The 347,540-nt window shown below is 73.1% G+C and carries 287 protein-coding genes, 5 tRNA genes, 2 rRNA genes, 1 other RNA gene, 4 pseudogenes and 1 riboswitch (2 of these 300 only partly in view); of the genes and pseudogenes, 189 read left to right on the top strand and 110 right to left on the bottom strand.

The window, feature by feature from the left end; genetic code table 11:
• Window positions 1–3,066: ribosomal RNA gene (locus OIM89_RS09970) — 23S ribosomal RNA — on the top strand (it extends 56 nt beyond the left edge of the window).
• Between the two features lie 96 nt (window positions 3,067–3,162).
• Window positions 3,163–3,279 (top strand): 5S ribosomal RNA (rrf, locus tag OIM89_RS09965).
• Window positions 3,280–3,375: 96 nt separating this feature from the next.
• Here the strand turns inward: rrf and OIM89_RS09960 are convergent.
• From OIM89_RS09960 to OIM89_RS09940, 5 genes and pseudogenes are all read right to left on the bottom strand, one after another.
• A pseudogene (locus OIM89_RS09960) lies at window positions 3,376–4,683 on the bottom strand (DUF58 domain-containing protein).
• Window positions 4,684–4,695: 12 nt separating this feature from the next.
• Entirely contained in the window at window positions 4,696–5,676 is a 981-nt protein-coding gene (locus OIM89_RS09955) for an AAA family ATPase (protein ID WP_247860306.1), read from the bottom strand.
• Window positions 5,673–6,875 (bottom strand): annotated as a pseudogene (locus OIM89_RS09950) (DUF4350 domain-containing protein). The gene OIM89_RS09955 and the pseudogene OIM89_RS09950 overlap by 4 nt, the downstream one beginning before the upstream one ends.
• A complete protein-coding gene (locus tag OIM89_RS09945) occupies window positions 6,872–7,561 on the bottom strand; it encodes a DUF4129 domain-containing protein (protein ID WP_264491163.1) in 690 nt (229 codons plus the stop codon). Before OIM89_RS09945 ends, OIM89_RS09950 begins: the two are co-directional and overlap by 4 nt.
• A 4-nt stretch (window positions 7,562–7,565) precedes the next feature.
• Window positions 7,566–8,840 (bottom strand): hypothetical protein, encoded by a 1,275-nt coding sequence (locus tag OIM89_RS09940; RefSeq protein WP_175458637.1) that lies wholly within the window; start codon window positions 8,838–8,840, stop codon window positions 7,566–7,568.
• A gap of 137 nt (window positions 8,841–8,977) precedes the next feature.
• Between OIM89_RS09940 and mtnA the strand changes: the two genes are divergently transcribed.
• The 7 genes from mtnA to OIM89_RS09905 all read left to right on the top strand — a co-directional run bounded on the left by mtnA (window position 8,978) and on the right by OIM89_RS09905 (window position 17,886).
• Entirely contained in the window at window positions 8,978–10,123 is a 1,146-nt protein-coding gene (gene mtnA / locus OIM89_RS09935; protein ID WP_030696343.1) for an S-methyl-5-thioribose-1-phosphate isomerase, read from the top strand.
• Window positions 10,124–10,138: 15 nt separating this feature from the next.
• Window positions 10,139–10,816, top strand: coding sequence for a two-component system response regulator MtrA (mtrA, locus tag OIM89_RS09930; RefSeq protein WP_003950455.1), 678 nt, complete (start codon window positions 10,139–10,141; stop codon window positions 10,814–10,816).
• A 1-nt stretch (window position 10,817) separates the two neighbouring features.
• Complete coding sequence (gene mtrB, locus OIM89_RS09925; RefSeq protein ID WP_226964336.1) at window positions 10,818–12,983, top strand: MtrAB system histidine kinase MtrB; 2,166 nt, start codon at window positions 10,818–10,820, stop codon at window positions 12,981–12,983.
• Window positions 12,984–13,116: 133 nt separating this feature from the next.
• Entirely contained in the window at window positions 13,117–14,871 is a 1,755-nt protein-coding gene (locus OIM89_RS09920; protein ID WP_047470100.1) for an LpqB family beta-propeller domain-containing protein, read from the top strand.
• Between the two features lie 213 nt (window positions 14,872–15,084).
• Window positions 15,085–15,882 carry a ComF family protein gene (locus tag OIM89_RS09915; protein ID WP_030696346.1) on the top strand — a complete coding sequence of 266 codons (798 nt, stop codon included), beginning with the start codon at window positions 15,085–15,087 and terminating at the stop codon, window positions 15,880–15,882.
• 315 nt (window positions 15,883–16,197) lie between these two features.
• Window positions 16,198–16,890 (top strand): ribosome hibernation-promoting factor, HPF/YfiA family, encoded by a 693-nt coding sequence (gene hpf / locus OIM89_RS09910; RefSeq protein ID WP_078493406.1) that lies wholly within the window; start codon window positions 16,198–16,200, stop codon window positions 16,888–16,890.
• A gap of 192 nt (window positions 16,891–17,082) precedes the next feature.
• On the top strand, window positions 17,083–17,886 hold the full coding sequence (locus tag OIM89_RS09905; RefSeq protein ID WP_030696347.1) for a response regulator: 804 nt from the start codon (window positions 17,083–17,085) through the stop codon (window positions 17,884–17,886).
• Window positions 17,887–17,939: 53 nt separating this feature from the next.
• Here the strand turns inward: OIM89_RS09905 and OIM89_RS09900 are convergent, their stop codons facing one another.
• Complete coding sequence (locus OIM89_RS09900; RefSeq protein ID WP_047470106.1) at window positions 17,940–19,181, bottom strand: winged helix-turn-helix domain-containing protein; 1,242 nt, start codon at window positions 19,179–19,181, stop codon at window positions 17,940–17,942.
• Between the two features lie 225 nt (window positions 19,182–19,406).
• Window positions 19,407–20,012, bottom strand: coding sequence for a GNAT family N-acetyltransferase (locus OIM89_RS09895; RefSeq protein ID WP_030696349.1), 606 nt, complete (start codon window positions 20,010–20,012; stop codon window positions 19,407–19,409).
• 187 nt (window positions 20,013–20,199) lie between these two features.
• On the opposite strand from OIM89_RS09895, the gene secA reads away from it, so the two are divergent.
• Window positions 20,200–23,016: a preprotein translocase subunit SecA gene (secA, locus tag OIM89_RS09890; protein WP_030696350.1), complete on the top strand. Its 2,817-nt coding sequence runs from the start codon at window positions 20,200–20,202 to the stop codon at window positions 23,014–23,016.
• Between the two features lie 890 nt (window positions 23,017–23,906).
• On the opposite strand, the pseudogene OIM89_RS09885 reads toward secA, so the two are convergent.
• Window positions 23,907–24,059: pseudogene (locus OIM89_RS09885) on the bottom strand (LysR family transcriptional regulator); the annotation flags it as partial.
• Window positions 24,060–25,708: 1,649 nt separating this feature from the next.
• Here OIM89_RS09885 and OIM89_RS09880 point away from each other — a divergent pair.
• On the top strand, window positions 25,709–26,611 hold the full coding sequence (locus OIM89_RS09880) for a LysR family transcriptional regulator (protein ID WP_264491162.1): 903 nt from the start codon (window positions 25,709–25,711) through the stop codon (window positions 26,609–26,611).
• 2 nt (window positions 26,612–26,613) lie between these two features.
• Here OIM89_RS09880 and OIM89_RS09875 read toward each other — a convergent pair whose 3' ends face one another.
• The gene (locus OIM89_RS09875; protein WP_030696352.1) at window positions 26,614–27,105 is read right to left on the bottom strand and encodes an Rv3235 family protein; all 492 of its coding nucleotides are present in this window, start codon (window positions 27,103–27,105) and stop codon (window positions 26,614–26,616) included.
• Window positions 27,106–27,396: 291 nt separating this feature from the next.
• On the opposite strand from OIM89_RS09875, the gene OIM89_RS09870 reads away from it, so the two are divergent.
• From OIM89_RS09870 to OIM89_RS09860, 3 genes are all read left to right on the top strand, one after another.
• On the top strand, window positions 27,397–27,906 hold the full coding sequence (locus tag OIM89_RS09870; RefSeq protein WP_030696353.1) for a DUF6912 family protein: 510 nt from the start codon (window positions 27,397–27,399) through the stop codon (window positions 27,904–27,906).
• 73 nt (window positions 27,907–27,979) lie between these two features.
• Window positions 27,980–28,648, top strand: coding sequence for an HAD family hydrolase (locus OIM89_RS09865; RefSeq protein WP_103506389.1), 669 nt, complete (start codon window positions 27,980–27,982; stop codon window positions 28,646–28,648).
• A 662-nt stretch (window positions 28,649–29,310) separates the two neighbouring features.
• On the top strand, window positions 29,311–34,236 hold the full coding sequence (locus OIM89_RS09860) for an NAD-glutamate dehydrogenase (RefSeq protein WP_030696355.1): 4,926 nt from the start codon (window positions 29,311–29,313) through the stop codon (window positions 34,234–34,236).
• An 86-nt stretch (window positions 34,237–34,322) separates the two neighbouring features.
• Here OIM89_RS09860 and galE read toward each other — a convergent pair whose 3' ends face one another.
• The gene (gene galE, locus OIM89_RS09855; RefSeq protein ID WP_264491161.1) at window positions 34,323–35,285 is read right to left on the bottom strand and encodes a UDP-glucose 4-epimerase GalE; all 963 of its coding nucleotides are present in this window, start codon (window positions 35,283–35,285) and stop codon (window positions 34,323–34,325) included.
• Between the two features lie 185 nt (window positions 35,286–35,470).
• Between galE and OIM89_RS09850 the strand changes: the two genes are divergently transcribed.
• The 6 genes from OIM89_RS09850 to OIM89_RS09825 all read left to right on the top strand — a co-directional run bounded on the left by OIM89_RS09850 (window position 35,471) and on the right by OIM89_RS09825 (window position 46,215).
• Window positions 35,471–36,700 carry an acyltransferase family protein gene (locus OIM89_RS09850; RefSeq protein WP_264491160.1) on the top strand — a complete coding sequence of 410 codons (1,230 nt, stop codon included), beginning with the start codon at window positions 35,471–35,473 and terminating at the stop codon, window positions 36,698–36,700.
• Between the two features lie 10 nt (window positions 36,701–36,710).
• Window positions 36,711–37,475: a methyltransferase domain-containing protein gene (locus OIM89_RS09845; RefSeq protein ID WP_226964338.1), complete on the top strand. Its 765-nt coding sequence runs from the start codon at window positions 36,711–36,713 to the stop codon at window positions 37,473–37,475.
• 67 nt (window positions 37,476–37,542) lie between these two features.
• Window positions 37,543–38,355: a TylF/MycF/NovP-related O-methyltransferase gene (locus OIM89_RS09840; RefSeq protein ID WP_030696359.1), complete on the top strand. Its 813-nt coding sequence runs from the start codon at window positions 37,543–37,545 to the stop codon at window positions 38,353–38,355.
• 200 nt (window positions 38,356–38,555) lie between these two features.
• Complete coding sequence (locus OIM89_RS09835) at window positions 38,556–42,128, top strand: bifunctional glycosyltransferase/CDP-glycerol:glycerophosphate glycerophosphotransferase (RefSeq protein ID WP_264491159.1); 3,573 nt, start codon at window positions 38,556–38,558, stop codon at window positions 42,126–42,128.
• Window positions 42,125–45,025 carry a bifunctional glycosyltransferase family 2 protein/CDP-glycerol:glycerophosphate glycerophosphotransferase gene (locus OIM89_RS09830; RefSeq protein ID WP_264491158.1) on the top strand — a complete coding sequence of 967 codons (2,901 nt, stop codon included), beginning with the start codon at window positions 42,125–42,127 and terminating at the stop codon, window positions 45,023–45,025. Before OIM89_RS09835 ends, OIM89_RS09830 begins: the two co-directional genes overlap by 4 nt.
• Window positions 45,022–46,215, top strand: coding sequence for a glycosyltransferase (locus OIM89_RS09825; protein ID WP_037665153.1), 1,194 nt, complete (start codon window positions 45,022–45,024; stop codon window positions 46,213–46,215). Before OIM89_RS09830 ends, OIM89_RS09825 begins: the two co-directional genes overlap by 4 nt.
• Here OIM89_RS09825 and OIM89_RS09820 read toward each other — a convergent pair.
• The 5 genes from OIM89_RS09820 to OIM89_RS09800 all read right to left on the bottom strand — a co-directional run bounded on the left by OIM89_RS09820 (window position 46,212) and on the right by OIM89_RS09800 (window position 55,479).
• On the bottom strand, window positions 46,212–48,353 hold the full coding sequence (locus OIM89_RS09820) for a bifunctional glycosyltransferase family 2 protein/CDP-glycerol:glycerophosphate glycerophosphotransferase (protein ID WP_264491777.1): 2,142 nt from the start codon (window positions 48,351–48,353) through the stop codon (window positions 46,212–46,214). The genes OIM89_RS09825 and OIM89_RS09820 overlap by 4 nt on opposite strands.
• A 199-nt stretch (window positions 48,354–48,552) precedes the next feature.
• Window positions 48,553–49,416 carry a carbohydrate ABC transporter permease gene (locus OIM89_RS09815; protein WP_030696364.1) on the bottom strand — a complete coding sequence of 288 codons (864 nt, stop codon included), beginning with the start codon at window positions 49,414–49,416 and terminating at the stop codon, window positions 48,553–48,555.
• Window positions 49,413–50,741, bottom strand: a complete 1,329-nt coding sequence (locus tag OIM89_RS09810) for a carbohydrate ABC transporter permease (RefSeq protein ID WP_030696365.1) — start codon at window positions 50,739–50,741, stop codon at window positions 49,413–49,415. The genes OIM89_RS09815 and OIM89_RS09810 overlap by 4 nt, the downstream gene beginning before the upstream one ends.
• Window positions 50,742–50,743: 2 nt before the next feature.
• Window positions 50,744–52,081, bottom strand: coding sequence for an ABC transporter substrate-binding protein (locus OIM89_RS09805; protein ID WP_247860299.1), 1,338 nt, complete (start codon window positions 52,079–52,081; stop codon window positions 50,744–50,746).
• A 431-nt stretch (window positions 52,082–52,512) separates the two neighbouring features.
• Complete coding sequence (locus tag OIM89_RS09800; protein ID WP_264491157.1) at window positions 52,513–55,479, bottom strand: FHA domain-containing protein; 2,967 nt, start codon at window positions 55,477–55,479, stop codon at window positions 52,513–52,515.
• Between the two features lie 746 nt (window positions 55,480–56,225).
• Between OIM89_RS09800 and OIM89_RS09795 the strand changes: the two genes are divergently transcribed.
• The 4 genes from OIM89_RS09795 to OIM89_RS09780 all read left to right on the top strand — a co-directional run bounded on the left by OIM89_RS09795 (window position 56,226) and on the right by OIM89_RS09780 (window position 62,157).
• The gene (locus OIM89_RS09795) at window positions 56,226–57,899 is read left to right on the top strand and encodes a serine/threonine-protein kinase (protein WP_264491156.1); all 1,674 of its coding nucleotides are present in this window, start codon (window positions 56,226–56,228) and stop codon (window positions 57,897–57,899) included.
• A gap of 355 nt (window positions 57,900–58,254) precedes the next feature.
• Window positions 58,255–59,517: a serine/threonine-protein kinase gene (locus OIM89_RS09790; protein WP_047470130.1), complete on the top strand. Its 1,263-nt coding sequence runs from the start codon at window positions 58,255–58,257 to the stop codon at window positions 59,515–59,517.
• Window positions 59,518–60,052: 535 nt separating this feature from the next.
• Window positions 60,053–61,168 (top strand): peptide chain release factor 2, encoded by a 1,116-nt coding sequence (prfB, locus tag OIM89_RS09785; protein ID WP_030696370.1) that lies wholly within the window; start codon window positions 60,053–60,055, stop codon window positions 61,166–61,168.
• Window positions 61,169–61,455: 287 nt separating this feature from the next.
• The gene (locus OIM89_RS09780) at window positions 61,456–62,157 is read left to right on the top strand and encodes an LPXTG cell wall anchor domain-containing protein (RefSeq protein ID WP_047470134.1); all 702 of its coding nucleotides are present in this window, start codon (window positions 61,456–61,458) and stop codon (window positions 62,155–62,157) included.
• A gap of 171 nt (window positions 62,158–62,328) precedes the next feature.
• On the opposite strand, the gene OIM89_RS09775 is transcribed toward OIM89_RS09780, so the two are convergent.
• Window positions 62,329–62,520, bottom strand: a complete 192-nt coding sequence (locus OIM89_RS09775; RefSeq protein ID WP_264491155.1) for a hypothetical protein — start codon at window positions 62,518–62,520, stop codon at window positions 62,329–62,331.
• A 312-nt stretch (window positions 62,521–62,832) separates the two neighbouring features.
• On the opposite strand from OIM89_RS09775, the gene ftsE reads away from it, so the two are divergent.
• From ftsE to ssrA, 5 genes are all read left to right on the top strand, one after another.
• Window positions 62,833–63,522: a cell division ATP-binding protein FtsE gene (gene ftsE, locus OIM89_RS09770; protein WP_003950489.1), complete on the top strand. Its 690-nt coding sequence runs from the start codon at window positions 62,833–62,835 to the stop codon at window positions 63,520–63,522.
• A gap of 27 nt (window positions 63,523–63,549) precedes the next feature.
• On the top strand, window positions 63,550–64,467 hold the full coding sequence (gene ftsX, locus OIM89_RS09765; protein WP_003950491.1) for a permease-like cell division protein FtsX: 918 nt from the start codon (window positions 63,550–63,552) through the stop codon (window positions 64,465–64,467).
• Between the two features lie 69 nt (window positions 64,468–64,536).
• The gene (locus OIM89_RS09760; protein ID WP_226964342.1) at window positions 64,537–65,706 is read left to right on the top strand and encodes a S41 family peptidase; all 1,170 of its coding nucleotides are present in this window, start codon (window positions 64,537–64,539) and stop codon (window positions 65,704–65,706) included.
• 18 nt (window positions 65,707–65,724) lie between these two features.
• Window positions 65,725–66,204: an SsrA-binding protein SmpB gene (smpB, locus tag OIM89_RS09755; RefSeq protein ID WP_023421837.1), complete on the top strand. Its 480-nt coding sequence runs from the start codon at window positions 65,725–65,727 to the stop codon at window positions 66,202–66,204.
• Between the two features lie 142 nt (window positions 66,205–66,346).
• Window positions 66,347–66,733: a transfer-messenger RNA gene (gene ssrA, locus OIM89_RS09750) on the top strand.
• A gap of 52 nt (window positions 66,734–66,785) precedes the next feature.
• On the opposite strand, the gene OIM89_RS09745 is transcribed toward ssrA, so the two are convergent.
• Window positions 66,786–68,165: an MFS transporter gene (locus tag OIM89_RS09745; protein ID WP_264491154.1), complete on the bottom strand. Its 1,380-nt coding sequence runs from the start codon at window positions 68,163–68,165 to the stop codon at window positions 66,786–66,788.
• Window positions 68,166–68,248: 83 nt separating this feature from the next.
• Here OIM89_RS09745 and OIM89_RS09740 point away from each other — a divergent pair, with 83 nt between their 5' ends.
• From OIM89_RS09740 to OIM89_RS09710, 7 genes are all read left to right on the top strand, one after another.
• Entirely contained in the window at window positions 68,249–69,211 is a 963-nt protein-coding gene (locus OIM89_RS09740; protein WP_030696375.1) for a LysR family transcriptional regulator, read from the top strand.
• Window positions 69,212–69,397: 186 nt separating this feature from the next.
• Complete coding sequence (locus OIM89_RS09735; protein ID WP_047470147.1) at window positions 69,398–70,201, top strand: hypothetical protein; 804 nt, start codon at window positions 69,398–69,400, stop codon at window positions 70,199–70,201.
• 12 nt (window positions 70,202–70,213) lie between these two features.
• Window positions 70,214–72,370: a polysaccharide deacetylase family protein gene (locus OIM89_RS09730; protein WP_264491153.1), complete on the top strand. Its 2,157-nt coding sequence runs from the start codon at window positions 70,214–70,216 to the stop codon at window positions 72,368–72,370.
• Entirely contained in the window at window positions 72,367–73,698 is a 1,332-nt protein-coding gene (locus OIM89_RS09725) for an acyltransferase family protein (RefSeq protein WP_257381508.1), read from the top strand. Before OIM89_RS09730 ends, OIM89_RS09725 begins: the two co-directional genes overlap by 4 nt.
• Before the next feature lie 328 nt (window positions 73,699–74,026).
• Window positions 74,027–74,482, top strand: coding sequence for a hypothetical protein (locus OIM89_RS09720; RefSeq protein WP_264491152.1), 456 nt, complete (start codon window positions 74,027–74,029; stop codon window positions 74,480–74,482).
• Window positions 74,479–75,540 carry a hypothetical protein gene (locus tag OIM89_RS09715; protein ID WP_264491151.1) on the top strand — a complete coding sequence of 354 codons (1,062 nt, stop codon included), beginning with the start codon at window positions 74,479–74,481 and terminating at the stop codon, window positions 75,538–75,540. The genes OIM89_RS09720 and OIM89_RS09715 overlap by 4 nt, the downstream gene beginning before the upstream one ends.
• Before the next feature lie 99 nt (window positions 75,541–75,639).
• Window positions 75,640–76,770 (top strand): uroporphyrinogen-III synthase, encoded by a 1,131-nt coding sequence (locus OIM89_RS09710; protein WP_238470410.1) that lies wholly within the window; start codon window positions 75,640–75,642, stop codon window positions 76,768–76,770.
• Here OIM89_RS09710 and OIM89_RS09705 read toward each other — a convergent pair whose 3' ends face one another.
• Complete coding sequence (locus OIM89_RS09705) at window positions 76,771–77,391, bottom strand: GNAT family N-acetyltransferase (protein WP_030696382.1); 621 nt, start codon at window positions 77,389–77,391, stop codon at window positions 76,771–76,773.
• 169 nt (window positions 77,392–77,560) lie between these two features.
• On the opposite strand from OIM89_RS09705, the gene OIM89_RS09700 reads away from it, so the two are divergent.
• From OIM89_RS09700 to OIM89_RS09685, 4 genes are all read left to right on the top strand, one after another.
• Window positions 77,561–78,148, top strand: coding sequence for a CGNR zinc finger domain-containing protein (locus OIM89_RS09700; protein WP_052231101.1), 588 nt, complete (start codon window positions 77,561–77,563; stop codon window positions 78,146–78,148).
• Between the two features lie 124 nt (window positions 78,149–78,272).
• Window positions 78,273–80,660 (top strand): HelD family protein, encoded by a 2,388-nt coding sequence (locus tag OIM89_RS09695; protein WP_030696384.1) that lies wholly within the window; start codon window positions 78,273–78,275, stop codon window positions 80,658–80,660.
• 500 nt (window positions 80,661–81,160) lie between these two features.
• Window positions 81,161–82,591: an NAD-dependent malic enzyme gene (locus OIM89_RS09690; RefSeq protein WP_030696385.1), complete on the top strand. Its 1,431-nt coding sequence runs from the start codon at window positions 81,161–81,163 to the stop codon at window positions 82,589–82,591.
• Window positions 82,592–82,999: 408 nt separating this feature from the next.
• Window positions 83,000–83,281, top strand: a complete 282-nt coding sequence (locus OIM89_RS09685) for an HU family DNA-binding protein (RefSeq protein ID WP_003950507.1) — start codon at window positions 83,000–83,002, stop codon at window positions 83,279–83,281.
• A 313-nt stretch (window positions 83,282–83,594) separates the two neighbouring features.
• On the opposite strand, the gene murA is transcribed toward OIM89_RS09685, so the two are convergent.
• Window positions 83,595–84,935 carry a UDP-N-acetylglucosamine 1-carboxyvinyltransferase gene (gene murA / locus OIM89_RS09680; protein WP_018469724.1) on the bottom strand — a complete coding sequence of 447 codons (1,341 nt, stop codon included), beginning with the start codon at window positions 84,933–84,935 and terminating at the stop codon, window positions 83,595–83,597.
• Between the two features lie 350 nt (window positions 84,936–85,285).
• Between murA and OIM89_RS09675 the strand changes: the two genes are divergently transcribed.
• From OIM89_RS09675 to OIM89_RS09635, 9 genes are all read left to right on the top strand, one after another.
• The gene (locus OIM89_RS09675; RefSeq protein ID WP_015507189.1) at window positions 85,286–85,858 is read left to right on the top strand and encodes a YqgE/AlgH family protein; all 573 of its coding nucleotides are present in this window, start codon (window positions 85,286–85,288) and stop codon (window positions 85,856–85,858) included.
• 62 nt (window positions 85,859–85,920) lie between these two features.
• Window positions 85,921–86,214: a DUF3039 domain-containing protein gene (locus OIM89_RS09670; RefSeq protein ID WP_030696386.1), complete on the top strand. Its 294-nt coding sequence runs from the start codon at window positions 85,921–85,923 to the stop codon at window positions 86,212–86,214.
• Between the two features lie 993 nt (window positions 86,215–87,207).
• Window positions 87,208–88,512 (top strand): extracellular solute-binding protein, encoded by a 1,305-nt coding sequence (locus OIM89_RS09665; RefSeq protein ID WP_257381505.1) that lies wholly within the window; start codon window positions 87,208–87,210, stop codon window positions 88,510–88,512.
• A gap of 31 nt (window positions 88,513–88,543) precedes the next feature.
• Window positions 88,544–89,500 carry a carbohydrate ABC transporter permease gene (locus OIM89_RS09660; RefSeq protein WP_047470167.1) on the top strand — a complete coding sequence of 319 codons (957 nt, stop codon included), beginning with the start codon at window positions 88,544–88,546 and terminating at the stop codon, window positions 89,498–89,500.
• On the top strand, window positions 89,497–90,330 hold the full coding sequence (locus OIM89_RS09655) for a carbohydrate ABC transporter permease (RefSeq protein WP_030696389.1): 834 nt from the start codon (window positions 89,497–89,499) through the stop codon (window positions 90,328–90,330). The genes OIM89_RS09660 and OIM89_RS09655 overlap by 4 nt, the downstream gene beginning before the upstream one ends.
• A gap of 1 nt (window position 90,331) precedes the next feature.
• Window positions 90,332–91,969, top strand: coding sequence for a beta-N-acetylhexosaminidase (locus tag OIM89_RS09650; RefSeq protein WP_047470171.1), 1,638 nt, complete (start codon window positions 90,332–90,334; stop codon window positions 91,967–91,969).
• 319 nt (window positions 91,970–92,288) lie between these two features.
• Window positions 92,289–93,185 carry an FAD binding domain-containing protein gene (locus tag OIM89_RS09645; RefSeq protein WP_030696391.1) on the top strand — a complete coding sequence of 299 codons (897 nt, stop codon included), beginning with the start codon at window positions 92,289–92,291 and terminating at the stop codon, window positions 93,183–93,185.
• On the top strand, window positions 93,182–95,059 hold the full coding sequence (locus tag OIM89_RS09640; protein WP_047470174.1) for a (2Fe-2S)-binding protein: 1,878 nt from the start codon (window positions 93,182–93,184) through the stop codon (window positions 95,057–95,059). Before OIM89_RS09645 ends, OIM89_RS09640 begins: the two co-directional genes overlap by 4 nt.
• On the top strand, window positions 95,056–97,353 hold the full coding sequence (locus OIM89_RS09635; RefSeq protein ID WP_030696393.1) for a xanthine dehydrogenase family protein molybdopterin-binding subunit: 2,298 nt from the start codon (window positions 95,056–95,058) through the stop codon (window positions 97,351–97,353). Before OIM89_RS09640 ends, OIM89_RS09635 begins: the two co-directional genes overlap by 4 nt.
• A gap of 95 nt (window positions 97,354–97,448) precedes the next feature.
• On the opposite strand, the gene OIM89_RS09630 is transcribed toward OIM89_RS09635, so the two are convergent.
• A tRNA-Cys gene (locus OIM89_RS09630) sits at window positions 97,449–97,520 on the bottom strand.
• Window positions 97,521–97,899: 379 nt separating this feature from the next.
• Here OIM89_RS09630 and OIM89_RS09625 point away from each other — a divergent pair.
• Together OIM89_RS09625 and OIM89_RS09620 are read left to right on the top strand one after the other, a co-directional pair.
• A complete protein-coding gene (locus tag OIM89_RS09625; RefSeq protein WP_010642755.1) occupies window positions 97,900–99,585 on the top strand; it encodes a DEAD/DEAH box helicase in 1,686 nt (561 codons plus the stop codon).
• Window positions 99,586–99,735: 150 nt separating this feature from the next.
• Complete coding sequence (locus tag OIM89_RS09620) at window positions 99,736–100,221, top strand: DinB family protein (RefSeq protein ID WP_257203886.1); 486 nt, start codon at window positions 99,736–99,738, stop codon at window positions 100,219–100,221.
• Window positions 100,222–100,261: 40 nt separating this feature from the next.
• Here OIM89_RS09620 and OIM89_RS09615 read toward each other — a convergent pair whose 3' ends face one another.
• The 4 genes from OIM89_RS09615 to OIM89_RS09600 all read right to left on the bottom strand — a co-directional run bounded on the left by OIM89_RS09615 (window position 100,262) and on the right by OIM89_RS09600 (window position 102,390).
• Window positions 100,262–101,380 carry a methyltransferase domain-containing protein gene (locus OIM89_RS09615; RefSeq protein WP_052231106.1) on the bottom strand — a complete coding sequence of 373 codons (1,119 nt, stop codon included), beginning with the start codon at window positions 101,378–101,380 and terminating at the stop codon, window positions 100,262–100,264.
• 59 nt (window positions 101,381–101,439) lie between these two features.
• Window positions 101,440–101,568: a hypothetical protein gene (locus tag OIM89_RS09610; RefSeq protein ID WP_008404592.1), complete on the bottom strand. Its 129-nt coding sequence runs from the start codon at window positions 101,566–101,568 to the stop codon at window positions 101,440–101,442.
• Window positions 101,569–101,642: 74 nt separating this feature from the next.
• Complete coding sequence (locus OIM89_RS09605) at window positions 101,643–102,038, bottom strand: hypothetical protein (protein ID WP_217466037.1); 396 nt, start codon at window positions 102,036–102,038, stop codon at window positions 101,643–101,645.
• Window positions 102,039–102,219: 181 nt separating this feature from the next.
• Window positions 102,220–102,390 carry a hypothetical protein gene (locus OIM89_RS09600; RefSeq protein WP_192831792.1) on the bottom strand — a complete coding sequence of 57 codons (171 nt, stop codon included), beginning with the start codon at window positions 102,388–102,390 and terminating at the stop codon, window positions 102,220–102,222.
• Between the two features lie 104 nt (window positions 102,391–102,494).
• On the opposite strand from OIM89_RS09600, the gene OIM89_RS09595 reads away from it, so the two are divergent.
• The 4 genes from OIM89_RS09595 (at window position 102,495) to OIM89_RS09580 (ending at window position 105,762) form a co-directional block, all read left to right on the top strand.
• Complete coding sequence (locus tag OIM89_RS09595) at window positions 102,495–103,325, top strand: helix-turn-helix domain-containing protein (RefSeq protein ID WP_047470183.1); 831 nt, start codon at window positions 102,495–102,497, stop codon at window positions 103,323–103,325.
• A complete protein-coding gene (locus OIM89_RS09590; RefSeq protein WP_030696399.1) occupies window positions 103,322–103,531 on the top strand; it encodes a DUF397 domain-containing protein in 210 nt (69 codons plus the stop codon). The genes OIM89_RS09595 and OIM89_RS09590 overlap by 4 nt, the downstream gene beginning before the upstream one ends.
• A 125-nt stretch (window positions 103,532–103,656) precedes the next feature.
• Window positions 103,657–104,172 (top strand): DinB family protein, encoded by a 516-nt coding sequence (locus OIM89_RS09585; protein WP_264491150.1) that lies wholly within the window; start codon window positions 103,657–103,659, stop codon window positions 104,170–104,172.
• A 123-nt stretch (window positions 104,173–104,295) separates the two neighbouring features.
• A complete protein-coding gene (locus OIM89_RS09580) occupies window positions 104,296–105,762 on the top strand; it encodes a hypothetical protein (protein WP_264491149.1) in 1,467 nt (488 codons plus the stop codon).
• A 189-nt stretch (window positions 105,763–105,951) separates the two neighbouring features.
• Here OIM89_RS09580 and OIM89_RS09575 read toward each other — a convergent pair whose 3' ends face one another.
• Together OIM89_RS09575 and OIM89_RS09570 are read right to left on the bottom strand one after the other, a co-directional pair.
• The gene (locus OIM89_RS09575) at window positions 105,952–107,037 is read right to left on the bottom strand and encodes an LLM class flavin-dependent oxidoreductase (protein ID WP_264491148.1); all 1,086 of its coding nucleotides are present in this window, start codon (window positions 107,035–107,037) and stop codon (window positions 105,952–105,954) included.
• Window positions 107,038–107,142: 105 nt separating this feature from the next.
• On the bottom strand, window positions 107,143–107,919 hold the full coding sequence (locus tag OIM89_RS09570) for an MBL fold metallo-hydrolase (protein ID WP_264491147.1): 777 nt from the start codon (window positions 107,917–107,919) through the stop codon (window positions 107,143–107,145).
• 86 nt (window positions 107,920–108,005) lie between these two features.
• Between OIM89_RS09570 and OIM89_RS09565 the strand changes: the two genes are divergently transcribed.
• The 4 genes from OIM89_RS09565 to OIM89_RS09550 all read left to right on the top strand — a co-directional run bounded on the left by OIM89_RS09565 (window position 108,006) and on the right by OIM89_RS09550 (window position 111,211).
• On the top strand, window positions 108,006–108,617 hold the full coding sequence (locus OIM89_RS09565; RefSeq protein ID WP_264491146.1) for a CGNR zinc finger domain-containing protein: 612 nt from the start codon (window positions 108,006–108,008) through the stop codon (window positions 108,615–108,617).
• Between the two features lie 455 nt (window positions 108,618–109,072).
• Window positions 109,073–109,714: an IclR family transcriptional regulator gene (locus OIM89_RS09560; RefSeq protein WP_003950533.1), complete on the top strand. Its 642-nt coding sequence runs from the start codon at window positions 109,073–109,075 to the stop codon at window positions 109,712–109,714.
• Between the two features lie 22 nt (window positions 109,715–109,736).
• Window positions 109,737–110,558, top strand: coding sequence for an ATP-binding cassette domain-containing protein (locus OIM89_RS09555; RefSeq protein WP_175458619.1), 822 nt, complete (start codon window positions 109,737–109,739; stop codon window positions 110,556–110,558).
• Window positions 110,555–111,211: a hypothetical protein gene (locus OIM89_RS09550; RefSeq protein WP_175458618.1), complete on the top strand. Its 657-nt coding sequence runs from the start codon at window positions 110,555–110,557 to the stop codon at window positions 111,209–111,211. Before OIM89_RS09555 ends, OIM89_RS09550 begins: the two co-directional genes overlap by 4 nt.
• Here OIM89_RS09550 and OIM89_RS09545 read toward each other — a convergent pair.
• On the bottom strand, window positions 111,208–111,384 hold the full coding sequence (locus tag OIM89_RS09545; protein ID WP_217686010.1) for a winged helix-turn-helix transcriptional regulator: 177 nt from the start codon (window positions 111,382–111,384) through the stop codon (window positions 111,208–111,210). The genes OIM89_RS09550 and OIM89_RS09545 overlap by 4 nt on opposite strands.
• A gap of 292 nt (window positions 111,385–111,676) precedes the next feature.
• On the opposite strand from OIM89_RS09545, the gene OIM89_RS09540 reads away from it, so the two are divergent.
• Window positions 111,677–112,309 (top strand): hypothetical protein, encoded by a 633-nt coding sequence (locus OIM89_RS09540; RefSeq protein WP_264491145.1) that lies wholly within the window; start codon window positions 111,677–111,679, stop codon window positions 112,307–112,309.
• 10 nt (window positions 112,310–112,319) lie between these two features.
• On the top strand, window positions 112,320–113,117 hold the full coding sequence (locus OIM89_RS09535; protein ID WP_030696403.1) for a S16 family serine protease: 798 nt from the start codon (window positions 112,320–112,322) through the stop codon (window positions 113,115–113,117).
• A 19-nt stretch (window positions 113,118–113,136) separates the two neighbouring features.
• Here the strand turns inward: OIM89_RS09535 and OIM89_RS09530 are convergent, their stop codons facing one another.
• From OIM89_RS09530 to OIM89_RS09490, 9 genes are all read right to left on the bottom strand, one after another.
• Complete coding sequence (locus OIM89_RS09530) at window positions 113,137–114,033, bottom strand: aminoglycoside phosphotransferase family protein (protein ID WP_030696404.1); 897 nt, start codon at window positions 114,031–114,033, stop codon at window positions 113,137–113,139.
• Window positions 114,030–115,343 (bottom strand): MFS transporter, encoded by a 1,314-nt coding sequence (locus tag OIM89_RS09525; protein WP_047470190.1) that lies wholly within the window; start codon window positions 115,341–115,343, stop codon window positions 114,030–114,032. The genes OIM89_RS09530 and OIM89_RS09525 overlap by 4 nt, the downstream gene beginning before the upstream one ends.
• Entirely contained in the window at window positions 115,340–115,528 is a 189-nt protein-coding gene (locus tag OIM89_RS09520) for a hypothetical protein (protein ID WP_151168234.1), read from the bottom strand. Before OIM89_RS09520 ends, OIM89_RS09525 begins: the two co-directional genes overlap by 4 nt.
• Window positions 115,525–116,181 carry an ArsR/SmtB family transcription factor gene (locus OIM89_RS09515; RefSeq protein WP_151168232.1) on the bottom strand — a complete coding sequence of 219 codons (657 nt, stop codon included), beginning with the start codon at window positions 116,179–116,181 and terminating at the stop codon, window positions 115,525–115,527. The genes OIM89_RS09520 and OIM89_RS09515 overlap by 4 nt, the downstream gene beginning before the upstream one ends.
• 95 nt (window positions 116,182–116,276) lie before the next feature.
• The gene (locus tag OIM89_RS09510) at window positions 116,277–117,257 is read right to left on the bottom strand and encodes a glycine betaine ABC transporter substrate-binding protein (RefSeq protein WP_264491144.1); all 981 of its coding nucleotides are present in this window, start codon (window positions 117,255–117,257) and stop codon (window positions 116,277–116,279) included.
• Window positions 117,254–118,117, bottom strand: coding sequence for an ABC transporter permease (locus tag OIM89_RS09505; RefSeq protein ID WP_030696409.1), 864 nt, complete (start codon window positions 118,115–118,117; stop codon window positions 117,254–117,256). The genes OIM89_RS09510 and OIM89_RS09505 overlap by 4 nt, the downstream gene beginning before the upstream one ends.
• Complete coding sequence (locus OIM89_RS09500; protein ID WP_030696410.1) at window positions 118,114–119,424, bottom strand: betaine/proline/choline family ABC transporter ATP-binding protein; 1,311 nt, start codon at window positions 119,422–119,424, stop codon at window positions 118,114–118,116. The genes OIM89_RS09505 and OIM89_RS09500 overlap by 4 nt, the downstream gene beginning before the upstream one ends.
• On the bottom strand, window positions 119,417–120,064 hold the full coding sequence (locus tag OIM89_RS09495; protein WP_003950545.1) for an ABC transporter permease: 648 nt from the start codon (window positions 120,062–120,064) through the stop codon (window positions 119,417–119,419). Before OIM89_RS09495 ends, OIM89_RS09500 begins: the two co-directional genes overlap by 8 nt.
• 38 nt (window positions 120,065–120,102) lie before the next feature.
• A complete protein-coding gene (locus OIM89_RS09490; protein WP_003950546.1) occupies window positions 120,103–120,573 on the bottom strand; it encodes an Lrp/AsnC family transcriptional regulator in 471 nt (156 codons plus the stop codon).
• A 132-nt stretch (window positions 120,574–120,705) separates the two neighbouring features.
• On the opposite strand from OIM89_RS09490, the gene hppD reads away from it, so the two are divergent.
• Complete coding sequence (gene hppD / locus OIM89_RS09485) at window positions 120,706–121,869, top strand: 4-hydroxyphenylpyruvate dioxygenase (protein ID WP_047470192.1); 1,164 nt, start codon at window positions 120,706–120,708, stop codon at window positions 121,867–121,869.
• 90 nt (window positions 121,870–121,959) lie between these two features.
• On the opposite strand, the gene OIM89_RS09480 is transcribed toward hppD, so the two are convergent.
• Entirely contained in the window at window positions 121,960–123,462 is a 1,503-nt protein-coding gene (locus OIM89_RS09480) for a tetratricopeptide repeat protein (RefSeq protein WP_229360013.1), read from the bottom strand.
• Window positions 123,463–123,574: 112 nt separating this feature from the next.
• On the opposite strand from OIM89_RS09480, the gene OIM89_RS09475 reads away from it, so the two are divergent.
• Window positions 123,575–124,984, top strand: a complete 1,410-nt coding sequence (locus OIM89_RS09475; RefSeq protein ID WP_051727116.1) for an FAD-binding oxidoreductase — start codon at window positions 123,575–123,577, stop codon at window positions 124,982–124,984.
• Window positions 124,985–125,068: 84 nt separating this feature from the next.
• Here the strand turns inward: OIM89_RS09475 and OIM89_RS09470 are convergent, their stop codons facing one another.
• A complete protein-coding gene (locus OIM89_RS09470) occupies window positions 125,069–125,545 on the bottom strand; it encodes an SsgA family sporulation/cell division regulator (RefSeq protein WP_030696414.1) in 477 nt (158 codons plus the stop codon).
• Between the two features lie 310 nt (window positions 125,546–125,855).
• On the opposite strand from OIM89_RS09470, the gene OIM89_RS09465 reads away from it, so the two are divergent.
• Window positions 125,856–127,172 (top strand): RDD family protein, encoded by a 1,317-nt coding sequence (locus OIM89_RS09465; protein ID WP_151168230.1) that lies wholly within the window; start codon window positions 125,856–125,858, stop codon window positions 127,170–127,172.
• 79 nt (window positions 127,173–127,251) lie between these two features.
• A complete protein-coding gene (locus OIM89_RS09460; RefSeq protein ID WP_030696416.1) occupies window positions 127,252–127,929 on the top strand; it encodes an RDD family protein in 678 nt (225 codons plus the stop codon).
• A gap of 99 nt (window positions 127,930–128,028) precedes the next feature.
• Here the strand turns inward: OIM89_RS09460 and OIM89_RS09455 are convergent, their stop codons facing one another.
• Window positions 128,029–128,289 (bottom strand): hypothetical protein, encoded by a 261-nt coding sequence (locus OIM89_RS09455; RefSeq protein ID WP_047470204.1) that lies wholly within the window; start codon window positions 128,287–128,289, stop codon window positions 128,029–128,031.
• A gap of 447 nt (window positions 128,290–128,736) precedes the next feature.
• On the opposite strand from OIM89_RS09455, the gene OIM89_RS09450 reads away from it, so the two are divergent.
• Both OIM89_RS09450 and OIM89_RS09445 read left to right on the top strand, forming a co-directional pair.
• Entirely contained in the window at window positions 128,737–131,142 is a 2,406-nt protein-coding gene (locus OIM89_RS09450; protein ID WP_030696418.1) for an immune inhibitor A domain-containing protein, read from the top strand.
• Between the two features lie 122 nt (window positions 131,143–131,264).
• The gene (locus OIM89_RS09445) at window positions 131,265–131,603 is read left to right on the top strand and encodes a hypothetical protein (RefSeq protein ID WP_030696419.1); all 339 of its coding nucleotides are present in this window, start codon (window positions 131,265–131,267) and stop codon (window positions 131,601–131,603) included.
• Window positions 131,604–132,278: 675 nt separating this feature from the next.
• On the opposite strand, the gene OIM89_RS09440 is transcribed toward OIM89_RS09445, so the two are convergent.
• Window positions 132,279–132,869 (bottom strand): nicotinamidase, encoded by a 591-nt coding sequence (locus tag OIM89_RS09440; RefSeq protein ID WP_047470207.1) that lies wholly within the window; start codon window positions 132,867–132,869, stop codon window positions 132,279–132,281.
• A gap of 107 nt (window positions 132,870–132,976) precedes the next feature.
• On the bottom strand, window positions 132,977–134,305 hold the full coding sequence (locus OIM89_RS09435) for a nicotinate phosphoribosyltransferase (RefSeq protein WP_264491776.1): 1,329 nt from the start codon (window positions 134,303–134,305) through the stop codon (window positions 132,977–132,979).
• A gap of 237 nt (window positions 134,306–134,542) precedes the next feature.
• On the opposite strand from OIM89_RS09435, the gene clpS reads away from it, so the two are divergent.
• From clpS to OIM89_RS09385, 10 genes are all read left to right on the top strand, one after another.
• Window positions 134,543–134,857, top strand: a complete 315-nt coding sequence (gene clpS, locus OIM89_RS09430; RefSeq protein ID WP_030696422.1) for an ATP-dependent Clp protease adapter ClpS — start codon at window positions 134,543–134,545, stop codon at window positions 134,855–134,857.
• Window positions 134,857–135,459, top strand: a complete 603-nt coding sequence (locus tag OIM89_RS09425; RefSeq protein ID WP_030696423.1) for a DUF2017 domain-containing protein — start codon at window positions 134,857–134,859, stop codon at window positions 135,457–135,459. Before clpS ends, OIM89_RS09425 begins: the two co-directional genes overlap by 1 nt.
• Before the next feature lie 139 nt (window positions 135,460–135,598).
• Window positions 135,599–136,708, top strand: coding sequence for an ABC transporter substrate-binding protein (locus OIM89_RS09420; RefSeq protein WP_030696424.1), 1,110 nt, complete (start codon window positions 135,599–135,601; stop codon window positions 136,706–136,708).
• A gap of 371 nt (window positions 136,709–137,079) precedes the next feature.
• A complete protein-coding gene (locus OIM89_RS09415) occupies window positions 137,080–138,525 on the top strand; it encodes an amino acid permease (RefSeq protein ID WP_030696425.1) in 1,446 nt (481 codons plus the stop codon).
• A gap of 100 nt (window positions 138,526–138,625) precedes the next feature.
• Entirely contained in the window at window positions 138,626–139,060 is a 435-nt protein-coding gene (locus OIM89_RS09410) for a Mov34/MPN/PAD-1 family protein (protein ID WP_030696426.1), read from the top strand.
• Window positions 139,061–139,189: 129 nt separating this feature from the next.
• Window positions 139,190–139,345, top strand: coding sequence for a hypothetical protein (locus OIM89_RS09405; protein ID WP_003950562.1), 156 nt, complete (start codon window positions 139,190–139,192; stop codon window positions 139,343–139,345).
• A 106-nt stretch (window positions 139,346–139,451) separates the two neighbouring features.
• Window positions 139,452–139,736 (top strand): MoaD/ThiS family protein, encoded by a 285-nt coding sequence (locus tag OIM89_RS09400; RefSeq protein WP_030696427.1) that lies wholly within the window; start codon window positions 139,452–139,454, stop codon window positions 139,734–139,736.
• On the top strand, window positions 139,736–140,686 hold the full coding sequence (locus tag OIM89_RS09395) for a PLP-dependent cysteine synthase family protein (protein ID WP_030696428.1): 951 nt from the start codon (window positions 139,736–139,738) through the stop codon (window positions 140,684–140,686). Before OIM89_RS09400 ends, OIM89_RS09395 begins: the two co-directional genes overlap by 1 nt.
• 270 nt (window positions 140,687–140,956) lie before the next feature.
• Window positions 140,957–141,706 carry an MBL fold metallo-hydrolase gene (locus tag OIM89_RS09390; protein WP_047470213.1) on the top strand — a complete coding sequence of 250 codons (750 nt, stop codon included), beginning with the start codon at window positions 140,957–140,959 and terminating at the stop codon, window positions 141,704–141,706.
• Window positions 141,707–141,915: 209 nt separating this feature from the next.
• The gene (locus OIM89_RS09385) at window positions 141,916–142,761 is read left to right on the top strand and encodes a nucleotidyltransferase domain-containing protein (protein ID WP_264491143.1); all 846 of its coding nucleotides are present in this window, start codon (window positions 141,916–141,918) and stop codon (window positions 142,759–142,761) included.
• 28 nt (window positions 142,762–142,789) lie between these two features.
• Here the strand turns inward: OIM89_RS09385 and OIM89_RS09380 are convergent, their stop codons facing one another.
• Window positions 142,790–144,076, bottom strand: coding sequence for a PTS transporter subunit EIIC (locus OIM89_RS09380; RefSeq protein WP_030696431.1), 1,287 nt, complete (start codon window positions 144,074–144,076; stop codon window positions 142,790–142,792).
• Window positions 144,077–144,243: 167 nt separating this feature from the next.
• On the opposite strand from OIM89_RS09380, the gene OIM89_RS09375 reads away from it, so the two are divergent.
• The 4 genes from OIM89_RS09375 to rdgB all read left to right on the top strand — a co-directional run bounded on the left by OIM89_RS09375 (window position 144,244) and on the right by rdgB (window position 146,827).
• Complete coding sequence (locus OIM89_RS09375) at window positions 144,244–144,477, top strand: glucose PTS transporter subunit EIIB (protein ID WP_030696432.1); 234 nt, start codon at window positions 144,244–144,246, stop codon at window positions 144,475–144,477.
• Between the two features lie 110 nt (window positions 144,478–144,587).
• Window positions 144,588–145,313: a ribonuclease PH gene (rph, locus tag OIM89_RS09370; protein WP_030696433.1), complete on the top strand. Its 726-nt coding sequence runs from the start codon at window positions 144,588–144,590 to the stop codon at window positions 145,311–145,313.
• 131 nt (window positions 145,314–145,444) lie between these two features.
• Window positions 145,445–145,828 carry a hypothetical protein gene (locus OIM89_RS09365; RefSeq protein WP_030696434.1) on the top strand — a complete coding sequence of 128 codons (384 nt, stop codon included), beginning with the start codon at window positions 145,445–145,447 and terminating at the stop codon, window positions 145,826–145,828.
• A 396-nt stretch (window positions 145,829–146,224) separates the two neighbouring features.
• Window positions 146,225–146,827: an RdgB/HAM1 family non-canonical purine NTP pyrophosphatase gene (rdgB, locus tag OIM89_RS09360; RefSeq protein WP_030696435.1), complete on the top strand. Its 603-nt coding sequence runs from the start codon at window positions 146,225–146,227 to the stop codon at window positions 146,825–146,827.
• A 279-nt stretch (window positions 146,828–147,106) separates the two neighbouring features.
• Here the strand turns inward: rdgB and OIM89_RS09355 are convergent.
• The 3 genes from OIM89_RS09355 to bcp form a co-directional block, all read right to left on the bottom strand.
• Window positions 147,107–147,189, bottom strand: a tRNA-Leu gene (locus tag OIM89_RS09355).
• 42 nt (window positions 147,190–147,231) lie between these two features.
• A complete protein-coding gene (proP, locus tag OIM89_RS09350; protein ID WP_030696436.1) occupies window positions 147,232–148,731 on the bottom strand; it encodes a glycine betaine/L-proline transporter ProP in 1,500 nt (499 codons plus the stop codon).
• Window positions 148,732–148,903: 172 nt separating this feature from the next.
• Complete coding sequence (bcp, locus tag OIM89_RS09345; RefSeq protein WP_030696437.1) at window positions 148,904–149,371, bottom strand: thioredoxin-dependent thiol peroxidase; 468 nt, start codon at window positions 149,369–149,371, stop codon at window positions 148,904–148,906.
• 147 nt (window positions 149,372–149,518) lie between these two features.
• On the opposite strand from bcp, the gene OIM89_RS09340 reads away from it, so the two are divergent.
• From OIM89_RS09340 to sugE, 3 genes are all read left to right on the top strand, one after another.
• A complete protein-coding gene (locus tag OIM89_RS09340) occupies window positions 149,519–149,872 on the top strand; it encodes a DUF3618 domain-containing protein (RefSeq protein WP_037665161.1) in 354 nt (117 codons plus the stop codon).
• 78 nt (window positions 149,873–149,950) lie between these two features.
• The gene (locus OIM89_RS09335) at window positions 149,951–150,292 is read left to right on the top strand and encodes a GroES family chaperonin (protein ID WP_003950575.1); all 342 of its coding nucleotides are present in this window, start codon (window positions 149,951–149,953) and stop codon (window positions 150,290–150,292) included.
• Window positions 150,293–150,363: 71 nt separating this feature from the next.
• Window positions 150,364–150,427: riboswitch (guanidine-III (ykkC-III) riboswitch) on the top strand.
• Window positions 150,428–150,460: 33 nt separating this feature from the next.
• Window positions 150,461–150,781 (top strand): quaternary ammonium compound efflux SMR transporter SugE, encoded by a 321-nt coding sequence (gene sugE / locus OIM89_RS09330; protein WP_030696439.1) that lies wholly within the window; start codon window positions 150,461–150,463, stop codon window positions 150,779–150,781.
• 69 nt (window positions 150,782–150,850) lie between these two features.
• On the opposite strand, the gene OIM89_RS09325 is transcribed toward sugE, so the two are convergent.
• A complete protein-coding gene (locus OIM89_RS09325; RefSeq protein WP_264491142.1) occupies window positions 150,851–153,175 on the bottom strand; it encodes a transglycosylase domain-containing protein in 2,325 nt (774 codons plus the stop codon).
• Between the two features lie 222 nt (window positions 153,176–153,397).
• Between OIM89_RS09325 and OIM89_RS09320 the strand changes: the two genes are divergently transcribed.
• Genes OIM89_RS09320 through OIM89_RS09305 form a run of 4 tightly spaced genes read left to right on the top strand, consistent with a single transcriptional unit; the run spans window position 153,398 to window position 156,862 of the window.
• Window positions 153,398–154,219: an ABC transporter permease gene (locus tag OIM89_RS09320; RefSeq protein WP_047470223.1), complete on the top strand. Its 822-nt coding sequence runs from the start codon at window positions 153,398–153,400 to the stop codon at window positions 154,217–154,219.
• Entirely contained in the window at window positions 154,212–155,081 is an 870-nt protein-coding gene (locus tag OIM89_RS09315; RefSeq protein WP_030696442.1) for an ABC transporter permease, read from the top strand. Before OIM89_RS09320 ends, OIM89_RS09315 begins: the two co-directional genes overlap by 8 nt.
• A 48-nt stretch (window positions 155,082–155,129) precedes the next feature.
• Window positions 155,130–156,140: an ATP-binding cassette domain-containing protein gene (locus tag OIM89_RS09310; RefSeq protein WP_047470226.1), complete on the top strand. Its 1,011-nt coding sequence runs from the start codon at window positions 155,130–155,132 to the stop codon at window positions 156,138–156,140.
• 50 nt (window positions 156,141–156,190) lie between these two features.
• Window positions 156,191–156,862: a DUF1707 domain-containing protein gene (locus OIM89_RS09305; protein ID WP_175458503.1), complete on the top strand. Its 672-nt coding sequence runs from the start codon at window positions 156,191–156,193 to the stop codon at window positions 156,860–156,862.
• Between the two features lie 16 nt (window positions 156,863–156,878).
• Here the strand turns inward: OIM89_RS09305 and OIM89_RS09300 are convergent, their stop codons facing one another.
• On the bottom strand, window positions 156,879–158,198 hold the full coding sequence (locus OIM89_RS09300) for an SGNH/GDSL hydrolase family protein (RefSeq protein ID WP_175458504.1): 1,320 nt from the start codon (window positions 158,196–158,198) through the stop codon (window positions 156,879–156,881).
• Between the two features lie 391 nt (window positions 158,199–158,589).
• On the opposite strand from OIM89_RS09300, the gene OIM89_RS09295 reads away from it, so the two are divergent.
• Window positions 158,590–159,999, top strand: coding sequence for a DUF445 domain-containing protein (locus OIM89_RS09295; RefSeq protein WP_047470233.1), 1,410 nt, complete (start codon window positions 158,590–158,592; stop codon window positions 159,997–159,999).
• A 29-nt stretch (window positions 160,000–160,028) separates the two neighbouring features.
• Here the strand turns inward: OIM89_RS09295 and OIM89_RS09290 are convergent, their stop codons facing one another.
• Window positions 160,029–160,493 (bottom strand): very short patch repair endonuclease, encoded by a 465-nt coding sequence (locus OIM89_RS09290; protein ID WP_175458990.1) that lies wholly within the window; start codon window positions 160,491–160,493, stop codon window positions 160,029–160,031.
• Between the two features lie 92 nt (window positions 160,494–160,585).
• The gene (locus OIM89_RS09285; protein WP_175458992.1) at window positions 160,586–161,809 is read right to left on the bottom strand and encodes an MFS transporter; all 1,224 of its coding nucleotides are present in this window, start codon (window positions 161,807–161,809) and stop codon (window positions 160,586–160,588) included.
• A 243-nt stretch (window positions 161,810–162,052) separates the two neighbouring features.
• On the opposite strand from OIM89_RS09285, the gene OIM89_RS09280 reads away from it, so the two are divergent.
• On the top strand, window positions 162,053–163,021 hold the full coding sequence (locus tag OIM89_RS09280; protein ID WP_264491141.1) for a helix-turn-helix domain-containing protein: 969 nt from the start codon (window positions 162,053–162,055) through the stop codon (window positions 163,019–163,021).
• Between the two features lie 169 nt (window positions 163,022–163,190).
• Here OIM89_RS09280 and OIM89_RS09275 read toward each other — a convergent pair whose 3' ends face one another.
• Window positions 163,191–163,952 (bottom strand): helix-turn-helix domain-containing protein, encoded by a 762-nt coding sequence (locus OIM89_RS09275; protein ID WP_175510811.1) that lies wholly within the window; start codon window positions 163,950–163,952, stop codon window positions 163,191–163,193.
• A gap of 234 nt (window positions 163,953–164,186) precedes the next feature.
• On the opposite strand from OIM89_RS09275, the gene OIM89_RS09270 reads away from it, so the two are divergent.
• From OIM89_RS09270 to OIM89_RS09255, 4 genes are all read left to right on the top strand, one after another.
• Window positions 164,187–164,864 (top strand): hypothetical protein, encoded by a 678-nt coding sequence (locus OIM89_RS09270; protein WP_175458623.1) that lies wholly within the window; start codon window positions 164,187–164,189, stop codon window positions 164,862–164,864.
• A gap of 81 nt (window positions 164,865–164,945) precedes the next feature.
• Window positions 164,946–166,352, top strand: coding sequence for a ParB/RepB/Spo0J family partition protein (locus OIM89_RS09265; RefSeq protein WP_175458624.1), 1,407 nt, complete (start codon window positions 164,946–164,948; stop codon window positions 166,350–166,352).
• The gene (locus OIM89_RS09260; RefSeq protein WP_175458625.1) at window positions 166,349–168,175 is read left to right on the top strand and encodes a DEAD/DEAH box helicase; all 1,827 of its coding nucleotides are present in this window, start codon (window positions 166,349–166,351) and stop codon (window positions 168,173–168,175) included. Before OIM89_RS09265 ends, OIM89_RS09260 begins: the two co-directional genes overlap by 4 nt.
• Before the next feature lie 215 nt (window positions 168,176–168,390).
• Window positions 168,391–169,620: a DNA cytosine methyltransferase gene (locus OIM89_RS09255; RefSeq protein WP_175458626.1), complete on the top strand. Its 1,230-nt coding sequence runs from the start codon at window positions 168,391–168,393 to the stop codon at window positions 169,618–169,620.
• Between the two features lie 85 nt (window positions 169,621–169,705).
• Here the strand turns inward: OIM89_RS09255 and OIM89_RS09250 are convergent, their stop codons facing one another.
• Window positions 169,706–170,719, bottom strand: a complete 1,014-nt coding sequence (locus OIM89_RS09250) for an SEC-C domain-containing protein (RefSeq protein ID WP_264491140.1) — start codon at window positions 170,717–170,719, stop codon at window positions 169,706–169,708.
• A gap of 200 nt (window positions 170,720–170,919) precedes the next feature.
• Here OIM89_RS09250 and OIM89_RS09245 point away from each other — a divergent pair, with 200 nt between their 5' ends.
• The 3 genes from OIM89_RS09245 to OIM89_RS09235 all read left to right on the top strand — a co-directional run bounded on the left by OIM89_RS09245 (window position 170,920) and on the right by OIM89_RS09235 (window position 173,228).
• Window positions 170,920–171,252, top strand: a complete 333-nt coding sequence (locus OIM89_RS09245) for a DUF6412 domain-containing protein (protein ID WP_264491139.1) — start codon at window positions 170,920–170,922, stop codon at window positions 171,250–171,252.
• Between the two features lie 151 nt (window positions 171,253–171,403).
• The gene (locus OIM89_RS09240; protein WP_047139593.1) at window positions 171,404–172,156 is read left to right on the top strand and encodes a YidC/Oxa1 family membrane protein insertase; all 753 of its coding nucleotides are present in this window, start codon (window positions 171,404–171,406) and stop codon (window positions 172,154–172,156) included.
• Between the two features lie 184 nt (window positions 172,157–172,340).
• Window positions 172,341–173,228 carry a fumarylacetoacetate hydrolase family protein gene (locus OIM89_RS09235; protein WP_030695821.1) on the top strand — a complete coding sequence of 296 codons (888 nt, stop codon included), beginning with the start codon at window positions 172,341–172,343 and terminating at the stop codon, window positions 173,226–173,228.
• Window positions 173,229–173,244: 16 nt separating this feature from the next.
• Here OIM89_RS09235 and OIM89_RS09230 read toward each other — a convergent pair whose 3' ends face one another.
• Entirely contained in the window at window positions 173,245–174,366 is a 1,122-nt protein-coding gene (locus tag OIM89_RS09230) for a Gfo/Idh/MocA family oxidoreductase (RefSeq protein WP_264491138.1), read from the bottom strand.
• Between the two features lie 231 nt (window positions 174,367–174,597).
• Between OIM89_RS09230 and OIM89_RS09225 the strand changes: the two genes are divergently transcribed.
• The gene (locus OIM89_RS09225) at window positions 174,598–175,764 is read left to right on the top strand and encodes a hypothetical protein (RefSeq protein WP_264491137.1); all 1,167 of its coding nucleotides are present in this window, start codon (window positions 174,598–174,600) and stop codon (window positions 175,762–175,764) included.
• A gap of 18 nt (window positions 175,765–175,782) precedes the next feature.
• Here the strand turns inward: OIM89_RS09225 and OIM89_RS09220 are convergent, their stop codons facing one another.
• On the bottom strand, window positions 175,783–176,562 hold the full coding sequence (locus OIM89_RS09220; RefSeq protein ID WP_030695818.1) for an HAD-IIA family hydrolase: 780 nt from the start codon (window positions 176,560–176,562) through the stop codon (window positions 175,783–175,785).
• Window positions 176,563–176,758: 196 nt separating this feature from the next.
• Between OIM89_RS09220 and OIM89_RS09215 the strand changes: the two genes are divergently transcribed.
• The 3 genes from OIM89_RS09215 to OIM89_RS09205 all read left to right on the top strand — a co-directional run bounded on the left by OIM89_RS09215 (window position 176,759) and on the right by OIM89_RS09205 (window position 179,295).
• A complete protein-coding gene (locus tag OIM89_RS09215; RefSeq protein WP_030695817.1) occupies window positions 176,759–177,325 on the top strand; it encodes a hypothetical protein in 567 nt (188 codons plus the stop codon).
• Window positions 177,326–177,327: 2 nt separating this feature from the next.
• Entirely contained in the window at window positions 177,328–178,155 is an 828-nt protein-coding gene (locus OIM89_RS09210) for a class F sortase (protein ID WP_264491136.1), read from the top strand.
• A gap of 108 nt (window positions 178,156–178,263) precedes the next feature.
• Window positions 178,264–179,295, top strand: coding sequence for a glycoside hydrolase family 6 protein (locus OIM89_RS09205; protein ID WP_047470250.1), 1,032 nt, complete (start codon window positions 178,264–178,266; stop codon window positions 179,293–179,295).
• A gap of 80 nt (window positions 179,296–179,375) precedes the next feature.
• Here the strand turns inward: OIM89_RS09205 and OIM89_RS09200 are convergent, their stop codons facing one another.
• The 3 genes from OIM89_RS09200 to OIM89_RS09190 form a co-directional block, all read right to left on the bottom strand.
• A complete protein-coding gene (locus tag OIM89_RS09200; protein ID WP_030695814.1) occupies window positions 179,376–181,319 on the bottom strand; it encodes a kelch motif-containing protein in 1,944 nt (647 codons plus the stop codon).
• Window positions 181,316–183,301, bottom strand: coding sequence for a glycosyltransferase family 2 protein (locus OIM89_RS09195; RefSeq protein ID WP_195730415.1), 1,986 nt, complete (start codon window positions 183,299–183,301; stop codon window positions 181,316–181,318). Before OIM89_RS09195 ends, OIM89_RS09200 begins: the two co-directional genes overlap by 4 nt.
• Window positions 183,302–183,740: 439 nt before the next feature.
• Window positions 183,741–183,814 (bottom strand) — tRNA-Lys (locus OIM89_RS09190).
• A 313-nt stretch (window positions 183,815–184,127) separates the two neighbouring features.
• On the opposite strand from OIM89_RS09190, the gene OIM89_RS09185 reads away from it, so the two are divergent.
• From OIM89_RS09185 to OIM89_RS09175, 3 genes are all read left to right on the top strand, one after another.
• On the top strand, window positions 184,128–184,862 hold the full coding sequence (locus tag OIM89_RS09185; protein WP_413747417.1) for an NlpC/P60 family protein: 735 nt from the start codon (window positions 184,128–184,130) through the stop codon (window positions 184,860–184,862).
• 11 nt (window positions 184,863–184,873) lie between these two features.
• Window positions 184,874–186,244, top strand: coding sequence for an SPFH domain-containing protein (locus tag OIM89_RS09180; protein ID WP_264491135.1), 1,371 nt, complete (start codon window positions 184,874–184,876; stop codon window positions 186,242–186,244).
• A 347-nt stretch (window positions 186,245–186,591) separates the two neighbouring features.
• On the top strand, window positions 186,592–187,194 hold the full coding sequence (locus OIM89_RS09175) for a lytic polysaccharide monooxygenase (protein ID WP_030695810.1): 603 nt from the start codon (window positions 186,592–186,594) through the stop codon (window positions 187,192–187,194).
• Between the two features lie 215 nt (window positions 187,195–187,409).
• Here OIM89_RS09175 and OIM89_RS09170 read toward each other — a convergent pair.
• A tRNA-Lys gene (locus OIM89_RS09170) sits at window positions 187,410–187,483 on the bottom strand.
• Between the two features lie 184 nt (window positions 187,484–187,667).
• Between OIM89_RS09170 and OIM89_RS09165 the strand changes: the two genes are divergently transcribed.
• Window positions 187,668–188,102 carry a pyridoxamine 5'-phosphate oxidase family protein gene (locus OIM89_RS09165; protein ID WP_030695809.1) on the top strand — a complete coding sequence of 145 codons (435 nt, stop codon included), beginning with the start codon at window positions 187,668–187,670 and terminating at the stop codon, window positions 188,100–188,102.
• Between the two features lie 54 nt (window positions 188,103–188,156).
• On the opposite strand, the gene OIM89_RS09160 is transcribed toward OIM89_RS09165, so the two are convergent.
• On the bottom strand, window positions 188,157–188,552 hold the full coding sequence (locus tag OIM89_RS09160) for a cupin domain-containing protein (protein WP_030695808.1): 396 nt from the start codon (window positions 188,550–188,552) through the stop codon (window positions 188,157–188,159).
• A gap of 52 nt (window positions 188,553–188,604) precedes the next feature.
• On the opposite strand from OIM89_RS09160, the gene OIM89_RS09155 reads away from it, so the two are divergent.
• Complete coding sequence (locus tag OIM89_RS09155; RefSeq protein WP_264491134.1) at window positions 188,605–189,597, top strand: GlxA family transcriptional regulator; 993 nt, start codon at window positions 188,605–188,607, stop codon at window positions 189,595–189,597.
• A 12-nt stretch (window positions 189,598–189,609) separates the two neighbouring features.
• Here the strand turns inward: OIM89_RS09155 and OIM89_RS09150 are convergent, their stop codons facing one another.
• From OIM89_RS09150 to ehuB, 5 genes are all read right to left on the bottom strand, one after another.
• On the bottom strand, window positions 189,610–190,353 hold the full coding sequence (locus OIM89_RS09150; protein ID WP_175456964.1) for an IclR family transcriptional regulator C-terminal domain-containing protein: 744 nt from the start codon (window positions 190,351–190,353) through the stop codon (window positions 189,610–189,612).
• Window positions 190,354–190,572: 219 nt separating this feature from the next.
• Window positions 190,573–191,388 (bottom strand): ectoine/hydroxyectoine ABC transporter ATP-binding protein EhuA, encoded by an 816-nt coding sequence (ehuA, locus tag OIM89_RS09145; protein ID WP_030695805.1) that lies wholly within the window; start codon window positions 191,386–191,388, stop codon window positions 190,573–190,575.
• The gene (gene ehuD / locus OIM89_RS09140; protein WP_030695804.1) at window positions 191,378–192,028 is read right to left on the bottom strand and encodes an ectoine/hydroxyectoine ABC transporter permease subunit EhuD; all 651 of its coding nucleotides are present in this window, start codon (window positions 192,026–192,028) and stop codon (window positions 191,378–191,380) included. The genes ehuA and ehuD overlap by 11 nt, the downstream gene beginning before the upstream one ends.
• The gene (gene ehuC / locus OIM89_RS09135) at window positions 192,025–192,762 is read right to left on the bottom strand and encodes an ectoine/hydroxyectoine ABC transporter permease subunit EhuC (RefSeq protein ID WP_003950614.1); all 738 of its coding nucleotides are present in this window, start codon (window positions 192,760–192,762) and stop codon (window positions 192,025–192,027) included. The genes ehuD and ehuC overlap by 4 nt, the downstream gene beginning before the upstream one ends.
• Entirely contained in the window at window positions 192,759–193,640 is an 882-nt protein-coding gene (gene ehuB, locus OIM89_RS09130) for an ectoine/hydroxyectoine ABC transporter substrate-binding protein EhuB (protein WP_030695803.1), read from the bottom strand. Before ehuB ends, ehuC begins: the two co-directional genes overlap by 4 nt.
• Before the next feature lie 96 nt (window positions 193,641–193,736).
• On the opposite strand from ehuB, the gene OIM89_RS09125 reads away from it, so the two are divergent.
• On the top strand, window positions 193,737–194,240 hold the full coding sequence (locus tag OIM89_RS09125; RefSeq protein WP_030695802.1) for a DUF3830 family protein: 504 nt from the start codon (window positions 193,737–193,739) through the stop codon (window positions 194,238–194,240).
• A gap of 90 nt (window positions 194,241–194,330) precedes the next feature.
• Here OIM89_RS09125 and OIM89_RS09120 read toward each other — a convergent pair whose 3' ends face one another.
• Both OIM89_RS09120 and OIM89_RS09115 read right to left on the bottom strand, forming a co-directional pair.
• Window positions 194,331–195,818, bottom strand: a complete 1,488-nt coding sequence (locus OIM89_RS09120; protein ID WP_175456965.1) for an amidase — start codon at window positions 195,816–195,818, stop codon at window positions 194,331–194,333.
• 118 nt (window positions 195,819–195,936) lie between these two features.
• On the bottom strand, window positions 195,937–196,941 hold the full coding sequence (locus OIM89_RS09115) for a D-2-hydroxyacid dehydrogenase (protein WP_030695800.1): 1,005 nt from the start codon (window positions 196,939–196,941) through the stop codon (window positions 195,937–195,939).
• Window positions 196,942–197,213: 272 nt separating this feature from the next.
• Here OIM89_RS09115 and OIM89_RS09110 point away from each other — a divergent pair, with 272 nt between their 5' ends.
• From OIM89_RS09110 to OIM89_RS09100, 3 genes are all read left to right on the top strand, one after another.
• On the top strand, window positions 197,214–198,053 hold the full coding sequence (locus tag OIM89_RS09110; RefSeq protein ID WP_030695799.1) for an aspartate/glutamate racemase family protein: 840 nt from the start codon (window positions 197,214–197,216) through the stop codon (window positions 198,051–198,053).
• A 170-nt stretch (window positions 198,054–198,223) separates the two neighbouring features.
• Complete coding sequence (locus OIM89_RS09105) at window positions 198,224–198,955, top strand: decarboxylase (protein WP_264491133.1); 732 nt, start codon at window positions 198,224–198,226, stop codon at window positions 198,953–198,955.
• A 99-nt stretch (window positions 198,956–199,054) separates the two neighbouring features.
• Window positions 199,055–200,140 carry an LLM class flavin-dependent oxidoreductase gene (locus OIM89_RS09100; RefSeq protein WP_238470705.1) on the top strand — a complete coding sequence of 362 codons (1,086 nt, stop codon included), beginning with the start codon at window positions 199,055–199,057 and terminating at the stop codon, window positions 200,138–200,140.
• Between the two features lie 144 nt (window positions 200,141–200,284).
• Here OIM89_RS09100 and OIM89_RS09095 read toward each other — a convergent pair whose 3' ends face one another.
• On the bottom strand, window positions 200,285–201,115 hold the full coding sequence (locus OIM89_RS09095; protein WP_264491132.1) for an SDR family oxidoreductase: 831 nt from the start codon (window positions 201,113–201,115) through the stop codon (window positions 200,285–200,287).
• Window positions 201,116–201,187: 72 nt separating this feature from the next.
• On the opposite strand from OIM89_RS09095, the gene OIM89_RS09090 reads away from it, so the two are divergent.
• Window positions 201,188–201,802 (top strand): TetR/AcrR family transcriptional regulator, encoded by a 615-nt coding sequence (locus OIM89_RS09090; RefSeq protein ID WP_030695795.1) that lies wholly within the window; start codon window positions 201,188–201,190, stop codon window positions 201,800–201,802.
• Between the two features lie 9 nt (window positions 201,803–201,811).
• Here the strand turns inward: OIM89_RS09090 and OIM89_RS09085 are convergent, their stop codons facing one another.
• Window positions 201,812–203,749 carry a putative bifunctional diguanylate cyclase/phosphodiesterase gene (locus tag OIM89_RS09085; RefSeq protein ID WP_030695794.1) on the bottom strand — a complete coding sequence of 646 codons (1,938 nt, stop codon included), beginning with the start codon at window positions 203,747–203,749 and terminating at the stop codon, window positions 201,812–201,814.
• Between the two features lie 364 nt (window positions 203,750–204,113).
• Between OIM89_RS09085 and OIM89_RS09080 the strand changes: the two genes are divergently transcribed.
• Window positions 204,114–205,424 (top strand): M6 family metalloprotease domain-containing protein, encoded by a 1,311-nt coding sequence (locus OIM89_RS09080; protein ID WP_030695793.1) that lies wholly within the window; start codon window positions 204,114–204,116, stop codon window positions 205,422–205,424.
• Window positions 205,425–205,492: 68 nt separating this feature from the next.
• Here OIM89_RS09080 and OIM89_RS09075 read toward each other — a convergent pair.
• From OIM89_RS09075 to OIM89_RS09045, 7 genes are all read right to left on the bottom strand, one after another.
• Window positions 205,493–205,566, bottom strand: a tRNA-Lys gene (locus OIM89_RS09075).
• Window positions 205,557–206,291: a hypothetical protein gene (locus tag OIM89_RS09070; protein WP_229360009.1), complete on the bottom strand. Its 735-nt coding sequence runs from the start codon at window positions 206,289–206,291 to the stop codon at window positions 205,557–205,559. The genes OIM89_RS09075 and OIM89_RS09070 overlap by 10 nt, the downstream gene beginning before the upstream one ends.
• A 123-nt stretch (window positions 206,292–206,414) precedes the next feature.
• Window positions 206,415–206,759 carry a hypothetical protein gene (locus tag OIM89_RS09065; protein WP_010642606.1) on the bottom strand — a complete coding sequence of 115 codons (345 nt, stop codon included), beginning with the start codon at window positions 206,757–206,759 and terminating at the stop codon, window positions 206,415–206,417.
• A gap of 205 nt (window positions 206,760–206,964) precedes the next feature.
• On the bottom strand, window positions 206,965–208,338 hold the full coding sequence (locus tag OIM89_RS09060; protein ID WP_247860263.1) for an AAA domain-containing protein: 1,374 nt from the start codon (window positions 208,336–208,338) through the stop codon (window positions 206,965–206,967).
• Between the two features lie 76 nt (window positions 208,339–208,414).
• Window positions 208,415–210,082, bottom strand: a complete 1,668-nt coding sequence (locus OIM89_RS09055; RefSeq protein WP_264491131.1) for a hypothetical protein — start codon at window positions 210,080–210,082, stop codon at window positions 208,415–208,417.
• On the bottom strand, window positions 210,073–211,266 hold the full coding sequence (locus OIM89_RS09050; RefSeq protein WP_030695789.1) for a hypothetical protein: 1,194 nt from the start codon (window positions 211,264–211,266) through the stop codon (window positions 210,073–210,075). The genes OIM89_RS09055 and OIM89_RS09050 overlap by 10 nt, the downstream gene beginning before the upstream one ends.
• A gap of 241 nt (window positions 211,267–211,507) precedes the next feature.
• The gene (locus tag OIM89_RS09045; protein ID WP_264491130.1) at window positions 211,508–214,273 is read right to left on the bottom strand and encodes a discoidin domain-containing protein; all 2,766 of its coding nucleotides are present in this window, start codon (window positions 214,271–214,273) and stop codon (window positions 211,508–211,510) included.
• A gap of 346 nt (window positions 214,274–214,619) precedes the next feature.
• On the opposite strand from OIM89_RS09045, the gene OIM89_RS09040 reads away from it, so the two are divergent.
• The 7 genes from OIM89_RS09040 (at window position 214,620) to OIM89_RS09010 (ending at window position 222,853) form a co-directional block, all read left to right on the top strand.
• Complete coding sequence (locus OIM89_RS09040; protein ID WP_030695787.1) at window positions 214,620–216,200, top strand: S8 family peptidase; 1,581 nt, start codon at window positions 214,620–214,622, stop codon at window positions 216,198–216,200.
• A gap of 228 nt (window positions 216,201–216,428) precedes the next feature.
• Window positions 216,429–217,355, top strand: a complete 927-nt coding sequence (locus OIM89_RS09035) for a DUF4190 domain-containing protein (protein ID WP_226964368.1) — start codon at window positions 216,429–216,431, stop codon at window positions 217,353–217,355.
• 133 nt (window positions 217,356–217,488) lie between these two features.
• The gene (locus OIM89_RS09030; RefSeq protein ID WP_030695785.1) at window positions 217,489–218,241 is read left to right on the top strand and encodes a GntR family transcriptional regulator; all 753 of its coding nucleotides are present in this window, start codon (window positions 217,489–217,491) and stop codon (window positions 218,239–218,241) included.
• 303 nt (window positions 218,242–218,544) lie between these two features.
• On the top strand, window positions 218,545–218,712 hold the full coding sequence (locus OIM89_RS09025) for an SPOR domain-containing protein (RefSeq protein ID WP_143665337.1): 168 nt from the start codon (window positions 218,545–218,547) through the stop codon (window positions 218,710–218,712).
• 38 nt (window positions 218,713–218,750) lie between these two features.
• Window positions 218,751–219,188: a (deoxy)nucleoside triphosphate pyrophosphohydrolase gene (locus OIM89_RS09020; RefSeq protein WP_030695784.1), complete on the top strand. Its 438-nt coding sequence runs from the start codon at window positions 218,751–218,753 to the stop codon at window positions 219,186–219,188.
• A 223-nt stretch (window positions 219,189–219,411) separates the two neighbouring features.
• Window positions 219,412–219,819 carry an ATP-binding protein gene (locus tag OIM89_RS09015; protein ID WP_264491129.1) on the top strand — a complete coding sequence of 136 codons (408 nt, stop codon included), beginning with the start codon at window positions 219,412–219,414 and terminating at the stop codon, window positions 219,817–219,819.
• A 340-nt stretch (window positions 219,820–220,159) separates the two neighbouring features.
• Entirely contained in the window at window positions 220,160–222,853 is a 2,694-nt protein-coding gene (locus OIM89_RS09010; protein WP_257203974.1) for a SpoIIE family protein phosphatase, read from the top strand.
• Here OIM89_RS09010 and OIM89_RS09005 read toward each other — a convergent pair.
• Window positions 222,840–223,259 (bottom strand): hypothetical protein, encoded by a 420-nt coding sequence (locus tag OIM89_RS09005; RefSeq protein WP_030695782.1) that lies wholly within the window; start codon window positions 223,257–223,259, stop codon window positions 222,840–222,842. The two genes, OIM89_RS09010 and OIM89_RS09005, sit on opposite strands and share 14 nt — an antisense overlap.
• Before the next feature lie 833 nt (window positions 223,260–224,092).
• On the opposite strand from OIM89_RS09005, the gene OIM89_RS09000 reads away from it, so the two are divergent.
• From OIM89_RS09000 to OIM89_RS08935, 14 genes are all read left to right on the top strand, one after another.
• A complete protein-coding gene (locus OIM89_RS09000) occupies window positions 224,093–226,390 on the top strand; it encodes an ABC transporter family substrate-binding protein (RefSeq protein ID WP_047467422.1) in 2,298 nt (765 codons plus the stop codon).
• Window positions 226,391–226,763: 373 nt separating this feature from the next.
• On the top strand, window positions 226,764–227,216 hold the full coding sequence (locus tag OIM89_RS08995; protein ID WP_229360008.1) for a hypothetical protein: 453 nt from the start codon (window positions 226,764–226,766) through the stop codon (window positions 227,214–227,216).
• A gap of 184 nt (window positions 227,217–227,400) precedes the next feature.
• The gene (gene typA, locus OIM89_RS08990; RefSeq protein ID WP_030695780.1) at window positions 227,401–229,308 is read left to right on the top strand and encodes a translational GTPase TypA; all 1,908 of its coding nucleotides are present in this window, start codon (window positions 227,401–227,403) and stop codon (window positions 229,306–229,308) included.
• A 509-nt stretch (window positions 229,309–229,817) separates the two neighbouring features.
• Window positions 229,818–231,440, top strand: a complete 1,623-nt coding sequence (locus OIM89_RS08985) for a peptide ABC transporter substrate-binding protein (RefSeq protein WP_003950644.1) — start codon at window positions 229,818–229,820, stop codon at window positions 231,438–231,440.
• Window positions 231,441–231,578: 138 nt separating this feature from the next.
• A complete protein-coding gene (locus tag OIM89_RS08980; RefSeq protein ID WP_003950645.1) occupies window positions 231,579–232,508 on the top strand; it encodes an ABC transporter permease in 930 nt (309 codons plus the stop codon).
• Window positions 232,501–233,469, top strand: coding sequence for an ABC transporter permease (locus tag OIM89_RS08975; protein WP_030695779.1), 969 nt, complete (start codon window positions 232,501–232,503; stop codon window positions 233,467–233,469). Before OIM89_RS08980 ends, OIM89_RS08975 begins: the two co-directional genes overlap by 8 nt.
• An 11-nt stretch (window positions 233,470–233,480) precedes the next feature.
• Entirely contained in the window at window positions 233,481–234,539 is a 1,059-nt protein-coding gene (locus OIM89_RS08970; protein ID WP_195730407.1) for an ABC transporter ATP-binding protein, read from the top strand.
• Entirely contained in the window at window positions 234,532–235,680 is a 1,149-nt protein-coding gene (locus OIM89_RS08965) for an ABC transporter ATP-binding protein (RefSeq protein ID WP_030695777.1), read from the top strand. The genes OIM89_RS08970 and OIM89_RS08965 overlap by 8 nt, the downstream gene beginning before the upstream one ends.
• Window positions 235,681–235,884: 204 nt before the next feature.
• Window positions 235,885–237,516, top strand: a complete 1,632-nt coding sequence (locus tag OIM89_RS08960) for a peptide ABC transporter substrate-binding protein (RefSeq protein ID WP_195730406.1) — start codon at window positions 235,885–235,887, stop codon at window positions 237,514–237,516.
• A gap of 91 nt (window positions 237,517–237,607) precedes the next feature.
• Window positions 237,608–238,531 carry an ABC transporter permease gene (locus OIM89_RS08955; RefSeq protein ID WP_030695775.1) on the top strand — a complete coding sequence of 308 codons (924 nt, stop codon included), beginning with the start codon at window positions 237,608–237,610 and terminating at the stop codon, window positions 238,529–238,531.
• Window positions 238,524–239,510 (top strand): ABC transporter permease, encoded by a 987-nt coding sequence (locus OIM89_RS08950; protein ID WP_030695774.1) that lies wholly within the window; start codon window positions 238,524–238,526, stop codon window positions 239,508–239,510. Before OIM89_RS08955 ends, OIM89_RS08950 begins: the two co-directional genes overlap by 8 nt.
• A gap of 13 nt (window positions 239,511–239,523) precedes the next feature.
• Window positions 239,524–240,504: an ABC transporter ATP-binding protein gene (locus tag OIM89_RS08945; RefSeq protein WP_047467416.1), complete on the top strand. Its 981-nt coding sequence runs from the start codon at window positions 239,524–239,526 to the stop codon at window positions 240,502–240,504.
• Window positions 240,491–241,696: an ABC transporter ATP-binding protein gene (locus OIM89_RS08940; RefSeq protein ID WP_030695772.1), complete on the top strand. Its 1,206-nt coding sequence runs from the start codon at window positions 240,491–240,493 to the stop codon at window positions 241,694–241,696. Before OIM89_RS08945 ends, OIM89_RS08940 begins: the two co-directional genes overlap by 14 nt.
• 397 nt (window positions 241,697–242,093) lie before the next feature.
• Window positions 242,094–243,092 carry a hypothetical protein gene (locus OIM89_RS08935; RefSeq protein ID WP_030695771.1) on the top strand — a complete coding sequence of 333 codons (999 nt, stop codon included), beginning with the start codon at window positions 242,094–242,096 and terminating at the stop codon, window positions 243,090–243,092.
• Here the strand turns inward: OIM89_RS08935 and OIM89_RS08930 are convergent.
• Window positions 243,089–245,230, bottom strand: a complete 2,142-nt coding sequence (locus OIM89_RS08930; RefSeq protein ID WP_047467410.1) for a S9 family peptidase — start codon at window positions 245,228–245,230, stop codon at window positions 243,089–243,091. The two genes, OIM89_RS08935 and OIM89_RS08930, sit on opposite strands and share 4 nt — an antisense overlap.
• A 214-nt stretch (window positions 245,231–245,444) precedes the next feature.
• Between OIM89_RS08930 and OIM89_RS08925 the strand changes: the two genes are divergently transcribed.
• The 5 genes from OIM89_RS08925 to OIM89_RS08905 all read left to right on the top strand — a co-directional run bounded on the left by OIM89_RS08925 (window position 245,445) and on the right by OIM89_RS08905 (window position 250,471).
• Complete coding sequence (locus OIM89_RS08925; protein WP_003950656.1) at window positions 245,445–245,639, top strand: hypothetical protein; 195 nt, start codon at window positions 245,445–245,447, stop codon at window positions 245,637–245,639.
• Window positions 245,640–245,736: 97 nt separating this feature from the next.
• Window positions 245,737–246,654, top strand: coding sequence for an N-acetyl-1-D-myo-inositol-2-amino-2-deoxy-alpha-D-glucopyranoside deacetylase (gene mshB / locus OIM89_RS08920; RefSeq protein WP_030695769.1), 918 nt, complete (start codon window positions 245,737–245,739; stop codon window positions 246,652–246,654).
• Window positions 246,651–247,109: a DUF6113 family protein gene (locus OIM89_RS08915; RefSeq protein WP_195730404.1), complete on the top strand. Its 459-nt coding sequence runs from the start codon at window positions 246,651–246,653 to the stop codon at window positions 247,107–247,109. Before mshB ends, OIM89_RS08915 begins: the two co-directional genes overlap by 4 nt.
• Before the next feature lie 223 nt (window positions 247,110–247,332).
• Complete coding sequence (locus OIM89_RS08910; RefSeq protein ID WP_030695767.1) at window positions 247,333–249,417, top strand: hypothetical protein; 2,085 nt, start codon at window positions 247,333–247,335, stop codon at window positions 249,415–249,417.
• 190 nt (window positions 249,418–249,607) lie between these two features.
• Complete coding sequence (locus OIM89_RS08905) at window positions 249,608–250,471, top strand: ABC transporter substrate-binding protein (protein ID WP_047467406.1); 864 nt, start codon at window positions 249,608–249,610, stop codon at window positions 250,469–250,471.
• 70 nt (window positions 250,472–250,541) lie between these two features.
• On the opposite strand, the gene OIM89_RS08900 is transcribed toward OIM89_RS08905, so the two are convergent.
• Window positions 250,542–252,920, bottom strand: a complete 2,379-nt coding sequence (locus OIM89_RS08900) for an AbfB domain-containing protein (RefSeq protein WP_264491128.1) — start codon at window positions 252,918–252,920, stop codon at window positions 250,542–250,544.
• Window positions 252,921–253,631: 711 nt separating this feature from the next.
• Between OIM89_RS08900 and OIM89_RS08895 the strand changes: the two genes are divergently transcribed.
• From OIM89_RS08895 to OIM89_RS08870, 6 genes are all read left to right on the top strand, one after another.
• On the top strand, window positions 253,632–254,714 hold the full coding sequence (locus tag OIM89_RS08895; protein WP_030695764.1) for an ABC transporter substrate-binding protein: 1,083 nt from the start codon (window positions 253,632–253,634) through the stop codon (window positions 254,712–254,714).
• Window positions 254,715–254,825: 111 nt separating this feature from the next.
• Window positions 254,826–256,406, top strand: coding sequence for a sugar ABC transporter ATP-binding protein (locus tag OIM89_RS08890; RefSeq protein ID WP_238470230.1), 1,581 nt, complete (start codon window positions 254,826–254,828; stop codon window positions 256,404–256,406).
• On the top strand, window positions 256,403–257,416 hold the full coding sequence (locus OIM89_RS08885) for an ABC transporter permease (protein ID WP_018469324.1): 1,014 nt from the start codon (window positions 256,403–256,405) through the stop codon (window positions 257,414–257,416). The genes OIM89_RS08890 and OIM89_RS08885 overlap by 4 nt, the downstream gene beginning before the upstream one ends.
• Window positions 257,413–258,483, top strand: a complete 1,071-nt coding sequence (locus OIM89_RS08880) for an ABC transporter permease (protein ID WP_217466743.1) — start codon at window positions 257,413–257,415, stop codon at window positions 258,481–258,483. The genes OIM89_RS08885 and OIM89_RS08880 overlap by 4 nt, the downstream gene beginning before the upstream one ends.
• 67 nt (window positions 258,484–258,550) lie before the next feature.
• Window positions 258,551–259,582: a LacI family DNA-binding transcriptional regulator gene (locus OIM89_RS08875; protein ID WP_087773141.1), complete on the top strand. Its 1,032-nt coding sequence runs from the start codon at window positions 258,551–258,553 to the stop codon at window positions 259,580–259,582.
• Window positions 259,579–260,682: an aldose epimerase family protein gene (locus OIM89_RS08870; protein WP_047467400.1), complete on the top strand. Its 1,104-nt coding sequence runs from the start codon at window positions 259,579–259,581 to the stop codon at window positions 260,680–260,682. Before OIM89_RS08875 ends, OIM89_RS08870 begins: the two co-directional genes overlap by 4 nt.
• Window positions 260,683–260,739: 57 nt before the next feature.
• Here the strand turns inward: OIM89_RS08870 and OIM89_RS08865 are convergent, their stop codons facing one another.
• Entirely contained in the window at window positions 260,740–261,573 is an 834-nt protein-coding gene (locus OIM89_RS08865) for a transglutaminase-like domain-containing protein (RefSeq protein WP_030695759.1), read from the bottom strand.
• Window positions 261,573–262,610, bottom strand: coding sequence for a GNAT family N-acetyltransferase (locus OIM89_RS08860; RefSeq protein ID WP_175456981.1), 1,038 nt, complete (start codon window positions 262,608–262,610; stop codon window positions 261,573–261,575). Before OIM89_RS08860 ends, OIM89_RS08865 begins: the two co-directional genes overlap by 1 nt.
• Window positions 262,611–262,723: 113 nt before the next feature.
• Between OIM89_RS08860 and fdxA the strand changes: the two genes are divergently transcribed.
• The gene (gene fdxA / locus OIM89_RS08855; RefSeq protein WP_003950669.1) at window positions 262,724–263,044 is read left to right on the top strand and encodes a ferredoxin; all 321 of its coding nucleotides are present in this window, start codon (window positions 262,724–262,726) and stop codon (window positions 263,042–263,044) included.
• Window positions 263,045–263,172: 128 nt separating this feature from the next.
• The gene (gene dapC / locus OIM89_RS08850; RefSeq protein WP_195730397.1) at window positions 263,173–264,294 is read left to right on the top strand and encodes a succinyldiaminopimelate transaminase; all 1,122 of its coding nucleotides are present in this window, start codon (window positions 263,173–263,175) and stop codon (window positions 264,292–264,294) included.
• A 68-nt stretch (window positions 264,295–264,362) separates the two neighbouring features.
• Here the strand turns inward: dapC and OIM89_RS08845 are convergent, their stop codons facing one another.
• The 3 genes from OIM89_RS08845 to OIM89_RS08835 all read right to left on the bottom strand — a co-directional run bounded on the left by OIM89_RS08845 (window position 264,363) and on the right by OIM89_RS08835 (window position 266,536).
• Window positions 264,363–264,788, bottom strand: a complete 426-nt coding sequence (locus OIM89_RS08845) for an ATP-binding protein (protein ID WP_047467393.1) — start codon at window positions 264,786–264,788, stop codon at window positions 264,363–264,365.
• A 386-nt stretch (window positions 264,789–265,174) separates the two neighbouring features.
• Window positions 265,175–265,582: a pyridoxamine 5'-phosphate oxidase family protein gene (locus OIM89_RS08840; RefSeq protein ID WP_226964375.1), complete on the bottom strand. Its 408-nt coding sequence runs from the start codon at window positions 265,580–265,582 to the stop codon at window positions 265,175–265,177.
• A 48-nt stretch (window positions 265,583–265,630) separates the two neighbouring features.
• Window positions 265,631–266,536, bottom strand: coding sequence for a hypothetical protein (locus tag OIM89_RS08835; RefSeq protein ID WP_226964376.1), 906 nt, complete (start codon window positions 266,534–266,536; stop codon window positions 265,631–265,633).
• 71 nt (window positions 266,537–266,607) lie between these two features.
• On the opposite strand from OIM89_RS08835, the gene dapE reads away from it, so the two are divergent.
• Both dapE and OIM89_RS08825 read left to right on the top strand, forming a co-directional pair.
• Complete coding sequence (gene dapE, locus OIM89_RS08830) at window positions 266,608–267,687, top strand: succinyl-diaminopimelate desuccinylase (RefSeq protein WP_175456983.1); 1,080 nt, start codon at window positions 266,608–266,610, stop codon at window positions 267,685–267,687.
• A 155-nt stretch (window positions 267,688–267,842) separates the two neighbouring features.
• Window positions 267,843–268,634, top strand: coding sequence for a TIGR00730 family Rossman fold protein (locus OIM89_RS08825; RefSeq protein ID WP_030695752.1), 792 nt, complete (start codon window positions 267,843–267,845; stop codon window positions 268,632–268,634).
• A gap of 56 nt (window positions 268,635–268,690) precedes the next feature.
• On the opposite strand, the gene OIM89_RS08820 is transcribed toward OIM89_RS08825, so the two are convergent.
• Window positions 268,691–269,497 carry an AraC family transcriptional regulator gene (locus OIM89_RS08820; RefSeq protein WP_030695751.1) on the bottom strand — a complete coding sequence of 269 codons (807 nt, stop codon included), beginning with the start codon at window positions 269,495–269,497 and terminating at the stop codon, window positions 268,691–268,693.
• Between the two features lie 49 nt (window positions 269,498–269,546).
• On the opposite strand from OIM89_RS08820, the gene OIM89_RS08815 reads away from it, so the two are divergent.
• Window positions 269,547–269,981: a DUF2000 domain-containing protein gene (locus OIM89_RS08815; RefSeq protein WP_264491127.1), complete on the top strand. Its 435-nt coding sequence runs from the start codon at window positions 269,547–269,549 to the stop codon at window positions 269,979–269,981.
• Window positions 269,982–269,997: 16 nt separating this feature from the next.
• Here the strand turns inward: OIM89_RS08815 and OIM89_RS08810 are convergent, their stop codons facing one another.
• Together OIM89_RS08810 and folP are read right to left on the bottom strand one after the other, a co-directional pair.
• Window positions 269,998–270,876 (bottom strand): arylamine N-acetyltransferase family protein, encoded by an 879-nt coding sequence (locus tag OIM89_RS08810; RefSeq protein WP_226964377.1) that lies wholly within the window; start codon window positions 270,874–270,876, stop codon window positions 269,998–270,000.
• 52 nt (window positions 270,877–270,928) lie between these two features.
• Complete coding sequence (gene folP, locus OIM89_RS08805; RefSeq protein ID WP_023417227.1) at window positions 270,929–271,789, bottom strand: dihydropteroate synthase; 861 nt, start codon at window positions 271,787–271,789, stop codon at window positions 270,929–270,931.
• A gap of 137 nt (window positions 271,790–271,926) precedes the next feature.
• Between folP and OIM89_RS08800 the strand changes: the two genes are divergently transcribed.
• From OIM89_RS08800 to aac(6'), 3 genes are read left to right on the top strand one after another with little or no spacing between them, the layout of a single operon-like run.
• Complete coding sequence (locus OIM89_RS08800; protein ID WP_264491126.1) at window positions 271,927–272,328, top strand: DivIVA domain-containing protein; 402 nt, start codon at window positions 271,927–271,929, stop codon at window positions 272,326–272,328.
• A complete protein-coding gene (locus OIM89_RS08795; RefSeq protein ID WP_047467385.1) occupies window positions 272,325–272,939 on the top strand; it encodes a DNA-3-methyladenine glycosylase I in 615 nt (204 codons plus the stop codon). The genes OIM89_RS08800 and OIM89_RS08795 overlap by 4 nt, the downstream gene beginning before the upstream one ends.
• Before the next feature lie 5 nt (window positions 272,940–272,944).
• Window positions 272,945–273,418 (top strand): aminoglycoside 6'-N-acetyltransferase, encoded by a 474-nt coding sequence (gene aac(6'), locus OIM89_RS08790; protein ID WP_107069985.1) that lies wholly within the window; start codon window positions 272,945–272,947, stop codon window positions 273,416–273,418.
• A gap of 84 nt (window positions 273,419–273,502) precedes the next feature.
• On the opposite strand, the gene OIM89_RS08785 is transcribed toward aac(6'), so the two are convergent.
• Window positions 273,503–274,303: an enoyl-CoA hydratase-related protein gene (locus OIM89_RS08785; protein WP_030695744.1), complete on the bottom strand. Its 801-nt coding sequence runs from the start codon at window positions 274,301–274,303 to the stop codon at window positions 273,503–273,505.
• 342 nt (window positions 274,304–274,645) lie between these two features.
• On the opposite strand from OIM89_RS08785, the gene OIM89_RS08780 reads away from it, so the two are divergent.
• Window positions 274,646–274,813 (top strand): DUF3117 domain-containing protein, encoded by a 168-nt coding sequence (locus OIM89_RS08780; RefSeq protein WP_003966491.1) that lies wholly within the window; start codon window positions 274,646–274,648, stop codon window positions 274,811–274,813.
• A 102-nt stretch (window positions 274,814–274,915) separates the two neighbouring features.
• On the opposite strand, the gene OIM89_RS08775 is transcribed toward OIM89_RS08780, so the two are convergent.
• Complete coding sequence (locus OIM89_RS08775) at window positions 274,916–275,689, bottom strand: O-methyltransferase (RefSeq protein WP_372588001.1); 774 nt, start codon at window positions 275,687–275,689, stop codon at window positions 274,916–274,918.
• 202 nt (window positions 275,690–275,891) lie between these two features.
• On the opposite strand from OIM89_RS08775, the gene sigE reads away from it, so the two are divergent.
• From sigE to OIM89_RS08750, 5 genes are all read left to right on the top strand, one after another.
• On the top strand, window positions 275,892–276,701 hold the full coding sequence (sigE, locus tag OIM89_RS08770; RefSeq protein WP_264491125.1) for an RNA polymerase sigma factor SigE: 810 nt from the start codon (window positions 275,892–275,894) through the stop codon (window positions 276,699–276,701).
• Window positions 276,698–277,597 carry an anti-sigma factor family protein gene (locus tag OIM89_RS08765; RefSeq protein WP_030695741.1) on the top strand — a complete coding sequence of 300 codons (900 nt, stop codon included), beginning with the start codon at window positions 276,698–276,700 and terminating at the stop codon, window positions 277,595–277,597. Before sigE ends, OIM89_RS08765 begins: the two co-directional genes overlap by 4 nt.
• A 686-nt stretch (window positions 277,598–278,283) precedes the next feature.
• Window positions 278,284–279,978: a S1C family serine protease gene (locus OIM89_RS08760; RefSeq protein ID WP_264491124.1), complete on the top strand. Its 1,695-nt coding sequence runs from the start codon at window positions 278,284–278,286 to the stop codon at window positions 279,976–279,978.
• Between the two features lie 358 nt (window positions 279,979–280,336).
• On the top strand, window positions 280,337–280,780 hold the full coding sequence (locus OIM89_RS08755) for a sec-independent translocase (protein ID WP_003950689.1): 444 nt from the start codon (window positions 280,337–280,339) through the stop codon (window positions 280,778–280,780).
• A gap of 156 nt (window positions 280,781–280,936) precedes the next feature.
• Window positions 280,937–281,680: a hypothetical protein gene (locus OIM89_RS08750; RefSeq protein WP_030695739.1), complete on the top strand. Its 744-nt coding sequence runs from the start codon at window positions 280,937–280,939 to the stop codon at window positions 281,678–281,680.
• Window positions 281,681–281,761: 81 nt separating this feature from the next.
• On the opposite strand, the gene OIM89_RS08745 is transcribed toward OIM89_RS08750, so the two are convergent.
• The 3 genes from OIM89_RS08745 to OIM89_RS08735 all read right to left on the bottom strand — a co-directional run bounded on the left by OIM89_RS08745 (window position 281,762) and on the right by OIM89_RS08735 (window position 284,909).
• Complete coding sequence (locus OIM89_RS08745; protein ID WP_030695738.1) at window positions 281,762–282,898, bottom strand: Mrp/NBP35 family ATP-binding protein; 1,137 nt, start codon at window positions 282,896–282,898, stop codon at window positions 281,762–281,764.
• A gap of 129 nt (window positions 282,899–283,027) precedes the next feature.
• The gene (locus tag OIM89_RS08740; protein ID WP_030695737.1) at window positions 283,028–283,645 is read right to left on the bottom strand and encodes a DUF1003 domain-containing protein; all 618 of its coding nucleotides are present in this window, start codon (window positions 283,643–283,645) and stop codon (window positions 283,028–283,030) included.
• Window positions 283,638–284,909, bottom strand: a complete 1,272-nt coding sequence (locus OIM89_RS08735; protein ID WP_030695736.1) for a magnesium transporter MgtE N-terminal domain-containing protein — start codon at window positions 284,907–284,909, stop codon at window positions 283,638–283,640. The genes OIM89_RS08740 and OIM89_RS08735 overlap by 8 nt, the downstream gene beginning before the upstream one ends.
• A gap of 291 nt (window positions 284,910–285,200) precedes the next feature.
• Between OIM89_RS08735 and OIM89_RS08730 the strand changes: the two genes are divergently transcribed.
• On the top strand, window positions 285,201–285,968 hold the full coding sequence (locus tag OIM89_RS08730; RefSeq protein WP_030695735.1) for a hypothetical protein: 768 nt from the start codon (window positions 285,201–285,203) through the stop codon (window positions 285,966–285,968).
• Between the two features lie 13 nt (window positions 285,969–285,981).
• Here OIM89_RS08730 and OIM89_RS08725 read toward each other — a convergent pair whose 3' ends face one another.
• The 3 genes from OIM89_RS08725 to OIM89_RS08715 all read right to left on the bottom strand — a co-directional run bounded on the left by OIM89_RS08725 (window position 285,982) and on the right by OIM89_RS08715 (window position 288,523).
• Window positions 285,982–286,512, bottom strand: a complete 531-nt coding sequence (locus OIM89_RS08725; protein ID WP_030695734.1) for a hypothetical protein — start codon at window positions 286,510–286,512, stop codon at window positions 285,982–285,984.
• Window positions 286,513–286,535: 23 nt separating this feature from the next.
• The gene (locus OIM89_RS08720) at window positions 286,536–287,336 is read right to left on the bottom strand and encodes a class I SAM-dependent methyltransferase (RefSeq protein WP_217465844.1); all 801 of its coding nucleotides are present in this window, start codon (window positions 287,334–287,336) and stop codon (window positions 286,536–286,538) included.
• 71 nt (window positions 287,337–287,407) lie between these two features.
• A complete protein-coding gene (locus OIM89_RS08715; protein ID WP_023417210.1) occupies window positions 287,408–288,523 on the bottom strand; it encodes a magnesium and cobalt transport protein CorA in 1,116 nt (371 codons plus the stop codon).
• 571 nt (window positions 288,524–289,094) lie between these two features.
• On the opposite strand from OIM89_RS08715, the gene OIM89_RS08710 reads away from it, so the two are divergent.
• On the top strand, window positions 289,095–289,712 hold the full coding sequence (locus OIM89_RS08710) for a suppressor of fused domain protein (protein ID WP_030695732.1): 618 nt from the start codon (window positions 289,095–289,097) through the stop codon (window positions 289,710–289,712).
• An 83-nt stretch (window positions 289,713–289,795) separates the two neighbouring features.
• On the opposite strand, the gene OIM89_RS08705 is transcribed toward OIM89_RS08710, so the two are convergent.
• The gene (locus tag OIM89_RS08705) at window positions 289,796–291,046 is read right to left on the bottom strand and encodes an MFS transporter (RefSeq protein WP_175456987.1); all 1,251 of its coding nucleotides are present in this window, start codon (window positions 291,044–291,046) and stop codon (window positions 289,796–289,798) included.
• A 225-nt stretch (window positions 291,047–291,271) separates the two neighbouring features.
• Between OIM89_RS08705 and OIM89_RS08700 the strand changes: the two genes are divergently transcribed.
• Together OIM89_RS08700 and OIM89_RS08695 are read left to right on the top strand one after the other, a co-directional pair.
• Window positions 291,272–292,147 carry a PHP domain-containing protein gene (locus OIM89_RS08700; RefSeq protein ID WP_264491123.1) on the top strand — a complete coding sequence of 292 codons (876 nt, stop codon included), beginning with the start codon at window positions 291,272–291,274 and terminating at the stop codon, window positions 292,145–292,147.
• A gap of 128 nt (window positions 292,148–292,275) precedes the next feature.
• A complete protein-coding gene (locus OIM89_RS08695) occupies window positions 292,276–292,881 on the top strand; it encodes a MarC family protein (RefSeq protein WP_030695729.1) in 606 nt (201 codons plus the stop codon).
• Between the two features lie 97 nt (window positions 292,882–292,978).
• On the opposite strand, the gene OIM89_RS08690 is transcribed toward OIM89_RS08695, so the two are convergent.
• Window positions 292,979–293,131, bottom strand: coding sequence for a hypothetical protein (locus tag OIM89_RS08690; RefSeq protein WP_003950703.1), 153 nt, complete (start codon window positions 293,129–293,131; stop codon window positions 292,979–292,981).
• A 271-nt stretch (window positions 293,132–293,402) separates the two neighbouring features.
• On the opposite strand from OIM89_RS08690, the gene OIM89_RS08685 reads away from it, so the two are divergent.
• Window positions 293,403–294,311 (top strand): NYN domain-containing protein, encoded by a 909-nt coding sequence (locus tag OIM89_RS08685; RefSeq protein ID WP_030695728.1) that lies wholly within the window; start codon window positions 293,403–293,405, stop codon window positions 294,309–294,311.
• A 12-nt stretch (window positions 294,312–294,323) separates the two neighbouring features.
• On the opposite strand, the gene OIM89_RS08680 is transcribed toward OIM89_RS08685, so the two are convergent.
• Together OIM89_RS08680 and OIM89_RS08675 are read right to left on the bottom strand one after the other, a co-directional pair.
• Window positions 294,324–295,190: an alpha/beta fold hydrolase gene (locus OIM89_RS08680; protein WP_030695727.1), complete on the bottom strand. Its 867-nt coding sequence runs from the start codon at window positions 295,188–295,190 to the stop codon at window positions 294,324–294,326.
• An 87-nt stretch (window positions 295,191–295,277) separates the two neighbouring features.
• Window positions 295,278–297,287, bottom strand: coding sequence for a DEAD/DEAH box helicase (locus OIM89_RS08675; RefSeq protein ID WP_229360173.1), 2,010 nt, complete (start codon window positions 297,285–297,287; stop codon window positions 295,278–295,280).
• A gap of 495 nt (window positions 297,288–297,782) precedes the next feature.
• On the opposite strand from OIM89_RS08675, the gene OIM89_RS08670 reads away from it, so the two are divergent.
• Window positions 297,783–298,514, top strand: a complete 732-nt coding sequence (locus OIM89_RS08670) for a ferritin-like fold-containing protein (protein ID WP_008407955.1) — start codon at window positions 297,783–297,785, stop codon at window positions 298,512–298,514.
• 21 nt (window positions 298,515–298,535) lie between these two features.
• On the opposite strand, the gene OIM89_RS08665 is transcribed toward OIM89_RS08670, so the two are convergent.
• From OIM89_RS08665 to OIM89_RS08650, 4 genes are all read right to left on the bottom strand, one after another.
• Window positions 298,536–298,811 (bottom strand): hypothetical protein, encoded by a 276-nt coding sequence (locus OIM89_RS08665; protein WP_030695725.1) that lies wholly within the window; start codon window positions 298,809–298,811, stop codon window positions 298,536–298,538.
• Window positions 298,812–299,097: 286 nt separating this feature from the next.
• On the bottom strand, window positions 299,098–299,328 hold the full coding sequence (locus OIM89_RS08660) for a DUF3107 domain-containing protein (RefSeq protein WP_030695724.1): 231 nt from the start codon (window positions 299,326–299,328) through the stop codon (window positions 299,098–299,100).
• 142 nt (window positions 299,329–299,470) lie between these two features.
• A complete protein-coding gene (locus tag OIM89_RS08655) occupies window positions 299,471–300,112 on the bottom strand; it encodes a TetR/AcrR family transcriptional regulator (protein ID WP_003950710.1) in 642 nt (213 codons plus the stop codon).
• A gap of 206 nt (window positions 300,113–300,318) precedes the next feature.
• Complete coding sequence (locus OIM89_RS08650) at window positions 300,319–300,546, bottom strand: hypothetical protein (RefSeq protein WP_030695723.1); 228 nt, start codon at window positions 300,544–300,546, stop codon at window positions 300,319–300,321.
• A 245-nt stretch (window positions 300,547–300,791) separates the two neighbouring features.
• On the opposite strand from OIM89_RS08650, the gene OIM89_RS08645 reads away from it, so the two are divergent.
• The 7 genes from OIM89_RS08645 (at window position 300,792) to moeZ (ending at window position 310,988) form a co-directional block, all read left to right on the top strand.
• Window positions 300,792–301,844, top strand: coding sequence for an alpha/beta fold hydrolase (locus tag OIM89_RS08645; protein WP_151168171.1), 1,053 nt, complete (start codon window positions 300,792–300,794; stop codon window positions 301,842–301,844).
• A gap of 8 nt (window positions 301,845–301,852) precedes the next feature.
• Window positions 301,853–303,190: a DUF3152 domain-containing protein gene (locus OIM89_RS08640; protein ID WP_264491122.1), complete on the top strand. Its 1,338-nt coding sequence runs from the start codon at window positions 301,853–301,855 to the stop codon at window positions 303,188–303,190.
• Between the two features lie 199 nt (window positions 303,191–303,389).
• Window positions 303,390–306,431: a DUF3492 domain-containing protein gene (locus tag OIM89_RS08635; protein ID WP_264491121.1), complete on the top strand. Its 3,042-nt coding sequence runs from the start codon at window positions 303,390–303,392 to the stop codon at window positions 306,429–306,431.
• A 76-nt stretch (window positions 306,432–306,507) separates the two neighbouring features.
• The gene (locus OIM89_RS08630; RefSeq protein WP_257380964.1) at window positions 306,508–307,833 is read left to right on the top strand and encodes a hypothetical protein; all 1,326 of its coding nucleotides are present in this window, start codon (window positions 306,508–306,510) and stop codon (window positions 307,831–307,833) included.
• Window positions 307,834–307,974: 141 nt separating this feature from the next.
• Window positions 307,975–308,991 (top strand): NAD-dependent epimerase/dehydratase, encoded by a 1,017-nt coding sequence (locus OIM89_RS08625; protein WP_047467359.1) that lies wholly within the window; start codon window positions 307,975–307,977, stop codon window positions 308,989–308,991.
• The gene (locus tag OIM89_RS08620) at window positions 308,979–309,728 is read left to right on the top strand and encodes a spherulation-specific family 4 protein (RefSeq protein ID WP_030695717.1); all 750 of its coding nucleotides are present in this window, start codon (window positions 308,979–308,981) and stop codon (window positions 309,726–309,728) included. The genes OIM89_RS08625 and OIM89_RS08620 overlap by 13 nt, the downstream gene beginning before the upstream one ends.
• Window positions 309,729–309,809: 81 nt before the next feature.
• Window positions 309,810–310,988 (top strand): adenylyltransferase/sulfurtransferase MoeZ, encoded by a 1,179-nt coding sequence (gene moeZ / locus OIM89_RS08615; RefSeq protein ID WP_008409896.1) that lies wholly within the window; start codon window positions 309,810–309,812, stop codon window positions 310,986–310,988.
• Window positions 310,989–311,103: 115 nt separating this feature from the next.
• Here the strand turns inward: moeZ and OIM89_RS08610 are convergent, their stop codons facing one another.
• The 3 genes from OIM89_RS08610 to OIM89_RS08600 form a co-directional block, all read right to left on the bottom strand.
• On the bottom strand, window positions 311,104–312,720 hold the full coding sequence (locus OIM89_RS08610) for an alpha/beta fold hydrolase (protein WP_226964382.1): 1,617 nt from the start codon (window positions 312,718–312,720) through the stop codon (window positions 311,104–311,106).
• Between the two features lie 321 nt (window positions 312,721–313,041).
• Window positions 313,042–314,628: an alpha/beta hydrolase gene (locus OIM89_RS08605; protein ID WP_257380965.1), complete on the bottom strand. Its 1,587-nt coding sequence runs from the start codon at window positions 314,626–314,628 to the stop codon at window positions 313,042–313,044.
• A 101-nt stretch (window positions 314,629–314,729) separates the two neighbouring features.
• On the bottom strand, window positions 314,730–317,510 hold the full coding sequence (locus OIM89_RS08600; RefSeq protein ID WP_030695714.1) for a lysylphosphatidylglycerol synthase transmembrane domain-containing protein: 2,781 nt from the start codon (window positions 317,508–317,510) through the stop codon (window positions 314,730–314,732).
• A gap of 343 nt (window positions 317,511–317,853) precedes the next feature.
• On the opposite strand from OIM89_RS08600, the gene OIM89_RS08595 reads away from it, so the two are divergent.
• The 5 genes from OIM89_RS08595 to nudC all read left to right on the top strand — a co-directional run bounded on the left by OIM89_RS08595 (window position 317,854) and on the right by nudC (window position 328,158).
• Window positions 317,854–318,243, top strand: coding sequence for an MGMT family protein (locus OIM89_RS08595; RefSeq protein WP_238470221.1), 390 nt, complete (start codon window positions 317,854–317,856; stop codon window positions 318,241–318,243).
• Between the two features lie 426 nt (window positions 318,244–318,669).
• Entirely contained in the window at window positions 318,670–321,909 is a 3,240-nt protein-coding gene (locus OIM89_RS08590; RefSeq protein WP_372587997.1) for an ATP-dependent helicase, read from the top strand.
• 183 nt (window positions 321,910–322,092) lie between these two features.
• Window positions 322,093–325,659 carry an ATP-dependent DNA helicase gene (locus tag OIM89_RS08585; protein WP_226964386.1) on the top strand — a complete coding sequence of 1,189 codons (3,567 nt, stop codon included), beginning with the start codon at window positions 322,093–322,095 and terminating at the stop codon, window positions 325,657–325,659.
• A gap of 9 nt (window positions 325,660–325,668) precedes the next feature.
• Window positions 325,669–327,072 carry a dipeptidase gene (locus OIM89_RS08580; protein ID WP_226964387.1) on the top strand — a complete coding sequence of 468 codons (1,404 nt, stop codon included), beginning with the start codon at window positions 325,669–325,671 and terminating at the stop codon, window positions 327,070–327,072.
• Between the two features lie 141 nt (window positions 327,073–327,213).
• On the top strand, window positions 327,214–328,158 hold the full coding sequence (nudC, locus tag OIM89_RS08575; protein ID WP_030695709.1) for an NAD(+) diphosphatase: 945 nt from the start codon (window positions 327,214–327,216) through the stop codon (window positions 328,156–328,158).
• Between the two features lie 72 nt (window positions 328,159–328,230).
• Here nudC and OIM89_RS08570 read toward each other — a convergent pair whose 3' ends face one another.
• Complete coding sequence (locus tag OIM89_RS08570) at window positions 328,231–328,488, bottom strand: mycoredoxin (protein WP_008409915.1); 258 nt, start codon at window positions 328,486–328,488, stop codon at window positions 328,231–328,233.
• A gap of 225 nt (window positions 328,489–328,713) precedes the next feature.
• Between OIM89_RS08570 and OIM89_RS08565 the strand changes: the two genes are divergently transcribed.
• From OIM89_RS08565 to OIM89_RS08550, 4 genes are all read left to right on the top strand, one after another.
• Window positions 328,714–330,897 (top strand): ATP-dependent DNA helicase UvrD2, encoded by a 2,184-nt coding sequence (locus tag OIM89_RS08565; RefSeq protein WP_226964388.1) that lies wholly within the window; start codon window positions 328,714–328,716, stop codon window positions 330,895–330,897.
• 160 nt (window positions 330,898–331,057) lie between these two features.
• Window positions 331,058–331,372, top strand: a complete 315-nt coding sequence (locus OIM89_RS08560; RefSeq protein ID WP_030695707.1) for a hypothetical protein — start codon at window positions 331,058–331,060, stop codon at window positions 331,370–331,372.
• A 167-nt stretch (window positions 331,373–331,539) separates the two neighbouring features.
• The gene (locus OIM89_RS08555) at window positions 331,540–331,911 is read left to right on the top strand and encodes a WhiB family transcriptional regulator (protein WP_030695706.1); all 372 of its coding nucleotides are present in this window, start codon (window positions 331,540–331,542) and stop codon (window positions 331,909–331,911) included.
• The gene (locus OIM89_RS08550) at window positions 331,908–332,246 is read left to right on the top strand and encodes a hypothetical protein (RefSeq protein WP_030695705.1); all 339 of its coding nucleotides are present in this window, start codon (window positions 331,908–331,910) and stop codon (window positions 332,244–332,246) included. The genes OIM89_RS08555 and OIM89_RS08550 overlap by 4 nt, the downstream gene beginning before the upstream one ends.
• Window positions 332,247–333,895: 1,649 nt before the next feature.
• Here OIM89_RS08550 and OIM89_RS08545 read toward each other — a convergent pair.
• A pseudogene (locus tag OIM89_RS08545) lies at window positions 333,896–335,242 on the bottom strand (ABC1 kinase family protein); the annotation flags it as partial.
• A 41-nt stretch (window positions 335,243–335,283) separates the two neighbouring features.
• Window positions 335,284–336,486 (bottom strand): ThiF family adenylyltransferase, encoded by a 1,203-nt coding sequence (locus tag OIM89_RS08540; protein WP_226964389.1) that lies wholly within the window; start codon window positions 336,484–336,486, stop codon window positions 335,284–335,286.
• 199 nt (window positions 336,487–336,685) lie between these two features.
• On the opposite strand from OIM89_RS08540, the gene OIM89_RS08535 reads away from it, so the two are divergent.
• From OIM89_RS08535 to OIM89_RS08520, 4 genes are all read left to right on the top strand, one after another.
• Window positions 336,686–337,351, top strand: coding sequence for a M48 family metallopeptidase (locus OIM89_RS08535; protein WP_226964390.1), 666 nt, complete (start codon window positions 336,686–336,688; stop codon window positions 337,349–337,351).
• A 118-nt stretch (window positions 337,352–337,469) separates the two neighbouring features.
• Window positions 337,470–339,182: a TerD family protein gene (locus tag OIM89_RS08530; protein ID WP_226964391.1), complete on the top strand. Its 1,713-nt coding sequence runs from the start codon at window positions 337,470–337,472 to the stop codon at window positions 339,180–339,182.
• A gap of 11 nt (window positions 339,183–339,193) precedes the next feature.
• Entirely contained in the window at window positions 339,194–339,874 is a 681-nt protein-coding gene (locus tag OIM89_RS08525) for an AIM24 family protein (RefSeq protein ID WP_047467341.1), read from the top strand.
• A gap of 15 nt (window positions 339,875–339,889) precedes the next feature.
• Entirely contained in the window at window positions 339,890–340,642 is a 753-nt protein-coding gene (locus OIM89_RS08520) for an AIM24 family protein (protein ID WP_030695699.1), read from the top strand.
• 63 nt (window positions 340,643–340,705) lie between these two features.
• On the opposite strand, the gene OIM89_RS08515 is transcribed toward OIM89_RS08520, so the two are convergent.
• Window positions 340,706–341,239, bottom strand: coding sequence for an NUDIX hydrolase (locus OIM89_RS08515; protein ID WP_047467338.1), 534 nt, complete (start codon window positions 341,237–341,239; stop codon window positions 340,706–340,708).
• Window positions 341,236–342,720: a zinc-dependent metalloprotease gene (locus OIM89_RS08510; RefSeq protein WP_030695697.1), complete on the bottom strand. Its 1,485-nt coding sequence runs from the start codon at window positions 342,718–342,720 to the stop codon at window positions 341,236–341,238. Before OIM89_RS08510 ends, OIM89_RS08515 begins: the two co-directional genes overlap by 4 nt.
• Window positions 342,721–342,914: 194 nt before the next feature.
• Here OIM89_RS08510 and OIM89_RS08505 point away from each other — a divergent pair, with 194 nt between their 5' ends.
• From OIM89_RS08505 to OIM89_RS08490, 4 genes are all read left to right on the top strand, one after another.
• Window positions 342,915–344,186, top strand: coding sequence for an SDR family oxidoreductase (locus tag OIM89_RS08505; protein ID WP_030695696.1), 1,272 nt, complete (start codon window positions 342,915–342,917; stop codon window positions 344,184–344,186).
• A 105-nt stretch (window positions 344,187–344,291) separates the two neighbouring features.
• The gene (locus OIM89_RS08500) at window positions 344,292–344,774 is read left to right on the top strand and encodes a molybdenum cofactor biosynthesis protein MoaE (RefSeq protein ID WP_030695695.1); all 483 of its coding nucleotides are present in this window, start codon (window positions 344,292–344,294) and stop codon (window positions 344,772–344,774) included.
• Between the two features lie 189 nt (window positions 344,775–344,963).
• Window positions 344,964–345,221: a hypothetical protein gene (locus tag OIM89_RS08495; protein WP_030695694.1), complete on the top strand. Its 258-nt coding sequence runs from the start codon at window positions 344,964–344,966 to the stop codon at window positions 345,219–345,221.
• A 25-nt stretch (window positions 345,222–345,246) separates the two neighbouring features.
• Complete coding sequence (locus OIM89_RS08490) at window positions 345,247–346,347, top strand: PDZ domain-containing protein (RefSeq protein WP_030695693.1); 1,101 nt, start codon at window positions 345,247–345,249, stop codon at window positions 346,345–346,347.
• Window positions 346,348–346,420: 73 nt separating this feature from the next.
• Here OIM89_RS08490 and OIM89_RS08485 read toward each other — a convergent pair whose 3' ends face one another.
• A complete protein-coding gene (locus OIM89_RS08485) occupies window positions 346,421–346,981 on the bottom strand; it encodes a PPA1309 family protein (RefSeq protein ID WP_030695692.1) in 561 nt (186 codons plus the stop codon).
• A 180-nt stretch (window positions 346,982–347,161) separates the two neighbouring features.
• Here OIM89_RS08485 and OIM89_RS08480 point away from each other — a divergent pair, with 180 nt between their 5' ends.
• A protein-coding gene (locus OIM89_RS08480; protein ID WP_175457363.1) for a UPF0182 family protein crosses the window boundary here: on the top strand, window positions 347,162–347,540 show its beginning. The gene runs 2,618 nt beyond the window's last position; the window shows 379 of its 2,997 coding nt (coding positions 1–379); it begins with the start codon at window positions 347,162–347,164; the stop codon falls past the right edge of the window.

The raw sequence follows: 347,540 nt of genomic DNA, 5'->3' as shown, positions 1-347,540 counted from the left end.
CGTGGGAGGCCACGATAGTCCCCGGGGAGTCGTCAACCAGGCTTTGATCCGGGGGTTTCCGAATGGGGAAACCCGGCAGTCGTCATGGGCTGTCACCCGCTGCTGAACTCATAGGCAGTGTGGAGGGAACGCGGGGAAGTGAAACATCTCAGTACCCGCAGGAAGAGAAAACAACCGTGATTCCGGGAGTAGTGGCGAGCGAAACTGGATGAGGCCAAACCGTATGTGTGTGATACCCGGCAGGGGTTGCGCATGCGGGGTTGTGGGATCTCTCTTCTACGGTCTGCCGGCCGTGGGACGAGTCAGAAACCGTTGATGTAGGCGAAGGACATGCGAAAGGTCCGGCGTAGAGGGTAAGACCCCCGTAGTCGAAACATCAGCGGCTCGTTTGAGAGACACCCAAGTAGCACGGGGCCCGAGAAATCCCGTGTGAATCTGGCGGGACCACCCGCTAAGCCTAAATATTCCCTGGTGACCGATAGCGGATAGTACCGTGAGGGAATGGTGAAAAGTACCGCGGGAGCGGAGTGAAATAGTACCTGAAACCGTGTGCCTACAAGCCGTGGGAGCGTCGCGCATCGAGCTTGCTCGGTGCGTCGTGACTGCGTGCCTTTTGAAGAATGAGCCTGCGAGTTAGCGGTGTGTAGCGAGGTTAACCCGTGTGGGGAAGCCGTAGCGAAAGCGAGTCCGAAGAGGGCGTTTGAGTTGCACGCTCTAGACCCGAAGCGGAGTGATCTAGCCATGGGCAGGTTGAAGCGGCTGTAAGAGGTCGTGGAGGACCGAACCCACCAGGGTTGAAAACCTGGGGGATGACCTGTGGTTAGGGGTGAAAGGCCAATCAAACTCCGTGATAGCTGGTTCTCCCCGAAATGCATTTAGGTGCAGCGTCGTGTGTTTCTTGCCGGAGGTAGAGCACTGGATAGGCGATGGGCCCTACCGGGTTACTGACCTTAGCCAAACTCCGAATGCCGGTAAGTGAGAGCGCGGCAGTGAGACTGTGGGGGATAAGCTCCATGGTCGAGAGGGAAACAGCCCAGAGCATCGACTAAGGCCCCTAAGCGTACGCTAAGTGGGAAAGGATGTGGAGTCGCAGAGACAACCAGGAGGTTGGCTTAGAAGCAGCCACCCTTGAAAGAGTGCGTAATAGCTCACTGGTCTAGTGATTCCGCGCCGACAATGTAGCGGGGCTCAAGCGTACCGCCGAAGTCGTGTCATTGCAGCATGAGGGCCAACGCCCGCTGTGATGGGTAGGGGAGCGTCGTGTGCCGGGTGAAGCAGCCGTGGAAGCGAGTTGTGGACGGTTCACGAGTGAGAATGCAGGCATGAGTAGCGATTCACACGTGAGAAACGTGTGCGCCGATTGACTAAGGGTTCCTGGGTCAAGCTGATCTGCCCAGGGTAAGTCGGGACCTAAGGCGAGGCCGACAGGCGTAGTCGATGGATAACCGGTTGATATTCCGGTACCCGCTGTGAAGCGTCAAACATTGAATCCAGTGATGCTAAGCCCGTGAAGCCGTTCCGGACCCTTCGGGGAATGGAAAGTGGTGGAGCCGGTGGCCCGAGCTGGTAGTAGGTGAGTGATGGGGTGACGCAGGAAGGTAGTCCATCCCGGGCGGTGGTTGTCCCGGGGTAAGGGTGTAGGACGTCAGGTAGGTAAATCCGTCTGGCAATAGTCTGAGACCTGATGCCGAGCCGATTGTGGTGAAGTGGATGATCCTATGCTGTCGAGAAAAGCCTCTAGCGAGTTTCATGGCGGCCCGTACCCTAAACCGACTCAGGTGGTCAGGTAGAGAATACCGAGGCGTTCGGGTGAACTATGGTTAAGGAACTCGGCAAAATGCCCCCGTAACTTCGGGAGAAGGGGGGCCATGTCTGGTGATCCGATTTACTCGGTGAGCTGGGTGTGGCCGCAGAGACCAGCGAGAAGCGACTGTTTACTAAAAACACAGGTCCGTGCGAAGCCGTAAGGCGATGTATACGGACTGACGCCTGCCCGGTGCTGGAACGTTAAGGGGACCGGTTAGTCACATTTCGGTGTGGCGAAGCTGAGAACTTAAGCGCCAGTAAACGGCGGTGGTAACTATAACCATCCTAAGGTAGCGAAATTCCTTGTCGGGTAAGTTCCGACCTGCACGAATGGCGTAACGACTTCTCGACTGTCTCAACCATAGGCCCGGTGAAATTGCATTACGAGTAAAGATGCTCGTTTCGCGCAGCAGGACGGAAAGACCCCGGGACCTTTACTACAGTTTGATATTGGTGTTCGGTTCGGCTTGTGTAGGATAGGTGGGAGACTGTGAAGCATGCACGCCAGTGTGTGTGGAGTCGTCGTTGAAATACCACTCTGGTCGTGCTGGATGTCTAACCTGGGTCCGTGATCCGGATCAGGGACAGTGTCTGATGGGTAGTTTAACTGGGGCGGTTGCCTCCTAAAGAGTAACGGAGGCGCCCAAAGGTTCCCTCAGCCTGGTTGGTAATCAGGTGTTGAGTGTAAGTGCACAAGGGAGCTTGACTGTGAGACCGACGGGTCGAGCAGGGACGAAAGTCGGGACTAGTGATCCGGCGGTGGCTTGTGGAAGCGCCGTCGCTCAACGGATAAAAGGTACCCCGGGGATAACAGGCTGATCTTCCCCAAGAGTCCATATCGACGGGATGGTTTGGCACCTCGATGTCGGCTCGTCGCATCCTGGGGCTGGAGTCGGTCCCAAGGGTTGGGCTGTTCGCCCATTAAAGCGGTACGCGAGCTGGGTTTAGAACGTCGTGAGACAGTTCGGTCCCTATCCGCTGTGCGCGTAGGAATATTGAGAAGGGCTGTCCCTAGTACGAGAGGACCGGGACGGACGAACCTCTGGTGTGCCAGTTGTTCTGCCAAGGGCATGGCTGGTTGGCTACGTTCGGGAGGGATAACCGCTGAAAGCATCTAAGCGGGAAGCCTGCTTCGAGATGAGTATTCCCACCTCCTTGAGAGGGTAAGGCTCCCAGTAGACGACTGGGTTGATAGGCCGGATATGGAAGCCCTGTAAGGGGTGGAGTTGACCGGTACTAATAGGCCGAGGGCTTGTCCTCAGTTGCTCGCGTCCACTGTGTTGGTTCTGAAACCACGAACACCAATCACATACCTGTCTAGAGGTGGGTTGTGGTTGCTGGTGTGTTTCGTAGTGTTTCGGTGGTCATAGCGTGAGGGAAACGCCCGGTTACATTTCGAACCCGGAAGCTAAGCCTTACAGCGCCGATGGTACTGCAGGGGGGACCCTGTGGGAGAGTAGGACGCCGCCGAACTTTCTTTGGCCTCGGGCCCTGGAAATCTTGTGTAAACAGGTTTCCGGGGCCCGAGGCATTTCTGCGTTCGGGGCCATTTCTGCTGTCTGCCGAGGCTTACAACTTTCCTGCGGCCTTGGCCGACAGGTAGGCGTCGGCGAGTGCAGAGGCCAGTTCGTCGGGTGGAGCATCCACCACCGTGACCCCGCGTCGGCGGAGCAGGCCGGCCGTGCGGTCGCGTTCAGCCTGTGCCTTGTGCGCGGCAGCTGCCTGGTAGACCTTCTCCACCGTGCCCCGGGCCGTCGCCATCTCCGCAAGCCTCGGGTCGGCGACGGAGGCCATGAGGAGCGTGTGGCGGTCGGTGAGGCGGCCGAGGACCGGCAGAAGCCCCTCCTCGACGGGGGTGGCGTCGAGCGTGGTGAGCAGTACCACCAGGGCCCTGCTGGGAGTGCTCCGCAGGATCTCGGCTGCCAGGCCCCGGGCGTCGGTCTCGACCAGATGCGGTTGCAGGGAGGCCAGGCCGTCCACCAGGGCCGGCAGGAGCTGGGGCGAGGGCTTTCCTCGTACCTGCGCACGGAGTTCGCGGTCGAAGGCCAGGAGGTCGACGCGGTCGCCCGCGCGAGCAGCCAGGGCGGCGAGGAGCAGAGCCGCGTCCATGGCTGCGTCCAGTCGCGGCGCGTCTCCCACGCGTCCCGCCGACGTGCGGCCGGTGTCGAGCACGATCAGCACGCGGCGGTCGCGTTCGGCGCGCCAGGTGCGCACGGCCACTTCGGACCGTCGCGCGGTCGCGCGCCAGTCGATGGAGCGAATGTCGTCACCCGGAACGTCGTGCGCAGGCTGTCGAACTCGGTACCCTCGCCCCTGCCGAGCGCGCTGGTCCTCCCGTCCAGCTCGCGCAGGCGCGCTGCCTTGGCAGCGAGCAGGCGGCGGCTGTGGAACGGCGGCAGGACGCGGAGGCGGCCGGGGACGGGGTACGTTGCCTGACGGGAGACGAGCCCCAGCGGTCCGTACGAGCGGACGGTGACGCTGTGAGCGACGGCTGCGCCCCCGCGCGTGGGGCGGAGTGGGGTACGGAGCTCGCGGGTTCCGCCGGCGGGCACGTCGACTCGGTGCCGGGAAGCGTCGGTGGCTCCTGGCACGGTGTTGCTGGGTGGCCAGGCGTCGCGGATCAGCGCCCGCAAGGGCCGCGATGAGGTGTTGGTCAGCTGGAGGCTGGTCTCCGCCAGCTCGCCCTGTCGAACGTTTGTGTCACCAGATCGGGTGAGACGGAGCTTTCGCACTGGCGCGGCCCGGGCGTAGTCGCACATCATTGCGACAGCGAGGGGGGAGTTGACGGCGGCGATCCCCAGCCAGCTGGGTTCGAGCAGTGCGACGGGGGAGGGAGCCGAGAGCTGCGAGCAGCGCGGTGCGTCCAGTGAGAGCCATGGTCCGTCGCCTTCACCGAGGGACGGGGACGCGGGCGAGAAGAGGGGTGAGGACCGCGTCGGGTGTCACGCCTTCCATCTCGGCCTCCGGGCGGAGTTGGACGCGGTGCCGCAGGGTGGGAAGTGCAAGTGCTTTCACGTCGTCAGGGATGACGTAGTCACGGCCGGTCAGCCAGGCCCAGGCGCGTGCGGTGGAGAGAAGAGCGGTGGCGCCGCGAGGCGAGGCGCCGAGGGAGAGCGACGGGGAGTCGCGGGTGGCCCGGCAGACGTCGACGATGTACGCGGCGATCTCGGGTGAGACGGAAATTCCGGCGACTGCTGAGCGGGCAGCGTCGAGCTGGGCGGGGCCGGCGACCGGGTGCAGACCGGCGGCGGACAGATCACGTGGGTCGAATCCCCGCGCATGACGTGAGAGCAGCGCGATCTCGTCGTCCCTGGGCGGTAGCGAGACGTTCAGCTTCAGAAGGAACCGGTCCAGCTGGGCTTCGGGCAGGGGGTACGTGCCCTCGTACTCCACCGGGTTCTGCGTGGCGGCGACCAGGAACGGTTCGGGGAGGTGGCGTGCGGTTCCGTCGACGGTCACTTGCCTCTCCTCCATGGCCTCCAGCAGGGACGCCTGCGTTTTCGGAGGCGTGCGGTTGATCTCGTCGGCGAGCAGGAGGTTGGTGAAGACCGGGCCGGGCTGGAAGGAGAACTCCGACGTGCGGGCGTCGAGGACGAGGGAGCCGGTGATGTCGCTGGGCATCAGGTCCGGCGTGAACTGGACGCGTTTGGTCTCCAGTTCGACCGCCGCTGCCAAGGCGCGCACCAGCAGGGTCTTGGCGACACCTGGGACGCCCTCCAGCGGGACGTGGCCGCGGCAGAGAAGGGCGATGACCAGGCCGGTGACGACCGGGTCCTGGCCGACCACGGCCTTCCCGATCTCCGCGCGTACCGCTTCGAGAGCGGCGCGGGCCTCCGCGGCCCCGTCTGCGTCGGGCGTCGGTGCGCTCATGACGTGCGTACCTCTCTTTCGAGGGCGTCGAGTTGGTCGGCGAGCCGGACCAGACCGGCATCGTCGGTCGGTGCCGGGCCGAAGAGCAGCGAAGCGGGGTCCCGATCGGGGGCGCGGCTCTCCAGGAGGGCGGTGAGGGCCGGCAGGAGCACTTCGGGGGCGTCGGCGTCCGCTGCCGTGACACCGGTGAGTTCGGCGAGGCGGACGCGTGTTGCCCGGCGTAGCAGGGCGGCCGCCTGGTCGCGGGCGTCCGCGCGGTGGTACAGGCGGGCCCGGTCCTCTGTCGTCTCCGAGGCCCGTACGACGACGGGCAGATCCTCGCTGACGACGGGGCCCAGGCGGCGGCCGCGCCAGATCGCGGCCAGGACCGCGGCAAAACAGAGTTGCAGGGTGGCCCAGCGCCAGCCGGCGGGGACCAACTCGAGGAAGCCGCGGGGTTCCTCGGGCGCGGCGGAGGCGTCGGGTGAGGAGGGAAGGTACCAGAGCAGGTGCGGGCGGGAGCCGAGGAGTTGGAGCGCGAGGGAGGCGTTGCCGTGTTCGTCGAGCCGGTCGTCGCGCAGAATGTCCGAGGAGCCCAGAAGGACGGTCCCGGGCGACCCCGGGGTGCCTTCCGTGGCCGGCGTCGAGGCGGGGAGGCGGAGCAAGGAGGGCAGGCCGCCGGACAGGTAGCAGCGTTCGGCCCCGGGTACGTCGGTGAAGTACCGCAGACCTCCCACGTCGGGGTCGCCCGCGCGCTGAGCGGCCGGGAAGGTGCAGGTGGGAGCGATGGTCGACCGCTCCGCCGGTGGCCTCACCTCGGTGCCCGGCGCGAGCCCGGCGAGGGAGGGCGATCCTGGGGCCACGAGCACGAGGCGGGCGTCCGCCTCGGCGGCGGTGGAGCGCAGGGCCGCCTGCTGTTCGCCGGTGAGCCGGTCGGGGACAGTGACCAGCAGGGTGGTGTCCGGGCCTGCCCGTTCGCGGAGGGCGGTGAGGGAGTCGACCGGCTGTACCCGGATGCCGTCGTGAGCGAGGAGCGCGGCCAGAGCCCGGCTGCCGCGCGGATCGTAGGAGGAGGGGGCCAGCTCGCCGCTCTCGTCGCCCTGTTAAAGGGCAGCCAGGGTGATCCCGGCCACGATGATGAGCAGCACGGCCAGCAGGACGCCGCGGGAGCGCGCCCACAGAGGGGGAACGCGCGACGAGGCCGGGGAGGGGCTGGTCATGGGCGCCCTGCCGGGGTCCGCGCGGTGTCGACCGGTTGCGCGCGGCGGAGAGCCGTGTCCAGAGCGGTGAGGCGGCGGTACGTCGTCGCGTCGGCGGTGCGGCCGCCGTACGTGGTCTCGTCGAAGGCTTTCGCGGCGTCCCGCAGGGCGTCGCTGTGGCCGGGCAGGGCGAGGTCTGCCGCTGCGGCGGCCTCGTCGGCGGTGCGCCCGGGATGCGGGCTGAGGAGGCCGCGTTCCTCCAGGGAGCGGACCAGGGCACGCATCGTCTCCTGGACCGCGCCGTTCCAGTCGTGGTCCAGGGCGTGTGCCTCGGCCTGGGCGCGGTGTTCGGCGGCGGTGCGCGGGTGGGCGTCGAAGACTGCGGCGGAAGGCGTCGAGGTGAGGGCGGTACGGCGCAGGCGCAGGCGAAGGGCGACGGCCAGCGCGATCAGGGCGAGGATGATCACGGCCACGCCGACGCCGCCGCCGGGTGTGGCACCGGCAGCGGCGTCGAAGAGGTCCTGGACCCAGTCCCAGAAGGCGGTCCAGGCCCTTTGGAGAAGGTTCGGGTCGTGTTCGTGGTACCGCGGGTCGGAGAGTTCCCGGCGGGCTGCTTCCCGGGCCGCGTCGCGGTCCCAGGACTCGGGCGGCCGGCCGTCACCGTGCGCGGCGGCGTGGACCGCCCGGGCATCCCCCCGCCAGGTCACCGCATCAGCTCCCGGGTGCGGACGGTGGCGGGCTCTCCTGGCTCTGCGCGGCGGCCGCCCTCGTCAGTTCGACGTCGAGGGCCTCGCGGCGGATGCGCTGGTCGATGTAGAGCAGCACGGTCACGCCCGCCACGATCGGCAGCGTCAGCATGGCGCCGATCACCGAGCCGACGCCGGTGATGATCAGGTACGTCCAGCCGAAGTTGGTGACGACCATCTCGTCGAGGGCGCTCGCGGCGCTCTCGCCGGTGATGACGGCGGCCACCCGGGAGAAGGGCAGAAGGATGATCGACGAGACGATCATCACGAGGAGCTGTGCCAGCAGTTGGATACCGAAGACGCGCCACCACGAGCCGCGGACCAGCTTCGCCGACCGCCGCATGGCCTTGACGACGCCCTGCTTCTCCAGCATCAGCGCGGCCGAGGCGAGGGAGAAGCGGATCGTGAGCCAGACGGCCACACCCGCGCCCGCGAGCGCTCCGAGGGCCAGCAGCGCGGCCGCGCCCTCGGAACCGGAGGCCATGCCGAGGAGTACACCGGGCACCATCGCGACCGCTACGAGGCCGATGGCGATCAGGGGCAGCAGCAGTGTCAGGCCGGCGAGCCGGGACAACTGAGGGCGGGCGTCGCGCCAGGCGTCGGAGAGCGACACCGGCTGCCCGAGCACCGCCCTGCTCGTCACCATGGTCAGCAGAGCGGTCGCCACGATGGTGCCGAGCAGCGAGACGAGCAGCACGAGGCCCGAGTCCAGCAGCGCCCCGCCCATCGCGTCGAGGAGCTCGTCGGTCGTGGCCGAGGGGTCCTCGAGTGCCGCGACGTCGACGGCGTCGCGCAGCACGAAGCGCTGCAGCAGGATCAGCACCACCTGCGTCACCACCGCGATCATCAGCGATATGCCGAGCACGGTGCGCCAGTGCGCACGCAGCGTGGAGACGGCACCGTCGAGGATCTCGCCCACCCCGAGCGGGCGGAGCGGGATGACCCCGGGCTTGGCCGCGGCGGGAGGCTGGGTCCAGCCGCCACCACCCCAGCCACCGCCGGACGGTGGCGTCCGGTCACCGCTCTCCGCACGGGTGCGGCGCCCGCCCCAGCTGTCACCGGAGCCGGAGCCTGTCGTCCCGGGGGCCGACCACTGGCCCGGAGGCGGCTGCTCCTTGGACCACTTCGACGGAGAGGCGCCGGGACCGGCGCCCTCCGCTCCCTCGGGCGTAGCGCCCTCGCGGTCGCGGTCGTCCGAGGGGCCAGGTCCGGGCGCTGCCCAGCCCGGAGTGTCGTTCATCGTCGCTCCTTCACGGTGCCCGCGCGGTCGCGGCGGCCGGTTGTCAGCCATGGTCCCACGGGCAGGTCCGACATCGACCGGCCCCCATCGCTGTCCACGCCTTCTTTTGTCGGGTGTCCACAGGGCAGACTGAACGGATGGCTGATCAGTGCACACGAGGTTCCGCGGACATACCGGACTCGATTCCCACCCTCCGATGGGAGGAGCCGCCCGAGGGGCCCGTGCTGGTGCTGCTCGACCAGACACGGTTGCCCGGGGAGGAGAGTGAGCTGGCCTGCACCGACGCTCCGGCCCTGGTCGAGGCGATCCGGACGCTGGCGGTCCGGGGCGCTCCGCTCCTGGGCATCGCGGGCGCCTACGGGGTCGCGCTCGCCGCAGCCCGCGGCTTCGACGTCGTCGACGCGGCGCGGATGCTGGCCGGGGCCCGGCCCACCGCGGTCAACCTCGCGCGCGGGGTCCGAAGAGCCCAGGAGGCCCACGCGGCGGCGGCCGCCGCGGGCGGGGACGAGCGGGCGGCCGCTGCCGCCGCCCTCGCCGCGGCCCGCGCCCTGCACCGGGAGGACGCCGAGGGCAGCCGGAGTATGGCCCGGGAAGGGCTGGCGCTCCTCGACGAACTGGTTCCCGGCGGGCAGCACCGCCTTCTCACCCACTGCAACACCGGGGCCCTGGTCTCCGGGGGCGAGGGGACCGCGTTCGCGGTGGCCCTGGCCGCGCACCGGGAGGGGAAGCTCCGCCGCCTGTGGGTCGACGAGACGCGGCCGCTGCTGCAGGGCGCGCGGCTCACCGCCTATGAGGCGGCGCGGCACGGAATGCCGTACACCCTGCTCACCGACAGCGCCGCGGGCTCGCTTTTCGCGGCGGGGGAGGTGGATGCCGTGCTGATCGGTGCCGATCGGATAGCGGCGGACGGTTCGGTGGCGAATAAGGTGGGGAGCTATCCGCTCGCCGTGCTGGCGCGCTACCACCATGTGCCGTTCATCGTGGTCGCGCCGGTGACGACGATCGACATGGACACCCCGGACGGGGCGGCCATCGAGGTCGAGCAGCGGAGCGGTCACGAGGTGACGGAGGCGATCTCGCCGTCGGGGCGTGGTGTCGGCGGGGAAGCGGGCGGCGGTGTGCCGATCGCTCCCCTGGGGACGCAGGCGTACAACCCGGCGTTCGATGTGACGCCTCCGGAACTGGTGACCGCCGTGGTGACCGAATGGGGCGTTGTCTCGCCCGTGACCGAAGGGGCGTTGGAGCAGCTGTGCGCCAGGTCACGCCAGGTATCGATGAGCTAATGGGATGATGTCGTAATGAAGGGACGCGTTCTCGTCGTCGACGACGACACCGCATTGGCGGAAATGCTCGGGATTGTGCTGCGCGGTGAAGGCTTCGAACCCTCGTTCGTCGCTGACGGCGACAAGGCTCTCGCTGCCTTCCGTGAGACCAAGCCGGACCTGGTGCTCCTCGACCAGATGCTGCCTGGCCGCGACGGAATCGAAGTGTGCCGCCTGATCAGGGCGGAGTCCGGTGTACCGATCGTCATGCTCACAGCCAAGAGCGACACGGTGGACGTGGTGGTCGGACTGGAGTCCGGCGCCGACGACTACATCGTGAAGCCGTTCAAGCCCAAGGAGCTGGTCGCCCGTATCCGGGCGCGCCTGCGCAGGTCGGAGGAGCCGGCGCCCGAGCAGCTCACCATCGGCGACCTCGTCATCGACGTCGCCGGGCACTCGGTGAAGCGGGACGGCCAGTCCATCGCGCTGACGCCGCTCGAGTTCGACCTGCTGGTGGCGCTGGCCCGCAAGCCGTGGCAGGTCTTCACCCGGGAGGTCCTCCTGGAGCAGGTGTGGGGGTACCGGCACGCCGCCGACACCCGGCTGGTCAACGTGCACGTCCAGCGGCTGCGTTCCAAGGTCGAGCGGGACCCGGAGCGCCCCGAGATCGTGGTGACCGTGCGCGGGGTCGGCTACAAGGCCGGACCGAGCTGAGATGAGCAGGGACAGTGCCGCCCCGCCGTCGCAGGAACAGGGCAACGGCGCCGGGCGGCCTGTCGGACGGACGGACAGGGGCCCGGGCCTCGGCTGGCTGAGGGAGAGCCGGCGGGTTCTCCAGGGAGGGGTTCCCAGCAGCCCCTTCCTGCGCCTCTTCGCCCGTTGGGTGCGGCGCCCGCTGCTCCCGGCGGTGCGCCTGTGGCGTCGCAGCATCCAGCTGAAGGTCGTCGTGACCACGCTGCTGATGTCGCTCGGCGTCGTGCTGCTGCTCGGCTTCGTCGTCATCGGGCAGGTGCGCAACGGCCTGCTCGACGCCAAGCAGCGGGCCGCCCAGAGCCAGGCCCGCGGTGGTTTCCAGGTCGCGCAGGACAAGGCGGACACCGCCAGTGCCCGGTCCGCCCAGGACGGGGGCGTGGCCGACGGACGCACCCAGAACGCCACGGTCTGGATGTCCGACCTGGTCGAGCAGTTGTCCAGCGGCGGCCAGTCGGCGTTCGACGTCGTCGCGCTCAGCGCCGACGCGCTCGACGACACGGGGAGCATCCGGGGGCCGCGCGCCTCCGGCGGCGTGGTGCCCGTGCAGAGCGTGCCCGTCGACCTGCGGCGGGCCGTGGACGAGACCGCGGGCTCGCCCGGCGGCCTCTACCAGAGCTACACCCGGATCACCTACGCCAGCCAGGCTTCGCAGCCCGGCCTGGTCATCGGCAAGCGCCTGAACGACCCCAACGGCGACGCCTACCAGCTCTACTACCTCTTCCCGCTGACGCAGGAGGAGAAGTCCCTCACCCTGATCAAGACCACGCTGGCCACCGCCGGCCTGTTCGTCGTGGTGCTGCTCGGGGCCATCGCCTGGGTGGTGGTCCGGCAGGTCGTCACGCCGGTCCGGATGGCGGCCGGGGTCGCCGAGCGGCTGTCGGCCGGGCGTCTCCAGGAGCGGATGAAGGTCACCGGGGAGGACGACATCGCCCGCCTCGGCGAGGCGTTCAACAAGATGGCGCAGAACCTCCAGCTCAAGATCCAGCAGCTCGAGGACCTTTCCCGGATGCAGCGCCGCTTCGTCTCGGACGTCTCCCACGAACTGCGGACGCCGCTGACGACGGTGCGGATGGCGGCGGACATCATCCACGAGGCGCGGGAAGACTTCGACCCCGTCACCGCCCGCTCCGCCGAACTGCTCGCCGACCAGCTCGACCGGTTCGAATCGCTCCTCGCCGACCTCCTGGAGATCAGCCGTTTCGACGCCGGCGCGGCGGCCCTGGAGGCCGAGCCGACCGACCTGCGCGACGTGGTCCGCCGCGTCGTCGGTGGCGCCGAGCTGCTCGCCGAGCGCAAGGGCACCCGGATTCGGGTTCTCGGTGACGAGCAGCCCGTCATCGCGGAGGTGGACCCTCGGCGTGTGGAGCGCGTGCTGAGGAACCTCGTGGTGAACGCGGTGGAGCACGGTGAGGGCCGGGACGTGGTCGTACGGCTGGCCTCGGCCGGCGGAGCCGTGGCCGTCGCGGTCCGTGACTACGGCGTGGGACTGAAGCCGGGGGAGGCGACCAGGGTGTTCAGCCGCTTCTGGCGGGCCGACCCCGCGCGGGCCAGGACGACGGGCGGGACCGGGCTCGGACTCTCGATCGCCCTGGAGGACGCGCGGCTGCACGGCGGCTGGCTCCAGGCGTGGGGCGAGCCGGGCGGGGGCTCGCAGTTCCGGCTGACGGTGCCGCGTACCGCCGACGAGGCGCTGCGTGGATCGCCGATCCCTCTGGAACCTGCCGACTCCCGGCGGAACCAGGGTGCCCAGGAGGACGAGCAGGAGCCTGTGCCGCCCGTGGCACCCGCGCCGCGTACCGGTGTGGCGGCCACCGTGCTGCACGCGCCGGGCGTCGGCCTGGCGCGGCTCTCGGCCGCCAGCCGGGCCGTCGGCACGGAGGACGGGGTGGACCGGTGCCGTCTGCCCTCGCGGGCGGCGCCCCGGCCGGTGGTCGATCCGGCCGCGTTGCCGGGCAGTGGTTCCCGGGTGGTGGCCCGGTCCGGCTCCCCGGAGGGCTCCAGGGAGCACGTGGCGGGGGAGACGGCGCCGGTCGCTTCGGGGGCTGCCCCGGGCAGGCGCGCGGATGAGCGAACAGACGGCCCCGCGCGGGCGGGGCTTGAGGGTGAGGGGGGCAACGGTGGGGAGTGAGAGCGGCCGTCGGAACAGCGTGCGGCGGTCCCGCGTGGCGCTCGAGGGCGCCGACGAGAGGGGACCACGGCGTCCCGGGACGTCGGTCTGTGCCACGGCGGCCGCCGCCGCCTTGCTCGCCGGGTGTGCCTCGATGCCCGACAGCGGGGATGTGACCGCCGTCGACGCCACCCAGCGGACCGACGCGCAGGTCCGTGTCTTCGGCGTCCCGCCACGGGACGGAGCCCGGCCCGAGGAGATACTCGACGGCTTCCTCGAGGCGCTGACCAGCGATGACCCCGAGTTCTCGATAGCCAGGGAGTACCTGACGGAGGAAGCGGCCGACAACTGGGAGCCGGAGCGCAGCACCACGGTCCTGCGCGACGGGCCCAACCGGGGGGCGGAACGCGCCCGGTCCGGCCGCGACGGCGGGTTCCAGTACACGCTGACCGGCCGGATGGTCGCCAGGGTCGACCAGCAGCGGGCCTACCAGCCGTCCGAGGGCGCCTACAGCGAGCCCATCCACCTCGTGGAGGTGAAGGGGCCCGACGGCATGCAGTGGCGTATCGACGCGCCCCCGACCGGCGTCGTTCTCGGGGAATCGGACTTCCTGCGCATCTACCGCCCGGTCAACAAGTACTACTGGGCGACCGAGGCGTCCCAGCAGCCCGGCAGGCCCGTCGGCCTCGTCGCCGACCCGGTCTACGTCCGCCAGCGCATAGACCCCGTCACCGAGGCCGTGCGGTCGGTGCTCTCCGGGCCGAGCGACTGGATCGCCCCGGTCGTGGACTCGGTCTTCCCGGCGGGCACGCGGCTGAAGTCGCCCACCAAGGCGCTGGTCCCCGACGACCAGAGCCGGCTGAAGGTGCCCCTCAACAAGCAGGCCGACCGGGTCGGCCAGGCGCAGTGCGTGCGGATGGCGACCCAGCTGCTGTTCACCCTGCGTGACCTCACCTCGTCCGGAGTGGGCGAGGTGGAGCTGCTGCGGTCGAACGGCTCCCAGCTGTGCGTCCTGGACGAGAACCGGGCGGACAGCGTGGTGCCCGCGGTCACGGCCGGCCACCCCGACTACCAGTACTTCGTGGACGACGGCCACCGGCTGGTGCGGATGACCGGGGGCGCCGACGGGGAGAGCGGGTCGAGAGCGGAGCCGGTGCCCGGTGACTTCGGCGTGGGTGAGCAGGGCCTGAGGTCGGCCGCGGTCTCGCGGGACGAGGAGCGGGCCGCCGGGGTGTCGCTCGACGGGCGGTCCCTCTTCGTCGGCTCGCTCACCTCGGGGGACGGGCTGAGGAAGACCGAGGTACGCAGCCGGGCCAAGTCCGAGGAGGAGCGCCTCTCCGCCCCCAGCTGGGACGGCAGGGGGGATCTGTGGATAGCGGACCGCGACGGTGCCCGCTCCCGTCTGCTGCGGCTCGAACAGGGCGCGGAGGAGGCACAGGAGGTCAAGGTGGCGGGGCTCGGGGAAGGCTCTGTCCGGGCCGTCCGCATCTCCGCCGACGGCGTCCGTGTCGCCCTGATCGTCGCCGAGGACGGGCGGACATCGCTCCGGATCGGCAGGGTGGAACGCCAGACGGACGGCGACTCCTCGCAGGTGGCGGTGACCGAGCTGCGTACGGCCGCACCGCACATGGAGGAGATCACCGCCATGTCGTGGGCCGGCGGCAGCCGCCTGGTCGTCGTCGGGCGGGAATCCGGCGGTGTGCAGCAGTTGCGGTACGTGCAGAGCGACGGGTCCACGCCGTCCGGTGGCTCGCTGCCCGCGCTCACCGGCGTCAAGGAGATCACCGCCTCCGAGGACGACCGGCTGCCGCTGGTCGCTCGCTCGGACGACGGGATCGTACGGCTCCCTCCCGGCGGGAACTGGCAGACGGTGGTCAAGGAGGGCGCGGCCCCGGTCTACCCCGGCTGAGGCCGGGCTGTTCGGAGGGCTGTCGGCCCGATGGCGACCGCGCGTGTGTTCGGAATGCGTCATGTGGGGCTGCATGCCCGCACGCCTTCCGGTCGATGCCGGAAAAGTCGCCCTCGGAGCCCTTTCACCTGATGCGGTGACGGAGTTGTCCACAAGCGGCCGGTTGTCCCCAGGCTCGGGCGCGACAGGCGCTCCGGCGGCAGTGTGCGCGGCATGGAGACATGGTGGTGGCAGGCGATCAGCGACCTGGTGTTGCCGCTCGACTGCGCTGGGTGCGGGGAGCACGGGACGCGGCTCTGCCGGCGGTGCCTGGCGGAGATCGGCGGCGGAGTGGCGCGTCCGGTACGGCCGTACCCGGCCCCGGCCGGGCTTCCGGCCGTACGGGCCGCCGTTCCGTACCAGGGGGCGGCTCGTGCCCTGCTGCTGGAGCACAAGGAGCGTGGGGCGCTCTGGCTGGCGCGGGTTCTGGGTGCCGTGTTGGCCTCGGTCGTGCAGGCGAGCCCGGTCTCCCGTCAGCTGCCCCTGGCGGGGCACCTCCTGCTGGTGCCGGTTCCCTCGGCGCCGCGGGCCGTGCGGTCACGCGGCCACGATCCGGTGCGCCGGATGGCCTCGTACGCGGCGGCGGAGCTGCGCCGGGCGGGGGTTCCGGCGAGAGCCGCGCCTCTCCTCGGGCAGCGGCGGCGTGTCTCGGACCAGAGCGGACTGGACGCGGAGGGCCGCGCGGCCAATCTCGGCGGAGCTCTGCGGGTGGTCCCCGGCGGTGGCGCCGCGCTGGCGCGGGGGCGCGTGGTCCTGGTCGACGACCTGATGACGACCGGAGCGACGCTGGCCGAGGCCGCTCGGGCGGTGCGCAAGAGGTGGGAGGAGGACAATGGGAACCGTGGTCCGGGACTCATGGAGGGCCGATCGGACGGGTACCCGACGGACTTCCGGGGAAGTCGTGGGGCATGGCTTCCGCGCGCGGCGGTCATCGCCTCTTCACCATCGTCCTTCGAAATAAACCGGAACTGACGAGGAGCTTCCATCGTTGCAGCTGGTGAGGGGGTTGATTCACCTGAATGGAGGTACGCGGCGGTAGAGGGTGACGCATCCCTCCGAGCGGGATATGTTCGGTGAGGGAGGAACGGCTCGACAGCATTCCCCCGATAACCGAATTGCCAGTGCGGTGACGTGATCGTTCACTCGTATCGGTGAGGTGGAGAGCCCGGTCCCGCGGGGAGGAGGAGGTGGAAGTCACCGAGTCCGAGGCTCCGGAATGATTCGGAGCCGGTGCAAAAGGAAGATGCTCCGCCGATGAAGCGGAGCGATCCGGGAACGGAGTTCTGCGTGGACATCGTCGTCAAGGGACGCAAGACCGAGGTGCCCGAGCGGTTCCGCAAGCACGTGGCCGACAAGTTGAAGCTGGAGAAGCTCCAGAAGCTCGACGGCAAGGTGATCAGCCTGGACGTCGAGGTGTCCAAGGAACCGAACCCGAGGCAGTCCGAGCGGAAGGACCGGGTCGAGATCACGGTCCGCTCCCGTGGGCCCGTGATCCGGGCCGAGGCGTCGGCGGCCGACCCCTACGCGGCCCTCGACCTGGCCACCGCCAAGCTCGACGCGCGGATGCGTAAGGAGCACGACAAGCGCTACTCCCGCCGGGGCACGGGGCGCCTCTCCGCGGCCGAGGTCGTGGACCACATTCCGGACGCGGCCAGGCTCGCCAGCGACGGCACCCTCATCACGGAGCAGGACGAAGAGGCCGTCAAGACCACTCGGATGGGTTCCCTGGAGGTTCAGGGCGAAGGGCCGCTGATCGTCCGCGAGAAGACCCACGCGGCTGCTCCCATGTCGCTCGACCAGGCGCTCTACGAGATGGAGCTGGTCGGACACGACTTCTATCTGTTCGTCGACTCGGAGACCAAGGAGCCCGCGGTGGTCTACCGGCGTCACGCGTACGACTACGGCGTGATCCATCTCCGGACCGACCCGATGGTGGCCGAGGCGCCCGTCGGCGGCGCCGGAGGCGCACTGGGCGGCTGAACCGTCGCGACAGGTCCGCGCGAGTGCCCCCGGGAGCGTTGGTGCGCCCCCCGGGGGCGCCCCCGTCTCCGTAGCTCTGCCGCGCGCCACCGCCGTGGCATGAAATCATGACCGAGCCGGTCAACCGGCGTACGGCCGCCCCAGGTTGGGGAGGCACGGTGAGACGGGCCACGGCCTTCAGGGGGAGGAACGATGCCGGAGACTTTCGGACCGTTGCACAATGGCGGGCCCGCTGCGGGCTCCGGGGCAGGCGCCGGGAGAGGTGTGGTCAGCGGGTTGCCGGGGTTCGCCTCGCGCGGGCCCGACCTGGAGGAGGAGTTCGAGGAAGATCCGGTCGAGCCGATCCGGGTACTTGTCGTGGACGATCACGCCCTGTTCCGTCGCGGACTCGAGATCGTCCTCGAGGCGGAGGAGGACATCGAGGTCATCGGTGAGGCCGGCGACGGCGCCGAAGCGGTGGAGAAGGCCGCCGACCTCCTGCCCGACATCGTGTTGATGGACGTGCGGATGCCGAAGCGTGGCGGTATCGAAGCGTGCACGGCCATCAAAGAAGTGGCACCCAGTGCCAAAATCATCATGCTCACCATCAGCGACGAAGAGGCCGACCTCTACGAGGCCATCAAGGCGGGTGCCACGGGCTATCTGCTGAAGGAGATCTCCACCGACGAAGTGGCGACGGCGATTCGGGCGGTCGCGGACGGCCAGTCGCAGATCAGCCCGTCCATGGCCTCGAAACTGCTCACCGAGTTCAAATCGATGATCCAGCGGACGGACGAGCGCCGGCTCGTCCCCGCTCCCCGGCTCACCGATCGCGAACTGGAGGTGCTGAAGCTCGTCGCCACCGGGATGAACAACCGCGATATCGCGAAGGAATTGTTCATCAGCGAGAACACGGTGAAGAACCACGTCCGCAACATCCTGGAGAAACTCCAGCTCCACTCACGTATGGAGGCCGTGGTCTACGCGATGCGGGAGAAGATCCTGGAGATCCGCTGAGCCCGCGGAGTCAGGGGCCCCCACGTTCCGGCGCCGCCGCCTCCGCGTCACGCTCAGCTCAGTGCGGCTGCCAGTTCGGCGGTGAGCGCGGGGCGCAGCTCCGGCTGCGTCATGTGTTCCACCCGCACCTCGGCGCAGCCCACCCAGCGTGCCGCCTCGGCGAGGGCCACCGCCGTCGCTCCGACGGACTTGGCGGGTCCGGGGCTTCCCGGCAGGTCGCCGCCGAGGGCGACGTGCCGCGCCACGAGGGTGTCACCGGAGCGCGCGGGGTCCACGCGGCCCACCAGCTTGCCGCCCGCGAGGACGGGCATCGCGAAGTAGCCGTACAGCCGCTTGGCCTTCGGGGTGTACGCCTCCAGCCGGTGCGTGAAGCGGAAGATCCGCTCCGTGCGGGCGCGTTCCCAGATCAGTGAGTCGAACGGGGAGAGCAGCGTGGTCCGGTGCCGGCCGCGCGGAGGCGTGCTCAGGGCCTGCGGGTCGGCCCAGGCCGGCTTGGCCCAGCCCTCGACCTCGACCGGCACCAGGCCGGTTTCGGCGATCACCGCGTCGAAGCTCTCTCCCTTGATCCGGTGGTAGTCGGCGAGGTCGGAGCGGGTGCCGACGCCCAGGGCCCTGCCTGCCTGGCCGACCAGCTCGCGCAGGCACGCCCCGTCGTCGAGGGCGTCGTGGAGGAGAGGAGCCGGGATGGCGCGCTCGGCCAGGTCGTAGACGCGCTTCCAGCCGCGTCGGCTGGTGCACACGACCTCGCCGTACATGAGCGCCCGCTCGACGGCGATCTTCGTCTCCGACCAGTCCCACCACTCGCCGCCGTTCTTGGCGCCGCCCAGCTCCGAGGCGGTGAGCGGGCCTTCGGCCGTCAGTTGGGCGATCACCTTGTCGTAGGCGGCTTGCGGCAGGTCGTGGTGCCAGTGCGGGCGGTCGCGGTAGGCGCGGCGGCGGAAGGCGAAGTGGGGCCACTCCTCGACGGGCAGGATGCAGGCCGCGTGCGACCAGTACTCGAAAGCGTGCGGCGAGCCGTCCGCGTCGGAGCTCCAGTAGGCGGCCTCCACGGTCGGGCGGCCGACGGCGCCCAGGCGGGCGTAGGGCACCAGCTCGTGGGAGCGGGCCAGGACGGAGATGGTGTCCAGCTGCACGGCGCCGGTGGCGCGGAGGACGCCGCGGACGCCGGCGCGGCGGTCCGGCGCACCGAGGAAACCCTGCGCTCGCAGCGCGATGCGGCGGGCTTCGTCAGCGGAGAGGCTGGCGACGGGGCGGTGGACGGCCGGGGTGTCGGCGGCGCTCGGCAGACTCGTCATGAGCGCACTGTAGGACGTGGCACCGACAGCGTGAATTGATCCTGATTCGAGGGGTTAGCGGGCCAGGGGCCGGGCATTGTCGTTACAGAGAGTGACGAGCTGGGGGGGGAAGGTGCGGCGGTGAGGTGGATCGTGGTCCTGGTGACCGTGGTGTGGGCGGTGGCGCGGCGCGTGGCTGCTCCGGAGGCCCCGGAGAGGAGGGCGGTGCGAGCCGCCGTCCTGCCGCTACTCCGCGGCCGGCGCCGGACGGGCGGCGGGCGTGCGCGCGGGCACGTAGGCGTCCGTGGAGGGGAGGCCCAGGTCGGTGGGGAGCAGGGCCGCCACCCAGCAGTCCCGGCGGACGCCGTTGTTGAGGATGCCCGCGCGTTCGGTCCCTTCGAGGACGAACCCGGCGCGCAGGGCCGTCGCGCGGGAGGCGGTGTTGCCCACCTCGGCCCGCCAGACGATCCGGTCCAGCGGGATCTGGGTGAACCCCCAGCGGGTGACGGCTGCGACCGCCTCCGTCATCAGGCCACGGCCGCGGTACTCCGCGGCCGACCAGAAGCCGAGCTCCGCGGTCCGCGTCGTGCGCATCGACAGCCCGATCGCCGCCACCAGGGCGCCGTGACCGACGGTGTCCACGGCACCGAAGGTGAACTCAGTTGCCCGCTGCCACCCCTCGGGGCAGATCCGGTTCACGAAATACTCCGCGTCCGCGCGCCGGTACGGAGACGGCACGGTGGTCCACCGCTGGATCGCGCCGTCCTGGCACGCCCGGTACACGGCGTCCACGTCCGCTGGGGTCAGCGCCCGCAGGGTGAGGCGTGCGGTCGTGAGAGTGATCGGCTCCATCGCGTGATTGTGCAGGTGCCGAGCGTTCCGGCGCCAGAAGTGCGGGAGCCGCCCCGGCACGTTCGCGGTGGCCCGTCCGTTGTCGTGATGGCAGACCTCCCGGCGCGGTGGGGTCCTCGCATACGATGGCCGTTGCCCAAGAGAATTCCGACCGTGCCAGGCCCGACCGGCAAGGAGACCAACCCCCGTGTCCGTCCTCTCAAAGCTCATGCGTGCAGGCGAAGGCAAGATCCTGCGCAAGCTGCACCGCATCGCGGACCAGGTCAACTCCATCGAAGAGGACTTCGTCAGCCTCTCCGACGCCGAGCTGCGCGCCCTCACCGATGAGTACAAGGAGCGCTACGCCGACGGCGAGAGCCTCGACGACCTCCTGCCGGAGGCGTTCGCGACCGTCCGGGAGGCGGCCAAGCGGGTCCTCGGCCAGCGTCACTACGACGTCCAGCTCATGGGTGGTGCCGCGCTGCACCTCGGTTATGTCGCTGAGATGAAGACCGGTGAGGGCAAGACCCTCGTCGGTACGCTGCCGGCCTACCTCAACGCGCTCTCCGGCGAGGGCGTCCACCTGATCACGGTGAACGACTACCTCGCCGAACGCGACTCCGAGTTGATGGGCCGCGTCCACAAGTTCCTGGGGCTGAGCGTCGGCTGCATCGTCGCCAACATGACCCCGGCGCAGCGCCGCGAGCAGTACGCCTGCGACATCACCTACGGCACCAACAACGAGTTCGGCTTCGACTACCTGCGCGACAACATGGCGTGGTCGAAGGACGAGCTGGTGCAGCGGGGCCACAACTTCGCGATCGTCGACGAGGTCGACTCGATCCTCGTGGACGAGGCACGTACCCCGCTGATCATCTCCGGTCCCGCCGACCAGGCGACCAAGTGGTACGGCGACTTCGCGAAGCTCGTGACCCGCCTGACCAAGGGCGAGGCGGGGAACCAGCTCAAGGGCATCGAGGAGACCGGCGACTACGAGGTCGACGAGAAGAAGCGCACCGTCGCCATCCACGAGTCGGGTGTCGCGAAGGTCGAGGACTGGCTCGGCATCGACAACCTCTACGAGTCGGTCAACACCCCGCTCGTCGGCTACCTCAACAACGCCATCAAGGCGAAGGAACTCTTCAAGAAGGACAAGGACTACGTCGTCATCGACGGCGAAGTCATGATCGTCGACGAGCACACCGGCCGCATCCTCGCCGGCCGCCGCTACAACGAGGGCATGCACCAGGCGATCGAGGCGAAGGAAGGGGTGGACATCAAGGACGAGAACCAGACGCTCGCCACGATCACCCTCCAGAACTTCTTCCGCCTCTACGACAAGCTCTCGGGCATGACCGGTACGGCCATGACCGAGGCCGCCGAGTTCCACCAGATCTACAAGCTGGGCGTCGTCCCCATCCCGACCAACCGGCCGATGGTCCGCATGGACCAGTCCGACCTCATCTACCGGACCGAGGTCGCCAAGTTCGACGCGGTCGTGGACGACATCGCGGAGAAGCACGAGAAGGGGCAGCCGATCCTGGTCGGCACCACCTCGGTCGAGAAGTCCGAGTACCTCTCGCAGCAGCTCTCCAAGCGCGGTATCCAGCACGAGGTGCTCAACGCCAAGCACCACGAGCGTGAGGCGTCGATCGTCGCCCAGGCCGGCCGGCGAGGCGCGGTCACGGTGGCCACCAACATGGCCGGCCGTGGTACCGACATCAAGCTCGGCGGAAACCCGGACGACCTCGCCGAGGCGGAGCTCCGTCAGCGTGGGCTCGACCCGGTCGAGCACGTCGAGGAGTGGGCGGCGGCACTGCCCGAGGCACTGGAGCGGGCCGAGGCGTCGGTGAAGGCCGAGTTCGAGGCGGTCAAGGAGGCCGGCGGCCTCTACGTGCTGGGCACCGAGCGGCACGAGTCGCGCCGTATCGACAACCAGCTGCGCGGTCGTTCCGGACGTCAGGGCGACCCGGGTGAGTCCCGGTTCTACCTGTCCCTCGGTGACGACCTGATGCGGCTCTTCAAGGCCGCCATGGTCGAGCGCGTCATGGCCATGGCCAACGTCCCGGACGACGTGCCGATCGAGAACAAGATGGTGACCCGGGCCATCGCCTCCGCCCAGTCCCAGGTGGAGCAGCAGAACTTCGAGACGCGAAAGAACGTCCTGAAGTACGACGAGGTGTTGAACCGGCAGCGCGAGGTCATCTACGGCGAGCGCCGGCGCGTCCTGGAGGGCGAGAACCTCCAGGAGCAGATCCAGCACTTCATGGACGACACCATCGACGCCTACATCCAGGCCGAGACCGCCGAGGGCTTCGCCGAGGAGTGGGACCTCGACCGGCTGTGGGGCGCCTTCAAGCAGCTCTACCCGGTGAAGGTCACCGTGGAGGAGCTGGAGGACGAGGCGGGCGACCGTGCCGGGCTGACCGCCGAGTTCATCGCGGACTCCATCAAGGACGACATCCACGCGCAGTACGCGGCGCGCGAGGAGCAGCTCGGTTCCGAGATCATGCGCGAGCTGGAGCGTCGCGTGGTCCTCTCCGTGCTGGACCGCAAGTGGCGTGAGCACCTCTACGAGATGGACTATCTCCAGGAGGGCATCGGCCTGCGGGCGATGGCGCAGAAGGACCCGCTGGTCGAGTACCAGCGTGAGGGCTTCGACATGTTCACGGCCATGATGGAGGGCATCAAGGAGGAGTCGGTCGGCTACCTGTTCAACCTGGAGGTCCAGGTCGAGCAGCAGGTCGAGGAGGTTCCGGTGGCGGAGTCCGAGCAGGGTGCCGACCTCACCAAGAGGGACGCCGTTCCGGCCGGTGGCAGGCCCGAGATCCGGGCGAAGGGGCTCGACGCCCCGCAGCGTCCCGACCGGCTCCACTTCTCCGCGCCGACCGTCGACGGTGAGGGCGGGGTCGTCGAGGGCGACTTCGCCAACGAGGGCGCCTCGGGTCGGACCGCCAACTCCGACGGGCTCACCCGTGCGGAGCGGCGCAAGGCACAGAAGGGCGGGCGTCGCCGCAAGAAGTAGGCGCGAGGTTCGTGGGGGTGGTCGGTCCGATGGGGGCCGGCCGCCCACGGGCCGGGCGGCGGGTACGCGCAGGGCGGGCAGCACCAGGGCTTGGGCGGTCCCAAGTGGCGTTGGATGCTCGCGAGACCGTGCTGGATGGGCCGGGAGTGGGCATCCGGTCGCCCGGGAGCGCGCAACGCGGGCACGCGCCAACGCAGAGCCCGCGATCCCGCACTGGATGACCGGGAGCGTGCATAGGGCGCCCGCGAGCCGCACCGGGTTGCTGGGAGCGCGCACTGTCCGCCTGCGAACCCCCATCGCACGTCCGCGAGCGTGGCACCGTCTGCCTTGCGTTGACCGCCGACCGCCGACCGCAGTCGTGCCATTCTGCGGGGGCCGCCTTCTGGGCTTCCGGGCGCAGTTTCTTGGCCGGGGCCACTCTCTTGCCTGTTCGCAGGGATGGCCTGCACGGCCGTGGGCCCGCGTGGATGGCCGGTAGCTGCACTACTCGCCCGGCAAGCCTCAACCACGGCCGCAAGCGCTGAGCCATGCCCCCTGCGCCGAGCGCAGCCGCGCCACTGTGCGCGTCGTTCCCGCGACCCGGCCACCCGCGCGCAGCGTCTCGGTCAGAGCTGCCCCTCTCGCCCCGTTTGCAAGGGCGCACTGCCTGACCGAGGGCCCGTACGGATGGCGGCGGGTGCCCTGTTCGCCCGCAAGCCTGAATCACACGGCCGCAAGCGCTGAGCCCATGCGCCCTGCGCTGACCGCAGCCGCGCAACCGTGCGCGCCCGCATCCCGGCCGTTCGCGCGCACAACCGCTTGGCCGGGGCCACTCTTCCGTCCTGTTTCGCAGAGTCCGGGCGCGGATGGTTCTGGCCGGTGTGTCGGGGAGGGCGTCCAGCCCGGTGGCAGGGGTGTCCGGCGTAGAGGTCGGTGAGGAGGACGGCGGCTGCGTGGGTGGCCGGGTGGGGGTCGTGGCGGCGCCGGATGAGGTGGACGGGGACGGGGGAGGCGTCGCGGGCGGGGCGGTAGGTGATGCCGTCGCGGCGGTACTGGGTGGCGGTGGGTGAGGCTTGCTCTTCGGGTGTGGCCAGGTCGGGAAGTGCGGTGCTGGGTGCGTTGGGAGGCTGGATCGGTGGGGCCGGGTTCTGCCTGGGCTTTCGCGGTGGTGCTCGGCTCTCTGGGGGGCGGGTTACGGAGGTGCAGTGCGTGAGGAGTTGGGTGGGCTTCCGCGGACTGGTTGTCTGTTCGTTCGACGGTGCGGATGTTCGGGCGGCGGGTCTGTTCGGGGTGGGAAATCCTGGGCTGGGAATCACTCGATGGGCTTACCCGGGCGGGGAGTTCACTCTCGTGAGTGATCGTTCCTGCACGACCGCGGGGAGGGCCGCTCACCCAGGCTCCGGGACTCCTGAAGCAGGGTTGTGAGGTGCTTCGAGCACTCCGGGTTGATGGTTCAGGAGCGAGATACGGCGTCGGCGAAGCCGTGAGGGCAGCAAAGAGACTGCGGGCGAAGGGCGAAGGGCGAAGGGCGAAGGGCGAGGGGCGAGGGGCGAGGGGCGGGGGGGCGAGGTGTGGGGTGTGGGGTTGCGCTGGGGCGAGCGTCGTCGAAGTTCGGGTACGGGGCGGCCTGCCCGAGCTGGTGGTGTCGTACGCCGGGGAGCCTGCCGTGGGTGGTCGGCTTCGGCCCGTGCGTGACCTGCTGGCGATGTTGGTGGGTCGGGTGCATCAGGCCGGGGTTGCCCGGCTGTGCGTGGTCACCGACCGCGTCGGCACTCCGCCCGGCGTCGCCCGTCGCGGAGGCGAGGGCAGCGGCGTCGTGCGGCTGATCTCCGCTGATCCGGGCCGCCCCGCCGGTACGGGGCGGGCGTGGCGGGTGCGGGCACCGCGTCGATGCGGACAGAGGCGACCGACGTGACGGTCACGACCGGTACCGCTGCTGGGCCGGGGCTCGGCGGGCAGCCGGTGATGGTGTGCTGCGGTACCGCAGGCGACTTCGGCCTGGGGAAAAGGCTGCCGGCTACTCGACTCTCGCCGGGCGTCTGAAGGCCCGGGAAAGCGCTGGAGCGGGTTCGCGTGGCTGTCGGGGCGGCCGACGCCGGACGCGGCTCGTGCGTGCCGTCGTGGAGGCGGCCTTGGGCTGAGCGGTGCGAGGCCGATGCGATCGCGCCGCCGCCGGCCCCGAGCCGGCAGCACGAGTGCGGGGCCCGAACCCCCGTATCGGGCCCCGCACGCCTGCTGCCGGTTTCCCAGGCTGGTGGTGGTCTGCTGATGCCGCTCCTCCGGTGCCGGGCGCGCAAGGCGTCGGAGCCGGGTTCGGCGGTGTGGGTGGGGTTACGTGCGGTGGTGGTGCGAGCGGAAGCCGGGGGTGCCGGGTGGCGCGGCGGGAAGGCGCCGTCTGCGGCTTGTCGGACTTCCGGGGAGGCCGTGCGTTCTACGGATGGGGGGCCAGGTGGCCGGTGCCGTCGTTCGTGGAGGGGGTGGGGTGCTTCTCCGTGACGGGTTCGGCTCTGGGGGATTTCCGTGCGCGCATGGGAATTGGCCTTATGGGGTGTGGTGCGGGGAAATGCGGTGGTGAATGAGGAAAGGGTGTGGGGCGTCGTCGCCGGTGGGCTCGCCTCGTACATCCTGCCGGGTGGGGTTGGTGTGAACAAGTTAGGATTGTTAAACGCTCGTTTAGGGGCGGCGGGGGGTACCTGCTCGACTGGGAGAACGCATGCTGGAACGGCTGGAGTTGGAAGCCTTCCTCACCCTCGCCGAGGAACTGCACTTCGGACGTACCACCGAGCGGCTGCACGTCACGACCGGTCGCGTCAGCCAGCTCCTCAAGAAGCTCGAAGGGCGCGTCGGCGCGCCCCTCTTCGTACGCAGCAGCCGCACCGTCGAACTCACCGAGATCGGCAGCCAGCTCCGCGAGGATCTCCAGAGCGGCTATGAGCAGATCGCGCGCGGAATGGAGCGGGCCGTCGAGGCGGCGAGCGGGGCGCGGAATTCGCTGCGGGCCGGATTTGTCGGCGCCCTCGCCGGCCAGGTGATCCACCGGGCCGCGCGGAAATGCGCGGAGGAGGGAAAGGGCTTCGCGGTTCTCATGCGCGAGGTGCAGGTTTCCGCATCCCTCACGAGCCTGCGGGAGGGGCACGTCGACGTGCTGGCGATGAGCCTGCCGGTCACCGCGCCCGACATCGTGGTGGGGCCCGTCCTCTTCTCCGAACCCCGGATGCTCGGGGTCCCCGCCGGGCACCGGCTGGCCGGCCGGACGACGGTGTCGCTGGAGGACCTGGCGGGGATCACGCTGTTGCGGCCGGCCCGTTCGGGCCAGGACGAGTGGCCCACCGACCGCCACCCCGGGCGTACGCCGGCAGGGGCGGCGATCGTCGGCGGGCCGCGCGTGCAGACGTTCCAGGAGGCGTTGCAGCTGGCCGGGGCCGGTGCGGGCGCCCTCATCGTCGGCGCCCAGGCCCAGCAGTTCTACAGCCGGCCCGACCTCGTCTACGTGCCCTTCCGGGACGCGCCTCCCATCGAATGGGCCGTCACCTGGCTGCGGGCCAAGGACGCGCCCCGCAAACGGGAGTTCGCGCGGATCGCCCAGGAGGTGGGGCAGGCCCACGTGCGGGGCTGACCTCAGGGCTCGGCCCGTTCGCGGTGGCGGCCGTCCGCCTCGACGGCGGCGCAGCGCCAGCGCAGGTCGGGGCCGCGCTCCAGGCGGAAGGCGAGGGCGTGCACGCGGTCGCCGCTGCTGATCCGGGCGAACGCCTCGACGACCCCGTCGCGGGGCGCGTACTCGTCGCAGTGGCGGACCGACGGTTCGCGGCCGGGTGGCAGGAACGGCTCGTCCGCCGGGGCCAGCCGGACCAGTTGTTCGTACGCCTCGCCGACCGTGTGGCTCAGCAGGGAGTGGACGGGCCGGCGGCCGGTGAGGACGGCGAGGAGGCGGTCGGCGAACCAGTAGCGCGGGACGGCCTCGCGCGGGCGCCGGACGGCGCATCGGCCGGGGCGGCGGCTGTCGCGCCGCGCCGTCGCGGGACGGGTGGTGGCCGGCCGGTGGGCGGTCGCGGAACGGATGGGGGAGCGGCGGGCGACGGTCCGGCCGGGGCCGGACGGGGGCCGGTTCACGGGGCCTCCTGGCGGATGGTGGTGGGGACGCGGTCTACCGGGCGGTAACCGCTCGCCGCAGCCTGGGGCCCGCGCCGCCCGGGGGCAAAGCCGGGCAGAGCCCGTCCGAAGGGCCCGGGAAGTTCACCTATCAGGAGGAGAAGCGGGATGCACAGCGCCGCTGCCGCAGGGCTTGCGAGGGTGAGGGGGCGGCGCCGGGTTGACCGTTCACGCGGCGCCGCCCGCCTCCGAAGGGGGACGCCGGCCACGTATCCTGACCCCGTCCAGACCCGACCACGGAAACGGCCCCTCATGCGCGTCTACGTCCCCCTGACCCTGCCGGCTCTCGCCCAGGCGCACCGGGCGGGCGAACTGGGGCCCGGGCCGCTCACCGCGTACGCCGTCACGCCCGGCCTGCGCGAGTGGTACGTCTCCGACGACATCGAGGAGCTGGAGTACGCGGCGCTGACGCGGGCCGCCCACGGGTCGCTGCGGCTGCTCGCCGCCGACCCGGACGCGGTCCGCAAGCGGGTCGTCGTCGCGGTGGACATCGCCGACGGCGCCGTCCACGCCGACCCGGACCGGGCGCTCGACCCGGACGCCCTCGGCGAGGTGCGGCTGGAGGCGGCCGTGCCGCTGGGCAAGGCGGCGGCCGTCCACGTCGACGCGGACGGCGCGGCGGTGGACGTGGCCCGGGCGGCCGAGGCGCTGGCGGCGGCCGACGGCGGCGACGGGGACGCCCAGTTCGTGGTGGACGGCGCCGACGACCACGAACTGCTCTGGTTCGCGACTCAGGAGATCGCGCACCTCGTCGCCGGCTGACGGCCTCCGGCCGTACCCGGGCGGCCTGGAAACCTCCTGGGCGGGGTGTGGCCGCCCCCGTTACCTTCGAACCATGCCCACCATCACGCCGCACATCGTCTGGGACTGGAACGGCACGCTCTTCCACGACACGGAGGCGGTCGTCGGCGCCACCAACGCGGCGTTCGCCGAGTTCGGGGTCGCGCCGATCACCCTGGAGCAGTACCGGGAGCTGTACTGCGTGCCCATCCCGCGCTTCTACGAGCGGATGATGGGGCGGGCGCCCACCGAGGCCGAGTGGGAGGTGATGGACGGCATCTTCCACCGGTACTACGGGGAGCACAGCATCCGGTGCGGCCTCGCCGAGGGCGCCGAGACGCTGCTCACCGGGTGGCAGCAGGCGGGCCACAGCCAGTCGATCCTGAGCATGTACGGGCACGAGGAACTGGTCCCGCTGGTGCGGGGGCTCGGCATCGACCGGCACTTCCTGCGGGTCGAAGGGCGCACCGGCACCGCCGGCGGCTCCAAGGCCGAGCACATGGTGCGCCACCTCGGGGCGCTGGACGCCGTACGGGCGGAGGGCACCGTGGTGATCGGGGACGCCGCCGACGACGCCGTGGCCGCGCACGCCGTGGGCGCCCGGGCGGTGCTGTACACCGGCGGGACGCACAGCCGGGGGCGGCTGGAGGCGACCGGGGCCGTGGTGGTCGACACCCTCGCGGAGGCCGTCGAGGTGGCGCACGGGGCGTTCGAACAGGGGTGACGGCAGAGGACAGGGCGGGCACCGGCCGGGGTTCCGGCACCCCCGGTCGAGGGTGAGTTCCGTTACACCTGGCTCGGCGGGCCGCCGCTGAAACGCCCTCGGAAGCCCGCTGGCCCCCGCCTGATGCCATCCTGCGGTGGCCGAGAACCGCCCCACCCCCCGCGAGGTTCCCGGGCCGGCGCCGGGAGGGCCGGTTCCAGCCCCGGAAGCGCGTTCCGTACGGCAGGAGCGTCGTCTTGCGGCTCGGCCCGGGTGTCACCCCTGCGCGTCCCGTGTGCCCCGGGTGGCTCGTGTGTCCCTCTACCCCCTCGCGTCCCGGCTACAGGTGGGCGGACCGGCCAAGTTCCCCCCGTGGTTTTGTACGAAAGCGGCTCATGACGTCCGCCCCCGGATGCGAGATAGCCTGGCCTCGTGATCAGCGCGATACGCGACGGGGGCAGTGGCGCCCCCGGACGGTGCCCGGTGTGCGGCTTCTGTGCCGTCCCGGGCCCGCTGTGCTGGTCCCCTCCGGGAGAGCGGGCCGTCCACAATGGCCGATAACACCCCGCTCGTCCCGCTTCCCGGCATAACGTCGAATCCGACCGGAGACCCCGCGTCGCGGCGTTACGTCCCACACGTTTCATCAACGTCTCGCAACGGCGCGTGACAGGAGCCAGAGGACCATGCAGACCAAGCTGGACGAAGCCAAGGCCGAGCTGCTCGAAAGGGCGGCCGAGGTCGCTGAGAACAGCCCGGCAGGGGGACGCCTCCCCGTCGGGGCGACGGGCGAGGGCGCGCCGGATCAGGACTCCGTGCACGCCTTCCTCCAGCGCTACTACCTGCACACGGCCGCCGAGGACATGGCCGACCGCGACCCGGTCGACATGTTCGGCGCCGCCTACTCCCACTACCGGCTGGCCGAAAACCGCCCGCAGGGCACCGCCAACGTCCGGGTGCACACCCCGACCGTCGAGGAGAACGGCTGGACCAGCAGCCACTCCGTGGTCGAGGTCGTCACCGACGACATGCCCTTCCTCGTCGACTCGGTCACCAACGAGCTCTCCCGGCAGAACCGCGGCATCCACGTCGTCATCCACCCGCAGGTCGTCGTCCGCCGCGACATCGCCGGCAAGCTCGTCGAGGTGCTGCCCGGCGACGCCGCCGAGCGGCCGCTCGACGCGGTCACCGAGTCGTGGATCCACGTCGAGATCGACCGCGAGACCGACAAGAGCGACCTCAAGCAGATCACCGCCGACCTGCTCCGCGTCCTCTCCGACGTCCGCGAGGCCGTCGAGGACTGGGAGAAGATGCGCGGCGCCGCGCTGCACATCGCCGGCGACCTGCCCACCGAGCCCGTCTCCGACCTCGCCGACGAGGACGTGGAGGAGGCCCGCGAGCTGATGCGCTGGCTCGCCGCCGACCACTTCACCTTCCTCGGCTACCGCGAGTACCGTCTGATGGACGACGACTCGCTGGCCGCCGTCCCCGGTACCGGCCTCGGCATCCTCCGTGCCGACCCGCACCAGGACGAGGACCGCCACCCGGTCAGCCCGTCCTTCGAGCGGCTCCCCGCCGACGCCCGCGCCAAGGCCCGCGAGCACCGGCTGCTCATCCTCACCAAGGCCAACAGCCGCGCGACCGTGCACCGGCCCAGCTACCTCGACTACATCGGCGTCAAGAAGTTCGACGCCGAGGGCAACGTCATCGGCGAGCGCCGCTTCCTCGGCCTCTTCTCCTCCGCCGCGTACACCGAGTCGGTCCGCCGGGTCCCGGTCATCCGCCGCAAGGTCGCCGACATCCTCAAGGCGGCCGGGTTCTCGCCCAACAGCCATGACGGGCGCGACCTCCTCCAGATCCTGGAGACCTACCCGCGCGACGAGATGTTCCAGATCTCCGCCGAGGAACTCCTGCCGATCGCCACCAGCGTCCTCTACCTCCAGGAACGCCGCCGGCTCAGGCTCTACCTGCGCAAGGACGAGTACGGCCGCTACTACTCGGCCCTCGTCTACCTGCCGCGCGACCGCTACACCACCGGCGTGCGGCTGCGGATCATCGACATCCTCAAGGAGGAACTCGGCGGCACCAACGTCGACTTCACCGCCTGGAACACCGAGTCGATCCTCTCCCGCCTGCACTTCGTGGTGCGTGTCCCCTCCGGCACCCAGCTGCCCGAGCTGACCGACGCCGACCACGACCGCATCGAGGCCCGCCTGGTCGAGGCCGCCCGCTCCTGGGCCGACGGCTTCGGCGAGGCACTCAACGCCGAGTGCGGCGAGGAGCGCGCCGCCGAACTCCTCCGCCGCTACCAGGGCGCCTTCCCCGAGGGGTACAAGGCCGACCACTCCCCGCGCGCCGCCGTCGCCGACCTCGTCCACCTGGAGCGACTGCGCGGCGAGGGCGTGCGGGACTTCGCCCTCAGCCTCTACGAGCCGGTCGGCGCCGCCCCCGACGAGCGCCGCTTCAAGATCTACCGCACCGGCGAGCCCGTCTCGCTCAGCGCCGTCCTCCCCGTCCTCCAGCGCCTGGGCGTCGAGGTCGTCGACGAGCGCCCCTACGAGCTGCGCCGCACCGACCGCTCCACCGCCTGGATCTACGACTTCGGGCTGCGCGTCCCCGGCCTCAGCCACGCCAACGACTTCCTCGGCGACGACGGCCGCGAGCGGTTCCAGGAGGCGTTCGCCGCCACCTGGACCGGCGCCGCCGAGAACGACGGCTTCAACGCCCTGGTCCTCGGCGCCGGGCTGACCTGGCGCGAGGCGATGGTGCTGCGCGCGTACGCCAAGTACCTGCGGCAGGCCGGCTCGACCTTCAGCCAGGACTACATGGAGGACACCCTCCGCACCAACGTCCACACCACCCGGCTGCTCATCTCCCTCTTCGAGGCGCGGATGGCACCCGAGCGGCAGGCCGCGGGGCTGGAGCTGACCGACGGCATCCTGGAGGAGCTGGACGGCGCCCTCGACCAGGTCGCCTCGCTCGACGAGGACCGCATCCTGCGCTCCTTCCTCACCGTCATCAAGGCGACCCTGCGCACCAACTTCTTCCAGCACACCGAGAGCGGCGAGCCGCACGGCTACGTCTCGATGAAGTTCGACCCGCAGGCCATCCCCGACCTGCCCGCGCCCCGCCCGGCCTTCGAGATCTGGGTGTACTCGCCGCGCGTCGAGGGCGTCCACCTGCGGTTCGGCAAGGTCGCGCGCGGTGGTCTGCGCTGGTCCGACCGGCGTGAGGACTTCCGCACCGAGATCCTCGGCCTGGTCAAGGCGCAGATGGTCAAGAACACCGTCATCGTGCCGGTCGGCGCCAAGGGCGGCTTCGTCGCCAAGCAGCTGCCCGACCCGGCCAAGGACCGCGACGCGTGGCTGGCCGAGGGCATCGCCGCGTACAAGACCTTCATCTCGGCGCTGCTCGACATCACCGACAACATGGTCGCCGGCGAGGTCGTGCCGCCGGCCGACGTGGTCCGCCACGACGAGGACGACACCTACCTCGTCGTCGCCGCCGACAAGGGCACCGCCACCTTCTCCGACACCGCCAACCAGGTCGCCGCCGACTACGACTTCTGGCTCGGCGACGCCTTCGCCTCCGGCGGCTCGGCCGGCTACGACCACAAGGGCATGGGCATCACCGCCCGGGGCGCCTGGGAGTCGGTCAAGCGGCACTTCCGCGAGCTGGGCCACGACACCCAGACCGAGGACTTCACCGTCGTCGGCGTCGGCGACATGTCCGGCGACGTCTTCGGCAACGGCATGCTGCTCAGCGAGCACATCCGCCTGGTCGCCGCCTTCGACCACCGGCACATCTTCATCGACCCGAACCCGGACGCCGCCACCTCCTACGCGGAGCGGCGCCGCCTCTTCGAACTGCCCCGCTCCTCCTGGGCCGACTACGACACCGACCTGATCTCGGCGGGCGGCGGCGTCTTCCCGCGCAGCGCCAAGTCGGTCACGGTCAACGCCCACATCCGCGAGGCGCTCGGCCTGCCCGCCGGGACCACCAAGATGACCCCGGCCGACCTCATGCGGGCCGTCCTCACCGCCCCGGTCGACCTGCTGTGGAACGGCGGCATCGGCACCTACGTCAAGTCCTCCGCCGAGTCCGACGCGGCCGTCGGCGACAAGGCCAACGACGCCATCCGTGTCAACGGTGCCGACCTGCGGGTCAAGGTCGTCGGCGAGGGCGGCAACCTGGGCGCCACCCAGCTGGGCCGCATCGAGTTCGCCCGCTCCGGCGGCAAGATCAACACCGACGCCATCGACAACAGCGCCGGCGTGGACACCTCCGACCACGAGGTGAACATCAAGATCCTGCTCAACGCGGTCGTCAACGACGGGGACATGACGGTCAAGCAGCGCAACACGCTGCTCGCCGAGATGACCGACGAGGTCGGCACGATGGTGCTGCGCAACAACTACGCGCAGAACACCGCCCTGGCCAACTCCACCGCCCAGGCCCCCTCGCTCCTCCACGCCCAGCAGCGCTTCATGCGCCGCCTGACCCGCGAGGGCGCCCTCGACCGGGCCCTGGAGTTCCTCCCCGGCGACCGGCAGATCCGCGAGCTGCTCAACAACAACCGCGGCCTCACCCAGCCCGAACTGGCCGTGCTGCTCGCCTACACCAAGATCACCGCCGCCGAGGAGCTGATCTCCACCCGGCTCCCCGACGACCCGTACCTGATGCGGCTGCTCCACGCCTACTTCCCGAAGGCGCTGGTCGAGAAGTTCCCCGAGCAGATCGTCGCCCACGCGCTGCGCCGCGAGATCATCACGACGATGCTGGTCAACGACACCGTCAACACCGGTGGCGCGACCTTCCTGCACCGGCTGCGCGAGGAGACCGGGGCCTCCCTGGAGGAGATCGTCCGGGCCCAGCTCGCCGCCCGTGAGATCTTCGGTCTGAGCGCCGTCTGGGACGCCGTCGAGGCGCTCGACAACCAGGTGCCGGCCGACGTCCAGACCCGCATCCGGCTCCACTCGCGGCGCCTGGTGGAGCGCGGCACCCGCTGGCTGCTCAACAACCGGCCGCAGCCGCTGGCCCTCGCCGACACCATCGACTTCTTCCAGAAGCGGGTCGGCGAGATCTGGGCCCAGCTCCCCACGCTGCTGCGCGGCTCCGACCTGGAGTGGTACGAGTCGATCCTCGAGGAACTGGTCGAGGCCGGGGTCCCCGAGGAACTGGCCACGCGGGTCGCCGGGTTCTCCTCGGCCTTCCCCACCCTCGACCTGGTGGCCATCGCCGACCGCACCGACAAAGACCCGATCGCCGTCGCCGAGGTCTTCTACGACCTCGCCGACCGGCTGCGGATCACCCAGCTCATGGACCGCATCATCGAGCTGCCGCGCGCCGACCGCTGGCAGTCCATGGCCCGCGCCTCCATCCGCGAGGACCTGTACGCGGCCCACGCGGCGCTCACCGCCGACGTGCTGGAGGCGGGTGGCGCCGACGCCAGCCCGAAGGAGCGGTTCGAGGCGTGGGAGCGGCAGAACGCCGCGATCCTGACCCGCGCCCGGGCCACGCTGGAGGAGATCCAGAACTCCGACGCCTTCGACCTGGCCAACCTCTCGGTCGCCATGCGCACCATGCGCACCCTGCTCCGCAGCCGCGCCTGACCCGGCCCCGGACACACCACCGGCCCGCTCCCGCTTCGGCGGGGGCGGGCCGGTGGCCGTAAGGGCGTGTGCCGGAGGACCCGGGCCTACCGTCCGGGCCACCCCTCCCACGCCGAGGCCACCATGTCCCGCGGCGTCAACCGCGCCCGCCAGTCCAGGGCTTCGGCGGCGCGGGCGGTGGAGGCGACGACGCGGGCCGGGTCGCCGGGGCGGCGGGGGAGGACGACCGGGTCGATGTGCTTGCCGGTGACGTCGTTGATCAGGTCGATCAGCTGGCGGACCGAGACGCCCCGGCCGCTGCCGATGTTGAGGGTCAGGTCCTCGCCGGGGGTGGCGGCGGCCAGCGCGCGGGCGGCGGCGGCGTGGGCCTCGGCGAGGTCGACCACGTGGATGTAGTCGCGGACGCAGGTGCCGTCCTCGGTCGGGTAGTCGTCGCCGAAGATCTGCGGGGGCACGCCGTCGGTGAGCCGCTCGAAGACCATCGGGACGATGTTGAAGACGCCGGTGTCGGCGAGTTCGGGCACGGCGGCGCCGGCCACGTTGAAGTAGCGCAGGCAGGCGGTGCGCAGGCCGTGGGCGCGGCCGGTGGCGCGGACCAGCCACTCGCCGGCCAGCTTGGTCTCGCCGTAGGGGTTCATCGGCGCGCAGGGCGTGGACTCGGTGACGAGGTCGACGTCGGGCATGCCGTAGACGGCGGCCGAGGAGGAGAGGACGAAGGAGTCGACGCCGGCGGCGACGGTGGCCGCCAGCAGGACGCGCAGACCCTCGATGTTGTCGTGGTAGTAGCGCAGCGGTACCGAGACCGACTCGCCCACCTGCTTCTTCGCGGCGGTGTGGATGACGCCGGTGATGGCGTGGTCGGCGAAGACCTTGTCGAGCAGCGGCCGGTCCAGGGTGGTGCCCCGGACCAGGGTGGCGGAGGCGGGGAGGCGGCCTTCGACGCCGGTGGAGAGGTCGTCGAGGACCACGGCGCTCTCGCCGGCCTCGTCCAGGGCGCGGACTACGTGCGCACCGATGTATCCGGCGCCGCCAGTGATCAGCCAGGTCATGGTCACCTGTTTCGTCGTGTCCCGGGCCGCCCGTCGTACCGGGGTGCGCGGGGCGGGCCCCGGGCGGCCGTGTGCCCCGACCGTATCCCCGACCGGCACCCCGATGCCGCCAGCCGGGGCCTATCCACCGGAGCCACGCGGCGGATGATCGACAGCACGTGATGATGAAACTACCTTCGGTCGCGATGTCTGCCCTCGCCCCCGCCTCCGCGTCCCCCGCCCCCGCCCCGCCGGGCAGCCCACCGGACAGGCTGGCCCCAGGCGGCCGGGTGGACGCGCTGACCGGGCTGCGCTTCCTCGCCGCGCTCGCCGTCTTCGCCCATCACTTCACCGGGCTCGGCGGGCCGGGGAGCGGGGTGGCCCGGGTCCCGGCCTTCTTCCCGTACACCACGATGGGGGTGCACGGGGTCGGGTTCTTCTTCGTGCTCTCCGGGTTCCTGCTGGCCTGGGGGTACCGGCCGGGGACCTCCGCCCGGCTCTTCTACTGGCGGCGCGCCGGGCGGATCTGGCCCGCCCACCTCGCCGCCAGCCTGCTCGCCCTGGTGCTGCTCTTCTGGTGGGGCGGCCGGACCACCGACGCCTTCTCGGTGCTGGCCTCGGTCCTGCTCGTGCAGACCTGGTTCCCCGGGGTGACCCCGACCCTGCCGGGCAACAGCGTCGCCTGGACCCTCAGCGTCGAACTCTTCTTCTACGCCCTCTTCCCACTGCTCGTCCGGGGGGCGCTGGCCCTGCGGACCCGCGCCCTCCTCGCCGTCTCCGCCGGCTCTCTCGCCGTCATGGCCGCCGTCAACCTCTGGCTGCTGACCCACCTCTCCGGAGCGGCCGCCGAGTGGGTGATGCGCCACCCGCTGGCCCGGCTCCCGGAGTTCGGGCTCGGGCTGGCCGCGGCCCTCGCCCTGCGCCGGGGGCTGCGTCCCGCGCTGCGGGCCTGGCCGGTGGTGGCGGCACTGGCCGCGTACACGGTGGCGTACACCCGGCGTGCGGAGTGGGCGGGGGAGGGGAGCGTGGTGCTGGAGGCGACGGTGCGGCCGGTGGTGGCGGTGCTCGCGGTGGGGCTGGTGGTCGCCTGCGTGGTGCGGGCCACCGGTGGTTCGGGGCGGGGCGAGGGGTGGCTGGCCTCGCCGGTGATGGTCCGGCTCGGTCTCTGGTCGTACGCCTTCTACCTGCTGCACCAGACGCTCAACTACGCCATCACCGACCGCTGGGGCCACCAGCCGGCTGGCGGGGTGGCCCTCTTCACCATGATCGGGACGGCGGTGGTGGCGACCGCGCTGGCCGGGGCGCTCTACCACGGGCTGGAGGAGCCGGCCCGGCGGTGGTGGGCGGCGCGTCCGCCGCGCTGGGTGACCGGCGGAGGTGACCCGCGGTGGGTTCGGGCGTTGTTCCTCCCACACAGGAGCGGGGGACCTTCATGAGGAGTCGCGCATGCACCGATCGGCCTACGAGCAGATGCAGCTCTGCGTCGCCACCTATCTCCCCACCGGCCGCCGCGTCGACGTCGTCGACCTCGGCTCCCGCGTCTCCGACGGCCAGAAGCTGACCCACCGCAGCCTGCTGGAGGGGTACGACGTCGCGTACACCGGCGTCGACGTGCGCCCCGGCGCCAACGTCGACCGCGTGATGACCGCCCCCTACCGGCTGCCGGTCAGGTCCTCCAGCGCCGACGTGGTCCTCTCCGGGCAGGCGTTCGAGCACATCCCGTTCTTCTGGGCGTCGATGCTGGAGATCACCCGCGTCCTCAAGCCGGGCGGCCTCGCCTTCGTCACCGCCCCCTCGCGCGGCCACGTCCACGACGCCCAGGACTGCTGGCGGTACTACCCCGACGGCTTCCGCGCGCTCGCCGCCTACTGCCGGCTCGACCTGCGCGAGGCGTACACCGACTTCCCGCCCGTCGAGGGCATCCGGCACGCCTACCGCGCCATCGACGCCAAGCACGCCTACTGGGGCGACTCCGTCGGCGTCTTCCAGAAACCCCGCAACCACCCCCGCCTGACCATGGCCCTGGTCCGCGCCACCACCCTGTGGTGGGCCAACCGCGTCGGCGGCGTCGACTCCGTCCCGCTGCCCGCGCCGCTCCCGGGCCGCGAGCGCTGCGGCCGGCCCACCCGGAGCGCGCCGGTGCCCGCGCCCGCGGCCGGGCCGGGCCCGGCCACGACACGCCAGGGCACCCCCGGCCACGCGGGTGCGTAAGCCACTTATCAACGCTCAGTTGACGAGACGTGACATACGGGACACGGCGTGCGTACTGTCAGGCGGCATGGCATGGAAGAACACGGTGAACTCCGTCCTCAAGCAGCTCACCGGATACCACCTCACCCGCGCCGCCGTCCCGGCTCCCCGCGTCGCGCCGGTCCCCGCCCCCGAGCCGGCGCCGAAGCCCCGGCCCAAGAAGTTCCACCTCCCCGAGGACTACGACGAGGAGGCCAAGGAGACCGTCCGCGCCGTCAAGCCGTGGACCATGACCTCCCCGGAGCGGCTCAACGCCTTCATCCTCGCCACCCGGTACGTGGTGCGCCACCAGATCCCCGGCGCCGTCGTGGAGTGCGGGGTCTGGCGCGGCGGTTCGATGCAGGCCTGCGCCAGGACGCTGCTGAGCCTGGACGCCGCCGACCGCGACCTCTACCTCTTCGACACCTTCGAGGGGATGCCGCCGCCCACCGAGGAGGACCTGCGCCGCGACGGCCGCTCCGCCGAGGAACTCCTCGCCGCCCAGGGCAAGGACCGCCCCATCTGGGCCGTCGCCTCCCTCGACGACGTACAGGCCGGCTTCGACCAGGTGCCCTACCCCAAGGAACGGCTGCACTACGTGCAGGGCCTGGTCGAGAAGACCGTCCCCGCCGAGGCGCCCGAGCAGATCTCCGTCCTGCGCCTGGACACCGACTGGTACGCCTCCACCCGGCACGAGCTGGAACACCTCTACCCCCGGCTGGTCTCCGGCGGCGTCCTGCTCATCGACGACTACGGCTACTGGCAGGGCTCCCGCCGGGCCGTCGACGAGTTCCTGGAGGCCACCGGCGAGCGGCTGCTCCTGCTCCGCATGGACGAGGGCCGTATCGCGGTCAAGCCCTGACGCGCCCCGCCCCGCCCGGCCACCTGGCCGCCCCGGCGCCCGTCACCCGAACGGACCTGCGCAAGTGACCTGTGCCGGGGTGCCGGGTTGTTAACCCTTGAGGGGGTGCCTCGCACCGGAGCTGCCGGGCACCCCCACCGGGCCCCGGCGGGACGCCTTCCCCCCGTCACCCCAGTCTCCGGAAGGATCGTGCGCCGCGCATGACACCCCGACTCACCGTCGTCGTCCCCGTCTACAACGTCGAGGAGTACCTCGACGCCTGCCTCGCCTCCCTGGGCCGGCAGACGATGCGGGACCTGGAGGTCGTCATGGTCGACGACGGTTCGACGGACTCCAGCGCACGGATCGCCCAGGCCCACGCCGTCCGCGACTCCCGGTTCCGCCTGGTCCAGCAGGAGAACGCGGGCCTCGGCGCCGCCCGCAACACCGGCGTCCGGCACGCCACCGGCGCGTACCTCGCCTTCGTCGACAGCGACGACGTGATCCCCGAGGACGCCTACGCGCTGATGCTCGACACCCTGGAGCGCAGCGGCTCCGACTTCGTCACCGGCAACGTCCACCGGCTCAAGACCGACGGCACCACCGAGCAGTCGCCGATGTTCCGGCGGGCCATGTCCACCACCCGGCTCACCACCCACGTCCTGCGCGACTGGGACCTGCTCGGTGACCGGATCGCCTGCAACAAGGTGTTCCGCAGGGACTTCTGGGACAAGCACGCCCTCGCCTTCCCCGAAGGGGTGCTCTTCGAGGACATCCCCGTCATCGTCCCCGCGCACTTCCTCGCCGGCAGCGTCGACGTCCTCAGCGACACCGTGTACCTCTGGCGCGACCGGCACGGCTCCATCAGCAACAAGCGCGCCCTGCCCCGCGCCGTCCACGACCGCACCGCCGCCGTCACCACCGCCAGCACCTTCCTCGGCCGCCGCCTCGCCGAAGCCGCCGGCACCCCCTTCGAGGCCGACTGGGCCGAGGCCAAGCGCCGCTACGACCAGTCCGTCCTCGCCGGCGACCTCTGGATGTTCATGGAGGCCCTGCCCGACGGCGACGACGCCTACCACCAGGCCTTCCTCGACCACGCCAACGCCTTCGCCGACCACGCCGACCCGGCCGCCCTCGCCGCCCTCCCCCTCCACCTGCGCGCCAAATGGGCCCTCATCCGGCGCCGCCGCCTGTCCGAACTCCTCGACCTGATGGCCTTCGTCCGCGCCAACCCCGACGCCTTCCAGGTCCGGGGCCTGGCCCGCCGCCGCGCCGCCTACCCGGTCACCCGCGCCCCGCTGCCCGCCCCCGCGACCCGGCTGCGCCCCCGCGACCTGCCGCTCATCGCCCGCGTCACCCGCGCCCACTGGGAGGACGGCAAGCTCCACCTCACCGGCTACGCCTACGTCCGCAACCTGCCCCCCGGCCGCCTCCAGGCCCGGGGCAAGGCCCTGTGGCTGCGGGCCGGGCGCCACCGCGTCGTCCCGCTGAAGGTCCGCCCGGTCCGCTCGCGGGAGGCCACCTACAGCTCCCGGCAGGCCCTGCACCGCTACGACCGGGCCGGCTTCACCACCGTCGTCGACCCGGCCCGGCTCTCCACCGGCCGTCCCAGCACCACCTGGAAGCTGGAGATGGCCGCCGTCGGCGGACTGCTGCCGCGCACCGGGCCCGTCCGGATGGCAGGGCTCGACGGGCTGCCCGTGCACTACCTGGGGGAGTTCCGCCGGGTCGGGGCCACCCTCAGCGCCGGGCGGCTGCGGCTGCGCGCCGAGAACGTGCCCTCCCGCCTCGCCGCCCACCACGACGAGGACGGCACCCTCCACCTCGAAGGCCACCTCGCCGCCACCCCGCCCACCGGCGCGGAGGCGTGGGCCGGGCTGCGCGCCACCAACTGGTACACCAAGGAGACCCTCGACCTGCCGATCGGCCTCGACGGGAAGACCTTCACCGCCGAACTGCCGCTGGCCGCCCTCGCCGAGGGCGCCGAACCCCTCGACCCCGAGGCCCCCGTCCGCCGCCCCCAGCCCTGGGGCCTCTCCCTCTTCCGCGCCGACGGCACCACCAGCCCCGTCGCCGTCCACCCCGAGATCGAGTCGGGCCGCTACCCGCTCGGCGAGGGCCGCGAACTGCTCGTCGGCGCCAACTCCGCCGGCAACGTGGAACTGCGCGACCAGCCCGTGCGGCCCATCGTCACCGAGCTGAGCTGGCCCCCGCGCGGCCCCCTCACCCTCGCCGGGAGCTTCCCCGCAGCCGACGAGGACCGGCGCGAACTCGTCCTCGTCCACGGCACCCACGGCGAGGAGACCGTCCTCGACGCCCACCGCGACGGGCCGCGCTTCACCGCCACCCTCAGCCCCGAGGCCGTTCACGGGCCCGGCGGCACCCTGCCGCTGGCCGAGGGCAACTGGACGATGTTCCTGCGCCGGCCCGGCGAGAGCGACCCCGCTCTCTACACCCCGGTGCACATCGCGCCCGCCCTGCACACCGGGCTGCCGCTCGCCCGCCACCTCGGCGGCCGGGAATTCCTCGTCGAGCGCCGCCACTACGACCGGCTCCAGCTCCACTCCGGCTCCTCCCTGCCCGCCGCCGACCGGGGCCGCACCCAGCAGAAGGCGCTGCGGGCCGCGTACACCACCCGGCGGGCGCGCGGGCCGCTGCGTGACGCCGTGCTCTACAGCAGCTTCGACGGGCGTCAGTACTCCGACTCGCCGCGCGCGATCCACGAGGAACTGGCCGCCCGCGACACCTCCCTCACCCACCTGTGGACCGTCCGCGACCAGCAGGTCGACCTGCCGCCGGGGCTCACCCCCGTCGCCCTGTGGAGCGCCGAGTGGTACGAGGCGCTGGCCCGCTCCCGGCACATCGTCACCAACACCCAGCTCCCCGAGTGGTTCGAGCGCGCCGAGGGCCAGTACGTCGTGCAGACCTGGCACGGCACCCCGCTCAAGCGGATCGGCCGCGACCTGGCCGGCTCGCCGGCCGCCGACCCGCACTACATCGCCGCGCTGCCGCACCGCAGCGCCCAGTGGTCGCTGCTGGTCTCACCGAACCGGTTCTCCACGCCGATCCTGCGCCACGCCTTCGGCTACACCGGGCCCGTCCTGGAGTCCGGCTACCCCCGCAACGACCTGCTGGACGCCCACGGCCGCGCCGAGCGCGCCGCCCGGGTCCGCCGCCGCCTCTCCATCCCCGAGGACCGCACCGTCGTCCTCTACGCCCCGACCTGGCGCGAGGACCGCCCCAAGCGCGGCGGCCGGTACGCCCTCGACCTCCCCCTCGACCCGGCCGGGGCCGCCGCCGCACTCGGCGACAGCCACGTCCTGCTGGTCCGACGCCACTACCTGGTCGGCGGCTCGGTCCCCGGCGGCGACAATGTCCGCGACGTCAGCCGGTACCCCGACGTCGCCGAACTCCTCCTCATCAGCGACGTCCTGGTCACCGACTACTCCTCGCTGATGTTCGACTTCGCGCAGACCGGGCGCCCCATGCTCTTCCACACCTGGGACCTCGACCACTACCGCGACACCCTGCGCGGCTTCTACTTCGACTTCGAGTCCGGCGCCCCCGGCCCGCTCCTCACCGACGCCGAGGAGGTCGTGGAGGCGCTGCGCGACCCGAAGGCCGCCACCGCCGGCCACCGCGAGGCGTACGACGCCTTCCGTGCCCGGTTCTGCGACCTGGACGACGGCACCGCCGCCGCCCGCGTCGCCGACGCCCTGCTGGCCGCCACCCCGCACACCCCGGCCGGCCGATCCGCCACCCGCACCGCCGCGTTCACCGGGGAGCCCGCATGACCACAGAGCCGCATCCCGCCGACGCCCCCGACCTCAGCGTCGTCGTCCCCGCCGACGCCGGCCCCGAGGCCCTGAAGGCCTCCGCCGCCTCGGTCCTGGAACAGACCCTGCGGCACACCGAGGCCGTCCTCGTCGACCCCGGCCGGGACAGCACCACCACCCGCACCGCCGCCACCCTCGCCGAACGCCACCCCGGGCGCGTCCGGCACGTCACCGCCGCGCGCGGGGCCGACCTGCGCGACACCGGCGCCGACCACGCCCGGGGCACCTGGGTCACCTTCCTCGGCCCCGGTGAACGCCTCCAGAAGGACGCCGGGCGCAACCTCCTCGCCGCCGCCCTCGACACCGGCGCCGACCTCGTCGCCGGCACCTGGACCCGGCTGCCCGCCCCCGGCGAGAATCTGCCGCGCGGCGCCGAACAGGCCGAACCCGCCTGGCAGCGGCCGCTGCACACCCGCACCCGGACGGTCGGCAGCCTCACCGACGCCCCCGGCCTCGTCGTCCACGACTCCCTCGTCACCGGCTTCTGCGTCCGCCGCTCCCTGCTCGCCCCCGACGCCCGGCCCGCCGTCCGCCACGAGGAGGCACCCCCCGTCGGCGACCTCCTCTTCGGCGTCCGCGCCGCCCTCGCCGCCCGCACCGTCACCCTGATCCCCAACACGATCACCACCCACCGCGCCGCCCCCGACCCGGCCGGGGACGCCCCCGCCCGCATCACCGCCGCCGCCCGCGCCGCCCGCCTCCTCGCCCGGCACGGCCACCCGGGGCTGGCCGCCGCCCGCGAACGCGCCCTCCTCACCGACCACGTCCTGCCCTGCGCCGCCGCCCTGCTCGGCATGGGCCGCGAGGAGCGCGCCCGCACCGCCGCCCAGGTCGCACCGCTGCTCGCCGGGCACCTCGGCGCCGACGCCCTCGCCCCGCTCGACCCCGTCGCCCGCGCCTGCCTGAGGCTGCTCGCCGACGGGGACGCCGACGGCGCCCGGGACGCCGCCTACGCGCTGGCCAACCCCGGCACCGTCGTCTCCCCGGTCGTCGAGCACGCGGGACGCGTCCACTGGCGGCCCGGCACCGAGGCCGCCACCGGGACCGACCCGCTCGACGTCACCGAACTCGGCCTCCAGTACCGGCCGTTCGCCCGCCTCGACCTGCTCAACACGGTCACCCGCGCCACCCGCTCCCAGGGCCGCCTCCTCCTCGTCGGCCGCATCGTGCTCCCCGGCCACGCCCTGCCCGACCGGCCCGAGGTCACCGCCACCCTCGTGCTGACCTGCCGCGACCAGCCAGGACGCACCCTCACGCTGCCGGTGGACGACATCCGGTACGCCAAGGACGCCCTGGTCTGGCGGGCCTGCGCCGACCTCACCCGGCTGCTCGGGGCGCGCGGCGTCGGCGACCGCGTCTGGGACCCCGCCCTGCGGGTCACCGCCGGCGGCGAGACGCTGACCACCCCGCTCTTCGCCGAACCCGAGACGGTCAAACCCGCCGGCGCGCTGCGCGCCCGCCCCCGCCTCGGCCGCCTCACCGGCGACACCTGGCAGCCCTACGTCACCGCCCACCACCGCCTCGCCGTCTGCCTGCTGGCCCGCCGCAGGCCCGCCCGCCTGGCCGAGAAGATCCTCCACTACGCGACCCACTTCCGCCCCGCCCGCGCCCTGCGCCGCCGCCTGGCCGCCGTCGCCGCCCGCCGCAAACGCCTCGCCGGACAGGCCGTCAAGGCCCGCGTCTACCGCACCCTGTTGCTGCGCCTCCCCGTCCGCAAGGGCCAGGTCGTCTACGAGGCCCACATGGGCAAGCAGTACGGCGACAGCCCCCGCGCCATCCACGAGGAGGCGATGAGCCGGGGCCTGCCGCTGCGGCCCGTCTGGTCGTACGCCGGGAGGCCCGAGGGGTTCCCCGCCGACGCCCGCCTGGTGCGCCGCTGGTCCTGGCCCTACCTGGTGGCGCTGGCCCGGGCCCAGTACTGGGTCGACAACCAGGGCTTCCCGCACGCCCTGGACAAGCCCCGGCACACCACGTATCTCCAGACCTGGCACGGCAGCGCCTACAAGCGGATGGGGTTCGACGAGGCGCGGGTCAAGACGCAGAACGACCCGCAGCGGCGCCGGCTCCAGCGGGCCGTCGACCGCTTCGACCACTTCCTGATCCGCGCCCCGCACGACGCCGACACCCTCGGCCGCGCCTACCGGCTCGACCCGGACAAGCTGCTGCCCACCGGCTACCCGCGCAACGACCGCCTCGTCGCCGCCCGCGACCAGCACGCGCCCCGCCCGCCGCTCGCCGAAGCCCTCGCCATCCCCGAGGACCGCACGGTGGTCCTCTACGCGCCGACCTTCCGCGGCGGGCCCGGCCACAAGGAGGCCAAACTGCCGCTGGACGTCCGCAGGTTCGCCGAGGAGTTCGGCTCCACCCACGTCCTGCTGGTGCGCAGCCACTACATGGAGCGCGCCGCCCTGCCCGCCACCGCGCCCGGCACCGTCCACGACGTCTCCGGCCACCACGACGTCAGCGAACTCCTCACCCTCGCCGACGTCCTGGTCACCGACTACTCCTCCATCATGTTCGACTACGCCCTCCTCGACCGGCCCCTGATCCACTTCGCCCCCGACCTCGACGCCTACACCGCCGAGAGGGGCAGCTACTTCGACCTGCGCGAACGCGCGGGCGGGCCGGTCGTGGACACCCAGGACGCACTCCACGAGGTGCTGGCCCACCTGGACGAGGCCGACCCGCACTGGAAGGCCGCCCGCGCCCGCTTCGCCGAGGAGTTCGGCGCCTACGACACCGGCGGCGCGGCGGCCGCCGTGGTCGACACCCTCTTCGCCGCCCACACCCCCCGGCGCCGCCCGAAGCCCTGCCCGGCCTCCCGGCGGCGCCCCGCAGAGAGGACCGGCACATGACCGCGCCCGCCGCCCAGGAGACCCCCGCCGCGCCCGCCGCCGAGGCCGGGCCCCGCGAGATCTACCTCATCGGCAACACCGTGGACGAACTCGGCGGCGTCACCGCCTGGACCCACCAGATGGCCCGCCTCTTCCGCCGCCAGGGCCACCCGGTGCACGTCATCGGCATCCACGAGGCCGAGCTGAAACTGACCCTGCCCGGCCCGCCGGACTACCCCGTCACCGCGCTCTACCCGAGCCACCCGCCGACCGCCCGTCCCCTCGTCGGCCGCCGCCGCCTCAGCCCGGCCGCCCGGCTCCACGAGCGGCGCCGCCTCGCCGCCAAACAGGCCGCCGTCGCCCGGCTCTCCGGCATCCTCGCCCAGGCCGCCCCGGGCGCCGTCGCGATCGTCACCCAGGTCTGGCCGATGGAGTGGCTGCGCCAGGCCGACACCTCCCGGGTCCGCCTGATCGGCATGAGCCACGAGTCGTACGCGTACACCCGCGCCTGCCACCGCTACCGCTGGGTCAAGGAGAACTATCCGCACGTCGACCGGTGGCTGGTGCTCACCCAGGAGGACGCCGACGACTGGATCACGCTCGACGGCATGCAGAACGTGGGCGCCATGCCCAACGCCCTCGCCCACCTCCCCGAGGCGCCCTCGCCGCGCTCCGGGCGCAACGTCGTCAGCATCGGGCGGCTCGCCGACCAGAAGGGCGTCGACATGCTCCTCGACACCTGGGCCCTGGTCGCCCCGCACCGGCCCGACTGGCGGTTGCGGATCTACGGGGCCGGGGAGGACGAGACCGCGCTGAAGAACCAGTGCACCAGCCTCGGGCTCGACTCCTCGGTGGAGTGGAGGGGGCGCACCGACGACGTGCCGGCGGCGCTCGCCGAGGGGTCGGTCTTCGTGCAGTCCTCGCGGGGTGAGGGGTTCCCCCTCGCCCTCATGGAGGCGATGGCCTCCGGCGTGCCCTGCGCCGCCTTCGACTGCGCGCCCGGGGTCCGCGAGATCGTCCGGGACGGCGAGGACGGCCTGCTCGCCCCGCCCGGCGACCTCGACTCCCTCGCCGACCGGCTGCTGCGGCTCACCGGCGACCAGGAGCTGCGCGACACCATGGGCGATCGGGCCCGCGTCAACGTCCAGCGCTTCTCCGAGGCCCACGTCCTCGAACGGTGGGAGGCCCTTTTCCGCCTGCTGGACCGTTAGGGGGCGGGCGGCTCCTCGCCGAGGAAGACGCGGCGTACGACCCGCTCCGCCGCCCGGCCGTCGTCCCACGGGCAGAAACGCGCGCGGAAGGCGGCCCGGCGGGCGGCGGAGCCGGGCCCGGACCAGGCGCCGGAGGCGAAGATCGCGGTCAGGTCGTCCTCGTCGCAGGCGACCGGGCCGGGCGCGCAGCCGCGCAGGTCGACCGAGAGCCCCCGCGCCGCCTCGAAGGCCGCCCAGTCGTCGGCGTACAGCACGATCGGACGGTCCAGCACCGCGTACTCCACCATCAGGGACGAGTAGTCGGTGATCAGCGCGTCGGAGGCGAGGCAGAGGCGCTCGACCGAGGGGGGGCCGGAGACGTCGATCAGGCGGGCCGAGGGCGCGGTGCCGGGCGGCAGCAGGGGCGCCCCGCAGCGGGGGTGGGCCCGGGCCAGCACGGCGAAGCGCGGGCCGAGCCGGCGGAGCATCCGGTCGAGATCCGGCGGGCGGTGCGGGCCGGTGCGGTGGTCGCGGTAGGTCGGGGCGTAGAGCAGGGCCGTCACGTCCGGGGCGAGGCCCAGTGTCTCGCGCAGCCGCTCGCGTGCGGCCGGGTCGGGGGAGTGGAAGGCGTCGGCGCGCGGCTGACCGTACTCCAGCACGGTGTACGGGGCCGGGTAGGCCCGTTCCCAGGTGAGCGTGGTGTGGCGGTTGCCGGAGAGGGCGTAGTCCCACTGGTCGGCGGTGGCCACCACCCGGTGCACGTCGGTGGTCCCGGCGGCGGGGCGGTCCAGCACCTCGGCGCCGATCCGCTTGAGCGGCGTCCCCCGGCCGGTCTGCACGACGCACTGGCCGCGCCGCTTCACGTGGCCGGGCTCCGGCTCGCCGTCGGTGACCAGGTAGCGGGCGCGGGCCAGGGCCGTGAAGTAGGCAGCGCTGCCCGGGGTCACCCGGCGGGTGGCGACCGGGGCGGTGTGCCGGTGCTCGGGCCGGGTGATCCAGAAGGTGCGCAGGCCGGGGACGAGGTCGCGGGCGGCGCGTTCCAGGGCGGCCGGGTGGTGGGTGTAGCCGTGGCCGTCGCCCGCGCCGAAGAGGGCGTCCCGCTCGCGCAGGGGGAGCCGGCGCTGGAGCGCGTAGTGGGCCCGTAGGCCGGACTTCCGGGCGCGGGCCTTGAGGGAGCGGGCGGTGCGGCGGGCCCGGCCGGAGGCGCGGGCGGCCAGCCGCAGCGCGCCGAACGCCCGGTGGCTGCCGTGCCGCACCAGGGCGTGCCGCAGCCGGTCGCGGGGGCCCAGGGGCGGCAGCGGCGTCCGGTGCAGGCGGTACTGGTCGCGGGCCCGGTGCAGGAAGGCGGCCCGTTCGCCGGCGGGCAGCCGGCCCGGTTTGGTGTAGACGGCGGTGAAGTGGTCGACCATGCGGCGGAAGACCACCGGCCGCCACCGCTCCAGCTCCGGGTGGGCGTCGAGGAAGGCGAAGACCCGGTCGTACTGGTCGAAGACGTCGAAGTGCCGGTGGCTGACGGTGCCGAGGATCGAGCCCTGCCGCCGCTGCCGGTAGTGGACGCAGACCCGGTCGAGCACCGCGATCGTCTCGGCGCTCATCAGGGCCGGGAAGGTCCAGGGGGTGTCCTCGTAGTAGCCCGGCGGGAAGGTGAGGCCGGTCCGCTCGACGAAGTCGCGGCGGTACGCCTTGTTCCACACCACCATCAGCAGCCGCAGCAGGCCGGGGCGTTCGGCGAGGGTGAAGACCTGCGGGTCGCCCTCGTGGAGTTCGGCGGCGAGCTGGTTGCGGAGGACCTGGCCCGACAGGTAGGTGCGGGCGTAGTCGAAGACGAGGATCTCGGGGCTGTCGGTCTCCTTGATCCGGTCGGAGAGGGTGTGCAGCGCGTCCGGAGTGAGCGTGTCGTCCCCGTCGAGGAAGAGGACGTACTCGCCGGTGGCCCGCTCCAGCCCGGCGTTGCGCGCCCGCCCCAGCCCGCGGTTCTCCGGCAGGTGGACCGGCACCACCCGCCCGTCGCGCGCGGCGTACGCGTCGATCAGCTCCCCGCAGCCGTCCGGCGAGCAGTCGTCCACCGCGATCACCTCCAGATCGCCGAACGACTGGCCGAGCACCGAGTCCAGGCAGGCGCCGAGGTACGCCTCCACACGGTGGGCGGGCACGATCACACTGAACCTGGGCACGGCACATCCGATGGGTCGACGCGAGTCCTGGGGTCTACCGCCCCAGAACGCGCGCCCCGGCGTGCCGGTTACGCGGAATGCGGCATCCGGGGGAACCGCCGCGATGACGGACAGATGCGCGAAGGACGGCGGGGCCGCCCGGTGTTGCCACCGGACGGCCCCGCCAACACCAGCTGAACTGGGCTTACTTGACCGCCCCCGACATCAGGCCGGAGACGAACTGCCGCTGGAAGGCGAAGAAGACCGCCAGCGGGATGATCATCGACAGGAACGCCCCGGGGGCGAGGATGTCGATGTTGTTGCCGAACTGGCGTACCTGCTGCTGGAGGGCGACCGTCACCGGCGGGGAGTCCGAGTCGGCGAAGACCAACGCCACCAGCATGTCGTTCCAGACCCACAGGAACTGGAAGATGCCGAGCGAGGCGACGGCCGGGCCGCCCAGCGGCAGCACCACCCGGGTGAAGAGCCGCACCTCGCCCGCGCCGTCCAGCCGGGCCGCCTCCATCAGCTCCTTCGGGATCTGCGCGAAGAAGTTCCGCATCAGGAAGACGGCGAAGGGCAGGCCGAAGGCCACGTGGAAGAGGACCACCCCGGCCGTCGTCTCGAAGAGCCCGACCCAGCCGAACAGCTCCGACACCGGCACCAGCGCCACCTGCACCGGCACCGCCAGCAGGGCCACCACCAGCACGAACCACCAGTCGCGGCCGGGGAACTCCAGCCACGCGAAGGCGTACCCGGCCAGCGAGCCGATCACGATGACCAGCACCGTCGCCGGGACGGTGATCGCCACCGTGGAGAGCAGCGAACCGGTGATCGCGCCGTCCTCCAGCACCCCCTGGTAGTTCTCCCAGGTCAGCTGGGCCGGGGCGGTGAACACCGTCCACCAGCCGCTCTCCGCGATGTCGCCCGGGGCGCGCAGCGAGGAGAGCAGCAGCCCCACCGTCGGCATCAGCCAGAACAGGCCGACCACCACCAGGACGAACTGCACCAGCCCGCCGCTCAGCCGGGCCGCGATCCGCGATCCCAGCGCGGGCTCACGCGCGCTCATCGGCGTGCCTCCTTCCGCAGCCGCCGCACATTGGTCACCATCACCGGCATCACCAGCAGGAAGAGCAGCACCGCGATGGCGCTCGCCACCCCGAGGTCCCGGTCGCCGAAGGCCGAGTCGTAGAGCTGGACCGCCAGCACGTTGGCGTCGTCCCGGGAGGAGCCCGGGGCGATCACCACGATCAGGTCGAAGATCTTCAGGACGTTGATCATCAGCGTCACCAGGACCACGCCGAGCACCGGCGCCAGCATCGGCACCGTGATCCGCCGGAAGACCTGCCACTCGTTGGCGCCGTCGATCCGGGCCGCCTCCATCAGCTCCCGGGGCACGCCCGCGAGCCCTGCCGCGATCAGCACCATCGCGAACCCGGCCCACATCCACACGTACGCGCTGATCACCGAGAGGGTCACCAGGGACGGGCCGAGCCAGTCGACGCCGTTGTACGGCTCGCGGAAGTTGTCCGCCGGGAAGCGCAGCTGCGCCCCGTCGGCCTCGGCGGGCAGGGTGAAGGTGCCGTCGGGGCCCGCCCGGGTCTCGGCGACCACCTTGCCGTCCTTGACCGCCTCCACCCGGATGCCGGGATAGCCCAGCTCCTTCGCGTCGACCACCGACGGGGTTCCGCCGCCGCCCCGGGTGAAGTCCTGCCAGGCGGTGCCGGTGACCTTGCCCGGGTCGGGCTCGGCCTCGGCGGCCGGGGCCGCGTCCTTCGGCATCTGGTCCGGGGCCACGCCGACCAGCGGCAGCAGCACCGGCTCACCGGCACGGGCCGGCTCCCGGGTGGTGAAGGAACCGCCCTCGCTCTTCTCCAGCGGGGACTTGGGGCCCGGGTGGGCCTTGGGGAAGGCCGAGGACTCGTTGAAGGTGTCGTGGACCGCGACCCAGGCCGCGTTGGCGACACCCCGGTCCGGGTCCTGCTCGTAGACGAGCCGGAAGATGATGCCGGAGGCCAGCATCGAGATGGCCATCGGCATGAAGACGACCAGCTTGAACGCCGTGCCCCAGCGGACCCGCTCGGTCAGCACCGCGAAGACCAGGCCGAGGGCGGTGGCGACGGTCGGCGCCAGCACCACCCAGATCAGGTTGTTGGTCAGCGCCGTGCGGATGGAGTCGTCGGTGAAGAGGGTGACGTAGTTGTCGATGCCGACGAAGGACTCGCCGGCCTTGTCCAGCACGCTGCGGACCACCGAGTACCCGATCGGGTACACCACCAGCGCCCCCAGCAGCACCAGCGCCGGAAGCAGGAACAGCACGGGGGTCCAGCGGCGTCGCCTGCGGGCCGGAGCCGGCGGGACCGCCGCCGGTCCGGCCTTCGTCGCGTCCGCCATCCTCACTCCTTGTAGGCAGCGGCGGCGGCCCGCTCCAGGGCCTTCTGGGTACCCGCGACGTCCTTCGGGTTCTTCAGGAAGTCCTGGAGCGCCTTCCACTCGCCCTTGCCGGGCGTCCCGCCGAACGCCTGCGGCGCCTGGTCCGACATGTCGAAGCGGATGTCGTCCCCGGCGGCGATCAGCGCCTCGGCTATGTCCCGCTGCACGTCGTTGGGGTACGCGGCGGTGTCCACGGCCTTGTTGGGGGAGAGGAACCCGCCCTCCTTCGCCCAGATCTCGGCGCTCTCGGGGGCGGCCAGGAAGGTCAGCAGCGCCTGCGCGCCCTTGCTGTCCTTCAGTGCCACGGCCGCGTCGCCGCCCACCACGGCGGGCGAGTTCTCGCCGACCGCCGGGAACGGGAAGACCTTGGCGTCGGCGCCGATCTCGGCGTCGGTCTGGCCGATGTTGATGGAGACGAAGTCGCCCTCGAAGACCATGCCGGCCTTGGGCTGGTCACCGCCGGTGAAGGTCTGCGTCACCGAGGCCGGGAACTCCGTCTGGAGGGCGCCGCTCTGGCCGCCCGCCAGGAAGTCCTTGTTGCCGAAGAGCTCCGCCAGGGTCTCCAGCGCCTTCGTCACCGACGCGTCGGTCCACTTGATCTCGTGCTTCGCCAGCTGGTCGTACTTCTCCGGGCCCGCCTGCGACAGGTACACGTTCTCGAACCAGTCGGTCAGCGTCCAGCCGTCCGCACCGGCCACCGACACCGGGGTCACCCCCGAGTCGAAGACGGTCTGCGCCGCCTTCAGGAACTCGTCCCAGGTCTTCGGCTCCTCGACACCCGCGTTCTCGAAGACCGCCGTGTTGTACCAGACCAGCGACTTGTTGGCCGCCTTGAAGTACACGCCGTACGGGGTCCCGTCGACCGAGCCGAGATCCGCCCAGCCCTTGCTGTAGTTGGTCGTCAGCGCCTCCTCGGCGCCCTTGCCGAGCGGCTTGGCCCAGCCGTTGGCCACCGCCTGCTCGATCGCGCCCACCTGCGGCAGCATCGCCACGTCGGGCTGGCCGCCGCCCGCCACCTTCGACTCCAGGAAACCGATGATCGGGTCCTGCGCCGGGACCAGCGTGACCTTGGCGCCGGTCGCCTCCTCGAAGGCGTCCAGGACCTTGCGGAACGCGTCCTTCTCCGGGCCGCTCCACACCGCGGCCACCGAGACCGTCTGGCCCTTCAGGTTCGGGCCCTTCGCCTTCGGCGTGTCGTCGTCCTTGCCGCCGTCGCCGCCCGAGCCCCCGCATGCGCTGAGGGTCAGGGCGGCGGCCGCCGCCAGCACGGCCGTCCTGCGGATGCGCGAAGCTCCACTCATGGCTTCCCCGTTCTGGTGGGTTCCGTCCGGCGGGCCCGTCCGGGGGACCCGCCGATGTGGTGTTCCGGTCTACGCGGGCGGCCCGGGGTCGGCAAGAGGCGGTCACGGCCAACTCACCGATGTGATCGCCTTGTGACGTGCCGTCAGTGCAGCTCCGGAGGGTTCACGACGGTCGTGCCGGGTTGTCCCACGGCGTCCGCGCCCGGGGCCTTCGCGGCCCTCCGCACGCCCGGAACCCGGGACCACCGTCCGCGCCCCGGGGACCGCCCACGCCTCCCGGCCCACGGCAGCGGCTGGCGGAGGGCGTGGGCCGGCTCAGCAGTGACAGCCCGGCCTACGTCCTCCACCCGCCGAGGCGATGATCGAGGCGGGCGCGGTACGGGGCGTTCCGCCCGACGTGAGCCGAGCGGCCGGCCCCCGGCCCGCCCGGCTCACGTACCCGCTGCCGCCGCCCGTTCCAGCGCGCTCGCCAGCAGCGCCAAGTCGGTGGGGCCGTTGCCCAGTTCGCGTACCGGCCGTCGGGTGGGCGGGTCGCCGGCGCGGGACCAGTCCAGGGGGACGACGGTCGGCCGCAGGGTGGCCGTGCGCGGGATGCGGCCGCTGACCCGGCCCGCCTGGAAGGGGACGGGGAGGTCGGTGTCGGGGGCGGTGAGGGTGCCGCGGCCGGGGGCCGGGTCCTCGGGGCCGCCGAGTGGGGTGTCCAGGGTGACGCGGAGCAGGGTGCGGCGGGCCAGTTCGGTGGTGGCGGCGCGTTCCGTCGAGGCGGTGGTGGCGATCAGGTGGACGCCGAGGCGTTCGCCGTCCCGGGCCACCGCCTCCAGGGCCCGGACCACCGACCCGGCCGAGGGCCTGCCCGGCGAGCCGAGCGCGGGGGAGAGGAGGGCGTCGAGGTCGTCGACGAGGACGACGAGGCGGGGCGGGGGAGCGGCGGCCGCCGGTTCGGAGGCTCCACCGGGAGTGGTGCGCAGCCGCAGGGTGCGGCTCGGCGGTGCCTCCACCTCGCCGTGCTGCTGGGCGGGGAGCGTCGCGGGCGCGGTTCGGGTGTCTCCGGTGAGTGCCTGGTGGGAGACGGTGCCGGGGCGGGAGGCGGCACCGTCGCGGGCTATCGCCGTCGTCCGGGCCGACCGCGGCGCGGGCACCGAGGGGGTGGGGGCGGCGGCGGGGGTGAGGAGTTCGGCGCGGCGCTTCACCTCGGCCGCCAGGGTCTGCGCGAACTCCCGCATGACCACCGGGTCGTGGGCGCCGAGACGGGCGGTGACGTGCGGCAGCTCCGTACAGGAGCGCAGCCCCTCGCCGACGCCGGGGCCGCCCGTGTCCGCCCCGTCGAGCAGGATCAGCCCGAGCCGCTCGGGCCGTTCGGCCGCGCAGAGCGAGGCGGCCAGCGCGCGGAGCAGTTCGGTGCGGCCGCTGCCGGGCGGACCCTCGATCAGCAGGTGGGCGCCGTGGTCGGCGGCCAGGTCGACGGTGACGGGGCCGTGCCGTCCGGCGCCGAGGACCGCCTGTACGCAGCCGGGCGGGCCCTGCGCCGGATGGGGCTGGTCGGCGGCGGCAGCCCAGCGGGCCAGCAAGGAGGCCGGGGTGGCGCGGGCCAGGCCCAGTTCGTCCAGGAGGCGGGCCGTGCGGGGGAGCGGGGCGGCGACCCGGGCGTGCGGCTCGGCCGAGGGGGTGTCGGGGCGCAGCGGGGCCAGCGCGCGGGCGAACCGCTCGGCCCAGGCGGGCGAGACCGCGTCGACGGTGGCGGGCACGCCCTGCCCGACCGGGCTGCCTCCGGCGACCCGCAGCAGCCGGAGCGCGGTGGCGACGTCGCCGGTGAGCAGGGCGGCGGCCCCGCAGGAGCGGAACGCCGGGTTCTGCCCGGTGGCGGCCTCGAAGGTGGCGGCCAGCGGCGAGGTCGGCGAGGCGGGCTCCGTCTCGGCCAGGCAGAGCACGTGGATACCGGCCGCCGCACCCTGAGCGGCCAGCCGCTCCGCCGCCTCCCGCAGCTCGGCCGTACCGGGATCGCCGTCGAGCACCACCACGGTGTACGGGCCGCTCCCGGCCTCGTCGACCACGCCGCCGGCGGCCCGGCGCGCGGCCTGCTCGTGCAGGGTGTCGTCGAGGCGGCGCAGCAGCTCGCCGGTGCGGGCGGCGGCCTGTTCGCGGTCGTGGGCCAGGAGCAGGCGGCAGTCCTGGCCCCGGGCCGGTCGCACGTGCGGCAGCCAGCCCAGCCAGGACCACTCGGCGGTCCGCTCCTCCACAGGCCGGGACCGGTCGGCGGAGATCAGGACCAGGTCGAGCCGGTCCGGCGCGTGCAGGGCGGTGAGCTGGGCGAGTACGGCGCGGGCCAGCCCCGTCAGCCGCGGCCGGGGCCCGGCGAGCCCGAGCGAACCGGCCTCCAGCAGGCTGACGGTGACCGGCACCGCCTGGAGCGGGCCCGCGCCGGGACCGGCGGAACGGTCGGCGGTGCCCAGGCGCACGGTGAGCGTCTCGGGGTGGCCCTGCGCCCGCTCCCACAGGCGCGGGCCCGGACCGAGCGCGGTCAGCAGCAGGGCGGCCGGGTCCGGCCAGGCGTCGGGCAGCCGGGGGGCGGGCGCGGGCGGGGCCGCCGGTTCGGGCACGGCCGCGCCGGAGGTACGAGGCGCGGAGAAGCGCCGGGCCCAGGCACCGAGGCCGCCGCGCCTGCGGGGCGCCGCCGCCTCCTCCGGCTCGTACGCCTCCTGGCCGGCGTCGGGGGCCGGGGCGGACGGCGGAGCCTGCTCAGCCGGGGCGAAGGGGACGACGGGCCCGGCGTCGGGGGTGGCGACGCGGAGGCGGCCCTCCCCGTCGGCGGAGGCGGGCACGGCGGGCGGCGGCTCGTCGGCCAGGCGCAGCCCGGACTCGCCGATGCGCAGCAGGGCGCCCGGGGCCAGCCGGACGGGCTCGCGGCCGACCGGCTCGCCGTCCACCGTGGTGCCGTTGGTCGAGTCGAGGTCGGCGACGAGCACCCGGCCGTCGGCGCCGACGGTGACGGTGCAGTGGGCCCGGGAGACGTCCGGGTCGTCCAGGGCGATGTCGGCGTCCTCGGCCCGGCCGACCCCGGCGCGGCCGCCGTGCAGCAGGTGGACGCCGCCCGCGTCCGGCCCGGAGACGACGTGCAGCCGCGTACGGGCGTCCGGCGGGACCGGGGCGGGTCCCGGGCCGTGCAGGGAGAGGACGGCGCCGTCGATCAGCGGCGGGTCGCCGAGCAGGGAGCGCTGGCTGTCGAGCCGGTTAGCGCCCGCGTACAGCACGACGGGCCCCTCGCCCGCCTGCGCCGCCTGCGCGAGGGCACCGGAGACCGCCGCGAGCGGGGTGCCCGGGGGAGCGGTGACCAGGACGTCGCAGCCGTCGGGGGCGGCCGGGCCGCCGGGCGGTCCGAGGACGGTCAGCCGGATCTGCATCGCGGTCAGCGGTCCCTTCTGCGCCGGGACGGCGGAAGGCTCGCAAGCCCGAACACCCGCCGCGCACCGGCCCGTCGGCCAGTACATCGAAGGCATCCTGTCACTTGCCGGTGACAACGCGCGCCCCGCCCAACAGTAAGTGATCTTGATTGGCCGTCTCTGCTCGGAAAAGTCCCGGCGGGACCGGCGACGGGGTACGCGGACACCGACGGGGCGTCGCTTCGCGCCCCGGGACGGACGGCGGAGGCCCTGGCCTTTCGAGGCGGGCCGCACCCCGGGGGCGCTGCCGCGCGCCCGTCCGCTCCGCTCCGCCGTCCCGCGCCTCCCGTGCGCCGTCCCCGGGCCGATCCCCGGCTTCGACGGGACTTACCGCCCGCCCCTGACCTGCCTCCCTGCCCCGAGAACACCACCCCCGCCCTCGTACGCGTGTGCGGTCCCACGCCCGGACGGCTGACCCGGGAGGGCCGGTCGGCACTACAGTGGGCCGGAACATCCGGGAGCGGTTCGCCTCACCGGTGACCGGAGGCGGCCCCACGGGGCGGTCTCCCGCGCGGTCCGCCCGGCCGCCGGTCGCCGCGCGCGGGCCGGGCCCGGTCCGGAGGCCTGAGCGGGCCGCCGGGCGGGTACGGAGCCCAGGGGCCCCGGACCCGGCAGAGCATCGACGCATCGACCGAAGACACCACACCGACCAGGATCGGCGCCCCGGGCGGACGCCGGACCCACCTGATCAGCAGGGAGCGCATGACGTGCGGCCGGTAGGCAGCAAGTACCTCCTGGAGGAGCCGCTCGGGCGCGGCGCCACCGGCACCGTCTGGCGGGCCCGTCAGACCGTGCCCGCCGGAGCCGAGGCGGCCGTCACCGGCAGCCCCGGGGAGACCGTCGCCATCAAGGTCCTCAAGGAGGAGCTGGCGAGCGACCCGGACATCGTGATGCGCTTCCTGCGCGAGCGTTCCGTCCTGCTCCGCCTGACCCACCCGAACATCGTCCGGGTCCGCGACCTCGTCGTCGAGGGCGACCTGCTCGCCCTCGTCATGGACCTGGTCGACGGCCCCGACCTCCACCGCTACCTGCGGGAGAACGGACCGCTCTCCCCGGTCGCCGCGAGCCTGCTGACCGCGCAGGTCGCCGACGCGCTCGCCGCCAGCCACGCCGACGGCGTCGTCCACCGCGACCTCAAACCGGCCAACGTGCTGCTGCGCGAGTCCGGCGGCGAGCTGCACCCGCTCCTCACCGACTTCGGCATCGCCCGCCTCGCCGACTCGCCGGGGCTCACCCGCACCCACGAGTTCGTCGGCACCCCGGCCTACGTGGCCCCGGAGTCCGCCGAGGGCCGCCCGCAGACCTCCGCCGTCGACATCTACGGCGCCGGCATCCTCCTCTACGAGCTGCTCACCGGCCGCCCGCCGTTCGCCGGCGGCACCGCGCTCGAAGTCCTCCACCGGCACCTGGAGGAGGAGCCCGCCCGGCCCGGGAACGTCCCCGAGCCCCTGTGGACCGTGGTCGAACGCTGCCTGCGCAAGAACCCGGACGAGCGGCCCAGCGCCGAGAACCTCGCCCGCGCCCTGCGCACCGTCGCCCAGGGCGTCGGCGTGCACGCCTCCAGCGCGCAGATCGCCGCCGCCGAGGGCGTGGGCGCGCTGCTCGCCCCCGACCCGTCCCCGGCCCCGGTCCCGCAGGACCCCGGCGGCGACCCGAACGCCGCCACCACCGTCCTGCCCACCACCGGCGCCCCCGGCAGCCACGACCCGGCCGCCGCCACCAGCGTCCTGCCGAACACCGGCCCCGGCGCGGGCGGACGCGGCGGCGACGCCGACCCGACCGCGATGATGCCGCCGGTCCCGCCCGGCCAGAACCCGGACGACCCGCACCCCTGGCAGAACCAGCTGCGCGCCGCCCGCGACCGCAACGAACAGACCCAGGTCCAGTACCTCGACCCGGGCGAGGACCCGCTGCGCCGCCGCCCCCAGCGCCGCCCCGCCCCCGGGCAGGGCCAGGGCCAGGGCCAGGGCCAGCAGCAGGGCGGCTACGACAACCGCGGCCACCAGCAGGCCCCGCCGCCCCAGCCGTACCCGAACCAGCAGCAGTACGCCGCCCCGCCCCAGCACCAGCCGCAGCGGTACGCGCCGCCCCCGCCGCCCCAGCCGCAGCCCCAGCGGTACGAACCGCAGCCGCCGCCGCGCGCCGAGCGGCCGCCGAGGGAGCCCCGCGAGCCGCGCCGCCGCAGCGCCAACCCGATGCGCATCCCCGGCCTGGGCTGCCTCAAGGGCTGCCTCTTCACGCTGGTGATCCTCTTCGTCGCGGGCTGGCTGATCTGGGAGCTGACCCCGCTCCAGGAGTGGATCGGCGCCGGGAAGGGCTACTGGGAGCAGATCAGCAGTTGGGTGGAGTCGGTCGTCGACTGGGTGTCCAGCTTCAACTAGGGCACGGGCCGGGGGCCGCCTGCCCCGGGCCGTGGGCCGAACCGGGCCGTCCGCGTCGTACGCCTGCGCGGACGGCCCGGCAGTTTTTTCAGATCAGCGACTGTGCAGACAAGTCGACATATGGCCCGGTCAATTTCGGACCGGAACCCCCGGGAAACCGGGCAAAAGCAGTCGTCGGGGCGGCCCGGACCGCCGACCCGGGCACGGGGGTCCGCCGACGGCGCGTATTTTGACCGGGCGGGCGGCTGCGGACGTACGCCGGGCGGGCCTGGAGCGGGCCGCCCCCGCCCAGCGGTGCCCACACCCCCTCAGTCCCCGCGGCGTGGCCCCGGGGCCCGACACGTCGGAGCACGTCTTGGCACGGAAGATCGGCAGCCGGTACACCGCCCACCAGATCCTGGGCCGGGGCAGCGCCGGGACGGTGTGGCTCGGCGAGGGGCCCGAGGGGCCCGTCGCCGTGAAGATCCTCCGCGACGACCTCGCCGCCGACCAGGAACTCGTCGGCCGCTTCGTCCAGGAGCGGACCGCGCTGCTCGGCCTCGACCACCCGCACGTGGTCGCCGTCCGCGACCTGGTCGTCGACGGCAACGACCTCGCCCTCGTCATGGACCTGGTCCGGGGCACCGACCTGCGCACCCGGCTCAACCGGGAGCGCCGGCTCGCCCCCGAGGCCGCCGTCGCCATCACCGCCGACATCGCCGACGGTCTGGCCGCCGCGCACGCCGCCGGGGTCATCCACCGCGACGTCAAGCCCGAGAACGTCCTCCTCGACATGGAGGGGCCGCTCGGCCCCGGTGGCGCCCACCCGGCCCTGCTGACCGACTTCGGCGTGGCCAAGCTCATCGACACCCCGCGCCGCACCCCGGACCGGGCCGCCGGACGCGCCCCCGCCACCAAGATCATCGGTACGCCGGACTACCTCGCCCCCGAGATCGTCGAGGGGCTGCCGCCGCGCGCCGCCGTCGACATCTACGCCCTCGCCACCGTGCTCTACGAGCTGCTGGCCGGGTTCACGCCGTTCGGCGGGGGGCACCCGGGGGCGGTGCTGCGGCGGCACGTCACCGAGACCGTGGTGCCGCTGCCCGGCATCCCCGAGGAGCTGTGGCAGCTCCTCGTCCAGTGCCTCGCCAAGGCCCCCGCCTCCCGGCTGCGCGCCGCCGAGCTGGCCGCCCGGCTGCGGGAGCAACTGCCCTCGCTCGCCGGGATCGGGCCGCTCGACGTCGACGAGCCCGAGACCGACGAGGCCGAGCCGCCCGCCGCCCCCGAGGAGCCCGCGGCTCCGGCCGAGCAGACGCCGCGCCGGGCCGCCGTCTCCCTCGTCCCCGGGGCCCCGGCCCGTGACGGCGCCAACCGCGACACCCACACCAGCATGCGCGTCCCGGCCCCCGACGAACTGGCCGGCGGCGCCCGCGGCACCGCCCGTGCCCCCCGCGCCTCCGGCGCCCCCCGCCCCGGCTCCGCCCGCCACCGCGCCGAACAACGCCGCCGCCGCCTCCGCCTCACCCTCGCCGCGGCAGCCACCGCCATCGCCCTCGCCATCGCCGGCTACACCGCCACCCAGTCCGACACCCCACCCCCGTCGGCCCCCGGCCAACAGGGCCCTGGCGCCAGGCCGTAGGCCGCCGGGCCTGGCGGGGCCGGCTGGGCTCGGTGTCCTCAAGCGCCGGGCGGGCTTTGTTGACCGGGCGTCCGTAGCTCGCGGCGCCCGGCTCGCGCCTTGCGCCTCACGGCTTCCGGCGGCCCGATGGCGCTTGCTGTGGCTTGCCGCGCGTGCTGAGGGCCCTGGCCCGAGGCGGGCAAAATCAAGCCCGTCCGGCGATTGAGGACATCTGTGACGGAGGCGACCACGGCCGATGACCGGCCCCACCGCCCGCGCCAGGCGCCACCCCAGCCCGTCCGGCGCTTGAGGACAGTCGGTGACGGAGGCGGCCAGGGCCAGTCGCCCTCCCGCCACCCTGCCAGGGGCCCCGCCCCCAGCCCGTCCGGCGCCTGAGGACACCCCCGGGCAGCGGCGCCCACGACCAGCCCCGAGCCACAAGGCCCCCCGCCAAGGCCCGCCCGGCCCCAGGGCCCCCATGTGACAAGCCGCACCCCCGACCCGCGCCCGAAGGGCGCCCCGCACGGCAGCCCGTCCCAGCCGTTACGCTGGACGCGTGGCAGTCGTCGATGTATCCGAAGAGCTGAAGTCCCTCTCCTCCACCATGGAGTCGATCGAGGCCGTCCTCGACCTCGACAGGCTGAGGGCAGAAATCGCCGTGCTCGAGGAGCAGGCAGCGGCCCCGTCCCTCTGGGACGACCCCGAAGCGGCCCAGAAGATCACGAGCAAGCTTTCCCACCTCCAGGCCGAGGTCCGCAAGACCGAGGCTCTGCGGTCGCGCCTGGACGACCTCGGTGTCCTCTTCGAGCTGGCCGAGGCGGAGGACGACGCCGACACCCGCGCGGAGGCGGAGAACGAGCTGGCCTCGGTCCGCAAGGCGCTGGACGAGATGGAGGTCCGTACCCTCCTCTCCGGCGAGTACGACGCCCGCGAGGCCCTGGTGAACATCCGGGCCGAGGCCGGCGGCGTCGACGCGGCCGACTTCGCGGAGAAGCTCCAGCGGATGTACCTGCGCTGGGCCGAGCAGCGCGGCTACAAGACGGAGGTCTACGAGACCTCGTACGCGGAAGAGGCCGGCATCAAGTCGACCACCTTCGCCGTCCAGGCCCCGTACGCCTACGGCACGCTCTCCGTCGAGCAGGGCACGCACCGCCTGGTGCGCATCTCCCCCTTCGACAACCAGGGCCGCCGCCAGACCTCCTTCGCCGGCGTCGAGGTGCTCCCGGTGGTCGAGCAGACCGACCACATCGAGATCGACGAGTCGGAGCTGCGGGTCGACGTGTACCGCTCCTCGGGCCCCGGCGGCCAGGGCGTCAACACCACCGACTCGGCGGTGCGCCTGACCCACCTCCCGACCGGCATCGTCGTCTCCTGCCAGAACGAGCGCTCGCAGATCCAGAACAAGGCCTCCGCGATGAACGTCCTCCAGGCCAAGCTGCTGGAGCGGCGCCGCCAGGAGGAGCAGGCCAAGATGGACGCGCTCAAGGGCGACGGCGGCAACTCCTGGGGCAACCAGATGCGCAGCTACGTCCTCCACCCGTACCAGATGGTCAAGGACCTGCGGACGGAGGAGGAGATGGGCAACCCGGAAGCGGTCTTCAACGGCGAGATCGACGGCTTCCTGGAGGCCGGTATCCGCTGGCGCAAGCAGCGCGAGCAGCAGGCGGAGTAAGCGCCCGTCCCGCACGCTTTGTCGACAAGGCAACTGCCGCCCAAGAGGTGGCAGTTGCCTTTTTCGTCACAGTCACCACACCCTCACACCATCAAGTCGTCGTATACCTGACATCACGTACGGAACGGCCTTGACGCCCCCGCGGAAACTGGCAAGGCTGACGCGCGGCATGCGTTCCACTGGGGCATGTGTGAGCGAAACGGGGGGCGGGATCTCATGAGCCCCCGGTGTCCGCCTGCCCCTGGCGCCGCCTCTCAGACGAATGAGCTACAGGGGGTAGCAGGCAGATGACCAAGAAGACGCGGATTCGCGTGGCACGGATCGCGGCCGGTGCCGTGATCGCCGCAGGTGCCTCGCTGACCGCAGCGGGGGCCGCCCAGGCCCTCAGCGTGGATGTGGAGGCCGGCGGCCTCGGCGCCTCCGTCCAGGCCGACGAGCAGGGCCTGGAGCTCGGCATCCAGGCCGGCGACGAGGACCCGGAGCCGGAGCCGGACCCGACCGAGCCGACCGAGATTCCGACCGACCCGGAGCCGACGGACCCCGAGCCCACGGAGCCGGACCCGACGGACCCCGAGCCGACCGACCCGGAGCCGACGGACCCCGAGCCCACGGACCCCGAGCCGACGGACCCGGAGCCGACCGACCCGGAGCCCACGGACCCGGGCAGCCCGGACCCGACGGACCCCGGTACGCCGGACCCGACCGAGCCCGGCACCCCGGACCCGTCCGAGGACCCGAGCGCCGACCCGACCCTCCCGGGTGACGGCACCGGCCCCGACGGTGGCACCGGTGACGACGTCAACACGAACCCCGACAGCGCCGGGCAGCAGCCCGTCGCGCAGGGCAAGGCCAAGGAGGAGCTGGCCGAGACCGGCGCCGCCGAGACCACGTTCCTGCTGGTCGGCGCCGCCACCATGATCGCGGGCGGCATCGGCTTCCGGCTGCTGCCCCGCCTCGTGGGCGGCCGTGACGGCGGCGCCGCCGCCTGAGCCACGGCTCGGCAGCGGTGACCCGGCACGCCGGGTGAGCCGTCCGTACGGGCCTCAGGGCCCGTACGGACCGTAGGAGACGCGCAAGGCCGAGGGGCCGGTCCGCGGACGCAGCCGGCGTCCGGGACCGGCCCCTCGGGCCTTCTCCGCGTATGTGGGGCGGGTGCTCGCTCAGACGGCCTGGGCGACCAGCAGGGCCAGGGCCAGCAGCAGCACTGCGGCCAGCGCCGCCAGCACCGCCGGGCTCAGCCCGCCGAAGGGGCCCTCCTGGCGCAACCGCTCGCGATGTGCCCGGCACACCCGGCAGCGGCCCTCGCTGACCGGTGAGGCGCAGTTCGCGCACACCAGCCTGTCGTAGGTCATCCGCTCTCCTCTCCCGCTCCCGGGCGGGACCTCGCGCCGGTCCGGCCGGGCCCCACCGGCGTCAACGCCGACAGCGCCGCGCGCGTTCCCGGGGCCTTCTTCCACTGTGCCAGCATCCGCGCCCCGAGGCGCGGTCCGGGCGCCCCCGTACGCCCTCACGATCCCCTCACACGGGCGCGCGGCACGAGCCCTTGACCCGCATTGTCCGGAAGATGCCGGGAACAACCGCGCATCACGGACCGTCGCCTGCGCCCTCACAGCGCCTTCGCGTAGGGTCACGCTCACCTACCCCCGGCGACACGTGGTGCTTTCGTGATCCGATTCGACAATGTCTCCAAGGCCTACCCCAAGCAGAACCGCCCCGCACTCAGGGATGTCTCCCTGGAGGTCGAGCGTGGCGAGTTCGTGTTCCTCGTGGGGTCGTCCGGTTCGGGCAAGTCCACCTTCCTCAGGCTGATCCTGCGCGAGGAGCGCACCAGCCAGGGGCAGGTCCACGTGCTCGGCAAGGACCTGGCCCGGCTCTCCAACTGGAAGGTGCCGCAGATGCGGCGCCAGCTCGGCACGGTCTTCCAGGACTTCCGGCTGCTGCCCAACAAGACGGTGGCCGAGAACGTCGCCTTCGCGCAGGAGGTCATCGGCAAGTCCCGCGGCGAGATCCGCAAGTCCGTCCCGCAGGTCCTCGACCTGGTCGGCCTCGGCGGGAAGGAGGAGCGGATGCCCGGCGAGCTGTCCGGCGGTGAGCAGCAGCGCGTCGCCATCGCCCGCGCCTTCGTCAACCGCCCCAAGCTCCTCATCGCCGACGAGCCGACCGGCAACCTCGACCCGCAGACCTCGGTCGGCATCATGAAGCTGCTCGACCGGATCAACCGGACCGGCACCACCGTGGTCATGGCCACCCACGACCAGCAGATCGTGGACCAGATGCGCAAGCGCGTCATCGAGCTGGAGAAGGGCCGCCTCGTCCGCGACCAGTCCCGCGGCGTCTACGGCTACCAGCACTGAGACCACCCAGATCACTGAAAGGACGCCATGCGCGCCCAGTTCGTCCTGTCGGAGATCGGCGTCGGTCTCCGTCGCAATCTCACGATGACCTTCGCGGTCGTCGTCTCCGTGGCCCTCTCCCTCGCCCTGTTCGGCGCCTCGCTCCTGCTGAGCGACCAGGTGAACACGATGAAGGGCTTCTGGTACGACAAGGTCAACGTCTCCATCTTCCTGTGCAACAAGAGTGACGGCGAGACCGACCCCAACTGCGCCAAGGGCGCCGTCACCGGCGAGCAGAAGAAGCAGATCCTCGTCGACCTCAAGAAGATGCCGACGGTCGACAAGGTCGTCCACGAGTCGAGCGACGAGGCGTACAAGCACTACAAGGAGCAGTTCGGGGACTCGCCGCTGGCCAGCTCGCTCACCCCGGACCAGCTCCAGGAGTCGTACCGCATCAAGCTGAAGGACCCGGAGAACTACAAGGTCATCGCCTCCGCGTTCGCCGGGCGTGACGGCGTGCAGTCCGTCCAGGACCAGAAGGGCATCCTGGAGAACCTGTTCGTCATGCTCGGCGGCATGAACTGGGCGGCGCGGGCGGTGATGGCGCTGATGCTCGTCGTGGCGCTGATGCTGATCGTCAACACGGTCCGGGTCTCGGCGTTCAGCAGGCGGCGCGAGACCGGCATCATGCGGCTCGTCGGCGCCTCCGGCTTCTACATCCAGGCGCCGTTCATCATGGAGGCCGCCGTCGCCGGGCTCATCGGCGGCATCGGCGCCTCCGCCATGCTGGTGCTCGGCCGGTACTTCATCATCGACAACGGCCTGGCCCTCTCCGAGAAGCTCAACCTCATCAACTTCATCGGCTGGGACGCGGTCCTCACCAAGCTCCCGCTGATCCTCGCCACCAGTGTGCTGATGCCGGCGCTCGCGGCCTTCTTCGCGTTGCGCAAGTATCTGAAGGTGTGACAGATGTCCCCCGAGCGCCCCACGGAGAGCCCTCCGTGGGGCGCTTCCTTCTGTCCTAGACTCACCCGCATGTCGGGTCTCAGCGCATTCTCCCGGCCCCGGGCCGGACGCCGTGGGGCCCTCGCCCTGACCCTGGTGGCGACCGGAGTCGCCGCGGCCCAGCTCACCTGCGGCCTCCCCGGCGACGACCGCCCGGACGCCGGGGACCGCCCCGCCGCCCAGGCCCCCGCCGCCGCCCATGACGCCGTCGTGGAGGCCGCCGCCCGGGCCGAGGCCGACGGCAAGTCCGGCGCCGACGCCGCCGCCGAGGCCGTCAGCCGCTCGGGCGACCGCTGGGGCACGGTCTACGACCCCGAGGAGTACGCCGCCTTCGAGCAGGCCCTCGACGGCCGCTACACCGGGGTCGGCCTCAGGGTCCGCGCCCGCGCCGACGGCGCCGTGGAGGTGGCCCGCGTGCAGGAGGCGGGCCCCGCCGAGCGCGCCGGGGTACGCCCCGGCGACCTGCTCCGCGCCATCGACGGGCGCCCCGTGACCGGACTGCCCAGCACCGAGGTGGTCCGCCTGCTGCGCGGCGGCGCCGACGCCGTCCCCGGCAGCCAGGTCGCCCTCGCCACCGAACGCTCCGGGCGTGCCCGCGTCCACACCCTGAGCCGGGCCCGGCTGCACACCGAGTCCGTCACGGTGGGCCGGCTGCCGCACGGCGCGGTCCGCATCAAGGTCACCGCCTTCACCAAGGGCTCCGGCGACGAGGTGCGCTCCGCGCTGGCCGCCGCCCCCGGCCGGGCCGGCCTCGTCCTGGACCTGCGCGGCAACTCCGGCGGCCTGGTCACCGAGGCCGTCACCACCGCCTCCGCCCTGCTCGACGGCGGCCTGGTCGCCACCTACGACGTGCGGGGCGAGCCGCGTTCCCTGCACGCCAGGCCCGGCGGGGACACCGGCCGCCCGGTGGTGGTCCTGGTCGACGGCGCCACCATGAGCGCCGCCGAACTGCTGGCCGGGGCGCTCCAGGACCGGGGCCGCGCGGTCGTCGTCGGCAGCCGCACCTACGGCAAGGGGTCCGTGCAGATGCCGACCCGGCTGCCCGGCGGCTCCGTCGCCGAGCTGACCGTCGGCCACTACCGCACCCCCTCCGGCCGGGGCCTCGACGGGCGCGGCCTCACCCCCGACCTGGAGGCGGAGGGCGGGGACGTCGCCGAGCGGGCCGAGACGGTATTGAGTGGCCTCGGGTCCCCCTCCTGATGCGAAGATGGCGGGACTATGGCTAAGGAAAAAGGGCGCAAGCTCATCGCCCAGAACAAGAAGGCGCGCCACGACTACCTCATCATCGACACCTACGAGGCCGGCCTGGTCCTCACCGGTACCGAGGTGAAGTCGCTGCGGCAGGGCCGGGCCTCCCTCGTCGACGGCTTCGTCCAGCTCGACGGGCACGAGGCGTGGCTGCACAACGTCCACGTCCCCGAGTACAGCCAGGGCACCTGGACCAACCACTCGGCGCGCCGCAAGCGCAAGCTGCTGCTGCACCGGGAGGAGATCGACAAGCTGGAGTCGAAGTCCCAGGAGACCGGCCACACCATCGTGCCGCTCGCCCTGTACTTCAAGGACGGCCGCGCCAAGGTCGAGATCGCGCTGGCCAAGGGCAAGAAGGAGTACGACAAGCGGCAGACCCTGCGGGAGAAGCAGGACCGCCGTGAGGCCGAGCGCGCCATGTCGGCGGTGCGGCGCAAGCAGCGCGCCTGACCGGGCCGCCGGGAATAGGCTGGCACGGGCAGGCGTTGGTCACGTACGATGGGAAACGTCCCGCACGACGGGACGGCCGGGCCGGGAGCTCGGGACCGAGGCTTCGGTTCTCTGATTCCGGTCCACTTTGAAAACACCACATGGGGATGATCGGTTTCGACAGCGGATGTCGAAGCAGGGGAAGCGAGTCGAGGAAGCGGCAATGATCTCGTAAACCACATGTCGCAAAAAATAATCGCCAATACCAAGCGCGATTCCTCCGCCTTCGCCCTCGCTGCCTGATTAGGTAGCTGCGAAGACTCTGCGGAGTGTCAGCCCGGGGCTGTTCCCGACCCGGACCCTGGCATCAATTAGGGAACTAAACCACTAGACCCGGTCACGGGGTCTGGTGGGAAACCAAACAGTGACTGGGCCTGTCGGCGACTTGTTCGCGTGATCGCCGGGGCCGAGAAAAGCGCAGCGAACTGCACTCGGAGAAGCCCTGGTTCCGCACCGTTGGACGCGGGTTCGATTCCCGCCATCTCCACAATTCCCATGTAGGCGAAGCCCCTGGTCCCCGGACCAGGGGCTTCGTCGTGTTCTCACCCCCGTACGCCGGACAGTGCCGGGGCGCGCAGGCGGGTGGCGAGGGCGATGGCGGCGCAGGCCGCCGCGAGGGCCACGGTGTAGCCGGTGCCGGGGGCGAGGTGGTCGGCGGTCTGGCCGGCGAGGGCCGAGCCCAGGGCGATGCCGGTGAGGATCGCGGTGACGGCGAGGGTGAGGCCCTCGTTGAGGCGGGCCGGCGGGGTGCGGTGCTGGACCAGGGTCATCGCGGTGATCATCACGGGGGCGGTGGCCATGCCCGCGCACAGCACCGCCGGGGCCAGCAGCGCCGCCGAACCGGTGGTGGCGGCCAGGGCGGGCAGGGCGAGGGCGCCGGCGAGCAGGGCCAGCAGGACCGGGAGCCGGGCCGCCGCCGGGCCCGCCGGTGCCCTGGCCCCGTAGACCAGCCCGGCCACGCAGGACCCGGCCGCCTGGAGGCCCACGATCAGGCCGCCCGCCGCCGCGTGGCCTGCGCTGTCGGCGAAGGCGAGCGTGGTGACCTCCAGGGTGCCGAAGACGATCCCGGTGGCGAGGAAGACGGCGAGCAGCGGGGCGGTGCCCGGCCGGCGGAGCGGGGCGGCGCTCCCCGCGGCGGGGCGCGGGTGCGGCCTCGGCTCGGTGGCGCGCTGGGCCGTGAACAGGGTGATGCCGACGGCCAGCAGCGCCACCCCGGTCAGGGTGCCCGCCTCCGGGAAGAGGGCGGTGCACAGGACGGCGGCGAGCGCGGGCCCGGCCATGAAGCAGACCTCGTCCACCGCCTGCTCGAAGGAGGTCGCGGTGTGCCGGCGGGCCGGGTCCTCGCCGAGCAGGACCTGCCAGCGGGCGCGGGCCATCGCCCCGGCGTTGGGGACGGTGGCGGTGGCCGCGTACGCCGCGAAGAGGGTCCAGGCCGGGGCGTCGAGGCGGACGCAGGCCACCAGGGCGAGCGCGCCGCAGACGGCCAGCGCCGCGGCGGGCCGGGCGACGCGGCGCTGGCCGTAGCGGTCGACGAGGCGGGCCGTCCACGGGGCGACCAGCGCGGTGGCGGCCAGCCCGGCCGCCGTGACGGCCCCGGCCAGCGCGTACGAGCCCCGCGAGGCGGCGATCATCAGGACCGCGCTGACCGAGAACATCCCGGCGGGCAGCCGCGCCAGCAGCCCGCCGAGGGTGAAGGCGGTGGCGCCGGGGAGGCGGAGCAGGGCCAGGTACCCGGACGGGCCGGACCCGGTGGTGGCCGCCTCGCGGGGGCGGCGGCGCGGAGGTGGTGGCGGTGGGCCGCCCGGACCTGAGCCCGGGGGCGGGCCGGGGGCCGCCACGGCCAGGGTGTGGCCGGTGACCGCGAGGAGCGGGGCGGTGGCGGGCAGGGCGGGGCGGCGCCGGAGCGCGGGGAGGGAGGGCATGGCAGGAGTCTGCGGCGGGCCCCTCGCGGGGGTCCAACACCTCTGGAGCCCGCATTCACGCACTTTCGTTGTAGGTTCGCCGGATGTCACCGCCCGAGCCCGCGCCGCGCCTGCTCCGCGCCTTCCTCGCCGTCGCCGAGGAACTCCACTTCACCCGGGCCGCCGCCCGCCTCTACGTCGCCCAGCAGGCCCTCAGCCGCGACGTGCGGCGGCTGGAGGCGGAACTCGGCACCGAACTGCTGGTCCGCTCCACCCGCCGGGCCGAACTCACCGCCGACGGCGAGCGGTTCGTCCCCCACGCCCGTCGCGTCCTCGCCGCCTACGAGGAGCTGGGGAGCGCCTTCGGGCAGGCCAGGCCCCTGCTGGTCGACGTCAACTCGCCCGGCCTCGTCTTCGAACGCGTCCTGGAGCACGCCCGCCGCCTCGTCCCCGAACTGGAGGTGATGGCCCGTTACGAGAGCGGGCTGACCGGGGCCGCCCTGGAGATCGGCGCCGGACGCCTCGACGCCTCCTTCGGCCGCTGGGCCGGGCTCGAACCCGCCCTGCGCGACCAGCTCGACCACCAGCCCGTACGGCTGGAGCCGATGGCCGTCGTCCTGCCCGAGGACCACCCGCTCGCCGCCCTGCCCGAGGTGCCGCTCGGCGCCCTCGCCGGGGAGTACGTCTACGCGGGCGCGGGCAACCCCCGCACCCCCGAGTGGACCGCTCTCGCCCACGCGCTCTTCGCCGGGCGGGGCATCCGCGTCTCGCCGCCCGCGCCGCTCGCCGTCGGCCGTGAGGAATTCGAACGTGTCATGGCGAAGTACCGGCATCCGGTGCTCGCCGTGGTCGACTTCCCGCCCATGCCGGGGTGCGTGCTGCGCCCGCTGACCGATCCCGTGCCGCTCTCCCCGGTCTCCCTGGTGTGGCGCAAGGGGCTGCGGCACCCCGCGCTGGACGCCGTACGGAGCGCGGCCGCCACTCTCGCCCGTACCGAACACTGGCTCGAAGCGCCGCCCGGTTCCTGGCTGCCGGAGGCCGACCGTCAAAGCATGGGTCAACCGTGACACCACAGAAGTACTTCTGATTCCGGCGTGCGCTACATTCTTGGTCCGGGCTCTGTGTGATAGGGGGGCGCTCGGACGGGGTGGGGGCTCGGTCCGACGGCAGTCCCGGTTCTTCGTTCCGTGCGCCCGGACACCTTGATGGGGGAGTGGCGCCGCACCATGGCCGTAACACCGGAAGAAGCACCCGTGAACCGGATCGACGACGGGGCCGACGGGCCGGGCGGGGGCAGGCCGCCCGCCGCACCGCACGTTCACGACCCGTTCGAAGTCACCATCCAGATGGACGGCATCGGCCGCCACCTCGAAGGTGCCCGGCGGCCGCGCGGCGCCCACGCCAAACCGCAGCCCCGGCCGCTCCAGGAGCCCGCCGACGGGCCGGTCTTCGTCGACGAGTCGGGCCGGCGCGGCCGCCACCTGCGGCGGATCGGGCTGGCCTGCGGCATCGCCTTCGCCGGGTACGCCCTGGTGGTCGTCGCCACGCTCTTCTCCGGCAACTCCTCCGCGCCCTGGGTGCCGCTGCCCGGCCCGGAGGCCGAACGCCCGGCCTCCGTCGACACCCCGGGTCTGCCCGAGGAGTCCGCCGGCGCCACGGAAGACCCCGGCGACGCGACCCTGCCCGCCGACGGGACCGCCCCCGTGGCCGGGACGAGCGAGGCCCCGGACGCCCCGTCCGGCAGCGCCGGCGGCGGCGACGGTCCCGCGGGCACGCCGGGGCGGCCGGACACCGGCACGGACCCCGAGCCCCCCGCGACCTCCCCGGCCGCCCCGGACCCCAAGCCCACCGACACCCGGGGGCCCGGCACGCCCGTCGACCCCCCGACCCAGTCCGAGCAGCCCCCGGCCGAGTCCGAGGACCCGCCGGGCGAGCCCGAGACCCCGCCCGGCGACGGCGGCGGCACCGTGCCGCAGGCCCGCCCGGCCACCACCGCACCACCCACCGTCCACACCCTGGCGCGCACCGCCCCGCCCGAGGAGAACCAGGCCGCCTGAGGCCGTATCGCCATGACTTCCCGTTCCCGCGCGGCGCGGCGCCGCAGACTGCCGCTCAGGTATCTGCTGCCCTCGCTCTTCCTCGTCGCCCTCAGCGCCATGCTGATGCTCCGCGGCTACGTGCACAGCGAGATACTCGCCGACCACCGCGTCCAGCCGCCCGCCGCCACCGACCAGGTGCCCGAGGAGATCATCGAGGGCGGCCCGGTCATCGCCCAGCGCGACGGCAAGCCCGCCACCTTCTCCGTCCCCGACCACAAGCTCGTCCTCACCTTCGACGACGGCCCCGACCCGGAGTGGACCCCGAAGGTCCTCGACGTGCTCGCCGAACACGACGCGCACGGGGTCTTCTTCGTCACCGGGACGATGGCCTCCCGCCACCCCGAGCTGGTCAAGCGGATGGTCGACGAGGGCCACGAGCTGGGGCTGCACACCTTCAACCACCCCGACCTCTCCTTCCAGTCCCGGAGCCGCATCGACTGGGAGCTGACCCAGAACCAGCTGGCCCTGGCCGGCGCCGCCGGGGTGCGGACCTCGCTGTTCCGGCCGCCGTACTCCTCGTTCTCCAACGCCATGGACAACAAGTCCTGGCCGGTCACCGAGTACATCGGCTCGCTCGGCTACCTCACCGTCGTCAACAACACCGACAGCGAGGACTGGAAGCGCCCCGGCGCCGACGAGATCATCCGCCGCGCCACCCCGCGCGGCGGCGAGGGCGCCATCGTCCTCATGCACGACTCCGGCGGCGACCGCTCGCAGACCGTCGAGGCCCTCGACCGCTTCCTGCCCTCGCTGAAGGAGAAGGGGTACGAGTTCACCAACCTCACCGAGGCCCTGAACGCGCCCAGCGCCCACACCCCCGTCACCGGCGCCGCCCGCTGGCAGGGCGTCGCCTGGGTCACCGCCGTCGGGATCTCCGAGAACGTCACCGGGGTCCTGGTGGCCGGGCTGGCCGTCATCGGCGTCCTCGTCTTCGCCCGCTTCGGGCTGATGCTGGTGCTCTCCTTCATCCACGCCCGCAAGGTGCGCTCGCGCAAGTTCCGCTGGGGCCCGCCGGTCACCGAACCGGTCACCGTGCTGGTGCCCGCGTACAACGAGGCGAAATGCATCGTCAACACGGTCACCTCGCTGACCGCCAGTGACCATCCGGTCGAGGTCATCGTCATCGACGACGGCTCCAGCGACGGCACCGCGCGCATCGTCGAGGACCTGCGCATCCCGAACGTGCGCGTGGTCCGCCAGCAGAACGCCGGCAAGCCCGCCGCCCTCAACCGCGGCCTCGCCAACGCCGGCCACGACCTCATCGTGATGATGGACGGCGACACCGTCTTCGAGGCCGCCACCGTCCGCGAACTGGTCCAGCCCTTCGGCGACCCGAGGGTCGGCGCCGTCGCGGGCAACGCCAAGGTCGGCAACCGCGACACCCTCCTCGGCGCCTGGCAGCACATCGAGTACGTGATGGGCTTCAACCTCGACCGCCGCATGTACGACGTGCTCGGCTGCATGCCGACCATCCCCGGCGCGGTCGGCGCCTTCCGCCGCAGCGCCCTGGAGCGGATCGGCGGCATGAGCGAGGACACCCTCGCCGAGGACACCGACGTCACCATGGCCCTCCACCGCGACGGCTGGAAGGTCGTCTACGCGGAGAACGCCCGCGCCTGGACCGAGGCCCCCGAGTCCGTCCAGCAGCTCTGGTCCCAGCGCTACCGCTGGAGCTACGGCACCATGCAGGCCATCTGGAAGCACCGCCGCGCCCTCGTCGAGAAGGGCCCCTCCGGCCGCTTCGGCCGCGTCGGCCTGCCCCTGGTCTCCCTCTTCATGGTCCTGGCGCCGCTGCTCGCCCCCCTCATCGACGTCTTCCTCCTCTACGGCCTGGTCTTCGGCGACACCGGCAAGACCGTCCTCGCCTGGCTCGGCGTCCTCGCGATCCAGGCCGTCTGCGCCGCCTACGCCTTCCGGCTCGACAAGGAACGCATGACCCACCTCGTCTCCCTGCCGCTCCAGCAGATCCTCTACCGGCAGCTGATGTACGTCGTGCTGCTCCAGTCCTGGATCACCGCCCTCACCGGCGGCCGCCTGCGCTGGCAGAAGCTCCGCCGCACCGGCGTCGTCGAGATGCCCGGCGCCGCCGCCCGCCCCGCCGAGCCCGAGCGGAGGCCTGTCGCATGACCGAGACCCCCTGGCCCGGCCGCTACCCGCAGGCGGGCGCCCCCGGCGTCCCCCAGGTCCCGGGCATGCCCGCCGCCCCCGGCCCGTACACCGTCCCCGGCCCGTACACCGCGACGGTCCCCGCGCCCGCCGCCGTACCGGACCCCGAGGAACCCCCGGCTCCCGTCGCAGCCCCGAAGAAGCCCGGCCGCGACCGCTACCTCGACCTCCTGCGCTCGGTCGCCCTGGTCCGCGTCGTGCTCTACCACATCTTCGGCTGGGCCTGGCTGACCGTCCTCTTCCCCTCCATGGGCGTCATGTTCGCCCTGGCCGGCTCCCTGATGGCCCGCTCGCTGGCCCGCCCGGCGGCCGGGGTCATCAAGAGCCGCGTCCGCCGCCTGCTCCCGCCCATGTGGGTCTTCGGCGCCCTGATGCTGGCGATGTTCGCCTACGCGGGCTGGAACCCGGGCCAGTCCGAGGGCGCCTGGGGCTGGGCCAAACTCTTCAACTACCTGGTGCCGGTCGGCGCCCCGCCCTACCCGTGGTCGATCGGCGACGCCTCCGGCCTGCTGGAGCAGACCTGGGCCGTGCAGGCCGCCGGGCCCCTCTGGTACCTGCGCGCCTACCTCTGGTTTGTGCTCGCCTCCCCGCTCCTCCTCTGGGCCTTCCGGCGCGCCCCGTGGCCCACCATGCTGGCGCCGCTCGCCCTCACCGCCGTCGTCGGCACCGGGCTGGTGAAGATCCCCGGTGAACTCGGCAACGCCGTCACCGACTTCACCGTCTACGCCGGCTGCTGGATGCTGGGCTTCGCCCACCAGCAGGGGCTGCTCCGCGAGATCCCGCGCTACCTGGCCGTCTCCCTGGCCAGCCTCGTCATGGCCTTCGGCCTGTGGTGGGCCTCCGGCCACCTCGGCCCCGACGGCTGGGACCTCAACGACATCCCCCTCGCCCAGGCCACCTGGTCCTTCGGCTTCGTCACCCTCCTGCTGCTGTACTCGCCCTCCTGGCAGACCCTGCCGGGCCGGCTCGCCAAGTGGGACCCGCTCATCACGCTCTCCAACAACCGCGCGGTGACGATCTACCTCTGGCACAACCTGCTCATCATGGCCACGGTCCCGCTGATCGACCTGCTCTACCGGCTCCCCTTCATGGACGACCCGCAGTGGGGCAACGCCCTCTCCGCCACCTACAGCCTGTGGATGTTCGTCCTGGTCTGGCCGCTGATCGGGCTCATGGTGCTGGCCGTGGGCTGGGTCGAGGACCTGGCCGCCAAACGCCCGCCACGCCTGTGGCCGGACGGGACGAAGCGGGGCTCCGCCGCCAAGTCGGGGGCCACCCACCGCAAGTGAACCTCGCCCGTGCGGCGTGAAGGAACCGCGTACGACCGGTGGACCCCTTTCCGTCCGTTGGTACCGTCTTGGGATGCCCGGCCGCCGGCCGGGCATCCCTTCCGTTTCCCCACGAGCAGTACGAGAAGGAGCCCCACCGTGGCCCGTCGCACCCTGCCCCTCGCGGCGCTGACCGCAGCCGCCGCCCTCATCTTGACCGCCTGCGGGGGGTCGGGCGGGCCCGACGAGATCAAGGGGGCGGGGGGGGTCGGCTTCGGCGGGGGCGAGCGAGGCCGCCGACGAGCCGAAAGGCAAGCGTCCTGACATCGGGCTGCCCAAGGACGCCGTCATGGTGGTGGACAAGGGGCAGCCGTCCGAGGCGGCCCATCAGCCGGCCCTCGACGACGCCTTCCGTTTCATCCAGGCGATGCGGCACGGGATCGTCGCGCAGGACCCGGACGACGCGGCATACCAGTACTACTCGACGGCCGGGGCGGCCCGGTACGCGCGCGGCCAGATCGAGCAGTGGGTGAAGGGCGGCTGGACGCCGACCGGCAAGGACCAGTACTACGACACCGGGACGTCCTCGGTCGGCGAGGGCAAGGGCGTCCTGGTGACCTTCTGCCGCGACCAGTCTCAGACCTTCAGCAAGAGCCTGGAGAGCGGCGAGGTGCACCGGACCGAGAAGAGCCCTGAGAGCTTCCAGAAGTACAGCGTGCTCATGCGGGAGAAGGAGGGGGAGTCCGGCGTCTGGCAGGCCGGGCAGATCGAGGTCCAGGGCGAGGCGAAGGAGTGCAGCCGGTGAACGCCGCCCGGCGCGGCACCTGGTCCCTGCTGGCGGCCGCCCTGCTGATACCGCTGCTCACCCACCCCGCGCGGGCCGACGAACTCCCGGACACCTCCACCGGCGGCTCCGGCGGCGGTGACTCGCAGGAGGTCGGCGCCCAGGTACAGAACTCGACCATCAAGATCTCGCAGATCAAGGGCGGTGGCGGTGGCAAGAAGGGCAACCTGGCGCCGATCGACGTCGACTGGGAGCCGCCCGCGTGCTGGTACGAGCCGGTCTACACCCCTGAGCAGCTCAAGAAGGCCGTGGAGGACGACTCCATCAGCGCCGTCGGCCTGCACGAGTTCTGGCCGCAGTCGAGCTTCCAGGAGCACTACGACGAGGGGAAGCCCCGGGACAACTTCGACCTCTACGACGAGGAGGACAGCACTGCCGAGGGGTACAAGAACTACAACATCGGCAAGGGCGGCTACTTCTGGCGGGGTGTCGCCCCGGATGACTCGCACCCGGACGCGTGGAACTGCGGCCGGCTGATGTTCTGGATGCCGGAGAACCAGGTCCCCCAGATCCCCAACGCCCCCACCCCCCAGATGCTCGCCGAGTATGCCTACGAGCACGTCAAGGTGCCGGACACCGAGGTCGAGGTCCGGCCGCAGACCAGGTCGACGGTCAACCTGCCGACCTGGGTCTGGCTGGACAAGGGGAAGTTCGAGGACGTGGTGGTCCGCGCCGAACTGCCCCGCACCAACCTGTACGCGGAGACGACCGCCCACCCCGTCAGCCTCACCCTGGAGCCCGGCACCGAGGACGCCGAGACCTTCCCGGCCGACGGCACCTGCCGCATCAACGACGACGGCAGCATCGGCACCCCGTACAGGAAGGGCAGCGCCGACCAGGACCCGCCGTGCGGCATCACCTACCTGCGGGCGAGCGACAAGCCGTACCAGCTCAGCGCCTCCATCACCTGGGAGATCAGCTGGGAGGGCACCGGCGGAGCCGGCGGTGGCCTGCCCGACGGCACCTTCGAGACGACCCAGGACATGACGGTCCAGGAGATCCAGTCGGTCAACCGGTAGTCCGCGCCGGACCGCGATCCCCACCGGAATGGCATCGTAAGGGGTGCTGAGTGACGGGTGACCCGGCCTACTCGCCGGGCGACGAGGGCGGGACGTGCGATGAGTGATGCGGGTGTGGGGGAGTCGTCGCCCCTGGTGGGGTTCACCGTCGGGGTGACGGCGGAGCGGCGGGCGCGGGAGCTGGGGGCGTTGCTGGGGCGGCGGGGGGCCGAGGTGGTGTACGCGCCCGCGTTGCGGGTGGTGCCGCTCGCCGACGACCGGGAGCTGCGGGAGGTCACCGAGGAGATCGTGGCGCGGCCGCCGGAGGTCGTGGTGGCCAGTACGGCGGTCGGGTTCCGGGGGTGGGTCGAGGCGGCCGAGGGGTGGGGTGCCGGCGGGGCCCTGCGGGAGGCGCTCGGCGGGGCCCGGCTGCTGGCGCGCGGGCCGAAGGTGACGGGGGCGGTGCGGGCGGCGGGGCTGCGGGAGGAGTGGTCGCCCGCGTCGGAGGCGATGGGGGAGGTGCTGGAGCGGCTGCTGGCCGACGGGGTCGCGGGGCTGCGGGTGGCCGTGCAGCTGCACGGGGAGCCGGTGCCCGGGTTCGCGGAGGCGCTGCGGGCGGCCGGGGCCGAGGTGGTCGGCGTGCCCGTCTACCGGTGGATGCCGCCCGCCGACCTCACCCCCGTCGACCGGCTCGTCGACGCGACCGTACGGCGCACCCTGGACGCGCTCACCTTCACCAGCGCGCCCGCCGTCGTCTCGGTGCTCCGCCGGGCCGAGGCGCTGGGGCTGCGGGAGGCGCTGGTGGACGCGGTGAACGGGGACGTGGCGGTGGTCTGTGTGGGTCCGGTGACCGCGCGGCCGCTCCAGGAGGCGGGGGTGGAGCCGGTGCAGCCCGAGCGGTTCCGGCTCGGGCCGATGGTGCAGCGGCTCTGCGAGGAACTGCCCGCCCGTACCCCGGAGCTGGCCGTCGCCGGGCATCGCGTGCAGCTGCGCGGCCACGCGGTCCTGGTCGACGGGGAGCCCCGGCCCGTGCCGCCAGCGCCCATGGCGCTGCTGCGGATGCTGGCCCGGCACCCCGGCCGGGTCGTCGCCCGGGCCGAGCTGTTGCGGGCGCTGCCCGGGGCCGGGCGGGACGAGCACGCCGTGGAGTCGGCGACGGCCCGGCTGCGGACGGCCCTGGGCGCGCCGGAACTCGTCCAGACCGTGGTCAAGCGCGGCTACCGGCTCGCCCTCGACGACCCCGAGGGGTGATCAGGCGGCGGGACGCGGCCGTACGTGGACGTGGCCCGGCAGCGGGAACACCGGCGGGTGTGGTGCCAGCGTCTCGTGGTGCGGGAACCCGGCCTTCTCGGCGACCCGGCAGGAGGGCTCGTTGTCGACCTGGTGGAGGAGTTCGAGGCGGGCCAGCGCCGGCAGCGCGGTGAACGCCCAGTCGGCGAGGGCCAGTACGGCACGGCCGGCCAGGCCCCGGCCGCGTACCGAGGCGGTCGTCCAGTAGCCGACCTCGGCGGTGTCGGTGCGGGCCGGGCGGTCGTCGTCGTGGGGGAAGACCTTGAGGACGACGCAGCCGGCGAGCAGGCCCGTCGCCGCGGGTTCCCGTACGCCGGAGGGCGCGGGTCCGGTGCCGTCCGGGGCCTGGGCGGCCAGCTCCACGGCGAAGGAGTAGCGGCTGCCGTCGCGCGCCCCCGCCTCCTCGCGGGCCAGCCACGCCCGGGCGCCCGCCTCGTCCTCGGGCCAGGTGCGGGTGAACTGCCGCAGCAGCGGATCACGGTAGGCGTCGATCAGCTCCCGGGCGTCGCGGGCCCGCCAGGGCCGCAGCGAGAGCCCCGGTCCTGCCGGGAGAAAGGCGGGCATGCTCACAGGCGCGTACATGGGGACAGGCTACGGGGGAAGACGTACAGGGCCGGTCAACAGGGCGGCGCGGGACGGTGGTTGGTGCCGGCCGGTGCCCGGGGGCTTCCCCGGCGCCCAGGTGGCGGGCACGGTGGACGGGGCGGGGCCGCGGCGGGTGGCCCCGGCTCTCGGCGGGCGGAGGTGCACGATGACGGGGCACGCGTACCGGGCAGGGGCGAGCGCACGGGTGCTGCGGTTCGACTGCGGACGGGTCTGCCTGGACCTCGCCGCCACCGCGCACCCGGTCGAGCGGCTCGACGGCCCCGACCGGCTGCGGCAGTGGCTGGCCGGCGCGGGACTCGTACCGCCCGGCACCCCGCTGGAGCGTGCCGGACCCGGCTGGCTCGCCGCCTTCCGCGACCTGCGCACCCAGATCGCCACGGTGGTCGGCGCCGAACTCGACGGCCGCCCGCCCGGCCACGCCCTCGACCGGGTCAACGCCGTCGCCCGCAACCCGCCGCCCCCGCCGCGCGCCGTCCGCCGGGCCGACGGCACCCTCGGCCGGGGCCTGTCCGGCGACCCCGACTGCCAGGCGCTGCTGGGCGCGGTCGCCCGCGACGCGGTGGAACTCCTCACCGACCCCGGGGCCCGCGCCCTGCTCCGCCGCTGCGCCGGGCAGGACTGCCCGCTGGTCTACCTCGACACCTCGCGCGGCCGCCGGCGCCGCTGGTGCTCCGGGGAGACCTGCGGCAACCGCGAGCGCGTCGCCCGGCACCGGCGCAGCCGCAAGGGCTGAGCGGGGCCCGTCCATGCCCCGGGCAAGTGGAGCGGGGACTTCCAATTGCGTGTGCGGCGTGCACACGGCCCCGCCGGTCGCGTAAGTTGGACGGCTGCCCAGCGCATGTGAGAAGGGGGCGTCGGTGGCCGACGTACGCGACCGTGAGATCAGCATCGAACAGGACCACCTCGACCAGGTGTACCGGCGCCTGGAGGAGAAGATCCACGAGGCGGAGTTCCTGATGCGGGACGCGGCCCGCCGCGGCCAGGTCGGCACGCCCGGCGCGCTCGCCGAACGCGACGCCCAGGTCTTCCGGGCCGGCATCCACCTCAACCGGCTCAACAACGAGTTCGAGGACTTCCTCTTCGGCCGCATCGACCTGCTCCTCGGCAAGGACGGCGAGAAGGGCCCCGACGGCGCCTACACCTCCGTGGAACCCGCCGACGACGCCGTCCGCCCCGACGGCACCGCCGACATCGCCGAGACCCTGCACATCGGCCGCATCGGCGTCCTCGACGCCGACTACGCGCCGCTGGTCATCGACTGGCGCGCGCCCGCCGCCGCCCCCTTCTACCGGTCGACGCCGGTCGAGCCCGGCCGCGTCGTCCGGCGCCGCGTCATCCGCTCCAAGGGACGCCAGGTGCTCGGCGTCGAGGACGACCTGATGCGCCCCGAACTGACGGCGCGGCTCGACGGCGAACCGCTCGCCGTGGTCGGCGACGGCGCTCTGATGGCCGCCCTCGGCCAGGCCCGCAGCCACACCATGCGCGACATCGTCGCCTCCATCCAGGCCGAGCAGGACCGCGTCATCCGCGCCCCCGCCGCCTCCGTCACGCTGGTCGAGGGCGGCCCCGGCACCGGCAAGACCGCCGTCGCCCTGCACCGCGCCGCCTACCTCCTCTACCAGGACCGGCGCCGGTACGCGGGCGGCATCCTCATCGTCTCCCCGACCCCGCTCCTCGTCTCCTACACCGAGGGCGTCCTGCCCTCCCTCGGCGAGGAGGGCCAGGTCGCCATCCGCGCCCTCGGCTCCCTGGTCGACGGCGCCGAGGCCACCGCCTACGACACCCCGGCCGCCGCCCGCGCCAAGGGCTCCGCCCGGATGGTCCAGGTGCTGCGCCGGGCCGCCCGGGGCGCCCTGGACCTCGGCACCGCCCGGCCCGCCCCGGCGGGTGGGGACGAGGAACAGGACGAGGTCCCCGAGGGACAGCTCGACCTCGGCCTGCCCGCCCCCGCCGGGCCGCCCGAGCGGCTGCGCGTCGTCGCCTTCGGCCGCCGCATCGAGCTGGACGCCGCCGAACTGGGCCGCATCCGGCGCAACGCGCTCAGCGGCACCGCCCCCGTCAATCTCCTCCGGCCCCGCGCCCGCCGCCTGCTGCTCGACGCGCTGTGGACCAGGTCGGGCGCCTCGGGACGCCACCAGGACCCGGAACTCGCCGCCGAACTGCGCTCCGGCTTCGACGAGGACATCCTCTCCGAGGACTCCTTCACCGCCTTCCTCGATGCCTGGTGGCCCGAGCTGACCCCGCGCGCCGTGCTCGCCGCGATGGCCGACGAGAAGCGGCTCGCCCGCTGGTCACGGAAGGTCCTCAACCAGGGCGAGGTGCGCCGCGTCGCCCGCTCGCTGGCCCGGCTCGGCCCGGCCGGGGAAGGCCCGCTCTCCGTCCACGACGTGGCCCTCCTCGACGAGCTGGAGGCCGTCCTCGGCACCCCGCCGCGCCCGCGCCGCAAGCGCGAGACCGATCCGCTCGACCACCTCACGGGGCTTCAGGAACTGATGCCGGTCCGCGAGGAGACCCAGTGGGAGCGGGCCGAGCGGCTGGCCCAGGAGCGCACCGAGTACACCCACGTCATCGTCGACGAGGCTCAGGACCTCACCCCGATGCAGTGGCGGATGGTCGGCCGGCGCGGCCGCCAGGCCACCTGGACCGTGGTCGGCGACCCCGCCCAGTCCTCCTGGTCCGACCCGGACGAGGCCGCCGAGGCCCGTGACGAGGCGCTCGGCAGGCGGCCCCGCCGCCGCTTCACCCTGACCGTCAACTACCGCAACCCCGCCGAGATCGCCGAGCTCGCCTCCCGCGTGCTGGCCCTCGCCATGCCCGGCTCCGCCTCCCCGCGCGCCGTCCGCTCCACCGGCGTCGAGCCGCGCTTCGTGGTGGCGGGCGAGCGGATGGGCGAGACGGTGCGCGCCGAGGCGGCCCGGCTGCTGGAGACGGTCGACGGCACGATCGGCGTGGTGGTCCCGATGGAGCGCCGCGAGCAGGCCGCCCGCTGGGTCGCCGGGCTCGGCGAACGGGTGGTGGCGCTCGGCTCGCTGGAGGCCAAGGGTCTGGAGTACGACGCGACGGTGGTGGTCTCCCCGGCCGAGGTGGCCGACGAGTCCCCGGCCGGGCTGCGCGTGCTGTACGTGGCGCTGACCCGGGCGACCCAGGAGCTGACGGTGGTCTCCGGGCGCCGTGACCAGCCGGACGCGGACGGCGTGCCGGACCTGCTCCGTGACGACGTGCCGGCGGAGCTGCTGGGGGAGTGAGAGGCGCGCCGGAAGGGGCGCGGAATCCGTCGCTCCGCAGGAGTGGACGGATCGGGGAGGTTTGTTAGCCTGGGAGACGGCACCGGCTCGATCCAAGCCCCCGGGCCCAACCATAGTCGCTTCGAGCGACCACTTGCCGCGAGGCGAGCATGGCGGGTCGGTGTCATGACTTGAGCGCGAAGGGCCCGCCTCCGTCACCGACGGAGGCGGGCCCTTCGCCGTTCGTCCCCACCGCTTTCGGTCGCCCGGCCCGTCTGTGCTCGTCGTCCCTCTCCGGCCCCCACCACCGGGGCCGGGGGTTCCGCGTGGAGCTGGATTCTCGTATGGTGGAATCCGTTTTCCGCTATGAGGCTTCGAACGGGTCTCCGGCCGGGAACAAAACGTCCGTAACTCAGGCGGCTACCACGTACTGCCCGGTAGGTGCGACGATCGGACAGCACTCGCCACGCACAGAGGTGGCCGGTGTGTATGCGAACCAGGGAAAGCAGAGGAAGTCGGCCATGGCAACGGCGCCCAGCGTCTCCTACTCGATGACGGTCCGGCTGGAAGTGCCCGCCAGCGGCACCGCGGTCTCCCAGCTCACCACGGCCGTGGAGTCCCACGGCGGCTCGGTGACCGGCCTCGACGTCACCGCCTCCGGCCACGAGGCGCTCCGGATCGACGTCACCATCGCCGCGAGCTCCACCGCGCACGCCGACGAGATCGTCGAGGGCCTGCGCGGCATCGACGGCGTCGTACTCGGCAAGGTCTCCGACCGTACGTTCCTGATGCACCTCGGCGGCAAGATCGAGATGGCGTCCAAGCACCCCATCCGCAACCGCGACGACCTCTCCATGGTCTACACGCCCGGCGTCGCCCGGGTCTGCATGGCCATCGCCGAGAACCCCGAGGACGCCCGCCGCCTCACCATCAAGCGCAACTCGGTCGCCGTGGTCACCGACGGCTCGGCCGTCCTCGGCCTCGGCAACATCGGCCCGAAGGCCGCGCTGCCGGTGATGGAGGGCAAGGCGGCGCTCTTCAAGCGGTTCGCCGGGATCGACGCCTGGCCGATCTGCCTGGACACCCAGGACAGCGACGCGATCGTGGAGATCGTCAAGGCCATCGCCCCCGGCTTCGCCGGCATCAACCTGGAGGACATCTCGGCGCCGCGCTGCTTCGAGATCGAGGCCCGGCTCCGCGAGGCGCTGGACATCCCCGTCTTCCACGACGACCAGCACGGCACCGCCATCGTCGTCCTCGCCGCGCTCACCAACGCGCTGCGCGTCGTCGGCAAGTCCATCGGGGACGTCCGGGTCGTCATGTCCGGCGCGGGCGCGGCCGGCACCGCCATCCTCAAGCTGCTGCTTGCCGCCGGGGTCAAGCACGCCGTCGTCGCCGACATCCACGGCGTCGTCCACGCCGGCCGCGACGACCTGGTCGGCGCCGAGGTGGACTCCCCGCTGCGCTGGATCGCGGACAACACCAACCCCGAGGGCGTCACCGGCACCCTCAAGGAGGCCGTGGTCGGCGCCGACGTCTTCATCGGCGTCTCCGCCCCCAACGTCCTGGACGGCGCCGACGTGGCCGCCATGGCCGAGGGCGCCATCGTCTTCGCGCTGGCCAACCCGGACCCGGAGGTCGACCCGGCGGTGGCCCGCGAGACCGCCGCCGTCGTCGCCACCGGCCGCTCGGACTTCCCCAACCAGATCAACAACGTGCTGGTCTTCCCGGGCGTCTTCCGCGGCCTGCTGGACGCCCAGTCGCACACGGTCAACACCGAGATGATGCTGGCCGCCGCCGGCGCCCTGGCCGACGTCGTCGCCGAGGACGAGGTCAACGCCAACTACATCATCCCGAGCGTCTTCAACGACAAGGTGGCCGGCGCCGTCGCCGGCGCGGTCAGCAGCGCCGCCAAGGCGGTCGGCGCGGCCCCCGCCCCCAGCGCCGTCTGACACACCCACCCGGGTGCCGCCGCCCCCGCCGTACGCCTGAACGGGGGTGGCGCACGGGGGCGGCGGACCGGCGCGTCGCGGAAGAGCCCGGCCGCCCCCGCTCTAGGGTGGCGAAACGGCGCGGGAACCGCCCTCACGGGCGGGCGCCCGGCCCTGCGGTCCGCTGCCGAGAGCGGACGGAGCGTCACGATCCGAGGCCGTGGCGCTGTCCGTGTGACTCTCACGGGTGCCGGATTGGCTTTCGCGCCGCAGGTGGGGGCAGGATGCCTCTTCGAGGGCTACGTCCAGGGTGAACCCGGGCGGAAGAGAGTCCGACGACGGACCCGGTTACGGGGCTCCTCGGGGGGCCCTGGCAGCATCGGCTTCGATCTCACGCCTCAACGGCAAGATGAACACGGGAGTACAAACATGAACCGCAGTGAGCTGGTGGCCGCCCTGGCCGACCGCGCCGAGGTGACCCGCAAGGACGCCGACGCCGTGCTGGCCGCGTTCGCCGAGGTCGTCGGCGACATCGTCTCCAAGGGCGACGAGAAGGTCACCATCCCCGGTTTCCTGACCTTCGAGCGCACCCACCGTGCCGCTCGCACCGCCCGCAACCCGCAGACCGGCGAGCCGATCCAGATTCCGGCCGGCTACAGCGTCAAGGTCTCCGCGGGCTCCAAGCTCAAGGAAGCCGCCAAGGGCAAGTAAGGCCCGAAGGACGCGCCAGCCGGCCGTCGCACCGCCCCAGCGGCGGAGAGCGGCAGCCCGTGGACCGCGCGCCGCAGGGACAGCGAAGGGGGGCGGCCACCCGCAGTGGGTGGCCGCCCCCCTTCGGCGTGCCCGGACCCCCGCAGGGGCTCTGAGCAGGGCCGTACGTCCGTTCAGGGCCACGCGACGGCCGGGTCGGGGCCCCGGGCACCCCGAGGGCCCGTACAGCGCCGAGGCGGCCGTACGCGCCTGCGTACGGCCGCCTCAGCGGTGGTCAGCGGGTGGTCGGCGGGGCCGGAGCCCCGCCGGGGGGTCAGCCCAGGGCCTTGCCCGGCAGCTCGACCTTGCCGCCCAGCTCGACCAGCTTGTCGAGGAAGTTCTCGTAACCCCGGTTGATCAGGTCGATGCCGTGCACCCGGGAGGTGCCCTGCGCGGCCAGCGCCGCGATCAGGTACGAGAAGCCGCCGCGCAGGTCGGGGATGACCAGGTCGGCGCCCTGGAGGCGGGTCGGGCCCGAGACGACCGCCGAGTGGAGGAAGTTCCGCTGGCCGAAGCGGCAGTCCGAGCCGCCCAGGCACTCGCGGTAGAGCTGGATGTGGGCGCCCATCTGGTTGAGCGCGGAGGTGAAGCCGAGCCGCGACTCGTAGACCGTCTCGTGGATGATCGACAGGCCGGTCGCCTGGGTCAGCGCCACCACCAGCGGCTGCTGCCAGTCGGTCTGGAAGCCGGGGTGCACGTCCGTCTCCAGCGCGATGGCGTTGAGCTGGCCGCCCGGGTGCCAGAAGCGGATGCCCTCGTCGTCGATCTCGAAGGCGCCGCCGACCTTGCGGTAGGTGTTGAGGAAGGTCATCATCGAGCGCTGCTGGGCACCGCGCACGTAGATGTTGCCCTCGGTGGCCAGCGCGGCCGACGCCCAGGAGGCCGCCTCCAGGCGGTCCGGGAGCGCCCGGTGGCGGTAGCCGCCGAGCTTGTCGACACCGGTCACGCGGATGGTCCGGTCGGTGTCCATCGCGATGATGGCACCCATCTTCTGGAGGACGCAGATCAGGTCCTCGATCTCCGGCTCCACCGCGGCGTTGGACAGCTCGGTGACGCCCTCCGCGAGCACCGCCGTCAGCAGCACCTGCTCGGTCGCGCCGACCGACGGGTACGGCAGCTCGATCTTGGTGCCGCGCAGCCGCTGCGGGGCCTCCAGGTACTGGCCGTCGGCGCGCTTCTCGATCTTCGCGCCGAACTGCCGCAGCACCTCGAAGTGGAAGTCGATCGGCCGGCCGCCGATGTCGCAGCCGCCGAGCCCCGGGATGAAGGCGTGGCCCAGCCGGTGCAGCAGCGGGCCGCAGAAGAGGATGGGGATGCGCGAGGAGCCGGCGTGCGCGTCGATGTCCGCGACGTTGGCGCTCTCCACGTGCGACGGGTCCATGACCAGCTCGCCCGGCTCGTCACCGGGGCGCACGGTCACGCCGTGCAGCTGGAGCAGACCGCGGACCACCCGGACGTCGCGGATGTCGGGGACGTTGCCCAGCCGGCTCGGGGCGCTGCCGAGCAGTGCGGCGACCATGGCCTTGGGCACGAGGTTCTTCGCGCCACGGACCCGGATCTCGCCCTCCAGCGGGGTTCCGCCGTGGACCAGCAGTACATCGTCGTTGACGGTCATGAATCTCGCGTTCCGATGAAAGGGGCAGGGCTGTGCCCGGCACGCGGCGCTCGCCCGCCGAGGACCGGCCCCGGACGCGCGTGATCCGCCCCGGGCGCCGCTCCTCGGCGGGCGGACACCGCCTGCCACGGCACCACGCAAGGGTAATGGCCCGCCACCCCCCTTGAGTAAGGCCGAGGGGTGCCCTGAAGCGTCATGAATTCGCCACAACACGTACGGTTCGGAACCGGTGGCGGACGGTCACCGGCCCGCGTGCGCGCCCACCGCGCCTCCGTGCGCCCTGAGCTGCGCACCCACGGACGGCGCGGAGCGCTCCCCTCGCGCACCGCCCATGCGGGATCATGGGGAACATGACCGAGGTGTCCTCGCTCACAGGGCGACTGCTCGTGGCCACCCCCGCACTCGCCGACCCGCATTTCGACCGGGCGGTGGTCCTCCTCCTCGACCACGACGCCGAGGGGTCCCTCGGCGTGGTCCTCAACCGGCCCACCCCGGTCGGGGTCGGCGACATCCTGGAGGGATGGGGCGAGCTGGCGGGCGACCCCGGCGTCGTCTTCCAGGGCGGGCCCGTCTCCCTCGACTCCGCCCTCGGCGTCGCCGTCATCCCCGGCGGGCCCGGCTGCGCGGACCCGCCGCTCGGCTGGCGCCCGGTGCACGGCGCGATCGGCCTCGTCGACCTGGAGGCCCCGCCCGAACTCCTCGCCGCCGCCCTCGGCTCCCTGCGGATCTTCGCCGGGTACGCCGGCTGGGGCCCCGGCCAGCTGGAGGAGGAGCTGGTCCAAGGCGCCTGGTACGTCGTGGAGTCCGAGCCCGGCGACATCTCCGCCCCCCGCCCCGAGGGCCTGTGGCGGGCGGTCCTGCGCCGCCAGCGCAGCGAGCTGGCGATGATCGCGACCTACCCCGACGACCCCTCGCTGAACTGACCCGCCCCCACGCGGCGGGCGTCAGCCCGGGGACGCGCTGAGGCTGGGTACCCTTGGACTCCATGAGCACTCTTGAGCCCGAGCGCGGGGCAGGTACGGGGACCCTCGTAGAGCCGACGCCGCAGACCTCCAGCGGCGACGGCGACCACGAGCGCTACGCCCATTACGTCCAGAAGGACAAGATCATGGCCAGTGCCCTCGACGGCACTCCCGTGGTCGCCCTCTGCGGCAAGGTCTGGGTCCCCGGGCGGGACCCCAAGAAGTACCCGGTGTGTCCGATGTGCAAGGAGATCTACGAGTCCATGGGCCCGGGCGGCGACAAGGGCAAGGGCGACGGGGGCAAGGACAAGAAGTAGGGCCGCCTTTTACCTGGGCCCCCTCTGCTCGTCCTCGACCCCTTTCCCGTATTCCTGCTCTGCCCGCGCGGACTCGGCCCCCGGGGCGCCCCTGACGGGGGTGCTGCCGGGGGCTTTTTGCTGGGCCGGCGGTGGGGTGGCCTCAAACGCCGGCCGGGCTCGGTGGCCTCAAGCGCCGGCCGGGCTGGATTTGGCCTCAAGCGCCGGCCGGGCTGGGGTCGCGGTGGGGCGGCTGTGGGGCTGCGCGCCGGGCTGCTGTGCCTGCGGCCACCGATGGCCTCAAACGCCGGCCGGGCTCGGTGGCCTCAAGCGCCGGCCGGGCTGGAGTTGGGCTTGGGCGGGGTGCCAGGCTGTCGGCCTCAAGCCCGGCCGGCGATGCAGGCCATCGGTGAGCCGCGCTCTACGACCGAGTCCGGCTGGCGATTCCTTCAAGCCCGGCCGGCGTCTGAGGCCATCTGTGACGCGCGCCCTGCGGCGGCGGACCCAGCCGCATCGTTCCTGACCGGGCCTCACCCTTCCGGCCCGGCCCGCGTTTGAGGCCGTCTTTGACCTGCGCGTGGGAATCGGAGCCCAGCTGGATCATTCCCGGCCCGGCCGGCGTTTGAGGCCGTCTTTGAGCCGGGCGGGCTTGAGTGCCGGAGACCAGCCAGAACACTCCCGGCCCGGCCGGCGCTTGAGGCCACCCCCGCCCCCGCCGCCCGGGTGGCGCCCGCAGCCCCCCCGCCCGGCCGGGAGGCCAAGTCCGCCTGTACCGCTGCCGGAAGCCGCACAAGCCCCCATGCCCGTCCGGGCCGGCCCGGGGGCGCTCCCCGAACGAACGCCCGCCCGGCGCACCCCGGTTGAGAGCGGGAGCTCAACTCCCCCCCACCCCCCTTGCCCCCTACTGACGAGTCCCCCCTTGTCGGGCGGCGACAGCCGCCCTACGCTCCTGCTGTTGTGCAGCGCGAAACAAGCGTTGCGGAGAATGCAACGTGCCTACATGAGGGACCCCGGATGAAGCTCCTGCCCCGCCTGGCCGCACCCGTAGCGGCCCTCGTCCTCGCCGGACTCGCCGCCACCGCCTGTGCCCCGCAGACCTCCGACACCTCCTCCGGCAAGGACGAGAAGACCGGGGACCTCAGGGTCTGGCTTTTCCAGGAGGTCAACAACGGGCCCAAGGCCAAGGTGGTCGACCGGGCCGTGGCCGCCTACGAGAAGGCCCACCAGGGCAGCAAGGTCGACGTCCAGTACATCCCCGTCGACTCCCGGGCCGAGAAGATCAAGGCCGCCTTCAACGACCCGAGCAGCGCCCCGGACGTCATCGAGTACGGCAACACCGACACCGCGGGGTACGTCCGCGACGGCGGACTCGCCGACATCAGCGAGGAGTTCGCGGCCTGGGACGAGGCCGCCGACACTGACGAGGCGGCCCGCGCCTCGGTCACCGTGGACGGCAAGACGTACGGCGCCCCCTACTTCGTCGGCGTCCGCGCCCTGTACTACCGCACCGACCTCTTCGAGAAGCACTCCGTCGCGGTGCCCGAGACCCTGGACGAGGTGGCGGCCGCGGCGAAGAAGATCCGCAAGGCCGAGCCGGGGCTGTACGGCATCGCGGTCGGCGGCGCGTACACCTACGGCGCCATGCCCTTCCTCTGGGCGCACGGCGGCGGACTCGCCGAGGAGAAGGACGGTGCGTACACCTCGACGCTGGCCGACAAGAAGTCGCAGGCCGGGATCGCGGCGTACACCGACCTCTTCGGCCCGGACAACTGCCCGGCCGCCAAGTGCGCGCAGATGGGCGGCAACGACACCGTGACGGCGTTCGCGGCCGGGAAGGCCGGCATGGCGATCGGCGGCGACTTCAGCCACCAGGCGATGGAGGACGGCAAGGTCAAGGGGAAGTACGCGGTCGTGCCGCTGCCCGGCACCGAGAAGGGCGAGATCGCCCCGGCCTTCGCGGGCGGCAACAACCTGGGCGTCCTCAAGTCGACCGAGCGCCGTTCCCTCGCCGTCGACCTGGTCAAGGAGCTGGCCGGGAAGAAGGCGCAGAGCGAGCTGTTCGACGCCATGGGCTTCCTGCCGACCTTCACCGACACCCGCGCCGAGGCCGCCGCCGAGGAGCCCTTCGTCAAGCCGTTCGTCGAGACCCTCGACGCGGGCGCGCAGTTCGTGCCCGCCTCCCCGGCCTGGGCGCGGATCGACTCCTCGCTGGTGCTGCCGACGATGTTCCAGGAGATCGTCAGCGGCCGGAAGGACGTGGCCGCCGCCTCGCGCGACGCGGCCAAGAAGATGGACGACGCCTTCGCGAGCGCGGGCTGACGCCCCCGCGTACCGGAAGAACGGCACCACCGTGACCCAGACCCTGACCGCCCCGGCCACCCCGCCCGTCCGCAAGGGCGGCGGGGGCGCCCGGCCCCCGAGATCCGGCTCCCGCCGCCCCGGCTGGACGCCCTGGCTCTACCTCGCCCCCGCCCTGGTCGTCCTCGCCGGACTGCTGGTCTACCCCGTCTACCAGCTCGGCCTGATATCCGTCCTGGAGTACACCCAGGCCCAGGTCAGCGGCGGCGAGCCGACCTCGTTCCAGGGGCTCGGCAACTACCAGAAGCTCTTCGCCGACCCGCAGTTCTGGCAGGTCCTGACCGCCACCGTGGTCTTCGCCGGGCTCTGCGTCCTCTCCACGCTCTTCGTCGGCTGCGCCTTCGCCGTCCTGCTGACCCGCATCCGCGCCCTGCCGCGCCTGGCCCTGCTCATCGCCTCGCTCGGCGCCTGGGCCACCCCGGCCATCACCGGCTCCACGGTGTGGATGTTCCTCTTCGACGCCGACTTCGGCCCGGTCAACCGGCTGCTCGGCCTCGGCGACTTCTCCTGGACGTACGGCCGCTACAGCGCCTTCGCCCTGGTCCTGCTCGAAGTGGTCTGGTGCTCCTTCCCGTTCGTGATGGTCACCGTCTACGCGGGCATCCGCGCCGTCCCCACCGAGGTGCTGGAGGCCGCCTCGCTGGACGGCGCCTCGCAGTGGCGCATCTGGCGCTCGGTCCTGGCACCGATGCTCCGCCCGATCCTCCTGGTCGTCACCATCCAGTCGGTGATCTGGGACTTCAAGATCTTCACCCAGATCTACGTCATGACGGACGGCGGCGGCATCGCCGGCCAGAACCTCGTCCTCAACGTCTACGCCTACCAGCAGGCCTTCGCCTCCTCGGAGTACAGCCTCGGCGCCGCCATCGGCGTCGTCATGCTCCTCCTCCTGCTCGCCGTCACCCTCGTGTACCTCCGGCTGATGCGACGCCAGGGAGAAGAACTGTGAGACTCGTCCACCGCCCCTGGCGCCTGGCCGCCGAGGCGTTCGCGTTGCTGGCCGCCGCCGTCGTGGCGTTTCCGCTGTACTGGATGGTGCTGTCGGCGTTCAAGCCGGCCGGGGAGATCCAGTCGGACACTCCGCGGCCCTGGACGCTGGCGCCCTCGCTCGACTCGTTCCGGCGGGTGTTCCAGCAGGAGGAATTCGGGCGCTACTTCCTCAACAGCCTCTTCGTGGCGGGGAGTGTGGTGGTGCTGTCGGCGCTGATCGCGTTCCTCGCGGCGACGGCGGTGACGCGGTTCAAGTTCCGGTTCCGGACCACGCTGCTCATCATGTTCCTGGTGGCGCAGATGGTGCCGGTCGAAGCGCTCACCATTCCGCTCTTCTTCCAGATGCGGGACTTCGGGCTGCTGAACACGCTCGGCGCGCTGATCCTGCCGCATCTGGCGTTTTCGCTGCCCTTCGCCATCTGGATGCTGCGCGGATTCGTGAAGGCCGTTCCCGAGGCGCTGGAGGAGGCCGCGCTGATCGACGGCGCGAGCCGTACCCGCTTTCTCTGGCAGATCCTTTTCCCGCTGGTCTTCCCCGGCCTGGTGGCGACCAGTGTGTTCTCCTTCATCAGCACCTGGAACGACTTCCTCTTCGCCAAGTCCTTCATCATCAGCGACACCTCCCAGTCGACTCTCCCGATGGCGCTGCTGCTCTTCTTCAAGCCCGAGGAGAACGACTGGGGCGGCATCATGGCCGCGTCCACCGTCATGACCGTTCCCGTCCTCGTCTTCTTCGTACTCGTTCAGCGCCGCCTGGTCTCCGGGCTCGGCGGCGCGGTCAAGGACTGACGTGCACCACCTCATCCCCGCCCCCCGTCACCACCGCCCCGAGAGCGGCCCCGAGACCCGGCTCACCCTCGGCCCTGACACCGCCCTGCGCACCGGCGCGGGCACCGGCACCGCCGCGCGCTGGCTGCGTACCACCGTGGGCGCCGCCACCGGGCTCGCCCTGCCCGAGGCCGCCGACGGGCACCCCGGACCCGTCGTCGACCTGCGCGTCCCGGGGGAGGCGGGCGGGCTGGGCGCCGAGGCGTACCGGCTCACCGTGTCCGCCGGGGGGGTGCTGATCGAGGGCGGTGACGCGGCCGGAGTCTTCTGGGGCGCGCAGACCCTGCGTCAGCTGCTGGGGCCCGACGCGTTCCGGCGGGCGCCGCTCAACCCGGGGCGCGCCTGGCAGCTCGGCCACGTGAGGATCGAGGACGCGCCGCGGTTCGCCTGGCGCGGCATGATGCTCGACGTGGCCCGGCACTTCATGCCGAAGGACGGGGTGCTGCGCCATCTCGACCTGCTCGCCGCGCACAAACTCAACGTCTTCCACTTCCATCTCACCGACGACCAGGGCTGGCGCATCGACATCCGCCGCCACCCCGAACTCGTCCGCACCGGCAGCTGGCGGCCGCGCAGCAAATGGGGGCACCGCGCGTCGGAGTTGTGGAACGACACCCCGCACGGTGGCTACTACACCCACGACGACATCCGCGAGATCGTCGCCTACGCCGCCGAACGCCACATCACCGTCGTCCCCGAGATCGAGATTCCGGGCCACTCGCAGGCCGCCATCGCCGCCTATCCGGAACTCGGCAACACCGATGTGACGGACACCGCGAGCCTCGGCGTCTGGGACACCTGGGGCATCAACCCGCACGCGCTGGCGCCGACCGAGGACACCCTGCGTTTCTACGAAGGGGTCTTCGAGGAAGTCCTGGAACTCTTCCCGTCCCGCTTCATCCACGTCGGCGGCGACGAATGCGAGAAGGACGAATGGAAGCGTTCACCGGCGGCGCAGGCGCGCATCGCCGAACTGGGTGTGGGTGACGAGGACGGCCTCCAGTCCTGGTTCATCCGGCACTTCGACCGGTGGCTCACCGCGCGCGGGCGCCGCCTCGTCGGCTGGGACGAGATCCTGGAGGGCGGCCTCGCCGAGGGGGCCACCGTCTCCTCCTGGCGCGGCTACGCCGGGGGCATCGCCGCCGCCCGCGCGGGCCACGACGTGATCATGTGCCCCGAGCAGCAGGTCTACCTGAACTACCGGGAGGACGGCGGGCCTGACGAGCCGGTGCCGATCGGCTACGTCCGCACGCTGGAGGACGTCTACCGCTTCGAGCCCGTCCCGCCGGAGCTGACCGGGGACGAGGCCGCGCACGTCATCGGCGTCCAGGCCAACGTCTGGACCGAGGTGCTGGAGAACCAGGACCGCGTCGACTACCAGCTCTACCCGCGCCTCGCCGCCCTCGCCGAGGTCGCCTGGTCGCCGCTGCCCGCCTCCGAGGAGCGCGACTTCGCCGGCTTCGACGCCCGGATGGAGACCCACTTCCGCCGCCTCGACGCCCTCGGCGTCGCCTACCGCCCGCCGTCCGGCCCGCGCCCCTGGCAGCGCCGCCCCGGCGTCCTGGGCCGCCCCTTCGAGGGCGCGCCGCAGCCGGGCTGAGCCGGACCGGAACGCCGTGCGGTGCCCCGGCCGGCACCGCACGGCGCGGCGAGCTCCCGGGAGTGGGCGCGGCTCCCGTGCGTCGCCCGCGCGCCCCCGGCGTACGCCCCCTCGATCGCGGAACCGGGGCGCCCCCGCGCAGCCCGCGCAAAAGGGCAAAACCCCTTGCGCCACGGCCAGAAGGGGCAAAACTCCCCTAGCGGACCCCCGCTCCGAGGGACCGGCAAGATGTGCCAGAGTTGCCACGTCCCGCCTGTGAGGACGTACCGTACGGCGCAACAGCCGGGACCAGGCGGGGTGACGGAAGGGGCAGCCGGTTTTGACCACGCACGCACCGCAGGCGGCAGCGTCGGTGACGCTGCCCGCCTCCCTGGACGAGGCCGTGGCCGCGCTCGCCGCCACGCCCGCCGCCGTCCCCGTCGCGGGCGGCACCGACCTCATGGCCTCGGTCAACGCCGGGCAACTGCGCCCCACCGCCCTCGTCGGCCTCGGCCGGGTCCGCGAGATCCGGGGCTGGCAGTACCTCGACGGGCACGCCCTGCTCGGCGCCGGACTGACCCACGCCCGTATGGGCCGCCCCGACTTCGCCGCGCTCATCCCGGCGCTGGCCGCCGCCGCCCGCGCCGCCGGCCCCCCGCAGATCCGCAACGCCGGGACGCTCGGCGGCAACATCGCCACCGCCGCCCCCTCCGGCGACACCCTGCCCGTCCTCGCCGCCCTGGAGGCCACCCTCGTCGTGGCCTCGCCCGGCGGCGGCCGCCGCGAGGTCTCCGTCTCCCATCTGCTGGCGGGCATGGACATGTTGCGCGGCGGTGAACTCATCGGCTGGGTCCGCGTCCCGCTGCTCCACGCCCCGCAGGTCTTCCTCAAGGCCACCGGCCGCACCGGCCCCGGCCGCGCCACCGCCTCCGTCGCCCTGGTGGTCGACCCGGCCCGGCGCGAGGTGCGGTGCGCCATCGGCGCCATCGCCCCGATGCCGCTGCGGCCCCTGGAGGCGGAACGCTGGGCCGCCTCCCTCATCGACTGGGACGGCGAACGGGGCCTGCCGCAGGAGGCCCTGACCGCCTTCGGGACGTACGTGGCCACGGCCTGTGTGCCGGACCCGGAGGTCCCGGCCGACGGCGGCGAGCCGCCGAAGCTGGCGCCCGCCGTACTGCACCTGCGGCGCACCGTCGCCGCGCTGGCCCGACGAGCACTGGGAAGAGCGCTGTCATGACCGACGACGAGCGGCGCGAGGGCACCGGAGCGGCCCGCGGCGCCTCCCTGAGCTGGGGTGCCATCCCCCACCAGGGCGGCGAGGAGTACGACGACGGGGCGACCGCCTTCGTCCAGCTCCCCGAGGGCATCGCCGACATCCCCCTCGCCGCCCCCGGCCAGGGGTACGTGCCCCCGATCACCGTCACCCCCGCCACCGGCCCCGCCGACCCGGCCGCCACCGGCGTCTGGTCCCTCCCCGGTGCCGTCGCGGGCGGCGCCCCCGCGCCCGACCCGTACGCGCAGACGGCCGGGCACGGGCCCGACCCGTACGGGACGCTGCCGCCGCAGGGCGTGCCCGAGGCCGCGCCCGGCCAGGTCGTCGCCGACGTCTACCCGGACGGCGCGCAGGTCCCCGGCGCCGACGGCTACCCGCAGCCCCCCGCCGACGCCTTCGCGGCCACCGACGCCTTCGGCGACACCCGGCCCCTGACCATCCCGCCGGGGCTCTCCCCGGACGGCCCCCGGCCCGACCTCGGCGCCGCCTTCGGAGGCGCCGAGCGCGCCGCGCAGCCGCACGACCAGCCCGGCATCCCCGGCCAGCAGCAGGGGCCCGGCTCCACCGTGCCCGGCCAGGACGCCACCGGGCACTGGGACTTCGGCGCCGCGCTCGGTGAGAGCGCCCCGCCCGCGACGGGCGGGACCGGCCAGTGGTCGGTGCCGCTCGCCCCGGAGGACGTGCCCGAGGAGTCCGGCGAGTACCCGCTCTCCGAGGCCGCGCCCCGGACCGGCGCCTGGGCCGCCGCCCCGACCCACCAGGCCCCCGCCACGCTCCCCGGCGGGGCGACCGCGCCCTGGGCCGGGGAGGCGGAGGCGACCGCTCCGGAACAGGCGTCGGAAGCGGTCCCCGAGGCGGCCCCCGAGGGGGCTCAGGACGCCCCGGAGGGCCTCGAAGCGGAAGGCCAGGCGGAATCCACCCCGGAGGCCGAGAGCGCCCCGGAGACGGACGCCGAGCCCACACGCGAGCCCGAGGCGGAAGCTGAAACGGAAGCTGAGACGGAGGGCGCGGGCGAGGAGTCCGACGGCTCCGCCGACGAGGCCGCCGAGGAGGCGCCCGAGGCCGGCGGGCTCCACGACGAGCGGCCGGTCGTCTCGTACACGCTGAACGTCAACGGCATCGACCGGCCCGTCACCGAGGCGTGGATCGGAGAGTCGCTGCTGCACGTGCTGCGGGAGCGGCTCGGGCTCGCCGGGGCCAAGGACGGCTGCTCGCAGGGTGAGTGCGGGGCCTGCGCGGTCCGCGTCGACGGGCGGGTCGTCGCCTCCTGCCTGGTGCCCGCCGCCACCACCGAGGGCAGCGACATCCACACCGTCGAGGGGCTCGGCGCCGCCGAGGACGGCGGCCCCGGCGAACCCTCCGACGTGCAGCGCGCGCTGGCCCGCCACTGCGCCGTGCAGTGCGGGTTCTGCATCCCCGGCATGGCGATGACCATCCACGACCTGCTGGAGGGCAACCCCCGCCCCACCGACCTGGAGACCCGCCAGGCCCTCTCCGGCAACCTCTGCCGCTGCTCCGGCTACCGCGCCATCCTGGAGTCGGTCCGCGACGTCGTCGGGGAACGCGAGGCGTCCGCCGAGGCCGCCGCCGAGGAGGAGAACGCCGAGGCCGAGGAGCCGGCGGGCGAGGAGCAGGCCGAGGTGGTCATCCCGCACCAGGCCGGACCCGCCGACGGCGAGGCCCCCGGCCACCCGTACGGCACCCTGCCCGACGGCTACGACGGCCTGCCGCAGCCCCCGCCCTCGTACGACACCGGCGGCTACCCGCCCCACCACGGCCAGGACGGCTACGGGTACGACGAGCAGGGCCCGCACGAGCAGCACGGAGGCCAGGCGTGAGCCACGACACCGCCACCGGTATCCCCGCCCAGGCCGACGCCGAACCGGCCCCGCACGGGCTCGGGGTCTCGCTGCCGCTCGCCGAGGCCCGCGCCAAGACCGAGGGCACCTTCCCGTACGCCGCCGACCTGTGGGCCGAGGGGCTGCTCTGGGCCGCCGTGCTGCGCTCGCCGCACGCGCACGCGCGGGTGGTCTCGATCGACACCCGGCAGGCCGCCCGGATGCCCGGCGTCCACGCGATCGTCACCCACGAGGACGTGCCCGGCGTGGGGCTGCACGGCCGCTACGGTGCCGACCGGCCCGTCTTCGCCTCCGAGGTCGTCCGCCACCACGGCGAACCGCTGGCCGCCGTCGCCGCCGACCACCCGGACACCGCCCGGATGGCCGCCGCCGCGATCATGGTCGAGTACGAGGTGCTCCCGGCCCAGACCGACCCCGAGGAAGCCTTCACCGCCGAACCGCTCCACCCCGACGGCAACGTGGTCCGCCACATCCCGCTGCGCCACGGCGACCAGGAGGCCACCGGCGAGACGGTCGTCGAGGGTGTCTACCGCATCGGCCGCCAGGACCCGGCCCCGGTCGGCGCCGAGGCCGGCCTCGCCGTGCCCCGCCCGGACGGCGGCGTCGAGCTGTACGCCGCCTCCACCGACCCGCACGCCGACCGCGACCGGGCCGCCGCCGTCTACGGGCTCGACCCCGAGCGGGTCAAGGTCGTCGTCACCGGCGTCCCCGGCGCCACCGCCGACCGCGAGGACCCCGGCTTCCTGCTGCCGCTCGGGCTGCTGGCGATGCGCACCGGCTGCCCGGTCAAACTGGCCGCCACCCGCGAGGAGTCGTTCCTCGGCCACGCCCACCGCCACCCCACCCTGCTCCGCTACCGCCACCACGCCGACGCCGAGGGCAGGCTGGTCCGCGTGGAGGCGCAGATCCTGATGGACTGCGGCGCGTACACCGACTCCTCCCGCGAGTCGCTGGCCGCCGCCGTCGCCTTCGCCTGCGGCCCGTACGTCGTCCCGCACGCCACCATCGACGGCTGGGCGGTGCGCACCAACAACCCGCCCGCCGGGCACGTGCGCGGCGAGGGCGCCCTCCAGGTCTGCGCGGCGTACGAGGCGCAGATGGACAAGCTCGCCAAGAAGCTCGGGCTGGAGCCGGCCGAGGTGCGGGCGCGCAACGTGCTGGCCACCGGAGACGTGCTGCCCACCGGCCAGACCGTGACCTGCCCCGCGCCGGTCGCCGAACTCCTCCAGGCCGTCCAGGACTTCCCGCTGCCCGCGCTCCCCAAGGACACCCCCGAGGAGGAGTGGCTGCTGCCCGGCGGCCCCGAGGGCGCCGGTGAGCCCGGGGCGGTGCGGCGCGGGGTCGGCTACGGGCTCGGCATGGTCCACATGCTCGGGGCCGAGGGCGCCGACGAGGTCTCCACCGCCACCGTCCGCGTCCAGGACGGCCGGGCCACCGTCATCTGCGCCGCCGTCGAGACCGGGCAGGGGTTCACCACGCTGGCCCGGCAGATCGTCCAGGAGACCCTGGGCATCGACGAGGTGGCCGTCGCCCCCGTCGACACCGACCAGCCGCCCGCCGGGCCCTCCTGCCACAGCCGCCACACCTGGGTCTCCGCCGGAGCCGTCGAGCGCGCCGCCAAGATGGTCCGTACGCAGCTGCTCCAGCCGCTGGCCCACCAGTTCGGCATGTCCACCGAACTCCTCCAGATCACCGACGGCAAGATCACCTCCTACGACGGGGTGCTCTCCACCACCGTCACCGAGGCGATGGACGGGAAGGAACTCTGGGCCACCGCCCAGTGCCGCCCGCACCCCACGGAGCCGCTGGACGGCGCCGGGCAGGGGGACGCCTTCGTCGGCCTGGTCTTCTGCGCCGTGCGGGCCGTGGTCGACGTGGACGTGGAGATCGGCTCGGTCCGGGTGGTCGAGCTGGCCGTCGCCCAGGACGTCGGCCGGGTCCTCAACCCCGCCCAGATCGCCGCCCGCATCGAGGCCGGGCTCACCCAGGGGCTCGGCGCCGCCCTCACCGAGAACCTGCGCGCGCCCCAGGGCGTCCTGCGCCACCCCGACCTCACCGGGTACGCCCTGCCGACCGCGCTGGACGCCCCCGACATCCGCATCGTCCGCCTGGTCGAGGAGCGGGACGTGGTCGCCCCCTTCGGCGCCAAGGCCGCCAGCGCCGTACCGGTGGTCACCGCCCCGGCCGCCGTCGCCTCCGCCGTCCGCGCCGCCTCCGGCCGCCCGGTCAACCGCCTGCCGATCCGCCCGCAGGCGGCGGTGGCCCAGAGCTGAGGGAGGTAGGGGGCCCGGCGTCCGGGCCCCCGCACGGCGACGGCCCCGCCCCCTTCTCCTGGGGCGGGGCCGTCGCCGGGTGGCGGCTGGGACCGAGACCGTGGCGGGATTCGAACCCGCGTTCCTCGCTTTGCAGACGAGTCCCTGAGCCTCTCGGGCACACGGTCCTGACCGGGGAGATCTGGGGGACCTCCCCGGCGCACTGACGACGTTAGGCCCGCGCGGGAGGCGGCCTCAAGCGATCGGACGGGCACGCAACGCGACTGCCACACTGCCGACACAACCGCGCCCCGGCCCGGCCGCGCCCGTACGGCTGTGACCCCTGTCGCATCGCCCGGCACTCCCGGTTCGGCGGACGGGACGGGGGTCGCGCACGGGTAGGGTGGCCCGGTTGTCGTACGTGGGCCGGGGCGCGACCCGGTCCGAGCCGAGAGCACCGAATCGGAGACCGTGACTACTTCCGCCTCCCATCACCTCTCACCCGCCTTCCCCGGACGGGCCCCCTGGGGTACCGCCGGAAAGCTGCGGGCCTGGCAGCAGGCCGCGATGGACAAGTACGTCCAGGAGCAGCCCCGCGACTTCCTCGCGGTCGCCACGCCGGGCGCCGGGAAGACCACCTTCGCGCTCACCCTGGCCTCCTGGATGCTGCACCACCACGTCGTGCAGCAGGTCACGGTGGTCGCGCCGACCGAGCACCTGAAGAAGCAGTGGGCCGAGGCCGCCGCCCGGATAGGCATCAAGCTGGACCCGGAGTACAGCGCCGGGCCGCTCAGCAAGGAGTACCAGGGCGTCGCCGTCACCTACGCCGGTGTGGGCGTCCGGCCGATGCTCCACCGCAACCGGGTCGAGCAGCGCAAGACCCTCGTCATCCTCGACGAGATCCACCACGCCGGTGACTCGAAGTCCTGGGGCGAGGCGTGCCTGGAGGCGTTCGAGCCGGCCACCCGCCGGCTCGCCCTCACCGGCACCCCGTTCCGCTCCGACACCAACCCGATCCCCTTCGTCACGTACGAGGAGGGCAACGACGGCATCCGCCGCTCCGCCGCCGACTACACGTACGGCTACGGCAGCGCGCTCGGCGACGGCGTCGTCCGCCCCGTGATCTTCCTCAGCTACAGCGGGCAGATGCGGTGGCGCACCAAGGCGGGCGACGAGATCGCCGCCCGGCTCGGCGAGCCGATGACCAAGGACGCCGTCTCGCAGGCCTGGCGCACCGCGCTCGACCCGCGCGGCGACTGGATGCCCAACGTGCTGCGCGCCGCCGACCAGCGGCTCACCGAGGTCCGCAAGGCCATCCCCGACGCGGGGGCGCTGGTCATCGCCACCGACCAGGACCAGGCCCGCGCCTACGCCAAGCTGATCCGCGAGATCACCGGCAACAAGGCGACCCTCGTCCTCTCCGACGACTCCGGTGCCTCACAGCGCATCGACGACTTCAGCAAGAGCGACGACCGGTGGATGGTGGCCGTCCGGATGGTCTCCGAGGGCGTCGACGTGCCGCGCCTGGCCGTCGGCGTCTACGCCACCACCATCTCCACCCCGCTCTTCTTCGCGCAGGCCGTCGGGCGCTTCGTGCGCTCCCGGCGGCGCGGCGAGACGGCCTCGGTCTTCCTGCCGACCGTCCCGATGCTGCTCGGCTTCGCCAACGAGATGGAGGTCGAGCGCGACCACGTCCTCGACAAGCCGAAGAAGGACGGCGAGGAGGACCCGTACGCCGAGTCCGAGAAGGAGATGGACGAGGCCAACAAGGAGCAGGACGAGGACACCGGGGAGCAGGAGCAGTTCTCCTTCGAGGCCCTGGAGTCCGAGGCCGTCTTCGACCGGGTCCTCTTCGACGGCGCCGAGTTCGGCATGCAGGCCCACCCCGGGTCCGAGGAGGAGCAGGACTACCTCGGCATCCCCGGGCTGCTCGAACCCGACCAGGTGCAGCTGCTCCTCCAGAAGCGGCAGGCCCGGCAGATCGCGCACAGCCGCAAGAAGCCCGACAGCGAGGCCGACCTGCTCGAACTGCCCGCCGAGCGGCGGCCCGTCGTCTCCCACAAGGAGCTGCTGGAACTGCGTAAGCAGCTCAACACGCTGGTGGGGGCGTACGTCCACCAGACCGGGAAGCCGCACGGGGTCATCCACAACGAGCTGCGGCGGGCTTGTGGGGGGCCGCCCAGTGCGGAGGCCACTGCTGGGCAGATCCGGCAGCGGATCGACAAGGTGCGCGAATGGGCCACTCGGGGTTGAGCCTCTGCTGGGCTCGGGGTGCTGGGCTCGGCCTTTCGGCTCGGCCCTTCGGGCCTTGCGGAGGGGTGGCCTCAAGCGCCGGCCGGGCTGATTGTGGGCCGCCGGTCCAAACCCTGGGCAGTGCAGGGGTGTTGGTGAATGCTGACAGCTGTGCATACCAACGAGAGGGATGAGGCTGCCGGGGTGCTGAGTGGTGCCGCCCCGGTCGATGCCGAGGTCGGGGTGCTGCTGGGAGTGCTGGACGGGCAGCGGCGGCATGTGCGGGGAATTCTGGACGGGCTCGACGTGGAGGCGTTGCGGCGGCCCGTGTTGCCGTCGGGGTGGAGTTGTCTCGGGCTGGTGCGGCATCTGGCGCTGGATGTGGAGCGGTTCTGGTTCCAGGCGGTGTTCGCGGGGGACGCGGAGGTCATCGCTTCGCTGGCGGGGATGGGGGACGCCTGGCAGGTGGGGGAGGGGGCGGACGCGGGGGCGGTGCTGGAGCGGTACCGGGTGGAGGCGCGGATCGCCGACCGGCTGGCCGCGGGGGGTGTCGCGGACGCGCCGTTGGCCTGGTGGCCGGGGCACTTCGAGGGAGAGCAGCATCTGGATGCGGCCCGGGAGCTGATCGACGGCCGGCGGTGGCTGGTGCTGACCTAAAGGGTGGGTGGCTGGGCGGCTGCCCCGGGGGCCGGACTGCTCAGACCTCCCAGGAGTCGGCCGGGTCGTCCAGCCAGGCCGACTGCCCCACTGCGGTCACGGTCAGGCCGAAGCGCTCATGGCCCGGCCTGCCCCGCTCCTCCCACCAGGTCAGCGCCGCCTCGGCCTCGTCCCACAGCCGGCGCGGGCCGGACTGCCAGACGCGGGCCGCGGCGCCGTCCCGGAACATCACGCAGGCCCACGAACGGTCGGTGAGCCCGTAGAACCACACCGGCCGGGCACCGCCGCGTTTCCCGGCGACGACGTTCAGGCACGCGCCCACCCGCAGTCCCAGCGCGAACCGCCCGGCGCCGAACCGGTCCCCGGCGAACGCCGCCTCCCCCACCGTGGTCGTGGTCTCCTGGCCGGCGGCCACCGTGTCCGGGACGTACGCGCGATGGACGACGGGCGGCAGCCGTTGGGAGCGGAGCTTCATGAACTCCACCGGCCCGGCGAAAGCCCCGGACGCGCTCCGCCCGTCCTCGGCGACGACAAGCCGGGCGATGGCATCCGCGTTGCTGTAGTGCGTCCCCCAGGGGGCCACGATGACGCCGCCCGGCCGGGACTGGCGCACCCAGGCGAACGGCAGCGACCGCAGGCCGCACGTCGCGATGATCCTGTCGTACGGCGCGCCCTCGGGGAAGCCCTGGAACCCGTCGCCGTGCACCACCCGCACCGGCGCCCCGAAGACGCCCAAGGCGCGTTCCGCCCGTTCGGCCACGGCTCCGTCCACCTCCACGGTGACGACGTTCCCGGCACCGGCCCGGTGCGCGAGCAGGGCGGCGTTCCATCCCGTCCCCGTGCCGATCTCCAGGACACGGTGGTCCCCGCGCACGTCCAGCGCGCGCAGCATCCGGAAGACCACGCTCGGCATGGACGCCGACGAGGTCGAGACCTCCCCCGGCTCCGTGCCCGCGTGCCGCCCGTCGTCCCACTGCGTGACGATCGGTACGTCGGCGTCGGCGTACGCGAGCCAGGACTCCGGGTCACCGGACCGTGAGACGGGCACGCTTCGGCCCGCCTCCATGGCGAACGGCCACATCAGCTCGGGCAGGAACGCCGAGCGCGGCACCTCGGTGAAGGCGGGCAGCCAGTCGGGCGCGAGGGCCCCGCCGGTCATGAGGGCGCGCCCCAGCCCGGTGTGGCTGGGGCGTCCCTGGTGTGCGTGGCCGGCCACGGTCACGCGGCCTTCTTGGGCGGGTTCGGCACGCCCGGGCCGCCGTCCGGGCTCGGCGGCTGGTGCGGTCCGGGGTAGGGCTCGCCGGGCAGGCCGTCGCCGCCGCCACTCGCATACAGGTCGGTCTTCATGCTTCTCCTTGTGTGTGGTGTGTGTACGAGCCTCGCCGGGCCGGCGTCCGTCACAGCGACGACCGGGCGAAGTGTCAGGGGCGCGCCGTCGTGAAGAGGGGGCGCGCGGTGAGCCGGTACCAGGCCGGGCCCTCACGGGCGGTGAAGCAGTACGGGTACCCGGTCGCGAGGCGGTCGGCGGCTTCCTCGGCGTAGGCCAGGTCGGCCGCCCAGAAGCGGAGTTGGGAGGGCGCGTGCTCCGTGCCGGGTGATGCGGGGAGCAGGGCGCGGGCGGGGAGACGGGTGGTGCGCGGATCGGGGTCGAGGGCGTCGGCGAGGCGGTGGGCCTGGCGGCGGAGCCAGCGGAGGGAGAGGCGGCGGGTCGGGGTGATGATTCCGCCGAGGAAGACGCTCCGGGCGCCACTGCCGCCGTGCGCGTCCGCCAGGTACTCGACGTGCTCGACGCCGGTCACGACTGCCCCCGCGCCCATCGGCGTAAGCGGTTCTCCTCGTTCATCCGGATGCGGAGTTCGCGCAGGAGGGCGGAGTCTTCGGCATCGTCCTTGTCCGGTTCGGGGCCGGGTCCGGGAGAGTGGCGCGGGCACGCGCAAGGCGGGTAGCGGAGCGGGTTGAACTCCGGCGGCTCCTGCGCGGGCACCGGGTCCTCGCCGGTCACTCCTGCTCCAGGGCGCCCGTGCACTCGGCGGACTGCCGGTGGCGCTTGAGGAGGACGCGGCAGTCGGTGGCCTTGCTGTAGTCCCGTTCCCCGTTGGCCACCGCTTCGGCGAGCGTGAACTCCTGGCAGGTGCGGCAGGGGGACGGCCGCTCGGGTTCCACAGGCATGGCTGCTCCTCTCTGTAGCCATTTCGCTACCGGGAGCGCACAGCTTGGCCTATCGTTCAGAGCGTCATCAACTGACGCAAAACGGCAGATGAGTTGGGTACGTAATGGTCAACCGTAGAGAGCTGGACCCCGAGCGGTCGCCGAGCGCGGCCTTCGGCGTGCTTCTCCGCAGGCTGCGCGACGAACGCGGCTGGACCCAGGATCAACTGGGCGAACACGTGGGCTGCTCGGGAGCTCACATCTCGGCGCTGGAAATTGGTCGACGCCCTCCAACCCAGCGGCTCGCGGCAAGGTGTGACCAGGCGTTGGGTGCGCGTGGGCGTCTGGTGAGCCAGAGTCAGGCGGCCCGGCACACGGCGCTCATCGAGGGCTTTCCGCAGTACATCGGGTACGAGGAGCGAGCCATGGAGGTGCGGCTGTACGAGGTCGGGGTCATACCCGGCCTGCTCCAGACGCAGGAGTACGCGTCGGCGCTGGAAGCGGACGCGGTGCGCAGGGAGGCCATCACTCCGGACCAGGCTGAGGAACGTGTCAGGCTGGTGGAGACGAGACAAGCTGCCCTCGACCGATCACCCGCACCTCTGCTGTTCGTCGTGCTGGACGAGGGGTGTGTTCTCCGGCCCATGGGAACTCCGGAGATCATGGATGCACAGTTCGCGAAACTGCTGGAGTTTGCCGAACGGCCGCATACCGTGCTGCAGATCGCTCCCTTCAGCATGGGCGCGCGGCGGCCTCTCAGCCTTCCGTTGACTGTGCTGACCATGCGCGATCGGTCGCTGATCTCCTACGCCGAGTCCTCGCAGCATGGCCGTCTTGAGCGCAACAGCGAAGCCGTGCTCCCCCTGTTGGCGGCCTATCATCAACTACAGGCCGAGGCCATGTCGCAAGCAGCTTCCGTGGCCATGATTGAGCAGCTACGAAAGGGCACATCGTGACGAGTGAATCCCCTCGTTGGTTCAAGTCTTCCTACAGCGGCAACGGCGGCCAGTGCGTCGAGGTGGCCACCAACCTCGTCGCCTCTGACGGCCTGGTTCCCGTCCGTGACTCCAAGGACTTGGCGGGGCCGGTTCTGGGCTTCCCCGCTGCCGCGTTCGCGTCCTTCGTGGGCGGGGTCAAGGCCGGTGCGTTTCGGGCCGTCTGATCGGTTCGGTGGAGGTCCCGCCGGCGCACCGGCAAGGTGCGTGGCGGGGCCCCTTCGTGCGCTCGCGGCGTACCGGTGCGATTATTCGCTCGCCGCAGAGCACCCCGTAGGTCACACTCCACCCGATGACTCAACGAACCGACACCCCCGCCGCCTGGGACGAACGTACCCAGCTCACCACCTTCCTCGACTACGCCCGGGCCACCGCGATCGCCAAGTGTGAGGGGGTGTCGGCCGAGGGCGCGGTGAGGGCACCGTTGCCGGGATCGCCGCTCATGACGCTCTGTGGGCTGATCAGCCATCTGCGGTGGGTCGAGTACTACTGGCTGGAGGAGGTGTTCCTCGACGGGGAGGAGGCCGGGCCGCTGGTTCATGCCACCGAGGAGGACCCGGACCCCGAGATGCGGACGGCGGTCGAGGTGCCGCTGCCTCAGTTGCTGGCCGAGTACGAGGAACAGAGTGCGCGGTTCCGGGAGCTGGTGGCCGGGCACAGCCTGGACGCGAAGGCGCGGCGGCCCATTCGGGACGGCCGGCACGTCGATCTGCGGTGGATTCTGCTCCACCTCATCGAGGAGACCTCCCGGCACAACGGGCACCTGGACGTGGTGCGGGAACTGGTCGACGGGCGGGTGGGCCCGTAGCCGCCGTTCTCGGGCCGGACCCTGGACGCTGCCCCTGTCGTTGCCCTTGCGCCCTTCCGCCTGCCCGCCCCGCCGGGTGACGGTGGGAGGCGACAGCTGACGGACCACGGGGAGCGGGGCGGCATGCGGCGTGACGAGGAGAGGGCGGAGGGGCAGCCCGGCCGGGTCTCGTGGGTGCGGCCGCAGGAGCGGGTGGCGGAGGTGCGGCGGGCGCCACTGGTCACCGACGCCGACCGGCTCACCCCGGGTGCGGCGGCCACCCTGCAAGGGCTGGCCGGGAACGCCGCGTTGGCCCGGATCCTCGGCGAGCGCGCCCCGGCCGCCCCGGCCGCCCCGGCCGCCCCGGCTGCCGCCGCCGGGAGCACGCCCGTGCAGCGGGTCACCGAGGAGGAACTGCACCGGCACCCGCCCGGCCCCTCGCTGCGGGTGCGCGGCCCGCGCAAGTCGAGGAAGAAGGAGCGGACGCGAAACCAGGTGACCGATCCCGGCCTGTGGCAGGAGATCGAGACGCGGGCCGAGGGACGGCCGGGGTTCGGCGAGGCGGACCGTGCCAAGCAGCGGCTGGAGATCGACGAGGACCCGCAGACCCTCGGCGAGCGGGAGAGGAGCCTGCGGGTGGCGCTCGGCCGTGCAGGGAGCCACCGGCCCGACGCGGACCCCACCCGGATGCAGGACACCGAGGTGATCGAGGACATGGGGCGGGCGGACCCGCACTCCGCGCCGTACTGGCAGCGGCAGGACGCGCGGGACCGCAAGCTTCTGGCCGACACCGGGGCGCTGGGCCGGGCGCGGCCGGCCGACGGCGCGGACCCGGCCTTCGCCCCGGAGGTCGACGGCAGGCTCCAGCAGATCGGCGAGGTCATCGGAGGGATCGAGGGCCTGCTCGCCGACCACGACGGGGTGATCGTGGGCGGCGCCCACCGGCGTAGCCCGACCTGGCGCTTCCTGACCGACAACCTGGCCCGCCTCAAGGCCGCCGGGGTGGCCACCGTCTACCTGGAGAGCCTGCGCGACGACTCGTACCAGGCGGAGGTCGACCGGTATCTGAACACCGGGGAACTCAGCGACGGACTGGGCAAGTTCATGGAGAACTACGACCGGATCAACGACCTCACGGCAGGGGGTCTCACCCAGTTCCTCCCCGAGGCGCGCCGTCAGGGCGTCCGGGTACGCGGCATCGACGGCATGCCCGCACGGAAGGTGCCGGGGCCCGAGATGAAGCACCGCAGGGCCGCCTCCATGAACACCTACGCGGAGCAGGTCGTGCGGGAGGACAGGGCCGGCGGCCGGGGGGAACCCGGGAAGTACCTGATGGAGATCGGGGCCGCCCACGCCGCAGCCCACCGCAGCGAGAGCGGCGAGGCGGTCCGCGTCGGGGAGGCGGAGATTCCGCCGGTCTTCCCCGGGCTCTCCGAACTGCTGGACGTTCCGGCCGTGGAGTACACCGACCCGGCCGACCCGGAGAACTCGCGGCTGCGCCGCATCCGGCCCGCTCCGGCGAGGGCGTCGGCCTCGGCGACCAGGTTCACGGCGCGGGCGAGCGAGGTGTCGTGGGTGTCTGCGGAGAGCAGCGCTGCCGCGGGCAAGTAGCGCAGGGCGAGTACGTAGGAGCGGTGACCGCGGCTCCGCAGGGCCGAGGCGGTGTGCTCGGCCAGCAGAGCGGTACGAGAGGTGCGGGAGGGACTGCCCGACAGGGCGGGGACGGTGGCCACGGGAACTCCTGGAACTGCAGGGGGACCGGCGGTGAAGAGCGGTCGGCGTCGGGTCGCCCGTCCCGCGTCAGTGTGAGTGGTCGGGCATGCCGTAGGCGTCGGCGATCAGCTCGGTGGAGCGCAGCCGGGCCTGGACGGAGTGGCCGACGCTGCAGATCATGAGCTCGTCGGCGCCGGAGTCCCGCTGGACCTGGTTGAGGTGGGCGGTGACCTGTTCGGGGGTGCCGTGCGGGACGTGGTTCAGCCAGCTGTCGACGGCTCGGCGTTCCTGGGTGTCGTAGGTGTAGGCGTCGACTTCCTCGGGGGAGGGCAGCAGGTAGGACTTGCGCTGGAACATGCGGAGCATGGCGTGCGCGAGGGTGCCGGCCTGGCCGCGGGCCTCATGCTCGTTGTCGGATGCCGCGACGGTGAAGCTGACCAGCGTGTACGGCTCGGCCAGGGTCTCGGACGGCGTGAACTGCTCGCGGTACAGGCGCAGGGCGGTCACGACGTCGCGCGGGTTGAAGTGCGCGGCGAAGGCGAACGGCAGGCCGAGCCGGGCGGCGAGCTGCGCGGAGTAGCCGGAGGAGCCGAGTAGCCACACCGGCAGGCGGCCGGTGGGCGGGGTGACGCCGTTGTGGCGGTCCTGGGCGGGGCCCGGTACGGCGTACACGCGGTCGGCGTAGGGGTGCTCGGCCGGGAAGTCGTCACCGAGGAAGTGCAGCAGCTCGGCCACCTGCTGGGGGAAGTCCTCGGCATCGCTCGCGCCGCGGCGAAGGGCGGTGGCTGTGGTGTGGTCGGTGCCGGGGGCGCGGCCGATGCCGAGGTCGATGCGCCCGGGGGCGAGGGCGTCCAGCATGCCGAACTGTTCGGCGACGACCAGCGGCGGGTGGTTGGGGAGCATGATCCCGCCCGCGCCGAGCCGCAGCCTGCTGGTCTCCGCGGTGAGCCGGGCCAGCAGGACGGGCGGGCTGGAGGTGGAGACGCCGGGCATGGCGTGGTGCTCGTTCATCCAGTAGCGGGTGAAGCCGCGCCGGTCGGCTAGCCGGGCAAGTTCGATGCTGCCGGCCAGCGCCTCCGCGGCGGTCTGGCCGGTGCCGGTCATGGCGGAGTCCAGTACGGACAGGGGGGTGGGGGCTGAGCCGTGGCGGGTGCCGCGGGTCGGGTCGGTCATGGTGGAGCGGTCCTTCGGTGGTGCGGGAGGTGGGACCGGGCGCCGGGCGACAGCAGGGGCGTGTCTGTGTCGGCCGGCGCTCGGCCCTCTCTGGCGTACGTGGGGTCAGCCGCGGACGCCGAAGTCGACGCGGTCGGCGAGACCGGCGGCCGTGAAGGCGGCGACGAGCTCGTCGCGGCCCTCGGTGAAGTGGGCCCAGCTGTCGTAGTGGACCGGCACGATGCGGCGGGCGCCCAGGACGCGGGCGGCCTCGGCGGCCTGAGCGCTGTCGAGGGTGAGCAGTGCGCGGTCCAGGACGGGAGTGCGGACCGCACCGGCGAACAGTACGGCGGTGTCCACCGGGCCGAAACGGTCGGCGATCTCGCGGACCAGGGAGAGCTGGGCGTTGTCGCCGCTGACGTAGACGGTGGGCAGGCCGTCACCGTTCAGGACGAAGCCGACGACCTCGCCGACGACGGGTTCGAGGTCCGCGCGTGCTCCGGGGCCGTGCAGGGCCGGGACGGCGGTGACGGTGATCGTGCCGCCACCGGGGCGGTCGAGCTGGATGGACTCCCAGTCCTTCAGGGGGCGTGCGGTGCCGCCCAGCCGGCCCGCGCCACTGGGCGTGGTCAGGGTCAGGGAGACATCGGCGAGCAGGGTCCGGCCCGAGGCGTCGAGGTTGTCGTCGTGCTCGTCGTGTGACAGCAGCACCACGTCGATACGGCCCAGATCAGCGGGCGCGGCGGAGGCGGGCGCGGTCTTGGCCAGCCCGGAGGGGTAGGTGCCGGGGGCGTCGAAGGTCGGGTCGGTCAGGAACCGCAGCCCGCCGTACTCGATGAGCGCGGTCGGACCGCCGAAGACACGGATGGGGACCTGCTCGCTGGACACGTCGGTTGCTGCCATGACGACATCACCTCACGGATAGATTGGCTTACATCCGTGACCATAGGCGTTTGTCACGGATGAAAGCAAGCTGTAGCGTGAGATGTGTGAGTGAGACCGATACCGTCACCACCGTCGACGTGCCGGGGTTGCCGCCGGCGCCGGGCGCTGAGCACTACCCCGCCCTCGACCTCGCCAACAGCGCCATCGCCCTGCCGGGTGGCCAGTTCCTCGATGCCTTGGGCACGCCCTCCGGCGCCAACCAGTGGCTGGTGGACCACAACCTGGCCCCTGCGGACGCCGGTCTGCAGGAGATCTGCGCGGCACGTCTGCGCTCCCTGCGCGAGCAGGTACGCGCCTTGCTCGCCGCCCAGGTCGGCGGGCATCCGGCTCCCGCCGCCGCGCTGGCAGCCGTCAACGACGCCCTCACACGGGTCCCCACCGCCGCCCCGCTCGGCTGGGACTCGGTCCGCGGCATGCACCGCACCGCCCCGCACCCCATCGACCAGATCGTCGACCAGGCCCTCGGCATCCTCGCCGCCGACGCCGCCGACCTGCTCACCGGACCCGACGCCGAACGCCTGACGGCCTGCCCCTCCACCCCCTGCAACCGCTACCTGCTCCGCGCCGGGCGCCGCCACTGGTGCTCGGTCCGCTGCGGCGACCGAGCCCGCGCCGCCCGCGCCTACGCCCGCCGCACGCAGAACACCGCCGACTGAGTCCGGCCACCCCCAGCCCGCCCCGCCGCTGGTTCACCGGACCCGCGCCGGGGCGCGGCTTCGCACACCCTCAAGCCCCCGGCATGGACGGCGCACCTCGCCCTCCGTGCTGGCCGTTCCCCACGATCGTGAGTCTGCCGCCCGGCCTCTGGGCGGCAGACTCACCAGGCATCGCGGGCGGGTGAGCAGCGGCGGAGTGCCGGACACCGAGGGCAAACCGGGGCGCACTCCCCGATGATCGCCCGGATTCTGGACGGACCCTTCCGCTGAGCGGGGCCGCTCGCTACATTCCCGGCAACGTACACGCCCCGTGGCAGCGTCGCCGCGGAGCGCAGCCGGTGCCTTGCGCTCGGCGGCCTCTGACGCGCGTCGCCGCTGGGACCGGCGCCGCCGCCCCACCCGGATGCCGCCGCACCTCACCACTGCCGCACCCTCACACCTAAGGAGTGGGCGTCGTGACCGCGGAGACTTCTCAGACGCTCGACCGGGGCCTCAGGGTCCTCAAGCTGCTCGCTGACACCGACCACGGCCTGACCGTCACCGAGCTGTCCAACAAGCTCGGCGTCAATCGCACGGTGGTCTACCGACTGCTGGCTACCCTCGAACAACACGCCCTCGTCAGACGCGACTTGGGCGGCCGGGCCCGGGTCGGGCTCGGGGTGCTGCGGCTCGGCCGGCAGGTCCATCCGCTGGTGCGCGAGGCGGCGCTGCCCGCTCTGCGCTCGCTGGCCGAGGACATCGGCGCCACCGCCCACCTCACCCTGGTCGACGGCGCCGAGGCGCTGGCGGTCGCGGTGGTCGAGCCGACCTGGACCGACTACCACGTCGCCTACCGCACCGGTTTCCGGCACGCTCTCGACCGGGGCGCGGCCGGCCGGGCCATACTCGCCGTCCGCCAGAACGAACTGCCCGACCCCGGCTACACCCTCACCCAGGGCGAACTGGAGGCCGGAGCCTGCGGTGCCGCCGCCCCGCTCCTCGGACTGACCGGGATCGAGGGCAGCGTCGGCGTGGTCATGCTGTCGGACGCCGTACCCGAGCGGGTCGGGCCCCGGGTCGTGGACGCGGCCCGCGAGGTCGCCGACGCGCTGCGCTGAGCGGCAGGGGGCGGGCCGGCGGGTGCGGTGGGAAGAGGTCGGCAAGCGGTACGGCCTGCGGGGCGGCTGGGTGCTCCGGGACGTGGACGCCGAGTGCCGGGCCGGTGAGGTCGTCGCCGTCGTGGGCCGCAACGGTTCGGGCAAGTCGACGCTGCTGCGGCTCGCCGCCGGGCTCACCCGCCCCAGCCGGGGCACGGTCACGGGACGGCCGCGCGTGGTCGGGTACGTACCGGACCGCTTTCCGCCCGCCGGGCGGATGTCCGCAACCGCCTACCTGACCCACCTCGGCCGGGTACGCGGACTGGGCACGGCACGGTCGGCCGCCCGCGCCGGGGAACTGCTGGACCGGCTCGCGCTCTCCGGTGGCCGCGAGGCGCCGCTCGCCACCCTCTCCAAGGGCAACGCGCAGAAGGTCGCCGTCGCCCAGGCACTCCTCGTCCCGCCCGGCCTCTTCGTACTCGACGAACCGTGGTCCGGCCTCGACGCCTCCGCTCACGAGGTACTCGCCGAACTGCTCGCCGAGGTGGCCGCGGGCGGCGGGACGGTGCTCTTCACCGACCACCGAGAGTCGCTCGCCCGCACCCACGCCACCCGTAGCCTGCACGTGGCCGACGGGCGGGTCACGCCGCAGGGGGAGAGCGGGACCCGCGACCTGGTGGACGTCGTCCTGGCCTGGCGGGGCTCCGGCCCCCGGCCCCCGGCTGCGCTTCCGGGCGTCCGCGCCGAGCCCGGCCCGGACGGACAACTCGCCCTGCGGGTCCCCCGGCAGGACACCGACGCCCTGCTCCTCGCCGCCCTGCGCGAGGGCTGGTCGGTCGCCCGCGTGACGGAGGCCGCCCGGTGATCGCCCTCGTCCGCTGCACCGCCGCCACCCTGCTGCACAGCCAGCGTCATCTGGCCCCCGTCCTGCTCTTCACCGGCGTCCTCACCGTGCTGACCGTCAACGGGAGGGGCCCCCTCCCCTCCGCCTACGCCTCCTCGGCCGGAGCCCTCTTCCTCTGCGCGACCTGGCTGACCGTGGTGGTGACCGGCCTGGGCGACCCGGCCCGGCGGGCGATTCTCGCGGTGAGCGCGGGCGGGGCGTGGAAGGTGCTGCTCGCCTCCGTCGCCACGGCGCTGGCCTGCTGCACCGCCCTGATGGTGCCGGGCCTGCTCCTGCCGCTGTGGACCGGCTCGTACGAGGTGACGCCGGCGGGCCTGCTCATCGGCGTGGTGGCACAGGCCACGGCCGCGCTTGCCGGGTGCGCCGTCGGCGTGCTCTGCTCCCCGCAGGTCGTGCCCCGGCCCGGGTACGCCCTGGCCGCCGCCCTCGCCCTGGTCCTGGCCGCCCTGTTCACCCAGGGCCTGCCGCCCGTCAACCGGCTCCTCCACCTCCTCTCGGCGGAGGCCGGGCCGGGCGCGCTGCTGGCCCCGGTCGGCGGGCAGCTCGCCGTGGCCGTGGTGCTGCTGGCGGGGGCCACGGGCGTGGCCCACCAGGTGGGGGTGCGGCGGGGTTAGCGGCTCTCCTGCCGTCGGGCGGTGCCCCACTCCCACATGCTGTGCAGCACCGGTACCAGGGCCCGGCCCTGCTCCCTGAGGGTGTAGCGGACGCGCGGGGGCCAGCCGGGGACGCGGTGGCGGTCGAGGACGCCCGCGCGGGTCAACTGGGCCAGCCGGTCGGAGAGGACCATGTCCGACAGGGCGGCAGGGCGGCGGACAGCTCCGAGTACGTGGCCCGGCCCCGGCGCAGGAACTCACGGAGCACGAGCGGTGTCCACCGGCCGGCCGGCACGGCGAGGGTGATGTCCACGGGGCAGCTGGGCTGTCGGTGGTGGTCCGGCGGTACGAGGTCGCGGTCGGGGCAGTCCGCCAGGGGACCTCGGCCGCCGCCGGGCGCGTCTCCAACCGTTTGGTGAGTCACGAAGGCCCTTCCTGACGTCTCGTGCGAACCGCCTGCCCCGACCGCTTCTCCCGGCGGTCCTCGTGCGCGTCCACCACCTGAACTGCGGCTCGCTGCGGAAGATACCGCCGCTCGGCGGGGAACGCCCCGGTGGTGCCGAGGCCGGCGGACTGCCCGACTTCCCCGGCGCGCGGGTCCACGTGCACCCCGCCGAGTACCGGGCCGTCACCGGCCCCGCCGACCCGCACCACCGGCACAGCCTCGACCGCTTCCTGCCGGCGCACCGGGCGCACGGCCCGCTGCTGACACCCGCCGTCGCGGACGGGAGCGCGGAATGGTTCGGCTTCCCGGGGATGGCGCGGGTGCCGGGACTCGCCTGCGAGGTGCTGCTGGTGCCGCTCCCCGGCCACTCGGCGGGGCCCGCGGGCGTCGCCGTACGCGGCGGGGACGGCCGATGGCTCCTGCACGCGGGCGGCGCGTACAGGTACCACGGGGAGACCGAGCGGGCCCCGCCGTCGGCCCACCCCGCCTTCGCCCCGGTCCAGCCGGGGGCGCAGACCGGCGCCGAGGCCGTCCGGGCCACGCGCGAGCGGCTGCGCGCCCTGCGCCGCGTCCACGGGGACCGGGTCACCGTCTTCAGCGCGCACGCCCCCTGGGAGTGGGCCCGCCTCACGACCCCCACGCCCCTGCCCGCGCCCGCGCACCCGGGCGACTAGATTGGGGCGCGTGTTCTCCAAGCTCGCCGCTCTCCCGCGCCCCCGTGCCCTCGCGATCTGCGCCGCGCCCGCGGTGGCCCTGCTGGCGGTGACCGCGCTCGCGCCGTTGCCGTTCGCGGTGGCGCAGCCGGGGATGACCGCCGATGTGCTCGGCTCCCAGGACGGGAGCGAGGTCATCACGATCAAGGGCGAGGAGCCCCGGAAGACCACCGGCGAGCTGCGGATGACCACGATCGAGGCGACCGGGCCGCAGACGCCGGTGCGGATCGGGCAGGTGGTGGACGGCTGGTTCCGCTCCGACCAGGCGGTGATGCCGGTGGACGCGGTCTACCCGAGCGGGGACACCCCGAAGGAGATCCAGCAGTACAACCGGGACCAGATGGTCCAGTCGCAGAACGTCGCCGTCGAGGCGGCCCTGAAGCAGCTCGGCCGCAAGCCCGGCAGTGTGGACGTGCGGCTGGAGCTGGCCGACGTGGGCGGGCCCAGCGCCGGGCTGCTCTTCTCGCTCGGCATCGTCGACAAGCTGGACGGGGACGGCAGCGGCGGCGACCTGACCGGCGGCCGCTCCATCGCGGGCACCGGCACCATCACCGCCGACGGCCAGGTGGGCGCGGTCGGCGGCGTCTCGCTGAAGACCCGCGCCGCCTCCCGGGACGGCGCCACCGTCTTCCTCGTCCCGAAGGCCGAGTGCGGGGACGCGCAGGCCGAGCTGCCCTCCGGCATGCGGCTCATCCCGGTCACCACGCTGAACGGCGCGATCGACTCGCTGCGGGCGCTGGAGCGCGGGGGCAAGGTCCCGTCCTGCTGAAGGCCGGGCCCCGGGCCTCTCAGCGCTCGCCCACCACCTCGCGGATGACGTGGCGCGCGTTGGCGGCCATGGCGTCGTTCCGGCCACGCCGGTAGTACGGCAGGGCGATCACGGCCTGGGAGAGGGTCCGCGCCCGGCCGCGCAGCCAGGTCGCCTCGTCCACGCCGAGGGCCTCGCGGAAGACTGGACGGGCCTCGGCCGGGAGCAGGTTCCACGCCGGGAAGAGGTCGCAGGCGGGATCGCCCGCGCCCAGGCAACCGAAGTCGATGACGCCGCTCAGCCGTCCGCCCTCGTCCATCAGGAGGTTGCCGGGCATCAGGTCGGCGTGGAGCCACACCGGGCCGGACGGGGTGGGCAGGCCCTGTGCCTCGTCCCAGAGGGCGGTCAGGGCGTCCGCGTCCACCCCCTCCTCCGGGTCCCGGCCCAGCACCGCCAGCGCCTTACGGGTCTCCGCGTCCAGCGCCGAGAGCGGCCCGCCCCGGTGCGCGACCGGGGCGCCCGGCAGGCCGACGGCACGCATCGCCCGGACGAACTCCGCCAAGTCCTCGGCCAGGGCGCGGGGTTGGGCCACCGCGCCCGCCTCCGGGTTCCGCCCGGGCAGCCAGCGTCCGACCGACCACGGCCACGGGTACCCCTCGCCGGGCTCCCCGGTGCCGACCACCTCGGGCACGGCGCAGGGCAGCAGGGGCGCGAGCCGGGGCAGCCACTCCCGTTCCAGCGGGACGTCGCCGGCCCCGCCCTCGGTGAGCGGCAGCCGGACCGCCAGCTCCCCGCCCAGCCGGAACATCGCGTTCACCGTCCCGCCGGAGGGGAACCGCTCGACCGGCAGCCCGGCCCACTCGGGGAACTGTGCCGCCACGAGACGCCGTACGAGGGCTTCGTCGACCAGGGGGAGGGTGGGGGGAGGGGCGCTCATGGAGCACCATCCGACCGTGCGGGGGCAGGGGTGTCCACCGGTTTCCGTTCTGGGGCGGCGGGTCCGGGCCCCGTCCGGTCCATCGTGCGCCACACCCGGAAGACCAGCGGACTGAGCGTGGCGAGGAAGTAGCCGGTGCCGACGACGAGGAAGGCGGTGCGCAGGCCGAGGTGGTCGGTGATCAGGCCCGCGAAGAGGCCGCCGAGCGGGGTGGTGAGCAGGACGGCGGCGGTGGTGGCGCCGAGGACGCGGGTGCGCAGCCGCTCGGGGACGGTCTCGAAGGTCACCGTGGAGAGGATCGGGTTGAGGGCGCCCGCGCCGAGGCCGGTCAGCGGCAGCAGCACGGCGAGCGGCAGGGCGGTGTCGGTGAAGGCGGCGGTGGCGAACCGGGGCGCGCCGATCAGCAGGAAACAGACGGTGAAGACCGGCCACCGGGGCAGCCGGTGCCCGAACGCCGCGTAGAGGAAGGTCCCGGTCAGCGCGCCCGCGCCCCAGAGGGCCGAGAGCATGCCGAGCTGGGTGGCGCCGCCGAGGTGGGTGGCGGCGTGGGAGGGGAGCAGCACGGCGGACCAGCCCTGGTCGAGGCCGTTGGTCACCATGACCATGGCGCAGATCGCGAGGAGGAGCGGGGTGCGCGCCAAGTAGCGGTATCCCTCGGCGAGTTCGGCCCGGTAGGAGCCGGTGCGCGCGTTCCGGGGAAGGGGCTGAGCCTCGGGTACGTGCCGGAAGCCGTACGCCATCAGCAGGGCGGAGAGGGTGAAGGTGGCCGCGTCCAGGACGAGGACCGAGGTCGGGCCCAGCACGGCGATGAGCACACCGCCGAGGGCCGCGCCCAGCATCCTCGCGCCCCGGGAGACCCCGTCGTAGAGGCTGGCGGCGCGGGTCATCGGAGTGTGCGCGCGGGCCGCGAGGGCCGGGAGGAGGGAACTGCGGGAGGTCTCGCCGGGGGCGTGGAAGAGGCCGCTGGTCCCCATCAGGGCACAGAGCAGCCAGAACGGGAGCAGATCCAGGTGGTGCAGGAGCGGGACGGCGCCGACGGCGGCGGCGCAGACCAGGTCGGAGAGGACGCTGGCCCGGCGCCGGCCGATCCGGTCGATCAGCGGGCCGCCGAAGAGGGCGGAGACGACGACGGGCAGCGTCGCGCAGAGGGCGACCACCCCGGCCCGGGTGGCCGAGCCGGTGGTCTGGAGGACGAACCAGGGGACGCCGATCAGGGTGAGGGCGTTGCCGGTGATGGAGACGGTGTTGGCGGCGAGGGTGAGGGCGAGCGGGCGGCGGTCGCGTGGGGGAGCGAGGGCGTCGGCGGTCACCGGAGGGCGGGGCGTGCGACGGGGGGTACCGCGAGGCGCAGGCCGAGGGTGACCAGGGCCCAGCCGAGGCGGGTGCGCGGGGTGGCGGGCGGCTCGCAGGGGGACGGTTCCGGGACGGGGCCGGCGGGGAGGGTGCGTACGGCCTGGGTGTGGAGGAGGTGGTGGATGTCGGGGTGCGGGGTCATGACTGGGCCTCCGTGGAGTCCGGGTGGCTGGGGGAGGTCTTACGGGGGAAGCCGTGCAGATGGACGCGGTAGGGGGCGGCGTCCTCGGCGTCGGCGTTCTGGGCCTCGTAGGCGCGGAAGGACTCCAGCAACTCACCTGCGCGTTCCCGGAGTTCCATGGCTTGGGCCGGGGTGAGGCGGTAGCTGTAGTCGCTCAGGTCGTACGCCTCCTGCCACGCGGTGGGCCACTCGTGGCGGGTGCCGAGCCAGGTCGACAGCTCCTCGGTGTGGTTGTCGGCGACCTCGTGCATCAGCACGTCGACGGCGCCGCGCTGGACGGGGTCGGCGAGGTTGAGGCGGTCCGGCTCCAGGCGGATGCCCTGTGAGGTGGCCCGCCACCACCGCTCCCGCCCTTTGCCGTGCTCGGGCGCGTCCTCCACGAAGCCGTACGCGGCGAGCTGGCGCAGGTGGTAGCTGGTCGCGCCGCTCGACTCGTCCAGCCGGCCGGCGAGTTGGGAGGCGGTCGCGGGCCCGCTCTCGCGCAGCGCCCGGAACAGCCGCATGCGCAGGGGGTGGGCGAGCCCGCGCAGGGAGCGGGGATCGAGGGTGCGGACCTTGTGTTCCGAAGGCGCCGTGGGTTCGGGCGTGGCACCGGGCTCTGAGGGGGAGGGCATGCCAGAAACGTAAGGTTGCAAAGACTGCTTTGCAAGTGATTCTTTGCATGGATTCCTTTGCAAGGGAATCTTTGCAAGCGGACGCGCCCGTTCCCTCAGTCCTTGACGAACCCCTCCGCGAGCATCCACTCCAGTGCCACCGTGTGCGGGTCCTGCCCCTGCACCGCCACCTTGGAGTTGAGTTCCTGGGCGATGGCGTTGTCGAGCTTGGCCGTGATGGGGGCCAGGACCTCGGGGATGGCCGGGTACTTCTCCAGGGCCTTGGTGTTGATCTCGGGGGCGACGTTGTAGTTGGGGAAGAAGTTCTTGTCGTCGTCCAGGACCGTGAGGTCGAGCGCCTTGATGCGGCCGTCGGTGGTGAACACCTCGCCGAAGGCGCAGGACCGGCCGCTGGACAGCTCGGTGTAGACGATGCCGCCGTCCATCTTCTTGATGTTGGAGGCGGGGATGTTCATGCCGTACTTCTTCTGCATGCCCGGCAGCCCGTCCTGGCGGGAGGCGAACTCGCTCTCCACGCAGAGCGTCACCGCGCCCGGGTCGCGCTTCGACAACTCCGCCACCTGCGAGAGGTTCTTGATGCCGTACTTCTTCTCCGTCGCCGGGTTGACCGCCAGCGCGTAGGTGTTGTTGAGGCGGGCCGGGGGCAGCCAGGTGATGCCGTTGGCCTTGTCGGCCTCGCGGACCGCCTCCCACTGCTCCTGCGGGTCGACGATCGGCTCGCTGTTGCCGAGGTAGGTGATCCAGGAGGTGCCGGTGTACTCGTACATGGCGTCCGCGTCGCCCGACTTGACCGCCTCGCGGGCGCCGATCGACCCCTGGATGCCGGTGCGGTCCAGGACCGAGGCGCCGGCCGCCTGGAAGGCGATGCCCATGATGGCGCCGAGGACCAGCTGCTCGGTGAACTCCTTCGAGGTGACGGTGAGCTTCGCCCCCTCCAGCGGGCGCCCCCTGCCGACGGTGCCGGGCTGGACGTCGTCCACCATCGGGCTGCCGCTGGTCAGGCCGCAGCCGGCCAGGGCTCCCGAGAGGAGCAGGGCGAGCCCGGCCCGGGCCCGTACCGCGCGTGACCGGATCACGTGCCCACCTCCAGGCCGCGGGGGCGCAGCAGCAGTTCGGCCAGCGAGGCCAGCCAGTCGACGAGCAGGGCCAGCGCCACGGTGAGGATCGAGCCCAGCACCAGCACCGGCATCCGCTGGTTGGTGATGCCGGTGGTGATGAGGTCGCCGAGCCCGCCGCCCCCGCCGAAGGTCGCCAGGGTGGCGGTGCCGACGTTGAGGACGAGCGCCGTGCGGACCCCGGCCAGGATCAGCGGTACGGCCAGCGGCAGTTCGACCTTGAGCAGGACGCCGCGCGGGGACATGCCGATGCCCCGGGCCGCCTCCAGCAGCGTCGGGTCGTTGGCCTTCAGCCCCGCCACGGTGTTGGAGAGGACCGGCAGCACGGCGTAGATGATGATGCCGATGAGGGCGGGGCGCTCGCCGATGCCCAGCCAGATGACCATCAGGGCGAGCAGGCCGATCGCCGGGGTGGCCTGGCCGATGTTGGCGAGGGCGGTGGCGATCGGGGCGGCCCGGCGCAGACGCGGGCGGGTCAGCAGGATGCCCAGCGGGATCGCGATGATCAGCACGAAGAAGGTCGAGATCACGGTGAGCTGGATGTGCTGGCGCAGCCGCAGCCAGACGTTGCCGCCGCCCAGCGCGTTCTCCGAGATGGCGTCGAGGTCGGCGCCCCGGAACCACAGCCAGGTGCCGAGCAGCACCAGCAGCAGGAAGACCGGCAGGAAGGTCAGCTTCTGCCAGCTCACCCGCCGGGCCGGCTTGCGCGGGCCGTCCGGCTCGGGGGCCGGCCGGTCGTCGTGGTCGGCCTCGCCGTCGTCGCGGAAGAGGTGGCCCCGCGCCTCGTGGGTGCCCGGGTCGCGGGGAGCGGGGTGGCTCATGCGCCTGCCTCCCCGCCGCCCGCCCCCGGCTCCCGCTCGGCGCGCTGGTCGGCCAGCTCCTGCTGGTGCTCCATCGCGTCGAGCCGGTCCTCCTCCAGCATCTCGTGGACCGAGTTCATCAGGGTCTCCATGTCGACCACCCCGGTGTACTCGCCGCGCCGCCCGGTCACCGCGACCCGGCCCGCGTTGTCGGTGAGGACCGCCTCCAGGGCGTCCCGCAGCGTCGCGTCCCGGGTCACCGTGTCGTGGACCAGGGTGCCCGCGGCGGCCAGTGAGCCCTTGGCGCGCATCAGGTCGCCGCGCCGCAGCCACTTGTACGGGCGGCCGCGCCGGTCCAGCATCAGCAGCTCGTTGGTACGGCCCGAGCGCAGCGCCTCGAAGATGGACTGGAGCGGGTCCTCGACGCCCACCGTCGGCCAGTCGCGGATCTCCACGTCCCGGACCCGGGTCAGGTTGAGCCGCTTCAGGGCCGCTCCGGCGCCGACGAAACCGGAGACGAAGTCGTCGGCCGGGTTGGTGAGGATCGCCTCCGGGGTGTCGAACTGGGCGATCTGCGAACGGTCCCGGAGCACCACGATCCGGTCACCGATCTTGATCGCCTCGTCGAAGTCGTGGGTGACGAAGACGATCGTCTTGTGCAGCTCGTGCTGGAGCCGGATCAGCTCGTCCTGGAGGTGGTCCCGGGTGATCGGGTCGACGGCGCCGAAGGGCTCGTCCATCAGGAGTACGGGTGGGTCGGCGGCCAGTGCCCGCGCCACGCCGACCCGCTGCTGCTGGCCGCCGGAGAGCTGGCGCGGGTAACGGCCCTGGAACTCGCCGGGGTCCAGGCCGACCAGGTCGAGCATCTCCTCGACGCGGGCCTTGATGCGGCTCTTGGGCCAGCCGGTCATCTTCGGCACCAGGGCGATGTTCTGCCCCACCGTCATGTGCGGGAAGAGGCCCGAGGACTGGATCGCGTACCCGATCTTGCGGCGGAGGCGGACCGGGTCCATGTCGGTGACGTCCTCACCGCCGATCCGGATGCGGCCGCTGGTCGGCTCGATCAGGCGGTTGATCATCTTCAGCAGGGTGGTCTTGCCGCCGCCGGAGGGGCCGACGAAGACCACCGTCTCGCCCGCCTTGATCTCCAGGCTCACGTCGTCCACCGCCGGGACGGAGGTGCCCGGGTACCGCTTGGTCAGGTGCTCCAGCTCGATCGAGGCGCCCGAGGCCGTGTCGCCGCCGGGCGCCGCCTCGGCGAGCGTCGCGCCCGCCGCCGAGGCGCCGGGGCTGTCGGGGGACTCGGGCGTTGCGGGCGACTCAGGCACGGATACCCCTCGGAATCGTCAGGCGGCCGATCAGCACGTACGCCGCGTCGAACAGCAGGGCCAGCACGATCACGGCGAGCGTGCCCGCCAGCACCTGGTTGAGCGCGTTGGCGCTGCCCAGGGAGGAGATGCCGCGGAAGATCTCGTTGCCGAGCCCGGGGCCCGAGGCGAAGGCCGCGATGGCCGCGATCCCCATCAGCATCTGGGTGGAGACCCGGATGCCGGTGAGGATCGGCGGCCAGGCGAGCGGCAGTTCCACCCGCAGCAGCCGGGCCCAGCGCGACATCCCGATGCCCTTGGCCGCGTCCACCAGCGTCGCGTCCACCCCGCGCAGCCCCACGATGGAGTTCCGCACGATCGGCAGCAGCCCGTAGAGGGTCAGCGCGATCACCGTCGGCGCCACGCCCAGTCCCACCAGCGGGATCAGCAGACCGATCATGGCCAGCGAGGGGACGGTCAGGATCGAGGAGGTGGTCAGCGTCGCCAGGTTCCCCGCCCAGCCGCTGCGGTAGGTCGCGACGCCGATCAGCACCCCGATCACGGTCGCCACCACCATGCACTGGAAGACGGCACTCGCGTGCTGGTAGGCGTCGGCGAGCAACTGCTGGTGCCGGTTGCCCAAGTACTCCCAAAAGTTCACTGATGACACCGCGCCCTTCGCTTCGGGAGCGGTCGCGCTCAGGTCTCCCGGGCCGCCTGCTCCACCAGGGGGATGACGCGCAGCGGCACCGGGTTCTCCATCACGATCGCCGTGGCGGCCCGGACGATGCCATCAAAACCCACAACCCGGTCGATCACCCGTTGGAGATCGCCGTTCGAGCGGGCCACCAGGCGGCACAGCATGTCGCCCTCGCCGGTGATGGTGTGCAGCTCCAGCACCTCCGGGACCTGCGCCAAGTGCGCCCGTACGTCCGGGCCCTGGCCCTGGCGGATCTCCAGCGTCGCGAAGGCCGTGACGCGGTAGCCGAGGGCCGCCGGGTCGACGTCCGGGCCGAAGCCTCGGATGACTCCGTTCGACTGAAGGCGGTCCATCCGCGACTGCACCGTGCCGCGCGCCACCCCCAGCCTCCGGGACGCCTCCAGCACCCCTATCCGCGGCTCCCGCGCCAGCAGCACGATCAGCCGCCCGTCCAGCTCGTCGATGCCCATCAGGCCACCCTCCCCAGTTCCGCATGGTCATCCTGTACAGATGAGCCGCCCATACTGGCGGGTCACCGGACACCTTGCCCAGTACTTTCGCGAACTATTGCGCACCTTGCGGAACGGGGCGAAGCTGCGGCCATGGCAGCGACATCGACGAACCCCCAGGCCCCCCAGTCCGCCCCCACCACCGCGCGCGAGGCCGACCCGTTCCCCGTCAAGGGAATGGACGCCGTGGTCTTCGCGGTCGGCAACGCCAAGCAGGCCGCCCACTACTACTCCTCCGCCTTCGGGATGAAGCTCGTCGCCTACTCCGGACCGGAGAACGGCAGCCGCGAGACCGCCTCCTACGTCCTGGAGAACGGCGGGGCCCGGTTCGTCCTCACCTCCGTCATCAAGGCCAGCACCGAGCACGGCGCCTTCCTGGAGAGCCACGTGGCCGCCCACGGCGACGGCGTCGTCGACCTCGCCATCGAGGTCCCGGACGCCCGCGCGGCCTACGCCTACGCCGTCGAGCACGGCGCCACCGGCCTGGAGGAGCCGCACGAGGTCAAGGACGAGCACGGCACCGTCGTCCTCGCCGCCATCGCCACCTACGGCAAGACCCGCCACACCCTGGTCGAGCGCTCCGGCTACTCCGGCCCCTACCTGCCCGGTTACGTCGCCGCCGAGCCGATCGTCGCCCCGCCGGCCAAGCGCACCTTCCAGGCCATCGACCACTGCGTGGGCAACGTCGAACTCGGCAAGATGAACGAGTGGGTGGCCTTCTACAACAAGGTCATGGGCTTCACCAACATGAAGGAGTTCGTGGGCGACGACATCGCCACCGAGTACTCCGCCCTCATGTCGAAGGTGGTCGCCGACGGCACGCTCAAGGTCAAGTTCCCGATCAACGAGCCCGCCATCGCCAAGAAGAAGTCCCAGATCGACGAGTACCTGGAGTTCTACGGCGGCGCCGGCGTCCAGCACATCGCCCTCGCCACCAACGACATCGTCCAGACCGTGCGCACCATGCGCGCCGCCGGCGTCCAGTTCCTCGACACCCCCGACTCGTACTACGACACGCTCGGCGAGTGGGCCGGCGAGACCCGGGTGCCCGTCGAGACCCTGCGCGAGCTGAAGATCCTGGTCGACCGCGACGAGGACGGCTACCTGCTCCAGATCTTCACCAAGCCGGTCCAGGACAAGCCGACCGTCTTCTTCGAGATGATCGAGCGGCACGGCTCGATGGGCTTCGGCAAGGGCAACTTCAAGGCCCTCTTCGAGGCGATCGAGCGCGAGCAGGAGCGCCGCGGCAACCTCTGACCAAGGACCCGGACCAGGCCCCGACGGGGGGCGACGGCCCGCCACCCGCGCGACGGGAGGCGGGCCGTCGGCGTCCCCGGACCGGTCGCGTCACGCGGGCGGCGGTCCCCAGGGCGGCTCACCCAGCGCCGCCAGCTCCCGGCGCGCCCGCTCGGCGTGGAGCGGCGAGAACTCCGGGGCCAGCCGCAGGGCGCGGGCCAACTGCCGCCGGGCCGCGCCCGGCTCGCCCAGGGCCAGGTGGACCATGCCCAGGCGGTAGGCGGGCAGCGCGGTGTTCGGCCCGTCCTTCACCGCTGCCCGCAGCCGGGGCAGCGCCTCCGCGGACCGCCCGGCCCGGTGCAGCGCCCACCCGAGGGCGCCGGCCGCCGCCGGACCCGGATGGCGCCGGTGCTCGTCGCCCAGCAGCCGCACCGCCTCGGCCGGGTCCCCGTGGTCCGCCTCCAGCCGCCCGAGCGCCAACTCCTGCCGTACGCCGTCCCGGGCCAGGGCCGCCGCCTGGTGCCGGGCGAGCGCGAAGTGGTCGGCCGCCTCGCCGGAGCGGCCCAGCGCCAGCAGCAGTTCGCCCGACTCCACGGCGTACCCGGGGCGCGGCGCCGCCGCCCGGGCCCGCGCCCACGCCCTCAGCGCCTCCTCGATCCGGCCGAGCCCGGCCAGCGCGCGGGCCCGCCCGGCCGCCGCCCCGTCGTGCTCCGGCTCGGCCCGCAGCGCCGCCTCGTGCCGGGCCAGCGCCGTCTCCGCCTCGCCCCGCTCCCAGGCCAGGTCACCGGCGCGGGCCAGGGCGGCGGCCCGCTCGGCCGGGGTCGCCGCGCGGGCCGCCGCGTCGTGCACGGTCGCCTCCGCGTCCTCCCGCCAGCCGCGCTCCCGGTGCACCCAGGCCGCCGCCACCTCCGCCACCGGACCCGGCCGCACCTCCCGCAGCCGCTCCAGCGCCCGGTCCGCGCCCTGGGCGTCACCCGTCCCCGGGTACGCCTCCAGCAGCACCCGGTACGCCGCCGCCCGCCCCGGCGCCCGGTCTCGCGCCGCCTCGCCCCAACGGACCGCCCCCGCCCAGTCCTGCCGCCCCGCCGCCAGCACCGCGAGCCCCGTCAGTGCCCGCACGTCGGGCGTGCCGCCCTGCGCCAGGGCGCGCTGGAGGGCGCGTTCGGCCTCGGTGTACGCGCCCGGGGCGCCGGAGCGCGCGGCGCGTTCGGCGAGGGCGGCGCCCAGCACCGCCCAGGAGGCCCGGTCGGCCGGCTCGCGGCGTACCCGCTGTTGCCGCTCACCGATCAGCGCCGCCAGGTCGGCCAGGGCGGCGGGGCGCCCCGCCTCGGCGGCGGCCAGCGCACGTTCGGCCGGGGCGGGCGGGGTGAGGGTGGCCCGGTCCTGGCCGAGCCGGTCCACGGCGACGACCCCGCCGCCCGCCAGCAGCAGGCCGGCGCCGACGGCCGCCGACAGGCGCAGCCCCCGGCGGCGCGGACGGCGCGCGGCAGGAGGCGGGGGAGTGCCCGGCACCCCCTGCGGCAGGCGCGGGCGCGGGGCGCGCGCCACCCCGGCCGGCGGCGTGCGGGGGCCCGTCCGCAGCCCTGTCCCGGGCCGCCCTGTCTCCCTGTCCATGCCGCACACTGTGCGCCAGTACGACGATCGCACCGCCACTCAAGCCGCTGGTCGCCGACGGGTTCACACGATTGGCCGCCGGTGCCACCCTGTGCCCATGCCTGAGCCGCAGATGCCCGCGCCCCCCGCCGCAGCGCCGCCCGCACCCACCGGCCCCACCGCACTCCTGGACCGGCTCCGCGAGGGCCTGCCCGCCGGAGCCGTCCTTACCGACCCCGACGTCACCGCCGCCTACGCCCACGACATGGCGAGCTTCTGCGAGGCCGGCAAACCCGCCGCCGTCGTGCTGCCCCGCACCACCGAACAGGTGCAGCACGTCATGCGGACCGCCACCGCCTTCCGCGTCCCGGTCGTCCCGCAGGGGGCCCGTACCGGACTCTCCGGCGCCGCCAACGCCGTCGACGGCTGCCTCGTCCTCTCCCTGGTCAAGATGGACCGCGTCCTGGAGATCGACCCGGTCAACCGCATCGCCGTGACCGAACCCGGCGTCGTCAACGCGGTCCTCTCCCGCGCCGTCGAGGAACACGGCCTCAGCTACCCGCCCGACCCCTCCTCCTGGGAGACCTGCACCATCGGCGGCAACATCGGCACCGCCTCCGGCGGCCTGTGCTGCGTCAAGTACGGGGTCACCGCCGAGTACGTCCTCGGCCTCGACGTGGTCCTCGCCGACGGCCGCCTCCTCACCACCGGCCGCCGCACCGCCAAGGGCGTCGCCGGGTACGACCTCACCCGGCTCTTCGTCGGCTCCGAGGGCAGCCTCGGCGTCGTCGTCAAGGCCGTCCTCGCCCTCAAGCCCCGCCCGCCGAAGCAGCTCGCGCTGGCCGCCGAGTTCCCCTCGGCCGCCGCCGCGGGGGACGCCGTCTGCCGGATCATGGCCGAGGGGCACACCCCGTCCCTGCTCGAACTCATGGACCGCACCACCGTCCGCGCCGTCAACGCGATGGCCCGCATGGGCCTGCCGGAGACCACCGAGGCGCTGCTGCTCGCCGCCTTCGACACCCCCGACCCCGCGGCCGACCTCGCCGCCGTCGGCGCCCTCTGCGAGGCCGCGGGAGCCACCGGCGTGGTCCCCGCCGAGACCGAGGCCGAGTCCGAACTCCTCCTGGCCGCCCGGCGGATGTCGCTGGTCGCCCTGGAGGCGGTCAAGGGGACCACGATGATCGACGACGTCTGCGTCCCCCGCTCCCGCCTCGCCGAACTCCTCGAAGGCGTCGAGGAGATCGCCGGCCGGTACGACCTCACCATCGGCGTCTGCGCCCACGCCGGGGACGGCAACACCCACCCCACCGTCTGCTTCGACGCCTCCGACGCCGACGAGGCCCGCCGCGCCCGCGAGTCCTTCGACGCGATCATGGCGCTCGGCCTGGAACTCGGCGGCACCATCACCGGCGAACACGGCGTCGGCGTCCTCAAGAAGGAGTGGCTCGCCCGCGAACTCGGGCCCACCGGCGTCGAGGTGCAGCGCTCGCTCAAGGCCGCCCTCGACCCGCTCGGCCTCCTCAACCCCGGCAAGCTCTTCTGACCCGCCGCCCTCCTCCGCGTCAACCCGGCGCGCCGAAGAGACGTACGGCGCGTCGGGTTGACGCGGAGGAGGGGCGGGCCGGGGTCACTCACCGTCCGGCCCGGGCGCCTCCTCCGACCACGGGTCGCCGCGCCACAGGTCGTCCGCCGGGGCGGGCTCCAGCAGCCGGGCGAGCCCCGCGTCCATCTCCAGCCGCTCGTGCTCCGTGCCCGGCGGCACCAGGGCCAGGGTGCGTTCCAGCCAGGCCGAGACCGCCACCGAGGGCGCCTGGAGCAGCGCGTCCCCGTCCGGCGAACTCAGCGCCATCAGCAGGACGTTGCGCCCGCCCACCTTCGACGGCCAGATCCGCACGTCCCCGTGGCCGCAGGGCCGGAACACCCCCTCCACCAGCAGCTCCCGGGCGAAGGTCCAGTGCACCGGGTTCTGCGAACCCAGGTGGAAGGTGACACTCACCGCGAACGGATCGGCCGCCGCGTACACCAGCCGCGCCGGTACGGCGATGCTCCGCTCGGGCGAAAGGACCAGCCGCAGTTCCAGCTCGCGTTCCACAACGGTGTTCATCTCGGTGCGCTCCTCAGCTCTCCCGCAAAGTCCGTCCCCCGAGGGCCGGACGTCCTGCCGTCCGCCTGCCCCCGCAGGGCCGCCGGACGGTCCGTCACCAGGCGAGAGCGCGCCCGATGCCGGGCATTACGCGACTTCGGCGGAGATTTTTTTCCGCCGCCCCCGCGACCGTCCGCGAAGCCCCCTCCGTACGGTGCCCGGCGCCGCCCGCGAGCGGACCGGTCCGCGCACACCGGCCCGCCGGACAGGGGAGTTCTGATAAATGTGGACGCCACCACAACACCCCCGAACAGATACGGGACGACGGACCATGAGCGCCCCAACCCCGGCACCCGGTGACGACAGGCCCAGCCCGGCCTACTACCCCGACCCGTCCATCCCCGGCTACATCCGGTACTGGAACGGCGCCTCCTGGGTCCCCGGCACCAGCCGCCCGGCCCCCGCCGCCGGCGAACCCCTGCCCGCACCGCCCCCGGGCTCCGTCCCCGCCACCCCGGCGCCCGCCGAGGAGACCGGCCCCGTCTTCCTCGACGAGGACCCGGCCGCCCCCAGCGCCGAGGGCCCGGCCCGCGACAGCGCCTGGGGCGCCGACCCCGCCCGCCAGTCCGGCTTCGGCGGCGCCCCGGACCACCGCGTCTCCTGGGGCGGCCCGGACCCCGCCGTCCCCGACCCGCGCACCGGCGAGCCCGCCGCCCCCGCCAAGCCCGTCGAGGGAACCCTGACCTTCCGGCGCCCGCCCGGCCCCGTCACCCCGGCCGCCCGCCGCGAGGCCGCCGACCCCGCCGGACCCTCCGGCCTCGCCCAGGCCCCGGTCGACCCGCGCGGCACCTCGGCCCCGGCCGCACCCACCACCCCCGCCCCGCGCCAGGACCCCGGCACCCTGCCGATGCGCGCCCTGCCCCGCACCCCCGCCCCCGAACAGCCCGCCGCCCCGGTCGTGCCCCAGCCCCGGCCCGCGCCGGCGCCGGCCCCGGCACCGGTACAGCAGCCGGCCCCGGCCCAGCCCGGCTGGGCCCAGCAGCCCCCGGCGCCGCCCGCACCGGCTGCCCCGGCCGCTCCCGCCCGGTCCGACGAGAACGTCCCGGTGGTCCCCTGGAAACCGCCCGTCGAGGACCCGTTCCTCGCCGCCGCCCGCGCCCAGGCCGCCGCCCGCCCGGCCGGACTGGGGCGGCGGCTGGCCGCCCGGCTCGTCGACACCCTGGTGGTCGGCGCCGTCACCGCTGCCGCGGCCGTACCCCTGACCTCGGCCGCCCGCGACCACCTCGACGCCAAGATCGAGGCGGCCAAGCTCTCCGGACGTACCGTCACCGTCTGGCTGCTGGACGGCACCACCGCCGGGTACCTCGCCGCGGTCCTCGCCGTCCTCCTCCTCTTCGGTGTCGTCTACGAGGCGCTGCCCACCGCCAAGTGGGGCCGCACCCTCGGCAAGAAGCTGTTCGGGCTGCGCGTCCAGGACATCGAGGAGCACGACGCCCCCACCTTCGGGGCGGCGCTCAAGCGCTGGCTGGTGTACAGCGTGCCCGGGCTGCTGGTGGTCGGCGTGGTCGGTGTCCTGTGGTGCCTCTTCGACCGGCCCTGGCGCCAGTGCTGGCACGACAAGGCGGCCCGCACCTTCGTCGCCCGATAGGCGCAATCCGGCCCCGCCGCCTCCCCCGGACGGCTCCCCGGCGGATGCGGGGGGACCCGGGGCGCGGTCGACTCGGCCCATGACGACCGAACCGCCGCCCCCCGGGTCCGGCAACTCGCCGGACGACGACCCGTTCCGCAAGCCGCCCCCGTCCGGCGGCGGCAGCCCCTACGACCCGCCCCCGCCGAGCGGTGGCGGGGGCGGCCCGTACGGCGGCAACCCGTACGACAACCCGCCGCCCCCCGGCGGAGGCGGCCCCTACGGCCCGGCCGGGGGCGGCGGCCCGTACGGCGGTGACCCGCTGGCGGGCATGCCGCCGCTGGCGCCGAGCGGCAAGCGCGTGCTGGCCCGGATCATCGACATGATCATCGTCGGCGTCGTGGTCTGGCTGCTGTCGCTGCTCTTCAGTGTCGGCACCTGGGACTCGGACGTGGACAACATCGACGCCGGCAAGTCCTTCGGCCAGTCCCTGATCGCCGCCATCCTCTACATCGGCTACGACACGATCCTCACCGCCCGCACCGGCCAGACCGTCGGCAAGCGCCTCCTGCACCTGCGCGTCGCCGACCTGAGCAACGGCGCGACGCCCAGCATGCAGACCTCCCTGATCCGCGCCGTGGTCCTCTGGCTGCCGTTCGCCTTCTGCTGTGCCTGCATCTGGACCATCATCTGCGGCGGCTGGAGCTTCTTCGACCGGCCGTACAAGCAGGGGCTGCACGACAAGGCGGCGAAGACGGTCGAGGTCACCACCGGCTGACCGGCGGCCCGCATACGGCAGGCCGCGCGGCGGCGGCGCACCAGGTCCCGGCCGGGCTCCCCAGGGAGCCCGGCCGGGACCTTTCGCGTGCTCGCCCGCTCAGCCCCGCAACCCCCGCTCCCCGCCGGGCAGGGCCACCCCGGCGTGGCGCCGGACGGCCTCGCCGCGCGTACCGGCCGGGGCGACGGGGCGTGCCCGGGGCACCGCGCAGGCGGCGCCGAGCCCGAGGCCGAGCGCGGCGGCGGCGATCAGCGCCACCCCCGCCCCGCCGGTCGTCCCGGTGAGCAGCAGCAGGGCGAGCGTGGCAAGGACCACGGTGGCCGTGCCGGTGGCGTACTGGGCGGGGGTGGGGCGAGCCATGGCGGACCGTCCTGGGCGTCTCGGGGGTGTCGTGCCACCCCGGCCCTCGGGAGGCGGGGTGGCACGGGACGTTGGTGCGGCCGGCCGCGCGGGTGGGGCACCGGGCGGCCGGGCCGGGCCGTGGTCGGCCTCAAGGGAGGCGATGCCCCACGCCCAAGGCCGGTAAGCCGCCCGGCACTTCGGCGGTGAGGCACGTGGGGGCGCACGGGGTCACCGGGTGCGGAAGGCTGGCGCCCCGGTGGCGCACGGCCGTACAGTCGGCCGCCGCCCGGGTGTCCGCTCCCGCCAACCGGCGCTCCGCATAACGTTATTGACCTGTTCAAGTCAAGACCTGTCTTTTCTCCCGCCACTCCGGTCGAATGTCGTCACTTGTGTTCCGTGCCGGGCGGAGACGCGGCAGCAGGCCGCAGTCCCCGGCGCCCGGCCTCTCGGGAGGACAGCGCACACGTGAGCAGACATCGCAGAGCCTTCAGGGCCACCGCCCTGAGCGTGGCCATCGCCGCGATAGGCGCGACGACCGCAGCGGTCGGCACCGCACAGGCAGCCGACCGCCCGGCCGGAGACGACCAGGCCGTCGAGCGCCGCGACCCGGCGCCCGCCAAGGGCCACGTCGAGCACAACCTCGAAGGCCCGTTCAGCGAGAAGCAGGAGAAGCAGCGCGGCGAGGCCCTGCGTCAGCTCATATCGGGCGACAAGAAGGCCAGCCAGCGCGACGGCTCCCGGGTCCTGCGCCTCGACGACGGCAAGTACGTCGAGCTGGGCCGGGAGAAGACCGACCAGATCTTCACCATCCTCGTGGAGTTCGGCGACAAGGTCGACGACACCACGATGTACGACCCGGACGGCCCCGAGGGCCCCGAGGAGCCCGTCGTCAAGTACGGCGGCGAGCCCGGCCCGCTGCACAACCAGATCGCCGAGCCCGACCGGAAGAACGACAACTCCACCGACTGGAAGGCGGACTTCTCCCGCGACCACTTCCAGGACCTGTACTTCTCCACGGAGAAGAACAAGGAGTCCGTCAAGAAGTACTACGAGAAGCAGTCCTCGGGCCGCTACTCGGTCGACGGCGAGGTCACCGACTGGGTCAAGGTCGACTACAACGAGGCCCGTTACGGCTCCAACTACTGCGGCGACACCAACTGCGCCAACGTCTGGGACGTCGTCCGCGACGGTGTCAACCAGTGGGCCGCCGACCAGAAGGCCGCCGGCCGCTCCGACGCCGAGATCAAGGAGCAGCTGGCCCGGTACGACACCTGGGACCGCTACGACTTCGACGGCGACGGCGACTTCAACGAGCCCGACGGCTACATCGACCACTTCCAGATCGTCCACGCCGGCGAGGACGAGTCCGCGGGCGGCGGCGCCCAGGGCACCGACGCCATCTGGGCCCACCGCTGGTACGCGTACGGCACCGACGCCGGCAAGACCGGCCCGGCCGGCAACAAGGCGGGCGGCGCCCAGATCGGCGACACCGGCATCTGGGTCGGCGACTACACCGTCCAGCCCGAGAACGGCGGCCTCGGCGTCTTCGCCCACGAGTACGGCCACGACCTCGGCCTGCCCGACCACTACGACACCAGCGGCGCCGGCGAGAACTCCACCGCCTTCTGGTCGCTGATGTCCTCGGGCTCCTGGCTCGGCACCGGCAAGACCGAGATCGGCAACCTGCCCGGCGACATGACCGCCTGGGACAAGCTCCAGCTGGGCTGGCTCGACTACGCGACCGCCAAGGCGGGCACCAGGTCGACGCACAAGCTGGGCGTCGCCGAGTACAACACCAAGGACAAGCAGGCCCTCGTGGTCGAGCTGCCCGAGAAGGAAGTCACCACCACCATCACCGAGCCCGCCGAGGGCTCCGCCCAGTGGTGGTCCGACAGCGGCGACGACCTCAAGAACACCCTGACCCGCCCGGTCGACCTCACCGGCAGGTCCGCCGCCACCCTGGACCTCAAGGGCTGGTGGAACATCGAGGAGAACTACGACTTCCTCTACACCGAGGTCTCCACCGACGGCGGCGCCAACTGGACCGCGCTCGACGGCACCGTCGACGGCAAGCCGCTGCCCCGCGACGGCGGCGACACCCCCGCCCTGCACGGCGTCTCCGACGGCTACCGCGCCCTCTCCTTCCCGCTGGACGCCTACGCCGGCCAGCAGATCGAGCTGCGCTTCCGCTACCAGACCGACGGCGGCCTGGCCGAGCCCGGCTTCGCCGCCGACGCGATCTCCCTGACCGCCGACGGCGAGGAGCTGTTCGCCGACGGCGCCGAGGACGGCGACAACGGCTGGACCGCCAAGGGCTTCCAGCGCATCGGTGCCTCCTTCACCCAGGACTACCCGCAGTACTACATCGCCGAGAACCGCCAGTACGTCAGCTACGACACCACGCTGAAGACGGGCCCGTACAACTTCGGCTGGACCTCGACGCGCCCCGACTGGGTCGAGCACTTCCCCTACCAGAACGGCCTGCTGATCTGGCTGTGGGACACCTCCCAGAAGGACAACAACACCGGCGTCCACCCCGGTGAGGGCCGCGTGCTGCCCATCGACGCCCACCCGAAGGCCGAGAAGTGGGCCGACGGAACGATCATGCGCAACCGCGTCCAGGCGTACGACGCGCCCTTCAGCTGGTACCCGACGCAGGGCTTCACCCTCCACCAGGACGGCAAGCCCGCCAAGGTCAAGCCGAAGCTCGGCATCCCCGTCTTCGACGACGGGTTCCCCGGGCGCTACTACGACGCGGCCAACCCCACCGGGTCGGTCAAGGTCACTGACACCAACACCCGGATCAGCATCACCAAGGAGCCGCTGAGCGGCAAGACGATCACGGTGAAGGTCGGGCCCTCGCTGAAGTAGCCCGCGAAACCGCAGGTCAGCGCCTTGTCGGCCGTCGCCCTCTAGCGGGCGGCGGCCGATCGCGCTTAGATGCACCCGTGACCGTCTTATTGACACGACTTCTCACGGGGGTGAGCTGAGGGATGGCCGCAGGTGGATTTGTCCGGATGCCGGGGGGGAGTGTCGTCGTCGCGCTGAGTCTGCCCGCGCCGATGCCCGGGGGCGGGCGGGGTGAGCAGCGGGTGCGGGTGCTCGTCCATGCCAAGAACAGGGCCCGGGCCCTGACCCGGCTCCGTAACCTCGGGCTGCGGGCCGTCTACCTCCGGGGGAACGCGGCGCCCCCGACCCCGGACGAGATCACGGCCGTCCTCCACCACCCCGACGGCCTCATATGGCGCACCGCGGCCCCCGCTCCCTCGGCCGACCTCACCGTCTCCCGCCCACCGGAACTCTGGCGCCCGATCCGGGCGCTGCTCGCCTGAGACGCTTGGCTGCGCCGCTACTGGGGGTGCCCGGTTGTTGCCCGCGCCGGTCCAAGATGGCCTCAAGCGTCGGCCGGGCTGGTGTTTGCCGGGCTCCGTCCCGACCGTGCCGGTCACCGACTGGCCTCAAACGCCGGCCGGGCTGTGAGGGTCGCGGTTCGTTCGCCGTCTGGGTCGGGCGGGGCCGGGCCGGGGTACCTCCTCACAAACTGCATGGTGCGGGGTCAGTCGCTTCATGGCGGCCGTGTGTGCAGTTTGCTGCGGGGGCACCCCGACCCGTCCCCGCCCTTCCGTTTCGTCGGCGTCGTCCCGCCGGTGGGTGGGGGAAAAGCCAGACCGTCCCCGATTGATCTTTGTGGCGAGCGAGACCGACGACGGTGGTTGTTGTGGAGAGGCCCGGTATGGGTGACGGCCTCTTCCGCCCTCCGGCGGTTGGCCGCGTACGAGACCGTGGGGTGGGGTCGTGTCGGGGTGCCCCCGCAGCAAACTGCACACGAGGCCGCCATGCTCCAACTCACCCCGCACCATGCAGTTTGTGAGGAGGTACCCCGGCGCGGCCCCGCCCCACCCCCGTGCCGGAGGAACCGCGACCCTCATAGCCCGGCCGGCGTTTGAGGCCAATCAGTGACCGGTACGGGCAGCAACCGGTCCCCAGCAGCGGCGCAGCCACATCGCTCAGGCCTGGGCGAGCTTGCCCGTGAGGGCAGCCCCCGCCTCGCGGAGTTCGGTGACGGTGGTGGCGACGGAGTCGGGGGCGACCCCGGCCGCGAGGTCGAGGAGGACGCGGGTGCCGAACCCCGCGGCGAGGGCGTCCAGGGCCGTGGCACGCACGCAGTAGTCGGTGGCGAGCCCGACCACGTCGACATCGGTGACCCCCTGTTCCCGGAGCCAGTCGGCAAGGCCGACCCCGTTCTCGTCGACCCCCTCGAACCCGCTGTAGGCGGCCGAGTACGCCCCCTTGTCGAAGACGGCCTCGACCGCCCCGGAGACCAGGGCGGGCGCGAAGGCGGGGTGGAACCCGGCCCCCTCGGTCCCGGCCACGCAGTGCACCGGCCAGGAGTCCCGGAAGTCGGGCCGGGCGGAGAAGTGGTCGCCCGGTTCTATGTGGTGGTCCCGGGTGGCGACGACGTGGTCGTAGAGCTCCCGCCCGGGCCCGTCGAGGTGCTCGGTGATCGCGGCGGCCACCTCCGCCCCGCCGGTGACGGCGAGGCTGCCGCCCTCGCAGAAGTCGTTCTGGACGTCGACGACGATCAGTGCGCGGCGCATGGCGTGCCCTTCGGTGGCGGATCGGATACGGACGGTGCGGGCGGGGCGGCGGCTCTCACTGTCGAGCGTAGGCACCGGCGGCCCGGTTCGGCAGGGCCGGGGCGGCCTCAGCCCGGCTGCGGGGCCACGTACTCGGTCGGGATGACCGGTTCGCCCTTGGAGAGCTGGGTGGCGGAGAGCGGCAGCGCGGCCCGCGCGGCGGCGTGCCGTTCGCGCGCCACGTCCATCGGCTCCCGCCCGACCACCTCACCGTCGCGCACCAGCTCGACCAGGAGCTGCGCGTCGGCCAGCTCCGCCGGCACCGGGCCGGTCCCGACCACCTCGGCCTCGGCGACCCCCTCGGCGTCCCGGCGCCGGGCCGCCCACTTCCGCCCGCCCAGCGAGCTCTTCCCGCCCAGCGACTTCTTGGCCACCGGCTCCAGCGGCGCCCCGGGCTCGGTGGAGCGGGCCCGCGCCACCAGTTTGTAGACCATGGAGCAGGTGGGGTGCCCGCTGCCGGTCACGAGCTGGGTCCCGACCCCGTACGCGTCCACCGGCGCGGCGGCCAGCGAGGCGATGGCGTACTCGTCGAGGTCGGAGGTGACGACGATCCGGGTGTCGCGCGCCCCGAGCCGGTCGAGCTGGTCGCGGACCCGGTGGGCGACGAGCAGCAGGTCCCCGGAGTCGATCCGGACCGCGCCCAGCTCCGGCCCGGCCACCTCGACGGCGGTGCGGACGGCCTCCTGGACGTCGTAGGTGTCGACCAGCAGCGTCGTGCCCCGTCCGAGCGCGGCCACCTGGGCCTCGAAGGCGTCCCGCTCGTTGTCGTGCAGGAGGGTGAAGGCGTGGGCGCTGGTCCCGGTGGTCGGGATGTCGTAGCGGAACCCGGCGGCCAGGTCGGAGGTGGTGGTGAAGCCGCCGATGTACGCGGCCCGGGAGGCGGCGACGGCGGCCAGTTCGTGGGTGCGCCGCGCCCCCATCTCGATGAGGGGCCGCCCGGCGGCCGCCGAGGACATCCGGGAGGCGGCGGCGGCGATGGCCGAGTCGTGGTTGAGGATGGAGAGGATCACCGTCTCCAGCAGGACGCACTCGGCGAAGGCGCCCTCGACCCGCAGCACCGGGGAGCCGGGGAAGTACACCTCGCCCTCCGGGTAGCCGGAGATGATGCCGCTGAAGCGGTAGCCGGCCAGGTAGGCGAGGGTGGCCTCGTCGACGACGCCGTGGGTGCGGAGGTGGTCGAGCTGGGCCGGTTCGAAGCGGAAGTGCTCGACGGCGTCCAGGACCCGGCCGACCCCGGCGAGCACGCCGTACCGGCGGCCCTCGGGGAGCTTGCGGGTGAAGACCTCGAAGACGCACGGGCGGTCGGCGGTGCCGGCGGCGAGGGCCGCCTGGAGCATCGTCAGCTCGTAGTGGTCGGTGAACAGGGCCGTGGACGGCACCTCGACCGGCAGCCGCAGCGCGTCCTCGCCGGTCCGGGCCGGGCGGCCACCGGGTGCCGTGTTCCTGGGTTCCGCAGTGCTCACGGGGACAACCTCGCATTTCCGGGTGCGGCCGACGACCGCCACAGCGGCGGGCACGGCTGGATGCTACCCCACTTAACGTCAGTATGACGATTTCCAGGTCGGGGTCCGCCACCGCGGCGCGGAACCCTACGGGCCCCGCCGTTTGTGCGCCCGCGCGCCCCGGATGGCAGCATGGGCAGGGTGAGTGTGTCGCCCGCAGAGACCGAGCAACCCGCAGCGGCGGAGGAGACCTTCGCCGTACCCGAACCCGACCTGCCCTGGGTCACCATCGTCCACAACGACCCGGTGAACCTGATGAGCTACGTCGCCTACGTCTTCCAGGCGTACTTCGGGTACTCCAAGGAGAAGGCCAACAAGCTGATGCTCGACGTCCATCACAAGGGGCGCGCCGTAGTCTCCAGCGGCAGCCGCGAGGAGATGGAGCGCGACGTGCAGGCCATGCACGGCTACGGACTCTGGGCCACCCTCCAGCAGGACCGCGCCTGATGGCCGGGTACTTCGAGCCCACCGAGAAGGGCGCCGCGGCCACCCTCGACGCCGTCGAGATCTCCATCATCCGCTCGCTGGCGGTGCAGCTCCTGGAGCTGATCGGTCCCGGCGACGACCACCTCGGCGACGACCCGCTCGCCGAGCTGTTCGCCGAGGGCCCGAGCGAGGCGCCCACGGACCCGGTCCTGCGCCGCCTCTTCCCCGACGCGTACGCCGACCCGGCCACCGCCGCCACCGCGCAGGAGGCCGAGGAGCTGCGGGCCCGTTCGGCCGAGTTCCGCCGCTTCACCGAGAACGACCTGCGGGCCGCCAAGCGCGAGACCGCCCTGCTGGTCGTCCGCACCCTCGACGCCGTCCCGGTCGACAGCGAGGGCGGCGGCACCGTCGAGCTGGCCCCCGACCAGTCCCGCCAGTGGATCGGCGCCCTCAACGACCTGCGCCTGGCCATCGCGGCCCGGCTCGACCTGCGCGACGAGTCCGACACCGACGAGCTGTTCCAGCTCCCGGACTCCGACCCGCGCAAGCCCATGGTCATCGCCCAGCTGTGGCTGGCGGGCCTCCAGGAGAGCCTGATCGAGACGCTCATGGCGGGCGACTGAACCACTCCGGACGCCGGGCGTGGGGGTCGACCGGTGGTAATCGGTTGAACCCCGCGCCCGGCGCCGCTGCAATGGCGCGGAGGGGCGCGCGCCAGGGGGCGCGCGACTGCGTTCCCAGGGGAGGGGCCCGCCCGTGCACATGTCACCGCCGCCGCCGTCCGACGCCACGCCCGGGAGCGGGCCGCCCGTTCCGCTCGGCGCCCTCGTCCCCCTGACCCGCCCCGGCTGGACCGAGGCGGGCCGCCATCTGCTCGCCGGCCTTGAGCTGGCGGTGGACGAGGTGAACGCGGCCGGCGGGATCGGCGGCCGGCCGCTGGAGCTGCTGGTGCGGGACACCGCGGCAGACCCGGGGCGGGCCGAGGCGGCCGTCGAGGAGCTGGCGGGGCTGGAGGTCGCCGCCGTGGCGGGGGAGTACCACAGCGTCGTCGCCCGGGCCGCCGCCGTCCGGGCCGAGGCGCTCGGGGTGCCGTTCCTCTGCTCCTCGGCGGTGCTCGACGCGCTCACCGAGGAGCCGGCCGCGTGGGTCGCGCGGCTCGCCCCGGCACAGTCGCACGGCTGGCGGAGCTACGCCGGCTTCCTCCTGGCGGCGGGCCACCGCCGGATCGCCGTGGCCCGGCAGGCGAGCCTCTACTGGGAGACCGGGACCCGCATCCTCCGCGACCATCTCGGGCAGCGGGGCGGCACCGTCACCGAGCTGGACGCCGACGCGCTCACCCCCGGGGAGCTGTGCGACGCGCTGGCCGAGGACGGCGCCACGGCGCTCCTGCTGCTCGCCGGGACCCCGGAACCGGCGGTCCCGCTGGTCCGTGCCGTCCGCGCCGACCGGCGGCTCGACGGGGTGCTGATCGGGGCCCCGGCCGGACAGCCGGAGTTCCCCGGCTGGCTCGCGGCGCTGGGCGCCGACGGCGCCGGGGTCCCCTTCCTGCGCTACCTGCCCGAGCGGCCCGGTCCGCAGGCCGTCCGCCTCGGCGAGGCGCTGCGGGCGCGGCTGGGTGAGGAACCCTCCTTCGTCGCCTACGAGGGGTGGGACACCGTGGCCGTCCTCGCCGAGGCGCTGCGGACGTACGGGACCGGGCGGGCGGACGTGGTCCGGGCCTGGGAGGACGGGGCGGTCGCGGGCACCCGGGGCGAGATCCGGTTCTCCCGGGTGGCGGGGATCGGGGTGCGGCAGTGGGCGTGGCCGCCGGTCCAGGTGGCCGACCGGGACCCGGCGGAGCCGGGGCGGTTCCGCGTACTCCACCAAGGCTGAGCCCGCAAGGCGGGGCCTGGCTGCCGGAGGTCCGGGAGCGCCTTCCGGAGGCTGTCGCGCGTGGCCCGCTGTTCGCTCAACGGACTCCCAAATCCGCATAACGATGCCGTCAAAGGCCCGGCCGTCTATGCCGTCCGGCAGGCGGAATGTCCCCTTCTGTTTGTGGACCGGGTCACAGACCGCCAAGTGGAATGAAAGCTTCCGCGTGGTAGACCTTCACGACCACCCACGCGGACGCCACCCCTGTTCTCGTGGGCGCGTCCCCGCCGGCGGACCCCGGTGGGCGGTACTCCACATCCACATCCGGGGGGATCGGGACCCGGGTCACGGCCGACGGAAGGCCACGGCCCGGCGGAGAAAGGCGCACCACCATGTCCTCGACTCAGGTCGACACCGTCAGCGACGGAGAGCCGGGCCCCGGGCGAGGCGGCCCGTCCACGCCGCACGGCGGCGAGGGTTACCAGCGGGGCCTCGGCGCCCGCCAGATCCAGATGATCGCCATCGGCGGGGCCATCGGCACCGGCCTCTTCCTCGGTGCGGGCAAGGCCATCTCCAAGGCCGGCCCCAGCCTCATCCTGGCCTACGCCATCGCGGGCCTCGTCATCTTCTTCATCATGCGCGCCCTGGGCGAGCTGCTGATGTACCGGCCGGTCTCCGGCTCCTTCTCGGAGTACGCCCGCGAGTTCATCGGCCCGTTCGCCGGGTTCGTCACCGGCTGGACCTACTGGCTGTTCTGGGTGGTCACCGGCATCACCGAGGTGACCGCCGCCGCCCAGTACATGACGTACTGGTTCGACGTCCCGCAATGGGTCTCGGCGCTCCTGTTCACGATCATCCTCTACGGGGCCAACCTGATCTCCGTGAAGATCTTCGGCGAACTGGAGTTCTGGTTCTCCATGGTCAAGGTCACCGCCATCGTCGGCATGATCCTGATCTGCGTCGGCATCCTGACGCTGGGCTTCTCCGACGCCGGGGACACCGCCACCGTCGCCCACCTCTGGAACCAGGGCGGCTTCTTCCCGGAGGGCATCGGCGGCACGCTGATGACGCTCCAGATCGTCATGTTCGCCTTCCTCGCGGTCGAGCTGGTCGGCGTCACCGCCGGCGAGTCCAAGGACCCGGAGAAGACGCTGCCCAAGGCGATCAACACCGTGCCGTGGCGCATCGCGGTCTTCTACGTCGGCGCGCTCGTCATGATCCTCTCGGTGGTGCCCTGGACGGAGTTCCAGCCCGGCATCAGCCCGTTCGTCGCGGCCTTCGAGAAGATGGGGCTCGGCGTCGGCGCCGCCATCGTCAACTTCGTCGTGCTGACGGCGGCGCTCTCCTCCTGCAACTCCGGCATGTACTCCACCGGCCGGATGCTGCGCGACCTCGCCCTCAACGGGCAGGGCCCGAAGTTCTTCACCCGCCTCACCCGCAGCGGCACCCCGCTGGTCGGCACCACCTTCTCGGCGGCGCTGATGATGGTCGGCGTCTGGATCAACTACCAGTGGCCCGGTGAAGCCTTCAACTACGTGGTGTCCTTCGCCACCATCTCCGGCATGTGGGCCTGGGTCATGATCCTGGTCTGCCAGATCCGCTACCGGGCCAAGGCCGACCGCGGCGAGCTGCCGGTCTCCTCGTTCCGGGCCCCGGGGGCGCCGTTCGCCAGCTGGTTCGCGCTTCTCTTCCTGGCGCTGGTCGTCGTGATGATGGGCATCGACCCGGACACCCGGATCTCGCTGTACTGCGCCCCGCTCTGGGCGGCGATCCTGCTCGTCTCCTACCGGGTGCTGCGCGCCCGCGACCCGCAGAACGCGGCCTTCGCCAAGCGCTGACGGCGGGCCCCGGCCAGGTGCCGGACACCCTCTGTCCACCATGCGGGCCCGCTCGTACCACCCCTCGGTACGGGCGGGCCCGTCTGCTTATCCTGGGCCCATGCTGACCCTCACCCAGGCCCTCCACGACCAGATCGTCGCCCACGCGCGCGCCGACCACCCCGACGAGGCATGCGGCATCGTGGCCGGCCCGGCGGGCAGCGGCCGGCCCGAGCGGTTCATCCCGATGCTCAACGCCGCCAGGTCCCCCACCTTCTACGAGTTCGACTCGATGGACCTGCTCAAGCTCTACCGGGAGCTGGACGACCGGGACGAGGAGCCGGTGATCGTCTACCACTCGCACACCGCCACCGAGGCGTACCCCTCGCGTACCGACGTGACCTACGCCAACGAGCCGAACGCCCACTACGTCCTCGTCTCGACCGCCGACACCGACGACGCGGGCCCCTTCCAGTTCCGCTCGTTCCGGATCGTGGACGGTGAGATCACGGAGGAAGACGTGCAGGTGGTGGCGGAGTACCCGGCCGCCGGCTGAGGCCGTTCGCGGGCGCGCGCGAGGCGCCGGGCGTCCTGCTCCTCCGGTCTGTCCGTCATGCGGCCGCAAACCGTCCGCCAGTCAAGACGGAGCTGCGGAACACGGTGCGGGAATCGATACGATGACCGCATGGTTCCCCATGACGTGAGCGACAGGACGCAGGGCACGGCGCCCACCGCACTGTGCTCCGCCTCCACCCTCCTCCTGGGAGCCTTCGGACGCGGAGCCAGTCAGCGCCTGCACGTCGACCTGTGCCGGATCACCAGCACCATCTGTCAGGGCTGATCCCGCCCCGACCGCCCGAGCCGCGGCCCCCGCGCCCCGCCGGGCACCCCCGTGCAGCCGAGCCGCGCACGCACGCCGTACCCACTCCACGACAGGAGCCCACGCCATGGCCATCGAGGTCCGCATCCCGACCATCCTCCGCACCTACACCGACGGCGCCAAGGCCGTCGAAGGCAGCGGCACCACGCTGGCCGAGCTGATCGACGACCTGGAGACGCGGCACCCGGGGATCAAGGAGCGCATCGTCGACGGCGACCAGCTCCGCCGCTTCGTCAACGTCTACCTGAACGACGAGGACGTCCGCTTCCTCGACTCGATCGACACCAAGGTCGCCGACGGGGACAACGTCACCATCCTCCCGGCCGTCGCCGGCGGCTCCGCGGCGCTCTGATGCGCTACGACTCCCCGCTCGCGGCCGTCGGGAACACCCCGCTGGTCCGGCTCCCGAGGCTCTCGCCCTCGGACTCGGTGCGGATCTGGGCGAAGCTGGAGGACCGCAACCCCACCGGCTCCGTCAAGGACCGCCCGGCCCTGCACATGGTCGAGCAGGCCGAGAAGGACGGCCGGCTCACCCCGGGCTGCACCATCCTGGAGCCGACCAGCGGCAACACCGGCATCTCGCTCGCCATGGCGGCCAAGCTCAAGGGCTACCGCATCGTCTGCGTCATGCCGGAGAACACCTCCCAGGAACGGCGCGACCTGCTCGCCATGTGGGGCGCGGAGATCGTCTCCTCCCCGGCCGCCGGCGGCTCCAACACCGCCGTCCGGGTCGCCAAGGAACTGGCCGCCGAGCACCCGGACTGGGTCATGCTCTACCAGTACGGCAACCCGGACAACGCCGGCGCCCACTACGCCACCACCGGCCCCGAGATCCTCGCCGACCTCCCCTCGGTCACCCACTTCGTGGCCGGGCTCGGCACCACCGGCACCCTGATGGGCGTCGGCCGGTACCTGCGCGAGCACAAGCCCGAGGTCGCGATCGTCGCCGCCGAACCCCGGTACGACGACGTGGTCTACGGGCTGCGCAACCTCGACGAGGGCTTCGTCCCCGAGCTGTACGACGCCTCCGTCCTCACCAGCCGTTTCTCGGTCGGCTCGGCCGACGCGGTCAGCCGCACCCGGGAACTGCTCCAGCAGGAAGGCATCTTCGCCGGGGTCTCCACCGGCGCCGCCCTGCACGCCGCCATCGGGGTCGGCCGCAAGGCCGTCAAGGCCGGCGAGAGCGCCGACATCGTCTTCGTCGTCGCCGACGGCGGCTGGAAGTACCTCTCCACCGGCGTCTACACCGCCGCCACCACCGAAGAGGCGATCGAGACCCTGCACGGCCAGCTCTGGGCCTGATCCCCCTCCGCCACCCCGGCCGGGCTCCCTCGTGGAGCCCGGCCGTACGTGTGTCCGCACCCCCATTCCGCCGCCGCGCCACGCCCGGGCAGGACCGGTCCGCACACCGTCCGAACCCGCGCTCCCGCCGCACTCCGAACCGGTGACACGCCAGGTGAGTTGGCCCACAACCGGCCGACGCGTGGGACCTCGCGCCCCTTTCGGCCCGTAGTCTCGACGGACCCGCACGACCCCCCGGTCCGTATCAGACAGCGCGGAGGTTCCAGCTCCATGAAGCTCACCGTCGTCGGCTGCTCCGGGTCGTTTCCGTCCGCGGAATCGGCCTGTTCGAGCTACCTCGTAGAGGCCGACGGCTTCCAGCTGCTCCTCGACATGGGCAACGGCGCCCTCGGCGAGCTGCAGCGCCACACCGGTCTCTACGACCTCGACGCGGTCTTCCTCAGCCATCTCCACGCCGACCACTGCATCGACATGTGCGCCTACTTCGTCGCCCGGTACTACCGGCACGGGGACGGCCCCTGCGACGCGCTGCCGGTGTACGGCCCCGAAGGCACGCAGCAGCGGCTCATCACCGCCTACGGCGACAGCTCCGCCGAACACATGCCGGAGGTCTTCGACTTCCGCACCCTCAAGGAAGACGCCTTCGACCTGGGCCCCTTCCGCATCCGCACCGTCCGCGTCCCGCACCCCGTCGAGGCGTACGCGATCCGCGTCGAGCACGACGGCCGGTCGCTGACCTACTCCGGGGACACCGGCCCCTGCGCCGAGCTCGACGCCCTCGCGGCCGGCACCGACCTCTACCTCTGCGAGGCGGCGTTCACGCACGGCAAGGAGAACATCCCCGACCTGCACCTCAACGGCCGCGAGGCGGGCGAGTCCGCCCAGCGCGCCGGGGTGGGCCGGCTGCTCCTCACCCACATCCCGCCGTGGACCGACCCGCGCACCAACCTCGCCGACGCCCGCGAGGTCTACGACGGCCCGGCCGCACTGGCCGAACCCGGCGTCACGTACACGGTCTGAGGCGACCCCTCCGGAAGGGCGGCCCCCGGGAAACCACCTGGCGGCCGCCCTGTCCTTCCTCTACGCTCCCGCCCATGGGCATCTCCGTGAGCTGATCGCGCCGCACCGGCCGCGCACACCGCCGCTCCCCGTACGCGAGGGGGCCGGGCGGAGCGCCGCCGATTCCGCGTCCGCGACCTTCCGGTACTCAGCTCAGGAGCAGCATCGCCATGGCCCGCACACCCGCACCCCGCCCCTCCGCCTCCCCGGCCCTCGACGCCCGCGTCGCCCTGCTGCGGCAGGCCGCGCACGCCGACCCCCGGCTCGAAGGCGTCCTCCTCTACGGCTCCTGGACCACCGGGGAGGCCGACGCGTACTCCGACATCGAGGCGTACCTCTTCCTCGGTGACGGGCACGCCGGCACCTTCGACGGGCCCGGCTTCCTGCGGGCGCTCGGTCCGCTGGCGCTCGCCCACACCAACCAGTTCGGCGTCTTCGCGGTGGTCTTCGACGACGACCTGATGCGGGGCGAGTTCCACTTCGAGGAGGCCGGGGCCGGGATCGCGGCCGTCGAGGGCTGGCAGGGCATGGTCCACCTGCCCGACCCGGACGCCGCCGTCCTCCTCGACCGCACCGGGCGGCTCGCCGAGGCCGCCGCCCGCCTCACCGCGCCGCTCGCCCCCGAACCGGTGGAGAGCGCCGCCCACCTCACCGGCGAGCTGGCCAACTGGACGCTGATGCTCGCCCACCTCCTCGCCCGCCGCGAGGACGCCCGCGCCCACCACCTGCTGCACACCACGGTCGCCCCGCTCCAGCTCAAGCTCTGCCGCCTGCTGCGCGGGAGCACCGACCACTGGCTCACCCCGAGCCGCGCCGCGGAACAGGACCTGCCCGCCGCCGACCTCGCCCGGTACACCGCCACCACCGCCCCGCTGGAGGCGGCCGCCCTGCGCGCCGCCGCCCGCGCCTCCTGGCAGTGGTCGCGGGAGCTGGCCGCCGAGGCGCACGGCCGGTGGGGGACACCGGTGCCGGAGGCACTGCACGCGCGGATCGCCGTGCTCCTCGACCGGGACTGACGCCGGAAGGCCGGGGGAGGGGGCGGGGTTACGCCTTGGTGGTGTCCTCGACCTCCTCCTCGTCCTCCCGGCCCGGGGTCTTCAGGTCGAGCTTGGTGATGAGGACGCGGAAGACCACGTAGTAGACGACGGCGAAAACGAGGCCGATCGGGATGATGAGCCAGGGTTTGGTCGCCAGGCCCCAGTTGATGACGTAGTCGATCAGGCCCGCCGAGAAGCTGAAGCCGTCGTGGACGCCGAAGGCCCAGGTCACCGCCATCGACACACCGGTCAGCAGGGCGTGGATGACGTAGAGGACCGGGGCGATGAAGAGGAAGGAGTACTCCAGCGGCTCGGTGATGCCGGTGACGAAGGAGGTCAGGCCGACCGAGAGCATCAGGCCGCCGACCTCCTTGCGGCGGTGCGGCTTGGCCGAGTGGGCGATGGCGAGGGCGGCGGCCGGCAGGGCGAACATCATGATCGGGAAGAAGCCCGAGGTGAACTGGCCGGCCGTCGGGTCGCCCGCCAGGAAGCGGGTGATGTCGCCGTGCACGACCTGGCCGTCCGGGGTGGTGTAGCTGCCGAACTGAAACCAGATGGGCACGTTGAGGAACTGGTGGAGCCCGATCACCAGCAGCGCCCGGTTGGCGACGCCGAAGATGCCCGCACCCCACGAGCCGAGCCCGATCAGCCAGTCGCTGAAGCTCTCCAGGCCGTCCCCGATCGGCGGCCAGATCCACAGGCAGATCGCGGCGAAGGCGATCGCCACGAACGCCATGATGATCGGCACCAGGCGGCGCCCGTTGAAGAAGCCCAGCCAGTCCACCAGCCTCGTCCGGTGGAACCGCTGCCAGAAGTAGGCGGCCAGCAGGCCGATCACGATGCCGCCGAACACCCCGGGGTTCTGGAACTCGTACGCCACCACCGTGCCGTCCGCCGCCTGGCACCCCGCCAGCACGTCCTTGGTGTCGGCCGGGCAGTCCTTCGGGAACTGCTGGAGCACGTTGTAGTAGACGAGGAAGCCGGCGACCGCCGCCAGCGCGGTCGAGCCGTCGGCCTTCTTCGCCATGCCGATGGCGACGCCCACGCAGAAGAGCAGCGGCAGCCCGATGTTCGGGTCGAGCAGGCCGCCGCCCGCGCCCGCCATCACCTTGGCGACGCCCGACCAGCCCAGTCCCTCGTCGCCGAAGACGTCCGGCTGGCCGAGCCGGTTGAGGATGCCGGCCGCCGGCAGGACGGCGATCGGGAGCTGGAGACTGCGGCCCATCTTCTGGAGGCCCTGGAAGAGGCTGTTCCACCACCGCTTGCGGGGGAGCGCCTCGTTCGCCGTACTCATCGGCTTCCTCCCTGTGCGGACGGCCGGCCCGCTGTCGCCTGCTGGTGACCGCCATCCTTCGGGACGTCAGGTTTCCCCGCCCGCGAAGTTGGGCCAACCGTGCGCTAACGTGACAAACCGGACCGGTCGCGACCGGTCGGCGCCCGCACACCCCCGAGGGAGACCCCATGGCCAGCAAGGCTGAGAAGATCGTCGCCGCGCTCGGCGGCATCGACAACATCGACGAGGTCGAAGGCTGCATCACCCGCCTGCGCACCGAGGTCCACGACCCCTCCAAGGTCGACGAAGCCGCGCTCAAGGCCGCGGGTGCCCACGGCGTCGTCAAGATGGGCAGCGCCGTCCAGGTCGTCATCGGCACCGACGCCGACCCCATCGCCGCCGACATCGAGGACCTGATGTAGCGAGCGGAGCGGTACGCCTCCGGGGCCGTCCCCAGCGCGGGGCGGCCCCGCCGTCGTGCGCCGGCCACCGGGGGAGCGGCGGGCGCCGCCGACCGCGTAGGCTCCTCGCCATGGATCGCATCGACGGCCGCACGCCCGCCCAGCTTCGCCCCCTGACCATCGAACGCAGCTGGAGCAAGCACGCGGAAGGCTCCGTACTGGTCGCCTTCGGCGACACCAAGGTCCTCTGCACCGCCTCCTTCACCGAGGGCGTCCCGCGCTGGCGCAAGGGCAGCGGCGAGGGCTGGGTCACCGCCGAGTACTCGATGCTGCCGCGCGCCACCAACACCCGCGGCGACCGCGAGTCCGTCCGCGGCAAGATCGGCGGGCGCACCCACGAGATCTCCCGCCTCATCGGCCGCTCGCTGCGCGCCGTCATCGACTACAAGGCGCTCGGCGAGAACACGATCGTCCTCGACTGCGACGTCCTCCAGGCCGACGGCGGCACCCGCACCGCCGCCATCACCGGTGCCTACGTCGCGCTGGCCGACGCCGTCTCCTGGGCCCAGGGCAAGAAGATCATCAAGCCCGGCCGCAAGCCCCTGACCGGCACCGTCGCCGCCGTAAGCGTCGGCATCGTCGGCTCCACCCCGCTCCTCGACCTCTGCTACGAGGAGGACGTGCGCGCCGAGACCGACATGAACGTGGTCTGCACCGGCGACGGGCGGTTCGTCGAGGTCCAGGGCACCGCCGAAGGCGCCCCCTTCGACCGCGCCGAGCTGAACGCCCTGCTCGACCTGGGCGCCACCGGCTGCGCCGACCTGACGAAGGGGCAGCTCGCCGCCCTCGCGGAGTGAGACCCGCGCCGGCGGGTACCGGGTAAAGAAACAACCAAGTCGCACGGCAACCGGAGAACCCTCCCGGGCGTCCCCACGTATGCGGGCCGGCACCGGCCGGTTCCGCATCGACGCCCGGGAGAGGACCCCCCATGCCTACGAGCCGCCGCCTCGCCGCCGCGACCGCCGGTGCCGCCCTGCTCGTCCCCCTTCTGCTGGGATGCGGCGCGCTGGAGAAGGCGGCCGACTGCGTGCGCACCGCCGACGCGATAGCCGACTCCGTCGCCGACCTCCAGCGGGCCGCCGACGGGGCCGCCGAGGACCCGCAGCAGGCGGCCGAGGCGCTCGACCGGATCGACAAGAACGTCGACGACATCCAGAAGGAGACCGGGGACGCCGACGTCAAGAAGGCCGTCGACCACCTCGACACGGCCGTGGGGAACGTGCGGGCCTCCCTGGAGAAGGGGGACCAGGTCCCCGACATCAGCCCCGTCGTGGATGCTGCCGGCGAGCTGACCAAGGTGTGCACGCCGTAGTCGGCGTGGGGTGGGGTGGCCTCAAGCGCCGGCCGGGCTGATCTTTCGGCTGAGGTCCGGCTGCACGGTGCCGGTCACCGATGGCCTCAAGCGCCGGCCGGGCTTGGAAAGTGGCCTCAAACGCCGGCCGGGCTGAGGGTGGCTGGGCTCGGGTCTGCCCGTGCCGGTCACTGATGGCCTCAAGCGCCGGCCGGGCTTCGAAGGTGGCCTCAAACGCCGGCCGGGCTCGAATTGGTTGGTCGTCGTTGGCTGGCAGGCGAGTCCCGAGCCTGGCAATACTTAGCCCGGCCGGCGCTTGAGGCCAGTCGGTGACCGGCGGAGTGGAGCCGGACCCCAGCCAGACTCAGCCCGGCCGGCGCTTGAGGCCACCCGTGGGCCGTGTCCGATACTGAGGACATGACCCGCCTGATTCTCGCCACCCGGAACACCGGAAAGATCACCGAGCTGCGCGCGATCCTCGCCGACGCCGGCCTCACCCACGAACTCGTCGGCGCCGACGCCTACCCGGAGATCCCCGACGTCAAGGAGACCGGCGTCACCTTCGCCGAGAACGCCCTGCTCAAGGCGCACGCCCTGGCCCAGGCGACGGGCCTGCCCGCGGTCGCCGACGACTCCGGCCTCTGCGTCGAGGTGCTGGGCGGCGCCCCCGGCATCTTCTCCGCCCGCTGGGCCGGCCGGCACGGCGACGACCAGGCCAACCTCGACCTGCTCCTCGCCCAGCTCTCCGACATCGCCGACCCCCACCGCGCCGCCTACTTCGCCTGCGCCGCCGCCCTCGCCCTCCCCGACGGCACCGAACGCGTCGTCGAGGGCCGCCTCACCGGCACCCTCCGACACGCCCCCGCAGGCACCAACGGCTTCGGCTACGACCCGATCCTCCAGCCCGACGGCGAAACCCGTACCTGCGCCGAACTCACCCCGGCCGAGAAGAACGCCATCAGCCACCGGGGCAAGGCCTTCCGCGCCCTGGCCCCGGTCGCCCGAGAACTGCTCGCCTGACCACCACCCCCTCCTCCAAGCCCGGCCAACCTCAACTCCGCCAACACCTGAGCCCGGCACCATCCAGCCCGGCCGGCGCTTGAGGCCGTCTTTGACCGGCAGGTCCACCCGGGAGCCCGGCCACTCTCAGCCCGGCCGGCGCTTGAGGCCGTCTTCTGGAGCCCGGCCGGCGTTTGAGGCCAAAGAGCCCGGCCGGCGTTTGAGGCCACCCCTTTCGGCCGGCCCGAAGAGCAGGCGGGAAAAGGAAAAACCCGGACCACCGCGAGGTGGCCCGGGTTGTGCGGCCGGAGGGACTCGAACCCTCACGGGCGAAGCCCACTGGGACCTAAACCCAGCTCGTCTGCCAGTTCCGACACGGCCGCGAGCAGCGCCATCCTACCGGCACCCCCACGCCCCCGTCAGGGCTAGAACTTGGGATCGGGCGACTGTGCGTCGAGGATCTCCCGAGCCTCCTCCTCGGTCGCCACGGAGGGCGGCGACCCGGCGAGCGGCCGGTGCGCCGTCTCCTTCATGCAGGCCACCGCGATCACACCGACGAGCGAGGCCGCCATCGCGTAGTACGCGGGCATCATGTCGTCCCCGGTCAGCCCGATGAGCCCGGTGATGACCAGCGGGGTGGTCCCTCCGAAGAGCGAGGCGGAGAGGTTGTAGCCGACGGAGAGCGACCCGTACCGCACCGGCGTCGGGAAGAGCGCCGGGAGCGCCGCCGACATGGTGCCGAGCAGGCAGACCAGGGAGAGGCCGAGCATCAGCATGCCGGCCGAGACGGCGAGCAGGCTGCCCTGCTTGACCAGCAGGAACGAGGGGATGGAGAGGAAGAAGAAGCTGATCATGCCCGTCATGAGCAGCGGCTTGCGCCCGAACCGGTCACTGAGCTTGCCGACCTGGTTGATGATCAGCATCAGCAGCACCATCACGCCGATCAGGATGAGCAGCCCGTGGCTCTCGTCGTATCCCATCTCGTCGGAGAGGTACGTCGGCATGTACGACAGCAGCATGTAGTCGGTGATGTTGTACGCGCCGACCAGGGCGATGCAGAGGATCAGCGAGGGCCAGTAGCGGCGGAAGATCTTCGCGAGGTCGCCCTTGTGGGTGGTCTCGACGCCGTCGGCGGCCTCGGAGGCGTGGGCGGCGGTGCCGTCCTCCAGCTTCTGGAAGGCGGGGGTCTCGTCCAGCTTGAGCCGCAGGTAGATGCCGACGAAGCCCAGCGGCCCGGCGACCAGGAACGGGATGCGCCACCCCCAGCTCTCCATCGCCCCGTCGTCCAGCACCGCGTAGAGCCCGGTGACCAGGCCGGCGGCGCCGGTGTAGCCGAGCAGCGTGCCCAGCTCCAGGAAGCTGCCGAAGAAGCCGCGCCGCTTGTCGGGCGCGTACTCGGCGATGAAGGTCGAGGCGCCGCCGTACTCCCCGCCGGTGGAGAAGCCCTGCACCAGCCGGAAGAAGATCAGCAGCACCGGCGCCCAGAAGCCGATCGAGGCGTACGAGGGGATCAGGCCGATGCAGAAGGTGCCAAGCGCCATCAGGATCATCGTCAGCGCGAGGACCTTCTTGCGGCCCAGCCGGTCGCCCATCGGCCCGAAGAACATGCCGCCCAGCGGCCGTACCAGGAAGGCGACGGCGAAGGTGGCGAACGAGGAGAGCAGCTGCACCGTGTCGTTCCCGGAGGGGAAGAAGACATGGCCGATGGTGACCGCGAGGTAGGAGTAGATCCCGAAGTCGAACCACTCCATGGCGTTGCCGAGGGAGGCCGCTTTCACCGCGCGCTTGACGGCCCGCTCGTCGGTGACGGTGATGTCGCTCCGCCGCAGCCTGGGATTCCTGCGCTGCCGCGCGGCACGGAAGAGGCGGGGATGCCGCTTGACCGCCTCCGGGTCGCCCCCGGTCTGCGGGCCGGTGTCGGCCATGGCTGCTCCCTTTCCCTCGGTGGTGGTTCCAGGGACTGCTTCTGCGCCCACATCGCAGGCGCAAACCGCCACGCCGGAAAAGTGTCGCCCCCCTCACAGAGCCCGCGCGACCCCGTCGCGTCCGAGTGGCTGACGCGGCGGGGCCGGGAGGAGGGGTGCGGGAGGGGGGCGCTCAGACGCCGAGGTCCCGCATGATCTTGGCGACGTGGCCGGTGGCCTTGACGTTGTAGAAGGCCTGCTCGACGGTGCCGTCCTCGCCGACCACGACCGTGGAGCGGATCACGCCCGTCACCGTCTTGCCGTAGAGCTTCTTCTCGCCGAAGGCGCCGTAGGCGGCCAGCGTCTCCTTGGAGGGGTCGCCGACCAGTGTGACCTTGAGGTTCTCCTTCTCGCGGAACTTCGCGAGCTTCTCCGGCTTGTCCGGGGAGACGCCGATCACGTCGTACCCGGCGCTCGCCAGCGCCTCCAGGTTGTCGGTGAAGTCGCACGCCTGCTTGGTGCAGCCGGGGGTGAGGGCGGCCGGGTAGAAGTAGACGATGACCTTGCGGCCCTGGTGCGAGGCGAGGGAGACCTCGTTGCCGTCGGCGTCGGGCAGGGTGAAGGCGGGGGCGGTGTCGCCCGGCTTGAGTCGCTCGCTCATGGTCGGTCTCCTCGCGGTGCGCGGTTCTGGTTCGGGTTGAGCCTAATAGGGGTGCCGTGGGGTGGGATCAGGCCAGAGCTGACAGACTGTCGACGGACAGAGACGGCTCACCGGATGGTCCGGGTTTCCCCGGGTACCCGGGGACCCATGGGTACGGACGACGACGGAGGCAGCGCGGTGTCGGATGCCAGGACCCCTGCGCAGATCGAGGCGGACATCAAGCGGCGGCGTGACACGCTCGCCGAGACCCTCGACGAGATCGGGGTGCGGGTGCACCCCAAGACGATCGTCGGCGACGCGAAGGCCCAGGTGGCCTCGCGGGTCGACGCGACCCTCGGCCGGGCCTACGTGGGGGTGAACCGCGCCCTGTCCCAGGTGCGCGCCGGTTTCACCCGCGAGGACGGTTCGGTGCGCCCGGAGCGGGTGATCCCGGTGGCGCTGGTCGCGGCCGGCCTCGTCGGCCTGGTGGTGGTCTCCTCGCGTCGGGACTCCGGCAAGTAGGACGCCCGCGCGGGGGCCCTCGCCGGCGGCCTGGACCCTTCTCCGCACGGGGGAGCGGGCGCCAGGTAGGTTCGTGGCGTGAGTGAGAACAGCCGGCACGACAAGTTGCCCATTCGCATGCTGCACGACCGCGTGCTGGTCCGCACCGACATCCCCGAGGGGGAGCGGCGCTCGACCGGCGGCATCGTCATCCCCGCCACGGCCGCCGTCGGCCGCCGCCTGGGCTGGGCCGAGGTGGTCGCCGTCGGGCAGAACGTCCGCGCGGTCGAGCCCGGCGACCGGGTGCTGTACGACCCCGAGGACCGCGCCGAGGTCGAGGTGCGCGGCGTCGCGTACGTCCTGATGCGCGAGCGCGACCTGCACGCCGTCGCCGCCGACCGCTTCGAAGGGTCGGAGGACGCGACGGGGCTCTACCTGTAGCGGAAGCGGAAGCGGGAGCAGGGCTTTCGGCCCGGCCCCCGGTGACCGAGGTCACCGGGGGCCGGGCCCGCTTTTTGCTACCGTGGAGACACCCCGACGAGACGCGCCGTACCGGGCTGGCAAAGACGACGCACCCCCGTTGATCCCGCGTTTCTCGGAGGTGCCCCCGTGGCCTGGATACTGCTGCTCATCGCCGGTCTGCTCGAAGTCGGCTGGTCGATCGGGATGAAGTACACCGAAGGATTCACCCGGCTCTGGCCGAGCGTCTTCACCGCCGCCGGCATCGTCGCCAGCATGGTGCTGCTCGCCCAGGCCGCCAAGACCCTGCCGATCGGCACCGCCTACGGCGTCTGGGTCGGCATCGGCGCCGCCGGTGCCGCCATCCTCGGCATGCTGGTCCTCGGCGAACCGGCGACCGCCGCCCGCATCTTCTTCGTCTGCCTGCTGATCGTGGCCGTGGTCGGGCTGAAGCTGACCTCGGGACACTAGCGATACGTACGGAGAAGCCCCCGCCTGTCCGACAGGCGGGGGCTTTCTCCGTACCGGCGGTGCCGGGCGTCAGCCCGCCGGCGGTGGCTCCAGGTCCGGTGTGGCGAGGGGCATCAGGGTCTCGCGCGGTTCGCGGGCGGGGGCGGGGGTGTCCGGGGCCGGTACGCCGGGCGGGGCCGGGTCGCCGTTGCGGCCCGGGTCCTCCTCCATGCCCGGCGGGACCTCGGTGCCGCCGCCCGATTCGCTCGGGGAGTCGCCCTCGGGCTCGCGTGAGGAGGAGCCGCCCTCGTCCGGTTCGCCGGAGGCGTCCGGGTCCCGGGGGTTGCGGGAGGCCGCGCCCGTCTCGCTGGGGGAGGCGGTGGGGGAGTCCTCGGCCGAGCGGTCCGCGTCGAGCTCGAAGTCGCGCACCGGCTGCCCGGCCAGCGCGGCCCGGGTGAACTGGGCCCAGATCTCGGCCGGGGGCCCGCCGCCGTTGACGCGGGGCAGGCCCAGGGCGCCGTAGAGCGGGGTGTGGGCGCCGGACTCGGGGTCCTGGCCCATCACCGCGATCACCGTGGTCAGGTCCGGGGTGTACCCGGCGAACCAGGCGGCCGTGTCCTCCTCGGCCGTACCGGTCTTGCCCGCCGCCGGACGCCCGGCCTCGCGGGCCGCCATGCCGGTGCCGCCGCGCACCACGCTGCGCAGCACCTCGGTGGTGGTGTCGGCGGCCCGCCGGGTCACCGCGCTCTGGACGCGCTCCCGGGGCAGCTCCAGCTTCTCGCCGAGATGGCTGATCTCCTGGACCAGCCGGTGGTCGCGGTGGCGGCCGTGGTCGGCGAGGGTCGCGTACGCCTCCGCCATGTCGAGGACGCTGGCGGTGGCGGTGCCCAGCGCGATCGAGGGGTACGGCTGGAGGTCCGGGGTGGTCTTCGGCAGGCCCAGCGCGATGGCGGTGTCCTTGACCTTCTCGGGGCCGACGTCGACGGCGAGCTGGGCGTAGACCGCGTTGACGGAGCGGTCGGTGGCGACCTTCAGGGTGATGTCGCCGTAGTCCCGCTCGTCCTCGTTCTCCGGCTCGTACGGGCCGCCGGTCCATCCCTCGACGCGGCGCTTGTTGGTGCCGTCGTAGCGGGCGTTGGGGTTGATGGCGCGGCCGTCCTGGGTGCGGGCCTTGTGCTGGAGGGCGGCGGTGAGGACGAAGGGCTTGAAGGTGGAGCCGACCTGGTAGTCGCGGCGGGTCGCGTTGTTGACGTACTGCTCGGTGTAGTCGATGCCGCCGTACATGGCGAGGACCTTGCCGGTGTCCGGGTCGATGGCGACGCCGCCCGCGCGGACGTTCCGGTCGGCCTTGCGCTCCTTCTTGTCGAGCTTGGAGATCAGCTTGTCGTCGACCGCCTTGACCAGGGCGTCCTGGTGGTCCTTGACCAGGGTGGTGGTGATCCGGTGTCCGCCCTTGGCGAGTTCCGCCTCGGTGACGACGCCGTGGGAGACCAGGTACGCGTCGACCGCCTGCACCAGGTAGCCGCGCTGGCCGGAGAGGCCGCGCGGGAGGTGCTGCTCGTCGGGGGTGGGGAAGGAGAGGCGGGCGCGGCCGGACTCGGTGAGCCAGTTCTCCTTGACCATGCCGTCCAGCACGTAGTTCCAGCGGGCCTCGGCGCGGGAGCGGTTGGCGGGCTGGGCGATCACGTCGTAGGCGCTGGGGGCGTTGAGGAGCGAGGCGAGGTAGGCGCCCTGGGCGGTGTTCAGGTCGCGGGCGTCGATGCCGTAGTACGCCTGGGCGGCGGCCTGGATGCCGTAGGCGTTGCGGCCGAAGTAGCTGGTGTTGAGGTACCCCTCCAGGATCTCGTCCTTGGAGGTCTCGCGGTCCAGCTTGATCGCGATGAAGAACTCCTTGGCCTTGCGGGTGACCGTCTGGTCCTGGTCCAGGTAGTAGTTCTTGACGTACTGCTGGGTGATGGTGGAACCGGACTGCTTGCCCTTGCCGGTGACGGTCTTCCAGGCGCCGCGGATCATCGCCTGCGGGTCGACGGCCGAGCCGGTGTAGAAGTCGCGGTCCTCGGCGGCGAGGACCGCGTGCCGTACCGGCTTGGGGAGGTCGGAGAGGGAGATGTTCTCGCGGTTGACGTCGCCGTCGCTGGCGAGCTGGGTGCCGTCGGCGTACAGGTAGACGTTGGACTGCTGGGTGGCGGCGGCGTTGGCGGCGGGGATGTCGACCAGCAGGTAGCCGACGAAGAAGCCGCCGCAGACCAGCACCACCAGGGTGAGGAACGAGCCCAGCACCAGCCGCCAGCCCGGCAGGAACCTGCGGATGCCGTGCTTCCGCGGCCCGCCCGGCTCCGGGTCGCGCTCCTCCCATCCGGGCCAGCGCTCCCGCCCGTCGTCCGCGCCGTCCGGCTGCTGCCGCTCCTCGCTCATGACTCCCCGATCCCGAATTGCCCAGTACGCCCGTTATGTCACTTTCGCATCATGCGTTCCGCCACGCCGACCGGCACGCGCCCGCACAACGAAAAGCCGTGGCGACCGGTACCGGTCCGCCCCTAAGCTCTTGCCCTTTGGTGCCAAAGCGGTGCCGGTCGTACCGAAAGCGGACATCGCCCGTTCGGCGGAGGTGTCACGGGGGAACGGAGCAGCAGTCAGATGGCCCACGGCCCAGGAAGGGCGGCGCTGTACGGAGCGGTGGCCGCCAAGGGGTTCCGGCGGTACGCCACCTACCGGGCGGCCACCCTCGCCGGAATCTTCACCAACACCGTCTTCGGCGTGATCCTCGCCCAGACCTACCTCGCCCTCTGGGACGAACGCCCCGGACTCGGCGGCTACGACCAGGCGCAGGCCCTCACCTTCGTGTGGATCGGGCAGTCCCTCCACATGGCCGTCGCCGCGATGGGCGGCGGCTCGGAGGAAGAGCTGATGGAACGCATCCGTTCGGGTGACATCGCCGTCGACCTCTACCGCCCCGTCGACCTGCAACTCTGGTGGCTCGCCCAGGACGCCGGCCGCGCCTGCTTCCAGCTCTTCGCCCGCGGCGCGCTGCCGCTCGCCTTCGGCGCCCTCGTCTTCGACCTCGCCCTGCCCGCCTCGCCCGGCACCTGGATCGCCTTCTTCACCGCCGTCCTCCTCGGCCTCCTGGTCAGCTTCGGCATCCGCTACCTGGTGGCGCTGAGTGCCTTCTGGCTGCTGGACGGCGCCGGGGTGGGCCAGCTCGCCTGGCTGGTCGGCATGTTCTTCTCCGGCATGCTGCTGCCGCTCAACGTCTTCCCCGGCCTGCTCGGCGAGGTCGCCCGCGTGCTGCCCTGGTCCTCGATCCTCCAGCTCCCGGCCGACGTCCTGCTCGGCGTCCACACCGGCACCGGCCTGCTCGGCGTCTACGCCTTCCAGCTCGCCTGGGCGGCGGTGCTGCTGGCCGCCGGACGCGCCCTCCAGACCCTCGCGACCCGCCGGGTGGTGGTCCAGGGTGGCTGACCCCGCCGCGCCCCCGCGCCCCGCTCCCGACCCCGTCGACGCCCGGTTCGGCTCCCCGTTCGCCGAGGGGCTGCGCACCTACCGGCTGGTCGTCGCCATGTGGGTCCGCTCCACCCTCACCTACCGCGCCTCCTTCGCCATGGCCCTCTGCGTCGCCGTAGCCGCCAACGGCCTCGACTTCGTCGCGATCCTGCTGATGTTCTCCCACGTCGACCGGCTCGGCGGCTTCACCCTCGGCGAGGTCGCCTTCCTCTACGGCACCTCCGCCACCGCCTTCGGCCTCGCCCACCTCACCGTCGGCTCCATGGACCGGCTCGGCCGCCGCATCCGCGACGGCTCGCTGGACACCCTGCTGGTCCGCCCGGTCCCCGTCCTCGCCCAGCTCGCCGCCGACCGCTTCGCCCTGCGCCGCCTCGGCCGCATCACCCAGGGCGCCCTGGTCCTCGCGTACGCGCTGACCGTGCTGGACATCGACTGGAGCGCCACCAAACTCCTGCTGGTCCCGATGATGCTGGTCAGCGGCGCCGCCCTGTTCGGCGCGCTCTTCGTCGCCGGAGCCGTCTTCCAGTTCTACGCCCAGGACGCGGCCGAGGTGCAGAACGCCTTCACCTACGGCGGCACCACCCTGCTCCAGTACCCGCCGACCGTCTTCACCCGGGAACTGGTCGCCTCGGTGACCTTCGTGCTGCCCCTGGCCTTCGTCAACTGGGTGCCCGCCTCCTACGTCCTGGACCGCCCGCTCCCGCTCGGCCTGCCCGTCCAGGCGGCCTTCGCCCCGCCGCTGGTGGCCGCCGTCTGCTGCGTGGCGGCGGGGCTGCTCTGGCGGGTCGGGCTCAGGGCGTACCGCTCGACCGGAAGCTGACCGGACCCACCCACCCCGTCCCACCGAGACACAGGAAAGAGAGCAGCGATGGACGCGACGGAGCGCCCGGTGGCGGACCTTCCCGCACAGCGCGACGGCCAGGAGGTGATCCACCTCGACCGGGTCGAGAAGGTCTTCGAGGTGCGCCGCAGGGCCGGCCTGCTGCGGCGGGAGAAGCGGGAGGTCAGAGCAGTCGACGGGCTCTCCTTCTCGGTGGCGCGCGGAGAGGTGGTCGGCTTCGTCGGACCCAACGGCGCGGGCAAGTCCACCACCATCAAGATGCTCACCGGCATCCTCACCCCGAGCGGCGGCACCCTGCGCGTCGCGGGCGTCGAACCCGCCCGCGACCGGGCCCGCCTCGCCCGCCGCATCGGCGTCGTCTTCGGCCAGCGCACCACCCTCTGGTGGGACCTGCCGCTGCTCGACTCGTACCAGCTCATCCACCGCATGTACCGCGTCCCCGACGCCCGTTACCGGGAGAACCTCGACCGGTGCGTCGAACTCCTCGGCCTCGGTGACCTGCTGGACGTCCCCGTACGGCAGCTCTCCCTCGGCCAGCGGATGCGCGGCGACATCGCGGCCGCCCTCCTCCACGACCCCGAGGTGCTGTACCTGGACGAGCCCACCATCGGCCTCGACGTCGTCTCCAAGGCCAACGTCCGGCGCTTCCTCGCCGACCTGAACGCCGAACGCGGCACCACCGTCCTGCTCACCACCCACGACCTCACCGACATCGAGCAGCTCTGCCGCCGCGTCATGGTCATCGACCACGGCCGCCTCATGTACGACGGCGAGGTCGCCGGGCTCCACGGGATCGCCGAGGTGGAACGCACCCTCGTCGTCGACCTCGCCACCGAACTCCCGCCCATCGCCCTGGAGTCCGCCCGCACCGTCAAGGTCGAGGGCCCGCGCCAGTGGCTCGCCTTCCCGGCCGGGCAGCCGGCCGCCCCGATCGTCGCGGAGATCGCCGCCGGCTGGCCGCTGGTCGACCTCTCGGTGCGGGAACCCGACATCGAGGACGTCATCTCCCTGATGTACGCGGGGCGTTCGGTCGGGTGAGGGCGGTCGGCCCTGTCCCGGCGAGCCCTCCGCCTCATAGGCTGACCCGCATGAGTGAAGAGCTGCCCGAACTGCGCGCCTCCGACGCCGACCGGGAGAAGGTCGCCGAACGGCTCCGCGACGCCATGGCCGAAGGCCGCCTGGACATGGACGAGTTCGGGGAACGACTCGACGCCGTCTACCGGGCGCGCACCTACGCGGAGCTGGAACCCCTCACCCGCGACCTGCCCGCCACCGGGACCGGCGCGCCCGCCGGCCGCCCCGGGGCCGAGCCCGGCCGGGAGAACTGGCCCGCCCGCATCGGCGGCACCGGGGACGCCCGCTGGGGCATCGGCGTGCTCTCCGGCTTCCAGCACACCGGCCGCTGGACCGTGCCCGCCCGCTTCAGGGCGATCGCCTTCTGGGGCGGCGGCCAGCTCGACCTGCGCGAGGCCCGCTTCGAGTCCCGCGAGACGGTCATCGACTGCTGGACGGTGATGGGCGGCGTCAACATCGTCGTGCCGCCCGGCGTCCAGGTCGAGGTGCGCGGGATCGGCATCATGGGCGGCTTCGGGCGCCCGGCCGGCGACGACACCCCCGACCCGGACGCCCCCCGCGTCGTCGTGCGCGGCTTCGCCTTCTGGGGCGGCGTCGGCACCGAACGCAAGCCGACCCGCGCCCAGCGGCGCCTGGAGAAGGAGCGCCGCCGGGGCGAGGGGGAGGACCGCAGGGAACTGGGCTGAGGCAGGCCGCGCCCGGTCAGAGCTGGGCCGGGGCCGTCTTCCGCAGCAGCGACAGGTCGAAGGACTCGCCCATCCTGCGGAAGCCCGCGTCGCTCGGGTGCAGGTGGTCCCCGGAGTCGTACGCGGGGCGCAGCTTCTGCGCGTCGTACGGGTCGCGGACGGCCTTGTCGAAGTCGACGTAGTGGTCGAAGACCTTGCCGGCCCGGATCGCCGTGTTGACCTCCTGGCGCATTTGCTCCTTCTCCGGCGTCCACCCGCGGTGGCCGCCGAAGGGCATGAGCGTCGCGCCGGTGACCCGCAGGCCCCGCTGGTGGGCCTGGCGGGTCAGGTCGCGCAGGCCGTCGGTGATGTCGGCGGCGGAGTTGTCGTGCGGGTTGCGCAGGATGTCGTTGATGCCGAGGGCGACCACCACCCCGCGCACCCCCGACCGGGAGAGCGCGTCCCGCTCGAAGCGGTTGAGGCCGCTGGGGTTGCCGGCCGGGCGGCCGAGGCCGTCGGAGAGCAGGCGGTTGCCGCTGATGCCCTGGTTGACCACGCTCAGGTCGAGGTTGCCGGGCTCGTCGCGCATGCGCTGGGCCAGCACGTCGGTCCAGCGGCGGTTGGCGCCCATGGTCGAGGTGATGCCGTCGGTCAGCGAGTCGCCGAGGACCACCACGGCGCCCTGCGACTCGTTGCTGTAGACGTCCACCGCCGTCACGTACCGCCAGAACGGGCTCTGCTGGGTGTACGCCGCCCCCGACTCGTCGTCGGTCCGCTCGCCGCGCGCCACGTAGCTGATCTGGCGGGCGTGCGGGTGGTAGGTGACCGGGCCCGAGGGCGTCGGGCTGAACGTCGTGATCAGCAGGTCCGAGCCGTCGGGGACGCGGATGCGCACCGCGTCGCTGACCCGCTGCTCGCCGGGGGGTATGACGACGTCGCTGCGGCCGTCGAAGGTCAGGGCGCGGAGCGTGCCCGGGGCGGCCGAGGGGTTGTTGGGGGCGGCGGTCAGCGCGATGGAGGCGCGGGTGAGGTTGAGCGGCTGCTGCCCGTAGAGGTTGGAGAGGGTGACGCGGGCGCTGCTGCCGCCGGTGTGGGTGTGCACCACGTTACGGATCGACTGCCCGGCGTAGCCGCGGAGTTCGGTGCCGGGCTCACCGCCGACCGGGGAGGCCGACCACGCCGCGACCCAGCTGCCCGACGAGGCCGGAGCCGCCGAGCTGCGCGGGGTGCGGGCGCCTTGGTCCGCCGGCTCGTCGCGGGCGCCGGTCCCGGTCACGCCCAGGTAGATGGCGGCCGATATCAGGACGACGATCGCCGCGAGGGCGGCGAGCAAGGCATAACCGTGACGCTTGGTCATGCGCCTGTTACTCCTCGGGCCGGGGGAGCCCCGAGGCTCCGTGTGGATCTTCCATGATGCGTCATGGCGCGGAGAGTCGCGCGGGGCGCCCCCGGAGGGACAGACGCGGCCCGCGCGCGGTCCGTTCCCGCCCGGCGCCGGGGAATCGGGCGATTGCGGGAGCCGGGGGACAAGGGGTGCACCCGGTGTCCCGGGGCGCTGACGGAGGGTGAGATTCCGGTGCCTGGTGTGGGGGTTCGTGTGCGGGGCGTCACAGCCGGCTGACGGCGGTGTGCCGCGACGGGGCCGCAGGCGGGCGCCGTATCGTGCCGTACGGGGGCCATTCCGGGCGTGACGCGTCGCGGACGGCCAGGTGCAGTGAAGGTCGAAAAGGTCGACGGGACGGGACGCCATGGCAGCAGAGGACGACCGCAGGGGCGACGGCGCGCGGGCGCCGGGTGGAGGCACGCCGCGCGAGCCCGGTGCGCCCGGGACGCGAGGCGGGGCCCTGGGCGCCCTCCTCGGCGCCGGAGCGGGCGCCTCCGGAACCGGCGCCGACCCCATGGCGTTCACCGCCGCCGACGAGGAGAAGCGGCGCGGCGTCCGCCGCATGAAGATCACCGCCACCGGCCTGCTCGTCCTGGTCGCGATCGTCTACGCCCTCGCCACCTGGGCCGAGCACTCCGGCGCCGGAGCCTGGGCCGGGTACGTCGCCGCCGCCGCCGAGGCGGGCATGGTCGGTGCGCTCGCCGACTGGTTCGCCGTCACCGCGCTCTTCCGGCACCCGCTCGGCCTGCCCATCCCGCACACCGCGATCATCCCGCGCAAGAAGGACCAGCTCGGCGCCTCACTCGGCGCCTTCGTCGGCGAGAACTTCCTCTCCCCGGACGTCATCCGCACCCGGCTGCGCGCCCTGCGCCTCGGCAGCCGGGTCGGCGGCTGGCTGGCCGTCCCGGCCAACACCGACCGCGTCACCTCCGAACTCTCCACCGCCCTGCGCGGCGCCCTCACCGTCCTGCGCGACAACGACGTCCAGGCCGTCGTTGGCGAGGCCGTCACCCGCCGCGCCGACGCCCAGGAGATCGCGCCGAGCCTCGGCCGGATGCTGGAACGGATCGTCGAGGACGGCGGCCACCGCCGCGTCGTCGACCTCGTCTGCTCCCGTGCCCACGACTGGCTGGTCCTACACAGCGACACGGTGATGAACGCCGTCCAGGGCGGCGCCCCCGGCTGGACCCCGCGCTTCGTCGACAAGCGCGTCGGCGAACGCGTCTACAAGGAACTCCTGCGCTTCCTCACCGAGATGCGCGACATGCCCGACCACCCGGCCCGCGCCGCCATCGACACCTTCCTCGCCGATTTCGCCACCGACCTGCGCACCGACCCCGACACCCGCGCCCGCGTCGAACGCCTCAAGTCCGAGATCATCCACCGCCCCGAGGTCCAGGACCTCATCGCCTCCGCCTGGTCCGCCGTCCGCGCCATGATCGTCGCCGCCGCCGAGGACGAGCAGAGCGAACTCCGCCTCCGCGCCCGCGCCGCCCTCCTCTCCCTCGGCAACCGCATGTCCGCCGACCCCCGCCTCCAGTCCAAGGTCGACGGCTGGGCCGAATCCGCCGCCGCCTACGTCGTCACCAACTACCGCACCCAGATCACCTCCCTCATCACCGACACCGTCGCCGGCTGGGACGCCGAACACACCTCCCGCAAGATCGAGGCCCACATCGGGCGGGATCTCCAGTTCATCCGGATCAACGGGACGGTGGTGGGGTCGTTGGCGGGGCTGGTGATTCATACGGTGTCGCGGGGGTTGGGGGCGTAGGGGGCGGGTCGGCCCGCGAGGCCGCCTCGCTAGTCGTTCCGCTGCCGTAGCCGCTGGACGGTGGCCGCGATCTGGAGTGCGCACGCGTCGGGCGGCTCGTGTTCCCAGAAGCGGAGCACGGTCCAGCCCGCTTCGCGCAGCGCGCTGTCGGTGTCCCGGTCCCTGGTGATGTTGCGAAGCACCTTGTCCGACCAGTAGCCGCTGTTGGTCCTCGGCGGAACGTAGTGCTCCGGGCATCCGTGCCAGTAGCAGCCGTCGATGAACACGGCGACCTTCACCGGGCGGAAGACCAGGTCGGCCGTGCGCCGCAGCGCGGGCAACGGACGGCTGGAGACGCGGTAGCGCAGGCCCTGGGCGTGTACGAGACGCCGGATGGCCATTTCGGGAGAGGTGTCGCGGCTGCGGATGGCCTGCATGTTCCGGCGCCTGCCGGCCGACGAAGCCCATGATCCCTCGGGAGGCTCCCACTCGGGGGAGGGTGGCTGGGCAGTCACGTCTGGTCCAATGCGGTCGGGAGAGGCGCCGTGCGGTCCGTTGGACTTCTGTCCGTAGGAGCGGACCCGGCCGTTCCACTGTAGGACCCGGCTTACGGGCGCCCGCCGCCGCTGGGCGGACGCGGTGCGAGGGCGAGGCCCGCCTCCGCTGAACTGCGCACCACCCCCACCAGCACCGCAGCCCCCGCGCACAGCGCCCCCGCCCCCACCCACACCGGGTCGTACGTGCCGAGGGTGTCGCGGGTCAGGCCGCCGAGATGGGCCATGGCGCCCGCGCCGAGCTGGTGGGCGGCGTTGACCCAGCCGAAGACGACCACGGCGTCCGGGCCGAAGTGGACGCGGCACAGGGCCAGCGTCGGGGGCACCGTCGCCACGTCCAGCAGGCCGAAGAGGACGGCGAAGGCCACCAGCGGCACCCCGACCGAGGGGGACCAGAGCAGAGGGAGAGCCACCAGGGTCAGGGCGCGCAGGCCGAAGCAGGCGGCCAGGACGCGGCGGGGGTCGGTGCGGTCGGTGAGGCGGCCGGCGGCGATGGTTCCGGCCACGTTGAAGAGGCCGACCAAGGCCAGCAGGGTCGAGGCGGAGGTGGCGGGCATGCCGTGGTCGTGGGCGGCCGGGGTGAAGTGGTTCCAGAGGAGGCCGTTGGTCGAGGCTCCGCAGACCGCGAAGACCCCGGCCAGCAGCCAGAACGCCGGGCGCCGGGTGGAGGTGGCGAGGACGCGCAGGGCGCGGGTGACGACGTGGGAGGCGCCGCTGGTGCCGGGCGTCTGCGCCCGGGCCGCCGCCCGGGAGCCCCGCAGCAGCACGAGCGCGCACGCCGCCACCAGGCCCGCCGCGCCGGCCAGCCCCCACGCGGCCGCCTGCCACCCGTACCCCTCGACCACCCGGGACAGCACGGGCAGGAAGACGAACTGCCCGACCACCCCGGCCGCCGTCAGCAGGCCCGCGACCAGGCCGCGCCGCCCTGGCCCGGCCCGTTCCGCGACGCTCGCCGCCAGCGCGGTCGAGGCCGCGCCCGTACCGAGCCCCACGCCCAGTCCCCAGGCCGCCGCCACCTGCGCCGGTGAGCCGGCCACCGCCGTTCCCGCTGCTCCGGCCCCGGCCAGCACCAGCGCACCCACGACGACGCGACGCACCCCGAGCCGGTCCATCAGCGCCGCGGCGAACGGCGCCGTCACCCCGTACAGCACCATGCTGATCGCGAACGCCACCCCGATCGACGCCCGCGACCAGCCCCGTTCCTCGTGCAGCGGGACGAGGAGCAGCCCGCCGAAGGTCGTGAACGCCCCGGCGGTGACGATCGCCGCCCCCGCCACGGCGACCACGGTCCAGCCGTGGGCCGCCCGGCCCTGTTCCGGCTCTTGACGCGATGAGGAAATTGCCATGCCCCGACCATCCCGCCCGGCCCGCGGGCGCGTCAGTGGCCAGATGGACAGCTAACAGAAGGTTACGGCCACCGGGAGCCGGGCAGAGTCGCAGAGCTCTCCCCCTCGCGGCCCCTCCACGGCCCTCATGACCCACCTCCCCGCCAGGCCGCCCCGACGACAGGACAGACACCCATGCCCGCCCCGCACCTCGTCGCCGTCCTCATCCGCGACGGCGTCCTCCCGATGGAACTCGGCCTGGTCCACCAGCTGTTCGGCAGCGCCCGCGCCACCGACGGAACCCCCCTCTACACGGTCCGTACCTGCGCGACCCGCCCCGGCCCCGTCCGCACCGACGCCGACTTCCCCGTCTACGCGCCGCACGGCCCGGAGATCCTCACCGAGGCCCGCACCGTCCTCGTCCCCGCCTCGCACGAGCAGGACGAACGCCTCGCCACCGACCCCCTCCCCGCCGACCTCCGCGCCGCCCTCGACGCCACCCGAGAGGCCGGCGCCCGCCTCGCCTCCGTCTGCACCGGCGCCTTCGTCCTCGCCGCGTACGGCACCCTCGACGGCCGCCGCGCCACCACCCACTGGCTCTCCGCCGACCGCCTCGCCCGCGCCCACCCCCGTATCGAGGTCGACGCCGACGTCCTCTACGTCGACGAGGGCGAGGTCCTCACCTCGGCGGGCGAGGCCGCCGGCATCGACCTCTGCCTCCATCTCATCCGCCGCGACCACGGCGCCGCCGTCGCCGCCGACGTGGCCCGCCGCACCGTGGTCCCCCCGCACCGTGAGGGCGGCCAGGCCCAGTACATCCGCCGCCCCGTCCCCGAACCGGGCACCGCCTCCACCGCCGCCTCCCGCGCCTGGGCCCTGGACCACCTCGCCGACCCGCTCACCCTCGCCGACCTCGCCGCCCAGGCCACGATGAGCGTCCGCACCTACACCCGCCACTTCCGCCAGGAAACCGGCCAGACCCCCCTACGCTGGCTCACCCAACGCCGCCTCGACCGCGCCCGCCAGTACCTGGAGGAAACCGACCACACCATCGACCACATCGCCGGCATGTGCGGCTTCGGCACCGATGTGTCATTGCGGCATCACTTTCATGCGGCACTGGGGACCACGCCGCGGAATTACCGGGCGGCGTTTCGGGGGTGAGGGGTACTTGGGGATCGCTGTGCCAGCGAATACCGGGCCGACGGCCATGTGCGCCCCCTCTTCGAGGGGGCGTTGGCAGCAGGAGGGCGGGCCTGAATTCCCGCGCCGGCATGAGATCTGACGCCCCCTCGCCCGGTGGCTGGCGGCTCCTGCCCTGCTGGTTCCGCGATCAACTGTTCCGTGCGGCTCCGGTTTCCGCGGTGGCCGAGCTGAGCAGGAGCGTGGCGTCCTCGTACTGGTGGGCTTCGTGGAAGCACGCGGCTATCCGCAGTACGGCGCTGAGGTCCCTGCGTGCGGCGTTGGCGATGACGGCGTCAGCGGCATCGGAGAGTCCCGCTGCACGGCACGACGCGACTACGTGGGGGATCTCGGAGGCCGGGAGGCTCATCGCGGACTGCCAGATCATGAAGAACGCGTCCTGAGTCTGGTGCCGCAGAAGGCGGTCCAGAAGCGTCTCCAGTCCCGTCCAGCCTGGCCCCGTGGCCATGCGCGGGTGCCGGTCCCCCCGCTGAGGGGGGACCGGCACCCGCGCACGGTTGTTCGCCCGTGACCTGCGCCGTCGGGCGAACTTCGCACCATGGCTCCGGTTCGAGATCCGGACAGCCGGCCTCTGACTGGCTGTCCGAGCCTTCTCTGTCTGGCCGGAAAGTATCGACTCCAGCTCGTGCAAGGAGTGCGGGAGCTGGAGTCCGCGCTGGTCGGTGTCCTCCTTGACCGCGAGGTAGAAGCGGCGGAGCGTCTCAGGCGTTGGCTGATTTCGTGCGTTGAGGTAGCCGTTCAGCGTGCTCGTGACGATCCCGCATTTCGCGGCGAGCCGCTGCTGAGTGAGGTCCGTGCAGTCCTTCACCCTGCGCAGGCAGGTGGCCAACAGGCGCTTCTCGTCCGGGCACTCCGGCGGGAGGTCCTTCCAACTCTGCGTTCTCGGGGCCACGGCTTCCTCTCCTCGGGCGGTACGCCAGAACAGGCTAAGGGGCCCGATTCTCGGAGAAACCGCAGCGCTGGGAAAGGGCTGCGGGGCTGATGTGACTTACACGTACCAGTGAAAGTCTTCCGGCGCTGGAATTGCCCGGGGAGGCGGGTCATGGTTGTGGGGCCACCGGGGCAGGCGCCACGCCTTGCCACATCCGGTGCGTCGTCTGGCTGACCGATTCTCAGGGGGTGCGGTATGGGTATTCCGGACTGGAACGACCCGAAGCTCGGAACGATGAAGAGGGCAGCCTTGTGGCTGATCCAGGTGATCGGCGAGGGCAATACCTTCACGAAGGGTGACGTGGCCGGCGCGTTCCCCGGTGTGGCGCAGGCGGACCGCCGCGTACGCGATCTGCGCCAGTACGGGTGGCAGATCCACACGAATCGCGATGACGCGACGCTTGACCAGCACGAGCAGCGGTTCGTGTCGGCCGGCAAGCCCGTGTGGGAGCCCGGCAACGCCGGCAGTTCCCCGCGGGCGTCGATCACGGACAGGCGCCGCCGTGAAGTCCTGGTCGCTGACGGCAACATGTGCCGGTCATGCGGCATCGCGGCGGGCGGGGAGTACAGCGACGGACTTGAGGCCGCGCAGATCGACATCGCCCGGCGGCCGGTAATTCAGGCTGACGGCACGGAAAAGATCGAACTCGTAGCCGAGTGTAATCGCTGTCGCGTGGGCGGGCGTGGGATGAAGGTGGATTTCCCGCAGGTCGAGCTGAAGGTCTCCGGCCTGGGCGGCTTCGAGCGCGACGTGCTCATCTCCTGGATGAAGAACGACCGGCGGGACTTCAGCACGGTGGAAGAGATCTGGGCGCTTTACCGCACCCTCCCCGCTGAGTCCCGCGAACGGGTACGCGCGACTCTCGGAATCTAGGAAGACTGCTCCTTTCTGTTGATTTCTGGGCGGGGCCGGCCGGCCCCGCCCAGGCCCTGGCCTTTTCTTTCGGAGGAAGACGTGAGCAAGGACTTCGGTGTGCCGCCCCGCGCCGTGCAGAATCGCGAGACTGTGGACCAGCGCCTCAAGGAGGCACAGGCCGGCCAGGGTTTGAGGGAGACCCTGACCGTCGAGTGGCGGACGCAGCCGACGGTCGTCGAGGTCATCGACATGCCGGTCGGGGATCTCTACTTCAACCCCGCCACGCACCGCATCCGGGCTCAGCGGAGCTTCAGCCCTGAGAAGGACGTCCTTCTTGAGGGAAACCCCTGGACCCCGGAGAGCCAGGACTACCTGGAGGGCCTCCTGCAGGCCAAGCCGGATGACCCGTCCAGGCTGGACCCCGCGTTCGAGGAGTTGAAGGACAGCCTCAAGGAGCACCGGCAGAACGAGCCCGGCCTCATCACCAGGGACGGCATCCTGGTGAACGGCAACACCCGTGCCGCCGCACTCAAGCAACTGGGTGTACCGAACATCCGCGTAGGAGTGCTGCCGGCCTCCTGCACCTGGGCGGACATCAACGCGGTGGAACTCTCACTGCAGCTTCGCCAGGACAAGCGGCGTGACTACTCGTACATCAACGAGCTCATCGCGATGCAGGAACTGCTGCAGATGGGACGCCCGGTCGCCGACATCGCGAAGATTTTCCGGAAGCGTGCTGACACCGTAGAGGCGGACATGTGGATCCTCTCGACGCTTGAGGATCTGCGGAGCAGGTCCCGTGCCGGGTCGGTGCAGTTGCAGCTGCTTGATTTCGAGGACGCCAAGGAAAAGCTCCGGGAGCTTTACCGCGCCTGGGTAAAGGAGTCGAAGAGGAACCGGGACCGTGCGGAAGTGATGAAGGAGAGCCGGCTCGCGGCGATCGCTCTGAAGTTCTCGAAGACCGACGTGCGTCTCATTGAGCCGGACTTCCGCGACCGGTACCTGGGCACGCGTCTGCCGTCCTTCCTCAAGGCGGAGGTCTTTGCTCCGAAGGAGCGCAGTATCCCGGGCATGAGCCGCACGGTGAAGGCGGGCGCCCAGCCCCATCTTGAAGCGCAGGCGTTCACCAACGAGGTTCTGCGGGCCATGGCGCTTGAGCGAGCCGGGGGCGGAGCGGAGACGGAGGGCGCCTCCAAGGTCGTGCAGGGCGCGCGGAAGGCGATCGAGGACGCGCTGGAACCCGCAGGCAAGGACGCGCGCGTGCGCAAGCGGAAGCAGGCGGCGTCCGACCGGCTGAACGATGCCTGCCAGGACATCGAGCAGTGCACGGTCGATATCGGGCTCGCCCGTGCGTCGAACAGCCTTGACGAGGAGGCACTCGACGATTCCGTCCAGAAGCTCAGGGCGAGCCTGGAGAAGCTCGCGCGGGAGGCCAAGCGCAGCGTCGCCGAGCCCGGCGACGGCGTGGCCTGGCTTCTCGACGTGATCAGCAAGGGGCGGGTGTGACCGAGGCAGTCCAGTATTCGCTCACGATCGGCTTCGACATCACCAGGACCAAGGTGGTGCTCCGTGCCTCGGAGCCGTTCCAGCGGGACCTGGCTTCGCTGGCTATACGTTTCTCCGTAGGCGGCCAGCGGAGCCTGCTTATGGCCGAAGTCGGGCTCGATGACTTCTTGGCCGGCATCGAAGCGCTGGCTGACTGGCCTGACGACAACGTCGAGTGGGACAAGGAGCTGCTGGCGCTCGTCGAGAGCGTCATGGACGACTCCGATCTCGCGGAACGGCAGCTCCGGGGCGAGCCCGCACAACTCGTCGGCGCGGACGAGGTCGTCAGCATGCTGGGCACCGGCTGGAGAGCGGACCTCACCAGCTTCCAGCGGCGGGATGTCGCTCACCTGCTCTCCATGCAGCACGGCGCCAACTTCAGCGTTCCGGGCGCGGGCAAGACCCGCGTCGGGATGGCCGTGTACTCCGCGATGAAAGAGCAGGGCCAGGTGCGGCGGCTTCTCGTAGTGAGCCCCAAGTCCGCTTACGAGTCCTGGTTGTTCGAGGCAGGTGAGTGCTTCAAGGAGCCGCCCGTCACCACCGTGATGGCGGGCGCGCCGGACCCGTCCGCCGAGATTCTCATCCTGAACTACGAGCGCCTCGACAAGTCGCTCAACGCCCTCGCGGCCTGGCTCCGGGCCGTCCCGTCCATGGTCATCCTCGACGAGGCGCACAGGATGAAGCTCGGCGCACGGGGTATCTACGGCAGTGCGTGTATGGCACTGGGGCCGCTCAGCCAGCGCCGCTTGATCCTCACCGGGACTCCGGCACCCAACGGGGCCAGGGACCTTGAGAACCTGCTCTCCTTCGTCTGGCCGGGGCAAGGGCGCAGGATCGTGACCAACGCGGTCGACGGGGGAGACCTCACCTACGCCAGCCAGGTGCTGCGGCCGATGTTCACCAGAACGACCAAGCGCGAACTGGGCTTGCCGCCCTTCGAGACGCGGATTCGGTACGTGCCGCTCCCGGACGGATCGCTGCACCGCGAGATCTACGACGCTCTGGTCGGCCGGTACTCCGCCAGGGCCTCAGCGGAACGTGAGGACTTCGACGCTCTGGGCAAGGCCATGCTGCGCCTGCTGATGGCGGCGACGAGCCCCGCCCTCCTGGGCGAGGCAGAGAGCCGTTATGACCCGCTCGCCTACCGGGTGCCCCCTCTGGAGGTGCCGGCCAGCGATTCACTCTTCACGCTGATGAGGGACCTGCCTTCATATGAGCTGTCGCCGAAGTACAAGGAGGCCCTGAAGATCGTCTCCGAGAACGCGGAGGCCGGGCGCAAGACTCTGGTGTGGACGACCTTCGTGCGAAGCCTGACGACCATGGAGCAGCTGTTCGCCGCGTTCGGGCCGGCCGTGGTCCATGGCGGAACCCCCGATCGTGAGGAGCAGATCCGGCGCTTCCGTACCGATCCGGACTGCATGGTGCTGCTCTCCAACCCGGCCACCCTCGGAGAGGGGATCAGCCTGCACCGCGAGTGCCACGACGCGGTGTACGTCGACCGGGACTTCATGGCCGGCCGTTTCCTGCAGAGCCTCGACCGCATTCACCGCCTGGGTCTGGCACCGGACGCGGAGACCCGGGTAACCGTTCTGGCCGCGGAGAGGACCATTGACCAGGTGGTTGCACTCCGGCTGGAACAGAAACTCGAGTTCATGGGAAAGATCCTGGACGACCCCTCAGTCCAGCAGCTCGCGGACCTGCAGGAGGAGCCCTCGATTGCCGCCGGCATGGACATGGGAGATGTGCGAGCGCTGATGAGCTACCTGGAGGGAAGCGGTAAGTAGTTGAGCGCACGCCTGGAGTGAGGTTCCGGTGTCCGGCCGGTGCCACATGGGTGCTTCTGCCGGGAGCCGGACTGTCGCCTGGTTCTGTGGTGCGGGGCGACTGACCTGCCGAGGGCGGGTGACGGAGGATGAGCGAGAGGTTCAGTGTTCTCCTGGGGTGGCTAAGATGCGACACTTGCGTGTCTGCCAGTACTGCACCCCAGGAGAAGCCGATCATGAGCACCGCCGACAGGCTGACCTCGATTGAGATCTGTGCCGGTGCTGGCGGTCAGGCGGTCGGACTGCATGGGGCGAACTTCCGTCATCTGGCGCTCGTAGAGATCGATCCCCATGCCGCCGCGACGCTTGCCCGCAACGTGAGGAAGCATCCGCAGTGGGCGTGGGAACGAGAGCACTGCCTCATCATCAATGAGGACGTCAACGACTTCAAGCCGCTTGAGAGAGTGCCGAATCCCGTCAAAGCGCCGGAAAAGGCGGGGTCGCATAAGCAGGCCGAATTTCTGAAGCCGGGAGACCTGGATCTCCTGGCTGGCGGTGTCCCGTGCCCGCCATTCTCCGCTGCGGGAAAGCAGCTCGGCCGCGACGATGAGCGTGATCTCTTCCCGAAAATGCTGGATCTCGTTGACCAGCTACTCCCGCGTGCGGTGATGATTGAGAACGTGCGCGGCCTTGTGGAGCCGGAGCCCAAGTTCCGGTACTACCGCAACCACATCAAGAACCGGCTGCGCAAATCCGGGTACGTGATCTGTGGCTGGAACGTCCTGCACGCTCAGGATTACGGAGTGCCGCAGCTGCGGCCGCGAGCGATTCTGGTTGCCATCCGGAAGGACCAGTACAGGGGCTTCGACTGGCCCGCGCCGCGCAAGAAGCTGAAGACGGTGGCAGAGGCCCTTGAAGAGTCCATGGCCCGGCGTCTCGGCGGCAAAGACTCACCCCTCTTCAAACAGTGGTGGGACCAGGCGAAGCTCGGCACGGTCGCGCCCACTCTTGTCGGAGGCTCGAAGAAGCACGGCGGCGCTGACCTCGGCCCCAGCCGGGCTAAGAAGGCGTGGAAGGCTCTCGGCGTCAACGGCATGGGCGTGGCCAATGACGAGGACAAGGTCATTGACCGTGACCGTGATCTGGGGAACCTCGCGCAGAAGCGCGGACCCATGCTGACTGTCGAACAAGCTGCGCTCATTCAGGGATTCCCCACGTACTGGGAGTTCGAGGGGAAGAAGACCGCGCAGTACCGGCAGGTAGGGAATGCTTTTCCTCCTCCGGTAGCGGAGGCCGTGGGGCGCGCTATCGCGGAGGCGCTTCAGCGCACCGGAGAGCTTCACCCTGACCCGGCGCCTGAGTTCGAGCCGGAAGAAGACCCCGCACTCACGGCAGTTCAGGAGAGCTTCACCGAGGGCTGGCCGCAGCCGGTCAGTGACCAGAGCACGGTGCCCAGCCAAGTCTGAAGCGACATCCGGGTGATGGCTTGACTGGCTGGGCCCATGCCTGGCTCCGGTGAACTATGCCTGGCCGGTGCGGAGCCCTGAGCGCCTACACCCCATGGCACACCCCATACGCCCGCCCCGCCCCGCACCAGCAAGCCCCTTCCTTGGCCGGCGGCCACGCCTTGGCCCGTCCCCTGGCTGCCAGGGTCGTCGCGTACAGCGGGAGCAAGGACGTCTCCGTCGGGGGTGTGGCCTCTGAGGCGGCGAAGGCCTCGTAGGAGGGGAGGGTGGCGGAGACGGTGCCGAGGTGGGGGGTGCCGGAGGCGGCGAGTTCCCGGAGGGAGGATTCGACGGCGGCCAGGTGGGCCTCGTGGGAGGGGTATTCGGTGGTGAGGGCGGGGTGGGCGGCCAGGAGCTGGGTCAGTTCGTCCTCGGGCCAGTGGAGGACGGCGACCGGGAAGGGGCGGGAGAGGGCGGCGCGGTAGGTGCCCAGTTCGGCGCGGAGGCGGTCGATCTCGGCGCGGAGTTCGGCGGGGTTGTCGGAGCCGAGGGACCAGACGCGGTTCGGGTCGTGGAGTTCGTCGAGGGGGACCGGGGCCTCGTGGAGGCGGTCGGCGAGCTCGTCGCGGGCGTCGTGGTCGGCGCCGAGCAGGCGGCGGACGCGGTGGCGGCCGAAGAGGAGCGGGCGTACCTCGCGGGGCGGGTTCGCGGAGTCGCCGACGAGGAGTTCGGTGGCGTCGGTGAAGACGGAGTGGGCGCTCTCCAGCTCGTCGTGGGCCTCCAGGGCCTCGGCGACGATGATCCACGGCTCGGGGGCGCGGGGCGCGGCGAGGCGGACGCCGTCGACGATGGCGCGGGCCTCGGCCTCGTGGCCGTACTCCCAGAGGTTGGCGGCCTTCAGGGCGCGGACCAGGACGGGCTGCTCGGCGGGGAGGGCGAGCAGGCGGTCGTAGAGGGCGGTGGCGCGGTCGCGGGCGCCCGCCACCTCGTGGTGGGCGGCGGCCTGGAGCAGGAGCTGTTCGGCGTCCTCGGGGTACAGCGCGGCGGCGCGTTCGAGTCGTTCGGCCTCGGCGGTGTGCGAGGCGTGCGGCGTGGTCTCGGCGGGCGTGTCGGGGCGCATACGGGACACGGTACTGCCGGGGACCGGTGGGGGAAGGGGGCGGTGGGGTGGGTGTGGGCGGGGCCACGTACGCGGGGGCGCGCGCCGTACGGAAAGCGCGGGCGTGCCCGATTCCACGCCCGGCGCCCCTCCCGTGACCCCCGCCGCCCCGGGTAGGCTGGCGTGGACTCGAAACCGGCGGTACGCGGAAGGAGGCGGGGATGACGGAGACGGTGTCGGCCATGAGCGGCTGGCTGCGGCATGTGCGCCTCTTCGGCGTGCTGTTCCTCCTGCTGGTCGCCCAGTACCTCCTCGCCGAGACCGCGCTCGGTGCCGCCGCCGTCGCGGTGGCCGCCACCGCCGCCGCCGGGTCCGCGCTCGCGCTCTGCGCGGTGGTCGCCGCCCGGGCCGTGCCCAGGGTGCCGGTGGCACGGGTACGGACGGCGCTCAGGGACCGCGCCCGCCGTACCGCCTTCCTGCCCCAGCGCGATCCCGACGGGCCCGGCCGCCGCAGGCCCCGGGCGCCCGGCCTGCCCCTCCCGACGGCCGCGTAACCCCCTCTCCCGAGGCCCCCGGGTCGGCTCTGCCGACGGGCCGGGCGAGACGTGCGCCCCCGTCACGCTGCCGCGAGCCCCACCGGCTCGCGTTCCCGGCCTGACAACCCCCGGCGCAGCCTGTGCGCGCGCCGCCACGGGAGGGTTTCCCTTGTCGTTCTTCTCCGCCTTCGCCGACCTCGTCGACGGGCTCGGTGACGTTCTCGAACCGGTCGCCGGCACCGCCTCGACCGCCGCCGCCATCGTCCTGTTCACCGCTTTCGTGAGGCTGCTGGTGCTGCCGCTCTCCCGGGCGGCGGCCCGCGGCCAGAAGGCCAGGACCCGGCTCCAGCCGCAGGTCGCGGCGTTGCGCAAGAAGTACAAGAAGAATCCGGAGCGGTTGCAGAAGGCGACGCTGGAGCTGTACGCGGCCGAGAAGGTCTCGCCGTTCTCCGGCATCCTGCCGAGCCTGTGCCAGCTGCCCGCCTTCTTCCTGATGTACCACCTCTTCGCCTCCGCGGAGATCGGCGGCGCCCCCAACACCCTGCTCGGCCACTCCCTCTTCGCCGCGCCGCTCGGCGACCGGTGGAAGGACGCGCTGTCCGACGGCGGGATGTTCGGCGCGCACGGCCAGGTCTACCTGGTGCTCTTCGCCGTGGTGGTGGCCGTCGCCGTCTACAACTACCGGCGCACCAAGCGCCAGCTCGCCGCCAGTGCGGCGCTCACCGCCGGGGACGCGGAGGCCCTGCCCGGGATGGGGGCCATGAACAAGATCGCGCCGCTGATGTCGTTCATGACGCTGTTCACCGTCGGTTTCGTACCGCTGGCCGCCGCGCTCTACGTGGTCACCAGCACCCTGTGGACGGCGGTCGAGCGGACCGTGCTGTACCGCGAGGAGCCGGCGGGCGTCCCCGTGGCCGCCTGATCCCGCGCGGGGCGCCCCCGGTCCACCCGTTGAACGCACCCTTGCGGGGCGTGCCCGTCCTCCGGCACGATCGGGCGGTCCTCCGGCGGCCGCACACCGCCGGGCGGACCACTCGCTCAGGGCGCCACCCGGGGCGGGCGGCCACCGTGCCGTCCGCCCCGCGAGCGACCACGGGAGTTCGACCATGAAGCTGCTGCGTGTCGGAACGGCGGGTGCCGAGCGCCCCGCCCTGCTCGACCGGGCCGGAATCCTCCGCGACCTCTCCGGCGTCGTCACCCGCCTCGACGCCGCCCTCCTCGCCGCCGACCCCGCGCTGGACAAGGTGCGCCGGGCCGCCGCCGACCCCGACGGACTGCCGCCGCTGGACCCGGCGGGGCTGCGCACCGGCCCGCCGCTGGCCGGTGTCGGCAAGATCGTCTGCATCGGGCTCAACTACCACGACCACGCCCGCGAGACCGGCGCCGCGATCCCCAAGGAGCCGATCCTCTTCCTCAAGGCGCCGGACACCGTCGTCGGCCCGCACGACACCGTGCTGATCCCGCCGGGCTCCACCCGCACCGACTGGGAGGCGGAACTCGGCGTCGTCATCGGCCGCACCGCCCGCCACCTGCGGACCGCCGAGGAGGGACTCGCGCACGTCGCCGGGTACACGATCGCGCACGACGTCTCCGAGCGGGAGTACCAGATCGAGCGCGGCGGGACCTGGGACAAGGGGAAGAACTGCGAGACCTTCAGTCCGCTGGGGCCGTGGCTGGTCACCGCCGACGAGATCCCCGACCCGCAGGCCCTCACCGTCCGGCTCTCCGTCAACGGGGTGCTCCGCCAGGACGGCACCACCGCCGACCAGATCTTCCCGGTCGGCGAGGCCGTGGCGTACATCAGCCGGTTCATGACGCTCTATCCCGGCGACATCGTCTCCACCGGCACCCCGGCCGGCGTCGCCATGGGCCACCCCGACCCCAAGCCGTACCTGCGCCCCGGCGACGTGGTCGAGGTGGAGATCGGCGGGCTCGGGCGGCAGCGGCAGGTCATGGCCGCGGCGGAGGAGGTGGTGGGGGAGGGGGTGGCTTAGGCCGCCCGCCCCGGGCTCAGACCCGGCCGACCAGGTCCACCGTCGCGCCGGTGCGCGCCGACTCGCGGGCCGCCTCCAGGACGGTGAGAGCGTCCGCCGCCTCCAGGGCGGTGACGGGGTTCGGGCCGCCCTCGCGCAGGGCGGCGTGGATCGCGCGGTAGTACGCCGGGTAGTCGCCGGGCAGGGTCGGCTCCGGGGTGCCGCCGCCGGTCAGCGGGGACTCGCCCGAGCCGACGCGGCCCCACATCGCCTCGCCCTCGACGCCCCACGGCTCACGCGGCAGGGGGCGCTCGCCCGCGCGCAGGGCCGCCTCCTGCGGGTCGAGGCCGTACTTGACGTAGCCCGCGACCGAGCCGAGGGCCCGGAAGCGCGGGCCGAGCTGGGCGGCGGTGGAGCTGACGTACAGGTGGGACCGGACGCCGCTCACGTGGCGCAGGGCGAGGAAGGTGTCGTCGTCGGCCTCGGCGCCGGAGCGGCGTACGTCCGACTCGGCGTAGACCCGGTCGACCGGGCCGAAGAGGTGCAGGGCCTGGTCGACGACGTGGCTGCCCAGGTCGTAGAGGAGGCCGCCGATCTCCTCCGGGCGGCCCGACTCGCGCCAGCCGCCCTTCGGCTTCGGCCGCCAGCGCTCGAAGCGGGACTCGAACCGCCAGACGTCGCCGAGGGTGCCCGCCTCGACCAGGGCCGCCAGGGTGCGGAAGTCGTTGTCCCAGCGGCGGTTCTGGAAGACCGAGAGGAGCAGCCCCTGTTCCTCGGCGAGGGCGGCCAGGGCGCGGGCCTCGGCGGCGGTGCCGGCCAGCGGCTTGTCGACCACGACCGGCAGTCCCGCGCGCAGGGCCGCCTCGGCGAGGGCGACGTGGGTCTTGTTGGGGGAGGCGACGACCACCAGGTCCAGCTCGTCCGCGCGCGGCCACAGTTCGTCGGCCCGGTCGGCGAACCGCACCTCGCCGAACTCGGCGCGGGCCGCCTCGCGCCGCTCGGGGGAGGAGGTGACGACGGTGTCGAGGACCAGGCCCTCGGTGGCGGCGATCAGCGGGGCGTGGAAGACGGAACCGGCCAGGCCGTACCCGACGAGGGCGACCCGGACCGGCGCGGCGGCGGCGGAGCCGGCGGGGCGCGCGGTGGTGGCATCAGACATGCCCCCAGCCAAGCACGATCCGCCGCCCTGGCCCGACGGCGGCGACGGCTTCGCCCCGCAATGGTCGGATTATCGGCCGACCGGGCGATTTCCCGCCGCCCGGCCCGGCTCGAACAGCCGAACCAGGCGTGGCGCGCCCCGTCGCCTCCCCGCCCGCATGGCAGGGTCGCGCCAACGGCCGACGGCCCCTCCCAGTGCCGTCGGCCGTCGGCACGACCTGGAGGCACACCCATGCGCTCGCGCACCCCCCTGGCTGTGGTCCTGGTGCTCGCCTCCCCGCTCGCCGCCGCCTCCGCCCACGCCGGGGAGACCGCCGTACCCGCTGGTGGCACCGCCGTACCCGCCGGGGCCGCCCACGCCCCGGCCGGGCCGCCCGTCCCGCTCTGTGCCCAGCCCGACGCGGAGGTCCTGCCGCTCGTCGGGGAGGTGCGGGACGGGCCCGCCACCGTGCGCGCGGGCGACGGGCCGAGCGGTTTCACGGTGCGGGTCCACAACACCGGCCGGGTCACCTGCCACCGCGTCCACCCGGTGGTCCTCCTCCTCGACGAGGACCGCGCCCTGGTCCCCTCGCAGCTGCGGCTGGACTTCCACGACGGGCGGCGGTGGCTCCCGGTCCGCCTGCGCCACACCTCGCGCGACGAGAACGTCGGCGTCCTCGACGGCGGGCGGGGCTTCCGCGGCTTCACCGTGCGGCCCGGCGCGAAGAAGGACGTACGGCTGCGGCTCGCCGTCCGCGAGGACGCCCGGCCCAACCGGGTCGCCGTCCAGGCCGCCCTGGTCCAGCACCACGACCGGGACGGCCACTGGGTCGGCCACTCGGACACGTACACCTTCGCGCTCCGGGGAGCCGACGGCACCGGCACCCGCCCGCCCGCGCACCCGCCCCGCAGCGAGCGGCCCGCCGACCCGCCCCGCGCCACCGGGTTCCCCGCGCGCCCGTCCGGCAGACCCGTCCCCGTCCCGCCCAGCCCCTGGCCCCTGCCCGATCCGTGGGCGACGACGGAACCGCCGTCCGCGTCCCGGTTCCCCACGGAGATCCCCGTACCGAGCGGGCGGCCGGTGTCCCCGCCGCCGTCCGCCCGGGAGACCGGCCCGGCGACCCCGGGCCCGTACGACACCCTGCGGCCCGGGCACCCGGACGCCGACGAGCCGGCAGGACAGAGGCCGCCGCGCGACCACGCCGACGGTGGCCGCGACAGCCGTACGGAGGCGCCCGGTCGCACCCCGGGGGGCGGCTCCGGCGACGCCCCGCGCCACCCCGGTCACGAGAGCGGGAAGGCCCGTCCCGAGCTGGCCGAGACCGGGGGCAGTGTCATCTCGCTCGGGCTGCTCGCGGCGGGCCTGCTGGTCTCCGGCACGGTGCTGCTGGAAGTGGCCCGCCGTCTGCGCGGGGCCTGAGGGCCGGCCGGCGTCCGGTCAGATCAGGTCGACCAGGTCCGCGATCGAGTCGACGACCTCGGTGGCCCGGTAAGGGAAGCGGTCCAGCTCCGAGACGGAGGTCAGGCCGGTCAGCACCAGGAAGGTGGTCATCCCGGCCTCCAGGCCGGCGAGGACGTCGGTGTCCATCCGGTCCCCGATCATCGCGCTCGACTCGGAGTGGGCGCCGATGGTGTTGAGGCCGGTCCGCATCATCAGCGGGTTGGGCTTGCCGACGAAGTACGGCTCCTTGCCGGTCGCCTTGGTGATCAGCGCCGCCACCGAACCCGTCGCCGGGAGGACGCCCTCGGTGGACGGTCCCGTGTTGTCCGGGTTGGTCGCGATGAACCGGGCGCCGCCCTTGATCAGCCGGATCGCCTTGGTCAGCGCCTCGAAGGAGTACGTCCGCGTCTCGCCCAGGATGACGAAGTCCGGGTCGCTGTCGGTGAGGATGTAGCCGGCCTCGTGCAGGGCGGTGGTCAGCCCCGCCTCGCCGATGACGTACGCGGTGCCGTCCGGGTGCTGGCTGCCCACGAACTTGGCGGTGGCCAGCGCGGAGGTCCAGATGTTCTCGACCGGCACCTCCAGGCCGATCCGCTTCAGCCGGGCGTGCAGGTCACGCGCGGTGTAGATCGAGTTGTTGGTGAGCACCAGGAAGGGCTTGCCGGAGTCGCGGAGCTTGGTGATGAAGGTGTCGGCGCCCGGGATCGGCACCCCCTCGTGCATGAGGACGCCGTCCATGTCCGTGAGCCACGATTGAATCGGCTGACGCTCTGTCATGGGTGCGGGCTCCTGCCTACGCGTTGCTCATGGGATCAACAGCCTACCCAGCACGTCCCGCCCACGCCGCCGGGAGCCTGGCCCCCGGCGTTCACCCGGAAAGCGCAACCCTCGCCCGGCGCGCCGCCCTTCCCCGCGCAGCCGAGTGGCGCGGCCCTCGTGCCCGGGTGAACCTGCCGGGGACAGGAGGTTCACCATGCGCATCCATGGCATCACCGTGCGTGCCGCCGCTCTGGCCGCCGCACTGACCCTGACCCCGCTCGCCGCCGCCTCCACCGCGGTCGCCGGCGACGAGGAGAACTACGGCAACCACCACCGGCCGGGACGGGTCACCGTCTCCCCGTCCACCGTCTCGCCCGGCGGCGAGGTCACCCTGCGGGTCGACGTCTGCCGGGGCAAGGAGGCGGTCGGCTTCTCGGAGGCGTTCGCCGGGGACGCCTGGTTCGGCCCCTCGGCCGACCGGGGCGAGCTGTACGCGGAGGCCCGTATCCGGTCCGACGCCGAGCCCCGCCAGTACGAGATAAAGGTCGACTGCAAGGACAAGGAGAACCGGCACGCCCGCGGCACGGTCACCGTCGTCCACCACAAGCAGCGCCCGCACGCCCCGGTGAGCGCGGGCGGCGGCGGCACCGCCGAGGTCGCGGCCGAGGCGGACAGCGACGGGCCCGGCACCTCGCAGGCGGTCATCGGCGGCGCCCTGGTCTCCGCCGCGGTCCTCGCCTTCGCGAGCCACCGGGTGCGCCGCGGCAGGCGTACGGACTGACCATGGCCGAAGGCAAGCGCGCGCACAGCAGGCTGATCACGGGCACGGCGTGGGCCGTGCTCCTGCTCGGCCTGTGGATCTGGGGGCGCGAGGTCTCCGACGGCTCCCCGCTGCCGGGCTCGGGGAGCGGACGGCCGGCGGCGGTGGGCGGCGCGGCCGGCGCCGACCTGCCGCCCGCCCGCGATCCGCTGCCGGGGTCCCGTCCGGTCCGGGTCGACGTGCCGTCCATCGGCGTCTCCTCGGCCGAGGTCGTCTCGCGCGGCCTCGACGACGCGGGCGCCGTCGACCCGCCCTCCTTCGACACCCCGGACACGGTCGGCTGGTACGACTCCGGCCCCCAGCCCGGCGAGGAGGGCGCGGCCCTGCTCGTCGGCCACGTCGACACCCGCACCCGGCCCGCCGTCTTCTACACCCTCAGCGCCACCGAGCCCGGCGCCCGCGTCCGGGTGGCGCGGGAGGACGGCACGGTCGCCGAGTTCACCGTCGAGGACGTCCAGGTGCTGGAGCGCGAGGGGTTCGACGCGCAGGAGGCGTACGCCCCGCGGGAGAAGGGGCGCGCGGAGCTGCGGCTGATCACCTGCGGCGGCACCTTCGACAAGGCCCGCAACACCTACACCGCCAACGTCGTCGTCTCGGCCTACCTGACCGGCACCGCCACCCCGGACGGCGCCGAGGCCGAGAACGCGGCCGAGGACCGTACCGCGCGGGCCGCCCGCGCGGAGACAGCCGGCGCCGGACCGGTCACGGAGGCGGCCGTTCCGCCCCCGGCCGGTCTCCGCCGGGCCGGAAGCGGCGAGGCGCTGCTGCCCTCCGTGGCGATGGCGCCCTGACCCCCTCCGCCCGGGTGTCACACCCGCACCACGAACCGGTCGCCGCCGGAAGCGGACCGCCCGGCTATGTCAGGATTGCCGCACGACGGTGCACCCGAGGGGGAGTGGATGTACGGCAAAGACACCGGCCACGGCCGAGGTTTCCGGCGCCGGGGGATGGGGGCGGTGGCCGTGGGGGCGGCCCTGCTCCTCTCCGGCTGTTCCGGTTCGTCCGGCGACGGGAGCGACGAGGCCAAGCCCAGCGTGAGCCAGCAGCCCAAGGGCGAGGACCCGTACTGGGTCAACCCGGACGGCAACGCGGCCCGCCAGGTCGCCGCGTTCGAGGACGAGGGCAAGAAGGACGAGGCGCGGCTGGTCCGCAGGATCGCGGAGCAGCCGGTCGCCGACTGGCTGGGCACCGAGAAGCCCGAGGAGGAGGCGCGCGGCTTCACCGAGGCGGCGAAGGCGGCCGACCGCGAGGCGCTGCTGGTCCTCTACAACATCCCGCACCGCGACTGCGGCAACTACTCGGGCGGCGGCGCCGCCGACGGCAACGCCTACCGCGCCTTCGTCGACTCCGTCGCCAAGGGCATCGGCGACCGCCCGGCCACCGTCATCCTGGAGCCGGACGCCGTCCTCCACCTGGTCGACGGGTGCACGCCCGAGCAGTTCCACGAGGAGCGGTACGACCTCCTCAAGGGCGCGATCCAGACCCTCAAGGCGCTGCCCGCCACCAAGGTCTACCTGGACGCGGGGAACGCCGGCTGGGGCAAGCCCGACCAGATCTTCGAGCCGCTGACCTGGGCGGGCGTCGCCGAGGCCGACGGCTTCTCGGTCAACGTCTCCAACTTCTACTCCACCGAGGACTCCGTCGCCTACGGCAAGGAGCTCTCCGCGAAGGTGGGGAACAAGCCCTTCGTCGTCGACACCAGCCGCAACGGCAACGGCCCCTTCACCGGCGGCGACCCGGCCGAACGCTGGTGCAACCCGCCCGGCCGCGCCCTCGGCGAGGTGCCCACCACCAAGACCGGCGACGACCTGGTCGACGCCTACCTCTGGATCAAGCGCCCCGGCGAGTCCGACGGCGAGTGCAAGGGCGGCCCGAAGGCCGGCCAGTGGTGGCCCGAGTACGCGCTGGGCCTGGCGAAGGCCGCCAAGTAGCCGCACGGCACCAGCAGAAGGGCGCCCCCACCGTCACGGTGGGGGCGCCCTTTCGCGTAGGGGCCGGGCCGATCGGCGCCTCAGCTGTCGATGTGGACCCAGACCGCCTTCGAGGGCGTGCCCGCGTCGTCCACGGCGAAGAGCATGTACCAGCCGTCCTGGACGAGGTTGCGGTTCTTCGGGATGGTCACCTCGATGCCGTCGTCGGTCTTCTCCATGTCCAGGGCGATGGAGCGCTGGTCCACGTCGGTGACGTGGGTGGAGGCGCTCGGCCGGATCAGCCGGGCCTTCTTGATGGAGGCGGCGTGCAGCGAGTCGAAGACGGCGCTCTCGCCGCGTGCCATCTTCTTCGGGCCGCCGCTCAGCGTCGGGCGCGCGTCCTTGTACAGGTAGGGCGGCGTGTAGATCTCGATGCGCTGGTCGAAGGTGCCCGGCTTGGTGTTGCCCTCGTCGGCGTAGAGCGGGTCGGAGCCGAAGACGACGACGCGGCCGTCGGGGAGCAGGATCGAGCCGGAGTGGTAGTTGCGGCCCACCGCCGGGTCGGCGACGCGGCGCAGGGTGTTCTCGGCGGTGTCGTACAGGCGGGCCTCCTTGATGTCGGAGTCGCCGCGCCCGCGGTAGTCCTCGGAGCCGCCGGTGATCAGCACGCTGTCGTCGGGGAGGACCGAGGTCTGCGGGTAGCGGGTGCCCTTGTCGAGGGAGGGCCCGTCGGTGAAGCGCGGGGCGTCGTCCTTCAGGTCGATGATCCGGGTCTTCTCGCTGGACCGCTCGGACTCGCCGACCCCGCCGCCGCCGACCACCATGAACCGCTCGTCCTGCGCCGGGGGCAGCAGCACCGTCGCGGAGGTCTCCATCAGCTTGGGGTCGCTCAGCCCCGGCAGCTTGCGGAACTTGTTGGTCTCGAAGTTCCAGATGCCCGGGTCACGGCCGACGTCGGCCGGGCCGTACCCGGCGTTGGAGCCGGAGTAGAAGAGCTTGCCGTCGGGGAGCAGGAAGACCGCCGGGTAGGTCGGCAGCTGGCGGATGCCCTGGGCGTACGTCCACTTCTTGGTCTCGGGGTCGTAGACCTCGTTCTTGCCCGGGACCAGCTGGCCTATCTCGTCCAGGCCGGAGAGGCTGAGGACCTTGCCGTCGGAGAGGGTGGTGAGGGTCGGGTACCAGCGGGCCTCGTTCATCGGGTCGACGGGGATGTACTTCTCCGCGACCGGGTCGAACTCGTAGGTGTCCTTGATCCCCTGAAAGTCCTTCTTGTCCAGGGCGAGTTTCTGCGCGATGCCGTAGAGGTTGCGGGTGTCGGAGCCCTTGAGGCCCTGGATGCGGTAGTTGTCCTCGGTGCCGGTCTCGTGCTTGCGGCCGCTGCGCTCCGCCTCGACGTAGACCCGGCCGAGCCCCGCCTCGGTCCGCAGGAAGGCGCCGGTCTCCTCGTCGAAGATCTTCTCGGCGCGCTCGACGGTGATGTTGTCCTTGGCGACGAAGGTCTTGCCGTTCTCCTTGCCGGTGAACTTGGTCCCGGCCTTGATGGTCTTCGGCGCGTCCGGGTCCTCGTTGTGCACCACCATCAGGCCGCCGGCCTTGGTGACGTCGCCCTTGAGCTTCTCGTACCGCTTGGTGCCGCCGGCCACCAGCAGCTTGCCGTCGCCGAGCTGGGTGTGGCCGGTGCAGAAGAGGTCGTTGGGCGTGTGGATGTTCTTGAAGGTGTTCTCGACCGGGTCCCACAGGACGGTGTCGAACTTCTTCGCGTCGAAGTTGGCCTGGTTGTTCCCGGACCCGGCGACCAGCAGCACCTTCCCGGTCCGCAGCAGCGCCGCGTGGATGGTGTTGAGCCGGTACTTCGCCGGGATGTCGACGAAGTCCCAGTGCCCGTTCTCCGCCTTGTACTCCGGCTGGTTGATCTTGTACTCGTGGTACTGGGCCGAGCCGAAACGGTACAGCGCGGGCCCGTTCATCCCCGCGACGGCGAGGACCACGGCACCCCCGATCGCGAGACGGCGGGCCCGGCGGCGGCTGGTGGTGCGGTCGGTCATTTCTTACGTCCCCCGAGGGCGATCTGCATCGTCTGGTCGTTCGCGGCCCAGCTGGGCTGGGGCTGTCCCTGCTCCGGGGGCCGGCCGTCCGGCCCCGGCGGGGCGGCGGCCTGGCCTTCCTCGCCGGGCGGGACCGGCCCGGCGTCCGGCCCGGGGGCGGCGGGCAGGGGGCGGCCCGCCGCGTGCGCGGCCTTGCTCCTGCGCTCCTGGCGCATCGACAGGCGCCAGGCGACGATCGGCGCGGCGGTGATCAGCAGCGCGAGGGTGGCCCAGATGATCATGGCGGGGTGGTTGTTGCCGAAGAAGAACGACACCACCACCGAGGCGGCGAAGACGAAGATGAAGAAGAGATGGATGCGGAAGGTCCCGAAGAGCGTGTCGGGGCTGGAGGAGTCGCCCTTCGGCGTCACCACGAACTTGCTCTTGCGGCGCAGCACCGAGTCCATCAGCGAGCGCGCGTACAACGGCGCCGACATCGCCGACATCGCCATGCCGGCCACGCCGCCGGAGCCCTCGGGCTCGTGCGGGGAGACGTTGTGGCGGCGGTTCCAGATGTACAGGCCGATCTGGAGCGCCGAGGCGTTGCCGTAGAGCATCAGCCAGATCGTCGGGTCGATGTTGACGCCGGAGGCGCCGAGGCCGAGGAAGAGGGCGCAGGAGAGCGCGGCCAGAATCCAGTTCAGCGCCGACATCGGGTAGAAGATGATCATCATCGTGTAGTTGAAGAGCTTCGTCGGCGGCAGCGAGTAGAAGCCCTTCCAGTACTGCTTGAGGATCGTCTCGTACGTCCCGCGCGACCAGCGCAGCTGCTGGGTGAAGAAGTCGGTCCAGGCGGTGGGGCCCTCACCGACGGCCAGCACGTCCGGGGTGTAGACGGAGCGCCACTTCTTCCCCGTCTCCGGGTTCTTGGCGCGGTGCATCTCGAACCCGGTCGCCATGTCCTCGGTGATCGAGTCGTACAGGCCGCCGATCTGCTTCAGCGCCTTGATGCGGACCGCGTTGGAGGTGCCGACGAACATCGGGGCGCCGTAGCGGTTGCCGGCCCGCTGGATCAGCGCGTGGAAGAGGAACTGCTGGGACTCGGCGGCCTTGGTGACGAAGGTGTCGTAGTTGCCGTAGACCTGCGGGCCGATGACGAAGCCGACATCCGGGTCGCGGAAGAAGCCGAGCATCCGCTCCAGGTAGTTGGGGAGCGGCACGTGATCGGTGTCGACGGAGGCGAAGTAGTCGTAGTCGTCGCCGTGCGCGTCGAGCCAGGCGTTGTAGTTGCCGTGCTTGGTCTTGGCGCGGTGCGGGCCCTTCGCCTGGTTCCAGCGGGCCACGCCCTTGCGGGAGAAGTGGTGCACGCCGAGGCGTTCGCAGACCTCGCGGACCTCGGGGTCGTCGCCCTCGTCCAGCAGCCAGATGTGGAGCAGTCCCCGGTGGCGGAGCCTGACCGCCGCCTCCAGGGTCTTCGTCACCATCTCGATCGGCTCCTTGCCGGGCACGAACGAGGTGAGGAAGGCGACCTTGGTGCCCGTCTCGGGCACCACGGGTATCGGGTCCCGGGCGACGAGCGTGGCGTGCGCGTTGGATATCACGTTCATGCAGCGGAAGAACTCGATCAGTCCGATCGAGACGAGCATGACCGTGTCCAGCGCGGGCAGGAAGTCGTACGCCGGGTAGTCCCGCTCGGTCCAGTGTTCGGGCTGCATCAGCCAGACGAAGAGGGTGAGTGAGAGCAGGGGAGCGGCGCAGAGCAGCGCGGCGGCGCGGATGCGGTGCGGCTCCTGCGAGAGCAGCGAGCGGTAGCGCACCTTGTACGGCTTGGACGGGTCCGGCTGGGTGAGCGGCCCGGCGAGTCTGCTGTAGTGCTCGTAGTCGTAGCGCGGCAGCGTCTTCTTGATGCGCCGCGCGCCGCCCGTGCGGGCCGACACCGTCCGCAGCTGGGTCGTCTGTGACGGGTCGGATTGGCTCCGCCCACCCGTCGGGCTCGACGTCATGTGTCATTCCCCCCGCACGCGGGCATGCCCGCGTGGTCGTTGGTCCTTTCGCCCGGCGAGGGTCTCCCCGTAACCCTCGCGGACGCGTCAGCTGGGAGGCGCACCCGCGGGTGTGTGCGGCGCGGTGTCCCTCACCTCAGACAGTCCGGGCGGCCTTCCGGTTGCATGATGCCCTCAGCCGCGCCCGTTTTCGAACGGGGCCCCTCCCCGTCTCCCCCCGCACGGCCGCCCGGTCCCCCTGTGTCCTGTGACGCCCGTCTCGTCCGGGCCCGCGGCTCCAGGTCAGGGTTCTACGCCTGCCCGCATGATCGCAAGAGGGTCCCCGGGGCGGGGCTCGAAGGGCGAGCAGGGGGCGCGTTCGCGGTGGAATGCGCCCCTTTGGGGTCGCGGGCGGCAACAGAAGAGGCCCCCTGCGATGCAGGGAGCCTCTTCGTGTCGGTGCGCCGCCAGGGACTCGAACCCCGGACCCGCTGATTAAGAGTCAGCTGCTCTAACCAACTGAGCTAGCGGCGCGCGCTGACCTGCACAACTCTACCCGATGCCGGAGGGTGCTCCGGACGCCCGCACCGGCCGGGCGGGGAGGTGACCCGCCTCACAGGATGCGGGGGTGTGAGGGCGCTCGGGCCCGGTCCCGCCGGCGGGACCGGACCCGGAAGTCCCCCCTTTCGGCGGGTGCCGGGGCTGCTCCGTCCGCCGGATCGCCAACATGCGCCCTTTCCCGCCGGTTGCGAAACTGACGCCCGTGCAGATGTGTGCCGAATTCACCACCGCCCGCGAGAGGAACGGCCTGCGGGCTTTCGTGTGCGAAGAATTCCGCCCCGGGGCCGTGCGCACCCGTTTCCGGCGCTCCGGCGGGGAATTCCTGGCGGTACGTCAGAAGAGGAGGGGCGCGCTGCACCGGGCCCTCGTGCTGGCCGTCACCACGGCCACCGTCACCTGGGGGCACCTCGCTCCCGCCCGCGCCGACGAGCCGTCCCCCTCGCACGGGGCTCCGCCGCAGCTCACGGCGGAGGTGCTGGACAGCCCGCAGGGCGCCCCGGCCCCGCTCCACGGCCCGCCCGGTCGGCCCGCGGGTCCGCCCGCCACCCCGCCGACCACGCGCGAGGCGATCATCGACCGGGCCGAGAGATGGGTCCGCGCGAAAGTCCCGTACGCGATGAGCGGGTACTGGTCCGACGGCTACCGGCAGGACTGTTCGGGATTCGTCTCGATGGCCTGGAATCTGGACCGCAGCGAATGGACGGGAAGCCTCACGAACGTCGCGGAACGCATCACCAAGGACCAGCTGGAACCCGGCGACATTCTCCTCTTCCACAACGCGAAGAACCCGGAGAACGGCTCGCACGTCACGCTTTTCGGCGGCTGGACCGACAGCTCCCGCACGCGGTACACGGCGTACGAGCAGACCCGCCCCGCCACCCGCAAACAGGCCACCCCGTACGCCTACTGGACCAACAGTCCGCAGTTTCTTCCGTACCGGTACCGGGGGATCGCCGAGGGCGGCGGCCGGCACGCCGACGGATATCCGGGCCGTGAGACCTGGCGGCGACTCTTCTCTTGACGGAGGTACGGATGGGCACCACCAGCAGCGACACCGGCCGCGGCCACGCCGACCTCGCGGCACCCGTCGCGCGCGCCGGCCTCCCCGAACCGGCCTCCCCGGCCCCGGCGGAACGCCCGGCGTCCCCGGAGGCGGCACCGTCCGCCGGCCCGCCGGCCCCCGAACCCGGTTCCGCCACGGGATCGGCCACCGGCTCGGCCCCGGCCGCCGCCCCCGCCGCCGACGGTACGGAGGGCTCCGGGCCTCCGCGCAGGTCCGTCCGCATCATCCGTAACGCCGACACCATGGAGATCCCCGTCCACCTCCTCTTCCGCGAGGACGCGGACGGGGGCGAGGGGGCGCGGGACGCCGGGGCGTCGGCCGACCCGTTCGCGCCCAGGCCCGAACCCGAGGCCGGGTTCCGCGCGATGGCCGTCCCGCACCGGGGTGCCGCCGGAGCGCACCGCACCGGAACGGCCACCCCGCGCAGCCCGCTGCTCTGCCCGCCCGCCCTGGACGAGTCGGTCCCCGCCGAGCACCTGGCACCCTCGCTCCCCGGCTCCCTCGCGGTGGCCGTCGCGGCGGGCGGGGTCGCCGGGGCCGGGGGTGCCCTGTGGTGGGGCGGGCTGCTCCCGGCGGTGGCCTGGCTGCCCCCGGCCGGGGCGGGGTCCGGCGGGGCGGTGGCCTGGGTGCTGGCCGCCGGTGCCGGGGCGGTGACGGCGGTGTCGCTCGGTGGGCTGGCCCGGGGGAGGACCGGGTGGGCCTGGGTGCGGGGCCGGTTCGGCCGGTACCGGGGGACGGTGCGCCGGACCGGGCTGGTCTGGCTGAACCCGCTGGTGGGCCGGTGCCGGATGGACCTGCGGCTGCGGCACTGGCGCAGTGAGCCGCTGCCCGCCGTGGACGCCGACGGGGTGGCGGTGGAGGTGGTGCTGCACGTGGTGTGGCGGGTGGCCGACACCGCGCGGGCCGCGCATGCCGTGGACGACGTCGCCCGCTACCTCGGGGAGTGCGCGGAGGCGGCGCTGGCCCGGGTGGTCTCGCGGCGGCCGGTGGACGCCTTCCGGCCGGGGGTGCCGACGCTGCGGCACACCGAGGCGGTGGCCGAGGAGCTGACCGGGCTGGTGGCGGGGGCGGCGGCGGTGGCCGGGCTGGAGGTGTTCGCGGTGCAGCCGGTGCGGATCGCGTACGCGCCCGAGGTGGCGGAGGCGATGGGGCGGCGCCGGCTGGCCGCGCTCGACGCCCTCCACCGGGACGCGCTCCTCGCGGAGGCGGTCGACGCGGTCGAGGAGACGGTCCGGCGGCTGACCGCGCGCGGCCTGGTCGAGCTGGACGAGTACGAGCACAGGGCGCTGGTGCGCGACCTGACCGTGGCGTTCTGCGCGGGGCGGACCGCCGGAGGGTGAGCGGACGGGCAACTCCCTGAAACCGGGGAGCGGTTCGCGTCAAGGGGCCGGATCGGGCGAAAGCGCTCGATACCGGTCCCTGTACCTGTGGGGGGCGGGCCCGGCGAGGCGGTTTCGGGGAACCCCCGTTGACCTGCGACAGCTCCTGAGACGCATGAGGTCCGGAGGTAGAGACCACTGGCCGACGAGGCGGTGGCCGGAAGGTAATACCACGTCAGAGGTGCTGCTGTCCCAGTTCCGCGATTGGTATGGACATGGTGATGTGGCCCCTCTAATCTCGGCGTTGGTCTAGACCGCAGTGCGCACGCCTCACCGGAGTTCCCCCACGTCCCCCAGGGAGCGGCACCATGCGAAACAAGAAGACATACGCGGCCCTCGTCGGCGCTGCCACGCTCGGCGCGCTCGCCTTCTCCACCGGCGGCGCCAGCAGTCACGGCTACGTCGACAAGCCCATCAGCCGCGCGAAGCTCTGTGCCAACGGCACCGTCAGCAACTGCGGCTCGATCCAGTGGGAGCCGCAGAGCGTCGAGGGCCCGAAGGGCTTCCCGGCGGCCGGCCCCGCCGACGGCGCGCTCTGCTCCGCCGGCAACGCCGGCTTCAAGCAGCTCGACGCCGCCAAGGCGCCGAACGGGTCCGACTGGCCTGCCACCCAGGTCAGCGGCGGGCAGGGTTACACGTTCCAGTGGCAGTTCACCGCCCGCCACCGCACCACGGACTTCCGCTACTACATCACCAAGGACGGCTGGGACTCCAGCAAGCCGCTGACCAGGGCCTCCCTGGAGTCGCAGCCCTTCCTGACCCTGCCCTACGGCGGCCAGCAGCCCCCGGCCACCCTCGCCCACCAGGGCACCATGCCCACCCAGAAGACCGGGAAGCACGTGATCCTGGCCGTCTGGGACGTCCACGACACCGCCAACGCCTTCTACTCCTGCGCCGACGTCAAGTTCTGATCCGACGCCCGTAGCAGTCGGCACCGCCGTACCCCGGCGGTGACCCCCCACCCTCGCGGCATCCCGCCGCCGCCCGCCCCGCCGCCCGGCCGCGCCCCGTGAGCAGGCCGGACCGCGGACCGGGTGTGGCCCCGGAGACGGTCCTCTCCGGGGCCACATCGCTGTCCGGACACGGGAGAAGCCCCCCGCTTCCGCGAGGGGCTTCTCCTTGTCTGTGCGCCGCCAGGGACTCGAACCCCGGACCCGCTGATTAAGAGTCAGCTGCTCTAACCAACTGAGCTAGCGGCGCCTGCTGACAACAAAATAATACCTGGTCCCGAGGGTGCTCCCGACCAGGCGGCCGTGGTCCGCCTCACAGGGCCCCGTGGTCCGATCGGGGGAGAGGCGGTGTCCGGGCGCGAGAGCGGGCGTCCCGCCTGGCATCAACCCTGGGAGGCGGCGCACCGGGCGGCGCGAGGAAAGGAGCCTTCCCCATGGCACTCGGCGTACAGGAGCGCGAGGAATTCCTCGCCGGCCGGCATGTGGCCTCCCTCGCGGTGGAGCGGGGGGACGGGCGGGCGCCGCTGACGGTGCCCCTCTGGTACTGGTACGAGCCCGGTGGGGAGGTGCGGGTGATCACGGGGGCCGACTCCGTCAAGGCCCGGTTCATCTCGGCGGCGGGGCGGTTCAGTCTGCTGGTGCAGCAGACGGCGCCCACGTATCTGTACGTGAGTGTGGACGGGCCTGTCGTGGCGACCACACCGACCACCGTGGGGGACATGGTGACCGAGGCGTCGCGGTATCTCGATGCCGAGGGGGTGGACGACTACGTCTCCGGGAGTGGGGTCACCGAGAGCGACTCGGCGGGGCTGGTCACTCTGGCCATGCGTCCCGAGCACTGGCTGTCGGCGGATCTCGGCTGGGGGTAGCGGGGCCGGCCGCGGCGGGGCCTCCAGCGCCGGCCGGGCTGTCGGGGGGCCGGTTCAGAGGTTCAGGGTGTGGCCCGTGGTGGCGTCGACGTGGGTGGGGACGGGGTCGTGGCGGGTGCCGACGGTGGGGGTGCCGGTGGGTTCGAAGAGGAGGATGGTGGCGCCGGTGGGGGCGTGGGGCTTGTGTTCGGTGCCTCGGGGGACGGTGAAGACGGAGCCCTGGGGGAGGTGGACCGTGCGTGCTCCGGCGGGTTCGCGCAGGGAGATGTGGAGGTCGCCGGTGAGGACGAGGAAGAACTCGTCGGTGTCGTCGTGGGCGTGCCAGAGGTGTTCGCCCTCGACCTTGGCGACGCGGACGTCGTAGTCGTTGACGCGGGTGACGATGCGGGGGCTCCACAGGGTGTCGAAGGAGGCCAGGGCCTGGGTGAGGGCGATGGGGTCGTTGCTCATGGGGCCATCCTGGGCCGTTCCGCCGGGGCCTCGTGAGTGCTAGGAATCGCACATGGCGCAAGAATCCTCGCAGGGGTGGCAAGAGGCGGAGCCGCATCGGGTCGTCGTGATCGTGGACGAGAACTCGAATCCGTTCGAGCTGGGCTGTGCGACCGAGGTGTTCGGGCTGCGCCGGCCGGAGCTGGGGCGGGATCTCTACGACTTCCGGCTCTGCTCGCCGGAACCCCGCACGCTGATGCGGGACGGTTTCTTCACGCTCACCGGAGTCGCCGGGCTGGAGGCGGCCGAGGAGGCGGACACCTTGATCGTCCCCAACCGTCCGGACACCGAGGTGCCCCGGCGCCCCGCCGTGCTGGACGCCGTCCGCCGCGCACACGCGAGGGGCGCGCGCCTGGTCGGCTTCTGTAGTGGTGCCTTCACGCTGGCCGAGGCCGGGGTGCTCGACGGGCGCCGGGCCACCGCGCACTGGCAGTGGGCGGACGACTTCCGGGCCCGTTTTCCGTCCGTCCGGCTCGAACCGGACGTGCTCTTCGTGGACGACGGGGACATCCTGACGGCGGCGGGGAGCGCGGCCGCGCTGGACCTGGGGCTGCACCTGGTCCGCCGCGATCACGGCGCGGAGGTCGCCAATGCCGTGAGCCGGCGGCTGGTCTTCGCGGCGCACCGGGAGGGCGGGCAGCGCCAGTTCGTGGAGCGCCCCATGCCCGACCTGCCGGACGAGTCCCTGGCGCCCGTGCTGGCCTGGGCCCAGGAGCGGCTGGACGCGCCGCTCACCGTCGCCGATCTCGCGGGGCGTGCGGCGGTCAGCCCGGCGACGCTGCACCGGCGCTTCCAGGGGCAGCTGGGCACGACCCCGCTGACCTGGCTCACCCGGGAACGGCTTGCCCTGGCGTGCCGGCTGATCGAGCGGGGCGAGCCCCGCTTCGAGGTGGTCGCCCGGCGCAGCGGGATCGGCACCGCGGCGCATCTGCGCACCCTGATGCGGCGCGAGACCGGCATCACGCCGTCGGCGTACCGGAGCCGGTTCGGGCCGGGGGTGAAGTGACCACCGGACGCCTCACAGGGCCAGCGAGAGCAGGACGGGAGCGGCGTTGCGGTTGAGGGCGAGGGCGGCGTCGTGGAGGCGGTGGGCGTGTTCGACCGGGAGGGAGAGGGCGAGGCAGTTGGCGGAGGCGCCGGCGGTGAGGGGGACGGCCGCGCAGACCGTGCCGACGGCGTACTCCTGGAGGTCGAGGACGGGCACGCTCGGGACGTGTGCCTCCAGGCGGGTGAAGAGGGCGCGTTCGCTGGTGATGGTCCGCGAGGTGAGCCGGGCCGGGCGGTGGCGGGCGAGGTGGTCGCGCCGTCCGTTGACGTCGAGCTGGCTCAGCAGGCTCTTGCCGATGGCGCTCGCGTGCGCCGCCGACCGGAAGTCGACCCACTCGTTGACCCGCGGCACCCCGGGCCCGTCCGCGACGTCGGTGACCCGGATCTCCCCGTCGACGTACCGGCTGACGTAGACGGCCGCGCCGATGGTGTCCCGCAGTCTCTCCAGCTGCCGCTGGAGCCGCCCGCGCACCACGGCCCGCGCCGGCTCGCCGCCGTAGGCCCCGGCGACGTACCCGCCGTCGGGCAGCCGGCGTACGTACTCCTCCGCGCGGAGCATCCGCAGCAGGGCGGCGACCTCGGTGCGGGGGAGGCGGGTCGCGGCGGCGACGGCTGGTTCGGTGATGCCCGAGGAGTGGCGGGAGACGGTCTCCAGGACGCGCAGTGCCTTGCGTACGGAGCGGTACGGGGCGGCGGACTCGTACGTCAGTGCCACGGTTTCCCCCTGCATGGACCGGACGCGGATCGCTGGGCTCGTCGTCACGATAGCCGCCAAGCTCCCCTGTGCGCCGGGCTGTTGGCCGATTGGCCGTCCCGCTGGTCAGGAACGCGCCACCCTGGCACATGCCAGGGGCATACCCGTGCGCGCACGGGGGCGCACGGCGAAGGGCCGGTGCGCCGCGGTGGCGCACCGGCCCTTCGGGGGTGCGGAGGGTCAGAGGACCGCGCTGAGGAACTCGCGGGTCCGGGCGTGGTCCGGGTCGCCGAAGATCTTCTCGGCGGTGCCGGTCTCGATGATGTGGCCCTCGTCGAACATCATCACCTGGTCCGAGATGTCCCGGGCGAAGTTCATCTCGTGGGTGACGCAGAGCATGGTGATGTCGGTGCTGCGCGCGATGTCGCGCAGCACGTCGAGGACGCCCGCGACCAGCTCGGGGTCGAGCGCCGAGGTGACCTCGTCGAGGAGGAGCACCTGCGGGCGCATGGCCAGCGCGCGGGCGATGGCGACGCGCTGCTGCTGGCCGCCGGAGAGCTGCGAGGGGTACTTGTCGAGGTGCTCGGTGAGCCCGACCAGTTCCAGCAGGTCGCGGGCGCGGGACTCCGCCTCGTCCTTGGAGAGGCCGAGCACGGTGACGGGCGCCTCGGTGATGTTCCGCAGCACTTTCATGTTGGGGAAGAGGTTGAACTGCTGGAACACCATGCCGATGTTCTTGCGCACCTCGCGGATGTGCTTCTCCCCGGCCGGGACGAGCTTGCCGCCCCGCTCCTCGTGGGTGAGGTAGTCGCCGTTGACCCGGATCGTGCCCTCGTCGGGCTTGAGCAGGGTCATCAGCAGTCTGAGGATGGTGGTCTTGCCCGAACCGGAGGGGCCGATCAGGGTGACGTGCTTGCCGGAGTCGACGCCGAAGCTCAGGTCGTCGAGGACGGTGTTGCTGCCGAACCGCTTGGTGACCTTGGAGAAGCGGATCAGCTCCTTCCCGTCCACCGGGGGGTTGGCTTCCTGGTTGCTGGGGGTGGTGTCAGCGGACAAGACGACGCTCCAGGGCTCGCAGAAGAAGAGACGCCGGGTAGGCGATGAGGATGAAGGCGATGCCGACGACGGTCAGCGGTTCCGTGTACTGGAACGTCGCGGCGCCCTCCAGACGGGACTGCTGGAGCATCTCCAGCACACCGATACCGGCCAGCAGCGGCGTGTCCTTCAGCATCGACACGACGTAGTTGCCGAGGGCCGGGACGACACGGCGGATCGCCTGCGGCAGGATCACCGCGGTCCAGGTGCGGTGGGCGGGCAGGCTCAGCGCGGTCGCCGCCTCCCACTGGCCGACGGGGACGGCGTCGATGCCCGCGCGGTAGACCTGCGCGGTGTACGTCGAGTAGTGCAGGCCGATGGCGATGATGCCGGTGGTGAGGGCGGAGAACTGGATGCCCCACTCGGGCAGCACGAAGAAGAGGAAGAACAGCTGCACCAGCAGCGGCGTGTTCCGGATGAACTCGGTGACGACCGTGACGGGCCAGCGGACGAACCGCGTCGGCGCCCGGAAGGCGATGGCCCAGACGAGCCCGAGGCTGAAGGAGATGAGCGAGCCGATCACCGTGGCCTGGAGGGTGACGAGCACCCCGTCCCAGAAGCGCGGCATGAAGTCGGCGACAGCGGACCAGTCCCAGTTCATATGCCGGCACCCCCGGGCTTGTCGGAGAGCTCGGTCTGCTGCCGAAGGCCCAGCTTGGCCATGAGGCCCGGCCCCTTCTCGGGCTTCTGCCCGATGCCCGCCTTGGTCTTGGCCTCCAGGGCGCGCATGCCCCGGGTCAGCACGAAGGCGATGACGAAGTAGATGAGCAGCGAGATCGTGTAGATCTGCGCGCTCTCCTGGGTGGCCAGCCGCACCAGGTAGGCGGCGAAGGAGACGTCACCCACGCCGAGCAGCGAGACGATCGCGGTGCCCTTGAGCAGCTCGATCAGGAGGTTGTTGAAGGGCGGGATCATCTCGGGCACGGCCTGCGGCAGCAGGATGAGACGCATCCGCTGCCAGGGCGTGAAGCTGAGCGCGACCCCCGCCTCGCGCTGAGCCGGTGTGACCGAGTTGAGCGCGCCCCGCACCACCTCGGCGCCGTACGCGCCGTAGGAGAGACCGAGGGCCAGCACGGCGGCGTACATGGGCACGAACTGCCAGCCGAAGAGCGGCGGCACCACGAAGAAGAGCCAGAACATCAGCACCAGCGCCGAGGTGCCCCGGAAGATCTCCGTGTAGAAGCCGGCGAGGAAGCGCACGAACTTCGAGCGGTGCGTCCGCGCCATGCCGACCCCGAAGGCCACCACGGTGGCGAGGGCGGCGCTGTAGAACGTCAGCTGGACGGTGACCCAGATGCCGGGCAGGACCCAGTTTTCCCACAGACCGGTCGTCATACGGCGCAGAGCTCCTTCGCCGTCATGGTGGTCATCTCGTCCTTGGTGAACCCGAAGGGGCGCAGGATGCGGAAGAGCTCACCGCTCTTCTTCATCTTGTGGAGCTCCTTGTTGACCGCGTCCCGCAGCTCGGTGTCGTTGAGGCGGAAGGCGAAGCCGCCGCCGTCGATCTTCTCCTTGCCGTCGACCTTCGGCGGGAAGGGCTCGGTGACCTCGGCCTTGCGGCTCTTGGCGACGACCGTGCGGGTGGTCAGCGCGGTTCCCGCGAAGACGTCGACGCGGCCGGACTCGACGGCGTTGAGGCCGGCGACCTGGTCCTGGAGGATCACGATGTCGCTTTCCGGAATCCCCGCCTCCACCGCGTAGCCGATCTCGGCGTAGCCGGTGCCGGTGGCGAACCGGGCCTTGGACTTGACGACGTCCTCGTAGTTCCGGAGGTTCTTCGGGTTGCCCTTGCGGACGATGAAGGCGTCCAGCATCTGGTACTCGGGGTCGGCGAAGAGGACCTGGCCGCATCGTTCCTTGTTGATGTACATGCCGGCCGACACCACGTCGAACTGCTGGGAGCCCAGCCCCGGTATGAGCGAGCCGAACTCGGTCGCCACCGGCTGGACGTTGGCTATTCCCAGCCGTTTGAAGATCACCTTGGCGAGTTCCGGGGCCTCCCCGGTGAACTCGCCGCTCTCGTCGATGTACCCGAAGGGCACCTCGCCCGCGATGCCCAGGCGGACCGTGCCCGCGGAGCGCAGCCGCTCCAGCGTGCTGCCCTCCGGCACCCGTGAGCAGCCCGTCGCCCCCACCGCCCCGGCCGTGCCCAGCACGGCCGCGCCGGCGAGGAGCGACCTTCGTCGTATGCCTCGTCGTCTACTCGGAACCATGGGCGCGCGGCTACCCGAACTCAAGCGAGGTATGCGGATGAATTTGCGCCCATGTCGCGGGAGATAGCAGCGGGGACCAGTGGGCACCATGGGTGCATGACCGAACGCTTCATCGACATCTCCCTGCCCAAGCGGGGCGTCCACTGCACCGCACGGCTCCTCGACGACAAGGCCCCGGTCACCTGCGCGGCGGTGTGGGAGGCACTGCCCCTGAGCGGCGACGTCTACCACGCGAAGTACGCCCGCAACGAGGTCTACGCCCTCTTCGAACCCTTCGCCGCCCAGGAACCCCCGCTGGAGAACCCCACGGTCACCCCCATCCCCGGGGACCTCTGCTACTTCACCTTCAACGGCACCCAGCTCGGCAACCGCGCCTACGGCTACGACACCACCGGGGCGGATGTGCGGGCCGGGGCGACCCTCGTCGACCTCGCCCTCTTCTACGAGCGCAACAACCTGCTCATCAACGGCGACATGGGCTGGATTCCCGGCATCGTCTGGGGCACGGTCGTCGACGGCCTGGAGGAGATGGCCGCCGCCTGCAACGACCTCTGGCGCGCGGGGGCGCTCGGCGAGGCCCTGAGCTTCCGCCGCGCCTGAGAGCGCCCCCGGACGCGCCCCGGGAGCCGGACGCTCCGCCGGTCCCAGGGGCGTTACGGGGTGACCGGCTCGCCGGGGGCGTACGCCCGGTCAGAGTGCGGGGGGTGCGATCCCGGCCGCGCCCGCCGTGTACAGGGCGTGCGCCGCCCGCAGCACGAGGGCGTCGGCGTGGCGCGGCCCGACGATCTGGAGGCCGACCGGCAGACCGCGCGCGTCGGTGCCGACCGGGACCGAGGCGGCGGGCTGCTGGGTGAGGTTGAACGGGTAGGTGAACGGCGTCCACCCCGTCCACCGGCGGTGGCCCGAGCCCTTCGGCGCCTCCCGGCCCGCCTCGAACGCCGTGATGGGCAGCGTCGGCGTCACCAGCAGGTCGTACCGCTCGTGGAAGCGGCCCATCCGGCGGCCCAGCTCCATCCGGGTGTCGACCGCCGCCAGGTAGTCGAGCGCGCTGTACCGCGCCCCCTGCCCGCAGATCTCCCGCAGCCCCGGGTCGAGCAGCGCCCGTGCCTCGGGGCCCAACGGCTGCACCACCCGCGCCGCCCCGCTGAACCACAGGGTGTGGAAGGCCTCGACCGGGTCGGTGAAGTCCGGGTCGTCCTCGCTCACCCAGGCGCCCAGCGCCGCCAGCCGCTCCACCCCGGTCCGTACCGCCGCCGCCACCGCCGGGTCGACGGCGACCTGCCCGCCGAGGGTGGGGGAGTAGGCGACGCGCAGGCCGCGCACCCCCTCGTCCAGGCCGGCCCGGAAGCTCTCCGCGACCGGGCCCAGCTGCGACCAGTCGCGCGCGTCCGACCCGCTGATCACGTCCATCATCAGTGCCGCGTCCCGCGCGTCCAGCGTCATCGGCCCGACGTGCGCGAGGGTGCCGAAGGCGCTCGCCGGGTAGAGCGGCACCCGCCCGTAGGTCGGCTTGAGCGCGAAGACCCCGCAGAAGGCGGCCGGGATGCGGACCGACCCGCCGCCGTCCGTGCCGAGCGCGAGGGGGCCCGCGCCGAGCGCCACCGCCGCGGCCCCGCCCCCGCTGGAGCCGCCGGAGGTGAGCGCCGGGTCGTACGGGTTGCGGGTCGCGCCGCTCAGCGGGGAGTCGGTCACGCCCTTCCAGCCGAACTCCGGCGTCGTCGTCTTGCCGAGGAAGACCGCCCCGTGTTCCCGCAGCCGCGCCACCGAGGGCGCGTCCTCCTCCCACGGCCCCCCGGCCCGGATGGTCCGCGACCCCTTGAAGGTCGGTCCGCCGCGCTGGAGCAGGATGTCCTTCACCGTCACCGGCACCCCGTCCAGCAGCCCGGCCGGCTCCCCGCGCTCCCAGCGCCGCGCCGACTCCTCCGCCTGGGCGAGCGCCGCCTCCCCGTCCACCCGCACGAAGGCGTTGACCAAGGGCTCGGTCGCCTCGATCCGGGCCAGGGCGTCCCGGGTGGCGTCGACCGGGCTGAGTGTGCCCGCCCGGTAGGCGGCCAGCAGGGCGGTGGCGGTCACGGGGGCGGGGCGGGCCTCGGTCCCGGGGGCCGGGATCTGTGCCCCGGGCAGGGACGGTGCGGCGGCGTGGCCCTCGGTGTCGGTCGGTGCGATGCGGTCGGTCATCCGCCCCTCCTGGGGTTCGCCGGTCCACGCGGGACCGGGTGCAGCCGATCAGTTCCGTACGGCGGTCCCGCGCGCCCGTGTCCTGGTCGCGCGGTGGCCGTCCCGCAAGCTCTCCCCGTCAGGCGCCCGGGACATACCCGCGCTCCTTGTCGACCACGTTCCGCAGCGGCCGGCCCGCCTCCCACAGGGCGTACAGCTCCAGGAACTGCTCGCCCAGCTCGTCGCGCCAGCCGACGGTGTCGCCGCTCATGTGCGGGGAGACGACCAGGCCGGGCGCCTCCCACAGGGGGCTGGTCGCGGGGAGCGGTTCCCCGGCGAAGACGTCGAGGGCCGCCCCGGCGATCCGTCCGGAAGCCAGGGCCTCGGCGAGGTCCGGCTCGACGACGTGGGCGCCTCGCCCGATGTTGACGAAGTGGGCCGACTCCCTCATCCGGGCGAACCGGCCGGCGTCGAAGAGGCCGCGCGTCTCGTCGGTGAGCGGGGCCGCGCACACCACCCAGTCCGAGGCGGCGAGCAGACCGTCCAGCTCCTCCTGCCCGTGGATTCCGTTACGGGCCGTCCGGCCGACCACCGAGACGTGCACCCCGAGCGCGGTCAGCACCCGGGAGATCGCCCGGCCGATCGGGCCGGAACCGACGACGCAGGCGCGAGTTCCGGCCACCCGCCGCGTCTCCCGGTGGCGCCATTCCCGGGCCGCCCCCAGCTCCAGCGTGCGCGGCAGATCCTTGGCGAAGGCCAGCACCAGCGCGGCCACGTACTCGGCGATCGGCTGGTCGAAGACGCCCCGCGCGTTGGTCACCACGGTGTCCGAGGCGACCAGCTCCGGGCAGATCAGCCGGTCCGCGCCGGCACTCGCGGTGTGCACCCAGCCGGGCCGCGCGCCCGGTCCCGGCCACGCTTCGCGGACCGCGTCGGAGAGGAAGTCCCACACCAGCAGGACGTCCGCCTCGGGCAGCAGCGAGGCCAGCGAATCGGCGTCGGCGTGCAGGACGCGGGCCCGTCCGGCGAGTGATTCCAGCCGTGGCGGCGGGTCGGCGTCGAGGACCAGGAGGGTCGGCTCCGGGGGCCGGCCCTGCGTCGGGTGAGGCGAAAGTGCCTCGTCGGATACGTGCGGGAAACCCATGGGCAACGTGCTTCCGCTTCCGTGGTGGGTACCGGCCGGAAAGCCGGTCCGAAGCTGTCCGGGACGTGCGGATTGACCACGCTGGCACCCGAAACTACCGTCGTCAACAGAAGCCCTTCGCCACGGGGAATCGCCGAAGTCACGGAGAGTTCTCGGCCGGTCACGCGCTTCAGGCTCTGTCCCGACGTCCCGGCGCACGTGCCGGCATCCGCACCCCCCTCCCGGCTCCGGCCGGTTCCGCGAGCACCATTTTCGAAAACTGGGGCCTGCTCATGGACGTCTCCTTTCTGGGCGGACCGCACCCGCAGCACGGTGTCGGTGTGGTCGCACCCTTCGACTTCGCACTCGACCGGGAACTCTGGCGATGGGTACCCGACGAGGTCTCGCTCCACCTCACCCGGACGCCCTACGTCCCCGTGGAGGTCAGCCTCGACCTCGCCCGGCTGGTCAGCGAACACGCCACGCTCCACGAGGCGGTCCGCGCCCTCAGCGCCGCCGAGCCGCAGGTCCTCGCCTACGCCTGCACCTCGGGCAGTTTCGTCGGCGGCCACGCCGGTGAGCGCGCCATGTGCGCGGCGATGACCCAGGCCGGCGGGGTCCCCTCCGTCACCACCTCCGGCGCCCTCCTCGAAGCCCTCGCGGAACTCGGCGCCCGGCGGATAGCCCTGGTCACCCCCTACACCCGGTCGGTCACCCGCTCCCTGGAGCGGTACCTGGCCCGCGGCGGCATCGAGGTCACCGCCCGCGCCAACCTGGGCCTGACCCACCACATCTGGCAGGTCCCCTACCGGTCCGTCTCCGCCATGGCCCACCGCGCCGTCCGCCGCAAGCCGGTCGACGCCCTCTTCATCAGCTGCACCAACCTGCCCACCTACGACGTCATCCCCCAGCTGGAGGCGGAGCTGCGCATCCCGGTGCTCTCCGCCAACCAGGTCACCATCTGGTCCGCCCTGCGCCATCTCGGCATCGGCGCGGTCGGCCCGTACCAGGCGCTGCTCAACCCGTCCGCCCGCCCCGGCGCGAGCGAGTTCGGCACGACGGCACCCGGTCCGGCCGCTCCCCGCAAGGGCGGCAGCGACCATCCGGTGCTGCCGGACACCCCGCTCCTGTAGGGCCGGGGAAAGAGGTCCGCCCGGGCGCGCCGGGAAAAACGCGACGCGCCCGGGCGGGCCTCGCGGGACATGGCGGCCGGATGTGCGGGAATCGGAGCAGTGAAGCCCGTCCGGGGGACCGGAGGACCGTCAGCGGTCCCGGAGACGACGTCGAAAGGGAAAGGGCACACATGACAGCGCTCGGCTTTCTCTACCCGGGGCACTCCGCCGAGGACGACTACCCGCGCATCGAGGTGCTGATGGGCGGCAGCGTCCGGCTGCACGTCATCCACACCGACATCGGCGAGGACGCCCACCGCGTCGACGCCCTGCTGGAGATGGGCTCCCCGGCCCGGCTCGGCGCCGGCGTCGAGGAGCTGCGGCTCTCCGGCGCCGAGGCGGTCGTCTGGGCCTGCACCAGCGGCAGCTTCGTCTACGGCTGGGACGGCGCCCACGACCAGGTCCGCGCCCTCGCCCAGGCCGCCGGACTCCCCGCCTCCAGCACCTCCTTCGCCTTCGCGCACGCCGTCAAGGAGATCGGGGCGAGCCGGGTGGCGGTCGCCGCGACCTACCCCGACGACGTCGCGGGCCGCTTCTCCGACTTCCTCAAGGCCTCCGGCACCGAGGTCGTCCAGGAGAAGGCGAGCGGCATCATCACCGCGGCCGAGGTCGGCACCTGGGGCCGGGACGAGGTCCTGGAACTGGCCCGCTCCGGCGACCATCCCGACGCCGAGGCGGTCCTGCTGCCGGACACCGCCCTGCACACCGCCGCGTATCTCACGGAGCTGGAGAAGGAGCTGGGCAAGCCCGTCCTCACCGCCAACCAGGTCACCGTCTGGGAGGGGCTGCGGCTGGCGGGGCGCCGGGTCCGCGAGCCCGCCCTGGGCACCCTCTTCCTCCAGAAGCCCCAGGTGGTCTCCTGAGCGGGCCGGTGGTCTCCTGAGAGGGCGGGCCCGGGAATAAAACGGAGCCACCCTCCCGTTAAGCGGGGGTTCGCACCCCCGGCAACAGGAGGCATCCCCGTGGACGACATCCGAGGAAAGGCGCAGGGCGCCGCCCCGACCCCCCTCTCCGTACTGGACCTGGCCACCGTCGGCGCCGGCCAGACGTCCACGGACGCCCTGCACGCGGCGGTCCGGATCGCCCGGACCGCCGACCGCCGGGGCTTCACCCGCCACTGGGTGGCGGAGCACCACTCCATGCCCGGCGTCGCCTCCTCCTCCCCGGCGGTGATCCTCGCCCACCTCGCCGCCCACACCGAGCGGGTACGCCTGGGCTCCGGCGGCGTGATGCTGCCCAACCACGCCCCGCTCGTCATCGCCGAGCAGTTCGGCACCCTGGAGGCGCTGGCGCCGGGCCGCGTCGACCTCGGCCTCGGCCGCGCCCCCGGCACCGACGGCGCCACCGCCGCCGCCCTGCGCCGCACCGACCGGCTGCACGAGGGCGCCGACGACTTCCCCGAGCAGCTGGCCGAGCTGATCCGCTTCCTCGACGACGACTTCCCCGACGGCCACCCCTACCGGCGCATCCACGCGGTTCCCGGCCCGGTGCAGGCCACCACCGCGGGCGGCGTCCAGTCACCGCACCGGCCGCAGATCTGGCTGCTGGGCTCCTCCGGCTTCTCCGCCCGCCTCGCCGGGATGATGGGCCTGCCCTTCTCCTTCGCCCACCACTTCTCGGCCCGCAACACCATCCCGGCGCTCGACCTCTACCGCGAGTCGTTCCGCCCCTCGGCCGTCCTGGACGCGCCCTACGCCATGATCGGCGTCTCCGCGTTCGCCGCCGACGAGGCCAAGGAGGCCCGGCGCCAGGTGCTCACCGGCGCCCTCAACATGGTCCGCCTGCGCCGGGGCGCGCCCGGGCTCGTGCCCACCCCCGAGGAGGCCGAGGCGCACTCCTTCTCCGCGATCGAGCGGGACTTCGTCGACGACTGGCTCTCCAACGTCGTCCACGGCACCCCCGACGAGGTCCGCGCCGGTCTCGACGACCTCCAGAAGCGCACCGGCGCCGACGAACTCATGCTCACCGCCAACGCCCACACGCAGGACGCCCGCGTCCGCTCCTACGAGCTGATCGCGGACGCCTACGGGATGCCCGAGCTGGGCTGAACAGGGCCCGCTGCGCCGGGCGAATTCCCGACGGGGCTCGTGTGGGGTTCCGGGCTGCTCCCCCAGGGGGCCTCAAGCGCCGGCCGGGCTGTGGTGGGCCGTCTGTCCGGATCGGTGGTCTCGGTCGGGGGCAGCCGGCCCGGTTCAGCCCGCCGGGGTGAGGCGTCCGGCGCGCAGGGCCGCCACGACGCCGCCGTCGACCAGCAGGTCGTTTCCGGTGATGAAGGACGCGCCGGGGCCGAGCAGGAAGGCGGCGGCGTCCGCGATGTCCTCGGGCGTGCCCAGACGGCCCGTGCCCGAGGCGGCGACCATGGCGCGCATGGTCCGGCCGCTGACGCCGTCCAGCTCCTGCTGTCCCATCGGGGTGGCGATCACGCCCGGGCTGACGGAGTTGATCCGCGCGCCCCGGGCTCCCCAGGTGGCGCTCGCCGCCTGGACGCGCAGCCGGTTCCCGAACTTCGCCAGGCCGTAGGCGCCCTGCCCCAGCGCCTCGGGGTCGGCGAAGGGCAGGTCGAGCAGCTCGTGTGCCGGGGTGTGGGCGAGCGCGCTCTCCTGCTCGGGGCTGAGCGGGGTCCGCAGCATGTGCCCGGCCATGCTGGCGATCACCACTCCGGCGCCGCCGGGGGCGACGACGCGCCCGAACTCCTCGACGACCAGCGCTGTCCCGAGCAGGTCCACCCGCAGGACGGCGGCGGGCGACGCCTGGACGGGGGAGAGCCCGGCCGTGTGCACGACCTGGGTGACGGGCCCCAGCCCGGCGGCGGCCTCGGCGAGCGCCGCGACCGAGGGCGCCGAGGAGACGTCCACCGCCTGGGTGACGACCTCGTGCCCCTGCCCGCGCAGCCGCTCGGCGACGGCGGCGAGCGTCACTGCGTCGAAGTCGGCGAGCAGCAGCCGGTTCCCCGGCCCCTGCCGCCGGGCTATGGCCTCGCCCATCCCTCCGACACCGATGACGACGACCACGTTCCGGCTCATGCGACACACCCCTCAATGACGAATAACGTTACGGTGCGTTCCGTAACGGAAGTCTACTCGTAGGATCGCGCCATGGACGAGGTACGACGGCCCGGGCGGCCCAGGGACGCGGCGCGGGACGACGCCCTGCTGGACGCGGCCCGGCAGGTCCTCCTGCGCGACGGCTACGCCGGGCTGTCGATGGAGAAGGTGGCCACCCTCGCCGGGGTCGGCAAGCCCACGCTCTACCGCCGCTGGCCCTCCAAGGCCGCCCTGGTCGCCGACGCCGTCCTCCACAGCTTCCTCGCCTCCGTGCCCGGCGTCCCGGCCCCCGGCCCGGACACCAACGGCTCCCAGCGGCTCGCCGCCTGGTTCCGCGCGTACGCGGCCTCGGTGGGCGACCCGCACCACGCCGCGATGGTCCTCGCCCTGACCGCGGCCGCCGCCGAGAGCCCGCGCGACGCCGAGAGTCTCTACCGGCAGCACACCCGTGGGCAGTACGAGAGCATCGTCGGTCACCTCCGCGCCGGGGTGGCGAGCGGCGAGTTCCGCGCCGACGCCGACCTGGAGGCGGTCGCCGACGCCCTGATCGGCTCCGTCCTCTACCAGCTGCTCACCCGCACGGAACAGGCCGCGCCCGCACGGGCCGAGCACCTGCTCCAGCTCCTCCTGGCCGGGCTGCGCGCCCCCGGCGGCGGGCAGGGCTGAACGCTCCGCTCACCCCTGCTGCCGCAACAACCCGGCGATCCGCTCCGGCCCGACCGGCCGCGACCACAGCCACCCCTGCCCGGTGTCGCACCCGATCCCGCGCAGCCGGCGCGCCTGCTGGGCCGTCTCCACGCACTCGGCGGTGACGGTCAGCCCCAGCCGGTGGGCGAGCGAGACCATCGCCTCGACCACCACCTCGTCCGCCGCCCCCGGCGGCACGTCGTCCCGGAAGCTGCGGACGAACGACCCGTCGAGCTTCAGCACGGAGACCGGCAGCCGGCTCAGGTACGAGAGGTTGGAGTACCCCGTACCGAAGTCGTCGATGGCGATCCGCACCCCCATCGCGCTCAGCGCCTGAAGGACCCGCAGTGGCCGTCCGGCGGAGCCCATCAGCGCCGACTCGGTCAGCTCCAGCTGGAGCAGTTCGGGCGGCAGTCCGGTCGCCTCCAGTGCCGCCGCCACGTCCGCCACCAGGTCGGAGTCCCAGACCTGGCGCACGGCCACGTTGACGCTGACGAAGATCGCCCGGCGCCCGGGCCGCGCCACCTGCCAGGCCCGCGCCTGCGCGCACGCCGTCCGCAGCACCCACCGGCCTAGCTGGACGACGGAGCCGTCCTCCTCGGCCTGCCCGATGAAGCGGCTCGGCGGCAGTGTCCCGAACTGCGGGTGGCGCCAGCGCACCAGCGCCTCCACCCCGCTGGTCGTCCCGTCGGCCAGGTCGACCAGCGGCTGGTAGTCGAGGACGAACTCGCCGCGTCCGATGGCGGGCCGCAGCTCGGCCGCGAGCACCTGGCGCGTCATCCGGTGGGCGTTGCGCTCGGGGTCGAAGAGGGTCCACCGCCCGCCGCCGTCGGCCTTGGCCCAGTACAGCGTGGTGTCGGCGTCCTGCATCAGCTCGGTCGCGGTGGTCGCGGAGGCGGGCCGCTCCACCACGCCGACCGAGGCCGACACGGAGAGCCGTTCCCCGTCCGCGTCGAACGGCTCCTCCAGCGCCAGCAGCGCCGCCGCCGCCAGCGCGGTGAGCTGCTCGGTTCCCGAGGAGTCCGGCACGAGCAGGGCGAACTCGTCGCCGCCGAGCCGCGCCACCAGCGGCGTACGCCCGCCCCGCGCCCCGGCGACGGCGACCCGGCTCAGCCGCTCGGCGACCGCGGTCAGCAGCAGGTCGCCGGTGCGGTGGCCGAAGGTGTCGTTGACCGCCTTGAAGCCGTCCAGGTCGAGATAGCAGACGCCGATCCGCCCGGTCCGGGCCTGCCCGGCCTCCGGCGGCCAGCGGTCCTCGGGGTGCTCCCCGTGCTCGGCCGCGCCCTCCGGTCCGGCGGGCCCCGCGACGGAGGCGAGCCGTTCGAAGAAGAGCGCCCGGTTGGGCAGCCGGGTCACCGGATCGTGCATCCGCAGGTCGCGCACGCGCGCCTCCAGCTCCCGCCGGGCGCTGATGTCGGTCACCGACAGCAGCGCGCCCCCGGGCCCGTCCGCCCGGGGCGGCTCCACGGCCACCAGTAACCACCGGGCGCGCCCCTCGGCGTCCCGCACCCGCCGCGTGCGCCGGAGCCCGGCCCGCCGCCCTTCCAGCACCGCCCGTACGGTCTCGTCGCCGGGCCGCCCCAGCAGCTCGGCCGCCACCCTGCTCAGCGCGCCCGCGCCGGGACCGGTGCCCAGCAGCGCCGCGAACGCGTCGTTGGCCTCCACCACCCGCCCCGCCCGGTCCAGCACCGCCAGCGCCATCGGCGCACGCCGGAAGGCGTCCGCGCGGACGTCGGCGGGGGAGTGGGCGCGGGCGCCCGGCACCGGTGGCCGCGACTCGCACCCGGTGGCCGCGACCGGTGGGTCGAACGGCGGGGTGTCGTGCGGCGGCCGCTCCTGGGGCCTGGTCTCGTGGAGCCGGTGTTCCTGGGGCGCAGCCGGTGCCTGCCCGGTCGCGGCTGACGGGCCTTCGGTCGTTCCGCTCACCACTCGCTCCCGTTCCGTGAGGGGGACGCGTCCGGCCGGGTGCGCGGCCCGTGAGCCCGGCCGCGCTGGCGTCGGCGTTCCGGCGTCCTCGTAGGGGAAGTGTGCCGATCATAGAGGCCGCGTGGAGAGGGCATCCAGCACGGCGCGTGGGGGCGCGCGCCCGGCGCTCAGGCGCATCACGTCTGCGCCGGGGGTGCACAGAACGACCACCGCGCGGTTCTTCGTGGCACGGCTGCCGCACCCACCGGACACCACCTCCACCCGAACGAGTCCCGCGAGGGGTTGCCCAGTTCGAGCGGAGATCACTCCTCCGGGCGAGACAAACGAGGCGTTGCGGCAGAAAAGCGACCAGGCTGGCCGGGATGTGCCGTCCCCGACCGACCCGGAGGCCGCCTTGCCGCGTCAGGAGGACCCGCGGGAGCACGCGCCGGCCGCACGGGCCGCGGGCGCGGAGCGCGTCACGCCGCGCGCGCTGGGCGCGGGCACGGTCGCGCTCCTCGCCCTGGCGGCCACCTCTCTGGTGGCGGGCCCCGCCTCGGCCGCACCCCCGGGTGGTCCGTGCGCCCTGCCGCGCACCCCGGCCCACCACTCCGAGGGGCTCGACACCTGGAACGGCGCCTACCCGCGCCCCCTCGGCAGCCTCGACGCCGTCCTCGTCTTCCTCTCGTTCCCCGACGCCACCCCGCGCACCACCCCCGCCGAGCTGACCGCCGACTACTTCCCCGACGCCACCAACTTCTTCGACCGCTCCTCCTACGGCCGCTTCACCCTGCGCCCGCACCCCCAGAAGGAGTGGCTGACCATGCCGCAGCCCTCCACGGCCTACGAGATAAGGCGCGACTGGAACGCCGCGAGCCGCTCCGCCTACCTCCGCGACGCCCTGGAGGCCGCCGACCCGGTCGTCGACTTCTCGCGCTACGACATCGTGTACTTCGTCGCCGACCCGGACGCCCCCGGCGTGGACTCCGACGCCACCAAGGTGGTCAACTTCAGCCGCCCCCTGGAGGCCGACGACACCCCGATCCGCCGCGTCGTCACCCTCTTCGAACGCCACCCGCCCGACCGCAACGTCCTCGCCCACGAGACCGGCCACGTCTTCGACCTGCCGGACCTCTACCACCGGCCCACCGACGACAAGGGCGACTGGGACACCCACGTCGGCGACTGGGACCTCATGGGCAGCCAGTTCGGACTGGCCCCGGACCTCTTCGCCTGGCACAAGTGGAAGCTCGGCTGGCTCGGCCACCAGCAGATCACCTGCGTCCAGGGCGAGGGCTCGCACCGCCTCTCCCTGGAGCCCGTCGCCGCCGACGCGCCCCTCCCGGGCTCCGGCACCCGTCTCGCGGTCGTCCCCGAGGGCCCCGGCACCGTCATCGCGGTGGAGGCGCGCACCGCCGAGGGCAACGACGTGGACGTCTGCCGCGAAGGCATCCTCGTCTACCGCGTCCGCACCGACCTGCCCTCCGGCGCCGGCCCCGTCGAGGTCCTCGACGCCCACCCGGACACCGCCGCCTGCTGGGGCCGCTCGGTCCACCCCGACCTCGCCGACGCCCCCGTCCAGGAGGGCGAGACCTTCACCGTCCCCGGCACCGCCCCCGGCGAGGGCGTACGCGTCGAGGTGGAGGACCGCACCCCCTCGGGCAGCTGGACCGTCAACCTCACCACCCGGCTCTGACCAGCACCGAAGCCCCGGAGAACAGGAGAAAAGCCCCCCGCTTCCGCGAGGGGCTTTCTCATCGTCTGTGCGCCGCCAGGGACTCGAACCCCGGACCCGCTGATTAAGAGTCAGCTGCTCTAACCAACTGAGCTAGCGGCGCCTGCTGACGTCGTAGACCTTAGCACCCGGACGGACCGGAGGAAAAATCGATACCGGGCGCGTACTCCGCGCAGCCCGCACGCACGCCCAGCGCAGCACGTCCGCCCCCGGCAGCCACGGGTACCGCGCCCCCGGCGCCACCAGCCACCGGTCCCCGGCACCGTTCCCCCGCAGCTCAGGCCCCTCGCCGAGGCCACCCGCCCCCGCCGCGTGCTCCCGCCCCCGCTCCCCGTCCCGCGGATGCCCCGTCGCCGCCCGCAGCGCCGGTACGGGAGCCTCGGCGGACCCCGCAGGGTCGGGTCCGGGCACCGTCACCGCGTCCCCCACCCCGTGGCAGAGCAGCGGCGGGACGGCGCTCCCGCACTCCTCCCAGCGCAGCAGGGCGGGGAGCCGCTGGGCCGTGCCCGGCGCCGCGAAGAGGAGTAACCGGCCCCGCTGCACCGCCGCCGGGCCCGAACCCGGACCTTCCTCCCAGAGGCGGTCCAGTATCCGGTGGCCGAAGACGGGCGGGACGTTCACCACGTCGAAGGTGATCCCGCACCGCAGCACCGCCGGCCCCGCCACTCCCGGGTACGCCCCGGCCGAGGCGAGCCACGCGGCCCCCTCCCCCGTCACGCGGGCCGACTGGTCCTGACCGTCCTGGGCTCCGGAGATCCGGCCTCCGGGCGCGGAGAGACGGTGGCGGGCGGTCGTGGTGGCGGTGGCGGTGACGTGTCGGCTGTTCATGCCGACAGGTCTACCGGTGGTGAGCAAGCGGTATCGCAGAGTTGCCGAAAGGCGGGACATCGGCGACAGGCATGAGGTACCTTGCCCCCTCACATACGCCCTCGGCATATGCCGGAGTCCCGCTCAGCCTCCCGCAGGGCGCGCCCGTAGCAGGTCACGCCCGAACTCGATCATCTTCTGCGCGTACGCCTCGGTCCACTGCGCCCGCTCTCCGATCGCCTCCGCGCTCAGCCGGTCGAACCGCCGCGGGTCCGCGAGCTGCGCCGCCGCCATCGCCTGGAACTCCACCGACCGGTCGGCCGCCGCCCGGAACGCCACCGTCAGCTCGGTCGCCCGGTCCAGCAGGGCCCCCGGGTCCTCCATCGACTCCAGATCGAAGAAGTGCTCCGGGTCCCCGACCGCCTCCGCCGGCTCGAACAACAACGGCGCAGGCCGCAGCCTCGGCGCGTCCCGCTCGGACTCCGCCATCACATGCCTCCAAACCCAGGACCCACGCCCCAGAACCACCTTCCATTGTCCCCACCCACCCAACGGTCCATCCCCACCAGTGATCCACTCATCCGGCCACAAACTCAGCAGATCCCGGCCCGGTCGGCGATTGAGGCCATCAGGGACCGCCACGGTGGACGGCGGAACCCGGAGAACCAGCCCAGCCCCCGGAGCCGACCGCAGGTCACCCCCCGGCAGGCAGCCGAACCCGATGCCCGCCCAGCACCCCGAGCACGGAGTGATGGGCCTCCCACCCGTCAGGGAACCGCACCCCCACCCCCAGCATCACCGGCTCGGTGGACGGATGCGCGTCCAGCACCTCCTGCACCCCCTCCCGGCACACCACCACACACGCGTGCCGATGCCGCGAGGCCAGCACACACAACCGCCCGGTCTCCAGATGAAAGGCGGTGGCATCCGGCCGCCCGGACAGCGGATGCAGCACCACGGTCACATCGAACTCCCGCCCCTGGAGCCGATTGGCGGTGTCCACCGCCACCCCCTCGACCCCGAGCGCCGCCAGCTCGGCCCGCACCGCCGCGGCCTGGTCCCGGTGGGCGGTCCCGACGGCGATCCGGCGCGACCCGAGCGGCACCGGCTCCGGCCCGGTCTCCGAGACGGCCGCCCCCTCCCGGTCGAGGAGCCGCCGCACCACCATGGCCACCGCCCGCACCGCCTCCGGGTCGGTCCTGGGCGTGTGCCGCGCGGGCAGCTCCAGCAGCCCCCAGCCGCTGCGCGCCGCCTCGTCGATCACCTCGTCGTACGGCGTACCGGCCGAGGCCACCTCGAAGCTGAGGGCGCGGTCCCCGGGGCCGGTGCCGCTGCGGAACGGGGTGAACGGGTAGAAGGCGTCGGAGACCAGCGGGGCCGCCGAGGCGGGCAGCCGCCAGGAGACCGGCAGCCGCAACTGGGGCAGCTCCGGGTTGTGGGCCAGCAGCGTCGCCACCGCGCTCGCCGAGGGATCGTAGGAGAGCCCGGCCCACTGCTCGGCGCCGACCAGGGCGAACGGGTCGAGCTGCCCCGGGTCGCCCACGAACAGGGCCCGCTCGAAGAGCCCGGCGACGGCCAGCAGCGCGTCCGAACGCATCTGGTACGCCTCGTCCACGATGGCGTGCCGCCACGGCTCGACATCCTTGATGTGCGCCCACTTCGCCGCCGTGGAGACCACGACGTCCAGCCCCGCCAGATCCTTCACCTTGGTGGAGGTCCGCACCGAGGGCAGCGGGTCGAGGGCCTTGTCGTAGGCGTCCCGGTCGCTGCTGTGCAGCCGCCCCACGGGCAGTTCCGGGTCCTTCTCCGCCAGCCGCAGCACCAGGTCGTCCACCTGCGCGTTGGTCTGCGCGATGATCATCAACGGGCGGCCCGCCGCGGCCAGTTCCCGGGCGGCCCGCACCACCAGCGTCGACTTCCCGGCACCCGGCGGCGAGTCGACCACGACCCCGCGGGCCGTGCCGTGCAGCGTCTGCGCCAGGATCTCCTCGGTGGCCAGGGCTGCCTGTTCGCCCGGGGACAGCACCCGGCCGTCCGGTCCCGCCGCCACCTCGTCCACCGCCGTCATCCGCCGCTCTTCCTCGTCGTGCCCGTCGTTCCGTCCGGGGCGTCCTGGCCCGGCCCCGTCTTTGCCGGCCGCCGCGTCACAGCAGGTCCTCCGGGGTCACCGGGTCGGGGGCGGTCGCGGGGCCGGGCAGGGCGCCCGGTGGCTCCGGCGGGCCGCCGTGGGTCCACGGCGTCTCCTCGGGGTCGGGCAGTTTGGGGCCGCCCCGCTGGTCGTGCTCGAAGAGGGTCCAGCAGATCCGGTCGCCCTTCTCCGGGACCGACCCCTCCTCCGGTTCGCGGCCCCGGCCCATCCGGTCCAGCACCCGCAGCAGGAGCAGCCGCTCCCCGGGCCCGGCGCCGTCCCCGGCGGCGAACTCCGCCCCGGCCTCCGGGGCCGCCTCGGCCACCTCCTCCGGCGCCAGCACCTCGGCGGACTGCGGTCGGCCGTCCAGCTCGCGGTAGACCTTGGCGCCGGGCGCCGCGTGCGGGGCGTCCTCCGTACGGACCGTGAGTACCGGACGCGGACTGGGCCGCTTGCTCTCGGTGTACGTCATCCGTACGTCAAGCACCTCGGCGGTGAACGCCTCCCCGGCCAGCCGCCGCCCGGCCATCACCAGCGGATCGTCCAGCGCCTCCTGGGCGTCGAGCCGGGCCTGCTCCCGCTCGCGGGTGGCGAGCTTCTGGGCGGCGGTCACCGCGTCGTCGCGGCGCGGCTGCGGCGGCTCCCCGGCGGCCAGCCGGTCGCGGTGGGCGGTGAAGGACCAGCGGTCGCGGGTCCAGCGGTCGGTGACGTGGGCGCCCTCGGGCAGCTCCCGCAGCAGGGCGATGCCGCGCCAGACCGCGTCCCAGGTGGGCCGGGTCCGGCTCTCCACCAGGGCGCGCAGCTCCCGCTCGGCCGCCGTCGTCGCGGCCAGCAGCCGGTCGGCGCTCTCGCCGTCCTGCGCGTCGGCCAGGGCGCGGCGGACCCGGTCGTACCGCTCGACGGCGGGCGCGAGCAGCTTGTTGTCGAAGGCGGGGTCGGTGGCGGGACCGGCGGGCGGGCAGAGCAGCTGGCCCTCCTCGTCCCGGGCCAGCTCGGCGTGGCGCGCGGCCCGGTCGCCGTCCTCCCCGGCGGGCGGGTCGATCCAGGCGAGCAGCGCCCCGAGGTGCTGGTCCTCCAGCGCGCTCTGGCCGGTGGCCCAGTGCCGGGCCAGCAGATCCGTCATGGCGACCAGCAACGAGGAGCCCGGCACCCGGGCCCGCTCGCCGAGGTGGGTGAACCAGCGGCCCAGCAGCGGCACCTGCTCCGGCGCCGGATACGGGCCCTCCGGGTCCTCCTCGGCGGTGCGGCGGAAGCGGTTGGCCCGCCCCAGCAGCCGTACCAGTTCGATCCCGGCCCGCCCCGGCACGACGAGCTGCGGGGCGTCGGCGCACAACTCGGTGACGACCTTGACGCGCTTGCCCGTCTCCGGGTCGGCCTCGGTGCGCTCGGCAGGCTCCACCTGGGCCGCGTACTCCTCGATGTACGGCAGGACCACCGAGGCGAGGCGGGCGAGGAAGGTGAAGCGCAGCTCCCGGTCGGCCGGTTGCGGGACCACCAGCAGGCGGGGCGCGTCCCGGTCGGTGCCGACGAGGGCGCCGAGCGGGGCCCCGGCCTCACCGGCGGTGGTGAGCGGGACGAGGACCAGCGGGCGGGCGGAGAGGTGGCGGTGGAGCACGGTCGCGGCGGGCTGCGCCCGGCCCGTACGCACCGCCTCCAGCCGGGCGAGGGTACTGATCAGCGGCATCCCGGCCCCCGATCCGGCGCCCCGGCACCCGCGGTGGCCAGCGCCTCGCTGCGCAGCCGGGCGGCCCGGCGCAGCGCCGCCACCGTCGCGTCCGTACCCGGGTCGGCACCGCCCCCGGCCCCGTCCGGGGAGGCGGCGGCCGTCAGGACCTCCTCGACCGAGGTCAGCCCGCCCAGCTCGCCCCGGACCGAACGGCCCAGCGCGGTCACGTCACCCGCCGCGCGGGCCCGCTCGCGGCAGTGGAAGGCCAGTTCACAGGCGGAGAGGCACTCCGGGGCGTAGGAGGCGGGGACCGACTCGACGGCGTGCAGCAGCTCGGCGGCCGGCCGGTCGGGGTCGAAGCAGACGTCGGGCGGCAGGGCGGCGGCCAGTTCCTCGACCCGGGTGAGCCGGGAGAGCTGGCGCCGCGTCACCGCCCGCTGCTTGCGCACGTCGACGGCGGCACCGGTGGGGAGGTTGGAGAAGTCCTTGGGGCAGACCAGCAGCACCTGGTGGCGGACGGCCGGGGCCCCGCCCAGCCGCTCCGCGAGCCGGCCGGCCGCCTCCTCCAGCGCCAGGACGTACACCGCGGCCTGCCGGGCGGCCGCCCCGACCTTGGCGGCGTCCGCCGAACCGTCCAGCATCGGGAAGGACTTGATCTCCACCACCGACCAGCCACCGTCGGGATGGATCACGATCGCGTCCGGCTCCAGGAAGGCGTCCGAACCGGCCACCTCCAGGGGAAGCATCGGGTGGTCCAGCAGCGTCCAGCCACCCCGCCGGCCGGCCGCCTCCCGCAGCGCCTCCTCGGTCCGGGCGACCCGCTCGGCCTGCCCGGGGGCGGCGAGACGGGGCACCTCGCCACCGCCGTCCGGCGCGGGCCCGCCGCCGAGGCAGGCGTGGGCGAGCCGCAGCAGCTCCGCCCCGCCGTCGGCCTTCACCCGCGCCTCGAAGGCGTGGCCGCGCATGAACGCGAACTGCGACTGCCCGAACCCCGAAGGCACCCCCAGCGCCTCGGCGAGTCTGGGCTTGTCCACCCCCGCCCCGTCGAGCAGGGCGCGGCGGTGACACCCCGGGTTGGCGGCGAGCGCCGCCAGGGCACGGGCGTCGAGCGGCCGGGGCGGTACGGAGACGCCCCGCACCTGGGCCAGCCGCTGCCGGAGTGCGGGAGCCGCGGAGGCGGCGCCGTTCGGGTCTTCGCTCACGCGGAAAGTCTGGCATCCCCCACCGACAACCGACCGGACGCGCCCGCCCCACACCCCTTGACCTGGCACGTTCCCCCACCCTCTGCAACCCGACAACCGACGAGTTGACCAGCCCGTACTGCTGCTCCCCACCCCCGTCGTCGTACCCGCGCACTTCCCAGCCCGGCCGGCGCTTGAGGCCATCTTGAACCAGCACCGGCAGGACGAAGCCCAGCCACAAGGACAGCCCGGCCGAAGGCCCCTACTCCCCCCGCACCCCCAACTCCCGGAGCGCGGGCAGCTCCCCACCCGCCTCCCTGCGCAAGGTCAGCCGCACCTGACGCACCGGCGCCCCGGCGCCGACCCCCTGCCAACTGCGCCCGTCGGCAGACACCTCCACCTGGTAAGAGGCGGGCTCGACCGCCCACTGGGGCGTGACCGAGGCGACCCGTGTGGGCGAGGCCAGTTCGGCGGTGAGGGTCGCGGTGGTGGCGTCGGGGGCGGGGGACCAGACGGTGGCGCCGGCCCCGTCGACGGCCGCCTCCGCGTAGAGGCCGGGCTCCTCGGAGGAGGCCCGTACGGGGGCGCAGCGCGCGGGGTCCGAGGTGGGGGCCAGGTCCGGGCGCCGGGTCTTGAGGGTGAGGGGCGCGCCGGAGCCGAGAGTGGAGCGCCCTTCCGGGGTCTCGACGGTGAAGGGGGCGCCGGAGGTGAGCCGGACCTCGGTGGTCTCGGGGCCGATCGCCACGTCGAAGGCGCGCCCGCGCCAGCGCAGCCCGCGCACGGTCACCCCGCCCGACTCGGCGCCGTCGGCCCCCCGCGCCAGTTGCGGCGGGAGCATCGGATCGAGGTGGAGCCGGTCGGCCGCGCGCAGCCGCATCCCGGTGAGGCCGTGCGTGAAGGACTGGAGGAACCCGCCCTTGCCGGTGAGGAAGTCCTCGGCCGGGGTGCCGGAGAGCGGGTCGTCGGCCCCCGCCTTGTCGCCGCGCGCCTCGGCGAAGAGGGCGTACGGGCCGCGGGCGAAGGGGCGGACGGAGCGCTCCAGGTAGGTGTAGGCGGCGCAGCCCGGTTCGTCGGTGGCGGCCGCGATCACCGAGTGGACCGAGTCGGTCATGGCGGGCCCGTCGGGGTCGGTGCGGGCGGCGTAGTAGTCGAGGGTGGCGGCGGCCGCGCCGTCCGGCATGGGCCAGTCCAGGGGGTAGGCGAGGAGGACCGCGTCGGCCTGTTTGATGCGGGCGCCCTCGTAGCCGTCGTATTGGAGGAAGACCTTGCGGTCGGCGTCGTAGGGGATGCGCAGGCCGTCGGCGATGCGGCGCCACTCGGGCGGGGCGGTGGTGCCGGTCTCCTCGGCGGCGCTCGCGGCGTGGCGCAGGGCGGTGGCGGCCACGGCGTTGGTGTAGACGCCGTCGTCCACGCCGTTGCTGTACTCGTCGGGACCGGCGACGCCCTTCACCGAGTAGCTGCCGTCGGGGTTGGCGGTGACCCGGGAGGCCCAGAACTCCGCGAGGCCGCGCAGCAGCGGCTCCCCGTCGCGGCGGAGCCAGACCCGGTCGCCGGTGGCGAGCCAGTACTGCCAGGCGGCGAGCGCGATGTCGCCCTGGAGGTGGTTCTGGGTGACGCAGTGCGGTGGGTTCCAGCTCTGGCACTCGCCCCACAGGTCGCCCGAGGAGGCGCTGGTCCAGGGGAAGAAGAGGCCCTCGAAGCCGAGTTTGCGGGCGTTGTCGCGGGCGGCGGGGGAGGTGCGCACCCGGTAGTCCAGGACGGTCCTGGCGAGGTCGGGGTCGGTGGCGAGCAGTGAGGGGAACATCCAGGTCTCGGCGTCCCAGAAGATCATCCCGGCGTAGTTGTCGCTGGTCAGGCCGGTGGGGCCGAGGGAGTCGCGGGCCCCGGGGCGGGTGGAGGAGAGCAGGCCGTAGCGGGCCGAGCGGAGCCAGAGCCGCAGCTCCTCCTGGCGGGCGGTCGGCTCCGGGGCCGCGTCCCGGCCGGGCGGGCCCGCAAGGACGGTGCCCAGGTCGGCGCCGGACTCCCACAGGGCGCGCCAGGTGCCGGCGTGCGCCGCGTACAGCGTCCGCCACCCCCGTCGCGCCCCGGCCCGGGCGGCGGAGACGGCGCCGGCGCGCGGGTTGCGGGAGGTCAGCGAGGTGTCCACGCCCACGTACTTGACGGCCTCGTAGGTGCGGCCGGAGCGGACCGGGAAGGAGGCGGACTGGGTGGCGCTCAGCTCGCGGGCCTCGTCGGCGGGGCGGACGGTGCCGGCGGGCGTGCGCAGCACCGAGGCGACGGCGCCCTTCACGCCGGTTCCCTCGGTGCGGAAGGAGACCGCCATGGCGCCGGACGCGCCCGGTTCGGCGCCGCCCCCGGTCTGCGTCATGCGGCGCGCGGCCCGGCCGTCGATCCGGTCGGTGACGGTGGCCGTCCCCGACCAGTGCGGGGTGAACCGCAGCCGGACGGCCGCGCCGTGCGGGGCGTTCCGGTCGGCGAGGACCTCGTAGACCAGGTCGGTGCGGCGGCCGTCGGAGCCGGTCCAGGTGAGGGTGGTGCGGACGAGGCCGCAGCGGAGGAGGAGGGTCTGGCGGTAGCCGGTGACGCGGGAGGCGGGGCCGTAGGTCTCGCCGCCCGCCGTGAGGTCGAGGCCGGTCCAGTGGGGGAGGGCCGCGACCGCCTGGCGGCCCGCGGTGTTCTCCGGGCCCCGGGCGTAGAGGCCGGAGACGAACGCGCCGTCGTAGCGCGGGGTGAAGAGCGGCCAGCCCGTCTTCACCTCCGGCTCGCCGCCCTCGCCCGGTGGCCGGAATCCGGCACCGGCGGCGGGGACGCGCGTGGCGAGGTAGCCGTTGCCGACGTACGCGTGGGGGGTGGCCTCCGCGCGGGTGCCGGCCGCCGGGGCCCAGCCGGGGGAGGGGGCGCACCGGGCCCGGGCGGCGGGCCCGGTGGGGCCGGGGCCGGGGGCGGCCGCTGCGGGATGAACCGGGGTCAGGAGGGCCGCCGCGAGGAGCGGGGCCGTCGTCAGGCGGGTCGCACGGGTGATCCTCACCCAGGAGACGATGCGGGCCAGGGGCAGGCCGCCGGGGTGGGCGCGGCGGTGGTTCCCACGGATGGGGGAGCGGCGCGCGGGCGGGCCGTCCGGGGCGCCGGCTTTCGGCCACCTGAATGCGGAGAAAGCGTGACCGGACGCCAGCCCCCTTGTGTGGCCGGAGTGTTAACCCTGTGGTCGCCCTCTTGTGGGATTCCTATGGATCGGTCAATCTTTCGACGGCGACGCGGGCAGCACTCCGCCCTCGGGGTTGTCATGACCCTGATCGTTGCTGCGGTCGGTGCGCCCCAAAGCACCCGCCGCGCACCGCCCCACCTGTGCACCATCGACGAGGAGGACCCCTCAGATGGCAGTGACCCGTCACAACCGCCGAAGAATGGCCGCCATCAGTGCGACGGCCGTGGCCGCTCTCGCCTTCGGCGGCGTCGCCGCGCTCCCCGCGAGCGCCGCGCCCGACCCCTCGGGCGCGGGCCTGATCATCAACGCGGACGCCCCCGACCGCGTCAAGGACAGCTACATCGTCACGCTCGACGCCGACAAGGTCGGCAAGGCGACCTCGGCGAAGAGCAAGGCGCTCGCCAAGGAGTACGGCGCCACCATCGAGCGGACGTACAAGGCCGCGCTCAACGGGTACGCCGTGGAGCTCAGCCGCGCCGAGGCGGAGAAGTTCGCGGCGGACCCGGCCGTCGAGTCGGTCATCCAGAACCGCACCTTCACCATCGACGCCACCCAGACCAACCCCACCTGGGGCCTGGACCGCATCGACCAGGCGTCGCTGCCGCTGGACAGCAAGTACACCTACCCGGACAAGGCCGGTGAGGGCGTCACCGCCTACATCATCGACACCGGTGTCCGGATCAGCCACAGCGACTTCGGCGGCCGCGCGGCCAACGGCTACGACGCCGTCGACAACGACAACGTCGCCCAGGACGGCAACGGCCACGGCACCCACGTCGCCGGCACCGTCGCGGGCAACGCCTACGGCGTCGCCAAGAAGGCGAAGATCGTCGGCGTCCGCGTCCTCAACAACGCCGGTTCCGGTACGACGGCGCAGGTCGTCGCCGGTATCGACTGGGTGACCCAGAACGCCGTGAAGCCGGCCGTCGCCAACATGAGCCTCGGCGGCGGCGCCGACGCCGCCCTCGACCAGGCGGTCCGCAACTCCATCGCCTCCGGCGTCACCTACGGCGTCGCGGCGGGCAACGAGAACCAGAACGCCGCCAACGTCTCCCCGGCCCGGGTCACCGAGGCGATCACGGTGGGCTCCACCACCAACACCGACGCGCGCTCCTCGTTCTCCAACTGGGGCTCCACCGTCGACCTCTTCGCCCCCGGTTCCTCGATCACCTCCGCGTGGAACACCGGCGACTCGGCGACCAACACCATCTCCGGCACCTCGATGGCGACCCCGCACGTGGTCGGCGCCGCCGCCCTCTACGCCTCGGAGAACCCCTCGGCGACCCCGGCCCAGGTCCAGGCCGCGCTGAAGGCCAACGCCACCAGCGGCGTCGTCACCGGTCCGGGCACCGGCTCGCCCAACCTGCTCCTGCGCGTCGGCTCCGGCGGCACCACCCCGCCCACCGGCCCGCTCTTCGAGAACAAGACCGGCTACACGCTCCCGGACAACACCACCGTCGAGTCCCCGGTGACCGTCAGCGGAGTCTCCGGCGCGGCGCCCTCCACCCTGGGCGTCAAGGTCGACATCTCGCACACCTACGTCGGTGACCTCCGGGTCCAGCTGGTCGCCCCCTCCGGCACCGTCTACACGCTGAAGGCCTTCGGCACCGGCGGCAGCGCGGACGACATCAAGACCACCTACACGGTCAACGCCTCCGGCCAGACCGCCAACGGCGTCTGGAAGCTCCGCGTCACCGACAACGCCACCTACGACACCGGGCGCATCAACTCCTGGGGTCTCCAGTTCTGACCGGCGCCGGGCGGTGCCGAGCGGCGCGCACAGGCGCTGACCGGCACTGACGGGCACCGACAGGTGCTGACCGGGGGTCAGGGGCGCATTCCGCCCCTGGCCCCCGGGCTCCGTCGGTCCCGCCGCATACGATGCGCTCCACGGCCGCGCGCACCGCGCGCCGTGCGGGCCACGCCTCGCCGCCGGTGGCGCGCGGCCCGCGTGAGGGGACCGAAGGAGCGAGCGAGCGTGGCCACACCGCCGACCCCGGGGATGCCGCCGGGCCAGCCCCAGCAGCCGGGACCGGGGGCGCCGCCGCCCCCGCCGTACGTACCGCCGCAGGGCGGCCCGGGGCCGTACCAGCAGCCGCCCCCGGGCCCGTACGGCGCGTATCCGGGGCAGCCGGGGCAGGGGTACGGCTACGGGTACGGCTACCCGGCTCCGCAGCCGCCGGTGAACGGCCTGGCCGTGGGCTCGCTCGTCACCGGCATCCTGTTCTTCGTCCCGGCGGTCGGACTGATCCTCGGCCTCTTCGCGCTGCCCAGCCTCAAGCGGCGCGGGGAGCGCGGCAAGGGGATGGCGGTGGCGGGCATGATCCTCTCCTCCTGCGGGCTGGCCCTGTGGACGCTGATGCTCGCCACCGGCGGCTTCTCCTCCTTCATGGACGGCTTCCGCGAGGGGATGCGCGAGGGCAGCGGCACCGCCTTCACGCTGCGCGTCGGTGAGTGTTTCAACGCCCCCGCAGGGGAACTGGAGGGCGAGGCGTACGACGTCGACAAGGTCGACTGCGCGCGCCCGCACGACGGCGAGGTCTTCGGCGCCTTCCAGCTGGCCGACGGGAGGACGTACCCGGGCGAGGACCGGATCGACTCCCTGGCCGACCGCCGCTGCACCGCGCAGGTCGACGCCTACGCCGGCCGGTCCGTCGAGGAACTGCCCGCGGACGTCTTCGTCTTCTACTACCTGCCGACCCCCGAGAGCTGGGCGCTCGGCGACCGCGAGGTCAGCTGTCTCTTCGGCAAGGACGGCGGGAAGCTCACCGGCAGCCTCGCCGGGTCCGACTCCGGGTCCGGGTCCGGGTCCGGCCAGGGCGGGGACGGCGGTGCCGGTGCGGGGGAGGAGGAGCCGCCCGGGGAGATCTCCCCGGTGGGGCTCTCGCGGCCGCTCGCGGGGTGAGCGGGAGGGGGTGGCGCGAAGTTCCCGGCCACCCGCGAGTTCGTCACTTCAGGTGAATCTCTGGCCCAAGGTTGCGGGCGGCAACCTACGGTTGTCAGGCTGTCGCTGTCTGTCAAGCTGATGGGAGTGGCCAGTGACGTTCGGTGAGCGGCCTGCGTATCTGCGCGTGGCGGACGATCTCCGCAAGAAGATCGTCGACGGTGCCCTTCTGCCGAACACCCGCCTCCCCTCGCAGGCCCGCATCCGGCAGGAGTACGGCGTCTCGGACACGGTGGCGCTGGAGGCGCGCAAGGTGCTGATGGCCGAGGGGCTGGTCGAGGGCCGCTCGGGCTCGGGGACGTACGTGCGCGAGCGGCCCGAGCCGCGCCGGATCGCCCGCACCGGGTACCGCGACCCCGGCGGCTCCACGCCGTTCCGGCAGGAGCAGGCGCTGAGCGGGGTGCGCGGCACCTGGGAGTCGCGCAGCGAGCAGGAGGGTGCCCCGGCCGAGGTCGCCGAGCGGCTCGGCATCGAGCCCGGCGACCGCGTGATGCGCACCCGGTACGTCTTCCGCGAGGCCGGCGAGGCGATGATGCTCTCCACCTCCTGGGAGCCGCTGGCGCTCACCGGCCGCACCCCCGTGATGCTCCCCGAGGAGGGCCCGCTCGGCGGCTCCGGCGTGGTCGAGCGGATGGCCGCCATCGACATCGTCGTGGACAACGTGGCGGAGGAGGTCGGCTGCCGCCCCGGCCTCGCCGAGGAACTCCTCGCCCTCGGCGGCGTCCCGGGCCACACCGTCCTCACCATCCAGCGCACCTACTTCGCCTCGGGCCGCCCGGTGGAGACGGCCGACGTGGTCGTCCCGGCCGACCGCTACCGGGTGGCGTACCACCTTCCGGTCAAGTGAGCGGCGGGCCGCGGCGGGCACCCAGGGGGCGCGCGTATGCCGGGGGAGTGCGCCGGGGCTGACGGATGATCTGCTTCCGTGTCGCCAACGTGGGCTTCCCTGCTGCTGGTTGAAGAGTCAACTCGTTCCCGAGGGGGCGCGTCCATCCGGATGCGCCCCCTCCGGCTTGGCTGGTTGCTTACCTCTTTGTGCCATTCCGTATCCGCTGAGTGAAGGTCGGGCGTAGGCTCCGGCATATGCGGAGTGCGGTTTCCCCGACGAACGGAGCGAGAAGTGAGCCGGGTGCAGGAAGCGAGGCGTGCGATGGGTGAGGGCGGTACCGCGCTCCCCTGGCACGTCATACGGCAGGAGGCCAACGGCAACCGGTACCGGGTGGCCGCCTGTGCCACGCGCGCCGAGGCCCAGAAGGTCGTCGAGTCGCTGGGCTCGCGCGACCAACAGCACTACTGGGTCGAGCGGCAGCCCGCCTGACCCCCTCCGGGGTCCGGACGCCGCGTAGGCTCCCGCGCATGACGGAACAGATCGTGGTGGTCGCCGCCGCACTGCGGGACGCGCGTGCCGACGGCCGGGGCGGACCCGTGACCGAGCGCCTACTCGCGGCCCGCCGCAGCGCCCCGCCGGAACTCGCGGGCCGCTGGGAACTGCCGGGCGGCAAGATCGAGCCCGGCGAACAGCCCGAGGCCGCCCTCGTGAGGGAACTCCGCGAGGAACTGGGCGTACGGGCGGAACCGGTGGAGCGCATCCCCGGCACCTGGGAGCTGAAGCCCGGCTACGTCCTGGAGGTGTGGACCGCCCGCCTCGTGGAGGGTGAGCCCGAGCCGCTGGAGGACCACGACGAACTGCGCTGGCTCTCCGCCGAGGAGATCTGGGACGTCGACTGGCTGCCCCAGGACCGCCCCGCCGTGATGGAGACCGCACGGCGGATGGAGAGCCCGGCTCTGGACTGAGCCGGGCGGGGAAGCCGCTGGGCCGACGGGGCGACACCGGGGCGCGAATAGCGGACGTACCGCTATGAACGAGGGGCAATCGGGCAATAGTCACGGCAATCGCCCGGTGCTCCTCGTCCGGGAAGTGCCGGCGTGTCCGTCGTCCCTTCGTCCCGCAGTCGTCCCCCGCCCGTGCCCGGCGGCATTCCGCGCGGGCAGCGGAGAGGGCTGCCGGTGTTTGGAAGTGATCGGTGTGATCGACACCCGTGGCGACTGTGCCGCGTGGACCTTCCCCGCCGACCCGGGGGTCGTGCGCACCGCACGGACCGTGGTCCGGCGCCAGCTGGCCGCCTGGGGGCTCGATGCCCTGGAGGACGTGACCGCGCTGCTGGTCAGCGAGTTGGTGACCAACTCGCTGCGGTACGCGCACGGCCCCATCGGGGTCCGCCTCACCCCCCCCGAGGAGGTGGGCTCGCCGCTGCTGGTGGAGGTCTCCGACCCCGTTCCCGACGCGCCCCGCGAGCGCCGCGCCGGACCCGACGAGGAGACCGGCCGCGGTCTTCAGCTCGTCGCCTGCACCTCGTGCCGCTGGGGCACCCGGCGCGGCCGGCGGGGCAAGACCGTCTGGTTCGAACTGGCGCTTCCCGGGTGACGTTCCGGCCCTGAAGTGAGCGGATCACGGCGCCCGGCGGTCGCATCCGGGCAGCTTCGGTCCGTACGCTCGGTGACCGGTCGGGTCCGGTCGCCGGCGTGCGAGCTCGTGCGCTCTCGTTGGTTCTCGGTGGACCGTGCGAGGTTAGGAGGGCGTTCCCCATGGTTAGGAGTGTCAGTGCGCCGGTCTCGAACTCCCCGGCAGGTCGTCCGCGACCTGAAAGCGTCGAGACCGTGCTGTGATCGTGAACGAGATGTGATGCCGCGCCGTAGTGCTGGATACTGCGGACTGCTGCCCCGGTACCGGGTCCGGGGGCGGTGAGCTGGAGGGGACGGTTCGCGTGCGCGAGATACCAGCGAAGGCCACGGCTCACCAGGAGCCGGCGGGCCGGATCGTGTGGCAGAGCAGCCCACCCGGGTCGATCTACGACTACATCAAGGTCGCCTCCTTCTCGATCGGCCCCGACGGGCTGGTCGACCAGTGGAGCGACCGCGCCGAGCGGATCTTCGGCATCCGCGCCCAGGACGTGCTGGGCCGCGATCCCATCGACGCCTTCGTCCCGAGCCACCTGCGCGAACGCGGCCACCGCAAGATGGCGGAGATCCTCGACGGCAAGGAGTGGACCGGCGTCCTGCCGGTCCGGCTGCCCGCGCCCCGCTCCGGTGAGGCCGCACCCGCCGCACCCGTCACGGAACCGGCCACGACGCCCACCGCCCGCACCGCTCCCGACGACCCCCCGGCGGCCCCGGTGCGCGAGGGGCTGGCCGAGATCTACGTGATGCCCACCCGTACCGAGGCGGGCGACCGGGCCGCGGTCTGCATCGTGGTGGACGTCCGTACCCTGCGGAGCATCGAGTCGGGACTGGCCGCCTCGGAGGCGATTTTCGGCCAATCTCCCATCGGTTTCCTCCTCTTCGGCACCGACCTGCGCATCCAGCGGGCCAACCAGCGGTTCGCCTCCGTCTTCGGCGGACCCGCCGACACCCACCGCGGCCGCACCGCCGAGGACTACCTCTCCCCGCGCGAGGCCGACCGGCTCAGCGCCGCCCTCCACCGCGTCCTGGACACCGGCGACCCGGTCAACGAACTCCAGCTCACCGGGCCGGCCGCCGACTCCGAGCCCGGCGAGCGGCGCCACTGGTCGATCAACCTCTACCGCGTCCACGACGGCGCCGGACGCCCCCTCGGCGTCGCCGCCATCGGCACCGACGTCACCCGCCGCGACGCCGCCGCCCGCGAGGCCGCCCACGCCCGCCGCAACCTCGCCCTGCTCAACGACGCCGCCTCCCGCATCGGCACCAGCCTCGACCTGGACACCACCGCCCGCGAACTCCTCGACGTCACCGTCCCCGCCTTCTGCGACCTCGCCTCCGTCGACCTCTACCAGGCACTCCTGGAGGGCGACGAGACCCCGCAGAGCCTGTGGAGCCGGTCCACCGCCGACGGCGCCGGCGTCGGCGCCGCCCTGCGCCGCGTCGCCTTCTCCAGCGCCGTCGCCGACACCCCCTTCAGCCCCGGCATCGGCGACGAGGCGGGCCGCCCCGGCACCGCCCCCGTCCCCGTCAACTCCGTCCACCACTACGAGTCCGGCTCGCCCTGCGCCACCGCGCTGCGCACCGCCCGCGCCCAGAACGTCGAGGGCTCCACCGGGCTGGTCCACTCCACCCTCGCCGTGCCGCTGGTCGCCCGGGACACCGTGGTCGGGCTGGCCAAGTTCTCCCGGACGAAGGGGAGCGAGCCCTTCAGCGAGCGCGACCGGGCACTCGCCACCGAGCTGGCCGCGCGCACCGCCGTCTGTATCGACAACGCCCGCCTCTATCGCCGCGAGCACGAGCGCGCCCTCATCCTCCAGCGCAGCCTGCTCCCGCCGGGCGCCCCCGAGGCGTCCGGACTCGACATCGCCTGCCGCTACCTGCCGGGCAACGCCGCCACCGAGGTCGGCGGCGACTGGTTCGACGTCATCGAACTCCCCGGCCACCGCACCGCCCTGGTCATCGGCGACGTGATGGGCCGCGGCCTGCGCGCCGCCGTCGCCATGGGCGAACTGCGCACCGCCGTCCGCACCCTCGCCCTGCTCGACCTCGAACCGGCCGAGGTCCTCTCCCACCTGGACGAGATCGCCCGCGGCCTCGGCGCCCCCGCGCACGGCCCCGGCTCCCAGCAGTCCACCCGCGCCGCCCTCCAGAACCGCGACGCCGACCTCTCCGAGGTCTACCTCGCCACCTGCGTCTACGCGGTCTACGACGCCGTCACCCGGCGCGTCACCTTCGCCAACGCCGGCCACCTGCCGCCCGTCATCGTCGAACCGGGCGAGCCCGGCGAGCCCGCCCTCCTCCTCGACGTACCGCCCGGGCTGCCGCTCGGCGTCGGCGGCGAACCCTTCGAGGAGGTCGAGGTGGAGATCCCCGAAGGGGGCCTGCTCGCCCTCTACACCGACGGTCTCGTCGAATCCCGCGACCAGCCCCTGGACGCCGGGCTCAGCGCCTTCCGGGCCGCCCTCACCGGGCCCGCGATGGCCCTGGAGGACGCCTGCGACCACGTCCTGTCCACCCTCGACACCCACCACGGCGAGGACGACATCGCGCTGCTCATGGCCCGTGTCCAAGGGCTCCCCGCCGAGAACGTCGGGGACTGGACGCTGCCGCGCGAACCCAAGTCGGTCGGCCGCGCCCGCGAACTGGCCCGCACCCAGCTGGAGAGCTGGGGACTCGACGCCCTCGTCGACACCGTCGAGCTGCTCGTCAGCGAACTCGTCACCAACGCCCTGCGGTACGGCGAGGGGGAGATCCGGCTGAGGCTGCTCCTCGACCGCACCCTCGTCTGCGAGGTCTGGGACGCCGGACTGGTCCAGCCCCGGCGTCGCCGGGCCCGGGACACCGACGAGGGCGGGCGCGGGCTCCAGCTGGTCGGGCTGCTCAGCGCCTCCTGGGGCTCCCGGCGTACGCCCCGGGGCAAGACCGTCTGGTTCGAGCTGGCGCTGCCCGACGGGGGAGAGGCGCCCGACCCGACCGAGGCCCTGCTCAGTCTCTTCTGAGCGCGGAGAACGCCGGGGCCTCCGCCTGGAGGGCGGCGTCGGCCCGCGCGCTGTGCTCGCGTACGGCCGCCGGGTTCTCGCCCTTGGCCCACTGCCGACGGGCCTCCGCCAGTTCCGTGCGGGCCGTGGTCAGGGCGGTCTCGGCGGCGATCAGGGCCTGCGGCGGGGCGTCGGGGGAGGCGGCCGCCACCTGGGCCGCCCTGACCCGGATCGCGTCCTCCGCCTGTTCGAGGGCTTCTGCCGGGGAGAGCACCGGGGTGCGGGTGTCGCCGCCCGCTCCCCATATCTCGGTTCCCGCCGGGGTGGTGCGGGTGCTGACCCGGCGCTTGCGCCGGCGGTACGTGTACACGGCGGCGGTCAGTGCGGCTGCCAGCACCAGGATCGGCAGGATCAGGTCCGCCCGCACCGTGTCACCCTTCGCCGCGCTTGACCGCTCCTTCGGAGAGTAGGGGGACGGGGTCGCCCTGGCGAGCGGGCAGGCGGGAAACTGCGCTCAACGTGGGGGTGTGCGTGGACGAACCCGCTCGTCCTGGCGTGGCCTCAAGCGCCGGCCGGGCTGTCCCGGGGGCGGCCCGTCGTGACCGCGCCGGTCAGGGATGGCCTCAGGCGCCGGCCAGGCTGTTCTGGGGTGCGGTCCGTCGTGACCGTGCCGGTCAAAGATGGCCTCAAGCGCCGGCCGGGCTGGTTTTTGGCGGACGTGGGTTCCCCCGTCCCGGTTGCCGAGTGGCTCAAGTGTTGGCCGGGCCGGATCGATTGCGGGTGCTGCGACCCTTCGGCCATCCCTGAGCCGCGGGCGATGGCCGGAGCCCAGCCAACCCCAGCCTGGCCGGCGCTTGAGGCCATCTTTGAGGTGCGGGCGAAGGCCGGAGCCCAGCCAACCCCCAGCCCGGCCGGCGCTTGAGGCCATCTTTGGCCCGCGGGCGAGGGGCGGAGCCCGGCCGAAATTCAGCCTGGCCGGCGCTTGAGGCCATCTTCCAGGTGCGGGCGAAGGCCGGAGCCCAGCCAACCCCCAGCCCGGCCGGCGCTTGAGGCCATCCCTGAGGCGCGGCAGAAGCCGCAGCCAAGCCACCCACAGCCCTGCCGGCGCCTGAGGCGCGTCCGCACGGGTGGAACCCAGCACCTCCCACGGCGTGTCGGCGCGACGGACCCCCGCCGGAGGCGTTCCGTGGCAATAGATGTGATCAGCTCCATATACCGCCAAACGTGATCAAATCCCGGTGACCCCCGGAGGTACGCCCCATGTTCCACGACGGCGCAAGACGGCGTTCGGTCGCGCTCCTGACGACCGGAGTCCTCGCACTCCCGGCCGTCGCGGCGTGCGGCGCGTCCGAGGAAGGAAACGTTCCCGCAGCCGCCCAGGATCTCGCACCCGCCGCCCGCGACCTGGTCGCGAACGGCTCCACCCTGACCTGGGCGATCGACGCCGTACCGGGCACCCTGAACGCGTACCAGGCGGACGCCGACACCGGGACGACCCGGGTGACCGGTGCCGTCCTGCCGGCTCTGTTCACCCTGGACGAGAAGGGCCGCCCGCAGGCCAACCCGGACTACCTGGAGTCCGCCGAGGTGGTCGAGCGCGAGCCCCGCCAGGTCGTCGTCTACCGGCTGAACCAGAAGGCGGTGTGGAGCGACGGCCGGGAGATCGGCGCCCCCGACTTCGCCGCCCAGTGGCGCGCCCTGCGCGGCAAGGACCCGGCGTACTGGACCGCCAGGAACGCCGGGTACGACCGGATCGCCAAGGTCGAGCGGGGCAAGGACGACCTGGAGGTGCAGGTCACCTTCGACAAGCCGTACGCGGAGTGGCGCAGCCTCTTCACGCCGTTGTACCCGAAGGACGTCATGGGCACCCCGGACTCCTTCAACGACAGCGCGCGCACCACCCTGAAGAACACGGCGGGCCCGTTCAGCCTCGAGAAGGTCGACCGGAAGTCGGGCGACATCACCCTCGTCCGCAACCCTCGCTGGTGGGGTGACCAGCCCAAACTCGACCAGCTGGTCTTCCGCAAGGTCGCCCCGAAGGACCGTACGAAGGCGCTCACCGAGGGCCGGGTCGACCTGGCGCAGGTCGCCCCGGGCGAGGCGGAGCGGATCTCGCTGGCCCGCCGAGACAAGGGCGCCAAGGGCCCGCTCGCCCACGGCCCCGGCGCCGGGCGCACCCCCTCCGACGCGCTGATGTCCTGGGCGATCGCCAACGGCACCGAGCAGGAGGCGGCCGAGTCGGAGCAGCTGGCCCGTGAGCAGACCCGCGAGGCGGTCGTCGCGTACGCCGCCGAGCAGAAGTCCCTCGCCGCCTACGAGGTCCGCAAGGCCCTGGAGCCCTCCTTCACCCAGTTGGCGCTGAACGGCGCCGACGGCCCTCTCGCCGACGAGCGGGTGCGCCGGGCCGTGGCCCGCGCCCTGGACCGCAAGGAGCTGGCCGAGACGGTGCTGAAGCCGCTCGGCCTGCCCGCCCAGCCGGTCGGCAGTCACCTGGCGCTGGCCGGGCAGGACGCGTACGAGGACGCCAGCGACGCGCTCGGCAGCCAGGACACCGCCGAGGCCCGTGCCCTGCTCGCCGAGGCGGGCTGGAAGCCGGGCCAGGGCGCGGCCCGGCCGAAGAACGCCGGGGCCTCCGGTGAGCCCGCCGAGGGAGCCGAGGGCGAGGAGAGCGAGGAGAGCGAGCAAGGCGTAGGGGAGTCCGGGAACGAGGACCGGCCCGGTGACGACGGCGGTGAGTACATCGTGGGCGAGGACGACGGGAAGCCCGGCGAGCGCGGCGGCCCGATGCTGCCGGGCGCGGTCGCGGCGGGCCAGGGCGCGGCCCTGTGGCGCCAGGCCGACGTGGTGGCCCGCCAGGACGGCGACGGCAAGGCCGAGCAGGGCGCGCACGCCCAGCAGGGCGGCCCGCCCGGCGCCTACGCGCCCAAGGGGACGGCGGCGCCGAAGGAGTCGGAGAGCCCGGGGGCCGCGGGTGCGGCGGGACCGCTGGCCAAGGACGGGCTGGAGCTGACGCTGCGGTTCGTGGTGCCCTCGGGGGCCGGGTCCGAGCAGTTGCGCGCGGTCGCCGACAAGATCGCGGAGCAGCTGGAGAAGATCGGGGTGACCACGGCGATGAAGAAGGTGCCGAGCTCGGGCTACTTCACCGACCACGTCGCCTCCGGCCAGTACGACATGGCGCTCTACTCCTGGCCGGGCACGGCCTACCCGGCGACCGACGGGCGCCCCATCCACGCCAAGCCGGTCCCGGCGGCGGACGGCTCGCTCAACGTCGCGCAGAACTACACCCGGGTCGGCACCGACCGGATCGACCAGCTCTTCGACCAGGCCGTCGGCGAGCTGGACGACGGTGCCCGCAGGAAGCTGATCAAGGAGGCGGACGCCCGTATCTGGGCGGTCGCCGGAGCGATCCCGCTCTACCAGCGCCCGGAGCTGGTCGCGGCCCGGCCGAGCGTCGCCAACGCCGGTGCCTTCGGCTTCGCGACCCCGCGCTACCAGGACATCGGCTTCCTGAAGAAGGGCGCCAAGCCCGGGAAGCAGGACCGCAAGTCCGGGTCCTGACCAGGACCCTCACGCGACCCGCACCTCAGAACTGGCTCAACTCCCTTGCCCGCCGGACCACCCGGCGGGCAAGGTCAGGTCGATCCCTCGACCCCGTCGAGCTCTACGGATTCCCCCCACCCCACCCCGTCGGCCCGGATTCCCCCAGATCCGGGCCGACCGCGTCGCGCCCGGAGCGCGGACCGACCAGCGCCACCGCAGGATCGTGTCCCGGCACCGGAAACCGCCGCCGCCGGGGCGAAGCCCGCGGCGCGGAAGTCCGCCCCGCCCTGCCAGGGCGGTACCTACACCTGGTTCGGGGTGCGCGAGGAGCCGCTGCTCACCGGGGTGAGCCGCGCCTCGCGGAAGGGCGAGGAGACCCCGCTCGCCGCCCGTGGCCCGGCCCCAGAGGGCCGTGGACGCGCCGCGCGGCGCCGGGGTCGGCGCCCGCCGGACGCTCCACTCGCTGGCTCTGCACATCGGCGAGGCCGGGCTGGAGGACGGGGAGGCCGCCAAGGAGAGCCTGGCCTTCGCCGACCCCTCGCTCCCGTACGAGCTGGACGGCGGGGGCGTCGAGGTCGACGGGGACGGGGTCGGCACCGTCGAATGGGCGCAGGTCACGACCGTCACCGGGCAGTTCCGGCTGGAGTGCGGGGACGGCCGGACCGCCTACGGGCAGGCCGAGAGCTGGACCGTGGACGGGGCCGGCGTGCTGGACTGCCAGGAGCCCCTGACCGACGCGACCCCCACCGCCCGCGACGCCGCCCTGCTCGCCCGCGAGGGCGACGAGCCCGCCAGCACCGGAGGGAAGCCGAAGGCTCCCGGGGGTGCGGAGAAGACATCCTGAGCAACCTCGCCGGCGGTGCCGCCCGTGACCTGGTCGCGGTGGCGCCGTCGGCCCCCGGACGCCCTGTGTTCGGCCAGGGTTGTCCGCGCCCCGTACCATGGGACAAAGCCGTGGCGGGTCCGCCCGGCGGGCGTACGAAGGACGAGACGCCTGATTCCCCGATCCGAGAGAAGCGCTAGCCAGCATGCCCACGCGTCACGACATCCGTAACGTCGCCATCGTCGCCCACGTCGACCACGGCAAGACCACCCTGGTCGACGCCATGCTCAAGCAGGCGGGCGCCTTCGCCGCCCACCAGCTGGATTCGGTCGACGACCGGGTCATGGACTCCAACGACCTGGAGCGTGAGAAGGGCATCACGATCCTCGCCAAGAACACGGCGGTGAAGTACCACCCCAAGTCCGGCGGGGACCCGATCACGATCAACATCATCGACACCCCGGGCCACGCCGACTTCGGTGGCGAGGTCGAGCGGGGTCTCTCGATGGTCGACGCCGTCGTGCTGCTGGTGGACGCCTCCGAGGGCCCGCTCCCGCAGACCCGCTTCGTGCTCCGCAAGGCGCTCGCCGCCCGGATGCCGGTCATCCTCTGCATCAACAAGACCGACCGCCCGGACTCCCGCATCGACGAGGTCGTCAACGAGACGTACGACCTCTTCCTCGACCTGGACGCCGACGAGGACCAGATCGAGTTCCCGATCGTCTACGCCTGCGCCCGTGACGGCGTCGCCTCGCTGACCAAGCCGGAGGACGGCACGGTCCCGCCCGACAGCGACAGCCTGGAGCCGTTCTTCACCACTCTGCTGGAGACGGTCCCGGCCCCCCAGTACGACGAGGCCGCCCCGCTCCAGGCGCACGTCACCAACCTGGACGCCGACAACTTCCTCGGCCGTATCGCGCTGCTCCGCGTCGAGCAGGGCGAGCTGAAGAAGGGCCAGACGGTCGCCTGGATCAAGCGCGACGGCTCCATCTCCAACGTCCGCATCTCCGAGCTGATGATGACCGAGGCGCTCACCCGCAAGCCGGCCGAGAAGGCGGGCCCCGGTGACATCTGCGCCGTCGCTGGCATCCCGGAGATCATGATCGGTGAGACGCTGGCCGACCCGGAGAACCCGGTCGCACTGCCGCTCATCACCGTCGACGAGCCCGCGATCTCGATGACCGTCGGCACCAACACCTCGCCGCTGGTCGGCCGGGGCGGCACCGGCAAGGGCGCCGACAACAAGGCGGCCGTCAAGGACCGCAAGGTCACCGCCCGCCAGGTCAAGGACCGCCTGGAGCGCGAGCTCATCGGCAACGTCTCGCTCCGCGTCCTGGACACCGAGCGCCCCGACGCCTGGGAGGTGCAGGGCCGCGGCGAGCTGGCGCTGGCCATCCTGGTCGAGCAGATGCGCCGCGAGGGGTACGAGCTGACCGTCGGCAAGCCGCAGGTGGTCACCAAGGACGTGGACGGCAAGGTCCACGAGCCGATCGAGCGCATCACCATCGACGTGCCCGAGGAGCACATGGGCGCCGTCACGCAGCTCATGGGCACCCGCAAGGGCCGCATGGACAACATGTCGAACCACGGCTCCGGCTGGGTCCGCATGGAGTTCATCGTTCCCTCCCGCGGCCTCATCGGCTTCCGCACGGAGTTCCTCACCAACACCCGCGGCACCGGCATCGCCCACTCCATCCACGAGGGCCACGAGCCGTGGTTCGGCGAGCTGAAGACCCGCAACAACGGCTCGCTGGTCGCCGACCGCGCCGGCTCGGTCACCGCCTTCGCGATGACCAACCTGCAGGAGCGCGGCGTCCTCTTCGTCGAGCCCGGCACCGAGGTGTACGAGGGCATGATCGTCGGCGAGAACTCCCGCGCCGACGACATGGACGTCAACATCACCAAGGAGAAGAAGCTCACCAACATGCGCTCCTCCACCGCCGACGTCTCCGAGTCGCTGGTGCCGCCGCGCAAGCTCTCCCTGGAGCAGTCCCTGGAGTTCTGCCGCGACGACGAGTGCGTCGAGGTGACCCCGGAGTCCGTCCGCATCCGCAAGGTCAACCTGGACGCGCGCACCCGCGCCCGCGCCGCCTCCAAGGCCAAGCACGGCTGACCCACGCCGCCGGCCCGACGGTGCCCGGCCCCGTATCCCCCTCACGGGTGGTGCGGTGTCGGGCACCGGCCTTTTGGCACAACGGAGTTGGCCGAACCGGATGCGCTCGGCGGCCGGGGGCTGAAAGATGCTCACAGCCCCTTTCCGCGGCGGTCCGGGGCGGGGGGCCGGGCAACCGGTTTTCGCGGACGGAGTGTCCGGTATCCGGACGGCCACGCCCGATAGATGTGTAACGAGTCCGTTTCGCAACCATCTATCTCGGATCGGTTTGTCCGGATTTTGGAAGATGTGAGTGTCAGGTGTGATCGAACCGAGACCAAAAGGGTGTGGTCGGGCCGAACACCATGGCTAATAGTTGAGCGCGTAGAGCTCGGGTCAATGGGTCACGCGCTGTGGGGAGCGCCGACTCACGAGCACACTGGGGCACTCGATCTTCGCCGTCAGGGGTGTCGGCGGATCGTCCTGTGCCCTCTCTTGCAGTGAACAAGTGGACTCATGAGGAGGAACCCATGCGTGGTGCCAAGAGCGCCAAGTGGGTCGCGGGTGCGATAGTCGTCGCCCTGGCCGCGACCGCCTGCGGTGGCAACGACGACGGTGGCGACAAGCCGAAGGCGTCCGGCAAGCCCGCCGGCTACGTCTCGATCGACGTCGGCGAGCCGCAGAAGGCCCTGATCCCGGCCGACACCAACGAGAGCCTCGGCTCGTACGTCATCCAGTCGCTCTTCACCCAGCTCCTGGACTTCGACGGTGACGGCAACATCGTCTACACCAACGCCGAGTCGATCGAGACCAAGGACTCGAAGACCTGGACGGTGAAGCTGAAGAAGGGCTGGAAGTTCCACGACGGCACCCCCGTCACCTCCCAGTCCTACATCGATGCGTGGAACTGGTCCGCGAACATCGACAACAAGATGCAGAACGCGTTCTGGTTCGAGGACATCAAGGGCTACGAGGACGTCCACCCCGAGGGTGAGGGCGCCAAGGCGAAGGCCAAGGAGATGTCCGGCCTGAAGGCCGTGGACGACACCACCTTCACCATCGAGCTCTCCAAGCCGGTCCCGTACTTCGAGTACAAGCTCGGCTACGCCACCTGGGCCCCGCTGCCCAAGGCCTTCTTCGACGACCCGAAGGCCTTCGGCCAGAAGCCCATCGGCAACGGTCCCTACTCCTTCGAGAAGTGGACCCACAAGAAGCTCATCCAGGTCAAGGCCAACGAGGACTACACCGGTCCGAACAAGGCCAAGAACAAGGGTGTGCAGTTCAAGAACTACGCCACCGTCGAGGCCGCCTACCAGGACGTCCTCTCCGGCAACCTGGACATGATCCGCCAGGTCGGCCCGAAGGACCTGCCGAAGTACAAGTCGGACCTCGGTGACGGCGCCGTCGAGCAGGAGTACGCGGCCGTCCAGTCGATCGTCCCGGCCTTCTACACCAAGCAGTGGAAGGACATCGACCCCAAGGTCATGCAGGGCCTGTCGATGGCGATCGACCGCGAGACGATCACCAAGACCGTCCTGAACAACACCCGCAAGCCGGCGAAGAGCTTCACCCCGCCGCAGGTCAAGGGCAACCAGGACCTCGACACCGAGGTGTTCGACTACAACCCGGACGAGGCGAAGAAGCTCATCAAGGAAGGCGGTGGTGTGCCGGACAACAAGATCTTCATCCAGTACAACACCGACGGTGGGCACAAGGAGTGGGTGACCGCGGTCTGCGAGTCCATCCGCAACGCCACCGGGGTCGAGTGCCTCGGCGACGCCAAGCCTGACTTCGCCACCGACCTCGAGGCCCGCGACAACGACGAGGTCAAGTCGTTCTACCGCGGTGGCTGGGTCGCCGACTACCCGCTGAACGTCAACTTCATGCGTGAGCTGTACGGCACCACGGCCGAGGCGAACAACGGACGATTCTCCGACAAGGAGGTCGACGAGCTGTTCAAGAAGGGCGACAACGCCAAGACGCTGGAGGAGTCCATCAAGCTCTACCAGGAGGCCGAGAAGGTCCTGGTCGAGAAGATGCCCGCCATCCCGCTCTGGACGTACCAGATCAACGGTGGCCACGGCAAGGACGTCGACAACGTCAAGGTCGACTTCCACGGTGACTTCGAGGTCACCGAGGTCACGGTCAAGTAAGCGCGCCCACGGGCCAATTCCCCACTTCGGCCATCACCCCGGCACCGGGCCGCTGACCCGGCGCCGGGGGGACCGGGGGCCGTTCCCGCACCCGCGGGGACGGCCCCCGGCCCGCAGTTATCCACACGGAGGCACCCCATGGGGCGTTATGTCGCACGACGACTGCTCCAGATGATCCCGGTCTTCATCGGGTCAACCTTGCTGATCTTCCTGATGATGTTCGCGCTGCCCGGCGACCCCGTGAGAGCGCTGGCGGGAGAGCAGGCCGTCGACCAGGCACAGATCGCCGCACTCAAGGCCGAACTCGGCCTCGACCGACCGATCCTGGTGCAGTACGTCTCGTACATCGGGAACGTCTTCCAGGGCGATTTCGGTACGCAGATCGCGAGCCAGCGCCCCATCTCCGAGGTCATCCTCGACGCCTACCCGATCACGATCCAGCTGGCGCTCTTCGCGTTCACCTTCATCGTGGTGGCGGGCATCCTGCTCGGCCTCGTCGCCGGCCTCAAGCCCAACTCGGTCCGCGACCGCGGCCTGCTCGGGCTCACCCTGCTGCTCATCGCCGTCCCGTCCTTCGTGACCGGTTACACGGCGCAGTTCGTCTTCGCGTTCAAGCTCGGCCTGGTCCCGCCCAACGTCGGACTCGAACCCACCTGGAACGAGCTGCTGATGCCGGCCATGGTGCTGGCCTCGCTCTCCCTCGCCTACGTCGCGCGGCTCACCCGGACCTCCATCGCGGAGAACCTGCGGGCCGACTACATGCGCACGGCGACCGCCAAGGGGCTGCCGAAGCGCCGGATCATCGGTGTCCACCTGATGCGCAACTCGCTCATCCCGGTGGTCACCTTCCTCGGTACCGACATCGGCTCCCTGATGGGCGGCGCGATCGTCACCGAGGGCATCTTCAACATCAAGGGCGTCGGTGGACTCATCTACGAAGCCCTGGGCCGCCGCGAGGGCGCGACCGTCGTCGGTGTCGTCACCATCATCGTGATCGTCTACCTCCTCGCCAGCCTGATCGTCGACCTGCTTTACGCGGTCCTGGACCCGAGGATCCGGTATGCCTGACAAGACCGCAGACATGGAAAAGAAGACCGAGGAGAAGGCTGTGATGCCTTCCTCCACCGAGGTCCCGCTGACGCTGGACGCCGGTCCCGCGCCCGGCAAGCCGCGTTCGCTCTGGTCGGACGCCTGGCACGACCTGCGGCGCAGCCCGCTCTTCATCGTCTCCGCGCTGCTGATCCTCTTCCTGATCGTCATGGCGATCTGGCCGGGGCTCTTCACCGACGCCTCCCCGCGCGACGCCGACCTGAAGAACCACTACCTCCAGCACCCGAACTGGAGCCACTTCTTCGCCGCCGACTGGTTCGGCTACGACGTCCAGGGCCGCTCCATCTACGCCCGCGTGGTCCACGGCGCCCGCGCCTCGATCGCCGTCGGCGTCGTCGTCACCCTCGCGGTGACGATCATCGGCACCGTCGTCGGCATGGTCGCCGGCTACTTCGGCGGCTGGGTGGACAGCGTGCTGTCCCGCCTCACCGACGTCTTCTTCGGTGTGCCGTTCATCGTCGGCGCCATGGTCATCCTGACCACCTTCGAGGAGCGCGCGGTCTGGGTGGTCATCCTGGCCCTGGCCTTCCTCGGCTGGACGCAGATCGCCCGTGTCGCCCGCGGCGCGGTGATCACGATCAAGCAGTCCGACTACGTGGTGGCGGCCCGGGCTCTGGGCGCCTCCACCAACCGGATCATGTTCAAGCACATCCTGCCCAACGCCATGGCCCCGATCATCGTGGTCGCCACCATCGCGCTCGGTGGCTACATCGGTGCCGAGGCCACCCTCTCGTACCTCGGTATCGGCCTCGCCGAGCCGACGGTCTCGTGGGGTATCGACGTCGCCTCCGGCAAGGACCAGCTGCGCAACGCGCCGTTCGTCCTGATGATCCCGTCCGTCATGGTCGCGATCACGGTGCTGTCGTTCCTCATGTTCGGCGATGCGGTCCGCAACGCCCTCGATCCCAAGATGCGCTGAGGGAGGCGTACGTGACCACCACCGCCAAGACCGCGACGGTCCCCGGACCGCGCGCGGCCGCCGACTACGACGGCCACCTGCTCGAAGTCCGTGACCTGCACGTCGAGTTCCACACCCGGGACGGCGTCGCCAAGGCCGTCAACGGGGTCAACTACACCGTCGACGCCGGCGAGACCCTCGCCGTCCTCGGCGAGTCGGGCTCCGGCAAGTCCGTCACCGCCCAGGCCATCATGGGCATCCTCGACATGCCGCCCGGCCGCATCCCCAAGGGCGAGGTGCTCTTCCGCGGCCAGGACATGCTCACCATGGGCAAGGAGGAGCGGCGGAAGATCCGCGGCCAGAAGATCGCCATGATCTTCCAGGACGCGCTCTCCTCGCTCAACCCGGTCCTCTCCGTGGGCTACCAGCTCGGCGAGATGTTCCGCGTCCACCAGGGCCTCTCCAAGAAGGAGGCCAAGGCCAAGGCCATCGAGCTGATGGAGCGGGTGAAGATCCCGGCCGCCAAGGAGCGGGTCAACGACTACCCGCACCAGTTCTCCGGCGGTATGCGCCAGCGCATCATGATCGCCATGGCGCTCGCCCTGGAGCCCGACCTGATCATCGCCGACGAGCCCACCACGGCGCTCGACGTGACGGTGCAGGCCCAGGTCATGGACCTGCTCGCGGAGCTGCAGCGCGAGTACAACATGGGGCTCATCCTCATCACCCACGACCTCGGTGTCGTCGCCGACGTCGCCGACAAGATCGCGGTGATGTACGCGGGCCGGATCGTCGAGACCGCCCCGGTCCACGAGCTGTACGCCCGCCCGGCGCACCCCTACACCCGGGGTCTGCTCGACTCCATCCCGCGCCTGGACCAGAAGGGCCAGGAGCTCTACGCGATCAAGGGGCTGCCGCCCAACCTGACGCGTATCCCGTCCGGCTGCGCCTTCAACCCGCGCTGCCCGATGGCGCAGGACATCTGCCGCACCGAGGTGCCCACCCTGGCGCCCGTCACCGAGCAGGACGGTACGGACCTGCCCGGCCGCGGCAGCGCCTGCCACTTCTGGAAGGAGACGATCCATGGCTGACCTGGCCAAGAACGAGCCGGCCGCCGAGGCCACCCCGAACGTCTCCGACGTGGACGTGGTCGCCGACCCCACCAAGGACGAGGCCATCGCGGCCATCACCGCCCCGGTGGAGCGCGGCGAGCCCATCCTCCAGGTGCGGAACCTGGTCAAGCACTTCCCGCTGACCCAGGGCATCCTCTTCAAGAAGCAGATCGGCGCGGTCAAGGCCGTCGACGGGATCTCCTTCGACCTGTACCAGGGCGAGACCCTCGGCATCGTCGGCGAGTCCGGCTGTGGCAAGTCCACCGTCGCCAAGCTGCTGATGACCCTGGAGACCGCCACCTCCGGTGAGGTCTTCTACAAGGGCACCGACATCACCAAGCTGTCGGGCCGGGCGCTGAAGGCGGTCCGCCGGAACATCCAGATGGTGTTCCAGGACCCCTACACCTCGCTCAACCCGCGCATGACGGTCGGCGACATCATCGGCGAGCCCTTCGAGATCCACCCCGAGGTGGCGCCGAAGGGCGACCGCCGGCGCCGGGTGCAGGAACTCCTCGACGTGGTCGGGCTCAACCCGGAGTACATCAACCGGTACCCGCACCAGTTCTCCGGCGGTCAGCGCCAGCGCATCGGCATCGCCCGCGGCCTCGCGCTCAACCCGGAGATCATCGTCTGCGACGAGCCGGTCTCCGCGCTCGACGTGTCGGTGCAGGCGCAGGTCGTCAACCTGATGGAGAAGCTCCAGGACGAGTTCAACCTCTCCTACCTCTTCATCGCGCACGACCTCTCCATCGTGCGGCACATCTCCGACCGGGTCGGCGTGATGTACCTGGGCAAGATGGCCGAGATCGGCTCCGACGAGCAGATCTACGACCACCCCACCCACCCGTACACGCAGGCGCTGCTCTCCGCGGTGCCGGTGCCGGACCCCGCCTCCCGCGAGGGGCGCGAGCGGATCATCCTCACCGGGGACGTGCCCTCGCCGGCCAACCCGCCGTCGGGCTGTCGCTTCCGCACCCGCTGCTGGAAGGCGGAGGAGCGGTGCGCCACCGAGGAGCCGCTGCTGGCCGTGCCGCAGCGCTTCGCGGGGAAGGACACCCCGGCCGCGCACGAGTCGGCGTGTCACTTCGCCGAGGAGAAGGACGTGGTCCACGCCGCCTGAGGCGGTGGGCCAGGCTTCCTGGCAGAACAGCGGGGCGCCCCCGGTCGTACGCGGCCGGGGGCGCCCCTTGTCGTGGACCGTCCGGGGGAGGCCGGGCCGTCCGGCCTCCCCCGGACGGTCCCGGTGCGCGTGCGGTACGGGCGGGTTCGCGGTGGTATGGGGGCCGGAGTGCATCAGGCACGGGAACCCAGAGGGAGGCACCTCATGCGCGGAGCCACGCACGCCAGGTGGACCGCTGTCGCCGTCGCCGTCACGCTCGCCGCGACGGGGTGCGGCGGGGGCGGGAACGGCGGCGGCGGAGGAGACGGTTCCGGGATCGTGAGTTCCTCCTGGGGGGACCCGCAGAACCCGCTGGAGCCGGCCAACACCAACGAGGTCCAGGGTGGCAAGGTCCTCGACATGATCTTCCGGGGCCTCAAGCGGTACAACCCGAAGACCGGTGCCGCCGAGGACGCTCTCGCCGAGAAGATCGAGACCGACGACTCCATCAACTACCGGATCACCGTCAAGGACGGCTGGACCTTCTCCAACGGCGAGAAGGTGACCGCCAAGTCCTTCGTCGACGCCTGGAACTACGGCGCCCACCTGGACAACAACCAGAAGAACGCCTACTTCTTCGGCTACATCGACGGCTACGACGAGGTCCACCCCGAGGAGGGCGACGCCACCGCGCGCACCCTCTCCGGGCTGAAGGTCACCGGCGAACGCACCTTCACCGTCAAGCTCAACCAGAAGTTCTCCACCTGGCCCGAGACGCTCGGCTACGCCGCCTTCGCCCCGCTGCCCACCGCCTTCTTCGAGGACCACGACAGCTGGCTCGCCAAGCCGGTCGGCAACGGCCCCTACCAGGTGGACAACTACGCCAAGGGCTCCCAGATGTCCCTGCGCACCTGGAAGGAGTACCCGGGCGACGACAAGGCGCAGAACGGCGGCGTCGACCTCAAGGTCTACACCGACAACAACACCGCCTACACCGACCTGACCGCGGGCAACCTCGACCTGGTCGACGACATCCCGGCCTCCCAGATCAAGAACGCCCAGAGCGACCTCGGCGACCGGTACCTCAACACCCCCGCGGGCATCATCCAGACGCTGTCGTTCCCCTTCTACGACGAGGAGTGGAACACCCCGGACGGCGCCAAGCTGCGGACCGGCATCTCCCGGGCGATCAACCGCGAGCAGATCACCAAGACCATCTTCCAGAACACCCGCACCCCCGCCACCGACTGGACCTCCCCGGTCCTCGGCGAGGACGGCGGCTACAAGGCGGGGCTCTGCGGCGAGGCCTGCGAGTACGACCCGGCGGCGGCCAAGCGGCTGGTCGAGGAGGGCGGCGGCATCCCCGGCGGCACCATCCGGCTCGGCTACAACGCCGACACCGGCAGCCACAAGGAGTGGGTCGACGCCGTCTGCAACAGCATCAACAACGCGCTGGGCCAGGACCGCGCCTGCGTCGGCGACCCGACCGGCACCTTCGCCGACTTCCGCAACAAGATCGGCGAGCGGAAGATGCCCGGCCCGTTCCGCGCCGGCTGGCAGATGGACTACCCGCTGATCCAGAACTTCCTCCAGCCGCTCTACTACACCGACGCCTCCTCCAACGACGGCGAGTGGTCCAACGAGCAGTTCGACAAGCTGGTCGACGAGGCCAACGCCGAGTCGGACACGGCCAAGGCGGTGGAGAAGTTCCAGCAGGCCGAGGAGGTGCTGCGGGACGAGATGGGCGCCATCCCGCTCTGGTACCAGAACGGCAGCGCGGGCTACTCCGACCGCATCTCCAACGTCGAGCTGAACCCCTTCAGCGTCCCCGTCTACAACGAGATCAAGGTCGGCTGAGCGCCCCCGCCCGGCCCGGCCGCCGCCGCGCGCGGCACCGGGCCGGGCGCCCCGTATCCGCCCGCCGCCCGATCCGAACCCGGAGCCGTCCATGGGACGTTATGTGATCCGGCGCCTGTTGCAGATGATCCCCGTCTTCATCGGCGCCACGCTGCTGATCTTCCTGATGGTCAACGTGATGGGCGACCCCGTCGCCGGACTCTGCGGCGACCGGCAGTGCGACCCCGCCACCGCCCAGCGGCTCCGCACCGACCTCGGCCTCGACAAGCCCGTGTGGCAGCAGTACCTGACGTACATGGGGAACGTCTTCACCGGCGACTTCGGGACGGCGTTCAACGGTCAGAAGGTCACCGAACTCATGGGCACGGCCTTCCCCGTGACGATCCGGCTGACCATCGTGGCCATCGTCCTGGAGATCGTCATCGGGATCACCCTCGGCGTCGTCACCGGCCTGCGCCGCGGCCGGCCCGTCGACACCGGAGTCCTCATCCTCACCCTCGTGGTGATCTCCGTCCCCACCTTCGTCACCGGCCTGCTCGTGCAGCTGCTCCTCGGCGTCAAGTGGGGCTGGATCAAACCGGCCGTCTCCTCCGAGGCCACCTTCGGCGAACTCTTCGTCCCCGGCCTCGTCCTTGCCTCGGTCTCGCTGGCGTACGTCACCCGGCTCACCCGGACCTCGATCGCCGAGAACCGGCGCGCCGACTACGTCCGTACCGCGATCGCCAAGGGGCTGCCCCGGCGCCGCGTCATCACCCGGCACCTGCTGCGCAACTCGCTGATCCCCGTCGTCACCTTCATCGGGACCGACATCGGGGCGCTGATGGGCGGCGCCATCGTCACCGAGCGGATCTTCAACATCCACGGCGTCGGCTTCCAGCTCTACCAGGGCATCCTGCGGCAGAACACGCAGACGGTGGTCGGCTTCGTCACCGTGCTGGTCCTGGTGTTCCTCGTCGCCAACCTCATCGTCGACCTCCTCTACGCCGTACTCGACCCGAGGATTCGCTATGCCTGACCCGCAGCAGCCGGGCCTCCCGGACGACAAGTCGGCCATCTCGGCGGCCGGGGCGGGCGCCGCCACCGACATGGCGATGAGCGAGGGCATCAGCCTGGAGGGACAGGACCCGCAGGGCGGCGGCCCCGACACCAAGCCCCGCTCCCTGTGGTCGGACGCCTGGCGCGACCTGCGCCGCAACCCGGTCTTCCTGATCTCCTCGCTGATCATCCTCTTCCTGGTGGTCATCTCGGTCTGGCCCTCGCTGATCGCCTCCGGCAACCCGCTCTCCTGCGACCTCGCCAAGTCCCAGGAAGGCTCCCAGCCCGGCCACCCCTTCGGCTTCAACCAGCAGGGCTGCGACGTGTACACCCGTACCGTCTACGGCGCCCGCACCTCGGTGGCCGTCGGTGTCCTCGCCACCCTCGGCGTCGCCGTCCTCGGCAGCGTCCTCGGCGGGCTCGCCGGGTTCTTCGGCGGGGTCTGGGACGCGATCCTCTCCCGGGTCACCGACATGTTCTTCGCCATCCCGGTGGTCCTCGGCGGGCTCGTCCTGCTCTCCGTGGTCACCTCCACCACCATCTGGCCGGTCATCGGCTTCATGGTGCTGCTGGGCTGGCCGCAGATCTCCCGCATCGCCCGCGGCTCGGTCATCACCGCCAAGCAGAACGACTACGTGCAGGCGGCGCGGGCGCTCGGCGCCTCCAACACCCGGATGCTGCTGCGCCACATCACCCCGAACGCCGTCGCGCCGGTCATCGTCGTCGCCACCATCGCGCTGGGGACGTACATCGCGCTGGAGGCGACGCTCTCCTTCCTCGGCGTCGGGCTCAGGCCGCCCACGGTCTCCTGGGGCATCGACATCTCGGACGCCTCCGCCAACGTCCGCAACGCCCCGCACATGCTGCTCTGGCCGGCCGGGGCGCTCGCCCTCACCGTGCTGGCCTTCATCATGCTCGGCGACGCCGTCCGCGACGCCCTCGACCCCAAGCTGCGCTGAGGAGCTGCTGCCGATGTTGCTCGACGTGCGCGACCTCCAGGTGGAGTTCCACACCAGGGAAGGCGTCGCCAAGGCCGTCAACGGCGTCTCCTACTCCGTCGACGCGGGGGAGACCCTGGCGGTGCTCGGCGAATCCGGCTCCGGCAAGTCCGTCACCGCCCAGGCGGTCATGGGCATCCTCGACACCCCGCCCGGGCACATCACGGGCGGGCAGATCATCTTCGAGGGGCGCGACCTGCTGACCCTCAAGGAGGACCGGCGGCGCAAGGTGCGGGGCGCCGAGATGGCGATGATCTTCCAGGACGCGCTCTCCTCGCTCAACCCGGTGCTCACCGTCGGCGAGCAGCTCGGCGAGATGTTCACCGTCCACCGCGGCATGTCCCGCAAGGACGCCAAGGCGCGGGCGGTCGAGCTGATGGACCGGGTCCGCATCCCCGCCGCCACCGAACGCGTCGACCAGTACCCGCACCAGTTCTCCGGCGGCATGCGCCAGCGCATCATGATCGCCATGGCGATGGCGCTGGAGCCCAAGCTGATCATCGCCGACGAGCCCACCACCGCCCTCGACGTCACGGTCCAGGCCCAGGTCATGGAGCTGCTCGCGGAGCTCCAGCGCGAGTACAACATGGGGCTCATCCTCATCACCCACGACCTCGGTGTCGTCGCCGACGTCGCCGACAAGATCGCCGTGATGTACGCGGGCCGGATCGTGGAGACCGCCCCCGTCCACGACATCTACCGGGCCCCCGCCCACCCGTACACCCGCGGCCTGCTCGACTCCATCCCGCGCCTGGACCAGAAGGGCCGGGAGCTGTACGCGATCAAGGGGCTGCCGCCCAACCTGCTGGCCATCCCGCCCGGCTGCGCCTTCCACCCGCGCTGCCCGCTGGCCCAGCCGGTCTGCACCACCGACGAGCCGCCGCTCTACGAGGTCGACCCGCGCCGCCGGAGCGCCTGCCACTTCTGGAAGGAGACGCTCCATGGAGCCCGATGAGCGGCCCGGCCCCGGCGAGGGCGAGGGGAACACCGGCGCCACCCGCGACGACCAGACCCCAGGCAACCAGCCGCCGTCCACCGAGGACCTGCTGACCCGCTCCCGCCTGGAGTCCACCCGCGCCGCGGGCGAACCCATCCTGGAGGTCCACCACCTGGTCAAGCACTTCCCGCTGACCCAGGGCATCGTCTTCCGCCGCCAGGTCGGCGCGGTGAAGGCGGTCGACGGGGTCTCCTTCGACCTGCACCAGGGCGAGACCCTCGGCATCGTCGGCGAGTCCGGCTGCGGCAAGTCGACGGTGGCCCGGATGCTCGTCCACCTGGAACGCCCCACCGGCGGGGAGATCCGCTACAAGGGCGAGGACATCTCCCGCCTCTCCGGCCGCGCCCTGAAGGCGGTCCGCCGCAACATCCAGATGGTCTTCCAGGACCCGTACACCTCGCTCAACCCGCGGATGACGGTCGGCGACATCATCGGCGAGCCGTACGAGATCCACCCCGAGGTCGCGCCCAAGGGCTCGCGCCGCAAGCGGGTGCAGGAACTCCTCGACGTGGTCGGGCTCAACCCGGAGTACATCAACCGGTACCCGCACCAGTTCTCCGGCGGCCAGCGCCAGCGCATCGGCATCGCCCGGGGCCTCGCCCTGCGCCCGGAGATCATCGTCGCCGACGAGCCGGTCTCCGCCCTCGACGTCTCCGTCCAGGCCCAGGTCGTCAACCTGCTGGAACGGCTCCAGGACCAGTTCGACCTCTCCTACGTCTTCATCGCGCACGACCTCTCCATCGTGCGGCACATCTCCGACCGGGTCGCCGTCATGTACCTCGGCAAGATCGTCGAGACCGGCACCGACGAGGAGATCTACCAGCACCCCACCCACCCCTACACCCAGGCCCTGCTCTCCGCCGTCCCCGTCCCCGACCCCGGCGCCCGCGAACGCCGGGAGCGGATCATCCTCACCGGGGACGTGCCCTCGCCGGCCAACCCGCCCTCGGGCTGCCACTTCCGCACCCGCTGCTGGAAGGCGCAGGACCGGTGCGCCCTGGAGGAGCCGCTGCTCGCCGTCCCCGCGGTCTTCCGGGGCCTCGACGGGCCCGAGGCACACCCCTCCGCCTGCCACTTCGCCGAGGAGAAGCAGATGGTGGTGGAGGAGGAGCCCCGCGACCAGCCGGGCACCGGTTCGGCCGAATCCTGATTCAAGACGACAAACCAGGATCAACCGCGTTAACACGACGGCAACTTGACGGACGCGGTTCCGATATACGGACGCGTCAGAGTCGACAGCGTACGGCCGTGCGGGTGCCGTAGACCGGCCGGAGCGCAGCTGCGCTCCGGCCGGTCGCCTGTGTGGCCACACCGGCCCGCGTGGAGCGACCGCCGGTGGATGTGGGGAGGCTGACCGCGAGGCTGGTGGGACGCTTCGGGCCCCAGGTCGTCGGCCGGGCCCGCGATCGGGTGCGGAGGGACGCCGCCTTCTCGACCCTGCTGCCCCCACGCCCGACGGGCCCGGCCCGAGCTGAGGCGGTCGGCCTCAACTCCCGCCGGGGTGCGCCCCCTTGTGGGTGGCGAGGGTTGCCGGAAGGATCGCGGGCATGGGGGAGACGCAGATACTCGGGCGGGGCGCGCGGGTCGCCGGTTCCGTCGTCGGTTCCTTGCTGGCCGCCGTGCTGCTGGGGTGGGTGGTCCGCGACCTGACGGTCGGCGGGCCGGACGGGCTCTGGTGGCACTGGGCGGGGGAGGCGGCGGGGTACGGGCTGCGGCCGAGCGCCTACACCGCCGGCCAGGACGTGCTGCTGCTCGTCGTCTACGCCGTGGTGGCGGTCAAGGTCATGCGGTCGGCGTCGGCGGCCGCGCTGCTGGCCGCCGCCGGAGTGCTCACCGTCGCCCTGCGGCTGCCGGCGACGGTCGGCCTCGTCCAGGCGGCCGACCGGGGCGACCTGTTCGGCGGACCGCACCCGGGGGCCCTGGCGACCACGGCCGGTTCGGTCCTCGGCGGCCTCGTGCTGATCATCCTCGCCGCCGCCGGACGACGGCCCGCCGGACCGCAGGAGACCGGGGCCGTGCCGAGGCGCGGGCCCGCCGCCTGGGCCGGGGTGCTGCTGCTGTCCGGCGGGGCCGTGGTGCTGGCCTGGCAGGTGTACGCGGCCGTGAACCATGGCTGGGAGCGGTACGCCACGCTCTTCTTCGGCACCGGCAGCCCCCAGCGCTCGGTGCTGCTGGGCGCGACGGGCTGGCAGACGGCCGCGCTGGCCGGCTTCGCGCTGGCCGCCGGGGTGGTCTGCCTGAGGCGCGGCCGTGGCACCCGGGGCCTCGGGGTGCTGGCCGCCGTCCAGCTCGGCGGCGTCAACGCGCTGATCCTCAGTGCCTACCTCGAAGGCTCGGTGTACGAGCAGCTCCCGCTCCTCGACACGTACTCCCAGCTCGCCCTGGTGACGCCGCCGGTGCTCTGCGTCCTCGCGGCCGTCACGCTCGTCCTGCTGCTGCCGCGCCCGGCCCCCGAGAACGCCGGGCCGTACGGACCCGGCCCGGCGCCCTGGCAGGCACCCGCGCCGGGCCCGTACGGCAACCCCGGTCCCTACAGCGGCCGTTAGGCCATGCCCAGCGACCGCTTCAGGAAGTCGACCTGGAGGAGGAGCAGGTTCTCCGCGACCTGTTCCTGCGGGGTCATGTGGGTGACGCCGGAGAGCGGCAGCACCTCGTGCGGGCGGCCCGCCGCGAGCAGGGCGCTGGAGAGGCGCAGGGTGTGGGCGGCCACCACGTTGTCGTCGGCGAGGCCGTGCACGATCATCAGCGGCCGGTGCTGTCCGGCGGCGGCGGAGAGGCCCTCGTCGGTGACGAGCGAGTTGCGGGCGTAGACCTCGCCGTCGTCCTCGGCCGGGTCGCCGAGGTACCGCTCGGTGTAGTGCGTGTCGTAGAGCCGCCAGTCGGTCACCGGGGCCCCGGCGATGCCCGCGTGGAAGACTTCGGGGCGGCGCAGCACGGCGAGGGCCGCCAGGTAACCGCCGTACGACCAGCCGCGGATGGAGACCCGGGACAGGTCGAGCGGGAACTCCTCGGCGAGCGCGTGGACCGCCTCCACCTGGTCGTCCAGGGTGGCGGTGAACTCGTGGCGGATCGCCTTCTCCCAGGCGGGGGAGTGCCCCGGGGTGCCCCGGCCGTCCGCGACGATCACCGCGAACCCCTGGTCGGCGAACCACTGCGGGGTCAGGTAGGCGTTGTGGGCGGCGAGCACCCGCTGGCCGTGCGGGCCGCCGTACGGGTCGAGGAGGACCGGGAGCGGACCGTCCCCTTCGCGGTAGCCGGAGGGGAGCAGCACGGCGGCGGGGATCTTGCTCTTCCCGGCCCGGGTGAGCGTCGGACGAGGGGCGATTACCGGACTTTCTGCGTGCGAGGCGACGACGGCGATCTCCTCACCCCCGCGCAGGACGCGGGCCCGCTGCCCCGGCCGCTCCAGGACCGAGGAGACGAGGACGGTGACCGGGCCGCCGCGCACCGCGCCGTGCACGCCCGGCTCGGTGCTCAGCCGCTCCGTGCCCAGCTCGTTGACGCGCAGCACGTGGATCTCGCCGGTCTCCGGCTCCTCGGCGCCCGGCCCCGCCGAGACCTGGACCAGCAGGTCGTCGGCGCCCACGTCCAGCAGGCCGCGCACATGGAAGGCGTCCGAGGTCAGCGGCCGGTCGCCGACGGCCAGCACCCGCGCGCCGCCCTCGTCGGCGATCCGCACCAGCCGCCCGTCCGGGGTGCGCGCGGGGGCGCCCGCGTGCAGGTCGAGCCAGCGCGGGTCCTCGTCGGCGTGGACCATGCGGGTCTCGCCGGTGGCCGCGTCGGCGGCCAGGTAGAGCTGGCCGCGCTGGTCCCGGGACTGCACCAGCAGCAGCGGGCCGTGCGCGTCCCAGGAAACCCGCGCCAGATACGGGTAACGCTTCTGGTCCCAGCCGAGCTCGGTGCGCCCGGTCCCGTCCAGCGGGTAGGCGAAGAGCCGCACCTCGGCGTTGGGGGTGCCCGCCGAGGGGTAGGCCACCCGGGCCGGTTCGGCCGCCGGGCGGGCCGGGTCGGCGATCCACCAGCGGGCCACGGGCGCGTCGTCGGCCCGCTCCACCAGCAGCGCCGAGCTGTCCGGCGCCCACCAGAAGCCGCGCGAGCGGTCCATCTCCTCGGCCGCCGCGAACTCCGCGAGGCCGTACGTCACCGACTCCGCCTCCGGCTCGGCCACCGCCCGGTCCCCACTGCCGTCGGCCGCCACCACCCGCAGCGCGCCCCGCACCGTGTACGCGACGTACCGGCCGTCGGGCGAGGGGCGCGGGTCGATCACCGGCCCCGGCACGTCGAGTTGGCGCACCGGCGCCGGGGAGCTCCCCCCGGCGCGCAGGTCCGCCACGTAGAGCCGTCCCGAGAGGGTGAAGGCGGCCGTCCCGACCGCCTCGTCCACGGCGTACCCGACGATGCCCGCGCCGCCCTCCCGGCTGCGCTCGCGGCGGGCCCGCTCGGCGGCCGACAGCTGCTCGCCGGCGCCGGCCAGCAGGGCCGCCGGATCGGCGACGGGACGCTCGTGCGGCTCCCCCTCCAGGTCCAGCACCCAGAGGGCCTGGGCCCGTTCGGTGCCGGAGGCCGAGCGGAGGAAGACGACCCGGGAGCCGTCGGGGGCGACGGTGAACGCCCGGGGCGCCCCGAGGGTGAACCGCTGGGTCCGTGCGTGCTGCCGCGGGAAGCTGAGGTGATCGGTAGGCATGCCAGGAGAGTATGGCTCAAGCGCCCCCTTGTGCTGCCGTGCGCCGATCCATGCGCGTGTACGGATAGTTATGATCCGTAGCGCCTGGTGGGTATCCCTTTCCCGACCGGGCTGTTCCGCCCTGCCCGCACACGAGTTGACCGCGTCGCCCCGCCCGGGACGGCGTAGCAGATCCAAGAGATCGGTCCACCGAGGAAACCGGAGGTGATCCGCCGTGGCACTCTCGATTTCGGCGGTGGTGCTGCTGCTGATCGTCGTCGTCCTGCTGATCCGTAAATCGGGTCTCAAGAGCGCGCACGCCCTGGTCTGCGTCCTGCTGGGCTTCTACCTGGCCAGCTCGTCCGTGGGCCCCATGATCGGGGACTTCACCTCGAACGTGGCGGGCATGATCGGCGGTATCAAGTTCTGACCCCGCCCGGGTCAGGCCGGCCCGGGTGAGGGCGCCGGCGGTGCCGTCCCCCGTGGCCTGCTCCGCCGTGCGCCCGGCCGCCTCGTAGGGTGGGCGCATGACGGATCTGCCCGCCCGCCGACTCCTGCTCGTCCACGCGCACCCGGACGACGAGTCCATCAACAACGGCGCCACCATGGCCCGCTACGCCGCCGAGGGCGTCCACGTCACCCTGGTGACCTGCACCCTCGGCGAGGAGGGCGAGATCATCCCGCCCGCACTGGCGCGGCTCGCCGCCGACCGGGACGACGCGCTCGGCCCGCACCGGGTCGGCGAGCTGTCGGCCGCCATGCGGGAACTGGGCGTCCGGGACCACCGCTTCCTCGGCGGCGCCGGACGCTACCGCGACTCAGGGATGATGGGCCTGCCCCAGAACACCGCCGAGCGCGCCTTCTGGAGCGCCGACGTGGACGAGGCCGCGCTCCACCTGGTCGAGGTGGTCCGCGAGGTCCGCCCGCAGGTCCTGGTCACCTACGACCCGGACGGCGGCTACGGCCACCCCGACCACATCCAGGCCCACCGGGTCGCCCACCGCGCCGCCGAACTCGCCGCCGACCCGGCGCTCCGCCCCGACCTCGGCCCGGCCCACCGGATCACCCGGATCTACTGGAACCGCCTGCCGCGCTCGGTCGCCGAGGAGGCGTTCGCGGCGCTCCCCGAGGCGCTGGCCGAAACCCCGTTCACCCGTACCGCCGCCGTCGCCGACCTGCCGGGCGTGGTCGCCGACGAGCAGGTCACCACCGTGGTGGACGGCACCGCGTACGCCGGGGCGAAGGCCGCCGCGATGCGCGCCCACGCCACCCAGATCACCGTCGCCGAACCCCTCTTCGTCCTCTCCAACGAACAGGCCCAGCCGCTCTTCGCCGTCGAGTACTACGAACGGGTCGCCGGTCCGCCGGGGGCGCCGGAGGGCGAGCGGGAGACCGGCCTGTTCGCCGGGCTCGACGCCGTGACCGACGCCGGGGACGCGCGATGAGCCCCGCCCAGGACGCCCCGCGTCCCTCCGGAGCCACCCGTGCCCGCGCCCAGGCCGGGGAGCGGCCGCCCTCCACGGCGCAGCTGCTCGGCTTCTCCGGCGGCGGCTTCTCCCCGCGCCGACTGGCGCTCTACGTCCCGCTGTTCCTGCTCGGCGCGGTGACCGGGGTGGCGGGCAGCCTCCTCCAGTCCGCCTGGTTCCCCGGCGGGCTGCTGCTGGCGCTCCTCGCCGCCGTGGGGGTCTTCCTGGGGGCGGGGTGGCTGGCCCGGGCGCGCGGCGGGGCCGTCGCCGCGGTCGCCGGGTGGATGGCCGCCGTCATCCTGCTCACCACCACCCGGCCCGAGGGGGACTTCGTCTTCGCGGCGGGCGGTGGCTCGTACCTTTTCCTCCTCGGAGGGATGGCGCTGGCTGTGATCTGCGCCACCATCTGGCGTCCGGGTCCGGGTGACGGGTGACCGTGCGGCCTCCGGACGCCCGAGGCGTCCCAGTTGGGACCGGACTTACCACTTCCGGCACACGGGCACCATGAGCCCCACGGATGGTTTGAACACCGGGCGCACGATACGGACCGGTGGCGGACAGTATGGTGGTGCGCGCCGCCGAACCGCCCCAGGGGGTGTCTGAAGAACCCCGAGCAAGGCCGAAAAGGGGCGGTGGAGCCGATCGGGAGAACCTGCCTTGAGTCGTGAAACTGACAGTTCGTCGTCCGGACCCCAGGGCCGCGACAACACCGCCTACCCCTCGGGGACACCGCCGTACGGGGCGTCCGCCGCGGGCGGCGCCGACGAGCGCGGCCCGGCCGCGGACGGCCGAGGCGACGCCGAGCGGAAGACCGAGACCACGCTGACGACGCGTATCCGGATCAACATCCCCGGATCGCGGCCCATCCCGCCGGTCGTCATGCGTACCCCCGTCGCCGACAAGGACGGCGACGCCGAGACGGGGGAGACGGCGGCGCCCGAGCTTACCGCCGAGCGGTCCGGCCCGCCCGCCCCGGGCGGCCAGGAGCGTCCCGGCGGCCACGCCGGTGCCGAGGCGCCCGCCGAGGAGGCCCCGCGCCCGGCCGACAAGCCCACCAGTGACTGGTTCGCGCCCCGCAAGGGCGGCGCCCGTCCGGCCGCGGGCGGCGCCGGAGGCGCGGGTTCCGCCCCGCGCGGCGGCGCCGGCCAGAGCGGCGGTACGCCCGCCTCCGGTACCCCGACGGGCCCCGCCGCGGGCGGCCCCGGCGGCTCCGGTCCGCGCCCGGGCGGCTCCGGGCAGGCGCCCTACGGCTCGGGCGCCACCGGCGACACCGGCCCGACCGGCACCCCGGGCCGCAACGGCACCACCGGCTCCTTCGACGTCTCCCGGGCCGTCGCCCAGGGACCGCTGGGCCCCGGCCCCGGACGGCCCGACGGCCCCACCGGCGGCCCGGTCAGCGGCGACTCGACGGTCCGCCCCGTCCTCTCCGACGGCGGCCGCCCGCCCGGCCGGCCCGCCGACACCGGCGGCCACCCCCGTGGGGGCGACACCGGGAACACCCCGCGCCCGGGTGCCAACCGCCCGCCGGCGGGACCGATGAGCGACGACACCGCCGTCCTCACCCCGCAGAAGCCGGCCCCCGAGCGGCCCGGCGAGCGCGAGCACGTCTCCGGTGACACGCTCACCAGCGGCCTGCCCGTCGTCCCGCCCGCCGCGGGCGGCCCCGGCGGACCGTTCGGCCCCGGTGGCCCCGGCGGCCCCGGCGCCCACCGGGACGGGCCGCTGCCGCACACCCCGCCCCGGCTGCCCGAACCGCTCGGCGAGCCCGAGGCGGCCTCGTCGGCCCCGGCGAAGAAGAAGGGCCGCAGCAAGCTGGTGCTGCTCGGGGTGGCCGTGGTCGTGGTCGGGGCCGGGCTGTACGGCGCGGGGCTGCTCATGGGCCACGCCGACGTGCCGAAGGGCACCACCGTCCTCGGGGTGGACATCGGCGGCTCCACCCACGACGAGGCGGTCAAGAAGCTCGACGCCGCCTTCGGGGAGCGCACCGCCCTGCCGCTCGCCCTCGACGTGGACGGCAAGCAGGCCGAGCTGAAGCCCGCTCAGGCCGGCCTCTCGCTGGACAGCGAGGAGACCGCGCGGGCCGCCGCCGCCAGCGACTACAACCCGGTCACCGTCATCGGCTCGCTCTTCGGCCAGGAGCGCGTGGTCGAACCGTCGATGCCGGTCGACCAGGAGAAGCTGGCCGACGCCCTCGACCGGCTCGCGGGTACCGCAGGGTCGGCGGTGGAGGGCTCGATCTCCTTCGACTCCGGCAAGCCCGTCCCGGTCTACGGCAAGGCCGGCAAGACCCTCGACGTCAAGGGCTCGGTCAACGCCGTCGAGCAGGCGTACCGGACGCAGGTGGCGACCGGGAAGGCCGGGCCGGTGGCGGTGCCGATGGCGACCCGGGAACCCACGGTCTCCAAGGCCGAGGTGGACCGCATGATGAAGGAGTTCGCCGTTCCGGCGATGTCCGGCATCGTCACGGTGAAGGCCGGGAACGCCTCCATCCCCTTCGGCCCGGAGCGTTCGCTGCCGCAGATCCTCAGCGTGCAGGCGGTCGACGGCAAGCTGGTCGAGAAGTACGACCAGGCCGCGCTGAAGAAGCTCTACGGCAACACCTTCGACGGTGTCCTGATCACCCGCGGGACCGGCGACAAGACGCCGGTCACCCCGGAGGACGTGATCGGGGCGATGCGTCAGGCGCTGCTCGGCACGACGCCGGCCGAGCGCGTCGGGGTCATCGAGACCGACGCGAGCTGACCCGCCCACGACGGCCGCCCGCCCCCTCCCGGGGGTGGGCGGCCGTCGCGTTTTCCTGCTCCCGGGGCCTGTGTCAACTGGATGGCTGGACAAGGGGGTTGGGCGCCGGGCCGGGGTTGTGCGGAGCGGTCGGCGGGCGGATGGTGGAGACCGGTGAGAACCGGGCGACGTGCGAAGGGGCGGGTGGCGTATGGCGTGGGAGTTCACCGACGACCGGGGTGTCACGGTGCGGTCGGAGCGCAGGCCGGAGCGGGTGGCGGCCTATCTCAGGGCGGGTGCGGGACTGGCGGACCTCGGGGTGCTGCCCGTCGCCGTGTTCGGTTCCGGGCACGACGGGGACCGTCCTGATCCGGCCAAGTGGGGCCCGGAGGCACCCGCCGGAATCCCGTACCTCGGAGCCTCCGGCGGGCTCGACGAGGAGCGGCTGCTGAGCGAGCGCCCCGACCTGATCGTGGACGTGACCTACGACGGGAAGCACGCCTACGCCGTGGACGACGGGGCGGCCGAGCGGGCGCGCCTGCCGGTCCTCGCGCTCTCGGTGGCGGGCGAGGTGCCGCAGGCGCGGCTGCTCGAGCGGTTCGCGGAGCTGGCGGTGGCGCTCGGCGGGCGGGACGGGGAGGGCGCGGAGCGGCTGGCGGCGGCCGAGGCGCGGCTGCGGACGGCCGCGCTGCGCGCCCCCGGCGTCCGGGTGCTGGCGCTCTCCCCGGCCGGCCCGGAGAAGGTCCACCTGGCCCGCCCGCTCGCCTGGCCGGAGCTGCGACATCTGGTCGACCTCGGGGTGCGGCTCACCGACCCCGGCGAGGAGGGTGGCGTCAACTGGCGTACGACGGGCTGGGACAAGGCCGTCGGGCTCACCCCCGACCTGGTCCTCAGCGACGCGCGGGGCAACGCCGACCAGCCGGCCGCCCTCGCGGAGCTGCCCGCCTGGCGGGCCCTGACCGCCGCCGCTCCGGTGCTGCCGTGGAACCCCGAACTGCCGTGCAGCCGCCGGGCCACCGGGACCTTCCTGGAGCAGGTGGCCGGAGCGCTGGAGGGGCTGGCCGGGACGGCCTGAGCGGGTACGTGCCCCGCCCCCGGCACCAGGACCGGTACCGGGGGCGGGGCCGTTCGTGGTGCGGGGCCGGTCAGGGGGCCCAGGGGGCTTCCAGGGCCCAGGTGGTGTCGGCGGTGAAGTTGCTCAGGGTGTCGAAGGGCTGCCTGCCGCCCGGGGTGGAGAGCCAGACCTCGGAGTCGTAGTGGCGGAGGTAGCTGCCGGACATGTTCAGGCTGGAGAGGCGGACGCCGCCCTCGCCGGGGACGGCGCACCAGGTGGCGTCGGCCTTGAAGAGCTGGGTGCCGTCGTCGGCGTCGCGGCGGACCCGGGACTCGCGGTGGCGCAGGTACTCGCCCGGGTAGTTCCGGGATGCGAGGGAGTAGCAGTTCTCGTCACCGAGCCCGGGGACCACCTTGTAGGTGGCGTCGGCCTTGAGGGTGGCGTCGCTCTCCTCGGAGACCGGGGCGGTCCAGGCGAGACCGTCCTCGTGGCGGAGGAACTTCTCGGTGTGGCCCTCGGTGGTGACCCGCAGGGAGCGGTTCTCGCCGGTGGGCAGGGTGACCGCGCCGGGCAGGGAGCGGGAGGCGTCGATCAGCGCCTGGTTGGCGGCGGCGACCCGGTCCTGGTCGACCTTGACGACCTGGCGGTCGTAGGTGAGCAGGCCGTTGACCTCGTTCTCCACGTCGGTGATCTCGGTGTAGACGGAGGCGGAGAGACCGGCCGGCATCTGGCCCTCGCGGATGCCGTCGAGGAGCCCAACGAACCGGTCGTTCAGCGCGGCGGTGCCGGCCTGGTCCTCGTAGCTGAAGCCGCCGCCCGGGTACCACTCGTGGCCCTCGGTACGCAGCCCCAGGCCGCCGAACTCGCCGAGGACGGCGGCCCGGTCGGGCTCGGGGGCGGTGTTGCCGGGGCCGACGTAGACGTGATTGTCGACCACGTCGCCGTTGCCGCCGTCGACCGAGCCGCAGCAGTTGACCCCGCTCATGTTGTTGACCAGGCGGGAGGGGTCGGCCTCCTTGACCTCGTCGGCGATGCGGGCCTGGTCGTACTGGCCCCAGCCCTCGTTCTGGTTGACCCACATGACCACCGACGGCGAGGAGCGGTGCTGGTCGATGACGCGGTGGTACTCCTTCTCCCACTGCTCGCGGGCGGGCGCGTCCGGGACCTTGCCGGTGTCCATCGACGGCATGTCCTGCCAGACCAGCAGGCCCAGCTTGTCGGCCCAGTGGAACCAGCGCTGCGGCTCGACCTTGATGTGCTTGCGGACCATGTTGAAGCCGAGGTCCTTGTGGGCCTGGAGGTCGTACTTGAGGGCCTCGTCGGTCGGCGCGGTGTAGAGGCCGTCCGGCCAGTAGCCCTGGTCCAGGGTGCCGGTCTGGAAGACGAACTCGCCGTTGAGGACCGGCCGCTGGACGCCGTCGATCTTCTTCAGGCCGATCGAGCGCATCCCCGCGTAGCTGCCGACCTCGTCGCCCAGGGCGCCGTCCGCCGGGAGGAGTTCGGCCTTGACGTCGTACAGGAACGGGTCGTCCGGGGACCACAGGTGCGGGTCGGGCACCGAGACCGACAGCTCCTCGCCGGCCGCGCCGGTGGCGGTGCCGACCTCCTCGCCGTCGTCCAGGACGGTGACCTTCACCTCGCGTCCGGCCGCGCCCTCGGCGTGCACGGTGGCGCGCAGGGTGTCGTCGCTCAGCTCCGGGGTGAGGTCGAGGCGGGTGATGTGGGCGGGGGCGACCGGCTCCAGCCAGACCGTCTGCCAGATGCCGGAGGCGGCGGTGTACCAGATGCCGCCGCCCGGGTGCGGCTCGATGTCGTGCTCGTCGTCCTGGCGCTGCTTGCCGACGGCGCCGCCGCCGTGCTGGGTCGGGTCCCAGACCGAGACGGTGACGGTGTTGGCGCCCGCCTTCAGGTGGTCGGTGACGGTGAAGTCGAAGGCGTCGAAGCCGCCCCGGTGCTCACCGGCCTTCTCGCCGTTGACCCAGACCGTGGTCTCCCAGTCCGAGGCGCCGAAGTTGAGCTTCACGTCCCGGCCGTCCCAGTCCTCGGGGACGGTGAACTCGCGCTGGTACCAGAGCTTGTCGCCCGGGGTGATCTTCCGCTGGATGCCGGAGAGCGCCGACTCGGCGACGAAGGGGACGCGGATCTGCTCGTCGAACTGGCCGGGGACGCCGGCGGCGGCGTCGGTGACCGCGAAGTCCCAGATGCCGTTCAGGTTGGCCCAGTCGGGTCGGGTGAGCTGCGGGCGCGGGTACTCCGGCAGCGGGTTGTCCACCGAGACCCGGTCGGTCCACGGGGTGGTCATCGGGGCGGGCTTCGGCTCCCAGGCGGCCTGGTCGGCCGCGCCGGCGGGGGAGGCGGCCAGGCCGGTCGCGGCCAGGGCGCAGGCGGCGAGCGCGGTGGTCAGCCGCCGCCAGGGCCGTGAGCGCGGGCGGGCGCCCCGGCCGGGTGCGGGGGTGCGGGTGTCGGTCACCGGTCGGTCTCCTTCTCGGGCGGTGGGGGTCGCCCCGGCCGGGTGGCCGGGGTCGGTCCAGTGGAGGAGGTACGGGACGGCGGCGGCCCGCGCGCCGGACACGGGTCGGGCCGGTCCGGGCCGCGGGGCGGCCCGGACGGGTGGGGGTGGGCAGGGCCCGGTGGTGCGGCTCTGGGTGGTGCGGCTCACGGCGCCGGGCAGCGTCGACCGTGCCCCGTGCCGGTGCGGCGGCGGGGCCGGGCCGGTTGTGCAACGTTGGAAATCCGGCGCTCGGCGGTATGACAGCACGGCGTGCGACGGCTGTCCAGAGATGCGGCAGGGGCCGGTGTGAGCCGCCGTCACCCCGCCGGACGGGAGCCTCGAAGGGGCCGGGTCACCCGCCGGGAAATCTCCCGGCAACGGTCTTGCCGCCCTGGCGGGCCGCCTGTATAACGTTGTAAATCGAGCCGCCGGACGGCCCGAACTCGCCGGTGGACCAACCGGTTTCGGTGACAAGGGCCCTGGTGGCGCGTGGCTGCGCCGCGCCCGGACTCACCCGTCCCCGGCCGGAACTCCACGCCGCACCGCGTACCGCCGCACCACCCCGTACCCCGAGCCCTCCGCCCAGGTCCTGTCCGGGCCCGCGCCCCGTACGCCTGTCCCGCCCTGCCCCGCCCTCTCGGCCCGCCCGACGACCGTGCCGGCCGATCGTCCGCCAAGGAGCGTTCGCGCATGACCACCCAGCGCCGCACCCGCAACCTCGCCGTGGCCTGCCTGCTCGCCGCCACGGCCACGCTGGCCGCCTCCGGCTGCTCGAAGTCGGAGACCGCCGACACCTCGAAGGGCGACGCGGCCGCCGGCGCCCAGGCCACCCAGCCCGCCGACACCTCGGGCAAGGGCTGCACCCTGGAGACGTACGGGGCGCCCGAGCTCGACCTGAAGGACGCCGTGGTCGGCTTCTCCCAGTCGGAGAAGGAGGCCAACCCGTTCCGGATCGCCGAGACCCAGTCGATCAAGGACGAGGCGGCCAAGGTCGGCGTCAAGAAGCTGCTCACCACCAACGCCCAGTCGCAGCTGCCCAAGCAGATCAGCGACATCCAGGACATGCTGGCGCAGGGCGCCGACTTCCTCATCGTGGCGCCGCTCAACTCCGACGGCCTGGAGCCCGCGTTCAAGGCCGCCGCCGCGAAGAAGGTCCCGGTCCTCACCGTCGACCGCAAGGTCAACGCCGAGGCGTGCAAGGACTACCTCTCCTTCCTCGGCTCGGACTTCGTGGAGCAGGGCAGGCGCGCCGCCGACGCGATGATCAAGGCGACCGGCGGCAAGGGCCAGGTGGCGATCCTCCTCGGCGCCTCCGGCAACAACGTCACCACCGACCGCACCAAGGGCTTCGTCGACCGGGTCGAGGAGAAGGCCCCCGACCTGAAGATCGTCGCCCAGCAGACCGGCGAGTTCGCCCGCGACAAGGGCCAGCAGGTCATGGAGCAGCTCATCCAGTCCAAGCCCGGCATCACCGGCGTCTACGCCGAGAACGACGAGATGGGCCTCGGCGCCATCACCGCCCTGAAGGCCAACGGCAAGAAGCCCGGCGACGACGTCAAGATCGTCTCCGTAGACGGCACCCGCAACGCCGTCCAGGCCCTCGCCAAGGGGGAGATGAACGCCGTCATCGAGTCCAACCCCCGCTTCGGCCCGCTCGCCTTCGCCACGGCGAAGAAGTTCTACGCCGGCGAGTCGATCCCCGAGAACGTGCTGATCTCCGACCGCGCGTACGACCAGGACAACGCCGAGAAGTCCCTCGGCGGCGCCTACTAGGGCCCCGGCGGGCCCGCGTCCGTACCACCGGGGCGCGCGCCCGCCGACCCCAACTCCCGCACCCCGTGACCCGATCCGCGTCTCCTCGTACACCGGAAGGTTCAGCAGCCCATGGCACCACCCGAAGCAGCGACGCCCGGCGCCGGGCCGCCGGTCCTTGAGGCCCTAGGGGTCGGCAAGCGGTTCCCCGGGGTCGTCGCGCTCGACGACGTCTCCTTCGACCTGCGGGCCGGTGAGGTGCACGCGCTGGTCGGCGAGAACGGGGCGGGCAAGTCCACCCTGATCAAGGTGCTGACCGGGGTCCACCGGCCGGACGCGGGCGAACTGCGGCTGGCCGGGGAACCGGTCCGGTTCCAGCGGCCGTTCGAGGCGCAGCAGGCGGGGATCTCCACGATCTACCAGGAGGTCAACCTCGTCCCGCTGATGAGCGTGGCCCGCAACATCTTCCTCGGCCGCGCACCCCGCAACCGCCTGAGGCTCATCGACTTCGCCCGGATGAACCGCGAGGCCGCCGACCTCCTCGACGGCTTCGGCGTCCGCGTCGACCCGCGCCGCCCGCTGCACACCCTGGGGCTCGGCACCCAGCAGATGGTGGCGCTGGCCCGGGCCGTCTCGGTCCAGGCCCGGGTCGTCGTCATGGACGAGCCGACCTCCTCCCTGGAACCCCGCGAGGTCGAGACCCTCTTCCGGGTCATCGAGGAACTGCGCGCCCGCGACGTGGCCGTGGTCTACGTCAGCCACCGCATGGACGAGCTGTACCGGATCTGCGACCGGGTCACCGTGCTGCGCGACGGCCGCCACATCCACACCGGGCCGCTCGCCGGACTGGAGCGGATGCGGCTGGTCTCGATGATGCTCGGCCGGGACATGGCCGAGGTCCGCCGGGACGGCGTCACCGGCTTCGCCGCCGACGGCCACGACGCCGCCCGCACCCCGGTCCTCACCGCCGACGGCCTCACCCGCCGCCACCAGCTCGACGGGGTCTCCCTCTCCCTGCACGCCGGGGAGGTGCTGGGGCTCGGCGGGCTGCTCGGCTCCGGCCGCAGCGAGACCGCCAAGGCCCTGGCCGGGGGCCTCGCGCTCGACTCCGGCGAGGTCACCGTGGCCGGCCAGGTGCTGCGCCGGATCACCCCGGCCGCCGCCATCGGCGCCGGGATCAGCATGCTCCCCGAGGACCGCAAGGCCGAGGGGATCGTGCCCGGCCTCTCGGTCCGCGAGAACATCGTGCTGGCCGCGCTGCCCCGGCTCTCCCGCGCCGGGATCGTCTCCCGCGCCCGGCAGGACCGGGTGGTCGAGATCTTCATGAAGCGGCTGCGGATCAAGGCGTCCAGCCCCGAGCAGAAGGTCGGCGAACTCTCCGGCGGCAACCAGCAGAAGGTGCTCCTCGCCCGCTGGCTCTGCCTGGAGCCGCGCGTCCTGCTGCTCGACGAGCCGACCCGCGGCATCGACGTCGGCGCCAAGGCCGAGGTCCAGGGGCTCATCGACGAACTGGCGGGGGAGGGGCTCGCCGTGCTGCTCATCTCCTCCGACATCGAGGAGCTGATCGAGGGCGCCGACCGCATCGTCGTCCTGCGCTCCGGCGCCCCGGCCGGGGAACTGGCCGGCGACGCCGTCACCGAACCCGCCCTGCTGGAGGTCCTCGCCGACAGCGCCCCCACCCCCCGCCCCGCCGAGGAGGCCGAGCCCCGATGACCCAGGCCCCCGCCACCGCGCCCGGCGCCGCCGCGCCCGCGCCCGCACCGCCCGCCCCCGCCGCGGGCTCCGCCCGGCCCTGGTACCGCGACCCCGCCTGGTACCAGGCGTACGGCGTCTACGTCGCCGTCGGCGCGCTGCTGCTCTTCAACGCCCTGTTCACCGACCGCTTCCTGACCACCGACAACCTCACCACCCAGCTGGTCCAGGTCGCCCCGATCGTCATCGTGGCGCTCGGCATGGCCCTGGTCATCGGCACCGAGGGCGTCGACCTGTCGGTGGGCTCCGCGATGGCCCTGGCCGCCGCCCTGCTCCCGCTCTACCTCGGCTACGGGCTGGTCCCCGCCCTCGTCCTGGCCCTGCTCGCCGGAGCCGTCACCGGGCTGGTCAACGGCGTCCTGGTGTCGGTGGTCGGGCTCCAGCCGATCGTCGCCACCCTCGCCCTCTTCGTCGGCGGCCGGGGCCTGGCCCTGGTCCTCGCCGACGGACAGCTCAAGCAGATCATCAATCCCGACCTGCTCTCCCTCGGCACCGCGAGCCTGCTCGGCGTCCCCGTGGTGGTGCTGATCGCCGCCGGGCTCGCCCTGGCCGTGGCCTTCCTGGTCGCCCGCACCACCTTCGGCCGCCAGATCGTCGCCATCGGCGGCAACCGCAAGGCCGCCGTCCTCGCCGGACTCCCCGTCAAACGCGTCCTGACCGGCGTCTACGTCCTCTGCGGCACCTTCGCGGCACTGGCCGGCATCCTCGCCACCGCCCGGCTCACCGCCAGCGACCCGTCCTCGCTCGGCACCCTGATGGAGCTCTCCGCCATCACCGCCGTCGTCGTCGGCGGCACCCCGCTTAGCGGCGGCTCGGTCCGGGTGCTGGGCACCGTCGCCGGGGCCGTGCTGATGCAGCTGCTGCGGGCCACCCTCGTCAAACACGACCTGCCCGACTCCACCGCCCAGATCGCCCAGGCGGCCATCATCGTCGCCGCCGTCTACGTCGCCCGGGAGCGCCGGTCCCGATGAACGCACCCCGCCCGGCGGAACCCACCGCCGCCTCCGCCACCGCCGACCCGAAGGCGGCCCCCGCGCCGCTCTCCGAGACCCCCTCGGTCCGCGCCGGGACCGAGGAGCCCAGCGGCCGCGAACGCCTCCTCGGCCTCGTCCAGCGCCAGGGCGTCCTCGCCGTGCTGCTCACGGTGATCCTGGTGGCCTCGCTGCTCTACCCCTCCTTCGCCAGCCTCGACAACGCGCGCGGCGTCACCGCGCAGGCCAGCTTCCTGGCGATCGTCGCCCTCGGCATGACGCTGGTCATCATCACCGGCGGCATCGACCTCTCCGTCGGCTCGGTCTTCGCCCTCGGCGGGGTGCTGGCCGCCTGGGCCTCCCAGTGGGGCCTGCTGCCCGCCCTCCTCGTCCCGCTGCTGGTCTGCGGCGGCATCGGCCTGGTCAACGGCCTGCTCATCGGCCGGGCCGGCCTCGCCCCGTTCATCGTCACCCTCGCCACCCTGCTCGGCGCCCGCGGCCTGCTCCTCGCCTTCACCGACGAGGGCGCCACCACGTACCTCGTCCCGAAGGGCTCCGCCTTCGCCTGGCTGGGCGGGGGCACCGTCTGGGGGTTCATCATCCCCGTGCTGATCGCGCTCGCGCTGTTCGGCCTCGGTGGGCTGGTGCTCCAGCGGACCTCCTTCGGGCAGGGCCTCTTCGCGGTCGGCGGTTCCAGCGACGCCGCCACCCTGATGGGGCTGCCCGTCGCCCGCACCAAGGTGCTCGTCTACACGCTCAGCGGACTGCTCGCCGGACTGGCGGGGGCCCTCAACGCGGCCCGCCTCACCTCCGGTGTCACCATCCTCGGAGTGGGCATGGAACTCGACGCCATCTCGGCCGTCGTCATCGGCGGCACCCTGCTGATCGGCGGCGCCGGGTCGGTCAGCGGCACCCTGTGGGGCGTCCTGCTGCTCGCCGTCATCCAGAACCTCATCAATCAGATCGGCTCGCTCAACTCCTCGTACCAGTCGGTGGTCAGCGGCGGCTTCCTCGTCGTGGTCGTGGTCGCCCAGCGCTACCTGGCCCGCGGTCGCAGATCGACGTAGGGGGCACCTGCGCCCGCGCCGGGGAGTTCCATCAGCAGCCGAGAAGCGTTACGAAGCTAGGAGTGCCGTGGGCGTCAGTCTCAAGGACGTTGCGCAGCGGGCGGGCGTGTCCGTCAAGACCGTGTCGAACGTCGTCAACAACTACCAGCACGTCACACCCGGCATGCGGGCCAGGGTCCAGCAGGCCATCGACGAACTCGGCTACCGCCCGAACCTCACCGCCCGCCACCTGCGCAAGGGCCGCACCGGCATCATCGCGCTGGCCGTCCCCGAGTTCGGCAACCCGTACTTCGCCGAGCTGGCCGGGGCCGTCATCGACGCCGCCGCCCGCCACGACTACACCGTCCTGGTCGACCACACCGCGGGGCTGCGCGAGAACGAACTCCTGGTCAGCCAGGGCTTCCGCGCGCACGTCATCGACGGCCTGATCCTCAGCCCCATCCACCTGGAGACCGAGGACCTCACCGGCCGCACCGGCGCCGGCCCCCTCGTCCTGCTGGGCGAGCGCGAGTACGAGGCGCCCTACGACCACATCGCCATCGACAACGTCGCCGCCGCCCGCGAGGCCGTGGGCCACCTCGTCGCCCTCGGCCGCCGCCGGATCGCCTTCCTCGGCTCCCGCACCGGGCGCGAACGCCAACCCGCCCACCTGCGGCTGCGCGGCTGGCGCCAGGAACTGGAGGCGGCCGGCCTGCCCGCCGACGACTCGCTGGTGGTCGTCACCGACGGGTACGGACGGGCCGACGGCGCCCACGCCATGGCCGAACTGCTCGACCGGGGCGCCGCCCCCGACGCCGTCTTCGCCTACAACGACCTCATCGCCATCGGCGCCATGCGCACCCTCGCCGAACGCGGCCTCTCGGTCCCCGGCGACGTCGCGGTGGTCGGCTTCGACGACATCGAGGAGGCCCGCTACGGCACCGTCTCCCTCACCACCGTCTCCCCGGACAAGGAGGCCATCGCCCGCCTCGCCGTGGACAGCCTCGTCGCCCAGCTCAAGGACGGCGCCCCGCCCTCCGCGCCGCGCCGCCCCCGCCCCGGCCACCACCTCGCCGTCCGCGAGTCCGCCCCCGCCGCCCGCCCCGGCGGCGACCGGTGAACGCCCCCACGGCCCCCGCCGTCCGCTACGAACCGCACGGCTACGCCCCCGACGGCGCCCCCGTCCAGCGCTGGCACCTCGACTCCGGCACCGGCACCACCGCCGCCGTCCTCACCTACGGCGGCATCCTCCAGCACCTCACCGTCCCCGCCGCCGACGGCACCCGCGCCTCCGTCGTGCTGGGCCTGCCCACCGCCGAGGCGTACGCCACCGCGCGCGGCCCCTACCTCGGTGCGCTGGTCGGGCGGTACGCCAACCGCCTCGCCCACGGCCGCTTCCCGCTCGACGGCGCCGACCACACCGTCCCCGCCAACGACCGGGGCCACGCCCTGCACGGCGGCCCCGACGGCTTCGACCGGCGCGTCTGGCGGGCCACCCCGGTCCCCGGCCCCGACGCCGCCGCCGTCCGCCTCACCCTGCTCAGCCCCGACGGCGACATGGGCTTCCCCGGGACGCTGGAGGTGGCCGTCACCTACCGCCTCGGCGCCGACCACACCCTGACCCTCGACTACGAGGCCCGCACCGACCGCCCCACCGTCGTCAACCTCACCCACCACGCCTACTTCGACCTGACGGCCGGCACGCACGGCCTGTCCGGCCACACCCTGCGCGTCCCCGGCGTCCACTACCTCCCCGTGGACGCGGGCGCCATCCCGGTCGGCCCGCCCGCCCCCGTCGAGGGCACGCCCTTCGACCTGCGCGAGCCCACCCCGCTCGGCCCGCGCCTGGCCCCCGAAGCAGTCGCGGCCGACCCACAGTTGGCCGCGGCAGGCGGCTACGACCACACCTGGCTCCTCGACTCCGGGCCGGGCCCCGACGGCCTGCGCCCCGCCGCCGCCCTCGCCGCCCTGGACGGCAGCCGCGCCATGGAGGTGTGGACCACCGAACCCGCCGTGCAGGTCTACACCGGCAACCAGCTCGACGCCTCCCTCACCGGCAGCGACGGCCGCCCGCTCACCCGCCACCGCGCCGTCTGCCTGGAGACCCAGCACCTGCCCGACTCGCCCAACCACCCCGAGTACCCGAGCACGGTCCTCCGCCCCGGCGAGGAGTTCCGCAGTCGCACCGCCTACCGCTTCCCGCATCTGAGCGGCGTCTGACCCGGGTGGCCGGCCGGGACCGCACAGGGTTCGGTCCCGCCCGGGCACCCGCGTGCGTCAGTTCAGCCGCGCCCGCGCCGCCCGGGCCTGGCCGCGCACCAGCTCGGCCGCCTCCGGGTCGACGGCGGCCACCACCTCGGCGTACGACTCCAGTTCGCGGGCGCCGCGCACGAAGTCGCCGCACTTCACCAGGAGTTGCGCGTGCTCGTACCGCAGGTCCGCCGGGTGGGACGGCAGGAGCAGCGACAGTTCGACCGCCCACAGGGCCACGTCGGTGCGTTCGGGGCGGGCCGCCGCCCAGGCGCGGATGTTGTTGAGGACCCGGCGGATCACCTCCAGCGGATCGGCCGGGCGCAGCAGCGACGGGTCGAGCGGGGCGCCCGTCACGCCGGTGACCAGGAGGGAGGCGTCGGCAGGCGAGAGCAGGGTGCCGCCGTCGAAGGGGTCGGCCAGCACCAGGTCGTCCGGCGGGCCGAAGCCGACCGTGAAGTGGCCGGGCAGGGCCACCCCGTGGACCGGGGCGCCCGCCCGGCGCGCCACCTCCAGCCAGACCACCGACAGCAGGATCGGCAGGCCCCGGCGGCGTCGCAGCACCTCCTGGAGGAGCGAGGACTCCAGCCGCCGGTAGTCGGACTCGGTGCCGTGGAAGCCGTACCGGGTGCCGAGCAGCTCGGCGAGGGCCAGGGCCCAGTCGCGCGGGGTGGCGGGCCGGTAGGGGAGTTCCCCGGCCAGCCGGTCCAGTTCCACCTCGGCGGCGTCGATGCCCGGCTCGCCCCGGGCGGGGTCGGCGACCGCCCCGACGAGCAGGCAGAGCCGGGCGAGCCCCGGCCGCCCGGAGCGGGCCTCCTCGGCGAACTCGGTCCGCAGCCGCAGCGGGTCGGGCAGCTCCATCAGGCTCCGTCCCCCGGGGCGCGGTGGTGGTGGTAGTGGTGGTGCACGGTGAAGCCGGACCGCTCGTACATGGCACGGGCCGCCGTGTTCTCCCGCTCCACCTGGAGCCAGGCCGCCGAGGCGCCCTCGGCCAGTGCGCGGGCCGCCAGCGCCGCCATCACGTCGGAGGCGAACCCCCGTCGCCGGTGCTCCGGGTCGACCTCGACCGCGGCGAACCCGGCCCACCGCCCGTCCACCACGCACCGCCCGATCGCCCGGGCCGGTCCGCCCGGCTCGCCGTCGACCACCGCGAACCAGACCGAGGGCCCGCCGGTCAGCACCGCCGTGACCTCCGGCCGTACCTCGCCCACCCGCTGATAGCGGCTCAGCCACGCCGCGTCGGGCTCACGGACCAGCCGCACGGCGGCGCCCGGCGCCCGGTCGGCCAGCGGCGCCAGCGCGCCGGTGCGCAACTCGGCCGAGACCTCCCGGGCCCAGCCCAGCTCCTCCAGACGGGCCGCCAGCGGCTCCTGCGTCCCCTCGCCGCCGGTGGCGGTCTGGACGTAGGCGGGCAGGCCGCGCGCGGCGTACCAGCGGACCACCGCCGCCAGCGCCTCCGGCAGCCCGGTGCCCGGATCGCCCAGCGGCAGCACGGAGTTGGCGCGCCGGGTGAACCCGGCGGCCGCGCGCAGCTCCCAGTCGCCGAGCCGCTCGCTCTCCACGGGCGGCCAGCCGCGCGCCGCCACCCGGGCCAGTTCGGCGTAGGAGGCGGCGGGGCCGCGGCGGCGGGCGGGGGCGGCCGGGACCGTCTTGGCGGCGGCCAGCGCCGCCTCGGCGACGCGCACCGACTCGCCGGAGCGGCGTGTGATGCTCAGCACTCCGCCGGTCCATGATGTGAGAACACCCACCGTGTCGGTGAACCGCGCGTCCCCCGTTCCGGTATCCGTGAACGCACGCACCGAGACGCGTTTTCCCACGTCATCGGGGGTGATGCGGACTTCCAGCTGTCCGCCGGCAGTGAATTCCACAGCTTCGGCCGCCCCTCCTGTTCGGATCATCTCCCGGAACGGAGATACTAGGGGCGGGCATCGACGACGCCGCGCTCCCGCGCGCCAGGCGGCGGAGCCTGTAGAGACGGCCCGCCAGCGCCCTATCGAGGAGGAACGACAGCGTGACCTACGTCATCGCGCAGCCTTGTGTCGACGTGAAGGACAAGGCGTGCATCGAGGAGTGCCCGGTCGACTGCATCTACGAGGGCCAGCGGTCCTTGTACATCCACCCGGACGAATGCGTCGACTGTGGAGCCTGTGAGCCGGTCTGCCCGGTCGAGGCGATCTTCTACGAGGACGACACTCCTGAGGAGTGGAAGGACTACTACAAGGCGAACGTCGAGTTCTTCGACGAGCTGGGTTCGCCCGGCGGGGCCAGCAAGCTCGGTCTCATCGAGCGCGACCACCCCTTCATCGCCGAACTGCCGCCGCAGAACCAGTAGGGCCCAGGCCCCGGCTCTGCCGAGACAGTGCGTACGAGGTCCCGCCGGTTCCGCACCGGCGGGACCTCGTCGTTTCCCAGACCGATCCGACCTCCCCCCCGCCCCACCAGGACCCGAAAAGAGCAGCCGTGTCCGCAGCCGCGCCCTCACCCGTCTCCGCGCTTCTCCCCGCCTTCCCGTGGGACAGGCTCCAGCCGTACAAGGAGACCGCCGCCGCCCACCCGGACGGCCTCGTCGACCTCTCCGTCGGCACCCCCGTCGACCCGGTCCCGCCGCTGGTGCGCGAGGCGCTGACGGCCGCCGCCGACTCGCCGGGCTACCCGACCGTGTGGGGCACCGCCGCGCTGCGCGCCGCCATCCTCGGCTGGGCCGCCCGCCGCCTGGGCGCCGAAGGGCTGACCGAGCGGAACGTCCTGCCGGTGGTCGGCTCCAAGGAACTCGTCGCCTGGCTCCCCACCCAGCTGGGCCTGGGCCCCGGCGACACCGTGGCCTTCCCGCGCCTGGCCTACCCGACGTACGAGGTCGGCGCCCGCCTGGCCCGCGCCGAGCCGGCTGTCTACGACGACCCGGTCACCGACCTCGACCCGGGCCCGCTCAAGCTGCTCTGGCTCAACTCGCCCTCCAACCCGACCGGCCGCGTCCTCGGCAAGGACGAGCTGGCCCGGATCGTGGCCTGGGCCCGGGAGCACGACGTGCTGGTCGTCAGCGACGAGTGCTACCTCGAACTGGGCTGGGAGGCCGACCCGGTCTCGGTGCTCCACCCCGAGGTGTGCGGCGGGAGCCACGAGGGGCTGGTCGCCGTGCACTCGCTCTCCAAGCGCTCCAACCTGGCCGGTTACCGCTCGGCGTTCATCCTCGGCGACGCGGCCGTCCTCGGCGAGCTGCTCCAGATCCGCAAGCACGGCGGGATGATGACGCCCGCCCCCGTCCAGGCCGCCACCGTCGCCGCCCTCGGCGACGACGCCCACGTGGCCGAGCAGCGCGAGCGGTACGCGGCCCGCCGCACCGCCCTGCGTGAGGCCCTGCTCGCCCACGGCTTCCGCGTGGAGCACAGCGAGGCCAGCCTCTACCTGTGGGCCACCCGCGACGAGCCCTGCTGGGACACGGTCGCCCACCTCGCCTCGCTCGGCATCGCCGTCGCCCCGGGCGACTTCTACGGCCCCGCCGGGGACCGCTTCGTACGGATCGCCTTCACCGCCACGGACGAGCGCGTAGCGGCCGCCGTCGCCCGCCTCACCGCCACCGCCTGACGGTCGGTCCGGACACGCCACAGGGCCCCGGGGAGTCCGCGCTCCCCGGGGCCCTGTGCGCCGGTGGGTCAGCCGAGCGGCAGGCCGCCGGGGAGGCCACCGGTGGGCAGGCCCTTGCCGGGCAGGCCGCTCTGGGCGGCGGAGCCGGCCGTGTCGCCGACCGCCTTGCCCGCGGAGCCCGCGAGGGTGCCGACGGCGTCCTGGGCGGCCGGGGCGACGGTCTTGCCGGTCTGGCCGACCGTCTTGCCCGCGGCGGGCACCGCGGTGCCGACGGCCTGGGAGCCGGTCTTCCCGGCCGCGCCGGTGGCACCCTGCGCGGCACCGTCGAGGGTGTTGCCGAGGCCCTCGCCGTCCAGGGCGGTCAGCCCGGACAGGTTCGACCCGACGGGCAGCTCGGCGGCGTTGGCCGCGCCGGCCGCACCGGCCACGGGGGCGGCCGCGGCGGCGACCAGCAGGGCGGCTCGGGCGATCCGGCGGCTCAGGGGGAGGGACATGTTGCTCCTTCTGGGGGGACGTGGGGCGCGGACCGGTGAGGCGGCCGACGCGCCGTCCGGACCGGTGAGCCCGGCCCTGCGACGCCGTGACTACCGCGCCGGAGCGGCGAAGGTTGCGGCACGAGCGGATCACGAATCGATAACGCGTCACATTGTCGGCCTCCCCGACAAGCGGTCCGGCGGCTCATCAGCCGAATGCTTTCCGCAGCCTCTGAACTAGGCGTTCGCCCGCCCGCCACCCCGGCCTCCGGGGCCCCGCGCGCCTCGGGCGCCCCGGCCCGCACACGCCACCGTCCGGGTGATCCCTCGCACGGGCGTGCAGCGGCCGCGGGGGCGGCCCGACGGCGTCCCCGGCGGCGGAACAGGCTTCCTCAGCCGTCGCACCCTCACCAGGACAAGTCACGCACCACCGGCGGACGGTCGGGAACGCACCGCACCAGCCGGGCCGCCGGGTCGTCCAGCGAGGCCGAGAACCGCACCGGCCAGGTCTCCTCGGGCCCGAGGTAGCGGGTCAGTTTCCGTACGGCCCGCGCCCGGTCCAGCGGGACCACCTCGGCGGCGCCCCGGCAGGTGGCCGAGAGCACCTGGCCGGTGGCGAGGTCGCAGCTGTCCACGACGAGGGCGACCACCGGGTCCGCCGCGAGCCGCCGCCCGAGCCGGGCGTACGCCCCCGTGAGCCACCAGAAGGCCCCGTCCTCCCAGAGGAACCACACCGGCCGCACCGTCGGGCCGGCGGTGGCGACGCGGGCCACCAGGGGCCGGGCGAGGAAATCGTGCACGTCGGGAGCGGCCATGCGGGGACGGTAACGCCCCAGGCGCGCGCGGGGGAGGGGGCCGTCGGCTCAGCCCTCCGACACCACGATCCGTACCGTGCCCGTGCCGCCGCCCCGCGTCTCCTCCGCCGAGGTCTCCCAGTCACCCCCGGTGCGCCAGGTGCGGCCCGCGTAGGTGACCTCCGAGACGCCGAGCCGGGTGGCGTTGGCGACCGCCCAGTGGGCCAGCTCCCAGCCGCGGCGCTTGCCGTCCGCCGGGGTGACGGGGAGCTCGACGGTGCGGGGGCCGTCCGCCGTGCCGTCCGCGCCCGAGCCGGCAGCGCCCGTGGCCGGGAGGACGTCCTTGCCGAAGTCGCGGGCCAGCGCCGCCCGGAGTGCCTTCTCGTCGCCGGGCTCCTCGGTGGCGCCGCCGCAGGTCAGCGTGGTGGCGGCGCGGCCGGTGAGGGCGGCGGCCAGGAGCGAGGCGTCCCGCTCGTGCTTGGCGTACGCCTGCGGGAAGCCGCTCTTCTGGACGCGCTGGGCCGCCACGGTCAGCGGCAGCCGGGAGTAGCCGGGGACCTCGGCCAGGTGTTCGTAGAACTTCTCCGAGGAGTAGACCGGGTCCATGATCTGCTCCGGCTTGCCCCAGCCCTGCGAGGGGCGCTGCTGGAAGAGGCCGAGTGAGTCGCGGTCGCCGTAGTCGATGTTGCGCAGCGAGGACTCCTGGATCGCGGTCGCCAGGGCGATCGTCACCGCCCGTTCGGGCATGCCCTTGCCGGTGCCGACCGCGGAGATGGTCGCCGCGTTGACCGCCATCACCGCGCTCAGCTCGTACGTCTCGGCGGGGTCGTCGGCGGAGCGGACCACGCACCGGGAGCCGGCCGGGGTATCGCCGCGCTGCTGCGCCGCGAGGTACCCGGCGAGCGCCAGCAGCACGACCAGGGCCGCGCCGACGCGCAGCACACGGCCGCGCCGGAAGAAGGAGGGCTCAGACACGCTGCCCAAGGTACTGGAGGGGGCCGAGGGCGTGCCGGGCCGCCCGGCGGGACCGCGTTAGGGTCGCGGTCATGGCTCCGACCTCCCTTGACCTCACGCTCGACGCCGCCGCCCTCACCGCCGCCCTCGTCGACCTCCCCTCCGAGAGCGGCGACGAGCGCGCCCTCGCGGACGCGATCGAGGCGGCCCTGCGCCCGCTGCCGCACCTGACGGTCGACCGGTACGGCAACAACGTCGTCGCCCGCACCCGCCTCGGCCACGCCGAGCGCGTCATCCTCGCCGGGCACATCGACACCGTGCCGATCGCGGAGAACGTCCCCTCCCGGCTCGACGAGGACGGGGTCCTGTGGGGTTGCGGCACCTGCGACATGAAGTCCGGGGTCGCCGTCCAGCTGCGCATCGCCGCCACCGTCCCCGAGCCCAACCGCGACCTCACCTTCGTCTTCTACGACAACGAGGAGGTCGCCGCCGACCTCAACGGCCTCGGCCACGTCGCCGACGCCCACCCCGACTGGCTCGAAGGGGACTTCGCCGTCCTCCTGGAGCCCTCCGACGGGCAGGTCGAGGGCGGCTGCCAGGGCACCCTGCGCGTGCTCCTGCGCACCACCGGCGAGCGCGCCCACTCGGCCCGCTCCTGGATGGGCGCGAACGCCATCCACGCCGCCGCCCCCATCCTGGACCGGCTCGCCGCCTACCAGCCGCGTTACCCGCTCATCGACGGCCTGGAGTACCGCGAGGGGCTCAACGCGGTCGGCATCGAGGGCGGCGTCGCGGGCAACGTCATCCCCGACGCCTGCACCGTCACCGTCAACTTCCGCTACGCCCCCGACCGCACCCCCGAGGAGGCCCTCGCCCACGTCCGTGAGGTCTTCGACGGCTGCGGCGTCACCGAGTTCATCGTCGACGACCACAGCGGCGGCGCCCTGCCCGGCCTCTCCCACCCGGCCGCCGCCGCCTTCGCCGAGGCCGTCGGCGGCACCCCGATGCCCAAGTACGGCTGGACCGACGTGGCCCGCTTCAGCGCGCTCGGCGTCCCCGCCGTCAACTACGGCCCCGGCAACCCGCACCTCGCCCACCGGCGCGACGAGCGGGTCGACACCGCCAAGATCCTGGACGCCGAGAAGCGGCTGGCGGCCTGGCTGACCGCCTGAGCCGGGGCCCGCTCCCGGGCCGCCCGTTCACCGCTTCCGGGCGGCCATGTCCGCTTCCGCCCGCCGTAACAGCGCTCCGCCTAGGCTGACATGGCAAGACGTCCACCGGGACCCCCGGCGGACGGTGCCGCAGTACCGGAAGGGAAGGGGAGTACATGGCCACTCCACAAGCAGCGGATGTGCCCGAGGAGCAGCGGCTCGGCCCCGTCGTGCGGCGGCGCGAGCAGATCCAGCCCGGCACCACCGACCAGCGGCTGCTGGACACCAAGAGCGACTCCAGCTGGGTGCACACCGACCCCTGGCGCGTCATGCGCATCCAGTCGGAGTTCGTGGAAGGGTTCGGGGCGCTCGCCGAACTCGGGAGCGCCATCAGCGTCTTCGGCTCGGCCCGCACCGGCCCGGAGTCCTTCGAGTACCAGACCGGCGTCGAGCTGGGCAAGGCGCTGGTGGAGGCCGGGTTCGCGGTCATCACCGGTGGCGGGCCCGGCGCCATGGAGGCGGCCAACAAGGGCGCCCGCGAGGCCGGCGGCGTCTCCGTCGGCCTCGGCATCGAGCTGCCGTTCGAGCAGGGACTCAACCGGCACGTCGACATCGGCGTGAACTTCCGCTACTTCTTTGTCAGAAAGACAATGTTCGTGAAGTACGCGCAAGGGTTCGTGGTCCTCCCCGGCGGCATGGGCACGCTGGACGAGCTGTTCGAGGCGCTGACGCTGGTGCAGACCCGCAAGGTGACCCGGTTCCCGATCGTGCTGTTCGGCCGGGAGTACTGGGGCGGGCTGGTCGACTGGCTGCGGGACACGGTGGTGGCGCAGGGCAAGTGCGCCGCCAAGGACCTCCTGCTCTTCCACGTCACCGACGACGTGGAGGAGGCCGTCGCCCTGGTCACCAAGGAGACCGAGCCGCGCCGCCACCCCGGCACAGGCCCGGCCGTCGCCATCGGCTCCTGACCGCCCCGGCCCGCCGCCCCGGCACCGGCCGGGGCCGGCGGGGGGCGCGGGGCCGGTCAGCGGCCCGGGGCACCGGTACGGGCGTACCGGCCCGGAGTGGTGCCCACCACCTTCCTGAAGTGCCGGTTCAGGTGCGACTGGTCGTAGAACCCGGCGGCCGTCGCCACCTCACCGGGCGGCAGCCCGTCGAGCAGCAGGCGGCGGGCCCGGCCCACCCGGAGCGTCGTCAGGTACTGGTGCGGCGCGATGCCGAAGGCGCCGCTGAAGGCGCGGACCAGGTGGGCGGGGTGGGCGTGCAGCAGCGCGGCCGCCTCGTCGAGGGTGAGCCCCTGGCGCAGCCGGGCGTCCAGGAGTTCCCGCAGGCGGTGGGCGAGGCCCGGGTCCCGCACCGGGCCCGGCGCGGCCAGGCGGGGCCGCAGGTGGGCGCGGAGCCGTTCGCGGATCAGGGCGAGCCTGCTCTCCGCCTCCAGTTCGTCCCCGGGCGCCGCCAGCGCCGTGTGCAGCCGGCCGACCCGGCGGCGGAGCAGGGCGTCGGCCAGCTCGGGCCGGTCCACGGCCGGACCGACGAGTTCGGGGCCGAGCTGGGTCAGGTCCAGGTACAGGACGCGTTTGCGGAAGCCGTGCGCGGTGGCCGGGGAGCCGTTGTGCGGGACGTGCGGCGGCAGCAGGGTGACCGTGTCGGCCGGGGTGCCGTGCGGGTGCCGGTCCAGGTCGTAGCGGACGGCGCCGTCGTCGACGAGGAGCAGCGTCCACACGTCGTGGACGTGCATCGGGTAGGCGTGCTCGGTGAAGTGGGCGTGGAAGACCTCCGCCACGCCGGGGACCGGTGGGCGCCACGCGTGGATCTGCTGGCCGGCCGTCACGCAAAAAACGTACAAGACCGGGCGGCGGGCCGGTCGGCAGGCTCGGGGCATGACGACGAACGACACCGCACCCGTCCGCTTCGACACCAAGATCGCCGTGCTGCTCCGCGAGGACCTGGAGGGCTGGCAGCGGCTCAACGTGACCGCGTTCCTGGTCAGCAGGCTCGGGACGCAGCACCCCGAGGTGATCGGCGAGCCGTACGAGGACGCGGACTCCACCGCCTACCTGCCGATGCTGCGCCAGCCGGTGCTGGTCTTCGAGGGGAGCAAGGAGACGCTGACCGCCGCCCACGGCAAGGCGCTGGCCCGGGTGCTGCCCCGGGCCGTCTTCACCTCCGACCTCTTCGCCACCGGCAACGACCGGGACAACCGCGCCGCCGTGCGGGCCGTCGGCAGCGACCAGCTGGATCTGGTGGGCCTCGCCGTGTACGGCCCGCGCAACGCCGTCGACAAGGTGCTCAAGGGCGCCCGCATGCACCCCTGACCAACCGGAGCACCGGTCAGTCCGCCAGCGCCCTCAGCTCCTTCTCGGTGAGGGCGAGCCCGAAGACCTCGCGCAGGGTCGCGTCCAGGGCCTGGGGCGCGATCTCCCCGGTGGTGGTCTTCCCGTCGGGGAGGGTGGTGACGTGGGTGAGCCCGTCCAGGCTGTGGTGGGCGTCCGGGGCCATGCGCTGGGCGAAGAGCCGCCGCACGAACGGGGAGCGCGGGTGGGTGCCCACGAAGTGGCTGGCCACCACGTAGTCGATCGGGTACTGGGCGGTGAGCGTGAAGGTGTGCCGGTCGATCCACGAGCCGGGGGAGCCCCCGGTGCCGGGCGCCGACTGGTACAGCCACCACTGGTCGATCCCGTGGGTGCCCGGGTGCCGCTCGAGCCGGTACCGCCAGCCGTCGTACGCCGCCTCGGCCCCGTCGGCCAGCTCGACGGGCCCGAGCGGACCGGCGCCGAAACCGACGTCGCAGAGCCACCGGCGCGTGTCGTCGCGGGCGGTCACCGCGAGCAGGCCGTGGGTGGCGGGCAGCACCTTGTCCGCGCCGAGGCTGACCCGCCCGAGCAGGCCGGTGACGTGGAACCCCAGCCGCTCCAGGACGGCGGCGAAGAGCCCCACGTGCTCGAAGCAGTAACCGCCGCGCCGCCCGTGGACGAGCCGGTCCTGCACGGAGGGCAGGTCGAGCGGCAGCTCCCGCCCCAGGACGGCGTGGACGTTCTCGAAGGGGATGCCGGTGGTGTGGGCGCGGTGGAGGTCACGCAGGACGGCGAGCGTGGGCTCACGCGGCCCGTCGTACCCGACCCGCGCCAGGTAGGCGTCGAGGTCGAGCAGTTCGCCGGACCAGCGGTCGGGCCGGTGGCCGGTCGGGGTGGCGGCTGTCGGGATGGTCATGGGTTCAGCCTCCAACCTCGACCACGGTGGAGGTCAAGCCGGTTTTCTCCGGCTACGCCAGTCCCCGCCGCGCCACCGCCGGCTCCCGGTGTCCGGCGATCGAGGCGACCATGTCGAGCACCTGGCGGGTCTCGGCCACCTCGTGGACGCGGTAGACCTGGGCGCCGAGCCAGGCGGAGACGGCCGTGGTCGCCAGGGTGCCGAGCAGCCGCTCCTTGACCGGGCGGTCCAGGGTCTCGCCGACGAAGTCCTTGTTGGAGAGCGAGACCAGCACCGGCCAGCCGGTGGCGGCCAGTTCACCGAGGCGGCGGGTGGCCTCCAGGCTGTGCCGGGTGTTCTTCCCGAAGTCGTGGCCCGGGTCGATCATGATCCGGTCCCGGCGCACCCCGAGCGCCACCGCCCGCTCGGCGAGGCCCACCGTCACGTCGAGGATGTCGGCCACCACGTCCTCGTACGCGACCCGGTGCGGCCGGGTGCGCGGGCGCGCTCCGCCCGCGTGGGTGCAGACCAGCCCGACGTCGTGGCGGGCGGCGACCTCCGCCAGCTTCGGGTCCACCCCGCCCCAGGCGTCGTTGAGTACGTCGGCCCCGGCCTCGCAGACCGCCTCACCGACCTCGTGGCGCCAGGTGTCGACGCTGATCACCACGTCGGGGTGGCGCTCGCGGACCCGGGCGACGAAGCCGACGGTGCGGCGCGCCTCCTCGGCGGCGTCCACCTCGTCGCCGGGTCCTGCCTTGACCCCGCCGATGTCCACGATGGCGGCGCCCTCGGCGACCGCCCGGTCGACCCGCTCCAGCGCGGGCAGGTCGTCGAAGGTCGCCCCCTGGTCGTAGAAGGAGTCGGGGGTCCGGTTGACGATCGCCATGATCACCGGCTCGTGCGGCCCGAACTCCCGGCGTCCCAGACGCAGCATCCGTCGTACTCCTTCTCGCAGGTGGTCGCCTGCGACCTTAACTGTCGGCCGCGCATGGCACGATCGGGGTCCGACGCGTGGCGGGCCACGGACCCGCGCGCGTGATCTCACGACGTACGAGCGGTGGAGTCCCCGAGATGGTCATGTTCGTGTTCCTGGTCATCGCGCTGGTCGTGGTGGTGGCGGCGGTGACGCTGGCCGTGGTGGGCGGCGGCTCGCGGGCCGTGCTGCCCGAGGCCGGGCCGGAGACCGTCGCCTACGCCTTCCCCGAGGACCGGCCGCTGGCCCGTGCCGACGTCGACGCGCTGCGCTTCCCCGTGGTGCTGCGCGGTTACCGCATGACCGAGGTCGACGACGCGCTCAGCCGCCTCGGCGCCGAACTCGCCGAACGCGACGCCCGCATCGCCGAGCTGGAGAGCGCCCGCGCGGGCGACCAGGCACACGCCGTCGGCGGCCCCGGACTCCTCGCCCCGCCCCCCGAACCGGGCACCACCGAGGAAGGCCCGGCCGGCCCGCAGGGCGAGGGGGAGCAGCGATGAGCGAGACGACCGCCACCGCGCCCGCCAAGGGCACCCTGCCCGGCCCGGACGGCGCCCCGCGCTGCCCCTGGGGCCTGTCCACCGAGGACTATCTCGCCTACCACGACACCGAGTGGGGCCGCCCCGTCCACGGCGACGACGCCCTCTTCGAACGGCTCTGCCTGGAAGCCTTCCAGTCCGGCCTCTCCTGGCTCACCATCCTGCGCCGCCGGGAGACCTTCCGGGCCGCCTTCGCGGGCTTCGAGATCGCCGCCGTCGCCGAGTTCACCGAGGCCGACCGCACCCGGCTGCTCGCCGACCCCGGCATCATCCGCAACCGCGCCAAGGTCGACGCCACCCTCGCCAACGCCCGCCTGCTCGCCGACTGGCCGCAGGGCGAACTCGACGCGCTGATCTGGTCGTACGCGCCCGAGCCGGCCGGCCGCCCGGCGCCGCGCACCGTCGCCGACGTGCCCGCCGTCACCGACGCCTCGACCGCGCTGGCCAAGGAGCTCAAGAAGCGCGGCGTCCGCTTCGTCGGCCCCACCACCGCCTACGCCCTCATGCAGGCGTGCGGCCTGGTCGACGACCACCTCGCCGACTGCGTGGCGCGCGGGACCGGCACCCGGTGAGCGACCTGGAGCTGCGGGGCGAACGGGTCCTGCTGCGCTCCACCGTCCCCGCCGACACCCCCGTCCTCGACGCGATCGTCCGCGAACCCGAGGTCGCCCGGTGGTGGCCGCCGCCCGAGGCGTACGCCGCCATGCTCGCCGTCGTCGTGGACGGCGAGGTGATCGGCGCGATCCAGTTCAGCGAGGAGAGCGACCCGGAGTTCCGCCACGCCGGCATCGACCTCTTCCTGTCGGCCCGGTGGCACGGGCAGGGCCTGGGCCCCGACGCCGTACGCACCCTGGCCCGCTGGCTGATCGCCGAGCGCGGCCACCACCGCCTGGTCATCGACCCGGCCGCCGCCAACACGCACGCCATCCGCAGCTACCGCAAGGTCGGCTTCGCCCCGGTCGGGATCATGCGCGCCTACTGGCGCAACCACCGCACCGGCGCGTGGGAGGACGGCCTGCTCATGGACCTGCTGGCGGCCGAACTGACCTGAGGGACGGACCTGGGAGACGCGTACGGCCGCCCTCCCGCTTCCGGGAGGGCGGCCGTACGTGGTGCCGGAGCGGAGCGGCCCGGGTCAGCGGCCCAGGTACTTCGGCTCCTCCTTGGCGAGGAAGGCGCGGACCGCGATGACGTGGTCCTCGGAGGTCCCGGCGCGGGTCTGGAGCTCGTCCTCCTTGGCCAGGGACTCCTCCAGGGTGTGCCCGGCGCCGAAGGCCACCGCCTCCTTGATCGCGGAGAGCGCCACCGTCGGGCCGGCCGCCAGGCGCCGGGCCAGCTCCAGCGCGGTGGCGGCCAGCTCGTCGGCCGGGACCACGCGGTGCAGGATGCCCAGCTCCAGGGCGCGCTCGGCGGTGATGTTCTGCGGGAAGAAGAGCAGCTCCGTGGCGCGGGTGGTGCCGATCACCCGGGGCAGCGTCCAGGACAGGCCCGAGTCGGAGGAGAGCGCCACCCCGGCGAACGAGGTGTTGAACTTGGCGGTGTCCGCGGCGATCCGGTAGTCGGCGGCGAGCGCGAAGCCGAAACCGGCCCCGGCGGCGGCACCGTTGACGGCGGCCACGACCGGCTTGCGCATCCGCGTGATCGCCAGCGTGATCGGGTTGTAGTGCTCCCGGACCGTGGTCATGGTCAGCTCGGTGCCGGACTCCTTGTCCGACATGAGGTTGCCGACGTGCTCCTTGAGGTCCTGGCCCACGCAGAACGCCCGCCCGTTGGCGGTGAGCAGCACGGCGCGCACCGCGTCGTCGGCCTCGGCGGCCAGCAGCGCCTCGCGCAGGGCGACCTTGGCCTCGGTGTTGAGGGCGTTCATGGCCTCGGGTCGGTTCAGCGTGATCGTCGCGAGTCCGTCACTGACCTCGTACAGCACGGCGTCGGCCATGAGCCTGCTCCTCACAAGTTGTGCGTCCGTGGCCCGGCGCGGCACCGGGGCCCCGGCCAAGCATCCCCCAGGGCGGCCGGGCCGGTGCGGCGCGGGGGTGTGTGACCTGCGTCAAAGAAAAACGTGCCGCCAGGGTGTATGCGGCGGCGCAGTATCGCAGCCGCATCGCCGAATTGGGTGGTTTTGCTCAAGCGCGTTGCGCAAGCGATGCCGACCGATGTTGGTCATCGGGTCCGGGGATGCGGGATAATGGCTGGGAAGCAATGTGTTCGATGCCGGTGACACAGCGCCTGTCATGGGGCCGCCGGCTGCGACGAGCTGGTTTCAGGAAGGGGAACGAGCATGGCGGCCATGAAGCCGCGGACGGGTGACGGCCCGCTCGAGGTGACCAAGGAGGGGCGGGGCATCGTCATGCGGGTTCCGCTCGAAGGTGGTGGGCGACTCGTGGTCGAGCTGACCCCGGACGAGGCGGACGCATTGGGCGATGCCCTCAAGAAGGTCGTCGGCTGACGCACATAGCGATGAACCTGTGACGCCGCCCCCGGCACCGTACGCGGTACCGGGGGCGGCGTCGTGCCCGGGGTCGGGTCCGCCGGCTCCGGCGGGGTCCCGTCAGCGCTTGACGCCGCAGAGCAGCCCGTCGCCGACCGGCACCAGCGAGGGGATCAGCGCCGGGCTCTCGCGCACCTCGCGGACCAGTTCGCGCAGCCGCACCACCTCGACCGGCTGCGGCCCCGACTCCACGGTCCGGCCGTCGGCGAGCACCCCCTCGAAGCAGACGAGGCCCCCGGGGCGCAGCAGGCGCAACGATTCAGCGAGGTACTCCAGCCCCTCCGTCCGGTCCCCGTCGCAGAAGACCAGGTCGTACCCGCCGTCGGCGAGACGGGGCAAAACGTCCAGGGCGCGGCCGGGGATGAAACGGGCCCGGTTGGCGGCGTAGCCGGCCGCGCGGAACGCCTCCCGGGCGAACTGCTGGCACTCCGGCTCGGTGTCGACGGTGGTGAGGACCCCGTCGGGGCGCATCCCGCTGAGCAGGTGGATGCCGGAGACCCCGGTGCCGGTGCCGATCTCCGCCACCGCTTTGGCGTCGACCGTCGCGGAGAGCATCCGCAGCACGGCGCCGGTGGCGGGGGACACCGGCCGCAGCCCCGCCGCGTGCGCCTGGTCCCGGGCCCACAGGAGCGCCTCGTCCTCGGCTACGAAGGCGTCGGCGAACGTCCAGCCCGTCTGCCGGTTGCCGGTAATGGCCCTCTCCTGTCCCCAAAGTTGCCTGGCGGTGACTGTATCCGTTGGGGCCGGGAACCCGCAGATGGGACCGGGCGTTGGGGAGGGCAGGGAGCGGGGCGCGCCAGGCGTCCCGGCGGGCGGAGACGAGGAGCGGCCCATGACGGCGGTTGCGGAGGCGGTGACGACGGCCCGCCGCCCGGCGTACGCGACGCCCGGCGCGGCGGTGACCAGCGCGTTCGTGCCCGGCGCCGGAGCCGGGCCGGTCCGTGGGCGACCCCTTGCGGCCGCCTGGGGCACCCTCCCGGGTCCCACGCCAATTCCTGGTAAAAACTCTTATCCCGAGCTAACGGCAGGGGTGGCTATGGTAGGGGCTCCACTGGACACCACCAGAGCCGACAGGGGAGGTGCGGCTGCGGCCGGTGACCGGGGAGGTGTGCTCAGACGTCTTCTCAGGTCGGCCGGCGAGCCGAAATCCGTGACCGACACCGCTGACCGAAGCCTTCCGCGCCGCCGTACGCCGGCCCAGGGAGGTGCGCCCGCCGCCGAATCCGTGCAGACCGCGACCTTCGCCGCCGACGCGGACTCGCCGACGTGGGCCCCGCCCAGCTGGGAGGAGATCGTCAGCACCCACAGTGGTCGCGTCTACCGCCTCGCCTACCGCCTCACGGGCAACCAGCACGACGCCGAGGACCTGACCCAGGAAGTCTTCGTCCGCGTCTTCCGCTCGCTGTCGACGTACACGCCCGGCACCTTCGAGGGCTGGCTGCACCGCATCACCACCAACCTCTTCCTGGACATGGTGCGCCGCAAGCAGCGCATCCGCTTCGACGCCCTCGCCGAGGACGCCGCCGAGCGGCTGCCCAGCCGCGAGCCCTCGCCGCAGCAGGTCTTCCAGGACACCCACTTCGACGCCGACGTGCAGCAGGCGCTGGACACCCTCGCGCCCGAGTTCCGCGCCGCCGTCGTCCTCTGCGACATCGAGGGCCTGTCGTACGAGGAGATCGCCGCGACCCTCGGCGTGAAGCTCGGCACGGTCCGCAGCCGTATCCACCGGGGCCGTTCGCAGCTGCGCAAGGCGCTCAAGCACCGTTCGCCCGAGGCCCGCGCCGAGCGCCGCTCCCTGGCCGGGGCGGTGGCTCCGATGCCGGGAGGAGGAGGCGCGTCCACGTGAGCGGTTCACGCCCGACACCCGTCGAACAGCACCTGGGGGACCGCCTCGCCGCGCTGGTCGACGGCGAGCTGGGGCACGAGGCCCGCGAGCGGGTCCTGGCCCACCTGGCGACCTGCTGCAAGTGCAAGGCCGAGGCCGACGCCCAGCGCCGCCTGAAGTCGGTCTTCGCCACGGCGGCGCCGCCGCCCCCCAGCGAGAGCTTCCTCGCCCGCCTCCAGGGCCTTCCGGCGGCCGGCCCCGACGGGCCGACCGACTCCGGCTCGGGCTTCGGCGCCGGGCCGCCCTTCGGCAGCTCCGCCGACTTCGGCATGGCCCCGGGCGCCTTCCGGTACGCCCCGGTCGCGCCGGCCCTGCCCGAGGAGCCGCGCTCGGGCTTCCGCATCCACGACCTCGGCCGCGCCGAGGCCGAGCGCTCCGCCTCCCGGGGCCGCCGCTTCGCCTTCGCCGCCGCCGGTGCCGTCTCGCTGGCCGCGCTGGCGCTCGGCGGGGTCGCCGCGGGCACCCCGGTCGACACCACGGAGCGCGCGGGCGCCGGCAAGAGCAACGTCACGCCCCTGCGCACCCAGGCCGGCACCGGCCAGGCCGCCCCCGACTCCCGCAGCCGCCGGGGCGGCTCCCCGCCGGCCTTCGCCGCGCAGGGCGAGACCCGCTCCGGCCCGCGCGAGCAGGTCGGGGACGCCGCCCCGCGCCACCCGGGCCCGCCCCCGCTCCTGGAGGAGCTGGAGCCGTACCCGTACTCCGCCGCCCTCCTCAAGGCGCCCGGCAGGCCCGCGCCCTGGACACCCCGCTCGGTGCCGCTGCCCCTGGCCGCACCCCAGGACGCCGCCCGCTCCGGGATCGCCGCCGCCCCGTCGGCCGGCCTCCCCGGCGTCTCCGGGCTCTCCGCCGCGCCCTGACGGGCGGTGGGGCTCACTGAAGTGGGCGCGGCGGGCCTCGTCCCCGTACCTGCGGGGCGCTGAGAGCTGAGCAGGCTCCTCGGTGTCCTGCGGAGACGGGGTACCGTGACCCGGCCGAGCGCGGCCGCCGCTCGCGGTCGAGCCCGGCGGCGCCCGTCCTGACGAGGGCGGCGCGTGGTTCTGGAGCGTGGGCTGGACGTTCCTCCTGGCGAGATCCCGGACCGCCCGCTGTCCGCCGGGAGGGGGCGGGGGGACGCCGCCGAACACGGGCGGGCCGGCCGAGGCCCGCACCGAGCACGACTCCGTCCGCACGAGCCACGGCGAGCACGGCGAGAACCTCCGCGACCGCAGAGCCGGTGGCGCGGCACCGTCCGCACGTACGGGCCGGGTCGGCGCCCCACTCGGTGCGCCCCCGCCCTCGCAGCCCGCCCGGAGCCGCCACCACCCCCCGGCCCCAGCCACCCCCGAGCGCCCGGCTCCGCTCGGGCAAGGCCGGGAGCCCGCACCGGACTTCGCCGACACCCCTGGGGCGGAGCCCGCCACGGCCCCCCGGAGAACCTGGTTGAATTCCCTGAGGGCCCGCCCGGACGCCCCGAGGGCGAGGGCGGGCCCGGCACTCGATCCGACGGAGCGAGGCGTTGTGCGTCCGCCGCACACCCGGCCCGTCATCAGGCTGCGGGGAGACCATGGACAAGGCGAAGCCCACCGGAACGCCCGACGGGGCCGTGCCCGACGCGACCGGGGACTCCCACGGGACTGCGGCGGAGCCCGACGGTCCGGCGACGGCTCCCGAGGCCACCGGGGCCCCTGCCGCCGGGCTGACCAAGGCGGACCCGGCAGAGCCCGTGCAACCCCCCGCGCCCACCGTCCCCGGACAGGCGGAGGAAGCGACCTCCTCCCCGGCCGCCGAGTCGCCCGCGACCGTGCCCGCCCCCCGTACCGGCGGCGCCCCGGACGGCCTCGTCCCCGCCCAGCAGCAGGCCCCCGCCGAACGTCCCCGTCCGCTGCACGCCCCCGACCCGTACAGCACCCCGCCCTACGGCGAACCGGGGCCCTGGGCCCCCGCCCCGCCGGTCCAGCGCCCGGTCCCGACCCCGGCGCACGGCACCTACCTGCCGCCCGGGACCCCGGCCCACGGCACGCCCGTACCGCCCGTGCCCGAGGCCGGACCGCCGCTGCCGGGCGGGGAGTGGGGGCGTTACGACCCGTGGGCGGCGCCGGGGGCGCTGGTCGCGGAGTCCGGGGGCGGGCCCGGGGAGCGGCGCCGGGAGCGGCGGGCCGGGCGGGGGCGGCTGGTCGGGGCGGCGCTGGTGCTGGCGCTGGTCGCGGGGTCCGTCGGCGGGTACGTCGGGATGCGGCTGGAGCGGCACGGCGGGCTCGGTACGGTCGAGCTGGAGCAGGCGTCCGGCCAGACCGGTGAGCGCGCCCCGGACAGCGTCGCCGGGATCGCCGCGCGGACCCTGCCCGGCGTCGTCACGCTGCACGTCAGCGGCGGCGACGGCGGAGCCCTCGGCACCGGCTTCGTGCTGGACGGGCGGGGCCACATCCTCACCAACCACCACGTGGTGGAGTCCGCCTCGGACGGCGGCTCGATAAGAGTCACCTTCAACGGCGGCGAGACCGCCCGGGCCCGCATGGTCGGCGGCGACCCCGGGTACGACCTGGCCGTGGTGAAGGTCTCCGGCGTCTCGGGGCTGACCCCGCTGCCGCTCGGCGACTCCGACGAGGTCCGCGTCGGTGACCCGGTGGTGGCCATCGGCGCCCCCTTCGACCTGGCCAACACCGTCACCTCCGGCATCATCAGCGCCAAGGAGCGCCCCATCACGGCGGGCGGCGAGAAGGGCGACGGCTCCGACATCAGTTACGTCGACGCCCTCCAGACCGACGCCCCCATCAACCCGGGCAACTCCGGCGGCCCCCTCGTCGACGAGCGGGCCCGCGTCATCGGCATCAACAGCGCCATCCACGCCGCCGGCGGCGTGGACCGCCAGGACGACTCGGCCGGCAGTGTCGGCCTCGGCTTCGCCATCCCCGTCAACCAGGCCAAGCGGGTCGCCGAGGAACTGATCAACCACGGCCGGGCCACCCACCCGGTGATCGGGGTCACCCTCGACATGGGGTACGAGGGCGAGGGTGCCAAGGTCGGCGGCGAGGCGGCCGGGGGAGGCCCGGCCGTCACCCCGGGCGGCCCGGCCGACCGGACGGACATCGCCGCCGGTGACGTGATCACCGAGGTCGACGGCGTCCCGGTCGCCTCCGGCGAGGAGCTGATCATCAAGATCCGCTCGCACCGGCCGGGCGACCGCCTCGACCTCACGGTGGAGCGGGACGGCGAGAGCCGCCGGGTCACCCTCGAACTGGGCTCCTCGGGCCCCTCCTGAGCCGGCGCGGCACCGGCGGGGCCGCCGCGGCCCGGGTCGTACCGCGGGCGGCGCGGGGGCTAGGGCCTGCCCGGCGGATCTTCGTGGGCCTGCGACGCCTGGCACGCACTCCCGCCGCACGCACGCATCACCCGAGTACGTCCAGTACGAGGGAGATCCGGGCGCACGCCGAGAGCACGCACCAGACGCCGCAGGCTCTTCCACGAAGATCCGCCGGACAGGCCCTAACGCCGGGTGCACGGTGAGGCGGGTGGGGCGGTACGGTACCGCCCGCCGGGGCGGGCCGGGTAACGTGGAGCGGGCCCCGGTCGAGTGATGTCCCGCCGTGGGGCCGCGGACCGCCGCAAGGAGCTGCTAGGTGTTCAACGACATTGGTCTACTCGAAGTCCTGACGATCGTCGTGCTCGCCGTACTCATCTTCGGCCCCGACAAGCTCCCCAAGGTCATCCAGGACGTCGCCGGCTTCATCCGCAAGATCCGCGACTTCTCCGACAGCGCCAAGCGCGACATCCGCGAGGAACTCGGCCCCGAGTTCAAGGACTTCGAGTTCGAGGACCTCAACCCGAAGACCTTCATCCGCAAGCAGCTGGAGAACGACGACCTCGGGCTGAAGGACATCCGCGACAGCTTCGACCTCCGCAAGGAGATGGGCGACGTCGCCGACGCGGTCAACGGCCGCGAGGAGGCCGAGTCGGTCGCCGGACCCGCCGCGGACGGCCCCGTGGACCTCACCAAGCGCCCGGAGAAGAGCGCCCCCGTGGCCGCCGGCGAGCGCCCGCCCTTCGACATCGACGCCACCTGATCGCCTGGCGTCCGGACCAACCCGGCGCCCGTGCGGACCCTTCAATCCCGTGTCCCCGGAGCGGGATGGCTATTCTCCCTGTGTTGTTGTCCGGACCGAGGACGCCCGAGGGGGGCGGGCCGCTCCGGACGGGCGAGAGCGAGGAAGGGCCGCAAGATGGAGACCACGGGTAAGTCCCAGAGCGAGTCGGCGACGGTCCTGGAGGGCCCCGACGAGGAGGCCACGGCTCCCGACGAGGCGGGCGGCGGAGCCGCACCCGAGGAGGAACGGCCCGCTCCGGCGCGCCCCCGGCGCCGGGTCGCGCTCGACGGCTTCCTGGCCGCGCCGTTCCCCTGGTACGCGCTGGACGAGGCGTACACCGGGCCGCGCCGACTCCACCACATCGGGCAGGACGCCGACGGCACCGTCCAGCACGGTTCGCTCGGCCACGGCGACGAGCCGGTGGTCCGGGCCGACCTCGGCGACGCCGACGGCCCCCGCGAGCGGTTCGCCGTGGTGGTGACGGTCGGCGACAGCCCCGTCCGCCGTACCGCCGACGGCACCGGCGTCCTGGAGGCCACCTCCGAGGCGTCGGCGGCCTGGCTGGCCGGGCAGGGCCTGCTCGCCGTGACGTGGCCCGCGCAGATGGACCACACCCTGCGCGACGACTGGCTGGAGCAGCAGACCGAGACGGCCTGGGCGCTCGCCGACGACCTCCAGGGCCCCGCCTGGTCGACGCTGATGCTCCCGGTCGACGGCGTCTCCACGCCCTTCCACTACCGCGAGTCGGAGTTCGGCTGGGTCCTGGCCGGCTCCACCCCCGGCGGCGTCCATCTCGGCGCGTACGGGCGCGGGCTCAGCGCGTACGGCCTCGGCTTCGCGGTCGTCAAGGACGTGGCGGCCTACGCCGACCAGGGGTGACGACGGGCCCGTGCTCCCCCGAGTACGGGACAGGGCGCCTCCCCGGTGGGAAGGCGCCCCGGTGGTCCGAGCGGTGCGCGGTCAGAACTTGTTGCGCGGGGTGATCCCCAGCGAGAGGCCCGAGAGGCCGCGCTGACGGCCGCCCAGCTTCCCGGCGATGGAGCGCAGCGCGCTGCCGGCGGGGGACTCGGGGTCGGTGAGGACCACCGGGCGCCCGTCGTCGCCGCCCTCGCGCAGCCGCACGTCGATCGGGATGGAGCCGAGGACCGGCACGGTGGCGCCGGTGGTGCGGGTCAGGCCGTCGGCGACGAGCTGGCCGCCGCCGGTGCCGAAGACGTCGACCATCTCGTCGCAGTGCGGGCAGGGCAGGCCCGACATGTTCTCGACCACGCCGACGATCTTCTGGTGGGTCTGCACGGCGATCGAGCCGGCCCGCTCGGCGACCTCGGCGGCGGCCTGCTGCGGGGTGGTCACCACCAGGATCTCGGCGTTGGGCACCAGCTGGGCCACGGAGATGGCGATGTCGCCGGTGCCGGGCGGCAGGTCGAGCAGGAGGATGTCCAGGTCGCCCCAGAAGACGTCCGCGAGGAACTGCTGGAGCGCGCGGTGGAGCATCGGGCCGCGCCACACCACGGGGGCGTTGCCCGGGGTGAACATGCCGATCGAGATGACCTTCACGCCGTTGGCCGACGGCGGCATGATCATGTCCTCGACCTGGGTCGGGCGGCCGTCCACGCCGAGCATCCGCGGCACGCTGTGGCCGTAGATGTCCGCGTCGACCACGCCGACCTTGAGCCCGTCGGCGGCCATCGCGGCGGCCAGGTTGACCGTCACCGAGGACTTGCCGACGCCGCCCTTGCCGGAGGCGACCGCGTAGACCCGGGTGAGCGAGCCCGGCTTGGCGAAGGGGACCTCGCGCTCGGCGGTGCCGCCGCGCAGGGCGTTCGCCAGCTCGCGGCGCTGCTCGTCGCTCATCACGTCGAGGCTGACCTCGACGGAGGTGACCCCCTCGACGGCCTGCACCGCGTCGGTCACCCGCTGGGTGATGGTCTCGCGCATGGGGCAGCCGGAGACGGTGAGGTACACCGTGACGGCGACCGCTCCGTCCGGGCCGATCTCCACCGATTTGACCATGCCGAGTTCGGTGATCGGCCGATGGATCTCGGGGTCGTCCACTGTCGCCAGTGCCTCGCGCACCGCGTCTTCCGTAGCTGCCATACCCCCGATAGTACGGGGGCCGTCCAGGCTTTCCGGAAGGGCGGGGGAGGGGCCTGGGTGGGTGCGGGAGCGCGATACTACTGGTCAGTAGGGGCGTGGGCGGTCCGCTGTCTGATTGGTCACGCCGCGTCAGCCCCGGTCGGAGCCGCCCTCGCCGGGCCGGTGCTCCCCGCGCCCGGCGCCCTCCTCCACCGGCCGGCCCCGCTCGTCCAGCTCACGCAGCAGGTCCTGGAGCTCGGAGCGAATCCAGTCCCGGGTCGCCACCTCGCCGAGGTTCTGCCGCAGCGCGGCCACCTCGCGGCTCAGGAACTCGGTGTCCGCGATCGACCGCTCGTTCTGCTTGCGGTCCTGTTCCAGATTGACCTTGTCCCGGTCGTCCTGCCGGTTCTGCGCCAGCAGGATCAGCGGGGCCGCGTAGGAGGCCTGGAGGGAGAGGGCCAGGGTCAGGAAGATGAACGGGTACTCGTCGAAGCGGAGCGAGTCGGGGACGGTGACGTTCCACACCACCCACATGATGATGATGACCGTCATCCAGACGATGAACCGGCCCGTCCCGAGGAACCGCGCGATCCGCTCCGAGAGCCGCCCGAAGGCGTCCGGGTCGTACTCCGGGAGCACCCGGCGGCGCGGCGCGCGGGGCACGTCGAGGCGGATGCGGGGGCGCGCCGACTCGTTCACCCGGCGCTCGCGCTCGCGGCTCTCCCGCGCCTCCCGGTCCTCGCGCGTCTCCTTCCCCCGCTCACTCATCGTTCTCCTCCCCCGACAGCAGGAACTCCGTCTCGCGCCAGTCGTCCGGCAGCAGGTGGTCCAGGACGTCGTCCACCGTCACCGCGCCCAGCAGCGACCCGCTCTCGTCGACCACGGCCGCCGCCACGATGTCGTACGTGGCGAAGAACCCGGCCACCGCGCGCAGCGGCGTCTCCGGCGACAGCGGCTGGAGGTCGTCGTCGAGCATCGCGCTGACCAGCGTGTACGGCGGATCGCGCAGCAGCCGCTGGAAGTGCACCGTGCCCAGGTACTTGCCGGTCGGGGTCTGGTCGGGCGGGCGGCAGACGTAGACCTGCGCGGCCAGCGCCGGCGAGAGGTCGGGGTTGCGCACCCGGGCCAGCGCGTCCGCGACCGTCGAGTCGGGCCGCACCACCACCGGCTCGGTGGTCATCAGCCCGCCCGCCGTCCGCTCCTCGTACGCCATCAGCCGCCGCACGTCGGCCGCGTCGCCCGGCTGCATCAGGGTGAGCAGCCGCTCCTTCTCCTCCTCGGGCAGCTCCGCCAGCAGGTCGGCCGCGTCGTCCGGGTCCATCGCCTCCAGGACGTCGGCGGCCCGCTCCTCCTTGAGCTTGCCGAGGATCTCGATCTGGTCGTCCTCCGGCAGCTCCTCCAGGACGTCGGCGAGCCGGTCGTCCTGGAGCGCCGCCGCCACCTCCGCCCGGCGCTTGGGGGAGAGGTGGTGCAGGACGTTGGCGAGGTCGGCCGGGCGCAACTGCTCGAAGGTGGCCAGCAGGCTCTCCGCGCCCTGGCCCTCCTCCTCCAGCGAGAACCCGGTCACCGCCGACCACTCGACGGTCAGCGTCTCCCCCCGCCGCCGCAGTGCGCCGCCGCGCCCCTTGCGGACGAAGACCCGGTCGATCTCCCAGTCGCGGCGGGCCGGGAGCTGACGGATCGACACGTCGAGGACGGTGGCCTCCTCGTCGGTCTCCAGCAGCCGCACCCGCCGGTCCAGCAGTTCGCCGAGGACCAGCCGCTCGGTGGGCCGCTGCTCGAACCGCCGGACGTTGAGGACGCCGGTGGTGATGACCTGGCCGGACTCGATGCCGGTGACGCGGGTGATGGGCAGGAAGATGCGGCGGCGCGTCGCCACCTCCACCACCAGACCCAGCAGCCGCGGCGGCCTGCGCCCCACCCGCAACATCGCCACCAGGTCCCGCACCCGGCCGACCTGGTCGCCGTTGGGGTCGAAGACGGCGACACCGGACAGGTGCGAGACGAAGATCCTCGGAGTGCCTCCCGCCATGGGCCGCGCCACCTCCTCCTCGGGGACGGACGGATTACCTGATGCGCGTTCCCCAAGATCGGGAACGGAATCAGGCTAGCCCGTCCGGGGCCCCGCCGCCCGGCCCCGAGGTCCGTACGGCCCGACGGGCGCGTGGCGCGGACCGGTCCTCCCGGCCGCGGAAGGGGGACCTCCGGACGGCGGCTGTGACCCCGGGTACGCTGCCGTACTGCCGCGTACGGCAGTCGGCCGACCCGCCCCGCGCGCGGCCACCACGACGCCCCCCGACGAGAGGCAGCGACCGACGTGACTGTGATTTCCCCGGGGAGCCACCCGCCGGCCCGCAGGGCCGCGCCGCGTACGACGGCCCTCTGCGCGGGGCTGCTCGCCGGGATCACCGCGCTGACCGGCTGCTCCTCGCCCGACCCCGACGAGGGCACCAACGGCGTCGGCAAGCTCTCCGCCGCCCAGATCCACGCCAAGGCCAAGCAGGCCGCCGGCGCCTCCGCCACCGTCCGCCTCACCGGCTCGCTGATCAGCGAGGGCGAGACCTTCAAGCTCGACATGCGGCTGAAGAAGGACGGCGGGCTCGGCAAGGTCACCTCGAAGAACGGCGAGTTCCAGCTGATGCGCGTGGGCGAGCAGCTCTTCCTCAAGGCCCGGGCCGACTTCTGGACCCACGACAAGGGCGAGGACAAGTCCACCGAGGCCGACAGCGAGGCCGCCGACAAGCTGGACGGCATGTTCGTGAAGGTCCCCGAGGGAGACCCCGCCTACAAGCAGCTCACCACCTTCACCGACAAGGACGTCCTCCTCGAAGGACTGCTCACCCTGCACGGCAAGGTCGCCACCGGCGAGCGCGGCAGCGTCGGCGGCACCCGCACCATCGCCGTCTCCGGCGACGGCGGGTCGGGCGGCACCCTCGACGTCTCCCTGGAGGGCACCGCGTACCCGCTGCGCCTCACCCGGGCCGGGGACGCCGGCGAGCTGCGCATGCGCGACTGGAACGAGAAGTTCACCCTCAAGGCCCCGGCCGAGGACGAGATGGTCGACTACGGCCGCGAACTGCCCAGCGACTGACCGGGGACGCGCCTCACTCGGGCTTGCGCGCCTTGCGCCGCCCCAGCCCGAACAGCAGCTTGGGCAGGGCCGCCGGGACCGGCTCGCGGGTGGTCGCCGGGGTCGCGGCGGGCGGCTCGGCGAGGCTGGAGTCGGGCAGCGGCTCGACGGTCCCGGTCGGGGTGAGGCGGACGACGCGGCAGTCCTTGGCCCAGCGTGCGGTCAGGTGCTCGCTGTCGGGGGCGTTGAGCCGCTTGCCCTTCAGCTCGGCGACGGCCGCCTCCCAGGCCTCGGTCCCCGGCGCCACCTCGGACACCGCGGCCCGCCAGGTCAGCAGGCGCCCGCCCTTGTCCTTGCTGCGGACCGTCACCGACGCCTGGCCGCCGTCGGCCAGCTCCGGCAGCGGCTGCTCGCCCGGGCCGTCGCCGACCAGCACCGCCGCGCCGTCCAGCCACACGTGCCACACCGGCCGGGCCGCCCTCGGGCCGCCCTGGACCCAGATGAGCCCCGACTTCTTGGTGGCCTCCTCGATGAGGGCCCGCTCCAGCAGCGTCGTCTGCGTCATGGGCTCAGCGTAGAGGCAGCTGTTCAGGCCGGACGGCGGGCCTCGACCAGGGTGCGGGTGGAGTGGGCGACGAAGGGGCCTTCGGCGGTGATCCGCTCGTGCAGCCCGCGCAGCTTGTCGCGGTACGCCTCGACGGTGAAGCCGGGCACCGTCCACACCACCTTGCGCAGGAAGTGGACGACGGCGCCGATGTCGTGGAACTCCATCCGCAGCCGCTCGGTGCGCTGGTCCACCACCTCCAGCCCGGCCTCCTCCGCCTGGGCCCGTTCCCTCTCGGGATGGCGCAGCCGGCGGACCTCGCCGCCGAGCGGGCCGAGGAAGAACTCGCTCAGCTCGAAGACGGTCTCCGGGCCGACGTGCTGGGCGAAGTAGGTGCCGGCGGGCGCCAGCACCCGGGCGATCTCCGGCCACCACACGGTCGCCGGGTGGCGGCTGGTGACCAGGTCGAAGGCGCCGTCGGCGAAGGGCAGCGGCGGCTCCTCGGGTCCGGCGACGACGACCACGCCGCGCGGCTGGAGGAGCCGGGTGGCGCGGGCCAGGTTGGGCGGCCAGGACTCGGTGGCGGCCATCGCCGGCGGGTACGGACCCGCCCCCGCGAGCACTTCGCCCCCGCCTGTCTGGAGGTCGAGGGCGGAGCGGACGGCGGGGTCGGCGAGCCGCCCGGCCAGCAGCCGCTGGTACCCCCAGGAGGGGCGTTCCTCGGTGGCCCGCCCCTCGAACCAGGAGAAGTCCCAGCCGTCGACCGGGGCCGCCTCGCCCTCGGCGACCAGCGCGTCGAAGTCGGGGGACCGAGGGGCGTGGGTGTCGGGAGAGCTGTGCGGCATCAGGCCATCATGGCCGCGACGCGGGCCCCGGACCACCGTTTTCCCCGGTCCGGGGCCCGTCGCCGTGCCGCTCAGAGCCAGCCGTTCCGCTTCAGCGTGCGGTGGATGGCGATACAGGTGCCGAAGATCACGCCGAGCACCAGCGGATAGCCGAACTTCCATTCCACTTCCGGCATGTACTCGAAGTTCATGCCGTAGACGCCGCAGATCATCGTGGGGACGGCGATGATCGCCGCCCAGGAGGTGATCTTCCGCATGTCCGAGTTCTGGGCGAGGGTGGCCTGCGCCAGGTTGGCCTGGAGGATCGAGTTGAGCAGTTCGTCGAAGCCGAGGACGTGTTCCTGGACGCGGGTCAGGTGGTCGGCGACGTCGCGGAAGTACTTCTGGATGTCCGGGTCGATCAGCCGCATCGGGCGCTCGCTGAGCAGCTGGAGCGGCCGCGACAGCGGTGCCACCGCCCGCTTGAACTCCAGCACCTCCCGCTTGAGCTGGTAGATGCGCCCCGCGTCGACGCCCCGCGAGGTGCCCCTGCCCGGCGCGGTGAAGACCTCCGTCTCCACCTCGTCGATGTCGTCCTGCATCGCGTCGGCCACCGCGAGGTAGCCGTCGACGATGTGGTCCGCTATGGCGTGCAGCACCGCCGAGGGGCCCTTCGCCAGCAGCTCGGGGTCCTCCTGGAGGCGGCGGCGGAGCGCTCGCAGCGAGCCCTGGCCGCCGTGCCGGACGGTGATGAAGAAGTCCCGGCCGGTGAAGCACATGACCTCGCCGGTCTCCACCACCTCGCTGGTGGCGGTGAGTTCGGCGTGGTCGACGTAGTGGATGGTCTTGAAGACGGTGAACAGGGTGTCGTCGTACCGCTCCAGCTTCGGCCGCTGGTGGGCGTGGACGGCGTCCTCCACGGCGAGCGGGTGCAGCCCGAACTCGGCGGCGATCCCGGCGAATTCCTCCTCGGTCGGCTCGTGCAGCCCGATCCAGGCGAAGCCGCCGCCACGGCGGACCCGCAGCATCGCCTCGTGCGGCGTGAGCGGCTCCTCGTGGACGAGGCGGCGGCCGTCGCGGTAGACGGCGCAGTCCACCACGGCGGAGTGGGCGGAGGCGGAACGGGTGGTGTCGTAGGCGGCGCCGGAGGGGCTGGCCTTGCGCAGCGAGGGCCGGACGGCGGCACGCAGGTCACGGATCATCGACATGGGGCGGACTCCTTGCGACGGGGCCGCCGCCGGGTGGAACTACCCGGAATGGGGACGTCCGGACCAGGGCGGCCGGCTCATCCGCAAAGCGGGGAGCACCGCACCGGCATGCTGGCGGCCAACGCGGCTGAACGGGGATCGGGCGTGGTGCCTGGAGCCCTTCCGTCGAGCCGCGCGGAGGGAAGACCGAGAGGTTTTACCGGGCCTGACCCGGGTAGTTCAGCTTCGGTTCCGCGGAGAGCAGCTAGCGGCGGCGACGTTGCCGCCGGAGGGAAGGGCGGGTCGTACTGCACGGTCGACTTCGATCCATGACAGCCCCACCTCCTCCGGCCGGTCCCCCTTGAGGGATGACGATGTCGGGCGAGAAAGCACGCTCGGCGCGCTGCCCTGACCGGCGGCCCAGACTAGCAGCAGCTCAGTGTGTCAAGACCCCACTTTGCCTGTTCCATACGCGGCAGTTCACCCGCTGTGGCCCGCCTCACGTACGCCGTTGCGCCACCCGGCCGTACCCCTCGCACTCCCGCCCGCGCCCGCCCCGGAGCCGCGCGCGGGCGCCGGTTAAGGTCACGGCATGGCTGATGTACTCCCGCTGGTCGAGGCCCGGCTGCGCAGCGCGCTCGGCGAGCCGGACGCCCGCGCCGCGATCACCTTCCTCGGCACCGACCGCGTCGAGGTGCTGCGCTTCCTCGACGCGGGCGCCCCCGGACCCGCCGCCGCGGCCGACCGGCCCCTGGTCCGGTACGCCACCCTCGGCATGTCCGCCCAGCCGATGGCCGACCCCACGGCGACCCTCGCCGACCCGGTCAGGGGTCCCCGCGCCGAGCTGGTGCTGACCGTGGCCGCCGGGGCCGCCGACACCGACAAGGTGCTCCGCCCGCTCGCCGTCCTGGCCGCCTCCCCGCAGGTGGAAGGGGTGATCGTGGCCCCGGGCGCCTCGCTGGACGTCGGCGAGCCGCTGTGGCCCGGGGCGCCCTTCAGCTCCGTGCTGGTCGCCGAGCCGGGCGGGCTGGTGGAGGACCTGGAGCTGGACGAGCCGATGGAGCCGGTCCGCTTCCTGCCGCTGCTGCCGATGACGCCCAACGAGGCCGCCTGGAAGCGGGTGCACGGCGCCCAGGCCCTCCAGGAGCGCTGGCTCACCCACGAGACCGACCTGCGCGACCCGCACCGTACCTCGGTGCCGCTCGACTGACCCGGTCCCCGGTACGTACACAGGCGGCGGGCCGTCCACCCCCAGGGAGGACGGCCCGCCGTGCTGTGGCCACGGTGCGGCATTCACTCGGCGAAGACGGCGACCCCGTCCTCGACGGCGTGGCGCGGCTCCTCCTCGACGGCCTCCTCGGCCAGGGCGCGGCGGCGGGCCCAGACCACGCCGGCGCCGAGGACGGCGGTGACGGCCCCGACCACGAACGGGATGTGCGGATCGGTCCACTCCTCGATCTTCGGGGCGAAGAACGGCGCGGCCGCCGCCGCGAACCAGCGCACGAAGTTGTACCCGGCGCTCGCCACCGGCCGGGGCGCGTCCGAGACGCCGAGGGCCAGCTCGGTGTAGACGGTGTTGTTGACGCCGATGAAGGCACCGGCGAGGACGGTGCAGACGATGGCGACGGTGTGGTTGCCGTAACCGAGCACCAGGACGTCCACCGCGAGCAGCAGCAGCGAGCCGCCGAGCACCTTCAGCGAGCCGAACCGCCGCTGGAGGCGCGGGGCGACCAGCACCGAGAAGACGGCGAGCAGCAGGCCCCAGGCGAAGAAGACGGCGCCGGACTTGTACGGGGTCATGTTCAGCACGAACGGCGTGAAGGCCAGCACCGTGAAGAACGTGTAGTTGTAGAAGAAGGCCGAGGCCGCGACGGAGGCGAGGCCGCCGTGGCCGAGTGCCTTGACCGGGTCGAGCAGGGTCGTCTTCCGCGCGGGCTTCGGCTGTTCCTTGAGCAGGACGGTGATGGCGAGGAAGCCGACGGCCATCAGCGCGGCCGTGCCGAAGAACGGGTAGCGCCAGCTGGCGTCACCGAGGACGGCACCCAGCAGCGGACCGCAGGCCATGCCGAGGCCGAGCGCCGACTCGTAGAGCAGGATCGCCGCGGCGCTGCCGCCGGCCGCCGCGCCGACGATCACGGCCAGCGAGGTCGAGACGAACAGGGCGTTGCCCAGCCCCCAGCCGGCCCGGAAGCCGACCAGTTCGCCGACCGAGTCCGAGGTCCCGGAGAGCGCCGCGAAGACCACGACCAGGGCGAGGCCGAGCAGCAGCGTCCTGCGCCCGCCTATCCGGCTGGAGACGAACCCGGTGACCAGCATCGCCACGGCGGTGATCAGGAAGTACGAGGTGAAGAGCAGGGAGACCTGGGAGGCACCGGCATCCAGGCCCTGCGCGATCGAGGGGAGGATCGGGTCGACGAGCCCGATCCCCATGAAGGCGACGACCGAGGCGCCGGCCGTGGCCCAGACGGCCATGGGCTGCCGCAGCAGCGAGGGGCGCTCGGCGCCGTGGGTGAGGGGATCTGGCTGCGCGGTCTCGCTCCGCATGCTTCCGCTCCTTCTGCCTGGGGGGTGGGGCACATCCACGATAAGTTAGCCAAGCTAATTAGTGCAAGCTACATCTATTTGGGTGTGACGTAGTAGTCGTCCCCGCCGCCGTCCCCCGCTCCTCGGCGTGTCGGCTTGCCCGGCGCGTCCCGTTATCCTCTTCTACGGGCCCGTACGCGCGGCCCGTGGAAGTGTCCGCCCCCCCCACGTCTGGAGTACCGCGTCGTGCGCATCGACCTGCACACCCACTCCACGGCGTCGGACGGCACGGACACCCCCGCGGAGCTGGTGCGCGCCGCCGCGCAGGGCCTGGACGTCGTCGCGCTCACCGACCACGACACCACCCGCGGCCACGCCGAGGCGGCCGCCGCGCTCCCCGAAGGGCTCACCCTCGTCCCGGGCGCCGAACTCTCCTGCCGCCTCACCGGGCCCGACGGCCCCATGGGCGTGCACATGCTGGCCTACCTCTTCGACCCGGACGAGCCGGAACTGCTGCGCCGGCGCGAACTGGTCCGCGACGACCGGGTGCCGCGCGCCCGCGCCATGGTCGACAAGCTCCGCGCCCTCGGTGTCGACGTGACCTGGGAGCAGGTCGCCCGGATCGCCGGGGACGGCTCGGTCGGCCGCCCGCACCTCGCCGAGGCGCTGGTGGAGCTGGGCGTGGTCGCCTCGGTCTCGGACGCCTTCACCGAGGAGTGGCTGGCCGACGGCGGCCGGGCCTACGCCCCCAAGTACGAGCTGGACCCCTTCGAGGCGGTCCGCCTGGTCAAGGCCGCCGGCGGCGTCACCGTCCTCGCCCACCCGCTCGCCGCCCAGCGCGGCCACGTGGTGCCCGAGGAGGCCGTCGCCCGCCTCGCCGAGGCCGGGCTCGACGGCGTCGAGGCCGACCACGCCGAGCACGGCCCCGCCGAGCGCGCCCGGGTCCGCGCCCTCGCGGCCGAGCTGGGCCTGCTCGTCACCGGCTCCAGCGACTACCACGGCACCCGCAAGGACATCGCCCTCGGCGCCCACACCACCGACCCCGAGATCTACGGCGAGATCACCCGCCGGGCCACGGGGGCCTTCCCGGTCCCCGGTGCCGGCGGACGCCCGCGCGCCTGACCGGCCGCCCGGCCGTCCCGTCCTTCCCCCGCGCCTCGGGCGCCCCCCTCCCTCCGTACCCCTCCCGCGGGCCCGCGGCGGCCTCACCGCGCCGCCGTGCCCGCCCCTGAGCAAGTCAAGGCCCCACCGTGTTCGACGTCGCCGTATTCGCCTCCCTCTTCGTCACCCTCTTCGTGATCATGGACCCGCCGGGGATCATGCCGATCTTCCTGGCGCTGACCGCAGGCCGCCCCGCCAAGGTTCAGCGGAAGATGGCCTTCCAGGCCGTCTGCGTCGCCTTCGGCGTCATCGCCGTCTTCGGCGTGCTGGGTCACCAGATCCTCGCCTACCTGCACGTCTCCGTTCCGGCGCTGATGATCGCCGGTGGCCTCCTGCTGCTGCTCATCGCGCTCGACCTGCTCACCGGCAAGACCGAGGAGCCGCAGCAGACCAAGGACGTCAACGTCGCCCTCGTCCCCCTCGGCATGCCGCTGCTGGCCGGGCCCGGCGCCATCGTCTCGGTGATCCTCGCGGTGCAGGACGCCGACGGCACCTCCGCGCAGGTCTCCGTCTGGGCCGCCATCGTCGCCATGCACGTCGTGCTCTGGCTGACCATGCGGTACTCCCTGCTGATCATCCGCGTCATCAAGGACGGCGGCGTCGTCCTGGTGACCCGGCTGGCCGGCATGATGCTCTCCGCCCTCGCCGTGCAGCAGATCATCAACGGCGTCACCCAGGTCGTCCAGGGCACCTGACCCGCGCCCGCGCACGCGAAAGCCTCCGCACCGGGGTTCGGTGCGGAGGCTTCTTCGTCTGCGTGCCCGCCCACGCCAGGCGGGGCTTCGTGCGGTGTTACGAGGCGGAGGTGTCGGCCGGGCGGATGTAGAGGCGCTGGCCGATCGCGGCGGCCTGCTGCACGATCCGGTTCACGGAGTCGGCGTCCACCACGGTGCTCTCCAGCGCCGCGCCGTCGACGTCGTCGAGTCGCATGATCTCGAAGCGCAAATGCTTCTCCCTTCGTCGGTCCTCCGGCCGGGGTGCCGGGGAACGCGTGGTGCGAGACATCAGTCTTGCCCCGTTCCGGTGCCTCGGCATTGCCGGACGGTCAAGAGTGAGTTGCGGGGGAGCGCCACAGCTCGCGGGGCGGCGCTCCGGGAGGTTCAACGTCTCCGGGGCCCGAGAACATTCCCTACGCTAACGAAAATTTTCGCGTATCTAATTACTGACGGGTATCCATCGTGCTACGCGACCCGCCCCCGCCCCCGACAATGGACCGGTGCTGAACGACGACGATGACCTGACCGCGCTCCACGCCCGCATCGACCGCACCAACGAACTCCTGGAACGCATGCTGGCGGAGGTGGCGAAGACCCCCTCCACCCACGCCGTCTTCGTCGACGCCGGCTACCTCTACGCCGCCGCCGGACGCCTGGTCACCGGCACCGAGGAACGCGGCGCCTTCGACCTCGACGCCGAGGGGCTCATCGACGCCCTCATCGACCGGGCCCGCCAGATCTTCGCCGACAGCCGCCTGCTCCGCGTCTACTGGTACGACGGCGCCCGCCGCCGCATCCACACCGCCGAGCAGCTCGCCATCGCCGCCCTCCCCGACGTCAAGGTCCGCCTCGGCAACCTCAACGCCAACAACCAGCAGAAGGGCGTCGACTCCCTGATCCGCGGCGACCTCGAATCCCTCGCCCGCCACCGCGCCATCAGCGACGCCGTCCTCATCGGCGGCGACGAGGACCTGGTCTCCGCCGTCGAGTCCGCCCAGGGCCACGGCGCCCGCGTCCACCTCTGGGGCATCGAGGCCCCCGAGGGCCGCAACCAGGCCGACCCGCTCCTGTGGGAGGTCGACACCCAGCGCACCCTCGACCTCGCCTTCTTCCAGCCCTACCTGACGCGCCGCGCCACCACCCCCTCGTACGACGCCACCGGAACCCCCCGCCCCACCCGCGACGACGTGCGCTTCACCGGTGCCCGCATCGCCGCCCAGTGGCTCGCCGAACGCGGCCGCACCGCCCTGATCGACCTGCTCCCGGGCCATCCCTACCTGCCCGCCCCCGACGACCAGAGCCTCCTCGTCGAGGCGGAGCGCCAGCTCGCCTACTCCCTGCGCGGCCAGTCCGACCTGCGCCGGGCCCTGCGCGACGGCTTCTGGGAGCACCTGCGCACGCAGTACTGAGCCGCCCCGGTCCTATACGTGGGCCTGCCAGAACTCCGCCAGGGCGCGTGCGGTGTCCGCCGGGTTGTCGGTGTTGGGGGAGTGCTCGGCGCCGGGGATCACCACCCGGTCCGCCTTCAGCCGCCGGGCCATGTCGTCCATCAGCTCCACCGGCCAGGTGTCGTCGCGCTCGCCCGAGACCACCTGGACGGGGAGGCCACAGGCGGCCAGCTCCGCCACCAGGTCCGGTTCGGTGCGCAGCTGGCGGCCGGTCGCCGTCAGCTGGGCGGGGGAGTGGCGCAGCCACCGGGCGCGCAGGGCGGTCTCGGCCCGCGTCCCGTCCTCGTCCGGCTCGGCCAGCTCCTCCGGGGTCGCCAGCGCCTGTATCGCGTCCCAGACCTGGCCCATGTCCATCGCGGCCATCGCCGCCGTCAGCAGCTCGATCCGCTGCTGCTGCTCCTCGGAGACCTCGGCGGGGCCGGAGGAGAGCAGGGTCAGCGAGCGGAACGGCTCCGCGTCCCGCAGCACCGCCGCCCGCGCGATCTGCCCGCCCAGCGAGTGCCCCAGCAGATGCACCTGGCCCGGCCCGCGCACCGCCGCCGCCTGCGCCAGCACGTCCGCCGCCAGCTCCGGGCGCGCATACGCCGCCTCGTCCACCGGGCCCGGCGTCTCGTACTGCCCCCGCCCGTCCACCGCGACCACCCGGAACCCCGCCTCGGCCAGCGGCTCCAGCAGCGCGATGAAGTCCTCCTTGCTCCCGGTGTACCCGGGCACCAGCAAGGCCGTCCCCCGCACCGCCCCGGCAGGGCGGGCATCGAGCACGGCGAACTCCCCGCGCTCCGTCACGAGCCTCTCGGCACGGGCGCAGGCGGGCGGAACGAAGGTGGGCGGCTTACTCATGCCCGCAATCTAGCGCCCGCCCGGGTACATGCCGACGGCCCGGCCCCCAGAAGGGAGCCGGGCCGTCGGGCCGGTCGCGTCCGCCGGTTACTCGGCGTCCGCCGGGGCGGCGGTGGCCGCCTTGCGGGTGCGGCGGCGGGGTGCGCGGGGAGCGGACTCCTCGGCGCCGGCCGCCTGCTCGGCCGGTGCCTGCTCGGCCTTGGCGGCGGCGGGCTTGCGGGTGCGGCGGCGGGGCTTGGCCGGGGCGGCCTCGCCGTTCTCCGCCGCCTGCTCGGCGGCCGGAGCCTGCGCGGGGATCTCCGCCTCGGCGGCCGCCTTGCGGGTCCGGCGACGCGGCGCCGCGGCCTCGGCGGCCGCCTCGGCCGCAGCGGTCTCGACGGTCTGGAACGCCGGGGCCTCGGCCACCGGACGGGTCCGGCGACGACGGCGAGGAGCACGCGTCACGGCCTCGGCGCTCTCCGAGGCGGCGACGGCCTCCTCGGCCTTGGCCGGGGCGGACGCCCTGGCCTTCGCCTTCGCCGGGGCGGCGGCCTTGGCCGGAACCTCAGCCTTCGCGGAGGCGGCCTTGGCGGGGGCCTCCGCCTTCGCGGGGGCGGCCTTCGCGGGTGCCTCCGCCTCGGCCGGGGCCTCGGTCACGGCCGGAGCGTCGCCGGCCGCGAGCGCCTCGCCGGAGCGGGTCCTGCGGCGACGGCGCGGCTGGCGGGCCGGACGCTCGCCCGGCTCGCTCCGCTCCTCCTGGCGCTCCTCGCGCGCCTCGGAGCGGCCGCCCCTGCCACGACGCGCGTCCGCGCGGCCACCCCGGGCGCCCCGGCCGCCGGTCTCGCCGAGGTCCTCGAGCTCCTCGGCGGCCAGCCCGGCGCGGGTCCGGTCGGCGCGGGGCAGGGTGCCCTTGGTGCCTTCCGGGATGCGCAGCTCCTCGTAGAGGTGCGGCGAGGTGGAGTACGTCTCGACCGGGTCGTTGAAGGTGAGCTCCAGCGCCTTGTTGATCAGCTGCCAGCGCGGGATGTCGTCCCAGTCGACCAGCGTGATCGCGATGCCGGTGCGCCCGGCGCGGCCGGTGCGGCCGATCCGGTGCAGGTAGGTCTTCTCGTCCTCGGGCGTCTGGTAGTTGATGACGTGCGTCACGCCCTCGACGTCGATGCCGCGGGCGGCCACGTCGGTGCAGACCAGGACGTCGACCTTGCCGTTGCGGAAGGCGCGCAGCGCCTGCTCGCGGGCGCCCTGGCCGAGGTCGCCGTGGACCGCGCCGGAGGCGAAGCCACGGCGCTGGAGCTGCTCGGCGATGTCGGCGGCGGTGCGCTTGGTCCGGCAGAAGATCATCGCCAGCCCACGGCCCTCGGCCTGGAGGATGCGGGAGACCAGCTCCGGCTTGTCCATGGAGTGGGCACGGAAGACGTGCTGGGCGATGTTGGCGACGGTGGCGCCCTCGTCGTCCGGCGAGGTGGCGCGGATGTGCGTGGGCTGCGTCATGTACCGGCGGGCCAGGCCGATGACCGCGCCCGGCATGGTCGCCGAGAACAGCATGGTCTGGCGCTTGGCCGGCAGCATCGTCACGATGCGCTCCACGTCCGGCAGGAAGCCCAGGTCGAGCATCTCGTCGGCCTCGTCCAGGACGAGGGCCTTGACGTGCCCGAGGTCGAGCTTGCGCTGTCCGGCCAGGTCGAGCAGGCGGCCAGGGGTGCCGACGATGACGTCGACGCCCTTGTTGAGCGCCTCGACCTGGGGCTCGTAGGCGCGGCCGCCGTATATGGCGAGGACGCGGACGTCGCGGACCTTGCCCGCGGTGAGCAGGTCGTTGGTGACCTGCTGGCACAGCTCGCGGGTGGGGACGACGACGAGGGCCTGCGGGGCGTTGGTGAGCTGCTCGGGCTTGGCCCGGCCCGCCTCGACGTCGGCGGCGACGGTGACGCGCTCCAGCAGGGGGAGGCCGAAACCGAGGGTCTTGCCCGTACCGGTCTTGGCCTGGCCGATCACGTCGGTGCCCGAGAGGGCGACCGGCAGCGTCAGCTCCTGGATGGGAAAGGGGTTGGTGATGCCGACGGCTTCGAGGGCCTCGGCGGTCTCGGAAAGGATTCCGAGTTCTCGAAAGGTAGTCAGGGCGCTGGCCTCTTCTGTGAGACGCGGTACGAGGCGAACGCGGGGATCTTGACCGTGCCGTTACCGCCGGCCGCCGCCGCGAAAGGGGGCGGGCCGGGTGGCACGGGACCACAGCCGACGCTCGAGCGATCGTGCCGCTGAGGGTCCCGCCGCACGTCGGTCGCGCGTGTGCGATCAGTGCTGATCACCGCACGGCCCGGCGCCGGAGGGCTGTCGGGTCGGAGCCGATCGGGCCACCGACCGGGCATCCTCATTCATACGGCCCGCCGAATATTCGGCAGGCGCATTACCACTGTACCCCGGATTCGCGCATACGTGTTGGGCGAATTGACGACGTAGCCCGTCTCACAGCCCGCGACCGCTCCCGTCGGCCCCGCGTCACCGGGCTATTGTGCGGTCGAGCCCGCACCGCGCCGCCGCGGTGACAGACCACCCGACCGGGGACAGCGCGTTCCCGCAGCCGGCCCAGGCCGGTGGCCGTTCGCTAGGAGACTGATGGAGACGCCCGACACACCCGCAGCCGAGACGCCCACGGGCATCGCCGCCCAGAACTGGGAGACCGCTGCCGCGGAGCCCCAGTACCGGGCCGCCGTCGTCGACCTGCTCGGCGCGCTCGCCTACGGTGAGCTGGCCGCCTTCGAGCGGCTCGCCGAGGACGCCAAGCTGGCGCCCACCGTGGCCGACAAGGCGGAGCTGGCGAAGATGGCGTCCGCCGAGTTCCACCACTTCGAGAAGTTGCGCGACCGCCTCACCGCGATCGACGTCGAGCCGACCGAGGCCATGGACCCGTTCGCCGCGGCCCTCGACGGCTTCCACCGGCAGACCGCGCCCTCGGACTGGCTGGAGGGCCTGGTCAAGGCGTACGTCGGGGACGCCATCGCCAGCGACTTCTACCGGGAGGTCGCGGTCCGGCTCGACTCCGACACCCGCGACCTCGTCCTGGAGGTGCTGGACGACACCGGCCACGCGGAGTTCGCGGTCGGCAAGGTCCGGGCGGCCATCGAGGACGACCCGCGCCTCGGCGGGCGGCTCGCGCTGTGGGCACGGCGGCTGATGGGGGAGGCGCTGTCGCAGGCGCAGCGGGTGGTCGCCGAACGCGATGCCCTCTCCACCATGCTGGTCGGCGGCCTCGCCGACGGCTTCGACCTCGCCGAGGTGGGCCGGATGTTCTCCCGCATCACCGAGGCGCACACCAAGCGGATGGCCGCGCTGGGCCTGGCCTCCTGAGCCGCGCCTGACGAGCCCGGGTCAGGCGGGCCGGGCGGTCCGCCTGACCGGCCGCCGCCCGGCGGGCCGGACCAGCAGCGAGAGCAGCGCGACCGCCATCACCAGCGCGCCGCCGAGGATGACCAGCGGCTGGGCGCCGCCGAGCGCGGTGTGGGTGACGAAGGCGCCGAGCAGACCGCCGGCGGCGCCGGTCGGGCCGACCAGACGGGGGTCGGGGAGCCGGTGCGGCAGCCACCGCAGGGCGAGCCACGCCACGGCGAGTCCGATGGCCAGGGCGCCGACTGTCTCCACGATCACTGGGTCCCCCTCACTGGGCTCCGCGGACGGCTCCGTCCGCCGCAAATCGGTCGTAGCCGGTCCTACCCGGGCTGTCACGGGGACAATCATCGGTTCGGGTGCTCCCGGGAGCCGTGAGAGGGCCGTACGCGGTGCCGGGGCGGGCCGGGGCCCTTCCCGCCGTACCCGCCCGGAGCCATCCGTACGGAGCAGGCGTGCGCCGGGCATGCGGAAGGGGCGCCTCCGTACGGAGGCGCCCCTTCCGGTCTGGCGGACGCTCCCGGCGGGCCGGGGCAGTCCAGGTGTCCTACAGCGCGGCGTTGAAGCCCACCCGGCGGGTGGTCGGCTCGCCCAGCTCCACGTACGCGATCCGGTCCGCGGGGACCAGGACCTTGCGGCCGTGCTCGTCCGTGAGGGACAGCAGCTTCGCCTTGCCGGCGAGCGCCTCGGTCACGGAGCTCTCGACCTCCTCGGCGGTCTGCGCGCTCTCCAGAACGATCTCGCGCGGCGCGTGCTGCACGCCGATCTTGACCTCCACGGCTATGTCCCTCCGAGGGTCGGTGTTGTGCGCGAAGTGCGCCCTTCGCGCCCACATTAGCCCGGTCGTGCCGGGCGCCGGTCCCCGCGGCCGAACGCCGGTAGCGAACAGCGGGCGGGGGCGGCGGAGCGGCGGGCTCCGGTCAGCCGCCCTGCTCCGTGTGCTTCGGGAAGCCGGCGATGCCCCGCCAGGCCAGCGAGGAGAGCAGCTGGACCGCCTTGTCGCGCGGCACCGGGCTCGCGCTGGAGAGCCAGTACCGCGCCACCACCTGGGAGAAGCCGCCGAGGCCCACGGCCAGCAGCATCGACTCCTCCTTGGGCAGCCCGGTGTCCTCCGCGATGACGGCGCTGATCGCCTCGGCGCACTGGAGCGTCACCTTGTCGACGCGCTCGCGCACCGACGCCTCGTTGGTCAGGTCGGACTCGAAGACCAGCCGGAAGGCGCCGCCCTCGTCCTCGACGTAGGCGAAGTAGGCGTCCATCGTCGCGGCGACCCGCAGCTTGTTGTCCGAGGTGGACGACAGTGCGGTCTGGACCGCCTGGAGGAGTGCCTCGCAATGCTGGTCGAGCAGGGCGAGGTAGAGGTCGAGCTTGCCGGGGAAGTGCTGGTACAGCACGGGCTTGCTGACGCCCGCCCGCTCGGCGATGTCGTCCATGGCCGCCGCGTGGTACCCCTGCGCGACGAAGACCTCCTGGGCCGCGCCCAGGAGCTGGTTCCTGCGGGCACGGCGCGGCAGACGTGTTCCCCGCGGACGAGCTGCCTCTGTCTGCTCGATGGCTGTCACGCCGCCTCCCAAGATCGTTGCGTGTGCGGTGTGCGCCGCGTCGGCCATCGTACTTTTCGGTAATCGGGACGTGCGCGGTGCGAGCGCAGAATTTCACGGAGTGAGCGCTTCCGGAACCGTCCGTGGCCAGCCGGAATCCCGCCGGAAGCGGACATACACGAAGAAGCCTCCGGCCGCGGCGGGACCCGCTCGCCGGGTCGGCGGGGTCAGCGGTAGTCGTCCTCGTCGTCCTCGACCACCAGGAGCTGCTCCACCACGTCCGCCTCGTTGGCGGTGCCGGGGTCGATCTCCTCCAGGGCCTCGTCGGCCGCCTCGGGCTCGTCCGGATCGGCCGGCTCGCGCTGCTCGGCCGCGTCTCCCTCGGGCGCCCGCAGCAGCGGGTCGTCCTCGGTCGCCGGGCGGCCGGGTCCGGTGCCGGTCGGGTCGGTGGTCATGGGTGCCGCCTTTCCTCGGGTGCGTGGTCTCGCGTCACCAGGGCTCCGCCCCGCCTTCCGAGCGTAGGAGAGTCGGCGGGGTGACGCGATGCGGTGCGCCTACCCGCCCGGAGCGGTCGCAACGGGCGCGCTCCGTCGCCCCGCGCGCACGGGGTGTGAGCGCGCGGGCGTGACGGCGTGACGCGCCCGCGTCCTGTGACCCCGAACACGCCAAAGGTGGTGTGATCGTCTCGTAACATTGCCGCATGTCTTCGACCGACCTGCCCGAGGTGACCGGCGCCGTACTGCCCATGGTGAGCGCGGTCCGCGTCGAGGAGGGTGAGCGGCTGCGCCAAGTGAGCCTGCCCGGGCTCACGCTGACCGTGCGTTCGCGCCCGCCGTCCCGCGAGGGCCTGCCGCCCGCCCTCTACGTCCACGGACTCGGCGGCTCCTCGCAGAACTGGTCGGCCCTGATGCCGCTGCTGGCCGACACCGTCGACGGGGAGGCCCTGGACCTGCCCGGCTTCGGCGACTCGCCGCCGCCGGACGACGGCGACTACTCGGTCACCGCTCACGCCCGCGCCGTCATCCGCCACCTCGACGCGGCGGGGCGCGGCCCGGTCCACCTGATCGGCAACTCGCTGGGCGGCTCCGTCTCCACCCGCGTCGCCGCCGCCCGCCCCGACCTGGTGCGCACCCTGACCCTGGTCTCGCCGGCCCTGCCCGAACTGCGCATCCAGCGCTCCGCCGTCCCCACCGGCCTGCTCGCCCTGCCCGGCATGGGCGCCCTGCTGGGCCGCCTCGCCCGGGACCTGACGGCCGAACAGCGCACCCGCGGCGTCCTCGGCCTCTGCTACGGCGACCCGGCGCGGGTCTCCCCCGAGGCGTTCCGCAACGCCGTCGAGGAGATGGAACGCCGCATGGCGCTGCCGTACTTCTGGGACGCCATGGTCCGCTCGGCGCGCGGCATCGTCGACGCGTACACCCTCGGCGGCCAGCACGGCCTGTGGCGCCAGGCGGGCCGGGTGCTCGCGCCCACGCTGCTCGTCTACGGCGGCCGGGACCGGCTCGTCGGCTACCGGATGGCGCGCCGTGCCGCCGTCGCCTTCCGCGGGTCCCGGCTGCTGACTCTCCCGGACGCGGGGCACGTCGCCATGATGGAGTATCCGGACGAGGTCGCGGCCGCCGTCCGTGAGCTGCTCGCGGACGCGGGGGAGAACCTGCCGCCCGTTTCCCGCCGCAGCACCGGGTCCGCCGCCGCGACCGCAGACGAAGTGTCGCCCGCCGACGGCGCGGGCGACCCGAGCCAGGGGAGCTGAACCCGCGCGTGGGACGTCACCGTCGCCCCTCGTCGTCCGCCGGGTCCGCCGCGCAGGGGCGGGCCAGGCCGGGCGACACCGGCGCCACCGAGCAGTACCCGGCCGACGGGCCGCCACCCGGGGCCGCCGCCCGCCGGGCGGCGCCCGGCGCCAGGCCCGTCCCGCCGCCGCTCGCCCCCGAGGGCGTCCGCGGCGGCCACCCCGAACAGCGCGAGCCCGGCGGAGGCTGGGGCCGCGCCCCGTACGGGCCTGCCGCGGCGGCCCGTCGCGGCGGCGGCCGGGAGATGCCCGGGCCGCGCCAGGAGTACCTGGACGCCTTCGAGGACGAGGACCTCTTCGCGCCCGGAGCGCCTCGCAGGTCCCCCGTCCAGGTGACGGAGGAGCGCGGCGGGCGCGCTCCGGGCGCGACGGCGTACGCCTCCGGCGACTTCTTCGCCCCCGAGGAAGCTCCCGCCCCCGCCGGCGCGGGCGGCGGCCACGGCGGCGACGGGGACGACGAGGACGGCGGCGAGCCCACCGGGCCCGACCGCCGCCGGGCCGGACGCGGCTGGGCCGCCGCCGGGGTGGGCGCCGCCGCCGTGGTCACCGTGCTCGCGGTGGTCGTCGGCGGACAGCTGCTCGGCGGCCAGGACGACGGGGCCGCCTCCCGCTCCGCCGCCGACCACTCCGGCCGCGCCGCCGAGGGCACCGCCTCACGCTCCGAGGGCCGCCCCACGCCCGCCTCACCGGCGCCCGCGCCGAAGGCGGCCCCCAGCTACCAGCAGCGGATGGGCGAGAAGCTGCCGCTCGACCCCGACCTGACCGCCGACGGCGACTTCGCGGCCGTCCCCGGCATCGAGAAGGCCCCCGGCAAGGGACGGCTCTTCCGCTACCGCGTCGACGTCGAGAAGGGCCTCGGCCTCGACGGCAAGCTCTTCGCCGAAGCCGTGCAGAAGACGCTCAACGACGACCGCAGCTGGTCCCACGACGGCGCCCGCACCTTCGAGCGGATCGACTCCGGCCAGCCGGACTTCGTCATCACCCTGGCCAGCCCCGGCACCACCGCCGAGTGGTGCGCCAAGTCCGGCCTGGACACCACCATCGACAACGTCTCCTGCGACTCGGCCTCCACCGACCGCGTGATGATCAACGCCTACCGCTGGGCCCAGGGCGCCGAGACCTACGGCGACGCCATACGCCCGTACCGCCAGATGCTCATCAACCACGAGGTCGGCCACCGGCTCGGCTTCAACCACGTCAGCTGCAGCCGTGACGGTGCGCTGGCGCCGGTGATGCAGCAGCAGACCAAGTTCCTGTCCATGGACGGGATCACCTGCAAGGCCAACCCCTGGGCCTACCCCAACTGACCCGCGCCTCACCGGCCGGTCAGCACGCTGAACGGCCCGGCGCAGGGAAAGTTACGCGCGTTCACCCCTTTTGATGGCGCGACGGACAACCGTCCGTCGTACCACCCTCCTGTCCGCATACGTTCTTCCCGCTGCGGGGCCGATGCCCCCGGCGCGAAGACAACGGCGGCTCCCCGCACGGGAGATCGGAGGTGGACAGATGCGCATCGGACTGCTGACCGAGGGTGGCTATCCCTACGCGGACGGCGAGGGCGGACTCTGGTGCGACCGACTCGTGCGCGGGCTCGCACCCCACGAGTTCGACCTCTACGCCCTCAGCCGCACCTCCTCCCAGGAGGAGTCCGGCTGGGTCCCGCTCCCGCCGGAGGTCCACCGGGTCCGCACCGCGCCGCTGTGGAGCGCCGAGGAGGACGGCGCCACCTACGGCCGCCGCGCCCGCCGCCGCCTCCACGCCCACTACGCCGACCTCGCCGCCGCCGTCTGCTCCGGAGCCCCCCGCGCGGACGAGGAAGCGCTCCGCGCCCAGAAGGACCGTTTCCGCAAGGGGCTGTACGGCCTCGCCGACCTGGCCCGCGAGGAAGGCGGCCTGGTCACGGCGCTGCGCTCCGAGGACGCCGTCCGCATCCTCGAACGCGCCTGCCGGGCCCCCGGAGCCCTGCGTGCCGCCCACGACGCCCGCGTCCCCGACCTCCTCGCCGTCGCCGCCCTCATCGAGGGCGCCCTGCGGCCCCTCTCGCTCGACTGGTACGCCGAGAGCGACGCGCGCGGGGCGCACTCCGGCGGCGCGGGGTGGGGCGGACTCGGCAGCGTCGACCTCTGCCACGCCGCCTCCGGGGGCACCGCCGCCCTGCCCGGCCTGCTCGCCCGGCACTTCTTCGGCGTCCCCCTGCTCGTCACCGAGCACCACGTCCCGCTGCGCAGCCACTACCTCGCCGCCGCCGGCCAGGGCTCGACCCCCGCCGTCCGCGCCCTGGGCGCCGCCTTCCACCAGCTCCTCACCGGCGAGGTCTACGACCAGGCCGCCCTGATCACCCCCGGCAGCGCCCACGTCCGCCGCTGGCAGGAGCGGTGCGGGGCCGAGCGGCACCGGCTGCGCACCGTCCACCCCGGGCTCGACGCGACGCCCTTCGCGGAGGTCGGCGAAGGCCCGGCCGGCGATCCCCGCACGCTGGTGTGGGTGGGGCGGATCGAGCCCGGCAAGGACCTCGTCACGCTGCTGCACGCCTTCACCGAGATCCGCCGCGCCGAGCCCGCGACACGGCTGCGCCTGGTCGGACGCCTCGCCCCCGGCGACACCGAGGCCGCCGCCTACCTGGCCCACTGCCGCGAACTGGCCCGCGAACTCTCCCCCGAGGACGGCGCCGTCAGCTTCGAGGAACTGGGCGAGGCCGAGACGGGCCCCGCCGATCTGGCCGCCGCCTACGGGTCCGGCGCTGTCGTCGTCCTCTCCAGCGTGGTCGAAGGCTTCCCGGTCAGCGTGGTCGAGGCGATGCTCTGCGGCCGCGCCACCGTCTCCACCGAGGTCGGCGCGGTCGTCGAGGCGGTCGGTGGTACGGGGCTCGTCGTGCCGCCCAAGGACCCGGACGCCCTCGCCGAGGCCTGCCTCGCCCTGCTCCGCGACCCCGCCCGCCGCGACCGCCTCGGCGCCGCCGCCCGCTCCCGCGCGCTGGAACTCTTCTCCGTCGACCAGAACGTCGAACGCTTCCGCGCGCTCTACCTGGAGCTCGTCTCCCACTACCCGGTCCGCCGCCCCCACACCGACGAGGAAGGCACACCGATGCCCTTCGCCCACCCGGCGGAGACCCGGGTACGCGGCACCTGGGCCGAGGCCGCCCACCCGAACACCGCCGAGACCCCCGGCACGTGGGGACTACCCGCATCCGCACTCCGCGCAGCCGACCAGCTGACCCCCGACGCCGAAGCGACGGGCGCCCGCCCCCGCACCCCGGTCACCGCCAGCGGAGCGGAACTGCGCCGGGTCCCGACCTGGGCCGTCCTGGACGAGACGGCGGCGGCCCGACGGGAGCAGGCGGCCGGTGGGGCGGCGCGGGGGGCGGCTCCGCAGCGCGGTTCCGTTTCGGAGGAGGGCGGCCTTGGTGTGGGGGAGGAGCCTGGTGAGGCTGCGGCCGGGGGGCCGGTTTTCGTGGCGCGAGGTGGTGGGGACGGGGACGGGGCTCCAAAGGGGCTTCCGGCCGGGGGACGGCTGACGGGGCCCGGGCCTGACTCCGCGAAGGCGTACGAGGCGGCCACGGGGCCTGCCTTTCTGGGGGAGCGGTGGAGGGACGGGGCGTCGGGGGGCGCGGGCTCGGGCTCGGGGGGTCGGTCCGGGGGAGAGATGAGCGGGGTGCCGGGTGCAGCGGTGTCGACTGGGTTGGCTCGTGGGGCTGCGGGTGCTTCGGGGGTTTGGCCCGACGGGAGCGTTGAGGGGACATCGGCGGAGAGGGCGGAGATGCCTCCGGGCGGTGAGCCGGGTGGCGGTGGGTGGCGGGCTTCGGGTGTGGGTGTCGGCGCTGGCGATGAGCGGGTCCGGGTTGTGGAGGGGTGGGGCGTGCCTTCGGCGGAGGGCGGGGATGCCGGTGCGGGGCTCTGTCCGGCGCCCGGGGCTTCCGCGGGCCTGGACGGCTCCTCGGGCGGATCGGGGGCGGGCGTCGTGGGGGCGCCGGAGTACCCAGAGGGCTTGGCGTTCGCACCGGGGCCCGGTGCGGCGGCTTACGGCGAACGTTCCGGGGTTCCGGAGTTCGGGGGGTGCGCCGACGCCCGTGTGGATGGTGTGCGGTCTGGGGGTTGGGTTGGTGCTGCGCGTCTGGGTGTTCCGGAGTTCGGGGGGTGCGCCGACGCCCGCGGGCACGGCGTGCGGTCTGGGGGTTCGGTCGGTGCTGCGCTTCCCGGTGTCTCGGAGCTCGCCGGCTGCCCCGACCCTCCCGTGGACGGCCCGCAACCTGTCGGCCCGGCTCGTGCCGCTCGTCCCGGTGCCCCGGAGTTCGCCGCGTGTTCCGACGCCCCAGCAGCCGGTGCGCGCTCCGGCGGCCCGGTCCCTGCCCTGCGCCCCGAAGCCTGGTGTCCGGACACGGAGGCGTCCGCCTCGTCCACGCACCCTCCGGCGTCCTCGGCGCGCCGTGAGGGCCGGGGCCTGGCCATGCGTCCGGACGCTCCGGTTTCCCCCACGCGCCCCGGCGCCGCACCAACTGCCGCGCGCCCCGGTGCCCCGGCGGCCCCCGTGAGCGGGGAGGCGTGGGGATGAGTGCAGGAATGACGGAGGGTGCCGTCGCGCCCTCCACCGCGGCCAGGCCGCTGAGGAATCGCAGGGAGCACACCCCATGACCACGCACCACGCCCCGGGCCCGCTCGACGCGCCCAGCCGCCCCGCCGAGCCCGCCCACTCCGGGCCGGGGGGCCCCGATCCGGCCCGGAGCCTTGCGGGGCCCGGAGCCGCCGACCCGGGCCGCTGGGGCCCCGGTTCCTCCGGCGGCACCGTTGCCAACTCCGCGGTGGGCACCGGCAACAGCCCAGCTCCGGGAAGCAGCGGCCCCGCCGTGGCCGCCCCTCCCGGCGGAGACCCGGTCAAGGCGCTCATGCACCGTCACCGCGAACTCTGCGCCCGCGCCGTCGACCCGCTGGAGATCGCCGCCGCGCTGGAGGCGCACGGGATGACGGACCGCACCGCCGCCCGCTTCCGGCACCGGGACGTCTTCTCGCTGGCGGAGGAGATGTATGCCCGGGTGCCCCGCCAGAGCTCCGACCGCTCCGCCCCACCGGCCTCCGCGCACGCGGCGCCCGAACCAGTTGCAGGTCCGTCCGCGGGCGCGGGCCCGTCGCGGCTGCTCACCCTCGTCCTGCTGCCCGCCCTGCCGGGGGCCCTCTGCGCCGGGCTGCTCGCCGGTCTCGCGCAGGCACCTCCCGGCCGGGCCAGGACCCTCGCCGTGGTGGCGGGCGTACTCGCTGTCCTCAGCGCCGTGCAGCTCTGCCTGCGGCACGGCCCGCTGCGCAGCCCCCGCCCGGCCGGGGTGGCCGTACGGCTCGCCACCCTCTGGCTGCTGGGTTACGCCGTCCTCGGCGACGGCCTCCTCGACGCCGCCGTCCGCGGCGGCCCCGACCGGCTCTGGCCGGTGGACACCTCGACCGCCCTCGGCCTCGCCCTGGCGATGTGGCCGGCGGTGCTCTGCGCCCGGATCTTCACCGGCGGCGCCCGTCGCAGGCTCGCGCGCAGCCGGGGGCTCGGGGAGTTCGCCGCGGCCACCCGACCCCTGCTGCTCGCCTCCCTGACCTGCTACCTCGTCGCGCTGGGCGGGCTGCTCGCGCTGGCCGGAGCCCTGCTCGGCCCATCCCCGGCACTCGCAGGCGCCGGAGCCCTGGGGGCCCTGCTGCTCCTGGCCCGCCTGCTCCTGGTGCACGGGCACCGGGCCACGCCCACCGTCGCCCTCGCCACCGCGGCCGGCGTCGAACTGGCCGTCCTGTGCAGTGTTCTCGCCTCCCGGCTCCCCGGCTGCGACTTCCTCGCCGTACCCGCCGAGACGCTCATCGAGGTGTGCGGCGCCGAGGCGGTACCCACGCTGGCCTGCGCCGTCGCCGCCTTCGCCCTGCTGGTCCGTGCCGTACCGGCGCTCTCCAGGGCCTCCGCCCACACCGACCCCGGCACCCGCTGACCCGCACGGCCGCCCGCGCCGGACACGCTCCCGTGCGCCACGGCCGACGGAGCGCGCGGCGCCGCACCCGAACCACGCCCCTTCCGAAGGAGACCACCAGATGACGACCAGCCGACGCCGGAACAGCCGGGGAGCCGACCGATGAGAGTGCTGCTGATCGGAGCCAACGGGTACATCGGCCGCTTCGTCGCCGACCGCCTGCTCGCCGACCCCGCCGTCCAGCTCACCGCGCTGGGCCGGGGCGACGACGCCGACGTGCGGTTCGACCTCTCCACCGGCAGTCCCGGCGCGCTCACCCGGTTCCTCGACGCCGTCCACCCGGGGGTGGTTGTCAACTGCGCCGGGGCCACCCGCGCCGGAGCCCGCGAACTGACCCGGCACAACACCGTCGCCGTCGCCACCGTCTGCGAGGCCCTGCGGCGCAGCGGTTGCGGCGCCCGCCTCGTGCAGATCGGCTGCGGCGCCGAGTACGGGCCGAGCCAGCCCGGCTCCTCCACCGCCGAGGACGCCGTACCCCGCCCCGGCGGCCCCTACGGCGTGAGCAAACTCGCCGCCACCGAACTCGTCCTCGGCTCCGGACTCGACGCCGTCGTCCTGCGCGTCTTCTCGCCCGCAGGACCGGGTACTCCCGCCGGCTCGCCCCTCGGCCGGCTCGCCGAGGCGATGCGCCGGGCCATGCAGTCCGGCGACGGCGAGCTGAAGCTCGGCGGCCTCGGTGTGCAGCGTGACTTCGTCGACGTCCGCGACGTCGCCCGGGCTGTCCATGCCGCCTCCCTCTCTGCCGCCCAGGGCGTGATCAACATCGGTTCCGGCCGTGCCGTTCGCCTCCGCGACGCCGCCGCCGTCCTCGCCCGCGTCGCCGGCTACGGCGGCGCCCTGCACGAACTGGACACCCCCTCCGGGTACCCGTCCGCCGCCCCCACGGGCCTCCACCACCGCGCCGACCACGGCCAAGGCGGACTCCGCGCCGCCATCGGCCACCCCCGCCCGGACCCGGACCTCGCCCCCTCGCCTGCCGCGTACCCGTACCCCGACGGTTGCGGGAGCTGGCAGCAGGCCGATGTCCGTACCGCCCGCGACCGGCTCGGCTGGCGGCCGCGCATCAACCTGGAGGAGTCCCTCGCCGACATCTGGATGGAGGCGGCGTGCCGTATCTGACCCAGCCCGACATCCAGCCCGCCGTCAGCTCCGGGGAACTCCGTCTCGGCGTCCCCGGATACGCCCACCCCCTGCTGGCCCCGCGCGAGTGGGAGGCGCTGCCGAGTGTCGGCACCGGTGTCCACTGGACCGTCCTCAACGTCGCCGACGGCCCCGGCGAACGGCCTGACCCGCACTGCCTTGAAGCCGCCGGCCGTCTGCGGAACGCACAGGTCCGAGTGGTGGGGCAGCTCGATCTGGCGGGCGGTCAGCGGAGCTTCGGTGCCCTCCTCTCCGACGCCCACCGCTTCCGCGACTGGTACCTCGTCGACGGCTTCTACCTGGACCGCTGCCCCACCGAACGCGCCGCCCTCCCCGAGCTGCGGCGCGTCGTCGGAGCACTGCGGGACCTGCTCGGCGGCGGGCACCTCGTCACCGCCCACGGAACCCACCCGCACCCCGGCTACGCCGAGGTCGCCGACCAGCTGGTGACCTTCAGCGGCCCTTGGCACGACTACCGCTGGTCCCAGGCGCCCGAGTGGACCGCCGCCTATCCGCCGGAGCGGTTCTGCCACCTCGTCCACGGCCTGCCGCGCGGCCACCTCAGCCAGGCGCTGCGCATCGCCCGCTGGCAAGGAGCGGGGACGATCTGGTTCACCGACCGGACCGCCAAGGAGAGCCGAAGTGCCTGCTGGGAGACCATGCCCGGCTACTGGGACGCGATTGTCTCGCAGGTCGGAACGGGTGTCTCGGAATGAAGAAGGGCGTGGCAGTGTTACGGCTAGTGGTCCCCGCCCGTGCGGGGGTTGTCCTGTCCCCGATCGACCAACGGAGTCCCCGTGTCGCTGCCACCCCTGGTCGAGCCAGCTGCTGAGCTCACCGTCGACGAGGTCCGCAGGTACTCCCGCCACCTGATCATTCCCGACGTGGGGATGGACGGGCAGAAGCGGTTGAAGAACGCCAAGGTGCTCTGTGTGGGCGCCGGCGGCCTCGGTTCGCCCGCTCTCATGTACCTGGCCGCCGCCGGCGTGGGCACGCTGGGGATCATCGAGTTCGACGAGGTCGACGAGTCGAACCTCCAGCGCCAGATCATCCACAGCCAGGCCGACATCGGCCGATCGAAGGCCGAGTCCGCCCGCGACACGGTCAAGGGCATCAACCCGTACACGGACGTGATCCTTCACGAGATGCGGCTCGAGGCCGACAATGTGATGGACATCTTCAGCCAGTACGACCTGATCGTGGACGGCACCGACAACTTCGCCACCCGCTACCTGGTCAACGACGCCTGCGTGCTGCTGAACAAGCCGTACGTCTGGGGCTCCATCTACCGTTTCGACGGCCAGGCGTCGGTCTTCTGGTCCGAGCACGGTCCCTGCTACCGGTGCCTCTACCCGGAGCCCCCGCCCCCCGGCATGGTCCCGTCCTGCGCCGAGGGCGGCGTCCTCGGCGTGCTCTGCGCGTCGGTCGGCTCCATCCAGGTCACCGAGGCCATCAAGCTCCTCGCCGGTGTCGGCGACCCGCTGGTCGGCCGCCTGATGATCTACGACGCCCTGGAGATGCAGTACCGCCAGGTCAAGGTCCGCAAGGACCCCGACTGCGCGATCTGCGGCGAGAACCCCACCGTCACCGAGCTCATCGACTACGAGGCGTTCTGCGGCGTCGTCTCCGACGAGGCCCAGGAGGCCGCCGCCGGTTCGACGATCACTCCCAAGCAGCTCAAGGAGTGGATCGACGACGACGAGAGCATCGAGATCATCGACGTCCGCGAGCCGAACGAGTACGAGATCGTCTCCATCCCGGGCGCCCGTCTGATCCCCAAGAACGAGTTCCTCATGGGCACCGCCCTCCAGGATCTCCCGCAGGACAAGAAGATCGTCTTGCACTGCAAGACAGGTGTCCGCAGTGCGGAAGTCCTCGCCGTCCTGAAGTCGGCCGGCTTCTCGGACGCCGTCCACGTGGGCGGCGGCGTGATCGGCTGGGTCAACCAGATCGAGCCGGAGAAGCCCGTCTACTGAGTCCGACGCCACCCCGGCCGCCCGGTCCCCCGGGAGAGCGGCCGCCGGGAGAGCCGTCGCCGTGACGAGGTCCGAGGCCCGTCCGCCCGCGAGGCGGACGGGCCTCGCCTTGTCGTCACCGCCTGTCCGCCGCGCACTCCTTGCCGTCCTTCGGGACGGTGCCGTCCAGCAGGTAGGCGTCCACGGTCCGGTCCACGCAGCCGCTGCCTGATCCGTAGGCGCCGTGCCCCTCTCCCTGGTGGGTGAGGAGGACACCGACTTCCTCGCCCAGCCCGTCGGCGAGGCGCCGTGCGCCTTCGTAAGGCGTCGCCGGGTCGCCCGTGGTGCCGACGACCAGGACCGGCGGGGCGCCCTTCGCCGCCACCCCCGGGGGCTCGGCCACGCCGTCGACCGGCCATTCGTGGCACCAGCCGGCGGCGTCCCAGGCGAGGAACTCCCCGAAGACCGGCGAGATGCTCCGGAACTCGGGCAACAGCTTCCGGGCCTCCTCAGGAGTCGGCCGGTCGGGATCGTCGGCGCAGGATATCGCCCGTTGTGCGTGGCCCTGCGTGCCGTAACGCCCCTGTTCGTCACGGTCGTTGTACGCGTCGGCGAGCCGGAGCAGAGCGGTTCCCGACCCCCGCTCCGCCTGGTCCAGCGCCTCGGTGAGGCGGGGCCGGCTCAGCTCGCTGTAGAGCGTGTTGACGATCCCGGTGAGGGCGTGCGACTCCGTCAGCTTCCGGTCCGACGCCGTCGGCAGCGGTTGGCGGTCGATCCGCTTCAGCAGGGCGGCGATCTCGCGGCTGCCCTGCCGGGGGTCGCGTCCCTCGCTGCGCAGGTAGTTGTCCAAGGCCCGCTGGAAGCCGATGGTCTGGTTCCGCGCGTGGCCGATCATGTCCGCCTCGGGGTCCACGGCGGCGTCCAGGACGAGGCGTCCCGCCCGGCCGGGGAACTGGTGGGCGTAGGCGGCGCCCAGCTGTGTGCCGTAGGAGATCCCGAAGTAGTGCAGGGTCCGGTCTCCGAGGGCGTGCCGCAGGAGGTCCAGGTCGCGGGCGGCCTCAGCCGTGCCGACCCGGGGGAGGAGCTCGCCGGCGCCCTCGGCGCAGCCCCGGCCGAAGTCGGCCGCGTCCTCGAAGTAGACCTTCTCCTCGGCCGCGTCGTCCGGCGTGAGGTCCACCCGCGCCTCCGAGGCGGCGAGGTCCCGGTCGTCGCGGCAGCGGATGCCGGAACTGCCTCCCACGCCGCGAGGGTCGAAGCTCACCAGGTCGTACCGGGCGCGGAGCCGCTCGTACCCTGGGGCGAAGGCCGGGAGCATGTCGAGTCCGGAGCCGCCTGGGCCGCCGAAGTTGAAGAGCAGGGAACCGATCCGCCGGTCCTCGGGTCCGGTGGTGTCCGTCTTGATCAGGGCGATGCCGAGGGTGTCGCCCTGTGGTTCGGCGTAGTCCAGCGGGACCCGCAGCGTGGCGCAACGCCATGCGGCGCCCGGCGCCGCCGTACCGGTGCGTGCCTTGCACGGGCCCCACTTCAGGCGTTGGTCCGTCAGTTTCTCGGGCAAGGGCGGGTCGCCCTTCGCCACGCCCGGCCCCGGCGCCGGAGTGGTGGGTGCGGAGGAGCCGGGAGGTACGTCACCGCCGGTCGGCGGCGGGGCCTCGGCGTCCGGGCGCTTCTCGGCCGTACAGCCGAGTGTGGCGGTGGCGGCGAGCAGGCCCGCGAACAGCAAGGTGGCGGCGCGCAGCAGGCGTCCAGGCTTCATGGTTTCCCCCGTGATTCCCCAGCCGTACCGGAGTTCGGGACGGCTCCGCCATCGTAGAGTTGGCTACGGAGAGTAATCAAGGGGGAAGTGGCGGAACTTCCCGAGCTGACGAGTCTGTATCCGTAAATGTGCAGGTGGAAGTCGGTGTATGGCTGCGGCAAAGCGTGAGGTTTACTTCTGCGGGTGGCGGCGCAGAGTAGCTTTTTCGCGCGAACCGCTGTTCCACTGATGTGCGGACCGCGGACCGCGGACGGCGAAGGGCGGTGGTGGGAGTGAACGGCCGCTCCCACCACCGCCCGTGCGGCCCCGCTCGGAACCTGGTCAGGAGCAGACGGTCCCGCTCTGCGGCACGGTTCCGTTCAGCAGGTAGCCGTCGACCGCCTTGCGGACGCAGGCGTTGCCGCTGTCGTAGGCACCGTGGCCCTGGCCCTTGTAGGTGATCTCGATGCCGACGCCCTTCCCCAGCGCCCTGGCCATCTGCCGCGCGCCCTCGTAAGGGGTCGCGGGGTCACCGGTGTTGCCGATGACGACGATGGGCGCGGAGCCCTCGGCCGACACGTCGGGGTGCTCGGCCGCGCCGGACACCGGCCAGTCGGTGCAGCTCAGCAGGCCCCAGGCGAGGAAGTCGCCGAAGACGGGGGACGCCTTGCGGAACTCGGGGAGCTTCTCGCGGACGTCGGCCTCGGTGTAGCGGGGCTTGTCGTCGGCGCAGTTGATGGCGATGTTGGCGGCCTGCAGATTGCTGTAGGTCCCGTCCAGGTTCCGGCCGGTCATGCTGTCCGAGAGGGCCAGCAGGATGCGTCCGTCCCCGTCGTAGGCGTCCTCCAGGCCCTGCGTCAGGTACTCCCAGAAGTCCTCGGAGTAGAGGGACTGGGCGATGCCGTTCAGGGCGGCGGCCTGGGTCAGCTTGCGCTCGCCGTCCGCGGGCAGCGGCTTCTTGTCGAGCGAGGCCAGCAGGTCGGCGATGCGTTTCTTCACGTCCTCGGGGTCCGAGCCGACCGGGCACTCCTCGGTCGTCGCCGTGCACGCCTCGGCGTAGTTGTCGAGCGCGAGCTGGAAGCCCTTGGCCTGGCCCAGCGAGCCCTGCTCGGCGTTCTGCGTCGGGTCCACGACCGCGTCGAAGACCGCGCGCCCGACCTTGTCGGGGAAGAGGTGGGCGTAGACGCCGCCCAGCTCGGTGCCGTAGGAGATGCCCATGTAGTGGAGTTTCTCGTCGCCGAGCACCTGGCGCATCAGGTCCATGTCGCGGGCCGCGTCGGTGGTGGCCACCTGCGGCAGGACCGTGCCGGAGTTCTTCTCGCAGGCGTTGTTGAACTGCTTCGTCCGCCTCATCAGGTCGGCCCGTTCGGCCGCGTCGTCAGGCGTGGAGTCGGCCTGGAAGAAGTCGTCCAGCTGCGCGTCGTCGAGGCAGGTGACCGGTGAGCTGCGGCCCACCCCGCGCGGGTCGAAGCTGACCAGGTCGTACCGCTTGCGCAGCGTCTCGTAGCTGTCGCCGAAGGCCGGCAGGGTGCTCACCCCGGAACCGCCCGGTCCGCCGAAGTTGAAGATGAGCGAGCCGATGCGCTGGTCCTCGTTCTTGGCGCTGGTCCTCGCCCGCACCAGCGCGAGGTCGAGGGTGTCGCCGTCCGGGCGGTCCCAGTCGAGGGGCGCCTTCATCGTCGCGCACTGCCACTCGGTGCCGCCCGGCAGCGGCGAGGGCGCCGTACCGCCGCCCTGGGCGTCGTCGGGGGCCTTGCACGTCGACCAGTCGAGCTTCTGCGAGGCGAGCCCGCCGGCCGGTGTGGCGCCGTTCTGGCTGCCCGGCTCGTCACTCCCGGAGTCCGAGCAGGCGGAGACCGAGGCGGCGACGGCGAGCACCAGTGCGGTGGAGAGCAGGAGGGTGCGGCTGCGGTGGGGGCGAGTCGGCATGCCCCCATCCTGCGCGTCGCCCATCCCCGGCGCGCGGGGCGGGGTCCGTGCGAGTGAGTACGCCCCCCACTCCACGGGCGCGCCCCCGCGCTCCGAACGCCCTACAGATACCCCTTGCGCGTCAGCTGGTTGAAGAACAACCATCCCGGCAGCACCGGCAGCCACAGCGTCAGCAGCCGGTACAGCAGCACCGCCGGGGCCGCCACCTCCTTGGGCAGGCCGACCGCGATGAGGCCGACCGTCAGCGTGGCCTCGACCGCGCCGACGCCGCCGGGTGTGGGGGCGGCCGACCCGAGGGCGTTGCCGGCGAGGAAGACGACCGCCACGCCCGCGAGGGACACGGTGGTGCTCCCGTCGCCGAAGGCGCGCACGGAGGCGAAGAGGCACATCACGAAGCAGGCGGTCAGCAGCAGCATGCCGCCGATGCCGGTGAGCAGCTTCTGCGGCCGCTGGAGCACGTCGAGCATGCGCGGCACCACACCGGCGAAGAGCGACCGCACCCGCGTGACGATGAACTTCCGCAGGAACGGCACGGCGGTGACCACCAGCACCAGCACGGCGACCGTGAGAAGACCGGCGATCACCGTGCGGGACGGGGTGAGGGACGGCGTCTTCTCGGTGCCGGTGACGTAGCCGAAGAGGAGCAGCAGCAGGATGTGCGACCCGAGTCCGAACAGCTGGGACGCGCCGACGCTGGCCACCGCGAGTCCGGGGCGTACGCCGGAGCGCTGGAGGAAGCGGGTGTTGAGCGCCACTCCGCCGACGGCCGCCGGCGCGACGATCTTCACGAAGGAGCCGGCGACCTGGGCGCTCACGGTGCGCAGGAAGGAGACCCGCTCCGGCACGAAACCGAGCAGGCTCATCGCCGCCGCGAAGTAGCTGAGCGCGGAGAAGAGGACGGCCGCCGCCACCCAGCCCCACTGGACGTCCGAGAAGAGCGTCCCGAACTCGATGTGGGTCAGCTGCGACAGCAGGAAGTACGCGCCGATCGCGCCGGCGATGAAACTGACCAGGGTGCGGGCCTTGATCCGCTCCAGCCGCGCCGGCTCGACCGGGGCCTGCGGGCGGATGCGGAGCACCTGGTGGCGGATCTGGGTGAGCAGATCCTCCTCGCGGGCCTCGTCCAGCGCCTCGTCGATGGCGCGCTTCTCGGCCTGCTTCTCGGCCTTGACGGTCTTGCGGTCCTCCTGCTGACCGGTCTCCCGGCGCAGCTGCTTGGCCTCCTGGGAGGCGTCCAGCACGGCTTCGCGTTCGCGCTGCGAGCGCTCCCGGGCGAGCCGGCGCAGGGTGGACCGGGTCGAGCGGGTCAGTGCGATGGGCTGGAGCAGGGGCAGGCAGTCGGCGATGGTGTCCGGCCCCAGCACGGCGACGGCCGCGGCCACCGACCGCTCGGCGCCGACCCGCAGCCCGAAGGTGGTCAGGAGCTGGGCGATGTCCATCCGCAGCACTAGGTCGCCCGCGGCGATCTCGCCGCCGCGCAGGTCGGTGATGATCACCTTGCCGGAACGATCCACCAGGACGGCGTCCCCGGCCAGCCGCCGGTGGGCGATCCGGCGGGACTGGAGCGCCTTCACCTGCTGCCAGGTGTCGCGCATCAGCTCGTCGGTCACCTCCTCGTCGGCCAGGGAGTCCAGTGACCGGCCGCCGATGTGCTCGTAGACGAGCATCACGGCGTCCGGGCCCAGTTCTGAGGTGGCGATGAGCTTCGGCGCGTTGGCCCCGGCGGCGATGGCGGCGTAGGCGAGGAGTGCCTCCTGTTCCAGCGCCTGGCGCAGGGACTGGAGGCTGCGGCGGGTGGTGATGGTGCGCAGCGTCATGCGGCGCCACACCCGGTAGAAGAAGCCGTGCGCCTGCTGCTCGCGGTCGACCACCGTCACGTCCAGCGGAGGGCCGTCCTCCAGCGTGACGAAGTAGCGCCGGCCGCGGTCGCCGTGGTCCGGCGGCGTCAGCCCGGCCCGTCCGGCCAGCCCCCCCGGCGGCTCCGGCACATCCTCGGCGCGGGCCGCCGCGACCGGCCGGAAGCCGACGTGGCGCAAGCCCGCCAGCAGCGTCTGGCCGGTCGGCCGGACGTTGGGCGAACCGACCGTGTACAGCGTGCCGTAGGCGACGCTCCAGCCGATCAGGATGGTCAGCGCGATGGAGAACGGCGTGGTGTAGCCGGTCACCAGCATGGCGAGCGCGTCGAGCAGCAGCACCACCCAGAGCACCACCCGCCACCGGGGTCTGCGTGCCATGCCGACGGCAGTCATGTACGCGATGACCGGGGCGAGATAGCCGTGCACCGGGTCGGTGAGCGCGTGGATGTCGCCGGGGGAGGGCTGGGTCAGCGCGTCCTGGATCGATCCGGGGGCGGATTTCGCCACCCACAGATCGGTGGCGAGGGTGACCCCGTGGGCCAGCACCGCCGCCAGCACACCGTCGGCGATGCGCAGACCGTCGCGTTTGACGAGCCGCTCGATGGCGAAGGCCACCGGGACCAGCAGCACCGCGATGCTCGACGCCAGGCCGGCGAACTTGATCAGCAGGTCGGGCGCCTGGCCGGTGCCCTCACGGATGTCCTGCTCCAGGCCCGAGGTGGTGCCGTGGGCGAACGCGGCCACCGCGAACAGGACCGCGATGGCCAGCACGCCGATGAGCAGGCGCATCAGGTCCGAGGGCCGGTGCACCCGGGCCGCCAGCAGCGGCTCGTCCACCTCGACCTGGTCCCGCTCGGCCCCCTCCGGGGTGTCCTCCGGCCGGGGGTATTTCAGGAGGCTGGGATGCGGGTCGGCGGAGGTGGCGCCCTGGTCCACGCCGGCGTGCGCGGGCGCTCCGGAGCCGTCCGCGTGTGCGCCCCCGTCGGCCGGGCCGCGGCCCGCGTCCTCGTCGTCGCCGGCGCTCATCCGGCCGCCCCTCTCCCCGTCGGCGGGACGGCTGCCGGGTACGGCCCGGGCGGCATCGTCGTCATCCGGACGCGGCGGCACCGGTGCCGTGCTCCGTCGTGCTTCGGCACTCACACCCGTCCGTTCCGTCGTGTCCTGTCGATCTTGTCTCACCTGTCACCGCCCGCACGATGGTGGCACGAGCGGGCGACACCGCGGGGCATGAGGGGGCAATGCGCGCTGGCGAATCCGCTCTGATAAGCCTCATGGCCCCCCTTTCGGGTCCCGGCCGCAAGCTCCGGCCCACCCCGCCTCCAGCGGACTTTGAGCCGCGTCGGGCGGGCTGTCGGCGCCGTGCGGCAGGATGGACCGGGTGAGCCAGGACACCCCGCCGCCCACGGAACCGCCCGCCCTGCCGCCCTACGCCGAGCGGGTGCTCGACGTGGCCGAGCTGATCCCGCCCGGCCGCGTGATGACCTACGGCGACATAGCCGAATGGCTGGAGGAAGGCGGGCCGCGCCAGGTCGGCCGCGTCATGGCGCTCTACGGCTCGGCCGTGCCGTGGTGGCGGGTCGTCCGCTCCGACGGTGCCCTGCTCCCCGGCCACGAGCGCCGCGCCCTCGCCCACTACCACGCGGAAGGCACCCCGTTGCGCGAGGCCCGGCGTACGGCCGGCTCCCCGGGCAGCGTGCCCCGCCTCGACATGCGCCGCGCCCGCTGGGACGGCGCCACCGGTGACACACCTCACTCCTGACGCCCGCTCCGCGCCGCACCTCGCCAGGCCCGGCGAAGCTCCGCCGCGCTGACCGGTGCGGTTGGCGCGCCCCGGGTTCCGGCCGGGCCGGTGCGCCCAAGCCCCCGGCGTACGCTCCGGGGCGCACGGCAGGGGAAGCCCGCCGGACACGCCGCCGCTCGGGGTACGGTCGGTGGTCGGCACCTGGCCGTCACGGCCGCGGCGTGCAGCCCGGCGGACGGGGCCGGCGCCCCTCTTCCCCCGGCCCGCACCAAGCGCCTTCCACCAGCACACCCACCAGGACCGGCGATGCACGTGAGCTCCTCTCCTCCCAGCGGCCGCCTGCCTCAGCAGCAGGCGCGGCAGAGGGCCTCCGGCACGTACCGACTGGTCCGTTCCGCCCCCGTGGCGGAGGAGCCCCCTCGACTGGACGCAGCCCAGCGGGCCGTGGTTGACCATGGAGCGGGACCGCTGCTCGTCCTCGCGGGCCCGGGCACCGGCAAGACCACCACCCTGGTCGAATCCGTCGCCGCCCGCCTCGCCGCCGGCACCCCACCCGAACGCATCCTGGTCCTCACCTTCAGCCGCCGCGCCGCCGTGGACCTGCGGGACCGCATGGCACAGAGGCTCTCCACCGCGAGCACGCCGCGCGCCACCACCTTCCACTCCTTCTGCTACGCCCTGGTCCGCGCCCACCAGGACGCCGACCTCTTCGCCGAACCCCTGCGGCTGCTCTCCGGACCCGAGCAGGACGTCGCCGTCCGCGAACTGCTCGCCGGGCAGATCGAACTCGGACGCCAGGGCCGCGCCCGCGTGCGCTGGCCCGAGGAACTGCGCGCCTGCCTCACCACCCGGGGCTTCGCCGACGAGGTCCGCGCCGTCCTCGCCCGCTCCCGGGAGCTCGGCCTCGGCCCCGACGCCCTCGCCGAGTTCGCCCGGCGCGGCGGCCGCCCCGACTGGTCCGCCGCCGCCTCCTTCCTCGCCGAATACCTCGACCTGCTCGACGCGCAGGGCACCCTCGACTACGCCGAACTCGTCCACCGCGCCGTCCTGCTCGCCGAGGAGCCCGAGACCGCCCGGCAGCTCGCCGAGGCCTACGACGCCGTCTACGTGGACGAGTACCAGGACACCGACCCCGCGCAGGTCCGGCTGGTGCGGGCGCTCGCCGGCAACCACGGCCCCGCCGTGCCCGGAGCCGGCGGCGGCCGCACCCTGGTCGCCTTCGGTGACCCGGACCAGTCGATCTACGCCTTCCGCGGCGCCGACGTCAACGGCATCCTGGAATTCCCCGAGACCTTCCGCCGAGCCGACGGCGCGCCCGCGCCCGTCGCCGTCCTCACCACCGGGCGCCGCTCCGGCGCACACCTGGTCGAGGCCACCCGGCTCGTCACCCGCCGCATGCCGCTGACCAGGCTCTCCGCCGACACCGTCCGTGCTCATCGCTCCCTCAGCCCGGCCCGGGACGGGGGCCGCGTCGAGGCCTACACGTACCCCACCACCGGCGCCGAACTGGACAACATCGCCGACATCCTGCGCCGCGCCCACCTGGAGGAGGGCGTCCCCTGGGGGGAGATGGCGGTCCTGGTCCGCTCCGGCGGCCACACCATTCCCGCCGTCCGCCGGGCCCTCACCTCCGCCGGGGTGCCACTGGACATCGACGGCAACGACCTCCCGCTGCGTCACGAACCCGCCGTCGCCCCGCTGCTCACCGCCCTGCGCGCCGCCGCGACCGCCGCACTCCAGGACCGGGCAGAGGAGGAGGCGGGCACCGCGCATGTCCCCGAGCCCGACGCCGAGACCCAGGGCGCCGCCCCCGCCTGGCTCGACACCGAGACCGCCCTCACGCTGCTGGCCTCGCCGCTCGCCGCCCTCGACGCCGCCGACCAGCGCCGCCTCGGACGCGCCCTGCGCGACGAGGAACGCGCCGCCGGAAACCCCCTCCCGCCGCCCTCCGACACCCTGCTCGCCCGCGCCCTCGCCGAACCGGAGCGGCTCGTCACCCACGAGGGGTACGCCCACGGCGCGCGCCTCCTCGGCGAGCTGCTGCGCCGCGCCCGCACGCTCCTCGCCAAGGGCGGCAGCGCCGAAGAGGCCCTCTGGGAACTCTGGGACGGCACCACCTGGCCGCAGCGGCTGGAGCGGTCCGCCCGCCGGGGCGGCGCCGCCGGACGCAATGCCGACCGCGACCTCGACGCCGTCTGCGCCCTCTTCGCCACCGCCGCCCGCGCCGAGGAACGCACCGGCGGCCGGGGCGCCCTCAACTTCCTCGCCGAGATCGAGGCGCAGGACATCGCCGCCGACACCCTCACCCGCCGCGCCGCCCGCCCCGACGCCGTCCGCCTCATGACCGCGCACCGCTCCAAGGGCCTGGAGTGGCGGCTCGTCGTCGTCGCCGGGGTCCAGGAGGGCGTCTGGCCCGACCTGCGCCGCCGCGGCTCGCTGCTGGAGGCCGACCGCATCGGACGCGACGGCCTCGCCGAACCCCTGCCCCCCGGCGCCCTCCTCGCCGAGGAACGCCGCCTCTTCTACGTCGCCGCCACCCGCGCCGCCGAACGCCTCGTCGTCACCGCGGTCAAGGCCCCCGCCGAGGACGGTGACCAGCCCTCGCGCTTCCTCACCGAACTCGGCGTCGAGCCGAAGGACGTCTCCTCCAGGCCCCGCCGCCCTCTCTCGGTCGCCGCCCTCGTCGCCGAACTGCGGGCCACCACGGTCGACCCGCGCGTCTCCGCCCCCCTGCGCGAAGCCGCCGCACACCGCCTCGCCAAGCTCGCCGCCCTCACCGACGAGGACGGCCGGCCCCTCGTCCCCACCGCCCACCCCGACCGCTGGTGGGGGATGCGTGAGCCGACCCGGTCCCAGGTGCCGCTGCGGGACCGCGACGCCCCCGTCGTCCTCTCCGGCAGCGCCCTCGACCAGCTCGCCAACACCTGCGCCCTCCAGTGGTTCCTCGGCCGTGAGGTCAAGGCCGACGCCCCCGCCTCGGCCGCCCAGGGCTTCGGCAACGTCGTCCACGTCCTCGCCGACGAGGTGGCCTCCGGCCGCACCCCGGCCGACCTCGACGTCCTCATGGAACGCCTCGACTCGGTCTGGGACGCGCTCGCCTTCGACGCCCCCTGGAAATCCGTCCAGGAGAAGGAGAACGCCCGCCAGGCCCTGGAACGGTTCCTGGAGTGGCACACCCTCGACCGGGCAGGCCGCACCCCCGTCGCCAGCGAGCACGACTTCGACGTCACCCTCGGCGCCGGGCCCTACGAGGTACGCATCCGGGGCAGCATGGACCGGGTGGAGCAGGACCCGCGCGGCCGCGCCTACGTCGTCGACTTCAAGACCGGCAAACAGGCGCCCACCGCCGCCGAGGTCGCCCACCACCCCCAGCTCGCCGTCTACCAGCTCGCCGTCACCGAAGGCGCCGTCGACCCCCTCTTCGACGGCGTACGCCCCGAGCCCGGCGGCGCCGAACTGGTCCACCTGCGCCAGCCCGCGCCCAAGAAGGAGGGCGGCGACGCCCTGCCCCGGGTGCAGCACCAGCCCGCGCCCGAGGGCGAGTGGGTCGGCGACCTCCTGGCCACCGCCGCGGGCAAGGTCCTCGACGAACGCTTCACCCCCACCACCGGACAGCACTGCGCCCACTGCTCCTTCCGCTCCTCGTGCAGTGCCCGGGAGGAAGGGCGGCAGGTGGTGGAGTGAGCCGAGGTGCCCGCCGGGTCCCCGGGCGAGCCGGCTCCCGGCACCCCCGGCGCGCACCCGAGGCCCCCGGCGCTCGGTGACCGACCCCACAACCCGCATCACCACCCCTCTGACCAGGTAGAACCCGGAACCTCGCCGCTGCCCGGAGACCCGGTGTCGTACGGCGGCGCTAGCCTCGCTGGCATGCCCGCACGTATCAGCGACCCCGAGCAGCTCAAGGAGCTGCTCGGCATCCCCTTCACCCCGGAGCAGATGGCCTGCGTCACCGCGCCGCCCGCTCCCCAGGTGATCGTCGCCGGAGCGGGCTCGGGCAAGACCACGGTGATGGCGGCCCGCGTCGTCTGGCTCGTCGGCACCGGGCAGGTCGCGCCCGAACAGGTCCTCGGGCTGACCTTCACCAACAAGGCCGCGGGCGAACTCGCCGAACGCGTCCGCAAGGCACTGACCGAGGCGGGCGTCACCGAACCCGAACCGCTCGCCCCGCCAGGCGCCGGGCCCGAGGACGACCACACCCCCGGCGAACCGGTCATCTCCACCTACCACGCCTTCGCCGGCCGGCTCCTCACCGATCACGGACTCCGGCTCGGACTGGAGCCCAGCACCCGCCTGCTCGCCGACGCCACCCGCTTCCAGCTCGCCGCCCGGGTACTGCGGGAGGCACCCGGCGCCCATCCCGCGCTGACCCGCTCCTTTCCCGACCTCGTCGGCGACCTCCTCGCCCTCGACGGGGAACTCTCCGAACACCTCGTCACCCCCGAGCGGCTTCGCCACCACGACGAGGAACTGCTCGGCACCCTGGAGAGCACCCCTCTCACCAACCCCGACCTGCGCAAACTCCCCGAGGTCGCCCGCGCCCGCCACGACCTCGCCGAACTCGTCGAGCAGTACCGGAGCGCCAAACGCGACCGCGACCTCATCGACTTCGGCGACCAGATCGCCCTCTCGGCCACCCTCGCCGACCGCCACCCGGCGGTGGGCGCCCTGCTCCGCGAGGAGTTCCGGGTCGTCCTCCTCGACGAGTACCAGGACACCTCCGTCGCCCAGCGCATCCTGCTCGCCGGACTCTTCGGTCACGGCACCGGCCACCCCGTCACCGCCGTCGGCGACCCCTGCCAGGCCATCTACGGCTGGCGCGGCGCCTCCGTCGCCAACCTCGACGACTTCCCCGACCACTTCCCCCACGCCGACGGCACCCCCGCCGCCCGCCACTCCCTCAGCGAGAACCGCCGCAGCGGCGGACGCCTGCTCGACCTCGCCAACACCATGGCCGCCCCGCTGCGCGCCATGCACACCGGCGTCGAAGCGCTGCGCCCCGCCCCCGGCGCCGAACGCGACGGCATCGTCCGCTGCGCCCTCCTCGACACCCACGCCGACGAGCTGACCTGGCTCGCCGACCGGATCGCCCACCTCGTCGCCACCGGAACACCACCCGGCGAGATCGCCGTGCTGTGCCGGACCGCCGGCGACTTCGGGGCGATCCAGAGCGCCCTGGTCGACCGGGACGTCCCGGTCGAGGTGGTCGGCCTCTCCGGCCTCCTCCACCTGCCGGAGGTCGCCGACCTGGTCGCCGTCTGCGAAGTGCTCCAGGACCCCGGCGCCAACGCCTCCCTGGTCCGCCTCCTCACCGGCCCCCGCTGGCGCATCGGCCCTCGCGACCTCGCCCTCCTCGGCCGCCGCGCCCGCCTCCTCGTGCGGCGTGAGCGCGCGGGCGGCGACGACCCCGACCGGCGGCTCGCCGAAGCCGTCGAAGGCGTCGACCCGGCCGAGGTCATCTCCCTCGCCGACGCCCTCGACACCTTCCTCGACGGCTCCGCCGACGACGACCTGCCCTTCTCCGCCGAGGCCCGCGTCCGGTACGCCCAGCTCGCCACCGAACTGCGCGACCTGCGCCGCTCCCTCGCCGACCCGCTGATGGACGTCCTGCACCGCGTCCTCGCCACCACCGGCCTCGAAGTGGAGCTCTCCTCGTCCCCGCAGGCCCTCGCCGCCCGCCGCCGCGAGACGCTCTCCAACTTCCTGGACGTCGCCGCTTCCTTCGCCGCCCAGGAGAAGGACGCCTCCCTCCTCGCCTTCCTCGGCTTCCTGCGCACGGCGGCCCAGTACGAGAAGGGCCTCGACAACGCCCTCCCCGGCGGCGAGAACACCGTCAAGGTCCTCACCGCCCACAAGTCCAAGGGCCTGGAGTGGGACGTGGTCGCCGTCCCCGGACTGGTCGCCAAGCAGTTCCCGAGCGAGCAGGGACGCGAGAAGTGGACCGCCCAGCCCCGGGTCCTCCCGCACTCCCTGCGCGGCGACGCCGCCACCCTCCCGGACGTCGGCGCCCTCGACTCCAAGGGCCTCAAGGCCTTCCAGGAACAGATGCGCGACCACCAGCACACCGAGGAACTGCGCCTGGGATACGTCACCTTCACCCGGCCCCGGAAGCTGCTGCTCGGCTCCGGCCACTGGTGGGGGCCCACCCAGAAACGCCCCCGCGGGCCCTCCGACTTCCTGCTGGCCCTGCACGACCACTGCCTCGCCGGACACGGGGAGACCGAGGTGTGGGCCGAGCGCCCGGACGCCGATGCCCAGAACCCGGCACTGGCCGAACCCACGGCCGACCTCGCCTGGCCGCTGCCGCTCGACGAGGTCGCCCTCGACCGCCGCCGGGCCGCCGCCGCTACCGTCCGCGCCCACCTCGACGCGCTGGCCGCCGGAGCCGTTGGTACGAGCACCGGCGAAGAACAGGCCGGTCCGGGTGCGGCCGTACCGGCGTACCCCGTGCCCGGGGGCACGGACGGCCCTCCCGGGGAGCTGGAACCGGAGCCCGAGGACGAGGAGAGCCACGAGGAGGGGGACTGGGAGTCGTGGACCACCGCCCGCCCGGCCGCCGCTCCGTCGCCCATAGCCGTCACGGAAGCGGCCCCCCCGCCGCCGGGCACGACCGCCTCCGCCGCCACGGAAGGTCCCACCCCGGAGGAGGCGCGCCTCATCCACTCCTGGGACCAGGACCTGGAGGCGCTCAGCGGCGAGCTGTTGCGGGCCCGCCAAGGAACCCGTGACGTGGTGCTGCCCGCCTCGCTGACCGCCTCCGAGCTGATGCGGCTCGCCGCCGACCCCGCCGGGTTCGCGGCCGAACTTGCCCGGCCCATGCCCCGGCCGCCGCAACCCGCCGCTCGGCGTGGGACCCGCTTCCACGCCTGGGTCGAATCCCGCTTCGAAGACGTCCAGCTGCCGATGCTCGACCCCGGGGAGCTGCCGGGCCACGACGCCGACATCGCCGACGAACACGACCTCGAAGCCCTCAAGGAAGCCTTCGAGCAGACCGAGTACGCCCACCGCTCCCCGCTCGGCGTCGAGGTGCCCTTCCAGCTCACCCTCGCCGGACGCACGGTCCGCGGCCGCATGGACGCCGTCTACCGGCTCGAACCCGGGACCGGCGCCGGACCGGAAACGCCCGTGTACGAGATCGTGGACTGGAAAACCAGCCACACCCGCGACGCCGACCCGCTCCAGCTCGCCATCTACCGACTGGCCTGGGCCGAGCACCACCGGCTGCCCCTCGAAGCGGTCACCGCGGCCTTCGTCTACATCCGCACCGGGGAGACCGTCCGGCCCCGCCACCTCCCCGGCCGGCGAGAGATCGAGCACATCCTCCTCGGCACGACGCCCGGCCCGCCCGCGGAACAGCCGCCCGCACCCCACGGACCGGCGGAACCGGCGCAGCAGACCGGTGAACCACCGGACCGGTCCACGGCCACCGCCCGATAGGCTCTTGACATGAGCGAGACCTTGGACAACGCCGTCCGCACGTACATCGAGAACCACCGCGCCGCCTTCCTCGACGACCTCGCCGAGTGGCTGCGCATCCCCTCCGTCTCGGCCCAGCCCGAGCACGGAGCCGATGTACTGCGCAGCGCCGAATGGCTGGCCGCCAAGCTTCGCGAGACCGGCTTCCCCGTCGTCGAGATATGGCCGACGGACGGCGCCCCCGCCGTCTTCGCGTCCTGGCCCTCCGACGACGCGGACGCCCCCACCGCCCTGGTCTACGGCCACCACGACGTGCAGCCCGCCGCCCGCGAGGACGGCTGGGACACCGACCCGTTCGACCCCGTGGTCCGGGACGGCCGGATGTACGGGCGAGGCGCCGCCGACGACAAGGGCCAGGTCTTCTTCCACACCCTCGGCCTGCGCGCCCACCTCGCCGCGACCGGCCGCACCAGCCCCGCCGTCCACCTCAAGCTGCTCATCGAGGGCGAGGAGGAGTCGGGCTCCCCGCACTTCCGCCGGCTCATCGAGGAGCGCCGCGACCGGCTGGCCGCCGACACCGTGCTCGTCTCCGACACCGGCATGTGGTCCGAGGACACCCCCACCGTCTGCACCGGCATGCGCGGTCTCATCGACTGCGAGGTCACCCTCACCGGCCCCGGCCAGGACATCCACTCCGGCTCCTTCGGCGGAGCCGTGCCCAACCCGGCCACCGAGGCCGCCCGGCTCGTCGCCGCCCTCCACGACGACCGCGGCGCCGTCGCCGTCCCCGGCTTCTACGACGGCGTGATCCCCCTCACCGACCGGGAACGCGCCCTCTTCGCCGAACTGCCCTTGGACGAGGAGCAGTGGCTGCGCACCGCCAAGTCCCACGCCACCAGCGGCGAAGCGGGCCACACCACGCTGGAGCGCATCTGGGCCCGCCCCACCGCCGAGGTCAACGGTATCGGCGGCGGCTACCAGGGTCCCGGCGGCAAGACGATCATTCCCGCCACCGCGATGCTGAAGCTCTCCTTCCGGCTGGTCGCCGGGCAGGACCCCGCCCACATCGAGAAGCAGGTCCGCACCTGGATCGCGGAGCGCCTCCCCGCCGGAATCGGCCACACCGTGACCTTCGGCGGTGCCACCCGCCCCTGCCTGACCCCGCTCGACCATCCCGCCCTCCAGTCCGTCGTCCGCGCCATGAGCCGCGCTTTCCAGCGACCCGTGCTCTTCACCCGCGAGGGCGGCTCCGGCCCCGCCGCCGACCTCCAGGACGTGCTCGACGCCCCCGTCCTCTTCCTCGGCATCTCCGTTCCCTCCGACGGCTGGCACGCCCCCAACGAGAAGGTCGAACTCGACCTCCTCATGAAGGGCGTCGAAACCGCCGCTCACCTCTGGGGCGACCTCGCCCAGCAGGGACGCCATGCCCCCTGAGCCGCCCCACTCCGCCTCCACCGCCGGCCACCCCGACACCGCGGCTCTCGCGGACCAGGAGCGACCGCACCCCGCGCCCGCCCCGGTCACCCCGGCAGGACGCACGGAATCACCCACGCCACCGGGGAGTTGGAACCCACTGTGACCACCTGGACCCACGAACCCAAGGAACCGCTGCCGCTCACCGCGCCCAGCGGCATCGACCGGGCGGCCCACCACCGCCTCGACGAGGCATGGCTGGCCGCCGCCTGGAGCCACCCCACCACCCGGGTCTTCGTGGTGTCCGGCGGCCAGGCGCTCATCGACGAAACCGAGGACGGCACCACCGAACTGGTGACGACCCCCACCTTCGAAGCGCCCCTCACCCGCTCCCACCGCTACTTCCTCGGCTGCGACGAGGACGGCGTGAGCTACTTCGCCCTCCAGAAGGACTCCCTGCCCGGCCGCTTCGACCAGTCCGCCCGCGCCGCCGGCCTGCGCGAAGCCGGACTGCTGCTCTCCCCGCGCGACGCCGGGCTGCTCGTCCACGCGGTCGCCCTGGAGAACTGGCAGCGCCTGCACCGCTTCTGCTCCCGCTGCGGCGAGCGGACCGTCATCGCCGCCGCCGGACACATCCGCCGCTGCCCCGCCTGCGGCGCCGAGCACTACCCGCGCACCGACCCGGCCGTCATCATGCTCGTCACCGACGACCAGGACAGGGCGCTGCTCGGCCGGCAGGTCCACTGGCCCGAAGGCCGCTTCTCCACGCTGGCCGGCTTCGTCGAACCGGGGGAGGCCATCGAGGAGTCGGTCCGCCGCGAGGTCTTCGAAGAGGCCGGAGTGACCGTCGGCGAGGTCACCTACGTGGCCAGCCAGCCCTGGCCCTTCCCCTCCAGCCTCATGCTGGGCTTCACCGCCAAGGCCACCTCCCCCCACATCACCGTGGACGGCGAAGAGATCGAGGAGGCCCGCTGGTTCTCCCGCGAGGAGCTCCGCACCGCCTTCGAAACCGGCGAGGTCCGCCCGCCGTACGGCATCTCGATCGCCGCCCGCCTCATCGAGCTCTGGTACGGCGAGCCCCTCCCCAAGCCGGGCGTCGGCCGCTGACCCCCCCGGGGACCGCCCGGCTCCCGGCCGCATCCGGTGACGATGCGGCCGGGGACGCGCCGGGTTCCAGGGTCAGGCGCCCAGCGCCTGCTTGACCTGGGCCAGGCTCGGGTTGGTCATCACCACCGGCTCACCGCCGGCCTTGGGGACGATCTGCAGCGTCGGCACGGTCTGGTTCCCCCCGTTCGCCTTCTCCACGAACGCGGCCGACTCCGGGTCGTGCTCGATGTTGACCTCTTCGTACGCGATGCCCTCGCGGTCCATCTGGCTCTTCAGCCGACGGCAGTATCCGCACCAGGTGGTGCTGTACATCGTCACAGTGCCCGACATGTCCCGACGCTCCTCGGTCGCTCTGCCGTGTACCCGGACGGGCACACGCGGTGAACTCCGCCGAGCTGAGGCGCCCGGTGGCAATGGATCGAACGTAGCCGAGAGCGTCGAGATTCCCGCCGGGGTGGTCCACCGCACACCCGATTCATGTGATCAGTACGACCGGAAGCCCTTCCTGTGGACGGTCCTGAACGCCCACCCCGGCGAACCTGGCAGCATGGCGGGGTGACATCCGCACCGCACACCCCATCCTTCCCGCGCGTCCCGGAATCGGCCGACGACGTGCTCGCGGGCCTGGACCCCGAGCAGCGCGCCGTGGCCACGGCACTGCACGGGCCGGTGTGCGTGCTGGCCGGAGCCGGCACCGGCAAGACCCGCGCCCTCACCCACCGCATCGCCTACGGGGTACGGACCAACCGCTTCCAGCCCACCAGCGTCCTCGCCGTCACCTTCACCAACCGCGCCGCCGGCGAGATGCGCGGCCGTCTCCGCCAGCTCGGCGCCGGCGGCGTGCAGGCGCGCACGTTCCACTCCGCCGCCCTGCGCCAGCTCCAGTACTTCTGGCCGAAAGCCGTCGGCGGGACGCTCCCACGCCTCGTCGAACGCAAGGCCCAACTGGTCGCGGAGGCAGGCGCGGCCTGCGGCATCCGCCTCGACCGCAACCAGCTCCGCGACGCCACCGGCGAGATCGAGTGGGCCAAGGTCACCCAGACCGTCCCCGGCGACTACGCGGAGAGCGTCGCCAAGAGCCAGCGCCACGCCCCCCGCGACCCGGCCGAGCTGGCCCAGATCTACGCCCGCTACGAACAGCTCAAGCGGGACAGAGGCGTCATCGACTTCGAGGACGTCCTCCTGCTCACCATCGGCATCCTCCAGGACCGCCGGGACATCGCCGACCACGTCCGCGCCCAGTACCAGCACTTCGTCGTCGACGAGTACCAGGACGTCAGCCCCCTCCAGCAACGCCTCCTCGAACTCTGGCTCGGGGACCGCGACAGCCTCTGTGTCGTCGGCGACGCCAGCCAGACGATCTACTCGTTCACCGGCGCCACCCCCGAGCACCTGCTGAACTTCCGCGTCCGTCACCCTGAGGCGACCGTGGTCAAGCTGGTCCGCGACTACCGCTCCACCCCGCAGATCGTCCACCTGGCAAACGGGCTGCTGTCCCAGGCCCGCGGCCGCGCCGCCGACCACCGGCTGGAACTCGTCTCCCAGCGCGACACCGGACCCGAACCGCAGCACATCGAGTACGGCGACGAACCGTCCGAGGCCGAGGGCACCGCCCGCCGCATCCGCGACCTCATCGCCGCGGGCGTACCCGCCGGAGAGATCGCGGTGCTCTTCCGCACCAACGGACAGTCCGGCCTGTACGAACAGGCCCTCACCGACGCGGGCGTCCCCTACCAGCTCCGTGGGGCAGAGCGCTTCTTCGAACGACGTGAGGTCCGAGAGGCCCAGGCCGCGCTGCGCGGCGCCGCCCGCTTCGGCGGCAACGACGCCGCTCTCGACCTGGCCGACGACCTCGCCTCCCAGGTACGCGCCGTCCTCTCCGCCTCCGGCTGGAGCGCCCAGGCTCCGGTCGGCTCCGGTGCCTCCCGGGACCGCTGGGAGTCCCTCGCCGCGCTCGCCCGGCTCGCCGAGGACTTCGGTACGGCCCAGCCGGACGCCTCCCTCGCCGACTTCGTCACCGAACTGGACGAGCGCGCCGCCTCCCAGCACGCCCCCACCGTCCAGGGCGTCACCCTCGCCTCGCTGCACGCCGCCAAGGGCCTCGAATGGGACGCCGTCTTCCTGGTCGGGCTGACCGAGGGCATGATGCCGATCACCTACGCCCGCACCGACGAACAGCTCGAGGAGGAGCGCCGCCTGCTCTACGTGGGCATCACCAGGGCCCGCTTCCGGCTGACACTCTCCTGGTCACTCTCCCGCGCCCCCGGCGGACGCGCCCACCGCGTCCCCAGCCGCTTCCTGAAGGACCTCCGGGGCGCCTCGGCGACCAGGGAAACCTCGTCCGTCTCCCTGGCCGGTACGACCGACGCTTCGGGGGGCGCCGGCGCGCCCCGCCGGGGACCGAGGAAACCGATCCGGTGCCGCACCTGCGGCCGGAGCCTCACCGACGCCGGCGAGATGAAGCTGATGCGCTGCGAAGGCTGCCCGTCGGACATGGACGAAGGTGTCTACGAGCGCCTCCACACCTGGCGCGCCGCCGAGGCGGAGCGACTGGGCCAGCCCAGCTACTGCGTCTTCACCGACAAGACCCTGATGGCCATCGCCGAGCAGCTCCCCGAGGACGAGCCCGGGCTGAGCCGCATCGCAGGAGTCGGCGTGCGGAAGTTTCGCCGCTACGGCGCCGATGTTCTCGCCATCTGCGCAGGTCAAGAGGGTGCGAGTGGTGCGGGCGAGAGCTGACGGAAACTCGTCCGGAAAATAGTTTGCGCATGCCCCGGGAATCCCCATAGGTTCTTAGGCACGGGAACAGGCGCTTCTTGGAAGCCCTGACTCCGTGCTGTACTGAGTTCAACCACAGGACCGCTCGCGGTCCACGAGACGCCGAGAGGAGGCGATGGAAGTGATCAGCATCAACACCACCAGCACGGTCGTGAAAATGACCGATCGTTCCGTCGTCAACCTGTGCATGTCCGGCGTCTCGTCCCTGGGTACCGGTATGTCCGGCCTCGCCGCCGTGCGTCCCGCGTCCCCCATTTCCCTCTCGAACCTCCCGGTCCGAGAGCGGAACGAGCGACCGACCCAGGCACCGGCAGTAGAAGCAGCGGCGCAGGCACATGCCTATGCCTTTGCAGCAGCCGGTGCCGGATTCCCGAAGACGAAGCAGCACACGATGTGGGCCTTCCGTGGGCTCGAACCCTGGAGTGATCCAGCCTGATCTCGATCAGGCAGGCGCCTTCAGGGCCGCGGAACCCCACCCGGGAACCGCGGCCCTTTTGTTTTGCCCCGAGCGGGGCGAGGCAGTGAAGGGCCCCTGGACAGGTGCAGGTACCAGCCGCCACCCGGCCCACCGGCCGGACCGACCAGACGAGGAACCAAAGCCCCGTGCAGATCGAAACGCACGTCCCGTCAGCACCGCTCACACAAGAGATCTCGCCACCCGGTATCCCGGAGGATTCCACCTTGTCTTCGCAGCTCACCGCTCTCACCGCTCTCGACGACGCCATCGAGAACCTCGTCACCCCGCCGCCGTGCCGCGCCTACGACCCCGAAGTCTTCTTCGCCGAGTCGCCGGCCGACGTCGAGTACGCCAAGTCCCTGTGCCGTGCCTGCCCGCTCGTCGAGGCCTGCCTCGCCGGCGCCAAGGACCGGCGTGAGCCCTGGGGCGTCTGGGGCGGAGAGCTCTTCGTCCAGGGCGTCGTTGTCGCCCGCAAGCGGCCCCGTGGCCGCCCGCGCAAGAACCCGGTCGCAGCATGAACATCACCGGAACGATCGACCGCCCCCTCACGCACGACCCCATGAAGCAGGCCCCGATGAAGCGAGCGTCCGCCAGGACCGCAGACAGCGCGCCCGCAGGCTCCGCCACCCCTGACACCACCATCACCGGCGCGAACGAGTCGCGTCAGAACAGGACCCGAGAGATGCAACTCATTCCAGAAGCCATGGCGCGAGCGCACATGGAGCAACGCACCGCCGAGGCCGAACAGGCCCGGCCCGTGCAGCGCCTCATCGCCGCCCGGCGCATGCAGCGCAGGGCCGAGCGCGCCTCCCTGCGCGCCCGGCGCGCGCTCGCCATCGCCGTCATGCACTGACTGGCGGAGGTTCCGCCCGGCGGACGGCTCGGCCGGCGGTCCTGAGCAGGGTTGCTCAGGACCGCCGGGCCTGGCCCGATGTGGCTGGGGCCTGTGACGGCCTGGTCGGCCTGTATGAGGCCGGAGCTGGTGCCAGGGGCTCAGAGGGTTGGGCTTGGGTGTGTCGGCCGTAGGGCTGACACACCTGCGCCGGAGTGGGCTCCGGGCAGTGGCTTGTCGGGGGTTCGGGTGGGTGGGGTCATTGTCCGGCAGGTCGGGAGCCGAGAAGTGGCGGCGGCCTGTTGGCAGAGGCGACGGGTGTGCCGTCCACACCGCAGACCGCAGACCGCAGACCGCAGACCGCAGACCGCAGGCGAGCCAGCGCCTCACCGGCCGGCGGTGGCCCGATGGCCGGGGGCGCTCACGATGGGCCGGCCGGGCTGGCCGGTGTGTGGGCGGTGGGGCAATGTCTGTGTGGGGTAGCCCTTGTCGGGGGCGCGACGTTGTTTCGACTTCCGGGGCTTCCCCCCCCCCGCCCCCCCACCCCCGCCCCCTCCTCCCCTCTCCCTCCAAGCGCCCTGATGACGCTCCATCGCACGCCGCGTCCGGCGTACAGCGCCGAGGGCACTCGGCCGCTGCCATGCTGGGTCTGCCTTGCAGCAGACCCACTTGGCCGCGCTGGGCCCGCCGGGCCGCAGCCCCCCACCGAGCCACCCGCGCCGGGCCTGCCCTGCCGCTGCCCCTCGGCGCCCCGGGCAGCGCTGAGCCCGCCTTATCACCCCCGGCCCTGCCAACGCGGGTCCACCTGCCCCGCCGGTACGCGGCATCCGGTACCCGGCACCCAGCTCCGAGCGACGCCAACGTCAGCCCGGGCCGGCCCAGCCGAGCCTCCGAACGACGGCCACGCCAGACGACTCAGCCAACACCGGGCGCCTAGCCTGGCGCCGACGCCGCCAGCATTTCCTTGCCGCCCGGCCACCGCCGCGCCCCACGGCCTGCACCCAGGTCCGTCGCGCCCCGTGCCACCCGGCCTCCGTGTGACAGCATCACCTGCCGTACCTGTCCCGCCGTCCAGCCCGACCGCACCCGGCACCTCCAGGTCAGCCCAGCCCGTCCGGACCGCCGGAGCGACCGCCCCGGCAGTTCCAGCGTGCCGATCCAGGCGCTGTGCAAGCCATCGGCTGCCGCCGCAGCGCCGCACGGCGGCAGCCGCCCGGGGTTCCACCGTCACCCTGGCCCGTCCTGGCCCGGGACGACAGGGCTTGCTACCCCGCTGGGTTCGGGCCGGCGTTCGTAGCAACGGTGCCCGTGTCGACCGTCGTTTCACGGAAACCGGTCACTCCGGCGTGCCCGCTCCCTTCCTCCCCGGCCTCCGAACCGGTGGCACCGTCTCCGGACGGAACAGTTCTGGCTTCCTCGGCAGAACTGACGGCCCTGTTCTCCAAGGCGCCGGCGCCGCCCCGTGCGCTGCGAGCCCTTCCCTCGCCACCCTGGTCGTTCCCGACGCCCCGGGACTCGGGACCGGCACCCCCCGCTCCGCCCCCGTCCGAAACGGCGTCCCCAGCTCCCGCCTGCTCGGGCACCACACTCGTGGACCTGGCGTCCTCCGGTTCCAAGCCGTCGGCACCGCTGCCGTCCACCCCGGCACGTTCTGCGGCCACACTGAAGTCCTCAGCCCTCTCCGGGCCTTCCTCCCCGACGAATCCCGGAAGCCAGTCCTCCAGTTCCTCCCGGAGTCGAACTGTGGCCCCCAGCTGGCACAGCACCCCGATGGTGCTCAGGGTGACGCGGTGGATCAGGAAGTAGGACGGGGGGAGGTTGAGCTGGCGGCCCAGTTGGAGGGCGGGGGAGCGGGGGTCGGCCAGGCGGGCTGCCTGGCCGCGCATCCAGTCGCGGGTGAAGGTGAACTCGTCCACCACGGCGGGCTCGATGATCGGGCGGAGGTAGTCGAGGACCTCGGCCGGGTCCAGCTCCACCGAGTCCTTGACGAACCCCTCGGCCCTGAGCGTCGCGTACACGGTGTCCGCGCGGTCCTCCAGGGTCAGGCGCAGGGAGGTGCCGATCGTCTTTGGCAGGCCGCCGGGCAGGCGGTCGACCGTGCCGAAGTCGAGGATGCCCAGCTGCCAGCCGTCCTCGTCCTCGGCGGGGACCAGGCGGAAGTTGCCCGGGTGCGGGTCGGCGTGGAGCAGGCCCGTGCGGGCGGGACCGGAGAAGAGGAAGCGGGAGAGGAGCTGGCCCGCCCAGTCGCGCTGTTCCTCGGTGCCTTCGGCGATGACCTCGGAGAGCGGGATGCCCTCCAGCCATTCGGTGACCAGGACCTGGTCGCTCTGGTGCACCACACCGGGGACCAGCATGTAGGGGTCGTCGGCGAACTCCTCGGCGTGGATTCGCTGCGCCTCCGCCTCCAGGGCGTAGTCCAGTTCCTCCGAGACCCGGTCGCGCAACTCGGTGATCAGCGGCTTGACGTCCAGCCCCGGGACCAGTGGGCCCAGCAGGCGGGCGAAGCGGCTGAGCTGGACGAGGTCGGAGAGGAGCGCCTCGCCCGCCCCCGGGTACTGGACCTTGACCGCGACGGTGCGCCCGTCGTGCCAGACCGCGCGGTGCACCTGCCCGATGGAGGCGGCGGCGGCCGGGCGGTCGTCGAAGGAGCGGAACAGTGAGCGCCAGTCCTCGCCCATCCGTTCCCGAAGCACCGCGTGCACGGTCTCCGCGGGCAGGGGTGGCGCGGCCTCCTGGAGCTTGGTCAGGGCCGCGCGGTACGGGCCGGCGATCTCCTCGGGGAGCGCCGACTCGAAGACCGACAGGGCCTGGCCGAACTTCATGGCGCCGCCCTTCAGTTCTCCGAGGACCTTGAACAGCTGCTCGGCGGTCCGCTGCTGGAGTTCCCGGCCGACGATGTCGGCGGAGATGCCCCCGATCCTTCTGCCGAGACCCCACGTGGCCCGTCCCGCGAACCCCAGCGGCAGGGCAGCGAGCTTGGCGGTCCTGGTGACCGCCTTCCGGGGAAGATCAGACATGCGCCCCTCCAAGTCCCAGACTGCCGAGCCGCATCCGACGGTCAACGGCTCTCTGCCATTGTGGCCCGCGGAGGTCCGGCCGGTGCCGACCGCGGGGGGACCTGCCCGGCCCGGGCGGCAGGTTCGCCGGGACCGGGAGCCCGGTCCGGCGAGTTGACCGCGTCGCACGGGCACTCCGGGTGCGGGGCCAGCGGCACCGCGCGCCAGGCCGATTCGGGCAGCGCCAGCTCCCACCGGGTCTCGCCGCCCGAGGGCAGGGTGCCGTCGAGGAAGGCGAGCGCCTGCGTGGCCGCGAAACCGGCGACGGTGGTGGCCAGGGCCAGATCGCAGGCGGGGGAGGAGCGCCGGCGGGTCGCCCGCCACTGGGTGATCAGCCGCGGCCAGGCCGGGTCACGGTCCACCCGTTCCAGCGACACGCACTGGGCGCAGGCCGTCGCCCCCGGGACGACCAGGGGGCCGACCATCCCGGTCGCCTCCAGCACCCCCGCGAACAGGTGCGGGATGCCGGACGCCACGAACTGCTCCACCGCTGCCGGGTCCGGCGCGAACACCCCCAGTCCGTCCCTCGGCGCCAGCACGACGAGCGAGAGCCCGGGCTCACCGCTGCCCGCCCGCGGCCCCTTGCGGGAGCGGTGGAGCGCGCCGGGCGAGGCCTGCCGGACCACCTTGCGGGCCGCCTCGTCGCGGCGCTCGCCGACCGCCCGCACCGGCATACCTCCGGGCGCCACGTCGGCGGCGTCCACAGATCCCCCGTCCACCACGTCGACGTGGCCGACCCCCGCGCCCGAGAGCACCGCGGCCAGCGTCGCGCCCACCCGGCCCGCCCCGCGCACCTGGACCCGGGAGGCGCGCCGGGCGGCCATGCGGGCCATGGCACCGCCCGGCTCCCTGGTGGTCACGGTGAGGGAGCCGAGGTCGGGCCGGAGTCGCTCCACCACCGCCGGGCGTTCGCGCAGCGCCGCCGCCCCCGGGCCGCCACCGGTGGAGTCGTCGAGCAGGCCCGCGCGGGCCAGCCGGCCCACCAGCAGGTCGGCGTACCCCTCGGCGAAGCCCATGCGGTGGGCCTCCTCGCGCAGCAGTGGCAGGCCGCGGGTGCCGTCGAGGAGTTCCATGAAGCTGCCGGTCGCCGTGTCGATCGGGCCGAGGACCACGGCGTGGGCCGGGGTCGCCCCGAACTGGACCGTGCGCAGGTCGCGCCAGCCGCGCCGCAGGGCGGGCTTGAGGAGTGGATGGGACAGATGCACGGTTCCCCCTGGACATGGCCGGCCGGCGCCGTGTGCGCCGGTCACGGAGGACAGGATGGATCAAGAGCGGGGAAGTCTGCCCGGAGTTGTCCACAGAGGGCATGAATAGTCGTACGAATGCCTCCCTCAGGGGTGCGGATTCCGCGGGAGCGGTGGCGGGCAGCCGCGTTTCCGCTGGTTGTCCGGGTACCGTCGAGGAGTGCCAGCCGAACCCGCACGGCGCCCCCAGGCCGCGCCGACCAGCCCCGCCCGCTCCGCCGCGCCCCGTCCCCTACCGGGGGAGGTCGAGGTACGCCGCAGTGCGCGCCGCCGCCGTACGGTCTCCGCGTACCGGGAGGACGGCCGGACGGTGGTGCTGCTCCCCGCGCGGATGTCCGAGGCGGAGGAACGGCGCTGGGTCGGGCTGATGCTGGAGAAACTGGCCCGCCAGGAGAAGCGCCGCAGGCCGACCGACGAGGTGCTCGCCGAGCGGGCCGGGCGGCTCTCCGCGCAGTTCCTGGGCGGCCGGGCGCGCCCCGACTCCGTGCGCTGGGTCACCAACCAGAACACCCGCTGGGGCTCCTGCACCCCCGCCGAGGGCAGCATCCGGCTCTCGCACCGCCTCCAGGGGATGCCCGAGTACGTCGTCGACTACGTGCTCCTCCACGAGCTGGCCCACCTCCTGGTGCCCGGTCACGGCCCCCGCTTCTGGGAGCTGCTGGAGGCGTACCCGAGAACCGAGCGGGCCCGCGGCTACCTGGAGGGCGTGGCCACGACCGCACGCCTCCCGCACGCCGTCGACGGGGACGAGGAAGACCCGACCGAAGCGGACGACGAGGACGACGAGAACGACGAGGGCGGTAGCGGAGGCCGGGCCGGCGTGTAGGGGGAGTGTCCGGCCCACCACCGTTGTGTACCGGCTCTGTACCGGGCCGCCGCGTTGTCGGAGTCAGCGGTTAGCCTGGCTCGACCAGCAGCTTCGGGATGGGGGACGGACGTTTCGTATGGCCAGGGAATTCCAGCGCGGGCACAAGGCCAGGATCAGTGACCTGACGGCCGGCACGGACCTGTACGTGGGGGTGCAGATCTCAGGACCGGGGCTGAGCTTCGACATCAGCTGCTTCGGTCTCGACGCCGACGAACGCCTCTCCGACGACCGGTACTTCATCTTCTTCAACCAGCCCACGTCGCCCGAGGAGTCCCTCCAGCTGCTCGGCGCGCAGGCGGGCGACACCGAGTCGTTCCGGGTGACGCTGGAGCGGATTCCGCCGCAGATCCAGAAGCTGTCCTTCACCGCGACGCTCGACGGCGCCGGCCAGATGTCCCAGATCGGCCCGGGCTACCTGAGGATCGTGGCCGGTGGCGAGGAGGTCGCGCGGTACTCCTTCGACGGTTCGGAGTTCAGCACCGAGCGCGCCGTGATGCTCGGCGACTTCTACGTCAAGGACGTCTGGCGGTTCGCCGCCGTCGGGCAGGGCTTCGACGGCGGCCTGGAGGCGCTGCTGCGGAACTTCGGCGGCGAGGTCCTGGAGGAGGAACCGGAGGCACCCGCACCGCAGGCTCCCGAGGCCGCCCCCGCCTTCGCCCCGCCCGCCTTCGCGCCACCTCAGGCCCCTGCTCCGGCCCCTGCCCCGCAGCCCGCCCAGGCCCAGCCGCAGCAGGCCCCGCCCCCGCCCGCGCCGTCCGCGCCGCACATCCCGCAGGCCCCCGCGCCGCAGCAGACTCCCGACGGGTACGTCCCGCCGCAGGCGCCGCACGCCCCCGCGCCCCACCCGCACGCCGGCCACCAGGGGCCTCCGCCGCCGCCCCACCCCACGCCCGTGCACGCCGCCCCCACCATGGCGGCGCCCCTCGCGCCCCCGGCCCCGCAGCCCGGCGCCCAGGTTCCGCCGCCGCCTGCGCCCCCTGGCCCGTACGGACCGCCGCCCGCCCAGCACCACGGGCCCCCGCCCGGCTACGGCTACCCTCAGCCCGCCCCCGGCGGCTTCCCCGGCCAGCAGCCCCCGCCGCCCGGGCCGTACGGTCAGCCGCAGCCCGTCGCCGGGCAGGGCGGCACGCCCGGGGTGGCGGCCGCCTTCCAGAAGTACCGCGAGGTTCCGACCGGCAGCCGCTGGACGCAGCAGAACAGCCAGCTCGTCCGGGTCGACCTCGGAGCCGACGCGCAGCCCGTCCTCGCCCGCCAGGGCAGCATGGTGCTGTACCAGGGCAAGGTCGACTTCGGCTACAAGGGCGCGGGGTTCACCGGCCGCATCACCGGCAACGCCACCGGCCAGGAGCTGTCGCTGATGCGCTGCACCGGCAGCGGCCAGGTCTTCCTCGCGGAGAACGAGGCCCACCTCCACCCCGTCGAACTCCAGGGCGACGCCCTCTGCGTCAGCGCGGAGAACGTCCTCGCCTTCGACGAGACCCTGGCCTACGAGGTCCGGCGGATCGACGGCCACGGCATCCCCGGCGGCGCCCTGTTCACCATGCAGTTCCAGGGCACGGGCACCGTCGTGGTGAAGACCCGCGGCACCCCGGTGGTCCTCCCCGTCACCCCGACCACCTTCGCCGACAGCAACGCGATCGTCGCCTGGTCCGCCGCCGCCCAGGTCATCGTCTCCTCGCAGGTCCGGATGAGGCGCAACGCCTACCCGGGCCACAGCGGCGAGGGCGTGAACCTCCAGTTCCGGGGCGCTCCCGGCAACTTCATCGTCGTCCAGCCCTACGAGATCTGAGGGAGCAAGCCATGAACCAGCAGCTCGCGGGCTTCGCCCCGACGCCCGTCGCGGCCCGGATGGAGAACCACGGCCACAGCATGGTCAAGGTCGCCATGCAGAGCGGCTACGACCTGTACGCCCGCACCGGCTCCATGGTCGCCTACGAGGGCTTCGTCCAGTACGAGCCCAACCCGCCGGCCGTCCGCCAGATCGCCGGGCAGTGGATCACCGGGGAGGGCACCCCGCTGATGAAGTGCGCCGGTGACGGCCTGCTCTACCTCGCCGACTACGGCGCGGACGTCGTCGCCATCGACCTCGGCGGTGACTCCCTCTCCGTCAACGGCACCAACCTCCTCGCCTTCGACGCCCAGCTCGACTGGGGCGTGGAGCGGGTCAAGGGGCTGGCCAAGTTCGCCGGCCAGGGACTGTGGAACGTCCGCGTCGGCGGCCAGGGCTGGGTCGCGCTGACCTCGCGCGGCACGCCGATCGTCGTCGACTGCGGCCGCGGCGAGGACGAGACGTACGTTGACCCGGACGCCCTCATCGCCTGGTCGCCGCATCTGAAGGTCAAGGGGAAGCGCAGCTTCAAGGCCTCCTCGATGATCGGGCGGGGCAGCGGCGAGGCGTACCAGATGGCGTTCTCCGGTGAGGGGATCGTCGTCGTCCAGCCCAGCGAGGACAGCACCGACCGCCTCCGGGCCCGGGGCTGAGGGGGAGCCACCACCATGCAGAGTCCGCTTTTCGCCTTCACCGAGCAGCAGTCCCAGGACCGCTACACGTTGCAGAACGCGCAGATGCTGAGGGTCACCCTCACCGGCCACGACGACATCCTCGCCCGCAAGGGCGCCATGGTCGCCTACCAGGGCCTCATCGAGTTCGACGGCGAGTACCAGTCGCATCAGCAGCAGCAGGCCCGCGCCTGGACCGGGGAAGGGCTCGACCTCATGCGCTGCTCCGGCCAGGGCAGCGTCTACTTCGCCAACCTCGCCCAGTACGTCCACGTCCTCGATGTCGAGCAGGACGGCCTGACCGTCGACAGCTCCTACGTCCTCGCCATGGACTCCTCGCTCCACGCCGAGGTCCTCGCGGTGGACAGCCAGTTCGGGATCTCCGGCTCCGGCAAGTACCAGCTCAACATCACCGGCCGGGGCAAGATCGCCCTGATGACCTCAGGGCCGCCTCTGATGCTCCAGGTCACCCCGGAGAAGTACGTCAACGCCGACGCGGACGCCATCGTCGCCTGGTCGACCTCGCTGCGGGTGCAGATGCAGGCCCAGACCCACTCCTCCGGCGTCTGGCGGCGGCGCGGCACCACCGGGGAGGGCTGGGAGCTGAGCTTCCTCGGCTCCGGCTTCGCCCTGGTCCAGCCCAGCGAACTGCTGCCCCCGCAGAACGCCGCCACCGGTGGCCTCGCAGGCCAGTTCGGCATGGGCCAGCAGGGCGCCCGCGGCCAGAACCAGGGGAACGTCTGGAGCTGACGCCGCGGGGCCGCCTCCTGGCGCGGTGCGCGCGGGGAGGCGGCCCCGTCGAGGCGCCGCAGCTCAGCTCGGTGCGCCCAGCCGCTCCCGGGCGGCGTCCAGCAGCCGGACCACCGAGGCGTCGGCCACGCCCGCCACCTCGTCGTACGAGAACCAGCGCAGGTCCAGGGACTCGTCGCTGATCGCCGCCGCGGCGCCGGCCGGGGCGAGGGCGGCGTACTGGATGTCCAGGTGCCAGTTGCACGGCGCCGGGATGGCGTGGCGGTCGAGGCGGACCGGGCCGCCGGGGAGCAGCTCCAGACCGGGGATGCCGGACTCCTCGGTCGACTCGCGCAGCGCCGCCCGGGCCACCGAGGTGTCCTCGGGCTCGCAGTGGCCGCCCATCTGGAGCCACATGTTCAGCTTGCGGTGGAGGGTGAGCAGGACCTGCCCGCGGGACGGGTCGAGCACGAGGGCGCTGGCGGTGAGGTGACCGGCCTCGCACGGCTTGTACATGCCGTCGGGGTGGGCCGCCAGGTGGTCCAGGTACTGCTGGCGCAGCCCGGGCTGGTCCTCGTACCCCTTCAGGACGAGGACCGCGTCGTCGTGGAGGGTCACCGGGAGCCCTCGCCGCCTTCCTGGCCGTCGCCACCGTCGTCGGAGCCCTTTTCCCTCTTGCCGGGCTCCTCGGAGTCCTCGGGCCGCTCCTTGGAGAGGGACGGGCCGCCCGCCGCCTCGCCGAGGAGCTTGTCCAGCTCCGAGAAGTCGGCGTGCTCGCGGTGGACGAAGCCGTCCGGGTCGTCCAGGTCGTGCGCGGTCGGCAGCATGTCCGGGTGCTCCCAGAGCGCGTCGCGGCCGTCGGCGCCCCGGGCGTCGGCCAGCGAGGCCCACAGCCGCGAGGCGTCCCGCAGGCGGCGCGGGCGCAGCTCCAGGCCGATCAGCGTGGCGAAGGTCTGCTCCGCCGGGCCGCCGGAGGCGCGGCGGCGGCGCAGCGTCTCGCGCAGCGCGTCCGCCGAGGCCAGGCGCGGCTTGGCCGCCTCGTGCACCACCGCGTCGACCCAGCCCTCCACCAGCGCCAGAGCCGTCTCCAGGCGGGCCAGCGCCGCCTTCTGCTGCGGCGTGTCCTCCGGCTGGAACATGCCCTGCTGAAGAGCCTCCTGAAGCTGCTCCGGGTTGGACGGGTCGAGCTGGCTGACCGCGTCCTCCAGCTTGGCGGTGTCCACATCGATGCCGCGGGCGTACCCCTCGACCGCGCCGAACAGGTGCGAGCGCAGCCACGGCACATGGGCGAAGAGCCGCTGGTGGGCGGCCTCGCGCAGGGCCAGGTAGAGCCGGACCTCCTCCAGCGGGATGCCGAGGTCCTTGCCGAGCGCCTCGATGTTGAGCGGCAGCAGTGCGGCCTTGCCCGCCGGGCCCAGCGGCAGCCCCACGTCCGTGGAACCGACGACCTCGCCGGCGAGGGTGCCGACGGCCTGGCCCATCTGCGTGCCGAACATGGCGCCGCCCATGGAGCGCATCATGCCGAGCAGCGGGCCCGCCATCGACTTCATCTCCTCGGGCAGCACGTCGCCCATGGCCGCCCCGACCCGCTCCGCGACCGGGTCGACCAGCTCCTGCCAGACCGGCAGGGTCGCCTCGACCCACTCCGCGCGGCTCCACGCCACCGAGGTGCTGGCGCCCGAGGGCAGCGCGGTCACGCCGTCCAGCCAGTGGTCGGCCAGGCGCACCGCCTCGTCCACGGCGTGCCGCTCGGAGGCGCCGACGCTGGCGTCCTTGGTGCCGTCCGCGGTGCCCTGGGCCACCGTCTGGCGGGCGATCTGCTTGGCCATGTCCCAGTTCACCGGGCCGCCCTCGTACGAGAGCATCTGGCCGAGCTGCTGGAAGGCGGCGCCCAGGTCCGCCGGGTTCAGCGAACCGAACATCGCGGCGAACGGGTTGTCGCCGCCGCCCGGGCCGATGCCCGGCATGCCGGGCATCCCGAATCCGAGCGGGTTCGCGCCCTGGCCAGCGCCACCGCCCTGGTTGTCCTTCTTCTTGCCTTCGTCGCCGTCGTCCGGCTCCTCCGGCGGAAGGCCGAATCCGAATGGGGTGTCACTCACGGGAATCCTCGGCTGGTAGGGCCACCGGTGTCTGCCTCCGGCGGCGGCTTGCCCGACTTCACTTCCCAGCGTAGACACCACGAGCCGGTCGGGGCTCGGTGCTCCGCCGGGCACCGGGCTGCGGCAGGATGGACGCCACCTGGTACGTACGTGTCATTCGGGTACGTACTGAAGACAACCGCTGGAGACACCTGGTGAGTTCCCCAGATCCGCAGGTTCGCGCAGCGCGAAACCCGGCCGACCTCTCGTCCGAACCGACCGCGGCCGATGCGGACCGCACGCAAGTGACCGAAACGTCCGGCCCCCGCGACCCCCTCCGCGACGGCCGGAACGCGCTCGCGGGGGCCTTCGAGGCCGCCGACACGCCCGAACCCGCGAGGGAGCGCGCCGCCCGCCCGGTCCGCGGCCCGGTGGTCGCCGTCACCGGCGCCGCGAGCGGGGTCGGCGCCCTGCTGACCGAGCGGCTCGCCGCCTCCGAGGAGATCAAGCGGGTCATCGCGATCGACGAGCGGCGCGGGGAGTGCGAGGGCGCCGAGTGGCAGATCCTCGACGTCCGCGACCCGGCCCTCGCCGAGAAGCTCCGCGGCGTCGACGTCGTCGTCCACCTCGCCCTCGACCTCGACCTGGAGTCCGACCCGGCGGCCCGCACGGCGTTCAACGTCCGCGGCACCCAGACCGTGCTGACCGCCGCCCCCGCCGCCGGGGTGCACCGCGTGGTGCTCTGCACCTCCGCCATGGTCTACGGCGCGCTCCCCGACAACGAGCTGCCGCTCTCCGAGGACGCCGAGCTGCGCGCCACCGCCGAGGCGACCGGCGTCGGGGACCTCCTGGAGATCGAGCGGCTCGCCAAGCGCGCCCCACGCACCCACCCCGGGCTCAACGTCACGGTCGTACGCCCCGCCGTCCTGGTCGGCGGCGGCACGGACACCGCCCTGACCAGGTACTTCGAGTCACCCCGGCTGCTGGTCGTCGCCGATTCGCGGCCCGCCTGGCAGTTCTGCCACGTCGAGGACCTGTGCGCCGCGCTGGAGTACGCGGTGCTGGAGCGCGTCGAGGGCGACCTCGCCGTGGGGTGCGACGGCTGGCTGGAACAGGAGCAGGTCGAGGAGCTGAGCGGCATCCGGCGCATGGAGCTGCCGTCCGCCGTGGCGCTGGGCGCCGCCGCCCGCCTCCACCGGATCGGCCTCACCCCGTCCCCGGCCGGTGACCTGGCGTACACGATGTACCCCTGGGTGGTCAGCGGCAGCCGGCTGCACCACGCCGGGTGGCGGCCGAAGTGGACCAACGAGGAGGTCCTCGGGGAGCTGCTGGAGGAGGTCGCCGGGCGGCACACCCTCGCCGGGCGGCGCCTCGGCCGCAAGGACGCCACCGTCGCGGGTGCCGCGGGTGCCGCCGGAGCCACCGTGGCCCTGCTCGGCACCGCCGCCATCGTGCGCCGGGCGCGGAAGGCCCGGCGCCGGATCTGAGACCGGGACCGGGGGCGGCCGTTTGGAGGAGGCTCCAGCGCGGCACGCCCCCGGCCGGTGGGAACCACTGTTCCCGTGAGCCGTGCGGTGGGGCACGATGGCCGTATGGCATCCACCCACACCGCGCACCCGGAGCGTCCCGACCACCCCGGCGAGCGGGCCGCCGAGGACCCGATCGCGCTGCTGGCCGTCCGGGACACCCCGCTCTCGCTGGACGAGGTGTTCAAGGCGGTCGGTGAGGACGCCGCCGGCGGGACCGCCCTGTTCGTCGGCACCGTGCGCAACCACGACGGCGGCGCCGACGTGGCCCAGCTCGGCTACTCCGCCCACCCCACCGCCGAGGCGGAGCTGCGCCGCGTCGCCGAGCGGGTTGTCGCCGCCCATCCCGTGCGGGCGCTGGCCGCCGTCCACCGCACCGGCGACCTCAAGGTCGGTGAGATCGCGGTGATCGCCGCCGTCTCCTGCCCGCACCGCGCCGAGGCCTTCGAGGCCTGCCGGATGCTCATCGACGACCTCAAGCACGAGGTCCCGCTCTGGAAGCACCAGACCTTCGGCGACGGCACCGAGGAGTGGGTCGGCGCCTGCTGACCCGTTCGCCGCAACGTGCCCCGGGCGGTGTGGGCGGGCGGCCCGCCCGGACCGGCGGCGGCCCCGCCACCACTGGGCAGAATCGTTCCGGTTGCGTAACCACGCGCCGGGCCCGAGCGTTGGGCGTGCAGACCTTTGATCCGCTGATCCGCTGATCGGCCGGTTCGGCACAGCTTTGTGGAGGTACGCATGGCCGCGCTCGCCTGGCTGCTCATCCCGCTCATGGCCGCGATAGGCGCGGCCCTCTGGGGGAGCTGGGCGGCCCGCAACCCGGGCAGGAACGACGGACCGGAACTGGCGGGTTACGCGCGCTTCCGCGCCGCCATGGCGAAGTCGCACGGCGAGCCGGCCGAGCCGGACCCCGCCCTGCCCGCCCACCTCCCCGCGACGGGCGAGCAGGAGCAGGCGCACCAGCCCTCGGACGGACCGGCCCCGGCGGTGCGCTGACAGCCTGGTCCCGTACTGTCGTGCCATGCCACGCCGTACCGCGACGATGCTGACGTCCACCTTGCTGCTGATCGCGCTGCTGTGCGCGGGAGTCCTCATCAAGGTGCCGTACGCGGAGATGACGCCCGGGCCGACGGTCAACACCCTGGGCGACCACGACGGGGAGCCCGTTCTCAACATCAAGGGCCACAAGACCTACCCGACCGACGGCCACCTCAACATGACCACGGTCCGGGTCACCAGCCCCGACTACCGGATGAACCTGTTCCAGGCCGTCGCCGGCTGGATCGCCCATGACAACGTCGTCGTCCCGCACGAGACGCTCTACCCCGACGGCAAGACCGAGGAGCAGTCCACGCAGGAGAACGCCGAGGAGTTCTCCCAGTCGCAGGAGAGTGCCAAGGTCGCCGCCCTGCGCGAGCTGGACATCCCGGTCTCCACCCGGGTCGTCGTCGCCACCGTCGTCAAGGGCAACCCGGCCGAGGGCAAACTGCACGCCGGGGACGTCATCAAGAGCGTGGACGGCTCCCCGGTCCGCAAGCCCGGGGACGTCGCCGAGCTGGTGACCAAGCATCAGCCGGGCGAGCCGGTCGTCTTCACCATCGTCCCCGCCGCCGACGCGGCCGCCGCCGAGAAGGCCGGCGAGGAGCCGAGCGGTACCGAGCGCGTCACCGTCACCACCGCCCCCGCCGGCAAGAGCGGCGGCGAGGCGAAGCGGGCCATCGTCGGCATCCAGGCCGGGACCGACCACACCTTCCCGTTCACCGTCGACATCAAGCTCGCCGACGTCGGCGGCCCCAGCGCCGGGCTGATGTTCGCCCTCGGCATCGTCGACAAGCTCAGCCCCGACGACCTGACGGGCGGCAAGTTCATCGCCGGTACCGGCACCATCGACGAGGACGGCGCGGTCGGCCCCATCGGCGGCATCAGCATGAAGACCGTGGGGGCCAGGGCCAAGGGCGCCCAGTACTTCCTCACCCCCGCCGACAACTGCGCCACCGCCGCCAAGGACGTCCCCGAGGGCCTCACCCTGGTCAAGGTCGACACCATCGACGACGCGCTCGACTCGCTGGAGAAGATCCGCGAGGACCGCACCGAGGCCCTCCCGGCCTGCACCACCGGCTGACCCGCGCCGCACATGCCGAGGGCCCGCGACCGTACGCACGGTCGCGGGCCCTCGGCGGTTCCGCTGTACGGGGTTACTCGGCGAAGGTCGCCGACAGCGCCTCGGCGAGCCCCGGCACCAGGTCGGCGCCGGTCAGCACCTCGGTCGAGGCGTCCTTCTCCCGCAGCCTGAGCGCGGAGTCGCGGGTGCCGTCGCGGAGCACACCGACCGTCATCCGCACCTCCTGGCGGTCCGGGTGGGCGGCGACCCACTTGGCCAGCGCGGCGTCGTCCAGACCGTCGGGGACCTGCGCCTCGGCCGACGGCGGCAGCATCAGCCGCTCCACGGCGAGGGCGCAGCCGGCCACCGCGTCCGGCCAGGCGATGGTGGCGAGGAACTCGTCCAGGGGCTTCCCGGCCGGGATCTCCTCCTGTTCGACCGGGGTGAGGGGCGCGGCGTCGGGAACGTCCTCGCCGATGCCGAGGCGGTCGGCGAGGCCGGGCTCCTCGGAGCGCAGGCGGGCGGTGTCGACCAGGGCGAAGAGCAGGGCGGGGCGGTCCCAGCCGAGTCCGGCGACGTACTCGTCGATCTCCAGCACGGCACGGGTGAGGGGGGAGCCGGCCATCGGAGGGCCGGAGGGGGAGTGAGTGGACATGCCCAATATCCTGCCTCGTCGACCCCCGGAATCGGGAACTGAGTAAAGCTTCCGTAAGTTGCATCAGTGGGCCCTAGGATCGCGGGGCCCGATCCGATCGAGAAAAGCGATCGACAACGCGACAAAACGACGCGAAAAAACCAACCCGCGAACTTCGAGGTGCGCACCTTGGCTTTCCAGATGCCGGACCGCGGCGGAGGCCCCACGGGGCCGCGGATCAGAGTCGGCCGACCGTCCCGGCGCTCCAGGACCCTGCTCATGACGTTGGGGGTGCTGGCCGTCCTGGCCATGCTCTTCGTCATGTTCGCCGGGTTCTGGACGGACTGGCTCTGGTACAAGGCGGTCGACTACTCGTCCGTCTTCACCACCACGCTGTGGACCAAGATCGGTCTGTTCTTCGTCTTCGGACTCCTGATGGCGCTCGCGGTGGGGGTGAACATCTGGCTGGCGCACCGCCTGCGCCCGCCGCTCAGCGCCATGTCGCTGGAGCAGCAGAGCCTCGACCGCTACCGGATGAGCATCGCGCCGTACAAGAAGTGGATGCTCATCGGCGTCACCG

Origin of the sequence: Streptomyces sp. BI87 (assembly GCF_025957665.1) — a bacterium.
Taxonomy (GTDB): Bacteria; Actinomycetota; Actinomycetes; order Streptomycetales; family Streptomycetaceae; genus Streptomyces; species Streptomyces albidoflavus.
This window is presented reverse-complemented; position numbering and strand designations above follow the sequence as displayed.

Excerpts from the sequence above, each read along its gene's own strand:
- OIM89_RS09955 (WP_247860306.1), bottom strand. The coding sequence starts at position 5,676 with ATGAGCGCACCGACGCCCGACGCAGACGGGGCCGCGGAGGCCCGCGCC.
- OIM89_RS09940 (WP_175458637.1), bottom strand. The coding sequence starts at position 8,840 with ATGAACGACACTCCGGGCTGGGCAGCGCCCGGACCTGGCCCCTCGGAC.
- mtnA (WP_030696343.1), top strand. The coding sequence starts at position 8,978 with ATGGCTGATCAGTGCACACGAGGTTCCGCGGACATACCGGACTCGATT.
- mtrA (WP_003950455.1), top strand. The coding sequence starts at position 10,139 with ATGAAGGGACGCGTTCTCGTCGTCGACGACGACACCGCATTGGCGGAA.
- mtrB (WP_226964336.1), top strand. The coding sequence starts at position 10,818 with ATGAGCAGGGACAGTGCCGCCCCGCCGTCGCAGGAACAGGGCAACGGC.
- OIM89_RS09920 (WP_047470100.1), top strand. The coding sequence starts at position 13,117 with ATGCCCGACAGCGGGGATGTGACCGCCGTCGACGCCACCCAGCGGACC.
- OIM89_RS09915 (WP_030696346.1), top strand. The coding sequence starts at position 15,085 with ATGGAGACATGGTGGTGGCAGGCGATCAGCGACCTGGTGTTGCCGCTC.
- OIM89_RS09905 (WP_030696347.1), top strand. The coding sequence starts at position 17,083 with ATGCCGGAGACTTTCGGACCGTTGCACAATGGCGGGCCCGCTGCGGGC.
- OIM89_RS09900 (WP_047470106.1), bottom strand. The coding sequence starts at position 19,181 with ATGACGAGTCTGCCGAGCGCCGCCGACACCCCGGCCGTCCACCGCCCC.
- OIM89_RS09895 (WP_030696349.1), bottom strand. The coding sequence starts at position 20,012 with ATGGAGCCGATCACTCTCACGACCGCACGCCTCACCCTGCGGGCGCTG.
- OIM89_RS09880 (WP_264491162.1), top strand. The coding sequence starts at position 25,709 with ATGCTGGAACGGCTGGAGTTGGAAGCCTTCCTCACCCTCGCCGAGGAA.
- OIM89_RS09870 (WP_030696353.1), top strand. The coding sequence starts at position 27,397 with ATGCGCGTCTACGTCCCCCTGACCCTGCCGGCTCTCGCCCAGGCGCAC.
- OIM89_RS09865 (WP_103506389.1), top strand. The coding sequence starts at position 27,980 with ATGCCCACCATCACGCCGCACATCGTCTGGGACTGGAACGGCACGCTC.
- OIM89_RS09860 (WP_030696355.1), top strand. The coding sequence starts at position 29,311 with ATGCAGACCAAGCTGGACGAAGCCAAGGCCGAGCTGCTCGAAAGGGCG.
- galE (WP_264491161.1), bottom strand. The coding sequence starts at position 35,285 with ATGACCTGGCTGATCACTGGCGGCGCCGGATACATCGGTGCGCACGTA.
- OIM89_RS09850 (WP_264491160.1), top strand. The coding sequence starts at position 35,471 with ATGTCTGCCCTCGCCCCCGCCTCCGCGTCCCCCGCCCCCGCCCCGCCG.
- OIM89_RS09845 (WP_226964338.1), top strand. The coding sequence starts at position 36,711 with ATGCACCGATCGGCCTACGAGCAGATGCAGCTCTGCGTCGCCACCTAT.
- OIM89_RS09840 (WP_030696359.1), top strand. The coding sequence starts at position 37,543 with ATGGCATGGAAGAACACGGTGAACTCCGTCCTCAAGCAGCTCACCGGA.
- OIM89_RS09835 (WP_264491159.1), top strand. The coding sequence starts at position 38,556 with ATGACACCCCGACTCACCGTCGTCGTCCCCGTCTACAACGTCGAGGAG.
- OIM89_RS09830 (WP_264491158.1), top strand. The coding sequence starts at position 42,125 with ATGACCACAGAGCCGCATCCCGCCGACGCCCCCGACCTCAGCGTCGTC.
- OIM89_RS09825 (WP_037665153.1), top strand. The coding sequence starts at position 45,022 with ATGACCGCGCCCGCCGCCCAGGAGACCCCCGCCGCGCCCGCCGCCGAG.
- OIM89_RS09815 (WP_030696364.1), bottom strand. The coding sequence starts at position 49,416 with ATGAGCGCGCGTGAGCCCGCGCTGGGATCGCGGATCGCGGCCCGGCTG.
- OIM89_RS09810 (WP_030696365.1), bottom strand. The coding sequence starts at position 50,741 with ATGGCGGACGCGACGAAGGCCGGACCGGCGGCGGTCCCGCCGGCTCCG.
- OIM89_RS09805 (WP_247860299.1), bottom strand. The coding sequence starts at position 52,081 with ATGAGTGGAGCTTCGCGCATCCGCAGGACGGCCGTGCTGGCGGCGGCC.
- OIM89_RS09800 (WP_264491157.1), bottom strand. The coding sequence starts at position 55,479 with ATGCAGATCCGGCTGACCGTCCTCGGACCGCCCGGCGGCCCGGCCGCC.
- OIM89_RS09780 (WP_047470134.1), top strand. The coding sequence starts at position 61,456 with ATGACCAAGAAGACGCGGATTCGCGTGGCACGGATCGCGGCCGGTGCC.
- OIM89_RS09775 (WP_264491155.1), bottom strand. The coding sequence starts at position 62,520 with ATGACCTACGACAGGCTGGTGTGCGCGAACTGCGCCTCACCGGTCAGC.
- ftsX (WP_003950491.1), top strand. The coding sequence starts at position 63,550 with ATGCGCGCCCAGTTCGTCCTGTCGGAGATCGGCGTCGGTCTCCGTCGC.
- OIM89_RS09760 (WP_226964342.1), top strand. The coding sequence starts at position 64,537 with ATGTCGGGTCTCAGCGCATTCTCCCGGCCCCGGGCCGGACGCCGTGGG.
- smpB (WP_023421837.1), top strand. The coding sequence starts at position 65,725 with ATGGCTAAGGAAAAAGGGCGCAAGCTCATCGCCCAGAACAAGAAGGCG.
- OIM89_RS09745 (WP_264491154.1), bottom strand. The coding sequence starts at position 68,165 with ATGCCCTCCCTCCCCGCGCTCCGGCGCCGCCCCGCCCTGCCCGCCACC.
- OIM89_RS09740 (WP_030696375.1), top strand. The coding sequence starts at position 68,249 with ATGTCACCGCCCGAGCCCGCGCCGCGCCTGCTCCGCGCCTTCCTCGCC.
- OIM89_RS09730 (WP_264491153.1), top strand. The coding sequence starts at position 70,214 with ATGACTTCCCGTTCCCGCGCGGCGCGGCGCCGCAGACTGCCGCTCAGG.
- OIM89_RS09725 (WP_257381508.1), top strand. The coding sequence starts at position 72,367 with ATGACCGAGACCCCCTGGCCCGGCCGCTACCCGCAGGCGGGCGCCCCC.
- OIM89_RS09720 (WP_264491152.1), top strand. The coding sequence starts at position 74,027 with ATGGTGGTGGACAAGGGGCAGCCGTCCGAGGCGGCCCATCAGCCGGCC.
- OIM89_RS09710 (WP_238470410.1), top strand. The coding sequence starts at position 75,640 with ATGAGTGATGCGGGTGTGGGGGAGTCGTCGCCCCTGGTGGGGTTCACC.
- OIM89_RS09705 (WP_030696382.1), bottom strand. The coding sequence starts at position 77,391 with ATGTACGCGCCTGTGAGCATGCCCGCCTTTCTCCCGGCAGGACCGGGG.
- OIM89_RS09700 (WP_052231101.1), top strand. The coding sequence starts at position 77,561 with ATGACGGGGCACGCGTACCGGGCAGGGGCGAGCGCACGGGTGCTGCGG.
- OIM89_RS09690 (WP_030696385.1), top strand. The coding sequence starts at position 81,161 with ATGGCAACGGCGCCCAGCGTCTCCTACTCGATGACGGTCCGGCTGGAA.
- OIM89_RS09685 (WP_003950507.1), top strand. The coding sequence starts at position 83,000 with ATGAACCGCAGTGAGCTGGTGGCCGCCCTGGCCGACCGCGCCGAGGTG.
- murA (WP_018469724.1), bottom strand. The coding sequence starts at position 84,935 with ATGACCGTCAACGACGATGTACTGCTGGTCCACGGCGGAACCCCGCTG.
- OIM89_RS09675 (WP_015507189.1), top strand. The coding sequence starts at position 85,286 with ATGACCGAGGTGTCCTCGCTCACAGGGCGACTGCTCGTGGCCACCCCC.
- OIM89_RS09670 (WP_030696386.1), top strand. The coding sequence starts at position 85,921 with ATGAGCACTCTTGAGCCCGAGCGCGGGGCAGGTACGGGGACCCTCGTA.
- OIM89_RS09665 (WP_257381505.1), top strand. The coding sequence starts at position 87,208 with ATGAAGCTCCTGCCCCGCCTGGCCGCACCCGTAGCGGCCCTCGTCCTC.
- OIM89_RS09640 (WP_047470174.1), top strand. The coding sequence starts at position 93,182 with ATGACCGACGACGAGCGGCGCGAGGGCACCGGAGCGGCCCGCGGCGCC.
- OIM89_RS09625 (WP_010642755.1), top strand. The coding sequence starts at position 97,900 with ATGGACAAGTACGTCCAGGAGCAGCCCCGCGACTTCCTCGCGGTCGCC.
- OIM89_RS09615 (WP_052231106.1), bottom strand. The coding sequence starts at position 101,380 with ATGACCGGCGGGGCCCTCGCGCCCGACTGGCTGCCCGCCTTCACCGAG.
- OIM89_RS09610 (WP_008404592.1), bottom strand. The coding sequence starts at position 101,568 with ATGAAGACCGACCTGTATGCGAGTGGCGGCGGCGACGGCCTGCCCGGC.
- OIM89_RS09605 (WP_217466037.1), bottom strand. The coding sequence starts at position 102,038 with ATGGGCGCGGGGGCAGTCGTGACCGGCGTCGAGCACGTCGAGTACCTG.
- OIM89_RS09600 (WP_192831792.1), bottom strand. The coding sequence starts at position 102,390 with ATGCCTGTGGAACCCGAGCGGCCGTCCCCCTGCCGCACCTGCCAGGAG.
- OIM89_RS09595 (WP_047470183.1), top strand. The coding sequence starts at position 102,495 with ATGGTCAACCGTAGAGAGCTGGACCCCGAGCGGTCGCCGAGCGCGGCC.
- OIM89_RS09585 (WP_264491150.1), top strand. The coding sequence starts at position 103,657 with ATGACTCAACGAACCGACACCCCCGCCGCCTGGGACGAACGTACCCAG.
- OIM89_RS09580 (WP_264491149.1), top strand. The coding sequence starts at position 104,296 with ATGCGGCGTGACGAGGAGAGGGCGGAGGGGCAGCCCGGCCGGGTCTCG.
- OIM89_RS09575 (WP_264491148.1), bottom strand. The coding sequence starts at position 107,037 with ATGACCGACCCGACCCGCGGCACCCGCCACGGCTCAGCCCCCACCCCC.
- OIM89_RS09570 (WP_264491147.1), bottom strand. The coding sequence starts at position 107,919 with ATGGCAGCAACCGACGTGTCCAGCGAGCAGGTCCCCATCCGTGTCTTC.
- OIM89_RS09545 (WP_217686010.1), bottom strand. The coding sequence starts at position 111,384 with ATGGTCCTCTCCGACCGGCTGGCCCAGTTGACCCGCGCGGGCGTCCTC.
- OIM89_RS09530 (WP_030696404.1), bottom strand. The coding sequence starts at position 114,033 with ATGAGCGCCCCTCCCCCCACCCTCCCCCTGGTCGACGAAGCCCTCGTA.
- OIM89_RS09520 (WP_151168234.1), bottom strand. The coding sequence starts at position 115,528 with ATGACCCCGCACCCCGACATCCACCACCTCCTCCACACCCAGGCCGTA.
- OIM89_RS09515 (WP_151168232.1), bottom strand. The coding sequence starts at position 116,181 with ATGCCCTCCCCCTCAGAGCCCGGTGCCACGCCCGAACCCACGGCGCCT.
- OIM89_RS09505 (WP_030696409.1), bottom strand. The coding sequence starts at position 118,117 with ATGAGCCACCCCGCTCCCCGCGACCCGGGCACCCACGAGGCGCGGGGC.
- OIM89_RS09490 (WP_003950546.1), bottom strand. The coding sequence starts at position 120,573 with ATGGGCATCGACGAGCTGGACGGGCGGCTGATCGTGCTGCTGGCGCGG.
- hppD (WP_047470192.1), top strand. The coding sequence starts at position 120,706 with ATGGCAGCGACATCGACGAACCCCCAGGCCCCCCAGTCCGCCCCCACC.
- OIM89_RS09480 (WP_229360013.1), bottom strand. The coding sequence starts at position 123,462 with ATGGACAGGGAGACAGGGCGGCCCGGGACAGGGCTGCGGACGGGCCCC.
- OIM89_RS09475 (WP_051727116.1), top strand. The coding sequence starts at position 123,575 with ATGCCCGCGCCCCCCGCCGCAGCGCCGCCCGCACCCACCGGCCCCACC.
- OIM89_RS09470 (WP_030696414.1), bottom strand. The coding sequence starts at position 125,545 with ATGAACACCGTTGTGGAACGCGAGCTGGAACTGCGGCTGGTCCTTTCG.
- OIM89_RS09465 (WP_151168230.1), top strand. The coding sequence starts at position 125,856 with ATGAGCGCCCCAACCCCGGCACCCGGTGACGACAGGCCCAGCCCGGCC.
- OIM89_RS09460 (WP_030696416.1), top strand. The coding sequence starts at position 127,252 with ATGACGACCGAACCGCCGCCCCCCGGGTCCGGCAACTCGCCGGACGAC.
- OIM89_RS09455 (WP_047470204.1), bottom strand. The coding sequence starts at position 128,289 with ATGGCTCGCCCCACCCCCGCCCAGTACGCCACCGGCACGGCCACCGTG.
- OIM89_RS09445 (WP_030696419.1), top strand. The coding sequence starts at position 131,265 with ATGGCCGCAGGTGGATTTGTCCGGATGCCGGGGGGGAGTGTCGTCGTC.
- OIM89_RS09440 (WP_047470207.1), bottom strand. The coding sequence starts at position 132,869 with ATGCGCCGCGCACTGATCGTCGTCGACGTCCAGAACGACTTCTGCGAG.
- clpS (WP_030696422.1), top strand. The coding sequence starts at position 134,543 with ATGGGCAGGGTGAGTGTGTCGCCCGCAGAGACCGAGCAACCCGCAGCG.
- OIM89_RS09425 (WP_030696423.1), top strand. The coding sequence starts at position 134,857 with ATGGCCGGGTACTTCGAGCCCACCGAGAAGGGCGCCGCGGCCACCCTC.
- OIM89_RS09420 (WP_030696424.1), top strand. The coding sequence starts at position 135,599 with ATGTCACCGCCGCCGCCGTCCGACGCCACGCCCGGGAGCGGGCCGCCC.
- OIM89_RS09415 (WP_030696425.1), top strand. The coding sequence starts at position 137,080 with ATGTCCTCGACTCAGGTCGACACCGTCAGCGACGGAGAGCCGGGCCCC.
- OIM89_RS09410 (WP_030696426.1), top strand. The coding sequence starts at position 138,626 with ATGCTGACCCTCACCCAGGCCCTCCACGACCAGATCGTCGCCCACGCG.
- OIM89_RS09405 (WP_003950562.1), top strand. The coding sequence starts at position 139,190 with ATGGTTCCCCATGACGTGAGCGACAGGACGCAGGGCACGGCGCCCACC.
- OIM89_RS09400 (WP_030696427.1), top strand. The coding sequence starts at position 139,452 with ATGGCCATCGAGGTCCGCATCCCGACCATCCTCCGCACCTACACCGAC.
- OIM89_RS09395 (WP_030696428.1), top strand. The coding sequence starts at position 139,736 with ATGCGCTACGACTCCCCGCTCGCGGCCGTCGGGAACACCCCGCTGGTC.
- OIM89_RS09390 (WP_047470213.1), top strand. The coding sequence starts at position 140,957 with ATGAAGCTCACCGTCGTCGGCTGCTCCGGGTCGTTTCCGTCCGCGGAA.
- OIM89_RS09385 (WP_264491143.1), top strand. The coding sequence starts at position 141,916 with ATGGCCCGCACACCCGCACCCCGCCCCTCCGCCTCCCCGGCCCTCGAC.
- OIM89_RS09380 (WP_030696431.1), bottom strand. The coding sequence starts at position 144,076 with ATGAGTACGGCGAACGAGGCGCTCCCCCGCAAGCGGTGGTGGAACAGC.
- OIM89_RS09375 (WP_030696432.1), top strand. The coding sequence starts at position 144,244 with ATGGCCAGCAAGGCTGAGAAGATCGTCGCCGCGCTCGGCGGCATCGAC.
- rph (WP_030696433.1), top strand. The coding sequence starts at position 144,588 with ATGGATCGCATCGACGGCCGCACGCCCGCCCAGCTTCGCCCCCTGACC.
- OIM89_RS09365 (WP_030696434.1), top strand. The coding sequence starts at position 145,445 with ATGCCTACGAGCCGCCGCCTCGCCGCCGCGACCGCCGGTGCCGCCCTG.
- rdgB (WP_030696435.1), top strand. The coding sequence starts at position 146,225 with ATGACCCGCCTGATTCTCGCCACCCGGAACACCGGAAAGATCACCGAG.
- proP (WP_030696436.1), bottom strand. The coding sequence starts at position 148,731 with ATGGCCGACACCGGCCCGCAGACCGGGGGCGACCCGGAGGCGGTCAAG.
- bcp (WP_030696437.1), bottom strand. The coding sequence starts at position 149,371 with ATGAGCGAGCGACTCAAGCCGGGCGACACCGCCCCCGCCTTCACCCTG.
- OIM89_RS09340 (WP_037665161.1), top strand. The coding sequence starts at position 149,519 with ATGGGTACGGACGACGACGGAGGCAGCGCGGTGTCGGATGCCAGGACC.
- OIM89_RS09325 (WP_264491142.1), bottom strand. The coding sequence starts at position 153,175 with ATGAGCGAGGAGCGGCAGCAGCCGGACGGCGCGGACGACGGGCGGGAG.
- OIM89_RS09320 (WP_047470223.1), top strand. The coding sequence starts at position 153,398 with ATGGCCCACGGCCCAGGAAGGGCGGCGCTGTACGGAGCGGTGGCCGCC.
- OIM89_RS09310 (WP_047470226.1), top strand. The coding sequence starts at position 155,130 with ATGGACGCGACGGAGCGCCCGGTGGCGGACCTTCCCGCACAGCGCGAC.
- OIM89_RS09305 (WP_175458503.1), top strand. The coding sequence starts at position 156,191 with ATGAGTGAAGAGCTGCCCGAACTGCGCGCCTCCGACGCCGACCGGGAG.
- OIM89_RS09300 (WP_175458504.1), bottom strand. The coding sequence starts at position 158,198 with ATGACCAAGCGTCACGGTTATGCCTTGCTCGCCGCCCTCGCGGCGATC.
- OIM89_RS09295 (WP_047470233.1), top strand. The coding sequence starts at position 158,590 with ATGGCAGCAGAGGACGACCGCAGGGGCGACGGCGCGCGGGCGCCGGGT.
- OIM89_RS09280 (WP_264491141.1), top strand. The coding sequence starts at position 162,053 with ATGCCCGCCCCGCACCTCGTCGCCGTCCTCATCCGCGACGGCGTCCTC.
- OIM89_RS09270 (WP_175458623.1), top strand. The coding sequence starts at position 164,187 with ATGGGTATTCCGGACTGGAACGACCCGAAGCTCGGAACGATGAAGAGG.
- OIM89_RS09255 (WP_175458626.1), top strand. The coding sequence starts at position 168,391 with ATGAGCACCGCCGACAGGCTGACCTCGATTGAGATCTGTGCCGGTGCT.
- OIM89_RS09250 (WP_264491140.1), bottom strand. The coding sequence starts at position 170,719 with ATGCGCCCCGACACGCCCGCCGAGACCACGCCGCACGCCTCGCACACC.
- OIM89_RS09245 (WP_264491139.1), top strand. The coding sequence starts at position 170,920 with ATGACGGAGACGGTGTCGGCCATGAGCGGCTGGCTGCGGCATGTGCGC.
- OIM89_RS09235 (WP_030695821.1), top strand. The coding sequence starts at position 172,341 with ATGAAGCTGCTGCGTGTCGGAACGGCGGGTGCCGAGCGCCCCGCCCTG.
- OIM89_RS09230 (WP_264491138.1), bottom strand. The coding sequence starts at position 174,366 with ATGTCTGATGCCACCACCGCGCGCCCCGCCGGCTCCGCCGCCGCCGCG.
- OIM89_RS09225 (WP_264491137.1), top strand. The coding sequence starts at position 174,598 with ATGCGCTCGCGCACCCCCCTGGCTGTGGTCCTGGTGCTCGCCTCCCCG.
- OIM89_RS09220 (WP_030695818.1), bottom strand. The coding sequence starts at position 176,562 with ATGACAGAGCGTCAGCCGATTCAATCGTGGCTCACGGACATGGACGGC.
- OIM89_RS09215 (WP_030695817.1), top strand. The coding sequence starts at position 176,759 with ATGCGCATCCATGGCATCACCGTGCGTGCCGCCGCTCTGGCCGCCGCA.
- OIM89_RS09210 (WP_264491136.1), top strand. The coding sequence starts at position 177,328 with ATGGCCGAAGGCAAGCGCGCGCACAGCAGGCTGATCACGGGCACGGCG.
- OIM89_RS09205 (WP_047470250.1), top strand. The coding sequence starts at position 178,264 with ATGTACGGCAAAGACACCGGCCACGGCCGAGGTTTCCGGCGCCGGGGG.
- OIM89_RS09200 (WP_030695814.1), bottom strand. The coding sequence starts at position 181,319 with ATGACCGACCGCACCACCAGCCGCCGCCGGGCCCGCCGTCTCGCGATC.
- OIM89_RS09195 (WP_195730415.1), bottom strand. The coding sequence starts at position 183,301 with ATGACGTCGAGCCCGACGGGTGGGCGGAGCCAATCCGACCCGTCACAG.
- OIM89_RS09180 (WP_264491135.1), top strand. The coding sequence starts at position 184,874 with ATGGGCACCACCAGCAGCGACACCGGCCGCGGCCACGCCGACCTCGCG.
- OIM89_RS09175 (WP_030695810.1), top strand. The coding sequence starts at position 186,592 with ATGCGAAACAAGAAGACATACGCGGCCCTCGTCGGCGCTGCCACGCTC.
- OIM89_RS09165 (WP_030695809.1), top strand. The coding sequence starts at position 187,668 with ATGGCACTCGGCGTACAGGAGCGCGAGGAATTCCTCGCCGGCCGGCAT.
- OIM89_RS09160 (WP_030695808.1), bottom strand. The coding sequence starts at position 188,552 with ATGAGCAACGACCCCATCGCCCTCACCCAGGCCCTGGCCTCCTTCGAC.
- OIM89_RS09155 (WP_264491134.1), top strand. The coding sequence starts at position 188,605 with ATGGCGCAAGAATCCTCGCAGGGGTGGCAAGAGGCGGAGCCGCATCGG.
- ehuD (WP_030695804.1), bottom strand. The coding sequence starts at position 192,028 with ATGAACTGGGACTGGTCCGCTGTCGCCGACTTCATGCCGCGCTTCTGG.
- ehuC (WP_003950614.1), bottom strand. The coding sequence starts at position 192,762 with ATGACGACCGGTCTGTGGGAAAACTGGGTCCTGCCCGGCATCTGGGTC.
- ehuB (WP_030695803.1), bottom strand. The coding sequence starts at position 193,640 with ATGGTTCCGAGTAGACGACGAGGCATACGACGAAGGTCGCTCCTCGCC.
- OIM89_RS09125 (WP_030695802.1), top strand. The coding sequence starts at position 193,737 with ATGACCGAACGCTTCATCGACATCTCCCTGCCCAAGCGGGGCGTCCAC.
- OIM89_RS09120 (WP_175456965.1), bottom strand. The coding sequence starts at position 195,818 with ATGACCGACCGCATCGCACCGACCGACACCGAGGGCCACGCCGCCGCA.
- OIM89_RS09115 (WP_030695800.1), bottom strand. The coding sequence starts at position 196,941 with ATGGGTTTCCCGCACGTATCCGACGAGGCACTTTCGCCTCACCCGACG.
- OIM89_RS09110 (WP_030695799.1), top strand. The coding sequence starts at position 197,214 with ATGGACGTCTCCTTTCTGGGCGGACCGCACCCGCAGCACGGTGTCGGT.
- OIM89_RS09105 (WP_264491133.1), top strand. The coding sequence starts at position 198,224 with ATGACAGCGCTCGGCTTTCTCTACCCGGGGCACTCCGCCGAGGACGAC.
- OIM89_RS09095 (WP_264491132.1), bottom strand. The coding sequence starts at position 201,115 with ATGAGCCGGAACGTGGTCGTCGTCATCGGTGTCGGAGGGATGGGCGAG.
- OIM89_RS09090 (WP_030695795.1), top strand. The coding sequence starts at position 201,188 with ATGGACGAGGTACGACGGCCCGGGCGGCCCAGGGACGCGGCGCGGGAC.
- OIM89_RS09070 (WP_229360009.1), bottom strand. The coding sequence starts at position 206,291 with ATGAACAGCCGACACGTCACCGCCACCGCCACCACGACCGCCCGCCAC.
- OIM89_RS09065 (WP_010642606.1), bottom strand. The coding sequence starts at position 206,759 with ATGGCGGAGTCCGAGCGGGACGCGCCGAGGCTGCGGCCTGCGCCGTTG.
- OIM89_RS09060 (WP_247860263.1), bottom strand. The coding sequence starts at position 208,338 with ATGACGGCGGTGGACGAGGTGGCGGCGGGACCGGACGGCCGGGTGCTG.
- OIM89_RS09055 (WP_264491131.1), bottom strand. The coding sequence starts at position 210,082 with ATGCCGCTGATCAGTACCCTCGCCCGGCTGGAGGCGGTGCGTACGGGC.
- OIM89_RS09040 (WP_030695787.1), top strand. The coding sequence starts at position 214,620 with ATGGCAGTGACCCGTCACAACCGCCGAAGAATGGCCGCCATCAGTGCG.
- OIM89_RS09025 (WP_143665337.1), top strand. The coding sequence starts at position 218,545 with ATGGGTGAGGGCGGTACCGCGCTCCCCTGGCACGTCATACGGCAGGAG.
- OIM89_RS09020 (WP_030695784.1), top strand. The coding sequence starts at position 218,751 with ATGACGGAACAGATCGTGGTGGTCGCCGCCGCACTGCGGGACGCGCGT.
- OIM89_RS09000 (WP_047467422.1), top strand. The coding sequence starts at position 224,093 with ATGTTCCACGACGGCGCAAGACGGCGTTCGGTCGCGCTCCTGACGACC.
- typA (WP_030695780.1), top strand. The coding sequence starts at position 227,401 with ATGCCCACGCGTCACGACATCCGTAACGTCGCCATCGTCGCCCACGTC.
- OIM89_RS08985 (WP_003950644.1), top strand. The coding sequence starts at position 229,818 with ATGCGTGGTGCCAAGAGCGCCAAGTGGGTCGCGGGTGCGATAGTCGTC.
- OIM89_RS08980 (WP_003950645.1), top strand. The coding sequence starts at position 231,579 with ATGGGGCGTTATGTCGCACGACGACTGCTCCAGATGATCCCGGTCTTC.
- OIM89_RS08975 (WP_030695779.1), top strand. The coding sequence starts at position 232,501 with ATGCCTGACAAGACCGCAGACATGGAAAAGAAGACCGAGGAGAAGGCT.
- OIM89_RS08965 (WP_030695777.1), top strand. The coding sequence starts at position 234,532 with ATGGCTGACCTGGCCAAGAACGAGCCGGCCGCCGAGGCCACCCCGAAC.
- OIM89_RS08960 (WP_195730406.1), top strand. The coding sequence starts at position 235,885 with ATGCGCGGAGCCACGCACGCCAGGTGGACCGCTGTCGCCGTCGCCGTC.
- OIM89_RS08955 (WP_030695775.1), top strand. The coding sequence starts at position 237,608 with ATGGGACGTTATGTGATCCGGCGCCTGTTGCAGATGATCCCCGTCTTC.
- OIM89_RS08950 (WP_030695774.1), top strand. The coding sequence starts at position 238,524 with ATGCCTGACCCGCAGCAGCCGGGCCTCCCGGACGACAAGTCGGCCATC.
- OIM89_RS08945 (WP_047467416.1), top strand. The coding sequence starts at position 239,524 with ATGTTGCTCGACGTGCGCGACCTCCAGGTGGAGTTCCACACCAGGGAA.
- OIM89_RS08940 (WP_030695772.1), top strand. The coding sequence starts at position 240,491 with ATGGAGCCCGATGAGCGGCCCGGCCCCGGCGAGGGCGAGGGGAACACC.
- OIM89_RS08935 (WP_030695771.1), top strand. The coding sequence starts at position 242,094 with ATGGGGGAGACGCAGATACTCGGGCGGGGCGCGCGGGTCGCCGGTTCC.
- OIM89_RS08930 (WP_047467410.1), bottom strand. The coding sequence starts at position 245,230 with ATGCCTACCGATCACCTCAGCTTCCCGCGGCAGCACGCACGGACCCAG.
- mshB (WP_030695769.1), top strand. The coding sequence starts at position 245,737 with ATGACGGATCTGCCCGCCCGCCGACTCCTGCTCGTCCACGCGCACCCG.
- OIM89_RS08915 (WP_195730404.1), top strand. The coding sequence starts at position 246,651 with ATGAGCCCCGCCCAGGACGCCCCGCGTCCCTCCGGAGCCACCCGTGCC.
- OIM89_RS08905 (WP_047467406.1), top strand. The coding sequence starts at position 249,608 with ATGGCGTGGGAGTTCACCGACGACCGGGGTGTCACGGTGCGGTCGGAG.
- OIM89_RS08895 (WP_030695764.1), top strand. The coding sequence starts at position 253,632 with ATGACCACCCAGCGCCGCACCCGCAACCTCGCCGTGGCCTGCCTGCTC.
- OIM89_RS08890 (WP_238470230.1), top strand. The coding sequence starts at position 254,826 with ATGGCACCACCCGAAGCAGCGACGCCCGGCGCCGGGCCGCCGGTCCTT.
- OIM89_RS08885 (WP_018469324.1), top strand. The coding sequence starts at position 256,403 with ATGACCCAGGCCCCCGCCACCGCGCCCGGCGCCGCCGCGCCCGCGCCC.
- OIM89_RS08880 (WP_217466743.1), top strand. The coding sequence starts at position 257,413 with ATGAACGCACCCCGCCCGGCGGAACCCACCGCCGCCTCCGCCACCGCC.
- OIM89_RS08865 (WP_030695759.1), bottom strand. The coding sequence starts at position 261,573 with ATGGAGCTGCCCGACCCGCTGCGGCTGCGGACCGAGTTCGCCGAGGAG.
- OIM89_RS08860 (WP_175456981.1), bottom strand. The coding sequence starts at position 262,610 with ATGATCCGAACAGGAGGGGCGGCCGAAGCTGTGGAATTCACTGCCGGC.
- OIM89_RS08845 (WP_047467393.1), bottom strand. The coding sequence starts at position 264,788 with ATGTCCCTCCCCCTGAGCCGCCGGATCGCCCGAGCCGCCCTGCTGGTC.
- OIM89_RS08840 (WP_226964375.1), bottom strand. The coding sequence starts at position 265,582 with ATGGCCGCTCCCGACGTGCACGATTTCCTCGCCCGGCCCCTGGTGGCC.
- dapE (WP_175456983.1), top strand. The coding sequence starts at position 266,608 with ATGGCTCCGACCTCCCTTGACCTCACGCTCGACGCCGCCGCCCTCACC.
- OIM89_RS08825 (WP_030695752.1), top strand. The coding sequence starts at position 267,843 with ATGGCCACTCCACAAGCAGCGGATGTGCCCGAGGAGCAGCGGCTCGGC.
- OIM89_RS08815 (WP_264491127.1), top strand. The coding sequence starts at position 269,547 with ATGACGACGAACGACACCGCACCCGTCCGCTTCGACACCAAGATCGCC.
- OIM89_RS08810 (WP_226964377.1), bottom strand. The coding sequence starts at position 270,876 with ATGACCATCCCGACAGCCGCCACCCCGACCGGCCACCGGCCCGACCGC.
- folP (WP_023417227.1), bottom strand. The coding sequence starts at position 271,789 with ATGCTGCGTCTGGGACGCCGGGAGTTCGGGCCGCACGAGCCGGTGATC.
- OIM89_RS08800 (WP_264491126.1), top strand. The coding sequence starts at position 271,927 with ATGGTCATGTTCGTGTTCCTGGTCATCGCGCTGGTCGTGGTGGTGGCG.
- OIM89_RS08795 (WP_047467385.1), top strand. The coding sequence starts at position 272,325 with ATGAGCGAGACGACCGCCACCGCGCCCGCCAAGGGCACCCTGCCCGGC.
- OIM89_RS08785 (WP_030695744.1), bottom strand. The coding sequence starts at position 274,303 with ATGGCCGACGCCGTGCTGTACGAGGTCAGTGACGGACTCGCGACGATC.
- OIM89_RS08780 (WP_003966491.1), top strand. The coding sequence starts at position 274,646 with ATGGCGGCCATGAAGCCGCGGACGGGTGACGGCCCGCTCGAGGTGACC.
- OIM89_RS08775 (WP_372588001.1), bottom strand. The coding sequence starts at position 275,689 with ATGGGCCGCTCCTCGTCTCCGCCCGCCGGGACGCCTGGCGCGCCCCGC.
- sigE (WP_264491125.1), top strand. The coding sequence starts at position 275,892 with ATGGTAGGGGCTCCACTGGACACCACCAGAGCCGACAGGGGAGGTGCG.
- OIM89_RS08760 (WP_264491124.1), top strand. The coding sequence starts at position 278,284 with ATGGACAAGGCGAAGCCCACCGGAACGCCCGACGGGGCCGTGCCCGAC.
- OIM89_RS08750 (WP_030695739.1), top strand. The coding sequence starts at position 280,937 with ATGGAGACCACGGGTAAGTCCCAGAGCGAGTCGGCGACGGTCCTGGAG.
- OIM89_RS08745 (WP_030695738.1), bottom strand. The coding sequence starts at position 282,898 with ATGGCAGCTACGGAAGACGCGGTGCGCGAGGCACTGGCGACAGTGGAC.
- OIM89_RS08740 (WP_030695737.1), bottom strand. The coding sequence starts at position 283,645 with ATGAGTGAGCGGGGGAAGGAGACGCGCGAGGACCGGGAGGCGCGGGAG.
- OIM89_RS08735 (WP_030695736.1), bottom strand. The coding sequence starts at position 284,909 with ATGGCGGGAGGCACTCCGAGGATCTTCGTCTCGCACCTGTCCGGTGTC.
- OIM89_RS08725 (WP_030695734.1), bottom strand. The coding sequence starts at position 286,512 with ATGACGCAGACGACGCTGCTGGAGCGGGCCCTCATCGAGGAGGCCACC.
- OIM89_RS08720 (WP_217465844.1), bottom strand. The coding sequence starts at position 287,336 with ATGCCGCACAGCTCTCCCGACACCCACGCCCCTCGGTCCCCCGACTTC.
- OIM89_RS08715 (WP_023417210.1), bottom strand. The coding sequence starts at position 288,523 with ATGTCGATGATCCGTGACCTGCGTGCCGCCGTCCGGCCCTCGCTGCGC.
- OIM89_RS08710 (WP_030695732.1), top strand. The coding sequence starts at position 289,095 with ATGGCTGATGTACTCCCGCTGGTCGAGGCCCGGCTGCGCAGCGCGCTC.
- OIM89_RS08705 (WP_175456987.1), bottom strand. The coding sequence starts at position 291,046 with ATGCGGAGCGAGACCGCGCAGCCAGATCCCCTCACCCACGGCGCCGAG.
- OIM89_RS08680 (WP_030695727.1), bottom strand. The coding sequence starts at position 295,190 with ATGAGTAAGCCGCCCACCTTCGTTCCGCCCGCCTGCGCCCGTGCCGAG.
- OIM89_RS08670 (WP_008407955.1), top strand. The coding sequence starts at position 297,783 with ATGGAGACGCCCGACACACCCGCAGCCGAGACGCCCACGGGCATCGCC.
- OIM89_RS08650 (WP_030695723.1), bottom strand. The coding sequence starts at position 300,546 with ATGACCACCGACCCGACCGGCACCGGACCCGGCCGCCCGGCGACCGAG.
- OIM89_RS08645 (WP_151168171.1), top strand. The coding sequence starts at position 300,792 with ATGTCTTCGACCGACCTGCCCGAGGTGACCGGCGCCGTACTGCCCATG.
- OIM89_RS08635 (WP_264491121.1), top strand. The coding sequence starts at position 303,390 with ATGCGCATCGGACTGCTGACCGAGGGTGGCTATCCCTACGCGGACGGC.
- OIM89_RS08630 (WP_257380964.1), top strand. The coding sequence starts at position 306,508 with ATGACCACGCACCACGCCCCGGGCCCGCTCGACGCGCCCAGCCGCCCC.
- OIM89_RS08625 (WP_047467359.1), top strand. The coding sequence starts at position 307,975 with ATGAGAGTGCTGCTGATCGGAGCCAACGGGTACATCGGCCGCTTCGTC.
- OIM89_RS08610 (WP_226964382.1), bottom strand. The coding sequence starts at position 312,720 with ATGAAGCCTGGACGCCTGCTGCGCGCCGCCACCTTGCTGTTCGCGGGC.
- OIM89_RS08605 (WP_257380965.1), bottom strand. The coding sequence starts at position 314,628 with ATGCCGACTCGCCCCCACCGCAGCCGCACCCTCCTGCTCTCCACCGCA.
- OIM89_RS08600 (WP_030695714.1), bottom strand. The coding sequence starts at position 317,510 with ATGAGCGCCGGCGACGACGAGGACGCGGGCCGCGGCCCGGCCGACGGG.
- OIM89_RS08595 (WP_238470221.1), top strand. The coding sequence starts at position 317,854 with ATGGACCGGGTGAGCCAGGACACCCCGCCGCCCACGGAACCGCCCGCC.
- OIM89_RS08585 (WP_226964386.1), top strand. The coding sequence starts at position 322,093 with ATGCCCGCACGTATCAGCGACCCCGAGCAGCTCAAGGAGCTGCTCGGC.
- OIM89_RS08580 (WP_226964387.1), top strand. The coding sequence starts at position 325,669 with ATGAGCGAGACCTTGGACAACGCCGTCCGCACGTACATCGAGAACCAC.
- OIM89_RS08570 (WP_008409915.1), bottom strand. The coding sequence starts at position 328,488 with ATGTCGGGCACTGTGACGATGTACAGCACCACCTGGTGCGGATACTGC.
- OIM89_RS08550 (WP_030695705.1), top strand. The coding sequence starts at position 331,908 with ATGAACATCACCGGAACGATCGACCGCCCCCTCACGCACGACCCCATG.
- OIM89_RS08530 (WP_226964391.1), top strand. The coding sequence starts at position 337,470 with ATGGCCAGGGAATTCCAGCGCGGGCACAAGGCCAGGATCAGTGACCTG.
- OIM89_RS08525 (WP_047467341.1), top strand. The coding sequence starts at position 339,194 with ATGAACCAGCAGCTCGCGGGCTTCGCCCCGACGCCCGTCGCGGCCCGG.
- OIM89_RS08520 (WP_030695699.1), top strand. The coding sequence starts at position 339,890 with ATGCAGAGTCCGCTTTTCGCCTTCACCGAGCAGCAGTCCCAGGACCGC.
- OIM89_RS08500 (WP_030695695.1), top strand. The coding sequence starts at position 344,292 with ATGGCATCCACCCACACCGCGCACCCGGAGCGTCCCGACCACCCCGGC.
- OIM89_RS08495 (WP_030695694.1), top strand. The coding sequence starts at position 344,964 with ATGGCCGCGCTCGCCTGGCTGCTCATCCCGCTCATGGCCGCGATAGGC.
- OIM89_RS08490 (WP_030695693.1), top strand. The coding sequence starts at position 345,247 with ATGCCACGCCGTACCGCGACGATGCTGACGTCCACCTTGCTGCTGATC.
- OIM89_RS08485 (WP_030695692.1), bottom strand. The coding sequence starts at position 346,981 with ATGTCCACTCACTCCCCCTCCGGCCCTCCGATGGCCGGCTCCCCCCTC.